The sequence below is a fragment of the Thiocystis violascens DSM 198 genome (assembly GCF_000227745.2).
Taxonomy (GTDB): domain Bacteria; phylum Pseudomonadota; class Gammaproteobacteria; order Chromatiales; family Chromatiaceae; genus Chromatium; species Chromatium violascens.
In genome coordinates this window covers 975,875-1,434,538 of record NC_018012.1, presented here as the reverse complement: position 1 = coordinate 1,434,538, position 458,664 = coordinate 975,875, and the positions used below count along the sequence as shown (strand labels likewise).

Genomic DNA, 458,664 nt, shown 5'->3' with positions numbered 1-458,664 from the left:
CACAACGACTACACCGGACTCGAAATCCAGCCCAACCTTCGCCTGCTGTGGAAACCGTCCGAGCAAACCAGTCTCTGGGGCGCGATTTCGCACGCGGTGCGCACCCCGGCACGGGTGGAGCGTAGCGCCAACATCTGGCTGATCAACGTGCAGTCGCTCCCAACGCCGCTCGCGACCCTCCCGGTCGTGCCTCAGGTCAGCGGGACCAGCGAGTTCGATTCCGAACTGCTGACGGCCTATGAACTGGGCTTCCGCGCCACCCCCACGCGGCGCCTGAGCCTGGATCTGGCACTGTTCTACAACGACTATGACCGGCTGCGCACGATCAGCCAGGATGGCGCGCAATTGCGTTGGGAGACGCTTGCCAATGGCTATCTGATCGCGGAACTGCCCGGCGCCAACCAGGCACGCGGCCATGGCTATGGCGCGGAATTGGCGGTGGAGGCCCAAGTTCGCGACGACTGGCGGTTGATGCTGGCCTACAGCGCGCTGGAACTGGATATCCAGTCGCCCGCGGGCCAGGAGCAGGAAAATGACCTGCTCGCGCGGGTCGATCCACGCCAGCAGGTCTCGCTGCGCTCGCAGTTCAACCCGCGTCCGGACATCGACCTCGATGTCTGGGTGCGCTATGTGGATCAGAGCGATTCCTCGTTCATCTTCGGCAATCCCGGCGATTCGCTTGTTCCGTCCTATTGGGAACTCGATCTGCGTCTGGCCTGGCGACCGCGGCCCAAGGTCGAACTGTCCATCGTGGGTCAGAATCTGTTGCACGCCTCCCATCGGGAAGGCTATCAGGATGTCTATGGATTCCAGCGCCTGGAAGTCGAACGCGGTGTTTATGGCTTGCTGCGACTGAGTTTTTGATCGCGGCAGTCAGATGCGGGATCGCTCCTACCCTTGTCGGCGCCGGACCCGCCGCCTCATCGTCGCGCTGCTGGCGTGCGCCGCGCTCGGCGCGCGCGCCGAGGTACGGGAAACGGAACTGGCGGCGGCCTATCTCTACAATTTCAGCAAATTCGTCACCTGGCCCAGCGATAGCTTCGCGGGTGCCAACGCGCCGCTGCTGCTCTGTGTCTATGGCCGTCCCGCTTCCGGGGATGCGCTGGATACGCTCGACGGCAAATCCGCGCAGGGTCATACCGTGCGGGTCGAGCGCCGCGCGCGTGGTGCGCCGCTGCGTGACTGCCATGTCGTCTATGTCAGTCTGTCCGAGCAACCTTACTTGAACCCGCTGCTCAGTACCCTGGCCGGACGGCCGACACTGACGGTCAGCGAAGCCCCTGGATTCGCCGCCGCCGGTGGCATGATCGGTTTTGTCCAGTTGGATAACCGGCTGCGCTTCGAGATCAATCTGGCCAGCACCGAAGGGGCTGGCCTCACCATCAGCTCCCAACTTCTGAAGCTGGCCACCCGCGTCATCCGAGATTGATATGAACTGGCTCAAACACCTTTCCATCCGCTACAAACTGATGCTGCTGATGCTGGCGGTGGCGACCCTGGTGTTGGTGCTGTCGAGCCTGATCCATGCGTTCAACGAACGCCAGGGCTTGCAGCGCACGGCGCTCGGCGAACTACATGCACTCGCCGAGATGCTGGCCTATAACGTCGCGTCGGCGGTGACCTTCAATGACGCCGAGGCGGCGCGCCAGACACTGGCTGCCCTGAAAGGACGGCCGCAGCTCATCGGCGCCTATGTCGTGAACCGGGATGGCGTCCTCTTTGCCTCCTATCCCGAAGACGCCAGCCCCCTGGAAGACGCGACGACACTGGCGCCCGCTGGCGTCATCGACACCCTCGATCACGACCAGATGCACGTCATCCGATCCATCGAGGTCGATGGCGATGTCATCGGCCAGGTCCATCTCGTCGACGGTCTCGACCGCGTGCGGGCCGCCATCAGCCGTTCCTGGTGGAGCAGCGCGGTCATCTTCGCGGTCGCGGTGCTGGCGGCCATGCTGCTGGCCAACGGGCTGCATCAGCCGATCTCCCGGCCCTTGCTGTCGCTCGCCCAGGTCATGGAGACCGTCTCCCGCGAGCGGGATTACCGGGTGCGAATCCATGACGAACGGGGCGACGAGATTGGACTGCTGATGCGCGGTTTCAACGCGATGCTGGAGCAGATCCAGCAACGCGACCTCGCCCCGGCGAGCTATAACGAGACGCTCGAACGGCAGGTTGCCGCCCGCACCCGCGAGCTGGAACAAACCATCGCCGCGCTCGCCGAGGCGCGCGATCGCGCCGAAGCGGCGAGCCGCGCCAAGAGCGAGTTCCTCGCCACCATGAGCCACGAGATCCGCACCCCGATGAACGCGGTGTTGGGCATGGCCGAATTGCTCTTGAAAACCGACCTCGATCCCCAGCAGCGGCGCTTCGCGTATACCATTCATCGCTCGGGGCAGGCGTTGCTGGACATCATCAACGACATTCTCGATTTCTCCAAAATCGAGGCCGGCAAGCTGATCCTGGATCCGCATGACTTCAACCCCTGCGAACTGATCGAGGAGACGGTGCAACTCTTCACCGAGATGGCCAGTGCCAGGGGGCTGCTCCTCTCGGCGCGTCTGCCCCGCGAATTGACCGCCCGCGCGCATGGCGACGCCGCCCGTCTGCGTCAGATTCTCATCAATCTGCTGGGCAATGCCTTGAAGTTCACCGAGCGGGGCGAGATCGTCGTCCGCGCCAGCGTCACCTTTCGCGCCGATGACCGTTTGCTCCTGGCCATCGAGGTCGAGGATACCGGACCCGGCATCGCCCCCGCGATTCAGGCGACGATCTTCGACGCCTTCTCGCAGGGCGATGGCTCGACCACGCGCCATCACGGCGGCACTGGACTTGGGCTCGCCATCTCCCAGCAACTGGCCCGCTTGATGGAGGGCGACATCCAGATCGAGAGCGCGCCGGGGCAGGGCGCGCGCTTTACCCTGAGGGTCCGGCTCGATCCCGCGCGCGGGTTGGCGGAACCTACCCGCATTTCGCCGGAGCACGGCCGCGCCACGCAGCTGACCGCGAATGCGCGGGCGCCGCTGACTGGGTCCGTGCTCCTGGTGGAGGACAACCCCGTCAACCGGGAAATGGCGACCCTGATGCTCGAAGACCTAGGACTGACCGTGACCCCGACCGTCAACGGCGAGGAGGCGGTACGCGCGGCGCGCGGCGGCGACTTCGCGCTGGCGCTGATGGACTGCCACATGCCGGTGATGGACGGGTTCGACGCCACGCGGGCGATTCGCGCGCGGGAACGGACGACGGGCGGCGCGGCGCGGTTGCCGATCCTGGCCTTGACGGCCAACGTCGAGAAAGGCGTGCGGGAGAGCTGTGCCGCGTGCGGGATGGATGGTTATCTGAGCAAGCCATTCAGTCAGGCGCAATTACAGGCGGCGATCACGCCCTGGCTGGTCGCCGCGCCCCCTCCCGGACCGGCCTTCCCGTCAGAAGAACGCGCGCCGCCCGATGTCGCGGAGACAATGCCGGAGACCCTCGACCGCGCCGCGCTTGACGCTATCCGGCGTCTGCAACAGCCCGGACAACCCGATCCGTTGCGCATCGTCTTCGATCTTTACCGCGACAGCGCGACCAGCCTGATGGAGCGGATCCGGCTGGCGTTGGACGCGGGCGACGCCGAGGAACTGCGCCGGGCCGCCCATTCCCTGAAATCCAGCAGCGCCAATCTGGGCGGACAGCGTTTCGGCACGCTCTGCCATGAACTCGAAGCATTGGGACGGGATGGCCGGATGACGGTGGCCGCGGACCGGTTCGCGATCGCCGAAGGCGAGTTTGGCCAGTTGGTTGAGGCGATCGAGACCTTCATGCAGCCACTCCGAGGAGAGGAGGAGCGCGATGCGCGTGTTGATCGTCGAGGATGAGCCGTCGATGGGCGCCTTGCTGGCGCAGATGGTCAAACACGCGGTCGAACGTTATCGATCCAGTGGCTTCAGTTCCGGGGGGCCGGCGTCATGAGCGTACCGGAGCAGCTACGTACCCTGACGGATCGGCTGACACGCAACGGCTGGGAACGCGACACCGGGGCGCGCTTGGCTGAGATCGCCCAGGGGATCGAGGACGACGCGAGCGCGTCCGGCTGGGTCGCGGCGCTCGGGCGCGCCCGGGAACTGGTCGGAATCCTGGACGAATTCAGACGCGAGGCGCCATCGGCGCAACGGCTGGCGCCGGTCGTCCAGGCCACCGTCGGTCTGGCCGAGCTGCTGGAGCGGGGGCCGCTGGCCGAGCGGCTGGATCCCATGCTGCTCCCCGCGAACCCTGGAGACTGGACCTTCGTGGTCGCCGGTACCGTCGGCGAGACTGACGGGGATCTGTTGACGCTCCTGCGCTCGCTCGGCTTCGCGGTCGAGCGGGCGGACGGGATCGCGGCGGTCGAGCAACGGCTGCGACAGGGTCAGACGATCCTGCTCGCCGGAACCGATTGGCTGACGGCGCACGCGCCACGCCTGCGGCCGCTGTTGCCGGACATCAGTGACCCGCTTCCGAGCACGCCGCTGGTGGTGGCGGTGCTCGACAGGCTCGCGGCCAGTCAGCCCCTTGGGGTCAATGAGGACAAGGGCCTGTCGAACGCGCCGGATTGCCCCGAAAACGCGGCGGCGCGATGCGAGAGTGAGTCGGGCGGCCAAAACTTTTCCGCGCAGATCCAGGCCCGGCGCGCGGGCGCGCGTCTCGTGCTCGACGCCCCTCTGGAGATCGACCGGCTGCTGGGCGAACTGGCGGGACTGGCCTGGATACCGCGCACGCCCTACCGGGTTTTGCTCGTCGACGACGACCGCGCGCGCCTGGCGGATTGCACGGCGGTTCTGAGCGCGGTCGGCTGCGAGGTGCTGGCCAGCGCCGATCCGCTGGCGATCTGGCCGCGAGTCGCGAACTTTGTGCCCGAGACCTGCGTGGTGGGCGTCGGCATGGCGGACTGTTGCGGGATCGATTTCGTCGCCCTGCTGCGCCGCGACAAACGCTTTACCCGCCTGCCCGCCATCTATCTTGCCGCCACCGATGCGCCCGCGCCGCGAATCGCGGCCTGCCAGGCGGGCGGCGAGGAGTATTTCGTCGCGCCGCTCGACCACCGTTTGCTGACCGTGGCCGTGCTGGCGCGGGCGCGCCAGTTCCGGCTCTTCGAGGTCGTGTATTTCCAACGGCGGCGTGCCTGGCGCGAATTGGCGGATCTGAAAAATGCCCTGGACCGGCATGCCATCGTGTCCGTGGCCAGCCCCGATGGCGCCATTCTCGACATCAACCGAAAATTCTGCGAGAGCAGCGGCTACCGCCGCGAGGAACTGATCGGGCGCAATCATCGCATCGTCAAATCCGCTCACCAGGCACCAGCCGTTTTCGAGGGGCTGTGGCGTACCATTTCAGCCGGGCGCATCTGGCAGGGCGAGTTGCAAAACCGGCGCAAGGATGGCAGCCATTATTGGGTGCAGTGCACCATCGCCCCGATTCTGGACGAACGGAAGCGGCTCGAACGCTATCTCTCGATCCGCACCGAGATCTCGGAACAAAAAAGCCTGCTGGCGCAGCGCAAACGCCACGAGCGTCTGCTCGATCTGCAACGTCGCGCGTTACAGCGGTTCATTGCCACTCAGGATCTCGCCGCCACCGCGACGCTGCTGCTCGATGGCCTGCTGATCCTGACCGACAGCGCCCATGGCTTCCTCTTGGATGCGCGCGAGGATGCCGATGGAACGCGGTTTCTCGCGCCCCAGGCCATCAGCGGCATTGCCTGGAACGCGCAGACCCACCGCCTGCTGAAGACGGCTCGTGCGCAGGGGATGGAATTTCGCAATCTCCAGAATCTGTTAGGCGACATTCTGCATACCGGCGAGGCGGTGATCGTCAATGATCTGGATGGCGCGCGGATCCAGGGACACCTGCCCGACGGACATCCGCGGCTGCACTCCTTCCTGGGCCTGCCGATTCGCGAGGGAGACGTTTTGCTGGGGGTTCTCGGTCTGGCCAATCGTCCCGGCGGTTACGATCGGAGCGAGGTCGAGTTTCTCCAGACCCTGACCGCCACTTACGCCGGCATCCTCGACGCGGCGCGTCTGCGGGCGGTCCAACAGCGCGTCATCGACGAACTGCAACAGACACCATCCGCGCTGGAACAGACCAGCCAGCCGCCGGCACCGCGTGCTCCAACGGGCAGCGAGCCACCGGCCCGCCGTCGCATCCTGATCGCCGAGGACAATCCGGCCAATCTGGTTCTGCTGCGCATGCAGATCGAGGCACTGGGCCATGTCGCCGATCTCGCCGCCGATGGGCCGACGGCCCTGGCCAAGTGGCAGGCCGGCGGACATGATCTGCTGCTGACCGATCTCAACATGCCGGGCATGGACGGCCTGGACTTGACCCGTTCCATCCGCGCCGCCGAACAGGAACATGGCGGCCATCTGCCGATTATTGCGATCACCGCCGCGTCCGAGCCGGAGGTGTTGACCGCCTGCCGCGCCTCCGGCCTGGACGACATCCTGCCCAAGCCGATCGCACTGGACGACCTGCGCCGCCGACTCGACCGTTGGCTGTCGCGCGCGGCGCCCGATCCGCTGTCGGCCGTGCCGCCGGAGGATCCGAACGCAACCCTGGACACGGCCTCTATCGTCCGCGCCCTTGGCAACGTCAGCCAGCGACAGATGCGCGAGCTGATCGATCTCTTCGTCATGACCGCGCGCGCCGAACTGCCCGCCTGCCGCAACCTGCGCCGGGAAAGCGACGCCCGCGCCCTGATGCTGGCGATGCACAAGCTCAAATCCTCGGCACACATGGTGGGCGCGCTCCATTTCGCCGCCCTGGCCGAGCGACTGGAAGAGGCCGCCCGCCTGGGTCAAGTGGAGGTGGCGCCATCCCTGCTCGCCGAACTCGACGATGCTATCGGAGACCTAGAAGCCGCTGCCCAGCGACTGACTGTTGCACTGCCGCCTTCCCTGGCGGAGCGCGCGCCGCTGCCCCCCGAGATCCTGCCGCGTCGCGTGCTGGTGCTCGACGACGACGCCATCGCGCGTCGGCAAACCGGCATGCTGCTGGCGCTGCTGGGCGTCGGGGAGATTCTGACGGTCGACAGCGGCGAGGCGGCGCTGGCGGAGATCGAGCGCGTGGGTGGCGCCGGGATCGATCTGCTGATCACCGACCTCCGCATGCCGGGCATGGACGGCATCGAATTTCTGCGCCGCCTGGCCGCGAGCGGCTACCCCGGCGATCTGGTCATTTCCAGCGGCGTCGACGAACGTCTGCTGCACACCGCCGCCGATCTGATCCGGGCCAAGGGGCTGTATCTGCGCGGCGCAATCAGGAAGCCGATGACGCGCGCGGCGCTGACCGACCTGCTGACGAGCGCGCGCGAGCCGCTCGCGCGCTCCGTTCAGGCGGCGGTGGCGGACATTGCGCCGGGCGAGATTCTTGACGGTCTGCGCCGGGACGAATTCAGCATGCACTTCCAGCCCAAGGTCGATGCCAACACCTTGCGGGTGGTGGGCCTGGAGGCGCTGGCGCGCTGGCGGCGCGGCGGATGCCAGGTGCGGCCCGATCTCTTTATCGGCGCGGCGGAGCGTCATGGATCGATCATACCGTTGTCCCAGGCGCTACTCGCCAAGACCCTGAACGACGGCGTCAAGCTGACCGCGGCGGGTTTTCCCCTGACGATTGCCTTCAATCTCTCGGCCGACTGGCTGTCGGATATCCATCTGCCGGAATTCATCCTGGACAGCATCCAGACGAGCGGTTTCGCGGCGGAGAATCTGATCCTGGAAATCACCGAAACCACGCTCCTGTCCGACCCCGATATCGCCATGGATGTCCTGACCCGCCTGCGGCTCAAGGGCTTCAAGCTCTCCATCGACGATTTCGGCACTGGCTATTCGTCGATGGAGCAACTCCGGCGCATCCCCTTTGGCGAACTGAAGCTCGACCGCGGTTTCGTGCGGGGCGCCTCCGAACGCCCCGCCGTGCGCGCAATCCTGTCTGCCAGCGTCGAGATGGCGCGCAAGCTCGGGCTGACCACCGTGGCCGAGGGCGTCGAGACCCAGGCGGATCTGGATCTGGTGCGCGGATTGGGCTGCGATCTGGTCCAGGGCTGGCTGATCGCCAAGCCCATGCCGCTGGATGAACTGATCGCCTGGCTGCACGCCCGCGGGATGTTCGGTTCGTCATGAGCTATGTCAGCGGTGCTCGGGAGTACCTCGTCGAATGGAACAAACGGGAAATTCTTCGCGGAGGGGCTGATCGATCACTATAATGCCCGGTTTTATCCGCCGGAGCCGACCATGCTCGATCTCAACCCGATCACTTCTCAGATCAACGACCTGCGGGGGCGCGTCGAGTCCCTCAGGGGGTATCTTTGACTATGCGGATCGCCAGGAACGACTGACCGAGGTACTGCGGGAGCTTGAGGATCCGACCATCTGGAACGATCCGAGCCGCGCGCAGGCGCTGGGCCGCGAGCGTGCGCAGTTGGAAGCGATCGTGCTCACCATTGACGAGCTGACGACCGCGCTCACCGACACCGATGACATGCTCTCCATGGCCGTCGAGGAGGGCGATGAGGCGACCGTCGAGTCGCTGGTCGCCGATCTTCAGACCCATGAAGCGCGCGTGGCTGAATTGGAATTCCGGCGCATGTTCGCCGGCGAAATGGACGCCAATAACGCCTTCGTCGATATCCAGTCCGGCTCGGGCGGCACCGAGGCGCAGGATTGGGCCGAGATGCTGTTGCGCATGTATCTGCGCTGGGGCGAGCGGCGCGGTTTCAAAACCGAGCTGATGGAGGTTTCGCCCGGCGAGGTCGCGGGGATCAAGTCGGCCACCATCAAGTTCGAGGGCGATTACGCCTTCGGCTGGCTGCGCACCGAGATCGGGGTGCACCGGCTGGTGCGCAAATCGCCATTCGACTCGGGCAATCGGCGTCATACGTCTTTCGCTTCCGTGTTCGTCTCGCCCGAGGTCGACGACAGCATCGAGATCGAGATCAATCCGGCGGATCTGCGCATCGACGTTTACCGCGCGAGCGGCGCCGGCGGTCAGCACGTCAATCGGACCGAGTCGGCGGTACGCATCACCCATCTGCCGACCAACACCGTGACCCAGTGTCAGAATGATCGGTCTCAGCACAAGAATAAGGATCAGGCCATGAAACAGCTCAAGGCCAAACTCTATGAACTGGAGATGCAGAAGCGTCGCGCCACGCAGGACGCGCTCGAAGACACCAAATCCGATATCGGCTGGGGTAGTCAGATCCGCTCCTATGTGCTGGATCAGTCGCGGATCAAGGATCTGCGCACCGGCGTGGAAATCGCCAATACGCAATCGGTGCTGGACGGGAATCTCGATCCCTTTATCGAGGCCAGCCTCAAGAGCGGGCTTTAAGCGCCTTCCGGGGAATCGCCCTGCTGGGAGCGCCGACTGCAAGTCGGCGCTCCCAGGGCGGTGCTCACTGCCATTAAGTTAAGCCGTTCATGGTTCGAGGGCCTCACCACGAACGGCTTAACTTAATGGCAGTGAGGGTAGCGCTCCCAGGGGGGCTCCGACGGTGCTCGGAACGACGGCCAAGACGAAGAATCCTGTCAATCTTGCCAACTCCCGTGAATCCTGTCCCTTGCGCGCCTGGGTGCGCCGAGATGCGGTTTTCCGGAAATCAACCTATTGCCCTGGAGATCCTAAACGGATGAACGAAGCCTCGACCGAGACCAATCCCAATCCGGCGCCGCATGATACGCAGGACGAAAACAAGCTGATCGCCCAACGGCGCGAGAAGCTGACGCAACTGCGCGAGCGGGGCATCGCCTTCCCGAACGACTTCCGGCGCGATGCGGTGGCCGGCGAACTCCTGGCCGAGTACGGCGAGCAGGACGCCGAATCGCTAGCATCGCAAGAGCTGCGAGTGAAAGTGGCCGGGCGTCTGATGACGCGCCGCGTCATGGGCAAGGCGAGTTTCGCACACCTTCAGGATCTGTCGGGGCGCATTCAGATCTTCGTCCAGCGGGATCTGATCGGCGAGGATGCCTATGCCAGCTTCAAACGCGATCTGGATCTGGGCGATATCCTGGGCGCCGAGGGCGTGCTCTTCAAGACCAAGACCGGGGAGTTGTCGATCCGCTGCGACAGTCTCCGTCTGCTGACCAAGGCGCTGCGTCCGCTACCCGAAAAGTTCCACGGTCTGACCGACATGGAGAGCCGCTACCGTCAGCGCTATCTGGATTTGATCATGAACAGCGGGACGCGCGAGACCTTCCGCATCCGCACCGCCATCGTTCAGTTCATCCGCGAGTATCTCAACCGCCGGGGCTATCTGGAAGTCGAGACCCCGATGATGCAGGTGATCCCCGGCGGGGCGGTCGCGCGTCCCTTCGTGACCCACCATAACGCGCTGGACATGCAGTTGTTCCTGCGCATCGCCCCCGAGCTGTTTCTCAAGCGCCTCGTCGTCGGCGGTCTGGAAAAGGTCTACGAGATCAACCGCAATTTCAGAAACGAAGGCTTGTCGACCCGGCACAATCCCGAGTTCACCATGCTGGAGTTCTACGAAGCCTACGCGGACTATCGGGATCTGATGGACCTGACCGAGGACATGCTGCGCCAGATGGCGCTCCAAGTGCTCGGGCGCACCCGGATCGAGTATCAGGGCGAGAGCTACGAGTTCGGTCAACCCTTCGCGCGGATGAGCGTGCGCGAGGCGATCCTGCGGTTTAATCCCGAACTGGAGCCCGCCGATGTCGACGTTCTGGAAAACGCCCGCGCGGTGGCCGCTCGCTTGAAGATCGCCCTCAAACCGACCTGGGGTCTGGGCAAGATTCAGATCGAGCTGTTCGAGCGGACGGTGGAAAGCCGGCTGCTGGATCCGACCTTCATCACCCAATATCCGACCGAGGTGTCGCCCCTGGCGCGGCGCAACGACGACAATCCCTTCGTCACCGACCGTTTCGAGTTCTTTGTCGGCGGTCGCGAGATCGCCAACGGCTTCTCCGAGCTGAACGACGCCGAGGATCAGGCCGAGCGTTTCCGGGCGCAGGTCGCCGAAAAAGATGCTGGCGATCTGGAGGCCATGTTCTTCGACGCCGACTATATCCGTGCCCTAGAGCATGGCATGCCGCCGACGGCGGGGGAGGGGATCGGCATCGACCGGCTGGTGATGCTCTTCACCGACTCACCCTCGATCCGCGACGTGCTGCTGTTTCCGCACATGCGCCCGGAGGCGGCGACCTGACGGCCGGTTCGCAAAACCCGAGTCGTGCGGATCCGTCCGCTTGGGATTGCCTATTCATGACCGGCTTCGCGCGCCGATGACTCGAATTTCCCGTTCGTCCCCCATTCGACCGAGCCTGCCCTTGCTTCGGTTTCGCTCAGCACGAGGAGCGAAGCCGAAGGGCGCATGAAAGGCTTCGACTGGGCTCGGGACGAACGGGAAATCCTTAATACGAAATCCGCATGGCCAACTGAAAAAGATGGTCTGAAAGCAGTTTGATAATAGAATAAAAAGCTGACGATTATCGCAGCGATAAAGTTATTGATCGGTAATTCTACTTTGTTACTTTAATTCAAACGCATTGACTATCCCGTCGCGGTCAGCTTGTAATAACGCTCGATATCCTTGCGCCTTTGCTCATGCCTGACCCGCATTTGCTGGATTCTTTTTTCGACCGCATCCGGATCGTTGAGTAGTAAAGCGATGATGAGAAGCCGAAGATCACGGCAACTCACCAATGGATAATCGGTTTTGTGCAAAAGACGCTCTTTAACAATAAAGGACAGCGACAACATCACCAGCGCCATATGGTGGTGCCAGGCATTCCATTTTCTGACTTGATAATCTGACATTCCTAATTCGCTTTTGGCTTCTTGAAATGCCCGTTCAACCCAATAGCGCTGTGCTTGCATGTAAGCCAGCCTTTCGATCGGGGTGCTCCGATAATCGACATTACTGAGTGAGTATTTGATCTTGTTGTCCGCGTGATTTCGGCTGATGACCAATACCCGCTCGGTCACGCGCTCCGACTTGCCATCCCAAACCCACACGGGAGCGGTATGAACGGACAGCGTGATCGGCCCTTTGGCCCCATTGCGAACGGCCATCGTGCGCCATTGGAAAGGATAAAGATGGTCGGCATACCATCTCACTTGCGTGGGGTCGCGATCAGCTTGAAGTTTGGTTGGCTTTCGTCCTCGCCCAGCGGATTCCGGAACCGATAGAATGGGTTTGAGGGGATAGATCATCTGGGTAGTGCCCCAATCTATAGGATCTAAAATCTGACTGGATTTATTCAAACATGAATCACTGCCCAACTTGCAACACCACCAAGATCGTGAAGAATGGATTTAATGCAACCGGAAAGCAAAACCATCTTTGTCGGGAATGTGGCCGTCAATTCGTGATTGACCCCTTAGTTTCAGCGATTTCTGAAGAGACCAAATCGCTGATCGATCGACTGCTTCTTGAACGGATTGCGCTTGCTGGTATCGCGCGTGTTGCAAATGTCTCTGAATCCTGGTTGCAAATCTATGTCAATCAAAAATACGAGGGCGTTCCGCGCCAATTAAACGTGCCAAAGTTGTCTGATTTTCGACTGGTTGTCGAGTGCGACGAACTGTGGTCATTTGTTTTGAAAAAAGATGAAAAACAATGGGTTTGGATCGCGAAAGATCGTGACTCTGGATATGTTGTCGGACTTTATATCGGATCTCGTGGCATTAAGGGTGCGCAAGGATTATGGAATTCATTGCCACGCGATTATCAAGAATTGGCCGATTTCTACACCGATTTTTGGGAAGCTTATCAATCCGTTTTTCCAGAATTCCGTCATTACGCTGTCGGTAAGGAATCGGGAAAGACAAATCATATCGAACGATACAACTGCACACTCAGGCAACGTATTTCCAGGCTCGTACGAAAAGCACTTTCTTTCTCAAAAAAGCTTGAGAACCATATTGGAGCTATTTGGCATTTTGTCCATCATTATAATAGCACTCTCTCAGTTAAAGCTCATTCGTGAAATCATATAGAGAAGGGCACTACCGATCATCTGATCGCAATGAACATCAAGCAGAAAATTTAACCCTATGTTATCTAAAGAAACACCAAGCTCTAACCCGTGTCCGTACAGGCCATCACCGCCCACCCAACCAATGTCTACGCCCGCCGCCAGATCGGATTGAATCATCTCCAGTGCGAGTTCGATCTTCGTTTTAAACTGACGTGCCTCTTCAGGAATACCCGCTTGGTCACATCGCTTTAAATCAGCGGTCCAGGACGTTGGAAGGAACAACCGCTCATTAATTAACGTGCTCTGTGATTCCCAAACTAAGCTGGCATAAACGCCCACCTGGCAATTCTCAACCTTACCAATGACACCGGCATATTGCCGCGCGACGCCAACGGAATACTTGCCTTTCTTGAGATGCGCTGACTCATCAATGATGTAGCCGACATCCCGACCGCGATAATTCGGCTGATTCGCATACAGACTTGAGGTGTCTTGGGCGATCGCACCGATGAGGTTTCCCGCCGACCACGGTGAATCTGTGATGAACTGTTGGATCCGTTGATAACCATCACCACCGCAGGGCAATCGCATCAACGCATTAGCGCATACTGTTAGACAATCCGTACTGCGGCCCCAATGATTTGAGTCTTTAGAATCTTGGGGAGATCTCGCCGATGTGCGACTTGAGTGTGGAGCGATCGATTGCGCACCATTTTGCCCCGCTGGACGAGCCGCGCAGCGCGATCCAACGACGGCACCTCTTAAGTGAGATGATCGTGATCACCATCGCGGCGTCCTTCAGTGGCGCCGACGGTTGGGTGGGTGTCGAGACGTTCGGACAGGCCAAGGAGGCGTGGCTGCGCACGTTTCTGAAACTGCCCGCGGGCATTCCGTCGCACGACACCTTCGGGCGGGTGTTTGCGCTCATCGATCCCGCACAGTTTGCCGCCTGCTTTCGCCAATGGAGCGCGTCGGTGGCCGAACTGATCCCCGAAGAGATCATTGCCGTCGATGGCAAGACCCTGCGCCGCTCCCACAGCCGCGGCAAGGGCTTGGCGGCGTTGCACCTGGTCAGTGCCTGGGCGACGGCCAATCGGGTGGTGCTCGGACAGGTCGCCACCGACGCCAAATCCAATGAGATCACGGCCATTCCACGTCTGCTGGAGTGGCTGAAGCTGGAGGGCTGCATCGTCACCATCGACGCCATGGGCTGCCAGACCAAGATTGCCGCGCAGATCATCCACCAGGGAGGGGACTATGTGCTCGCGCTCAAAGGCAACCAGGAAACGCTGGCCGCCGAGGTCGAGGAGGCGTTCATCGACGCCGACGCCAGAGGCTACGCCGGTGTCGATTCGGCATTCCTCGAAACCGTCGAGCGAGGGCATGGTCGTCTCGAAACCCGTCGCTACCAAACCTTGGGCGATCTTTCCGGCGTGCCGCACAGCGCCTCGTGGGAGGCAATGAACATGATCGGCATGGTTGAATCGCGCCGTGAGGTCGCCGGCAAGGTCTCGGTCGAGACCCGCTATTTCATTGGCAGCATCGGCACCAGCGCCGCGCGCTTTGCCCACGCAGTACGCGGTCACTGGGGCATCGAAAACGGGTTGCATTGGAATCTCGATATCGCCTTTCGTGAGGATGAGTGCCGTGTCCGCGATCCGGTGGCGCGCGAGAATCTTGCCGTCCTGCGTCACCTCGCCCTCTCGCGCCTCAAGAATGACGGCACCAAGCTCGGCATCCAGAACAAACGCTTGAAAGCCGGTTGGGACGAGTCCTACCTGTCGAAATTGCTCTTCGAGTCGCCTCAGAGGAAGGGCGACGCTGATACATCGGTACCCGCTAATGTTAGCAGCGCTTGATGCGATTGCCCTGATCACCACCGGACACATCAATTTCTTCGTTGATGCGTTCGAGATTCCGTTTTCCGGCTTCAGTTTTGAGAAGACCCATGATGTAAGCTCGACTCAGTTCATGACCATCAGCTGTTTCGTTTTGAAAAAATTCGTGATAATCCTCCAGATGAGCGGAGAGGTTACCAACCATGTTTTTTAACATCGCATCGGTTTCGCTACCAATCGCGTTAGCCATGATCTGCCATTTCCAAATAAAATTTTCCCTGAAAATAATATTTGAAAATCATAAGCTTATGTCAAGCTAACAAAGTAGAAGTAATTAATAATCTGCTTATAACGCGATTTAACGAATTGGTTTTATATTAATTTTAAATAGCTTAATCTTCTTTTAAAGGCCGTTTCCAATAGTTTTTTACCGCCTGGCCGATCGATTAAAGCGTGTTTCGATCAAGATCCGTCGATCACTAGGGTTTTTGATTTGAGTCAAATGACTTTTCGTCATTGACGTGCCTATACTCCCTGCACCTAAGAATAAGCATGATCAAATCTTGTATAGGTTTCTCTTATACGGATTGATTCATCCAAAAACGATGGGGGAGTGAATGGCCAAAGAAACGACCTTAGGCGATCTATTGCGCAGTCAGGGCGTCAGCCGGCGCGCCTTTCTCCAGTTCTGCACGACGACGGCAACCATGATGGCCCTGCCGGCGGCGGTCATCCCGAGCATGGCGCGCGCGCTGGAACAGGCGCGCCGGCCCTCCGTGATCTGGTTGTCCTTCCAGGAATGCACCGGCTGCACCGAGGCGCTGCTGCGCTCGCATGCGCCAAGCATCGAAAGCCTGATCTTCGATTTCATCTCGCTTGATTATCACCACACGCTCCAGGCCGCGTCCGGCGACGCCGCCGAGAAGGCGCGCGAGCAGGCGATGCACGAGCACGCCGGCGAGTATCTGCTGCTGGTCGATGGCTCGATTCCCACGCTCAAGGGCACCTCGACCATCGCCGGCATCAACAATCTCGACATGCTGATGGAAGGCGCGGCAGGCGCGGCGGCCATCCTTGCCGTCGGTACCTGCGCGGCCTATGGCGGTCTGCCCAAGGCGGCGCCCAATCCCACCGGGGCGCGCTCGGTCGAGGAGCTGATTACCGACAAGCCGATCGTCAATCTCTCCGGCTGTCCGCCGATTCCGCTGGCGATTACCGGCGTGATCGCGCATTACCTGACCATGGGCGCGCTGCCGGAGGTCGATCATCTGAAACGTCCGCTCGCCTTCTACGGCGAGAACGTCCACGACCGCTGCTATCGCCGTCCCTTCTATGATCGCGGCCTCTTCGCCGAAACCTTCGATGACGAGGGCGCGCGCAAGGGCTGGTGTCTCTACAAACTCGGTTGCAAGGCGCCGGAAACCTACAACGCCTGCGCCACGATCAAATGGAATCAGGGCGTGAGCTTCCCGATCCAGTCGGGTCACGGCTGCATCGGCTGCTCCGAGCCGAATTTCTGGGACAAGGGCGGTATCTACGAGTCGGTTCCGATGGCGCAGTTCGGCTCTGGCCCCAAGATCGCCGTGGCTGGCGCGGTCGGCGTTGTCGCGGGTGCGGGTGCCGCGTTGCTGGCACGCACCAAGAAACACAAAAAAGAGGCGGAGCTTCACGCGGACGAGTGATTCGCTCGGCTTGCGGTATCCGTCCAATCCAAAGGATCCAATGGAGGAAACGACACCATGTCACTATTAGAGTTCGCGCGTGGTCCGGCGATTCACTGGTCGCTGATCATCCTGGTCGCCGGAACCATCTGGCGTCTGCTGGGCGTGCTGGTCCTGACCCGGGGGGCCGATCTGTCGCGCCCTCGGGACGCTTTCGGTAACTTCAAAGGCTATCGAACCGTCTTCAGCCGCTCTTGGCCGAGCGGCGAGTTCACGACCGCCACCCGCTATCAGACGGGGATGGCCTATCTGTTTCACCTCGCCACTCTGATCGTCGTGGTCGGGATCGTCCCGCACATCGAGTTCATCACCGGGCTGACCGGCGCCTCCTGGCCGGGTCTGCCCAATGCCGCTGGCGTGGCCTTCGGCATCGTCGCGCTCGCATCTCTGTTGGCCCTGATCCTGCGGCGGATCGCCAAGCCGGCGGTGTATTGCTCGAACTGGGGCGATTATTTCGCCTGGTTCGTCATGGCCACGCCATTGGTCACCGGGCTGATGGCCTTCGCGCACATCGGTCCCCGCTACGAGACCATGCTGGCCATTCATATCCTGAGCGTCGCCCTGCTGTTCGCCTGGTTCCCGTTCGGCAAGCTGATGCATTCCTTCTGGTTCATCTTCTCGCGCGCCCAAAGCGGTGTCGCGTATGCGCACAAGGGAGTTCGGATATGAACACGACCGCCCAGGTTTTCCCGACGTTCGAGCAGGTCGTTCAGGGCCTGGCTGGCCAGATCGGTCAACTGCGCGCGATGGCGCCGCAGCCGACACTGTCCGAGACGGTGCGCGTGCGCCGGGCCATCGATACCCTGATCGCCGAGACCAATGCCGACGAGGCGGTCTGGCTGGAGAGCTGCATCCGTTGCGGTCAGTGCACCACCGCCTGCCATTATTTTCAGGCGACCGGCGAGACCAAGTACGCGCCGATGCGCAAGATGAATCTCTATCGCAAGGTCTATCAGCGCGAGATCGGCCCCTTCCGCTGGTGGTATCAACTGGTCACCCGCGAGGTCAAGCTCAAGGATCTGGAGGAGTTACAGGAACTGGTCTACGACTCCTGCTCCGAATGCGGCCGCTGCACCATGGTCTGCCCGATGGGGATCGACACCGCCTCGCTGGTCCATCATCAGCGCAGCGCGCTGGTGGCCGCTGAGCTGGTGCCGCCGGAACTGGCGGCCCTGCGCATGGAACAGAAGCACGCCGGGACGGTGTTCGGCGCCTCCTCCGACTCGCTACGGAAGATGGTCGACACCATCCGCGAGAAGGCCGGCGTGATCATCCCGCTCGACAAGGAACGCGCCGAGATCATGGTCCTGAGTTCCGCCGTCGATCTGGTCGGCAACGGTAACGGCCTGCTCGCGACCGCCAAGGTGATGAATCATCTAGGCGTGGACTGGACCATCTGTAGCGATGGCTTCGAGAGCGCGAACTTCGGCCTTCTGTCCGGCGATATGTCATTGTGGAAGAAGCAGGTCAATCCCATCGTCGCCGCCGCGCAACGCATCGGTGCCAAGCTGCTGGTCATCGCCGAGTGCGGACACGCCTATCCGGCGCTGCGCTGGAATCCGATGCTCAAAAGCGGCGATCTGCCCTTCGAGATGATGTACATGTCCGAGTATCTCGGGCGTCAGGCCAAGGCCGGCCGACTGAAGCTCAGTCCGCTCGCGGGCAAGATCACCTATCACGATCCCTGCAAGACCGGGCGTCGCGGCGGTGCCTTCGATGAGCCGCGCGCGGTGCTGAAAGCGATGGACGCGGATTTCGTCGAGATGCCGGCGAACAAGGAATACAACTGGTGCTGCGGCGGCGGCGCGGGGATCTTTCTACTGGAGCGCGCGACCCGACTGCGCGAGGAGTCCTTCAAGATCAAGATGGAGCAGGTCAACATCACGGGCGCCGAAACCGTCGTCGTCAGCTGCGCGAGTTGCCGACTGAATTTCGAGGCCGGTCGCGTCAAGAACCATTGGGATAAAAAGGTTGAAAGCCTCGTTGAGCTGGTTGCCGAGCACCTGATCGACGAAGCGCCCGCGATTCCGCTCAAGCCGTTGCACGCCATCCCAATCAATGAAGACCAAGGAGCGATCGCATGAGTACGCGAATTGTCGTCGACCCCATCACCCGAATCGAGGGTCATCTGCGCATCGAGGCGCAGATGGATGGGGGTGTGATTCAAAACGCCTATTCCTCGGGAACCATGGTGCGCGGGATCGAGACCATCGTGCAGGGTCGCGATCCGCGCGATGCCTGGGCCTTCGTGCAGCGCATCTGCGGCGTCTGCACCCTGGTGCATGGTCTGGCCGGCGTGCGCGCCGTGGAGGATGCGCTCAAATATCCGATCCCGCCCAACGCGGAGCTGATCCGTAATCTGATGGTGGCGGCTCAGTACGTGCACGATCATGTAATGCATTTTTATCACCTGCACGCGCTGGACTGGGTGGATCTGGTGTCCGCCCTGAGCGCGGACCCCCAGGCGACCTCAACGCTGGCGCAGTCCATCAGCCGCTATCCGCGTTCCTCGCCGGGCTACTTCTCGGATGTGCAGAAGAAGCTGAAGGGGTTCGTCGAGAGCGGACAGTTGGGGATCTTCGCCAACGGCTACTGGGGGCATCCGGCCTACAAGCTGCCGCCCGAGGCCAACCTCATGGCCGTCGCGCACTATCTGGACGCCTTGGCCTGGCAGCGCGATGTCGCCCAACTCCACGCCATCTTCGGCGGCAAGAATCCGCATCCGAACCTGGTCGTCGGCGGCATGCCCTGTGCCATCAGCATCGATTCGGGCAATCAGGCTGGAACGGCGGTGGACGTGGTCGGTCTGGAGCTGGTGCGCAGCCTGATCGTCAAGATGCATGAGTTCGTCGAACAGGTCTATGTACCCGACACCGTGGCCATCGCCGGGTTCTACAAGGACTGGTTCACCCAGGGGGAAGGGGTTGGCAACTTCATGTGCTACGGCGACTTCCCGGCCAAGGGTTTCGGCGACCGGAGTTCCTATCGGGTGCCGGGCGGCGTCATCCTGAAGCGGGATCTCTCCAAGATCCACGAGGTCGATCTGCACGCCGAGGACGAGATCCAGGAATTCGTCACACGCGCCTGGTACGACTACAAGGATGGCAAGAACCAAGGGCTGCATCCCTATCAGGGCGAGACCGAGTTCGCCTATACCGGCCCCGAGTCGCCCTACAAACACTTGGACGTGGAGAATCAATACTCCTGGCTCAAATCGCCGCGCTGGCGCGGTCAGCCGGTGGAGGTCGGGCCGCTGGCGCGCATCCTCATGCTCTATGCCACCGAGGATGCACAGACCAAGGAACTGGTCGATGGGACGCTCAAGACGCTCGATCTGCCCTTCGAGGCGCTCTACTCGACCATGGGTCGCACCGCCGCCCGCACCCTGGAAACCCAGATCATGGTCGACGCCATGGACGGCTGGTACGACCAACTCCTGGCCAACATCCGCGCGGGGGATGTCAGAACCTTCAACGAGGAACTCTGGGATCCCACGACCTGGCCCAGCAAGGCTCAGGGCGTCGGCCACATGGAAGCGCCGCGCGGCGCGCTCGGTCACTGGATCGTCATCGAAAATGGCAAGACCGCCAACTATCAAGCCGTGGTCCCGAGCACCTGGAACGCCGGGCCGCGCGACGCACAGGGTCAGACCGGACCCTATGAAGCCGCGCTGCAGGGGCACACGCTCCTCGATCCCGAGCAACCCATCGAGATCCTACGCACGGTCCACAGCTTCGATCCCTGCATCGCCTGCGCGGTGCATCTGACGGACCCCAATGGGGAGGAGGTGCTGAAAATCCATGTGCGCTGAACCGAGCCGATGGCGGACGGCCGGCCAGTCGCGCACGGCGTGGCGAGTCGGTCATCCGGACCATCGAGGAATGCTGAGAACCGCATAAAAAACAAGAGGATGATGGAGATGAAAGGTTTAGACAGACTCGCTGAACAGCATATCCGTGAGCATCAGGTCAGACAGCTCAAGATTGATGAGGTCGAAGCACGGGAACACGCGGAAAGACTGCGGAGCCTGGCGGCGCAGGCCGAAATTTTGGCCGATTGGCGCCAGAAGAGCATCAATCAGGCGGGTCCGATGGGCGTTCTGGACATCGTCGCGCAGGATCTGGAGAGCTTTGTCGAGTTATTCGAACATGCTCCGCGTTGCGAGCTACCGGAGCCGCTCGAACTTCGCCGTCCCGTGCAAGTGTCCTGAACCCGCCGAGATCCGCTTGGACCGCCCCGCCCGCAGGGGGGGCGGGCCGAACCATTGGCCTTGCCCGAACCGCCCCCGCGTGCTTTGAAATTCCGCCTTGCATGAGGCTGATCGCTTTCGTCCGTCGCGCCAGCTCTGCTCGGCAGTCACGTCGAACACGTATTTCGCACCCCACCCGTTTGAGGACTGAGGTTCCCTCGGTTTTTCGTCTTCCAAGAGAGTGTGTTCATGCGACCTGTTTTTCTCTCTGCTGAGTGCTGATCCAGTCTTTCAGAAACTGAACCGGTGAGGTGTACCCGAGGGTGGAATGCAGACGCTTGCGGTTGTAGAACACCTCGATGTACTCAAAGGCTGTGGCCTTCATGGCGTCCCGGGTGGCGAAGCGCTCCCCGAAAGACGCGCGCGTGCTTGAAGCTGTTGAACCAGCTCTCGGTCGGGGCGTTGTCCCAGCAGTTCCCCTTGCGGCTCATCGAGCAGACCATGCCGTCCTGCGCCAGCTTGGCCTGGAAGGCATGACTGGCGTACTGGCTCCCCCGATCGGAATGGTGGATCAGCCCGGGGGCCGTCTGGCGTCGAAACCCACCCATGGTCAGCGCGTCGGTCACGCGGTCGGCCGTCATGCGCGGCTTCAGCGACCCGCCCACGACCTCGCGGTTGAACAGGTCCAGCACGATGGCCAAGTACAGCCAGCCTTCATCCGTCCACAGGTCGGTGATGTCGGCGCTCCAGACCTGATTCGGGCCGCTCGGGGTGAAGTCGCGCGCGAGCCGGTTGTCGGCCACCGGCAGGCTGTGTTTGGAGTCGGTCGTGGCCTTATCGCGGCGCTTGTGGCGCCCCCGGATGCCGTGCTCGCGCATCAGCCGTTCCCCCCGCGCCTTGCTCGCCGAGAAGCCCCGGGCGCGCCGTTCATGCACCATCCGCGGGCTGCCGTAGACTCCCTTGAGTTCAGCATGGATGGACTGAATCAAGGCCAGCCGTTGGGCATTCGTCAGGCCCTAACGATCTGCGGTGCCGCCACGCTTCCAGGCGCGGTAGCCGCTGACGCTGACCGCCAGCACCTCGCAGAGCTCGCTCAAGGCGAATGCCTGGCGGTGCGCATCAATCCAGGCGTACTTCACAACGCCTCTCGCGCGAAGCCTGTCCTGAGCGAAGCCGAAGGGTACGCCGTCGCTTTCCTAAGAAACACCTTGCGGGGCGGCCCTCCTGCAGGGTGAAACCGAATGCGGCGGCGCGTCGGTGTCATTGCTTGATGACGCGGTCACGGTCTTGGCGTTCGTACTGGTCCGCCCCAGGATCGCGGTCATCCATGCCGAAGCGCATGGCGTTGTAGAACAGCACCGCGATCTTGCGGGCCGTCGCAGTCACCGCCTTGGACTGACCAACCCGCGCCGACAGCCTTCGGTCAAAGGCGCCCAACGCGGTGTCCGTCCGCCCAAGCGTGACGGCGGCCAGCCGCCGGTGTGCGGCAACGCGGTTGGTCGTTTGACGCGTGTGGGCCGACAGGACCTTGCCCCCGCTGCTTTTGCTCCCCGGCGCCAGCGTCAGCCACGCAGTGAAATGCTTGGCGCTGGGCCAGCGACTCAGGTCGGTACCGCATTCGGTCATCAGGCGGAGAGCCAGAGAGGAGCCGACGCCATGGATCTGCGTCAAATCGACGCCGACCAATTGGTCCAAAGCCTCCCGAACATTAAAGTTGACCGCATTAGGTTGAGTGGTGCGATGGCGGGGCTTGGGCAACGGCTCGTCGGGCATGTCCTTCCCGGCGTTGAGCCCTGCCAAGACCTGCTGGATCCGGGCGTCACATGTTTCAACGCGCGTCTGGTCAACATCATACAAGGCCAAGGCTTGGGTCAGCGCGAAGACAGGCTCGGGCTGGTCGTTGCCCACCAAGGCGGCGCAGACGGTCTGCGTGTCCGCTTTGCAACGAACGTCGCGTCGGGTCGCCAGTCCTTGCGGGTCACGCTCGCCGCCGACCATGGCGCGGATGCTCTTCATGCCGGTCGTGCCGGTCACGTCAGTGACGACAGGCTGCAACTGCAGGTTCATCAAGGTGAGTGCCTTCTGCAGGTGCTGGATGTGCGCCGCCGCATCATCGATAGGCCGCTCCCGTCGCCGCACATCGGCGCGCAACGCGGCAATGTCTGATCCGGGGCGAAAGCGGGCCCGCAGCAGCCCGCAGGCATGAAGGCGTTGCCGCCACTGGGCATCGTTGACATCACTCTTGCGTCCCGGCACCGCGCGCGCCTCGCGCGCATTGGCCACGATGACCTCCAGGCCACGATCCTCGAAGATTTCGTCCGCCGCCACCCAAGAAACGCCCGTCGATTCCATCGCGACCGTCTCGATTCCCAGCGACTGGAGCCAGTCCGCTAGCCGGACGCGGTCGCCCGTGAACGCTTGAAAGGTTTTGACGGGTTCGTCGCAACGGTCAGCCCCCACCGCGACAACATGGAACCGCGAACCCATGTCGATGCCGGCGGCGCGTTCATGGATGACGGGAAGTCTTGCGGGCTTCGTGGTGCGGCGTTGGTCAGACAGGGTCGCCTCCATCGGCATGACGATGGACTGTCCATGCAACGGACGGGGACTCGGATCAGATCACTTTCCTAAACGGGGTCACGCAATGTGCCACCACAATTGGGTCCGCAGCTTCCCCTGGGCCAGGTTTTTTGACGGGGTCAATGCCTCCAAAAAGCAGGCGGCCAATGTCCGTGCCGACCATGAGTGTAGGCGACTGCCTGTTTCTATCCATCGGGCGCAGGAAAACCCGCGAGGGCGGTTTTGTAAGATCTCGACCTCGCGTTTGAGCCGCGCGTTCTCCGCGCGCAGACGCGACAGATCCATCGCCTCCGGCGTGACCTTCCTGATGCCCGCGCCGTTGAGCGTGCCGGCATCGAACGCCTTCACCCAGTGGCGCAGGGTCTGCTCGACCAGACCCATCTCCTTGGCCACCGCGCTCACGCGTTTGCCGTCCTTGACCCGCTTCACCGCCTGTTCCTTGAACGCGGCGGTGAACTCTTGCTTCGGAATCTTCTGCATCAGCGTCTCCAGTGTGACAGACAGTCTACGTCACCCTTGGAAGACGAAATTTCGGGGGAACCTCACAGACGCCAGCCCAGGCGGCAAGCTTCTCGGGCGAGCCGAACGCCGCCATGTCGGTGCCGATTTCCACCAGCAGCATGGCCGCGCCAATGGCATCGAGCCCCGGAATGGTCTGCAACGCTTGCAACAGGGGCTGGTGCGGTTGAAGCGCCTGGAGCAAATGCTGTTGAAAACCACGAATGCGGGCTTCGAGTTCCTCGATGTGCGCCAGGATCTCACGCAGCACGAAGCGATGCGTGTCACTGAGGTCGCCATCCAGAGCGTCGAGCAGTTCCTCTTCAGTCGCCTTTAACCGTTTACTGGCATAGGTCAAGACTTGTTCCGGCGTCTCACCGTCCAGCAGGCCCTTGATCATGGCCCGTGTCGAAGCTCCGTGGATGTCGCTGACGACGGCCGAGAGGCGAATGCCTCCGTCGGTCAGCACCTTGTGCAAACGGTTCTTCTCCCCCGCCAGAATGCCCGTGAATTTCTGCATCTGACGCGAGACCAGACGCAGCTCACGCAGGTTCGCCGGTGGGACGAAGCTCCCCGTCAAGAGAGCGCTGCGGGCCAGGATCGCCAACCACTGCGCATCGGCGATATCGGTCTTGCGACCCGGCACCTGCTTGACATGATGCGCGTTGACCACCAGCGCCGCGATGCCGGCTTTCTCCAGGGCCGCATAGGGACTCTTCCAATAAATCCCCGTGCTTTCCATCACCACCACCTCGGGCTCAAAGGACGCCACCCATTCCGCCATGGCCCGACGATCCCGTTTAAAACCACCGAACTCCCTCAATTCCACCTGCGCTTGCCCGTCAGCATTCTCGAACAGGGCGCAAATGGTCAGCTTGGCCTGATGGACATCCAGCGCCACCACGCGACGATCGATCGGTGTCAGTTCCATGCCATTTCTCCAAGCGCTACACTGGCGACAGGGAGACCGCGCAGGCCACCACCGACTTCCCTCTCAAGCGCGGTGCGCTTGGACCTCTTTACCGTGCGCTCTGTGGCGATGCATTCCGGGGTTCGGAGCAGGGGCGGCGGGTCACGTTAGCCATCAGGATCGAGTCGCCAAACACTTGACCGACCTCGCTGCGCGGTCTCCCGCATAGCATCTTTCATTTTCCGGGGTGCAGCCACGCCTGCATGCTCGTTAGCCAGATCAGCCGCAATTGGGCCGGACATCCGCTACGCAGCCTGCCGATCATGCTGGGGTTGATTCGTGGCACGACCACGACCAACGGGCTGACCGTGGAGCCCGTGCTCGACCCAACGGCCTACGTCAAAGGGTTCGCCGGCGCTTGGAAGCGCAGCGGTGATTAGCGCCGCAGCAGGGGCAGACAGCAGCGCTCGCGTCGGCCGCGGATTTCAACTCGCGCAACCGAGCCTGCGCCCGGCGTGTCGCCAAGGTTGCCGGGAGGCGGCCCGATCAAGTCTTTGCGCCATCTCCATAACCTCGTGTTCGCTGAAGATCAGAGTCTCGAAGGACCGAATATAGTCCACGAAGCTCAGGCCCCGATTGAAGGCCGTATCGCCCACGAAGGTCACGACCGGATGGAAGTGTTCCGCCGGGATTCCCGGCGCGCTCGCCAGGGTGCCACTGTGTCGCTCCAGTTGACGTAGCGGGTTCTCGAGCCGCGTGGACCTCCGGTAGATCTGGCGTGTCCACAGCGCATCCCCCGGTTCGCCCTGGATCCAGTCCGCTGTCGTCTGCGTTTGCACCGCGAAGACGCCGCAGGGCGTCGATACGCAGGTCCGCGAATTCGCGCTTGAGCCTGTTCAGCTCATCGAGTTCCGCCTTGAGCGCCTGGCTGTCCTTGCCCTGCTTGAGCAGGCCCCGGCGGATGTGGCTCTGCAACTCCCATGCGTGCTGCATGCCATGATCGGTGATCGAACGGGCGCCTGGCGGGACGTGGCCGCGATTATACGTATTTGCGACGCATTCTTAATATTTTGGGGCGCGGATCGAGTGCGTTCGATGGGGCAGGCGTGATCGGTACAGGCAGGTGCGATGGGGCTTTTAACTTTTGATGGAAGAAACTTCCTTCTATCTTTAATAAAATGAGAAATCCCCCGGCTTTGCCGGGGTGACAGTAGCAGTTTGACATTTCCGGGAGTCCATCGGGGACACTCCGCAGCGTGAGCCGCCAAGCACACGACTGAGGAGAGTCCGATGGACGCATTTGAAAGCCTAAGCCACTCCAAGTGGGAGTGTAAATATCCTGTTGTCTTCATTCCGAAGTGCCGTCGCCGCGTGTTGTATGGGCAGTTGCGCACGCATCTTGGGGAGGTCTTCCACAAGCTGGCGAGGCAGCGCGAAAGCGTGATCGAGGAAGGGCATTTGATGGCGGATCATGTGCATATGCTGATTGCGATTCCGCCCAAGTACGCCGTGTCCCAGGTGGTGGGCTACATCAAGGGTAAGAGTGCCATCCACCTGGCGCGGGTCTACGGAGAGCGTCAGCGCAACTTTCGGGGACAGCATTTCTGGGCACGCGGGTATTTTGTGTCGACGGTCGGTCGGGATGAAGCAACGATCCGTGCGTACATTCAGCACCAAGAGCGCGAGGACAAGCGACTCGACCAGCTCAATCTGTGGGACTGATTTGCCGCCTTTAGGCGGCCCAAGAACCGTGGGGCCGCGTTAGCGACCCCTTGCCGCTTTGAGCGGCTCACGAATTCAAAGCCCCCGGCTCTGCCGGGGGATGGTTACTAATTTCCAACTATGGAAAAGAGATTAGTCAAGATAGGCGAGGCAGCGGCGCTCTTAGGGGTGTCCGTCGTTACCTTGCGCAAGTGGGGGGCAGCCGACGGGAGGCAACCGGCTTTCGCAGGGCAAGCTCTATTCGCCTAAGCTACGCCATCCCGCGCGGCCTGTGTCGGGTCGAGCCACAGGAGGTGGTTGTCCAGACGCCGATGTCGCCTGTGATGACGTAGGCGCCGTCGCGGGCGAGGGCGGCGCCATAGGGCTGGCGGATGTCGTGGCTGGCGATGAGGCGTGCCTCGGTCAGGTTCCAGAGGGTGTCGTCGGCGGCGCTCGGCAGTCGGGGCGTTTCGCCGAGGCGGTGGATCTTGTGGCTTGCCTGCGATGCGCGGACTCTGCCCGGACTCAGGCTTGCACCGCTGGGGCGCTGGCAGCGGCGAGTCTACATTCTGGCCGAGCACCTGCGCGCCCACTTGCCGAGGCGATGCGTACGCGCGTCCGCGGAACCTTCCTTCCGCCGAGGGAAGAGGGATGAATATGCAAATCTCTCTCAGTTGCCTGAACGGCCGTTGCTTGCTATCGTCGCGACAGTTCGCAGACCGATTAATTTACTGTTTTTATAGGTTTGATTCCATGCAAGAGATAGATTGGGACGTCTTCCAACTCGATGACCTGCTCGCCAAGGTCGAGCGCAACGGCGTCACCTTTAAGGAGTTCCTGCGCACGCCGTCGCTCTCCTGCTCCATCTACCATCTCCCGGTGGGTTCCCGGGACATGGCCAGCGCCCATGAAGAGGATGAACTCTATCTGGTTCTTGAAGGCAGGGGGCAATTGAGGGTTGGCGAAACCGTGCATCGGGTTCAGCAGGGCACGCTCATGTATGTGCATGCGGCCTGCGATCATGCGTTTTTCGATATTCAGGAAGACCTGACGGTGCTGGCCTTTTTCGGTTCGCCCGTGCTGGAACTGGGGCGAGGGCGTCGTTTTCGCCACGGGCGCCAGCAGGTGTCGGGCGCCGAGGCGGATGATTGAGACTATGAGACCGTCGGCGCGCCAGCGCCGCGGCATCGAGTCGCTTGACTGACCGGATCGCGGATCCGCGCTCGGCGCGGCCGCCGCACGCCTCTAGCCGGCCACCTGTTCGAGCGCGCGCGCAAAGGCAGACACGCCCGAGCTGCCGAGGAGGACGTGCGGCTTTTCCAGGCGTTTGCAGAAGCGCTTGGTCCGATAATAAGCGTCATGGCTGACGTAATCGGCCGCGCAGACCACGGCATCGGCGGACGCCAGCATGGCCTCGAGGCGGCGCTGATTGTCCTCGAGCCCACCGTCGTGATGGTCGAAGCGGCCATTGCAGCCGGTCACCAGGCGCCGATACTGCTCGACCAGGGGCTTGCGTCCGCCGACGCAGAGCACGAGCCGGCCACCGAGGTCGGCGCGTTGCGCGCAGTCCTCGTTGGGACAGTCGCCGCAAGACGCGGTGCTGGACTGGAAGAACAGGCGATCCAGGGCTTCGCAGTCGGCCGTGCGCTCCCGCGCCAGCCGTGCGAGCCGCTCGCACTCGGCCTGTGCCAGGCCGTGCTTTTCGCGCCAGGCAGCGGTGCGCGATTCGCTGTCAGCCAGCGTCTCCTCGAGCCACGCGACACGCGCATCGCGGTCACCGATGGCCTCCCAATGCGCCTCCGCGCCGTTGGCCTTGAGACGCTCGCTGAGTTTCTGCTCGCGTTCGCGCATGCGGTCGCGCTCCTCCTCGCTCCGTTCAAGGCGTGCGGTCAAGCTGGCGAACTCGCGCTCGCGGGTGTCCGTCTGCTCCCGCGTGCGTCGCTGTAATGCGTCGAACTCGCGCTTCAGGCGCGCGAGTTCCTGGCCCGTCTCGGCGAGTGCCTTCAGGTCCGCCCGCTGCCCGGCCCCAATCTGGTGGGAGAGCATGTGGACATCCTCGTAGGCCAGGGCCATGACGGCGGCATCCGCCTTAGGGTGCGTCATGATGGCCCAGAGTGCAGCCGGAACCTGGCCGGATCCCAGCGCCTCCGCCCAGAGCGCCAGCAACTCCTCCGGCGAGCGCGCCTTGGCGAAGCGTCTCACCACCCCGGCATACCGCTTCTCCAGCAGCTTATGGGTTGCCTGCGAGAGTGCGTTGCGGTCATCGGCCGCGCCGACGAAGCTCACATGGATCTCGTACTCGCTCGGCCGCTCCTTGTTGCGCCAGGCGAAACGGGCGCCGATGCGCCGCAGGTCGGCGACCTCCAGACAGGTTCCGATGATGGGGCAGTGATACTTATGCGGAACCTCCCAAAGCTTGCGGCGACTGCGCTTCTGACCGGGAGAGGCCGTCTCGGTCGGCGTTGCGGGCGTCAGTCCGCGACCGGCCGCAAGCAGTGTCGTCAGGGCGACGGCGGGGTCTTCGACGGTGGCGCCGATACTGAGCCGAGAGTCGCCCCCTGGCGCGTCGAACCGCGCCACCTGCTCCGAACCATCCGTCTCGGCGTCGGCGAAGTCGGTGAGCCGCTGCAACATGGTTCCCCAGTCACGGCCCGAGATCTCGTTCAAGAGCGCGCGGCTCTCGTAATCGTAAAGGCTCATCCGTCCCGGTGGATCGGCGACTTCCAGGATGAAGCGTTCCAGCATGATCGGATGCTCCGAAGATAGGCGAGTGGTGGCGATTTCCCAACAGTGGCGCGCCGCCTATTTGGTCAGAATCAGCTTGTTGTTGCGCGTCATGCGCAGAATGTAGCGGCTATCGCCGTGTTTGATCGTCAGAAGCTGCGCATCGCCGAGCAGCATCCGTACGTCGACACTGCGTGGGATGGGAATGGGCGTGTTTTTGTGCATGGGCTCGGGGCGATGGCTGACGGTGGATGCGGTCGTTGGCATGGCTCGGTTCTCAGCGCTTGACGCAATGATTGAATCCTGAACGGCTCTTTTGGCAAATGAAAATTATTCTTGTTAAATGCTAGTTCTTCGAATTCGGCTTGTCAATTAAACCGCGCCCAGCGCGGCATGCGCTATTTTTGGATGTGATCGACCTTGGCCGCATCGACGATGGTCGGAACTGGCGCGGTTTAGGTATCGTTTAAACTAGGGGTACTAAGAGGGTGTAGACAAAATCAAACCGTTGTGGTCAACCGCCGCAGCAGGATGCGCGCCTCCGCCAGCCAAACCCAGGTTTCGGAGACCGCTGGCAGACGGTCATGATGCATGATCAATCGACGGGCACGCTCATTCCACGCATGGGTGCGCTCGACAACCCAGCGCTTCGGCAGCGGAACGAAGCCGTCGGCGTTGGCGATCACCACTCGGTCAGGCGCCCCGTCCACGTGCCAGGAGCCAACGCTTTTGTTGGCTGGATGGCGCACGACTTCCACGCGGATCGCGTGGGTCTGCTCGGTGGTTTGGGCAAATTGACCGGCGTAGGCGCTATCGACAAACAGCGTGTTGATCTGGGGGTACTTGGCGGCCGCGTCAGCGACGGCGCCCGAGGCGGCATCGCGGTCCTGAAGATTGGCCGCGACCACGCTCACCGCCAACACGAACCCCAAGGTATCGACCACCAGGCTGCGCTTGCGCCCCTTGACCTGCTTGCCCGCATCAAAGCCGCTCGGTCCACCCTGCGGCGAGCCGCGGGTCGATTGCGCATCCAGCACCGCCGCCGTCGGCGCGATCTCACGCCCCTCGCGTTCGCGCCATTGCCCCCGCAGTCGATCATGCATCTGCTCAAACTTCCCAGCCGCACTCCAACGGCGAAACGTCTTGTAGACATTCTGCCAAGGCGCGAAATCGTGCGGCAGCATCCGCCACGCGCACCCCGTGCGCACCACGTAGCAACACGCCTCCAGGATGCTCCGGCGCGACACGCGGGGCGGTTGACCCCGCCCGCCCGGCATCTCAAAGAGAGCGGCGACCAAGTCCCACTCCGCATCGGTCAGACAACTTGGGTAGCTTTGGTCGGGGTCGTGGCGACGATGCGCATCCGTATACCCATACCGACGCGGCGTTGCGCGCGCTTGCGCCTCGAGACCACTCTCGCCCCGGAGGCGCGTGACGCCCGCCTCCCGCAAGGACTTGCGAATCGTGGCTTCATGAGCCTCGATTCCCGTCCGTGCCGCGAGTTCCCGGGCAATCTCTGACAGCGTGGAGGTCGGGCGATCCGTGACAATTTGACGCAATACCGCTTGCTCCGCCTCGTGAATCTTGGGGGGACGACCAGCTTTCGACATCAGCGCACACCAGCTCAGTTGTAGACTGGTATACAAATAGCAGCTCAATTATTTTTGTCTACACCCTCTAACGTACCGGGAATGACTGGACCAATGCGGTTGCCCGCCCGCATCGCTGCCCAAGGGGCGGGCGGCGGGATACCAGCGGTTTGGATTGGAACGCGACGGCGATCTGAGCTGTGATCGTATCGGCGGACTCGCCGGTGCAGCCATCGGATTGCTGTAGTCGATGTCGCGCGCCCACTCGAGCGAGAGTGAAGTACGGTCGAAGATCTCCGATCGACCAGTCGAGCAGCCAGCGCTCTTCAGGAAGTCCAGCGCCAGGGTCTCGCGCGTGCCCTGGTAGGCGACCGCGGCCACCGACTCGCACCTCATGACCGGGAAAGTGAAGCCGGCCTCGATGTTCCAGGCCGAGAGCCTGGCTCCTTCGTCCTCGAAGCCGAGGCTGTCGAGGTCGAAGTCATCGGTCGTGGAGACGTACTCGCCGATAATCTCGAAGGCGCCGAAGGGCACATGGAGCTGACCGGCGGAGAGGAATAATGGGCTTTTTTGGCAAAAAACGCACCTTATCCCGCGAATTTCCCTGGCCTCACAACAAGACGCTGACGAGCTTCAAAGCCGAGCGTTCCATTGCTTTGTTGATGACTGCGCCGATCAGCGCCTTGCCAAACATCGCCCCCGCTTTGCTCGCGACTGCCGGATTCGTCCTCGGCATGGCCTGTGTGCAGCCAAGAGTCTTCATGACATCCAGCAGGGTCTGCTTCGTCAGCCGTTCCGAGTCATAGTGAACGGTGATGCTCCCGGCATGGGCATTGAGCCGAACCTGGGTGACACCGTCCATCGAGATCAAGCGTCTCTGTACCGATTGCGCCTCGCTGGAACTGCAGCGAAAGGCGTTCGAGCGGACGCGGAGTCTTCCTGGCACGGAATGGATCGAGTGGCTCATACGTAAATACCTCGGTATTACGATATCTCATGGAAACACGACTGGTTCGTATTCTACGCATGTCCGGAATATTGATGCAAGTAGTTCTTATTTTTTTAGATAGGGAAGGGGTAATCTTGCTTTTCATTGCCAAGCGATAAAAACTTGAGGATCGAGTCAAATGTCGTTGGCCAGGGGCAGTGCATGGAATTTGCGTTCCAGAGCTTGGAGCCGTTCGCGCTCGCCGGCTCCTCGCCCTGACCGTCGTCTCGTTCGGATTGATGCCGCCCGCGGCGCAACGTTTCGGCGCAGACAATCTTGGCGGCGATGGACACCATCGCCGCTCACAGCGACTTATATCCGCTGGAAAACCTTCCGCTACTCTCCGGAAATCTCTTTTTCGGCCACGGCGATTAAAACCGGCTCCGTGACATCCTTCGGTAACTCCGTAAACTTCTCGACCAGTGACGGCCAGAGCAGGTTGTAGTAAAGCTCGCCGCGCACCAGCACGACGCCCTCGGCGGGGATCTGGTAAACCAACTCACGGGTCTCGTGGGCTTTCAGTCGGCTGTCCTTGCCCGCCTGAGTCGCCGTCGGGGGCGGTGCCGGGTTGCCTTTATCGTCCGCCAGGCCATAGACGAAATACGCCTGCGGATCCTCCTTGGCCGGATGGCCCTTGGCGTTCTCCCACACCACCTCGCCGCTGGCGTTATAGGCGGTCAATTTCAGATTGAGGTTACGGAAGGGCGCGCCGGTTGGCATCGCATGGGGTTGCAGATTGCGGATCCAAACGGTCGTCTCGATGCTGTCGCCGACGGGCTTGCTCTTGATGTCGAAGACGATCGAGCGTTTGAGCATACCCTCATGATGGCCGCCTCCCATGGTGTGATCGGCGAAGCCGCCGGCGACCGGCATGTGGCAGGTCTGGCAGGCGACCTGACTGCCACCCGCGACGAATTCGTTGCCGGTCTGGCAGAGCGGGACGCCTTGGGGGTTATCGCGCTGATCGTGGCAGCCCATGCAGGCGTCGGAGGTGCGGAGTTGTATCGGATTCGCTTCCATGGTCAAGGCCGGGATTTGCTTGCCGTCCAGTTCCACCGCCTCGCCAAGATGCGGGTTCGGCTTCTGACCGTCCGACGATGCGTCGACGGCGCCGCCGAACAGGTCATCCGCGGCGGTCAGTTTCTGAAGTCCGCGCGGGAACCCAGCGGGGGCCTGGAGCGTATCGGCGACGTCATACGCCTTGAGTCCATAGCGGATCTTTCCCTTCTCGTCCTTGATGCCCTTGTAGCTTTTCAGCGTGTGGCAGGCCACGCAGTTGACGCCTTCGCTGTAGGCGGGGAGCGCGTCGAGCTTGGTGGTTTGGTCGCGCGCGGCGTTCGGGGCGTGGCACTGGAGACAGAGCGGGAATTTCCCCGATTTCTTGTGAATCATCCCTTCGGCGGTCGGATCGCCCACTTCCATCTTATAAAAGGTGCCATGAATCGGGTCGGAAAGCGCGGTGCTCTGGGCGTGCATCGAGCCTTTCCATTGTTGGAAAATGTCTTTATGGCAGGTTTCGCAGACCTCGGACGAGACGTGGTGGATCGGCTCGGCCTCCTCGGCAAGCGCGAGCGGAACCAGCGGGCCAGCGCCGATTCCGAGCGCAAGACCCAGGGGCATGAATGACAATGCGAGTCGGATACGCATGCTGTGTCGCTCCTCTTCTGTTGGTGGTTATCGTTGTCAACCGCGTCACTGGACAGTGGCTTAGGCTCAGGCGAGTCCGCGTCCGCTGAATAAAGACGCGAATAACTCTCCACGCGGCTGAGTGCATTGTTTGTCAGCCCTATTGGAAACGATAGTGCGTAAGGTCAATAAAAGACGATCACCAGTATCGTTGAATATGGTTATTTAATAGATCACTAATTGATTTGAAATAAGATCGCTCGCGAATCGGATTGTCCGAATCGTTTTGATTCCTATAATCCGCGTTCAATTGCATCAAGACCGGATGACGAGGTCGTTATGTCGAAGCCCGTGTTGTCGAAGCCCTTGCTTTGGGCCTTGATTCTTCTGTTTTCCTGTTTGGTTGGCGGCGGTCATGCGCTCGCGGACAAGGTCAAACTGGATCCGGGCAACTGGGGGCACGCGGCGGGAAAAGATTGCGTGAGCTGTCACTCCAAGGCATCGGCGGGACTGGCCAGCGAGTGGCGTGAGAGCGCGCATCAGGCGGCGGGTGTCAACTGCATGGATTGTCATCAGGCCGATCGTGCGGACGTAGACGCGATCGAACACGAGGGACAGATCATCGCGACCATCGTGTCCCCGAAGGATTGCGCGCGCTGTCATGAGAAGGAGTACGCCGAGCAGCAGGGATCGGTCCACGCGGAGGCCTTCGCGATGATCGAGGAACGGCTCCCGGCGCTGGCGGACAACGTCGGCGGTCCGGGCATGCGGGTGGCCTCCTGCGATCAGTGTCATGGCTCGCGGGTGAAGGTGAAGGGCGACGGGACGCTCGATGCGGCGACCTGGCCCAATTCCGGCATCGGCCGCATCAATCCGGACGGGTCGAAAGGCTCCTGTTCCTCCTGTCACGGCCGTCATCGCTTTTCCAAGGCCCAGGCCCGCGAGCCGGAGGCCTGCGTGCGTTGTCATTCCGGCCCCGATTCGCCGGACAAGGAGATCTTCGAGGCATCCAAGCACGGTATGCTCTATGTCGCCCAGCGCGACCAGATGAATCTACAGGCGCCGGAATGGGTGGCGGGGCGCGACTACACCGCCGCGCCGACCTGCGTGACCTGTCACATGGGCGCGGCCGGCAAGCTCCCGTCCAGCCATGATGTCGGGATGCGCAATGCCTGGAGCCTGAATTCGCCGGTCTCCCAGCGTCAGTTTCTGGTGGTGTTCGAGGACGGCGGCAAGCTGGAATTGCCCGCGAGCGAGCCGGTGCCCAAACGCGGCAGCGAGCTGACGCGCCCGGACGGCACGCTCGGCAAGGTGAAGTCGGTCGCGACCCCGGAGCGCCGTCGTCAGGCGATGAGCATGGTCTGCCTGGAGTGTCACGGCAAGACCTTCACCCAGGGCTTCATGGAACAGTTCGATGGGGTGGTGGAACTGTTCGACGGCAAGTTCGGCGAGCCGGCGCGGGCGATCATGGCGGGACTCTACGAACAGAACCTGCTGACGCCGACGCCCTTCGACGACCCCATCGAATTCACCTATTGGGAACTTTGGCATGACGAAGGCGCCCGCGCCCGTCATGGCGCGTCCATGATGAGTCCGAATCACGCCTGGTGGGAGGGGATGTATCTGGTCGGGCGCAACTTCTACGCGCGCTTTCTACCGGAGGCACGAGCAGTGGCCGGGGCGCGGGCCGCTGAGCTGGTCGAGGCGCATCTGACGGACCACGAACAGCATCAATGGCTGAACCGTCCCGATCAGTCCAGCACGATTCTTGGATTTGGAGCGGGGGAGGATCGCTGATGTCCAGCTTTGGCGCGCCACTGTTCATCACCCGGCACGTGCTGATCGCGCTGGTGGTCGGCGGACTCGGCGGGGTGCTCCTGATGGCCTTTCTGATCGAGTTCGACCATTTCACGAGCAGCAGCGAATTCTGCACCAGTTGTCACTCCATGACCTATGCCGAGGACAGTTATCGGCAAACCGCGCATTACGACTCGGCCTCCGGGGTGCGGGCCACCTGCGGGGATTGTCATGTCTCGGAAGGGTTGCTTGCGGCGACCTGGGACCATGCGATCGGCATCAAGGATCTGATCAAGCAGTTTCTGGGGCCTGACTATGACGATCCGGTCATCAACACTTTGCATCTGCCCGAGGCGGCCTTCGCGGCGCGCGCCTGGTTTCGCAAACGCGATTCGGCCACCTGTTCAAGGTGCCACACTCAGGAGGCGATTTTGGGTAAGCGCGCCGACACGGCGGCGATTCATCGCGAGGAAACCGAGGGCAAGAGCTGCATCGATTGTCACTACAACCTGGTCCATCGCAAGGTACCGGATGAACGGACCTTCAAGCGCGAAGCCTGGAACCGGATGGTCGAGGATGAGTTTGGACTGGAGCCGGGAATGGCGGCCAAGCTGATGATGGGGTCAAAAGAGGCGATCGGCTCGCTACCTGCGCTGTCGGAGCGATCGCCTTGAATCGCATCAGCACCGAGTAAACCGCGTCTCCACCGATGCCGCAGAAATCCTCAAAGTGAATCACGAAATGGAAATAACGCAGATCACTCTGGACGCGGTTTAGTGCAGACAGTTACCGAGTCGCTGGGCGTTGCCGGGAAGCACCGCGATGGCGAACGCGACGGCCAGGGTCAGGACGCCGGTGAAGACCAGCAGCAGTGCCGTATGGGCGGTCGGAACCATCAGCCCCGTGGTTTCGGCGAGCAGGAGCAAAAGCGTCCCGGAAACAAACAGCGTTGCGGACAGGATGACGGCCGCGCGCATGGTGTGACAGGTGATCATGGTCGTTCTCGATGAGTCGAAACATAATCATATTCTAATATAATTTTTCACTAATTCAATGGCTGAAGCGCTGCTCGACCGAAGTCGTCGATCAGAATTGCACGTGCCGTCGCAGTTTGCGTTTGGCGTCACGGGAGAGTTGCGGAATCGCGCATCGAATGACTCGATCCGGTTCCGAACCGAATGAAGGCCCTCTCCCCCGTTCGGGGAGAGGGCGCTGAACGCGGGCGCCCAGGGAGCTATTTTTTCTCGGGCGTGGCCTCAGGTGCATCCTGATTGGGCGTGACTTTCACAATTTCCTCGTTGAGTTCGACCATGGCGCTGTTGCGCATCTCGGCGATCTTCTCGCCGATCTTCTGGCGCTGTACCAAGGCAGTCAACTGAGGTCTCGCGTTCTCGAAGGAGGGCGGTTCGGCCTTGCGGGTTTCCTGCAGATTGATGACGTGCCAGCCGAATTGGGTTTGCACCGGGGTCTTGGAATAATCCCCAGGCTTCATGGCGGCAATCGCCTCGGCGAAGGGCGGAACCATCTGTTTCGGGTCGAACCAGCCAAGGTCTCCGCCATCCTTGCCGGTCGGACCGGTGGAGTGTTTCTTGGCCAATTCCGTGAAATCGGCCTTTTTATCTAGTTGCTTGATGATCTTCTTGGCCTCTTCCTCGTCCTTGACCAGGATATGGCGGGCTTTGTATTCCGTCCGCACGGCCTGTTCCTTGACCTTCTCGTAAGCCGCCTTGAGTTCGTCCTCGGTGGGTTTCAGTTCCTCGGCCATCGCGGACAGCGCAGCGTTGGACATCACTTTCATGCGCTCCAACTGCAAGGCCGCGACGACATTGCGCTCGCCTTCGAGCTTGCGGCGCTCGCCTTCCTGCGAGGCGACGACCAGACCCATGAATTCGTCGAATGCCTGCTGCTGGAAGGCCGGACTGTTCTCACCCTGATTCTGCTGCATCCGTTCCAGATAAAACATCCGGAAGACATCCAGCGGGTAGGGGGTGCCGTTGACAGTGGCAATCAGCGTGTCGGGCGAATCGGTGTCCTTGGCGTCTTCCGCGAAACTGCTTCCCGCGGCAAACAAGACACAGAGCAAAAGAGGCAGACGAGCTGTCTTCATAACGAAGGCTTCCATTGAAATGAAAAGATTGGGTTTTAACGGAACGTTAAAACATTAAGGAAAGACTTGCTTGAACGGTTTGATCAGGACTTCTCGATAGACACCCGCTTCGCGGTAAGGATCCGCGGCGGCCCAGGTTTCCGCCGCGCTCAGATCCGCAAACTCCGCCACGATGAGCGACCCCGAAAAACCGGCCTCGCCGGGTTCAGGGCTGTCGATGGCGGGATGGGGGCCAGCCAGAACCAGCCGCCCTTCGTCCAGCAGTGCCCGCAAGCGCGCGAGATGGGCGGGCCGGACGCGCTGGCGGTCCGGCAGACTGTTGGGGCGATCGACAGCGATGATGGCGTAGAGCACGTCAATCGGTCTCCAGTGTCTGGGATTCTTCCTTCACATGACGGGCCAGGTACAAGCCTTGTGCGATCACGAATGCGATCGTCATGCCCATCATACCGAAGAGTTTGAAGTTCACCCAGACCTCCTCGCCATCCTTGGCGATCCGACACAGCGCCAGCAACTCGCCGGCATAGGCCGAGGCGCAGTCGGAGAGATCGATCGCGGTTTGACCGCTGGCACCGATCAAGGCCTGTTGAGCGTCGAAAAATCCGCTTGCGATATAGACCACGAAAAGATTGGTCAGCCCCAGGAAGAGAAAAAAACCGGCCCAGAGCAGGTTCAGGCGTGCCCAGATGTCTGACGGAATCTCGATGGCATGACCCATCATGCGCTCGATCAGGGTGCGCTTTCCGATCATTTGACTGCCGAGAAAGGCTGCCGCGAACAGCCAATTGACCAGGGTTGGTTTCCACATCACGAAAATCGGGTCATGGAGCGCGAGGGTGAGTCCGCCGAAAACCGCCAGCAACGCCAGCGTCACCAGGTGCATCGTTTCGACGCGCCGGTGACGCAGCCAGAACCAGCCGACCTGGAGCGCTGCGGCGGCGATTGCCACGCCGGTGGCGACGTAGATGTCGGTCAGTTTATAGACGATAAAAAACAACAGGATGGGGAGAAAATCGAGCAATAGTTTCATCGGTGATTCCTTGTAAGGATCCGCGCGCGGGCAGGGTCTCTTAAACCTTGCGAGCATAAGACCCGATGGCGGTCGCGGTAAAGTGGGTCTTTCATTTTGCAGCAATTCTCAAGTATTGCTTGATGGAAGTGAGAAACCCTGAAAATTCATGCGAATGGCGAAAGATTTCCGGTTCGTCCCGAGTTCTGAGTCCTGAACGGCTGCCGGGACACCACTGCTCATCCAGTGACGTTTAAACTGAGAATTGCTTCCGGATATGTCGCCGACAAGATCCATGCTGAAGCCGACTTCTCGACCAGTCTCGCAGACCATTGCCGAACCGCACAGAATTTGGAGGCATCATCGTGTATCCCAGGATTTTGACGACACTGACAGGCATCGCGCTCCTCGTTCTGGCCATTCCCGGCTGCCTGGTCACCGTGAGTCCCCCGGCGATTGGCATCGCTGTTGGGCCGGCGCTCGAATATGGCTACCGGCCAGTGTTTTACGACGGCTACGTGGTGTATTTTTCCGACCATGGCCGCCCTTATTATTGGCGTAGCGGTGTCCGTCGCTGGATTCCCGACCATGCGCGCGCACGCTACAGCTCGCACTGGCGCCGCGATCAGCCGGCCTATCGGAACTGGTACTACCGTCACCGTGGCAGCGACGATCGAGCACATCGTGTCAAGGAACGCGACGGACGGCGGCCGCGACCGGCCGGCGGACCGGGCATCAAGCGGGAAAACCGTCCGAGTCCGGCCCGCGATCCGGGGATTTCGCCAGACCGGCGACGCGCTCTACCACGCGACGGATCCCGCGACGGCCGCGATCCATTAAGATCGTCGATCCGTCAAGGCGACAGAGGGGGTGGCCGCGCGGGTATTCAAGCGCCAACCCGGCGGTCAGGGGGCGATCCTCAAGATCGAGGCTGGTCAAGGAGACAAGGGCCATCGCCACGCGCCGTGAGCGAACGACAGGGGGGCAGGGGACTCGCGGCCCCGGTTCACCATCGTTTGAGCGTCGTTCACGTTGATTCCGTTAGAAATTTCCCCGAAAATCGCCTAAGGGGATTTCGCAGCGTGAAGCCGTTCGTGGTTCGAGTGCCTCACCACGAACGGCTTGATAGCCATGAACGGCTTGATGGCCACGAACGGCTTGATAGCCACGAACGGCTTGATGGCCACGAACGGCTTGATAGCCACGAACGGCTTGATAGCCACGAGCGGCCTTATAGCCATCGCATGTGATTTTCCAACAATCGCCTAAACCCCCGGAAATCTGGGCGAGGTCGGGGGTGGTTCCAACTCGGCCCACAAGAGGGTATGCAACCCGTATAGCCCATCCCGATGGGAGATCAGCGTGCGTTTCTCCAGGGTGGTCAAGCTGTCCGATCCCTCGTCCTGGAGTTTGAAGAGCAGGCCCTCCAGCGCGTGATGACGGCGGCGGCTTGGCGTTTCGTCCGGTAGCAGGGAGGCGTGCAGGGCGTAGGTCGCGGGGGTCATGACGGCCCGGGACCAGAGGTCGCGGGCATTGGGCGTGGCGCCCAAGGGCGTTGCGGTCGCCGCGCCCTTGGAGCCGGGCGGAGGCACCAGGTTTTCCTCCAGCAACTGGAGAACCCGGGGTTCCTCGGTTTCCTCGGGCGTCATGAACAGACCGGCGCGCCGCGCCAGACGGCCGATCGAGGTCCGACTGGTGATCATGGAGACCGGAATCGAGAGCGCGAGTCCCGCTAGCACCGGGGTAAACCACCAGAAAAAGGCGGGGACATAAGTATAGGTCGCAACCCCGGCAGCGACCGCGATTAGGGTGTGAACGCCATGCGCGCCCACCGCCTCGGCCAACCCGGTCTGATGATCGCCGCGCTCCTGGGCAGGCCAGCCCACGGAGGTTCTTAGCAGGATCGCCGCCACGAACTTGCTCTGAAACAACATCAGCACGGGGGCGAGCAGGACGGAAAAAAAGCTCTCGATCAGCACGCTCAGCGCCGCTCTTGGCAGGCCGCCGAAGCGCCGTGCCTGAATCGGGTCGAAGGCCAGCAGAACCAGGGAAAGCAGCTTCGGCAGAAACAGCAGGGCCAGGGTCACCCACAACACGGTGGCCATTTCGACCGCATAGGACTCGGGCCAGACCGGAAGCACATTGTCCCCGAAGAAATAGACCGGTACCTTCAGGCTCCTGAAATAGGCCTCGATTCCGGTCGCGATCAGGAACAGCAGCCACAGGGGCGACGCCAGATAGGACATCACGCCCATCGCGAAATGGATGCGGCTCAAGGATTTGAAGCCGCGCGCCAGGATGAGACGGGAATGCTGGAGGTTGCCCTGACACCAGCGCCGATCCCGCTTGGCGTAGTCGATCAGGGTCGGCGGGATCTCTTCGTAGCTGCCGCCCAGATCGTCCGCGAGCCGAACCTTCCAGCCCGCGCGCGCCAGCAGGGCGGCCTCGACAAAATCGTGACTGAGGATCTCCCCGCCGAAGGGCTCGTGTCCCGGCAATTGGGGCAGACCGCAATGCTCGGCAAAGGGCCGGACCCGAATGATGGCGTTGTGACCCCAGAAATTCGCCGTGTCCTGCTGCCAATAGGCCAGTCCCGCCACGAACATATTGCCGTACAGGCTACCGGCGAATTGCAGCATGCGCGCGAACAGCGAGGAGCGATTGACCGGCACCGGCGGCACCTGAATCAGGGCAACGCGCCGGTCGGACTCCATGCGCCGAACCATCTCCAGCAGGGTTTCGCCGGTCATGATGCTGTCGGCGTCGAGGACGATCATGTAGCGATAGCGGCCGCCCCACTGCCGGCAGAAGTCGGCCAGATTACCGCTCTTGCGGGCGGTGTTTTCCACCCGGTTGCGATAAAAGAGTCGCGCCGGCTGGCCCAGTTCCAGCGCCCATTGGCGCCACTGGAGCTCCTCCTGGATCCAGGTCTCGGGATCGCGGGTATCGCTCAGCACGAAGATCTCGAATCCCTCGGGATGCCCCGTCTCCGCCAGGGATTGAACGATGGCCCTCAAACCCGCGAAGACCCGTTGCGGATCCTCGTTGTACACCGGCATCACCAGGGCGGTTTTAAATGGCTCGTTCGCTTCTTCCGGGTGGTCTTGAACGACGTCTCCAGCCGGAGCGCGACGGCCCATGCGCCGCAGGATCCGCGCAAACCCAAGGGCGGCGGTCCAGAAGGAGGCCGTGATCCAGAGCATCAGGATCGCATAGAGGATCAGGAGCGCCAGTTCCAGGGGGGTGATGCCCTCATCCTGGATCGCCGCCGACAGCAGGGACATGGCGCCCAGCGTGGTGAGGATCACCAGGGAGAAAAAGATCGGTCGGTGAAAGTGGCGTCCCCAGCCGGAAAATCGCCCAGTGTTGGTCGTCATGACCGGTCTCCGCGAGGGTTCGTTGGCAGGTCCGGCTGACAGAAGAGCCGGCAGATGGCGTCGGCAATCCGCCGGCGCAGACGGTGACAGCAAAGCTCGATCGTGCTTGCCTGCATCGTCAGGGGCGCGAATTCCGGCACGGTGTCACGCTGGAGCGCACGGATCGCCGGGGCCAGCGAATCGCCCGCGAGACCGGCCCAGCGCGCGCTCCAGCCGGGGATGGTGCCGCCGAGTGCCGCCGCGCGCGCCGTGGCGAGCGCATTCGCGTCGCCGTCGATGCCCAATTCCACGGCCAGCCATTGGTCGATCAATGCGAGGGTCTCCTCGATCGCGGCCTCCACGGCATCCTCTAGCGCGGCATGGGTTGCGCGAACCTCCAAGCGCAGACGCACCTGTTCGCTGAGCCGGTCGATCTCCAGGCGATCCCTGACGCCCAAGGCCGTCAGATACTCGAGCACGCGCGGCGCCGCGCGTGTCCAGTCGGTGGCTTCCGTCGGGATGGTCGCGCCGCCCAGGAGGGCGGGCGCCGAGTCTATTCGCGCACCCATCGGAAGCTCCAGGTCTCGCTGAGAACGTCATCGCCATGACGCAGGAAGGCGCGCAGATCGGCGGGCGTATTGCCATCCGGGGTCAACTCGAAGAACAGCCGTTGGCCATGCGTTTCCGGGTTGGCCTGGACCACCGGCTTGGACACATGGCCGGAGGTGGTCAGAACCACGGCCTCGACCGGGGTTTCCGGATCCAGCCCCGCCAATGTCTCGCCCGCGAAATCGACCACGAATTTACGTACGCCGGAATCCAGGATATCGGTTCCCCCGGCCCCCACGCGAGTCGAGCTGACGCGCCCGCCGAGCATGCCGGCCTCGGGATCTCGGGTAAACCGTATACGGTATTCAAATTCGAACTCCTGGCCGGATTCGGTTCGCCGCTCCGGGATCCAGTAGGCGCCAATGTTGTCGTAACGCTCGGCGTTACTTGGAATCTCGACCAACTCCACGACGCCCTTGCCCCAGTCGCCGATCGGCTCGACCACCGCGCTCGGACGGTTCTGATAGTGGGCCTCCAGATCCTCATAACTGCGGAAATCCCGGTCGCGCTGCAGGAGTGCGAAGGAGCGCGGGTTTTCGACCTGGAAATTGCTCACTCGAAGGCCAACGGGATTGACGAGCGGGCGCCAGATCCGCTCGCCGTAGCCGGTCTCGATCAGCAGGCCGTCCGAGTCATGGACCTCCGGACGGAAATCGTCGATGAAGCGATCCGTATTCTCGCCATGGAAGAACATGCTGGTCAGGGGCGCCACACCGAGTTTCTGCACCGACTTGCGGAAGAAGAGCCGCGCCTTGACATCGATCACGGTCTCGATACCGGGGCGGATCACGAAGCGATAGGCTCCCGCCACGCTTTCGCTATCCAAGAGAGCATAAAGCGTGATCTCGGTGGCGTCCGCGTCGGGCTTGCGGATCCAGAACTCGCGAAACACTGGGAACTCTTCCTGGCTCGGCAATCCGGTATCGATGGCTAGCCCGCGCGCGGAGAGCCCGTAGTTGAGATCCTTGCCCAGCGCGCGGAAATAGCTGGCCCCCTGGAACACCGTGAGATCGTCGAAGATCTGATCCCGATTGAGCGGATACATCAGGCGCAGACCGGCGTACCCAAGATCGCCGGGCATGTCGTCGGGCACCCGATTTTTGCCGTAATTGAACAGATCGTGACGAAACACGACCGGTGTCGACTGCCCCTCTTCGATCAAATTGATCGTTACCCGATCCTTGGAGAGAAATCCCCGATGAAAGAAATTCATCTGAAACGGCAAACTTTCGTTGCGCCACAGATTTTGCGTGGGATCAAAGCGGATATCGCGGTAGCGATCGTAATCCAGGTCGGAGAGATAGTCGGGCAGTTCCGGGCGGTCAGGCGAGTAGGGACCGGTTGCCAGTTCGGCCGCGCGCCGGACGACCGCCGCGAAGGTGAATTCGCCGGGAACGCCTTCGGTCAGCGCGGGTTCCGCGACACCGATCTCTTCCGCCGCGCAGACGCCACCGGCAATCGCGAGCGCCAGACCAAGGGGTATGAGTCCAATTCGACGAGGTGTCATTGTTGTTGAATCTCGATTGATGACTAAATCTTAAGGTGATTTCCGGGAACCCTCAGAACAAACTCAATCCGCTCGCGGCGAGTCCCGATCTCTTCGGCTCCCTTCGGCTTCGCTCAGGACGAGTCGCTCAGGGCGGCCGCCCGGGGCGAGTGGGAAATCGGTCGATCATTTCCCGGCAATCGCCTAAACCGCGTGCGGCATGGCATGCGTCGTTGATGGATCCGAATCGATCCGCAAGCCCTACCGTCTGGCATGGGTTGATGAGCGTCTTGACCAAACACAGCCTGCTCGTTTAGCCGCGCTATTGTAGCTTGAAACCTTGCTCCGCACCTTCCGATGCGCGCGCCCCGAAGGTTTGCGCAACAGTTCGTTATTTCCTTGTTTTTCTAATGCTTAATCACATTGATCGGTCACTCGGAGACGAGACGTCGATTTTGGTTCGAGGTTGCGTCTCTGGCGAACGGATCGAATTCTCCTGATTCCGTTTTTCCGTATCGATGTCGGGGCTCGCGTGCGGATCCTTGGTGTGGGCGGTCGCCGCGCGATTTCGACGCGACTGCCTAGGATCGACCCGGTAATCGAAGCGATAGAGCAGAGTCAGCGAGATCAGCGTCCCGCCCAGGAACCAGTCCGGTCCGATCAGCCAGAACAGAACAGGGGTCGCCAGGAGAAAGCCCCGGGTTCCACGGTTGTAATGTCCGCTGGCGCGGTTAAGGGTGTCGGCGGTCGATGCCAGGCCAGACTCGTTGAAATACGTGGACGGCAGGTTGATCAGGAAACCGGTGTGATTGTAATAGCGCAAGGAGAGGGCGAAGTGCAGAAAGCAGCCGAAAAAGATGGCGGCGATCAGCAACAGCTTGAGCCGGACCAGATTCGCGCTGGTCGGCGCGAGACTGAGCGCATGGGACAGATCGTTCAGGTCGACACCATTGAAGGCGACGCCCATCACCCCAAGCCCGATGAGCATCGACGTGGAGGCGAACAGGGTCGCGGACATCACCCAGTTGCGCAGCGTCTGGATCGCCAGGATGCCATTGGCGCTGTCGCGCATGGTTTCGACCCAGGCACGGCGCAGACGATCGGAACGGCCACGATGGGTGCGCTCGGGATCCACGCGAAAGACGCGCCAGAGAGACAGGTGGTAGCCAATCAGGAGCAGGAGTCCGCAGGCGTCCGCGATCCAGGCCAGGAGCGGACGGTCGAGCAGGGTTAGCATGGCGTCAATCTGCATGGATCGATTCTCGCAATCGTGGGGGATTTTCGTTCCTTCAACTGTTCGCAAGCCGACCGAGAGCGGTCGAACCAACTCTCTCCCGGCGCTACACTTCATGTCTTGCGAAACCAATCGAATTCAAAATGATGTCGACGCCTGCTCCGAACCAATGGAAAGAAAAATATCTCTCCACTCTCGATGAAATCGAGACAAAGGAAAAAGCCTGGGAACAGATCGAAACTATCCTTCGTCAGGCAGTCTCGCGACTCGCGCTGGCCGCCGAGACATCCGATACGCAGATGAAAGGACAACTGGAGACTCTGCGAAGCGCGATCCGCAAGAACGCGACAGCCAGTCAGATCGGCAAGCTGATGGAGGATATCTCCAGTTCCATGGTGCGTCTCGACCAGGAACGAGGAGATGGCAGCGATAGTATCAAGAGTCAATTGTCCCGACTGGAAGGCAACCTGGACAAACTCCGGGTGCCGGATGGACTGAAGCAAGACACCAAAGAACTCCGAACGCAATTGCGAGACGCCCTGCGGAGCAACGACCTCAAACCCGCGCTGGATGCCTACTCGGGTTACGTGGATAAACTCGTTGCATGTCTGGCCGCGCCCCAGCAGGATGGTCGGGACGGTCTGTTCGGCCGGTTCTTCGGGCGCAAACCGGCCGAGGGCATCCAGGAAAATCCGGGCGAGCCTGGTCTGGCGCCCGCCCTGGCTTTGGATACGCGCGAGCTGAACGTCCAGGATGCCAGCACCGATGCGCCGCCGGCCTTCAACCAGGTTTTGTTCGATCTGCTCCATCGTCTGGATCTGCCCGCGGCAGTGTCCGCCCAGTTTCAGTCGATCGCCACGCTGCTGCATGAGCCGCCATCGTCCGATTTGGCCCGCCGGGTGGTGGCGGACATCGCCGAACTGATGGCCAAGGCGCGTCAGCATGTGGAACAGGAAAAAAAGGAGATCGAGACCTTTCTGTCCCAGCTCACCGGACGCCTTCAAGATCTGGATCGCTACCTTGAGGACGCGGTCGGATACCGCGGACAATCGGCCCAACAGGGCGATGCCATCGATAAGAGCATGTCCGCCGAGGTCGACGGGATCCGCAAATCGGTGGACGAGGCCGAGAACATCGATCAGCTCAAGGCGTCAATTCAGGCGCGCCTGAGCAGCATCCAACTCCACATGGACGCCCGCAAGCGTCTGGAGCAGGATCGGTTGAAACAGGCGGACAGCGAGATCGATCACCTGAAGCAGGCGCTGGCCAAGGTGCATCAGGAAAGCGGCGAACTACGGGTACGCCTGAGTCAGGAACGTGACCGCGCCCTGCGCGACGCCTTGACCGGGCTCAATAACCGTCTCGCCTATGACGAGCGGATCACGCAGGAATGCGAACGCTGGGAGCGGTATGGCAGACCCACGGTGCTGAGTATCTGGGATGTCGATCACTTCAAGCGAGTCAATGACCAGTTCGGTCATAGCGCCGGGGACAATGTGCTGAAGATCCTTGGCAATCTGCTGAACAAACATACGCGTAAAAGCGATTTTATTGCCCGTTTCGGCGGCGAGGAGTTTATGTTGCTGCTCCCCGAAACCGATATCCAGACCGCGTTCGAGGTGGCCGACAAGCTTCGTGAATTTATCGCCGCGGCGAAGTTTCTGTACCGCGGTCAACCGGTCCCGGTCACCATGTCGTGCGGTCTGGCCGAATGTGTCGTCGGCGATACCCCGGAGAGCCTCTACCGCCGGGCGGATACGGCGCTCTACGAGGCGAAACAGGGGGGACGCAATTGCTGCAGGATTGGCGACTAGTACAACTGCGCCGAAGTTCCAAATTCCAGCCACCGTTCACTCGTGACACTGCGGAGCGGTGTCACGAGATCCATACGGACATTGTCTTGTCTCGCGGTCCGCTCAGAGGGTGTAGACAAAAATAATTGAGCTGCTATTTGTATACCAGTCTACAACTGAGCTGGTGTGCGCTGATGTCGAAAGCTGGTCGTCCCCCCAAGATTCACGAGGCGGAGCAAGCGGTATTGCGTCAAATTGTCACGGATCGCCCGACCTCCACGCTGTCAGAGATTGCCCGGGAACTCGCGGCACGGACGGGAATCGAGGCTCATGAAGCCACGATTCGCAAGTCCTTGCGGGAGGCGGGCGTCACGCGCCTCCGGGGCGAGAGTGGTCTCGAGGCGCAAGCGCGCGCAACGCCGCGTCGGTATGGGTATACGGATGCGCATCGTCGCCACGACCCCGACCAAAGCTACCCAAGTTGTCTGACCGATGCGGAGTGGGACTTGGTCGCCGCTCTCTTTGAGATGCCGGGCGGGCGGGGTCAACCGCCCCGCGTGTCGCGCCGGAGCATCCTGGAGGCGTGTTGCTACGTGGTGCGCACGGGGTGCGCGTGGCGGATGCTGCCGCACGATTTCGCGCCTTGGCAGAATGTCTACAAGACGTTTCGCCGTTGGAGTGCGGCTGGGAAGTTTGAGCAGATGCATGATCGACTGCGGGGGCAATGGCGCGAACGCGAGGGGCGTGAGATCGCGCCGACGGCGGCGGTGCTGGATGCGCAATCGACCCGCGGCTCGCCGCAGGGTGGACCGAGCGGCTTTGATGCGGGCAAGCAGGTCAAGGGGCGCAAGCGCAGCCTGGTGGTCGATACCTTGGGGTTCGTGTTGGCGGTGAGCGTGGTCGCGGCCAATCTTCAGGACCGCGATGCCGCCTCGGGGCGCCGTCGCTGACGCGGCCGCCAAGTACCCCCAGATCAACACGCTGTTTGTCGATAGCGCCTACGCCGGTCAATTTGCCCAAACCACCGAGCAGACCCACGCGATCCGCGTGGAAGTCGTGCGCCATCCAGCCAACAAAAGCGTTGGCTCCTGGCACGTGGACGGGGCGCCTGACCGAGTGGTGATCGCCAACGCCGACGGCTTCGTTCCGCTGCCGAAGCGCTGGGTTGTCGAGCGCACCCATGCGTGGAATGAGCGTGCCCGTCGATTGATCATGCATCATGACCGTCTGCCAGCGGTCTCCGAAACCTGGGTTTGGCTGGCGGAGGCGCGCATCCTGCTGCGGCGGTTGACCACAACGGTTTGATTTTGTCTACACCCTCTCAGAGGCTGTGAAAAAACCTCGCGGCCTGGCCGCTGCTCCTGGGGGGCGGTAAAATAGCCCCATCGAAGCAATGGCCCCCGGCGAGCAAACGATGGCGGATGATCTCCAACCTGGCCTGTTCGACGGCGTCCCGGACCTGCTGGCCCAGGCCGAGCAGCGTCAGGCGCCGCCCCCCGGGGTGGCGCGGGTGCGCTGGCCCAACCGGACGCAACGGGAACTGCGCCCGAGCGACCTGGACTCGCTGCTGCCCGAAGAGCACCGGGCGCGGGTTGTCTGGGCCTGGGTGGAACAGGCCGACTTGAGCCGGATGTACGCCGACATCCGCGCGGTGGAAGGCGGCAGTGGGCGCACCGCGATCGCCCCGGAGATCCTGTTCGCCCTGTGGCTCTATGCCACGCTCGATGGGGTGGGCACGGCGCGAAGCGTGGCGCGCCTGACCCAAGCGCATGATGCCTATCGCTGGATCTGCGGCGGCGTGCAGGTCAACCATCACACTCTGTCGGATTTCCGCAGCGCCCATGGCGAGACGTTCGAGGCGGTGCTGACCGACAGTGTCGCGGCCCTGATGGCGGTGGGGGCCGTGACCCTCAAGCGGGTCGCACAGGACGGCGTGCGCATCCGCGCCAGTGCCGGCGCGGCCTCGTTTCGGCGCGGTGAGACGCTGGAGCGGTGCCTGGAAGAGGCGCGGGCGCAGGTTGCCGCCCTCAAGCAGCAGGCCGAAGAGAACTCCGGGGCGCGGACCCGGCGCCAACAGGCGGCGCGCGAGCGGGCCGCGCGGGAGCGCCGGGAGCGCATCGAGCAGGCGCTGGAGCGGTTGCCCGAACTGGCCGAGATCAAGGCCAAGCAAGGCAAGCCGCGCGAGCAGGCGCGGGCCTCCACCACCGATGCCGAAGCCACGGTCATGAAGATGGGCGACGGGGGCTTCCGTCCCGCCTACAACGGTCAATACGCCACCGACACCGCCAGCCAAGTCGTCGTCGGTGTCGCGGCGGTTACCGTCGGCACCGACATGGCGCAACTCCTACCCATGATCGAGCAGGTCGAGGAGCGTTGCGGACAGAGCCCCGATGAGTGGCTGGTCGACGGTGGCTATCCGGCCCATGACCAATTGGATCGCGCCGGCGCGCACACCTTAGTCTACGCTCCGGTGCCCAAACCGAAAGATGCCGCCACCGACCCGCATGTCGCCAAGGACGGCGACAGCGCCGCCGTCGGCGCCTGGCGTGAACGCATGGGAACGGACGCGGCCAAGGCGATCTACAAAAAGCGGGCAGCCACCGCCGAATGCGTCAACGCCCAGGCGCGCGAACGCGGCCTGACCCGACTGCGGGTGCGTGGTGCCGCCAAAGTCCGCTGTGTGCTCCTGCTGCATGCCCTCGCCCACAATCTCATGCGTACACTCGCCTTGGCGCCGAGTCTGCTGGGCGACGGGAAAGGCGCGTCTAGCGGAACCACAGTAACCGCATAAGGCACTGATTATAAATAATGTCGTCGGTTTCGGCGCGAATTCTGCCGATCTCTGCCGATCTCTGCCGATTGATCGCCCCATTTCCCGATGATGGCTTCCTCTCCGCCTCGCGGCTCTGCGCGCAGCACAAAGGGCAGCGCTGTCGCCATCACTGGGCGAAAATCGATTTCTTCACAACCTCTCAGAGGGTGTAGACAAAATCAAACCGTTGTGGTCAACCGCCGCAGCAGGATGCGCGCCTCCGCCAGCCAAACCCAGGTTTCGGAGACCGCTGGCAGACGGTCATGATGCATGATCAATCGACGGGCACGCTCATTCCACGCATGGGTGCGCTCGACAACCCAGCGCTTCGGCAGCGGAACGAAGCCGTCGGCGTTGGCGATCACCACTCGGTCAGGCGCCCCGTCCACGTGCCAGGGGCCAACGCTTTTGTTGGCTGGATGGCGCACGACTTCCACGCGGATCGCGTGGGTCTGCTCGGTGGTTTGGGCAAATTGACCGGCGTAGGCGCTATCGACAAACAGCGTGTTGATCTGGGGGTACTTGGCGGCCGCGTCAGCGACGGCGCCCGAGGCGGCATCGCGGTCCTGAAGATTGGCCGCGACCACGCTCACCGCCAACACGAACCCCAAGGTATCGACCACCAGGCTGCGCTTGCGCCCCCTTGACCTGCTTGCCCGCATCAAAGCCGCTCGGTCCACCCTGCGGCGAGCCGCGGGTCGATTGCGCATCCAGCACCGCCGCCGTCGGCGCGATCTCACGCCCCTCGCGTTCGCGCCATTGCCCCCGCAGTCGATCATGCATCTGCTCAAACTTCCCAGCCGCACTCCAACGGCGAAACGTCTTGTAGACATTCTGCCAAGGCGCGAAATCGTGCGGCAGCATCCGCCACGCGCACCCCGTGCGCACCACGTAGCAACACGCCTCCAGGATGCTCCGGCGCGACACGCGGGGCGGTTGACCCCGCCCGCCCGGCATCTCAAAGAGAGCGGCGACCAAGTCCCACTCCGCATCGGTCAGACAACTTGGGTAGCTTTGGTCGGGGTCGTGGCGACGATGCGCATCCGTATACCCATACCGACGCGGCGTTGCGCGCGCTTGCGCCTCGAGACCACTCTCGCCCCGGAGGCGCGTGACGCCCGCCTCCCGCAAGGACTTGCGAATCGTTGCTTCATGAGCCTCGATTCCCGTCCGTGCCGCGAGTTCCCGGGCAATCTCTGACAGCGTGGAGGTCGGGCGATCCGTGACAATTTGACGCAATACCGCTTGCTCCGCCTCGTGAATCTTGGGGGGACGACCAGCTTTCGACATCAGCGCACACCAGCTCAGTTGTAGACTGGTATACAAATAGCAGCTCAATTATTTTTGTCTACACCCTCTCAGACCATCTTTCTGATCTCGTATTCCAGAATACCCTCGGCCCCGGCGGCGCACAGGCGCGGGATGAGATCGCGCACCTGATCGGCGTTGACGACCGTCTCCAACGCGAGCCATTGGCGGTCGTAGAGATGGCTGACAGTGGGCGCGTGCAGGCTCGGCAGCAGCGCGACGACGGCGTCGAGACGCTCCGCCGGCACATTGCATTTGAGCGCGACCTTGTGCCGAGCCGTCAACGCCGCCTGTAGCATCAGCGCGATCTGTTCGATGCGCGCGCGTCGCGCCGGATCTCGCATCGCCGCCCGATTGGCGATCAGCCGGGTGTCGGTGACCAGCAGATCCTCGACGATCCGCAGTCCGTGAGCGCGGATGGTGCTGCCGGTCTCGGTGATCTCGACCACGGCGTCGACCAGACCCTCGACCGCCTTGGCCTCGGTGGCGCCCCAGGAGAATTCCACCTCGGCCTCGATGCCGCGTTCGGCCAGATAGCGGCGGGTGAAGCCGACCAGCTCGGTGGCGATCTTGCAGCCCTGCAAATCCGCGACCGAGCGGATCTTGGAGTGTTCGGGAACGACCAGCACCCAGCGGCTGGGGCGGTTCGACGCCTTGGAATAGGTCAGGGTGCAGATCTGTTCGACGTCCGCCTCGGCCTCCAGGATCCAGTCCAGGCCGGTCAGTCCCAGATCCAGGGTGCCGCGCTCGACATAGCGCGCCATCTCCTGGGCGCGCAGCAAGGAACAGCGGATGTCGGGATCGTCGATGGCGGGGAAATAGTTGCGCGAATGCGCGGTAATGCGCCAGCCGGCCTGGGCGAAGAGGTCGATGGTCGCCTCTTCCAGGCTGCCCTTGGGGATCCCGAGTTTCAGTAGAGACATGATGATTGCGGAGCGGAGTGAAATTGGTGGATACGGCATTATCCCGCATTCGTGCCCCGATCACGAACCGGGATGGACTTCACGGCCTCGCGTCCAGCATACTCGAACCCCGACGGTCCCTGTGACGGAGGCGTCTTCCGGCGCCTGCCATCGTTCGCATCCGGTTCATTGAGAGAGCCCCCATGAGCATCGATTGGAACGCCTATCCCTGCGAGGATTTTTACGACGAACTGCTGGCCGCGCCGGGTCAGGGGCGCCCCGCGCTCGCCGGCCTGCTCAAGGATCTTGAATCGCTGGGGTCGGATGAGCTGGTGGCGCGTCAGGAAGCCGCGAATGTCTCCATCAAGGAAATGGGCATCACCTTTACCGTCTATTCGGAGGAGGGCGGGGCGATCGATCGGACCTGGCCCTTCGATATCATCCCGCGCATCATCCCCCAGTCCGAATGGGATCGGGTCGACGCGGGTCTGCGCCAGCGGGTCCGGGCGCTCAATCTCTTCATCGACGATCTCTATCACGATCAGAAGATCATCAAGGACGGTGTCTTCCCCGCCGAGGTGCTGGCCAAGTCGGTGAATTTCCGACCGCAGTGCGTCGGCGTCGACCCGCCGCTGGGCATCTGGGCGCATATCTGCGGCTCGGATCTGGTGCGCGATGGGGACGGCACCCTCTACGTGCTGGAGGACAATCTGCGCGTCCCCTCCGGCGTCTCCTACATGCTGGAAAACCGCCTGGTCACCAAGCGGGTGTTTCCGGAGCTATTCGAGCACTACGCGCCGCTGCCGGTCGACGATTATCCGTCCCAGTTGTTCGATACCCTGGCCGCGCTCTCGCCGCGTCCGGCGGACTATCCGGCGGTGGTCGTGCTGACGCCGGGGATCTACAACTCGGCCTATTTCGAGCATGCCTATCTGGCCCAGCAGATGGGTTGCGAACTGGTCGAGGGCCGCGATCTTTTCGTCGACGATGACGACTGCGTCTACATGCGCACCGTCGATGGCGCGGCGCGGGTGGATGTGGTCTATCGGCGGGTCGACGACCTGTTTCTGGATCCGGAAGCGTTTCTCCCCGAATCGACCCTTGGCGTACCGGGTCTGTTGCGCGCCTGGAAGGCCGGGAATGTGGCGCTGGCCAACGCGCCGGGGGCGGGGGTCGCGGACGACAAGGTGGTCTATGCCTTCGTGCCCGAGATCATCCGCTATTACCTGGACGAGGATGCCATCATCCCGAACGTCCCGACCTACCGCTGCATGGAGCCGGAGGCGCTCGCCTACACCCTGGAGAACATGGAGACGCTAGTGGTGAAGCCGGCCAACGAATCCGGCGGGTATGGGATGCTGGTGGGGCCGGCCTCCACCAAGGCCGAGCGCGAGATCTTCGCCGAACTGATCAAAAAAGATCCGCGCAACTATATCTCGCAACCGGCGCTCAAGCTTTCCACCGTGCCGACCGTGATCGGCCGCAAACTGGAACCGCGCCACGTCGATCTGCGGCCCTTTATCCTGTCCGCCGACCGCCAGCAGGTCACCATGGGCGGCCTGACCCGAGTCGCCATGCGCAAGGGCTCGCTGGTGGTCAACTCCTCGCAGGGCGGCGGCAGCAAGGACACCTGGATTCTGCCCGAGCAGCCGGAGGCCAATTAAACCGCGTCCGGTCGGCTATGCCTTGTCGGTGCATTGGTTTGGCCTCGTCAGCATCCAGGAACGTCGGAGCTGACGCGGTTTAAACATTTTATTATTCAATTATTTAAACCGCGTCCACTCTAACAGCCATGGGCTCGTGCGAACCTGGCCGATCACGCGAACCGACGCAAATCATGATGGACGCGGTTTAAATTAGGGGGCGGATTGCATGTTGTCGCGTGTCGCTGAACATATTTACTGGCTGGCCCGCTATGTGGAGCGGGCCGAGAATACGGCGCGTATCGTTACGGTCAATGCCAACCTGTTGCTGGATCTGCCCAAGGGTATCGCTCCCGGCTGGCGTCCGCTGGTCGACATTACGGGTTCCAACGCGCTGTTCGAGGAGCATTACAAGGATTACGGCGAGCGTCAGGTAGCGCGTTTCCTGATCGGCGACGAGCGCAATACCGGCTCGATCCTCTCGGCGCTGGTGGCGGCGCGGGAAAACTGTCGCACCATCCGCGATTTCGTGCCTCGCGAAGCCTGGGAGATGCTCAACGAACTCTATCTCTTTGCCCGCGAGGAGTTAGAAAAAGGCATGACCAAGGGTGGGCGACACGCCTATCTCAAGCGGGTCATCCAGGGCACCCAGACCATCAATGGCATGCTCTCGGGAACCATGTTGCACGACCAGGGCTATGACTTTCTGCACCTGGGCCGGTTTCTGGAGCGCGCCGACATGACCACCCGCATCATCGACGTGCGCTCGGCCAATCTGCTCCCCGAGGAGACCACCGAACTGCGTCCCTTCGAGACCATCCAGTGGGTCAGCGTGCTCAAATCGCTGACCGGCTATCAAGCCTATCGGCGCAGCGAGCAGGTGCGCGTCCTGCGCGGCCCGGTCCTGCGGTTTCTGTTTCAGCATGCCGATTTTCCCCGCTCGGTCAACCACAGCGCAGAATCGCTGCGGGACAGTCTCGCCAAACTGCCGCGCAACGAGGGCGCGCTACGGGTCGCCGGCCGGCTCAAGCGCACGCTGGAAGGGGTAGAGCCGCGCCGGTTGAATCAACAGCAACTCCATGCCTTCGTCGACGATCTCCAGGTCGGCATCGGCGAACTGCACGACGAGATCGCCCGCACCTGGTTTCCGCCGCCGCTGGTGCCGGAGACGCAATCACAGTCGCAAGGTTGAAGCGCGGTGCCCGTTAATGCGGATTCCAGCGCGATGGATTCCAAAGTGTAGGATGGTTTTTAAAAGGAATTTTAGCGTTTGTTGATAATCTATTAGAGTAGAGGTTTAAGACAATGAAAGTCAGCAGTATTTCGTCCGTCTTGTGCGTCGGGGGTTTGACGGCCTTCATTGCGGCACCCGCTCATGCGACGAATGGCATGGCACTCTCCGGCTATGGCGCAATCGCCGACGGATTAGGTGGAGCTGCCCAGGCTTATGACAGCGGTAACTCTAGCGCCATTAATAACGTTGCCGCGCTCGCTTTAATGCAAGAAGGTAGCCGCGTCGAAATCGGCGCTAACTTTATGTACATCAGCGCGGAGACATGGGCCGATGGCGTTTCCTCTGTCGAATCCGATGCGACTTTGTTTGTGATGCCGAACCTCAGTTATATCGTCAAGCGTGACAAACTTTCATTCGGCATTGGTGCATTCAGCCAGGGTGGAATGGGCGCTGATTATGGCAAGAAGAGTTTTTTATCGGTAGACCCTAACTCCGGAATACCGACTGGTTTGCGTGATGAAAGCAACGTCATGATTGGCAGATTGATTTTTCCAGTTGCCTTTCAAGCGACGGACAGATTGAGCATCGGTGCCAGCGTCGATGTGCTCTATGCGCTCATGACCATGAAGCAGGCCATGCCACAGCAGGCATTGATGGATATGATGACACCCGGCCAGCAAACCTTGGGTGTCGCGGCGGCAGATCCGAACACAGCCGCTGGACTTGGTGCCGCGAATTTTGCGCACTTCGATTTTAGCGAGATGGATAACTGGGGTTTTGGCGGACAACTCGGCTTGACCTTCAAGGCAACCGATACACTTACCTTCGGTGCAAGTTATCAGTTTGAAACCCGGATGGGCGATCTGGAAGCCGACGGCAGTATCCAGGCTGGTGTCGGCAATCAATACCAAAGTATTCCTGGAACGGTCAAAATCAAGGACTTTCAATGGCCTGCGACCAGTAAAATCGGACTGGCATTCCAGGCAACCGACGCCTTGCTCCTTGTCGCGGATATCAAATATTACGATTGGTCCGGCGTGATGGAGTCGCTCAAGATCCGCTTCAAGCCCGATATGGGCGGCTATGTGAATGTCGATATGTACCAGAAGTGGGACGATCAGACGGTATTCTCCATTGGTGCCGAATATAAGGTCAACCCCGCCTTGAGAGTACGCGCCGGCTTCAACTATGCCGCCAACCCTGTGCCCCAGGATTATTTGCAGCATTTGGGCGAAGCCATTACCGAGAGTCACCTGACACTCGGATTGGGCTACGACATTGACGATCACAGTCAGATCAACGCCGCTTATGTCCACACCTTTGAAAACTCGGAAACCAACGACAATCCGCTGGTCGGGGTGAGTAGTTCGCTTGCCCAGAACGCGATCAATCTTAGCTATAGCTATCGGTTTTAATTCACCGCGCGGCTTACCTGTCTCGCGCTCAAAACACTTACGCAATCAATCACGGCGTTTGATCTTCATCAAACGCCGTGATGCGGAGTGATCCGCGACAGAAATCTTAGCGCACCATATTGAACATGTACTCGGCGGGGTTCGTGAATGAGTTGACGCCGCGGCTCATATCGCCTCCCATCCTTGACATGATCGGCCCCATCGTCGCCACGGATGGCGCCATCCAAGAGACAGATTTGGCGAGCGTATCCAGATCTTCCGCCATCAGGCCATACATCTCTGAGATGCTCCCGTCCATGTGACGGATATCCTGGCGCATGCCCGACATATCGCCCGACATGGCGGTCATGTCCCCACGCATCGTGAGAATGGATTGATTCATCTCCAGCATCGCACCGCGCATGGCACGCATGGAGAGCATCATGTCGTACATGATTCCCATCATCATGGCGCCACCGAGAACACCAGCTAGAATCACTAACGGTTTTGCAAGCTTGCCCATTTGGTTGGCCTTGTTCGAGGATGAAGACGCGACGTGCTGGAAAAATGCTGTTTGATGGCGCGCAGCAGGTTCTTAGACCACAGTCCCCGAAGCAATCCCCGCCTTGCCGCTCCAATAGCCATCGCTCAGTCCACTGGGGCACCATTCGCGTAGTCTGGCCATGCCCTGGTCGAGATCCAGATCGCCTGTCAGCGCGTCGGCGAAGACCTTGACGATGTCCGCCGTGCGACTGGATTGCGGACTGATACGCAGCAGCTCGACGCCGAGTCGGGTGACTTCAGCGAGCGCAGGCAGCAGGTTGTGAGTGGTCGCGGATTGGGTCTGGATGCCGTTCAGGGAGAGGAAGGGAACGCCTTCCTGGGTGGAGACCAACAGGCCATCCGGGTAATCGCCGCAACAGAACTGGCAGTCGTCCTTGCCCAGATTGCGGTTGTAGGCGGTGAAGCAGCGGGCGGAATAGGCCAGCGGAAGCCGACCGTAGGCGAACAACTCGCACTCCACGCCGCTCGGACGCGAGCCGATCAGCGCGGCGGTCGTCTCGCGCCCGAGTTCGACCGGCAGCACCCAGCGTTTCAGCCCTCGTTGGGCGAGAAAGGCGAGCGTGCGCTGGTTGTAGAGGTTGATGGAGTGACCGGTGACGAAGGGGCGACCTTCCAGATAATCCAGGCCCGCGAGGTCGTTGGCCTCGATCAGAAAGCGCTCATCGGCGCAGAGACGTTGCAGGGTCTTGAGTTCGCCGTCGGATTCGATCAGGGCCAGGGTGGAGATCACCGGCTCTTTGCCGGCGGCGGCGACACGTTCGGCCAGTTCCCAATAGTCTTCGGGGCGCAGCAGTCGACGCTTGGAGCAAATGGTCTCGCCCAGATAGATGACATCCACCGGCGTTTCGAGCATTTCGGCGTAAAAATCCAGCACCTGTTCGCGCGGCCAGTGATAGAGAATCGGGCCGAGTGTGAGACGCGGGGTGTTCTGTGAATTCGTTGGCATGGGTCGGTTATCAGTTGTTAGTGCCAGGGCCGATGATAGGGCCCGATCGTGGTTTGCGCGCCCTCGGACACCTGGGCCAGGATCTGATGCCAGCTTTCCCTGGGGCGGAACGCCTCAGGATTGCGCTGGCAGGCGTCGATCGCCTCGCGCCAGACCTGGGTGACCTGGGAGACATAGCGGGTGCTGCGCTGACGGCCCTCGATCTTGATGGCGCTGACCCCGGCGGCCAGGATGCCGGGCAGGATGTCGAGCGTGTTCAGACTGGTCGGCTCCTCGATGGCGTGACGCAACTCGCCGGCGACATCATAACGTCCCTTGCACAGCGTCGGATAACCGGCAGGCTCGTCGCGCGAGCGGCGCTCGATCAGGACGCCACCGAGCCGGGTTTCCTGACCCTGGGCGGTATCGCGCCACTCGACATGCGCGGCCGGCGAGCAGGCGCCATAGGTATTGGGCGATTGACCGCAGGCATAGGATGACAGCAGACAGCGACCCTCGACCATCACGCACAGGCTGCCGAAGCCGAAGATCTCGACCGGCACCGGCGCCTCCTGAATCAGATGCGCGACCTGGGCCAGCGATAGCACGCGCGGCACCACGACCCGCTTGATGCCGAAATGACGGTGCATGAAGCGGATCGCCGCCGGGTTGGTGGCCGAGCCCTGGACCGACAGATGCAGATTGACGTTGGGATAGCGTTCAGCGGCATAGTCGAGCACGCCCATGTCGGCGAGGATGATGGCATCCACGCCCAGATCCGCCGCGCGGTCGACGGCGGCGGTCCAGCGTTCCCAGCCGTTGGGCTGCGCATAGGTGTTGATGGCGACGAAGACCTTGACCTTGCGATCATGGGCGTAGTTCAGACCCTCGCGGATCTGCTTGTCGTTGAAATTCAGACCGGCGAAATGACGGGCGTTGGTGTCGTCGCGAAAGCCGATATAAACGGCATTGGCGCCTTGATCGACGGCCGCCTTGAGCATCGGCAGATTGCCGGCGGGACAGACGAGTTCCATGGTGAAGGCTCTCTTACGGGTCAGCCAAGGCTGACAAGTTTCGGAAGGGATGGTGCCGCGACCCGGTCGCCCTGGTGGGCCTCGCGGCGGAACAACTCGGCCTCGATCGCGTTCAGGACCGCCCATTTCTGGCTGCACCAGTCGGGCGCCAGCAGAATATCGCGGGGCGCGGTCCCGGTCAGGCGATGATAAATCACCGCCGGGGGCGTGCGCTCGACCAGATCGGCGCAGATCGTCACATAGTCGTCCAGCGTCAGCGGCTGATACTCGCCGCGTTTCCAGTCGATGGCCAGACGGGTGTGACGCACGACATGCAGCGGATGCAGTTTCAGCCCTTCCACGCCGAGTTCAAGCACGCGGTCGAGACTGGAGATCGCCGCCTCTCGTCCCTCGCCGGGCAAGCCGACGATCAAATGGGTGCAGACCGGGATCCCGCGCCGGTGGGCGGCGATGACGGCGGTGCGATAATCGGCGAAGTCATGACCGCGGTTGACGCGCGCCAGGGTGCGGTCGTCAGCGGATTGCAATCCGAGTTCCAGCCAGATTTCCTTGCCCTTCGCCCGGTAGCTGGCCAGCAGATCCAGCACGGCGTCCGGCACGCAGTCCGGGCGGGTGCCGATCGAGAGCCCGATCACGTCCGGATGGGTCAGCGCGCTGTCGTAGCGCTCGCGTAGCGCGTCCACCGGATCGTAGGTGTTGGTATACGCCTGAAAATAGGCCATGAAGCGCCGCGCCCCGGTGCGCTTGGCGAGAACGGCGCGCCCGGCATCGAGTTGGGGCGCGATCGGTGCCTGACTTTCGGCGTTCGGACTGAAGGAGACATTGTTACAGAAGGTGCAACCGCCGTGTCCCTTGGCGCCATCGCGGTTCGGGCAGGTGAAACCGGCGTGAAGCGCGAGCTTGTGCACCCGCTGACCGTAACGCTTCAGCAGGTACTGACCAAAGGTGTTGACGCGATCACTGAGGATGCGATGTGGAGCAGGGGGGGAGGGCATTGTTATAAACCTAACCGGGGTTGGTGATGCAACGTTTGATCCAGATCAAGCCAATGTCAATTCAGACAATGTCAATCCCGGTTTCAGAGATGCAATCCCTGGCGCTCCTCTGCAAATATGGCCAAGGCATTCCGGACATTCGCCGCGCCCAGAGACGGCGTCGTCTGGAGATCGGCCGTAACCTCCTCTGGCTCGACGACAGAGGGAACCTTAGCATCTCCCGGCGGGATGAGCGAACAGAGAGCCTTTGTCATACCATTGCAATGTTTAGTCGCTATTTTGGCACGTATGAGGCGATTCCCCGTGTCGTCCCATGATGCGCTTCTCCAGACCGGCCGCGGCTAAAGTCTGTGTGGGGGTTAGGTTGCCTCGATAGAGGCGGGGCGATGCGCGGACTAGAGGATGCTCAACATGACGCGATGTTCGAGATCGCTTCCATTCGGGGTCAAGCTGTGATCAAGAACAGGCTGCTGGCAACCCATTCAATCGACACATCGTCCATCCCTTTGATCGCCCTTCTGTTCTGCTGCATGTTTTCGCCCTTCGCGGTGCGGGCGGAAGCGCTTTTTCGTTTGGGCGTCATCAATGAGCGGCCCGAGCGACCGAGCGAGGCCATCGCGCAATATGGACCACTGAACGAGTATCTGAGGCAGAAACTGAATGCGCGTGGGATTCGCGTGGGCGATCTCGTCATCGCGCGCGACATCGACGAGATCGTCCAACGCATCGACGCCGGCGATGTCGATGCGTTCATCGAGGGAGTCATGCCGACCCTGACCGTTCAGAAACGGACCGATAAAATTTCGCCGCGTTTGCTGATCTGGCGTAAGGGGCAACGGCAGTACCACACGGTCTTTTTCGTGCGCCGCGACAGTCCGATCGACAGTCTCCAAGCCCTTCGTGGAAAGACGATCGTCTTCGAATCGGAACGTTCCACCTCGGCCTATTTCGTGCCGCGGGCCGTCCTGCGCGCCGAGGGTCTGCACGTCGCGCCCGCCGAACGTCTCGGGTCGACGCCCGCTGCCGTCGGCTATCGGTTCGCCGGATCCGAGCTCAATCAAGCCTACTGGGTGCGGGCTGGGCGCGTGGAGGCTGGGGCCTTCAACGACGGTGACTGGGAGCGGGTTCCCGCGAGCATTCGGGACGACTTGCGCATCATCGACAGAACCCGCCCAATCCTGCGCTGGCTGTTCTCGGTGGTCACATCGCTTGAACCCTGGGTCCAGACCGCGGTGCTTGAGGTTCTCACGGACATGCATCGCGATCCACTGGGACAGGCCGCGCTGGATGCCGCCGAGCGGATCGCCAAACTCGAAGACCTGACCGATGAGGATCGCGCGAATCTTGCCTATTGGTCGAACGCGCTCTTCGCGCCCGACTGACCGATCGGTTTCACTAGATGTTTCCATTGCGTGGACTCGGCGCCCGGTACGCCCTGCTCATTGCCTCAATTCTGCTTGGGGCCATGGGATTCGTGCTGGCGCTCGCCGGCTATTTCGTCTTCGAGGGAACCAATGACCTGCGCACGGAACTGACGGAATCGTTTTCATCGATCCAGACGGCTCATGATCGTCAAGCGTTGCAGGACAGCGGCAGCTACCTCGGCAACCGTCTGTTCGATCCGCTCTACACGCTCGATATCACCGCGTTGAACGAGGAGATCGAGCGGATCAAGGCATGGCTGGCACCGGAAGCCGTCCTTATCCTCGACGCGGAGGGGCGCGTCGTCACGGATGGAACCATCGAGAATCGGGACTACGCACGTCTTTATCCGCTCCCCGATGACTTGATGCCCGGCGAGGTGCGCATCGAAACGACGGACGCGGGTCGCTTGGCGCACTTCAGTATTGGCTATGGTCGGGAGATTGCCGGCTATGCGCGGCTCCTGATCTCCGATGCGCACGGCCGGGCCCTGCTCGACAACCTGCGCGACAGGGTCGAGGATGCCTGGCATCGCTTCGCGAACCGCTTCTTCGCGATTGCCCTGATCAGTATCCTGGTCGCGATTGTCCTGAGCCTCCTGCTGGGCATCAAGCTATCCGTCTCCCTATCACGCCCCCTGCGCGAGATGAGCCGGGCGGTCGAGCAATATGCCGCGGGCAATCTGGAGCACAAACTTCCGGAATGGCCTCAGGACGAACTCGGCGCTCTGGCGCGCTCCCTGAACCAAATGGCGAACGCGCAGGAGCGCGCGCGCGAGCAACTCATGCTGCTCGCCAACTACGACAATCTCACGCGCCTGCCGAACCGGCACCTGTTCTACGATCGGTTACGGCAGGCGATCAGCAAGGCCAGGCGAGGGCAGCACCAGATCGCGCTCTTCTTTCTCGACCTCGATCGTTTCAAGGAGATCAATGACGCCCTGGGTCATGACTTCGGCGACGAGTTGCTGCGCCAGGTCGCCGATCGATTGAGTCGGGTCGTGCGTGACTCGGACACGCTGGCGCGCATGGGCGGCGACGAGTTCACGCTGATCGTCGAGGATGTCATGAACGATTATCCGCTCCAGGCGATTGCCGAGAAAATGATCAATGCCCTGGCCGATCCCTTCATGATCGAGGAGCGCCTGCTCGATGTCTCGGTCAGCATCGGCATTGCCATCTATCCCCACGACGCCGACGGCATCGATACCCTGATCAAGCACGCGGATACCGCGATGTACGCGGCCAAGGGTCAGGGGTCGGGAACCTTTCGCTTCTTCACTCAGGAGATGCAGGAGGCGGCACGCGAACGGCTATCGCTGGAACATGGTCTGCGCCGGGCGATCATGCGGGAGGAGTTCAATCTGCACTTTCAGCCCCTCGTCCGGGCCGACGATGGCAGACTCATCGCGATCGAGGCGCTGCTGCGTTGGTCGGATGGCGACACCCCGAAACCGACCGAGCGCTTGATTGCCGTGCTTGAGGAAACCGGTCTCATCGCGCAATTGACGCATTGGGTGCTTCGGGAGGCTACCCGCTCGCTCAAAGCCTTGCAGGAGGAAGGATTCGGCGAGCTGCGTGTCTGTGTCAATCTGTCCGCCCGGCAGTTCCAGCAAGCGGATCTTTTGGATCTCATCGACAGGGTTCTGCTGGAATTCGCACTGCCGCCTGGTCAACTGGAGCTGGAAATCACGGAAAGCACCCTGCTCGACGATCAAGTTTGTCAATCCAATGCGACCCAGTTGGCATCCCGCGGGATTCGACTCGCCATCGACGATTTTGGCACCGGCTATTCCTCGCTCACCTATCTCAAACGCTTCGATGTGGATGTCCTGAAGATCGACCGCTCGTTCGTGCGGGACATGCTGGAGGATCCGGGGGACGCCCAGATCGTTGCGGCAGTCCTGGCGCTGGCCGCTGGTTTGGGGCTCGAGAGCGTCGCCGAGGGCGTCGAGCGATCGGGGCAGAAGGAGCGGCTCAGCGCGCTGGGCTGCAATCTGATTCAGGGGTATCTCATCTGCCGACCGCTCCCGCTCCCGGAACTGATCGACTGGATGCGAGCGCAAGCCCAACATGGAGTACCATTTGTGCAGCGCAATAAAATCTGAACCGGCCCGACTTTCATGATGACCGATCACCAGCCCCGCATCCGCGAAATTCCCTACAACTACACCTCTTTTTCCGATCGCGAGATCGTCATCCGCTTTCTTGGCGAGCCAATGTGGCGTCTGATCGAGGAACTGCGCGGCAGTCGCCGCACCGGTCGCTCGGCGCGGATGCTGTTCGAGGTGCTGGGCGATCTGTGGGTGGTGACCCGCAATCCCTATCTTCAGGATGACCTGCTGGACAATCCGCAGCGTCGGCGTTTGCTGTTGCAGGCGCTCGCGCATCGGCTCGACCAGTTCGAGGCGCGGCTGAACGCGAATCAGGGCGCGGCCGCGCTGCTGGCCGCGGCCAGGGCCGCCGTGAATCGCTTCGGCGACTGGTTGGCGTCGGAGCAGCGCCAGCGGACCCGACTGCGCAAGGCGCTCGCCGGCGTCACCCGGCGCGACAATCTGGATTTCGGCGGACTGGCGCGCGTCTCGCATGCCACCGACGCGACCGACTGGCGCGTCGAACTGCCCTTCGTGGTCATCTCGCCAGACACCGAGACCGAGATCGCGGCCATCGTGCGCGCCTGCATCGACTGCGGTCTGACCCTGATCCCGCGCGGCGGCGGCACCGGCTACACCGGCTCGGCGGTGCCCTTGCATCCGCTGACCGCCGTCATCAATACCGAAAAGCTCGAAGACCTCTCGGGCGTCGAGCGCATTGCGCTGCCCGGCGTGGCTGAACCGGTGCCCACGGTGCGCTGCGGGGCGGGCGTGGTGACCCGGCGCGTCTCGGATCTGGCCGACCGTCACGGCCTGGCCTTCGCGGTCGATCCCACCTCGCAGGATGCTTCCTGTATCGGCGGCAATATCGCCATGAACGCGGGCGGCAAGAAGGCGGTGCTCTGGGGCACGGCGCTGGACAATCTGGCCTCCTGGCGCATGGTCACGCCGGACGCGGACTGGCTGGAGGTCGAACGGCTGGATCACAATCTAGGCAAGATCCACGATCAACCGCTGGCGCGTTTTCGCGTCAGTCGCTTCCTGCCGGACGGGATCACGCCCAAAGGCGAGCCCGAGATGCTGGAGATTCCGGGGGCGTCCTTCCGCAAGGTCGGTCTGGGCAAGGACGTGACCGACAAATTTCTCTCCGGTCTGCCGGGCGTGCAAAAGGAAGGCTGCGACGGTCTCATCACCTCGGCGCGCTTTGTCCTGCATCGCATGCCGGAGCATGTGCGCACCGTCTGTATGGAATTCTTCGGCACCGATCTGGAGCTGGCCGTGCCGGCGATCGTCGAGATCAAGGATGACATCGCCTCACGAACGGGCGTCCAGATCGCCGGTCTTGAGCATCTGGACGAGCGTTACGTGCGCGCGGTGGATTACGCCACCAAGTCGGCGCGGCGGGAACTGCCCAAGATGGTGCTGATCGCCGATCTGGTCAGCGATGACGAAGCGGCGGTGAGCGCTGCCGCCGCTCGCGTGGTGGAACTGACCCAGGTGCGCGATGGCGAGGGTTTTATCGCCGTCAGTCCGGAGGCGCGCAAGCGCTTCTGGCTGGACCGCGCCCGCACCGCCGCCATCTCGCGGCATACCAACGCCTTCAAGGTCAACGAGGACGTGGTCATCCCGCTGGACCGGCTGGCCGAATACAGCCGGGGAATCGAGCGGATCAATATCGAGCAGTCGATCCGCAACAAGGACGCCATCCTGGCGGCCGTGCTGGACTATCTGGAGAGCCTGGACGGCGGCGACGAGGATTCGGACGAAGAGACCGCGATCATCAACTCCAAGAGCGCGGTCGCCCGCGAGGCGGTCGGTACGGCGCGTACCCGCTGGCGGACCATTCTGGATCATCTGGACCAGCCCGCCGCCGAAAACCTGGATCTGCTGACCGCGAACGAACAGGGCCGGATGCGCGATCGGGACACCCTGCTGTCGATGCTGCTGCGCCGCGATCTGCGCCAGTCCTACCGGCGCGAGGTCGCGGAACGCTTGAACGAGATCTTCGCCGGTCAGGACCTGGCCCGCGTGCGCGAGCATCTGGCCGAGATCCATCGCCGGATGCGCGACTCGCGACTCTTCGTTGCCCTGCACATGCACGCTGGCGACGGCAACGTGCATACCAATATCCCGGTCCATTCCTCGGACTACGCCATGCTGCACGAGGCTGATCGGATCGTCGTTCGCATCATGGCGCTGGCGACCGACCTGGGCGGCGTCATCTCCGGCGAGCACGGCATCGGGATCACCAAACTGCAATTCCTGGAGCGCGAGAAGCTGGATGCCTTCGTCGCCTACAAACAGCGGGTCGATCCCGAGGCCCGCTTCAATCGCGGCAAACTGATGCCAGGTTCCGGGCTTCAGGACGCCTACACCCCCTCGCTGCGACTGGTCGAGCAAGAGGCCATCATCCTGGAAGAAACCGAACTCGGGGCGCTGAACGACGATGTGAAGCACTGTCTGCGCTGCGGCAAGTGCAAGCCGAAGTGCATGACCCATGTCCCGCGCGCCAATCTGAGCTATTCGCCACGCAACAAGATCCTGGGGACGGGACTCATCGTCGAGGCGTTTCTCTACGAGGAACAGACCCGGCGCGGTCTGTCGCTGCGTCATTTCACCGAGATGAACGACGTGGCGGATCATTGCACCGTCTGTCACAAGTGTCTGACACCCTGTCCGGTCGATATCGATTTCGGCAATGTCACCATGCGGATGCGCCGCATCCTGGTCGAGCGGGGTCGCAAGCGGTTTAACCCCGGTGCCTGGGCGGCCATGAAATTCCTGAACGTCACCGATCCGCGGGCGGTCCGATTCCTGCGCACGGGGCTTGCCGAATGGGGCTTCGCGGCCATGAACAGGGCGCATGGAGTGGCGAAATGGCTGCGTCTGACCGCCCGGCGCACCGCGCATCCCGGCGCGACAACCGGCCGGCCGACCCTGCCGGGTCAGGTGCTGGATCTGGTGAGCCGGCCGATTCGGGTCGATCTGCCCAAGCGCACCTTCCGTCATCGGCTCGGATTGGAAGACCGCACTCAGGTACCCGTTCTGCGCAATCCCAGGCTTGTGGCGGAGGATGAAGCGGAACTTGACGCCGTGTTTTATTTTCCGGGTTGCGGCTCGGAGCGCCTGTTCTCGGATGTCGGTCTGGCGACGCTGGCGCTGCTCTGGGAGCAGGGCGCGCAGACCGTGCTGCCGCCAGGGTATCTCTGCTGCGGCTATCCGCAGCGCGCCTCGGGTTTGGAGGACAAAGGGCGCCGGATCACGATGGAAAACCGCGTGCTCTTCCACCGGGTCGCCAATACCCTGAATTATCTCGACATCAAAACGGTCCTGGTGTCCTGCGGAACCTGCATGGATCAACTGCTCCAATACGAGTTCGAGCGTATCTTCCCAGGCTGCCGACTGCTGGATATCCATGAATGGCTGATGGAAAAGGGCGTCAGTCTGCACGGCGTCGAGGGTGTCCAGTATCTTTACCATGACCCCTGCCACACGCCCATGAAGACCCACGCGCCCATCAAGGTCGCGACCCGTCTGATCGGCCAGCCGGTCAAGCTGTCCGATCGCTGTTGCGGCGAGGCCGGCACCCTGGGCACGGCACGCCCGGATATCGCCAATCAGGTGCGTTTTCGCAAGCAGGAAGAACTGACGGCGGGCATCCGCGACCTGACCGGCCGGGAGCGGGTCGCGAACGGCGAAATCAAACTGTTGACATCATGCCCCGCCTGTCAGCAGGGCATGGCCAAGTATCAGGACGACACCGGGCTCAAAACCGATTATATCGTCGTCGAACTGGCCGAACGGATGCTCGGCGCGGGCTGGCGGGAGCGGTTTCTGGAGCAGGCGAGCGCGGGAGGGATCGAGCGGGTGCTGCTTTGATGGCGTCGCTGTGTCTGACAACGGCTGACAGCGCCGCCATCTTCTCGGCGTCCTGCTGGCGCGCGGCGTCCTCGGTCGAGTGCGATGATAATGGGACCATGGTCGATGCTCGGAAAGGCGTCCGTTACGCCGGGTTCGAGTCCAGGCCGCCGGCGAGGGCGAGCGGATGCCGCTGGGCGCGACTCTCGATGATCCGGAAGGCTTCCCGGACCGCCTCGCGCAGCTCGGCGGTTTTCCACGGCTTGGTCAGGAATTTGAAAATCTCGCCTTGATTGACGGATTTGGCGATGAGCTTCGGATCGATGGTGCCGGAGAGCAGGATCCGCATGGTCCCTGGGTACATCGCGCTGACCCGGACGAGAAACTCGGCGCCGTCCATCAGCGGCATATCGCCGTCTGAGACCACCACGTCCACGGCGTTTAGGGCAAGCAGTTCCAGTGCGGACAGCCCGTCACCTGCGCTCAGAACCCGATAGCCCTCGTGCGCAAATAGACGTTCGAGCATGAAACGAACTTGCGGGTCGTCGTCAACCAGCAACAGGGTGCGGCTGGCGGCGACGGTCTCGGCCGGAAACGCCAGCAGGCGCTCCGAGCGCAGCAGGGCCTCGAACTCGGACGCGGGGAGCGGTCGGCTGAAATAATAGCCCTGCATTTCGTCGCAATCGTGCGCGCGCAGAAACTGGAGTTGCGCCTCGGTTTCCACCCCCTCGGCGATGGCGGCCAGATTGAGGCTGTGCGCCAGGTTGATGATCGCCGTGACGATCGCCGCGCTGCCGGGATCCTGCACGATGTCATTGACGAAAGTTTGGTCGATCTTCAGCCGGTCGATGCGGAACTGGCGCAGATAGCCGAGCGAGGAAAAACCGGTGCCGAAATCGTCGAGCGAGAGCGAGATCGAGAGTTCCTTCAGGCGCTGCGTGGCCTCGATGAAGGCCAGCGTATCGGCCATCGCGGCGCTTTCGGTCAGTTCGAGTTCCAGATATTCGGGGGCGAGTCCGGTCTCGCGCAGGATGGCGGAGGTCAAGTCCACGACATCGTAGGCGGCGAACTGGAGCGCCGACAGATTGACCGCGACCGTCACCGGCGGTAGTCCGGCCGTCTGCCAGGCCTGGTTCTGGCGGCAGGCTTCGTGGAGAACCCACTTGCCCAACGGACCGATCAGGCCGGATTCCTCCGCTACCGGGATGAAGTCGCCCGGCGAAACCCAGCCGCGTCGAGGGTGCTGCCAGCGTGCCAGCGCCTCGGCGCCGATGATCTGACCGTTGCGCAGGTCGATCTGCGGCTGATAATGGAGCGACAGCCCACCCTGCCGGATAGCCTCGCGCAGATCGCGCTCCAGATCGAGACGTTCCAGGGCGCGCGCGTTCATGGCGGGGGCGTAAAAGCGGAACCCCTGTCCTCCCGCGACCTTGATCTTGGACAGGGCGACCGTGGCATGGCGCAACAGCCGGTCGGCCGTGTCGCCATCCTTGGGAAACGTGGCCATGCCGATGCTGGCGGAGAGCACGATTTCATGGTCGTCGATCCGTAGCGGCGCCATCACGGCATCGAGCATCGGCTGGGCGTAACGGATGACCGCCTCGCGTTCGTCGGCCTCCATCACCAGGATGAATTCGTCGCCTTCGACGCGCGCCAGGGTGTCGGTCGTCGCTGTCAGACGTGCCAGACGCTCCGAAACCAACCGTAGCGCGCGGTCGCCGGCACCGCGTCCGAGATGCGCATTGACGCTCTTGAAACGGTCAAGGCTCAACATCAGGACGATCAGCGGGCTGGCGTCGGCACGACTGCGCTCGATGGCTTGCGCCAGACGGTCGTCGAGCAGATTGCGGTTGGGCAGACCGGTCAGGTCGTCGAAATTCGCTTTGCGTTCGCTCTCGTCCTGGATGGCCCGGACTTCGGCGATGCGGCGCGCGACTTCGGTTTCCAGAAAGGCATTCTGATCGAGCAGCCAGGCGCGTGCCCGCCGCAGTTCCAGTTGGTTGCGCACCCGCGCCAGCACGACCGATGCGACGATGGGCTTGGTGACGAAATCCGCGGCGCCCTGCTCCAGACACAGCGTCTCGGTCTCGGCGCTGTCCATGGCGGTGACGAAGATGACCGGAATCTCGCGGGTTTGCGGGTCGGCGCGCAGATGGTCCAGCACCTCGTGCCCGTCCATTTCGGGCATCATCAGGTCGAGCAGGATCAGGTCAGGCGGCGGTTCCAACCTGGCATATTTCAGCGCGACGGCTCCGCGGTTGGCCGCCCTGACGCGGTAACCGGCCGCGCGCAGCAACTGGCCGAGAATGACCAGGTTTTCCGGTACGTCGTCGACGATGAGAAGTGTGGCTGACATCTTGGCCTTCCTGACGAGAGGGTTGGCAAGCGGCTGAATCCATGGAGAACAGCTTTCCGAGGCGGCACACTGAACCGGCATACCGCAGGTGTTCCGGCAATGGATGGAGATTGTGGTGGTTGGGGAGGAAAGCGGGAATTCGACCCTCGCCCCGTTTTTCGGAACGCGGGATGCGGTCCGTCGAGCATGGGGCAAAACGTCGTCTATAACAAAGTGGACTCGAGCGGCGTGGCGACACGCCGTTCGTTATCGTTCGACGGATGCGATTGACCGCCGATCGGAATTCAAGCGGTTTCGGTTTTTTTCTCGATTTCCCAATTACACTGATCGATCAGATCCTCTAATGATCGACCGAGTTCGACGGTGAATTTTTCACGTAAATCGAAACGCTGCCCATTTTTCCAGCACTTGGCCGCGTCGTCCGCGGAGAGCGGAAAGCCTTGTCGGCAGAGTTCCCAGATGGCGAGTGATTGTTTTGTGCTCATGATGCGTATCCCCTGACGTACGATGCAAAAGTTGGGACAACGATTGCTGATTTAGCTTTTGGCTAATTAAATATAAGCAAGTGCCGCGCCATAACGCCGTCCATGGGCCCACGAAGTCAGTTGCGAGCGAGCAACACGGCGGCTCGCAATCCATCGTTTAGTAGGGGTAATGGTAGCGCGAATCGGGCATTTCAGCGAGGTTCGCGATCCGCTTTATCTCCTTTCCGCAACGTGTGGCTAACTCAACAACTAGCATATAATGCCGGCCTTAGTCAAGGATGGCGGGAGGTGGGTTTTGTCGAAATTCCGACAAATTTGCGCTTTCTCAATGAATGACCTTTGATTCGTTGACGCTCGTCAATTGATGCGTCTGACCGTGTTTGGCAGGTGTTCGCGCACGATCCCGGCGAATGCCTCCAGCGCGAGTCGGCGCGGGAAACTGCGGCGGTAGACCAGCGAGATGCGTCGATAGGCATCTGGCAGATCAAGGGGGCGGGCAATGATGCCGCTGTCGGTCATCCAGCCGCCGCGGATCGCGAGCGCCGGAACCAGGGTGCAGCCAAAGCCGGCGCCGACCAGTTGCAACAGGGTCTCCAGGCTTGCAGCCCGCAGATCCGCCATCTCGCCATGCGTCGGGCGTTCGGCGAGTCGGCAGACATCCATCACCTGATGGGTGAGACAGTGGCCATCGGCCAACAGCAGCAGATCGATGTCCTCCAGATCCGCCGCGCTGATCTCGTCGCGTTGGTTGAGCGGATGGTGCATCGGGTGTGCGAGCCAGAAGGGCTCGTCGAACAGGGGCATGGCATCGAAGTCGGTCGTGTCCACCGGCGTGGCGAGCAGGGCGGCATCGATTTCGTGACGCGCGAGCCGCATCAGCAGCGAGTCGGTGATCTCCTCGGACAGCACCATCCGGAGTTTCGGATAGGTGCGTTTCAGGGGTACCAGAACCAGCGGCATCAGATAGGGTGCAAGGGTCGGAATAGCGCCGATCCGTAGCGGGCCGGCCAGTGGATCCTGATGGGCGCGCGCCACCTGTTCGATCGCTTCCGCCTGTTCCAGGGCCAGCCGGGCGTGGGTCAGGATGGCCTCGCCGACCGGCGTCACCTCGACCGAGCGGTTGGTGCGCTCGAAGATGACCACGTCGAGTTCGTCTTCCAGTTTTTTGATCTGACCGCTGAGCGTCGGCTGACTGACGAAACAATGCTCCGCGGCGCGCCCGAAATGGCGAGTTTCGGCGACGGCGAGGATATATTTGAGATCGCGAAGGTTCATCCGCGCATCATAGCGGAAATCGGCCCTGGCGCGCTGACCGGCGTGCACTGGCATCGTCTATGATCGTGTCGAAGCGAGCCTGCGTGGATCGGCGCATCAACCAACCGGAGACCCGAACCATGGCCCTGGCGCAACGCGACACCGACTCTCACACCTACGCCGATTATCTGACCTGGCCCGACGAGGTTCGTTACGAACTCATCGACGGCGTGGCCTGGGCGATGGCCCCGGCGCCGACCCTGGCGCATCAGGACGTGGCGGGCGAGATCTATCGTCAGCTCGCCAATGCCTTGCGTCACCAGCCCTGCCGCCCCTTCATCGCCCCGGTCGATGTGCGTCTGCCCAAGGCCAGCGAGGCGGACGAACGTATCGACACCGTGGTGCAGCCCGACGTACTGGTGGTCTGCGACCCCGCCAAACTCGACCGGCGCGGGGTGCGCGGCGCGCCGGATCTGGTGGTCGAAGTACTCTCGCCGGGGACCGCCAGCCATGATCACTGGCGCAAGCGTCAAGTCTACGAACGCGCGGGGGTGCGCGAATACTGGCTGGTGCATCCCAGCGATCGCATGCTGACGATCTATCGTCTCGCGGACGGTCAGTTCGGCAAGCCCGATGTCGGCGAACTGGTCGGCGAGACTCCGGTCGGCATCCTACCCGGCGTGGTCATCCTCTGGGACGAACTGAGCGCGCGTCTGCCTCCAGCCGATCCTTGATTCGGGCGGCGGCAGCTTGATTCGGTCGGCATCACGCCCCAATTTCCACAGCGAATCAACCGGAAATTTAGACAGGGTTGCACCCATGAGACAGGACAAACTGACCGCGAAATTTCAGATGGCCCTGGCCGACGCTCAGAGTCTGGCCTTGGGTCGCGATCATCAATTTATCGAACCCATCCATCTGATGGTAGCCCTGTTGGATCAGGAAGGCGGCACCGTGCGCCATCTGCTGACCCGCGCCGATGTCAACGCCAACCGTCTACGCTCGACGCTGGGCGAGGCGCTCGACCGCCTGGCGACGGTGCAGGGCGCGGGCGGCGACGTGCATCTCGGCAACGATCTGAACCGCCTGCTCAATCTGACCGACAAGCTGGCGCAACAGCGCAACGATCAGTACATCTCCTCCGAGCTGTTCGTGCTCGCGGCGCTGGACGACAAGGGCGTCCTGGGCAATGCGCTGCGCGAGGCGGGCGCCAGCAAGGCGGCCATCGAGAAGGCCATTCAGGAGGTGCGCGGCGGCCAACAGGCGGTCAATGACCCCAATGCCGAGGAACAGCGTCAGGCGCTCCAGAAGTACACCATCGATCTGACCGAGCGCGCCGAGCAGGGCAAGCTGGACCCGGTGATCGGGCGCGACGACGAGATTCGCCGCACCATCCAGGTGTTGCAGCGGCGCACCAAGAACAATCCGGTGCTGATCGGCGAGCCCGGCGTCGGCAAGACCGCCATCGTCGAGGGGCTGGCCCAGCGCATCGTCAATGGCGAGGTGCCGGAGGGACTTAAGACCAAGCGCCTGCTGTCGCTTGACATGGCCGCGCTGATCGCCGGGGCTAAGTTTCGCGGCGAGTTCGAGGAGCGTCTCAAGGCGGTGCTCAACGATATTGGACGGCAGGAAGGGCAGGTCATTCTCTTCATCGACGAACTCCATACCATGGTCGGCGCCGGCAAGGCCGAGGGTTCGATGGACGCGGGCAACATGCTCAAGCCCGCGCTGGCGCGGGGCGAGCTGCACTGTGTCGGTGCCACCACACTGGATGAATATCGCAAATATGTCGAAAAAGACGCGGCCCTGGAGCGCCGTTTCCAGAAAGTGTTGGTGGATGAACCCAATGTGGAAGATACCATCGCCATCCTGCGCGGGCTCAAGGAGCGTTACGAGGTCCATCACGCGGTCGAGATCACCGATCCGGCCATCGTCGCGGCGGCGGTGTTGTCGCATCGCTACATCGCGGATCGGCAACTCCCGGACAAGGCCATCGACCTGATCGACGAGGCCGCCTCGCAGATCCGCATGGAAATCGATTCCATGCCCGAAGAGATGGACAAGCTCAGCCGCCGTCTGATCCAGCTCAAGATCGAACGCATGGCCCTGAAAAAGGAATCCGACGAGGCGTCGCGCAAGCGTCTCTCCGACCTTGAGGGCCAGATTGAACGGTTGGAACGCGAGTTCGCCGACCTCGACGAGATCTGGAAATCCGAAAAGGCCGCCGTCCAGGGCACCGCGCACATCAAGGAGGCGCTGGACCGTGCGCGGATGGAGATGGAAACCGCACGCCGCGCCAGCGATCTGGCCCGCATGTCCGAGCTTCAGTACGGGCGCATCCCGGAATTGGAAAAGCAGCTCGCGCGGGCGGGCGAGGGCGGTCAGGGCGAGAATCGTCTGTTGCGCACCAAGGTCACCGAGGAGGAAATCGCCGAGATCGTCTCGAAATGGACCGGCATCCCGGTCTCGCGAATGCTGGAGGGCGAGCGCGACAAGCTGTTGCGCATGGAGTCCGAGATCGAGCGCCGCGTGGTCGGTCAGAACGAGGCGGTGCGTTCGGTCAGCGATGCGGTGCGCCGCTCGCGCGCCGGGCTGTCCGATCCTGGACGGCCGATCGGCTCCTTCCTCTTCCTGGGACCAACCGGCGTCGGCAAGACCGAGCTGTGCAAGGCGCTCGCCGCCTTCCTGTTCGACACCGAAGAGGCGATGGTCCGCATCGATATGTCGGAATTCATGGAGCGCCATTCGGTCGCGCGCCTGATCGGCGCGCCGCCCGGCTATGTCGGCTACGAGGAAGGCGGCTATCTGACCGAGGCGATCCGTCGTCGTCCCTACAGCCTGATCCTGCTTGACGAGGTGGAAAAGGCCCATCCGGATGTCTTCAACGTGCTGCTTCAGGTGCTCGACGACGGGCGACTGACCGACGGTCAGGGGCGCACCGTGGATTTCCGCAACACGGTCATCGTCATGACCTCCAATCTTGGCTCCAGCATCATCCAGCAGCGCGCGGGCGAGGCGAATTACGCGGCCATGAAAGAAGCCGTCATGGAGGAGGTGCGCCATGCCTTCCGGCCCGAGTTCATCAACCGGCTCGATGAAATCGTCGTCTTCCATCCGCTGCAACCGTCGCAAATCCGCGCCATCGCCCGGATTCAGCTCGATTTTCTGCAACAGCGTCTGGCCGATCGGGATATGCGTCTCACGGTCGACGACAGTGCGCTCGATCATCTCGGCGCAGCCGGTTTCGATCCGGTCTATGGCGCGCGTCCGCTCAAGCGCGCCATCCGCGCCCAACTCGAAAACCCGCTGGCGCAGGAGATTCTGTCCGGCAAATTCGGCCCGGGCGATCTGATCGAGGTCACGCTCGGGGATGGGCAACTCGCCTTCGAGCGGGTGTTGCAGGGCGAGTTGGTGGAGTGACGCCGATGGGCTGGCGGGAGGTCTGCGAGCATCCGGCAATGAAGTATCTGCGCTTCAAGCTCGAAACCGACCGCTAGCCAGATTACTTCGCTGAAGCCACAGCCATAGGCTTCTTGCGTCGGTTTAGCCCGACTAGGCCAAGCAGAGCGGAGCCAAAGAGCCAGGCGGTGGCAGGGATCGGTACCTGGTTGAGGCCGATATCACCGTCATGCACGGCCCAGGCGAGGGCCGTATTATTCCAATGTGTTATTCCATATGTATTCTTGTCTACGGTATAGAAGGCCCACGCATACATCGGGTAATCCTGGTTTTTTAAGCCATACCAATAAGTTGCGGACGTCGGCAGGTTTAGAAACAGGCTTAGGTCTGGGTTCGAAAACAAGTGTCCTAATTCGCCTCTTTTGTCACCGTATCCCCCAAAGTCAATGGATCCCACGAAGGTCAAGGTTGTCACGGTTGTTTTATCGACTGCTGAAGGCAGGCGCCAGTCGGTAAAACCGCCATACTCGAGGTTCGAGGCCCAGGTCATGGCGGCGCCCCAGCCCATGCTGCCGTTAGTATAGATGTTGTCGTTGGCGTCACTAGAAATCGTGTCCACTGCTGTAGCGGCATAGCCTGAGGTCACGGCAAAGTTGGCGTCCTTTAGCCAGGTGATGTTCAGCACGTCGTCGTAGATCAAACCGCTGCCACGGTCGATCAGGGCGGCCTGGGCGGAATTGACACCCAGGGTGAGCAGTGCCATGGTGGCGTAGAAGCTGATCTTAAGCATGGTAGACTCCTTGCCATTTTCGAAGATGATCGGATCAGAGAAGAATGGCCGATGGTTAGTTTGGATTTTCCATGTCGGTCACAGCCTAAACGCCTCTAAATCAAACCACCATCCCACGAAAGTAGGGCAGGCGATGCCTTTAAGGACCGCGATCCAATGCCGTTAAGTTAAGGCATGGCCTTTCGACATTAGCCATTATCCCTCTTTTTCCTAGGGTTTTCTGGGCAAGGCTGGTGGAATCGCATTCGAGCGACGCATGCCGATCATTTCAACAGAGACAAAAAGAAATAGCCGGTTATCTCAGGGATTGGCCACAGAGAAAATCTGGCGCCTTTCCCACGAGTTGTTCCGCGCCGACAGCCTGGCTGCCCTGGTGGAGATACTCTTCGATCATGGCGAAACACTGTTTCCATTCGATTCAGCAGTCTTCTTTCCTCTGAACAAGGCACCATTAGCGCCGCTGAATCGTGGTCACCTAGGAAGAAACATCGACGCGGAAAAGCTCACCGCTGATTATGCGCAGCGCTATTATCAGGTCGACCCTCTCAGGATCCTGGAGAAACCAAGTCATCACAATCGGGCACTGCGAATCCATGACGTTATTGACAATCAACAATATCGCAATAGTGAAATCTGGCATGACTTCTTCCGTCCGCTCGGGATAGACAAGATCATGGGATTGTGCATTGTCAACGATGGCAACCCAATTTGCGGCATCGGACTACATCGGGAGAGGACAGCCAAGCCCTTCTCCTGTCTACACAAAGACCGTCTGACCCTGCTCGCGCCTGCAATCGCCCTCGGCATCAGGCAACTTGGCATACGGAATGCCGCTGACATTTTATTATTGAATGAAGATGGCGACGATGGCGCCGAAGTCGCAGCCTGGGTGTTGGAGTCCCCCAATAAGATTCTCCGCAGCAATCTTTATGCGGAAAAGATTCTGTCGCTTTGGCGGAAAACTCATCAGGGATACGGAAAATCCTTATTCCCCCGGCCTGTCCAACTCCTGATTGAAACCTTGACCCAGAGACAACTCACCCTCGACGACTTTCAGTCAACGCTACCAGAGGCCGTTTCCGTGTCTCACCCCGTCAACAGGGAATACTATAAATTCACTGTCACGCGTATCGTCACCGGAGCCTGTCCTCATGGTAGTGAAGCCATTGTCGTCACCGCTGTTCGGCAATCCAAGGGAATAGATTTTGTCGATGCCATCCAAGGTTTTGGACTATCCGCTCGCGAGAAAGAAATCACCCACATGGTGATGCGGGGACAGACCAACAAGGAAATCGCCAACACGCTGAAGATCATGGAGCAAACCGTCAAAGATCATCTTCGCTCTATCTTCGCCAAGGCCGGAGTCAATCGTCGAACCCGCCTTGTTGCAAAGTTAATAAACGGTTTTACATCATAAGCGGTACCGATGTCGTTTCGCATTCCCTGGAACTCGCTCAAGACCCGTCTGACCTTGCTGACGCTGACCATCTTTCTGATCAGCCTCTGGTCGATGCTGTGGTATGCCGGTCAGATGCTGCGTCAAGACCTGATTGCGCTCCTGTCCGCGCAGCAGCTCACCACGGTTTCCCTGGTCGCGTCGGAGATCGACAACGCGCTGGCCCTGCGGCTCAAGGCGCTGGAAGGGCTGGCGGGGTTGGTGACCCCGGACATCCTCGGCAACCGCAATGCCACTCAGACGCTGCTGGCACGGCACCCGATGCTTGAAGGTCTTTTCAATGGGGGCATCGTCGCGCTCGACGCACGGGGAACCGCGATTGCCGAAGTCCCGCTGTCGGCGCAACGTGTCGGTATCGATTACGCCGACCGGGAGTATTTCAAGACGGTGATGGCGCGGAGCGAGGCAACCATCGGTGCGCCGCTCATTGGCAACAAGTCACACCCGATCATGGCGATTGCCGTACCCATTCGCGGCGAGGAAGGTCTGGCGATCGGGGCGTTGGTGGGGGTGATCGATCTGATTCAGCCGAATTTTCTGGATCGGATCACGGAAAACCGCTACGGCAGGACTGGCGAGACCTTTCTGGTGGTTCCGTCAACCCGGACGATCGTGTCCACCTCCGATCGCACACGCATCATGGAAGTGCTGCCCGCCCCCGGCATCAGCCCCTGGATCGATCGGTTCATGCAGGGCTACGAGGGCTCCGCGGTCGTCGTCAATCCGCATGGCATGGAGGTGCTGGTGTCCGTCAGGCAGGTGCCGGTCGCGGGCTGGTACACCTCCGTGATCCTGTCAACGAACGAAGCCTTCGCCCCGATTGTCAGCCAGCGTCGTCGGATGCTGATCGCCACGCTCCTGATCACCCTATTCAGCGCCGGGCTGATCGGGTGGATGCTGCGCCGTCAGCTCGCGCCCCTGATGGCGGCCACGCGAACCCTGGCGACCCTCGCCGCGTCAGCGCGGCCGCTGGAGCCCTTGCCAATGACGCGGGATGACGAGGTCGGCGCCCTGATTGCTGGCTTCAATCGCCTGCTGTCCACCCTGGCGCAGCGCCAACACGCCCTTGAGGAGAGCGAGGCGCGTTTTCGCGCCCTGGCCGACAACGCGTCCGCCTTGGTCTGGATGGCGGGCGCGGACGCGCGGTATGAGTATTTCAACGACCTCTGGCTCGATTTTACCGGGCGCGACCTGGCGCGGGAAATTGGCGACGGCTGGCTGGACGGCGTCCACCCGGATGATCTGCCGCGCCTCCGTAGCGCCTATGCAAATGCCTTCGCCGCGCGGCAATCCTTTAGCCTGGACTACCGGTTGCGCCGCCACGATGGCGAATACCGCTGGCTCACCGGCCACGGCGTGCCGCGCCATGACGAGCAGGGCGGCTTCCTGGGCTATATCGGCACCTGCATCGACATCACCGAGCGCAAGGCATCCGAAGCCCGGCTGCAACTCCTGGCCAGCGTCTTCAGTCATGCCCGCGAGGGCATCCTGATCAGCGCCGCCAACGGTACCATCCTGGATATCAACGACGGCTTCACCCTCATCACCGGCTACTCGCTCGCCGACGTTCGTGGCCGGAACCCGCGGATTCTCAAATCCGGGCGCCATGACGACGCCTTCTATGCCGCCATGTGGCGCGACCTGCTGACGTGCGGCCAATGGTCTGGGGAAATCTGGAACCGGCGCAAGAATGGCGAACTCTATGCCGCGCTGCTCACCATCAGCGCCGTGCGCGACGAACAGGGCGAGGTCGGGCATTACGTGGCGCTGTCTTCGGACATCACCGCGCTGAAGGAGCATGAGAGTCAACTCGAACGTATCGCGCATTTCGACGTGCTGACCAAACTGCCCAATCGCGTCCTGTTGACTGACCGTCTGCATCAGGCCCTGGTGCAGACGTTGCGGCGCGGCCAGCGCCTGGCCGTCGTCTTCCTGGATCTGGATGGATTCAAGGCCGTCAACGACCGGTACGGCCACGAGGCCGGCGACCAGGTACTGATCGCAGTCGCCAGCAGGATGAAGCAGGCCCTGCGCGAGGGCGACACCCTGGCCCGGCTCGGTGGCGATGAGTTCGTGGCCGTCTTGTTGGATCTCGCGGACATGCGCGTCAGCGCGCCACTGTTCGATCGCCTGCTCGCCGCCGCGGCCCAACCGGTGCCATTTGGCGCCGCGATGCTCCAGGTCTCGGCCAGCCTGGGGGCGACCTTCTACCCGCAAATCGAGGACATGGACGCCGATCAACTGTTGCGCCAGGCCGATCACGCCATGTATCAGGCCAAGCTGGCCGGCAAGAATCGCTATCAGGTGTTTGACCCGGAGCGGCCTTGAGCAGCGGGTGCTCTGTTGCGACGCATCGTCTCCCTCTGAAATCGTGCCACGCACGGTTTCAACCATTTCGGGCGTCAGCGTCATGGCGACATTTTCTCGTTTCCGATCGCCCGATTGATACCTCATCGAAACTGGAAGGACTGCGTACCATGAGTCAGGCACTTCAAACCGCTGTCGCGCGTCAGCGCCTGTTATTGCAGGGCCGGCTCGCCGGTCTGCTCGAACGCCTCGTCGGCGACTGCCGCGCGGTCTGGCCCGAGCGCGCGGGTCTGGAGCGGATTCTGGCGGACGCCCTGCCGAACCTGCCCTCCTGCAAATATCTCTACGTGCTCGACGGCGAGGCCAATCAGTTGACCGCCAATCTTTCGCCCCAGGGCTGGCTGCCCGAGCATCTGGGGCGCAACCGTCGCGAGCGGCCCTATCTGGCGGAGGCGCTCGCCGGGGCGCGGTTTTCGCTGTCGCCGGTCTATCTCAGCCGCAACGCGCGGCGGCCCTCGCTGACCGCGATTCAGCGCATCGACGACGGCGAGGGCGGTCTGCTCGGGTTTCTCGGCGCCGATTTCGATCTGCGCGAACTGCCACTGACCCGCGAAATCTACCAGCAGCCGGACCGCTGGCTCCAGCTCAAGGGCGATCCGGCGATCCGCGGCGGGCTGTTTCAGCAGGAGCGGGTGGAGAGTCTGATGGATCGCCGGATCGACGAGATTCTGGATCTGCTGGTCGAACTGGTCGCCGCCCATGGCGTCTTTCACGGCAAACTGCATTTTTCCAGTTCGCGTGCCACGCTGTGGCTGATCGAGGATCCCTTTCGGTTCCGTCTTCTGGATTACGAGGATCTGGCCAATCCCGGGATCTGTCTGGCCTACCCCCAGCGAGACTATCCGGCGGATGCCGCGATTCCGCTGGAGCGTGTCGGCGAGGTCTTCCGCACCTTTCGCGCGTTGCGTTTCATGGACGAAACCATCTATCTGCGTTCCGGCTCGCTCAACATCTTCAACGGCATCGTCGGATTGAATTTTTCCTGCGACGGCTCGCACTACATGCGCTGGGAGGAATTTCTGAGCAAGAGTCTGGGGTTCTGGATCGGGAGCGGCGATGCCTGCGCTTTGGAGCCGAAAGCCGGATAAACAACGGCTGTTCAGAAGGATCGATAGACGAATTTTGCGTCCAAAAAGGGGACAGATTTAATTAGGCTCGTCATCGAAACTCACTCTACGAGGCCGACCGCGCTGAGGCTTCTCGATTCGGCGATTGATCATGACCTCGACTTGATCGGTGAAGCGCTCGCTGCCGGTCAACTGGCCACGCTGCAACGCGTCTCTGATCAGCCTCCACTCCGCTTCTGGAATCGCGCCGCGTACAAACTCACGGTACCGAAGGGCGCGCTCTTCGGCGGTCGAGCCCAAAGCCACGTAACAAGGATCAACATCGAGCCAGCCGTCGTCCGCGCTCTCCCGAGTGTGCCAGCGATAGCTCGACCAAGGATAGGAGGCCGGTGAATCCGTCATCCCCGCACGCACGGGATTCAGCTCGACATAGCGGCAACAGGCGAGCAAATAGGCATCCGTATCAATCGGGCTCGACTTATATCGCCCCTCCCAGAGCGTTCCGCTTCGGGATTCCTGCCGGTTGACGAAGCGCGTCTGCCGCCCTGCTAGGCGCTTCATGAGCTGTCCGAGATCAGCGACCGCCTCGCCAGGCTGTAGGATCAAATGGACATGGTTCGTCATCAGACAGAAGCCGAAGACCTTGACGTCATAGACTTGCTTGAAGGCTTCCAGCGTATCAAGGTAGTAGCGGTAATCGGACTCTTCCACGAACACCACTTGCCGATTGTGCCCGCGCTGCACGACATGATGGGGATAGTTTGGGAGAATGACGCGCCCAATTCTCGGCATGCTGCGACCCAGCCCTGATCCAAGTGTCTATGCATCGTGTCAGTATAGCACTTAAATAAATCTGTCCCCTTTTCCCTTACTCATTATCATCTCAATTTTCTCGTCCTCGCCGACATCTCTAAAAACATAGCCGATGGAGCGGAAATGTTGGTTTTTTGAAGCTAGGTCATACTTATTAACATCCAGATCGGTGATCTGCTCTCCTTTCCCTTGTGACGGGTTGATGGTTAGATCACCGAAGGCTGTCGGGTAATTCAATACCAAGAACGCCTCTTTGATGCCTCCCGCAGCTCTGGGATTGGAATAACTGATATTGTCCATTCCTTTTAATCTTAGTTTGCTGACCAATCCGACCACCTGCTCAGTGACGCTGATCCTAATTAATCCGTCGTCTTGGGTCACCGGTTGCTCAAAGAAAATCAAAATCTCTTTGAGGGCCGAGTCGTTATTGCGAGTCGGTACTTGAAAAGTATTAATTGTCGTGTGGTTTTTGTGGGCTCTAATATGCAACGTGTCACTTGTAAGTAGGGAGCCTTCAGGCTCGTTCAGCAATGCATAGTAAATGCAGTAAATCGGCGAATTGGGCAGTGCGGATATTTCTAACTCATACATTAAGCGAGCAGGGCTGCCGAAAAACGGCATTCCTTCATCGATCAAGCAGTTTGCCTCTACGACACACTTCATCTGATAAAGAATGTATTTTGACTTTAAATGATGGCTCTGGTAGATTTTGGACAAAGAATTCATAAGAAACCTAGCTGTATCATTCGTCTCAAGCCATGGGTTTCGCATAACAGGAAGGCTTCGGGATTTCGAAGAGGCAAGCGCGTTGAACCAATCTAATGCTTCCTTTTTCTTGAGTAAATAATGGTCGCCCAGTCCGGTCTTTAATGCATCCTCAAAGCCAAACGTTGTTAAATGCGTATCTATTTCATACAAGTGCCCACTCAAACCTTTTCTTGCTTTTTCCATAGATGACTCTATTGCAACATCCAAAAGCGCTGCAGAAAATGAAAATAGCGACGTTGGATTGTCGGTTGGGCGCTTCTTGAATGAGATCGCGACGGTGCTGCAATTCTCGTCTTCATCAAGCAATGGAGCAGGAAGGTTTTCACATAAGCCACCGTCTACAATGATGGCATTAGAATTATTGTGCCCCCAAACACGAAATAAGTACGGTAAGCCGCTAGAGTCGAGCAGCGCGGAAACTAGGTTCTTATTATCATCATATAGGAAATGGGGCGTTCTATTGCTCAAGTCAGTGGATACCGGCGTAAAATTAATGTTTTTCGCTTTTTTAAGGTCGCCTATTGTTGTTATTTTCTTGGAGTCAAAGATATCAGAAAGCCACTGCCGAAGTTTTTTGTCATTCCAGGCAGGCTTCCCGAAAAATAATCTGTATAGCAACGCGGGCGCACTCACTTTATAATGCGCAACTAGCTGCTTTCCGTTTGTGTGCGCCAAGCTGTCCTTTATTTTAGCAATGTCTATATCAGCCGCTAGAAATGCGCCGACTATTGCTCCTGCGGAAGTTCCTATTACTTCAATTACTTGAATGATATTTTGTCGCTGCAAATCTTGTATGGCTTCCATGGTCGCAAGCAAAGCAGCAATTTTTGCGCCACCACCTTGAATTGCCAATCTTATTTTTAGTGGAGAGGGCTTATTTGTCATTCGCAGATACTCGCTGCATAGGAAACAAAGAGACGGATAAATGGTAAAAGGGGACATGGTAAAAGGGGACAGATTTATTTTTGCTCGTTATCGAAACTCATTCTGCGGCACTTAATAAATCTGTCCCCTTTTCTCTTACATGCGCTCCTTCCACCCATCGCTGATTGAGCGTTGTCAAAGGAACGGTTGTATTGGGCCTTAGGTTATTTACTGGACTTTCGGGCAAGAAATCAGGCTGATGAGAAGCATCTCGGTATATTAGATACAGCCCTCGCTGTTCGGGTATTTTAGAAAGATTACCTACGGCGAGTTCGGCTAACGGGCAGAATCCCCGAAAGCCGCTTTGCTTCAGCTCATTCCTAGTGAATTCCACATTCATATATAGCGCTAACGTCAACCACAGCCCGCGCCAAATTGCGGCCTGAGCAAGAGCGAAGGCCGCAGTTTGGCGTCGGAGCTGGTGGGTTTGTTAGGTGAATGAGGCATTGCAGGTGCCATTCATTAATCTGGTGGCCATTTCTTGCCCGTAGCCTGCTGTATGATCTGGGCCGCGCCCCGCATGAGCCCGGATATCTGTTCGTCCGTTAGCACATACTGAGGATCGTACTGTAGACCGTACTTGCTAGCATCGGGCTCAGGCATGGCGAAAAGTCCGCGACCTTCACCAAAAGTGTTCACTATCTTTGCTCTCAACCTTTTCGGAGCTTTGTCCGCATAAGCGGTTCGGAATACCGAAACGTCTCCGATGTACTCGCCGAACTGAATCCATACGTGCCCGTCCCAGTCAAGGTGCCCACCGGAAAACTCGTTGGAAAAATCTCTCCCAAGCGTGTCTTGACCGAAGATTGGCATTCCATCAATCGAGAGAATGCCCGCGACCGCATGTACCGGGTATTTTTTGGTATCTCGAAGGGCGGCGGTCCACATTGCGCTCATAATGGCGCACGAGCCGGGTTGAGGCGGGAATGTTTGCAGAACGTATCTTCCGGAAGAGGCTAGGTCGTTTATCTCTAACTCGCCTGGCCGGAACTCTGCTGCTGCCCTTGCAGCTTTGGCACCGTAAGAGGCTGTGATCAACTCAAGAAGCTTGTCATCCATCTGATCGTCACGTATGTGTTTCACCTAACGCCAACCAAGCTCACCCGAAAAAAACCGCGTAGCGGTTTTTGGTCGGGTGAAGCGCCGTGTTAGCTAGATTTTCCAGACCCTCCGCAGCAACCACATGGAGAGCCAGAAGGAAGAGCAGAGATCGTATTTGCGCGAGCTTCCATTGATACACTCTCAGTAACTATAGCTCTTCTTTTTCGAGTAATAGTCACAGTAAATATCTCATCGGACTGTCCTGACACTGAAAACGATTTCTCGTATTTTTGCTCACCACTTTTAGCCAATTCTATTACCGCTTGCTTTACCGCCTTCTCATTCATATTTTTCCCCTGTTAATTAAGATTTTTAACTCTATCTTGGTCGAGCCGCTCTTGATCAAGCGATATGTAAAACTGAGTTGCAGCTCTATTTTGTTTTAGAAGCTCTTCTCCATCATAGGGCAAGCCGGGGATGTTGCGACATTTTCTCACATCCTCATAGTGCATCATGAACGGCTCTCTAAATGTCCGTCGGATTACATTTTCGTCGATCATTCCTCCTTCGCAGCAGAGGGCGATAAGCTCAAGAGTATTTACAACCTTTATTATGTCAGGAGTAATTGGCTTGTTAACGTCAATCTTGCTGAGGGTCGCCATGTGATCCCACAACGGTAGCAATAACTGCCGTTGTGCAAGTAGTTTCTGATTTTTATGAACCTTATAAGCAACGACAACGGCAATTGTAGTAGCCAAGCCAGACAGCATTGCTCCCATTGAGGTTGCTATTGATGTTATTAAATTGGTATCCATGAATATCGTTGTGGTAGCTAACGCCAAGCTCAGCCGACCGGCGCACGGCACTGAACAGAAATTGAACTAAGCGCCGACCGCGCCGGGTCGGCTGGAGTGACTCGTTAGGTGATTTTTTCACACAATGATTCCCATCCATTGGCCCGATGTATCAAATTTCAATAACACATCATCTTTGGCTGGAATAACAAACCCTATCCATTTACCAGATACATCAAATATATTCTTACCCTCTTTTCCATTCGATACTAAATAACTTGTAAATCTTGCTGAGCTATCAAAAATCAACGAAATTTCTTCATTAGCACGAACCACAAATCCTTCTTGATTTAAATTTACATCATATAGATAAGGCCCTCCGTAGTATCTGTTTCGGCGAGGGTCGATTGTCATATTTCGATTGGGATCAATCGTCATATTTCGGCGAGGGTCGATTGTCATATTTCGATTAGGATCAATCGTCATATTTCGGCGAGGATCAATCGTCATATTTCGGCGAGGGTCGATTGTCATATTTCGATTAGGATCAATCGTCATATTTCGGCGAGGGTCAATCGTCATATTTCGCCGTGGATCAATCGTCATATTCCGATTGGGGTCTAAAGTCGGATTCTTCCTTGGGTCTTTCGTTGCAATAAATCCTGATCTACTAGAAACAGATTGAGCCTCCTCAACTATATCCAGCAAAATCAAATACTCTTCATCACTGCCACCATCAAAACTTGCAAAAACACTGTAGTTTCCGTTCTTAAGTACTAAGATTTCGCTGCTAAGAGTTCTGACTTCAATTTCGGACCTATCCCTGATTAGGTTTTCTCTTGAAGTATTTTTTATGTAGGAAGCAATGCCTGCAATAGCGACAAGCCCCTCAGTTGCTAGTGAAGCAAGTTTTTCGTTAAAATCTGGAGTTACAAGAAATTTCATTTCAGTATTTTCTCAAATTCTTCCATGGCACTCACAAGTTCTCCTTTATCTCCTGTGCGAATCATTTCTTTGTATCTATTTGCTGCTTCAGGAAGACACTTGCTTCTCATGTAGGCACGACAATAGTCATCGTCGATAAAACGTTCAATTTCGCGCTGGTAAAGATATGCGGCTCGGTTGTAGATAAAAGTTAATACAACAATTCCCAATAACCCATAGAAGCTTTTAGTTAAATAGAACGCAGACCAATTTAGGCCATCATCAGTCGAGATTTCGGTCACGAAGAATCCTGATAGAATCCCAACAACTAAAGGAATTATTACGGCGAAAAAGGTTTTCCAACCGGGCGATTCTAGTAAGCTATCTGGAATCAAGAGATTCACTTCTGTATCAAGTACTCCATGCTTGGATAGTATCACCTAACGTCAAGGTTAAGCGGCCCCGCTGGCACGCCGTGGCAGAAGGGGCACCGCTCCGTCTGCGGGGTCCGCGCTTGAACCGCTGGTTAGGCGATTGCTGTTTATAAAGTTGGGGTTCACTCCCGTTCACCCCAACCGCGCTGAACTGGCAACTGGCGTCCCCGGAACTGGCCGGAACTGGCCTCTTGTTAATTGGGGTCCGACGTCTTGTTCCGGCGAATTGCTTCTTCCATTGCAGTGATCGCTCCATGATCATGCGCTCTTACGATTAAAGCGAGAGCCCATACTTCGCAATATTGAATCGCCGTCGAGAGTTCCGTGGTATCCAGCCTGCCCGAAATATTCTGCTTACACGCACGCGTTGATAGGTCTATGTCATGCCCGCCGACTCTGACAGATTCAGCTCCCGCCGCTATAATGTAGTCGACCATAGCCCTCCTTTGCTGTGGGGTGCCCCCAAGCCGCGCATCCTCGCTCATCGCTTGTCGTATCTGTTTTTCTTTCTCATCATTTCTTCCTTTGTCCTCAAGCATGATCGCGAGCGCTGTTTCTTCCATCTTCAATCTTGTCTGTTTATCCATCGCGTCGAATTCTGTTAAACCCGGACTTGCGATCCGTTTCATATATTCCATGTGTGCACGCTTGTCTTCCTCCGTCATTTGAGAAAATGGCTTGATTCTATTCTGAGTTCGCTGTGGTGCCACGGAGCGACGCGTTGCGTTGGTTGAACTTCCCTCGTCGATGACTCGCCGAACAACTTCCTCATTTTCTTGGCATGCGATCTCATAGAAAGCATCAGCGGTCGTTCCAGGCTTAATAGGAATCCATTTTAGCTCGGATGCGTCGTTTGCTTTTTGAATTGCAACGCGTTGGCCGTCGAGTTCCTTACCCGCGTAGACGGCTAGCGAGCCACTGGCCCACTTGCGCTCGCGGCATATGAATATATAAAACGATGTGCTCGAACGGTAAGTGCCACCGGAGAACGCTCGCTGGGGTTTGTCATACACTGTTTTTCCCCAAACCATAGAGTATTGTCCGTCGTGGATGATCGTGCTGGGGTCGACGTAGTTCTTAGATTGCCCATTTGATGCTAGATAGGTCCACTTTGATGGGTACTTAACCTTCGGTGCCGTTGATGATTGGGGGGTATCATATGAGTTTCCAGGGGGGGTGTACACGCATCCGCCGAGAGCGAAGGTTGAAACCGCAACGAAAGCTATGACGTCGTTTCTTTTCATGTCAGGTTTTTAGAATGTTTGTACAGAGTTGCCTAACGACAAGGGTAAAGCGACCCAAACCGCGCGTTGGCACGACGTTGCGGATTGCCGCGGAGCGGAACGCGCGGTTTGGGGTCGCTTTTTACCCGCTGGTTAGGCATTTGGTTCTTTCGGCGATCCGAGAAATGGCGTGTAAGGGATACGACCCCTTATTCTCGGGCCCCTTTTCACCGTTAATTCACTTTAGAGGCGCTCGAGCAGTCGCTGTAATCGTTGTACGCTCTGTCCGGATAAGAAGAATCGGGGTAGTCATTATAAGGGCCATCAGAATAATCAGAATTATTCATGTAAGCAAATGGAAGGATGTTTCTGGCAATTGCATTATCTAGCGCAAGTCTAAGGCGACCCTCATTCTGTCGGTAATATGCAAGCCGTAAAATAGTTGGACCACATTCAATGTTCCTTTTTGACGAAGATCTTGCTATAAAAGCCTGGCAGCCGTAAGAACATATTTTTCTTGCATCGCAAATCTCGCATTTGGCAAAATTATCTTGGTGATCATTGTGGAACAAGTTTAGTTTGGCGATGTACCAGTCATCATTGAGTGCGCCAAGACTGCCCAATCTATTTTCTTTATCATTCCAATCAAACCTCCCACAGGGAAGGATGTCGCCGTTAGGGGTAACGCCAATAACATATTTCCCAGCCCCGCATCTCTTTTCACCACAGAGAGTCGTTTTCCCTCTTCCTGAGAAATAGCGATAAACCTCCGATAGCAGATTAATCTCTAAAAGACCCCTTCCCTCTGTTTCACAGAAATAATCCAAAATGGCTTTCTGCGCAAAATATACTTGTTCTGTAGAAATTTCTGGAAGCAACAAACCGTTTCCAACGGAATGCGAAATGTTTGCCTTAAACACCTTTATTGCTAGTTCGCTATCAAGCCAAGCAAGGGTATAAGCCATGTCAGCATAATTAGAGCGATTGATAGTAAGTAGGGCAGATATATGCAACCCTAACTGGCTCGCTCTTTTGATGTTCTTAATTGTCGAATCTTGCGATCCCCTTAAGCTGTTGGCTAGTCCAGGCCCATCAACGCTTACGCCACAGTTTAATTCCAATTGCTTGATTTTTTTTAATTTTGGTGTGGATATAGACTTAAAGTTACTTTGCAAATTAAAGATAAAAGTTTTCCCAGTTTCTTTTGCGCGCAAATGCGCATATCCAACAGCGGAATCAAGCCACTCTTCCGACATCAATGTAGGTTCTCCGCCATGCAAAATAAAAACTATACGATTCATCTTTGAGTTGGCGTTGACTTCATCAATCATTTGATAAAAAACAGATAAAGGCATATCGCCATTTTCTGAGGCAGCAGAAATATTCTCATAACAATAATCGCATTTCATGTTACAGCGGCTTGTTGTCTTGACAATTACTGCCCCAACCGAACTCATGATGTGGTCATTGCTCATCGATCTGCCTCTATTGTGAAAACGGTTGTTGGCTCTGTTATCTCAAGACAAAGGTTTTGTCAAAGGCGCCGCAGGAAAAGCGTCGCCATCGGCCTCGGTACTGCGCTCGCCGCCCTAACGAATAGGTTAAGCGGCCCCGCTGGCACGGAATTGTAGAATAAGCTCCGCCGCGTCTGCGGGGTCCGCGCTTTAACCGCTTGTTAGTTCTACTTTGTTAGCTTGACATAAGCTTATGATTTTCAAATATTATTTTCAGGGAAAATTTTATTTGGAAATGGCAGATCATGGCTAACGCGATTGGTAGCGAAACCGATGCGATGTTAAAAAACATGGTTGGTAACCTCTCCGCTCATCTGGAGGATTATCACGAATTTTTTCAAAACGAAACAGCTGATGGTCATGAACTGAGTCGAGCTTACATCATGGGTCTTCTCAAAACTGAAGCCGGAAAACGGAATCTCGAACGCATCAACGAAGAAATTGATGTGTCCGGTGGTGATGGTTATCAACGGATCCAACAGTTCATCACAGATTCACCGTGGTCGGCGGGAAACCTCATCGGTGCGATCGCCCAAGACACCTCAAGTCTGTATGCGAATCAGCCGAATTATCGCGGTCGGGATGTCGGCTACATCATTGATGAGTCAGCGCATCTCAAGAAAGGCAAGTATTCCGTTGGCGTCGCGCGGCAATATGCCGGTGTCATTGGTAAGGTTGAGAATTGCCAGGTGGGCGTTTATGCCAGCTTAGTTTGGGAATCACAGAGCACGTTAATTAATGAGCGGTTGTTCCTTCCAACGTCCTGGACCGCTGATTTAAAGCGATGTGACCAAGCGGGTATTCCTGAAGAGGCACGTCAGTTTAAAACGAAGATCGAACTCGCACTGGAGATGATTCAATCCGATCTGGCGGCGGGCGTAGACATTGGTTGGGTGGGCGGTGATGGCCTGTACGGACACGGGTTAGAGCTTGGTGTTTCTTTAGATAACATAGGGTTAAATTTTCTGCTTGATGTTCATTGCGATCAGATGATCTATCCCCTCAAACCCATTCTATCGGTTCCGGAATCCGCTGGGCGAGGACGAAAGCCAACCAAACTTCAAGCTGATCGCGACCCCACGCAAGTGAGATGGTATGCCGACCATCTTTATCCTTTCCAATGGCGCACGATGGCCGTTCGCAATGGGGCCAAAGGGCCGATCACGCTGTCCGTTCATACCGCTCCCGTGTGGGTTTGGGATGGCAAGTCGGAGCGCGTGACCGAGCGGGTATTGGTCATCAGCCGAAATCACGCGGACAACAAGATCAAATACTCACTCAGTAATGTCGATTATCGGAGCACCCCGATCGAAAGGCTGGCTTACATGCAAGCACAGCGCTATTGGGTTGAACGGGCATTTCAAGAAGCCAAAAGCGAATTAGGAATGTCAGATTATCAAGTCAGAAAATGGAATGCCTGGCACCACCATATGGCGCTGGTGATGTTGTCGCTGTCCTTTATTGTTAAAGAGCGTCTTTTGCACAAAACCGATTATCCATTGGTGAGTTGCCGTGATCTTCGGCTTCTCATCATCGCTTTACTACTCAACGATCCGGATGCGGTCGAAAAAAGAATCCAGCAAATGCGGGTCAGGCATGAGCAAAGGCGCAAGGATATCGAGCGTTATTACAAGCTGACCGCGACGGGATAGTCAATGCGTTTGAATTAAAGTAACAAAGTAGAATTAGGCGATTCTTGATTGTAAGACTTGACCCCGATTTTCTGCTCTTTCGATATTAGTAGAAGGCAAAATATAGGGGATAAGAATCACAAAACCAATAACGAGCAAAGCTAAAGTGGCTGGCAAAGGGACGCCAACTGGATTAACCGAAAAAATATTAGACAACTCTAGCGATAACTGATAGACCTCTCGTAAGTTATCGGAAAGATATGCAATATTTTGCCCGCTTAGCACTTTACCTAAAGTCCAATCCTGAACATGTTGATTTCCTGCAATTTCAATCCGATTTGATTCTAGTCCCCCTAGTAACCTGCCAACACCGTTTGTTTGAGTTACGCCATATCTATTTTCCATCCCAAGGTAATTGTCTTCAATCCCGTATGTGGAAATCTCAGGGACAGATCCCTCAAGATACTTTGCATAGAAGTATGTCCGTGTGGAACTATAATAAGGAAATGCTGTACTTATGCTGCCATCAGGTAATATGGCTATACCTTTATAGTCAAAATCCACTTCAAAAACATAGAAAACAGACTGGCCTACTGCAAGCCCGGTAGTTACACTTGAACTAGGAAAAGCAAAGCTTGTTGGACCATTATTAAACCCATTATTGTCAAAGTGCTGTTCTTGAATTTGAGTGAGTGACCCCTCAAACGTATAAAAGACAGGAGAAGCTTTTATTAGTCCTGGAAGAAAAAATATTAATATTAATAATAATTTATTCATTTTTTAACCTTGTCAAACGGAATTCTTAGAAGATACAGTTAACGGCCACTACATCAGGGAAATTAGTTGCAGCGAAATTTTGTCCGATTTTGTGATTAGTAGCGCTAGTCATTTTGGTTAATCACCGTACCAAAAGCAGCGCCAACCATTGGCGGTAATGTTGCACTAACACAACCGTAAATTAGCCGATGAAACTCACCAGATGCCTCGGCATTCGCGATAACTGCCTTAATTAGTTTCCCTTTTGAAGCATCGTATTCATAGTGCTTTAGATTTTCTTTCGCAGTGGTAGCTGATATAGAGAGCTTGTATTCTTTTTGTTTCGAGTTAGTACTCCACTGCTGGATGTCTGATTCAAAAAACACATATAGCCTCTGGTCTGATTCACAAAAAACCAGATACAAAAAAACAATAAAGCCACTGCTGACATGGTTCTTTGCAATTGTGACATTACTAGAGGCAGAAGAAAGCAGGGAACGCCCCTTACTTTGAATACGGCAAAATTTAATGCCATCCTTCATATCAGTAAACGCAAGCAAATCCGTGCCAAGTATGTCGAACTTTGGTTTAGCCACAAGAATTCCATGCTGCTGAAGCCTTGAACAAATATGATCTTCAGCTATGTGCTCTAGTTGAGATGTATCCATGATTTACGGTATGCCTAACGAATCGGTTAAGCGGCCCCGCTGGCACGCCGTGGCAGAATGAGCACCGGGCCGTCTGCGGGGTCCGCTCTTGAACCGCTTGTTAGGTTATATTCCGTATTTTCGTCATTGCACTATTCCAAGTTACAAGCTGGTTATTGCAAATCCAGCGCTCCACTGCACTGACAAGCCCTTCATGATCATTGTCTAACACTAATAAACCAGACAACGGCGGACCCAATTGCTTTAGAACTGAAGCGAGTTTTGCTCCTGCCATAGTCCGAACCTCAAAAACACATCCGGGTTTATTTTGGTACTCTCTTTCTATGTGTGGCCAGCATTGGCTATGGTGCAATTCATTTTTTGGGAGTTTTTTACCTGTCTCGGGATCAACGGCGGGTGCCTCTCTCCAACGATCCTTTATGCCGTTGCGTGAAATTCCTGTATATCTCATTAGCCCATCATCGCCGCCGACAAAGTAGATGCATGCATGTTTTCTCAGCCACGCATCTCGATCTAGGACGTCATAATTAGCTGCGTGCCATGGACCTGTGCGGGGGTATTGTTTTTGATCGTTTCTCCGCCACTTCCGACTGGTAAGGGAATTAATTCTAATTATTGGGGTAGCGGCATCATAAAGTTGGTTGGCTATTTCATGCGGTTTCATCATTTCTTCTGTCAATGCCTTTTTTACCTAACACCCTGGTCAGCCGCCCGCGCCGGTATGACATCACAGATAAAACGCCGACACTGGAGCGCGGGTCGGCTGGAGCAGCGTGTTATGAGTATGGTAACGGACTTTCGAGTCCTCATGAAGCTTGCGAAAGAATTGGGAGCCGCCGAAAAAAGCGGCGACAAAGAGCGCATTGATGTCGCTCAAAAAGCGCATGACGAGTATCGCGATCTTTGCTTGCAGTCTGACGAGATGAAAACGGGTCGCACGCATGGGGTTCTGTACTCCTCATAACGCAAAGGTTAAGCGGCCCCGCTGGCACGGCCTAGCAGAATAAGCTCCGTCGCCTCTGCGGGGTCCGCGCTTTAACCGCTTGTTAGGCGATTATTGCTAATTGTTGGGTTGCCAAAAGCGGCAACCCAACCTACGCCGCAAACCCATCTTTTGAGGCGAAGGTTCGGCTGATCTTCATTGCAGCATAAATGAACTGAACTATCCCCGCAATTTGCGCCCCCCAAGCGACTTCGTTTAACAACCACTCGGGAACAGCCGCGCCAAATGCGTGGATGCGTGATAGCCTATGCTTTCAGCTAGGTCACCAACGGAATATTCATAATCGGTTTCGGACAACACGATTGCGAGCTTTGACTTCAAGAACTCCGGCAATTTCTTCGGGCTCGTCCCGTCAATTATCGCAACGATTACCCGTATTTCACCATTACTGATCTCCTCAAGATGCTTTGTTCTCCACTCTTTCTCCACCCAGCCGGATGCTAGGCTATTAGCTGAAGCAAAAAGAATGACAATATCCGATCCGGCGACGCCAAGTTCTACTTTTTGATGAATATCATCACCAGGTCGGATCTTCCACTTGTCAAGCCAAAAATCCGAAGGAAATTTAAGATTGAGCCTATGTTCTAATAATGGAAGAATCTTCTCAAGAAATAATTTATCAATTGACGAATGAGAAAGGAAAATTTTCGGAACACCATTGTGCTCGCCCTTAGACAGCCATTTGCGATCTATGCCAATAATGTTTACGCGGTTAAGGTTCATTCCGCGTTCTCTACAGATTGAACTCGTTAGGCCTGGATGAAGCAAATAGATCGCCTTCTCGACAAGTATCTCCTTCTGATTCCAGTCAAATTCAAAAGGCTTTCTGAAGTACTGAAACTCTCCGCCGGATGCTGCGTTTTGTTGGACTCTGCCAAGCAGTCCGATGTTGAAGAGTTCGCAAAATGGATGCGAGAGATCAGGTGCCAGGCCAATCCGCTTCGCAAACTCGTCGTTGATACTCTTTAAAGAGCTTGCAGTGAGCACGTTAGATGGAATCAAGCGCAGCAAAATGCGCAGCCTCCCTAAGTCAGTTAGGGTTTTCAGAAATGGTGTTTTTTGGCTTGTCAGGTAATCGTCAAATATGCTTTTGGCCGCGATAGTATCAACCTGATCTCGGATTTCCTCCGCCCGCTCGTCAGATTCAAGTTTAAATAATTGAGTATCGTCTAGCGCTTTACCGAAATGCATCAAGGCGCGAGGGGAGCCTGTCGAGTGACGGTAAATATAGGCAAATGGGTCTTCCTGTTCATTGCAGTAGGTATTTTGTATTTTTTCAACGCCCAAAAACTCCTGAACCGAAGATTTTCCTGCGTACCGCTGCACGGCTGCAGTGAAAAGGGTTTTTAGCTCTCTAGCTGAATAATCGAGGATAATCGCTTTTCCTTCTATGACTTCCTTGTCGTCATCGACAAGAGCTGCCCAAGCTTCTTGCCGAATAGTCGCGATAACCTTAATATGGTGGTTTGTAGTGAACAGGGAGTGGGCAGCTTTTGCCAATCCTAGTTGACCAAATTGCCATGCCTCAACATTTTCGGGAAATGCTTCCCGAAGCGCTTGGTCAAACGCATCAATTAATATAATGACTTGACTTGTAACATAATGCACTGATAGATCATCGAATGCGTTGCTGGTGCGCAGAAATTTTTGTAACTCTTTTTCGGTGTAGCGATGCAAAAATATTCCAAGATAGTGAGAGGGTAGATAGAATTCGCCTTTGCGGACAGATCGAAGATATTCGTTCTTAAAATCATCATCAATATCAAGTGACTCTATTCTATCGATCAGCAGATTGAGTCGGCTCTCTGGCTCATCGCTTCTTGCGCAAATGTGAGCAAGTACCGACAGCAGTATTGATGCTGACCAGATGCCTTTCCAGAGAAGCAAGCTGCCGAAGCCGATTTGCGCGAGAGTTGATTTTATTTTCGGCTCGTCAAATTGCAGCTTTTCAGTAGACGTGCCAGACGGGATTAAAAGTGATCCGTCACTCTCAGAAGTAAGAACTGTGTGCTTAACGCGTATCAGGAGGGTCTTTCCCATGCCCTTACTAGCAATGATTAGAGATATCCTGTCGCTGTCGAGGAAACGTTCGATCTTAGCGTTTAAATAGATACTCTCTCGAGTTAAATCCCGATGATCATGCCCGTCTGATGGCCAAGAGTCACCTTTCTTATTTCCAGATCGCATAGTGGAAAATCCGTAATCTTAAGTTGCACAGGAAACGGCGCAGTTTGCTGCCTAACGCCTTGTTCAGCGGCACCGAATGCGCAGCGGCTTGCTGCGAAATAATGCCGAAGGCATTCGCAGCAAGCCGCGGAGTGTTCGGGGTCCGCTGGAACTACTTGTTAGAGCTTTCACTGTTCTTTTTGAAGATTGCTACAGCCAAACGCTTAATCGGCACAAACGAAGACGAGTACAACGCAATGACGCTGGAGACGTATAACGGTACAAACAAAGCGAGTGAGAAAAAGTATGCAAATAAATACCTAGGAGCTTCCTCTTGATTCCAATAGAACTTGGCCATATGAAGGGCACTGCCCCAGAAATCGACAAGCAACCATAAATAGAACCATGACCAGAGCCAATAAGCGTAGTACGTAAGCACGCATGCCAACGATGTTTTTATTGAATACGCGAAAATGGTAAGCACACGCTCAGACAAAGGCGATTCATTTTTGTGAAAATAGCTCCATGACAGCAATCCACTCAAGCCGAGTATTGTCATGGCACCCGCGATCAGCGTGACGATATCTGCAAGGTAGCTCAAAGTCATGATTTCTTGTGGCTCTAACGTCAAACCTAAGCCGACCCATACTGCGCTGCTGTGATGCCGAATGAAAGCACTGAGCCACGCGCGCAGTATGGGGTCGGCTTTAGGTACTTGTTAGGCCATTTATAAAAACCACCGCTATAGATTGTGGTTATTTAGCTATACAATGGAGTAGTAGCATTTTTTTTGATATTTCTTATCGCCTTTAACTGAAAAGTATCTTGTGACAAATCGTCGAAACTCAAAAATTTCAATTAAAGAATCTAAAGTATCTTCAAGCTCAGGATCGCTAGTCTTCTTAGAATCATGGGCTTCGATTGATTCGCGCAGTCTTTCTTTGCAAATTTTTTCTAAGAAATTTACAAATGGCTCATATTGATCGCTCGATATGAAAATGCAAATTGCTTGCTCAGCTCTAGGCATTTCTCCTTGAGCGATATTTACATCTCCTTTTTCTAAAAAAAGTTTCTTTTTCGTAAAATAGATAGATGCACGATCCAGGTCTTCCGCATTTTTTTTGCTTCTGATCGAATACCTATCACACTTTTCGTTGTATCGAATCGAGATTGCATCAATGCTTGCCTCGTCAAGATAAAAGTCTAATATTGATCCCATTTTAGTTACCTACCAAATTGCTCGTCATATACTGACAAACATTCATCAATGTGCACCTCAATTCCATTCCTGGTCCATTCTTCTGCCGCAGCAAACGCTGTGCTAGCTGCTGTATGACACTTTATTATCACGCAACCGGAATTTGGGTCTGACGCGCTTACGATATTGTTTCTGATGGCGTTTCCTACAATAGTGTCTACCTGAGGGCGTGACAATCGTGTTTGCCTGTATTTAAACTCTAACGCGATTCTCTTCATGGCATTTCACTAGTAGTCATTATTTAGCAAAATATTACGCACACGACCGTAAACGATCGAAGCGCCATGTTCAGTAGGCGCTGAAATTGTAAAAATAACATCAATGCCACCATCAGCCCCCCGCCGCAATGGCAGTGTTATTGGTCTTCCATAGACATCGGTTATCTCGACTGTGGAAAACCCTGCGAATCGGTTAAGCAATCTTTTAACTTGATCCTCTTGTACTCTATATCCCATTTCTGAGCGAGACATCTCGATCTCTTCTCGAAAAAATCCTTGCAGAGACTTAATCACTATCTTTGCTAGTTTCAGCATTTCGAATTACCTTTATTGGTTCTAATTTGACAAAATAGGCTTAATCTGTGTTGGCCGTCCTACCGCGATGGCATCATTTTGGTGGGCCGCATCGTACTTCTTCAAATCTTACTTCCAATTTGGAGAAAAAGGCGCCTTTTTCTTTTATGTTATTTTTAATTTCATTTGAGAACTCATCACTCTTCTGTGACAAATCTTCTTCACGGATCAATGTGAGATCGCCAACAGCCTTAATTGCCCCCTTTGCGTCATCAGGCAATTCTGATATGTCAGCATCAGCAGCAAGATATAGCAGGTATTTTGGCTGTGATGCTCCTCTGTATAACTTTACTTTCATTGTTTTTCCTTGTTTGTGCCTAACGACAAGCTAAGGAGCGCAGTACCGCGCCTTGCGAAAAGCTCTAATACGGCTCATAGCTCGATGCGCGGTACTGCGTCGCCTTGAGCTTTTTGTTATGTCAATATTGCTCCGCGATCACATCCCTGTATACCGAGCGCCAATTTCCCTTGACTCCAATAGATTGCATCCCGAAACCATTCGTTTGCCAGTCATTCAATGGCCAAGGATATCTCGATCGATAGAATTCCAAATAAGCTTGGTACTTTTGCCTCACGTTTGGAAGCGCGTGTTCCCTAGCGTTTTTCGTCAAAATCTTAAAAAGATACATCTCTTGCGCTATCAGATGCGTGGATAGCTCCTGATCTAGAACGGACAACGACAAATTGGGCCAACCTTTGTAGTTTTCAGAAAAGCGGTAGTAATTTTGCTGGAAATATACAAACCAAAGAGCTTCAGTATAGCGCGACATCGGGAATATATTTTGATGCTGGGACGCTGCTTCCGTAATAAATGTTCCTATACATGGAACCTCCTTTTCTAGCTGATAACACCTAATCAGGGATGTTCCATAAAACTTTTCGCAATTTCTCAGCCGTGAATGCTCGAAATCGCCATAGTCAATCACAGCCCGAAAGAAAAGACCACGCCTCGAAATTCGGTAGAACAGGTCTTGCGAGAACTCAATAGCATACATGGACATATATTCATGACAGCTTTCATCAGAACAACACAAATCAGAATAGATTAGCACTGTATCCGAAAACACAATTGTCTTAAATGCATGATGTCGATGAGCATTTAGGTCGTCTATGACGCTATAGAGCCATTCCACTGTGGAGGCATCGCGTTGTACAAGTTCAGAAAACCCTAGAATGTCGATATAAACCAAATAGCGCATTGCTCTTACCGCTGGTCGTAATTCAAAGTGCGCGTTTAAGACATAACGTCAAGCGTAAGCCGACCCATACTGCGCCGCGATGGGGTCGAATGAAAGCGCAAAGCTGCGGGCGCAGTATGGGGTCGGCTTGAGGCGCGTGTTAGGCATCGTGCTAATTGATGTAAATTTTCTTAATCTCATAAATAAATTCTGGCTTGTTGGCGTATCTCAGAGCTTGGTCCCATAGTGGGTTTGTGCGGTCGTTAAGATTATTCGCAAGCACCTTTATTTCCGGTGGCGCGTCCTTCCGGAAAAAGTCTTTGTTGCCTCTATTCTTATCGTAACTTGTACCTGTTATCTTGAATTTCCGCGACGCCTCGTTCTTTGATTTTTGCTGTTCAATGTCCTTGTGCGCGGTTTCCCATGTTAAGGCTCGCACCATTAAGTAATACCCGTGCTCGTCAAATTTTCCATCAATGGTGTATGCGGATTTTGAAGGATAACGTGGTTGAATTTTTCGTTTATATAGGCCGCCAATCACGAATCGGAAATGTAAATTATCCGACGACATCTCATATCGTCGACAGTCGACAATATCCACCCAATGCCCTTTTGCTTGAGCGAGATGCTTTTTCACAAAGAGAACTGCAAATGCCTCTTCGGTACTGGCGTATTGGAGATATTTTTTAAGTAGCTGGTCGTCCATAAATCAAGCTTTTCCGGGACTCCGTACATGGTGCCTAACGTCTTGGCTAGCCAGCCCAAAACCGCGCCGAAACGCCGCTGCGCGATTACTCAGAGCTTGGCGCGCGGTTTTGGGTCGGCGCTGAGCCATTTGTTAGGCCAGTTGATGCCCTCGCTATCCTGATGAGAGATAGCAGAGCGTCATTGACGGCCTCCTCAGAAGGAAATGCCTCCGCGACTTCTGGTCTTAACAAGACAAGATTGTGAGACTCGATGTAGGACCGATAATATTTGCCCCGCACACCGACTCCCAAATCCTCTCGCTTGTACTCCGCGCGCATCTCATCGTCTTTGGGTTTAGCCTTCTTCATAGATTCTTCTCTCACGCTTGTTCATCTCGCGAGCGCTGATGATTCTGGTGATGCCCGCCTCTTCCGTGTGGCATACGATCAAGAATTTGGAGGTTCTGGTGACGCCAAAGGTAAGGAGGCGTCTCTCACCTACCGAGTGGTCTGGATCATCAAATGTGAGCGCCATGGGATCGCCGAACACCGTTCCCGCTTCCTGAAAAGAGACGCCGTGCTTGCGCAAATTGGCTGCGGCTTTCTTTATGTCCCAATCAAGTTTCACTTCGACGGATTCCGAGCAACCTCTTCTCGCCTAACGTCCAAGCTCAGCCGCCACGGTGAAGCGCAGCAGAGCGGAGCGTAACTGGGGTCGGCTGAAGCGCCGAGTTAGCCTGCGCGTGTGGGCGTCGACGGTATTTCACTTTCAACGGCCTGCGCAACAGGTGGTTCAGGAATGGACTGCGCAGAACGCGCTTCATCAAGAGATGCGAAATTTGTCGCTTGCTGATGCAGGTAGGACACATCTCTAGCGATAGCAAGCCCAGGAAGAACCTCGCCGGTGGCACGGTTGGGAACATATGCAGAGACCACACCGACGACCCTTGGTTTATCGATATCGAGCGCGAAAACCACACCTCCACTGACTCCGTTAATAGCTACGCCGTCAATGAGATATGCCTTTTCATCTTGTCGCCATGCACTGATACGTCCGCTGAAAAAGCATAGTGATGGCGTTATTGCCGGAAACCCAAGCCACCCCACCTCGTTACCAACACGAAGGTACTTTTCTTCCGGGACAAACTCGAGATTCCCATCCGGTTGGCTGATAGCGCCGCGCTCAAAGACAATGACTGCCGTATCCAGCAATGCGTTCGAAAAAATGGCTCGTTGCTCTTGACGAATCAGCACAGAGTTCCCTGTTTCTACTTGATCAAGGCGAATTGGTTGTTCCCAGTAGAAGGCATGATCAACAACGTGTGCTGCCGTAGCAACCGCGCAAAGACCAGACTTGCTTTGCCAAGGAAGAAGGAAGCCGGAACCAGTTCCAACCGGAGTAGCAATTCGGACCATTCGTGGTTTTAGCGCATCAACTGCTTCGTACCACTCGAGCATATTGGACTCCTGTGCGGGCTAACCATTGATTGTGCCGTTTGCGAGGACGTCAGGCGTCTGATGTCGTCGCGTCGGCGGTCGATCCGTCGAAGTCACCCCATGTCAAGGTGCGGATACGGTCTCTCCCCGCGGCGGCCAGGCGCGTAACGCACCAATCCGGCTTTCCAGTCGAGCCAACTCGCTGCTGACCACATCCTGTCCGCGCAGAGCGGCTTTCAGCCTTTTCTGTTGTTCGGCATCACCTTCCACCAGGTCGATGATCATGCAGGCGTCTAAATACAGGCGGGCCATCAATGCTCGTCCCAGCCGGCGCGCTCTTCATCGATTCCGCGCATGATCTCGTCGCGACCGATACCGCCGCTCCGGTTGAGCGGAAGGCTGTCAAGAAAATCGTCAAGATTGCCCCGATGACTCGACGATACGTCGGTCTCGAATAACACGATAACCCTCGCCGACCCGGTTGCGGTGTGTTCCGGAAGCCTTAGATGAAGCTCGTGCTCGGCGGAAATCTGGGTAACAAGTTCGATGGCTTGCATCGGAATTCCTCATGATATGAATGCGTATCGTGGATTGGGCTGATGACTGCGATTCATGCGGCTGGAGATTGCCTATTCGGTCAACTTCTCCACAACCTGCCGCACCTCAAGGATGCGCCGCGCTGCGTCCAGCATTTCCCGAAAGAACTTAAGTTTATCCACGCCGTCGAGCTTGATCTGGTGGGCAATCCGACGTCCGCGCGGTTCGTCGATCAATCATCCCAGGAAAACTCAGACGCCATCTCGTCGGTTGAGAGTGTGACGACTGGCGTTCCCGCGCGACTGGCGGCCAACAGGAATTCGACTCGCCCCATGCCACAGAGGCGTCCGGCCTTGCCGGAGGACACCCGCCCCAACTCGAACAGCTTCAAGGCCAGCAGAAAACGGGCCTCGGCGGCAAATCGTTCGGGGGGATCGGTGGGCATCGGCCAGGTATCGGTTGGAATTTCAAGTTAAGAGTGTCGGCATGAGATGGCCTTGGGCGAGCGTGGCGATGGGTCGATTGTAGTCTGGGCCAGCGCCACGCTCCCAGGTTTACCCCCACGGCCATTCAGTTAAGCCGTTCATGGTTCGAGGGCCTCACCACGAACGGCTTAACTGAATGGCCGTGATGGCTACCCAGAAGCGGTCCATGTAGGCCAGATTTTGCCTCACCACGAACGGCTTAACTGAATGGCCGTGATGGCTACCCAGAAGCGGTCCATGTAGGCCAGATTCTGCCTCACCACGAACGGCTTAACTGAATGGCAGTGATGGCTACCCCGCCAACTGCTCCACCACAGCGCCGACCGCCCGCAACCGCTGTCGCGGTTCGGCCATCTCCCGAAAGAATTTGAGCTTGTCCCCGCCGTCGAGCTTGAATTCCTTCGGCTTGGTCTGAATCAGCCGGATCAGGTTGGCGGGGTCGATGTTGGGCGCCTCATTGAAGAGGATGCGTCCGCTCGCCGGTCCGGCCTCGATCTTGCGGATCCCGAGCGGCTGGATCCTGAGCTTGAGTTCGGTGATTTCCAGCAGATTCTTGGCCGGTTCGGGCAGCAGGCCGAAGCGGTCGATCATCTCGACCTGAAGTTCGCGCAGTTCGTCACTGTTGCGAGCGCTCGCGATGCGTTTGTAGAGCACCAGGCGCGTCTGGACATCGGGCAGATAGTCGCTCGGCAGTAGGGCGGGGAGCCCGAGGTCGATCTCGGCGCCGTGATCGAGCGGACGGTCGAGTTCGGGCGTGCGTCCGGCCTTGAGCGCCGCGACGGCGCGTTCCAGCAGGTCCATGTAGAGCGTGAAACCGATCTCGGTAATCTGTCCCGATTGTTCGTCGCCCAGCAGTTCGCCCGCGCCGCGAATCTCCAGATCATGGGTCGCGAGCGTGAAGCCGGCGCCCAGGTCTTCCATCGATTCGATCGCCTCCAGGCGCTTCTTGGCGTCCGCCGTCATGGCCTTGGCGGGCGGGGTGATGAGATAGGCATAGGCGCGGTGATGCGAGCGCCCGACCCGTCCGCGCAACTGGTGCAGTTGGGCCAGCCCCAGCTTGTCGGCGCGGTTGATGACGATGGTGTTGGCGCTCGGCACGTCGATGCCGCTTTCGATGATGGTGGTGCAGACCAGCAGGTTGAAGCGCTGATGGTAGAAGTCGCGCATGACCCGCTCCAGATCGCGTTCGCGCAACTGGCCGTGGGCGACCTGGATGCGCGCCTCCGGGATCAGCGCCTCCAGCTTCTGGGCCTGATTCTCGATGGTCTCGACCTCGTTATGGAGGAAATAGACCTGCCCGCCGCGTTTCAGCTCGCGCAGCACCGCCTCCTGAATCAGCCCGTCGTTCCAGGGGCTGACGAAGGTCTTGATCGGGTGGCGCTCGACCGGCGGGGTGGCGATGATCGAGAGATCGCGCATCCCGGACATGGCCATGTTCAGCGTGCGCGGGATCGGGGTGGCGGTGAGCGTGAGGATGTCCACCTCGCTGCGCAGATTTTTCAACTGCTCCTTGTGCCGCACCCCGAAACGGTGTTCCTCGTCGATGATGGCGAGCCCCAGATTCTTGAACTTGATGCTCGGCTGCAACAGCTTGTGGGTGCCGACCACGATGTCGAGCGTGCCGTCCTCCAATCCTTCCAGGATCTTTTTCTGTTCCTTGGCGGTACGAAAGCGCGAGAGACTCTCGACCTTGACCGGCCAGTCGGCGAAGCGGTCGGAAAAGTTCTCGAAATGCTGTTGGGCGAGCAGGGTGGTGGGCACCAGCACCACCACCTGACGCCCGCCATTGACCGCCATGAAGGCGGCGCGCATGGCAACCTCGGTCTTGCCGAAACCGACATCGCCGCAGACCACCCGGTCCATCGGTTTGGGATCGGCCATGTCGGCGATGACCGCCTCGATGGCGCGCATCTGGTCCGGCGTCTCCTCGAAGGCGAAGGCGGCGGCGAAGGCCGCGTACTCGTCGCCGCCATCCGGGAAGGCGACGCCCTGGCGCGCGGCGCGGCGGGCATAGATGTCGAGCAATTCGGCGGCCACGTCGTGCGCCTTTTGCGCCGCCTTGCGCTTGATCCGATCCCATTGATCGCCGCCGAGGCGATGCAGCGGGGCGTGCTCGGGCGAGGCGCCGGTATAGCGCGAGATCAGGTGCAGCGAGCTGACCGGGACATAGAGCTTGTCGCCGTTGGCGTATTCCAGCGCCAGGAACTCGGTGGTCAGGCCGCCGACCTCCAGCGTTTGCAGGCCCAGATAGCGCCCGACGCCATGCTGCTCGTGGACCACCGGCGCACCCTCGGTCAGCTCGGTGAGGTTGCGCACGATGGCGTCGCTGTCGCGCTCTCGCTCGCGGCGGCGTCGCTCCTGGCGCACCCGTTCGCCATAGAGCTGGGTTTCGGTGATCAGGGCAAACCCTGGTGCGCCGTCGTTCGATTCCAGCCGCAGCCCCTGTTCCAGCGGCGCGACTGTCAATCCAATTCCTGGCTCGCCCGCGATGAATGCCTGCCATCCAGCAACCGGTTTGGCGCGGATGTCGAAACCGTGCAGGTGCTCGGCCAGCAGCTCGCGTCGCCCGGCGCTTTCGGCGACGAACAGCACGCGCTGATCGGGCGTGGCGAGAAAGTCCCTGAGCGCCTGCGCCGGCTGGGTCGCGCGGGCCTGGATGGCGAGCGGGGGCAGGGTGGCGGTGGCGAAGTTGCAGGCGGCGGCGTATCCCTTGCGCCGGTCGGGGAGTTCCGGCGACTGATAAAGCACGCCGGACAATCGGTTGAGCGCGCCCGCGAGTTCGTCGGGCATCAGATAGAGCCGGTTGGGCGGCAGCAGGGGACGTTCGCGGTCGTGGCGGCGCTGCTCGTAGCGCTGACCGACCGCCGCGAAGAAACTCGCCGCCGTCTCGCGGCAGCTCTCCGGTTCCAGGGCCAGCACCCGTTCGGGCAGATAGTCGAACAGGGTCGCGGTCCGCTCGAAAAAGAGCGGCAGATAGGATTCCAGCCCGCCGGGGGTGCGCCCCTCCGAGACCTCGCGATAGATCAGGCTGTTCTGCGGATCGCCCTCGATGCTGGCGCGATAGCGTTGACGGAAACCGGCGATGGCCTCTTCCGTGAACGGAAACTCACGGGCTGGCAGGAGTCGGATGCGCTCCAGTTTCTCCTTCGAGCGCTGGCTCTCCGGGTCGAAGGTGCGGATGCTCTCCACCTCCGCGTCGAAGAGGTCGATACGCAGCGGCACCTCGCTGCCCATGGGGAAGACATCCAACAGCGCGCCGCGTACCGCGTATTCGCCGTGTCCGATGACCTGGGAGACGCAGGAATAACCGGCCCGTTCCAGGCGTCGGCGCGTGGTGTCCAGATCCAGCCGGTCGCCGACCGCCAGCACCAGCGACTGCCCGTCCACATAGTCGCGCGGCGGCAGACGCTGCATCAGGGTACCCACCGGCACCACCAGCACCCCCGCGCGCAGATCGGGCAGGCGATGCAGGGTCAGCAGGCGCTCGGAGACCAACTCGGGCAGGGGCGAGAAGACATCGTAGGGCAGGGTCTCCCAATCCGGAAAACCGAGCACCGGGCGGTCGCTTCCGGCGAGGAAGAAGCCGAGTTCCGCGCGCAGGCGGGCGGCGGCCTGGACATCCTCGGTTAGCGCCAGGATCAACCCGGCGAACTGGCGCGCGGCATTGGCGATCGCCAGTGCCGCGCCGGCGCCATAAAGCCGACCCCAGAGCAGACGCTCGCCGGGACGTCCCGGCAGCGGCGGGGCGAGCGGGGAAAAGCGGGGGGACGGAGCCTCCTGGGACATGAACGGCTAACCTCGGAATCGACGGCTGGGTGGCGATTTTCGCATAGATGGGGGGTGATCGCCGCCTTGGGGTTTGGGGGGCCAGCAATATTCAGTTTGACCTGACGAAGCGAAAAACTCAGACGAATCAGGCGAACAGTGAAGGGTTTCCCGTTCGTCCTGAGTCCTGAGTCCTGAGTCCTGAGCTTGTCGAAGGGTCGCAGGGTCGCAGGGTCGAAGGGTCGAATGATGAACGGGAAACACGAAGCCTCTGAGCGTGAAGCCGTTCATGGTTCGAGAACCTCACCACGAACGGCTTCAGGCTAAGTTTTTCCCGAAAATTGCCTTCGCCAGATCACTGCGCGGTGAGAAACCCATCATAAAAATCTGCGCCACGGTCCCGAGGCATTGCGCCCGTTTTGGATTGGTTCTATAACGCCGCAGTGTCGGCCCTGCCGAATCCCAGGCGTCGGTTGGCCGTTGCGCGGCCGATGAGCACGACGAGGATCCGTCGCCGATCACTGGCCGTTCGACACGAAAGCAGGTTAGAGTGTGCGTCGGCCCGCCTCCGTGGCAGGGATCAGGCGCGAGGTACGTCGCAGGGCGGCGGAACCTCTGGATCAGAACCAAAGCGATTCCCAGAGTGCATGCAATGGCGAAGACAATCCTCACGGTGGATGACTCCGCGTCCATCCGTCAAATGGTGTCCTATACGTTGAAAGACGCCGGTTACACGGTGACCGAGGCGGTCGACGGACAGGATGGCCTCGATAAGGCCCGTGCCGGGCGTTTCGATCTCGTGTTCACCGACCAGAACATGCCCCGCATGGACGGTCTGTCCCTGATCAAACAACTCCGCGGGCTTCCTCAATATCAGTCAGTGCCGATCCTGATGCTGACCACCGAATCGAGCGACGCGATGAAGAGCCAGGGGCGCGCCGCGGGCGCGACAGGCTGGCTGGTCAAACCCTTCGATCCTCAAAAATTGCTGGACGTTGTCCGTAAAGTGATCGGTTGAGCACGCGGTTCGGACGCCAGCGAGGGGAACGGGCATGACCATCGATATGAGTCGCTTCTATCAGGTGTTCTTCGACGAGGCCGGGGAACATCTGGCCGCGATGGAGTCCCTGCTGCTGGAGTTGGATGTGGACGCGCCCGATCTGGAGACGCTCAATGCCATCTTCAGGGCCGCGCATTCCATCAAGGGTGGCGCCGGTACTTTCGGCTTTCTGGATATGGCCCAGTTGACGCATGTCCTGGAGACGCTGCTGGACCGTCTGCGCAAACAGGAAACGCGCCCCACCGTCGAGATGATCGATGCCTTCCTCGGCGCTGGCGATGTGCTGAAGGCGCAATTGGCCGCGCATCAGGAGGGCGCGGAATACGAGGATCCGCGCATCGCCGAGGTGTCCGACCGTCTGGAACGCTTATCCGAGATTGCCGCGCCCCCCCCCGCCTGCCCCGCGATGCGACCGCCCTCGCCATCCCTGCCGGGGGCCGACGCGTCGGCGTCGAGTTGGCTGATCGAATTTCGGTCGGACGCCATCGACTTCCAGTCCGGCGCCAACCTGCGTGCGCTGAGGGATGTCCTGGCTGAAATGGGCACGCTCGAATGGCTGACCGGGGAAGACGCCGAGGTGTGCGTCTGGCGCCTGAGGACAGCATTTGGCCGGGAGTCCATCGTCGAAACCTTTGCCTTCGTGTGCGATCCGGAGTGCATTTCCATCCAGGCGGACGCGGCGGGTTCGCCGCCGTCGCTCGTCGACACCGACGCCGACGACGATGCGGGGTTCGGATTCTTCGCTGGCGCGCCAGGGAGCGAGCGGTTCGACGAGCGCGTGCTGGATCAGATGGACGCCGCCGATTCGCATGATCCTGGATTTGGTTTTTTCCCCGGGGCGCCGGGGAGCGAACGGACGCTGGATCAGGAACTCGACGGCTTCGGACTGTTCGGCGGGAGTCCTGGCATGGAACAGGTGGCGGCGGTCGCGCATCAGGCGCGTGACGAGCGGGAACAGGGCTACGGGTTTTTCGATCTGGCGCCCGGCGCGCCCGAGGCTGAAGCCGGGGACGCCGTGCTTTCCGGCCGGACGGCCGGCGGGCGAGCCGCGCCGGTCGCCGGGACGCCAACCGCGGTCGCGCCGACCCGCCGGCCGGCGGCGGCCGATACCTCGATCCGGGTCGGCGTGGAGAAGGTGGACCAGTTGATCAATCTGGTCGGCGAACTGGTGATTACCCATGCCATGCTCGCGGAGTCGGCCTCCGATCTGGATCCGGTCATCCATGAGCGAATTTTTGGCGGTCTGTCGAATCTGGAGCGTAATTCGCGCGATTTGCAGCAGGCGGTGATGTCGATCCGCATGCTGCCGATCAGCTTCGTCTTCAACCGTTTTCCTCGACTGGTGCGCGATACCGCCGCCAGCCTGGGCAAGAAGGTGACGTTGACGCTGATCGGCGAGGAGACCGAACTCGATAAAGGACTCATCGAGCGTCTGGCCGATCCGCTCAATCATCTGGTGCGCAACAGTATCGACCACGGCATCGAGCAGCCCGAGCGCCGCCGCGAGGCGGGCAAGTCGGAGACCGGCGAGATCACCCTGCGCGCCAGTCATCGGGGCGGGAGTATCCTGGTCGAGGTGCGTGACGATGGCGCCGGCCTCGATCGCGACAGGCTGCTGGCCAAGGCCGTTCAGCAGGGGATCCCGATGCCCGAGAACCCATCGGACAAGGAAGTCTGGCAGTTGATCTTCCACGCCGGTTTCTCGACCGCCGAACGGGTGACCGATATCTCGGGGCGCGGTGTTGGGATGGATGTGGTGCGGCGCAATATCGAGGCGATGAACGGCCGCGTCGAGATCGACTCGCTGCCGGGCCGCGGCACGCATATCACCATCCGGCTGCCGCTGACGCTCGCGATCCTCGACGGACTCTCGGTGCGGATGGGGAGCGAACTCTTCATCTTGCCGCTGACCGCCATCCAGGAGTCGCTCCAGCCCACCCGGGATCAGTTCAAGACGGTGGCGGGCAAGGGGCGGGTGGCGCACGTCAATGGCGATTATCTGCCGCTGGTGGTGTTGCGCGAGGTGTTTCGTCTCGACGGGCAACCGCTGCGCCACGAGGATGGCATCCTGGTCATCGTCGATACCAGCGAAGGACGCGCCGCGCTGCTGGTGGACGAACTGGTGGCCCAGCATCAGGTCGTCATCAAGAGTCTGGAAACCAATTACCGCAAGGTCGACGGCGTGTCCGGCGCCACCATCATGGGCGACGGACGGGTCGCCCTGATTCTCGACGTGGACGCGCTGGTGCGTCTGAACCGCAAGAATGCCTGAATCCGTGCGAGCGAAGGGGTGTGCCAACATGAACGACGAACGCAAGGACGGAGCCATGATCAACCCGGAAGGTGCGAGGGAGTATCTGACGTTCACCCTCGGGGACGAGGAATATGGGATCGATATTCTCAAGGTGCAGGAGATCCGGGGGTTTGACGCCGTGACCCGGATCGCCAACGCGCCCGCCTTCATCAAGGGCGTGATCAACATGCGCGGCGTGATCGTGCCGATTCTCGACATGCGGCTCAAGTTCAATCTGGGGCAGGTCGACTACAACGAGTTCACCGTCGTGATCATCCTCAATGTGGCTGGGCGCGTGGTGGGGATCGTGGTGGATGGAGTCTCCGATGTCATCGCGCTCAAGCGCGAGCAGATCCGTCCGGCCCCGGAATTCGGCGCGCTGATGGATACCGCCTATATCGACGGCCTGACCACCCTGGACGATCGCATGGTCATCATGGTGGACATCGAAAAGCTCATCAACAGTGGCGAGATGGGGTTGGTCGATCAGGTCGGAAGCGACATGGCGTAACGTGATCCGGATGTTTCATCTGGCGCATGGGCGTCGACCGATCCACCGATGTCGGTGACGATGCCGGGGTTGAATTCATGAGAGCGGAAACATGGCCAAGATGACCGTCGCGGCACGATTAGGAATGGGGTTTGGCGCCGTGCTGGCGCTGTTGGGCGTGGTGGCCTTGATCGGATTGTTCAGCATTCACACGCTGAATAAGGATGTGGGCCGGCTTCACACGGATCTGTTTCCAAAAACGATCTGGGCCAACAACATCGTCGACACTGTCAACGAGGGTGCGCAGGCGTTGCGCAATGCATTGATCCTCAAGGATCCGCGCGCCATCGCTCGCGAACTTGAACGGATCGGTGAAATGCGCAAGTTCATTGACGAAAACGCGGAGGCACTCAAGCGGACCATTGTCTCCCCCGAGGGAATCAAACAACTAGCGGCGTTGACGGATGCCCGCAGCTCATTCATTGGTTCTCAGGATCGACTCATCGCGCTGCTTCGCGCGGGCAGTAGGGATGAGGCTGGCGACCTGCTCTTCGGTGAATTCCGCGCCTTGCAGCAGACCTATTTCAACGCCGTGACAAGTCTCATCAAGTACCAAACCGACCTCATGGACAAGACCGGCGATGAGGCCGAGTTGAATGCCGACTTCGCCACCCTAGTCATGCTGATTTTGTCCGCGCTGGCGCTCCTGCTCGGCATCGGCACCGGTATCTGGATCACCCGCGCGCTGACCAAACAACTCGGGGGAGAACCCGACTATGCCGCCGCCATGGTCCAGGCGGTGTCCGCCGGCGATCTGTCGCACACCATTGCCATCCAGCCCGGCGACACTGCCAGTCTGCTGGCCTCGCTCAAGCAGATGCAGGAAGGACTCAGGCGGCTGGTCGGGGAGATTGCGGCGATCGTCCAGGCCGCCACGCGGGGCGATTTCAGCCAGCGCCTGGAACTCGGCGATAAACAGGGATTCGGCAGGGAGATCGGCGAAGGGCTCAACCAACTGGCCGCAACGACCGAAATCGGTCTCAAGGATGTCACGCGGGTCGCCAATGCACTGGCCATCGGCGATTTGTCGCAGACCATCGACCGCGATTATCCAGGGCTCTTCGGCGAAACGAAAAACGGCGTCAATGGTACCGTGACCGCCTTGGCCGACGTGGTGAACGAGATCCGTCGGATCGTCGATGCCGCGGTTCAGGGCGATTTCAGCGCCAGGCTGGATCTGACGGGCAAACAGGGCTTTGCCAGCGAGATTGCCCAGTTGCTCAATCAGTTGTCCGACACCACTGAAGTGGGCTTAAAGGATGTGATGCGCGTGGCCAGTGCACTGTCCGAGGGCGATCTGACCCAGACGATCACCCAGGATTATCCGGGGCTCTTCGGCGAGACGACGACGGGCGTCAATACCACGGTCGCCAACCTCAAGGAACTGGTGTTGCGCATCAGGGAAGCGGTCGAGACCATCGGGACCGCGGCCAACGAGATTGCGACCGGCAATCAGGATCTCAGTCAGCGCACCGAGGAGCAGGCCAGTTCGCTCGAAGAAACCGCCAGTTCCATGGAAGAACTGACGAGTACCGTCAAGCAGAACGCGGACAATGCGCGTCAGGCCAATCAGCTTGCCGTTGCCGCCTCCGACGTGGCGGTCAAGGGCGACGACATGGTCGGCGCCTCCGTGGAGACCATGACCGGGATTGCCGAATCCAGCAAGAAGATCGCCGATATCATCAGCGTGATCGATGGGATCGCCTTCCAGACCAATATCCTGGCGCTCAATGCGGCGGTCGAGGCGGCGCGGGCCGGGGAGCAGGGACGGGGGTTTGCCGTGGTGGCCGCGGAGGTGCGCAATCTGGCCCAGCGCTCGGCCAATGCCGCCAAGGAAATCAAGACCATGATTGGCGACAGCGTGTCCAGGGTCGACGCCGGCACGCTTCAGGTCAATGAAACCGGTCAGCGCATGCGGGACATCGTGCAATCCATCAAGCGCGTGACCGATCTCGTCGCCGATATTTCAGCGGCATCGGTGGAACAATCCACGGGCATCGAACAGATCAACCAGGCCATCGTCCAGATGGATGACGTGACCCAGCAGAATGCCGCCTTGGTGGAGCAGGCCGCCGCCGCCGCCGAGGCGATGGCGGATCAGGCCAGTCGGCTTGGCGAGGTCGTCGCTGTCTTCAAGGTCGATCCGGTCGACCGCCGTGCGATGGTCGCGCGTTCGGCGCCAACGGCAACCGCGCGCCGGATGTCCGCCGCGCCTGCTCGCAAGTCAACGCTCGCCTCTTTGCTACCGATCAAGACGACCGACGATGATGAATGGTCAGAATTTTGATCGCGAATTCCAATTCACCGCGCACGACTTCGAGCGGATTCGGAGCCTGATCTACGAACACGCCGGGATTTCGCTCAGTGCCGGCAAGACCGATATGGTGTATAGCCGAATCGCCCGGCGTCTGCGGGCGACGGGTCTGACCTCGTTCGAGGACTATCTCGCGTATCTGAATCGCGAGCCCGATGAGTGGCAGCACTTCACCAATTCATTGACGACGAATCTGACCTCTTTTTTTCGGGAGCCGCATCATTTTCCAGTCCTTGCGGAACAGGTCATCGACGCCAAACGCAAGGGGCGAAGCCCGATTCTGCTCTGGTCCTCGGCCTGCTCGACCGGCGAGGAGCCCTACTCGATGGCCATGACGGTCATCGATGCGTTGGGCACCTGGACGCCGTCGGTCAAAATCCTGGCGACCGATCTGGATACCAATGTCGTGCGGCAGGCCGCCGAGGGCATCTATCCGATGGAGCGGCTGGAAAAGCTGCCCGAACGGGATCTGAAACGTTTTTTTCTGCGCGGCAAGGGCTCTCAGGAGGGGATGGCGCGGATTCGTCCGGAGGTGCGCGCGCTGGTCCGTTTCCATCCGCTCAATCTGTTGAGCGACCAGTGGCCTATCAAGGGGCCATTCGATGCCATCTTTTGCCGCAATGTCTTGATCTATTTCGATAAATCGACGCAACATAACCTTCTTGCGCGATTCCATCCCTTGCTGCTTCAGGATGGTCGGCTGTTTGTGGGTCATTCAGAGAGCCTGACCCAGGTTGCAGACCTCTTCAAATTGCAAGGCAAGACCGTTTACGTGCCCCATGGCCAGCCAATGAGGCATGCCTGAGATGTCGCATCGATGCGAGGAAATGCTGGCCCCCAATCTGTATTTCGATCGCCATTTCGACATGGACGCGGTCAAAATCCTGCCTGGCGAATACTATGTCTCCGTGCGCGAACTGCTGATGGTGACCGTGCTGGGTTCCTGCGTCGCCGCCTGCGTGCGCGATTCGGTCAGCGGGATCGGCGGGATCAACCATTTCATGCTGCCGGACGACCGGCGCGACGATGACAGTCGCTTCGGTCGTTCCATGCGCTATGGCGATTATGCGATGGAGATCCTGGTCAATCAGCTGCTCAAATTGGGTGCCCGGCGCTCCAATCTCGAGGCGAAGGTCTTTGGCGGTGGCAATGTGTTGCCGGGTTTCAAGAATCATGTGGTTGGAGAGCGTAATTCGCGTTTCGTCATCGACTATCTGGCGGTCGAGGGAATTCCTGTCGTGGCCAGGGATCTTCTGGGTAATTATCCGCGAAAAGTGTATTTTTTCCCTAACAGCGGACGGGTGCTGGTGAAAAAGCTGCGCAGCATGCACAACGACACCATCATCGAGCGCGAACTCAGCTATAGCGAAACCCTGCGTCAGTCCAAGGTCGAGGGCGACATTGAGTTATTTTCCTGAGACGGGCGCGCGCAACGCCCGTGCTGACGATGAATCGACTGGTTCGAGAGGAGATGGAATGTTCGACACATTGAGACCGCACTGGCCGCCACTCTTGATGAGCGTTGCGGCGCTGATGCAAATGCTGCTGATGCCGGACAGTTTGCCGAGCTGGGGCGGACTCCTCGCGATTGCACTGGCATGGCCCTTGTCACTGATGCTGGGATCCGCGTCGGCGCGTCCTCGCGGCGTCATGGTCGCGCCAGACGTCTCCCAACCGGCCGAGCGGGAGTTGTGGGATCTGGTGGTGGAAACCGATCAGCTGATCGGTCCGCAGATGCTTGAGTTGCGGGCGCTGATCCGACAGGCGACCGACCTGATCGGCCATGCGGCGATCGATTTGCAGAGCAGTTTCGCGGGGCTGTCGACTGAATCCAGGTCGCAGCACCAGCTCGTGATGCGATTGGTGACGCGAGACCAGCATTCGGACGCGCAGGACGCGGATTTTATCGATCTGAATGCCTTTCTCGAGTCCAACAGCCAATTGCACATGGAAAATGTGAATCGTCTGATCGATATGGGCAAACACAGCGTCAAGGTGGCCCATCAAATCGACGATCTGTCGTCGCAGATGAACGAGATTTTCAGCCGGCTGGAAAGTGCTAAGCGGATCGCCCGCCAGACCAATTTGCTGGCGCTCAACGCCGCGATCGAGGCGGCGCGGGCGGGCGAGGCCGGGCGCGGTTTCGCCGTGGTCGCCCAGGAAGTGCGTAAACTGTCGCAGGATGCGGCCGAGTTCAACGATCAGATCCGCCATCAGGTCGAGCAGGCGCAGCTAATTTTTGTCGAGACGCGCGACATCGTCGGCAGGATGGCCTCTCAGGACATGAATGCCTCGATTACGGCCAAGGGCTCGATGGATGACATGGTTCATCGGGTGCAGTCCGTGAATCGCATGATGGCTGCGGGACTCGAAGAGCTGGCCGTCGTGGTCGAGCGCGTTCAGGATAACGTGGGTGCGGCCGTACGCCTGCTCCAGTTCGAGGATATCGCCCGTCAGGTCTTGGGTCAGGCCGAGATGCGTATCGACTTCATGGATCGCTTCGTGGCGGAACTGCGTCAGATCCCTTTGGGCCGGATTCGCTCGTCCGAGGATGTGACACAGTCCAAGACGCGACTGGAGCATCTCCGCGATCAACTGATCGCGGCGAGCCATCGTCCGGTGGACCAAAAATCCATGCACGAAGGCGACATCGAACTCTTTTAGGTGCGCGGCGGTGATCGGCGAAAGGCGATTTAAGCGATGATGATTCAAACCAGGCGCGGCGAGGAACAGATGTGGCTGAACCAATTCGTGTCTTGATCGTGGACGATTCGGCCCTGGTGCGACAGATTCTGTCCGAAATCCTGGAGACGGCCGCGGGGATCGAGGTGGTGGGGACCGCGGAGGATCCTTACGTGGCCCGCGAGAAGATCAAGGCCCTGGCTCCGGACGTGCTGACCCTGGATGTGGAGATGCCGCGCATGGATGGCCTGACCTTTCTGCGCAATCTGATGCGGCTGCGGCCCATGCCGGTGGTGATGGTCTCCTCGCTCACCGCGCGTGGCGCCGAGGTGACGCTTCAGGCGCTGGAACTGGGCGCGGTGGACTTTGTCCGCAAACCCGATCAGGGTTTGGCGCAGGGTTTGCCAGAGTATGCGAGCGAGCTGATCGACAAGATCCGGATGGCCGCCAGGGTCGGGGTTCGTCCGCTGACATTCCGGGACGCGGCGATCCGCCCGCGCGCGATCCAGTCATGCCGCGCCTCGGATCGCGTGCTGGTCATCGGCGCCTCCACTGGCGGTACCGAGGCCATTCGGGAAGTGCTGCTGCGCTTGCCGCCGGATACGCCAGGGGTCGTCATCGCCCAGCATATTCCGGCGGGATTCAGCGCCGCGTTCGCCGAGCGTATGAATCGCCAGACGGGCCTGGTCGTCAAGGAGGCGGAGGATGGCGATCGCGTGATGGTGGGGCATGCCTATATCGCTCCCGGCAACCGTCATCTGCGGCTGGTCCGCGAGGGTATGCACTATGTCTGCCGACTCGACGACGGCGAACTGGTCAATCGTCACCGACCGAGCGTGGACGTCCTCTTCCGTTCCGTCGCCCAGGCGGCGGGCACCAAGGCTTGCGCGGCACTCCTCACCGGCATGGGCGCGGATGGCGCGCAGGGTCTGAAGGAATTGCATGATCTGGGGGTGCATACCATCGCCCAGAACGAGGCCACCAGCGTGGTGTGGGGCATGCCCGGCGAGGCGGTGAAACGCGGCGCGGCATCGGAAATCCTGCCGCTGGCGGAGATCGCGGCCGCCTTATCCGCGGCGGCGACCTTCCCGCGGCGATGAGCGATCCGCATCGGCACGTTCGGTCGGTTATGCGTCGGTTTCATGGCGTGCGCGCCGAGGCAAATTCATCATGGTAAATCGCAAGGAAAAGGCGGACGACAGCGAGCTTCTACGCTGGAAGATGCGCGTCATGGAGGCCATTAACAGCGGCGTCAGTGTCGCCGACGCGCGTGAGCCGGACTTGCCGCTGGTGTATGCGAATCCAGCCTTTCTTGCCATGACCGGTTACACGGCCGCCGAGATACTGGGGCGCAATTGCCGCTTTCTCCAGGCCCATGACACCCGCCAGCCCGAGATCGAGACGATTCGAGCGGCGCTGCGCGAGGGGCGCGAAACCTCTGTTCTGCTGCGTAACTATCGTAAGGACGGCAGCCTGTTCTGGAATCAGTTGACGCTTGCGCCAGTCCGCGATCAGTGCGGACAGATCACCCATTATGTCGGCATCCAGCAGGATATGACCGCGCTGAAAGAGGCGCAGATGCTCGCGGAGCGTGCCCAGCGGTATGCGCAGTCGATCATCGATTCGCTGCAGGCGTTGATTTGCGTGGTGGATGTGACCGGCGCCGTCCAGTCGGTCAATCGCTCCTGGCGGCAGTGTCTGGCCAGTTCGGGTGTCGATCTCACGCGGCTGTCCGAGGGCGGGAACTATCTCGCCTTCTGTGACCAGTGCCAGTGCGCGGGCCAGGAAGAAGCGGGTCTGCTGGCGCAGGGTATTCGCGATGTCCTGGCGGGAACGTGCGACAGTTTCGAGATCAGGATGCCCTTGTGCGTGACCTCGCGGCACGAAACCTACCTAATTCGCGTCAAGCCATTACTGGAGACCATCGATGGTCGGCCAGCCGTCGTGATCAGCCATCAGGATGTGACCGCGGAACTCCAGTTCCAGGTGGACCTGCGCAAGGCCAAGGAAGAGGCGGAGCAGGCCAATCAGGCGAAGTCGGATTTTCTGTCGCAGATGAGCCACGAGTTACGCACGCCCATGAATGCGGTCCTCGGCTTTGCCCAACTGCTGGAATGCGACGACAGGCTCGACGAGATCCAGCTCGAGAGCGTGCAGGAGATCCTGCACGGCGGCAGGCAGTTGTTGCGACTCCTCAATGAACTCCTGGATCTGTCCAATCTGGAATCGGGCCAGATCGACGTCGTCCTTGAATCCGTGGTCCTGGAATCGCTGGTGTCGGACTGTTTCGCGCTGGTCGAACCGCTGGCGCGCGTCCGGGGGGTCGTGCTGCGCGCTGGCGCCATGCGGGGGCTGGCGATGCTGGCCGATCGGAGACGTTTGAAACAGTTGCTCGTCAATCTGCTCTCCAACGCGATTCTTTACAATTCCCCCGAGGGATGCGTCAGTCTCGACGTGCTGCCGGTTCAGGATAGCCCGCGCGCGCTCCGGTTGTGGGTGTCGGACACGGGGCCAGGGATCCCGCCGTCACGGATGACCGAGCTTTTTCAACCCTTCCAGCGACTCAACGCCGACGATCCGCAGGTCGAAGGGAACGGGATCGGTCTGGCGGCCTGCGGACGCATTGCCGAGGCCATGGGCGGTCGGGTCGGGGTGGAGAGCGTGCTGGGCGAAGGGAGCCGGTTCTGGATCGAATTGCCGCTTGCCGAATCCACGTAGCCGGGTCAAGATGCGTGAAGTTGGAATTTCTTATTAAGAAACAAAATGGTGGAAGCGTGTCCACGAGCGAAGTCGAAAGGAGCTATCTGGTCAGAGGGGCAGCACGGATTCTGGTGGTCGACGACGAACGCGCCAATCTCGTTCTGATGGATCGCCTGCTGCGTGCCGAAGGCTATGCGAATCTCGTCCTGATTCAGGATCCGCGCGACGTCATGTCCGCCTACCGGGAGGCGCCAACGGACCTGATCCTGTTGGACATCCGCATGCCCCATCTGACGGGCTTCGACATCATCAAGCAAATCGTCGATCTCGAGGATCCGCTGGCGCCGCCGATCCTCGTGTTGACGGCGCAACACAGTCGCGATTACATGCTGCGCGCACTGCAGGCGGGCGCCCGCGATTTCATCGGTAAACCGTTCGACCGGGCGGAAGTGGTGGCGCGAGTCCGCAATATGCTGGATGTACAACTGGCGCTGCGGATGATCCACGCGCAAAGGGATGTGCTCAAAGCCATCGTCCACGAACGCACACGCGAGATTTGCGCCACCCGCTTGCAGGTGGTGCAGCGTCTCGGGCGGGCGGCCGAGTATCGCGATAATGAAACCGGTCGTCATATCCTGCGTATGAGTCATATCTCGACCCTCATCGCCCAGCGTCTGGGTTGGGACGAGGAACACTGCGAGATCATGCTGCACGCCAGTCCCATGCACGACATCGGCAAGATCGGCATTCCGGATCGGATCCTGCTCAAGCCCGGCAAGCTGGATCCCGAGGAATGGGAGATCATGCAGACCCACGCCACCATTGGCGGCGATCTTCTGAGCGGCGACGATTCCGATCTGCTGCGGATGGCGCGCGAGATTGCCCTGAGTCACCATGAGAAATGGGACGGCAGCGGCTATCCGCTGGGCCTGGCCGGCGAGTCGATTCCGCTCACCGGGCGCATCGTCGCCCTGGCCGATGTCTTCGATGCCCTGACCTCGGAACGTCCCTACAAAAAGGCGTGGGGGATCGACGAGTCGCTGGCCTTGATCCGCAGCGAAGCCGGCCGTCATTTCGAACCGCGGTTGACGGCGCTGTTCCTGCAGCTGATTCCGGAGATCCTGGCCATCCGGGATCGCTACGCCGACGTTTGATTCAGCCACTCTCCGAGCACCGTCCGCAGCTGACTGAATTCATCCTCCACCCGCTGCGCCAATTGCAATGCTTGCGCAAGCGCACCCGCGTTGTCCGCGGTCATTTCCAACATTTCCAGGCTTGACGCCACCTCCCGGAGCCTTGGGGCGGAAATGTTGGCGGCCAGCCCGCCCAGACTATGCGCCTTGAAATGCGCCTCGGCCAGATCGCCCGCGCCGAGACATGCCTTGAGCTCGAGGACGCGGGTCGGCGCATCGCTCAGGAACTGCTCGATCACGACCGCTGCAATCTGACGATCGCCCATCACGCGGTAGAGCATGTCCGCTTCGTCGAATACCGCTTGCGACGGCGGCGGGCGCTGGTCGGACGTGGGCGCCGCTGTCGTTCGATCGATTCGAGGCGTTGCCGGCTCCCGACTCGCCGCCCGGAGCGCGCTCGGCGGCGCGGATGCCGGGGCGAGTTGTGCCGCAATTGCCGCGGCCAATTCCAGGGGTTGCACCGGTTTGGACAGATAGTCATCCATCCCGGCTTCCAGGCAGCGTTCACGGTCGCCCTGCATGACCAGCGCGGTCATGGCGACGATGGGAACGTCGCGATTGGCGGTGCCGGCCTCGCCCAGGCGGATGCGGCGCGCGGTCTCGAAGCCGTCCATGTCGGGCATCTGGCCGTCCATGAGCACCAACTCGTAAGGATCGCGCGCAAGCGCCTCCAGTGCTTCCAGACCGTTGCTGGCGGTCGCCGTGCGAGAATAACCGAGTTGTTTCAGAATGCCGGTCGCCACGATCTGATTGGTGAGGTTGTCGTCCACGATCAAGATCCGCGCCTGGCTGGAGGCTGAGGCGCCAAGCGCCTGCCGGTTGATGTCGGCCAGGGTGTGGCGGGTGACGATGGCCGGCGGGGCAGCGCGTAGCGTCGCGACCTCCCGTCCCATGACCAGGGCGAGACAGTCATGCAACAGCTGCTGGCGCAGGGGCTTGGTCAAATAGCCGTCAAAACCGGCCTGTTGCATGCGCGCGGCGTCGCCGCGGGCGACCAGCGAGGTCAGGAGCACCAAGCGGGTGTCCCGAATCTCGGGATCCTGCTTGATCAGGTTGCCCAGTTCCAGGCCGTCCATGGCCGGCATCTTCAGATCCAGCAGGGCGGCCTGAAAGGGGTCGGCGGCCCGGGCGGCCTGATGCAGCCACTCCAGTGCCTCGGCGCCATTATTCGCCTCCTCGATGCGACATCCCCAGGAGCGCAGCAGGGTGCCGGCCAGCAGACGATTGGTCGCATGATCGTCCACCACCAGCACCTTGCCTCCCTTCAGGTCCGCGTAGGTTGGAAGGGGGGCGACAGGTTGGACGGCGGGCAGCTCGAATTCGGCGGTGAACCAGAAGATGGAACCCCGTTCGGCACGGCTCTCCACGCCGATGGCGCCATTCATCAACTCGACCAGCTGCTTGGAGATGACCAATCCCAGACCGGTGCCGCCGAAGCGCCGGGTGGATGAATTGTCCAACTGGGAAAAGGCCGTGAAGAGATGGCCTCGCAGGTCTTCCGGAATACCGATGCCGCTGTCATGGATCTCGAATCGGATCAGCACCTTGTCCGCGGTTTTGGTTGCCGCTTTCACATGGATGGCGACCTCGCCATGGTCGGTGAACTTGATGGCGTTGCCCGCCAGGTTCACGAGGATCTGGCGCAGGTAGCGCGGGTCGCCGCGCACCGAGACGGGGACGTCCGGATCGATCTGGTACGTCAGTTCCAGCTCCTTCGACTGGGCGTTGAAGGCGAGCAGCTCGACGACATCCTCCAGCGTGCCACGCGGATCGAATGACAGCAGATCCAGTTCCAGCTTGCCGGCCTCGATCTTCGAGAAATCCAGGATGTCGTTGATTAGTGCCAGCAGACTCTCGCCGCTGGTGCGTGCAATTTCGGCGAAGCGATGCTGTTCCTCGTTCAGTCCGGTTTCCAGTAACAGTCGGGTCATGCCGATGACGCCGTTCATGGGGGTGCGGATTTCATGGCTCATGTTGGCCAGGAAGCGGCTCTTGTCCTGGGTCGATGCCTCGGCTTCGGCCAGTGCCCGATCCAGTTCGCGATTCTGGCGTTCCATCTGCTGCGCGGACTGCTCAAGCTGTTGTTCCGCTTGCTTGCGTTCGCTGATGTCCTTGACGCCGCCATAGACTCTGCGGCAGCCATCCGGATCCAGGACGCATTGATTGGTGATTTCCACCCAGGTCAGACCGCCGTGTCGGCGGCGCAACCGCAACTGACAGGTCGTGGCCTCGCCGGTCACCATCCCGCTGACATGCCGATCGAAGAGCGGGCGGTCCTCCAGGATTACCAGGCGCCGCCAGGTGCCCATCGCGATGATCGCCTCGGCGGTGTGGCCGGTGATGCTGGCGACAGCGCCATGCACCCAGTCCAGGGTAAAGCGGTTCGGGCTGACCTCGACACAGGAATAGGCGATGTCCGACATCAGGCTGGAGAGGTTGCGAAAACGCCCCTCGCTCTTGATGAGCGCCTGCTCCGCGCGGCGCTGGTGCACGATACGCCAGGTCGCGTTAGCGATGAGCTGGACGCTTTCCACGTCCAGCGCGGTATAGTTCGTCGGCTTGTTTCCGACCCCGGCGATCATGCGCGTCAACCCGGCATCCATGACGGGAATGCTGATGAACCGCTGCAAGTTCAGATGACCGTCCGGCAGCGTCTTTTTGTCGGTTGCCGCCGCATAGTCGTTACAGACGACCGGCTGACCCTGACGCACGGCATTGGCCCAAAGACCGGCCTCGCCGATGGGTGCATGGAGGTTGCCGGTCGCGATCGGGCAGCCCGCCTCAAGGGTGGCCCGCGACCAGGCGACGAACTCGATCGTCTCCTGATCGTCGAGGATGAAATGCATGAACCCCATCGCACTGCCCGTGAGCGATTCGGCCAGTCCCAGGCTGTGTTGCATGAACGCGGCATCGCCCCGTCCCTCGGCGGCGTGCGGCAATTCCAGCAGGGCGTCGGCGCGTCGCTTCTGGAGATCCAGGATGATCTCGGCCTGCTTGCGCTGGGTGATGTCGCGGTTGACGCCGCGCCAACCCAGGCGAGTGCCTTCGCCATCGTAGACCGGGCGGCATTGGTGCTCGATCCAGCGCATTTCGCCATCGGGTCGGCACAGACGCAGTTCCAGCTTGACCAGTGGCGTGGCGCAGCATGCCGGGGTGGCCTCGGAGGCGTGCGCCATCCAGAGCGGATGATCGTCGGGATGCACCAGGCGCCGCATGACATCGGGATCGGCCAGAAAGATGTCCGGCGCATGACCGCAGATGGATTCGCAGGCGGGCGAGACATACCGATAGCGCCCATCCGGACCTAACCAATAGTCCCAATCCGCCGAATAATCGGCCAGAATGCGATAGCGGGCCTCGCTCTCGCGCGAGCGCGCGTAAGCGGCGCTAATGATCGCCTTCTGGCGCAAGCGCTCGCTCAGATCCACCACCGAGCAGATGAACTGGCATTCGCCATCCTCGTCCAGGGGCAGACGGGCGACCTGGAGTTCGCCCTCGAAGCTGCCGCCATTGGTGGTGAGAAACCGCATGTCGCTCGACCGGCTGGCGCTGGACTCGTGGGCCAGTTTCAAGGCGTCATCGAGTTGAGTCTCCGACTCCCGCGCCACCAGGCGGGGCAGATAATGGTTGCGCCGATGCCCTTGCCGCAGGTCGAATAAACGACAGGCGGCATGATTGGCCTCCAGGATCATGCCGTGGCGATCGACGACCAGCACCGCCTGGGGAATACTGGAAAAAAGCGTGTTATAGCGGGCCGCCATGCGCTCGGCGGCAGTTTGAGTCACGCGTAGTTCGGCGTTCTGCAGTTCCAGTTCCACCTGATAAATACGCAGGTTCTGGACCAGTTCGGCCAGGTCGATCTCGGTCTCCGACAGGTACTTGTCCACACACTCGAAATCCCCGCTATCGAGGGCTTGTTTCGCGCGCGCGCGGATCTGATCATGATCGCTGCTGGCGTCGGTCAACAATTTTTTCGGCGAGGAAATCATCGCGACGTCCTGAATCCAAATTTAAAGATAGTCAATTTGGGGTTTGACCGCATGGCGTCAAGCTTCACTGTTTTACGGTCAGCAATTTTCAGCATATGGTCCGATTTCGATTCAGGGGCACCGAAAGAGCATGTACGGATATTTCGTTGCGTGACCATAAACCAATTAAAACGATAAACAATCGATTTTAGTCTACCGAGATCAGAAATTGCCAGAGGAATGGAGAGGGCGATGGAACGAGCGCCGATTCCCGCAAACCACTCGAACAGGCTTTTCCATGCTTCTTTTGCCGCGTCGACGATGCGTCATGGGCGCTCCATCCCCGTCTTCGGGATTGCGTCCGGCAGCCAGGAAAAATGCGTGTGTGTTGCAATCGAATCGGGTTAGGGTAAGCTCGATTCGCAACGATTGCGGGATCCAGGACCATGATGATACATCGGGTAGGGCGGCATGCAAGCGGCACCGCGTGGCCGGGACGCCAGAACAATTTCCAAGACACAGACCATGGCAAAGACAATCCCCGCCGCGGACAGTCCCGCATCCATCCGCAAACGGCCGTATCGTCAGCCGCGCGGCGCGCGACGCCGAATCCAACAACACGGAGCCAATCCAACCATGAGCGTCATTCGTCGTATCGATGAACAGAAATCCCAGGTCACCATTGCCATCGATGGACGTTTCGATTTTGCGCAACACAAGGCGTTTCGGGATGCGTACAAGGATGTCGATTCCAAGTCCATGAAATTCGTCGTCGATTTGTCCGAAGCCTCCTATCTGGACAGCTCGGCCCTGGGCATGCTGTTGTTGCTGCGCGATTTCGCGGGAGGGGATGCGGCCCGGGTCTCCATTAGCGGCTGCGGCGAGGATGTGCGCCGGGTGCTCAAGATCGCCAATTTCGAAACGCTGTTCAATCTGGATTGAAGGTCCGTTCATGACGCTTTCGGAGCTTGCCGCCGCGCCCGGCATGACGCTCAATGCGGTCGCCAAGTTAGCGCCAGGCGCTCGGGGCTGCGCGCTGATCGTGGATGACGAGCCAAGCAACCGCCGTCTCTTGAGCCTGATGCTGGCCCAGGAAGGTTTTCGCACGGTCGAGGCCAGCGACGGCGCGGATGCGCTGCGGTGCTTTGCCGACGAACGGCCGGATATCGTGTTTATGGATATCATGATGCCGGAGATGGACGGTTTCGAGGCCACACGCGCCATCAAGGCGATGTCCGAGATGGATTTTGTTCCGGTCATCTTTCTGACCGCCCTGACCGAGGAACACTCCCTGATGCGCTGCATCCAGGCGGGCGGGGACGATTTTCTCTCCAAACCCTTCAGCTTCATCGTTCTCAAGGCCCGCATCCTTGCCATGGAACGGGTGCGTGACCTGCAACGCACGCTCGCGGCCAAGCAGCGGGCGTTGTCCGCGTTACTCGAACAGGAGCTTGAAGAGCAGGCGCTGGCGGAGCGGGTGTTGAGCCGCGCGGTCATGAATCGCAATGTCGCCATGGACCGGCTGGGTCTGGTCCAGCGTCCGGCGTCCATCTTCAATGGCGATCTGGTGCTCACCCAGCATCTTCCGGATGGCGGGCTGCGACTGCTGGTGGGCGATTTCACCGGGCATGGACTGGCCGCGGCCATCGGCGCGCTGCCCGTGGCCGATGCCTTTCACGCCACCGCCCGCAAGGGTGTCGACGATGCACACGTGCTCGCCGAGATCAACCATAAGCTCTATCGAATTCTTCCCGCCGATCGTTTTCTGGCCGCCTGCCTGATTTCGATCAGCGGCAATGGCGATGAACTGCGCTGGTGGAATGGCGGCATGCCCAGCGCCTGGCTGCGCACCGCCGACGGTTTGCATGAACTGTCCTCGCACGCGCTGCCGCTGGGTATCCTGCCGGAACTCCCCGCGCGGGGATCGCCGCGGCGGATCCCTCTGAGCCGGGGCGATCGCCTGCTGCTGATGAGCGACGGGCTTCTGGAGGCGAGCGACGATCAAGGGCAAATGTTCGTCAATGCCGGTTTCGATGAGGTGTTGAGCAACTGGGCGTTCGACCAGCCGCTGCTGCCGGCGCTGCTCGCCGCGCTCGATGCGCATAGCCTCGCGACCGAGCAGTCCGACGATATCGCGGTGGTTGAAATTCCCCTGGATTCCGATCTGTTGGCGACACCGAACCTTGATCGGGATGCGGCGCCGGGGAGCGGCTGGCGTTGGTCGATGGAGTTGAGCGACGAACGCCTGGGTAGCCAACCGGCCATCGTGGCGGCGCTCAGGTCGCTCGGTTTGCTTGATCGCCTTGAAGCGCATGCTGGCGCGCTTGAGACCATCTTGACTGAACTCTATTCCAATGCGCTCGAACATGGCGTGCTGCAACTGGATTCGTCGATGAAGGCAACCCCGGACGGTTTCGATGCCTATTATCGCGAGCGCGAGCAACGTCTGGCCGCCGGTTGTGTCGGGCGCGTCACCCTGAGCCTGAGTTACGAACCCCACGCAGAGGCCGACTGCGTGCGGATTCAGGTCACGGATACGGGCGACGGGTTCAGCGAAAAAGCGGTTTCCGAGCTGGCGCCGGATTCCATGCGCCCTTGGGGGCGCGGGATCGCGATGGTCAGGAATTTATGCGAATCGGTGGTCTTTCGGGAGAATGGCTCGCAGGTCGAGGCCGTCTATCGCTGGTCGTCGGAACCGCCGCTGTCCGCCATCCCTATTGAATGATGAATCCGGTGAAATAGAGTTCCCTTATCGTGGGCGCGCCCGCCACCTCGGTCAGAGTCTCGCGCAGTTTTTCCAGCAATTCGGCGCGCAATCGATCGCGGGCTTCCGTGGACATGATCTGATCGGCGTCGCGTCCGCCCAGCAGGGTGATCAGACGGTCGCGGATCAGTGGCATATGCAGGGTCACCCGTTCGGCATCCTGGGCGGTGTCAAGGTAGCATTGGATCTCAACCCGCAGATACCTGGTCTTGCGCTCGCCGGCCAGATTGACCACGAGCGAGGGCTCGATCGCCAGATAACCCGGATAGGCGCCAGCCTTCTCCTCGCTCGCCTGTCCGAGCGTGGGCGGCAGACACAGTATCAGGGTCAGAAAAAAAGCGGTCTTGAAGTCGATGCGTTTCATGCGTTTCTGTCCTTCTGGTTGAACGCGTGGCGGCGATGTCGCACCGCCCCGCTCATGGGCGTGATCAAAACTCTTCCCAGTCGTCTTGCTCGGATCCAGGCGTCCTGCGCTCGGGCGCCGGCCCGCTGACGGGCGGCGGGTTGGGCGTTGCCGCCGTTTTGACGGTGCTGGCCGGCAGGCGCGAGACATTGGCCGGGCGATGCGGTCCGCGCCGTTCCGCGATCTCCCGCTTGACGTTGTCGGGTGCGCCTTCGGCAAGTCGGAAGATGGACACGGCCCGCGCAAGCTCCCGCGCCTGATCTTCCAGACTTTCGGTCGCGGCGGCGGCCTCTTCCACCAGCGCGGCATTCTGCTGCGTCATCTCGTCGATCTGGGTCACCGCCTGGGTCACCTGCTCGATGCCCGCGGACTGTTCGCGGCTGGCGCCGGCGATCTCGGTGACCAGGGTGGCGACCTGCTGGAAGCTGTCGACGACGTCATCCATCGCGGTCCCGGCCTGCTGGGCCAGTTTGACCCCACCGTCCACGGTGTTCATGGAGTCGGCGATCAATCCCTTGATCTCCCGGGCGGCCTGGGCGCTGCGTTGAGCCAGCGTCCGCACCTCGGCGGCGACGACGGCGAAACCGCGGCCCTGCTCGCCCGCCCGCGCCGCTTCCACGGCGGCGTTCAGCGCTAAAATATTGGTCTGGAAGGCGATCGAGTCGATCACGCCGATGATGTCAGCGATCTTGCCGCTGGATTCCTGAATCGCCCCCATGGTGCTCACCACCGCCTTGACCGTCTCGCCGCCATGCTGGATGGTCGCGTGGGCGCCACTCGCCAGTTGGTTGGCCTGATGGGCGTTCTGGGCGTTTTGCCGCACCGTGGCGGTGAGCTCCTCCATGGAACTGGCGGTTTCCTCCAGTGAGCTGGCTTGCGATTCGGTCCGGGCCGACAGATCCGAGTTGCCCGCGGAGATTTCCTGGGCGGCGCTGTTGATCGACGCGGCTGCCTCCTGGATGCGACCGACCACCTCTCGCAATTGCGCGACCGTGGCATTGGTGTCGTCCTTGAGTTGACCGAAGGTGCCGGCATAGTCCGCCGTGATCTGTTGCGTCAGATCGCCGTGCGCGATGCTGTTGAGGACACGCGCGATGTCGGACAACCCGGCGGAGACGATTTCCACCAAGCGGTTCATGCCCTCGCCCATCTGTTGGAAAAAGCCCTCCTTATCCGCGGTGTTCAGCCGATGCTCGAAGTCGCCACGCACCGCGGCCTCCAGTAATGCGGAGAGTTCCTGCTGGACCTTGGCCTCATTGGTGCGATCGGTCCATTCCACCACCGAGCCAAGGCGCTCGCCTTGAGCATCGATCACCGGATTGGAAACCAGACGGAAAAGACGTCCGCCGATTTTGATTTCAGAGACCTTTTCCTCGGTCAGCCGGCCGAGCATGTTTTTCTGGTGAGCCGGGTTGCGATGGAATTCATCGAAGTTGCTCCCCAGCAGACGCTCGGCGCGGAAGTTGGGCAGATCCTGGCGCATATCGTCCTCGGTGGCGCGCATCATCCGCTGGACGGCCGCGTTCATATAGATGATCCGGCCCGCGTTGTCGGCCACCATCATGTTGGTCGAAGCCTTGTCCAGGGCGTTTTGGATACGTAGACTCGCGGCCGCGATTTGTCGCTCGGACTCGATGCGATCATGCAGCTGGGATTGCATGTTCTTCATCGAGGCGAGCAGGCTGTCCGTGTCGCCCCGCCTCAATGGAATCTCGTTGTCCAGCTTGCCTTCGGCGATATTGCGGGCGACCCGAGCGGCAACGTCCGGCTCGCCGCCCATCTGGCGCAGGATTCCCCGGACGATCCCGACACCCAGCCAGAGGGTGAGCAGAAGCGTGAGGCCGATCGCCGTCAGATAGACGGTTATGGCGGTGCGGGCGGCGCTGGCGCTGGCGGCGTTGGTATTGGTGATGTCGGCCGAAAAACGCTCCTCCACGATCCGCAGCAGATCGATCTTGGCGGTGATCTGATCGAACCAGGTTACCGGCGGATAGTTCAATTCCGCCTCGGCACCGGTTTCCCTGACCATCCGCTCGATGCCCTCGACGACCTTGACGATCGGATCGTTCAAGGTGGCGTCGACAAAGGCCATCTGTTCGGGAGTGGCGAATGAATTGAGGATTCGCCGATAGTTGGACTGATCGATGAGTAGGGTCATCAGCAGGTCGTAGTCGGCGCGCGTGATGCGCCCGGCGCTGAAGGCGCCGGACAGGAGCGCGCGCTCCTGCCCGTTGCGTTCCTTGAGGAACAGCAGCGCGCTTTTGGCATGCGTGAGACGCGCAATGCCGGCATCGTGCAAGGCATTGCCGGTGCGCGCGGCGATCTCCAGCAGTTGCGCGATCAGTTCGCTATAGAGTCGAAAAGAGGCCGGCGGTTCGACCTTCAGTGCGCTGATGGATTTACGCCACTCCTGGAGGGTGAGGAGGGAGGCAGGCAATTGGTCAAGCCGCGTGCGGTAGTCCGCTTCCAGCCCGTCGCGATCCACCTGTGCGAGCGTCTGCTGCAAATGCGCGATCGCGGCATCGGACGCCTGGCGCTGGGTGGGCAATCGGTCGGCAAACTTGGTACCCTGGCTGGACAGAAATCCGGCGGTCATCCCGCGTTCCTTCTGCAATTCGTGGGCGACTTCTCCCAGCCCGACGACTAGTTCGCCGAGCGATTGGCCATGCCCGATCTCGCCCAGATCCTCGACCATCCGCGTCGTCAGAAAAAGCGCGATGGACAGCAGCGCGAGCGCCGGGACGCCCGCCAGCAGCAGCAATTTGGTTTTGATCTTGAGTCGATTCAACATGGGCAACCATCCCCTTGGAAAAGGATATGCGAATGACTTGAGCAGTATTCGGAAATCATTCAGACATCCGGCGATTCGTCGAGGCCACATTGCAGAGGCCGAGCGGAGAGTGTCGGAAGGATGCAATTGTCATCGCAACGGCCGCAATCATGCCACAGGCTGAGACTCATGAACGGCAAACTCGCGTGCGCAAGCCGGATACTGTGACGGCAATGCGCGATCTGATCGGGCAAATCCGCGAGGCCATCCCTTTCGACGCCCCCGACGCGCGGATCTGTTCGGGTTCCTGCCAGGGATGTTCCATGAAGCTGCTCGATTTTCTGGCCTCCGAACTGGAGGATTGCGAGCGCGGATTGGACGCGGGCGTCAAGCCGACCCTGAAGGATCTGTCCCGCTTGATCAGGATGGCGCGCAAGGTACATGACGTGTTGCGGAAGAATGGACTGGTCGATGCCGTGGATCCGACATCGCCGACAGCGGTGGCTGTGCCGAAAACCCGGTTTCGCGGCATCCGATGAGGGGAAGGCATGGACGTTTCAGCCGGTCTGCGCGCGCAACCGTTGGATCTGCGTTTCCACGTCGCGAAAGCTCTCCGCGCTCCGCGCCGGATCGCCGATGCGGGCGGCCCGCTCCAGCGCCTCGATGGCCGCATCCAGGGCGGGGACACCGCAATACCGCGTGGCGCCGCGAATTTGATGGGCGTATTCGGCCAGCCCCGGCCAATCGGATTCGGTGAGGCACGCGCGCAGATCCTCAAGCTCGGCGGGGAGCCCCGCCAGCAGCGTCTCCAGCAATTCATCGGCGAGCGCGGCATCCCCACCCGCGCTGACGAGCGCGGCGTCGGCGTCCCGCGTTGGCAGGGCGGCGTTTCCAGTTGCGTCAGTCATCTTCATCTCGGTGTCTCATTCCGGTCGGCTGAGTGCAGTGCCTCAACCTGTGCCACACGCAGTCCCGTGACCTGAGCGATTTGCCCATCGCTGAGCACGCCCAGCGCGATGAGGTTGCGGGCGGTGTCCAGGGCGGCTTCCAGGCGGCCTTCCTGACGGCCTTCCTGACGGCCTTTCCGCATCCCGATCTGCTCACCCTCTTCTCGCGCCTCCTTGAGCAAGGACACCTCATCGTGCAGCGCCCGCTCGCGCACGAACGCCAGGCGCCGCGCTTCCTCGTCGGCGCTCAACTGACGCACCCGGTTCAGCGCCTCCTGGATCGGGGCGTGTTCGATCGTGGCCATGGTTTGCTCCTCTCGCCAATGCTCGAAAAAGGTGATCCACGCGGACAGCGGATCGGAACCGAGTCCGAGCCGATCCGCTTTCTTCAATTCTATCAGCGTCAATTGTAGCCGGTTCCCCAGCGTGACCTCGGGCTGACGCGCGTCGCGCATCTCGAAGCGCCACAGCGCCTGCGCGCGCTGCTCAGGGGTATCGGTAAACAGATCGAAGTCCAGGAGATGGATGCCGACCGCCGCGCGCAGCGTGGCGTAGTCTTCGCCCTGCTCCAATCGATGCGCCAGCATCCGCGCCAGATAGTAGAGCGCCCGCTGGTGCCAGGCGCCATAGCGGCGCACCTGAATCTCGACATTGTAGGCGTGTCCCTCGCCATCGCGCGCCAAGACGTCGAGGATGATGTACTTGCCGCGTAACTCCTCGGCGTTGATGCCGGGATTGAGAATCTCCACCGAGCGAATCTCGGGCAGGTCCGGGCGCAGGTCGTTGATCAGCGAGACTAGCAGCTCGGGGGCTTCGCCAAAGAGACGCTTGAAGACGTAGTCGTTCTTGGGGTCGAGCAGCGGTCCAGTCGCAATGGATGGCATGGCGGAAGGGCGGGAGGTGGTCAGGGTGCGTGAAGTCGCCAAAGTATAACCGTCTCACCCACTCGATCACCGATGAGCTGAGCACCTTGTCCGGCACCGCGCGCGGCATCGGCTTGGTTGAGCACGAATGCCGCACGTCACGGGCGCGCAACATGCTCTAATATCGCCCTCTAAACCGCGTCTCGCGGAGCGCTTTGGGTGGCAGCGACGTTGAGCAAGGCGGCATTATGACGCTTGCACGCTGGACGCGGTTTTCTCTTGGTCGTCCGCGCGGCGTGAGGCGGATTTCTTGGGTCAGAGGCAATGTTAAAGCCGACTGTTTTGATCGTCGACGACGAGCCGGCCAATCTGTCGGTGTTGACGAAAATTTTGAACCCGGACTATCAGGTCCGCGCCTGCAAGACCGGCGAGCAGGCACTGGCGGCGGTCCTCGTCGCGCCATATCCGGATTTGATCCTGCTGGATGTCATGATGCCGGGCATGGATGGCTATGCCACGCTGGCCCGGTTAAACGCGGATGCGCGAACCCGGCGAATCCCGGTGATGTTCGTCACGGCCTTGAGCGATGACATCGATGAGGAAAAGGGACTTCGGCTCGGCGCGGTGGACTATCTCGTCAAGCCGGTGAAGCCCGCGATCATGCTCGCGCGCGTGCGCACGCATCTGGAGATCAAACAATCCCGCGATCGGTTGTCGGTGCAGAATGCGTGGCTGGAAACCGAGGTCGACCGGCGCACCCGCGAAAATCTGCTGATTCAGAACGTCAGTCTGGCCGTCATCCTGGAACTGGCCGAGACGCGCGACACCGAGACCGGTAATCATATTCTGCGCACGCAGACCTATGTCGATCTCCTGGGCCGCCAGCTTCAGTGCCATCCCGATTTCGCGGCCGACCTCGACGCGTCGCGCCTTAGCGTCATCGTCAAGGCCGCGCCGCTGCACGACATCGGCAAGATCGGCATTGCGGATCGGATTTTGCTCAAACCCGGCAAGCTGGATCCCGAGGAGTGGGAGATCATGAAGACGCATGCCCGCGTTGGCGCCGAGGCGATTCGGCGCGCCATCGACAAGTCGCTGCTCCTGAGCGCGGGCGGGACGGACGACGCCAAGCCGCGACCGCTGGCCATGCTGGAGGTGGCCGAGGTTATTGCCATGAGCCATCACGAGAAATGGGATGGAAGCGGTTATCCGCAGGGGCTGGCGGGAGAGGCGATCCCGCTGCCGGCCCGTCTGATGGCGCTCGCCGATGTCTATGACGCACTGACCATGCGCCGTGTCTACAAGGCTCCCTGGGAACCGGAGGCGGCGGCCAACTTTATTCTCGAACAGCGGGGACGGCACTTCGATCCGACCGTCGTCGACGCCTTCTTCGCGGTCCGCGAAGCCTTTGCCGAGGTCCGGGAGCGGTTCGCCGATCCCCTGCCACCAGAGCCTGCATGAGCACGACCGACCTCCACCCCGACCTCGGCGCGCGCGTGGCCGAGCGCCGTGCGCAATTGCAGGAATTTATCCTGGAATCCTGCCTGACGATCCCGGATCTGTATTTTCTGACCGATGCCGATGGCACCCTGCTGGACTACCGGACGCGCCGGGACGCGTCGCTCTATGTTCCGCCCGAGGTGTTTCTCGGCAAGCGGGTCGATGAGGTGCTGCCGCCCGAGGTCGCCGCGCGCTTCAACGAGAAGCTTGCCGCCGCGCTACGCACCGGCGAGTTGGTGGTGTTCGACTACGCCCTGCCGATGTCGGATGGTCTGCGTTATTACGATGCCCGGGTGAGCCGCGTGGCCGACGGTCAGGGCTGCGTCACCATCATCCGCGACATCACCGACGGCAAGCGGGCCGAGGCGCAACTCCAACGGGAGCGTTTTCTGCTGGGCGAGCGCGTGAAGGAGCAACGCTGTCTCTACGAGGTCTTTCGCGTCTCCGAGGAGTCCGCGACCCCGATTGAGACGATCCTGCGTCGCGTGGTTGAACTGATGGGGCCTGGCCTGCAATTTCCCGAGCTGGCGACCGCCCGGATCCAATGGAGCGAGCGTGAATACGTCACGCCGGGGTTTGCCGTTACGGACTGGATGCTGACGGCGGAGGACCGAACCGGGCAGGGCGAACCCATGTGTCTGACACTCGCCTACGACCGCGCGCCGCCGCCGGGCTTGGATGACGCTCCCTTTCTGCCGGAAGAAGTGCAGTTGGCGCAAACCATCGTGCGTCGTCTGGTCGACATCGTCGATCGCCGACAAGCGGAGCGCGTGCTCCGGGAGCAGGAGACGCTGGTCGAAACGATGTTTGGCCAGACCACGGACGCCATTCTTCTGGTGGATCCGCTGACCAACTGCTTCATGCAGTTCAACGCCGCCGCCCATCAGGGACTCGGCTACACACGCCAGGAGTTTTCGCAACTCTCGGTATCCGACATTCAGACCGACCACTCGCAGGAACGGATCGCTGCGAATGTCGCCGCCATGTTCGACGGCAGTGTCGCCGGATTCGAGACCCGCCACCGCTGCAAGGATGGCGGACTCCGGGATGTCGCCATCACGTTCAGGATGGTGAATCATGGCGGACGTCCGCTGATTTCGGCGGTCTGGCGCGACATCACCGAGCAGAAGGCCCGCGAGCGCGAGCAATCGGAGCGCACCGAGCGGCTTCAGTTGCATACCCGCTTGATCCGCGAACTCAGCGTCTCGGAAGCGGGCATCAATGGCGAGTTGGAGCGGTTTGCGGGGGAATTGACGGAACGGCTCGGTCTGGCGCTCGGGATCGCGCGGGTCTCCGTCTGGTGCTTCGACGCGGATGCGAGCCTGCTCGAATGCGTGGATGCGTTCGACGCAACCGCTGGCCGTCATACCCGTGGCGAGATTCTGGAGGAGCAGGCCTGTCGCGCGGAGTTTCAGGCGCTGAAAACCGCTCGCTATCTGGACGCCAGCGATGCCTTGACGGATCCGCGCACCGCCGGGTATGTCGAGCAGTATCTCCGACCGCTGGGAATTACGTCCCTGCTGGATTGCAGTATCGTGTCGGGCGGGCGCCAGCGGGGCGTGATCTGTTTCGAGCAGGTCGGCCGTTCCTACGCCTGGAGCGCGGATGAGGTGGTGTTCGGCTGCCAGGTCGCCGATCAGCTCGGCATGGCGCTGCTCCATCGGGATCGTCTGGAGGTCGTGCGCGCGTTGCGCCAGAGCGAGTCTTTTCTGAATCGCGCCCAGGCGGTTTCCCAGACGGGTCACTGGCGTCTGGAGATCGCGCATAACCAGTTGGTCTGGTCGGATGAAACCTATCGCATCTTCGGTCTGCCCATTGGCGCTCCCCTGACCCTGGAGCGGTTTCTCGCGTGCATCCATCCGGACGACCGGGCGCTGGTGCTCGATGCCTGGAATCGCACGCTGGCCGGCGAGCCCTACCGGATCGTCCACCGCATTTCGGTCGGTGACGAGACGCGCTGGGTCGAGGAACGGGCGGAACTCGAATTCGCGCCCGATGGCCTGCCTACCGCCGGGTTGGGGATCGTGCAGGACATCACCGAACGGGTCCGCACGACCCGCGAACTGGAAGACTATCGTCTGCATCTGGAGGATCTGGTCGCCTCCCGCACCGCCGAACTGGAGACGGCGAAGCTTGCCGCGGAGGCCGCCAACCTGGCTAAAAGCGCCTTCCTGTCCAACATGAGCCATGAAATCCGCACCCCCATGAACGCGGTTATCGGCTATGCCCATCTGATCCGGCGCGATCCGCTGACCTCCCGCCAGCTCGACCAGCTTGAAAAACTCTCCGACTCCGCCCGGCATCTGCTGCAGATCATCAACGACATCCTGGATCTCTCCAAGATCGAGGCGAACAAGATGACGCTGGAGGTACAGGATTTCGAGCCGGCGCGGGTCATCGATCATGTCTGCGACCTCCTCGCCGACAGTATCGCGGCCAAGGGGCTGGACGTACTGGTGGATCTGGATCATGTGCCGCCCGCGCTGCGCGGCGATGGGGTGCGCTTGAGCCAGATTCTGCTCAATCTAGTCGGCAATGCCGTGAAATTCACGGAGCAGGGCGGTCTCTCCATCCGGGGTCAGGTGCTAGAGCAAACGCCCGAGCGCCTGCTCCTGCGGGTCGAGGTGTCGGATACCGGTATCGGTATGACGTCCGCCCAGGTCGGGCGTCTGTTCCGTGCCTTCGAGCAGGCCGACGAGTCGACGACGCGCCGTTTTGGCGGCACCGGACTGGGTCTGACGATCAGCAAACGCCTGACCGAACTCATGGGCGGGCGCATCGGCGCGACCAGCGCGCCCGGCCGGGGCAGTCTGTTCTGGCTAGAGATCCCCTTCGGGATGGCCAGCGATTGCCCGCTGCCGTCGCGGACGCTGGAACCCTTCCGGGACATGCGAGTGCTGGTCATCGACGATCATGCCGATGCCCGCGACATCCTGGCCAGTCTGCTCGTCGAGCTTGGCATGCGCGCCGACACGGCGGCGAACGGCGAGGCCGGACTGGCCGCCGCCGTCGAGGCCGACCGCATCGGCGATCCCTATCGACTGCTGATGATCGACTGGAGAATGCCGGGTCTGGATGGCATCGATACGGCCTTGAAACTGCAATCGCTCGCGCTGGCGCGCCACCCCGATTTTCTGATGGTGACCGCCTATGGTGACAGTCTTCCGCGCGACGAGGCGGCGCGCGCCGGTATCACCGAGATTCTCGCCAAGCCCGTGACGCCTTCGGTGCTCCACGACGCCCTGGCCGCCGCGCTGCTGGGACACGCCGAAGGCCGTGGCCAGATGCTGCCGGAAATGCTGGCGCATGAACTGGAACGGCGACAGGGCGCGCGCATCATGCTGGTGGAGGACAACCTCGTCAACCAGGAAGTGACCTGCCAGTTACTGGACTCGGTGGGCATGCGCGCAAGCGTTGCCGAGAACGGCCGGGTCGCGCTGGACATGGCCCAGTTGACGGACTACGACCTGATCCTCATGGATATCCAGATGCCGGTCATGGATGGCTTGCAGGCAACCCGCGCGATCCGCCAGCTTCCAGGGCGCCGGTCCGTCCCGATCCTGGCCATGACGGCCAACGCCTTCGACGAAGACCGCCGCCGCTGTCTGGAGGCAGGGATGAACGATCATCTGGCCAAGCCCATCGAACCAAACAAACTCTACAAAAGCCTCCTGAAATGGCTCCCGCCGCCACCTCAGGCGGAGTGGGGTACCGGTGATGCCCCGATTGACGCGGGCGCGTTGCGCACGCCGGTCGATCCGCCAGACGGTTTGAATGTGCTCGCATCCATCCCTGGTCTGAAGTTCGCGGTGGGGTTGCGTTTCCTGGGCGGGGACGCGGCCCACTATGTGCGTTTGCTGGGCACCTTTCTCGACAGCCACGGTGAGGATGCGGCACGCATCGCCGACTCGATGGTAACGGACGATCTCGCGGCGGTGCGGCAAATGGCCCACTCGCTGAAGGGCGTGAGCGCCATGCTGGGGGCCGAGGGAGTGCGCGAGCAGGCCGCCGAACTGGAACGCCTCGTCCGGCAGGGCGCGCCAGCCGAGCAACGCGACCGGGCACTGGCGGCGCTGACGAGGGCGCTCGGCGAATTGACCGAAGGGCTGCGGAGCCGTTTGCCCGCAATCACGCCGGAATCGCTTCAACGCACCGCGAAGGATGGCGCCGAGGCGGTGGATTGGCCGCGCGTCAACGCGGTACTGACGAGACTGGACGCGCTGCTTGTCAGTAGCGATACCGATGCGAACGAACTGTTCGAAGCCTCCCGTGGGCTTCTGTTCTCCGCCCTGGGCGCCGCGGCCCGCACCCTGGACTGGCAGATTCGGAATTTCGATTACGCACAGGCGCTGGAAACGCTGCGCGCGGCCCGCGGGTCGGAGGTGTCTTAAACCGCATCTGGATGAGGCGGGATTGTCGCTCCGACTGATCATGGATGAAGTGCTCGCGAAGGTCATCACGCTCTTCGAGTAATCCGGAACCCCTTTTGTTTTTCTTCGCGTCCTTTGCGCCTTTGCGGTTCAATTTGCCGAATGAAGGCTTCAGGATCCGTCGGGCGTGTGCTGGAGTGCGCGTTCCATGGTGTCCAGTTCCGTCAGCGCCGCCTCGAAATCGTATTCCTCGATGGCCTGGGTCATCCGGATCAGCGAAGGCGTCAGGGGCGTACCGGACAAGAGCGGCTCCAGCGTCTCGATCAGGTCGGCGGCGTCCGTGTCGTCGTCCTGGAGCAAGGCGCGCAGTCGGTGCAGCATCGGCTCCAACTCGCCCTGATCGACCGCGCCCGTTCCCGATTGGATCGCCTGGGGTTTCTCCAGCGCGGCGAGCCCCCGGAGCACCGGCTCCAGCGCCGCGACCGTGTCGGCTAGCCGGGCGTCGATCATGTCCCGATTCTGGCGCGCGTTGCAGGCCAGTTCCAGCCGCCGCGCGGCCTCTTCGATCCCTGTGGCGCCGATATTCCCGGCCACGCCTTTCAGCGAGTGCGCGCAACGGGTCGCGCCCTCGGGATCGTCATCCATGCGCGCCGCCGCGAATTGCGCCGCGAAATCGCGCTGACTCTCGCGGAACTTGAGCAGCAGCCGGCGATAGAGCGTCGGATTGTGCTGGGTGATCGCCAAGCCAGCGGCGGTGTCGATGCCTGGCAGATCGGGGATCTCCAGGCTGGCATCCGCAAGGCTGGCCGGTATTGTCTCCGCCGCTGGCTGCGCGGGGACGATCCATTTCGCCATCGTCGCGAACATCTCGCGCACGTTGATGGGCTTGCCGATGTGGTCGTTCATGCCCGACTCCAGCGCCTTCTCGCGATCGCCGGTCATCACATTGGCGGTCATGGCGATCACCGGCAGCGACTGGTAGCGCGCCTGTCGGCGGATCTCTCGCGTTGCTTCGTAGCCGTCCATCACCGGCATCTGACAGTCCATCAGCACGCCGTCGTAGCTGGCGGCGGCGAGCATCTCCAGCGCCTCCTGACCATGGTTCGCGACCTCGACGCTCAGTCCGTTCATCGTCAAGAGTTCCAGCGCCAGTTCCTGATTGATTTCGTTGTCTTCCACCAGCAGCACATGCGCGCCGCGCAGCCGGGCGATCGCCTCCGAGGCCTCTTCCTGACGCCCGGTGGCGCGCGCCCTGGACGCGACCTCCCGCCCGATCGCCACCATGATGGTATCGAGCAGGGTGGATGGCGTCACCGGCTTGGTCAGGAAGCCGGCCAGATCCAGCCCAGCCGCTGCCTGCCGCGCCTCTTCACGGCCATAGGCGGTGACCATGATCATGGTCGGCACATGGGTAATCCGGGCATTGCCCTGAATGGCGCGAATGGTCTCGACACCGTCCATCCCAGGCATCTTCCAATCCATCAGCACCAGATCGTAAGGTGCCTGTGCGTCGGACTGCTCCAGCAGTGCGATCGCCGTGGGTCCGGTCCCGGCCTGATCGACCCGGAAGCCGAAGGCCGCCAGGATTTCGGACAGGATTTCCCGCGAGGTGGCATTGTCGTCCACGATCAGAACATGCAACGGATGCAACGCGTCGGTCTTGGCGCGGGGTTGCGAGACCTCGCCCCGCTGCGGCGCGAACCGGGCGGTAAAGACGAAGGTGCTGCCCTTGCCAAGCGCGCTCTCGACCCGGATTTCACCGCCCATCATCTCGGTGAGCTTTTTGGAGATAGCGAGTCCCAGCCCAGTGCCGCCGTATTTGCGGGTGGTGGACATATCGGCCTGACTGAAGGACTGGAAGAGTCGCTCCAGGTGTTCCGGCGACATCCCGATGCCGGTATCGCGCACCGTGAAGTGCAGCAGAACACTGTCCTCTGAGGTTTCAAGCGCCGCGACCGAGACGACGATTTCGCCGCCCGGCTCGGTGAATTTCACCGCGTTGTTGCCGAGATTGATCAGGATCTGACCCAGTCGCAGCGGGTCGCCGATGAGCGCCGTCGGCACCTCCGGGCGCAGATCGAACATGAGCTCGACGCCCCGTTCCTCCGCCTTAAGACCCAGCAGACTGGCGAGGTTGTCCATGACATCCTCCAGCCGGAAGTCGATCGACTCCATGTCCAGCATGCCCGCCTCGATCTTGGAGAAGTCGAGGATGTCGTTGATGATCCCGAGCAGCGCCCCGGCCGAGCGGTGGACCTTTTCGATGTAATTGCGCTGTTTGTGGTCGAGTTCGGTCTGTAACGCCAGATGGGACATGCCGATGATGGCGTTCATCGGGGTGCGGATCTCGTGCGACATGTTGGCGAGAAACTCCGATTTTGCCCGCGTCGCCTTCTCGGCCACGTCCCGCGCCAGTTCCAATGCCTCATGGAGTTGCTTCAGATTGTCGATGTCGGCGCGAATGCCCGCCACCCGCGCGGGTTGGCCATCGGCATCGCGCTCGATCACCTGCCCGGCGTCAAGCAGCCATTTCCAGCCTCCCTCGGCACAGCGCACGCGATATTCGGCGCGATAGGCGGCGGTCTCGCCGTCCAGATGTTGACGGAACCGCTCGGCGGCCTGCGCCACGTCATCCGGGTGGATCTGCTGGCGCAGAAACCCCTGACCGCCGATCACGCGCGACCATTTGTCGTCCGTCTCGCGAATGTCGCCGGGGTCATAGCCGAGCATGGCGGCGAAATTCGCATTGGCGAACTCCTCGTCCCGCAGCGGGAAATACTCCCACAGACCCAGATTCGCGGCGCTGGCGGCGGCTTCCAGACGCGCCTCGCTCTCGCGGATGCGCGCCTCCGCTTGCTTGCGGTCGGTGATATCGAGCAGCCAGCCGAGCACCCCTGGCTCGCCCTGATAGTTGAACGCGATGAAGTTGGCGAGCATGTCCCGGACCTGATGACCGTGCCCATACATCTGCAATTCATGATTCTCGACCCGGCCCTGCAGCGACAGGTGCTCGATGATCGCCGCGCGTTCTTCCGGGTGGACATAGTGCATGCTCACCGGATCGCCGATCTTGACGTCGAGCATGTCGAGAAACCGGGGGTTCGCAAAACGGATGATGCCCTGGATGGAGATCGCCACCCCGAGCGGGGTGGTGTCGAGCAGCGATTTGAGTTGCGCGCGCTCATCGGCGAGGGCCGCCTCCGCCTGCTTGCGATCGGTGAGATCCCTGGTCATGGCGATAAAGTGCGTCACCTTGCCCGCATCGTCGGTGACCGGGGCAATGGAGATGGAGCCCCAGTAGAGTTCGCCGTTTTTCTTGCGGTTGCGGATCTCGCTGTGCCAGATCCGACCGGCCTGGATGCTCTCCCACAGATCGGCATAGCGCTCGGGCGGCGTCAGGCCGCTTTTCAGGAGGCGCGGGTTCTGCCCGATCGCCTCATCGGCGGTATAGCCGGTGAGCGTGGTGAACATGGGGTTGACGTGTTCGATGCGCCCCTCGACATCGGTGATCACGATGCACAGCGGGTTCTGTTCGACCGCCTGAGCCAGTTTGCGCAACTCGTTGGTGCGCGCCTCGACCAGCACTTCCAGGCGGGCGCGGGTGCGCTCGCCCAGCCAGATGAGGAGCGCTGTGAGACCCAGCGCGAGGAGCGCGATCCCGAACAGCGAGCCCAGCACCAGCAGGCGCATGGTGCGATAGTGCGCGAGCGCTTCGGTCAGGTCGATTTCGGTGGCCAGGCCGATGCCGAGCGGCGCCGACCAGGTCCATGCACCGATGACCTCGACGCCGCGATAATCGCGATACCCGTCCGTATCCACGCCATCCCGTCCGCTCAGGGCCACGTGTGCCATCCGGGTCAGTGGCCATTGCGCGCGCAGGGCCGGGGGGCGATATCCCTGCAACAAGTCGCCGCCGGGATCGCGCGCGCGCAGACCCAGTAGGCTGGTTTCGTCCCGGTAGTAGGCGGCAACAGGCGCCAGCGCATCGGCGAAACGCGAGGGCGTCAGTAGCCTGGCGTCGCGATCGAAGGCATAGGTCTCGCCGGTCTCGCTCACCCGGGCGACCTGGGTAATGGGGCTGAATTCCAGGCGTGGATCGAAACGGAGCGCGAGCACGGCAATGATTCGGCCCGTGGTGTCCGTCACTGGGGTGACGAGGAACATGGCGGCGGAGTGCGTCACCGGGTTGTCCGCGGTCTCCGGAGGCGGCGTCTCTTCATAGACCGGCGGAATGAACAGGGTCTCTCCGGCCAGCGCCCGGTCCAGTAAGTCGGGTTGCCACACGGCAATGCGCGTGCGCTCGCCAAGCTCGCGCTCCTGCGTGGCGGCGAGGATGCGGCGATCCGGTGCAATGAGGCTGAAGCCCGTCGCATTCATGGTCTCCAGCGGCTGGCGGTACAGCTCGCGGAGCGCTTGTTGCGCCGGGTGGTCGCGGAGGGTCGCGGCGGTGCGCGGCGGTTCGCAGAGCTGCTGGATCCAGAGCGGAAGCGCGGGTACCTGTGCCATAACGCGAATCTCGCGCGCATGGCTCTCTAGCCAGATCCGCATCGATTGCGCCGCCGACTGGTTGACGGTAACCAGTGTTTCGCCCAGTTCCGTGCGCAATTGACGTTCCATGTCGTGCAGGCCATGGAGCGCGACCATGAAGACCACCGCCAGGAAGATCGCGACGACGGCCAAGCCGACCTGACGCAGACTGCGCTGATCGATCAGTCGGTCCTCGACGCCATGACCCATCCGGCGCAGGACGATCAGGGTCAGCGTCAGCACCGCGAGCATGGCGACAATCCAGGGCGCGGCGGACCAGAGCGAAAACCGCGTGGCCCGCTGGCCCGCCGGCTCGCCGCCCGCGACCGCCGAGGTCTGCTGCAACCACCGCTGCCGCAGTGCGTCGATCTCCTCTGGCGCGACCGCGGCCATCGCCTTGTCGAGCGCCGAGCGCAGCAGCGGCCAGTCGTTGCGCACCCCGATGCGCATGTGCGCGATGTCCGGGTCGCTGATCGTCAACTCGCCCGTGATTTTCAAGTTCGTCAGCAGATTTTTCTTGATCTGATAGCGCAGCACCGCATCCCGGCCCAGTGCCGCGTCGGCCTGACCGAGGGCGACCGCCTTCAGCGATGCCAGGGCATCGGCGACCGGCAGCCGTCGAATCGTTGGATACTCCCTGGTCAGCACATCCTCGTAAAAGAACCCCTTCGGCAAGGCGACTGTGCGCCCTGCCAGTTCCGCGATGCTTTGGATGGGGTCGTCCAAGCGGCTGACGATGACGTTGGGGGTCGTCGCATAGGGCTCGGTGAAGAGCAGGTATTGCCGACGTTCCTCGGTTTGCACGATGTTGAGCATCAGATCGAGTTCCTTGTCGCGGATTCGCTCCAGGAACTGGTTCCAACTCGGGCCGCTTTGATAGTCGACCTGGAGGCCCAGCTTGCCGGCCAGCAGGTTCATGTAATCGATGGAAAAACCGCGCGGCTCGCCACTGGCGTGAAAATTAAAGGGCGGCCAGTCCTGTTCGTTGTGCACGCGAATTCGGGGGTGTTGTCGCAGCCATTCACGCTCCGGCTCGGACAGCGGGATCTCGGCGGCGGGCAGCGGGGTCGCTCCATCCCGGGCGGCGACGGACACGCCGCCTGACAATCCCAGCAAGACCGCGAGGATCAAGAGGGATGGAAAAGACCCAGTGAATCGGCTGCGCATGATCGATCACGTCCTTAATCGGCGGTTTCCGGGTTGGAAATCGCCTTATGCTTTCAACACGCTGGCCACGCGCTCCAATAACCGCTCCGGATCGATCGGTTTGACGAGCGTGTCCAGCGCGCCCAGCGTCAGCCCTTTTGCGTGCTCCGCCGCGTTCGCGTGCCCAGTGACGAACAGGATCGGGATCGCCGCCGTGGCGGGATCGGCCTTCAGTTGACGGCACGTCTCGTGTCCGCCCATGCCGGGCATCATCACGTCGAGCAGGATCAAATCCGGCGCTGGCGTTTTGGCCGCGATGTGCAACGCCTTCTCGCCGCTGGTGGCCGCCTTGATCTTGTAGGTCTCGCGCAGAATTCCCTTGAGCAGGTCGATATTGGCGGGAGCATCGTCCACGATCAGAATCGTTGGTCGTTCGGTCATCTCATTCATCCTAAAATGACGGAATGAAGTTGCCGCGCCTCAGGCGGCGGGCAGGGTTACCGACACCGTGGTTCCCGTGTCGTCGGCGGTCTCCATGTCGATCCTCCCGCCCTGGGTCTCGGCCATGAGTTTCGCCGAATAGGTGCCGATGCCGGTCCCCTGTTTCTTGCCCGAGGTGGCGTATTTCTCGAAAAAGGTGTCGCGGACCGGCGCGGGAACGGCCCCCTGGTTATGGATGGCGATTCTGACCTGCAGAAAGTCCGGCTCGATCTCGATCCGGATCGGGCTGTCGCGCGGCGCCGCTTCGGCCGCGTTGCGAATGAGGTTGGAGAACAGCGCGTGGCACAGCAGTGTTTCGCCGCGCACCATGAGGGGGGCGGATGACGGTTGCCGGATGTCCACTTGCAGTGCGCCAAAGGCGGCGCGCGTTTCGGCGATGACCTTTGCGAGCAGGTCCGAAATGCTGAATTCCACCGGCGCGAGTTGGTAGACGCCCATCTCCATGCGCTGGAGCGCCAGCGAATGATTCACCATGTCGAGGACGTATTGCGCCGATTCTTCCATGGCGGACACGGATTCCCGTTGATCGGGGAGCAGATTGTCGCTCCCGGCCAGCGCGTGCGTGAGCGCCAGCAGCGCATTCAATGGATTCTTGATGTCATGCCGCGCCATCCGCTCGATTTCCTCGCGCAGACGGGCATGCTCCAGCGCCAGCGCGCTCTGCTCGCGCAGCTCGTTCTGCTGACGACTCAGCCGCAGATGGGTGCGGATGCGCGCCTTGAGCACCGGCGGGTTGGCCGGTTTGGTGACATAGTCGACCGCCCCGAGTTCGAGTCCGGCAATCACGTCCTCGGTCTGGGCCTTGACGGTCAGAAAGATGATCGGAATGTCGCGGGTGCGCGGGTCGCTCTTGAGTTGACGGCACACCTCCAGTCCATCCATCTCGGGCATCATGATGTCGAGCAGGATGAGGTGCGGCGGTTCGTCGGAGCGCGCGATCTGCAAGGCCTTGGCGCCGCTCTTGGCCCCTTTGACGCGATAGTCGTCCTTGAGAATGCTGGTGATCAGGCGAATGTTGTCGGCGATGTCGTCGACCGCGAGGATGGTCGCGGCGGCGTCGAACACGCCAGGATGTGGATGCGCGCTGGGTGGCGACGACCGCGGCACGGCGGTTTCGGGCAGATCCAGAATCTCGTCTGGCGTGAGTGGGGGCGGCTCGGTGCCATCGATCGCGCGCTGCACCTTGCGTTCAAAGGTGCCAAGGGTAAACGGCTTGATCAGAAATTCGGACACGCCCGCGTCGATCGCGTGGCGCACTTGGTCGCGGTCACCCTCGGCGGTGATCAGGATGACGGGGACATCTCGATGCCGTTCGGATTGGCGGATGTACGTCAACAGCTCCAGGCCATCCATCAGCGGCATGTTCCAGTCGGTGAGCACCAGATCGAAGCGCCATTGTTTCAGCAGTTCGACCGCTTCCCGGCCATTCGCCGCCAGCATGCTGTTCTCGATCCCCATGGCGCGGAGATTGTTTCGCACCAATAGGCGCATCACGCCAATATCGTCGACCACCAGCGTCCGCAGGCTCCCGTTCATCGCGTTGATACTCACTGGTTACTGACCCTGAACTTCGGCATGGCGCGCCTTGATGTCGAGGATGTCGGGCAGCGCCTCAATGAACAGCGGGACAAGCTGGGGGTCGAAATGGGTGCCCGCCTCCTGCCGCAATAGCGCGACGGCCTGTTCCACCGGCCACGCCGCTTTGTAGGGACGCACGGACGTCAGGGCATCGAAGACATCCGCGACGGCGACGATACGACCCACGCGCGGGATCGCCTCGGCGGCGAGACCCCGTGGATAACCCGTGCCGTCCCATTTCTCGTGATGCGTCAAGGCGACGATGCGCGCCATGTCGAGCAGCTCCGAATCGCCCGCGTCGCCGAGGATATCGGCGCCGATCTGGCAGTGCGTTTGCATCACGACCCATTCGTCCGGATTCAGTTTGCCGGGTTTCTGAAGCACTCGGTCGGGGATGCCGATTTTGCCGATGTCGTGCATGGGCGAGGCGTTCAAGAGTAACTCGGCCTCCTGTTCGTTCATCCCGACCGCACGCCCGAGGACGTGCGAATAGTGACTCATTCGAATGACATGCAACCCCGTTTCGTTGTCCTTGTATTCCGCCGCGCGCCCGAGTCGCTGAATGATCCGCAGGCGGGTGGCATGGAGTTGCGCCGTCTGTTCCTTGACCTTGCGGTCGAGAACCTGATTCTGGTCGTAAAGCGCGAGTTGCGCGCGCACCCGCGCCTGCACGACGGGCGGGCTGATCGGCTTGGTGACGTAGTCCACGGCGCCCAGCGCGAATCCCCGGATCTCGTCCTCGATCCCGATCTTGGCGGTGATGAAGATGATGGGGATATGGCGGGTGGTGAAATCCTCCTTGAGCTGCCGGCAGACCTCGTAACCGTCCATGCCCGGCATCATGATATCGAGCAGAATCATATCTGGCGGATGGTCGGAGCGGACGATCTGAAGCGCCTTTTCGCCGCGCGTCGCCGCTTTCACGTTGTATTCCTCCTTGAGGCTGCCGACCAGCAGGTCGATGTTCGCGGGCGCGTCGTCGACCACCAGGACGGTTTGTCTCCGTGTGGATTTCAGATCCTTCTCCGCGTTCGACGGATTCGAGACTGGATATTCTGACATCTCAACTCATCCGAATGAAGAGGCCGTGACTGCCTGAGGACAAGAGTACAGGTGATTGGCGCTAAAATCCGTGAACATAGGGGCAGGAGCTGAGGCTTAGCGCTGCGCGCGGGTCTTGGAAACGCCGCGCATGGGCCGAAAATCGGCTTTACACTATCGGACCATCGTTATCCTGCGATCAAGTCAATCTCATGCCCTATCCAACCATTGAAGAATTCGTCGGCAAGACGCCACTGGTCCGTTTGCAGCGTCTGCCTGGTGCAACCGACAACCTCATCCTCGCCAAGCTCGAAGGCAATAATCCTGCCGGATCGGTGAAGGATCGCCCGGCGTTGAACATGATCCGGCGCGCCGAGGAGCGTGGTACCATCAAACCCGGCGATACCCTGATCGAAGCGACCAGCGGCAACACCGGCATCGCGCTGGCGATGGCCGCGGCCATCCGGGGTTATCGGATGCGGCTCATCATGCCCGAGCACATGAGCGCGGAGCGGCGAGGGGCGATGAAGAGCTTCGGCGCCGAGATCGTGCTGACGCCCAAGGAGGGCAGCATGGAGGCGGCCATCGATCTGGCCAACGCCATGGAGGCGCGCGGGGAGGGTATCCGGCTCGATCAGTTTTCCAACCCGGACAATCCAGCCTCCCATTACGAGACCACCGGTCCCGAGATCTGGCGCGACACGGACGGGCGCGTGACGCACTTCGTGAGTTCCATGGGCACCACGGGGACCATCATGGGTACCGGGCGTTATCTCAAGGAGCGGAATTTGGCGATCCAGATCGTCGGCGTGCAGCCGGAGGAGGGGGCCAGCATCCCTGGTATCCGGCGTTGGCCGGAGGCGTATCTGCCACGCATCTATGATCCCGCCGGGGTCGACCGCATCATCGATGTCTCCCAGACGCTGGCCGAGCAGACCACTCGCGATCTGGCGGCGAAAGAGGGGATCTTTGCCGGCATCTCCTCGGGCGGCGCGATTGCCGCGGCGCTGCGTCTCTCGGCCGAGGTCAGCGGCGCGACGATCGTCGTCATTGTCTGCGACCGGGGGGATCGCTACTTATCGACCGGCGTTTTTTAAAAACAATCATCAAGACTTAAACCGCGTCGGCTCCAACGCTTGTGGGTTCAGGCAAGGCTGAGGCGATGCACGGCAATGCATGATACCGGACGCGGTTTAAAGCTCCTGCGAGGCGAAATCGGCGAGCCGCGAACGCTCTCCGCGCATGAGCGTGATGTGCCCGCTGTGCGGCCAATGCTTGAAGCGATCGACCACGTAGGTCAGGCCGGAGGTGGTTTCGGTCAGATAGGGCGTGTCGATCTGGCTGATGTTGCCCAGACAGACGAATTTCGTCCCTGGACCGGAGCGGGTGATGAGCGTCTTCATCTGCTTGGCTGTGAGGTTCTGCGCCTCGTCCAGGATGATGTATTTGTTGAGAAACGTCCGCCCGCGCATGAAGTTGAGCGAGGAAATGCGGATGCGGTTGCGGATCAGGTCGTTGGTGGCCGCGCGCCCCCATTCGCCGCCATCGGGGCGGTTCAGAACCTCCAGATTGTCCATCAGCGCGCCCATCCAGGGCGTCATCTTTTCTTCCTCGGTGCCGGGCAGAAAACCGATGTCCTCGCCGACCGGGACCGTGACCCGGGTCATGATGATCTCGCGATAGAGACTGCGGTCGAGCACCTGCGCCAGTCCGGCGGCCAGCGCGAGCAGGGTCTTGCCGGTGCCGGCGGCGCCGATCAGGGTGACGAAGTCCAACTCGGGATTCATCAGCATATTGAGCGCGAAATTCTGCTCGCGATTGCGCGCGTTGATGCCCCAGACCGCGTGGCGGGGCAGGCGGTAGTCATCGATCAGTTCGATGACCGCTTCGGTGTCGGTACGCTTCTCGCGCACCATGGCCTCGAAGGCGCCGTCCTCGCCCAGACTGACGCATTGGGCGGGATACCAGTCGGCGATGTCCGGACCCTGGATCCGATAAAAGGTCCGACCCGCTTCCTTCCAGGCGTCGAGCGTCTTCTCATGGTGCTCCCAGAAGTCCGCCGGCAGGACTTCCAGGCCGGTATAGAGCAGGCTGGCGTCGTCAAGCACCTGATCGTTGGAATAGTCCTCGGCGGGGATGCCGAGCACGGCGGCCTTGATGCGCAGGTTGATGTCCTTGGAGACAATGATCACCTGGCGGTCGGCGCGCAGTTCGCGCAGTGCCTGGGCGGTGCCGAGGATGTTGTTGTCCGGCACCGTGCCGGGCAGCGAGGTCGGCAGTTTGAGATCGAGCGGCTCGGTCTGGAAAAAGAGACGGCCGGTCGCCGGCTGGACGATGCCGCCGCCGTTGACCGCGGCGGGACTGACGGGCAGGCCCGCGTCGATCTCCTGCTTGTCCGCGTTGCACATGAGCTGGTCGAGGAAACGACTGACCTGACGCACGTTACGGGCGACCTCGGACATACCTTTTTTGCCCCGGTCCAGTTCCTCCAGGACGATCATCGGCAGAAAGATGTCGTGTTCCTGGAAGCGGAAGAGGGCGGTCGGATCGTGCATCAGCACGTTGGTGTCGAGGACGAACAGGCAGGGCTTGTCGTTTTCGCGTTTGATCATTTAAACCGCGCCCAGAGTGACATGGATTGTTTTGGATGACCCAGGCATCACAGCAACCGACAGCGGCTGGCGAGACGCGCTTTAAATCATAAAAATCAAATTTTCAAATGGCATCAACGGTAACGCTCGCGGGTTCGGACGAGACCGGGCCGATGCACGGACTGCACACGCTATGCCTGATACGGTTTGATGTCATGCGGGAGGCGATGTCGCGAGTGACCGGGCGGCGGCCAGAACCTCCTCGACATGGCCCTTGACCTTGACCCCGCGCCACTCTTGGCGCAGAACGCCAGCCGCGTCGATCAGAAAGGTGCTGCGTTCGACGCCGACCGTATCCTTACCGAACATCTTCTTGGGCTTGATGACATCGAAGGCCCGGCACAGGGCTTCGTCCTGATCCGACAGCAGATCGAAGTTGAAGCCCTGTTTGGCCTTGAACGTTTCCTGGGCCTTGAGGCTGTCGCGCGAGGCGCCGAGAATGACCGTGTTGGCGGCGGCAAACGCCTCGGCCGCGTCGCGGAAGTTCTGGCCCTCCTGGGTGCAGCCTGGCGTGCTGGCCTTGGGGTAAAAATAGAGGACAAGGTGTTTGCCTTGGTACTCGGAGAGCTTGACGCTTCGACCGCCGGTGGCGGTGAGATCAAGATTCGGGATGGTGTCGCCGATCGATACAGTCATGTCTTGGTGCTCCGGTCTTCAAGGTGAATGATGGATCGCGGCCCGTGGCCGCGTTGAATGGCTCAGGGGACTCCGGACGTCGAGCAAGCTCGCCCCGACGCTCGACCGCCATCAGCCTTTCAGTGGTTCCAGAACCGCGTCCAGGTTGAGTCCGTCGCAGTAATCCATGAATTCCTCGCGCAGACCGGCGATATGAATGTCCGCCGGAATGCCCACCGTCATGTGCACCGAGAACATCGGGGTTCCGGTATGTGCCGCGGCGTAGGTGCTGGTGGCCATGTCCTCGATATTGATCTTGCGGTCCGCGAAGAAACCCGCCAGATTGTTGATGATGCCGGGATGATCCATGGAGACCACGTCGACCGCGTAGGGGAGCAGACTGCGATTGGTGGCGCGTTCGCCGGTTCGTTTTGAAATGATGGTCATGCCGAGCTGGCGTTCCAACTCGGGGAGCGTGTTCTCGATCTTGGCCAGTGTGTTCCACTTGCCTTCCACCAGCAGGATCGCCGCGAACTCTCCGCCGAGGACCGTCATGCGGCTGTCCTCGATGTTGCAGCCATGCTCAAGCACGGCCCTTGAGAGTTGATTGACGATACCGGGGTGGTCTTCGCCGAGTGCCGAGATCACAAGGTAGGTCTTCTGCCTGGTCATGTCCTTGCCGAGGGTTGTGGGTGAGAGGGGAACGAATTGGGGCTGAGTGTAGCATGGAGCAACTGGTAGCAATATCGATGGGGCGGTCGGACCCAGGGCGAGTGCGTTTAAATCCTCATCCGAACACGACCTTGGCGCGGTAGTCGTCGTTCCACGCAGCCTTGAGGCGCTTCTTGGCCAAGCCGATCGCCGACCCCTCCTGATCGAACAGGTTCATGCTCAGGTGGCGCACCGAGGTCATGATGGCGGGGGCCTGGCCCTTGCGGATACGGCTGGCATTGTCACCGAAGATCACGTCCAGGCGCCAGTGCAGGCGGTTTTCCACGCTCCAGTGTTCGCGCACGGCGTGGGCGAAACGGGCGGCCTCGGGCGCCATGGAGTTGATGAAGTACCGGCGCTCAAGGCTTTCCTGGCCGTTGCTGACACCGGTGCGCTCGACCATCCCGATGCTGCGCAAGCCGGCCCACCGGGCCACGTTGGGCAGGGCCCGCAGATCGTCAGCAATCCAGTCGCGGCGCACTTCCATCCGACCATGATCTTTGTCCAGTTCTTCGGTGAAGTCAGCCTGGACGTGGGCAAAATCAGCCTGCTGCGCCACGGTCCAATCATCCTCGACCGCGTCCTGCGGGGCGCTCTGGTTGCCCTTCAGTCCCAGCACATAATCAGCGCCTTGCGCGACGATCTGGGCGGCGATCGCGGTTTGGCAGCCCATGGCATCTATGGTCACCAAACACCCCTTCAGCTCCAGCAGCTCCAACAACTTGGGGATGGCCGTGATCTCATTCGACGTCTCGCGCGTCGCCTCCTGCCCCAACGCCAGGCGGTTGGCGCAGGCCCAGGCGCTCACCCTGTACAAGGGCTGATGCCCCCGCCGACGGTCGCGCGAGCCGCGACCCGTCTTCCCATCGACGGCGATGACGTCCCCGTCGGTGATCTCGGCCACCGACTGCGTCCAACTCAATAAACACGCCTGAAATCCCTTCGGGGAAAGACGCGCGATCACGTTCGCCATGCAGTCATGGGAAGGCACGCCATTCTCGAAGGGGGCAAACTGACGCAGCCAATCCAGCTTTTCGTGCCCGAAATCCTCAATGGCCTCCCAACCGTTCGTCCCGCTGACGACGGCGCAGATGGTCAACAGTACAAGATCGGCCAGGGCATGCCGCTTTCGACGCTCGATCCGATGGTCTTCCAAGGACGTGAAATGCTCAAGAAGGCTGGCTGACATGAGAAACTCCAACAGTCGTTTCTCGTCAGCATCCGTCAACGACCCGAAAAACAGAATGTTTAAACGCGCTCGCCCTGGCTCCTCGATCACATTCACCTCGCGGTCCGTGGAATCCAGGATCAGATCGACCTTGGGATGCCGGGCCAGGAAGCCTGGCAGGATCGGCGCCAGATAGCTTTGAGTCATCAACGGGCACAGCTCATCCGCACCGTCCCGGCCGGCTCCCGACGCAGCTCGGCGATGCTCTCGTAGGCGACACGGGCACCCTCAACCGCCGCCAGGCAATGGTCATAGAACCGCTGGCCGGCCTCGGTCAGCGCCAGACTGCGCGTCGAGCGTTGCAGCAGTCTCACACCCAGACGCCCTTCCAGTGCCGCGACCCGATGCTCTGACGCAACGGTTTTTGGCGATTTGGCCATCTTATCGCCGGATTGCTGCGCCAGCACACTGATCGAGGAAGCGGTTCGCGAGCCGCTCGCCGGCCTCGGCAAGCCGGAGCCGCCGCTCGGTAACCCCTCCGGCTACGGGTCGAGACGCATCGACGACACCCATCGGCGGGTCTATCGCGCGACCGAGGCAGAGCTTGTCGTCATTGCCTGCCGCTTTACATTACGACTTAATAGAGTGGCAAGCCCGGCGCGTCGATGAGGCGCTACGGCCGGGCCGGTGCATGTCGTGAGGATCTGAAGGCGGCTGCGTGACAGGTTACGACGATGTCGATGTGATGATGGCGCGGTTCGGGGGCGACGTGAAATGATGTTTGATCTGGTCATGACCCGACATTTCGAGCGACAGGCAACGACGTGATTGTGCAAACATCCGGACCTTGAAACCACCGTCCTGCAGAAAAGGCTCAGGCAATCGTGGTACGACCCCGAGGCATCACCACGAAATATCAAGCGTTATCAGTTATTTGGCGCGACACTGCTGGTCAGGTTAACACCCTGGCACCATACTTCTTGCGATCAGGTTGATTCCAAGAGAAAAGTTGTGTGGATACATCAGGGTACGACCCCGATTTTCCCTCATCTGTTCGCTGTAGGCGATTTTTTGTTGACAAATAGCGAACAGATAGATATCTTCGGTGCAGGTTTCATTCGTGAAGAGGATTTCGGGTTACTATTTGGGCTTGTTGCCCGTGGAGGCTATGCCTCTCCCCCGTCGTGACAAACCGGTCGCTAACTGCGCGCACGAAGTCATGGCTATGGCCGCCCTCCGAGAGGGGCGGGTTTGTTACTAGAGGGACAAACGTTTGGTTTTACCTCTGTTGTCATAGCTGTCAGCGTTACATCCGAGAAGGTCAGCATCCTGCTGACCTGTAACCCTGAGGAATAATCGCTATGACAAGCGCGTCAAATGAAACTAACCAAACGTCGCCAGCTTATCCAGAACGGAAATGGTCCCGTAAGGTGCTGATTTCTGTTTTATGGACGATCAACCTCATCATCAGCCTCGTTCGGTGGTGGGATAGAGCAGTAAGGCTTTGGGAAATCCTAAAGTCTTGGCTGGCTAACCTCTAGCAAACAATTACTTAAGAATTATTTGGTTGCATATTTCATGAAGGCGAAATTGGGTGAAGCGCTAAGGCTAGTAAGATCATTTCATGATATAAGCCAAATCGAGTTGGCTTATCGGTTAGGAATTTCCCGCTCCTATTTATCCGAGTTAGAATCGGGAAAAAAAACCCCAAGCATTGATCTGCTTGCTAGCTATGCAAAAGTGTTCGAAATCCCGATTTCGTATCTCTTGCTTTTTTACGAAACACTTGAAGAAAACGATACCTCTTCGAAAGTTAGATCAGTCGCCACGCAAAAGGCGCTTAGGCTCCTTAACTGGATTGAGTCAATCCGAAAATCAAATCAATCAGATGCAGCGTAATCCTGCATGCCAAACGGATACAGCATCAATCAATCCCGATTATTTAAACTAGCTAACAAGCGAAAATTGGCTGGCATCCTTGGAATAACCATAAAAGAGTTGTCGCTTTGCGCCAACACCGCTAACAATTATCGGCTATGGAGCACTAAGTCAAAATACCCGTCCAAACTACAGATACTCAGCCACAAACCACGCGATATTCAAGAACCAATTGGCTTGCTCAGGAGAATTCAGGACAGACTCAGCGATCTTCTGGTCAGGATAGAGACCCCGGAATATTTGCTGTCAGCAAAAAAAGGCGGCTCATACGTAAAGAACGCAAGCTTACACATGGGGTTTGGGCAAGTCATTCGTATTGATATTAAAGGTTTTTACAAGAACGCGAGTGAGGTTTTTGTTTTCCGTTTCTTCTGGCATGACCTGCAGTGCAGCCAAGATATCGCTCGAATTTTGACAGATCTTATTTGCTGGAACGGCTGTCTTCCTACCGGAAGCCCCGTTAGTCCAATAATATCTTTTTTTGCTTATCGCCCGATGTTCGACGAGCTTCACGCTCTTGCATTAGCGATTAATGCCGTGATGACCGTCTGGATCGATGATATTGTTTTTTCTGGCGATAACGTAAACGGAACCCTTATCCCAAAAGCAAAAATCGTAATCAAAAAATCAGGTTTGCAAGGACACAAAATATCAGTTTTCAATAGAGGGCAGGCTAGCGTTGTAACGGGTGTCGCAATAACAGCAGACGGGCAACTACATATCCCAAACAAACGTTACAGAAAAATTCGAGCATTGGAAAATGAATATTGCGCCGCAAGCAATCAAGCCGACAGAGCCATATATGGTAAGGCGCTGATTGGCCAATACTTCGAGGGAAGCCAGCTTGACCCAGGTCTTGCAAAAAAAGCAAAAGTACTGCAAGCCGACATGAAATGTAAAAACAGTAATCATCCCCGGTAGAGCCGGGGGCTTTGAATTCGTGAGCCGATCTAAAGCGGCAAGGGGTCGGTAACGCGGCCACACGGTTCACGGGCTGCCTAAAGGCAGGGCAATCGAATCCGCACGGGTTTCCCTACAGCCATCCTGAACTGCGGGCATCACGATCGCTTCAGCAAAGAGACGCATCCCATCTGCTCGAAATGCGCATCGAAGCCGGCGAAGCACCCGATACCGGCATCGCGCATGACGACGAAGCTGCAACAGTCGGTGACGCTGAAATCTTTGTCGGCATATTGCCGAAACAAAGCGAGCGCCTGCGCCTTCACCGGCTGGCCCACTTCTACTATGTCAAACCTGCCCGCCGCCACCTTGTCGAGGAAGCGTACCGCGAGATCATGGCGACCCACGGAGCAGTTGAGATAGGTCAGCGTCTCGAACAGCACGAATTCGGACAGCACGACTCGGTACGAGCCCAATAACCTGGGCAGCAGCTCTTTCGCAACCCTATGATATTGATCGCGGCCGTCCAACAGCGCGATCCAGTAACCGGTATCGACGAACGCTGACGGCTTCACTTTCCCTTCCCGACGAGATAACGGTCGTGCCCCTCTGCGCCGTCCTCGCGAACGTCGATGACGCCGATCAGATCGTCGAATAGATCAGCCGGGGTGGATGCGGCTGCGTCGGCTGCCCCTTCGGGTATCGGGTCGACGACTGTGACGATCAGCCGCGCCCGGCGAACCGCCGGCAGATCTTCCAGCAGCGTGACCTTACCGTCTTCGTATACCGCATGGACAGATAGCATGTCTCTCTCCGGATGGAAAAAGGGAAGAAGGGATCGGCTCATTTTCACTGTTCTCTGCACGGCGCTTCAGGTGCGAACAGGCACCTGAACTCCGGGGAAGCCTCCCCGACAGTATATCTGGCACCCGGTCAGCCGCCTGAAACCTGAACCTCCCCCCATCGCCGACTCCGCGTCGATCACCTCACACAACTCCGAGAGGGATCATCAACCTTGATTGGCGCTCCGATGATGCAATTGAACCGCCCCGGGTTTCGCAGAGGCTGGTTGGTTTAAGTTGAGACCACAGTCTCGGGCTTTTCGGCGAGTTGCCGATAGTCGTTTGCTTCAGCTTCGGCAGATGGCATGTCGCCGATGGACTCTAGCAAACGTTGGTGGTTGAACCGAGACACCCATTCGAGGGTGAGGTTCCCTCGGTTTTTCGTCTTCCAAGAGAGTGTGTTCATGCGACCTGTTTTTCTCTCCGCTGAGTGCTGATCCAGTCTTTCAGGAACTGAACCGGTGAGGTGTCCCCGAGGGTCGAGTGCAGACGCTTGCGGTTGTAGAACACCTCGATGTACGCGAAGGCGGTGGCCGTCATCGCCTCTCTGGAGGCGAAGCGTTCGTCAAAAACCCGCGCGTGCTTGAAGCGGCTGAACCAGCTCTCGGTGGGGGCATTGTCCCAGCCGTTTCCCTTGCAGCTCATGGAGCATGATCATCCCGTATTGGGTCAGCGTGTCTTGGAACAGATGGCTGACGTACTGGCTACCCCGGTCGGAGTGGCGAATCAGACCCGGCGCCGGCTGGCGCCGGAACCAGGACATGGTCAGCGCATCGGTGACAAGGTCCGCCGTCATGGCGGCTTCAACGACCAGCCGACCACCTCGCGATTGAACAGATCCAGCACGATGGCCAGATAGAGCCAGCCTTCGTCGGTCCAGAGATCGATGATGTCGGCGCTCCAGACCTGATTCGGCGCGCTGGGGTTGAACGCACGATTCAACACATTCGCTGCCACCGGCAGGGCGTGCTTGTAATCGGTCGTGACTTTGTCACGGCGTTGGTGGCGCCCCTGGATGCCATGCTCGCGCATCAGGCGTTCCACCCGTGTCTTGTCGCCGGGAAGCCCCGGGCGCGCCGTTCCCGCACCATCCGGGGGCTGCCGTAGACTCCCTTGAGTTCAGCATGGATGGACTGAATCAAGGCCAGCCGTTGGGCATTCGTCAGGCCCTAACGATCCGCGGTGCCGCCACGCTTCCAGGCACGGTAGCCGCTGAGACTGACCTCCAGCACCGCACACAGGGTCGCCAGATCGAACGTCGAACGTTGCGCGTCAATCCAGGCGTACTTCACAGCGCATCCCTCGCGAAGCCTGTCCTGAGCGAAGCCGAAGGGTACGCCGTCGCTTTTTGTTAAGATGTCGACCTCGCGCTTGAGACGAACATTCTCTACACGCAAACGCGACAGTTCCATCTCCTCCGGGGTCACCTTCCGCGCGCCAAGGCCATCGACTTTGCTGGCAGCGGAGACCTTGACCCAGTTGCGCAACGTTTGCTCGACCAGACCCATTTCCTTGGCCACGGCGCCCACGGTTTTGCCATCCTTGACGCGCTTGACCGCCTGTTCCTTGAACGCGGCGGTGTATTCCTGCTTCGGGATCTTCTGCATCATCGTCTCCAGTGTGAACGTTAGTTTACGTCACCCTTGGAAGACGAAGTTTCGGGGGAACCTCAAGATCCTGTTCCCTTCATGAGGGTATAGAATAACGACAACCGATACACCACGGTTGCATATCATGACGAGGCACCGAATGATCCTGAAGGCCATCATCGATGATCGATCCTATGACATTGGAGTACCGGATTCGCTCTTGAGCCGGGCGGGAGAGTTTTACGACAAACTGGATCAGGATATGGATGGCGGTTGGCAGATGAGCCGCGAGTGGGTTGAAAAACCGGACCGGCTCCAACGCTGTCAGATCGTCGCCGACAAACTCCTGACGGCCCTGGAATCCGAGAACAGGAAGCTGACGATGATGATGGCGGGCTATCTCCTGACACGTCTGCCGGGGGTGGAGTCCGTCGAACTTGATATTCAGGGGGAGATCCAGAACAACCGTTTCAATCTCGCGGAACGCGTGGCCGAGCGGCCGCCCATACCAGAAGCGATGGCAGGCGCGGGTCTGAGCAAACTTGAAGCGATGGAGCAGGCCGGAAACGACGTGACGAAGGTCTTCAAGGTCGGTCGCGGCTACCGCTATTCAACCTTTGACCATGCCGCGAATCTTTGGCGGGACTCGCCGCTATCCGCGACGGAACAGGAGGCGTCGCGGCTGCGCCAGGAGGCATTCAAGACGCGTTATGAGGAACTTCTGCGGGGTTCGAGTCATTAGCGCGAAGGCAAGGCGATGAACGGAAGGCCGGCATGGCGCGTTCAAGTTATCCGCAGCCATCCCGACGGGATGGCCGCGCGTCGTCATTCCCGGTTTCTCATGCGCCCTGACGATGTCCGGCGAGCGGCATCGCGCGAATGCATGCGTTCCGGGAGGCGATTTAGCTTTCGCTGTTCTTGATGGTGTTGATCTTGAACGGCAGGTAGGCCGGGCAGAAGCCAAGCCACCCGGTGGCAAGGACGATCAGGCCCAGGATGTCCAGGATGATCTTTCCGGTCATCAGGCCGGCCAGGATGAGTATGCCGGCGGCGACGAGGCGAATATTGCGGTCCATGGCGCCGACGTTTTTGGGTAGTGTCATCACTTTAACTCCTTAAATTGATCCAATGGGATGCGGATGAGGAAAACGCGCGCGGGTCAGATGGCCGACTGCCCCGGATGCTCCGAGCTAACCACATGAGCGGACGATGGTGCTGGGTGGCCCCCAGTCCATTGCGGTCGTCTCGCGGGTATTATACGCATGGCCAGCCGACGTCGTGGCGGCGATTCGTCGAATTGAACGGTCGTGCGTGTCCGCGCGTCGCCGATTGAGTTCGGTCGCGCTCAATACAGCGCGTGAGAGCGGCTGACGTATTTGGTCAATTCCACATGCTGTGCGTTCATGCGCCGGAGGATGTCCTGGCTGACCTGAACGATCGTTTGCATGACGCGATACACCAGCCAGGGATGGTCCGTAAGCAGTGACTCGAACGCCTCCCGCTCGAAGCTACAGACCTGAGTCCGGCCAAGCGAGCGCAGGGTTGCTGTGTGCGGCCGGCCGCTGATAAATCCCATCTCGCCGGCCAGGTCGCCCGTGTGTAAAACGTGTATGGTTGTGTAGTCGCCCTTGCCCATGTTGCGTGTGACGGCAAGCGCGCCATCGGTGATGATGTGCAGGCTGTTGTCGACGTTACCTTCTTCGATGAGGATCTCCTGGTCCGAGAGGCGGCGACAACAGGCGATGCTGGCCAATGCCTCGACCTGTTCGTCGCTCAGGCCGGCGCTCAGACTGGAACTGCGAAGCGAAACGAAATCGTGTTCAATGCTCATGGCTGTCCCCCAATATTCTAATTTACTGTCGCGGCGACAGTGTGATCCAGGCTGATAGTTTGATCAAGCAGGGCTGGGCGAGAGAATTGCGCATCATGGGGGGTTCAAAAAGCTATATTTTCAAGTATGATGGCGGATTACCCGCTGTAGCGGGAAACTCCTTGCCTTACCGTTATTGACGGGAGGCTGCCAAATCCGAAGGGAGCAGCAATGCGACATTACGAAGTGGTTTTTCTGGTTCATCCGAGCCAGAGCGAGCAAGTGCCAGCGATGGTCGAACGCTACCAGGGCAATCTGGAAAAGCGCGGCGGCATCGTGCATCGCATGGAAGACTGGGGGCGGCGTCCGCTGGCCTACCCGATCAACAAGGTGCACAAGGCGCATTACGTGCTGATGAATGTCGAGTGCGACCAGGAGGCCATCGACGAACTTGAAAGCGCGTTCCGCTTCAACGATGCCGTTCTGCGCAACATGATCATCCTGCGCAATGCCGCCGTGACGGAGCCTTCCCCGCTGACCAAGGCCGGAGAGGAGCGTGAGCGCGCCGATGTCTCGGGCGACGATGTCCGCCATGACGATTCCGGTCGTGACGACTAATCCCCTGTCGATCGGAATCCACGCTTAAGCTTCCCGCAACGGAGAATCACCATGTCCCGCTTTTTTCGCCGTAAACGCTACTGCCGCTTCACCGCCGAGGGCATTACCGAGATCGATTACAAGGATCTCAACCTGCTCAAGGCCTATGTCAGCGAATCGGGCAAGATCGTGCCGAGCCGCATCACCGGCACCTCGGCCAAGTCCCAGCGTCAGCTCGCGCAGGCCGTCAAGCGCGCTCGCTTTCTGGCCCTGCTGCCCTACACCGACGGCCACTGAGCCGGGACGATGTCCTGGCCGTCGGCCGGTTGGAACTGGCAAAGTTTAGGCCGCTGCGTTTCGCTCCCGCCGAGACCATCCGGTGCTGGGCCTCGCCGATGAAGCTGTTGGCGACTTTCATCATGCGGGGTTACTCGCAGGCCGCGCTCGCGGCCGCCGTGGCCGCGCTCCTGTCGTTGCTCATGCCGCTGCTGGGGCCTATCAGCGCCGCGGCGGTGGGGTTGGTGACGCTGCGCAATGGGATACGTCAGGGACTGCTGGTCAGCGCGCTGGCCACCCTGGGCGCCAGCGTTCTGGCCGCTCTGGCGCTCGGCTCGCCATGGCCCGCGCTGGGGATTCTGGCGGTCTTCTGGTTGCCGGTCTGGATCCTGGCCGCCGTGCTGAGAGCTTCGCGATCGTTGGCCATGACGGTCCAGTTTGCCGCGATGCTTGGTCTGGCGCTCGTGTTGGTCTTTCATGCGCTCGTCGGCGATCCGGCGGCCTATTGGCTGCAACTGCTGGAGCCGCTACGCCAGACCCTGGTCGCCGACGGGCTCGTCGAAGCCGACGCCAGCCAGGCGTTATTCGGCGAATTGGCCAACTGGATGACCGGAAGCTTTGCCGCTGCGCTCGTCTTTCAGCTTCTGGCAGGTTTGTTGATCGCTCGCTGGTGGCAGGCAACCTTGTACAATCCAGGCGGATTCGGGGAGGAATTCAGAGACCTTAGGCTGCACCGCGCGGTCGGGATTGCAATTCTGGTTCTGATGGCTCTGCTGGGTGTCGTCCAAGGGGCTGGCCTGATCGCCGATGTCCTCCTGGTACTCGGGATCCCACTGGTTCTGCAGGGGCTTGCCGTCGCGCACGGAGTGCGTCGGATCACGGGCGCTGGCGTGGGCTGGATGGTGGGGTTGTACCTGCTGTTAGTGTTATTCATGGCGCAGGCTTTATTTCTGATGGCCTGCGTTGGATTGGTCGACCTCTGGGCGGACATCCGCGCGCGCGCCGCGCGGCACGCCAAGAAACTTGGCTGAGACCGCCAAGCCGCGACTTGCAGACGAATTTTGAGAGGAATCTATACGTGGAAGTCATCCTGCTGAAAAATGTTGCCAACCTGGGTGTACTCGGGGACAAGGTGAAGGTGCGTTCGGGCTATGGCCGGAACTATCTGGTTCCCTCTGGCTTCGCCGTGTCGGCGACCGCCGAGAATCTGGAGGCATTCGAGGCGCGCCGCGCCGAACTGGAGCGGGCCGCCGCCGAGGTCCAGGCGGCCGCCGAGGCCCGCAAGTCATTGCTCGACGGTATCCGCTTGACCATCGCGCGCAAAGCTGGCGATGAGGGCCGTCTGTTCGGCTCGGTCGGAGCCAGCGATGTTGCCGCGGCAGCGGTCGAGGCGGGTTACGAGGTGGACAAGACCGAAGTGCGTCTGTCCAGCGGACCCTTCCGCACCACTGGCGAGTACGAGATCGCGCTGCACCTCTATACGGATGTGGACGCGGTCATCAAGCTCGATATCATTCCCGAAGCCTGACACTCTCCGCCGCTGCGCTCCGGTTCCGCCGGGGCGCCGATCCCGCCTGGCGCCGGCGACTCGTGTTGTGGGCGCGGCGAACCAGGCGTTCGCGCCCGCATCCTTTCCGCTCAATCCATGGCCAATGGGCCTCTTCGCCCGTGCGGGGAACGATGTTCGAATCAGATGATGTCATGGCGACGCCCCCGGCCGATGCCGAGTTCGACGCCTTGCGTGTCCCGCCTCACAATATCCACGCGGAGCAATCCCTGCTCGGCGCGCTGATGCTCGATAACAGCGCCTGGGACCGCGTCGCCGACATGGTGACCGAAGGCGATCTCTACCGGCGCGAGCATCGCTTGATCTTCGGCGCCATCGCCAAGCTCGCGGCGGGCGATCAGCCCTTCGATGTCGTCACCCTGGCCGAAACCCTGGAGCGCACCGAGCGGCTGGCGGATGCCGGCGGCCTGCCGTATCTCGGTACACTGGCCAACGAGACCCCGAGCGCCGCCAATATCAAGGCGTATGCCAAAATCGTGCGGCAGACCTCGGTGCTGCGGCAGATGATTACGGCGGGCGTCGAGATCGCCGACAGCGGCTACAACCCCCAGGGGCGCGACGCCGCCGAATTGCTCGACGACGCGGAGCGACGGGTCTTCGCGATCGCCGAGCAGGAGGCGCGCGGCGGTGGCGGTTTCCAGCCCATCAAAACCCTGCTGAGCCGGGCGGTCGAGCGGATCGACTTGCTCTATCAACGTGACGAGGCGATCACCGGTCTTGCCACGGGTTTCTCGGACTTCGACGAGATGACCTCGGGACTGCAACCGGCGGATCTCATTATCGTGGCCGGCCGTCCCTCGATGGGCAAAACCAGTCTCGCGATGAACATGGCCGAGCATGTCGCGATTCAGTCCAAGCGTCCGGTCGCCATCTTCAGCATGGAGATGCCGGGCGATTCGCTCGCCATGCGCATGATGTCCTCGCTGGGGCGGATCGATCAGCATCGGGTGCGGACCGGGAAGCTGGAGGACGACGAATGGCCGCGCTTGACCTCGGCGGTGAACATCCTCTCCGCCGCGCCCATGTTCATCGACGACACGCCGGCGCTGTCGCCCACCGAGGTGCGCGCGCGGGCACGGCGTCTCAAGCGTGACCAGAACGATCTGGGGCTGATCGTGCTGGACTATCTGCAATTGATGCAGGCGCCGGGCTCCACCGAAAACCGCGCGACCGAGATCTCGGCTATTTCGCGTTCGCTGAAGGCGCTGGCCAAGGAGCTGAACGTGCCCGTGATCGCGCTCTCGCAGCTCAATCGCAGTCTCGAACAGCGTCCGAATAAACGCCCGGTGATGTCGGATCTGCGCGAATCGGGCGCCATCGAACAGGATGCAGATTTGATCGTCTTCATCTATCGCGACGAGGTCTACAACGAGGACAGCAACGACAAGGGGATCGCCGAGATCATCATCGCGAAACAGCGCAACGGACCGATCGGCACCACGCGCCTGACCTTTCTCGGCAAATACACCAAGTTCGAGAATTATATCGGCAACTATTACGGTGAAGGCGGCTCCTGAGCCTCGACTCGCCGATCATGACGGGTGGCGTAAAGACCGCTCGCAACCACGCATGCGAAACCGGATGCAGTTGAAGGCGCCTCGCGGACGATGATCGACCAATTCGAGAAATTCGCGCATCTGCACTGGCAGATCCTTCTGGGGATGTCGCTGCTGTTGATGGCCTGGCGTTTGGGAAATGTGTTCTTGTTTGGCCGATGGCTTGCCAGACGCTTTCCGATCATGCTCGCTCTGGCCGATCTGGTCTTGATTCCCGCACTGCTCTTTCTGGGCTGGAATTTGCTTAATTTGGTTGTTCGGGAACTCGGGCTCACGGAACTGGATGACGCGATCCAGACGGGCGCCTTGGTCGTCGGCTACCTGGTCGGCGCCTGGCTGCTGGCGCATCTGATCGAAGTGCTCTTGCGGAAGCGGGCTGGCGGGATGCTGCCCGATCAGCTGCCAAAGCTGGTCGTCGGTTTGATTTACGTCGTCCTCATGCTCTTTGGACTCGGGTTGTTCATGTGGCAGCAGGGCTATTCCTTTGCGGGGATCTGGGTCTCCACCGGGGTCGCCGCCGGCGTCCTGGGCCTGGCGCTGCAACGAACCCTCGGCGATCTCTTCTCCGGCATCGCCCTCGGCATCGAACGCCCCTTTAAACTGGGCGACTGGGTTGAGTTGCGCGACGGTACCGTCGGTCAGGTGATCGATCTCAATTGGCGCGCGACCTGGCTTCGCGGCTGGGACAACGCCACGCACGTCATTCCGAATGCACGGATGGCCGGCGAGCCGCTGAAGAATCTCCACGATGATCAGCATCTGTTCGCGCCCTGGTACTTCGTCCAGATTCCGGCCGAGATCGATCCGCGCTTTGCCACGGCGCTTATCCTCGACGCGGCCTTGCGGTGCGAAAGCGTCCTCAAGTTTCCCTACCCGATCGTCCGGCTCGCGGACGCCAGCACTGTTCCCTACAAATACATGGTCTGGGTCCATCTCAAAAATTACCCGGCGGTGTTTCGAGGCCGCGAGGAACTCTTTCGCGAGATTCACTGGGCGCTGCAACGCGCGGGATCAGTCTGGCACCCGAGGTTCACGAAATTCACACGCGCCGCGCGTCCATTGCGCAGGCCGAGCCGCCCACCATCCTGCTCGCGCTCAAGGGGTTGGATGTCGCGGGTCAATTGACGCAGGTGGAATTGGAGCAGATCGCGGCGCGTAGCGTCTATTGTCATTTCGACAGCGGCCACGTCATCCTGGCGGAAGGCGCCGCGAGCGATGCCTTCTATGTGGTGGTCGGCGGTCTGGTGGAAGCCGCCATTACGCTGCCGGACCGTACCCGCAAAGTGACCGAAAACCTGGCGCCCGGCCACCACTTTGGCATCGAATCCATGCTGACGAATGAGCCGTCATTCCTGGAATTGCGCGCCAAAAGCGATGTCACCCTGATCCGCATCGATCTGGAGTGCGTGCAAAGCCTGCTGTCGGCGCGCCCGGAACTGGCCGAGCGCTTCGCCCGCATCGTCAAGGAGCGCGTCGACGCCGCGGATGCCGCGCGCGCCGCCAGCCGTCAACCGGTCGGCCGCTTGAGCTTGCGCGACATCCGCCAGCGGATCGAGGGGTTGATGACGCGTCAGTCACGCGGCAATCGCAGTCGTTAGGGCGTGCTTTTTGAAATGCAGGATGCCCCACCGGAGATAGCCGGCGGTTCCGGCATCGACCCAATGTCCCAGACCATCGAGCATGCGGTCGAGATAGACGTCCGAGACCTTTCCGGCGAGTGCCTCGCGGGCCTGGGCGAGTTTCTCGCACACCCTTCCGTAGTGGGTCACCAGGTTTTCCGTCGTCTCGATCGCCGCCGACGCCGCGAGGCCATGGCGGGCGGCCGTCTCATTGTAGAAGCCGATGGATCCCAGGCTCTCCAGATGGATGCGTTCGAGGACCGGGCGCAGCACGCCCTCCGGACAGTCGTCCGCCTGCATGGGGTCCGTGAAGACGAAGTCGCCGCCGTGTCGCAGCACCCTGGCGGCCTCGGCGACGACCCGCGCGCGCAGTCCACTGTGCAGGATGGCGTCCTGCGACCAGACTAGGTCGAAAACGCCGTCGGGATAGGGGACGGCCTCGAAGCTTCCGTCCACCACCTCGATCAGGTGGTCGAGACCCTGTTCGCGATTCATCTCCCGGTGGCGCGCGTTTTCCTTTTCGCTCAGGTTGAGCGCTGTCACCTGGCAGCCAGCGGGCCGCGCCGCCATAGCCCGCGACCATGTCGAGCACCTGGTGTCGGATCCCAGCCCCGGTACTTGCGCGGCCATGCGTGCGCCGGCTGGCATCGGCGATCGCCTCGTGCGGTTGCTGGCAGAGACCGATGTGGATGTCCTCGCCGCCCCAGACATGGAAGTAGAAGTTGTCGGCGTCGTCGCTGTTGTGGTAGTGGCGGGCGGTCTCGACGACCGTTGAGTGCGGCTCGCTCATTCTTCCTCGCCCCCTTCCACATAAAGTTTTTCGGCGACATGAATGAAGAAATCGGGCTCGTCGTCGCGGTAGGTCTCCTTGAAATCGCCGTAGGTCGTCACGTGTTGGAAACCGACTTCGTATAGCAGACGACGGGTGTAATTCTTGCGCAAGGGAAACATGTTATAAGGTAGGAGACGTGCTCGCCGGGGAACTCGTAGAGGAACCGGGCCAGGGACTCGTCGACATGCTCGGGTTGGGCGCGTGCATTCTCGCCGCAGTAGTAATAGTTGTGGGTGGGTGCGATCTGATGATCGAGAATGGCGTCATAGTTGCGCTGATCGAGGATCAGGATGCCATCGTGACGCAGCGTGGCATAGAACTCCGCTAGCGCCTTACGGCGATCGTTTTCGTCGTGCAGATGGGTGAACGAGTTGCCCAGACAGATGACGGCATCATAATAGTCGTGTACGTCGCGGTTGAGCCAGCGCCATTTTGATTCAGCACCAATTCGGTCGTCATGCTGTCGTCATAAAGATCGGCGACGATGCGGCATGCCGGTCACACGTTCTGATCGCATGCGGATGCCTCGCGGGGTATCCGCGTTCGACGGCGCGTTGGCACGGTACCACGAGGCGCGCTTGCGGGCCGATCGCCGGTCACGGAGCTGCGCTCTGACAGACCTTTCCGACCGCTTCGGGGACAGACCATGGCTGATCGAATTTACAATGTTCTTTTTCTTTGCACCGGCAACTCGGCACGCAGCATCATTGCCGAGAGCCTGATGAATCGCTACGGTCGCGGCCATTTTCGCGGCTACAGCGCCGGCAGTCACCCCAAGGGCGAGGTTCACCCCCTGGCGGTGGAGGTGCTCAGGCGCAACAATTATCTGACCGACGCACTGCGCAGCAAGGATTGGTCCGAGTTTGCCGAACCGGATGCGCCCAGGATGGACTTTGTCTTCACCGTCTGCGACCGTGCCGTCGCGGAAATCTGTCCGGTCTGGCCGGGGCAGCCGATGACCGCTCATTGGGGGCTTCCCGATCCCGCTGCAGTCGAGGGCGATGAAGTGACGCGCATTATGGCCTTCCGTCAGACTTTTCGGGAATTGGAAAACCGGATCAAGATTTTCGTCAGCCTACCATTGAATTCGCTGGACCGGCTCAAGCTGCAGAAGAGCCTGGATGACATTGGCCAGGTGCGTCTGGACGACACGGAGCGCGCGGACGACTGAGCGCCTTTGTCCATTCGCGAATCGAGTCCATAATCGCACCTTCATGGTGCGGTTTTTGCCTCGGTTCGGCCTTTTGCCTCAATTCAGGCAGACGAACAGCGGTGTTGTCACGCGCCTCGGGAGGTCTGGGGGGCGATGACGATTGAATTTCCAGTAAAACACGGCATCAGGCAGGGTATGGCATGTTTCTTGATATAATTTAACGATAGAAACAGGCCAGGTCGAGGGGGCTTTCTCGCCATGCTGAAACAGTTCCAATCCGGTGGCACCGGGCAATTGCAGGACCGCGACGAGGGTCCGGTCATGGCCTTTCACGAGTTCTATCAGGACGATTTCCGTCCCCGCGAGCACTATCTCCCGATGTGGGAGCATATCCAGATCGCCGGGCAGCAGATGCTCGGGACCAAGGCGCGGGACGCGCACCTCGCCCTGCATAACGAAGGGGTGACCTTCACCGTCTATTCCGACGCGGACGAGGGCATCGAGCGGGTCTGGCCATTTGATATCCTGCCGCGGATCATCCCCGCCGCCGAATGGAATCAGATCGAGGCGGGTATCAAGCAGCGCATTCGGGCGCTGAATCTGTTCCTGAAGGATCTCTACCACGGTCAGCGCATCCTCAAGGATGGCGTGGTGCCGCCAGAGCTGATCTATCGGGGCAAGGATTTCCGCCGCGAGATCATGGATATCATCCCGCCGCACGACATCTACACCCACATCAGCGGTGTCGATCTGATCCGCGACGAAGACGGCCGCTATCTGGTGCTGGAGGACAATCTGCGCACCCCCTCCGGCGTCTCCTACATGATCGAAAACCGCATCATCGAGCGTCGCATCCTGCCCGAATTCTTTGCGCGTTATCGGGTGCGTCGGGTCGAGCACTATCCGGACTTGCTGTTACAGGCGCTGCGTCACCTGTCGCCGCGCGGGGCCGAGTCGGCGGTGATCGTGGTGCTGACGCCCGGGATCTTCAACTCGGCCTATTTCGAGCATACCTTCCTGGCCAAGGAGATGGGCGTCGAACTCGCCGAGGGGCGAGATCTGGTGTGCAAGAACGACAAAGTCTATCTCAAGACCACGCTCGGTCTGCGACAAGTCGATGTCATCTATCGGCGGGTCGACGACGATTTCCTAGATCCGCTGGTGTTTCGCGCGGACTCGACCTTGGGTGTGGCGGGCGTCATCAATGCCTGGCGCGCGGGCAATGTCGCGCTGGCCAACGCGCCGGGCGCCGGGATCGCCGACGACAAGGCGGTTTATGCCTATGTCCCCGACATCATCCGCTATTACCTGGGCGAGGCGCCGATTCTGGCTAGCGTGCCCACCTATCAAATGACCGATCCGCAGGATCGCACCTATGTGCTCGATAACATGCAGAAAATGGTCATCAAGGCGGTGGCCGAGTCGGGCGGTTACGGCATGTTGATGGGACCATCCTCCAGCGCGACCCAGCGCGCCGAGTTCGCCCGCAAGATTGAGGAAAATCCGCGCAACTACATCGCCCAGCCGGTCGTCCAGATCTCGCGTCATCTCTGCTATCTGGACGGCGAACTGGAGTCGCGCCATCTGGATCTGCGCCCCTTCGCCATTTTCGGCAGCGAGATCGAGGTGGTTCCTGGCGGTTTGACCCGCGTGGCCATGACCAAGGGCTCGCTGGTGGTGAATTCCTCGCAGGGCGGGGGTAGCAAGGATACCTGGGTGCTGGCGGACTGACGATGCTGAGCCGAATTGCCGAATCGCTGTATTGGATGTCGCGTCATCTGGAGCGGGCCGATAACACCGCGCGCGTTCTGGATATCAATGTCGTCCACATGCTGGAGTCCGACGAGGGCGTCACCGAGGAGATGCAGTGGAAGCCGCTGTTGGCGATTGTCGGCGCGGATGAATTCTATGAGGAATTCCACCCGGACGGTCGGATCACGGTGCAACGGGTGATCCATCTCCTGACCCAGGATCGCAAAAACCCTGGATGCATTCATAACAGCCTGAAACTCGCCCGCGAGAACGCGCGCGTGGTGCGCGACCGGATCTCCAACGCCATGTGGGAGACCCTGAACCAGTTCTGGCTGACGACGGACAAACATCTGGCGGCGACGTTACAGCCCTGGCGGGCGGCGGAGTTCTACGCCTTCGTGCATCGTGAGGTCGCGACCTTTTTCGGGTTGAGCCAGAGCACCATGATGCGCGGTCAGGCCTACGGATTCACCGCCCTCGGCAGCCTTCAGGAACGCGCCGACATGACCGCGCGCATTCTCGACGTGCGTTATCACCTGCTGCTGCCCGACCTGAGTCTGGTGGGATCTCCCCTGGACTACTACCAATGGGGCGCGCTGCTCAAATCGCTCTCGGGCTTCGAGCCCTATCGCCGTCAATACCAGGGCGGTATCCGGCCGATCGAGGTGGTTGAATTCGTGGTGCTCGATCCAGATTATCCCCGTTCGCTCGCCTACTGCGTGGAAGGAATCGAGCGGGCGCTCGGGCGCATCGGTCATGTGCCCGATGGCGCGGTCGCGGATCGGCTGCATGCCTTGCGCGGACATCTTTCGGGTGTGACCGCCAACGACATCATCGATCAGGGACTGCATGAATATCTGGACGATTTCCTCGCGCGGCTGGCGGAATTCAGCGATGCGTTGCAGGCCGACTATTTTGACGCTCACCTTGGGGACGCCCAGTGAAATATCACATTGAGCAAGCCTGTCGCATTCGCTTCGCCTCCGCCGCGCGCGAGCATCATGTCCAGATCCGTCTGGCGCCTTGGGATGACGAGAGTCAGTCGCTGATCCGGATCATGCTCGCGGTCGAGCCCGAGGTGCTGGCGGTCGCAGGGTATGACGGCTTCGGCAATCTCGCGCACCATTTTGCGGTGCTGGGCGCCCATCGGGAGTTGAGCTTTGCCATGGTCGCCGAGGTCGAGACGAAACGGGAGAACCCCTTCGATTTCCCCCTGATTCCGCCCGCGCGCGAGTTGGCCTGGATCGCTGACAGTCTGCGTCAGGCCCCGCGGCTGTGGGATTTCGTGCTGCACCAGGGCGTCCTGACGCCGGCGCTCCCGGAGCGGATCGCGGGCCTTGCGGTGCCGGGACTGCGCGACGGCGTACCCTTGTTTCAGCAGGTGAGGGATGCCTTCGACTGGATCGGCAAGATCGCCGAATTCGATCCCGCCGAGGAGACCTCGGTGACCGCGCTGCCGGCACTCTTCGAGGCCGGGCGCGGCACTGCGGCGGACCTGGCACATCTGCTGATTGCCCTGATGCGTCAGTGGCGGATTCCTGCCCGTTTTGTCTCCGGGTATCTCGATGCGTCCTACTTCGACCCCGACGACGCGGATCCGCCCGGCACCGAGCCGCGTCCGCAAACGCTGCATCAATGGGTCGAGGTGTTGATTCCGGGAGGCGGGTGGCGGGGTTTCGATCCTTCCCTGCGATTGCTCGCCGACGCCACCTATCTGCGGGTGGCGATCGGTCGGGATGCGCGGGATATTCAAGCCTTGCGTCAGACCTGCCGGGGCGATGGCGAACAGCCGGAGCTGGAACAGACCCTCAGAGTCTCGCGCATCAATTAATTCTGGATCCTGGACGCCCGCGTCAATTCGGCGAAGCGCACCCCGCGCAATCCGCCGATCTCGTGACTGAGCAATTCGATCTCCGCCGGCATCCCGCGAATGATAATGGTCTCCAGGCAATTATGATGGTCCATGTGCACATGCGTGGTGGCCACGACATGGACATACTGACGATGCTGGATATCCAGGATATGCTGCGTTAATTCCCGCTGATGGTGGTCGTAGACGATGGTCAGCACGCCCGCCACTTCTTCGTCGCCACGCTCCCAGGTGTCTTCTACGATCCGCTCGCGGATCAAGTCGCGGACCAGTTCCGAGCGCGAGGCATAGCCCTTGCCGACCACTCGTCGATCCAATTCGTCGAGGAGCGGCTTGGGCAGCGATACGCTGAAACGGATGGTTTCGTCAGGATTCGACATCATCTTCTCAGTCACTCGGTCAAACGAAAAACCCCGACGCGCGCGGTGCGTCGGGGTTGATGACCTGCGAGGGTCACCCGATTTAGCGTTCGGTCAAGTCGAACGATCGGGTCGCATCGGTTTTCACGGCCTGAACCTCGACGACGGGCTCTTTCGTTGCCTCGGCCGCCAGGCGGTCGTCTTCCGACATCACCATCGTGGTCTGAACACCGCCAATCAGGACGGCGACGGCGGCAAGAATTCCAAGTGCACCCATGATACATCTCCGTTAAGGTTGATTGGTATGATAGTTAATCATTATATAATCATTTTCTAATTTATCAAGCGTCGATCTTGTTTTTTGGCGCGTCCGACCTAGCGTGTAACACGACGTCGCGGATTGCTTGATCGGGACTGCGTCGATGGCGATCTTCGGCGACAATTACGCCCGAATCGTCCGTTCAACCCCGTGGAGTCTTACCCGTTATGGCTATGCCGGAATCCAGTCTGATCGGCCGCATCACCGATATCCAGGGGGGTTGCCTGGTGGTCACCCTGTTTCCGGCGGAAGAAGGTTTTCCATCCTTCGTCACCCTAGGTCAGGAAACCCTGCCCATCGGCCAGTTGGGCAGCCTGGTCGAGGTGCGGGATCGGGCCGGCCACCTGCTCGCCGAGGTTTCGCGTAGCCTGGAAGAGACGATCGAGCGACGCCCGGTTCAGGATCAGGCGGCACCCGAGAAGCGGCGAGGTACAGTCCGCGAACGACGTCTGGAGTTGATCGCGCTCGGTGAGATCGGGAAGGATGGGCGTCTCGAACCGGGCGTCAGTCGTTTCCCGCTGATCGGCGCGGCCGTGCATCTGATCGCCAGCAGTCGTCTCGCCGCCCTATTGGTGCGCGAACGGGAGGGCGCGCTGGAACTGGGCCGACTGTCCACCCGACCGACGCTCAAGGCGTGCCTGGATCCCTCGGCGCTCTTCGGCCGGCATCTCGCCATCCTGGGTCAGACCGGCGCGGGCAAGTCCTGGACCCTGACCAGCCTGCTGCAACGGGTGGTCACGTCCATGCCCCGCTCGCACATTGTCCTGCTCGATCTGCATGGCGAGTACGGTTGGCGCGCCTCTCCTAGTGCGCCCTACGAGGGCGTGTTTCCAGACCGGACCGCGCGGCATATCGATGCCCGAGAGCTGGAGATTCCCTACTGGCTGCTCACCTATGCCGAGTTGGTCGATCTCTTCATCGATCGCAGCGACGCCAACGCCACGGTCCAGATCGCCTTTCTGCGCGAGGCGCTCTACAGCCTGCGCCGACAGTCGAATCAGCACATGGGTCTGGAACGTCTCTCGGTGGATTCGCCGGTCTATTTTTCCATCGAAGAGCTGTACCAAAAGTTCAAAAAGGCCAATGAGGAAAAGCTGGAATTCGGCAAGGTCAAGGGACCGCTGTACGGCGCCTTCGACGATTTCCTGGTCCGTTTCCAGTCAATGTACAACGATGCCCGCTACGATTTTTTCCTGCATCCGCGCAAACACAGCAGCTCCGCCAGTCTCGAAGGTCTACTGCGCGACTTCGTTGGGCTGGGCGAACCCAAGCGTCAGGTCACGGTGATCGATCTCAGCCCCATCCCGGTCGATCTGCGTCCCGTCGTGTCGGCCCAGATCGGACGTCTCGCCTTCGAGTTCAACTACTGGAATCCGCGCCGCCACGAATTCCCGCTGCTGCTGGTGTGCGAGGAGGCCCATCAGTACATCCCGCGCGATGCCGAGACCCAGTATGTCGGCACGCGCCGCGCGATGGAGCGAATCGCCAAGGAGGGGCGCAAATACGGCGTGACGCTCTGTGTTGTCAGCCAGCGGCCGACCGAATTGTCCGAGACGGTGCTCTCGCAATGCGGGAATTATCTGTGTCTGCGTATCTCCAACGCGGACGATCAGGAGTATGTCCGCCGTCTGCTGCCCGAGGGCGCGAAGAATCTGGCCGACATGCTGGCCTCGCTACGGCGAGGCGAGGTGCTGGCTGTGGGCGACGCGGCGCTGCTGCCCTCGCGGATCCTGGTCCATCCGCCAAATCCGGCGCCGGCCAGCCATGATGCGCCCCTGTCGCGGAGCTGGCGTGAAGGTCCGGAAGACCTGGATGTGGCGGAGATCGTCAACCGCTGGTGGCGGCAGATGCGTTGAGCTAGATGCGTACAGTCACTGCCTCTCCGACGCGCACGACCATCCTGCTGTGGGGTGTCTTGGGTCTGCTGCTGGCGGGAGTGGTTGCGGTTGCGGTCCAGAAAGTCTGGCCGATCCTGTATCCACCGCTGCTTCAGGTCACGGAACCCGACCCCGACTGCGATCTGCGCGCCGGTCCCTGCACGGCGCGTTTCCCGGATGGCCGCGCGGTCAGCTTTGCGATCACCCCCCCTGCCATCCCCATCGCGACGCCACTGCGACTGGTTGTCGAGGCCAGCGGTTTCGCGACGACCGCCGTCGAGGTGGATTTTGTCGGCGTCGACATGAACATGGGCTTCAATCGCGTGACGCTTCGGGAGGTGCGGTCGGGACGTTACGAAGGGCAGGGCATGCTGCCGGTGTGCGCGCGCGCGCGCATGATCTGGGAGGCCAGGGTGCTACTCCATACCCCGGAAGGCATTCTGGCCGCGCCCTTTCGCTTCGCGACCGAGAGACACTGACACCTTGAAATCGACCGGCATTCGAGCGCTGATCACGTTGGCGTGCCTGGCGCTGTCCGCCATCCCGCTGCCGGCCACGGCCCTGCTGGGTGGAGAGGTCGACGCGCGGGAAGATTTCAGCGCCGTGGTCGCCTTGACCCTGGGTGAAACCCCGCATTGTTCGGCGACCAAGATCGCTCCGGATGCCTTCCTGACCGCCGCGCACTGTGTCGCGGACATGCGCGCAGGAACCTTGGACGCCGCGTTTCAGCCGGGGCGACGGATCTTCGTCAGCAACCGGACGGAGCCAATGACACGCGAGGATTTCATCGGTTTGACGCTCCGGAAAACGCAGATACATCCCCGTTACCGGGAGGCGTTGCAACGCTTTTTCGCCTACCGGGAAGAGAAAGTTCGTGACTATCGCGCGCGCTACACGGGCGAGGAACTGGCGCGCCGCATCCGCCTCATCGAGGCCAGTCACCATTTCACGTCCCGTTTTCCGGATGTCGCCATCCTGTTCGTGCGCGAACCCACGGCGTCGATTCCGCTCGCCAGGGTCGATTGCGCGCCGCTGCTTCCGGGCGACGCGGTGCAACTCGTCGGCTATGGGTACGAGAGCCTGAAAAACATCGCGCTGGCCCGCCAGAAGCACCCCTTCGGTCGGCGCCACTGGGGCACCACCGAGGTCATCCGTGTCGATCCGGTCAACTTCTACACCTATGGCGGTCTGATGCGCGCGGGCGAGCCGTCCTTGAGTCCAGGCGATTCCGGGGGGCCGGTGTTGCGCTCGGGTCGGGTCGTCGGCGTGAACGGCACCGTCTACGGCTTGAGCCGTCTCGATGCCGCGCGCTCCAACATGTCCGTCAACCTGAACGGATTGGGCGCGGCGGACGATGGCGATCGGCAGGAGGGGTGTCGTGCCTTTTTCAAGATGGCGCAACCGCGTTCGGATTGATCATGGCCCATCCGGGACATGATGGTCCGCGTGGGCTGGCACGGACGAATCATGTTCGTGCTCGGCGCTGACGCCGGGCGCGTGCAGATGGAGATGGGCGTGTCGATGGCTGTGTCCGTGGCTGTGTAGGATGGCGTCCGTCAGGCGTCCATCGGCCAGTCGGACGGCGCGGGTCGCCAGCCGTTCCAGGAAACGCCGGTCGTGAGAGACGATGATCATGGCCTGATCCAATCCGGACAGATGTTCGACGAGACGCTGTTCGGTGGCCTCGTCGAGACCGTTGGTCGGCTCGTCGAGCAGCAGCGCCTCGGGGTTCATTGCAAGCACGGTGGCCAGCGCCACCAGTCGTTTTTCGCCGGCGGACAGACGATGGGTGACGCGCTCGGCAAATCCGGCCAGCCCGAGCGCCTCCAGCGTTCGCAGGGCATCGTCACGCGCGACCGAGTGCGGGCGGCCCAGATTCAGCGGTCCGAAGGCGACATCCTCAAGCACGGTCGGGCAGAACAACTGATCGTCCGAATCCTGGAACAGCAATCCGACCCGCGCCCGCACCGGGCGGAAATCGGCCTCGCTCCGGCGTGCCTCGCCAAACGCCAGCACCTGCCCGGCGCTCGGGCGCCGTAGACCGACCAGCAGATGCAGCAAGGTCGTCTTGCCGGCGCCATTCGGCCCGACCAGCGCGACCCGATCGCCCGCGTTCAGCGTGAAATCCACGCCGCTCAGTACGGCGCGCTCGGGATACTCAAAGGTGGCCTGGCGCAGTTCGAGCAGTGGCGCCGTCATGCCAGCCAGTCCAGGGTCGTCAGGCCGCCGAGCAGCAGCGCGAGTCCAAGCGCCAGCGCGGTATCGGCAGGCTCCCAATGGGTCGAATCCAGCAGATAGAGTCGGCCCTGAAATCCGCGGCAGCGCATCGCCGCCAGCAGGCGTTGCGAGCGCGCCAGACTGCGCACCAACAGCATGCCCATCAACCAGCCATAGCTGTTCCAGGTGTGCCGATCGCTGCGCGGAACGAAGGCGCGCGCCCGCATGGCCTGGCGCAGACGGATGAATTCCTGATGCAGCAGATGGATCTGGCGGATCGTCATCAAGAGAAGATGGACCAGCTTTTCGGGCACGCCCAGCCGCGCCAGCGCATGACCGAAGACGACCGGTTCCAGGCTGCCGACCAGGGCGAGCAGCACCAGCACCACGGCGTTGGCCCGCAGCAGGATCGTGACGGCGAGCGCCAGGCCCTCCTGACTGGCGGCGAGAGGGCCGAACGCGATCCATGGACTGCCGGGCACCGTGAAGGGCAGGGTGATCAGCAGGACGAGCATGAATCCTTCCAGTGCCAGCAGTCGCCACAAGAGATCGGGTGCGCGCATCCCGGTGCTGGCCGCCAGCGCGGCAGCGAACAGAAAGGCGGCCAGAAGCGCGGGCGGATGCTGAAGACTGATGGCGACCAGCGCGAACGACAGGGCGGCGACGATGCGCAGACGGGGATCGCGGACGGCGATCCAGCCTGACCCGCGAGGGATGAGCAAGGCCGTCTGGCTCATGATTGGGTGTCGGGCCGACGGCTGCGCCACCAGAGCGCAAGCCCGGTCAGGCCGAGGATGTAGCCGATCCCGCCCAGGATGTCGCGCAACCGAACCTCATCCCGCGCGGCGATGAGTTGTTCGCGCAGCGGACGCATCTGACGGGCGACGGCCTGGTCGATGGCGGCGATGAGCGCCGGGTCGATGTCGTGTGTCTCGCCGGAAACCGGCGCGGCGACGGGATTGGGGAGACGGGCGCGCTCGGTTTCCGCGGGCTCGGAGGTCGAGGTCTCGTGGGTCTGGAGTTGGGGTGATTCGGCGCCCGCCAGCGGAAACCCGCCCGCCAGTTCGTCCGCCCGTATCCGCCATTGCGCGCGATGACCGTCGCCGCTCTCGGCGACGATGAGATAGTCGGTCAGCGTCCGCGCCCGATAGCGGAACTGGCCGTCCTCCGTCGGCGTCAGTTGGGCGAGCACCTGTCCAGCGGTATCCTGGATCTGGATGCGCGCCCCCGCCGCCTTCGCGCCGCCGGCGAAATAGGTCGTGCCCTCGATGCGGTCGCCCTCGGCGAAGGCAAACACCTGGAGTTTGTGGGCAGCGACCGGCAGGCTGGTCAACGCGAGCATGAGCGGCAGAATCAGGCGGCGGGGGAATGGGTGCCTGGCGCGCGAACCGGGATCAGGCATGGGAGACCTCGGAAGACCGCAGCAGTTCCGGGGCAACCCGCGCGAGAAAGGCCACGACCGTTCCCGTGATGACCGCCTCGACCAGCGCCAGCGGCAGGTAGGTCACCACCAGTACACCCGCCGCAGGCAGAAACGCCTTGCCGCTCAGTCCCAGGCTCAGCGCGACCAGTACGCCGGTCATCAGTACTCCGAGTCCGCCGGCCGCCGCGCCGATCCAGAACAGACGATCCGGCGCGACCCGCCGCATCCAGGGGGCCAGCAAAAGCGCGCAGAACAGCGCGGGCAGGGCCATGTTCATGGTATTGACGCCAAGCACCAGAATACCGCCATAGCCGAAAAAAGCGGCCTGGAGCACTAGGGCCACGAACAGCGCCGGCAGCGCGGTCCAGCCGAGCAGCAGACCCATCAGCCCATTGAGCAGCAGATGCACGCTACTGGGGCCAATCGGGACGCTGATGAGCGAGGAGACGAAAAAGGCCGCCGACAGCACGGCCGTCTGAGGCAGGCGATCATAATCGAGTCGGCGCAACGCGACCGCCAGCAGGCCCACGGACACCAGTCCGCCGACGATCAGCACCGGCGCCGAGAGCACGCCATCGGGAATGTGAGCCATCAGCCGGCTGCCCTAGTTCATATCCCGCGCGCGCACCCAGATCAAGGCGCCGGCCTCGACCGGAACCTCCTTGCCCTCCGGGTTCTTCATCGGTGTTTCGCCTTCCAGCAAGGCCGCGAAGCCCCACCAGCCGGCGCGCGGCATGGCGTAGTGAAAGACCCCATTGCTGTCCGCTTTCACGACCTGAGTGATGAAAGCGTCCGCAGGCGGCGTGACCGAGCCGTCGTTGCGCCATTCCACCTCGATCTCGGCGAACGGGACTGGCTGGCCAGACTGCTTGACGATGCCGCTGAACAGGTTGCCGGTCCAAAGCCCATAGGGGCGCGTGAGCGGCACGATCTCGACCGGCAGTCCGACCTCGGCATCCCAGCCTTCCCCGGCCCCGAAGGCGTCGACGACGACTTTGGTGTAGTGGACGATCATGACCCCTTCGGCCGGCTCCCAATAGGGCGCGGGTTCGACGAAGAAGACATGGTCGCCGGGTTGTTTGACGCGATACTCGGCTGCGTAAGCCTGTTTGCCCTCGACCTCGCGGGCGGTCAGGCTTGCCAGCAAATCCTCCTGTCCGGCGGGACCGAGGACGCCGAACCGCGCCGGCTTGCCCATGTCCATCGCCGGGCCGCGTTCCATCGGATGGGTGAACTGGAGTTGGAGCACAACCGGATTGCCGCTCTTGATCGTGACGATCTCGACGGCGGGGATGAGTTCCTGGAAATGGGCTGGCGCGCTCGCGGAGATGGCGAGGGCAGTCGCCCCGGTCAGGGTGACGAGCAGGCGTGTCAAGATCGGTCGAGTCATGGCGGATCGTCGATCACCGGCAGGAAGTGTGATCGAATTTTCATTTGTAACACCATCGATGTCAACTCGTCCCGAAAGGCGTGCATGCGAAGTCATCCAATGCAATCTGGCGCTTTTGAGGTGCGTTTTTTCCGGTTCCGCACTGAATTCGATCATCCGGATTTCTGTGTTGCCCATATTTCTCGCGGGGATCGACTGTCTTGCTGTTGGCCTGATCCATGCTTAAAGCCTCGTTCAAAATCCTAAAAACGAGATGACAGATGGAATCATTGCAGGCAGGTACCGACGTTCTCTTTATCCTGATCGGCGCCGTGATGGTGTTGGCCATGCACGCGGGGTTTGCGTTCCTGGAGCTTGGCACGGTCCGGGCCAAGAATCAGGTGAACGCCCTGTCGAAAATCATGAGCGACTTCGCGATCTCCACCATCGCCTATTTCTTCATCGGCTACAGTTTGGCCTATGGGGTCGACTTCTTTACTGGCGCCGAGGCGCTTCAGGAAAAAAACGGCTACGCACTGGTCAAGTTCTTCTTTCTGCTCACGTTCGCTGCGGCGATCCCGGCCATCGTCTCGGGCGGCATCGCCGAGCGCGCGCGTTTTTATCCGCAGTTATTCGCCTCCTTCCTAATCGTCGGTCTGCTCTATCCCTTTTTCGAGGGCATGGTCTGGAACGGCAACCTGGGGATGCAGACCTTCATCGAGGCCACCTTCGGCGCGCCCTTTCATGACTTCGCCGGCTCCGTGGTGGTGCATGCGGTCGGCGGCTGGATCGCGCTCGCGGCCGTGTTGCTGCTCGGTTCGCGTACTGGGCGTTATCGTCACGATGGCGGCATGACCGCCCATCCGCCATCCTCGATTCCCTTCCTGTCGCTGGGCGCCTGGACCCTGACGGTCGGCTGGTTCGGGTTCAATGTCATGTCGGCGCAGACGGTGGAGGCGGTGAGCGGTCTGGTCGCGGTCAACTCATTGATGGCGATGGTCGGCGGCATCCTGGCGGCCTTGGTCGTGGGCAGGAACGACCCTGGATTTCTGCATAACGGACCGCTGGCCGGTCTGGTCGCGGTGTGCGCCGGCTCCGATCTCATGCACCCATTGGGTGCGTTGGTGACGGGTGGGGTCGCTGGCGCGCTCTTTGTTTATGCCTTCACCCTGACCCAGAACAAATGGAAGATCGACGACGTGCTCGGAGTCTGGCCGCTGCACGGACTCTGCGGGCTTTGGGGTGGGATCGCCGCCGGGATCTTCGGGCTTCAGGCGCTGGGCGGGGTAGGGGGCGTGACTCTGACCGCGCAGTTGGCGGGAACCCTGATCGGCGTGCTGGTGGCCTTTGCCGGAGGTTTCGCGATCTATGGTCTGATCAAGCTGGCGGTCGGGGTACGTTTGACCGAGGAGCAGGAATATCTCGGCGCGGATCTCAGCATCCACAAAATCACGGCGCAGCCCGACTACAATCGCGGCGAGGTGTGACAGCAGGCGGAGACTCGCACCATACCCGGCACGAGGGCGGGAGACGCCCTCGCTATCCAATCTGAGTGTCGTCTGTCAGACGCAACCAGTCGGTTTCGGCAGACCGCCCCATTTGCAGATGAGCTTCATCGGCCCCTTCTTGAAGATGTCGTAGAGATCCTTGGTCGAGACCTTCTGTTTTTTCGCGAAGATTCGGATGGGCGGCACCACGCCATCCTCCTCGAACATGGCGCGGGCCTCGCGGATGAAGGACATGACCTGTTCGGTCATCTCGAAATCGTCGGTCCGGGCCAGTTCGACGGCGATCTCCTCGCTCCAGTCGTCGCGGTTGAGCAGAAATCCTTCGTTGTCGAGCGGAACGCTGACGGTGGCGGTCATGATGGAGTCCTCGTTGTCTGGATAATTGATAATTTTGGTTGGTTTATGCAACGTGGAGACGAGGAATCGCGAATCAACCCGCGCCGGGCGCGATTCAACCCGCCCGAATCGCCTCCAACACGCCGTCCCAGAAGCGGATCCGCGCGCAGAGCGCCTCCTGCGCGGCCGTTTCGGCCTCCGCGATGCGCTCGGGATCGTCGCCGCAGAGGGTTTCGAGCAGCTTGAACGACAGCGGGCCGTGAAAATCCTCGTCCAGATGGATGTGCCGGTTCAGGTAATAGTGGAAGGCGGGCGCCTGAGTCTCGCTGATTTGCATGTGTTGGAGGAATTTGCGGAACATCGCCGGAATCAGATTTTCGCGGCCGAGCGCCAGGGCGGCAGCGACCTCATGCGGCTTATCCTCGCGGATGAAGCAGAAGGTCGTCTCTGAGAAATAGCGCGCGGGGAGGGGCACGGTCGGCGAGTAGAGCGCCTGGTCGACGCCCTGTTCCTCGACCAGCTTGAGGAAACGCCAGGGCATCTCGCCGTCGGCGCCGATCTCGGTCATGGCCTGACAGTAGGACTCGAAATGGCTGGCATAGCCGACTTGACCGCCGTCGAGCGGAAGAGTGTCGGATTCCTCCTCCAGCACCAGTTGGTTGATGAAGTAGCGCAGGCTGGGGTCGCCTTGCGGGATCCAGGGCACCTGGACCGGGGCGATGGACCGTTGCAGATACTTGATCAGCGACATGAAGTCCCAGACCGAAAAGACATGGTGGTGCATGAAGATTTGCAGATCCTCGACGCGCTGGATGGCGCCGTAGATCGCATGTCCGTCGAGTTGCTCGCGCAGGGGTTGCAGATGGTCCAGGTTCAGTGATGCCATGGTTCTCGTCCTCGTGATTCAGTCTTTCAGCGAATGCTGAACCAATGATATACCCAACGATGGTTCAAGGGATTGCGGGTTATTTCAGGTCGAAACGGATCGGTACCCGCAGCGGCCAGGATGAACGGCCAAGCGAGGTTGGGATCGGCTTGAAACGCCCGAGTCGGCGCAGTGCGTCCAGTGCGGCACGGTCGAGTGCCGACTGTCCGGAGCCTTTGGCAAGACGGATCTGGTCGATGCGGCCATCCGGCCGGATCACGAAGGCGACCGTCGCGATACCGGTCTGCTGACGGCGCCGGGCCTCCATCGGATAGTTCTGATGGCGCTTGATGGCCTGTTGCAGGGCGCTCAGATACTCCTGTTCCGACCGATCCCTGACCGCCGAGGCGCTTTCACCCCCCGATCCGGACGGCTGTGTCGCCTTTCTCGTGCCGGATGCCGCTCCGGCGTCGGGGCGCGGGTTGCGCGATGTGCCTGATGGCGCGGCGGCGGTCGTCGGTGCCGTTTTTTGGGCCGTTGCCGAGGGTTTCACGGTCGGTTTAGACTTGGTCTTAGGCTTCGATTTGGCGACTGACGCGGGCTTTGGCTTGGGTTTGACCGATGTCTGGGGGGGTGACGGAGCCTTCGTCTTCGGTTCGAGTCTGGCGGTTTTCGCGGCTATCCGCCCGTCTGGCGCGGGCGGTTGGACGGGGAGCGGAGGGATTGCAGGCTCGGGCGCGCTCCTGACCTCCGGTCCCACAACCGATAGCGGGCGGTCATCCTGGTTGATTGCCGGCTCCGGCTCCGGCTCCGGCTCGCGGGGCTGTTCCTGAAGGGGGGCCGGAGTGGGCGCCGCAAGCGCCGTTTCCGGCACGGGCATCGCCATCGGGCCAGTCGACTCGCTCGCTTCGCCAGCGCCAAACAGCGCGAGATCGAGACTCACGACACGCTCCGCCGACGCGGTCGACGCCGGCGCATCGACCCGCAGCAGGGCGGCGGCGATGGCCGCATGCATGAAAGCCGAGAACAGCAGCCCGAGCCAGACGCAGCGCAGACAGCCCCTAACATCCTTCATGATTTGCGTGTGAGGATGGTCAGTCGATCGAGTTGGCGGGCCTTGAGCTGATCGACCACGGCAACGAAGCGGTCGAAACGGGTTGCGGCGTCGACCCGTAGCACGATCGGGGTGGCGCGGTCCAGGGCCGCGAGTCGGGCGCCCAACGCCTCGATCGGGAGTGGTTCGGTATCGAGAAAGAGTTCGCCCTCCGCATCGATGGCGATCTCGACGGCGGCGGGGATGTCCGACCCGGTCTGGCTCGCCGACTCCGGCAGGCGGATCTCCAGTCGCCCCTCGCCGATGAAGGTCGCCGTGGTCAGGACGATCGCGAGCAGCACCAGCATGATGTCGATGAAAGGGATCACATTGATCTGATCCATGCGCTTCATCCGCGCCGTTCCTTGCGCCAGCGGGCCTTGAGCACGTCCGTGCGCCGCAACAGCGCGTTATAGAAGACCAGCGAGGGGATGGCCACCACCAGACCGAGCGCGGTGGCCTTGAGCGCCAGGGCCAGTCCCAGCATCATGGTGCCAGTCTCGATGGCGCCCGCCTGCCCGATGTCATGGAAGGCGAGCAGGATTCCGAGGACCGTTCCGAGCAGGCCCACATAGGGTGCATTGGCGCCGATGGTGGCGATCGCGGTCAGATGGCGGGTCAGCACCAGGTCGAGATCTTCGGCATCCTCGAAGGCGCTCAGATCCACCCGCGCGAAGTAGAGATAGCGTTCGATCACAAACGCCACCATCATGAAGCTCATGAATCCCAGCAGACCCATGACGCCCAGATCCAGATTGGCCTTCAAAAACTCCACGCTCGGAACTCCTCGTCTGACCTCGGTGCCTAGCATTGTATCGGGATGCGTGGGCATTGTCGGGGGCTTTGGGTTGCTGACTCCACGCGAGGACGCACAACCGACTCGCCCACCTGCGAAACACCAGAGGTCGATTCCATGTACATCCTTCTGCTCAGTCTTCACGGCCTGATTCGTGGCCATGATTTAGAACTCGGACGCGACGCGGACACCGGCGGACAGACCAAATATGTCGTCGATCTCGCCCGTGCGCTCGGCGAACGCGCCGATGTGACGCAGGTCGATCTGGTCACCCGTCGCGTCGTCGACGCGGCCGTCAGCGCGGATTATGGCGTGCCGCTCGAACCCCTGAGCGAAAAATCCCGCATCGTCCGCATCGAGGCCGGCCCCGAGGGCTATATCGTCAAGGAGCAGCTTTGGGACCATCTCGACGGCTTGATGGATAATCTGGCCGCCTGGCTTCAGGAACAGGGACACTGGCCGGATGTCATTCACAGTCATTACGCCGATGCCGGATACGTGGGCGCGAAACTGGCCAGTCTCATCGGCGTGCCGCTGGTGCATACCGGCCATTCGCTGGGGCGCGACAAACGCCAGCGTTTGCTGGCGGCCGGACTCGATGGCGAACAGATCGACGCGCGTTACCACATGCTGCGCCGCATCGACGCCGAGGAAACCGTGCTGGCCAGCGCGGACCTGGTGATCACCAGCACCCATAACGAGATCGAGGGGCAATACGCGCTCTATGACTATTATCAGCCCGAGCGGATGGTCGTCATCCCGCCCGGCACCGATCTGAAGCAGTTTCATCCGCCCGCGCCCAAGGATCCGCCGATCGCCTTTGGCGCGCGGGTCAAGCGCTTTCTCGACGCCCCCGACAAACCCTTGATCCTGGCGCTGTCGCGCGCCGATCATCGGAAAAACATCGTGACGCTGATCGAGGCGTATGGCGAATCGCCCGAACTCCAGGCGCTGGCGAACCTCTTGATCGTCGCCGGCAACCGCGACGATATTCGCGAGTTGGACGAAGGTGCCCGCGAGGTGCTGACCGAGATTCTGCTCACGGTCGATGCTTATGACCTCTATGGCAAGGTCGCCGCGCCGAAACATCACAGTGCCGACGAGGTGCCCGAGATCTATCGTTTGGTGGCCCGTTCCAAGGGCGTCTTCATCAACCCCGCGCTGACCGAACCCTTCGGTCTGACGCTGCTGGAGGCCGCCGCCACCGGTCTGCCGCTGGTCGCCACTGAAAACGGCGGGCCGGTGGACATCGTCGGCAACTGCAAGAATGGTTTGCTAGTCGATCCGCTGGACCGCGCGGCCATCGCCGCCGCTCTGCTCGACATCCTGAGCGATCCCGAACGTTGGCAAACCTTCTCGCGCAATGGCCTGGCGGGGGTACGCGAACGTTACTCCTGGCAGGCCCATGCGGAGCTTTACCGCCAGCGCATCGCCCCGCTCGCCAAGCGTGCCGTGCCCATTCCCGATACGCCGCCGGCGCGCCGGCGTCTCATTTATCGCGATCGCGCGCTCTTCACCGATCTGGATCAGAGTCTGCTGGGCAATGCCGAGGGCGTCGAGCGCTTCGTCACCATGATGCGCGACAATAAGCGTTGCGCGAATTTCGGCATCGTGACCGGGCGGCGTCTCGATTCGCTGTTGACCGAACTCAAGAAACATCGTATCCCGGTGCCGGATATCCTCATCACAAGTCTCGGCACCGACATTCATTACACCGGGCATCTGATCCCGGACGACTACTGGAAGGATCATGTCGACCATCTCTGGAAGCCCCAGGCGGTGCGCCGCGCCCTTGAGCGGATCTCGGGGCTGACGCCGCAGCGCAAGGTCGAGCAGAGCCGTTTCAAGATTTCCTATCACTATGATCCCACGGTCGCGCCCACGGTGGAGGAACTGGCGACTCTGTTGCGCACCCAGGAGCAAAGCGTCAATGTCGTGCATTCCTTCGGGCAATTCCTCGACATCGTCCCGATCCGCGCCAGCAAGGGTCAGGCACTGCGCTATGTCGCGCATCGGCTGGGAATTCCGCTCGAACACATCCTGGTCGCGGGCGGATCCGGGGCGGATGAGGATATGATGCGCGGCAACACCCTGGCGGTGGTCGTGGCGAACCGTCATTGCGAGGAACTGTCCCAACTGGGCGAGCACGAGAACATTTACTTTGCCCAACAGGCGCATGCGCTGGGGATTCTGGAAGCCGTCGAACATTACGACTTCTTCGGTTCCTGCCGCGTTCCGCAGGTGTCGGGATGAACGACGCGATGCCCATCAGGCTGCTGCTCTGCACCGATCTTGACCGCACCCTGATTCCGAACGGGCGCGAGCCCGAGTCGCCCGAGGCGCGTCCCCGTTTCCGCCGTCTGGTCGCTCGGGACGGGGTGACCCTGGCCTATGTCACGGGGCGACATCGGGCGTTGGTCGAACAAGCGATCGCCGACTACGCGCTGCCCTGGCCCGCGTATGTGATCGGTGATGTGGGTTCAAGTATTCAGGCCGTGACGGTCGACGCGGAGGGCACGGCAGTCTGGAGCCCGCTGCCGGGCTGGAGCGACGAACTGGCGCAAACCTGGCCGGGCGCGGCGGCACTGCAAGCCTTGTTCGCCGATCTGACGGAACTGCGATTACAGGAAGCCGAAAAACAGGCTCCTTTCAAGCTCAGCTACGATGTCCCACTCGATCTGAACGTCGACGATCTGCTCGCGCGGCTGCGGAAACGTCTTGAAGCGGCCGGAATGCGCGCCAACCTGATCTGGAGCATCGACGAAACCGCCGCCGTCGGACTGCTCGACCTGCTGCCCGAACAGGCCAACAAATATCATGCCGTGACCTTCCTGATGTGCGCGCTCGGCTGCGACGAAAACGCGACGCTCTTCGCTGGCGACAGCGGTAACGACCTGGAGGTGCTGACGAGTCCGATTCCCTCGGTCCTGGTCGCCAACGCCCATGCCGATGTCCGCGATCGGGCACGCCGCGGCGCTGCCGAACGTGGTCTGAGCGAGCGTCTGTATTGCGCCAAAGGCGACTGGTCGGGGATGAATGGCCACTACAGCGCCGGCATTCTGGAGGGCGTGGCCCATTTTCGACCGGATCTGCTGACGTTCGTCGAGCCTGAGTCCGGGCGTTGAATCAATTCGACGTTCGCCCGCAGGAACGCGCCAGCGAGAGCGGAAAAGGAACGCTTGCCGGGTCTGCTCAAGCAGGCGGGTATCGATCCCGAGGGCCGTTCTTGAGCGCGTATTAGCGAAGCGCTCAAGCCTTCGTTGCCGGATTTCATGTGGAGAAACGCAAACCATGCATCTTTCCCCGATCTGTATCTTCGGAGAAGTCCTCTTCGATCGGTTTCCCGATGGTCATCGGGTTCTGGGCGGGGCGCCCTTCAATGTCGCCTGGCATCTGCATGCCTTCGGCGCATCCGTGCGTCTGATCAGCGCGGTGGGCGACGACCCGGATGGCGCGGCGGTGCGCGCCGCCATGCGCGACTGGGGGATGAATGTCGCCGATCTGCAGACCGACCCCGACCACGCCACCGGCGAGGTCACGGTGTCTCTGACCGACGGCGAGCCCGCCTATGACATCGTCCCCGACCGTGCCTATGACTCGATTCGGTCTCTCGCCGCGGGCGCGGGCTGCGGTCTGCTCTATCACGGCACCCTGGCCTTGCGTCAGCCGGTCTCGGCGGCGACCCTGCAAGCGCTCAAGGCGGAGGGGCCGGACCGCGTGTTTCTGGATGTCAATCTGCGCGCGCCCTGGTGGTCGCGCGACGCGACCCTGGGTCTGGTCACCGACGCGGACTGGGTGAAACTCAATCGCGACGAACTGGCCTGGCTGGAAGACTCAGGTCCAACATCGCCGGATCTGGCGACGCGCGCCCGTGCCTTTCTCGAACGCCACGACCTCGCCGGTCTGATCGTGACCCTGGGCGGCGATGGCGCGCTCGGCCTGACCGCCGATGGCACGACGGCTCAGGTCGCTCCCGCGCCCGCGACCGAGGTGGTGGACACGGTCGGCGCGGGCGATGCCTTCGCCGCAGTGCTGATCCTGGGTATCCTCGACGGCTGGCCGCTGGCAACCACCCTGGAGCGCGCCCAGTCGTTCGCCTCGCGGATCGTCGGCCAGCGCGGCGCGACCCGTGCCGATGCCGGGCTCTATGTGCCTTTCATCGGGCAGTGGGGGTTGTAAGCCAATGGGGCTTTGCCAACGTTTCAGGTAAGACCGCAATCCTGTCAATCCCGTCTATTTTTCAACCGGAATCAGCATGTACGAACAGGTCTCTCACGCCCTGCTGAACGATATCCTCGACGAATTCGCCTATGACCTTTCGTGCCAGGATCTGCGTCATTTTTATACCCGGCTGGGCGCCAACTTTTACGCCATTCATTCGCTGTTTCATCATCTTTACGGTCATCGCGAGGACTTCAAGCAACAGGCGACCCATCTCACCGAGCGTCTCGCCCGCGCCTATCTCGATCGCCCGGCGGCGCTCCAACAGCTCGATATGGCGCGCGAGGAGGATTACAACTGGTTTCTGAGTCAGGAATGGGTTGGCATGGCGCTCTACTCGGACGGCTTCGCCGGCAATCTCCAGGGACTGACGCAGCGGCTGCCCTATCTGCAGGATCTCGGCGTGAACCTGGTCCATGTCATGCCCATCCTCAAATGCCCGCTGGGCGCGAGCGATGGCGGCTATGCGGTGAGCGATTTTCGCGATATCGACCCACGCGCCGGGCGTGTCGAGGACGTGGTCGCGCTGGCCGAATCGATGCGCAAGCGCGGCATGCTGCTGACCCTGGATGTCGTGGTCAACCACACCTCGAACGAACACGAATGGGCACAGCGGGCGCGCGCCGGCGATGCCGAGTATCAGAAGTTCTATTACATCTTCCCGAACCGCGACGTGCCCGACATGTTCGAGGAGACCCTGCCCGAAATCTTTCCCGAGACCTCGCCCGGCAATTTCACCTGGGATCCGGTCATGGGCAAATGGGTCATGACGGTCTTCAACGACTATCAATGGGATCTCAATTATTCCAATCCGGCGGTCTTCATCGAGATGCTCGATATCGTCCTGTTCTGGGCCAATCAAGGCGCCGATATCGTGCGCCTGGACGCCGTGGCCTTTCTCTGGAAAAAGATCGGCACGACCAGCCAGAACGAGCGCGAGGCCCATCTCATCCTGCAACTCATGAAGGACTGCTGTCAGGTGGTCGCGCCCGGCGTGCTCTTCATCGCCGAGGCCATCGTCGCGCCCTCCGAGATCATCAAATATTTCGGCGAGGACGCCATCATCGCCAAGGAATGCGAGATCGCCTATAACGCCACCTTCATGGCGCTGCTGTGGGACGCGGTGGCGACCAAGAATGCCAAACTGCTCAATCAGGGCGTCAAAAACCTGCCCAACAAGCTCGACCGCGCCACCTGGCTCAATTACATCCGCTGCCATGACGACATCGGTCTCGGCTTCGACGATGCCGACATTCGCGCCTGCGACTATGACCCCTATGCGCACCGCCGCTTTCTGGTGGACTGGTTCACCGGCGCGTTCGAGGGCTCGCCCAGTCGCGGACGTCCGTTCGGCGTCAATCCCAAGACCGGCGACGCCCGCATTTCCGGGGCGCTTGCCTCGTTGGCCGGACTCGAAACCGCCCTGGAGTCGGGCGATCCCGAGGCCATCGACCACGCCGTCAATCTGATCCTAACCCTGCACGGGATGATCATGTCCTTCGGCGGCATCCCCTTGATCTGGTATGGCGACGAAATCGGAACCCTCAACGACAACTCCTTTCTGGAGGATGTCAACAAGGCCAGCGACAGTCGTTGGGTCCATCGTCCGCGCATCGATTGGAACCGCGCCGAACGCCGCAACGAGCATGGGACGGTCGAGCAACGCCTGTTCGACGGTCTCAAGCGCATGATCGCGGTGCGTAAGACCACACCTGCCTTCGCCGATTTCAACAACCGCGAACTGCTCGACGTGGCCAATCCGCATCTGTTCGTCCTGTTGCGCACCCATCCGACCATGCCGACCGACAGCGTGCTGGTGGTCGCCAACGTCGATGTTCAGTCCCAGTATCTGGATCTGAAGGATCTCGGTAACCGCGGACTCTTTCGCTTCGGGCAGGTCAAGGATCTGCTGACCGGCGAGTCGCCGGCACTGTTCAATACGCGCGTGGTGATTCCGCCGCTGCGTTTTTACTGGTTGACCGATCAGCGTCCGGGCGCTTTGCTCTAACGAAAATATGTAGAGATATTTGGCGCCGCGGAAAACGCGCTCGGTCACGGTGGCGCGGCGCGGACGGGATTCGTCGTACACCGAATCAGCAGATCGTCCGGGCGGATCAGCACCTCTGAGTCCAAGACCATGATCATGCTCCCCGGCTCCCCGTCCCAGTTGACATACGCGCCGCGTCCGTTCTTATTCAGCCAGAAGATTGAGTGTGATCCGCGCGATGGGGATGGTTTACGATGTCGCGCCACCTCGTCACAGGAGAACGGCCCAGCCGCTTTCATCCTGATGGCACAATGCAGGCCGTCGTCACGAGCGGTTTCGGCCGTTGTTGAGTTTTTGGTGAAATACCCATGAAGTTGATCGATCACGCAAAAATTAGAACGAAACTCGCGATGCTGGCACTGGTTCCAAGTGTCGTCATGCTCCTGATCGGGTTACTGGCCGCGGATCTTTTACGACAGATCAATGAGGGGGTCGACCGCATCTATCTGGATCGAGTGGTGCCGTTGCAGGATCTGAAGACCATCGCCGACGATTATGCGGTCTTCGTCATCGATGCGGTCAACAAGGCCAACGCCGGCCGCTTTACCGCCGAACAGGCGTTGCAAGGCGTCGACCAGGCGCAAGGGCGGATTCGCGAGCGGTGGAATCGCTATCTCCAGACGCAACTCACGGCGGAAGAGCAGCGTCTGGTCGACGAAGCGCGGCAGCGTTTTGTCCAGGCCGATGCCGTGATCGACAGGTTGGTGGAGCGTCTGCAAGGGATGCGGGGCGAGGTCGCCAATCGCTTGGCGGATTTCGACGGTCCTTTATACGATCAAATCGACCCCATCAGTCAAACGATCGCCGCGCTGGTGGACTTGCAGTTGGAGGTCGCCGGCCAGGAGCGGGAGAACGCCCATGGCCTCTATACAGCCTCCCGGCGGGCTTTTGCCGGTCTGTCCGTCACCGCCGTGCTGTTCGTGGGCATCCTGGGATGGCTTTATTACCGCTCGATCACCCGGCAACTCGGCAGTCTCCGACGTGCCATGACGCATATTCTCGAACAATCGGATCTCGCCACCGGCGCGACTCTGGATACGCCCAATGAGATCGGTGACATCGCGCGCGAGTTCGACAAAATGGTTGACCGACTGCGGGAACTGGTCGAACGCATCGGCGGGTCCGCCATCACGCTGTCCGTGGCGACCGGGCAGATGTCGGAGAATCTGATGGCGGCCCGTGGCGTGGCTCAACGGCAATCCATGGAAACCGAGCAGGTCGCCACGGCCATGCAGGAAATGACCGCGTCGGCCGAGGAGTTGGCCCGCAACACCGCGTCCGCGGCCGACTCCGCGCGGCAGGCCAAGACACTGGCCGATCAAGGTCGGGGAGCGGTCGTCGAGACGATCGGCGCCATGTCCGCCTTGGCCGGGGAAATCGCCGCCATCGCGGAAACGATCCACGCGCTGGAACAGGACACGCTCGGCATCGGTCAGGTTCTGGAGGCGATTCAGGGCGTGGCCCGGCAGACCAACCTGTTGGCGCTCAATGCCGCCATCGAGGCCGCGCGGGCGGGCGAACAGGGGCGCGGCTTCGCGGTCGTCGCCGATGAAGTGCGCACGCTGGCGCGGCGCACCCAGGATTTAGCCCGCGAGATCGAGACGATGGTGGCGCGTTTGCAGCAGCGTTCGCGCCAGGCGGGCGGGGAGATGGGCAACAGTCGCCAGAGTGCCCAAACTTCCATGGAAACGGCCGGCCAGGCTGGCCAGGCGCTGGAGGCGATCACGACGGCCGTTGACGGGATCTCCGCGACCATGGCCCAACTCGCCAGCGCCGCCGAGGAACAGACCGCGGTGGCCAATGAAATCAACCAGGGGATCGTGGCGATCAGCGATGCCACCCATCAAGGAAGCGCGGGGATGACCCAATTGGAGGCGGCCGGTCGGCAACTGATGCGACTTGCCAGCGAGTTGAAGGATCAGGCCGGGAGATTCCAGACCTAGCTTGAAGCCAAACGCTGGCAGGGCCGGGTTTGGATCAATGCAACCGCTGCCCCGTGCACCAGCGATCGAAATAACGCTGCATGACCTCGCGCACCTGAGCCGGGTAATTCCGCGCTTCCATCTGACCGATACCCTCCCGGAAAAAATCCGGCGCGTCTTCTGGCAGATGCTCAACGACGTCGGCAAAGGCCTCTTCCATCAGCGCGGGCTGGTGGCTGCGGGTGGCGACAATGGCGCGGTTGAGCAGCAGGACGCGCCAGGGTCGCGCGGGGTTTGTCGTTTCCGATTCCAGCGCGCGTTCGAGGCCGATGCCGTCGATGATTTCCCGCATGAGCCCGAAAAGCTCCACGAGTTGATCGGGTTCGCGAAGGCTGTTGGCCAGTTCGGCGGTAGCATTGATAACGGGTTCCGGATGCGACAGCTCGCCGCCGCGGCGAAGCAGCCAGCAGCAGAACGGGAGCGTGAGTCGCTCAAGGGCGCGCGCCTGCGGCGGCAGGTTCAGACGTCTGGCCAACTCGGCGAGTTGGATGAGCAGAGCGATCCCATGATCGAGGAGAACCGCGGGCTCCGAGCCGGTGGCGTCGCGGAGTGCGCGGGCGGATTCCTCCAGCGTATCCTGTTCGGCGGCGCGGATGAGGTCGAACAGGCGTTCGAGCCCGATCAGGATCACTCGTGGATTCGGCTCGATGGGCGTTTCCGATTCATCGAAGGCGCGCAGAATCTCGTCGCCAGATTCGACGAGCTGGTCCGCGATGTAGGACATATCGATGGGTGGCAGCATGGCGAGCAAGCATCTCTTGATACAAAACAACGGCGTGATCGCGAACGAGCTTAAACCGCGTCCAGCGTGCAATGCATCCTTGTAAGCGGCCTTCGCCTTGCGCTGACTCTCGACGATCGGCGGGACGCGAACTGAAAGCATAGCAACTCGATGGATCTCCGTCTTGCCGATGCGCTCACGCGGTCTCGCGCCTTCGGTTAAACTAGCGCGATGAACTCCAAGCATGATTTGCACACTCACTCGACCGCGTCCGACGGCACCCTGACGCCTGACGCGCTGGTGCGCCGCGCCGCGGCCGCTGGCGTGACCGTGATGGCGCTCACCGATCACGATACGACCGAGGGCGTGGCGGAGGCCGATGCGGCCGCCCGTGACCTGGGGATCGCCTTGATTCCAGGGGCCGAGATTTCGGTGACCTGGGGTGCGCGCACCGTGCATGTCGTGGGTTTGAATCTCGACATCGAGAACCCGTTGCTTCAGGCCGGGCTCGCTGGTTTGATGGAGTTTCGCGCCTGGCGGGCCGAGGAAATCGGGCGCCGGCTGGCGAAGCATGGCATCGATCAGGCGTATGAGGGAGCGCGTGCGCTTTCCAACGGAATCCTGATCGGCCGCACGCATTTCGCCCGTTTTCTGGTGGGTCAGCGGTTGGCCGCCGACAACGCCGAGGTCTTCAAGCGTTTTCTCGTCAGCGGCAAACCGGGCCATGTCGCCGGACAATGGGCGACCCTGGAGGCAGCGGTCGGCTGGATTCGCGCGGCCGGCGGTCAGGCGGTGATCGCCCATCCGGCCCGCTACGGACTGACGCGCACCCGGATACAGCGTCTGCTCGGCGAATTTCGCGAACTCGGCGGCGCGGCGGTCGAGGTGGTGACCGGCAGTCACAGCCGGGATGACGCCTTTACCTTCGCGCGCCATGCGCGCGAACAACGTCTGCTCGCATCCAAGGGGTCGGATTTTCATGGGCCGGAAAATCCCTGGCTCGAACTCGGTCGTCTGCCGCCGCTGCCGGAGGGTTGCATCCCGATCTGGCACGATTGGCCCGACCTGGAGAGCCACTGTGCACCGCCCCTGGCCGCGCTTGGCGTCGCCTGATTGGAGTCGAGAGGATAAGGAATCGACATGGCGCAATTCTTTCAAATTCATCCGGAAAACCCACAGGCGCGGCTGGTGCGCCGGGCGGTCGAGATTCTGCTGGAAGGCGGCGTGGTGGTCTATCCGACCGATTCGTCCTATGCCTTGGGCTGTCAGATCGGCGAGAAATCGGCCATGGAGCGTATCCGCCGCCTCCGTCGGCTGGATGACAAGCACAATTTCACCCTGGTCTGCCGCGATCTTTCCGAGATCACCACCTATGCCCGCATCGACAATCAGGCGTTCCGGTTGCTGAAAACCTTGACGCCCGGCCCTTACACCTTCATTCACGAGGCCACCAAGCAAGTGCCGCGACGCCTGCTGCACCCCAAGCGCAAGGCGATCGGCATCCGGGTGCCCGATCATGAAATCTGTCGCGCGCTGCTGACCGAACTCAATCAACCCATCCTGAGCACCACGCTGATTCTGCCGGATGACGATCAACCGCTGACGGATCCCTATGAAATGCGCGAACTGCTCGACAAGCATGTCGACCTGGTGATCGACGGCGGTTTCTGCGGCCTGGAGCCGACCACCGTGGTGGACATGACCGCCGACCCCCCGGCGCTGGTCCGACTTGGCAAGGGCGACGCGACCCTCTTCGAGGAATAATGGAAACGCTTAATCAGATGCAACTTCTGGCCGTGTTGGCCATCCCGGTCATTTTCGCGATCACCGTGCACGAGGCCGCCCACGGCTGGGTCGCGAATCGGCTCGGCGACAAGACCGCCTCCATGCTCGGGCGCGTGACCTTCAATCCCATCCGGCATATCGATCCGGTCGGGACTATCCTGGTGCCCTCGCTGACCTTTCTGTTCACCGGAATGCTGTTCGGCTGGGCCAAGCCGGTGCCGGTCAACTGGCGCAATCTGCGTCATCCCCGGCGCGACATGGCGCTGGTGGCAGTGGCCGGGCCGGGCGCCAACCTCTTCATGGCGCTGCTCTGGGGTTTGATGATTCAACTGGGCCTGCTGCTCATGCCGACCAGTCAATGGGTTGCGCTGCCGCTGATTTACATGGGCGCCGCGGGCATTCTGATCAACGTCTTTCTCATGGTCCTGAATCTGGTGCCACTGTTGCCCCTGGATGGCGGACGGGTGTTGAATTCGCTCCTGCCGCCACGCCTTGCCGTCTATTTTTCCCGGCTGGAGCCCTTTGGGCTTGTCATCCTGCTGGCGCTGCTGGCCACTGGATTGCTCGGTTCCATTCTGTTTCCGCTCGTGATCGGCGTCGTCGATCTCCTGCCTGGCGCCGGCGCCGTGAAAACACTCTTCCATTTCTGACGCGAGGTTCCCCCTTGGCTTCTGCCTCCGCACAACACGCGCGCGTGCTTTCGGGCATGCGTCCCACGGGCCGGCTGCATCTCGGCCACTATCATGGTGTCCTGAAAAACTGGCTGGAGTTGCAGCACGAGTACGAGTGCTTCTTCTTCGTCGCCGACTGGCACGCGCTCACCACCCATTACGAGGATCCCTCGATCATCCCGGAGAGCACCCGTGAGTTGGTGATCGACTGGCTGGCCGCTGGGATCAATCCGGGCTCGGCGACCATCTTCGTCCAGTCGCGGGTACCCGAGCATGCCGAACTGCATCTGCTGCTCTCCATGATTACCCCGCTGGGCTGGCTGGAACGGGTGCCGACCTACAAGGATCAGCAGGAACGGCTCAAGGAACGCGATCTGGCGACCTACGGGTTTCTGGGCTATCCGCTGCTCCAGAGCGCCGACATCCTCGTCTACAAGGCCGGACAGGTGCCGGTGGGCGAGGATCAGGTCGCCCATGTCGAATTGACCCGCGAGGTCGCGCGTCGCTTCAATCATCTCTACGGACGCGAGCCGGGCTTCGAGGACAAGGCCGAGGAGGCCAAGCGCAAGATGGGCAAGAAGAACGCCAAGCTCTTCGACAGTCTCAAGCGCCGCTATCAGGAACAGGGCGATCAGGAGGCGTTGGAGGTCGCCCGCGCGCTGGTCGAGGGGCAGGGCAATATCACGCTCTCCGACCGCGAGCGTCTGCTCGGCTATCTGGAGGGCGGCGGTCGCGTCATCCTGCCCGAGCCGCAGCCGCTGCTCACCAAGGCGTCCAAAATGCCGGGGCTGGACGGGCAGAAGATGTCCAAGTCCTACCGCAACACCATCTCGTTGCGGGACACGCCCGCCGAGGTGGAAAAAGCGCTGCGGACCATGCCGACCGATCCCGCCCGCGTGCGCCGCACCGATCCCGGCGAGCCGGAAAAGTGTCCGGTGTGGCAGTTCCACCAGGTCTACTCCAACGAGCAGGTGCGCGATTGGGTCCAGCAGGGTTGCCGTTCGGCGGGGATCGGCTGTCTCGAATGCAAGCAGCCCATCGTCGACGGCGTGCTCGCCGAGTTGATGCCGATTCAGGCGCGCGCGCTGGAATACGAGGCTCAGCCCGAACTGGTGCGAAGCGTCCTCAACGAAGGCTGCGAGAAGGCGCGCGACGTCGCGCGCGAGACGCTCGAAGAGGTACGGCACGCCATGTCGCTGGTCATGGCCTGATCCTGCGATCGCCAACCATGGGAACGCCGACATGTTGTCGGCTATTCATGCGGAATGCCGACGGATGCCCCACACTCATTCAGAGAACGCCGAATCAGAAAACGCTGACAGAATGTCAGCCTCGCTACTCGCCGACACATTGTCGGCACTTCCAACAAAGGTCGAGTTACCGCCAAGATCCCGACTGCGAGACAACCGTTCCGGGTTGGGGGCGCCGCCACCGGACAACGGAGACAGTCCGCCCGCTACCGCGCCCATCGGTGTTCACCAGGAACTCCCCTTCGCCATGGTGCAGGGCGCGCCGCTCCTGAAGCTCCCGCTGGATCTCTACATCCCGCCGGACGCGCTGGAGGTCTTTCTCGATGCCTTCGAGGGACCGCTCGACCTGTTGCTCTATCTGATCAAGCGCCAGAATCTCGATATCCTGGACATCTCGATCGCCGACATCACCGCGCAATACATGGAATACGTGGATCTGATGACCGAACTGCGGCTGGAACTGGCGGCCGAGTATCTGGTCATGGCCGCGATGCTGGCCGAGATCAAATCGCGGATGCTGCTGCCGCGCTCCAGTGAGGCGGGAGAAGACGAGGAGGGCGACCCGCGCGCCGAGCTGATCCGCCGCCTTCAGGAATACGAACGCTTCAAGCAGGCCGCGCAGGATCTCGACACACTGCCGCGACTGGAACGGGATGTCTTCGCCGTCCATGCCGAGATCCCGCCGGGCCATTCGCAACGGGTGCCGCCCGAGGTCGATCTGCGAGAATTGTTGCTGGCGCTGCGTGGCGTGCTCTCGCGCGCCGATCTCTTCACCAGCCACCGGGTCGAAAAGGAATCGCTCTCGCTGCGCGAGCGCATGTCCCGGGTGATGGAGCGGCTGCATGGCGGCGGCTTTCTCTGTTTCACCGAACTTTTCGAGCTGGACGAAGGTCGTCCGGGCGCGGTCGTCACCTTTCTGGCCCTGCTGGAACTGATCAAATCCAGCATCCTGGAACTGGTTCAGACCGCGCCCTACGCGCCCATCCATGTCCGGCTACGCGAGTCGACACACCTGGAGCCCGATGACCTCGCCCTCGCTTAAACAGATCGCTGAGGCGGCGCTGATTGCCTTTGGCGGCCCACTGACCCTGGATCGCATTCTGGAACTTTTCCCCGAGGAGGAGCGCCCGGAGCGACCCCTGCTTCTGGACGCGATTCGGGAGCTGGAGACCGACTATCGGACGCGCGGGATCGAACTCGTGGAGATCGCCAGCGGTTATCGCATCCAGGTGCGCGCGAGCGTCGCGCCCTGGGTCGCGCGTCTGTGGGACGAAAAGGCGCCCCGGTATTCGCGCGCGCTGCTGGAGACGCTGTCCCTGATCGCCTACCGTCAACCCATCACCCGCGGCGAGATCGAGGACATCCGCGGGGTCGCCGTCAGCACCAACATCATCAAGACGCTCACCGAACGCGAGTGGGTGAGGGTGGTCGGACATCGCGACGTGCCCGGACGGCCCGCGCTCTATGCCACCACCCGCAAGTTCCTGGACTATTTCGGCCTGCGTTCGCTCAACGACCTGCCGCCGCTGGCCGCGATCCGCGATCCCGATTCCTTTTTGGGCGAGGAACTGAAGTCCAGCGATCCCAATCGCCCTCAGTGCTGCGACGCTGGCGGCGCATGATGGGTGTGTTCGGCGAAGAGTTGGCGGGCATCCACCCTGTCCAGGCGATATTCGCGATTGCAGAATTCGCAGTTGACCAGGACCGTGCCCTGTTCGTCGAGGATCTCGTTCACTTCAACCTCGCCCAGTAATCGGATCATCTCCTCGATGCGCGCTCGCGAACAGCCGCAACGGAAGGCGAGGGGATCCGGCTCGAACAAGCGCACCGGCTCTTCATGAAAGAGCCGGTAGAGCAGCCGGCCGCCAGGGAGGTCGATCAGTTCCGCCGGCGTCAAGGTGTCCGCGAGCAGGCAGATCCGTTCCCAGTCCTCGTTGCCCAGGCTGTCGCTCGGGAGCCGCTGAAGCAGTAGACCGGCGGCGCGCTGGCCGGTCGCCGCGAGCCACAAGCGGGTCGGCAGTTGTTCGGAATCGCTGAAATAGCGTTCGATGGCCGCCGACAGAGTGCATCCTTCGAGGGGGACGATGCCCTGATAAGGCTCGCCCTGATGGCGCTTGATGGTCAGCACCAGGCGCCCAGGGCCGAACAGATCGGCCAGTTCGCCCGTCGCGGGCACGTCGCCGTTCCAGGTGGCGAGTCCGCGTACCGTGCGCTCATGGGTCGCCTGGGCGACGAGGGTACGCATGGGTCCGGTGCCCTGGGCCTGCAGGATGAGCGAGCCGTCGAACTTGATGGTGGCGGCGAGCAGCGCGACCGCGGCCAGCGCCTCGCCGAGCGGACCGCGCACGCTGTCCGGATAGGCGTGGGTCGCCAGCACCGCGCGCCAACTGGCGTCCAGGTGCACCAGGTTGCCGCGAATGCCGGTGTGCTCGAACAGGAAACGCGAGAGTGTGTCGGAGTCGGTCATTCTGGTGGTCAGTGGTCAGTGGTCGGTGGCTAATGGTTAATGGCTAGGCGATTTCCGTGAAAGAGCCCACCCGTAGGAGCCCGCTTGCGGGCGACGCGATTCGCCAAGACGCCTTCCATGCGCGCCTCCGTCGCCCGCAAGCGGGCTCCTACGAGGTTTGACGCTTGGTCAAGTCATTTCCAGAAATCAACCTTGGTGTTCGGTGGCCGGTCGGTCCAGTGCCGCGAGGAATGCCGCGACGGCGGGTTCCAGCGGGCGTTCGCCGGCGAGCACTGCCGGTTCGTACTCGCGGCGCCAGCGCGGCATCAGGAGGCAGGCCCGGCGCCATTCCTCGAACAGAATGCGGGCCAGCGGTCCGCCTTCGTCGATGAATCCGGATTCGCGAAAATCCCGTTCGGCCCGCGCGCGATCATATTCGAAGCGGACGATCTTCCAGCGCCAGCGGCCGGCGCGCAGTTCCAGCAGGGCATAGCTGCCGCGCGGGTCGCCATCGAAGGGCGAGCCGACCGAGCCGACGTTGAGGATCGGCGTGCCGTCGAGCACGCGCTCCAGCGGGCGGTGCGTGTGGGCGGTGACGAAGAGCGCGATGTCCGGGGGCAGAGCATCCCGCAGATCCTCGTCCGGGACGTTGGCCGAGATGCCTTGACGATTGCTGGTCATGGTGCCATGGGTCACATGGACCCAGGTGTCCTCGCGGCCGCCATGAAAACACAGATGATCCGGCCAGTGCTCCATCGCCGCGATCCTCGGCCGAAGCTGACGATAGGTCCAGTCGGCGAAGCGCCGCATCTGTTCCTCCAACTCGGTCTTGGGCGCCTCGCGGGCGCAACGCTGGATCCAGGTCTCGTGATTGCCCTGGACCGGGAGCCAGCCGTGTTCCCGGCGCAGTTGGTCGAACAACTCCAGACAACCCAGACTGCTGGGGCCGCGGTTGACCAGATCGCCGGCCATGACCACCAGATCCGGATGCCAGGCGAGGATGTGCTCCACCGCCGTCTCCATGGCGGGAAGATTGGCCTGCACATCCGAAAAGATTGCGACCTTCATGGTGATGTTCCCCGTGCGTTGCAATGTCGACACCATACCGGGATCGGGCTAGGAGGAACACTCGACAGGACCATTGAGTTCGCCGATCCGCTCCCGAATCGAGTCGACCTTGCCCGCCAGACGCCCCAATGGTCCCTGACGGATGTCGAACTTGGCGATCGCGTAGACGCGCGCGCAGCCGCGTTCGTCGAGCAGCGACTGCGCGCGGGCGATCAGTTCGAGCGCCTCGGGCAGGGTCGCGGTCTCGACCGCCGTGCCCATGGGCGAGAGTCGATAGGCGTGGCCGCTGTCGCGGATCATGGCGATCACGGGAGCGACGAAAGCGCTGACGCTGATTCCCTGATCGGTGGGGAAGATGGCGAGATCGAGGATAACCGACATGCTGCTGGACCTGTTATGTTGAGGATGGCATGGTAACGTGTCAGCCATGGGATTGCCGCGCTCGGGTTGCCGGTCGTAGACTGGAGACACTTCGAGAATGCCTGACAAGACGCCGCAACGAGCCGGATTTGAGATCGACCATGACACTAGAAACCGACGCCGCCGAACCCGACTGGGACACCCCCCTGTCGCTGACCATCACCCCGGCATTGCTCATCCATGCATTAATGGGGACGGCGAGCGCGGTCCACACGGGTTGGAGCAGTTGCGTCGACGAGACCCTGCTGTTATCCAATCTGGTGGCCATGGACGATACCGCCGGAAACTATATTCGTCTGGCCGAGCAGGAATTCGTCGATGACGAACAACCCGATATCCTCTGGCACGACTGGACCCTGGAGTTGCGGATCGGTTCGCTGCTGACCACGGGCCATTGGCAGTGCCCGTCCACGGCCCATCCATCCGAATGGGACTGGAACGCGCGCGAGGCGTCCGGTGCCTTTGAGCGTGCCTGTACCCTGATCGGACGACGAGTGCGGCGAGCGATGACGGTCGAGGAGCCGACGTCCGCCGATCCGGTGCCGCGCACCAGCCGTCATTGACGTTCGCGTCCACGTACCACGACAGTTGAACCGAAAATCAGCCGCGGCCTGTTGCCGTGTCCCTCGGAGAGCATCATGAAGGTTACCGTCGATTTTGACATCACCCCGGACGAGGTTCGCAAATTGTTTGGCCTGCCGGATGTGGAGGCATTTCAGCGCCAGATGATGGATGACATTCGCGAGCGCATGATGGCCGGGGTCGAGGGCTATGACCCCATCAAATTGTTCCAGCCCTATCTGGCGGGAACCATGGCCTCCTGGGACATGTTCCAGAAAATGTTGACCAACGTCCCTGGCATGTCCGGCGCGGGAGCCGCCGCGTCGGACGCGACAACCGGGAAGAAGTAGCCATTCAACCGCGTCCGCCATGGCCAGCATGGTTTGTGCCTAGGCGCTGGCCTTGCATCGATCAACGCATGTCGCCGTTGACGCGGTTGAACAAGATTCGCTGGCCTCTGGCGTTGTCGCTGTGCCTGTTCGCGTCGACGTTCGCTCGCACCGCGCTTGCCGAGACCTGTGTCGACGAGATTCCTCCCGCCCAGCGACCGGACAGCCGTTTTGTCGCCAATCGGGACGGGACGGTGAATGATCGCGTCACGGGCCTGATGTGGAAGCAGTGCGCCGAGGGGTTGAGCGGAGTCGGTTGCGCTGTTGGCGATGCGCTGTTGTTCAAATGGAAATGGGCGATTCGGCAAGGCCGCGGCGTGGTCTTCGCGGGGTACTCCGACTGGCGCCTGCCGGACCGAACCGAGTTGTCCTCGTTGCTCCAGCGTCGCTGTTATGGCCTTGACATCGACGCGATCCATTTTCCAAACACCCCCCCGGACCGCTTCTGGTCCGCGACCCAGTCTCCCTATTATCCAGGCAGCGCCTGGACCCTGCACTTCGGCAATGGCACTGTCGGCTATGGAACACGGCAGGATTCGGCCTATGTGCGCCTGGTCCGCGATCGCGTGTCCTGTTCTCCGGTCAGCCCCGAATCCTGCGTTACCCGTTGAACCGAGCCGTCGACTGAAGAACGCCAGAACGGCAACGGGCGCGAAAGCTTTCACATCGAGTTGTTGGTGCCGTTGCGGTTCACATTGCCGGGTTCGGAAGGCGAGTCCGGCATCCATGGATGCGTCATGGCTCCGGCATTGGCTCCCCATCCAGCCAGGGTCGCCCATCCTCGCCGAGCTTGAGCCGTCCCTCCGCGAACCAGCCCACGGCGGCGGGATAGATCCGATGTTCCTGTTCCAGCACACGGGCGGCGAGTGTCGCGGCATCGTCCTCGGGCAACACCGGTACCCGCGCCTGAAGGATGATCGGGCCGCCGTCGAGTTCGGCGGTGACGAAATGCACGCTCGCCCCGTGCTCCGTCTCGTCGGCATCCAGCGCCCGCTGATGGGTGTGCAGGCCGCGAAATTTGGGCAAGAGGGAGGGGTGGATGTTGAACATTCGTCCCCGATAGTGGTTGACGAACTCGGGGGTTAGAATCCGCATGAAGCCCGCCAGGACGACGAGCCCTGGATCATGACGATCGATCAGTCGTTGCAGATCCGCGTCATACGTCTCGCGATCGGGATAGTCCCGGTGGCTCAGAATCTCCGCTGGGATGCCGTGGTGGCGGGCGCGATCAAGTCCCGGCGCATCCGCCCGATTGCTGATGACGGCCACGATGCGGATCGGCAGCCCAGCGGCCTGGGCGTCGATCAGGGCTTGCAGATTGCTACCGCCGCCGGAGATCAGCGCGACGACGCTCAGTCGGTTGTCTTCAGACATGCGCGGTCCCGCGATCGTAGATGACGGCAGGTTCCTCCTCGCTGGTCTCGATTTGCCCCATGACCCAGACCTCCTCGCCCGCGGCCCTGAGCTGTTCTAGCGCGGGCTCGACGTCCTCGGGCGCGAGGCAGACGACCATGCCGACCCCGCAATTGAAGGTGCGCAGCATTTCCGCATCGGAGATACCGCCCTGCGTCTGGATCCAATCGAAGACGGGTGGCCGACGCCAGGCGTCCAGATCCACGCGCGCGAGGGTACCCGGCGGCAAGACCCGCGGCAGATTTTCAGTCAGACCGCCGCCGGTGATGTGGGCGAGGGCATGGACGCGCAGCGCGCGCGTCAGCGGAAGCACCGAACGCACATAGATGCGCGTGGGCGCCAGCAGTCGCTCGCCCAGCGATGCCCCGTCCAGATCCTGGGCAAGCGTGCCAGCCGCATCCGCGCCACTCACCGCGAGCACCTTGCGGATCAGCGAATAGCCGTTGGAATGCGGACCGGACGCCTTGAGCCCGAGCAGGACATCGCCGACGGCGACGCGCTCGGGCAGAATCAGGTTCGCCTTTTCGGCGATGCCGACGCAGAACCCCGCCAGGTCGTAATCGCCGTCCTGGTACAGACCGGGCATCTCGGCGGTTTCGCCTCCGGTCAGGGCACAGCCGGCCAGTTCGCAGCCACGGGCGATGCCGGCGATGACCGTGGCGGCGACCTCCACGTCCAGCCGGCCAGTGGCATAATAGTCGAGAAAAAAGAGCGGTTCGGCGCCGCTGACCAGGATGTCGTTGGCGCACATGGCGACCAGATCGATACCGATGCTGTCGTGCCGACCGAGATCGATCGCCAGCTTGAGCTTGGTGCCGACACCATCGGTGCCGGAGACCAGCACCGGTTGGCGATAGTCCGCCAGGGGTAACTCGAAGAGCGCGCCAAACCCGCCGAGTCCGGCGAGGATACCCGGCCGGGCGGTGGCGGCGGCGAGCGGTTTGATGCGTTCCACCAGACGGGCTCCGGCGTCGATATCGACGCCGGCGTCACGGTAGCTCAGGGACGTGTTGTGGGAATCCTGCGACATGATGGCTCCAGTGATGTCGGAATCGGCCAATTGTATACCGAGAGTCTTGGACAGTTGGCGGATGCCGGGCTAGCATCTTAGCGATCAATTACCGCGCAGCATCAAGGTTGTCTTCGTGAAGCTCAAGGATCTCCCCAATCTCATCAGCGCGATGCGGCTGATCGCCGTGATTCCCGTGGTTTATCTGCTGCTCGTGCATGAATTCGGCTGGGCACTGGCGTTGTTCGCCGCCGCCGGCGCCTCGGATGGACTCGATGGTTTTCTGGCCAAGCACTACGGCTGGCAGAGCCGGCTTGGCGGCATCCTCGATCCGCTGGCGGACAAGACTCTGCTCATCTGCTGCTTTTTGGTTCTGGGTTCGCTTGGTTTGATTCCCATCTGGCTGGTGCTGGCGGTGGTGTTCCGGGATCTGGTGATCGTCGGGGGCGCGGTGCTCTACAACTATCGGGTCGAGGAAGTGGAAGCCGCGCCGATTCCCGTCAGCAAGCTCAACACCTTGTTGCAGATTCTGCTGGTGGTGGCAGTGATCACGGATGCCGGTCCCTATCCCTTGCCGGCGGAATGGTTGCCGCCACTGATCTGGGCCTGTTTTACGACCGTGGTGGTGAGCGGTTTGCAATACGTCTGGATCTGGGGCCGTAAGGCGATCCGTCGCGGTTTGAAGGATGAGTAAGAAGGTGGTTTCCGGAAAACGTCTTTTCCCGAAAACCGCCTAAAGATCGCCCTGCATCGCGCGCCGGATGAGCGGGATCGTCGGCTGGCGTTGCTCGCGCAGGCTCAGGCTGTCGAGGCGCGCGACCAGGGCCAGCAGGGACGTCGGGTCGCGGGCATGGTAATTCATGATGTAACGCGCCTGGTCGTCGTTCAATGTCATTCCGCGACGACGAGCCGATTCGATCAGCAATTGTTCGCAGTCCGCATCGGATAAGGGCAACAGGCAATAACGCGGACCCCATTGCAGACGTGAACGCAGGTCCGGCAGTCCCAGCGGGAGCGCGTCCGGAGTCGTTTTCGCCGCGGTGAGGAGGTGGCGGCCCTGTTCGCGCATCCGGTTGAAGAGATCGAATAGGGCGCGCTCCCAGATGGCATCGCCAGCGATGGCCTGCACGTCGTCGATCGCCACCAGATCCAGTCGCTCCAGGTCGTCGAAGAGGCTCGGCTCCAGACCCGTGGTGCCCAGCGGAACAAAATGCGTCTGCAGGCCCTGCCGGGTGGCGGCAAGACAGGCCGCTTGCAACAGGTGGGTCTTGCCCGTGCCTGCGTTCCCGAACAGAAACAGGAAAGGCTCGCCATCGCCAGCCGCCATGGTCGACACGAGCGCCAGCGCTTCCGCATTCGGTCCCGGTCGATATTCGGCCAGGGTCGGTTCCCTGATCCACTCGATCGGCAGATGAAGCTGCTGCTGGAATGCGCTCACTGACAGACGATCCACCTGGTGGCGCTCGGATGGTTCAGGATCCTGGACTCATGGGTCGCGCGGGGCTAACCGGGCCGCGGTTTCGGCGAGGCGTTTACCCAGCGCCTGACAGAGTCGCCGCTCCTCGTCCGTGACGGGTAGCTGGCTGTCGGGGCCAGCAAGGTGCGACGGGCCATAGGGCGTACCGCCGCCGCGGGTATGCAACAGGTCCGTTTCGCTGTAGGGCAATCCCATCAGCAACATGCCGTGATGCAGAAGAGGCAGCATCATGCTGAGTAGTGTCGCCTCCTGTCCCCCGTGAGGACTGGAGGTGGAGGTGAAAACGCCGGCTGGCTTGCCGGTGAGTGCGCCAGCAAGCCAGAGACTGCTGGTTCCGTCCAGAAAATATTTGAGGGGTGCCGCCATGTTGCCGAAGCGGGTGGGACTGCCAAGCGCGAGTCCGGCGCAATGACGCACATCGTCAAGGTTCGCGTAGGGCGCCCCGCTGGCTGGAATGTTGTCTTCCGTGGCCTCGCACACCGTGGAAACCGCGGGGACCGTGCGCAGGCGCGACTCCAGGCCGCCGGCCTCGACGCCGCGGGCGATCTGCCTGGCCATCTCCGCTGTGGCGCCATGTCGGCTGTAATATAAAACCAGAATGTAATTCATAAGAACGCACCCGGACGAAGAGAAGGTACTCGTTGAACTGCCCCGCCGAACTGAGGACAATCGGCGGCATCGCGGCAGGGGTCATTTTCCGACTGATCGCGTCTTGAGTCCATTGGAGCTGAAACCATGAACATCTCATTCCCTGATGCCGTCCATCCAGCATGGATACCTTCCTTCTTCCGGCGGACGCTCTGCGCGCTCCTGCTCTCGGCCGGTGGCTGGTCGGTGGCGATCGGCGATCCTGCCGAGCCTTTTTTCGATACGACCTTCGGCGATTTTTCCGAGGAACTCGAAACGGTCAAGGCCGAGGGTAAACAGGGTATTCTGCTCATGTTCGAAATGGACGAATGCCCCTTTTGCCAGCGGATGAAAACCACGGTCCTCAATCGGCCCGAGGTGCATGAATACTTCAAAAAACACTTTAAAATCTTCCCGATCGATATCGAAGGGGAGGTGGAGATGACCGATTTCTCCGGCACTTCGATGACCCAAAAGGACTTCGCCCTCAAATCCTATCGGGTGCGGGCGACGCCTGTGTTCGCCTTTTTCGATGCCGAGGGGAATCTGATGACCAAGTTTATCGGTGCGACCGGGGATTCCAGCGAATTTATGTGGCTTGGAAATTATGTCGTCGAGGGTCGCTACAAGGACACCACCTTTCAGCAATACAAGCGCGAACGTCAAGCGGCTCTCGCGCCTTGAAACGTTGAACGATCAAGTGCGCGCTCCATATTGATCGCAAGCGGGCGGTCGTCAACCGAGTTCACAGGAGCCGAGTATGGATGAGTTGCAGTCAGAACAAAGAGTTTGCTACCGCTGCCTCATTGGCGGCCGCGTACAGGGAGTGTTCTTCCGGGCTGCCGCACGTGAGCAGGCCATGCGGCTCGGAGTGACTGGATCTGCCCGCAATCTCGCGGATGGGCGAGTGGAAGTGCTCGTTTGCGGCGAGGCGGCGGCCGTTGCGCAGTTCCGCGACTGGCTGCGCACCGGACCGGCAACGGCCGAGGTGACCGGCGTGGCCTGCGAACCGCTGGATTACCATCCGCAGGCAGGCTTTCTCATCGATTAACTGACTTTGTCAAGAGAACCAATCATCCGATGGACCAAATACACGCCGACATGAAGCGGCTGCAAGCGCGCGTCATCCTGGTCACCGGCGCTCTCGAGGGCATCGGCCGCGCCGTGGCGCTCGCGTGCGCGGCCCAGGGTGCGACCGTCGTTCTTTCGTCCTTCAAGGAAGCCGATCTGGAGCCGGTGTACGACGCCATCCTCGCCCAGGGCGATCCCGAACCCGCGATCCTGCCGCTCGATCTGGAGCAGGCGACCGAGGCGGATTTCATCGCCGCGGCGAACCTCGTGGGCGAGACCTTCGGCCGTCTTGACGGACTGGCCCACTGCGCCGCTTTCGCGCCCTATCTTAGCCGTATCGACGACTATGACGCCAGCGAGTGGGAGCGGGTGATCCGGATCAACCTGACCGCGCCCTTTCTGCTGACGCAAGCCTGTCTGCCGCTGTTGCGTGCCTCGAAGGATGCCGCCATCGTCTTCACCTCGGATCGCGTCGGACGCGCCGGCAAAGCCTACTGGGGCGCCTATGCCGCCGCCAAGTTCGGGATCGAGGGACTGATGCAAGTGCTGGCGGAAGAAACCCGCGACAGCAGCCAGCTTCGGGTCAACAGTCTCGACCCCGGTCTCGTTCGCACCGCCCTGCGGGCCACCCTCTATCCGGGCGAGGATCCCGGCATCCATCCCGCGCCCGAGACCGTCGCGGATACTTATCTTCGACTGCTGGGGCCGGAGAGTCTGGGTATTACCGGTCAGGCGTATCACGCCCAGGACGCCATCCTGCCGCGCGCGCTAGAACAGTGAAACCCGTCACTTAGCCCATCAGGAAGCGAAGCCGCAAGATCACGACAGCGCTCCCGACTTTTATGACCCGCGTGGGTGTCGGTTCATCCGTCTGCTCTTGACGTCTCGCCGTGCATCAGCCGGTCGACCCAATCGAGCATTTTTCCCATCGCCATCTCGCCGATGGGAGTCAGGCAATAATTGGAGTAGTCGAAAGAGTCGCCGCCGGCTGAGACCAGAAAACTCTCGGGTACGCGCCCGTAGAGGGTCTCGCACCAGGCCAGGAGTTCCCGTGGGTCGAGAAAATGGGCCATGGTCGAGAGTGCGTGGGCGTCGGGCGCGAGTTGCTGGCAGCGGACCTCGCCTGGTTCGGCATCCACGGCGGCATCCAGAAAGATCACCCGATCCTGCTCCGCGATGTCGGCGACCAGCTCGGCGGTGAGGATGTGACGTGACATCACCTCCACGCCCGCCGGAACCCCCGTGTTTTCCAGTCGGTCCGCGACCAACGGGCCAAGTGCGTCGTCGCCCCGGATGGGGCTGCCGTAGCCGATGATCAGAATCTTCACGGGCGGCGCTCAGGACCGGCTCAGGGTGTCGATGACCCGTCCGGCGGCGTCCTTGAGTTCGATCCGCAGCGGCATCTGACCGAAGGCGTGCGAGGCGCAGGACAGGCAGGGATCGAAGCAACGAATGACCGCCTCGACCCGGTTGAGCATGCCTTCCTGCAGGTTGTTGCCGTCGACATAGGCGTCCGCGACCTGCCGGATCGACTGGTTCATGGCGAGATTGTTGTGACCGGTGGCGATGATCAGGTTGACCCAGGTGATGAGTCCATCCTCGTCGATCCGATAATGATGGATCAGCGTGCCGCGCGGCGCTTCTGAGACGCCGATGCCCTCGTCGCGATTGCTGCGCGCCCGTGCCCGCACCCGATGATCGAGGATTGTCGGATCCTTGAGCAGGCGTTCCATCATTTCCAACGCGTGGATGATCTCGACCAGCCGGGCATAGTGATAGTGGAAGCTGCTGGCAATGGGGCCGGATTCCTCCTGGAGCATGTGGAACTCGGCGAGCGCCACATCCGCATAGGGCGTGCCGCAGGCTTGGGCGTTATTGAGCCGGGCCAGGGGACCGACCCGATAGATGCCCTTGGGATAGCCCTGGGGCTTGTAGTAGGGGAACTTCATGTAGCTGAAGTCTTCGACCGCCTCGCCGATCACCCGCTCATAGTCCTCGGGTGGCACCATGTCCTCAATAATGCGGCCCTGGGCGTCCTTGATGCGTAGCAGACCGTCATAGTGCTCGAAGTTGCCCTGGGGCGTGACCAGGCTCAGGAACATCGTTGGCAGACTGCCGAAGTGCGTCGCCTCGTCCTTGAACTTGGGCACCAGCGTCTTGAAGAAGTCATAGGTGCGCCGGGCGATCGCCAGCCCCTCCGGGAGCAGCTTGAGCATGGCGTCGCGCTTTTCGAGCGTCAGGGGTTCGTTGACGCCGCCGGGCACGACCCAGGTGGGATGAATCTTCTTGCCGCCAAGCGTTTCGATGATGCTCTGACCGATCTGGCGTAGCCGTATGCCATCCCGGGCGAGCGCGGGATCCTGGCGCATCACGCCGAAGATGTTGCGCGTGGCCGGATCCGAGTCCCAGCCGAGCAGGAGATCGGGCGAGGACAGGTGGAAGAAGGACAGGGCATGCGATTGGGTGATCTGCGCGAGATTCATGATCCGGCGCAGATGTTCGCCAGTCGGCGGGATGCGGACCGAGAGCAGATGGTCGCACGCCTTGTTGGAGGCCAGCAGATGGCTGACCGGGCAGATGCCGCAGGTGCGCGCGGTGAGCGCGGGCATCTCGCGGTAGGGGCGGCCCTCGCAGAACTTCTCGAAGCCGCGGAATTGAGTGAGATGGAAGCGCGCGTCCTCGACCGCGCCATCATCGCCGAGTTGCAGGGTGATGCGGGCGTGGCCTTCGATACGGGTGACGGGTTCGATGGCGATGGTGCGGCTCATGGATCAAAGTCCCCTGTGGGTTGCGGTGGGCCGGAGTTTCCCGGTCGACCGTCGGTTACGTACGCAATGCCGTCACGAAATCTTTGACCGATACGGTCGCCGCGGAATTCACGCAGGATCGGCCCGCTCCTCGTTCTCCAACGCCTTGGAGGTGATCTCGTGATAGAGATGAACGATGGTGCCGATGATCGCATTCATCTCGGGGTGTTGCTCCCATCTGGGCTGTAGGGCTTTTGAATCCTCGAAGACTTCCTGGAGAAACTGGATGTCGAAGCTGTCGAGCCGCTCGCCGCGGTCGACTTTTGACTTGATGTCCAGGGCGCGCGGCAGGCGCTGAGTGCGCATCCGGTCCAGCAGGGCCACGATGATGCCAGCGTCGTTGTTTGCGTCGTTCATGCGATCAGCCTTTGCATCTTGATGTGTAAGTTGCCGTTCAGGCTCCGAAGCGCGTCACCGAACTCGGGTCCGGCGTGCGTCCCTCGATCAGTTCGTTCAGGACATACCAGATGGCGTCCGCGCTCGGCGGACAGCCCGGCACGAAGACATCGACCTTGACCTCGCCATGGACCGGCTTGACCGGCGTGAGCAGGGCCGGAACGCCACGCGTCGGGATCTGGAGTTGCAGGGTGACGTTTTCGCGATAGGCGCGATCCATCACGTCGGCGAGTTTGAAATGATTACGCATGGCCGGGACGTTGCCGGTGACCGCGCAGTCGCCGAGACTGATCAGCAGATGGCAATGCGCGCGGAACAGCCTCGCTTTTTCCAGATCGTCCTCGGAGCTGATGGAGCCTTCCAGAATGCCGACATCGACGCGATCCGGCAGTTCCTTGGTGTCGACCAGCGGGCTGTAGACGATGTCGACCTTCTGGGCGAGTTCGATCAGCCGCTCGTCCAGATCCAGAAAGGACATGTGGCAGCCCGAGCAGCCGTCCAGCCAGGCGGTGGCGACCGTGATCTTGGTGGGTGTGCTCATGGGAGGTGTCTCCGGCGCGCGAGAATCGGTAGAAAATGCTGATCCTTGACCATTTCGCCCACCGAGGTGCCTTGTTTGACCAGGGCGCCGGTCGGACAGACCTGCACGCATTTACCGCAGCTCGTGCAGGTGTCGCTGTCGCCCCAGGGTCGCGCCAGGTCGCTGATGATCCGGCAGTCGCTGCCGCGGCTCATGACATCCCAGGTGTGGGCGCCCTCGATCTCGTCGCAGACCCGCACGCAGCGGGTACAGAGGATGCAGCGGTTATGATCGAGCCGGAACATTTCGTGCGAGCTGTCGACCGGATAGGTGGCCTGCCGGTAGGGGATGCGCACATGGTCGACGCCGCATTTCTGGGCGAGCCATTGCAGTTCGCAGTGACCGTTGGACACGCACACTGAGCAGACATGATTGCGTTCGGCAAACAGCAGTTCGATGATGGTGCGCCGATAGCGTTGGAGCCGTTCGGTGTTGGTTTGGATCCGCATGCCCTCGGCGACGCGGGTCGAGCAGGCCGCGTAGAGTCGGCTCTGTCCCTCCAGCTCGACCATGCAGAGACGGCAGCCGCCCCACACCGAGAGCCCGTCGAGGTGACAGAGACTGGGGATCGGGATGCGGTTTTCGCGACAGACCTCGATGATGGTCTCGTCCTCGCGGGCGGACAGATCCCGGTCGTCGATCCGGAGCGTGACGACACGGACGTTGGGTATGGTGGCGGGTTGAGCCATTGTGCCTCCAGGGTGGTCGTCGGGATACCGTTAGACGGCCTCTGTCGTCAGGTCCAGTATTCAGGATCGAGCAGTTGCTCGACGGTCAACGGGCATCCGGTTGGGAAGGTCGCCGCGGGCAATCCGGTTTCGAGGATGGCGCCTTGTCGCGCGGCCGGATAGCGTCGCGCCAGAATCTCGGGCAGTTTCCCTGTCAAGCTAGGACTGTCCTCCAGCAATTCCGCGATCTCGTCGCGGGCGTTAGCGATCGAAAGTTGCCAACTCAGGCTTCGCAAGGTCGGTTGATAGCGCCATTTCAGCAAGTGCAGGATCAGGATCTTGAGATGGCTGGCAAGCGCATGTTTTTCGGCGCGACCCATGCCTTCGATTTCCTCGGCAATGCGTTGCAGATCCAGGCCCGCCAGATTTCCCGCGCGCAATCGGTTGGCGCTCTCCAGCGCCCAAGCGTAGAAGTCCCGGTCGTGGCTCGCTGGAATGCTGGTTTGAGTCGCCATCGTCGGTTTCTCTGGGGCGCGCTCAACCGCCCGCCAGTTTCTCCTCATACTCATCGCGAAAATACCGCAACGTACTCAGCACCGGATTGGGCGCAGTCTGCCCCAGCCCGCAGAGACTGGTCGCCTGGACCACCTCGCAGAGTTCTTCCAACAGGGCGAGATCCGCGTGGGCGCCCTGTCCCTTGGCGATCTTGTCCAGCAGACCATGCATCTGCTGCGTTCCGGCGCGGCAGGGAATGCACTTGCCGCACGACTCGGTCATGCAGAATTCCATGAAATAGCGCGCGACATCGACCATGCAGGAGGTTTCGTCCATGACGATCATGCCGCCTGAGCCCATCATGGTGCCCAACGTTTTGAGACTGTCGTAATCGACTGCAATATCCAGATGTTGTTCCGGGATGCAGCCGCCGGACGGGCCGCCGGTCTGGACCGCCTTGAACGCCTTGCCATCGGGAATGCCGCCGCCGATGACCTCGATGATGTCGCGCAGGCTGGTGCCCATGGGGACTTCGATCAAACCGGTGTTCTGGATCTTGCCCGCCAGCGCGAACACCTTGGTTCCCTTGGACTTCTCGGTGCCGATGCCAGCGAACCAGTCGCCCCCGTTGCGGATGATGGGGGCGATATTGGCGAAGCTCTCGACATTGTTGATCAGGGTCGGACAGCCCCAGAGACCGGATTCGGCGGGGTAGGGCGGACGCGGACGCGGCTGGCCGCGCAGACCCTCGATGGAGGCCATGAGCGCGGTTTCCTCACCGCAGACGAAGGCACCGGCGCCCAGGCGAATCTCGACCTCGAAGCTGAATTGCGTATCCGCGACCTTGCTGCCCAGGAAACCCGCGCGTTTGGCCTTGCGGATGGCGGTCTGCAACCGTTCGACGGCCAGCGGATATTCGGCGCGGACATAGACATACGCCTTGTTGGCGCCGATGGCATAGGCGGCGATCGCCATGCCTTCGAGCACCCGATGCGGGTCGGACTCCAGCACCGCGCGATCCATGAAGGCGCCCGGATCGCCCTCGTCGGCGTTGCAGATGACATATTTCTGACCGGCCGGCATCTTGGCCACGGTCGACCATTTGAGTCCGGTCGGATAACCGCCGCCGCCGCGTCCGCGCAGACCGCTGGCGGTCACCTCGCGCAGCACGTCGGCGGGCGTCATCTCGCTCAGCGCCTGGACTAGGGCCGCGTAGCCGCCCACGGCGACATAGCCCTTGAAGCTGTCCGGGTCGATGACCCCGGAGTTTTCCAGCACGACCTTCTGCTGACGGGCGAAAAAGGGCTGGTCGGTCGGGCAGCGCAGACGTTCCACAGGTGCGCCGCACAGGCTCCCCATGATGTCGGAGGCGTCGTCGGGAGTCACGTCGCGATAGAGGACGGAATCGGCCAGACCGCAGTCCTTGTCCGCCACCGCGACTAGTGGACCGGCGGAGCAGAGCCCCATGCAGCCGACCCCCTTGACCCGACAGGCACCGCCGCCGTCCCCGCACGCCTGGGTGAGCGCCTCCAGAACGGGCAGGGAGCCGGAGGACTGGCAACTGGCCGCTACGCAGACGCGAACCTCACGCTTGACGGCGGCCTCTTCGGCGCGGTATTCCGCAGCCTTCTCGGCAAGATCTTCCAGGTGCATGTCAGTCCAGCGCCTCCAATTTGGCGATCAGGGTATCGGGGGCCAGTTTGCCCAATACATTGCCATCCAGGACCACCGCCGGCGCAAGACCGCAGGCGCCGACACAGCGCGCGGTGAGCACGGACAAACGATCGTCCTCGGTGGTGTCGCCGGGATTGATCCCATGGCGTTCCTGGATACCTTCCAGAAGTGCTCCAGCCCCCTTGATGTAGCAGGCGGTGCCGGTGCAGACCACGCAGGCATGCCGGCCCTTCGGCTTGAGCATGAAGATATGGTAGAAGGTCGCGACGCCAAAGACCTTACTCAAGGGCAGATCGAGCGAGGCGGCGACGAAGCGCAACGAGGTTTCGTCAAGAAACCCGAAGGCGTCCTGCACGCTGTGCAGGGTCTCGATGAGTGCGTGGTCCGCGTACCCGTTGCGGCGCATGGTGGCGTTGACGAGCTTCCAGCGTTTGTCATCGCTCGGCAACGGCGGCTTGGCTTGCTGCTGGGTCATGTCACCTCCTTTGGCGGACGGTCTTTAGGCACGAAACATCCGCGAGCAACCAGGCTGATGGCTGGTCGCTGGCGGCTGGCAGCTTGTTTGGCGAATGGGTCAATTCGGACAGCGGATACTTTGACCCGAGTGTATAACAGATTCATGGCGGCGGGATGTCCGCTTGAGGCCTTTCTGAAATTGCTGGCCCCCAGCGTTCTTTCGCCGCTGGTAGCGTCCCGGCGATATACTCATGACTGCCGCCGGCCACCATCATTGTTTGGAAAGACTATGGACGAAACACAACCCCCCCGTAAACGCCCGCGCGGCATTTATCTGCTGCCAAATCTTTTCACGACCGCGGCACTGTTCGCAGGTTTTTATGCCGTGCTTGCAGCCACCCAGGATCGTTTCGAGGCCGCTTCCCTGGCGATCTTCGCGGCCATGGTCCTGGACGGTTTCGACGGGCGGATTGCCCGCATGACGCACACCCAGAGCGATTTCGGTGCCGAGTACGACAGTCTCTCCGACATGGTCGCCTTCGGCGTGGCACCGGCGCTGGTGGCCTACCATTGGACGTTGGGCGAACTCGGCAAGGTTGGCTGGCTCGCGGCCTTTGTTTTCACTGCCGCCGCCGCGCTGCGGCTGGCCCGCTTCAATACGCAGATCGGGATTGCCGACAAACGCTATTTCCAGGGTCTCGCCAGCCCCTCTGCGGCGGCGGTCATCGCCAGCGGCATCTGGACCGCCAGCGATCTGGGTATCGATGGGTCCGATGTCTCCTGGCTTGCGGCCTTTCTGACCGCTGGCGCGGGTCTGCTAATGGTGAGCAATTTCCGGTATCTGAGTTTCAAGCAGATGAATCCGCAGGGGCGGGTGCCCTTTCTGCTGGCGGTCGGCGTCATGCTGGGATTCGCCGTGGTCTTTATTTATCCGCCGCTGGTGCTGTTTTTTCTTGCGCTGACCTATGCCGCTTCCGGGCCGGTCTGGACTCTGCTGCGGCTCCGGCAGAGCCGGGCCAGACGGCGGCGCGAAGCGCCTTAGGAACGGTTTGGCGACAACTGAAACACTGGGGGCGGGCCTCTGCCCGATTGGCGGGCGGGATGCCGGTCCCCCATGGCAAGGCGTTTCAATGGGATGATGGCGAACGTGCCTTCCGTGCGTTTCGGATCATCGCGATGGCCATGTCGACCGCCGCAAGCAGGCTTCCGGGATCGGCCCGATCAGTTCCCGCCAGATCCAGTGCCGTGCCATGGTCGACCGACGTGCGAATGATCGGCAGGCCGAGCGTGACGTTGACGGCGCGTCCAAACCCCAGGTGCTTGAGGACCGGCAGCCCCTGATCGTGATACATGGCGAGCACGGCATCAGCGTCTGCGAGGCGGTCCGGAACGAAGGCGGTGTCGGCTGGCAGGGGGCCGGTCAGCCGCATTCCCTGCCTTCTCATTTCGTCCAGAACCGGGGAGATGACCTCGATTTCCTCGCGCCCCAGATGTCCGCCCTCGCCGGCATGCGGGTTGAGGCCGCAGACCAGGATGTGTGGCTGGTCGATGCCAAAACGTCGCGACAGATCCCGATGCAGGATGCCGATGACCTCCGTCAGACGTTCGCGCGTGATGGCGCCGCTGACCCGCGACAGCGGCAGGTGGGTGGTGACCAGCGCGACGCGCAGGCCGGGTGTGGCAAGCAGCATCACCGGAACCGCGCAGCAGCGCTCGGCCAGAAACTCGGTGTGTCCGGTGAAGGGCAGCCCCGCGTCGTTGATCGCGCCCTTGTGGACCGGCCCCGTGACCAGTCCGTCGAAGGTGCCTTCAAGACAGCCATCGCAGGCGTTCGCCAGCGTCTCCAGCACATAGGCCGCGTTGGCGGTGTCGAGCTTGCCAGCGACGGCCGGCTGGCGCAGCGTCACCGGCAGAACGGTCAAATGACCGGGCGGCGAGGCGACGGGCGTGGTGTGCGGATCGAAGGTCTGGAGCCGGAGGGCGATGCCAAGGTTGCGGGCACGCGCCGCCAGCAGATCCGGGTCCGCCACGGCAACGAGTTGGGCCGCTTGCGAGCGTTGCGCGAGTCGCGCGACCAGATCGGGACCGATTCCCGCCGGCTCGCCCGGCGTGATGGCAAGACGCCGGATCATGACGCCTGATCGAGCCGGATCTCGACATAGGCCTCGTCGCGCAGTCGGCGCAGCCATTCTTCCGTGGCCTCTTCCGCCTTGCGCCGCTGCAGAGCCTCGCGCGCCTTGACCCGCAGGATGTCGCCGCTGGCATCCTGGCTGCGTCGTTCCTGAACCTGCACGATATGCCAGCCGAACGAGCTCTTGAAGGGCTCGCTCGTGGTGCCGATCGCGAGCGCCGTCATCGTCTCCTCGAATTCGGGGACCGTGTCTCCGGGGTTGACCCAGCCAAGATCGCCGCCCTTGAGCGCCGATCCGGTATCGTCGGAATGCGCGCGCGCCAGGGTGGCGAAATCCTCGCCGCCCAGAATGCGCTCGCGCAATTGCGCGAGACGCCGTTTGGCATCGTCGTCGGAGACAATTTCATTGGTGCGGATCAGGATGTGACGCGCCTTGGTCTGGGTGACGTTTTGCGCGGCGGCACCCTTGATTTCACGCATTTTGATGATGTGGAAACCGCTGGAGTTACTGAGCGGGTTGCTGATTTCGCCCTCGGCCATGGAGAAGGCCAGATCGGCGACCAGGACCGGCACCGCGCCCATCTCGAACCAGCCGAGATCGCCGCCTTCGAGCGCGTTGCGGCCATCCGATTCGCGCACCGCCATCTCGCCGAAGTCGGCGCCCTGGCGCAACTGGGCGACCAGCCGGTTGGCCTTGGCTTCGGCGGACTTGACCTGTTCGGGCGTGGGATCGTCCGGCAGCGCGATCAGGATGTGCTGCAAGCGGACCTGTTCGCGCTCGATCAGCCGGCTGGATTCCTTCGCCAGAAAGCGGTCGATCTCCTGATCGGTGATGCTGATCTTGTTGACGACCTCCTGACTCTGCAGGCGGCTGGTGAGGATCTGGGTACGGGTATCCTCGCGGAAATCCGCGAAGCGGATACCGCCAGCCTCCAGGGTGGTCTGCAATTCCTCCAGCGACAAATTGTTGCGGCCGGCAATATTGGTCAGCGCCTCGTTGAGGGTGGCTTCATCCACTTCGATTCCGAGATCCTTGGCCCGTTGCCGCTGCAGGCGCTTCAGGATCAGCCGGTCGAGCACCTGTTTTTCCAACTGATCGCGCGGGGGCTCGGCGGTGCCCTGTTGCCGCAACTGCGGGAGAACCAGACTGACCTCCCGGCTGAGTTCGCTGCGCACGACCACATCGTCGTTGACGACCGCGACAATGGCGTCCAACTCCTCGGTGCCCGGCTGGGCGAGGGCGGCGCTCATCGACAGGATCAGGATGGCCCCCAGGCGGCCAGGAGTTGCAGGCCGCGGCGCTCGGCGGCTAGTCCGTTTGATAACCATAGATTCCTCGTTCCAGGAGTTTGTCGATCCGGTTGCCGAATGAACCGAGACCGGCCAACTCAAGTTGTAGCATGACGCTGGTACTGCCCGTATTGTCGGAACTCCGTTTCAAGTGCTGTCCCAGCACGCGCAGACGCCAGCAGCAGCGGCCAAATTCGAGGCCGGCGAAGGCCTCGACGGTTTCGTGGTTGAGTATCGAATACAGCCAGCGTCCGACGAGTTTAACCCGCGAACCGATCGGCACCTGAAAAGAGAGGTCGGTGTCTTCGTATTGTTCGGCGGCCTGCGTGCCAAGATTGTACCGATAGGCCAGATTGAGCAGGCGATTTTCATCGGGGACATAGCGAAGCTGCAGAATTTGTTTCTCCCAGGCTTGTTCGGTTCGATTCGGATTCCATTGGACGCTGGCGAGGGCGGACCAGTCCGGATGCAGGCGCGCCGCGAGTTCGCCGGCGACCGAGGAACTGAGGTCGGTTTCGACGCTGTCTCCGGTCAGTTGCACCCGACGGTTGTCGAAGTAATACACCTGACCGACGCTCGCGCGAAATAATTCGTCGCCGGTGCGGTTGGCGATGGTACGCGAGGTCAGACCAAGGGTAAGGCGGTTTTCGTCTCCAATGCGGTCATAGCCGGTGAAGCGGTTCGGTCGGAAGAGACTCGCGAAGCTGAAATTGAGCGCGGTGGTGTCGAAGCGAGGCGTGTCCGACTGGTCCTCGAAAGGCGTCATGACATAATAAAGACGCGGCTCCAGGGTCTGTAGCGCCTGGGTACCGAGCCAGTTTGTCTCGCGCTCGAAAATGAGCTTGCCGTCGAGGTCGAGACTCGGGATCAGATGCGACGGTCGGTCCGCGAATCCCTCGTCCTGGCCGATGAGGTCATAGTCGGTATAGAACAGACGCGCGCGCGGGATGACATGCCCGAAGCTGCGTCGCAACGGAATGCGCACGGAGGGGATGGCCACCAGCCGGCTGCCATGCACCGCCGAGCGATGATCGAAGTAGTCGTATTGACCCTCGAAGCTGTATTCGATGAGCCGTTTCCAGTGTTTCGGGTCCAGGTTCAGCTCGATGTGCGGTAACTGGCCGTAAGGTCGGTCCGCGGGCGCGACACTGGTATCGACGGTCTGAAATTCCTGGATGCGTCCGAGCAGGCGCCAGCCGTCTCCGGCGTAGGCGAGGTCGCCGCGACGGCTCAGATTGCGGAGGCTGGTGACATCCAGCCGATTGCCGAAATCCTGGAGATACTGGTCGTCGGAGACGGAAGCGTAGTCCACGGCGGAGAACCAGCGCGTGCCGAAATAACCCTGCTGCTCGACTCGCAGCGCACCCCTCGCGCCCTGATCGGGCGCCTTGCGGTCGCTTGGCAGAACCTCGGCGTTGACTTCCAGTTCCTGAAAACTGGCGAGATGGCGCAACTGGGCGCCGAGCATCAGTCCCCGCGTGCTCATGTACCGGGGGATGATGGTCGCGTCCAGATTGGGGGCGATGTTCCAGTAATAGGGCAGGGTGATGTCCGTGCCGGTCTCGTCCGACGATCCGAAGGTCGGGATCAGCAGGCCGCTGCGGCGCCGGCCATCGATGGGGAAATGCAGATAGGGGCTGTAGAGCACCGGGATGTCCGCGATGCGGATGCGCGCATGACGGGCGGTGCCCATGCCGCTCGCCTGGTCGAGTTCGAGTTCGCTGGCCTTGATGGACCAGTCCGAATGGCCGGGCGGGCAGGTTGTGTAGATGATGTCCTGGTAGCGGCTCAGTTGTTCCGAGAGCATCCAGGCGCGGTCTGCCTCGCCGCGCAGATTGGCGTTTCCGGTCACACGATAGCGGACCTGTTCGATGGTTCCCCGCTTGGTCTCAAGGTTATATTCGGCCCTGTCGCCGGTCAGACGGAGCCCTGGAAAGTCCAGATAAAGGTCGCCGAACGCCTTGATCTCGCCGCTGCCATGATGATAGGTGGAGCGATCCGCCTCCAGACGTCGATCGTTCTGGAGAATTTCGACATTCCCCTGTAGTTCGATGATCGTGGTGTGCTGGTCGCCGTCGACGCGATCCGCCGTCATATCGATCGGCATGGCGTTGGCGCTGTCCAATGGGGTTGTGCTGTCGATTCCGCTTGAGCCGGGCCGAGGTCCGCAATAGTCCCAGGTCAAATTGGCATGCAGGCGTCGTTCCTGGCGTGCACGATCCGTCGCGTCGCCGGGTGGATTTTGCGCGCGATCGCGCGCCAATGTGGCCTCGGGCGCTTCAGGATCGCGTGGCGGCAGTTGCCGGGAGACATCGCCCAGCGGGCCGTGGCGGCGCAAGTCGGGGGCTGGCGTCGGGGGACTTGGCGGACTGGGCGTGAGTTCGGGCAATGAAGGTCGATCCGTCGCGACCGGCGAGGGTACGAATGGTTCGACGCGCGTCGAGGACGCTGCCGGCGGTTGCGCGCTGGGTAGCGGGCCGTCGGATCGGGCGGGAGCCGAGAGGACGATCAGCGAAAGCAGTGCCGCCGCACGGGCACCCGGTTTGAAATCGGCCATGGTCGGCAACGCGCTCGGGGCTGAAGAGAGTGGACGAGTTGGTTTTAAACTGCAACCATGTCATATCCAGGCCCTGCCAGCAATCGCGACATGCCCTGTTGCACCGCGTCCGGCATGCGTTTGCGCGTGCGTCTCGTCGCTCGCAGCGAGCGATGCGGGAGCGGATTCGTCGGTATGGCGCCAGTAATCCAGACGCGGTTTGAGGTGACGATGGACAGGTCGGAGCGCAATGTATCCTTGAAAAACTGGCTGGCGACGCAAATCGGCGGCGACACCTTCGAACTCGCGCCGGCCTCTTCGGATGCCAGCTTCCGTCGCTATTGGCGGGTCCGCCATGCCGGCGGAACCCTGATCGCCATGGATGCGCCGCCGGCGTTCGAGGATTGCGGTCGTTTTGCCGATCTTTCCCGGCGCTTCCGCGCCATCGGGGTCAACACGCCCAGGATTCACGCGGAGGATCGCGCCCAGGGTTTTCTGCTGATCGACGATTTCGGGGAGCGCGTCTATCTGAACCACCTGGACGCCGACACCGCCGACCGTCTCTATGGCGACGCGCTGGGCGCGCTGGCCATCGTCCAGGCCTGCGGTCCGCTGGAGGGCCTACCGCACTACGACGCTGCGTTTCTGCAGCGCGAACTCGATCTGTTCGCCGACTGGTTTCTGGGCGCGCATCTTGGGTTGACCCTCGACGCCGAGGAGCGTGCGCTATTGGACCAGGCGAACGCCATCCTGGTGGCGAGCGCGCTGGAACAGCCGCGGGTCTGCGTGCATCGCGATTTCCACTCCCGCAATCTGATGCTGATCGACAGCGGCAATCCGGGGGTGCTGGATTTTCAGGACGCGGTGATCGGTCCCGTCGCCTACGATCCGGTGTCGCTGCTGCGCGATTGTTACATCGCCTGGCCAGCGGAACGGGTTGACGACTGGGCGCTGGGCTATTGTCGGCTTGCGATTCAATCCGGAATCCTGCGCGAGGACGACGGCGACCGCTTCCCGCGCTGGTTCGACCTCATGGGAATTCAGCGGCATCTCAAGGCCTGCGGAATTTTTGCCCGGCTGAAACTGCGCGACGGCAAGCCGCACTATCTGGGCGATATTCCCCGCACGCTTGGCTATGTGGTTGAGGTCGCGGGACGCTATCGCGAACTGGACGGACTGAGCCAATTTCTCTCGGATCGGGTCTTGCCGGCATCTTCGCGGCTGGGATCCTGAATTACTCTCGACGGGGTTTCGAGGGCGGGGTCTCGAAGAGATCGGCGAGTCCTTCCAACTCTTCGCGCGCGCGCGCTTCCTCGTCGTCGCTCTCGCTCGGGCTTTGATCGGAGAAAAGCCCGGCGAGTCCATCGAGTTCCTGGCGGGCAAGTTCCTCTTCGCTGTCGTCATCGGGGGTATCGTCGCCGAAGAGTTGGGACGATTTCAGCCTGGCCGCTTCTTGTTCCATTGGGTCGAGCGGATTCACCGCGATTTCGAACTCGCTCGGGTCATCGGGCTCTTCCGGCGGGATGTCCGGCTCGCTCCGTTCAGTCATTGATGGAGTTTCCGCGAACAGGGTATCTTCATCAGCGGAATCGGCCCAAGCATCGTCCGAGAATTCGGTTGGCGGAGGCGCCTGAGGCGGTGGCGAGGGTTCCGCTAGCTTGGACGCTCGTGGAGTTCGGCTGAAGGCCGCCGCGTATTCGTTCATCAACTCATCGAGCGTGTGCTTGGTCGTGTCCAGTTCGGCGGAAAGTTGGGCCTTTTCGCTTTCAAGCTGATCGAGGTCGTCGGCAGGCACCATGCCGTGTGGCTTCAGGTTGGCCCAAGGGGTCAGAACCTTGGTCAACTCCTCGGGGATGTCCTTCAGCCGCGCGCCATCGCGTTCGAGATACAGACTCAGCATGACCTTGTAGAAGGCTTGCTCGCGGGCGACATATTCATCGACCTTCGCCGCCAATTCATCGCTCGGCATCCGATAAGACGATTCGAACAGGCTCGTCAAGGCGGCGCGTCGCGACACGTCGGTGGTTTCGATTTGCGCGACAGCCGTATTGGCATGCGCATGATCGGATTCCAGCCGCTGGCGTTGCCGACGCAACAGGAGGAAGAGAATCGCCCATGCGACTAGGGCGAATTCCACGGCCAGGATGAGACTGCCGAGTTCGAGTGCACTCATGCCGTTTTCCCTGCCGCGAGCTTGGTTTGCGCCACGGCGAGTTTTTTCCGTTGCCGGTTCAGTAACCACCAGGTGAGTCCGAGCATCAGGCCGAGCAGGGCATTGCCGACGAGCAGATACACGGAAAGTTCGAGCCATGATAGCGTCGGCGCGTTTGAATCGCGTTCGCTGTCGGCGTTCCCGTCCGGCGCGACGAACTCGAACGCCAATCGCTGGGTTTCCGGCTCGATATCGATGTTTTCGCCGGTCAGGGCGCGCGCCATCAGGCGTCCCTGGATCTGGTATTCACCTGGCCGCTCGATCGGGATCGTCAAAACCTGGGGCAGGGCCGTCGGCTTGGCGATTTCGATCACCGATTCGCGCCCCTCGGGGCCGCGCATGAGCAGGTAGCCGGACAGGCTGCCCGGGTCGATCAGGTCGGGCTCGGCGTTCAGGGTTGCGACAAGTGCCGCGGATGGCGTCTCCTCCGACGGATTCCGCTGGGCATAACTGATGCTCAGCGGTACGCCGGCGATCTTGAGTCGTTTGGTCGCCTGACGTTTGAAGGTGCCGCCATCGAGCGTGACTTGCAGTCGATGGATACCTGGGGCGAGCGTTTTGGTGTCCAGAACGGTCTGAAAGCGACCGCTTTCGGCGTCCAGCTCAAGGGCTAGTTCGGTGGGCTGCGCGGCGCTCTCTCCCTGTTCCGGCGCCTCGCCTTCTTCCCGCGGCCGCGGGGCATTCGCGGCGGGTGTCAGGGTGGCGGTGGCGATGACCAACCCCAGCAGATCCTTCCGCGTGACCGGTTTGCCGTGATCGGTCAGCCAGGTCTCGATGCGCGGACTCTCGCCGTAACGCGGCGCGCTCGGCAGGGGGCTCAGTTCAATTCCAAGATCGGTCGCCACCACGACCCGGTTATCCGGATCCGGCACGCCCTGAAGCTCCCATTGGCCGGGGGTGGGATTGGACAGGGTGACCAGGTCGTAACCGGCCTCGGTGCGCCAGACGACCCCCTCGGGCCGCTGGCTGGCGGAGATGGTCGTGCCATCGGGAGCGATCAGGATCGTCGCGCCACCCTCGCCCGTGAAAGCCAGCAGGGTGAATTCGGAGACCCGCTCATCGATGTCGAAACGATTCCCTTCCAGTGGAACCGTCGTCGGCGCGGCGGCCTGTTCCATCATGTGCAGAAAGATCCGTTGCAGCGCGTCGGCATCGCTGGCGGATTCCAACCAACCGTCTGTCTGGGTGGCCAGGGCGCGCATGAGTTCGGCGTCGACCTCGTCCGACAGGGCGATGCCATGTACCTTGACCTGCAATGCCCGCAGACGTTCGATCTGGGTCGAGAGGATCCGCTCGCGCGACGCCGCGCTCTGGTCGGCCTCCTTGGAGACATCGACCAGGCCATCGGTCAGGAGCACGAGATGTCGCTCCCCGGCCTCGTCCGGTGCGTCCCAGCCGTCGATGGCCGTCGCGATGGCCTGCTCGATATTGGTGAACAGGCCGCGCGAATGGATGCGTTCGAGCCGCGCGCGCGTCTGGGCCTTCCATTTGGCATCGACTTTGCAGGGCGGGGCCAAGATTTCTGTCTTCTCGGCAAAGAGCCAGACACCCGCCTCGACGCCCTCCGGCAACAATTCGGTCACCAGCCGTAGCGCCGGCACGCGCAGGTTCCGCGGGTCGTTCTGCTTCATACTGCCGGAGACATCGATGAGGATGCGCACGTCCGGCGTCCCGGCGAACGCTGTCCCGCACGCAGCCAGCAGGACCAGACAGAGAAAAAGCCGGATGGCTTGGCGTAGCGGGGGAGGGCGAACGGAACGAGACGGCGAACCCGGTGCCCTGTCGCGGCGCGTCAGGCGGTCAGCGCGCGTCGTGGTCGCTCTCGTCGGAGACGGATTCAAGGCAGCCACATCTCGAAGCAGCTACCCTTCAGGGTGTGTCCGTTTTGAAGGCAGATCCTGCCGGTGCGTTCGGCGTTTCGGTGTAATTGAGCGACGCGGGCGGCAAAATACAGGCCCAGACGGGTGCGCGAACGGTCGGTCGCGGGGGCTTCTTCATTGTTGCGCGCCGACTCGTCCTCGTCGGGCAGCCACTGAGGCAACTTGCCTGGAAAACCCGGGCCGTCGTCTTCCACGCGAATCACCAGATAGCCGTCTTGTTCGACCGCGCTGAGCAAAATCTTCCGATGGGTGTAGCGGCGGGCATTGCCGATGGTGCTATCGAGCACGCCGTGAATCAGTTCCGCGTCGAAATAGCCGGTCAGATCGGGATCGCAATCGTAACTCAGGTCGATCCCCAACGCCTGGCAGATGGCCTGACTCTCGGCGATCGTCTCCTGCAGGAAATCATCGAGGTGATATTCGGCGATGCGCGCCACGAGCTGCCGGTTCCCCAGTCGGTAGAGGTTAAGCAGTTGAATCAGATTGCAGTTGGCCCGCTGCGCTTCATGCTGCAACAGGATGGCCTGTCGTGGGTTGGCGAGGCGATTGTCGGGGTTGGTTATTAAATCGTCGAGATCGTTCAGGATCAGACCGAGCGAGTTTTTGATGTCGTGGATGGAGGAAGCAAGGATGTCGGAAAAATCCATGAGATTCGCCAGCGTTAGACCTTAGGGGCGAGCTTGCGCAGACGGGCGATGACGTCGCCGAGTCGCCAGTCGTGAGGATCGAGGACATGCACTCTCCCAATATATTGGCGGACGCATTGGATGTCCTCGCCGGTGGTGCCCATCTTTTCCATCTTGACGATGCTGGCCATGGCCGCATTCAGATTGATGGTTTTATTGGCGGGCATTTCCTCGGCGGCTTCGTGTAAAAGTTCGATAGCGGCATCGAATTCGCCTTGTTTGATCAGCCGCACGCCAGCGTTGTTGGTCTTGACGATCTCTTGCTGAATCTCGCGAATGGCCTGTTCGGCATCGTAATCCTGGCCGGCCTCGCGGCACAGCTGAACGATTTCGGTCAGGAATTCCTCGTCGTCATGATTGTTGGCGATGGACGCTTTCAGGAGCGACGCCAATTTGCCTTGCTCCCCCAATTGCACGTAGGTCTTCGCCATCTCAAGGCCAAGTTTGGAGTGCGGCGAATTGCCGCGTTCGGCCATGATCTGTTCGGCGATTTGCAAGGCCTCCAGGGCGCCTTCCGGATCGCCTTGATGCTGTTTCACGACCGCCGTCGCGGTCGCCTTGTAAAAGGCCGCCTCGGGATGGTCCGGGAAGACCTTGCCGATCTCGCCGATCATCTTCAAGGCCTCGACCGGTTTGTGGTTGGATGCCTTGGCTCTGGCCATGCCGGCAAAGAGGGAGGGATGGTTTAAAACCGAATGTCTGGCCAGGGAGACGGCATGGCCGAAGGCCGCTTCGGCCGCGGCCGGGTGCCCATTGTTCAGCGCCAGGTTACCCAGCAGTTGATAGCGTTTGAGTCCGCGTGGCGAGAGCCTGGTGGCCGCTTGCAGGGTGTTTTCGGCCTCTTCGAACTGTTGCTGGGCGGTCTGGGTCTTGGCCAGCCAGTCATGGGCGTCGATCAGGTCGGGTTCGCTTGCGATCAACTGTGTAAAAATGTCCTGGGCCTGGGCATAACGTTTCTTGCCGTAGAGGGCTTTTCCCAGTCCGAGGCGGGCCCAGGCGATCTCGCGCGTACCCAGGATCTGCTCACAGATCGCCAGAGCCTCGTCGTACCGGCATGCCATGAGGCAGATGTCCGTTTTCAGCTTCAGCAAATCGGCGAGGTTTCTGGGCGAATCCGCGATCAACTCGGACAAACGCGCGATCGCACCGGCATAGTCCTTCGCGATCAGCGCCTTATTCACGCCGGCCAGATAGGCCTTGCGTTCGAAAACTTTGTCGAGACGCTGCTTCAGCAGTTCCTTGGTAAAAGGTTTCGCCAGATAACTGTCGGGCGCGTATTCCGCGGCACCCATGACCATCTCCCGCGTATTCTCTGCCGTAATCATGATGAAGATGCCATCCAACTGGATCAGCTGACGGAGCCGCGCCTCCTCCAGCACCTGTTGGCCGTCCTTTCCGGCCCCCAGGTTGTAGTCGCACATCACCACGTCATAACGGGTCTGATCCATGCGCGCAATGGCATCCTTGCCGTCTCTGGCCTGATCGACATGAGAAATTCCGAGCGAGCGCAGGATACTTCTGATCGCCGCGCGCATATCGGCAAAATCGTCGACGACGAGATACTGCTTATTGAAATAGCCTTCCGCCATCTTAACTGCGTTCCACGCACTCCGTGATCCACCGGACCCGATCCTAACCCTAGCTGTCGTTAACCATCAAGAAACTTTATTTCTAGCGCAATGGCGATGGCGCCGCCAATCGCGCAATGGCGCGGTGTCCGATGTCGCGCCGGCAATAGCAGTCATCCCAATGAATGTGCTCGATCCACCGATAAGCCATGTGTTGCGCCGCCGCGACCGAGGCCCCCAGGGCCGTCACGCAGAGCACGCGCCCGCCGCTCGTGAGAACCCGGTCGCCCTCCAGTCGCGTGCCGGCGTGAAAGACCTTGATCGTGTCGGGCGGCGGCTCGTCCAGGCCGGCGATGGGGTGCCCTGTCGCGTATTGCTCGGGGTAACCGCCCGCCGCCAGCACCACGCCCAGCGCTGGCCGCAGATCCCATATCGCCGTCATCCGCCCGAGTTGGCCCGCAAGCGCGGCAAGACAGAGTTCGACCGGATCTGATCGCAGACGCATCAGCAGCGGCTGGGTCTCGGGATCGCCCAGCCGGCAGTTGAACTCCAGTACCTTCGGGGTTCCGTCCGGTCCGATCATGAGACCGGCATAGAGGAAGCCGCGATAGCGGATTCCCTCGGCGGCCAGTCCGTCGGCGGTCGGTTGCATGACCTCGCGCAGGATACGCGCATGGATCTCGGGGGTGACGATCGGCGCCGGCGAATAGGCGCCCATGCCGCCGGTATTGGGACCGCGGTCCCCGTCGTCGCGCGCCTTGTGGTCCTGGGAGGTCGCCAGCGGCAGGATATCCCGGCCATCGACCATGGCGATGAAACTGGCCTCCTCGCCGGTCAGGAATTCCTCGATCACCACCCGCGCGCCGGCCTCGCCGAAACGGCCGGCATCGAGCATGTCGCGCACCGCGGTTTCGGCGGTGGCCAGATCCTCGGCGAGGATGACGCCCTTGCCCGCCGCCAGTCCGTCGGCCTTGACCACGATCGGCGCGCCGACCTGGCGCAGATAGGCCAGCGCGGGTTCCAGTTCGGTAAAGGCGCCATAGGCCGCCGTGGGGATGGCGTGACGGGCGAGAAAATCCTTGGCGAAGGTCTTCGAGCCTTCGAGTTGAGCTGCCTCCCGGCGCGGACCGAAGCAGGGCAGTCCGGCGGCCTCGAAGGCGTCGACAAGGCCCGCGACCAGCGGCGCCTCGGGGCCGACGATGGTTAGTCCGATCGCTTGCCCGGTGGCGAAATGCAGCAGGGCGGGGATGTCATCGGCGGCGATCGGCACGTTCTCCACGCCGGGTTCGCGGGCGGTTCCGCCGTTGCCGGGGGCGACGAAGACCCGGTCCGTCAGGGGTGACTGCGCGACCTTCCAGGCCAGCGCGTGTTCGCGTCCGCCGTTGCCGACGATCAGAATGTTCATGGGGACAGTGCCGCTCAAGTTGGGAAACCGTTGATGGATACTTTTTAATGTTTCACGCGGAGGCGCGGAGTGCGCGGAGAGTCGGAAGCGGTCTCACGGCTCATGCCGAGCGATTGCCATCGGGAAGCCCCTTGGAGGCCGTCCCCATCATTCATCCTGTCTTTCTCCGCGCACTCCGCGCCTCCGCGTGAGATCGTCATTTAGCAACTGTCCATTTTCGACGTCCCGATGGCGGCCGGACAGTGCCGCTCAAGTCGGGAAACAGTTAGTAGACACTTTCTAAGAGGGTGTAGACAAAATCAAACCGTTGTGGTCAACCGCCGCAGCAGGATGCGCGCCTCCGCCAGCCAAACCCAGGTTTCGGAGACCGCTGGCAGACGGTCATGATGCATGATCAATCGACGGGCACGCTCATTCCACGCATGGGTGCGCTCGACAACCCAGCGCTTCGGCAGCGGAACGAAGCCGTCGGCGTTGGCGATCACCACTCGGTCAGGCGCCCCGTCACGTGCCAGGAGCCAACGCTTTTGTTGGCTGGATGGCGCACGACTTCCACGCGGATCGCGTGGGTCTGCTCGGTGGTTTGGGCAAATTGACCGGGCGTAGGCGCTATCGACAAACAGCGTGTTGATCTGGGGGTACTTGGCGGCCGCGTCAGCGAACGGCGCCCGAGGCGGGCATCGCGGTCCTGAAGATAGCCCGCGACCACGGCTCAACCGCAAACACGACCCCCAAGGTATCGACCACCAGGCTGCGCTTGCGCCCCTTGACCTGCTTGCCCGCATCAAAGCCGCTCGGTCCACCCTGCGGCGAGCCGCGGGTCGATTGCGCATCCAGCACCGCCGCCGTCGGCGCGATCTCACGCCCCTCGCGTTCGCGCCATTGCCCCCGCAGTCGATCATGCATCTGCTCAAACTTCCCAGCCGCACTCCAACGGCGAAACGTCTTGTAGACATTCTGCCAAGGCGCGAAATCGTGCGGCAGCATCCGCCACGCGCACCCCGTGCGCACCACGTAGCAACACGCCTCCAGGATGCTCCGGCGCGACACGCGGGGCGGTTGACCCCGCCCGCCCGGCATCTCAAAGAGAGCGGCGACCAAGTCCCACTCCGCATCGGTCAGACAACTTGGGTAGCTTTGGTCGGGGTCGTGGCGACGATGCGCATCCGTATACCCATACCGACGCGGCGTTGCGCGCGCTTGCGCCTCGAGACCACTCTCGCCCCGGAGGCGCGTGACGCCCGCCTCCCGCAAGGACTTGCGAATCGTTGCTTCATGAGCCTCGATTCCCGTCCGTGCCGCGAGTTCCCGGGCAATCTCTGACAGCGTGGAGGTCGGGCGATCCGTGACAATTTGACGCAATACCGCTTGCTCCGCCTCGTGAATCTTGGGGGGACGACCAGCTTTCGACATCAGCGCACACCAGCTCAGTTGTAGACTGGTATACAAATAGCAGCTCAATTATTTTTGTCTACACCCTCTAAGCGAACGAAATCAGACCGCGCCGGCTGGACTGGATGAATTGCACGATCTGTTCGGTTTCCGGTCCGGGATATTCGTGTTCGGCGCGGACCAGCGCCTCGGCCAGCCGCAGACCGGAGCGAAAGACCAGACGATAGACCTCCTTGATCCGTTTGCGCTGCTCCTGGCTGAAACCGTTGCGTCTGAGCCCAACGACATTGAGTCCAAGCATTCTGGCGCGATGACCGTCGGCCAGGGCGAAAGGCGGAACGTCCTGAGCCACCCCGGTGACGCCGGCGACCATGGCATAGGAGCCGATGCGGCAGAATTGATGCACGGCGACCTGACCGGACAGAAAGACGCGATCGCCGACCTCGACGTGTCCGGCCAGCGTGGCCGTATTGGCGAAGATGTTGCGATCTCCGACGATGCAGTCATGACCCGCGTGCGAAAAGGCCATCCAGTAATTGTCGTCGCCGATGCGCGTCCCGTCCTCGGACTTGATGCCGCAACTGATGTTGACCCCTTCTTTGAAGTGATTGCGGTCGCCGATGACGAGCGGGCGGGCCTTGTCGGGCGTGAAACTGAGATCCTGCGGTTCGGATCCGAGTGTCGTGCCATGACAGACGCGGTTCTCCGCGCCCAGGCGGGTGTTGGCATAGATGCGCACGCAGCTGTCGAGACGGCAACCCTCGCCGATCACAGCCCCGGACTCGACGATCGAATAGGGGCCGACCGTCACGGATTCATGCAGGCGGGCGCCATCCTCGATGATGGCCGTCGGATGGATCCTCATCGAACCGCGCCCTCCGTGACCCGCTGGCCCCGCGCACTGGCGCGGTCTTGCGCCCGCCAATGAAGGTCCGCGCTGGCGCGGTTCAAAAAATGAATTTGATCAATCATTCAAAGCGCGTCAGTGACGACCTGTATTGGTGTGGATGAAGCTGGAATGCATGCGCAAAGCCGCGCATGCCAGACCGGACGCGGTTTCAATGACGGAAATGGCGCATCCCGGTGAAGACCATGGCCATGCCGTGCTCGTTGGCGGCGGCGATGACCTCCTCGTCGCGCATCGATCCGCCAGGCTGGATGACGGCGGTAATGCCCGCCTCGGCGGCCTGGTCGATGCCATCGCGGAAGGGGAAGAAGGCGTCGGAGGCCATCACCGCGCCGGCCACGGCAAGCCCGGCCTGTTCGGCCTTGATGCGGGCGATACGCGCCGAATTGACCCGGCTCATCTGCCCGGCGCCCACGCCGACGGTCATGCGATCGCGTCCATAGACGATGGCGTTGGACTTGACGAACTTGGCCACGCGCCAGGTGAAGAGCAGATCGTCCAGTTCCTGGTCCGTGGGCGCGCGGCTAGAGACGGTCCGCACCGCGTCGGTCAGGCGCAGATCCGCGTCCTGCACCAGCAGTCCGCCATTGACGCGCTTGAAATCCAGTCGATGGAGCGATTCGCTCGACCAGTCGCCGCATTCGAGCAGCCGCACATTTTGTTTGGCCGCGACCGCCGTGCGAGCGTCCTCCGAGATGCGCGGGGCGATGATGACCTCGACGAACTGACGTTCGACGATGGCGCGCGCGGTCGCGCCATCGAGTTCGCCATTGAAGGCGATGATGCCGCCGAACGCGGATTCGGGGTCGGTCTGATAGGCGCGGTTGTACGCCTCCAGCAGGTTCGCCCCGAAGGCCACGCCGCAGGGATTGGCATGCTTGACGATCACGCAGGCGGGCGCCTCGTCGAACTGCTTGACGCACTCCAGCGCGGCATCCGTATCGCCGATGTTGTTGTAGGAGAGTTCCTTGCCCTGGATCTGCCGGGCGGTGGCGATCCCCGCTTCGATCACCTCGTGCTCGACATAGAAGGCCGCCTGCTGATGCGGATTCTCGCCATAGCGCATCGACTGCTGGCGCTTGAATTGCAGGCTCAGGGTGCGCGGGAAAGTGGCGTCCGCGTCGGTCGCGGTCCGCTTGCCAAGATAGTTGGCGATGGCGCCATCGTAGCGGGCGGTGTGCTCGAAGACCTTGACCGCCAGATCGAAGCGGGTCGCGTCGCTCACCCCGCCGGTCTCCGCGATCTCGGCTAGCACCCGCGCATAATCGGCGGCGTCCACCACCACGGTCACGCCGGCATGATTCTTCGCGGCGGCGCGCAACAGGGTCGGACCGCCGATGTCGATGTTCTCGATGGCGGTCGCCAGATCGCAGTCCGGATTCGCGACCGTCCGCTCGAAGGGATAGAGGTTGACCACGACCAGATCGATCGGCTTGATCTCGTTCTCGCGCATCACCTGCTCGTCGATACCGCGCCGCCCCAGAATCCCGCCATGGATGCGCGGATGCAGCGTCTTCACGCGCCCGTCCATCATCTCCGGAAAACCCGTGTAGTCCGAGACCTCGGTGACGGAGATCGCCTGCTCGGTCAGCAGTCGCGAGGTTCCTCCGGTGGAGAGGATTTCAACGCCGCGAGCGGCCAGCGCCCGGGCAAAGTCGACCAGGCCGGTCTTGTCGGAAACGCTGATCAGGGCGCGATGAATGGGTTGCATGTGGGAGGTCCGGGTTTGGGGGTTGCTTTTAAGGTGATTTACGGGAAAGACTTTACCGATTTTCCGTTCGTCCTGAGTCCTGAGCGGAGCCGAAGGGTCGAAGATGACCGGAAAATCGCGCTCCGAGGCCGACATTGCATCCGTTCATGGTTCGACCAGCTCACCACGAACGGATGCAATGTCACCACGAAAGTGGGTATGAACTTTTCCGGAAATCGCCTAAGTGGTCGGTTGTCAGGTGCCATTCAGCGTTCGATGCCGTAATCGCTGAGTCGCTTGCGCAGGGTACTGCGCGTCATGCCGAGCATTCTGGAGGCGTGGCTGAGGTTGCCGTCGGCGTGGTTCAGGACGGTCTCGAAGAGCGGCCGTTCGACCTCTTCCATGACCAGACCATAAAGTCCGGTGATCTCGTGATCCGCCATGTTGTCGAGGTAAAACCGCAGGGCGCTCCGAACGCACAGGCTCAGGGGATCCGTGCGATCCGTCTCCACCACGCGCAGCCCCGCCGACTGCGGTGGTTCCGATGCGTGTTGCGCAGCCGCTGTCTTCATGCTGCTTGGTTCTCCGTGTCGGGGCATTGGTCGAAAAACGCGAGCACCCTGGACAACTGGTCCGTCGGCGTCTCCGTTCGATTGATGTCTTCTCTAAAGCTCGCCGCGCCGGGCAGGTGCCGGCAATACCAGGCGATATGCTTGCGCGCGATGCGGACCCCGTGGGGGCCATAAAACAGGTACAGCTCTTCGAGGTGCGCGCTCAGGATATCCTTGATCCAATCGTTTGGAGGGATCCCGGATGGCGCATGGATCCCGTCACTTGCGGGCTCGTCGGGCGCGAGGCCCGCGGCCAGGCCGGCGGCGATGTCGCGGAAAATCCAGGGGCGTCCCTGGGCCGCGCGTCCAATCATAATAGCATCGGCACCCGTGGAGTCCAGAATTCGTCTTGCCTGTGCGGCGGTGGCGATGTCGCCATTGGCGATCAGCGGCATCGCGACCGACTCCCGAATCGCGCGCAGCGTGTCGTATTCGGCGGGGACGCCATAGTGACAGGCGCGGGTGCGGCCATGCACCGTGAGGGCGGCGATCCCGGCCTCCTGGGCGATGCGGGCGATCTGGAGCGCGTTGCGGTGCTCGGGCGACCAGCCGGTGCGGATCTTGAGCGTCACCGGCGCGTCGACGGCGGCGACCACGGCATCCAGAATCCGTCCCACCAGGAGTTCATCGCGCAGCAGGGCGGAGCCGGCGGCGACCTTGCAGACCTTTTTCGCCGGACAGCCCATGTTGATATCGATGATGTGCGCGCCCAGTCCCACGTTGACCTTCGCGGCCTCGGCCATCTCGGCGGGGTTGGAACCGACGATCTGCGCCGCGATCGGCCCTTGTTCGCCGCGATAATCGAGTCGACGGAGCGATTTGCGGCTACCCCAGAGCGCGGTGTTGGCGGCGACCATCTCGGCGACCGCCAGCCCCGCGCCAAGTCGCCGGCAGAGGGTGCGAAAGGGGCGGTCGGTGATCCCTGCCATGGGCGCCAGAATCAGATTGTTGGCGAACTGGTAGGGGCCGATGGCGAAAGGGCGTCGCGGGGGGCGAGGATTTTGCGACAAGGATGATCGATCGTTCATACTCTTCAAGAATAGACCGCGTCAGCGAAGGCGGTCGGCAAGGCTACCAGGTCAGCCGATCCCGCGACAACGGCGTATCCCTGAACGTGGCTGTCATCCGAAACCATGGAGTCGTCAAGATGTCTCAAACCGCTTCTCAATCCGCAATCATGGCGAGTCATTTCACCTATGGCGATTACTGCCAATGGCCCGACGATCAGCGCTGGGAACTCATCGACGGCGTTGCCTTCGCCATGGCGCCCGCGCCCACGCGACTGCATCAGGATTTCGTGGTCGAATTCGCCGCGCAGATCCATCCGCAACTGGCCAGTTCGGATTGCCGCGTCTATGTCGCCCCCTTCGACGTGCGCCTGCCCAAGGGCGAGGAGGCCGACGCGCGCGTCGACACCGTCGTGCAACCCGATGTCGCCGTCATCTGCGACCCGTCCAAGCTCGACGACAAAGGCTGTCGCGGCGCGCCGGACTGGGTCGTCGAAATCCTCTCGCCCTCCAGCGCTGTCCACGATCAGATCCGCAAGCGTGCCCTCTACGAACATCATGGCGTGCGCGAATACTGGCTGCTGCATCCGATCGACCGCGTGTTGACCATCTACCGGCTCGGCGAGCAGGGCGCCTTCGGCAAGCCGGACGTGGTGGAACTGGAAGGCACGACCGCCGTGTCCGCCATCGCCGGGCTGGAAATCCAATGGCCCGAGATCCCGTCGTCTGAAAGTGCAATTTGAACCGCTGTCTGGCGGACTCGGACCTGCGACACCACTGCCATTCAGTTAAGCCGTTCATGGTTCGACCCTTCGACGGGCTCAGGACTCACCACGAACGGCTTAACTGAATGGCAGTGACCTGCGACACTTCATCGCCTTCAAATCAGACTCGGCACAGCAGAATCGACATAGGATTCAACGATGGACACGACCGCAATCAAAAACGGCTTCGATCGCTCGGCCAACACCTACGATCAGGCCCGGCGACAACTGGTCCCCGGCTTCGATGACTTTTATGGGGCGGCCGTCGCCTGTCTTCGCTTCCAGCCTCGGGATGCGTTTCGCGTGCTGGATCTGGGGGCGGGCACTGGGCTGCTGTCCTGGCTCATTTCGGAGCGCTTCACGCAGGCACGGTTCACGCTTCTGGATCTCTCCGAGGCGATGCTCGCCCAGGCTCAGGCGCGGTTTGCGTCGGCGCCCGAACGGTTTACGTTCGTGGCGGCGGATTATTCCGAGTCGCTCGCCGGACAGTATGACGTGGTGGTGTCCGCGCTCTCCATTCACCATCTGACCGATGCCTGCAAACAAACCTTATTTCAGCGCGTTTATACCCTGCTCCCCACTGGCGGCATGTTCATGAACGCGGATCAAATACTTGGCGCCACGCCCGACATCGAGAAAAGTTATCGCGACACCTGGATGGAACAGGTCCGTCGGGCGGGCATTTCCGAGGTCGATTTAACGGCGGCCCTGGAACGGATGCGGGAAGACCAGTCGGCGACGCTCGACGCTCAATTGGCGTGGCTGCGGGAGGCGGGTTTCGGCGAGGTCAAGTGTTGGTACCAAGAGGGCCGTTTCGCCGTCTTCTCGGGGCTGAAACGCTGATTCGCTCGGCCTCGCTTTTCTCCTGATAGAACGCGCTCTGGAGGTGGCGAGAATTTCAGGCGATTTCCGGAAATGAGTCTCCCAACTCAGAATGGTTGCAAGTTTTGTAGGGGCGAATTCATTCGCCCAGACATCCGCGACATCCCCTCTATCTGCGCACCCAACGTGGCGAATGAATTCGCCCCTACTACCTCTTTCCGCTTAATCTTGCGCAGATATGATCGTAGGAGTATTTCTTAAGGCTGGTTATCAAGAGAGACTCCCTATGGTCAAGTATGTTGTGCGGCTCACCGAGGAGGAGCGAACGGCACTGACGGAGGTGATCGGCAAAGGCAAGGCAGCGGCCCGAAAGATCAAACATGCGAACGTCCTGCTCAAGCTCGATGCCGGTGGGCCCGGTTGGAGCGATGCGCAAGCCGCAGACGCCTTCGACTGCAGCGCGCGCACGGTCTTCAGCATCCGACAACGCTTTGTCGAGGCCGGCTTGGAGGCGGCGCTGGAGCGCAAGAAGCGCGAGCACCCGCCGCGTGAACGACTTCTGGACGGGGACGGCGAGGCACAACTGGTGCGCCTCGCCTGCTCCGCACCGCCTGAAGGACAGGCACGCTGGACCCTCACGCTCTTGGCCGAAAGCCTCGTCGAGTTGCAGGTCGTGGAGACGATCTCGCCGCAAACCGTCATGCGTACGCTCAAAAAAACGTTCTGAAACCGCACCTGCGCACGTGCTGGGTGATTCCGCCCGAGCACAATGCCGAGTTCGTGGCCTGCATGGAAGACGTTCTGGAGGTCTATCGCCGTCCCGATGATCCGCAGCGCCCGGTGATCTGCCTCGACGAGCAGCCGACACAGCTGATCGGCGAAACCCGCACGCCGATTCCGCTGCAACCCGGCCAAGCACAACGCTACGACTACGAATACGAACGCATCGGCACCGCCAACAACTTCATGATCGTCGAGCCACTGGCTGGCTGGCGCAAGGTCAGCGTCCGCGCCACCAAGACCGCGCTTGATCTCGCCAATGAGCTCAAGGAGCTGCTGGACGTCGATTACCCTAAGGCTGAAAAGGTCGTTCTGGTTTGGGACAATCTCAACACCCATGCGCCGGCGTCGCTGTACAAAGCCTTTCCGCCGCAGGAGGCGCGTCGACTCTTGGACCGCCTGGAGATCCACTACACCCCCAAACACGGCAGCTGGCTCGACATCGCCGAGATCGAGCTCAGCGTCTTCACCAAGCAGTGTCTCGATCGGCGCATCGACAACATCGACACCCTGCGCAGCGAGGCCAAGGCTTGGGAGGATCGCCGCAATGCTTCCGGGGCTGTTGTCGACTGGCAGTTCACGACCGACAATGCACGCATCAAGCTCAAACGCCTATATCCGCAACTTAAGGAGGAATGAGGTACTACAGTGGTACGTCCTTTTCCGGAAATCACCTTAGTCTCGGCGTTCTCCCGTCCTTCAAGGCGAGTTCTCTCAGGATTCCCCCGCATGTCTTGCCAAGATGTCATGCACCGCTGCCGCCTCGAACGCCACATCCCAACACCAGTTCCCAAAACCGCCCTTGGCATTGACCGTGCGCACCCAGGCATCCAGCGCCGCCCGCTTCGCCTTGTTCTGTTCGCTGTCCTGACCCTTGATCTCCAGGATCAGCATCAGGCCATTGCGCAGGCGGATCAGATAATCGGGCACGAAGCGGCGGCGGCTGCCGTTCCAGAGATAGAACACCTGGAACCCGAGATGATCGTTCTTGGCGTAGGCGCTGACCACGTCGCTCGTTTCCAGGACATTGGCCGTGTAATGCTCCCAGGTGCTATCGGAAATGGCGTGACTGATCTGCGATTTAGTGGTCGGCGTCACGGGCTTGGTGGTGTACCAGGTCCGCATCTCGCGGGTCGAGCCGATTGGGGCCTCCTCGTCGAAGACCGGCTCCAGCCGTTCGGCGTTCTGCTCGCGCACATGCCGCAGCAGATGCTGGACGATGACATCGATGTTCAGCGCGAACAGGATGCGCTTGCGCAGCGGCTCCCGATGAAACAGCGAAGGAATCTCCAAGCGGTCGGAGTCGAAAAACTGCTCGACCAGTCGAATCAACTGCAAGGTCAGATAATCGCTGGTCCCGTGGAACGATCCCGCCATCTCGGCGAACGCCTTGCGCGCCGCCAGGAAGGTCAGTCGCTGTAACCGGAATCCCTCGGGCAGTTGTTCCAGATCGATGACATGGACCTTGCTCAGGTCGGTCGCCCCGCCCAGCGCGGGCGCGATGTCGGCGCTGATGATGGTCTCGGCGGGATTCAGCGTCAGCGGCTCGACCGCCGTCCAGTCGATCGCCAACTCCGGCCGGACCACCGTTTCCACCCGCAGCAGATTCGGCCAGCGGATCTCCAGGTCATTGCGTTCGGGTAGCGATTCGACCTGAACGCTGCTCTTCGGGGGCGGCGGCGGTTCTCCGCCGTCCCCGACATCCTGGAAAATCGAGAGCGGCACGCCGAAGACGTTCACGTACTCGGGCATGAACAGCCGCCGGGTCACGCCATCCTCGCCCGTGACATCCTCCATGTCATGGGCCACGCGCCGCAGTCCGCGCCCGATGACCTGCTCGCAGAGCAATTGGCTGGTGAAGGCGCGCAATCCCATGATGTGGGTGACATTCCTGGCGTCCCATCCTTCCGACAGCATGGCCACCGAAATGACGTTCTGGAGATCCTGGCCGGCGCGTCCGCGCTTGCCGACGCTATCGACGAGCTCGCGCAACAGGTCTTCCTTTTTCAGTGTCCGCAGTTGCTCCTGGCGCGTCTCGGGGATCGCCGCCGCCATGACGATGCCGGTCAGGGTTTCCTCGTAATCCTTGTCCGCCACCGCGTTCTCGCCGATCTCGGCCTTCTCCAGCACCCTGGAATCCACCCGCAGCAGGCGCTTGGGATCGTGCAGCTCCGGCCAATGGGCATCGCCCTGGCGGAAATAACGCTCGATCCGCGCGGCGGTCTCGGTGCGATTGCAGACGGTCAGCATCACCGGCGGCGAGACATGCCCCGCGTCGCGCCAGTTCTGGCGCGCCGCCCGCCAGTCGGCCCCCAGCAGGGTATAGGCATCCTGCACCAGCTTGGGCAACGGCTGGTGCGGCTCAGCCTTGGGATTGAAATCCTCCGAGACCGACGGATCGCGGTAAATGTGATAGAGCTTGGAGCGATAGGTCTTGGCGTCGGGCAGTGCATCGTCGCGGATCACCACGCGCGGCGTCTTCACCAACCCCGCCTCGATGGCGTCATTGAGCCCGAAATCGGAGACGATCCAGCCGAACAGTCCGGCCTCGGTGCTCGCCTTGCCGGTCGGCGCGAACGGGGTCGCCGAGAGATCGAAACAGCGCAGGATACGGCGGGTCTTGTGGAGGCGGTCCAGGCCCTCGATCCAGCGGGTCGCCTCGTCCAGATCGATCCCCTGCTCGGCCGCCTGCTTCTTGCTGATCTTGGCCTCGGCGGGCACCCGATAGGCGTGGTGCGCCTCGTCGTTGATGATCAGAATATCCTTATAGTTCGACAGCTTGCCCAGCACCCGCCGCGTGAATGCCTCGTCGCTCTCCAGCCCCTTTCGCACCACCGAGCGTTGCGCACCCTTGAGCGGCATCAGGCTATGCCAGTTCTCGACCAGGATCTCCGCCTGGTTGAGTCGCTGGCGCAGCGCCTCCGAAGGGCAGATTTGAAAGGCGTCGTAATCGTTGTCCGGCTCGCTGGGATACAGCACCCGCAGCCGGTTCTTGACCGTCAGACCCGGCGCGACCAGAAAGATCGCCCGCGCGAAATCCTGGTTGCGTTTGGGATAGGTCAGCGCATTGAGCACTTGCCAGGCGATGATCATGGCCATGACCGTGGTCTTGCCCGAGCCGGTCGCCATCTTGCAGCACAGCCGCTGCCAGGGTCCGCCATCGCCGGGGATGTGGATGCCTTGGCGATAGGACGGCGCGGCTTCGATCAGCCAGATCAGGGTCTCGATCGCCTCCAACTGGCAGTAATAGAAAGGGTGCTGGCGGGCCGAATGGTCGTGCCAATGTTCCAGCAGGCGACGGGTGACGCTGGTCACCCCCGGATAGCCTTCGGCGCGCCAGTCATCCACCCGCCCGCGAATCGCGTTGACCAGATCCAGTCGCTCGACGCGACGGGTGTTGTTGCGCACGTCATAGAGTTCGTAGCCCGCCGAACGGCGCGCCGGGACGAGCTTCAACGTCCGGTCGGCGGACTGCTCCCAATGCCGGGTCGGCGGATCGAAGGGGGAATTGAGGATGAGCGATTTGGGGCTGATCATTTGAATGGATGATGGGTATCGACGAACTCAACGATCATTCGTTTCATCCCGGTTGAACTGAAAGTTCTTCGGGATCCGCTGATAGTGCGAAAAGAAGTCTTCCAGTCAGATACGCCGTGTTCATGATCCGTTCCTCATCCTGATTGGATGTGAAGTTTCGTCGTTTCGGATAAGGTGTTTTCTAAAAAAACTCATACCCAGTGCATCTGTCGTGGCGACACATTGAATCCGTTCGTGGTGAGTCCTGAGCCCGTCGAAGGGTCGAACCATGAACGGCTTCAATGTCAGCCTCGGAGCGCGATTTTCCGTTCATCCTTCGACAAGCTCAGGACGAACGGAAAATCGGGAAATCGTCTGTGGACAGTTTCTAAGGCCAACATGGGTCAATCCAACGGCACAACCTTCAACGACTCGATCCCGCGATCATCCACGATCTTAACCGCGATCTTGCGGTTCTCGCCCGCCGCGAACGGCAGCGAGACGGTGCCGTGATACTGCTCCAGCAGGGCGTCGTTCAGCTCCGCGCGGATGTTCTTCTTGAGTTTGTACCAGCCATCTTTGGCCCCGGCCATCGGAAAGAAGACCTGACGCGGATAGAGCGAGCGCTCGTCATAGTCGGTATCCAGCAGCCAGAGGGCGATCCGAGACGTGCCGCCCGACACCAGTTCGCCCTTTTTGGTATCGAAATAGTCGAAGCCGTGAATCTCGACCTCGAAGCGGCCATCCGGGCGCTGGCGAACCTCCACATCGGGCTGGCCCATGAGCCAGAAACTCTGATTGCTGGCGCGGCCTTTTTTCAGATCCTCGGTCAGCAGATCGGCGTTCATCTTCGCCTTGAGCGCCGTGATGCCCTGGATGGCGTCGATGTCCTTGGCCGCTTCCGGGTCGAACTCGAAGGCGCAGAAGACGATCATGGTCGGCAGCGGGAACAGCGAGCCGGCCTCGCGCAGGGCCAACTCCACCTGACGCTGTTCCAGCGCGGCATGCGCGGGTCCGAAGCTCACGACGGCGCGTTCGCCGGTCTCGGCCAGGGTGCCGCTGACGTGCAGATGCCGGGTCCCCGGCAGGGTCTCCAACTCGGCGAAAGCCAGCACCTGACCGCCCTTGCCACGCACCCCGGTCTTGAGCAATTCGTCGCGCCATTCATGCTGACGGGCGGACTCGCCGGAGCGGGCCACGGCGGCGTCCGCCACCTCGGGCGGGCGCGCCTCGTCCAGCGAAAGCACGGTGGGAAAAGGCACCGCCTCCACCGAGAAGGGGCCGGTGATCCGCAGCTTGCGCTTGTCCGGCGCGGGCTGATCGTAGAGCGTTTCCTGATCGGCATGGGCGGCGATGGACGCATCCATTCGACGCTGCATGGCCTGACGCACGGCATGGAAGGCGTCGAAAGGGGCGCGGGCCGACTCGGGCCAATCCGTGGGGAAGTCGAAGGGAACCTCCCATGCCTTCAACTCATCGCGGACAAGATCCAGGGTCCGCCGCGATTCGTTCAGCGCCGCCAGCGCCGCGTCGATGGCCGGGTGCATGGCCTCGAAAATGTCGTCGATCTCGGGATTGTTCGCGATCGACTTGAGGGTGACATGCGGGACGGTCTTGTAGATGAAGCCAGCCTTCAACCCCTCGTGGGCATAGCGCAGGCTGTAATAGTCGAAGCTCGCGGTCAGCAGGCGTTGCTTGGCCAGGGTCAGCGCCACGCGGGAGGTATCGCAGGTGATCCAGCGCCGGCCCCATTTCTCGGCGACGAAGGCCGAGGTGCCGGAGCCGCAGGTGGGATCCAGGATCAGGTCGCCGGGGTCGGTGGTCATCAGGAGGCAGCGTTCGAGTATTCTCAACCCAGTCTGGACCACGAAGACTTTGGAATCGAAAAATCCACGGGCTGCGGTATCTACCCAGGAATTGTCGAACTCCTTGTACGGATAGTCTTTTAGGAGCCGTTTAAAGCGAAGCGTTGAACCCTGCACTAGCAGCCTGTTCGTCCGCGCTAGTCGAGTCAATCCGGTAATGGATGTGGACCAAAATCTCTTGCCTGAACCGAACGATTCTCCATGGAAGGAAAAGGCTGGCGAAGCGTACTCGTGCGAAGAAGTCAGATCGCTCGGGATAAACAACTCGATGTCGTCGGGCAGCAGTGAAAGGTCGGCGCTTTCGGCACTGGTCAAACGTCTCTTGGATCCACTTGAAGATTCGACCCAAGAGAACTCTCCAGATCCCGTTCCCCCTCTCTCCTTAACCGAAAATAATCGCCTGTATTTTGCTTTGCTTTGGTCCTTTGCATACCAGATCAGGTAGTTGGACGTTACCGGTAAAAATGCGGCTGTACGGCCGCCGCTAGTCGCAAAGGAGATAATTGAAATGAAGTTCTTCGCTCCAAAAACCTCATCCATGATCTCCCGTATATGATGCAGATTCTCATCCGAAATCTGCACGAAGACGCTCCCCGACTCCGCCAGCAGTTCCCGCGCCAGCAGCAGCCGATCCCGCAGATAGGTCAGGTAGGAATGGATGCCCAACTCCCAGGTATCCCGGAACGCCTTGATCATCTCGGGTTCCTGGGTCAGATCCTGATCCTGACGGTCTTTCACGTCGCGCCGGTTGGTGAATGGCTGGAAGTTGGAGCCGTATTTGATGCCATAGGGCGGGTCGATGTAGATCATCTGCACCTGCCCGGCCATGCCCTCCTTCTGGAGCAGCGAGTTCATGACCAGCAGCGAATCGCCGGCGATGAGCCGGTTCGACCAGCCCTTGTCGTGGCGGTAGAAATCGATGGCGTCGCGTAGCGGCAGGTTCTCGAAAGGGGCGGCGAACAGGTCCGGCTGGCGCCAGGCATCCATCCGCTTCCGTTGTCCGCTCCCGGACGACTTGCCCAATGCGTCATCCCGACATTCGGTCAATTCTTTCCGCAGCGCGGAAAGAATGCTCATGGGATCGATGCGCTCATGGACATGCAGCGAAACGGTCTCGACCGCGAAACTGGTCCGCTCGGCCTTGCCGGTCCAGTGGAGATAGGGGGCGGACGCGCGCCGCAATTCCTCCAGCGCCGCGCGCATGGCGTCCTGATCGTCGCTCGCCAGGGCCTCGTCGATCAGCGCCTCGACCTTCGCGCGCCCAAGATCGAACTGCAACACCGGATCGAGGTGAGGGTCATAGGCCCAGCGCGTCGGCCCCGCCGCCGGGTCGTTGGCCGAACTGACCACCCCGACCTCGGGATTGTTCTTGCGGGTATCCGTATGGCGATAGCTGATGACCTCGGGGGCATCGGTGCCGGTCGACGGCGGGCGCGGCGATGCCTTCCGGGCGGTTTTCGGCGGTTGGGCCGGAGTCGGCGGTGCCGTTGGACTGAGATCGAAACCCTGGTCCTGGGGCGGCGCTCGCCGCACCGTGCCGCCACGCCCGCGCCCTTTGAGCAACAGACCCTGGTCGAGCAACGCCTGCTTTGCCTGCTCGAAGGCCGCTTCGTCAAACGCGCTGTTCAGTTCGGCGGCCGCTTGCTCGAAGGCTTGCCTGAGCGCCGGATTGCCGATGGCCGTGCCGTCTTCCGGGACCAGTTCCAAGAGTCGTTCGACGATCCCGACCTCGGCGTTTGCGTGTTCTTGCGCCATCGCTCGCTCCTTCTCCCTTACAGCCAATTCCCGATTTCCCCAGCAATTCTCAGTTTGAGCCTGACCGTTTCGCCTTCTCTGCCCGGAAAGCAGGGCCAAGGCCGCCTGAAGCCGTTCGTGGTGAGCTTGTCGAACCATGAACGGCTTCACGCTCAGAGGCTTAGGGTTTCCCGTTCATCCTTCGACAAGCTCAGGACGAACGGGAAACCCTTCACTGCTCGCCTGATTCGTCTGGGTTTTTCGCTTCATCAGGTCATACTGAGAATGGCTGCGATTTTCCCCGATAGGGTGACTTTCGTAAAGAATTTTGCCGATTTTCCGTTCGTCCCGCCCCCTTCAACTTGCGGTTGCGCGACATCGCCGTAGGGGCGAATTCATTCGCCCCTGAATCCCTGAATCCTTGAATCCCTGCATCCGCGCAACCCACGCGGCGAATGAATTCGCCCCTACAGACGTTGAGGTTTCCGAGTCCCGCCGATCAGTGCCCAATCCTCGCGGAGGCGGGTTGGAGAAAGTTCGATGGAATCCGCATAGGCGGCGCGGACGCTGTCCACCTGCTCGGCGAGGACGCCCGAGAGCACCAGATCGCCCTGGGGCCGCAGCAGCTCGATCAGGCGCGGGGCCAGCGCGATCAGGGGGGCGGCGAGGATATTGGCCAGCACGCAATCGACGTTGAGATCGGGGAGATCCTCCGGTGGATGAATGTCGAGCCGGTCGGCGACGCCGTTGGCGAGCGCGTTGGCGCGGGTGGCCTCCAGTGCCTGCGGATCGTGGTCCACGGCAATAGCGCGCGCGGCGCCGAGCTTCAGCGCGGCGATGGCGAGGATGCCTGAGCCGCAGCCAAAATCGAGGACGGTCTTGCCGGCGAGCGACGCGCCGTCGAGCCACTCCAGACAGAGTGCCGTGGTTGCGTGATGTCCGGTGCCGAAGGCCAGTCCCGGATCGAGCGACACGACGACGGCGTTCGGATCGTCCGGCAGTTGGCCGTGCGGACAGATCCAGAGCCGGCGACCGAAACGGGTTGGTTTGAAGGTGTCCATCCAGACCCGTTCCCAGACCCGGTCCTCGATGCGCTCGATGCGGGGGACGTTGCCTAACTGGACGGTCAGGTTGCGGGCGAGCCGTTCGACCAGGGATTGCGTCTCCGGGTCGCTCTCGAACAGTGCGGTGAGCGTGATCTCGGACCACAGCGGGGTTTCGCCTGGGCCGGGTTCGAGTTGGGGCTCGTCGCCGGCGTCGCCGAGGGTGATGGAGAGCGCGCCGGCCATTTCCAGGTTGAGCGAAAAGGTCTCCGACTGTTCGCGCGGGAGGTTGAAGGAGAGTTGCAGCCAGGGCATGGGGGTGGCATCGAATCCTTAAAGCTGATGATCGTAGAAGCTCATACCCACTTTCGTGGTGATATTGCATCCGTTCGTGGTGAGCTTGTCGAACCATGAACGGATGCAATGTCGGCCTCGGAGCGCGATTTTCCGGTCATCCTTCGACAAGCTCAGGACGAACGGAAAATCGGTAAAGTCTTTCCCTTAAATCACCTTAGAGGGTGTAGACAAAAATAATTGAGCTGCTATTTGTATACCAGTCTACAACTGAGCTGGTGTGCGCTGATGTCGAAAGCTGGTCGTCCCCCCAAGATTCACGAGGCGGAGCAAGCGGTATTGCGTCAAATTGTCACGGATCGCCCGACCTCCACGCTGTCAGAGATTGCCCGGGAACTCGCGGCACGGACGGGAATCGAGGCTCATGAAGCAACGATTCGCAAGTCCTTGCGGGAGGCGGGCGTCACGCGCCTCCGGGGCGAGAGTGGTCTCGAGGCGCAAGCGCGCGCAACGCCGCGTCGGTATGGGTATACGGATGCGCATCGTCGCCACGACCCCGACCAAAGCTACCCAAGTTGTCTGACCGATGCGGAGTGGGACTTGGTCGCCGCTCTCTTTGAGATGCCGGGCGGGCGGGGTCAACCGCCCCGCGTGTCGCGCCGGAGCATCCTGGAGGCGTGTTGCTACGTGGTGCGCACGGGGTGCGCGTGGCGGATGCTGCCGCACGATTTCGCGCCTTGGCAGAATGTCTACAAGACGTTTCGCCGTTGGAGTGCGGCTGGGAAGTTTGAGCAGATGCATGATCGACTGCGGGGGCAATGGCGCGAACGCGAGGGGCGTGAGATCGCGCCGACGGCGGCGGTGCTGGATGCGCAATCGACCCGCGGCTCGCCGCAGGGTGGACCGAGCGGCTTTGATGCGGGCAAGCAGGTCAAGGGGCGCAAGCGCAGCCTGGTGGTCGATACCTTGGGGTTCGTGTTGGCGGTGAGCGTGGTCGCGGCCAATCTTCAGGACCGCGATGCCGCCTCGGGCGCCGTCGCTGACGCGGCCGCCAAGTACCCCCAGATCAACACGCTGTTTGTCGATAGCGCCTACGCCGGTCAATTTGCCCAAACCACCGAGCAGACCCACGCGATCCGCGTGGAAGTCGTGCGCCATCCAGCCAACAAAAGCGTTGGCTCCTGGCACGTGGACGGGGCGCCTGACCGAGTGGTGATCGCCAACGCCGACGGCTTCGTTCCGCTGCCGAAGCGCTGGGTTGTCGAGCGCACCCATGCGTGGAATGAGCGTGCCCGTCGATTGATCATGCATCATGACCGTCTGCCAGCGGTCTCCGAAACCTGGGTTTGGCTGGCGGAGGCGCGCATCCTGCTGCGGCGGTTGACCACAACGGTTTGATTTTGTCTACACCCTCTTACATCCCGAGCTTTTTCTCAAGGTAGTGGATGTTGGCGCCGCCGGCGAGGAAGGCGCCGTCGCGCAGGATGGCGCGCTGGAGCTTGATGTTGGTGTTGATGCCGTCGATGACGGTCTCGCGCAGGGCGTTGCACATGCGCGCGATGGCCGATTCGCGATCCTCGCCATGAGTGATCAGTTTGCCGATCATGGAGTCGTAATACCGCGGGACCGTGTAGCCGGTGTAGAGATGGGTCTCCAGCCGCACGCCAGGACCGCCAGGCGCGTGGAATTCGGTAATCTTGCCGGGGCTCGGCATGAAGGTCTCCGAGTCCTCGGCGTTGATCCGGCACTCGATGGCGTGTCCGCGCATGACGATGTCCTTCTGGGCATAACGCAGCGGCTCGCCGGCGGCGATCAGGATCTGTTCCTTGACGATATCCACGCCGGTGACCATCTCGGTGACGGGGTGCTCGACCTGGACCCGGGTGTTCATCTCGATGAAATAAAACTGGCCGTTCTCGTAGAGGAACTCGAAGGTGCCGGCGCCGCGATAGCCGATGGTGCGGCAGGCGGCGGCGCAACGTTCGCCGATCTCGCGCCGCTGCGCCTCGGTGATGCCAGGCGCGGGGGCTTCCTCGACGACTTTTTGATGACGACGCTGCATGGAACAGTCGCGCTCGCCCAGATGGATGGCGTTACCCATCTGGTCGGCGAGGATCTGGAACTCGACATGACGCGGGTTCTCCAGATATTTTTCGATGTAGACCATGTCGTTGTTGAAGGTCGCGGCGGCCTCCGCCTTGGTCAGCGAAATGGCGTTCAGCAGGGTGGCCTCGGAGTGCACCACCCGCATGCCGCGCCCGCCGCCGCCGCCGGACGCCTTGATGATGATCGGATAGCCGATCTCGCGGGCGATCTCCAGGGTGCGCTTTTTGTTGTTGTCGTCGATCGGTCCGTCGGAACCCGGCACGCAGGGCACGCCGGCGGTCTTCATGGCCGCGATGGCCGAGACCTTATCGCCCATCAGACGGATGGTTTCGGGGCGCGGGCCGATGAAGATGAAACCCGAACGCTCGACCCGCTCGGCGAAATCGGCGTTCTCGGACAGGAAGCCATAGCCGGGATGAATGGCGACGGTATCCGTGACCTCGGCCGCGCTGATGATCGCCGGCACGTTGAGATAACTCTGGAGCGAGGCGGCCGGGCCGATGCAGACGGACTCGTCGGCCAGCAGAACGTGTTTCAGATCGCGGTCGGCCTCGGAGTGGACAGCAACCGTCTTGATGCCGAGTTCGCGGCAGGCGCGCAGGATGCGGAGCGCGATCTCGCCGCGATTCGCGATCAGTACCTTTTCGATCATTGCCATGATGGGGATGTCTTCAGTAGGGGGCGGCAGGTTGGGCCACGGAAGCGCCGGACCGGCCGCGCGCTGACGGGTGATTCAAACCCTGTCCAGACCATTGGCGACGCCTGCCGGTTCAGTCGCGGCCGAGCCGTTCGGAACAGGAGGCGCGCCATGCTGGACAGGGTTTCATCGTCATTCGATCACGAATAGCGGTTGGTTGTATTCGACCGGCTGACCGTTGTCGACCAGGATGCGCCGCACCGTTCCGGCCTGCTCGCATTCGATCTGGTTGAGGATTTTCATCGCCTCGATGATGCACAGCGTCTCGCCGGCCTGGACCGTCTGGCCCTCCTCCACAAAGGACTTGGCGCCGGGCGAGGGCGCCCGATAGAAGGTGCCGACCATGGGCGAGCGGACGATCTCGCCATCGAGTCCGGCCAAGGGGTCGTCGTCGGTCGCGACGGTCAGCGCCACGGGCGCCACCGGGGCGCTGAACTGCCCTGGCATCGGTTGGGGCATGTAATAGGGCATCGGTGCCGTGCCATGACGGCTGATGCGCACCGATTCCTCGCCCTCGTGGATCTCGATTTCGGCCACGTCGGATTGCTCCAGCAGCTCGATCAATTTCTTTACCTTGCGGATATCCATGGTCATGGTTTCTCGTTCGTGGGTTGCTGCGCCAGGCGCGTGAGCGCGGCGCGTAACGCCAGTGCGTATCCCTCGGCCCCGAGTCCGCTGATCACGCCCACCGCGATGTCCGAGAAATAGGAGTGGGCGCGGAATGGCTCGCGGGCGTGCACGTTCGACAGGTGCACCTCGATAAAAGGGATCGCGACGGCAAGCAGGGCATCGCGAAGCGCGACGCTGGTATGGGTGAAGGCGGCCGGATTGAAGAGGATGAATCGCACGTCGTCTTGCGGTGCGCGATGAATGGCCTCGATCAGGATGTGTTCCGCGTTGCTCTGAATGAAGTCGAGGCGATAGCCCTCGGCCTGGGCCGCGGTTTCCAGCGCGCGCTGGATATCGACCAGGGTCGTCCGGCCATAGTGTCCGGGCTCGCGGGTGCCGAGCAGATTGAGGTTCGGTCCATTCAGGACCAGAATCGCGGCCATCGCGCGTGCTGCCTTTCAGAGGGTTTCGGTTTAGGGGGTAGCGGCCAGTTCGATGCGAACGGCGACAAATCGCCGCGAATTGTGCGGATTTTACGGAATTTTGTCCAGTCGGTTCGTCGTCCCTCAGTCGTTCTCATTTTGGCGCCATCCGCCATCGTAGGAGCCCGCTTGCGGGCGACATGACCTGCCAATAGCCTTTGAGTCTGCCACCCGGCAAACCCGCAGGCCCGCAAGTCGCCCGCAAGCGGGCTCCTACGTGAAGATGGAATGGCTGGTCGCGACGTTGCGCGCCACCTTCAGGCGTTTGAGCCATCCAGCGCGCTGGCGTCCAGGAAGGGCAGGCGCTCCCGCATCGCGCGCGCCTTGCCGTGGGCGCCCCACTGCGTATAGAGCGCGTGCGCCTGCGTCAGATGGAGGCGGCCAGTGTCTTCCATTCCGCGTCGCCGAAAGCAGTCTCCGGCCCGTTCGACGATCAGCGCCCGGTGCCAGGGGCGCCGAACTTCGGATACCTTGCGCATGGCCTGCTCGAATGCCTGGAGCGCCGCCTGGGGTTGGTCGAGCGCATCCAGCCGTTCCGCGTCCACCAGGGCGTGGAGATGGTCGAAGTTCATGGGCGCGTCCGCGGCGCGTGCCTTGAGCCAGCGCTGATTGAGGTCGATGCGTTCCAGCAGGGCGGGATGTTCGGTTTCGGCAGTGCTTCGGACCTGTTGGATGAGCGCCAGCGAGTGCAGCAGGTTGACGAGGGCTGTCGCGTAATGACAGTGGATCGGCATGCACAGTCCAACGACCGACTCGGCATGATGGACAAGCGCCTGTTCATCGCGAAAGAGGCAGGCCGCCAGCGCGCGGTAGAGGTGGAAGTAACTCAGGGCCATTGGATTGCTCCGTGCCGCCACCTGATGCGCCTGCTCGTCGAAATCCGCATCCTCGAAGCGACCGTGCCCCGCAGTCTTGCCCTCCAGTGCGCGGATCAGTTGTCGATAAGGTAGGTAGGACTGTTCTGTATGCAAGTGTCCGAGCTTGGAAGCAAACATCAACGCCGCCGCGTTCTCCGCCTGGATCTCTGCGAGATGAGCGCCAGTGTCCAGCAGGGCCGCCTGCGAAGCGTAGAAGGTGTAAGAGGCGACTCCTAGGTCGCCCGCGCGCAAGAGTTCTCCAAAAGCACGCCGTGCATGAGCGACATCCTCTTCAATGGGATGCAGCCAATGGCCAATATAATTGGCGTAGATGAAACAGGCGCGGGCGGTTTCGCGGCTGTTTTCCAGTGTCGTCCCCACCGCCAGCGCGACCTGTACGAGACGTTGAGCGGTCGCGAAGTCGCTGCGTAGCCCAATGACCGTGACGCCAATGCAGGCCAGCGGAAAGAGGGTGGCGGCGCAATAGCCGTTTTCGATCCACAGCCGCCCCGCCCTCAGAACCAGCCAGGGTGCGAGCATCGGATGAGCGGAGTTGGCCGCCGGTATCATGGCGTTAATGACTTTGGCGCTGCCCGCCAGGCGTTCGTCGATTTGATCGTGACGCTTTGGCAGTTGTTCAAGCGCGCCCGCCGTGACATGACGATAAAAAGCCTCTAGTTGACGTTCGATGGCGCTGTCGGTTCGGAGAGACGCAATCATTCCTTTGTGCGCGAGGAAGATATCTGGAAATGAACTGCGTAGTTCCTGAAGGCTCTGATCGAGATCGGCCAGCGGAACCGCGATGCCAAGCCGAGCCAAAAGCGCTAGCCCCAACTCGATGGCTTCCCAGTAGAGGACGCGGTTGGACAGATGCGTCATCTGCACGCAGGCCGGATCCACCAGTTGCAGGGGCGAAGACGCATGATCCGCAAGAATCCGATAGGTCTCGTCAGCCTCGGCGTGGCGGGCCAGGCTGTACAGCACCAGATGCAGTTCGGCATGCAGGGCAAAGGTCGCGTCGGGATCGCTTTGCCAGGCATCCGGGGACAACAGGTCGATCCCCAGGCGCAGAAAGCGTTCGGCGGCGGCAAAGGAACCGGATTGACGGACCTGCTGGGCCGCGCTCAGAAACAACGCGCGGACGCGGCTTCGCTCGGCGGTCTCGACGATCAGATCCGCCGCGACCGCGTAGTGTTCGGCGGCGCTGAAGCGATGCGCCGGAGCGTCCCCGGCCTGGGCGAAACGTCGGGCCATGGCCAGATGGAGTCGATCACGCCAGGCGTCGTCGCGGAGTTGGTGGACCGCCTGCTGCATCCGGTCGTGGCAGAAGCGCAGCGAAACGTTCGCGTCGGGCGCGATGAGAATGCCGCGTTCGAGCGCGGGTCGGAGTTGCCCGGCGAGCGCGTCGGGCGCGGTGCCAGTGGCCAGCGCCAGCCGGTCCAGGGTGCAGGCATTGCCCAGGCAGGCGACGGCGACGAGCGTCTCGGCGGTTGCGTCCTCTAATTCAGTCAGTCCCGCGGCGAGGAAGTCCGCCACGTTGGCGCTGGCCGGACGGCTGGCGATGGACGCCGTATCCCAGTGCCAGGCGCCCGGCTCCGGGGCGGGGCGCAGCGCCCCATCCCGAGAGAGCGCCTGGATGAATTCGAGCGTGAAAAATGGGTTGCCGCCGGTCTTGGCATGAAGCGCGGCCGCCAGTGGGCGCACGGCGTCCGGTTGCATGTCCAAGAGATCGGCGAGCAGGAGTGCCAGATCGTCCGGCGTCAGGTCGGTCAGGGTCAGCACCGGCGGCGGTTCGCCAGCGGCAGTCGGCTGGCGGAGCAGACGGGACAGCGGATGGTCGGTATCCACCGCGTTGTCGCGATAGGCGCCGAGCAGCAGAAAGCCGTTGATGGCGCTGTCCTGCAGCAAGGCACCGATGAGATCCAGCGAGGGCTGATCGGCCCATTGCAGGTCGTCGAGAAACAGCACCAGTGGATGGGTCGGCGTGGCAATCTGGCGGACCAGGGTGACCAGCAGTGCGCGCAGACGGATCTGCGTCTCCAGCGAGCCAAGTTTCGGCGCGGGGGGTTGAGGGCCAATCAGCGCGGCCAGTTCTGGCAGTATCTCGAAAAGCGCGCCAGCATCCGGGCCGAGCCCCTCCAGGAGGCGATCACGCCACCGGGCGCGTTCCGCCTCGGGTTCCGCCAGCAGCCATTGACACAACTGACGCAGCGCCTGGGCCGGGGCCAGAAACGGCCAATAGCGCTGGAACTGCTCGAACTTGCCGCGGATGAACAGGCTCTGCCTTCGGGACAGATGGCGCTGGAGATCGTTGACCAGCGCGGTCTTGCCTACGCCCGAGTAGCCGGCCACGAAGAGCGCCCGCAGACCCTCATCCGTGAGCCGTTCAAGCGCCCTCGACAGACTGGCTAATTCCCGATCGCGCCCGTACAGATGAGGCAGCGCTTGCAATCGCTCCAGGATTCTTGGCTCGTGGTGCATGGGGAGAATCTCCGTTGCGATGAATGGCGCCCAGGACAGGGCGCTTGAGGCGAGCGGATCAAAGGTTTGCATCCGCGATTTCCGTGGATCGCTCAGTCCACGCGCGTTGATTGACGCCCGCCATGTTCGACCAATGCGGCAAGCCGTGCCTCCAGTTCGTTCGCTGTTACCTCTCCGATCCGACTGAATACTCTTCGCCCACGCCGGTCGAAGATGACGGTAAAGGGTAGTCCCTCGACTCGGTTCCCGAGTCGTTTCGCAAGGGCAACGGCATCGGCGTCGGCGATCAATAGCGGATAGTTGATCGGATCGTCCGCGACGAAGCGCTTGACATCCTCGACACGGTCCACGGCGATCCCGACGAACTGCACGCCCGATTCATGGAGATCGTTTTGCAGGCGGATAAACAGCGGCAGTTCGCGCACGCAGGGCGGACACCAACTGGCCCAGTAGTTGAGCACAAGAACCTTGCCGGCCCAGGCGTTACTGGCGACCAAATGGCCGTTGAGGTCGGGCAGGCGGAAGTCCGGCAGGGTCTGGATGTCCGTTTCAGGCCGCTTGCCAAGCCCCTCGATCAGCGGACTTTCGAGCACCCAGCGCTGCCCGAAGATGGCCGCCCCGATGCTGATCCCGCCGGCGAGGAAGGTCACCATGATCACCTTGATTGGCTTCATGGCACGGCCCGGCGCAGGTGCGCCGCGAAGGCGTCGGCGGGCGTGAAGCCAACCAGCCGGTAGCCCTTGCGTTCCTCGCCCGCCGGATCGAAGAACAGCATGGCCGGCGGTCCGGGGATGCCGAAGCGGCCCTGCATCAATGCTTGATCTTCCGTGTCATTCGCGGTGACGTCGGACTGGAGCAGCACGAAGCGGCCCAGCTCCGCGATCACCGCCGGATCGCTGAAGGTGTAGCGTTCCATTTCCTTGCAGGAGACGCACCAGTCGGCATAGAAATCGAGCATGACGGGTTTGCCGGCGGCCCTGGCCGCCGTCAGCGCCCGGTCGAGATCCGCGCTGGTCTTGACGCGCTGGAAGGTCGCATGGGCGACCCCGCCGCCGGGCGGAGTCAGGCCCCGCAGCGGCTGGAGCGTGTCCTTGCCCCCGGCAGCGGCGCCCAGCAGCATCAGTGCGCCGTAGACGAGCAGAAAGACGCCGAACCCTTTCCAGAGCTTGCTCCAGCCGCTGCCGCCGGGCGGCAGATGGGTCAGCGCGCCCAGGTAGACCGCCGAGCAGATCAGGAGCAGGCCCCAGAGCAGCATGGACACCGCTGGCGGCAGGATGCGTTCGAGCAGCAGGATCGCGACCCCGAGCAGGGCGACGCCGAACACGGCCTTGACGGCCTCCATCCAGGCCCCGGCGCGGGGCAGCAGCTTGCCCGCCGAGGCGCCGATGGCGATGAGCGGCGCGCCCATGCCCAGACTGAGCGCGAAGAGGGCGATCCCGCCGAGGACGGCGTCGCCGGTCTGGCTGATATAGATGAGCGCGCCGAACAGCGGAGGCGCGACGCAGGGTCCGACGATCAGGGCCGACAGCAGACCCATGATGGCGACGCCGAGCAGGGTGCCGCCCTGTTGACGGTTGCTGATGGTGGCGAGCCGGGATTGCAGGCTCGACGGCAGTTGCAGGTCATAAAAACCGAACATGGAGAGCGCCAGGAGCACGAAGATCAGCGCGAAGGCGATCAGAATCCAGGGATTCTGAAAAACCGCCTGGAGGTTGGCGCCGAACAGCCCGGCCAGCACGCCGACGACGGTATAGGTGAGCGCCATCGCCAGGACATAGACCAGCGAGAGCGTGAACGCCTTGCGGGTGGTCATGGGCGTGCCGGGCGAGGTCGCGGCGTGGCCGGCGATGATGCCGGACAGGATCGGGATCATCGGGAAAACGCAGGGCGTGAAGGCCAGCAACAGACCGAACCCGAAGAAGACCGCGACGATGGCCCAGAGACTGCCGCCCGCGAGGACCGAGGCGATCCGATCCTGTTCGGACACCGGCTCGGCGGCCGGGTCGGAAATTGGCTCGGAGATCGGCTGAATGGAGCGGGCGACGTTCGCCTGGAGTTCGGTCGGGCGCGCGACGGTCGCCGAGGCTTCCGGCAGGTTGAGCGTGATCCGCTGGGTTTGCGGCGGGTAGCAGATGCCGATGTCGGCGCAGCCCTGGTATTTGGCGACCAGCGTGACCGCGGTCGGGGCGGCGGAGCCGCGTAGCAGTGGGATGGCGAGATCGATCCGGTCGTGATAGACCTCGATATCGCCGAGACTGCCATCCGGCAGGATCGAGTCCTTTTTGATGTCGCCCGCCGGTCGCTCGAAGTCGCCGATGGCGGTTTCGCCACCGTCTTCCAGCGTGACCTCGACCAGATGCCGATAGAGATAGGTGCCGGGCGCGATGTTCCAGGTCAACTGGATCTGATCGGGCGCAGTCACCTCGGCGAGGAAGCGAAAGGCGTCCTCGGCGGCGAGGATCTCGTCATCCGCGCCGACGCTCAGCGATGGCCCAAGGTCGGCCGGAAGCGGTGACGCCCTGGCGGAGAGGCTCGATGACGCGGCGGCTGGCGCGGCAGTGCGCTCGGGCAGATCCAGCAGCAGCGTCTGACGGTGCGGCGGATAACAGAGTCCCGCGTCCGCGCAGCCCTGGGAGGCGACTTCCAGGGTTAGGATGTCTTCCGAGCCAGGATCGCGGACGATCGGCAGACGGATCTCGGCCCGGTCGCGGTAGATGGACACCTCGCCGAAGAACGCGTCCTGCTTGAGTTCCGGGTCGGGCAGTGCCGGGTTGCCGACGGCGATGCCGAGCGTCTTGGACTGGAAACGGAACTTGTTGGCATAAAGATAGTAGCCGTCGGCGATCTCCCAGCGCACATGCACCGCCTCCGGGCCATCCGCCTGACCGGAGACGCGGAAGGCCTGGTCAGGCAGCAAAAAGTCGTCCTGCGCCAGTGTGGGGAATCCGGTGCCGGTCGCCAGCAGGACGAAGAGGACGTACAGACGCCGAACGAGCGGGATGAGGCGCCGCGTCGTGACGCCGCGCGGGGACGCCGGGTGTTCGGTCTCGGGGGTCAGTCTGGCTCGTTGGCGCATGTGGTTACCCAGCTCAAGTAGTCGTCTAATCCTTCGGTGATCGGAACGGCGATCATCTCCGGTACCTCATAGGGATGCAACTGACGCAGCCGCGCGATGACGGGATCGACGCGCTCCCGGACGGTTTTGATCAGCAGCAGAACCTCCGATTCGCGTTGCAGTTCGCCCTCCCAGCGGTAGACGGACGTGACGCCGGGGAGCAGGTTGACGCAGGCGGCGAGCCGCTCTTCGACCAGTCGCTCGGCGAGCGCGAGCGCCGTCTCCCGATCGGGACAGGCGCAGAATAACAGGCGGTGACGCGCATTCATCGGTCGGTTTTCTCCCTGCATGGTTCCGGTTTGGCATAGTCTGTATTCTTGCGTCCATCGGCGCCAATTCGCGCGCCGCGACGCCGGTTGCGGTTTATCTTTCTGGAGAACGTCATGGTGCTCTTTTTTCTCGTCATTCTGATCGGCCTGCCGCTGATCGAGATCTATTTTCTGATCCAGGTCGGCTCCGAAATTGGCGCGCTGCCCACCATCGGGCTCTCGATTCTAACCGCGGTCATCGGCACCCTGCTGGTGCGTCATCAGGGTTTCAGCGTGCTTCTGCGCGTGCGCGAGATGCTGGACCGGGGCGAGGCGCCCGCGCTCGCGATGCTGGACGGGGCGCTCTTGCTGATGGCCGGTTTCTTCCTGCTGCTGCCGGGGTTTCTCACCGACAGTATCGGGTTTTTGCTCTTGATCCCGCCGCTGCGGGGCTGGGTCATCGGCCGTTCGATCGATTTGGTTCCGGTGTCCCGCCAGCCGCCTGGCGGCCGGGGCGAGCATCCGCGCATCATCGAGGGGGATTATCGACGCGATGATTAGCGCCGCGCGATCCGCTATCATGCCTGTCACCTGAGACTGCCGTTTGAGACCCTCGAACCGTGAAGCGCTCGCATCGACCATCCGTGTCCTGTTTCGTCGCAAGGCCATGGCGTGCGCGGCCGTTTGCGCTCGCGGTTTCGCGCTGGCTGTTGCCGGGCCTGCTCCTGCTCCTGCTGCTGGCTGGCTGTGGCACCTTGCAACCGTCCGCTACGGAGAACGCCGTGGCGGGCGACGTTCGCGACGGCGCGACGAGGCGATTCCCCATGCCTCTGCCGGAGGCGCCCAGGGTCTTGTCCGGCGGTGATCGGTCCGCTTCAGGAGCCGATGTGTCGGGCGAGGCCGGCGTGGTCTCCAACCTCTATAGTCCGGATCCGCTACGGCTGCGTAAACAAGTGGCCGACGCCTGCGGCGACCCGCGCGCGGTCGGCGACCGGCATTTTTTGCGATCCCTGGTCGCTGACCTGTATTTCTCGGGGGTCGATCCGGCCACCGGAACCGAGGCGTTGCTGCTCGGCAATTGCGGGACGCTCACCGACATCCTGACCGAAATGGTGACGCGGGGAGGGCCGGACAGCCTCGATCCGATCGTCGCGCGCGCCCGTTCCATTCATGGCTCCGGCGCCGCGCGCAAAATCCAATCCGCGGCAAAGGCGGGGCTTGCCCGTCATGCCAGCATGACGGAGTCCGACCCACGGCCCGAGGAGATCCTGGCCTACGGCATGCTCTATTTTCCGTCCACCGGCGACTTCTCACGACTCGATAGCGCGATGGCGCTGAATCGGCTCTACGAGGACGCCATCCCCGGTTATGGGATCTATACCTTCGTCCTCCTCGGACGCGGGTTCGCCAACGCCTCCGAGAGCGATGCCGCGCGGTATCGGGAACTCTTTCGGGTGATCGAGACCTATGTCACCACCTCGGATGAAAACAATTCTGGTCCAACCCCCGAAACGCCCGCCTTTCTGGTGCCGATCAGCGCCGAGAATTTAGGACGTCCCCTGATCGAGCAGGTCGCCGTCGATCTGTCGAATCATATGCGCCGCCATCTTGGGCAATCCCTGCGCCAGGAAGGGCATGCGCCGTTGGCGGCAACGCTGGACACGGGTGCCGGACCCTTTCTGATTTCGACCCTGGAGCCGCGCTTTACGCCAACCGGCCAGGACGCGCCCAGGCTGGTGGCGGACCTGTCCATGATCGGGGCCGAATACATCTATGGCATCGTCGATGCCTATGATCGTCCCATTCCGCCCGAAGCGAGCGGGCGGGTCGAGAGTCTGCTCCTGATCCGCGACCGCTTGCTCGGACTTCCGATGAAGCCGGCCGTTATGTCGGAGTTCAAGACGAAAATCCAAAACGCCTGGGTCTTCATGATCGGACGTTTCGCCGAAGCGCACACGGGAGATCTCCGTGCGCCATCCCTGACTTAAGCATCCTGGCCAGTCCGGCCCGGCAATCGAGCGCCAGAAGGAGGCGATCCGAGTCATCCATGAACATCATCCCCGACAGTCTCGGCAGTTTCATCCGGTTTCTGATCGGCATCCTGCTCCTGCAGGGTGTCACCCTGCTCCTGGTCTATACCGCGCTCAAGACCGATTGGTCGGTGACCTGGCCGCTGTTTGCCCTGCTCGGCGGGGCGATCGGGGTGCTGGTGGCATTCTGGTTCAACACCATCGTCTACGCGGACCGGCATCGCGCGGTCTCGCGTCTCAGCGAGCGTTTTTCCAAGGAGCGCGAAAAGATCCGCGTCAAGGCCGAGCAGCAGCGGGCCAAGGACGGGCGTTCCAATGAGCGCCTCGCGGCCAAGGCGCGCAACCGCGCCTCGGCGGGCATGAGTCTGAAGACCGGGGTGGTGGTCGGGGGGACGGTCGGTCTGGGCGTGGCCATGATGGTCGCTCAATTCATGACCCTGGGCCTGATCACGCTCACCGCCGCCGGCGGGGCCGCGCTGGGCTACACGGTGCGGGTGCGTCAGGAGAAGATGATCAATGCCAAGCGGCTGGCCGCCGAGGAGCGTGCCTACAGTGCGATCGAGGTCGAACCGGCAACGCGCATTCTGCCGCGTCGCCGACCGAAGAATCACGACGATCTCCAGGACCAATGAGGACGATACCATGGGCGAGATGACGAGCTACCCACCCGGAGCCTTCTGCTGGGTCGACCTGGCGACCAACGCGCCGGAGTCGGCCAAGGCGTTTTACGGCGCCATTTTTGGCTGGACCGCGCGGGATGTCCCGACCGACTATGAGATTCCGTATACGCATCTGTTCAGCGGCGGCAAGCTCGCCTGCGCGCTCTACGAAATGGCGCCGGAGCAGGGCGCCTTTCCCTATTGGGCCGTCTATGTGGCCGTGACCGACGCGCAGGCCAGCGCCGAGCGGGCGGAACAGCTTGGCGGCCGGGTGGTCATGCCGGTCGTGGACGTGATGGAGACGGGTCGTCTGTGCTTCGTCCAGGATCCGACCAAGGCCGTGATCGGCCTGTGGGAGCCGCGCAAGCACCTCGGCGCCGAGATCGATAACACCGTGGGCGCGCGCAGTTGGTGCGAACTCCAGACCCGCGACACCGCGGCGGCCGCGGCCTTTTACCAGGGGCTCTTTGGCTGGACCGCCCGGCCTAGCGGCCAGTTGGCCGACGTCAACTATTTCATTTTCGAACTCGCCGGCCAGGAGGTTGGCGGGATGCTGGAACTGGACAAACGCTGGGGGCCGATGCCGCCGAACTGGTCAACCTATTTCGGGGTTGCCGATTGCGACTGGGTTGTCGCCGAGACGAAAAAGCTTGGCGGCAGTCTCGTCATGGAGCCGATGGAGGTCGAGGGCGTGGGGCGGTTTGCCTTTCTGGGCGATCCGCAGGGCGCGATTTTTGCGGTGATTCAGTTTGCTGGTGCAACGTAATCAATCTCGCATTCGAGGGATACCGATGATGAAAACCTGGTTTCTGAAAGGCGCCCCGGTCGATGGCAATACCCTGCTCGTCCCCATGCGCACCTTCCCGGTGACCGTCGGACGCAGTACCCAATGCACCCTGAGCATCGATTCCACCGGAGTCTCGCGCGTTCATGCCAGCCTGGATCTGAATGAAAAGGGCGAATTATTCGTCACCGATCTTGGCAGTACCAACGGCACTTATCTCAATCGCCAGCGCATTATGGCCCCCACGCCTGCCGCGGAAGGCGATATCCTCCATTTTGGGACGGCCGAGTTTCGCGTCGATCGTCAGGTCGACAGCGCGCTTCTTTCCAAAGGGACCGTGACCGACCAAACCTGTCTGTTCGCGGTCGACAGCAGCCTGCCCGAGAATTTCCTGCTGTTGGAGCCGCAATTCATGGAGATGCTGTTAAGCGGCCAGTTGCGGGTCGCCTGGCAGCCGATCGTCGATTTTCAGACGCTCGATGTTCTCGCCTATGAAGTGTTGGGACGCGGCGCGCATTTGGCCTTGCCGCAGTCTCCCTATCACCTCTTCCTGCTTGCCGAAAAATTGCGCAAGGAGGTCGAGCTTTCCCATGCCTTTCGGGTTCGCGGCGCTCAAGCCGCCTCGCAACGGGGCGGGACCGTGCGGCTGTTCATGAACAGCCATCCGCGCGAGATGTTCATGGACTCGTTTTTGCCCTCCATCGACCGGATTCGCGCGATTGCGCCACGGATGGAGCTGGTGATGGAAATCCATGAAACCGCCGTGAATGAAGGCAATGCCATGAAGACGGTGGCGGATCATCTGCGCGCGCGCGGGGTGCTGATGGCCTACGACGATTTTGGCGCCGGACAGGCCCGGCTGCGCGAGATGGCGGAGATTCCCGCCGATATCGTGAAATTCGACATGGGGCTGATTCGCGACATTCATCTTGCCCCGCCCAAGAAACAGCAGATGCTGGCGCAATTGGTCAAGATCGTTTCCGACCTGGGATCGCAGACTCTGGCTGAAGGTGTCGAGACCCAGGAAGAGGCCGAGGTCTGCCGTCAGATGGGTTTCCAGCTTTGTCAGGGGTATCTGACGGGACGCCCCGAAATCGTTCTATAGAGTCTGACACGCCGTCTATGGCGGTCCGGATTTTTCTCGTCCTCGACCAGCGCCTTTTCCTCCAGCTCGGCGAGCGCCTGGCCGCGCAATACAGTCCAGGTCACCGATTTTTCATGCCGATACGACGCTGCGGTTACACGCGATCAGGGTTGGCGGACACTGCGGCCTGGGCCGGTTCGGAGGCCGGGTCGGGAACCGGCCTGGGCAGCGGTCCGTCGGTCCGCGGCGCGGGCTCGGCCGGCGATTGGACACGAACCCCGCAGGCCAGGACGCATTCCTCGTGCTGGGTCTTGCAAATGCGCAGATCCGCGCCCAGACAGGTGACGGGTTGCTGGCAGGGGCGGCCTCTGGTGGCGACACAGGCGAGATGATCGGCGCTGATTTGCTGAAAGTCCTGCTGGCATTGCGTTTCGCGCAAGCGTTGACGCTGTTCGCACTGATTTTTCGCGAGGTTGCAGCGGTCGACGCAGGCTGGATCCCGATTTTCCGTGGGCTGGCTCGCCTCTTGTTTGACAAAAGGCGTCTGACAACCGGATAAGGCGATGAATAAGACCGTCGCGAGCAAAAGCGCGAAGGGCCGTGCGGTAGCGGTGAGCGAGAGTGACATCGTTGTTTTCTCCATCGGGAATTGCGCGGGAACTCTATCACAGGTTCCTGCTTCGCTCGCGGTTTGGATGCCGCCAGACAGTCTGTCTAAACGCGAGGATCGACACTATAGTATGTTCTGGCGGGCGCCCCGCCCCGCCGCGCCGGGTTGCGGGCGGCCAGCCTCGCGATTCCGGGGGCAATCCCGCGCGAGCGCGCGCATTCGCTCGGAGCGTCCGCTCATGTTTCAAGCAGCACCCGGCTTCGCCGGGCGATACTGCACGGAAGAGGTTATCGCGTCTTCCGTGCGCATTATCCCCCCGAGAGGGAGGTTTCAAACCGGAGGATTGCGATGAGTAAAGGCGAAGATAAAAAGAAGGAAGTGAAGAAACAACCGACGAAAACCATGAAGGAGAAGAAGGCCGAGAAAAAGGCCAAGAAGGAAAGTCAGAAGTAGTTCCGAACGCGGACGCAGCCATCGCCACTCCCGCTACCGGAGGCGTCAATGCCTCCGGTAGCGTCGTTTTCGCCGGATCGCCGACGCGACCCCCGCCAAAGTTTTGAGAAGCAAGCCTTGGAAAGAATATAATCCAACGCCGATCTTGCGGCCTGACGCGGCATCGTCGGCATTTTTGCGGGCGCGGCATCCGTTTTTAACGATCGCCAACGGCGATCCGTGGACTGCGGTTCAGGGGCTTTACTGACGGGGAAGTGTTCCGAGAACCCTGGGCTCGGCCACCAGCCAGGGCGTCCATCAAGCCGGTAGGGGGATTGATTCATGCAGGCATGGGCGTATATTAAAAACCAAGTAATAAGCTCAAGAAAATGGAGCCAGTAGCGATGACCTCAGCCCCAGCCGTCGACGACATCGTCGGGTCCGAATACGAACACGGATTCACGACCGAGATTGCGTCCGAGACGTTCCCGCCCGGCCTCGACGAGGGCGTCGTGCGGGCCATCTCGGCGCGCAAGGGCGAACCGGAATTCATGACCGAGTGGCGCCTGAAGGCGTATCGGCACTGGCTGACCATGCCGGAACCCGCCTGGGCCGCCGTCCATTACCCGAAGATCGATTTTCAGTCGATTTCCTATTTTTCGGCGCCCAAACGGCCCGAGGATATGCCCAAGAGCCTGGACGAGATCGACCCGGTCCTGCTCGACACCTACAACAAACTCGGCATTCCCCTGGAGGAACAAAAGGCGCTGGCGGGGATCGCGGTCGACGCGGTGTTCGACAGCGTCTCGGTCGCGACCACCTTCCGCAAATCGCTGGCCGAGGCCGGCGTGATCTTCTGCTCGATCTCGGAAGCGGTGCACGACTATCCCGAGCTGATCCAGCAGCATCTGGGGTCGGTCGTGCCTCATACCGATAATTACTATGCGGCGCTGAATGCGGCTGTGTACAGCGACGGCACCTTTGTCTATGTCCCGAAGGGCGTGCGCTGCCCGATGGAACTCAGCACCTATTTCCGCATCAATGCCCGCAATACCGGCCAGTTCGAACGTACCCTGATCGTCGCCGAGGCGGGTAGTTACGTGAGTTATCTGGAAGGCTGCACCGCGCCCCAGCGCGACGAGAATCAGCTTCATGCCGCTGTCGTCGAACTGATCGCGATGGAAGACGCCGAGATCAAATACTCGACGGTCCAGAACTGGTATCCGGGCGATGCGCAGGGCAAGGGCGGAATCTATAACTTCGTCACCAAGCGCGGCGACTGCCGGGGCGCGCGCTCGAAGATCTCCTGGACCCAGGTCGAGACCGGTTCGGCGATCACCTGGAAATATCCCAGTTGCCTGCTACGCGGCGACGATTCGATCGGCGAGTTCTATTCGGTGGCCGTGACCAAGGGGCGCCAGCAGGCCGACACCGGCACCAAGATGATCCATATCGGAAAGAACACCAGCTCCACCATCGTTTCCAAGGGCATCTCGGCCGGGGAGGGCATGCAGACCTATCGCGGTCTGGTGCGCATCGGTCCGCGCGCGGAAGGAGCGCGCAACCACACCCAGTGCGATTCGCTGCTGATCGGCGACCGTTGCAGCGCCAATACCTTTCCCTACATCGAAGTCAAGCACCCCTCGGCGAACATGGAGCACGAGGCAACCACCTCGAAGATCGGCGACGACCAGCTTTTTTACTGCCGCTCGCGCGGTCTGACCGAGGAAGACGCCGTCTCGATGATCGTCAACGGCTTCTGCAAGGAGGTCTTCAACGAGTTGCCGATGGAATTTGCCGTGGAGGCGCAGAAGCTTCTGAGCATCAGTCTGGAAGGGGCGGTCGGTTGAAGTTCAAGCATTCCAACACTGCCAACCCGGATTTAATTTGGAGCGCGTCATGTTAGCTGTCAAGGGCCTGAAGGCCAATGTGGGTGGAAAAGAGATCCTGAGAGGCTTGGATTTCTCGGTCGGACCCGGTGAAGTGCACGCCATCATGGGCCCCAACGGCTCGGGCAAGAGCACCTTCGCCCATGTTTTGTCGGGGCGCGAGGGCTATGAAGTCACCGCCGGCTCCGCGACCTTCGAGGGCCAGGATCTGCTCGCGCTGGAGCCGGAAGAACGCGCTCGATTGGGGCTGTTTCTCGCCTTCCAGTATCCGGTCGAGCTCCCCGGCGTCAACAACACCTATTTCCTCAAGGCCGCGCTCAACAGCATCCTGAAGGCGCGCGGCCAACCCGAACTGGACGCGGTCTCCTTTCTGCGCCTGATCAAGGAGAAGCTGAAGATCCTGCATCTCGACGATTCGCTGCTGAAACGCGCCGTCAATGCCGGTTTCTCGGGCGGTGAGAAAAAGCGTAACGAGATCTTCCAGATGGCCCTACTGGAACCCAAGCTCGCCATTCTTGATGAGACCGATTCGGGTCTGGATATCGACGCGCTGCGGGTGGTTGCCGATGGCGTCAACGCACTGCGCAGCCCGGAACGCTCAATGATCGTCGTCACCCACTATCAGCGTCTGCTCGACTATATCCAGCCGGATTACGTCCATGTCTTGGCGAAAGGGCGGATCATCCGCTCTGGCGGCAAGGAACTGGCGCTCGAACTCGAAGAAAAAGGCTACGGCTGGATCGACGCGGAGGGACAGGCTGCATGAATGACGTCATCTCCAACGGCTTCGAGCGCTGGCTGGCCGCGCCACCGGGGCGTCTCGCCGGCGCCGGACTTGACTGGCTGGACGACCAGCGCCGGGTTGCCCGGGAGCGGGTCCGCGAGCAGGGCGTGCCCACGTCCAAGACGGAGGACTGGCGCTACACCAGCCTGAAAGGGCTGCTGGAACAGGGTTTCGCGCAGGTCGACGAGGCGATCACCGCGCTGCAGCCGGACGATCTGGAAGAGATCCTGATTCCGGGTCTCGACAGCCATCGCGTCGTTCTGGTCAACGGTCGTTATGCCCCCGAACTCTCCGTACTCGGCGATCTCCCCAAAGGGGTTCGACTCGGCGGTCTGCGCGCCCTGCTCGACGCGGACCCCGATGCTTTGCGCGATCATCTCAATCGGATCGCGGACGCGCGGCAGCCGCTATTCCTGGCGCTCAACACGGCGGGACTCGACGACGGTTTCGTCGCCCTGTTCGACCGCGCGGTCATGCTGGAACGGCCCATCGAGCTGATTCATCTGTCGGTCGGGCTGGACGAGCCGCGGGTCGCCCAGCCGCGTCATCTGATCGTGCTCGGCGACGGCGCTCAGGCGACCCTGATCGAACGCTACGTGAGCCTCGGCGAGTCGCTTTATTGCACCAATTCCGTGCTGGAAATCTCGCTCGGCCGCGATGCCGTGCTCCAGCATGACCGGATCCAGATGGAGAGCGCCAATGCCTTCCATCTCACCGGGCTCTATCTCGGTCAGGATGCCAACAGTCGCTATCGGGGCGTGAACATCGGTCTGGGTGCGCGTTGGGCGCGGACCGAACTGGTCACGCGCTTTTGCGGCGAGCAGGCCGAATGCGATCTCCAGGGTCTCTATCTGGCTGGCGACCGGCAGCTCATGGATTATCATCTCGACGTCGCCCACTCGGTCCCCCGCTGCACCAGCCGGGAGAACTTCAAGGGCATCCTCTATGGCAAGGGGCGCGCGGTGTTCGACGGGCTCGTCTCGGTCGCCAGGGACGCCCAGAAGTCGGACGCGGCCATGTCCAACCGCAACCTGATGCTCTCCGAGAGCGCCGAGGTCGATACCAAGCCGCGGCTGGAGATCAACGCCGACGATGTCAAATGCAGCCACGGCACCACGGTCGGGCGGATCGAACCGGAGATGCTGTTTTATCTGCGCTCGCGTGGGATTTCGGCGCCCCTGGCCCGGCGCATGCTCTGTCTGGGATTTGCCGGCGAGATCATCCAGACCCTGAGCGCGGAGGCGCTGCGCGAGCATGTCTCGGAGCGGGTCGGTCAGCGATTGGAATCCGCTCCCTTGAATTGATCTCGGGTCGACGGTGAACTTGGATCGAATATGAACTTGGATTAACGGTCGGCCATGAAGGTTGTCGAGAGGTCGCTATGAACAGACTGGCCCGCTTCGCTGGTTTCGGCAAGCATGACGAGGAACAGGGAGACACGGCGGTACTGGATCGCGATGTCGCCGTCGAACGCATGGAGGCGGAAGAACTGCGCGAGCCCATTATCGCCGCGCTGCGCGGTGTCCATGACCCGGAGATTCCGGTCAACATCTATGACCTGGGCCTGATCTACAGTGTCGACATCGCTCCCAACGGCGACGTAGCCATCGACATGACATTGACCGCCCCGGCCTGTCCGGTCGCCGGCATGATGCCGATCATGGTCAAGGACGCGGTCTCCAGAGTCGATGGGGTCGGAGAAGTCCGGGTCGAACTGGTCTGGGATCCGCCCTGGGGCCAGGAAAACATGAGCGACGAGGCGAGGTTGCAGCTTGGGTTGATGTGAGCCGCTTCGCGCATACGCATCCCGACCATCCGCGCGATCCGATCGCCAGCAATTCCAAATTTGGCCGGTTGCGACCGGCAATCTCCTGAAGCGGTCCTGGGAGCGCCGGCTTGTAGCCGGCTGTGGAGAAGCCAACCCCGGAATCAGATCGTCGATTTTCCCATCCTTGATCATGACCGCTGGAGCACCGTCATCCGGCGCAGTCGTCCCAGGGGATCAAGGGAAGGATGATCTTGTCGCGGCGGTCTTTGTCGCGGCCTTTCGGTTCGTCGTTCGACGAACGCGCATCCACCTGCATCGAAGCATCCACCTGCATCGAAATCAGCGATGCGAACGTCAGCAGCATCAAGCGTGTCATCGCGCGTCCCCGCCGGTCTGAGCCGCCCCTTCAAGCCGTCGTGCGGTTGGCCCTACCGAAGCGATTGTTGCGAAGGAACACGCCCAGCGCCACCAGCAGCGTGCCGATGGAGCGCAGGCTTCGATGAATCGACCAAGTCGGCCAGGAGAGCCGCCTGATCAGGATGCCCGAGTCATTTCCACGGCCACCCCCGTCGATCTCACCATGCTCGAAGAACGTCCGGCAGTGCGGGCAGAGAGAGCACCGGCGCGTCGCGATGTGGGGTCTTGAGCGCCCGCGACGCCCCGCCGCCGCCGGGCGAAGCTGGCGAGAAGTGGGTCCAGCAGGCGCGGCGCATCCTCGACAGAAAGTTCACGGCACGTCGTCAGCCGGGCTTGATGTCCAGCACCGGCGTTCCGGCAAAGGCATCGATCCCGTCGATCTCGATCACCGTCCCGTGCACCGCCAATACCCGACAGCGACTGAGCGCGATCAGGTTGGGTCGCACCGGGGCACGGGTCGCGAAGACCCCACGTAGCGGATTCGTCGGATCCCCGTGCGGATGGACTTGGAGGATGGCGCGTTGCTCAGGGGTGTCGTGGTGATCGAACCAGTAGAGCACCCAGATCCGCGCCCCCGCTTCGAGTCCCAGCATGGCTGGTTGGTAGCGCGGTTCGATCTCGATGCGAGTCCGCTTTCCGTCCTGGCGCACCCAGCCGATGGGCCAGACCCGATAAGGCGGTGCGGAGACCGCGCCCGGCGCATCGGCCATGCCGATCTCCCAACTAAACAGGAATATGACGAGCAGCGTCAGGCGCATGTGAGTTACCCCCAATTTCTGTGGTCATTCCTGTGGATAAGCCGTGATCTACGCCCGGCACGCCCCGCCGCCACTCGCCGCGGGGCGAAATCGAGCAAGGTTTGACCAGGGCCGGCAATCTGACGCGCCGCCGTTGTCTAGGTCGGTTTCGAGATCATCAGCCAGAGCGCGCCCAGCAGCGGCACGATGGCTAGAATTCCCCACCAAGTCCAGCGCCGCGCGTCGCGCCAGTAGCCCGTCGGGATCGCGCCGGTCGTCGCGAAGGCCCGCGCCTGGCGCGCCTGACGGATCTGCGCCGGGATCAGGATCCCGACCCAGAGCAGGCCCGAGAGCCCAAAGAGCACCTGCCCCCAGAACAGCCAGCGCACCGCCAAGAGGTCGAGCCCCGCGACCAGGGCCGCCCCATAGCCGCCGAGGATGATCAGCACGACCCCGCCGGCCGTGAACCACCAGTCCGTCAGCGTCACCAGCCGCTGGCCGAAGGCGACCACGCGCGGGTCGCCGTTGCGGTCGGCGGCCAGCTTCCAGACCAGAGTCACGATGACGTTGCCGACCAGCAGCACGACACCGAGGAGGTGGAGCGTCTTCAGCAGCGCGTAGCACATGCGGTCTCACCCATGGGGTCTGTTTCCCTGGAGCTGATCCACGTGATGATGAGGGAAAACAACGCCATGCTCAATGCCGTCGCTGTGGAGCGCCTCTGGTTCCAGGCTCATATTGGGAAAGTGCTTGGGGTCAAGTTTACGGTCTAGGTGTAGCAACATAACGTGCGGGAATATTCTCAAGAGTGATATTCTCTAAATTGCTGGCAACATAGTTACACGGATCAACTGGCGGTGATCTATCCGTCGCTGTTTGGATGATCGTCGAGGGACTGAATGAAGGCGTTCAACCAATGCGATGCGTTCGGGAAACTTGAGCGAGATCAAAGCGAAACCGTCATAGCGTGGCATTCGCTCATCGACCATCTCATCGATGTCGCCGCCTGTTTTGTACGTTTGTGCCGTTGTCGCTCCATACGTCGAGCCATGGAACAGAGTGCCGGCCGGGCGCTCACGGCGAACGACATCGCACGCCTTGCAGTACTCGTCTTTTTACACGATCTCGGCAAGGCGAACAGCGGATTCCAGGCGAAGCGTTGGCCTGGGGGACAAGCACCAACAGGCTGGCCGGACTGCGCCGGGCATCGGCATGGACATAGCGTCGAGGCGCTGGACCTTTTACGGGACGAGGCATTTCTCGAACCACTGATCGATTGCTTACCCGTTGCGGAAATCGATACCTGGGGCGAGGCGGTTTTTCCGCTGTTTCGAGCCAGCATCAGCCATCATGGGCGCCCAGTGTCTGAGCGTCCTCCCGGCGATTGGCCGCGTTCGATTTGGAAGCCCGTCATCGACGCGCATGGCAACGTTGTCTACGATCCCGCTTCCGTGCTCGTCGAGATTGGGCGACAGGCCCGCGCACTGTACCCAGAGGCTTTCACGCCCGGCGGCATATCGCTTCCGGAAGCGTCAGCGCTCGATCATCTCTTTGCCGGCTTGGTGCAACTGGCTGACTGGCTCGGCTCGGATACGGAGTTCTTCCCGTTTTCGGCTGTCGGCGAAGATCGCGCATGGACCTCTGTCGATTATGCGGATCGCGCGGTCATGTCTCTGGGCCTGGATGCCGCCGACTCGCGCAGGGTACTGGAGGCGCTTTCACCGAGCTTCGCTCAGGTCTTCGACGACAATTCGCCCTATCCTATCCAGACGGCGATGGATGCCGTGGACCTTGGTCCACTGATGGTCCTGGAGTCGGAGACGGGCAGCGGTAAGACCGAAGCTGCGCTTTGGCGTTTCGTGCATCTCTTCGAGCGCGGCGAGGTCGATAGTCTCTATTTCGCGCTTCCGACTCGTGTTTCCGCCAGTCAGGTTTATGAGCGGATCTGCAAGGCAGTTAACAACCTCTGGTCGACCAATCGACCGATCGTGGTGCGTGCGCTACCAGGATATGCCGCCGCCGATGGGCATGAACCCAAAGCACTCCCGGACTTCAAGGTGCAGTGGCCGGATGATCCAGCGGACGAGGAAGCCCACCGCCGTTGGGCGGCCGAATCGCCCAAGCGATTTCTCGCCGCTCCGATCGCCGTTGGCACCATCGATCAGGCACTGTTAGGCGCCCTGCGGGTGCGTCATGCTCACCTGCGCCACGCTCTTCTGGCGCGAAGCCTGCTGGTCGTAGACGAAGTCCACGCCTCCGACCCCTACATGACGGTCCTCCTGGAGCGACTGCTTCAGGCGCACCTGGGGTGCGGTGGCCATGCACTGCTGCTGTCCGCCACCCTCGGTTCCAGCGCGAGAGCGCGCTACCTCGCTGTGGGCCAAGGTTCCAGGTCGGCGCCTCCGGCCTTTCAAGCAGCCTGCGACGCCCCTTATCCCGCGCTATCCGACCGGCTCGCCATGCGCGCCATCGCCTCGACCATTCGCCCCAAATCGGTAACCTGGTCCCTGCGCGACCTCATCGACGATCCCGGGGCCATCGCCGGGCTGGCGATCGATGCCGCTTCGGCCGGCGCCAAGGTGCTCATCGTGCGTAACACCGTCCCCGCAGCGATTGCTGTCTTCCAGGCAATCGAAAAACTCGCTCCCGACCTGCTGTTCGAAGTGAATGGGGCCAGAACGCTGCACCACAGCCGTTTCAGCCGCGAAGATCGCCCTTTGCTGGACGCAGCGATCCAGGCGCAACTCGGCAAGAAGAATCGCCCGTCAGGCCCGCGGATCGTGATCGGCACCCAGACGCTGGAACAGAGCCTGGACCTGGATGCGGATCTGCTCATCACCGATCTCTGCCCGATGGACGTGCTGTTGCAGCGGATCGGGCGTCTGCATCGCCATCCGCCAGCGCAACGCCCCCTGGCGTATCGCTCGCCCCAAGCCTGGATTCTGACGCCTACGAATCACGACCTTTCGCCGCTGCTGAAAAACTCGCGCCATGGCTTGGGACCATTTCGCGATGGCGATGGCATCTACCCGGACTTGCGCAACGTCGAGGCCACGCGCCGCCTGATCCTTGAGCGGCCAAGCATCACGATCCCCGCCGACAATCGCATCTTGGTCGAGTCCGCGACTCATACCGATCATTTAGCGGCAATGGAGAGGCTCGGCGAAGATTGGGCACGTCTTGGTGAGCGTTTTGATGGGCGCGCCAGCGCCAAGCGCACCATCGGCTATCAAAGCGGTTTGGAAATCGATAAGGCGTTTGATAAACAGCAGCCGTTTCCGAACGAAAAAGAGTTCGACATCGCCACCCGCCTTGGTGCCCGCGATCGTCTCCTAATCTTCGATTCCGCGCCGATCGGTCCTTTTGGTTCGTCGTTCACGCATCTGCCAATCCGCCATTTTCTGATTTCCGACGAGGTCGCTGGGGATACCCAACCAATCATCCTTACCAACGACAACGGGGAATTACTGTTTTCACTTGGCCCCGCGCATTTTCGTTACAGTCGTCTTGGATTGGAAAAAATCGAGCCATAACTGCGAGGCATCGCCATGACGTTACGTTACTCCTTGCTGGATGAATCGCTGATCGGCGCCCGGTGCTTTTCTGATCGACAGCGGGTCGGTTATAGCCTGCCTGCCTTGTTCGTTGCCTTGGCCGAGGATCGTATCCGCGACTTCCCCGCGCTACGTCCACATCAACGCCATCCTTGGCATGCCTTTCTGGTGCAACTGGCCGCAATGGCGATACATCAAGCGGGGCGCACCGATCCATTCTCGGACGAGTCCGCGTGGAAAGCGGGGCTGCTGGCCCTAACGCCAGACCATCCCGACGGAGCTGCGTGGTGTCTGATTGCAATGCCTGATCGGCCGGCATTTTTGCAAGCGCCCGTACCCGAAGGAACCATCGATGATTGGGAAGACGACAAACCGACTCCCGATAGCCTGGATATTTTGGTCACGGCAAGGAATCACGATCTCAAGCGACAGCGCATAACACGGGCCGCTGCGGATGATTGGATTTTTGCACTGATTAATTTACAGACGGCCTCTCCCCAAAATGGCCAAAAAAATTATGGGGTTTGTCGTATGAATGGCGGTTTTTCGAGTCGTCCAGGAATTGGCATCGAACCCCCGGGTGGTCCAGGTCGGCGCTGGCTACGCGATCTACACATTGCTTTAGCCGAACGGGCGCGACTCGTGGACCAGACCCAGTTCCCATACGCTGAAACTGGTGGCATCTGTCTCCTTTGGTTAGATCCTTGGGACGGCAACAGCGGAAAATCATTTGCTGCCCTCGATCCTTTTTTTATTGAAATTAGTCGCCGCATTCGCCTGATAGAAACAAATAACCACATTCGTGCAAGGCGAATAGGAAGCGCAACGAAAAGGATTGCGAAACAAGAAACTGACGACCGTAAAGGGAACACGGGTGACCTTTGGACGCCAATCAAGGAAAGCGCGAAAAGAGAATCGCTAGGAATCTCAATAAACGGATTTAGCTATGAGCGGATGGTTGAGTTGCTGAACGGGAAAAAGTACCAAAAACCGCCCGCACAGTCTTTTATCTCTGAGGATCCGAAGGTTGGTTTGACAATCATCGCCAGGGCGATTGCGGGAAGCAATAGCAGCACGGACGGATATCATGAGAGGCGCATTCTCGTTTCTCCAGGAATGCGCAGATTGATGACGCGCAAAACCGACGAGTTTGCGGCAATTGCTGAAGGGCGTGTTTCTGACATCGGAAAAGTTTATGATCTGCTTGTTTTTTCTCTGAAGGTGCTTTTTGATAATGGCAAAAGCAGAAAGAAATCGGGTGATTTTTCAAAGACTATCAGTCAAAAAGCAAGAGCATTTTCCAAACCGTTCGAGCAATACGAAGACGAGCGTTTCTTCGATGGTCCGCTCGGATTGAATGAGCAAATCGACGCTGCTGATCCCGATGCGGTGCGTTTATCTTGGTATCGGGACATGGCTAAGCGCGCTGAAGACATTCTACGTAGCGCCTTCAAGGCCGGGCCGCGCTGCGGCGAGCAGCGTTATCGTGCGCGTGCTGCGGCTATGAATTACTTGTGGAGTAAGAAAACTGGATTACGCAGTCATCATGTCTTGCCGACACTGGCGCAATATTACGAAGACCAGGGAAAAGACCAGCGACATGCAAGCCCATCGCCAACAGACCAAATATCGCACAACCCCATCCCGGCCCAACTCGAACTCACTCTTCAATGATCATGTGACTCTCAGGATCTCGACCATGCTCTCACTCAATCCGACTCTCGAACATCAGTTGAGCGCCACCGCGCAGGCGCTGGGACGCCCGGGCGCAAGATCTGTTGGACGCCGCTGTTTCTGCCTATCTGGACGATTTGCATGATACGCAAATTGCCGAGGAGGTCTGCCGTTTGCTCGATGCCGGCGACGAAACGACAACGCCCTGGGCCGAGGTGGAGCAGCGTCTTGGTCTGGCCATTTACTTTCCCCTGCCCCAGCTGGGATAGACCTGACTACTTCACCGTGGTCGATGATCTGCTCCAGTTTCCCCCGCGCTCGCGGGGATATAATTAATTAATTTAATAGCTTAAAGCTAAATCACCATGACATTCATCGCATCTCCCCACCCTGAGCAAGAACGGCCCGACACACAAAAAGCTCCGCCCATCGCCAAGCTGGCCCAACTCATCGGACAGGCCGCCCGTTTCAACGGCGACCTCCACGGCTTGGGTAAGGGCGAGAAAGCGGCGTTGGCTCGTCTGGATCCGGACGGCGAACTGCGCCCGCATCAAGTCGCGGCCCTGGCACGGGCGCTCATTTATGCCGGTCTTGAACCCGAACGCTGGTCCCCTGAAACCGCGACAGAAAACTGGCGGCGCTGGGCCTTAATCGCTCATGGCATGGCGCTGGCCGGACACGCCAGCGGCTCGCTCGGGAAGCAGCTCTGCGCCGCCGGTGTGTCGGAATCACGGGTGACCAAGCTCCTCACGTCCCGAGGCGATGCCTTGCGCCAACTCCTGCCGCGTCTCCTGCGCCTGCTCGCGTCGAAGGAAGTCGCTCCAAATTGGCACGAGTTGGACAATCTCCTTCGCCATGAAGGCCAGAATGAGGAAACGGCGGAAGCCATCCGCACGCAAATCGCCGGCCGCTATTTCTCCGCGCTCGCCAAATCCAACTAACAAGTCGCCTGAATGACCGATAAGGAACCGTAATCCCATGACGACTCAACCCCGCTTCATCCAGATCCACACCCTGCACACCTATCCCGCCGCGTTGATCAATCGTGACGATGCCGGACTCGCCAAGCGACTCCCATTTGGAAACGCAGTGCGCACACGTATTTCATCGCAGTGCCTCAAGCGTCATTGGAGAAAAACTGACGATCCTTTTTCATTATCGATGCTTCATGTGCCCATGGCCGTGCGGTCGCGCCTCTTTTTTGAGAAGATCGCTGAAATTCTTGTTTCTGCATCGGTCTCCGATCAAATTGCTAATGCCATAGCTTTCGGATTGCGTGAGGCGATGACAAAAAAAGACTTGGGGAAACTGATAAAAGAGGCTAAGAAACCACCAAAGAAGAATAAAAAAGCGCAGATCAACGAAGAAGATTTTGAGGAACCAACAGAAGAAACTTCAACCGAAAGAAAGCAGGCTTTTTTGCTGGGCTATCCAGAGTATGAGTATCTAAAAAAAGTATGCCTTGAAGTTTCACAATTACCAGATATTTGCGAAAAAAATGCAAGACTATATTTATTTGAAAAGATCAAGGCGGAGCAAGAGAATTTAAAACAGATAGCGCTCGGTTGCGGTCTTGAATCGGCTCTTTTTGGTCGAATGGTGACTTCTGATGTACTGGCCGGCCGAGAGGCGGCCATTTATGTTGGTCATGCCTTTACTGTCCATGCTGCTCAAGTCGAAAGCGACTATTTTACGGTCGTTGACGATTTGACCGGCGATAGTGGCGAACTCGGTTCTGCCGGCATCTTCGATACCGAATTAACCTCGGGTCTCTACTATGGCTATGTGGTGGTCGATGTGCGCCAACTGGTCGAGAACTTGGAAGGGATCGAGGCCAAGGACTGCTTCGCTGACACGACGCCAGCGGAGAAACGCAAATTGGCTGGAACGGTCGTCGAGCATCTGTTGCATCTGATCGCCACCGTCAGCCCGGGCGCCAAACGTGGCTCCACCGCGCCCTTCGACTGGGCCAAGTTCATGCTGGTGGAAGCGGGTGATTGGCAGCCGCGCAGTCTGGCAGGCGCCTTCCATAATGCCCTACCGCTGTCCCTACCGCTGTCGGCCAGGGACGGGAGGTCGATTCGCGAACGCGCCGTGGCCTGCCTGAGCGACGAAATCGCCAAGATGGACGAGGCTTACGGCGCGACCTTGACCCGCCGCGTGATGGCGCTCGATCCGGTCGAAATTCCACAGGGCCAGCGCCTCAACCTGAACGCGCTCGCCACTTGGGCCGCTGAGGCGATCACGAAAGGAGTGTGCTGACATGTCCCGCCATCTCCTCCTGCGGCTGGAGGCGCCGCTGATGGCGTTCGGTGGGGAAACCATCGACAACCTCGGCATCATCCGCGACTTCCCGGCGTTGTCGATGGTCACTGGCCTGCTGGCCAACGCCCTGGGCTGGCGGCGCGAGGACACCGCGCAACATGATCGCTTGCAGGAACGGCTCGTCATGGGTGCGCGCCTGGAGCGACCAGGCGTCCGTCTGCAAGATAACCAAAATGCCCGGCTGTCGAAAGACGACAAGGGCTGGACCACTTGGGGCAAACCGGAAGAACGGGCCGGCGGAGCCGGTACTTATGAGAGTCCTCATCGTCGCTTTCGCGACTACCACGCCGACCTGACGATGCTCGTAGCCCTGAGACTCGAACCGGCCGAGGAGCCGCCGACGCTGGATGATCTGGCAACAGCCCTTGATCATCCCGCCCGCCCGCTCTTCATCGGTCGCAAGCCTTGCCTCCCGAGCCATCGGCTGTTCGCTGGTTGGCACGACGGCGAGAGCGTCTTGCAGGCCCTGCGCATGGCGCCTTGGTCGCACTCTTCGCCAGACGGCGCGCGGCTGCAATGGCCGGAGGGTGAGGGAACATTACCGGGTGACCGAGTGCTTGACCTCTGCGATGAGCGCAACTGGACCAGCGGCGTGCATGGCGGTTGGCGGCCGATTCGGGAAGGGCGGATTCGGATCGAAGGGACACCGGCATGAGCCTTTACCTGCTGCATTGTTCGCCCGATCCCGAAGCCTTGGCTATCTGGGCAACCCGCCATCGTCTGCTGTCGCCCGATGGTGATGATGGCTATGCCTTGCATGCCCTGCTGACGGCGGCCTTTGGCGAGCAATCCCCCAAGCCATTTCGTTACCTTGGCGCACGACAGGGGCTCTTGGCCTACTCCGATCAACCCCCGGCGCTGCTGCATGACAACGCGGCCCTGGCGACCCCTGATGTGGCGCGAGCGCTTGGGTTGAATAGTCTGGCCGTTCGGGCGTTTCCGACCACTTGGGCCAATGGTCAAATGCTGAGCTTCGAGGTCCGGGTTCGGCCCATTGTTCGTCCTCCTAGGGGGCCAGAGAGAGACCTTTTTCAGTACACCGCTGAGCAATCCGAATCGCCCGAGAAGCTCAAACGTGAGGTTGTTTACGTGGACTGGCTACGTCAGAAATTTGCCGAGCAAGACGCCGCAGAGCTAAGCCAGGTCAGCATGGACGCTTTTCGTCTCAGTCGCGTGATTCGACGCACCGGAACTAACGATCAAGGGCAACGCCAGGCGCTCGCCCCATCCGGTCCCGATGCGGTTTTCAAGGGTCAGTTGCGCGTTGGCGAGAGCGATGCCTTTGCCCGTTTGCTGAAGCGCGGAATCGGCCGACACCGTGCGTTCGGGTTCGGGATGCTGTTGCTGAAACCGGCGCACTCATGCTGAAGGGGCGGCTCGGTCTCGAAACCTCGCGGATGCCCCATGCCGATCGTCATGGGCTGATCTGGTTCGAACGCGGCGAACTCTGCGTGATCGATGGGTGTCTGCATTTCTTCCAGGGCAAGGACTCGCTGACGCCTTACTCGGTGCAGATTCCGCATCAAACCGTTTCGATGATCCTGCTCGGCCCTGGTAGCACCGTCACGCATGACGCCCTGCGACTCCTGGCTCGACACGGCACCCTGATGGCCGCCGTCGGCGAGGATGGCGTGCGCTGCTATACCGCACCGCCTTTGATGCCGGATCGCTCCGATATTGCCCGTCGTCAGGCCGAGCTTTGGGGGAGTCCGCGTCGCCGCATCAGCGTCGCCCGCCAGATGTACGCCTTGCGTCTGGGTGAAGTCCTGCCGCATCGGGATCTCGACACGCTGCGTGGCATCGAGGGATCTCGTGTCAAAGCGACCTATCAACTGATGGCGCAACGCTATGGGATCGAATGGAAGGGACGACACTACGATCGGGCCAATCCGAACGCGACGGACATCCCAAATCAAGCGATCAACCATGCCGCAACCGCCGTACAGGCCGCCGCCGCGATCGCGGTTCAAGCCGTCGCGGCAATCCCGCAGCTCGGGTTCATCCATGAAGACTCGGGGCAGTCATTCATCCTCGACATCGCGGATCTGTTTCGCGAAGCCATCACCCTCAAAATTGCGTTCACCGTCGCGAAGAAGGCCGAAACCGATACGCAGACGATTGATCGTCTTGTCAGACGCGAAGCCGCCACCGTGTTCCGCAAGCAGGATGTGATCCCGGCGATGATCGATCGTATTAAGAAAGTCATCCGCATGGAGGAGACCGATGCCTCTGGTCATGATCGTGACCCGTGACGTTGCAGACCGCTACCGGGGTTACCTTGGGTCGCTCATGCTGGAGGTGTCGCCAGCGGTCTATATTTCACCGCGCATGAATCCAGGGGTGCGCTCGCGGACTTGGACTGTTCTGACGGGCTGGCATACAACCGAGCCACAGGGAAGCATCGTCATGGTTTGGCGCGATGTGAATGCTACTGGCGGAGTCGGTATCGCCACACTGGGCACGCCCCCAAGAGAACTGGTGGACGTCGACGGCTTGTGGTTGGTGCGAAAACCGTTGTAAACATGCTCTTTAGAAACTAATCTGTTTACCGAATTTCTCTTTCAGTGCATGGCCTTAACTGCAAGAGGTTCCCCCGCGCTCGCGGGGATAGGCCTTAAAAAAACCGTCCCGGAGCGACCGGGACGGCGGTTCCCCCGCGCTCGCGGGGATAGGCCCGAAATCGCGCAATTGCCGCGCGCGAAACCGAAGGTTCCCCCGCGCTCGCGGGGATAGGCCCATTGTCCCTGCGTGCTTGACGTGCAATTTATCGGTTCCCCCGCGCTCGCGGGGATAGGCCCATAAGTCGGTGTTTACGTGGCATCGGATTTCTGGTTCCCCCGCGCTCGCGGGGATAGGCCCCGATGATGGTCAAGAAGGAATTCGCCGCCCTGGGTTCCCCCGCGCTCGCGGGGATAGGCCCGCGAGACCGGCAAGGGCTCAGAAATCCGTGTGGGTTCCCCCGCGCTCGCGGGGATAGGCCCCACACCCGCATCAGCCTGTTCCGCGCCTGTCGGGTTCCCCCGCGCTCGCGGGGATAGGCCCGTACGAGGACGGCACGCTAAAAGGTGTATTGAGGTTCCCCCGCGCTCGCGGGGATAGGCCCATTGTCCCTGCGTGCTTGACGTGCAATTTATCGGTTCCCCCGCGCTCGCGGGGATAGGCCCGCTCGTAAATTTCTCGTGCTGTCATCACCGCGGGTTCCCCCGCGCTCGCGGGGATAGGCCCGCCACCTTGACCGGCTCGGGAGCGGCCGTATAGGTTCCCCCGCGCTCGCGGGGATAGGCCCCGAAGCGGAGAAAGATCAATTCTTTGAACTCGGGTTCCCCCGCGCTCGCGGGGATAGGCCCCGTCTTAAAAACGTAGACAACGCAGACAAAACGGTTCCCCCGCGCTCGCGGGGATAGGCCCCAAGTCTGTCGCTGCCAGCACGCCCTTGATGTGGTTCCCCCGCGCTCGCGGGGATAGGCCCTCGGTCTGATACAGAGCGTCGATCATCGCCCCGGTTCCCCCGCGCTCGCGGGGATAGGCCCCGACTTCCAGGTCATTGGCGAGAATCTCGGCTGGTTCCCCCGCGCTCGCGGGGATAGGCCCTCGGCACCGTCACGATGAGTGCCGACCTGGACGGTTCCCCCGCGCTCGCGGGCATAGGCCCAATTGGTTCAAAAAGGACGCGCGAATCGGCGGGTTCCCCCGCGCTCGCGGGGATGAATCGCGTGCCACTGGGTATCTAATACCGTTGGTGTGGTGTTCCCCGCGCTCGCGGGGATGAGCCGACCGGTAGTTCTGACGAGAAGGTTTTCAAGGCCAGCGGTAATTGCTGCTGCCGGGCGTGACCTTTCCGGACTGGCTCGGGGACGGCCTGCTTGCGAATTGGGTCGAGCTTTGCGCCGAACGCGCGGAGTATGAGCGGAGGGTCTGGCTCGGGAGAACGCATCCGCGCCGAGCCGACTTCTTGAGAGCGGCTTATTGCCCCTGTTAAGGTGCGGTCAGCCAGTAAGGCTCTGCGCCAAACGGCTGTCGCACGGGCGTCGCTATACGTGATCGGCGGCGTCGAGACGACAGCGGCTTTCGTGATCCATGGCTTCGGGTGGCCGTTCTTACGCAGGATGCCGAGGTTTGTCATCGCCCCTTGACGTCGCGCTGAAAGCGATAGCTGACGGCTTGCAGAACTGACTGGACCGCGCGCGTTGCCAGTCAGCACGCCAATCCTCGAGGGATTCGTAGCCGTTCGCCTCCAAGTCGAACTGGGCGCGGAAACGCTTGCGACCGCCGAAGCACAGCCCACAGCCGCGCCAAGCGTTCCCTCGGGATCGACGATCCAGGTCTGGTAGGTGCGCTGACGGAGTGCTCCATTCGGCGCTGTCCTGATCGCTTGCCTGATCCTGGCTCTGGCACTGTTCCACCAGGCGCTTCGCTCGATTGGCGGCCGAGCGCCGGCCATCAAGCCGGGCGCGAAACGCGGTCAGCACCGCGATCATGTCCGCGACCAGATCGTCGGTCAGTTCCCCGTCATCGACCACCAGCCGCCGCGCCCCACGTGCGTGTAGCGCCGCTTCGACATACTTCGCTCCAAATCGCATCGGCCGGTCGCGGTGTTCCACCACGATGACATCGACGTTGGGGTCGGCCAGTCACTCAGGCAACCTGCTTCTGTTCGCCTTCCAGCTTGCGAATCAGCGGATAGAGGTATTCGGTCTCGCGCTGGATTCGATCCATCACCAGGGCAAACATCTGCTCGGTATCCTGAACGAATGACGAATGGTCGCTGATCGTCAGCGAATGGCGCTTTTGCGAGCACCATTGTTTGACATAGGAGCTGAAAATCCGCTTGATCTCGCTCGAACCGGACAGAAAACGGTTGGCGGTGTTCTTCACCGATTGATCCTGATGCGAGATCAGTCTGCCGCAAAGTTCCCGATCAACCAGTTCCATGTGTTCCTTGATGCGATTGGTGAGGTCGAAAAAGACATCGCAGGCGACATCGGTGTCGCACATGGAACGCTCGCGAACCAGATACAGAAAGACGTTCGACAGTTCGGTGATTTTGTGATTTTGGGCATGCAGTTGCGCAAAGGCGACCATGGTCGATATTCCTCCAGAGAATAGGCAGCAAGTCAATTGATGGCACTTCGGTTCCGCCGGGAAACGGCAAACCTTCAGGGGTGGCCAATGGCACAGGCCGCGTTTTACAGTCGCGACTCCAGTGAACCATAGCGGTTGGCACAGTTTACGCGAAACCACGCAATGATTATAGATTGTGCGTGGTCAATGATTCATATCAACCACCTACGACCGGGAAGGTCACGGCCGTGGCGCACGCAAAGGCGATCCCATTGCCGATGGCCGCCACCAGCGGATGCTGGACGCGCCGGTAGACCCAGCCGCTCATGACGCCATAGACCAGGAAAAAGACCAGGATCGCGGGCACGATGATGATCAGGAAAAACAGCTCGTCGAGGTTAAGCGCAACCGCGCCCAACAGCGAAAACAGAAAGAGCGCCTTGGTCAGGGCATAGCCGCCGCGCGCCGCGCCCGCGCCACGGGTCAGCCATTCGTCGGCAACAAAATACCCGAGCGTCCCGACCATCATGGCAAGCACGAGCGGGAGCCGCTCCGGCCCCGGCAGCAGGGTCGTCACGAAGCGATCCGTGGTCAGCGAGAACGCCAGGGTAATATAGACAAGATAGCCGATGGTCGCGATCGCAAATCCCCTCCAGAGGAACCGTCCATGTCCGGAAACCGCCTGGTCCGATCTGTCGTGCGTCAGCCAGACTCCCAGCGCAGTGATCAGACCGTAGACGGCAAAATGCAGCGCCAGGTAGTCGCCGAGCAGGATCGGCAGAAAATCGGTCGGGAGCTTCCAGAGGATCAGCGGCGTCAGCAGCGCGGGCGCCAGCGCCACCGGCAGCAAGCGGCGCCAGCCAAGACCTGCGCCCATGGGTTGCGTGGCGGCGCGGGGCAGCCAGCGCGAGAGCGGCCAGGCCAGCGTCAGCAGTCCCAGATAGAGCAGGCCGAGCCAGGGTCCGCGGGCATCCAGAAAGCCCGTCCCGGTGCGCTCGAAGGTCTGGTTCAACCAGTCGAGCGCGGCTGCGAGACCGTCGCGGCCATAGAGCACGCCGATATGCTCCACACCCTCCGCCAGCATCAGACGGCGGGCGTTGCCATCGGCCGGATCGCCATAGAGCGTCCCCGACTCCACGCCGCCCTCGACTGTCTTGGCCAGCGTCTTGAAACCCTGCTGGTGCAGCATGTCGGGCTCCAGTTCGCCATAGACCAGCAGGAGATTGCGCAGTTGCGCGGTCGGCGCGTCCTCGGACAGATAGGGCGAGAGGAGCACCGTGGCCTCGACCAGATCCGGATGCATCTGACTGTAGCGCGCCAGGACGTCGCCGGCCATCGAGTGTCCCAGCAAGGCCAGGCGACCGTCCGCGCCCGGTTGTTGCAGCGCGAAATTGACCGCCGGCTCCAGCGCATCGAGCAACACCCGCAGGCGCGCTTCCTGATCCATCAGACTGGCGACGAAGGGCGCGGGATTACGGCCGTGACCGGGAAAATCGAAGGTCACCGCGAGATAGCCATTGCGCGCCAGGGTGATGGCATAGGGTTGCATCAGCTGCCGCGAACCGGCGAAGCCATGCGCGATGACGACGCTTGGCGCGGGCGCGTCGCCGGCGGGACGGTAGAGCGTGATCGGCACGCCCCCGACCTGGGTCTCGGTAATCCGCAGCCCGGCGCTCGCGGCGGTGAGTTGCCAGAGCGCGACGGCGATCGCCAGCATGGCGGCCAGTGCCAGGAGCAGGGCGCCAAGGCAGTGGCCACGGCAATTCGAGATCGTTTTGAGGACATCGAGCTTCATTGCGCGCGTGGATCCTGAATGTGAGAGTCGGTGATGAACGACACGAAAGCGCCGTTGGTATCGGGAGTGGTTCGCGGGGCCTTGCCACGTCCGCGAGGCCGAGCGATGTACTCGCCACCGACCCGGTCGGACGAGTAAACTTCAGGCTGTTGCGGAGTCCACCCGGTCAGAGGCAATGGTCGGAGCGACGAACCCAGAGCGACAATTCTGTTGAACCCGGTCCATTTCAACCTCTGCCCCGAGACAGGCGCACTTTTGCCCGGTTCTCGGACATCGATGCCGATTCCGCGCATGTGATCTCAACCACCCTTTAGCAACGGAGCAACCAACCCATGCTGGATAAAAAACTGCTCGACATCCTGGTCTGCCCTGTGACCAAAGGTCCGCTCATCCTCGACAGGGATCGCGGCGAACTCATCTCGCTCTCCGCGCAACTCGCCTATCCGATCCGCGACGACATCCCGGTGATGCTCGAAGAGGAGGCGCGGCAGCTTTTACTGGAGGAAATGGACGGCTATCGTCAGGGGCATTAAACCGCGTTCGGCATGGCGCGCGTGCTCCGTGTCTTGGCGCAACCTCGCCCTGACCAACTTGCATCGGACTCCATGATCTTTCGCTCCCTGTCGCTGATGCTTGTGCTGATCGGGCTCGTCGGCTGTGTCGGCGCGGTTCCCCAGGCCATCCGCGAGGCATCGACCGCGAGTCCAACCCTGACCGATGCGCGGGAATCGCCCGCGCGCCATCTCGGTCGGCGGGTGCGTTGGGGCGGCAGCATCCTGAGGGTGCGCAATCTTGCCCGCGTCACCGAGATCGAAGTGTTGGCGCGGCCATTGAACCGTTTCGGCGAACCGGATGCCGATGCCCAGAGTCTGGGCCGCTTCATTGCCGAGTTTCCCGGTTTCAGGGATCCGACCGACTATCCCAGCGAGCGTCTCCTGACCATCGTGGGAATCCTCGTCACGGTCGAGACTCGTCCGGTTGGCGAGTTTCCCTACCGCTATCCGGTGGTCGCCATCGAAACCTTGCACCTATGGCCTAAACCAATCCCTCGGTACCCCTATCCAGCGCCTTACCCTTGGTATGGTCCCTGGCCTGGAATTTATCGTACCCCTTGGTATCTTCCCTGGGATTAAACCGTTTTCGGAGCCATCACTGCCGTTCGGTGAAGCCGTTCGTGGTTCGAGGGCCTCACCACGAACGGCTTCACCACGAACGGCCTCACCACGAACGGCTTCACCGAATGGCAGTGCTCCAGAGACATCTGATCGGTTGCGAGCCGAATGCGCCTTAGAACCCGAGGTCCAGCGATGCATCTGTCGTCCAAAGCCTATTTTCTCGCGGCGCTGATGAGCGGTTCCGTTGCCTACGGTTGCGCCACCAGGGAGGTCTGCGTCAAACCGGTCGGCGATCGCGATTTGACCCCCGCCGAGGTTGCCGCCAGCGCGCGCGGCACCGACGCCGTGGTGAGTTGGGGCGGGCGGGTGATCGAGACCCGTCACCTGACGACAGGCACGGAGCTTGAAATCATCGGCTATCCGCTGGATACCTGCGGACGCCCCCTGACGCACGCTCGGTCTCTGGGACGCTTCCTGGTCCGTCATCAAGGGTATCTGGAACCGCTGGACTACCGGATGGGCCGCGAGGTCACGGCCACTGGCAGAATAGGCGAGATCGCCGAAGGACAGATCGGCGATGCCGACAGGCGCTTTCCGGTGCTGGACGAGACCGTCATCCGCCTCTGGCCGGAACGCCAGCCGCCCGGCGACATCGCGACGCGCCCGGCGCGTCCCTGGATCGGCATCGGAATCGGCGGCGGGAGCGGTCATGTCGGCGGCGGAATTGGAATCAGCTTTTAGCGTGCGCCGTGTCGGGGCGTGGGGTCGCGACCGTCCGCCGCTGGAGCGCGGCGAAATCCTTGAGCGTCATGTCCTTCAATGCGCCGGTCATGGCGGCCGCGATGTCCTGCTCGACCTGCCGGACGCCCGCGTCCAGCACCGTGCCCGGGCAACCGCTATCGCGTTCCTCGAAGCGCCGGGTCGCGTCGAGCAGATCGGCGATCCTGATCGACTCGGGCGCGCGCGCCGGGACATAGCCGGGATCCTCGTCGGCGGTTCTGAGCAGAAAACCCGATCGTTCCAGCATGCGCAGGGTGCTTTGCGTATTGATCGTGGGCACGGCCAGTGCCCTGGACAGGTCGTGACACGTCCAGGGCGGTCCCCCGGTCGCATGGCGGTGGGCGATCTGGCCCGCGACCATCAATGCCAGTCGCTCGCGCAGTCGATTGCTCAGTCGCAGATCGTGGGCGCGCGTGGTCAGGTATTCCGGGTGCTGATGATAGAAGGCGATGCTGGCGCCGATCAGCAGGATCGACCAGCCGATATGGATCCAGATCATCAGCAGCATCAGGATCGCCAGGCTGGAATAGATCGCCATGAAGCGGGTCGATCCGGCCATGAAGGCGGAGAACAGGTCGCCGACGAGCTCCCACAACAGCCCGGCCACCAAGGCGCCGATCAGGGCCGAGAGCGGCTTGACCCGGGTACTGGGGATGACCATGTAAAAAAAGGCGAAGGTCAGGGAGATCATCAGATAAGGCCCCAACTGGCCGAAGGTCTCGGTCAGCGCGGCGAAGGCGGGTGTGGCGATCAAGGGCTGTCCGGCGAGCTGGTGGCTCAAGGAGGCGGAGAGTCCGACCGCCGAGAAGAACAGCACTGGACCGACCAGCAGCACGCTCAGATAGAGGCCGAAGCGTTGCGCGAAACGGCGCTGTTCGGTGACGCGCCAGGTACTGTTGAAGACCTGCTCGATCTTCTGAATCAGCGAGATGACGGTGAAAATCAGGGTCGCGAGACCCACCGAGCCCAGCACGCCCACCTGCATGTTATCGACGAAACCGATGATTCGCCCGACGATCTCCACCCCTGACTCGCCGAGCGGTTCCAGGGCGCTCAACAGGAAGGGTTCCAACTGATTGTGCACCCCGAAACCCTTGAGTACCGAGAAACTGACCGCCAGCAGGGGCACCAGCGAGAGGAGTGTGGTATAGACCAGACCCATTGACTGAAGCGACAGGTTCCCCTGAGTCAGATCGCGCAGCAGGGCGTAGAGGAGGCGTGCCAGCCAGAGCAGACTCGCCTGCCAGCGCGGCTGCGGATCGGTTTGGCGGCCCCACAGCAGCGAGTCGATCCGCTCGGCGATGGACTGGAGCCGGTTCATCCGAGGTGCTCGGCGGGAGGGGGGCGACGGAATTGCGGTGTCATTTTCGTTCTTGAGTTGGTCCATGATCACCTTATATGTCGTCAAGCGTCTGTAGGACACCGCCGCGTCGATCATTCGAGCATGATCGCGCGGCGGTGTTTTTTGTTCTCCACCACGAGAGTGATTCGCCGCATGAAACCCTTGCTCCGATGTCTGTTCGTTTTGCTTCCCTGTTGGTTTGGCACGGTCGTTTACGCTGTCGAGGAACTGCCGTTGACACCGGTGGAGGATCAGGCCGCAGCACCGGATTTTAACCTGCCAGGTCCGGACGGGCGGACCTATCGGCTCGCGGACTATCGCGGTAAGCCCATCATTCTGAATTTCTGGGCCACCTGGTGTCCGCCCTGCCGCGCCGAGATGCCGTCCATGCAGCGCGCCCATGAAATCCTCGCCAGTGAGGGCATCGCGGTGATCGCCATCAATGTGGGCGACGATGTCGAGGCCGTGCGGCAATTCCTCGCCGACACCCCGGTCAGCTTTCCGCTCCCCATGGACGCCGACAGCACCATCGCCCAACGCTATCCGGTCATCGGTCTGCCGACGACCTTTGTAATCGACGCCGAAGGCCGGCTGGCGTTCAGCGCGACCGGCGAACGGGAATGGGACGCTCCCGCACTGTTGGATCAGGTGCGCGCGCTCAAGCGTCCACGCTAGGGTGCTATGGATTTTTCGACTCTGCGAGCGGCCTCCGGATGGGGGTAGACTAGCCTCCCCCGAGCCCCGCTCGCCACCGCCCGATCAGGATACAGCGCCTTCGTGGATCCCCGTTTCGTCCATTTGCATCTTCACTCCGAATACTCGCTGGTCGACGGACTGGTGCGGATCAAACCGCTGGTCAAGGCCGTGGCGGCGGCCGGGATGCCGGCGGTGGCCGTCACCGATCAGGTCAATCTCTTCTCGCTGGTGCGGTTTTACAAGGCCGCGGTCGGGGCCGGTCTCAAGCCGATCGCCGGGGCCGATCTCTGGGTGCGCAATCCGGAGGACGCGAACAAGCCCCATCGGCTGGTGCTGCTGGTTCAGGATGATCGGGGCTATGGCAATCTGACCCGACTGATCTCGCGCGGCTATGTGGAGGGTCAGCATCTGGGGCTGCCCCAGGTTGAGCCCGACTGGATCGAATCCGCCGCCGATGGCCTGATCGCGCTTTCGGGCGGTCCCCAGGGCGATGTCGCCCGAGCCCTGCTCAACGGACGGCCCGAGGTGGCCGAACGTCAGCTCGACCGTTGGCTGACCGCGTTCGGCGACCGCTATTATCTGGAGCTGGTCCGCACCGGCCGCGAGTCGGAGGCCGAACTGATCGAGTTGAGCGTCGATCTGGCGCTCCGCCGCGGCGTGCCCGTGGTCGCGACCAACGATGTGCGTTTTCTGGCGGCGAGCGATTTCGAGGCCCACGAGGCGCGGGTCTGCATCCACGAGGGGCGCACCCTGGACGATCCGCGCCGTCCTCGCCTCTACAGCGACGAGCAGTATCTGCGCACCCCGGGCGAGATGGCCGAACTCTTCGCCGATCTCCCGGAGGCGCTGGAAAACTCGGTCGAGATCGCCAAACGCTGCAATCTGGAACTGACGCTGGGCAAGAATTATCTGCCCGCCTTTCCGGTGCCGGCCGGGATGACGATCGATGCCTTTTTTGCCGAACAATCCCGCCAGGGGCTCGACTGGCGTCTGGAACGTATCCTCGACCGGGCCGCTCCCGATTTCGCCGAGCAGCGCCGCGCCTATGACGAACGTCTCGCGCTGGAACTCGACGTCATCGTCCAGATGGGTTTTCCCGGCTATTTCCTGATCGTCGCCGACTTTATCCAGTGGGCTAAGGACAACGGTATCCCGGTCGGGCCGGGGCGCGGTTCGGGCGCGGGGTCGCTGGTTGCCTACGCGCTCAAGATCACCGATCTGGATCCGATCGAGCATGATCTGCTGTTCGAGCGCTTCCTGAACCCCGAGCGGGTGTCCATGCCCGACTTCGACGTGGACTTCTGCATGGAAGGCCGCGACCGGGTCATCGACTATGTGGCCGACAAATACGGTCGCGAGGCGGTGTCGCAGATCATCACCTTCGGCACCATGGCGGCCAAGGCGGTGGTGCGCGATGTCGGGCGGGTGATGGGGCATCCCTACGGCTTCGTCGATCGGGTCGCCAAGATGGTGCCCTTCGAGCTGGGCATGACCCTCGGGAAGGCGCTGGCCGAGAGCGACGACCTCAAGCTCGCCTATCAGGACGACGAGGAAGTGCGCGCGCTCATCGACATGGCCCGCAAACTGGAGGGGTTGGCCCGCAACGCCGGCAAGCATGCCGGCGGGGTGGTGATCGCGCCCACCAAGCTGACCGACTTCGCGCCGCTCTACTGCGAGCCGGGCGGAGTGAATCTCGTCACCCAGTTCGACAAGGACGACGTCGAGCAGGTCGGTCTGGTCAAGTTCGACTTTCTGGGACTGCGCACGCTCACCATCATCGACTGGGCGCTCAAGACCATCAACCCTATCCGCCTGAGTCAGGGCGAGCCGCCGGTCGAGATCGACCGCATCGATGCGCACGACGAACGCGCCTTCAATCTGCTCAAGCAGTGTCAGACCACCGCCGTGTTTCAGCTCGAATCGCGCGGCATGAAAGAGCTGATCAAGAAGCTCCAGCCCGACAGCTTCGGCGACATCACCGCGCTGGTCGCGCTGTTCCGACCCGGCCCGTTGCAATCGGGCATGGTCGACGATTTCATCAACCGCAAGCATGGGCGCGCCGATGTCGCCTATCCGCATCCGGACCTGGAGCCCGTCCTCAAACCCACCTACGGCATCATCCTCTATCAGGAGCAGGTGATGCAGATCGCGCAGGTGCTGGCGGGGTATTCGCTGGGCGGGGCGGATTTACTTAGGCGCGCCATGGGAAAAAAGAAGGCGTCCGAGATGGACAAGCAGCGGGCGATCTTCGAGCAAGGCTCGGTCGCACGCGGGATCGATGCGTCGGTTGCGACTTATATTTTTGATTTAATGGATAAATTTGCGGGTTATGGATTTAACAAGACAGTACATCGCCTCACAAAAATCCGGACGCTAACCGGCGATCAACACATCGAGGATTGCCGCGCTGGCGACGTTGTTTTTAGCATGAATCCCGATGGCAGTCTTGTGCAATCCACGGTGGTTGTCCTGCACGATCATGGGCAAGTGCCTTTATGGTTAGTGGAATTTGACGATGGTACAAGCGAGCAATGCACCCTCGATCACAAATGGCTGACCGATGACGGGCAAGTTCCGCTCTGGAAAATCCTGCAAACGAATGAGCGAGTGTGGGGTACGGATCCCGCTGTTCGAGAACAGGGACAAGGCGAGTTGGCAGGGCATTTGGTGTTTCGGCAGCCTGTACGAGCCACTTTCGTGGGATGGCATCAAGGTTACGATCTCGAAGTAGACCATCCCGAACACAATTTTCTGCTTGCGTCGGGTCTGTGTTGCTCTAACTCCCACTCCGCCGCCTACGCCCTCGTCAGCTACCAAACCCTCTGGCTCAAGGCCCACTATCCGGCGGCCTTCATGGCGGCCGTGCTCTCCGCAGACATGGACAACACCGACAAGGTGGTGACCCTGATCGACGAGTGCCGGGCGATGAAGCTCCGAGTCGAGCCGCCGACCATCAATCGTTCCGCGTACCGCTTCACCATCGGCGACGCGGGCACCGTCATTTACGGCATGGGCGCGATCAAAGGGGTGGGCGAGGCGGCGATCGAATCCATCCTGGAGGTGCGCGCGGCGGGCGGGGATTTCCGCGACCTGTGGGATTTTTGTCGTCGGATCGACCTGCACAAGGTCAACCGGCGCGTGCTGGAGGCGCTGATCCGCGCCGGCGCGCTCGACGGACTCGGTCCCAATCGCGCGACCCTGATGGCGCAACTGCCCCTGGCGCTCAAGACCGCCGAGCAGCACAACGCCACCCAGGCCGCGGGGCAGACGGATCTGTTCGGCGCGCTGGAGCCGACCGCCGCGCCCCCGCTAGATCCGCAGTTGGCGAGCGAGATCCACGCCGATTGGGAGGACGAACAACGACTCCAGGGCGAGAAAGAGACGCTCGGGCTCTATCTGACCGGTCACCCCATCGACCGTTACGAGGCCGAGCTTAAGGCGATGGGCGGCGCCCGCATCGCCCGGCTGCTGGAGACCGACCGGGAGTTGGGGCGGCGGGATCGGCGCGATCGCGAGAAGCGTACCGTGGTGGGTCTGGTGGTCAGCGTACGTCATGGCAAGACCCAACGCGGGCGCATGGGCTCGGTGCTGCTCGATGACCGGACTGGGCGCATCGAGGCGACGGTCTTCTCCGAGCTTTACGATCAGTTCCGCAATCTGCTGGTTCCGGATCAACTTCTGAGCATCGCCGGGAGCTTGAATTTCGACGAGTTCCGCGATGCCTGGACCCTGCGCGCCGACGCTGTGCGAACCTTCGAGCAGGCGCGGGAGTCGGCGGCGGATCATCTGGCCCTGATTCTGGATCTCTCGGACCCGGCGGATTACGCCCAGGGCGCCGCGCGGATCGAGTCGCTGCGGGAGGCGCTCGCCGCCTTCCGCGATGGCGATCTGCCGGTGCGTCTGCGGTATCGCCGGCCCGGCGCGGTCGGCGATCTGATGCTGGGCAATGCCTGGCGCGTGCAGCCGACGGATGCCTTGCTGAAGCGGCTGCGGCAACTTTTGGGGTCGGATGCGGTGAAGGTTTCCTATGAACGGGTTCTGCTTTCCGCTCCGATGCCGGAGACGCAGACACGTCGTCTCGCGTCCGTTTAAGGTCACGAAGGATGTCTACATGTCGGGATTTTTCATCGTCAAGCGCGTGTTCGCCACTCTTCTCTTCAGTGCGGCGGTCGCCCTGCTGGTGCATCTGATCGGCGATCTGAATCGGGTCAAGACCCTCAAGACCGATCTTGCCGAGATCGAAAGTGTCCGATATGGCCTGCTGGATGCCGATCAATGGGTGTCGAAAATCTCGGCCATCGTCGAGCGACAGGTCAGCGAATTCGAGCTGACGGCGGAGAATCGGCCGCGCATCAAGAAGGTCGTGGAGCAGGTGCTCGAAACCATGCTGGTCGAGATCGAGCGCTATTTGCGTCAGCGGAACCTGAGCGGCGGCGGTACCTGGATGGATCAGCTTCAGGGTGTGCTGCAGCAGGGCGTCCAGGATCTGCTGATCGATTTCAGAAAGTTGCGCAAGAAGATCCCGCAATACGCGGATGCGGTGGTCGAGCAACTCGGTAAGCCCGAGGCGAAAGAGGAGATCAAGACGCAGGTGCTCGGTCTGCTGCGGCAATCGGCGGATTCGACCTTTGCCAGAACTGATCGCGCGCATCTGGAGGCGGTGTTCGTGCGTCAGGGTTGCATCGAGTCAGCGGCTTGTTCAGCGAAATTGGAGACCCTGATCCAGGCGGCGCGGTTGCCGGTGTTTCAGCAACTCGCGGGGTTGGCGGGGCTGGTGGCGGGGTTGTTCTTGATCTGTCTGAGCGGATCGGCGCGGATGGCCAAGAACATCGACCTGACGGTCGAATCGCGGCGGGGCAGGGGGGGATTCGATTCCTTCAAGCTCCTGCTGCTGACCGGGGCGATTCTGATCCTGCTCGTGGGCGGTCTGCTCACGCCGATGATCGAGATCGATGCCCGCATCGGCGAACTGCGTCTGGAATTTCTGGGCGAGCCTCTCGTCTTTACGAATCAGGTATTGTATTTCCAGAGCAAGAGCATCTTCGAGGTGGTGCGGATCCTGGCGGAGACCGGCGCCGCCGATATGCTGCTGGTGGCGGTGCTGATTACCCTGTTCAGCGTTATTTTTCCCGCACTCAAATTGATCGCGACCTATGTCTATTACTACGATTTCAGGCAGGCGCGCGGATCGGGCTGGGTTGGGTTTTTCGCGCTGCGCTCCGGTAAATGGTCGATGGCGGATGTGCTGGTGATCGCCATCTTCATGGCGTACATCGGGTTCGATGGGTTGGTGGCGAGTCAGCTCGGCAGTCTGGGGCGGGTTGGCGAGGGGGTGGAGCTGTTGACGACTAACGGGACGTCGCTGGAGCCGGGGTTTTATCTGTTTCTGTCCTTTGTGATGGCGAGTCTGCTGTTGTCGGCGGTGCTTGAGCGGGAGTTTGAGTAAAACCGCCTGGGAGCGCCGGCTTGTAGCCAGCGTTTCTTTTTGAGTGTTCGATCTTGTGTCGGAGATTGGGGGAGTCGGCTACAAGCCGGCTGCCCCAGGGCCGGCTGCAAGCCGGCGCTCCCAGGGGGCGGCTGCTTCAGATTCGGGAGATGGCGGCTTCCATCTCGTCCTTGATCGACTGTCCGGCAAGTTCGGGTTGGCTGCTCCGGACATCGATCCAGTGGATATACATGTCCTCGCCGTCCATTTCCAGGGTGATGGTGCCGGGGGTCAGGGTGATGCTGTTGGCGAGCATAAGGCGTTGATAAGGTCGGGTGAGGTTGGTTCGGACCTTCACGATGCCGGGGTTGATCGGTAGCCTGGGGTTCAATACTCGGCCGGCGACGTCGATGTTCGAGAGCACTAGGTTTTTCAGAAACACTGGGAGATAGGCCAAGAGTCCGAAGAGGCTCCAGGGTCTCTTTTCCTCGCTCGCCGGAATCGCTATCCAGACGATGGCCGCCGAGAGCGCGAGGCCGGCCAGCAGTTCCTGGATCTGAACGGAGTTGGTCAGGCCCAGCCAGACGATGAAGAGTACGGCACCCCATTGAAGTCGTTGCATGTTTAACGATCCTTTGGCATGTACAGAAAACTCCCAGCATCCTCGCTGGCATAGATGCAGTCGCTTTCGAGACGCAGCGAATCCGGGCCGCAGACATCGGTGCAGAGACCGCACCAGCAGCAGCGGCCGTAGTCGATCCGGGGCACCAGTCCGCTGGCGTTCTTGGGGTTGATTTCACCCACCGGCTCGACCATGTCGATGGCCTCGTTCATGCAGATATCCTGACAGTTCCCGCAACCCACGCAGAGACTGAGCGTGTTGAGGTGAAAGCCACGATAGCCCTCGACATCCTGACGTTTTTCGACGGGATAATTTAAGGTGTAGGGCTGCTTGATGCTGAACTTGAGCGCGCTGAAGGGGTGAATCAGCCCCTTTAGATCGAGATTCCAGGCCATGATGATGTTACCTTAGGTGCTTACAGTCGCAATTGTTTCCGAATCAACGCGCAGAGGCTGTCTTTGATCTCCGGGTGTCTGGGGACCGGTGCCTGCATGCCATTGGCCGGATTGACATAGATGTCGTGCCGACTGCCATGACGCTTGAGAGAGCAGCCAGCGGCGATCAGTTCACGCACGAAATCTCCACGCTTCACGCCACGTCCAGCAAGATTTGCTTGGTCAGCGCGGACGGACGGTGATCCTCGTCGCTTTCAAGCAGCATGCGATAGACGTCTTCGATGTTGGTTTCCAGTTCCTCCAAGTTTTCGCCTTGGCTGAAAACACCCGGAATTTCCTTTAATCGGCCAACATACCACCCGTCATCCTGCCAATATTCAAGTGTGAAAGGATGCTGCATCGGTACCTCGTCACGTTTAACGTTCAATTTCCGGCGGACAGATCCCCAGCGAGTTCATGATCAACGCGACATCCGACAACTGCGCGCCGACCAGCAGCGGCTCCAGCAGGGTGTAGGCATGGACGATGGACGGGCCGCGGACTTGCAGCCGGCGCAGATATTCGCTGTCGTCGCCAGCCATGTAAAAGCCGTAGGCGCCGCGCGCGGATTCGGTCTGCACAAAGGTTTCGCCCTTGGGAAGCTTGAACTTGCGGTGCTTGGGCAGTTTGCATTGAATCTCGCCCGCCGGCATCCGGTCGATGATCTGTCTCAGGATACGAATGCTCTGATCCATCTCGGCGCGGCGCACCAGCGCGCGGGCATAGGCGTCGCAGCCGGTCTGGGTCGGCACGTCGAACTCAAGCTGATCGTAGACCAGATAGGGCGAATCCCGGCGCACGTCGCGCTGGATGCCGCAGGCTCGAATGACCGGGCCGGTATAGCCGTTGGCGATGGCTTCGTCGCGTTTGACCACGCCGACGTTTTGCAGCCGTTTCTTCACCCCGGCGTTGTCGAAAAAGATGCGGTCGTATTCGGGCAGGCGACGTTCCAGCGTGTCGAGCAGATCGCGCAGACGGTCGAGAAAGCCATCGGGCAGGTCGCGCTTGACGCCGCCCGGATAGATGTACATGTGATACACTCGCCCGCCCGTCAGTTGCTCGAACAGATCCAGAATGAAATCGCGCTCGCCTACCGCCCATTGCGGGACGACTTCATGCCCGATCGAGCCGCCCTGGCCGGCCATCCAGAGATAATGGGCCTGGAGCCGCGCCATCTCCAGGACCATGACACGGATGTACTTGGCCCGCTCGCTGATCGTCAGCCCGGCCAGTTCCTCGACCCCGCGCGCGAAATTCTCTTCGTTGGGGTCTGGCTCTGGAACGCAGATCCGGCAGACGATGGTGAACGCCTGAATCGCCGTGCGTCGCTCGATCAGTTTTTCGAAGCCGCGATGCAGATAGCCGACATGGGTCGTGGCCTTGACGATGGTTTCGCCGTCAAGGTCCAGCTCCATGCTCATGTTGCCGGTGACGCCGGGGTGCTGCGGGCCGTGGAAGATTTTGATGGTCTCGTTCATGACGCGTCCCCGTTGTCCGGCTGTGCCGCGCTTTCCTGCTGGGCCTTGGCCGCCTTCTTGGCGTCCTTGAGCTGGCGAATCGCGTCGCGGACATCGCGATTGTCCTCGCGGCCCTCGCGCATCTCGTAGTTTTCCTGCACGAATTTCAGGGTGTCGAATTCGCGCCGCATGGGCGGGGTGTGGGGCCAGCCCTCCAGCATGAAGTCGCCAAGGCTCGGGTGTCCGACGACGGGAATGCCGAACATCTCATGCAGTTCGCGCTCGAAAATCTCGGCCTGCGGCCAGAGCGGGATGCAGGTCTCCAGTTCATCGCCCTCGCGGCCGATGTGCGTTTGCACCCCGAGGACGCGGTCGCGCCCGGCAGTTTCGAGCAGATAGGTCAAACCAAAAACCTCGTCCTCGATCCAGTCGGCGCAGGCGATGGTCGTCAGGGTCACGAAACCGTGTCCCTGTTTGAGCAGGACGAGCAGCGAAAAGAGCTGGGCCTTGGGGACGCGCAGGAAAGCCTGTCGCTCGCCGCGCTGAGTCTGTGCGAGGATCTCGAAGCCGTGAAGCTGTGGCAGGAGTGCGTCCAGCATCAGGCGAGGTCTCCGGTGTGATACCAATCGTAGGTGTAGTCGGGCGGCATGTTGTCGCCGAGCACCTTGCGCTGATTGGCCTTGTACCAGTCGATGTTTTCGCGATAGTGCGCGTAACCGCCTTTGTCGCCGCGCTTGATCCGCTTTTGCAGGGCCACGAAGCCCTCGATCAGCGCCTCGGGGCGCGGCATGCAGCCATTGATGTACATATCGACCGGAAGATAGTGATCCAACTGCTTGATGGTGTTGTAGGAGTCCCAGTACATCCCGCCGTTGATGGCGCAACTGCCGAGCGCGATGACGTATTTGGGTTCCTGCATCTGTTCGTAGCTGCGAATGACCCGCTTGAGTGTCTTGATCGCGAGATAGCCGCTGACCACCAGCACGTCGGCCTGGCGCGGGGTGGGCGCGCCGACGATGCCGAAGCGTTCGGCGTCGAAGCGGCTGGTCATCAATGGGCGCATCTCGATCGCCCCACAGCCGGTGCCGTAGGCGAGCACGAAGAGGCTGCGCTGACGAAACCAGGCGACCAGGCGGTCAAGGATGCCGAATTCGCTGTTCGGCTGACCAAGCGAATCCTCCAGCATCCGCTGCTCGCACTGAAATCCTTCGCATTCGTTCTTGTGATACATTTTTTAAACCGCGTCCAGAGTGAATTGCGAAATTCTCATATTGTGTCCAGCTTTGGGGGTTTTTCCGGCTTCGGTTGAGACAGGGTTTAAAACTTTATATTTTTTAAAATTTTAAACCGCGTCAGCTCCGACATTTATCAATGCTGCCGAGGCCAAACCAATCCCAAAAAACCGCATATACCGCGCTAGGCGCGGTTTAACTCCAGGGCAACCAGACGGTTGCGATGACCCCAAGGACACCCAGCGCGAGGGGGATTTTCCAGAAAAAATCCACTGTCTGCTCGGTCTTGAGGCGCGGAAAGGCCAGACTGATCATGGCGGTCAACAGAAAGAGCGCGAACGCCTTGGCAATCAACACCGGCACCGTGGTGGCGCCGCCCAGAAAGAGATCGACGATCAGCACCAGCTTGGCGACGGTCATCATCATGTTCTGGGTCATGAGGATGCCCAGCAGTCGCCCGCCGAACTCGACCCGGGGTCCGGCATAAACCTCGACCGGTGCGCCGACCACATCGAAGGGCGAGGCGTTCTGGCTGGCGATGAAGGGCAACAGCATAACGAAGAAGGCAATCGGATTGGTGAAAAGGTTCCAATTGGCGATGCCGTCCTGCGCGGCCATGATGACGTGCACCGAGGCGCTCTCGTGTTGCAGCATCACCAGTGCCAGACCAAGAAAGAACGGCACTTCCAGCCCCATCAGACGGGTGAGCCCGCGGGTCACGCCCATCACGCCATAGGGGTTGCCGCTGGAGCCGACGGCGAGCGCGTTACCGAGCGGGCCGACGACTAGCAGATAAATGATCAGGATCAGGTTGCCGGACTGCGAAAAGCCCTGGAGCCAGATGGAGTCCTTGAGGAAGGGAACGAAGAGCACCGTGGTGATCGCGCCCGCCATAATGATCATGGGGCCAAAGAAAAACATGGCGCCATGACTGAGGGTCTCCGACTTGAACAGAAACTTCATGTTATCGAAGAAGTTCTGCCAGATGCTCGGTCCCCAGCGGCGTTGCACGCGGGCGTTGAACTGGCGGTAGAAGCCATAGAAGAGGAAGCCCATGACATAGCTCATGCCGAGCATGGCCAGAGCGTCGAGGAGGTGATGGATCATGTCAGGCTCCGGTCAGGGTCTGGACGGTCAGGGTGGCGGCCAGGATCAGGACGGCGAGCAGGATCCAGGTCTGCGGATTGCCCGAATAGAGCCCGCTCAGAAGTCCGGCCGCGGCCTGGGTCTGGCGGACCAGACCGGCATAGAAACCCTGTGTGCTGTGACTCAGAATCCAGCCCACCAGCGGGATACGGCGCAGTTCGCGACCCATGCCGGCACCATAATGCAAAGGTGTGTCGGCGGTTGGAACCTCGCCCGCATAACTGAGATCGTAGGGACTGCCCGCCTGACGCATCCGCCCGCGCAGCAGGAAAAAGATCGCCGTCACCAGCACGAAGACCGTCGCGAACACCGACATCAGCACCACGCCGTCATAGCCGCCATAGGCGGTGGCGAGTTGTCCCCAGGCCGGCGCGCCGATGGGCGCCATCCCCAAGGCGGTCAGGACGGGATCGATGAGGATCTCGATGGCCCAGCCCGGAAAGATCCCGAGCCCGACCAGCAAGCCCATCAGGACGATCTGCGGGACGAGATACTGCCAGGGCGCCTCGGTGGCCACCTTCGCCTCGGGCGAATTCGCATGACCCAGGAAGGGACCGTAGATCAGCTTGTAGCAATAGACGAAGGCCGCCGTGCTGGAGAGGATCATGGCGGCGAGCAGCAGCAGCCACTGGGCGTCCAGCAGCGAAACGTAGATCAGGTATTTCGACGCGAACCCCGGCAGCGGCGGCATGCCGGCCAGACCGATGATGCCGATCAGGACGCCGAAAAAGGAGATCGGCATCCGCCCGATGAGTTGGCCGAGGTCGATGAAACGGCGGTGTCCGGTTTGCAGGACGATCCCGGCAATCGCGATGAACAGCAGCAGCTTGACCAGGGTATGCACCAGCGAGTGAAACAACGCGCCGCCGATGGCCAGCGAACTGCCGACCCCGATCGCGGTCACGATATAGCCGACCTGCGCGATGGAGGAATAGGCCAGCAGGCGCTTCATGTCCTCCTGCGAGATCGCCTTGAAGGTGGCGACGATGGAGGTGATGACCCCGATCCAGGCCAGCGCGTAACCCGCCGCCGGACCCTTGAGAAACTGGCCGAAGAGTCCCGCGAGTCCCTCCGGGAAGAGCGTCAGCAGGAGGATCAGCGCATAGATCCCCATCTTCGACATCAGCGCCGAGAGGAAGGCGCTGAACACATCGGGCGCCTGATCGTAGCTGCGCGGCACCCAGAGATGCAGCGGCAGGGCGCCGACCTTGATCAGGAAGGCGAGACCGAAAAGCGTGACCAGCGACAGCGTTTGCAGGGTATCCAATCCGGTGACGGCGTGAATCCTGAACTCGCCGGTGAGGCTGTAGAAGACCAGAATCCCCGCCAGCAGCAGGAAGGCGGAGGCGAGATTGAACAGGATATAGGACTGCGCGCCTTCCAGATTGGTGCGCGGAGAGCGCAGCAGAAGCAGATAGCTGCTCCAGGTCATGATCTCCCAGCCGACGAAGAAGCCGATGAAATCGCCCGCGAGCAGCAGGAGCTGCATGCCCAGCAACAACAGCGCGTAGAGCGCATAGGCTGGTTCGTCGCGCGGCCCGCGCAACATTGGCAGGGCCACGAGAGGCGCCCCAAGCGCCAGCAACAGCAGGAAAAAACCCGACACCGGATTGAGGTCGAACAGCAGCGTGATCTCGCCAAACAGCGGCCACGCAACGCCGCTGTCCCAGGTCAGCAGGGTCATGGCGGGCGTCAGCGAGAGGGCGAGAAAGAGCAATTTGACGATCAGGTTCATGGCTGAACTCCCAGCACGCTTTCCAAAATGGCCCCGCGTCCCAGCAGTGCCCTAGCGGCCTGCACGAACCAGTCTTCCAGCAGGAAGGGCGCCACGCCCAGTAACAGCAGCAGACCCGCGATCAGCAGCAGCGGTGCATAGGCCCAGTCACCCTCGGGCTGTCCCGCTGTCACGGGCGATTCGGGCGCGTAAAAGACCTTGATCCAGCGGAAGTAATACCCGGCTTCCAGCAGCGCGGCCAGCAGGATCAGCGCGATGGGCCAGAAGACCTGCGCCTCGGCGAAGCCCTTGAGGATCCAGAGCTTGCTCGCGAAGCCGCTCAGCGGCGGCAGGCCCAGCACGGCCAGCGCGCCGAGCACGAACAGCCCGGCCGCCAACGGCATGGCGCGCCCGAGACCTTGAAGAGCCGCCAGACGAACCGACAGAAAACGTCGAAGCATCAACGCGGTCAGCAGGAACAGCAGCAGCTTGATCAGGGTGTGATTGACCATGTGAAAGAGCGCGCCGGCGGTCGTCGCCTCGGACGCGAAACCGAGCGCCAGTGTGATCAGACCCACCTGACCGAGCGAGGAATAGGCAAGCATGCGGCGCAGATCCTGTTGGCGCAGCGCCACGGCCTCCGCGACGATCATGGTGAGCGCGCCCAGCGCCATCAGCCAGGTTCGCGCCACGGTGGGATCGGCCAGCAGCAGGAACACCAGATGGAAAAGGACGAACAGGAATGCCTTGACCAGCACGCCCGAAAACAGCGCGGTGATTTCTGGATCGGCGCCCCGGTAGATATCCGGCACCCAGAAGTTGAAGGGGAACAGTTCCGCCTTGATGCCCAGGCCGATCAACATCAGCAGACCGATGAGGATCTGCATCGAGGCCGGGATGCCAGCGAAATCGCGGGCGAGTGCGGCCATGTTCAATTGGCCGGTTTGTAGATACAAAAGAACGATGGCGAACAGGAAAAAGATCGCGGCGACCGAACCGATGATCAGATATTTAAGTCCCGCCTCAAGGGCCGACTTGTCGCGCCGTAGCGCGGTCAGCGCATAGGCACTGACGCCAGAAATTTCCAGAAAGACATAGAGATTGAAGAGGTCGCCGGTCAGCACCATGCCGTTGCTGCCCGCGATCAGGAGCAGGATGAGGATAAAAGCCGGACGCTCGCGCAAATGGGGTTCGCTGTTGCCCAGCCAGACAAAGGCCGCGACCAGCGCGCCGGCCAGGTTGAACAGCGCGATCAGCAACAGCGAGACGGCATCCAGATGCAGATGAATCCCCAACGGCGGGGCAATGACGATGGTTTCCAGGAAGGGCGCGGTGCGCACGGCCGGAAACCACGACAAAGCCAGGGCGAACAGTGCGACATGGGCACCCAGCAAGATTGGCATAAGCAGACGCAGCCGTACCCACAGCGGCGACAGAAAGGCCAGCAGCAGGGGGAGGGCGATGAACCAGAGGGGCGTGAAATGCAGTGTCATCGTCAATCCTTCAATTCAGTCATCGCATCGACGCCAACATGGCCGGTCAGCCGGTGATATTGAATCGCCATTGAGGTGCCTAGCGCCGTCACCGCGACGCCGATCACGATGGCGGTCAGGGTCAGCGCCTGCGGGATCGGGTCGGCCATGCCGGTAAACGTCAACAGGCCATCCGAGAGAATTGGCGCGGTTTCGCCGGGTGAGGTGGCGAGCGCGATCAGGATCAGATAGACCGCGAGTTCCATGATCTCGATGCTGACAAAGATCTTCAGTAGATGCCGCTTGGCCAGCAGGCCATAGAGACCGATAAAAAACAGGGCGAGACTCCCCAGTAGGTAGATGCTATGCAGCACCCTGGGGCTATCGAGAAATTCCAGCATGGTTACAGTTCCTTGGCGGCGAATGCGTGATCTGGCGCGTGATCCGGTTCGAGCATGTCCTGGAAGATCGCGCCAACCTCCGCGCCGACCTTGATGCCGACCAGCAGATAGACCAGCGGAATGACACCGGCGCTGACGAGTTGGCCCATGGCCTCGACTGGATGGGGCAGGAAGTTCCCGAGAAAGGTCGCCGTGCTCAGGATGACCAGACCCAGCATTCCGAACAGCACGAACCCACCGCCGGCGAAGGACTCGAACCAGCCGAGCCGCGCATGATCGAGGGTGAATTCGGGGTCGGCGATCATTCGCAGGAAAAAGGCAGTGGCGACGATCACCCCGCCCTGAAATCCGCCGCCGGGCGAGAGATGGCCATGCAGGACGACATAGACGCCCAGCATCAGCAGGGGCGGGAAGATCAGGCGCGTTCCTGTCACCATTACCTCGTTGGGGTGACTGTTGCGGTCGCGGGGAACGGGGGATGACGTCAGCCCGCCCGTGAACAGCAGCCCCACGCCGGTCGCGGCCAGAAACAGCACCGTCACCTCGCCGAGGGTATCGAAACCGCGATAGCTCACCACCACCGAGGTCACGGCATTGGCGGAAGCGGTTTCGCTGTTGCGCGCCAGCAGGGTGTCGCCGACGCCAGTCGTCAGTCCGTCAAGACCATGATTGAGCAGAATCGTCAGGTGCAGCATCAGCAGCCAGCCGCAGAGCAGGATCAGCAGCAGGGTCTGGACGCGGAAGCGTTTACGTAGCGGGACGTGGCTCATTGCAGATCCTTCTTCTCGGCGCGGCCAAGCTGGCGCACGCCCATCAACATCACAAAGCTGCTCGCCGCCACCCCGATGGCCGCCTCGGTCAGCGCGACATCGGGCGCCTGGAGCAGAAAGAACTGACCGACCGCGCCCAGGCTCAGGAGCGACAGGCCAAGGGCGGATTGCAGGAGGTCCGTCTGAAGGATGGCCATGATGGCCGCGCCGATCATCCAGGCAAAGAACACAATGGCGAGTAATCCGGTCATGCCGTGACCTCCTCGATGGGTGTTTCCTGTGTCCGCGCGGCTTTTCGTTCGGCGCACGCATCACAGGCGAGCGGCACCATCTGAGCGCCGCTGCGGTAAGCCGCCCGCGCCAGCACCGAGGAACTCAGCGGATTGGTCAGCAGGATAAAGACCGCGATGATCAGGAGCTTCGGTGCCCAGGCGGGCATCAGACAGGCCGCGCCGAGCAGCATCAGCAGCGAACCCAGCGTCGACGCCTTCGCGCCAGCGTGCATGCGGGTCAAGACATCGGGCATGCGAATCAGCCCCAGGCCGCTGACCCAAAAGAAAAACAGGCCTCCAGACATCAAGAGATAGCCCAGATACTCCACTTAAACCCCCTTTTCCAGAAAACGACTGAACAGGATGACGCCCGCGAATCCGATCACCGCGAAGATCAAGGCCACGTCGAGATAAATGCTGCGCTGATAAAACAGCGACAGCAGCGTCAGCAGCGCAATGACCAGAATGCTGAGCGTATCCAGCGCGAGGATGCGGTTCGCGGCATCGGGGCCTTTGAAAAAACGCCAGAGAATCATCAGGATCGGTGGCAGAAGCAGGAAAATCATGACGACGAGCATGAGCGGTACCTTGTGCGGTTGCGGCGATCGGGTATCCCGGCGACAGTCCCTAGGGAGCAACGACGCCCGCCAGCAGCCAACCTCGCGGCTCACGCAACGCCGCGAAATTAAACGGCGTTGACTCCGATGCTGGCAGGTTGGTGCCAAACAGGCTGATCGCTCGAAACGACGCATCCCGTCATGGACGCCGTTGAGTAGGGTGGCAATCGAGGCTTGGGAATCGCGCGACTGGGTTGCGAGTGTGGTGCACTCTGGCTGCGGTCGTTAGTGACGTGCTAACGCTCCGCAGCCAGAGCCGATGATCGGAGCATTTTATAGCGGACACCGAAACCAATACAGCGTTTTCTAATTCTACAATGTACTTGTGGAGCGAAAACCCGCGCGAAATGTGCCGCCGATCGCATCAAACATCTTCAAGTTCATTTACTTGGCACTCGTACAGACGAGTGCTGCGCGCATGGGTGGTGGGCAATCGATCACGGTGAGACGCGTCCCTCTGACGGGCGAGACGCCCCATGGTCTGTTTTATAGGGGTATATGCCGCGCGGCGAGTTGACTTTACAGACTTGATCCAGTCTCATGGATCGTCGCGAGGCACCAGGGAGCGAGGCAGTGAATCCAACGGTCGGAATGCCTTATAACCTTAAATGACATACTGTTTTCCCTGATGTTCCCTGGGAGGGTCTATGCAAGCCAGTCTGGAGCAGAAGTACAATTTCGATGTTGTACGCTGGTTCACGATCATGGCCGTCGTCTACCTGGTGGTGGGGGCGTCCGTCGGGGTCTATATCGCGTCGGAACTGGCCTGGCCGTTCCTGAACTTCGATAGTCCCTATATCTCGTTCGGGCGCCTGCGTCCGGTGCATACCAACGCCGTCATCTTCGCCTTCGGCGGCTGTACCCTCATGGCCACCGCTTTCTACAGCGTCCAGCGCACCTGCGGCGTGCGGCTGTGGAGCGACAAGATGGCCCGCTTCACTTTTTGGGGCTGGAATGCGGTCATCGTGCTGGCGGTGCTGACGCTTCCCTTCGGCTTTACCCAGTCCAAGGAATACGCCGAGTTGGAATGGCCGATCGATATCCTGATCGCGGTCGTCTGGCTGTCCTTCACGATCAACTTCATCATGACCATCGCGACGCGCAAGTCGTCGCACATCTATGTGTCGAACTGGTTCTTCCTCGGCATGATGATCATGATCGTGTATCTGCATGTGGTGAACAGCCTCGCCATCCCGGTCGGATTGTTTAAGTCCTACTCCATCTTTTCCGGGGTGCAGGACGCCATGATCCAGTGGTGGTGGGGGCATAACGCGGTCGGTTTCTATCTGACCGCCGGTTTCCTCGGCATCATGTATTACTTCGTACCCAAGCAGGCCGGGCGCCCCATCTATTCCTACCGGCTTTCGGTCATCCATTTCTGGGCGCTGATGTTCGGCTATGTCTGGCTGGGCGCGCACCATCTGCAATACACGGCGCTGCCGGACTGGACCGGCTCGCTCGGCGCCGCCGTGTCGATCGCCATGATCATTCCCTCTTGGGGCGGGGCGGTGAACGGCATGATGACGCTTTCGGGCGCCTGGGACCGGCTGCGAACCGACTATGTGCTGCGCTTCCTGATCATCGCGCTGGCCTTCTACGCCATGTCCACCTTCGAGGGACCGGTGATGGCGCTCAAGACCGTCAATGCGCTCTCGCATTACACCGACTGGACCATCGGCCATGTCCACTCCGGCGCGCTGGGCTGGGTCGCGGGCGTTTCCATCGGGGCGATCTACCATCTGATGACGCGCCTCTATCACACCGAGATGTTCTCGGAGCGGCTGATCAACTTCCACTTCTGGACCGCGACCATCGGCACCGTTATCTACATCGTCGCCATGTGGGTTTCGGGGATCATGCAGGGTCTGATGTGGCGCGCCTACGACGAGTACGGCACTTTGGCCTATACCTTTGTCGAATCGGTCGACGCCATGCATCCCTATTACGCCATGCGCGCGATCGGCGGAGGCATCTTCCTGCTCGGCGCCGTGGTCATGCTCTTCAACGTGCTCATGACCGTTCGTAAATCCGCCGTCGAGGGCAGCCTGACCAAGGCGCGCGCACTCGCGGTCGCGGTCTGATTCCGGGGAGTAACGAGATGGCGAATTATCCGAAGACGAAGGTCAAGAGCTTTCAGGAATGGTTGGAAGTCAACATCTGGGGGCTGGTCATCGTCACTGGACTGGTCCTTTCGGTAGGCGGAATCGTGGAGATCGTCCCGCTTTTTTATATGAAGGATACCCACGAGCATGTGAAGTTCCCCGAGATCGTCTGGGATGGCGCCGGCAAGGAGGCGATCGCCGCGGTCGACGACGCCGGCAAGACGCAGTGGAACTGGAAGGCGGGCGACGGTGTGCGGCCCTACACCGCCGTCGAGCTGGCCGGGCGGGACATCTATCAGCGCGAGGGCTGCTATCTCTGTCATTCGCAGATGATCCGACCCTTCCGCGACGAAAAGGAACGCTACGGACATTACTCGCTGGCCTCGGAGTCCATGTTCGATCACCCCTTCCAATGGGGATCGAAGCGGACCGGTCCGGATCTGGCGCGGGTCGGCGGCAAGTACTCGGACGAATGGCAGCGCCAGCACCTGCGCGCCCCGCGCTCGCTGGTCCCGGAATCCGTCATGCCGGGCTACCCCTGGCTCGACGAAACCTATCTGAAAGGGAAGAAGATGCAGCGCCACATGCGCGGTCTGCGGACGGTCGGCGTCCCTTACTCGGATGCCGACATCGCCGCCGCGCCCGCGCTGGTCGAGGGCAAAACCGAGATGGACGCGCTGGTGAGCTATCTGCAGTCGCTTGGCACCATGGTCGCGCTCGATGATTCCAAGGTCTACCGTGAATAGCCTCCTTGAGTATTTCGACACCGACTGGCAGGCGATGACGCTCAACGACTGGATCGGCACGATCCTCACCGTCGTCATCTTCCTGCTGATGATCGTGGCCTATTTCCAAGTCTTTCGTCCCAAGAACCGGGAGCGTCTCGAAGCGCGCAAGCACATCCCGTTCGACGAGGACGACGACAACAGCGGAGACAGCGATGGCGGAAAATAACCCCTTTCCCGGCGAAAACAACACGGGACACATCTGGGACGACAATCTGCGCGAGTTGGAGAATCCGCCGCCGCACTGGTGGATGATGGGATTCTGGGCCTCGATCCTCTTCGTGGTCGGTTATACGATCCTTTATCCAAGCTGGCCAGTCGGCCAGGAACCGACGCCCGGCATCATGGGCTGGAGCCAGATCAAGGAGTACGAAAAAGGTCTGGAGCAGGTGGTGGCCATGCGCGCCCAGTTCGAGGATCGAATCGGCGGCATGACCGCTGACCAGATCATCGCCGATCCGGGCCTGAAGCAATATGCCGTGGCCTCCGCGAAGGTGCTCTTCGGCGACAACTGTTCCGCCTGTCATGGCAGCGGCGGCCAGGGGAATCCCGGCTATCCGGTGCTGGCCGACGACGATTGGCTCTATGGCGGCAAGACCGCCAAGATTGCCGAGACCATTAAGGGTGGGCGCCAGGGCGTGATGACGGCCCATCGCACCATTCTCACCGAGGCCGAGGTGGACACGCTGGCCAATTGGGTGGTGCAAATGAGCGAGACCGCCGGGAAAGGCGGCAGCGAGGAGGGTTGGAACCTGTTCAAGACGAAAGGCTGCACTGCCTGTCATGGCCAACAGGCCAACGGTGTGCTGGCCGAGCTTCCCAACGGCGATATCGTGACCATCGGCGCCGCGAATCTGACCGACGGTATCTGGCGTTTCGAGCCGGGCGGTTACGACAGCGCCAAGCATACGATTCTCAACGGCGTCAATCAGACCGGACTTGCGGAAACGCGCGACGCGGTGATGCCGGCCTTTGGAGGGCAGGGCAAGTTAAGCGAGCAGGACATCAAAAAGCTAGTGGTGTATGTCCATGAGTTGGGCGGCGGGAAATAGTCGACGCGCCTGTCTCTGCACAGGGCGGACGCGATGCGATTGAAGTGCCGCGATGCGGAGGCGAATAACCATAAATCCTGAGATCGGCCTCTGATTAACGTGGCGTTCAAGCCTGATGGGGGATCCTGCGATCCCCCTTTTTTTATGCTTTAAATCGACTGTAAATCAGATGTTTATATTGTTAAAAGACATAGTCAAAGCGCCTTTGTCAAGGTAATCTAATGATCGCCTGTCGCGTTGAACAGGGTTCAGTCTTAAAGATGGTGAAGTCGATGAGTTCTCCCGATGTACCGCCCACCGCCGTCGACGCACTCTATGAAGAAGCCGATCGCTGGCAGATCAACACCGGTGGTCAGACCATTCATGCCAAGCGGATCCCGGGGCGCTGGCGCACCATCAAATGGCTGACGGCCTCGGTCTGGCTGATCTACCTGCTGGGGCCTTATCTGCGATGGGAAGGCCGTCAGGCGGTGCTGTTCGATATCCCGAACCGCCAGTACCACCTCTTCTCCGCGACCGTCCTTCCGCAAGATTTTTGGATGCTCTCGCTCCTGCTGCTGTTCTTCGCGATCCTGCTGGCCGTCATGACCGCGCTGGTGGGGCGTGTCTGGTGCGGGTTTTTCTGTTTTCAGACGGTCTGGACGGACATCTTTACCTGGATCGAGGAGAAGCTGGAAGGACCGCCCCCGGCGCGCCGTAAGCTCGATCAGGCACCCATGAGTCTGGATAAGCTGCGCATCAAGTCCATCAAACACGCGCTCTGGATCCTGATCGGCTTCCTGACCGGTTTCAGCTTCGTCGCCTGGTTCACCGATGCGCCGACGCTCTGGCAGACCTTTTTCGTCGGTGAGGCGAACGGGACGGCCTATGTGACGGTCGCCCTATTCGCGGCAGGCACCTATGTCCTGGCGGGCTTTTTGCGCGAACAGACCTGCTTCTGGCTCTGTCCCTATGCACGCATTCAGGGGGTGATGCTGGACCGGACCACCATCGTCCCGACCTACGACGAGCAACGCGGCGAGCCGCGCGGTCGCGTCAAGCGCGGCGAGACCGAGGACCATCGCACCACCGGCGACTGTGTCGATTGCAATCAGTGCGTCGCGGTCTGCCCGACCGGGATCGATATCCGTGAGGGGCAGCAGGAGGGCTGCATCACCTGCGCGCTCTGTCTCGATGCCTGCGATCAGGTGATGGACAAGGTCGGGCGACCGCATGGCCTGATCCGCTACGCCTCGCTCGACGAACTCGAAGGGCGTCCGACCAAGGCATTGTTGATGCGGCCCCGTGTCTGGGTCTATGGCGCCATCCTGTTCGTGGCGATGGCGGGCATCGTATACGGATTTACGGCGCTGGCGCCCATCGAACTCAAGGCGCTGCATGAACGCGCCCCGCTCTTCGTCCTCTTGAGCGATGGCTCGATCCAGAACAAATACACGCTGAAGATCCTGAACAAGGTGCCCGAGACCCTGTCGGTGACGATCAGCGTCTCGGGGCGCGATGACATGACGCTGGTCGGTGCCGAGAAGCCCGTCATCGCCGAGCCGGGCGGGGTGACGCCAACGGTGGTCTTCGTCAGAATTCCCCGGCGCTCGCTCGTAGCGGAGCAACAGCCGGTTATTTTTCATGCCGAGGCGATACGTTCCTCCGGTGCTCGGATCGAGACCGAGCGCGAGAGCGTCTTCGTTGGTCCACGGCAATAAAGGTACAGATAAACATGACCACGCAAGCCAAATTGACGAACACCCCGGCCCTGCGCAATCCCTGGATCATCGGCTGGCTCGGGCTGGTGGCCACAGTGCTGATCGTGAATCTCATCATGGTCTATTTCGCGGTCTCCACCAATCCGGGGCTGGTGAACGCCGACTATTATGATCGCGGTCAGGATTACGAACAGACTCTGGTTTCGCGCCAGGCGCGCGATCCCAACTGGACCATGCGGGCCGATATCCCGAAGCCACTGCGGGTTGGCGAGCCTGATATGGTGCGGGTCGTTCTGGTCGACAAGGCGGGTCAGCCGGTCGATGCAGACGCGGTCACTTTTCATGCCTATCGCCCCTCGGACGCCGCGCGCGATTTCTCGCTGCCGATGACGCGCGAGGATCGCGGGCGCTATGCCGTCAAGGCCGCCTTCCCGCTGATCGGCGCCTGGGACACGCTGATCGCGGTGCAATCCGGCGCGGATGAGTACAGCATCGGCGAGCGGGTGACGGTGGACGGTCATTGACCGATCCGAGTGGCCATGACTGATCTGACACAGCTCTACCGGCAGGATTATTCCGAATGGGCGCGCCGGAACCGCGAACTGCTCCGCGCCGGGCGCTTCGCGGAACTGGACATCGAGCATTTACTGGAAGAACTCAGTGACATGGGGAAAAGCGAGCGCGACGAACTGGAAAGCCGCTTGCTGATTCTGCTCGCGCATCTGCTGAAATGGCAATATCAATACCGCTCGCTCGCTGACCGCTGGCGCGAATTCGATGGTCGAAGCTGGCGTGTGACCATCGTCGAACAACGGAAACGACTTGCCGTGCGTCTGCGCAAATCGCCCGGATTGAAGTCCGTGCTTGATGACGCCATTGCGACGGCCTATCCCGACGCATGCGATCTGGCGAGCAAGGAAACGGGTCTGCCAATGGACACCTTTCCACCGGCATGCCCGTATCGCAAAGAGCAAATTATGGACGACGATTATTACCCAGACTGACGTCAGCGACCGCTGTTTCCACTGCGGCCTACCGGTCACGCCATCCGCGCGCGTGATGGCGCCCATCGCCGGACAGGCGCGCGCCTTCTGCTGCACGGGCTGCCGGGCGGTGTGCGAGGCGATCCATGCCGCCGGTCTTGAGGGGTTTTACCGGCGCACCCCGGCGGGAGACGTGTTCGGCCCGCCGCCGGAGCCGCCGAAGAATCTCGCACTCTATGACCTGGACGCCATCCAGGAAGAGTTCACCGATGTCGCCTCGGAGGCCCGCGAGATCAATCTACTGGTCGAGGGTATCCACTGCGCGGCCTGTGTCTGGCTGATCGAGAAGGGGCTTGAAACCCTGCCCGGCGTGGAGGATGCGCGGGTCAATCTCACCGGGCGGCGGCTGCGCGTGCGCTGGGACAACGGGCGTCTGCAACTCTCGCGCATCCTCCAGCGGCTGGCCGACATCGGTTACGCCGCCGCCCCTTTCGATCCCGACTCCGCCGATGGCGCGTTAAGCCGCGAAAACAGGGGCCTGCTGTTTCGCATGGCCTGGGCCGGATTCGCGATGATGAATCTGCTGTGGATTTCCATCGCGCTCTACAGTGGCGCCGACCGGGGCGAGTTCCGCGAACTTTTCCACTGGATCGGCTTTCTGCTCGCCACGCCGACCATCCTCTACTCCGGCGCGCCGTTTTACCGTGGCGCCTGGTCGGGTCTGCGCGGCGGTCATTTGAGCATGGATCTGCCGATCGCCATCGGCGTGACCGTCACCTATCTGTATTCGCTCGCCGTCACCCTGGGAGAAACCTTCGGCGGCTCCCTCGGGGGACCAGGGATTGGCGCGGTCTACTGGGACACGGTCGTCAATTTTCTCTTCGTCATCCTGGTCGGACGCTATCTGGAGGCGATCTCGCGGCGGCGCGCGGTCGCCGCGACCCAGCGTCTGCTCGATCTCCAACCCAAGGTCGCGACCCGTCTCCGGGAGGGCGACGAGGCCGTGGTTCCGGTGCGTTCGCTCCAGATCGGCGAAACGGTGCTGGTGCGTCCCGGCGAACGTATCCCGGTCGATGGCGAGGTACTCAGCGGCCAGGCCAGCGTGGACGAGTCGATGCTGACCGGCGAGTCGCGCCCGACCTCCAAAACGCCGGGCGAACGGGTGTCGGCGGGGACGATTAACGGGGTTGGCGTCCTGACGGTGCGTATCACCGGTTTGCTGCGCGAGACCGCGCTCGGGCGGATCATCCGGCTGGTCGAAGATGCCCAGGCCAGCCGCGCGCCCATCCAGCGTCTGGCCGATCGCATCGTGCCATGGTTCGTGGCGGCGACGCTCGGGCTCGCGGGCCTGACCTTCATTTTCTGGATGCGCACGGATCTCGAATTCGCACTCATGGCCGCGACCGCGGTGCTCATCATCACCTGTCCCTGCGCCTTCGGCATGGCGACCCCGATGGCGATTGCCGTGGCCTCCGGGCGCGGCGCCGAACGCGGCATCCTCGTCAAGAATGGCGCGGTGCTCGAACGGCTATCCTCGATCCGGCATTTCGTGTTCGACAAGACCGGCACCCTGACCGAAGGCCGGCCGGTAGTGGTGGGCGCCTCGCTTCGCGTTCCGGGAGGGCGGACGTCCCGCCCGCTAGCGGGCGGGACGTCCGCCCTCCCAGCGACTCAGCCCGCCATCGCCTGGCGTGAGCTGGATTGGGGCGAGGAAATCGCTCCGACCCTCACCGAACGCGAGCATCGGTTGCTGCGCCAGCTCGGCGCGCTAGAGCGACTGTCCGAGCATCCGGCGGCGCTCGCCATCCTGGAACTCTGCGTGCGCGCCGGCATCGGTCTTTCCGGCGTGCCAGTCGATGAGGTGGAGGTCGCGCCTGGACTTGGGATCGGCGGGCGTGTCGAGGGGGCGCGGGTGATGATCGGTAGCCGGAATTGGCTGATGCGCAACGGCGTCGAACTGGCGCCAACGATGGACGATGAAGCGGGCCAGATCCATTGCGCCGTGGACGGCTGCGAGGTGCTCCGGTTGCACATTCAGGATCGGCTCCGACCGGGGGCTGTGTCCATCGTCGGACGCTTGCGCGCGCAGGGCATCCGCGTGACTCTGCTGACCGGCGATCGCCGCGCGGTCGCCGAGCGCATCGCCGCCCAGCTTGGCGATATCGACCTGATCGCCGAGGTTCTGCCCGAGGACAAGGACCGCGTGATCGCCGATCTCCAACGCCAGGGTCAGCGAGTCGCGATGGTCGGCGATGGCGTCAACGACGCCCCGGCCCTGGTGCGCGCCGATGTCGGTATCGCCATGGGCAGCGGCACCGATGTTTCCATCGCGAGCGCCGACATCGTGCTCATGTCCAGCGAACTGGAGCGGGTCGCCGAGGCGGCGGAACTCTCCCGGCGCACACTCCAGGCCATCCGCCAGAACATCGGCATCTCTATCCTCTACAATCTCGTCATGGTGCCGCTCGCCATGGCTGGGGTCATCACGCCGCTCATCGCGGCCGTCTCGATGCCGGTCAGCTCGCTGGCGGTGATCGGGAATTCGGCGCGGATACGTATTTTCCGCACAGACTCCTGAATCGATCAGTGCGCTTTGCTGACATAGAGGACCGATAATGGATGTGATCTACGGGCTGATTCCAGGCATGTTGATCCTTGGCATCGTGGCGGTTGCCGTCCTCTTCTGGGCCGCGCGCAGCGGTCAGTTCGACGACCTTGACGGCGACGGGCAGCGCATCCTGATGGACGAGGACGATCAGCGCCCATCGCAGGAGGCCGATCAGGAACAGGAACAGGAACAGGAAAAGTGACTCGATTGCCGTCTTGAAGGCGTCCTATCGTTGCTCCTGAAAGTCGTCAAGGGATCGTTTCCGCCGCCTTCTCTCCCCGGTCGCCGACTCGGGTGGCTGGCCGCGAACCAAGCGCGTCGGATGGCTATACTCCGCACGCTCAGCACCGATTGGAATATGCAGGAATATCGCACATGATCGAGATCGAATACATCGTGAAAGACAGCAACGGAATCGAACGCTTGCGCACCGCCGACAAGAAAGCCGCCGATGCCTATGATCGGATACTGGAGAATGCGGAACGTCTGGCGCGCATGCTGCGCGAGGATCAGGTTCTACCTCATCTACCCGACGCGGATTTGGAGGAGTTGACCATCTATCTGGCCCGCAATGCGCAGAACGTGGAGCGGGTATTGAAGGGCAGGGCGCCAGAACGCGACGCGGTCGCGGAGCCGCGATCCGTCGTTCGGGCGGATAATATCGCGCCGATCAAGGGGACTGGTTGAGTCCAGCCAATACGACTTGGGGCTGGCATTCCTGAAAGAGACGGTCGCCTCGCGCGTCGCTGGGGGGTACGGGGTGTCCCGGCCACCTTGGTGGTCGACGCCGCCGGTAATGTTGGAATCGATCTTCATCGAGCGGATGGCTGTGAATGAAGCGATTGGGTTGCGGCGGATATCCTGGACTTGTCTCGGAGGGCGATCAGTCGCGCGGCATCGCCTCCAGCGGCGAAGTGATCGTAACCGCTCCCATCGGTTGCGTATAACCCGCCATCCGGCAATCGACACGCCAGACCCGCTTTCGCCCGTATCCGTCCCACCGTCCGGATCGGACAATCCAGCCCGGCGCCCAACTCCCGAACCTCCCGAGCACGTTCGGCAGGAAGACAGAAGCAGAGTTCGTAATCGTCCCCGGAGGACAGCGGCAGCGACCAGTCGCCGGTTCGTGCCACGACATCGGCCACCGGCGGCGAGAGCGGCAAATGCACCAGATCCAGTTCCGCCCCCACCCCGGAGGCGGCCAGAATGTGACCCAGATCCCCAGCCAGCCCGTCCGAGAGATCGATCATGGCCGTCGCCAACCCGCGCAGCCGCAACCCCAGTTCGACCCTTGGAGTCGGATACTCCAGGCGGCGGCGCAGCGCGGGATCGACCGCCTCGCCCGCGAGCAAACCGCGCAGCGCCAGACCCGCGTCGCCCAGGGTGCCGCTTACGCAGACAAGATCGCCCGGACGGGCGCCATCGCGCCGTACCGCCGCGCCGACCGGCACATAGCCATGCACCTGCACCGTCACGCTCAATGGGCCGCGCGTGGTGTCGCCGCCGACCAGTCGGATTCCGTGCGTCTTCGAGAGTGCGGCGAAGCCGGCGCTAAAGGCACGGACCCAGGCTTGATCCGCTGACGGCAGCGTCAGGGCGAGCGTCGACCAGGCCGGCGCGGCGCCCATGGCGGCCAGGTCGCTGAGTCCCACGGCCAGCGATTTATGGCCGATGGCTTCTGGAGCGCAGTCGGGGAAAAAATGAATTCCGGCGGACAGCGTGTCGATACTGACGGCCAGGCACTGCCCCTCGGGCAGCGCGAGCAGTGCGCAATCGTCGCCGACACCCAAGGCCACATCCGCCCGCTTTGGGCCGATGTCGGTAAAAAAGGCGCGGATCAGATCGAATTCAGACACGAGGCAAGGCTGGCGGATGCGCGGCGACCCCAGAGTGGACTCTACGCATCGGAGGTCGGTTCCTCGCTGGCGGATGGCGTGGTTTGTAGCGGTTCCGACTTCATCGCCACGGCATGGTGGCGGGCGATTTTATCCAGCACGCCGTTGACATACCTGTGCCCCTCATGGGCACCAAGCAGTTTGGTCAACTCGATCGCCTCGTTGATGGCAACACGATTCGGAATACTGTCCGAGAACAGAATCTCGAAGGCGCCAAGACGCAGAATCGCGAGTTCGACCGGATCCACCTGGGTGATCGGACGATCCAGAAAGCGATCCAGTTGGGCGTCGATCTCCTTGATCCGCGCCGGTACGCCGGTCAGCAGTTGCTCCAGGAGTTCCAGATTGAACTTGAAACGCTGCTTGGGATCCGGCGTGGCATCGTCGTCGGCGCCGCTCAACGACATCGCGACGGCATCGAGCCATTCGGGATCGTCGAGCAGGTGGCGCTTGATCGACATCGGATCCTCGCCGGTCAGACGCCATTGATAGAGCGCGAGCGCGGCATAGCGGCGTGCCTGGCTGCGGGGGCTTACCTTGTCGGTGTTCGTCATTCGGTTAATCGAACTGTCTCAGTAGATCGGCCATTTCCAGGGCGGACATCGCCGCCTCGGCGCCCTTATTGCCGGCCTTGGTGCCGGAACGCTCGATCGCCTGTTCGATGCTGTCGACGGTCAGCACGCCGAAGGCGACCGGCAGACCGTATTTCAGACTGACCTGGGCCATGCCCTTGACGCATTCGCCGGCGACATACTCGAAATGCGGCGTGCCGCCACGGATCACCGCGCCTAGGGCCACGATCGCGTCATAGCCGCCCTTGGCGGCGATCCGCTCGATGGCGACCGGCATCTCGAAGGCGCCGGGGACGCGCACGACGGTTAGATTCTCATCGGCGACGCCATGACGCCGGAGCGTATCGATGGCGCCTTTCTCCAGGCTCTCCACCACGAAGCTGTTCCAGCGCGAGACCACCAGACAGAAGCGGGCGTTCTCGTCGGCGCGCAGCGCGCCTTCCACCACCTTGATACTCATAAATTGATTCCCTAAACGAATATTCTAGTCAAGCTGCCTGATTTTTGAGCAACGTATCTGGATCGAAATCGCTGAGTCCGAATTCCGCTTTTGTCGGTTCGTTCATTGATCACGCCCTCCAGTCAGAGGCTATCTGTGCGGCTGCTCCCTACAACGCAGAGACGAATCCCGTGCCAGACACGGTCAAACCGCATCTAAGCAGCCCTGCCACCCGTGTACTCGACCACTTCCAGATCGAACCCGGAAATGGCGTGCATCGACTTCGGCGCGCTCATCACCCGCATCTTGCGCACCCCGAGATCCGACAGAATCTGCGCGCCGATCCCATAGGTGCGCAGCTCGCGGCGATCCTGTTGACGGACGGGTACCAGATCGTCGCGGTCGTGCAATGTGAAATCCTTGAGACGCGCCAGCAGGTCGGCGGAACTGTCGCGATTGCGCAGCACCACGATCACGCCTTCGCCCGCCGCCGCCACCTGACGCATCACATCCCGCAGCGGCCAGCCGCAGGCGTTGTGCGAGGTCTCGAACAGATCGCAGAGCGTATTCTGAAGATGCACCCGGACCAGCGTCGGGCGCTCTGGGCTGATGTCGCCCAGGGTCAGGGCCAGATGAATCTCGTTGTCGATACTGTCACGGTAGGCGACCAGACGAAAGGTCGCCTCGGCAGTCGGCAGTTCGCACTCGCATTCGCGCAGCACGGCCTTCTCGTGGCGAACGCGGTATTGAATCAGGTCGGCGATGGTTCCGATCTTAATGCCGTGGGTGCGGGCGAAGATCTCCAAGTCCGGGCGACGGGCCATGGTACCGTCTTCGTTCAGGATCTCGACGATCGCCGCCGCCGGGCTGAACCCGGCCAGTCGCGCCAGATCGCAGCCGGCCTCGGTGTGTCCGGCGCGCACCAGCACCCCGCCCGGCTGGGCCATGAGCGGAAAGATATGGCCGGGCTGGACCAGATCCCGGGAGCTCGCGTCGGGCGCCACCGCGGCACGGATGGTGACCGCACGGTCGGCGGCTGAAATCCCGGTGGTGACGCCGCGCGCGGCCTCGATGGACACCGTGAAGGCGGTTGAATGCGTCGCCTGATTGTCGCTGACCATCAGCGGCAGACGCAGTTGCTCGCAGCGTTCCTTGGTCAGGGTCAGACAGATCAGACCGCGTCCATACTTGGCCATGAAGTTGACCGCCTCGGCGGTGACGCAATCGGCCGCGAGCAGCAGATCGCCCTCGTTTTCGCGATCCTCGTCGTCCATGATCACGACCATGCGACCCTGGCGCAAATCCTCGATGATTTCCTCGGTGCTGTTGATGCGGCTACTGCTCATGGCCTGGATGTCTTCGTATGGGAAAAGCCCGTTAGACTAACAAAAAAGGCTGAGTTCATCCGTTGACAAAACCGTGCTCCGCGAGAAACTCAAGCGTCACTCCGGATGAGGTTGGCGTGGCGGCGCGCTCGCCCAACAGGAGTCGCTCCAGATAGCGGGCGATCAGATCGACCTCCAGGTTGACGCGGGTGCCCGTCCGATAACCGCCGATAATGGTCTCCCGGATGGTGTGCGGAACGATGTTCAACTCGAAGACCGCGCCATCGACCCGATTGACGGTCAAGCTGACGCCATCGACGCAGATGGAGCCCTTCTGGGCGATATAGCGAGCCAGTTCGTCGGGGGCCTGGATGCGCAGGCGCCAGGAGCGGGCGTCCTCGTGACGTTCCAGCAGAACCCCGACCCCATCGACATGACCGCTGACCAGATGTCCGCCGAGCGGCGTCGAGAGCGTCAGCGCCTTTTCCAGATTGACCCGGCCGCCGGGGCCAAGCGCGCCCAGGGTGGTCAAGGAGAGCGATTCGCGCGAGACATCGGCGGAGAAGCCCCGGCCGGTCAGCTCCACGGCGGTCAGACAGACCCCGTTGACGGCGATACTGTCGCCGATCGCCACCTCGGCGAGCGGCAGCTTGCCGGTGTCGATCGTCAGCCGGACATCGCCGCCGCGTGGCTCAAGGCGCTGGATCTGGCCGATGGATTGAATGATTCCGGTAAACATGATGTTTCAACCCTCGTGTGTCATGACCGGCCGCGCCCGAACCCGCAGATCGACCCCAACCCGCCGCACATCGACGATCTCCAGCGTCATCCGCTCGGCCATCGTCGTGACCCCCGGCAGATGAAATAACCCCATCCCGGCGTCGCCCATCAAATGCGGCGCCTGATAGAGCACGATCTCGTCGATCAGCCCGGCGGCCAGCATGGATCCGGCCAGGGTTGCGCCGGTTTCCAGCAGCAATTCGTTGACTTCCCGGCGCGCCAGCTCGCCCATCAGCGCCTCCAGATCCACTCGCCCCGCGCGTTGCGGACAGCGATACACCAAGGCGCCGGCGGCCACGAGCGCGTCCATCCGCGCGGGCGCGTCGTCCACGCCCACCACCAGCGTCTCGCCGGGCAGCGTCAGCATCCGCGCCTGCAACGGCATGCGCCAATGACTGTCGACCACGATCCGCAGCGGTTGACGGGGCGGGACGCCCGGCTCCGGTTTCAGTTCCAGATTCAACTCCAGTTCCATCTCCATCCGATCCAGCGGATCCAGTTCTGGCACCTCGTCCGCCGACAGACGCACGTTCAGGCTCGGATCGTCCGCGAGCACCGTGCCGATCCCGGTCAGAATGGCCGAACTCGCGGCGCGCCAGAGCTGCACTTCGCGTCGCGATGCCGTCGAGCTGATCCATTGGCTCTCGCCGCTGGCCATGGCCGTGCGACCGTCCAAGCTCGCCGCCAGTTTGCAGCGGACGAAGGGCCGACCCTGCTCCATGCGTTTGATGAAACCAGGATTCAACGCCCGTGCCTGTTCCTCCAGCACGCCGGTTTTCACCTCGATGCCCGCCTCGCGCAGCATGGCGATCCCCTTGCCGGCGACCAGCGGATTCGGGTCCGCCATGGCGCAGACCACCCGCGTTACGCCCGCCGCGATGAGCGCGTCCGTGCAGGGCGGCGTGCGGCCATGATGACAGCAGGGCTCCAGGGTCACATAGGCCGTTGCCCCGCGCGCGGACTCGCCCGCCTGGGCCAGCGCGTTGCGCTCGGCGTGCGGCTCGCCGGCGCGGCGATGCCAGCCCTGGCCGACCGGCAGACCGTCGCGCACCAGCACGCAGCCCACGCACGGATTGGGGTCGGCGCTATAACGCCCCCGTTTGGCCAGATGGATCGCCTCCGCCATGGCGAATTCATCGGAGACCCGCCGCGCGCCTGAGTCCGCCGTGTCGTTCATTCGGCGTTGGACTCCAGTTCCTTGAGCAGATCCATCTGATGACGATTGGCCTCGGGCGAGGGTTGACGTTCGAGCCGTTCGATCTCCTCGCGGAAGGCGGCCACGTCCTCGAATTTCCGATAGACCGAGGCGAAGCGCACATAGGCGACCTGATCGAGCTGGCGCAATTCGTCCATGACCAGCTCGCCGATCCGCAACGAGGGCACCTCGCTCTCGCCGCTCGACATCAAGCGCCGTTGGATATGCGACATGGCAGTGTCGATCTGCTCGGTGCTGACGGGGCGTTTCTCCAGCGCCCGCATGATCCCGGAGCGCAGCTTGCGGCCGTCGAAGGGGACGCGACTGCCATCGCGTTTGACGATGCGCGGCAGATTGAGTTCGGCGGATTCGTAGGTCGTGAACCGTTCCTTGCACACCACGCATTTGCGCCGCCGACGCACCTGATCGCCCTCGCCCGACAGGCGCGAGTCGACGACCTTGGTATCCTGGGCACCGCAGAAGGGACAGCGCATGAGTGATTGGTCAGTGGTTAGCCGTCAGCGCTCGTAGACCGGAAAACGCTTGCAGAGATCCAGCACCTTGTCCTTGACGGCCGCGATGGCGCCTGGCTCGCCCCGTGCATCGATCAGATCGCACATCCAGCCGGCCAGCGCGCGTGCCTCGTCGGCGCCGAAACCGCGCGTGGTGATGGCCGGCGTCCCGACGCGAATCCCGCTGGTCACGAAGGGCGATTGCGGATCGTTGGGGACGGCATTCTTGTTGACCGTGATATTGGCCGCGCCCAGCCAGGCGTCCACGTCCTTGCCGGTCAAACCCTGATGGATGAAGCTCACCAGGAACAGATGATCGTCGGTGCCACCCGAGACGACATCATAGCCACGGGCGAGGAAGACCTCGGCCATGATCCGCGCGTTGCGCACCACCTGTTCCTGATAGATCTTGAATCCAGGCTCCAGCGCCTCCTTGAAGGCCACCGCCTTGGCGGCGATCACATGCATCAGCGGACCGCCCTGGATGCCGGGAAAGACCACTGAGTTGAGTTTTTTCTCGATCTCGGGGTTGGCCTTCGCCAGGATCAAACCGCCACGCGGACCGCGCAGGGTCTTGTGGGTGGTGGTGGTGGTCACATCGGCGATCTGGACCGGGCTCGGGTAGACTCCGGCGGCCACGAGTCCGGCGACATGCGCCATGTCGACCAGCAGAAACGCGCCCACGCTGTCGGCGATATCGCGGAAACGCTGCCAGTCGACGATGCGCGAATAGGCGGAAAAGCCGGCGATGACCATGCGCGGCTTGTGCTCATGGGCCAGACGCTCGACCTCGTCGTAGTCGATCTCGCCGGTTTCCGGATTCAGGCCGTACTGAACGGCGTGATAGAGCTTGCCGGAGAAATTCGGCTTGGCCCCGTGGGTCAGATGCCCGCCGTGCGCCAGACTCATGCCAAGCACGGTGTCGCCCGCGTTGCAGAGCGCGAGGAAGACGGCGGCATTGGCCTGCGAGCCGGAATGCGGCTGAACATTGGCGTAAGCGGCGCCGAACAGTTGCTTGGCGCGGTCGATGGCGAGCTGTTCGGCCACGTCGACATGCTCGCAGCCGCCGTAATAACGCTTGCCTGGATAGCCTTCGGCGTATTTGTTGGTCAGCACGCCGCCCTGCGCCTGCATCACGCGCGGGCTGGCGTAATTCTCGGAGGCGATGAGTTCGACATGCTCTTCCTGCCGACGCTCCTCGTCCTGGATGGCGGCCCAGAGTTCCGGATCGTAATCGCTGATCTGTAGGGTTTTCTCGAACATTTTCACGGTCCCGGTCATGCAAAGCGAAGTATTTTAGCGATTTCGCGCGCCCGCGTCGCCGATTAAACCGCGTCCGGCAGGGATCGCGAGGTTTGCGCACCTGTGGCGATTTCTGGATGAAGGAACGCCGTTCGCTTTACAATAGTGGCCTGCATTGTAATTTCGCGGTATACGCACCTCGCGCGCGCCCATCCGCCCTCACTCCCCGGACCCGCCGCCATGACCGAGACCATCCACAACGTCGATCACGCCGAGATCAGCAAGTTCGAGGAACTCGCCTCGCGCTGGTGGGATCCGCACAGCGAATTCAAAACGCTGCACGACATCAATCCGCTGCGCCTGGACTATATCGAGCGGGGCGCGGGCGGGCTGGCCGATAAGCGCGTCCTGGATGTCGGCTGCGGCGGCGGCATCCTATCCGAGAGCATGGCGTTGCGCGGCGCGCAAGTCACCGGCATCGACATGGGCGCCATGCCGCTGCGGGTGGCCGAGCTGCATACCCTGGAGAGCGGCGTCGAGGTCGACTACCGGCGCGTCACGGTCGAGGCCCTGGCCGAGGAGCAGCCGGAGAGTTTCGAGGTCGTGACCTGCATGGAGATGCTGGAGCATGTGCCGCATCCGGCCTCGGTGGTGGATGCCTGCGCCCGACTGGTGCGACCGGGCGGCAAGGTGTTTTTCTCCACCCTCAACCGCAACCCGAAAGCCTTCCTGATGGCGGTCATCGGCGCGGAATATGTCATGGGCATGCTGCCGCGCGGCACCCATGACTATGCGCGCTTCATCCGTCCCTCGGAGCTGGACGCCTGGGTCCGTCCCACCGAGCTGCGCACCGTCGATCTGATGGGCATGACCTATCAACCCTTGACGCGCACCTACCGCCTCGACCCGCGCAATCTGGACGTGAATTATCTCGTGACCTGCGTGCGCGAACCGCATGCCTGACCTGCCTGTGCCGCGAGACGGCGCCGTGCTGTTCGATCTGGACGGCACCTTCGCCGACACCGCGCCCGACATGGCCGCCGCGCTGAACCGACTGCTCGCCCGCCATGGCCGAGCGCCGCTGCCGTTCGCGCGGGTGCGGCCCTACGTCTCCCACGGCGGACGGGGCATGCTGCGGATCGGTTTCGGTCTGGGGCCGGAGGATCCGGACTACGAGCCGCTGCGCCTGGAATTCATGGAGATTTACGCGGCGGCGCTGGTCCAGGATACGGTGCCTTTCCCCGGCATCGTCGAACTGATCGACACCCTGGAGCGGCGTGGCATCTCTTGGGGCATTGTCACCAACAAACCCGCCTGGCTGACCGATCCGCTCATGGGACTGCTCGGTCTGCGCGAGCGCGCCGGCTGCGTGGTCAGCGGCGACACCGCCGCGCGTCCCAAGCCGTCACCTGACCCCCTGTTTCATGCCTGCGATCTGCTGCGGGTCGATCCGCGGCGCTGTTGGTATGTGGGCGACGCCGAGCGCGACATTCAGGCGGGTCTGGCCGCCGGCATGGGCACGCTGGTCGCGCTGTTCGGGTATCTTGGCGCCGACGACGCGCCTGATCGTTGGGGCGCGCATGGGCTGATCGAGCATCCGCTCGATGTGCTCGACTGGCTGCCGGGGAAATGACGTTTTCCAAGGGAAAACAGTCAAAACGAATTTCGTCTACTGTGAATTGAGAGGGCAAGAGTCACGATGCGCACGCATTACTGTGGAGAGTTGAACGGCAGTCACGATGGTCAGGAGGTCGTGCTGTGCGGCTGGGTCCAGCGGCGGCGTGACCACGGCGGCGTGATCTTCATCGATCTGCGCGATCGCGAGGGTTTGGTGCAGGTGGTGTTCGACCCGGACCGCGCCGAGGTGTTCGCCCGCGCCGAGCAGGTGCGCAGCGAATACGTGCTCAAGATTACGGGCCGGGTGCGTCCGCGTCCGGCGGGCACCGTCAACGCGGACCTGCCGACCGGCGCCATCGAGATCCTGGGGCTGGATCTGGAGGTGCTGAACGCCTCCGAGACCCCGCCGATCCAGCTCGACACCCATGCCGCCGACGCCTCCGAGGAACTGCGTCTGCGTTACCGTTATCTGGATCTGCGCCGCCCGGAGATGCAGTCGCGTCTGCGCACGCGCGCCCAGGTGACCCGGATGCTGCGCGGTTTCCTGGACAGTCACGGCTTCCTGGACATCGAGACGCCTATCCTCACCAAGTCCACGCCCGAGGGCGCGCGCGATTATCTGGTCCCCAGCCGCACCCATCCGGGCGAGTTCTTCGCGCTGCCCCAATCGCCGCAGTTGTTCAAGCAACTGCTGATGATGTCGGGTCTGGACCGCTATTATCAGGTCGCCCGCTGCTTCCGCGACGAGGATTTGCGCGCCGACCGTCAGCCCGAATTCACCCAGCTCGATATCGAAGTCTCCTTCATGACCGAGGATGAGCTGATGGTCCTGATGGAGTCCATGATCCGCGATCTCTTTCGCGCGGTCAGCGGGGTCGATCTCCCCGATCCCTTCCCGCGTCTGACCTACCATGAGGCCATGCGCCGCTTTGGCTCGGATCGTCCGGACCTGCGCGTGCCGCTGGAACTGATCGATGTCGCCGACCTGATGGCCGAGGTCGATTTCAAGGTCTTCGCCGGTCCCGCGCAGGATCCGGACGGGCGCGTCGTGGCGCTGCGTCTGCCCAAGGGCGGCGAGCTGTCGCGCAAGGAGATCGATGCCTACACTCAGTTCGTCGGCATCTATGGGGCCAAGGGGCTGGCCTATATCAAGGTCAACGAGTGGGCCGCGAAGGGCCGCGAGGGCTTGCAGTCGCCGATCGTCAAGAACCTGCCCGACGCCGCGCTGAACGGTATCATGGCGCGCACCGGCGCCGAGGATGGCGATCTCATCTTCTTCGGCGCCGACAAGGCGACCGTGGTCAACGAATCCATCGGCGCGCTGCGCGTGAAACTGGGGCAGGAGCGCGGGCTGATGGCCGAGGGCTGGCGCCCGGTCTGGGTCGTCGACTTTCCGATGTTCGAGCACGATCCCGCCAACCAGCGCTGGGTCGCGCTGCATCACCCCTTTACCGCGCCCAAAGAGGATCAGCTCGACCGGCTGGAAACGGACCCCGGCGCCTGTCTGTCGCGCGCCTATGACATGGTACTGAACGGCACCGAGATCGGTGGCGGCTCCATCCGTATTCATCGCGACGCCGTCCAGCGCAGCGTCTTCAAGCTGCTGGCGATCGGCGACGAGCAGGCCGAGGACCGTTTCGGCTTCCTGCTGCGGGCGCTCAAGTTCGGCTGTCCGCCGCATGGCGGCATCGCCTTCGGACTGGATCGACTGGTGATGCTGATGACCGGTGCGACCTCGATCCGCGATGTCATGGCCTTCCCCAAGACCCAGAGCGCCGCCTGTCCGCTGACCGACGCCCCGTCGGCGGTCGACGAGGCGCAACTCAAGGAATTGGCGTTGCGCATCCGGCTGCGTCCCTGAGCCTGTTTCCCGGCATGATTCCAGAGGACGAGACAGCGCGTGCCATGCCCCCTGAAGCCTTGAAGCGTCCGCAGTCCGTGCTGGTCGTCATCTGTACCCGTGGCGGCGAGTTCCTGTTACTGCGGCGCGTCCGCCCGGCGGCCTTTTGGCAGTCGGTGACGGGGAGTCTGGAGCCTGGCGAGTCGCCCCGGCTCGCCGCCGCGCGCGAGGTGCGCGAGGAGACCGGGCTGCGGGTGGGCGGGGCGCTGATCGATCTGCGTCATTCGGCGCTGTTCCCGATCATCGCGGCCTGGCGTAGGCGGTACGCGCCCAATGTCTGTTTCAATCGCGAATACTGGTTCGCCCTGGTGCTGGAAACCCGGCGTCTCATCGAGCTGAACCCGCGCGAGCATCTGGAATACCGCTGGCTTTCGGCCGAGGCCGCGGCCCGGCTCACCGGATCCTGGACCAATCGCGACGCCATCCGGGCGCTGGCCTGCTCGCTCGGATAAGTCAGATCAGGTCGGGAGTCGCCGGCGGAGTGGGGGAGGTCGGTACGATCCCGACCTCGTCGCCGTCATGCAGTTTGGTGAAGGGTTCGCTGAACTGCTTGTTGATCGTTACCCGAACTCGCCCAGCCTCGAACAGCACCGCCGCGCCGCGTTTGCGCGACCCGAGCCAGCGTATCAGCGACGCGATATCCCCGACCTCCGCCGGAACCGTCAACTCCTCGGATTCCTTGCGCAGCTTGTGGGCCAGCCAGGCGAAATAGAGCAGCCGGATGCGTTTCTCGCCCTGTTCCGGCTCGGCCCGTCGGTAGCCGATCTGTTCCAGTTTCGCGAGATAATCCGACCAGTTGCGCGCTTTCTCCTGCCCAAGCCGGTAGAGCGTGTCCCACGAATAGATGCCGGTGTCGTGTCCGTCATCGAAGAGGATGCGCACGGCGTACTGACCCTGAGGCTCGATCGCGAGGATGTTGACGGTTTCCTTGCCCGTGACCGGCCGGTTCAGGGTGCGCACCTCGGCGGCCCGCGAAAAGACCCGAAGATATTCGCAGGGCAAATCGAACGAGGCGCCGTCATCGAAGACGATGGTGAGCAGACGCGACTTGGCGTGGAGGTTGATCTCGGTGGGATGGCGCTGGCTGGGTTGTTCGGTCATGAGCGGATGTCGCTAGCGTTCCAGGAATTTGGCGTTCCCGGACATTATGACCTGGATGCGCCGGTCGTGACATCCGGATTTCGGTCACAGTTTCAGTCCAAGAATCAGGTCCATCACATTGGTGCCGGTCGGTCCGGTGTCGATCAAATCGCCGCTCGACTCCAGCAGACGCCCCGCATCGGCGCGCTCCAGACAGTCCAGCGCGTCGAGGCCCGCCAGTTGCGCGCGCCCGAGGGTTCCGCCGTCGACCAGGGCGCCGGCATCGTCCGTGGGCCCGTCGGTCCCATCGGTGCCCGCGCTCAGCAGCAGACAGTCGGCCCGGCCCGCGAGTTCGACCGCCGCCGCCAGGGCCAGGTGCTGGTTGCGCCCGCCACGTCCAGGCGATTCCGGCAAACGCACGGTCGTCTCTCCGCCCCAGATATGCAGACCGGACGGACCTTTCATCAGGGTGTGGGCCAGCGCGCGACCGCGCTCGGCGGCATCGCCCTGAACGAGTGACTCGTGTCGATACGCCGTTACGCCTTCCCGCCGGGCGGCCTCCAGCGCCGCGCTCATGGCGGTTGCCAGGGTGGCGACCAATTCCATGGTGGGTGGGCGGTCGGGCGAAGTCGCCGGAGTCAGGCGGTCGGAGCTGGCGCGCTCGGTCAATCCATGCCGGACCCAGTCCGCCAGCCAGTCGGGGAGATCCAGATGACGCGCCCGCCGCGCCAGATCCGGCTCGGGCGTCAACAGACCCGAGCCGATGACGCCAGGACGGTCGCCGGGCACATCGGAGATCGCCAGTTGCCGAAGCGGTCGGTCGGCGACGAGTCCCAGCAACCCGCCAGCCTTGATCCGCGAGACCGATTTACGGACCAGATTCATCTCATCAATGGGCAGTCCGCTGCCGAGCAGCCAGCGATTCAGGCGTTGTAGATCCGCAAGATCGAACCCCGCAACCGGCACCTCGACCAGACTCGACGCACCGCCCGAGAGCAGAAAGAGCAGGGTGGCGTCGGGCGGCGCCTCCCGGAGCGCGGCGAGCAGGCGCGCGCCCGCGTCCAGACTGGCGGCGGTGGGGATCGGATGGCCGCCGACCAGGGACTCGATTCCAAGACAGCCGAGCCGGGACTGGCTCAGATGCCCGGATTTGGTGATCAGCAATCCGCCAGAACCGGTCGCGCCCAGGCTGTCGCACGCGCCCAGCGCCATCGACTCTGCCGCCTTGCCGATGGCGCAGAGCCAGACCGGTCCGGCGATCGGTCGGGCGGCCAGCGCGCGACGCACCGCCGCGCGGCCCTCGACCGACTGGAGCGCTACGGCCAGGATCCGCGCGAGCCGTTGGCGTGACTCGATTCGGTCAGTCATGCGACATTGCCTGTCTCTCGCCGGGCTTCTTAATTTTTTGGGGATTGATCCATTTCAATGCGTTTTCTGTCGGGAAGAGTTCTAAGCTAAAGGTGCGTCCAGTGTGCTTTGCGTTTTTTTTGAGCGATCGGCCAGGTCGGCACGAACGCCTGGTGATCGGAGCAAATGCGGTTATGGGTGTCATCGGGCAGGCGGAGCCCGACTATCCTTTCCGCGCATCACATCCATGTCAGTCTAGGGACAGCGTCAACGGGTTCCATCCGAGAACCTAATAACGAGTGATCCAGCATGAACCTCTGCCCCAAATGCAACCCCCCGGCCTGGACCTTTGCCGTCATATTCATCCTGACCAGCGTCATCGCCTTCGTCACCTGGTTGATGCTCGGTCTGTCCATGACCTCGCTCCTGCCGCGCGCCGGCATCACGAGCGTCGTCTTCCTCGCCGTTGGCGCCACGTTCGTTCACTATGTCATGAGTTGCATCAAACGGCACTGTCGGCATGACGAGCAGTCGGCGCGGGCGTAACTGCCCGGACACGCCCGCGCGCGGCAGGGGCCATCGGAGAATCTCAGGCGGACCAGAGCGGCCCTTCTTCCATGGCCGCGATCTGTTCGCGCAGTTGCAGGATATGGTTCTGCCAATAATGCTGGTTGCCGAACCAGGTGAAGGCCGCCGGAAAGGCCGGATCCTCCCAGCGGCGGGCGAGCCAGGCGGCATGGTGAATGATGCGTAGGGTGCGTAGCGCCTCGATCAGATGCAGCTCGCGCGGGTCGAATTCCTGAAAATCCTCGTAACCGGCCAGCACGTCGGCAAGCTGACGGCTCATCTCGCCGCGCTCGCCCGAGAGCAGCATCCACAGATCCTGCACCGCCGGCCCCATGCGGGCGTCGTCGAAGTCGACGAAGTGCGGTCCGGCGTCGGTCCAGAGCAGATTGCCGAGATGACAGTCGCCGTGCAGCCGGATGGATTGGACCGAACCGGCGCGCGCATAGCAGGCCCGCACGCCCTGAAGCGCCTGATCGACCACGCTGGCATAGGCGGGCAGCAGGTCGCTCGGAATCCAGTCGTTGGCCAGCAGAAAATCGCGCGGTTCGGTGCCGAAACTGTCGATGTCGAGGGTCGGACGATGCGCGAAGGGCGCGATGGCCCCGACGGCATGGATGCGTCCGATGAAGCGTCCGATCCATTCCAGCACCGTCGCGTCTTCCAACTCCGGCGTGCGTCCGCCCCGGCGCGGGGTCAGCGAGAAGCGGTGGCCGCCGAATGCATGCAGGGTGCGACCCGCGATGATCGACGGCGGGACGGCCGGAATTTCGTGTTCGGCCAGGGTCAGGGTGAAGGCATGCTCCTCCAGGATGGCCTCGTCGCTCCAGCGTTCCGGTCGGTAGAACTTGGCGATGACCGGCGTGGATTCATCGAGACCGACCTGATAGACCCGGTTTTCATAGCTGTTCAGCGCCAGCAGACGCCCATCGGTCAGGAGTCCGAGACTCTCCACCGCATCGAGCACGAGATCCGGGGTGAGATTGGCATAGGGGGTTGGATTGGATGTGGTCATGACTGGATTCTATACCTCGCCCCCGTGGTTTGTCCGACCCGCGCGGATCCGTTAAGAATTGCGCCGCGACCGGCGGGCGGGCATGATGCATCGGGTTTCCCGGCGGCCGCATTCGCGAGGCAACGACGCTTATGCATGGATTTTCGCGCCTACACCACATCCTGTTCCTCGTGCTGCTGGGATGCGCCGCAACGCCCGCGTCCGCCGCGCCCCTGCGCTTCTTCGCCACTGGCGACGCGCCCTATGCGCCAGCCGAAATGCCGCAGTTACAACGGCTGTTCGTGGCCGCGATCGTCCAGTGGACGCCGTTTCTGGTCCATCTTGGCGACATCAAAAGTGGCAGCACGCCCTGCGCCGACAATGGATATCGCGAGGACGACCCGGCCGCGATGGACGAGTTCAAACGACGCGATAAGGTCAACCGCGCCGCCTTGCGTCGCGCGGCTCGTTTGGCCAACGAGCGAGGCGCGCGGGCAATGGTGCTGCTGTTCCACGCCGATCCGTTCTTTCACATGAACCGTTCACCGCGCGGCTTTGCCGCGACAAGACGCGCGCTGGTACGGCTGATGGCGGAGTATGCGGGGCCGGTCCTGCTGATTCATGGCGACACGCATGGTTTCAAGCATGACCGACCCCTGATCGATCCCGGCACCGGATTGCCCTTCCCGCGTTTCGTCAGGGCCGAGGTGCCGGGCTCGCCCGTCGTCGGCGGCATCTGGGTCAGCGTCGACCCGGACGCGGACGAGCCCTTCGCGGTCGAGGAGGTGTATCCACTGTCCCTGGATGTTCTGGAGAAGTGAAACGCCAGCCGTCGATTTCGGGGGCGAGACAGGCGTATTTTTATATAATGATCCGAGTTGCCGCCCTGGCGGAACCGGTTGCCGCCGAGCGGCGGATTCTTCGTCCATCCGTTGTGCGGCAGCAGAGACTCGCAACCTTTGTAAACTCCGACGGTTCACGACATGGATTCATGCTGGCGCGCTTCCTTCGATATCTGTTTCGCGAAAAATCCGGCTGCCGTTCGGGTCGTGCGCGCATTGCGATGAACATTCCAGCCGTCATCCTGAACGTTCTGGCGGGAGCCGCGCTCATGGCCCTGTTACTGCTAAGATGGCGCCAGTGGCGCGCGCGGCGCGTCTCCGCGCGGGCATCGCCGCGGTCCCCACCGGCCAATCCGCGACAGGTCTCCATGCGTCCGCCAACGTCCAATCAAGATCCTCACGACCCGCTCACGCTGGAACTGGGCGTCTGGCGGCCGCCCCCGCGTCAGCAGCTCATGCGACGCCAGGCCGCCTTGTATGACGAACTGGCCGGGCAGCCGAACGAACGCTTCACGGTTGCGAGCGCACGGCGGGATCCACCACCGCGCATCCACACCGGTTTCGCGCCCTGGATCGTCGAGGACAGCCATCCGGCACCGACCGAACCGCCAGTCTTCGATCAGCCTCCCCCGCAGCCCATCGAAGGGACGCGCATCTCGCGTCTCGGACGCAAGCGCCAGGGTCTGGAAAGTCTCATTACCGACACTCCCTCCGTCAGCGAGGGACACCGCCATGAATCGAACGCTCGCTGATCCGCGTCTCGCCTCGCCGGAAGTCATCGCCATCGCCAGTCAGAAAGGCGGCGTCGGCAAGAGCACCACGGCGCTCAATCTCTCCATCGCGCTGGTGGCCGCGGGCCGCACCGTCCTGCTGATGGATCTGGATCCGCAGGGACAGGCCGGTTTGACCCTGATGTCCGGTGTCCTGGCGGGCGGCACGGAACGCATGCTGCGCGAAGCGAACCTGACCCGCGAGATGATGACCGCGACCGAGATCCCGGATCTCTTTCTGGTACCCGCCGGTCCCGGTCTGAGCGGCATCGAAAGCGAGCTGGCGCTACTGGGCGACAGTCGAACCCGGCTGCATCAGGCGCTGGCGACGCTGCCCTCGCTCCCCTTCCGTTTCGATGACATCGTGATCGATTGTCCGCCCTCCGTGGGGCTGCTCACCCTCAATGCACTGGCCGCCGCGCACAAGATTCTGTTGCCCGTTCCCTGTGAATCCTTCGTCCTCGAAAGTCTGCCCACCCTGCTCAAGACCATCGGCCGCCTGCGCGCCGGTCTCCAGCAACCGTTGCTCGGCGTGCATCTGCTGCTCGTCCGGCGCACCCCGAGCACATCCGATCAGGCGCTGGTCAACACCCTGCGGCAGGATTATGGACACATCATGTTGCTGACCGAGATTCCGTTCGACGATGCGGTCCGGGATGCAGCCGAGCGCGGCCAGCCGTTATTGACGCACTGCCTGCAGTGCGATGTCAGCCAGGCCTATCTGGATCTGGCCGCGGAATGGCTGTTGGGGCACGAAGAACATCAACAACCGGACAATGGCTGGTCTTTCCGGACCCGCCAGGAGCGTATGACAAGCGAGCGCGACCGGATGTGCACACGCATCCAGGCTTGGCTCATGGATCCTTCGTCGCTGCTCTATGACGAAACCTGGGAGGCCGGGCGCCAGCAGGATACGCAGGTGTTCGATGAACTCTTTCGCCCCCGCGTGCCGAAGCGACGGACACGCTTGCTCGCGCCGCTTCTGCTGCTTCTGGCTCTGTCGATCGCACTCCTGTTGTCTCTCCGGCTGCCAGACGCGCCCTGGCGGAACGGACTCGCCGAACTCCTGCCCGGTACCGGGCAGGGGGTGCCGAATCCTGAGCCGTTCAGCGCCGACATCAGCGTGCCGGCCAAGCCGGAGCCGGTAGACGAGCTGGATTCACTGGAGCCGTTGGCGACAGCGGGAACGACGGATGCGGCGGACAGCCTGAAGCCGAGCGAGACAGCGGGCATACTGGAGACAACAGAGGTAGCGGACACCCTGGCGCTGGTGGACGAGCCGGACCCACTGGAAACGGTGGAGGCAGCGGGAATGCCGGAGACGGCGGACAATCTGGAGGCAGGCGAGACAGCGGGCACAATGGACACAATGGAGCCGGCGGACGAGCCGGGACCACCGGAGTCGTCGGAGGTAGCGGGAGCGCCGGAGACGGCGGATAACCTGGAGCCGATGGCCGCAGCGGGCACAGCGGAGGCAGCGGAGGCGGCGGAGAATCTGAAGCCGAGCGAGGCAGCGGGAACGCCTGAGACGGCGGTTAACCTGGAGCCGATGGCGGCAGCGGAAACAACGGACGCAGCGGACACCCTGGAGTCGCTGGACACGCCAGACGATCGGGACGCGCCGTTCATGGGAGACGAGACCGAAGACGCGGCGATGACCGACATCGTGGATACCCTGCTACCCGCGACGCCCGAACCGGACACGGAACTCTTGGAAATTCGGCTTCCGCCACTCCCCGATTACCGCTGGGATGTGCAGGTGCTGGCCGGACGTTCGCTGGATCGCGTGCGGGAAGACAGCGAGGTCTTCATGCGCAAGTATGCAGCCATGCTCAAAAATCTGAGGCTCGCGATCAGCCGTGCGCGTTTTGGCGACACGCGCGACGACTTCTACCGGCTGCGCGTCATGGGATGGGACAGCCAGCGCGCGGCCGCGGACTGGTGCGGGAACCTGCGGAGCCGAGGCCAGAAATGTCTGGTGGTCCGCGTGGTCCAGGGCGACGGCTGAAGCGGATGCACAGCCTCTGCATCACCTCCGGGAAAGGCGGGGTTGGCAAAACCACCCTCGCCGTCAATCTGGGCATCGCCATGGCTCGCGGGGGGAAGCGCGTTCTGCTGCTCGATGGCGACATGGGGATGGCAAATCTCAATGTACAGATGAGGATCAATCCCGAATTCACGATTCACGATGTGGTGCGCGGACGCAAAAACCTGTCTCAGATCGTCATCCCGACGGAGTATGGCCTGGACCTGATCGCTGGCGGCAGCGGAATCGCCGAACTCTCCGAGCTGGGCGAGCACGAACGACAGAATGTCCTGCACGGACTGGAGGAGATCCATGGCTACGACATACTGATCATCGACACCGGGGCCGGCATCGGCGATAACGTCATCCGTTTTATCCTGGCGGCGGAACGTACCGTCATCGTCACGACTCCGGAGCCAACCTCCCTGACCGATGCCTACGGCATCGTCAAAACCGTCCTGGCACGCCGCGAAACACGCGGGAAGGCGCTCAAACTCCTGGTCAATTGCGTTGTCTCCGGCGCTCAAGCGCGGGACGTCGCCGCCCGTCTTAACAGCGTCACCAGCCGCTTCCTGCACGAGGGACTCGACTGTATCGGTTCGATCCCGTTCGATCCCCTGATCCAAAAAAGCATCATGGCGCAGAAGCCGCATCTGATTCTCAACCCCAGGGCCGCGAGTGCGCGGCACATCCGAGAGGTGGCGACCCGTCTCGCCGACGACAGGGGAATCGGCATCAAAAACAGTTTGGGAGGTTTTCTGCGGGCACTGTTCGGCTCTGGATAAAAGATCGATCCGAACCTTGGAGCAGTGGCGGGGCGGCGATCATCCCATACGAATACAATGGATGACGCGCCCGGATCATGACGGTGGCGCCTTTGGCGTGCCTGCCTGGAGCGTGTCTGGCTGGGGAGAATTTGGCGGGGGCGCGTTTGGCAGGCCGGATGTCCATTGCGACCAGGCCTGGCGCGCGAGTTCAGAGACGGCGTCCTGGGTTTCCAGCCAGCGTTGAACACGCTCGCGCCAGTTGCGATACGCGGGATCCTCAACCTCCGGCAGGGCCTCCAGCGCCGCCCGCCAGGCCCCTTGGCCGGCCTGTGTCAGGGCCGCCTCCGCCTGATCGCGCAAGGTCTCCAGGGGCTGCACGCGCGCGGCATAGTCCGCGGGACTCAACCGTCCATATTGCGCCAACTGCGTCCATTCGCCGCGCTGCCTGGTCAAATCCGCGTTCAGGCGCGCCAGCTCCGCGCGCAGGGCGACCGGCTCCGCGGGATCCTGAGCGGCGAGCGCATCCAGAAAGGCCAATTGCGCCGGCTCCGGCCAGAGTCGGTTGAGCGCGGCCAGTTCGGTTGCGAAGGGCTGACCGTCGGCGAGTTTTCGCGACAGGGTCTCAAGCACCACGAAGGCCACCATGGCGCGGCGCTGATGTTCGCTGTCCAGAATCTGCCAGGCCAGCGCACCCTCGCGGTCGGCTCCCGTGACGTTCCGCGTTCGCCACCAGGTCTGGGCCGTCTGGCCCAGATGCGACAGGTGCTGCCGTCCATCCTGGCTCGATAGCCACATGCCGCCTGCCGCGCCCGTCAACGCCAATAAGGATAAACCGAGAGGCCAGAGGATGCGTCGCGCACCCTTCGGCGAAGTCGGTTCGAGATAGGGCAGGGCCAGGGGCGCCGACGCGTGATCAATGCAGGGTTGCGGCGGAATCGGGGCGGCCGCGATCGCGCCGGACTCCAATTCGACCATGAGGGTCAGGAGGCGTCGGTAATCCACGGCAACCAGCCGCGCGAGACGCGGGTCGCGTCGCAAGAGCAGGCACCAGCGCTGCTCCGGTTCGAGTTTCAGCAACTCGCCCAGAAGCTCCGCGCTTTCGGCTTCCACGGCGACCTGGCCGGTGGCGATATGGGCGTCGAGGTGGGCAAACCAGCGTGCAGTCATCAACCAACCCACGGGAAAATGCGCGACCGCGGTCGCGGGATGGGAGCCTCAATCCAGGCCGCGCCGGCAATCCGCGTTCATTGCGGGGGAAGCGGCACCAGCGATGCGAAGCTCTGCTGCAACTGCTTGAGCCAGGAGGCGTAATCCCCGACCGCGCGCTTGGCGGCCAGGATGCCCAGTCCGGTCTGCTGCGCCACCGTGGCGGCATTCATCTGCAGGATGCGCCAAGGCGGCAGTTTCAGACGCTCGAAGTCGGTCCAGGCCTCGCTCAGGCAGGGCTCCATGCCGACGACGATCAACCCCTCGGCCCGCATCGCCGCGATGCGATGAAATTCCGGGGTCGCCTCATAGGCATTGAAATGACCGGCGATCCGGTTGAGCACCAGAATCCGCCGACTGTCGGGAAACGCCTTGGCGGCGGACTCCAACACCTCGATGCCCGCGCTGACCGCCAGCGGGTCGGCGGTGATGGGGACATAGATATCCATGCTGACGCCGCTTTCGCTCAAGAGCTCGCCCAGTTCGGATTTGACTGACCACTCGAGGATATGGCGATCCATGTTGGCCCCGAGATCGACGCCCGTATCCCGCTCCAGAATCTCGGCCGCCAGTTGATCCCAGTAGCTGTAGGCGAGCGAGGGATCGGCGCGCAGCGCCTTGATATCCGCGCCGATGCGTAGCGAAAGAACGTTGTCGTGGCCCACGAACTCGGCCAGCTTGGCCTTGTCGTCGATATCGATGAGACGCAGCGGGCGGCCCATGGCGTCGTAGAGGCAGGACAAGACCATCATGAGCACCGATTTGCCGACGCCCCCCTTGCCATTCATGATCCAAACTGTATGTCGCGACATAATCGGCGGGTCACTCAATATTAACGATTAGGAATATGACGTCGCGGTCTGCCATGCGCCTAGGCGCCATCGCTTGCCGCAACGGGAGGCGCCAGCGAGAAGCGGCTCGAACCGCGATCCAGCGATGCTTGCCCGATTCTCCATGAGAGAGACATCTCCGGTCAACATCCCCACGCCAGCGCGCTCAGGCTTGCGCCGACCGCAACCGCCAACAGACAGCAGACCAGAATCAGGCGCAGTGCCTGGCGCAAATGTACGCCATCGAGAGTCGCCGGCCAGTCGGGATCGCCCATGTATTGCTCGGTGACCAACTGCCCGCCATCGCGGATGGGACCGATCAGACGCACTCGCAGCGCGCCGGCGCAGGCGGCCTCGCTCCAGCCTGAATTGGGGCTCGGAAGCATGTCATGGTAAGTCCGGGCGGCCCGGAACGCTAGCCGGGGATGCAGATCGAGGATGGTCGCCGCCAGGGCGATCAGGGGAACCGAAAGTCGCGCCGGCAGCCAATGGATCAGATCGTCGGAACGCGCTCCGGCCCAGCCGAAACGTCCGTAGCGTTCGTTTTGGTAACCGACCAGTGAATCCAAACTCGACACCGTCTTGACCAGAATCAGCCCCGGCAGACCGAACAGACACAAGGCCCAGAGCGGCGTCAGCACCCCATCGGTCAGATTCTCCGACAGGCTCTCGATCGTGGCGCGCACGATCCCGTCGCGTTGCAGATGCGTGGTATCGCGTCCGACCAGCATGCTCAGACGCTGGCGCGCGGTCGGCAGGTCATCGAGCGCGTCGAGCACCCGCTGGCCGTGCCGCAGCAGATCGCGCATGCACAGCAGGCTGTAGGCGACGAAGAGATCCCAGGCCGGCGCCAGCCAGGGATGCAGCAGCCCGAGTCCCAACCGTGCCCCCCACCAGGCCGCAAGCGCGCCGCCGACCACCAGCAGCCAGTGCAGTATCCCGCCGCCGTGCCCGTTCAACCCGACGGCGAACAGCGCGCGCTCCCAGAGCAGGCTCCAGGCGCCGATGACTCGGATTGGATGCAGTCGATACACCGGGTCGCCAAAGATCGCGTCGAGCAGACAGGCGGCCAGAATCAGCGCAAGGTGTCCGGTCAGACCCATTTGCGTTCAAGGAACAGAGAGCGTCCCCGTCGGTGCGGGCGATACAGGTCGGACTCTTCGAGCAGCATGCGGGGCCTCGATCGGAAAAGCGGATTACGATGCCAATGCCGGGTTTCAGGGAGCGGCCGGTTGCCATCGGAATCGGCGAGTCACTTGGCGATTGCCAGGGTTGAACTAGTATTGAGTGTGAAGCAGCAGATGGACCGATGCCGATGAAAACTCGCAAATGGCTGTTTTTCCCATTGACCTCACTCGTCATTCTACCGGGATTGATGGCAGGCTCCTGGATTCTCGCCGAATCCGCCATCGAGGCCACTTCCGGCCAGGAATTCTGTTCGGCCTGCCACACCATGCGGCCGTTCGCCGAGACCTATGCGCTGGACGTTCATGGCGGTAGCAATCCACGGGGGCTCACGACCGCCTGCAGCGCTTGTCACTTACCCCACGACAGTCCAGCCAGCTACCTGATGGCCAAGGTGAACACTGGCATTCATGACGGCTTGGCGCAAATGATCGCGATCTTCAAGGCGCCAGACTGGATCGCGAATCTGGAACGCCGCAGCGACTATGTCCACGACTCGGGCTGTCTCGTCTGCCACTCCAGACTCGACCAGGCCAAGAATCAAAAACCGACCGCGGCCTTTGCCCATCAGACCTACTTCAGCGGTCAAGACGCCATGCGGTGCGTGACCTGCCATGCGCATGTCGGCCATCGCGACCTTCTCCAACATCTGTCCGCGCGCCGGGGAGAAATCGAGAGCGCCAAGCCGCAAGCGGAAGCCATCGATGAGCCCGCGCAATGAAGCCGCGTCTGCTTGCCGCCTTCTTTATCGGCTCGGCACTTTTGGTGATCGCCATCCGTGCCCAGGAAGGCGATCTCATCAACGGCCAACGGATTTATGCCGCTAAAATGTGCAATCTCTGTCATACCCTGGCCGGCGAATCGGGTCCGATGGCGGAACTTGGCGGTCCACTCGATGGCATCGGGACAAAGCGCGACGCTGCCTGGATCCGCCTCTATCTAAAGGATCCCATGGCGGCCCTACCCGAGGCAAAGATGCCCAGGATCGACCTGACCGACCAGGAAATCGCCGATTTGACCGCGTTCCTTAGAGGGTGTAGACAAAAATAATTGAGCTGCTATTTGTATACCAGTCTACAACTGAGCTGGTGTGCGCTGATGTCGAAAGCTGGTCGTCCCCCCAAGATTCACGAGGCGGAGCAAGCGGTATTGCGTCAAATTGTCACGGATCGCCCGACCTCCACGCTGTCAGAGATTGCCCGGGAACTCGCGGCACGGACGGGAATCGAGGCTCATGAAGCAACGATTCGCAAGTCCTTGCGGGAGGCGGGCGTCACGCGCCTCCGGGGCGAGAGTGGTCTCGAGGCGCAAGCGCGCGCAACGCCGCGTCGGTATGGGTATACGGATGCGCATCGTCGCCACGACCCCGACCAAAGCTACCCAAGTTGTCTGACCGATGCGGAGTGGGACTTGGTCGCCGCTCTCTTTGAGATGCCGGGCGGGCGGGGTCAACCGCCCCGCGTGTCGCGCCGGAGCATCCTGGAGGCGTGTTGCTACGTGGTGCGCACGGGGTGCGCGTGGCGGATGCTGCCGCACGATTTCGCGCCTTGGCAGAATGTCTACAAGACGTTTCGCCGTTGGAGTGCGGCTGGGAAGTTTGAGCAGATGCATGATCGACTGCGGGGGCAATGGCGCGAACGCGAGGGGCGTGAGATCGCGCCGACGGCGGCGGTGCTGGATGCGCAATCGACCCGCGGCTCGCCGCAGGGTGGACCGAGCGGCTTTGATGCGGGCAAGCAGGTCAAGGGGCGCAAGCGCAGCCTGGTGGTCGATACCTTGGGGTTCGTGTTGGCGGTGAGCGTGGTCGCGGCCAATCTTCAGGACCGCGATGCCGCCTCGGGCGCCGTCGCTGACGCGGCCGCCAAGTACCCCCAGATCAACACGCTGTTTGTCGATAGCGCCTACGCCGGTCAATTTGCCCAAACCACCGAGCAGACCCACGCGATCCGCGTGGAAGTCGTGCGCCATCCAGCCAACAAAAGCGTTGGCTCCTGGCACGTGGACGGGGCGCCTGACCGAGTGGTGATCGCCAACGCCGACGGCTTCGTTCCGCTGCCGAAGCGCTGGGTTGTCGAGCGCACCCATGCGTGGAATGAGCGTGCCCGTCGATTGATCATGCATCATGACCGTCTGCCAGCGGTCTCCGAAACCTGGGTTTGGCTGGCGGAGGCGCGCATCCTGCTGCGGCGGTTGACCACAACGGTTTGATTTTGTCTACACCCTCTGAGACTGCGTTAAATAAAATGGGTAAGCGCTCCGTTGCTTCGGTGCAATCCGCGCCAGCAGTTTTCATTTTGGCGTCATTCGCCATCTTTAGTACCCCGCTTGCGGGCGACATGACCTGCCAGTAGCCTTGTGGGTCTGTCAAACCCCGTCGCCCGGAAGCAAACCTGGCGCGCAAGACGCTGGACGAGGCCGACGCCTGGGGTCATGCGCGCGAGTAACTCGATCTGACCTCGGGGCTCATCGCCGTCATCGAGAACGCCGATGCCACGACCCTACGCGAGACCGTCTGGCGGTCAACCGCCCACGAGGCCGCTCGGTCGGCAGTTCCGACGGCACGCCGCCGCCGGGCGTCAAGCCGTTAGGCTGAACCGCGACGAACAACTTAATGGACACGGAAACACGCCAGGCGTTCGCGCCAATCAGCGCCGCGCCAGCAGGATCAGATCGTCGCCGCGCTGGATCCGCAGACTGTAGAGTCCGCCGGCCTTGCGCACGAGGGCGGCAAGATCACGCGGTCCGCCGATGCCTTGACCATTGACCTGCAGGATGCGGTCGCCCTCGCGCAGACCCGCGTTCCAGGCGGGGCTGTCGGCCTCCACCGTCCCCACCGGCACGGCAGGGATGCCGCCCCGGCGGTCCAGATCGCCGAACAGCGCGCCGGCGAGAAGTGGCGAGAGACGCTCGCCGGGAACGAAATCGCGGTAGGGGTCGGCGATGGTTCCGCTCAGGCGACGCTCTTTACCGCCGCGCACGATCGTCAGATCCACCTTCTCGCCTACCCGCAGCAGTCCGAAGCGATTGCGTAGATCCGCCGATCCTTTGACGGGTTTGTCGTTGACCATGAGGATAATGTCGCCTTCGCGCAGTCCCGCGTCGGCGGCCGCCGAGCCCTTTTCCACGCTTGTGACGAGCGCGCCCGCGCGGTCCTCAAGGTCAAAGGCCGCGATCAGTTCGCCGGTCAGATCCTGCACCCCGACCCCGAACAGCCCACGCCGCACCGCGCCATGTTCCACGATCTGTTCCATGATGGAACGGATCATGTTGACGGGGATCGCGAAGCCGATGCCGATATTGCCACCGCCGGGGGCGAGGATCGCGGTGTTCATGCCGACCAGTTCGCCGCGCAGATTGACCAGCGGACCGCCCGAGTTGCCCGGATTGATCGAGGCATCGGTCTGAATGAAGCTCTCGTAACCCTCGATGCCGAGCCCGGTACGCCCCAGTCCGCTCACGATCCCGGAGGTAACGGTCTGGCTGAGACCGAAGGGATTGCCGATCGCCACAACGAAATCGCCGACCTTGAGCGCGTCCGAATCCGCGAACGGCAGCGCCGTCAGATCCGCGGCGGGGATGCGCAGAACGGCGACGTCGGTATCCGGGTCGGCGCCGATCAGTTCGGCGTCCAGGGTGCGCCCGTCGTGCATGCCGACCCCGATCCCGGACGCCTTGGCGATGACATGATGATTGGTCAGAACCAGCCCGCGTTTGGCGTCCACGACGATCCCGGAGCCCAGGCTGTTGCTTTTGCGCTGCTGGCGTTCCTGAGGGAGATCGAAGAAGTGGCGGAAAAAGGGATCGCGCAGCAGCGGATGGTCCGCCGTCTCGATCCGGCTCACCGTGGAGATATTGACCACCGCCGGAACCGCGCGCTCCAGCATCGGCGCCAGACTCGGAAGCGGCTGACCATCGACCGCCGTGGGCAGACCCGCGTGCGAGGGCATCGCCGACAGCAGAAGGGAAATGAGAACGAAAGCGTGGATAAGGTTTCGGATACAGGTCATGGCCGGCAGACTGGTTGACATTGCATGGAACCTGAAAATAAGGGAGAGATCGGGATTGCGCAATGGCGTGTCCCAACGACGACGGTCTGCTCGCCAATTGAGATTCAATTCGCAATCAATGTATAAAGCCGCATCACCCCGGTTCGGATGAGAAAATCCCTGACAAATTTCAGGATTGGCCTCGCCGCGATAACCACTGGCACCGATTATTCATCTATCATAGTCGGCCACAGCAGGGAGAGCCCCATCATTCTCATCTTTATTAGGAGGTTAAATGCTGGACGGAGCCCTGCCGACGATCCTGATCGTCGATGACTCGCCCGAAAACCTCACGGTCTTGAGCGAACTTTTGCAACTCGACTATCGGGTACGCGCGGCCACGTCCGGCGAGAAGGCGTTGCGGATCGCCGCCACCGCGCCCTGGCCGGATCTCGTCCTGCTGGACGTGATGATGCCGGGCATGGATGGCTACGAGGTCTTCACCCGCTTGCGCGCCGATCCGCAGACCCGAGAGATTCCGGTGATCTTCGTCACCGCGATGGACAGCGCCGAGGCCGAACTGCGCGGTCTCGATGTCGGCGCGGTGGACTATATCGCCAAGCCGATCGTGCCGTCGATTTTACTGGCGCGGGTCCGCACGCAGTTGGAACTCAAGCAGGCGCGCGATTGGCTGAAGGACCAGAACGCCTATCTGGAGGCCGAACTCGCGCGGCGCATGAGCGAGAATCTGGTGGTGCAGGAGGTCAGCATCCATGCGCTGGCGCACCTGGCCGAGATCCGCGATCCGGAGACCGGCAACCATCTGCGGCGCACCCAGGGCTATGTCAGCACGCTGGCCCATCAATTGCGCGATCATCCCCGCTTCTCCGAGTTCCTGACCGACCGCGTGATCGACCAGTTGGCGAAATCGGCTCCGCTGCACGACATCGGCAAGGTCGGCATTCCCGACTCGATCCTGCTCAAGCCGGGCAAGCTCACGCCGGACGAGTGGGAGATCATGAAGACCCATGCCAAACTGGGCAGCGACGCCATCGAGCAGGCCGAGCGCGATGCCGATCGGCTGGTCGAATTTCTTGTCCTGGCCAAGGATATCGCCCACTATCATCACGAGAAATGGGACGGCAGCGGCTATCCCGAGGGCCTTGCCGGCGACGCCATTCCGATCGCCGCGCGCCTGATGGCGCTCGCCGACGTCTTCGACGCGCTCATCTCGCCCCGCGTCTACAAGCCGCCCATGACCTTCGAGGATGCCTTCAACATCATCGTCGCCGGTCGCGGCAGTCATTTCGATCCGGACGTGACCGATGCCTTTCTCGCCACCTTCGAGGAATTTCGCGGGATTGCCGTTCGCTACCTTGAAAACGAGCCAGACTTGCCAACAGGTAACCGCCCCGGCCGAGCATGAGCGAGCCGGAATCGGTCCGAGCGACGGAGAATCCCGCTCGCGTCCATGCTGGCGGCAAGGAGATTTCAGTGACTGACGACCCTGATCGTCGCGCCGGACAGGGCGCTTTGTCGGCTGTTCTGGCCGTGGTGCTGGCGTATGCCGCGTTTGCCGGGATGTGGATCCTGCTGTCCGACCGAGCGGTGTCCTGGCTGGTCAGCGTTCCGGCCCAGGTGACCTTGATCAGTACGCTGAAGGGTTGGCTGTTCGTCGCCGTCACCTCCCTGCTGCTTTATGTCCTGCTGCGACGTTTCCCGCCCCCCCGCGAGGCTGCCGGGGACATCCCGCTTCCCAAGCCGCCGCCCCGCGCCCTGCTGCTGCCGTTCATCCTGCTAGCGGCGGCCATTGTCATCCTGACGCTCGGCGGTATCGCGATCGATTTCAGCCGCCAGAAGGAGAGCGAGGCCGCCCGCCTCAAGACCATCGCCGAACTCAAGACCCGGCAGATCGCCGATTGGCTGCAGGAGCGTCGGGGCGACGCACTCTTCTTGCAACACAGCCGCTTGTCCGCGGAACTGGATGCAAGCCTCTTCGCGGCGAACGGACCGAAGGCGAACGGCGAACTGCTGGAACATCTCAAGACGTTCGCGCGCTACAACGCTTTTCATGGCGTCATGCTGCTGAACGCGCTGGGCGAATCACTCTGGGATCTAAATGGCGGGACAACGGCCCTTGATCCCCGCCTGGTCGCGGCGGTTAGAGCGTCCGCCGCCGACCGGAAGGTCAGTCAATTCGGTCCCTATCGCGATGGACGAGGCGTGATCCATCTGGATTTTCTGGTGCCGTTGCCGGCGCGAGACGGCCAGTTCGGACCGGTCGTCGTCCTGCACACGGACCCGACGGCGCGTCTCTATCCCGCGCTTCAGAGTTGGCCGATACCCACCGAGACGGGCGAGACCCTGCTGGTCCGGCGCGATGGCGACGATGTGGTCTCCCTGAACGCATTGCGTCATCGGACAGGGACGGAATTGACGTTTCGCCTACCGCTGACGACCCCGCGCCTGCTGGCCGCGCGGTATCTGCTTGACCCGGCCAATTTCGGCACCCTTCAGGAAGGCGAGGATTATCGCGGCAAGCCGGTCCTGGGCGTGGCCATGACCGTGCCAGAAACCGACTGGCTCCTGGTGGTCAAGCTCGATCGCGCCGAGCTGTACGCCAGGGTGGCGAACAATGCCGTTTGGATCGGTCTTGCCGGTTTACTGGCGCTCTTCATGACCGGAACCGGAGCCTTTCTGCTGCGTCAGCGTCAGCAACTGGCGCTTGCCGCGTCCTTGCATCGCTCCCAGAAGGAACGGTTGGACGCGCTGAATCTGCTGGCCGCCATCGCCGAGGGTTCCACGGACGCCATCTTCGCCAAAGATCGCGAGGGTCGCTATCTGCTCTTCAACCGAGCCGCCGCTCGGTTCAGCGGGAAATCCGCCGAGTCGGTGCTGGGCAACACCGACGACGAACTCTTCCCCCCTGACCAGGCGGAACTGGTCCGGTCCAATGACCGGCGGGTGATGGACGACGATCGCAGCCTGACCTTTCAGGAATTCCTGACGACCACCGAGGGGATGCGGCGCTTTCTCGCGATCAAGGGCCCCCTGCGCGACGCGCATGGCCAGATCACCGGCGTGTTCGGGATCTCCCGCGACATCACCGAGATCGATCAGGTGTCGCGCGCGCTCGCCGACGAAACGGCCCGGCGTCTGGCGCTGATCGAGAGTTCGCGCGATGGCATCCTGGTCTTCGACGAGCAGCATCGCATCGCCGAGGCCAACCAACGTTTTGCCGAGATGCTCGGTTATACGCCAGAGGAACTTATTGGCCTGCACAGTTGGGACATCGACGCGGTGATGACCGAGTCTCAGGTGCGCGAAGGCTTCGCCGAGTTTCCGGCTTCGGGCAGAATATTCGAGACCCTTCACCGACGCCGGGACGGTTCTGTCTACGCCGTCGAGGTCAGCGCCAGCAGCGCCAGTTGGGGCGGACGCAAGCTGGTGCTGTGCATCTGTCGGGACATCAGTGAACGCAAGCAAGCCGAGGCGGAACTGGACCGGTACCGTCATCGTCTGGAGGAACTGGTCGAGGAGCGCACCGCCGAGCTACGACGTCAGAGTCAGGCGCTACGCGCGATCATCGACAATATCCCGCACATGATCTGGCTGAAGAACCGCGAAGGGCGCTTTTTGGCGGTCAATCGGGCGTTCGCCGAGGCGACTCGGCACTCGGCCGAGGAACTGCTGGGCAAGACCGACCTCGACATCTGGCCCCGGGAGATGGCCGAACGCTACCGTGCCGACGACGCCGACGTCATGGTCACGCGCCGGCAGAAAACGGTCGAGGAAGGCATTCCCAATCGACCCGAGGCATTCGAGACCTTTAAGGCGCCCGTCCTCGACGCGGATGGGAGCGTCCTGGGCACGGTGGGATTCTCGCGCGATATCAGCGTCCCAAAAGAGCTCGAACGGATTCAGGAGATGGCGCGGGAGTGGGCCGAGTCCGCCAATCGGGCCAAGAGCGCCTTTTTGGCCAACATGAGCCACGAGATCCGTACCCCCATGAACGCCATCGTCGGTCTGACCTATCTGCTGCAACGCAGCGGAGTGACGCCCGAGCAGGCCATGCGTCTGGACAAGATCGAATCGGCGGCCCAACATCTTCTCTCCATCGTCAACGACATTCTCGATCTGTCCAAGATCGAGGCGGGTCGGCTGGAACTGGAGCAGACCGATTTTCACCTGATGGGCGTCCTCGACCATGTGCGTTCGCTGATCGCCGATCAGGCGCAGTCCAAGGGGCTGACGATCGACGTGGATACGGACGACATGCCTCCCTGGCTACACGGCGATCCTACCCGCCTGCGTCAGGCGCTGCTCAATTTTGCCGGCAACGCGGTCAAGTTCACCGAACGCGGAACGATCGTCCTGCGCGCTCGTCTGCTGGAAGAATACGAGCATCGACTGCTGGTGCGCTTCGAGGTGGTCGACACCGGCATCGGCATCGCGCCGGAGGAACTGACACGTCTGTTCACGCCCTTCGGACAGGCCGACGTCTCGACCACGCGCAAGCATGGCGGTACGGGTCTGGGGCTCGCGATCACCCGCCGGCTGGCGCAGCTCATGGGCGGCGACGCCGGCGTCGAAAGCGAGCCGGATCGGGGCAGTACCTTCTGGTTCACCGCCCGGCTCAGCCGTGGTCGCGGCATCGCGCCGACGCCATCCGCCATGCCGTCGACGAATAACGAGTCCGCGTTACGCCGCCGCGCGGCGGGCACGCGCATCCTGCTGGTGGAAGACAATGTCATCAATCGCGAGGTGGCGATGGAACTGCTGCACGCGGTGACCCTGGCGGTGGATGCGGCCGAAAACGGTCGGGAGGCGGTCGCCATGGTCGCCGCGAACGCCTATGACCTGGTGCTGATGGACGTTCAGATGCCTGAAATGGATGGTCTTGAGGCGACGCGCACGATCCGCGCACAGGCCGGACATGAAGCCGTCCCGATTCTGGCCATGACCGCCAACGCCTTCGAAGAGGATCGTCAGGCGTGTCTGGACGCCGGTATGAACGACTTCGTGCCCAAGCCCGTGGAGCCAGACGTGCTCTACCGCGCCTTGCTGAAATGGCTGCCGGGGAGTGACGAGCGCGGCGGCGACGGCCAGCTGTCCGTGTCGCGCGCGGGCGCCGAAGGCGCTGCCTGGATGCCCTGGCTCGCCGGGGTTCCCGGACTCGACAGTCTGCGCGGACTCGCGGCGGTGCGTGGACAGCGCACGATCTATCTGCGTCTGCTGCGGTTGTTCGCACAGTCGCATGGCGAGGATCCGGCGGCGCTGCGCGCCTGTCTGAAGGCGGGGGACGAACTGGGGGCGGTACGGGTCGCCCACGGTCTGAAAGGTGCCGCCGCGACCCTGGGCGCTGATCGTCTGGCGAGCTGCGCGGGGCGCCTGGAAATTTCGCTCGGGCGGCGCTCCGAGACGGAGGTCATCGCATCCGCGACCGATGAACTCCAGCGCGAACTTGATCGCCTGGTCGCCGCCATCCTGGCGCTGCCGGAGGAGGGCGAATGGAGCAATCCCGAAGCCACTGTTCAGAGTACCGTTCTGCGTCGGGTCATGAGCGAGCTGGATACCTTGCTGGCGGAAGACAATGTGCGGTCCGTCCAGTTCGCGCGCGATTCGGCCGCCCTGCTGCGCGTGGCCTTGGGCGAGACGTTCGGCGATCTTGAGCGTGAGATTCAGCGCTTCAACTTCGACGCGGCGCTGGAGATTTTGAGAGCCGCGCGCACGCTGTAGGGGCGAATTCATTCGCCCCGACATCCCGGTATCCGCGCACTCGACGCGGCGAATGAATTCGCCCCTTACAGGACTGCATCCTGATCAAGGGATTGGATATGCCCTTTAAGGCGATTTCCGGAGACGAACGGAAAATCGGTAAAGTCTTTCCCGAAAATCACCTAAATCACCTAAATCACCTAAAGCCGTAGCCGATGATGCTCCAGCGGATAGCCACGCTCGCGATACGCGCGGAAACGCTCGCGCCCGGTGGCGCGGGCGTTGGGGTCATGGTCGATCAGCTCGCACACGCGCTCGAAACGGTCCAGGAAGTCAGGAATCTCGAAGGAGAGATTGAGCAGAACCTGATGCTCGGTTTCCGGCCTTCCGTCATCGCTAATGAGGACGGGCGTTAGCTCGGGATCGGTCTGGCCTACCAGCCCGTGTGGCAGGAAGCTGTCCTGGCGAAAGGTCCAAAGCAGGCGGTCCAGATGGCGCGCCTGCTCCGAATCCGGACAGTGGATGAGGACGCGCAGTTCCTTGGCGCGAATCCGTTCCACGAGCCGGCAGGTCAAGAGAAAGCGGTCGCCGCGACTCTCCGGTTCCAGGCTGTAGAAATCGATTCGGGTCATCGCATCGCAGATCCCGTCGGTCAGAATCCTTCCGTCGACGTGAACAGACCCACCCGCAGATCCTTGGCGGTATAGATGGTCCGCCCGTCGACCTGCACCACCCCGTCGCCGATGCCGAGCACCAGTTTGCGGGTGATGACCCGTTTCATGTCGATGTGGTAGGTGACCTTGTTTGCGGTCGGCAGAACCTGGCCGGTGAATTTGACCTCGCCCACACCGAGCGCCCGGCCATGGCCGGGATTGCCGATCCAGCCAAGATAGAAGCCGACGAGTTGCCACAGGGCGTCGAGTCCGAGACAGCCTGGCATCACGGGGTCGCCTGGAAAGTGGCACTGGAAAAACCAGAGTTCCGGCGTGATGTCCAACTCGGCGAGGATCTCGCCCTTGCTGTTGGCTCCGCCGAAATTCGCGATGCGGACGATCCGGTCCATCATCAGCATGTTCGGAACCGGCAATTGGGCATTGCCTGGCCCGAACATCTCGCCCCGGCCGCAGGCAAGAAGTTCATCGCGATTGAAAGTGGCTTCTTTGGTCATGTGATTCCTTGATTTGATGTGAATGTTTAAACCGCGTCCAGCCGTTCCCTGCGGGTAGGCGCAAGGCTGGAACGGCCTGAGACTGCGCAGATGACGCTAGACGCGGTTTAAGCGGTCGCGGACGAATGCGACGATCTCCGCGAGCGGAACCAATTGCATCTCCTCATCGGTACGCCCCTTGTACTCGACCTGGCCGTCGTCGAGCCCCTTGTCGCCGACGACGATACGGTGAGGGATGCCGATCAGTTCCATGTCCGCGAACATGAAGCCGGGGCGGGCGTCGCGGTCGTCGAGCAGAACCTCGATCCCGGCGGCCTGGAGGTCGGCGTAGAGTTGTTCGGTCGCCTCGCGGACACGGTAGGATTTGCCGAGCTTCATCGGCAGGAGCGCGACCTCGAAGGGGGCGATCGGCGCGGGCCAGCAGATGCCGCGCTCGTCGTGATGCTGTTCGATGGCGGCGGCCACGACCCGCGAGACGCCGATGCCGTAGCAGCCCATGGTCAGGGTGGTGGCGCGCCCGTCCTCGCCGAGCACCGTCGCCTTCATCGCCTCGCTGTATTTGCGCCCAAGCTGAAAGATATGCCCCACCTCGATGCCGCGCGCGATGGTGAGCGTCCCCTGTCCGTCCGGGCTGGGATCGCCTTCGATGACGTTGCGCAGGTCGGCGATCTCGGGCAGCGGCAGATCGCGGCCCCAGTTCAGGCCGAACCAGTGTTTGCCATCCTGGTTGGCGCCGGCGCTGAAATCGGCGGTGACCGCGACGGTGCGGTCGACGAGGCAGGGGATGGGCAGGTCTTTTGGACCGAGCGAGCCGGGACCGGCACCGATGGCCGCGCGGATCTCGGCCTCGGTGGCCATGCGCAGCGGCGCGGCGACCTGGGGCAGCTTTTCCGCCTTGATGGCGTTGAGTTCATGGTCGCCACGCACTAGCAGGGCGATCAGATCGGCCTCGATGGCGTCCGAGGCGGCGACCACCAGCGTCTTGACCGTGCGCGCGATCGGCTGACCGAACTCTTCGACCAGATCGGCGATGGTGCGCGCGTTGGGCGTGTCGACCAGACGCGCGTCCTCGCCGGGCGGCGGGAGCGCGGCAGCCAGCGCCACGGCCTCGGCCATCTCGACGTTGGCGGCATAGTCGCTGCCGGTGGAGAAGGCGATGGCGTCCTCGCCGGAGGCCGCGAGCACATGGAACTCATGCGAGGCGTTGCCGCCGATGCTGCCGGTATCCGCCTGCACGGGTCGGAAGTCGAGCCCGCAGCGGGTGAAGATGCGGCAATAGGTCGCGTGCATCTGACGATAGGTCTCGGCCAGCGAGGCTTCGTCGAGATGGAAAGAATAGGCGTCCTTCATGAGGAATTCGCGCGCGCGCATCACGCCGAAGCGCGGGCGTATCTCGTCGCGGAACTTGGTCTGGATCTGATAGAAATTGATCGGGAGCTGTTTGTAGCTCTTGAGTTCGTTGCGGGCCAGATCGGTGATGATCTCCTCGTGGGTGGGGCCGAAACAAAATTCGCGCCGGTGACGATCATGGAAACGCAACAGTTCGGGGCCATATTTTTCCCAGCGGCCGGATTCTTGCCAGAGTTCGGCGGGCTGCACCGCCGGCATGGAAACTTCGAGCGCCCCCGCGCGGTCCATTTCTTCACGGACGATCCGCTCGACCTTGCGTAGCACGCGCAGACCCAGGGGCAGCCAGGTATAGAGTCCGGCGGCGAGTTTGCGGATCAGCCCCGCGCGCAGCATCAGCCGATGACTGGCAATCTCGGCGTCGGCGGGGATTTCCTTGATGGTCTGCAGGGGGAACTGTGAGGTGCGCATGGGGGTAACGATGGCAAGGGAAAGCAGGCGAGTTTAGGGTTCAACGAGGCTGGAAACAACTCTTCCGATGCCTGTTCCATTCCCGCCAAGCTCTGGAGCGCCATTCGGGATGGATGCATTTTTCGGCGAATGTTGTTGTAATGGTCCTGCTTTTTCCAACCGCAGGAATCCACGATGCTGCTTGAATGTGCCTGGATTTATCTGGACGCAACCCGACAACCGCGAAAGAAATCATTGCCGACTGGTCATCGAGTCATCGCACCATGAATCCTAAGAACGAGCCGCTCGTGCGTGATCGTCGCACCCAAACGCGGATTCATGTCAATATTCCGATCCAGGTAACCTTTCCGGGCATGACCGCGCCGGTCACCGCGATCAACCTGGATATTTCCTGGGGCGGGGTGCTCTTCTCCATGACCGAACCGCCTCCCGAGCAGGCGAGTTCGCTGCGCGTCGTTCTGCCCTGGAAGCAAGGCGAACGGATTACGGCCGATGCACACCTGATCCGCGCGAAAGCGCTGCAAGACGGAACCCATCTGATTGCCGCGCGGTTTTTCAGTTTGACTCCGCGCAGTCATTCGCGGCTCGAACACTTGTTGAAAATGCTGCAAGGCGGACGTGCGGCGGGCCAGAACGATCATTCCAGCGGCTTGGTTCGGGAACTGGAGGTGACCGCCAATGACGTCGACGACCTGCGTCACATGCTGGCGCAGATCGCGAGCGGGCGTCTCTCGGTCACCGTCTTCGATGCCTATGACATCGACCAAAGCATCAAACTGTCGATCGCGGGGACGACTGGAGCGCCGGGGATTCGGTTGAGAGCCCGTGTGGTCGACCTCAATAAAACCCAGCCGACGGGTTTTTATTGGACCGAGTTATACACCCTGACGCTGGAGTTCGAGCACCCCAGGAAATCGATCAAGGCATTCGTCGATCTCTTTCTCAGTCATGTGCCGGAAGGGCAAGACGCATCGAAATCGCGCCATCTCTCCGAGGCGCCCGACTGGATACGCGCCACCCCGCTCGCCAGGGTTACCAGTGCCGAGAAGGCGCGGCGGTCGGGTAAAAGCGGTCAGCCCTGCGTTTTGGAAGCGGATTTTCCGGAGGCGCTGAATCGGCTGACGGTCGGTTGGGGAGATGTCGAAGCCTTCGAGGCGCTCTTTCGCGACCTCGTTCTGGGGGATCAGGGGCAACCCGATGGCTGGCCGGCGGATGCCTGGGAAGAACTGGAACTCTTGCAGAACGTGCATGATCTCTCTTACGGCATTTCCGCCGCCAGAAAAAGCACGCTCAAGGTTGGCCGGAGGGTTTAGGGGATCCGCGATGGCGCTCCGGCTTGCCGCGCGTCATCCGAACGAACGATGGCTTGACCGCCAGTAACGGTCGCTGTAACTTCGACCCTTTTTCACGTTTTCATTATTCCTCGTTCAACCGGGGAACCATGGCTGGTTGACGTCTTCCGACGATCGCGGATTCGCCGCGCTCGCGGTGGCGTGACGCGGGCGCCGCTTTACTTCGCGGGCATCCGCCGACGGGCCATGCGTCCCCCCGGTTGCGCGGGCTGATCGGAGGTCGCTGAAGGTGGCACTGACTGGAGCGGAACCGAGTGGGGCGGGCGCGGCTGTGGCCGATGCCGGAGTTGGCAGGGAACTGAGCGGGGCCGAAATCGTCGTTCAGGCGCTACTGGACGAGGGCGTCGAACTGGTCTTCGGGTATCCCGGCGGCTCGGTTCTCCATATCTACGACGCCCTGTTCAAACAGGACACGGTCAGGCACATCCTGGTCCGTCACGAGCAGGGCGCCTCTCACGCGGCGGACGGCTACGCGCGCGCGACCGGCAAGTGCGGCGTTTGTCTCGTCACCTCGGGTCCGGGTGCGACCAATGCCGTCACCGGTATCGCCACCGCCTACATGGACTCCATCCCCATGGTGGTGCTGACCGGGCAGGTGCCGACGCCGGTCATCGGCAGCGACGCCTTTCAGGAGGTCGACACCGTCGGCATCACCCGGCCCTGCGTGAAACACAACTTCCTGGTCAAGGACGTGCGCGATCTGGCCCTGACCATTCGCAAGGCGTTCCATATCGCGACCACGGGCCGACCCGGTCCGGTGGTGGTGGACATCCCCAAGGACGTGACCGACCCGAACATCAAGATCCCCTATCATTACCCGCGCGAAATCCGGATGCGTTCCTACAATCCGGTCGAGAAGGGGCATCCGGGGCAGATCAAAAAGGCCGTGGATCTCCTGCTCCAGGCGACGCGCCCCGTGTTCTATACCGGCGGCGGCGTGGTGCTCGGCGAAGGCTCGGCTCAGCTCACCGAACTGGTGCGCGCCACCGGCTTTCCGGTGACCAGCACCCTCATGGGCCTCGGCGCCTATCCCACGACCGACCCTCAGTTCATCGGCATGCTCGGGATGCACGGCACCTACGAGGCCAACATGGCGATGCACGAGACCGACGTGCTGATCGCCATCGGCGCCCGCTTCGACGATCGGGTGACCGGCAAGATCGAGCATTTCTGCCCGCATGCCAAAATCATCCATGTCGATGTCGATCCGTCGTCGATCTCGAAAAACGTGCGGGTCGACGTGCCGATCGTGGGGCAAGTGGCGGGCGTGCTGACCGAGATGCTGCGGCTCTACCAAGCGCAAAAACCTCAGCCCGACCCGGCGCCGATCGCCGACTGGTGGGCCAAGATCGCCGACTGGCGCCGTCTGGACTGTCTCCAGTACGACCGGACTAGCGCCGCCATCAAGCCGCAGTTCGCCATCGAGACGCTTTATAAGGTCACCAATGGGGATCTGTATCTGACCTCCGACGTCGGCCAGCATCAGATGTTCGCGGCCCAGTTCTATCCCTTCGACAAGCCGCGGCGCTGGATCAACTCCGGCGGTCTCGGCACCATGGGCTTCGGACTGCCGGCGGCGATGGGCGTGCAACTGGCGTTTCCCGAGGCCCAGGTCGCCTGCGTCTCCGGCGAGGCCAGCATCCTCATGTGCATCCAGGAGATGGCCACCTGCAAGCAGTATTCGCTGCCGATCAAGGTGATTCTGCTCAACAACGGCTACATGGGCATGGTGCGCCAGTGGCAGGAACTCTTCTACGAAAGCCGCTACTCGCATTCCTATGTGGACGCGCTGCCGGACTTCGTGAAGCTTGCCGAGAGTTTCGGCCATGTCGGGATGCGCGTCGAGCGACCCGCCGATCTGGAAGACGCCATGCGCGAAGCCTTCGCGATGGAGGATCGCTTCGTGTTTCTGGATGTCGTGGTCGATCCGACCGAGAACGTCTATCCCATGATCGCGGCGGGGAAGGGGCATCACGAGATGCACCTGTCGCCCAGCCTGACCGACCGCGAACTGGCATAAACCGCGCCCAACAGGATTTTGCGTGGCTGGTGTTTTGGTTTGGCCACGCATGAATCCAACGAGCGTCATCGCTGACGCGGTTTAAAGATTGAATTTTAAATAATTTAAACCGCGTCGACTCAGACGGCCACCGGTTCATGCAAACCTGGCCGACCGCTCAAAACGACGCATACCCTGATGGACGCGGTTTAATACGACACGAGATTTTCACCATGAGACATATCATCGCCGTGTTGCTGGAGAACGAGGCCGGAGCGCTGTCGCGCGTCGCGGGTCTGTTTTCGGCCCGTGGCTATAACATCGAATCCCTGACCGTTGCCCCCACCGACGACCCGACCCTCTCGCGCATGACGCTGGTCACCACCGGCAGCGAGGAGATCGTCGAGCAGATCAAGAAGCAGTTGAATAAGCTGATCGACACCGTGAAGCTGCTGGACCTCTCCGACGGACCGCACATCGAGCGCGAGATGATGATGGTCAAGGTCCGCGCCGAGCGCCCGGATCGCGAGGAACTCAAACGCCTGACCGAGATCTTCCGCGCCAAGATCATCGACGTGACCGAGACCAGCTATGTCGTTGAACTGACTGGCGCATCCAAAAAGCTGGACGCCTTCATCGACGCCATCCCCGAGGGTCTGCTGATCGAAGTCGTCCGCTCCGGCCCCACCGGCATCACGCGCGGCGAAAAGGGGCTGACGCTGTCGTAATGGGTCGCGCGCGACACCCCACTGCCATTAAGTTAAGCCGTTCGTGGTGATCCTGAGCCCGCCGAAGGATCGAACCATGAACGGCTTAACGCTCAGAGGCTTAGGATTTGCCGTCAGCCCCAATCACGGAGACACTGCAACGATGACCGCCACCGCTTACGACGACGACATCATTGCCTGGGCCGACGAGCAAGCGCGACTCCTGCGCGCTGGACGGTTCGCGCAACTGGACATCGCGCACATTGCCGAGGAAATCGAGGACGTGGGGAAAAGCGAACGCCGCGAACTTGCCAGCCGCATGGCGCTCTTGCTGGCCCACTTGTTGAAATGGCGGCATCAGCCAGCGCGCCAGGGCAACAGTTGGCGCCGCACGATCAAGGAACAGCGCAACGCCCTCGCGCTGTGCATCAAGAACACCCCCAGCCTGAAGGTCAGTCTCGACGATGCCGACTGGTGGGCGGGCGTCTGGTCGGATGCCGTCGCCAAGGCATCCGAAGAGACGGGTTTGGACGATTTCCCGGAATCCTGTCCGTGGCGCGTCGACGCGATTCTCGATACAGACTGGTTTCTTCCCGCGCTTGCTGGATCCGAACGCGCGTCCGTGGGCGGATGACCATCTGTTTTTTACGAGTCGGGTAGGCGGGGGTGAACGAGTAGTGAACCTTAGCAATGGCGGCGGCATCTGCTGGGGTTTGTTCCTCACCCCGGCCTACCGGGCTTGATTGCAGAACTTGCCCCTAATGTTCCTCTGTTTTAATAATTAGGCATCATTCATCAGCAGGAAGTACACAAGTGACTAATCCATACGAAACGTCCTATGGATACGAGAAAGACCGGTTTGAACAAACGTGCACAAAATGCGGGGCCATATTCGAAGTTATCGTCCCGGGACAAAAGTGCCACGAAGAGCCGGAAGAGTATTTTTGTCCCGAGTGTCTGTGTATGTACAAGACGCGCGCATCAAATACACCTAGCGTGGTGCTTGTCTCGCCCAGGACTGATGGAAAAACTGACAAGTGCCAGAGTCCATACGATTGACAGGTCTCATTTGGTACCAGAACCCCAAAATCTAGTTGCGTAATCCCCTGTCACGCATAGTTCCATATTAGGTATAAAAAGCCCTCTAAAATTTCAGAAAGCTTTTGTGAAAATATAGTTACGAACAGTCTTTGTCGATGTGCGAAAGCACTCTAACGCAAGCCTGAATCGATGGAGCATTATTTCTACTTCGATACGCAGCTTAAAATAAATCTGTCCCCTTTGACTTTAACTGTCGACAAGGCAGGCACTCATGCAATTGAACATAGTAGGAGTAGGCAGTCATGAAAGTTGAAACCGTAAATCAGTTGGCTCAGGTTCTGGGAGACTGCGAGCCACATGGCCCTGATACTGAGTTCAAGACAGTTAGAGATGTAGTCGCAGCCTTGGTTGATCTTGGAAACACGGACAAAGTGATTGCCAGGCATGACGACCACTTGGGGCTGATGATCGATCTTTCAGATAAGTTTCTTGACTCGTCGTTGAATGATGTGGCCAATCCGGAATTTGAAACAGAAAGTGAGGCGGTATTAGAGCAGGCAAACATCATCCTCCCGCTCGCAGATAGAGAACTCACGGAAGAAGACCTTGATGAAATTGAGGAAGACAGAATCTCAAGGAGAGAAAATGATCGCGACGACTAGCCAGCGTAGGATGGGTAGAGTGACTGCGGCACGACGTTGATGATTGGGTACGGAAGCCTGTCGGTCACGAAACCCATCGAACCACTCAACTGGAAGGCAGGCTTGAACGCTCCCGGTATCCCTGGAGCGTTTTATGTGGTGCAAACACGATGCTTCGGCGCGTGTGACTACGCTGGCTTAAGCACAAAATCGGTGACTTCCATGGCAGCTAAATACGAGATCATCATTTACTGGAGCAAGGAGGATAACGCTTACCTCGCAGAAGTACCAGAACTGCCTGGTTGTATGGCTGACGGGGAAAGCTACCAAACAGCCCTTCAAAACGCGGAGATCATAATTCGGTAGTGCCCTTCTCTATATGATTTCACGAATGAGCTTTAACTGAGAGAGTGCTATTATAATGATGGACAAAATGCCAAATAGCTCCAATATGGTTCTCAAGCTTTTTTGAGAAAGAAAGTGCTTTTCGTACGAGCCTGGAAATACGTTGCCTGAGTGTGCAGTTGTATCGTTCGATATGATTTGTCTTTCCCGATTCCTTACCGACAGCGTAATGACGGAATTCTGGAAAAACGGATTGATAAGCTTCCCAAAAATCGGTGTAGAAATCGGCCAATTCTTGATAATCGCGTGGCAATGAATTCCATAATCCTTGCGCACCCTTAATGCCACGAGATCCGATATAAAGTCCGACAACATATCCAGAGTCACGATCTTTCGCGATCCAAACCCATTGTTTTTCATCTTTTTTCAAAACAAATGACCACAGTTCGTCGCACTCGACAACCAGTCGAAAATCAGACAACTTTGGCACGTTTAATTGGCGCGGAACGCCCTCGTATTTTTGATTGACATAGATTTGCAACCAGGATTCAGAGACATTTGCAACACGCGCGATACCAGCAAGCGCAATCCGTTCAAGAAGCAGTCGATCGATCAGCGATTTGGTCTCTTCAGAAATCGCTGAAACTAAGGGGTCAATCACGAATTGACGGCCACATTCCCGACAAAGATGGTTTTGCTTTCCGGTTGCATTAAATCCATTCTTCACGATCTTGGTGGTGTTGCAAGTTGGGCAGTGATTCATGTTTGAATAAATCCAGTCAGATTTTAGATCCTATAGATTGGGGCACTACCCATAATTCAGGAATGGATTGAAACCGCGCACGAGTTGGATCGTCGCATTCCAGAACCACGCGGAAAACTAATGTACGCCTAACAAGCGGTTAAGAGCGGACCCCGGAGACGGCACGGCGCTCATTCTTCAACACCGTGCCAGCGGGGCCGCTTTTAGCATCGAAACGCTCGACATGATAGAGGGCGATTTGCCCGCAAGAGCAAGAAAGCTCGTCGTAGAGTGGGCAACCTTCTACCAATCCGATCTCGACCAAATGTGGAAGATGCAAGAATTTAAGAAACTGCCGCCACTTCAGTAGCCATGATGATTCCAAGAATCCAAAGCGCCATACCGGAAGAAGATCATTTCCTCGTTGTTCTGTTCTCCAATGGAGAAAGAAAGAGATACGACATCAATCGCCTCACAAAGAGCGAGATGTTTTTTCCTTTAAAAAATCCAGCATTCTTCAAGAACGTGTCCGTTGAGTCAGGCGGCTATGCTGTTTCTTGGAACTCGGAAATCGATATTAGCGAATATGAGCTTTGGGAGCACGGAGAAAAAATGCCTTAACAAGCAAAACCATCGTGGTCAAGTCTTGTCATTAAGCATTGGCCGAACAAGCGATTTAAGAAAGGACCGATTCCATGAGCATGAACCTGTTTTTCCGAGCGTTCTCCACTGAAGACTTGGCCGCCATGAAGCAAGACCATGCGCTTGTCGATGACTGGATCTCGGACGAACACAGATGCATCGTTGCCACGGATATAGGAACTGCTTGGGATGTCTTGAACAAGCTACTCTCTGGCGCTGGATTTGGAAGCGATGAGTTCTTGGACGACGTCTTATTCAATGGGTGCGAACTGATTGATGCAGAAACGGCGAAACGGCACTCCGCGGCGCTTTCGGGGTGGAGCCAAGAGCGCTTGCTTCGAGGGCTTCGGGACTTTGATACCGCGGACGAGGCATACCACCTCGACTACTTCCGCGATGAAGAACAAGACCTTGTCGTTGAGTTTGACAAGCTTGTCGCTTTCTACCGGGAAGCGGCCTCGAAGAACTTGGCAGTGCTTCACTATGCTGCGTAGCATGGCAGAAGGCTGGGGTGAACGTAGAGGCAATGCCTTGCCTCTACCCCAGCATCAACGTTGGCGTCTGCCGGGATTCGTTCCTCACCCAGCCCTAGTCTCATGTTCGGAGGCTGCCACGGCGACGACGAGAAGGCCGTCTTTGAGGAGCTTTGCCAAATCGTGGAAGAAATGATTGAACTCTATCGTCTCGACGACAAACCCCTTCCTCGGGCGACCTCTGGAAGAGATTTCGCGAATCTGCTGCAATAACGTCGCCTAGCAAGCCGGCGTAAACTGTCACGAAAGTTAAAATGCTTTGTTGCCTGCTTGCCCACGCTGCCTGAACCGTCGCATGCCATTCGATGAGGGCGTTTATCGCGACCGGATCAGGTAGTATTTATCTGACCACTACCCATTTTTAGACCATTAGGATCGCTCGCATGACCATTAACGTGTATTACGACAAAGACGCCGACCTCTCGCTGATCAAGAGCAAGCAGGTTGCCATCATCGGTTATGGCTCGCAGGGCCATGCCCACGCCAACAACCTCAAGGACTCGGGCGTTTCGGTCACGGTCGGTCTGCGTCCGGGCTCCGCCTCGGCGGCCAAGGCATCCAATGCCGGGCTGACCGTCAAGTCGATCGAGGACGCGGTCGCCGGCGCCGATGTCGTGATGATCCTGGCGCCCGACGAACATCAGGGCTCGCTCTATCGCGAGCAGGTCGCCCCGCACATCAAGCAAGGCGCCGCGCTCGCCTTCGCCCACGGCTTCAACGTCCATTTCGGACAGATTGCCGCGCGCGAGGATCTGGATGTCATCATGATCGCGCCCAAGGGGCCGGGTCATCTGGTGCGTTCCACCTATGCGCAGGGCGGGGGCGTGCCGAGCCTGATCGCCGTCCATCAGGACGCCACCGGGCAGGCCCGCGACATCGCGTTGGCCTATGCCTCCGCCAATGGCGGCGGACGCGCCGGCATCATCGAAACCAGCTTCCGCGAGGAATGCGAAACCGATTTGTTCGGCGAGCAGGTGGTTTTGTGCGGCGGTCTGACTTCGCTGATCCAGGCCGGTTTCGAGACCCTGGTCGAGGCCGGTTATGCGCCCGAGATGGCCTATTTCGAGTGTCTGCACGAGGTCAAGCTGATCGTCGACCTCATCTACGAGGGCGGTATCGCCAACATGCGCTACTCGATCTCGAACACCGCCGAATATGGCGACCTGACCCGCGGACCGCGCATCGTCAATGCCGAGACCAAGGCCGAGATGAAGCGCATCCTGACCGAGATCCAGACCGGTCAGTTCGCCAAGGAATTCATCCTGGAGAATCAGGCTGGCGCGGCTTCGATGAAGGCCATGCGTCGCTTGGGTGCGGAGCATCAGATCGAAGTGGTTGGCGAGCGGTTGCGCGAGATGATGCCCTGGATCCGCGAGAAGAAGCTGGTCGATAAGAGCCGGAACTGAGGAACCAGCGACCAGCGACCAGCTTCGATCTGGGTTGCGAAATCGTTCCGAGGCGACTCCAATTTCGGCGGCTGGCGGCTTTAGCCTCGAATAAAGGACATGAATTCGGCGCGGGTGCGCGGATCTTCCTCGAAGGTGCCGCGCATCGCGCTGGTGACTGTGCTACTGCGCTGCTTCTGCACGCCGCGCATCATCATGCAGGTGTGACTGGCTTCCATCACCACCGCCACGCCGTGGGCGCCGAGATGTTCCATCAAGGCGTCCGCGACCTGGTTGGCGAGTCGTTCCTGCACCTGAAGCCGGCGGGCAAAGACATCGACCACGCGCGCAATCTTGCTCAGACCGACGACCTTCCCGTTGGGTAGGTAGCCGACATGGGCATGTCCGAAAAAGGGCAGCAGGTGATGTTCGCACAGGGAGTAAAACTCGATGTCGCGAACCACGACCATCTCCTTGACGTTCTCCTCGAACACGGCACCCTTGATGATCTCTTCCGCGGAGAGGCCATAGCCGCTGGTCAGGAAATCCATGGCCTTGGCGACTCGCAACGGGGTGCGGCGCAACCCCTCGCGTTCGGGATCCTCGCCGATTTCGGTCAGCATGCTCCTGACCAATGCCTCCTTGGGGGCGTCGTAGATTTCTTCCTCGGATTCGGCCTCGAAACTTGCGGCATAGTGGCTGTGCGCCAGAACCCGCGACAGTTTTGGTTTTTCCATGATCGTTTTTCCTCGTTAAACCGCGTCCAGATGATATATGCGTTGTTTTCAGATTGACTCAACCTTGCCTGAATCAATCAGCATCTGCGTGGACGCGGTTTAAGGGTTTACTTAAATTCATTGGCCGGAAGGCCGATCAACGTTGGGCGGAGATGCCGCAATGAAAGACGCCGTCAGGATCGCTATGATCGAGGCAACCCGACTGACTCAGGCGGGTCGGCTTGCCGATGCGACCGACCTCATCAAGAGTGCCCTCGCGGGTGTGCCAAAACCCGCCGATGGGTTCCGACTTGAGGCCAACGCCGGCGCTGACCTGGCGGTCATCGAAGGTGACTTCGAGGTTGTGGATGACGGGAACCGTGTTCGGGATGCCCGCTTCATTCACGGTTCCTTCGCCAATCAGGCCGGCACGCGCGACTATAAACTCTATATTCCCGGCGATGCGGTCACCGGCGACAGGAATCAACGCAGATTCCTGGTCGTGATGCTGCATGGTTGCGGGCAGGATCCGGACGATTTCGCCACCGGAACCCGTATGAACCAGCTCGCTGAAGAGCAGGGCGGTCTGGTGCTCTATCCGGCTCAGTCGGCCTCGGCCAACGGGTCGGGCTGTTGGAACTGGTTCAACGAAGCGGATCAGCAACGGGGGCAGGGCGAACCGTCGATCATCGCCGATCTGACGCGGCAGGTCATGGCTTCCCATGGGATCGATCCGGGTCGCGTCTATGTCGCCGGTTTATCCGCGGGCGGCGCGATGGCGATCACGCTGGCGGTCACCTATCCCGATCTGTACGCGGCGGTCGGTGTCCATTCCGGTCTCCCTCATGCGGCGGCGCGCGACATGCTCTCGGCGGTCGGTGCGATGCGGCAGGGCGCGATTCGGAGTGGCTGGCTGTTGCCGTCACACGATGGGGCCGCGTTTCCAGTCATCGTCTTCCATGGAGACTGCGATACCACCGTGAATCCAGCCAATGCGGCTCATGTGATCGCGCAGGCCCGCTCACATCCGTCCGGCATCGGTCACCTGTCATTCCCGGATGGCGAGGTGTTGCTTGAACAAGGGCGTATTCCCGGTGGCTATGCCTTTACCCGTACGCTCTATCAGGACGCGGAAGGTCGTTCAACGGCCATACTCTGGATGGTCCATGGGGCCGGCCATGGTTGGTTCGGTGGGAGCGGTGCCGGTTCTTACACCGAACCGCGTGGACCCGACGCATCCCGCGAGATGCTTCGGTTCTTCGCCGGACAGCGTCTGCGGGAGCGTTAAGGCGATTTCCGGAAAAGACTTTACCGATTTTCCGTTCGTCCTGAGCCATGAGCGGATCCAATGCGCCACGAACAGAGGCTATCTCGGTACGAGCTTTTTCAAAAACCGCCTAAGAAGGCATCCGTTCCAGCGCGGCGATGCGTTTTTCCAGTGGCGGATGGCTGCGGAAGAGCGCCGAGAAACCCTCGCCGATCCGGCCCGAGATGCCGAAGGCGGCAAACTCGCCGGCCGGCAGATCCTGGGGCTCATGGACACGTTGCAGCGCCCGCAGCGCATTCGCCATCTGGATCCGGCTGGTCAGGCGCGCGCCGCCCGCGTCGGCATGGAACTCGCGGTAACGCGAGAACCACATCACGATCATGGTGGCCAGGACCGACAGCAGCACCTGCGCGACCATCGAGGCTACGAAATAACCAACCCCTGGGCCTCGTTCGTTTTTAAAGACCACCCGATCCACGAGGCTGCCGATGATGCGCGCTAGGAAGACCACGAAGGTATTGACCACGCCCTGAATCAGGGACAGCGTCACCATATCGCCATTGGCGACATGGCTGATTTCATGCCCGACGACGGCCTCTACCTCCTCGCGCGACATGTGCCGGAGCAGACCGGTGCTCACCGCCACCAGCGCCGCGTTCCGGTTCCAGCCGGTGGCGAAGGCGTTGGGGTCCGGCGAATCGAAGATGCCCACTTCCGGCATCCGGATGCCCGCCCGCTCGGATTGGCGCGCGACGGTCTCTAGCATCCATTGCTCCAGTGTCGTCGAGGGATGTTCGATGATTTGCACGCCCATGCCATGCTTCGCCATCGTCTTCGAGAGAAATAGCGAGATCAGCGAACCGCTGAAACCGATGATGGCCGCCATCACCAGCAGGGAGGTCATGTCGATCCCACCGCTCGCCATCAGCGCGCTGTCCAGACCCAGGAGTCGGAAGACCACGCTGATGACGACCAGGATCGCGACATTGGTCGCGAGAAACAAAAAGAGACGCAGCATATCGTTGAAACCCCGGAATGTGAGTGAAAGACGCCACGGCATTGCCGCGGGCCAGGAAACTTCGGCTCGCGGCAAGGGTGGGGACGAATCGATCATGCGCGGGCATTTTCCCCGGACCAGAACTTTAAATCTATAGTAGACAAACGTGAAAACAGCCAGTAATATTCTCGGACTCAGGGCGAATTGCCCTGGAATGCGGGGCCATAGCTCAGCTGGGAGAGCGCAACACTGGCAGTGTTGAGGTCGGCGGTTCGATCCCGCCTGGCTCCACCAAAAATTGTAAAAATCCGTACTCGGTTTCCTAGCGCTAGAGTATCGATAAAAGTTTAGTCCCCATCGTCTAGTGGCCTAGGACATCGCCCTTTCACGGCGGTAACCGGGGTTCGAACCCCCGTGGGGACGCCAATCGGAACAAGGGCTTACGCGAAAGCGTAGGCCCTTTTTCTTTGTCCTTCCGAACGATGTATCTCTGCCAAGGCGGTTTCGCCCGAGCTGACGCGCGAATCGTCCGAGGCGGTTTAATCGTGGTCGAGATACAGCATCCGGATCGCCTCGGCAAAGCGCCGCTCCACTTCCTCCCGCTTGACCTTCAGCGTGGGCGTCAGCAAGCCATTGTCGAGGGTCCAGGCGGTCAGCAGCAGATGCACACCGCGTACCTGCTCATGCGCCGGAAACTCGCTCAACAGCCCGCCAATGCGTTCGATGACCGCCGCTCTGGCGCGCTTGTCCCCTAACGATCCTTCATCGTCCGCATCCAGCGACAAGCTTGCCGCCAGCGCGCTCCAGGCCTGGCGCTCCAAAACCAGCAGTGCGGCGACAAAGGGTCTGCCTTCGCCCAACACCAGCGCCTGCTCGAACCAGGGATCCTCCAGGATGGTTCGCTCCAGATCGCCCGCCGGTACCTTCTCTCCGGTGGACATCACCAGGATGTCCTTGAGACGCCCACGAATAAACAGATGTCCGTCGCGCATTTCGGCGAGGTCGCCGGTATGCAGCCAGCCGTCCGGCTCGATCATCGTCCGGGTTTCTTCCGGGCGCTTCCAGTAGCCCAGCATTACGCTCGGGCCGCGCGCCAGGAGTTCTCCGTTGTCGGCGATCCGGATCTCCATCCCAGGGATCGGCACGCCGGCCGAGCCGGGCACGTTATCCTCGGCCGGGTTGCCGGCGATCGTGGGCGCGGATTCGGTCAATCCGTAGCCTTCGAGCAGATTGAGTCCCAGCCCGATGAAGCAGCGCGCCACCTCCGCCCGCAGGGGCGCCGCGCCGCTGATGGCGATGCGCAAACGCCCGCCCAGCCGCGCCAGCACCTTGTCCGCCACCAATGGCCGCAACAACCGCCAGAGCAGCCGGTCGAGACGTCCGGGCGGATCGCCGCGTCCCTGCCCGGCGAGGAAACGCGCCCAACCGAGTTCCACCGCCTGGCTGAACAGCCATTGCGCGAGTCGGCCATCCTCGGCCAGTTTTTCCTGGATGCGGGCATAGGCCCGCTCGTAGATGCGCGGAACCGAGATCAGCACCGTCGGGCGGATGGTCAGCAGATCTTCGCGGAGATCCTGCAGCGAGCGGGCGTAGGCGACGCAACTGCCGGCCATCATCGGAAAATAGTAGCCAACGGTGCGCTCGAAGGTATGCGACAGGGGCAGGAAGGACAGAAAAATGTCGTCGTGATCAGTGAGCACCATCTTGAGCTGGGCCTCGGCATTCCACAGGATACTGAAGTGCGACAGCATCACGCCCTTCGGCCTGCCGGTGGTGCCGGAGGTGTAGACGATGGTGGCCAGATCCCCGGGGGCGGCGCGGTGTTCGGGCGGTTCTCCGGTCTCGTGGCGCAGAAAGTCCGCCACGCTGCTGAACGTGAGATCGTCGGCCGGCGGTGCGCCGGAAGGTTCCAGGCACAGCACCTGTGTCAGCGCGGGAAACCGCTCGCGCAGCGGCGCCAGTGCCCGCCACTGCGCCAGGGTTTCCACCAGCAGCACCCGGCTGTCCGAATCCTGAAGAATGTAGGACAGGTTCCCCGGATTGTCGTCCGGGTACAGTGGCACTACAACCAGACCCAGGGCGAGCGCGGCCTGCTCGTAACCGACCCAGTCCAATCCATTGCGAAGCTGGACCGCCACCCGCTCCCCCGGCGCCAACCCCAGGGTGGCGAGCGACCGCCGCCACTGTCCGACCCGCTCGGACATCGCTTGCCAGGTGACATCGATCCATTGCGCTTGGGCGATATCGAACTGCCGATAGGCGACGAGATCCGGGGTCCGCCGCACGCGAATACGGAAGAGTTCCGGCAGGGTTCCTGCCGCGTCAGCGGGGATGACATCCGAACGAAAATCAGTGCGTGTTTTCATGCGGTGACTCTCCACCGGCTGCGGCAGGATCGACCCGCAGCGCGATCCCCTGATCATCGAGCCCAACCTGGACCCGGCTCCCATCCGGACACTGGCCGGTGACGATCAGCATGGCCAGCGGGTTTTCCAGTTGGCGCTCGACTTCGCGGCGCAGTGGGCGCGCGCCATAGATCGGATCGAAACCGTCCCGAGCGAGTTTGTCGATCACCGCCGGCTCGACGACGACCTCGATCCGGCGCACCGCCAGACGTTGGATCAGCGCATCGACGAAAATTCCGGCGATGCGATGCACTTCCTCGGGCTCCAGGTAATGAAAGACAATGACATCGTCGAGACGATTCAGCAGCTCCGGCTTGAAGAAGCGCTTGACCTCGTGCATGACCAGCGAGCGGGCCTCGGCATCGTCGGGCGTGGCGGAATGGATGAAGCCGATCGGGCGCTTGTCCGGCGACAGCGACTCGGTGCCCAGATTGGAGGTGCCGATCAGGATGGTGTTGCGGAAGGACACGGTCCGGCCCTCGGCGTCGGTCAGTCGGCCATCCTCCAGGATCTGCAGCAGCATGTTGAAGACATCCGGATGCGCCTTTTCCATCTCGTCGAGCAGCACGACGGTATAGGGATTACGCCGGACCCGTTCGGTAAGCTGTCCGCCCTGGCCGTAGCCGATGTAGCCCGGCGGCGCGCCGATCATCTTGGAGACCTCGTGGCGCTCCATGTACTCGGACATGTCGAGCCGCACCACGCGGCTCTCGTCGTCGAGCAGGAAGGCGGCCAGCGCCTTGGCCAATTCGGTCTTGCCGACGCCGGTCGGTCCGAGAAAGAGGAAGGAACCGATCGGCCGACGCGCCGCCGCGATCCCGGCACGGTTGCGGCGGATGGCGTTGGCGACCGCGCGCACGGCGTCGTCTTGACCGACGATCCGCCGGTGCAGCTCGGTTTCCATGCGCGACAGTTTGTCCGACTCGGATTCCACCATCCGCGCCACCGGGATTCCGGTCCAGCGCGAGACGACCCGCGCGATGTCCTCGCCGCGCACGTCCGTTTCCTCCTGTTCGCGCTGCGCTTCCCAGGTGGCGCGCGCGGCCGACAGACGTTCCTCCAGCGCCAGGATCTCCATCTGTAGACGCGCCGCCTGCTCGAAATGCTGCTGGTTGAAGGCGTCGGTCTTCTCGCGCAGCAGGTTGCGATGCGCGCGCTCCAGGTCGCGGATATCGGCCGGGATCGAGATGCGATGCAGATGCTTGTGGGCGCCGGCCTCGTCGAGCAGATCGATGGCCTTGTCCGGCAACTGGCGCTCGGTCAGATAGCGATCGGCAAGCTGGGCCGCCGCCTCCAGCGCCTCGGGCAGATAGTGGATTTGATGATGGGATTCATAGCGGGGCGCGATCCCCTGGAGGATGCGGATGGTGTCCGGGATCGATGGCGCGCGCACCAGAATCGGATGAAAGCGTCGCTCCAGCGCCTTGTCGCTCTCGATAAAACGGCGATATTCCTCCGTGGTATCGGCGCCGATGACTTGCAGCGACCCCTGCGCTAGCGCCGTCTTCAGCATGCTCGGCGCATCCAGGGTGCCGGAACCCGCGCCCCCGCCCATGCCCATCACGGTATGCAACTCGTCGATAAAGAGGATCACTCGACCTTTGGCCTCGATCACCGCGTCGCGCACCGACTTCAGCCGCTCTTCGAGTTCGCCGCGCATCTTGGCGCCGGCGATGATGTCGCCCATGTCCAGCGCCAGTAGACGCTTGTTCAGCAGGGTATCGGGCACCTCGGCATCGGCGATGCGCTGCGCCAGACCCTCGACGATCACGGTCTTGCCCACCCCGGCCTCGCCGATCAGGGCCGGGTTGTTCTTCTTGCGCCGTGACAGCGTCTGGATCACCTGGGCGATCTCGTCCTCGCGCCCGATCACCGGATCCAGCTCGTGCCGGCGCGCCAGTTCGGTGAGGTCGCGGGTGTAGCGCGCCAGCACGTCCGGCTCGCTCTCGGCCTCGGCGGCGGTGACGGTGCGCCCACCGCGCAGCGTCTCCAGCGCCTTGCGCGCCTCGTCGAGTCCGATCCCGGCCTCGCTCAAGAGCGTCGCGGTCGGTCCGCAGTGCGCATCGAAGAGCGCCAGGAACAGGGTGCCGGTCGTGATGAGACTGTCGCCGAGCCGTTTCGCCTCCGCGCGGGCGATCCGCACCGCCTGCTCGATCTCCTGACTGATGAGGATCTGATTCCCGGCGGTGGGAACGGCCGCGCGATAATGTTCCCGCACCCGGTCGCGGATTCGCGCCACCGCCTGCGCCGGATTCGACAACAGTTGTTCCAGGATGCGCAGGGGCTCCGCATCCTCCTGCGAGATCAGCGCCATCAGCAGGACATCCGTGGTCAGCAGATTCTGGCGCAGCGCGACCAGCTCGTTCACCGCCGTTTCGAACGTCTGCATCACGCGCAGGGTACTGAGTTGGTTGATGTTCTGGATCATGGTCGATGGTCGTCAGAGCGTTTGAGTCCGGTGATTGCGCGGCGCGCGTCCGAGTACCCTGTCTGCTATGACTATAGCCTTTCGTCACGCGATTGGCGGCGGGATGGTCTTTGGGGCAGCTATTCTTGGCCTGGGCCGATGAAGCGAAAAATCCGGACGCATTCTGCGAAATATCGGACTTGGAGCGTGAAGCCATTCGTGGTTCGAGTGCCTCACCACGAACGGCTTCAGGACGGCTTTGGGGGCGACACGCACGGTTTCAGGATGGCTTCGGGGTTCGCCATGCACGGCTTCAGGACGGCTTCGGGGTTGCCATGCACGGCTTCAGGGTCGCCACGCAAGGCTTCGGAAGACGGCGAACGTCACGCCGAGTGCGACTCGGCAATCCCAGGGGTATTCAGTCGCCCTGCGGGATTTTGCGCGCTGGACTCAACCCTTGCTGTCCGTTTCCTCGTTGCGCCGCCGGAAACTGGTTCCGCCGCATTCGGCGCAGATCGGGATCCGTCCGGCCTTGACGAAATGGGTCTCGGCGCCGCAGCGGTCGCAGATGAGCGTCCCCGGTCCCGTGACCTCGCCGGCCTGATACAGGCTCATCCGGCGCGCGTTCTCGGCCCATTGGGCGAGTTGCAGACTGGTCTGGTCGGCGACCTGGGTGAACATGTCCATCATTCGCCGTTCGATCAGTTCCAGGTCGAAACGCCACCAGTCGCGCATCTCCTGGCCGGTCTCGGCGATGTAATTGGCGGCGTCCTCGATATCGCGCTTGATGTAGTCGGAGACCTTTTCCGCCTCCTCGCGCGTCAGCTCGCCGAGTTCGACCATGTTATCGCGCGCCTTGTCGAGTATCTCGCGGAATTTGGGCACGGATTCCTGCTGCGCCTTTTCGATCGTCTCGTGCGTTTGTTTGAGCATCTGCTCGTAGGCATGCACCAGTTTGTCGGTGGTGTCGTGTTTGTGTTCTTCGGTCATGGACGAAATTCCCGCGTGAGTGGACGTTCACCTTTCAGGGATTAGGATAGCAAAAGCCTCTGCGGTATCCTTGCGAAAGATCGAATTCCCTTCCAACCGCCGATAGCAAGACACCATTCCATGCAGACCGACTACGATCCACGCGCCGTCGAGACGGCAGCCCAGCAGTATTGGGAAGGGCACCAGTCCTTCAAGGCCGTCGAGGATCCGTCCCGCGAGAAGTTCTATTGCCTGTCCATGTTCCCCTACCCATCCGGGCGGCTGCACATGGGGCATGTGCGCAACTACACCATCGGCGACGTGATCGCCCGCTATCAGCGGATGCAGGGTAAAAACGTCCTTCAGCCGATGGGGTGGGACGCCTTCGGCCTGCCGGCCGAGAACGCGGCCATCCAGCACGGCATTCCGCCGTCGCAATGGACCCGCTCGAACATCGCCTACATGAAGGACCAGCTCAAATCCCTGGGCTTCGGCTACGACTGGGCGCGCGAACTGGCGACCTGCGATCCGGACTATTATCGCTGGGAGCAGTGGCTCTTCACCCGACTGATGGAAAAAGGGCTGGCCTATCGCGCCAAGACCACGGTCAACTGGGATCCCATCGATCAGACCGTGCTGGCCAACGAGCAGGTGATCGACGGGCGGGGCTGGCGCTCGGGCGCGCCGGTCGAGAAGCGCGAAATCGAACAGTGGCTGGTGCGCATCACCGATTACGCGCAGGAGCTGCTGGATGCGCTCGACGGACTGGATGGCTGGCCCGAGCGCGTGCGGATCATGCAGCGCAACTGGATCGGGCGCTCCGAGGGCGTTCACATGGATTTCGGGATCGCGGGCAGCGACGAGACGCTCGGGATCTACACCACCCGTCCCGATACGGTCATGGGCGTCACCTATGTCGCCGTCGCCGCCGAACACCCGCTGGCGCATCGCGCCGCTTTGGATAATCCCGAGATCGCCGCCTTCATCGAGGACTGCCGTCAGGGCGGTACCTCGGAGGCCGAGATCGAGACCATGGAGAAGAAGGGCCAGCGGCTTGGCATCGACGCCATCCACCCGATCACCGGCGAGCCGGTGCCGATCTTCGCCGCCAATTTCGTGTTGATGGGCTATGGCACCGGCGCGGTGATGGCGGTGCCGGCGCACGATCAGCGCGATTGGGAGTTCGCCGAACGCTATGGCATTCCCAAAAAGCCCGTCATCCGTTCCGCCGACGACAGCCCGTGCGGCATCGAGCAGGCCGCCTATACCGACAAGGGCGTGCTCTTCAATTCCGGCCCTTTCGACGGTTTGACCTCGGCTCAGGCGTTCGAGGCCATCGCCGACTGGCTGTCGGAGCGGGGCAGGGGACAGAAAACGGTCAACTTCCGGCTGCGCGACTGGGGCGTCTCGCGTCAGCGGTACTGGGGCTGCCCGATTCCGGTGGTGCGGACCGCCGATGGCGGAACCCGTCCCGAAACCGACCTTCCGGTCCGTCTGCCCGAGGACGTGATTGTCGACGGCTCCGGCTCGCCCCTGAAAAAGATGCCGTCATTCTCCGAACTCCCGAACGGGGAGGTCAGGGAAACCGACACCTTCGATACCTTCTTCGAGTCGAGCTGGTACTACGCCCGCTACTGTTCGGCGGGTTGCGACACCGCCATGCTCGACGCGCGCGCCAACTACTGGCTGCCGGTCGATCAGTATGTCGGCGGGATCGAGCATGCCGTGCTGCATCTGCTCTATGCCCGCTTTTTCCACAAGCTGATGCGCGACGAGGGGCTGGTCGACTGCGACGAGCCGTTCAAGAATCTGCTGACCCAGGGCATGGTGGTCGCCGAGACCTGGTTTCGGGAGGATGGCGAAGGGCGCAAGCAGTGGTTCAATCCGAGCGACATCGAGAGCGAGCGTGACGAGAAAGGCAAACTGGTCGGCGCGGTCCTCAAGTCCGACGGCCAGCCGGTGACCTTCGGCGGCATCGAGAAGATGTCCAAGTCCAAGAACAATGGCGTCGATCCGCAATCGCTGACCGAGCGGTATGGCGCCGACACGGTGCGGCTCTACACCATGTTCACCTCGCCGCCGGATCAATCGCTGGAATGGAACGACGAGGGGGTCGAGGGTGCGTTCCGCTTCATCAAGCGGCTGTGGGCGCTGGCCGTGGGCGAGTCGGAGTCGATCCAGTCCGATGCCACGCTCGCGGGCGAGCTGGATGACGCCAACCGCGACGCGCGTCGCGAGCTTCACGCGACCCTGAACAAGGCGCTGTTCGACTATGAGCGACAGCAGTTCAACACCGTGGTCTCGGCCTGCATGACCATGGTCAATACGCTCTATCGACTGGAGCCGTCCGCCGCGCGCGCGGCCATCGTGCGCGAAGGGGTGGGCATCGTGCTGCGTCTGCTGGCGCCGATCTCGCCTCATGTCACGCACCATCTGTGGCGCGAACTCGGCTTCGGCGAGGATATCCTCTCCGCTCCCTGGCCGACGGTGGATGACGACGCGCTCCGGCAGGACAGCATCGAGTACGTGGTGCAGGTCAACGGCAAGGTGCGCGCCAGCGTCAAGGTGCCCGCCGACGCGGACCGGGAGACGATCCAGGCGGCGGCCCTGGCCAACGGGCAGGTGCTTAAATTCATTGGCGACAAGGCCGTGCGCAAGGTGATTCTGGTGCCGAACAAGCTCGTCAACATCGTGGCCTAATGTTTTTGTTTCACAAAAACATGATGATTTTGGATAGGCAGGGTGGAGATGCTTGAGCGTTTCGTGGGTGACTTTTGCGTTTTGACGGGATCGCGGAACCTTCGGCTGCTGATTCTGCTGATTGTCTTTCCGATCTTGGCCGGCTGCGGTTTTCATCTGCGCGGCAGTATCGAGATTCCGCCGACGCTGAATCCGCTCTATCTCCAGTCCGCGCCCGGTTCGCCGGTGCGACGCGCGATCGAGGATCTGTTGTCGGGCAGCGACGTGCGCCTGACCGCGAACCCCGCCGAGGCCAGGCTGATTCTGCGCATCCTGTCCGAGAATCGTTCCTCGCGGGTCGCGGCGGTGGACGCGAACGGCAAGACGCTCGCCTTCGAGCTACATTATCTGGTGCGCTTCGATGCGGTCGCGCCGGATGGCGCGCAACAAGTTCCGCCGCAGACCCTGGATCTGGTCCGAAACTTCGATAATCCGGATGTCGAGGTGTTGGGCAAACAACTCGAAGAAGAACTCATCTATCAGGATTTCGCCACCGATGCCGCGGATCGTATTCTGATGCGTCTGCGGGCGGTTCTGATTTAACCGCGTCCAGAGCGAAATGCGTAATTATCATTTTGTGTCTGGTTTCGAGGGTTTGTTCGGCCTCAGTGGAGACGCGGTTTAGACCTTATCCTCGACCACACCCTGGTTGCATCGGATGCCGAGGCTGCCCGCTGACGATACAGCGCCGGATCGACCATATCGGCCATGGCTGATTGCTGTTTGCTCGCTCCGGCGCTGGCATCCCGATCTAAGCTCCGGTAGATTCTCGCGTTTGGCCGCTTTGGTGACGATCTTTCAGGCAACTCTCGATCGCGATGCAACTGCGCTTCAATCAGATCCCAAACCACCTCGATCGCGCGCTTGCGCCCGTTTATCTGCTCTGCGGCGACGAGCCCTATCAGCTCGGCGAGGCCGCGCGTCTGATTCGCGAGCAGGCGCGGCGCAAGGGGTTCGACGAGCGCGAAATTCTGGACGCGGACGCCAACTTCGACTGGAATCTCCTGGCGGCATCGGCCGATGCCATGTCGTTGTTCTCGGCCCGCAAGCTGATCGAACTGCGCGTCGGCAGCGGCAAGCTGGGTAAGGACGGCGGCGCGGCGGTCCGCGCCTATTGCGCGCGTCCCTGTCCCGATAACCTGTTACTGATCCTCGCGCCCGGTCTGGAGCGCAAGGATCTTCAGACCCAGTGGGCCAAAACGGTCGAGTCCATTGGCGTTCTGGTGCAGGTCTGGCCGATGAAGGAAAAGGAACTGGAGCCCTGGCTCGGGCAGCGCCTTCAGGCCGCGGGATTCCAGGCCGGACCGGGCGTCGCCGCGCTGCTGACCGAACGGGCCGAGGGCAATCTGCTGGCGGCGGTGCAGGAGATCGAAAAGCTGCGTCTGCTGCACGAACCCGGCCCACTCACCCTGGACGATCTGCTTGGCAATCTGGCCGACAGTGCCCGTTTCGACCTCTTCGCTCTAACCGACGCGGCGCTGGCCGGCGACCGGGCGCGGGTGCAGCGCGTTCTGTCGGTGCTGCGCGGCGAAGGGACCGCCGACGCGCTGGTGCTCTGGGTGCTCGCCCGCGAACTGCGGATGCTGACGGAAGTCGCCGGAGCGATTGCGCGGCGCATCTCGCCAGAGCCTGCGTTCGCCGCGCATCGCGTACCCCGTCCGCGTCAGGAGACCATCGCGCGCACGCTGCGGCGGCTTTCGCCCGTGCTGTTGCAACGGTTGTTACAGCAATGTCTTCTGACCGATCTCTCGATCAAGGGTCTGGCGTCGGACGATTCATGGCAGCGCCTGGCGATGATCGCGGATGCCTTGAGCGCGGGAGGCTTCCGGGTGCCAGTCAACAGCGGATCGTGAAGAATCTTACGAAATCCTGTCCATGAATAGGAATAGCCTCTCTGTGCGTCGATAGTTTTCAGGCAATCACCTTAACCACCGATCGAACCAAGGTTTTTGAAATGACCGACACACCCATCACCGACATCGCCGCCTACATGACGGATCTTGGTCAACGCGCCCGAGCCGCCTCGCGTGCCCTGGCGCGCGCCAGCACAGGCCAGAAGAACGCCGCGCTCCTCGCCATCGCCGAGCGGCTGAATCAGGAGCGCGCCGCGCTCGCGGTCGCGAATCGGAGCGATCTGGAGTCCGGCGCGGCCAAGGGTCTGGACGCCGCGCTGCTGGATCGGCTCGAACTCACGCCGGGGCGCATCGACGCCATGATCGAAGGGGTGCGGCAGGTTGCCGCGTTGCCCGATCCCATCGGCGCCATCACCGATCTCAACTATCGACCCTCGGGAATTCAGGTCGGGCGGATGCGGGTGCCGCTGGGCGTGGTGGGCATCATCTACGAGTCAAGGCCCAATGTGACGGCCGATGCCGCCGCGCTCTGTCTGAAGTCGGGCAATGCCACGCTGCTGCGCGGCGGTTCGGAGGCGTTCGCCTCCAATCAGGCGATTGCGCTGTGTATCCAGCAGGGTCTGGCGCAGGCCGGGCTGCCGGTGGATGGCGTACTGGTGGTGGCGACGACCGATCGCGCCGCCGTGGGCGCCATGATCGCCATGCCCGAATCGATCGATGTCATCATTCCGCGCGGCGGCAAGGGGCTCATCGAGCGCATCAGCCGTGAGGCGCGGGTGCCGGTCATCAAGCATCTGGACGGGATCTGTCATGTCTATATCGACGAACACGCCGATCCGGACAAGGCTTTCAAGGTCGCGATGAACGCCAAAACCCAGCGGTACGGTACCTGTAACACCATGGAAACCCTGCTGGTGGACGCGCCCGCAGCAACGAAAATCCTGCCCGGTCTGGCGGCCGCCTATCGCGAGAAGGGGGTCGAACTGCGCGGCTGTCCGCGCACCCGCGAGATCCTGCCCGATGCGGTATCGGCCACCGAGACCGACTGGGACACCGAGTATCTGGCGCCCATCCTCGCGATTCGGATCGTGGATGGACTCGATGCGGCCATGGATCACATCGCCCGTCACGGGTCGGCGCACACGGATGCCATCGTCACCGAGGACTACAGTCGCGCCCGCCGGTTTTTGCGCGAGGTCGATTCCAGTTCGGTCATGGTCAATGCCTCGACCCGGTTTGCCGACGGTTTCGAGTATGGACTGGGCGCCGAGATCGGCATCAGTACCGACAAGTTCCATGCCCGCGGCCCGGTGGGGCTGGAGGGTCTGACTTCGGTGAAGTTCGTCGTGCTCGGCGATGGCGAGGTGCGAGGTTAAGCGAGCCACGGCTTATCCTGAATCGAAACCGCGAAACTGTTGTCGTTACAGAGGATTCCTAATCATGCCCGCAACCGTCACCAATCTGCCGATTTCGGTCGAAGAATATCTGGACGGCGAACAGCGGAGCGATATCCGTCATGAATACATCGCCGGTCAGGTATTCGCGATGGCCGGCGCGAGCGAGGCGCATAACCGCATCGCCGGCAATCTGTTTTTCCATCTGCGTGCTGCGACGCGAGGGACGCCCTGCGGCGTCTTCATCAGCGATATGAAGGCGCGGGTTGCCGCTCACGAGTCGTTTTATTATCCCGACGTGCTGCTCTCCTGCGCTCCCGACGATGCCGATCCGTTCTACAAGCAGGCACCCTGCCTGATCGCCGAGGTGTTATCGCCGTCGACCGAGCTGACCGACAGGCGCGAGAAACTCATCGCCTATCGCGCGCTGCCGTCGCTGCGTCATTATCTGCTGGTCGCTCAGGATCGACGCAGTGTCGAGCATTACGCGCGGGATGCGGATGGCGGCTGGCGATATCGTGCCTATGACGTGGAGGGAATGATCGATCTCGACTGTCCCCCCCTGCGCCCGACGCTGACGCTCGCCGATCTCTATGAGGATGTTGTCTTTGATTAGCGGAAAACATGCGCGCCGAACCAGCCGCATCCGTCGTCATCGTCCTGTAACGCAAGTCGGAGACTTCGCTTTATTGCCGTGACGCTTCGATTCGCCATCGCTTGCAATGCAAGCGATTCACTCTCGTTGTTGTCGGCGACCAGGATCAGGGGTGGCGAGGAAGCGCTTGAGGTTATACCCAACGCCGGTCGAGTAGGATCGCTCGACTGCGATTCGGGGATTGACGAACGACAAGGATCTGGCAGCGTCTCGGTTTCGTCTTATCCAGGGTTTAGAATCCCGCTCAACGTCCGCGCGGGGAGCCATGGCACATGACCGAGTCACTGATCTGGAGCGCCTTCTGGATGGGCATCCTGAGCGCCGTTTCACTTCCGTTGGGGGCCTTGACGGCGCGTTTCTGGACTCCGGGAGACCGTGCCACGGCCGTGCTCATGGCCTTCGGCGGCGGGGCGCTGCTCGCGGCGCTCACGATCGATCTGGTCGGCGCGGCGCTTGAGCGCGGGCACTTCAATACCCTCGCTATCGGGGCCGTGTGCGGCGGGTTGCTCTTCGTTGCCCTGAATTTGCTGGTGAACGACTTCGGCGGTTTCGTGCGCAAGACCTCCACCACCTTCTATCACCTGCGCCGTCAGGAGCACCGCCAGCTCAAGCGCGTCATGGGCCAGGTCACGCGGACCGAGCTTTTCCAGGCGCTCGAAGACGCCGATTGCAAGGTTCTGGCCGCCTCCGCTCGGTCCCAGGATTACCCGCGCGGCAGCGTCATCTTCGAGGCCGCTGATCCGGCGGACGCGGCCTACATCCTGGTGTCCGGGACGGTCGAGATCTACGACGCCGCCGATCGCTCGCGCCTGCTCGCCCGGCTGGGGCCGAACGAAATCTTCGGCTGGTACTCGACCCTCACCGGCGCTCCCACCAGCGACACCGCCGTCGCCACCAGCGACGCCAGTGTCTGGGTGATCCCAAGGGAGAGTCTGGATGGTCTGCAACGCGCGTCCAACGCCTATGTGCAGGCCGTGCACCGGCGGCTGCGCGAGCCCGCGACCCTGGACTATCTGGTTCAGCGCCAGGGCATGACGCGCGCGGCGGCCGAGTCCTGGTTGGATCAGGCCGCCCAGTCGCTGCTGCGCAATGGGAGCATCCCCAAGCCAGGCCCCGCCAGCCATCGGGTCGCGACGGTGCGCTCGGAATTGCGGGATCTGCGCCGCTTTCCCCTGTTCCAGCGTCTCCCGGACGCGGAGCTGGACCTGATCGCCGATCACCTGCTTCGCAAAGTACACGCCAAGGGCGAGCATCTCTTCGCGCAGGGTCAGCCCGCGTCCCGGTTCTTCATCATTGAGCAGGGGCAGGTGAGCCTGGTCGACCCCGCGCACGCCCATCTCGGCTCGGAGCCACTGGGACCGGGCGACGCCCTGGGCGGGTTCTCCTTCCTCACCGGCGCGTCGCACACCAAGACCGCGGTCACCACCGAGGAGACGATCGTCTGGGAACTGCGCCGTCGCGACCTGGACGAGATCCTGCGCCGCCTGCCAGGTCTGATCGAGGCGATCCGCGCCTTCCTTGCCGAGGGCGAGGCCGAGCGGTATTTAACCGAGCGGGTGCGACTCTCCGCCGAGCGCGCGACACGCTGGCGACAAGCCGCTCGCCACGCCCTGGAACTGCGTCAGCCGATGCCCGCGGTTGCCTCGCTGAGCCTGAGTCACGCCCAGCACGGCGGCGCCCCCCTGGCTATTTTTCTCGGTATCACCCTGGACGGCATCCCGGAATCGCTAGTCATCGGCTCCAGTATGTTGCACGCCGCGATCAGCGTCTCGCTGATCGTCGGTCTCTTTCTCTCCAACTACCCTGAAGCGCTCTCCAGCTCCGTCGGGATGCGACAGCAGGGGATGGATTTCGGTCGCATTCTCGGTATGTGGAGTGGGCTGATGCTCATCACCGGTATCGGCGCCGCCGCCGGCAGCGTCTTCTTCGCCGGGGCCGATCCCCATCTCTTCGCCTTCGTGGAGGGGCTCGCCGCTGGCGCCATGCTGACCATGATCGCCGAGACCATGCTTCCCGAGGCTTACCTCAAGGGCGGCAACGTCATTGGTCTATCGACCCTCGCGGGGTTCCTCATCGCCATCTTCTCCAAGACCCTGGAACCGGCGGACGCGGCGCAGCATGGCCGAATCGCGCCACCGCAGGAGCAGGAAGTCCCCGCTCTGCGCCTCCAGGAGCGGCGCGTCGAGCCGGCGCGCAGCGGCAGTTCGACGAGAAAGGTCCGGCCATCGATGTCGTGAGGCCGTGACCAACTCGGTACACCCTCGTGAATCCGTCTCCGGTGGCGAAATCGCGGCGCGTCAGGACGCCCGCCTCGCCTGGAGGATGGAACAGATCGACTGAATCAGGCGCTCATGACCGGACGGATTTTGCGTCATCGTCCCTCGTGGTCGGTCCGGCCAGAAAGTCGCCGACGCGCCGATAGAGTTCGGCGCAGGTGTCCGGAACCAGGTCTTCCAGGTTGAGGAAGGCGTGCACCAGCCCAGGGTAGTGGATGTGCTCGACCTTAATCCGGTACTCCCGCAGACGTTCGACGTAGGCGATCCCCTCGTCCCTTAGCGGACAGAATTCCGCCGTCGCAACCAGGGTTGGCGGGTAATCGGGCGTGAGGGGCATGAAGAGCGGCGAGACCTCGCGGCGGTTCTCCGCCCGCTGGAAGTAGCTGTCGAAGTACCAGAGGATGCGCTGGCGCTCCAACAGCAGACCCTCGCCGTTCTCGGTGACCGAGGGCTTGGAGAGCGTGTAGTCCAGGCTCGGATAGATGAGCGCCTGGCGCTCGATGGCAACGCCGGGCTCGAACTGGGTCAGGTGCGCCGCGCTGGCGCAGAGTGCGCCGCCGCCGCTGTCGCCGACCAGGGCCAGGCGGGGCGTGAACGACAGGCGGTCTCGCAGCGAGTCCAGCAGGGGGAAGACGCCTTTCACGCAGGCGATCAGATCCTTGAGTGCGTTCGGATAAGGGCACTCGGGGGCCAGCCGGTAGTCGATCGAAACGATCAGTCGACGGCTGGCTGCGGCCAGCTTGCGGGCAATAGGGTCATAAAGGCTGACGCTTCCGGAGACGTGTCCGCCGCCGTGAACGAACAGGGCGACCGGCAGGGGCTCGTCCGGCGCTGGATGGTAGAGCCGCACCGGCACGTCGTAATCCGCACCGGGGATGATCTCGTCGCGGATCAGGGCGATGGGTGGGATCTGGATCAGGTGACGCCGCGTCATGAATTCCAATGCCTCGCGGGCATTGGTCGGGGTGTGGCGATAGCCGGCCGCGACCCGCAGCCGCTTGATCTCACGCACCTCGGTCAGGAAGGCGCTCAGGGGGGCGGGGAGATTGGGCGGGAGGGGGTGCATTCTGGGGAAGTGGACAGTTTTCAGTTGGCAGTCTAATGATATTGCGCGGGCCGGGTAGGTCATCCGGCCCGCGTGGCTCTTCCCCTTTTGCTCAAGCGACCTTAAGGACGCTGTCGGTCTCGCTCAGGTCCGAGCTTGGTTTTTCGCTCAGTACCTGCGTCAGACGCGCCATCATGGCGTGGGTCTCGGCGCTCATCTCCTCGCGCGGGCCGGCGATCCCCAGACAGAGATCGAGCGCCCGGAGTCGCTCGCCCGGGTCTTGCAGCAAGCGCGGCAGCGCGGCGATGGCGGCCTCCGGCTCGAAGCCCACGATCAGTGACTCGCGGTGGATCAGCCGTGTCCGGTGCTTGGGATTCATGCTGGCGAAGGGCTCGGTGGACATGAGCATCCGGTTGGACCGTTCCAGACGCGACCGGCGGACCTCCTTGCGGGAGTGGGCCAGCAGAATCAGCATGCGCACGACACCCTCGGCGAAGCCACCCTGGTCGATGCGATCCAGGGCATCCTGGACCTGGACCAGCGAGCGCAGATCCTCCTGCGGGGCGTCGCTGATGCGTCGCGACATCCGCTCGCCCAGCGCCTCGACCGGCGGCGCGGCCCAGAGCAGATGGAAGCTGGTCTCGATCATGGCGTTCTGCAGATCGCGCACGCCGTCCCACCACTGCGTGACCAGATTCGCCCCGAACTGCTCCAACTGACGGAAGGGGTTGTCCGCATCGGCCGGCTGGCGGTTCTGCCGCACCTGTTCGGCCATCGTCTCCAGCGGCAGCATCATGGGATTGCGGTCGCTCTGCAGGGCGCGCTGAAGGCGCATGGAGTTGGTGGCCGCTAGCAGCTCCGCCGTCGTCTGGTTGCTCATCGCCCGCACCCAGGGACCCAAGGTCAGGTCGTAGATCTCGGTGGATAGTTCGGAGAAGCGCGCCACGGCGGCGAAGGGTCTATCCGAGTCATCGCCGCCGCAAGCTTCCGTCACCTCGGGAATGGTGCGTTCCTTGAAGGCGACGTGGAAACGCTTATCGACGCCCTCGCCGGTCGCGCCCGTGATGACCATTTCATAAAGTCCGGGAGACAGCGCCTCGATGGCCTTGAGGGTGGAGACGATCTCCTGATGCTCCTTCTTGGCGATCGAGGATGAGACGAAGATCCCCAGATGTCCGACCTTGTCATGCAGGGTGTAGAGGATGCGCTGACCGCGCGCCTTGATCTCCTCGACATCCTTGTAATGATCGGCGATCCAGCCCAATGCCTGCTGCGGCGGGGTAATGTTGTCCCCGTGGGAGGCGAAGATGATGATCGGCGAGTTGATATTGCGCAGGTCGACGTGGGTGCGTTCGTCCAGGTTGGCCTGACCGCGCGCCAGCCGGTTGCCGACGAAGAGATTCTCGACGATCCAGCGGATCTCCTGCTCGGTCATGTAGTAGAAGCTGCTCCACCAGCGCTCGAAACCGACGAAGCGCGGAACCTCGGTATCGATCTCGCGCCAGAGGTCGTAGTACTTGCTCCACCAGGTGTTGCTCGGGCTCAGACGCTCGAAGTTTGAGACCAGATTGGAACCGTCGAACTGTCCGTTGCCCAGGTCGCTCAGGAGCTTGACGCTCATCGCCCCGCCGACCAGGCCACCCATATACCGCATGGGGTTGTTACCCTTCTGCCCTGCCCAGTAGGAGAGCGGCGCGCCGTTGGCGACGATGGGGCCGGTGATATCCGGGTTGGTGGCGGCCAGCAGCATGGCGGCCCAGCCGCCCTGGCAGTTGCCGATGATGATGGGCTTGGGCGAATTCGGATGACGGCGACGTACCTCGCGCACAAAATCGGCCTCGGTGGCGGTCACATCGGCCAGGGTCTGGTCCGGCTGGGGCAACCGGGTGAAGGTCACGAAATAGACCGGGTGGCCCTGATGAATCGCCGCGCCGACCTCGCTCTCGTGCTTGAAGCCGCCGATCCCAGAGCCGTGACCGGCGCGCGGGTCGATGATGATGTAGGGACGACCGTCCTCGCGGACCGTGACGCCCTCCGGCGGGACGATCCGCACCAGCGAGTAATTGACTGGGCGGGCCAGTTTGGTGCCATCGACAACGGTCTCGTGATCCCAGCTCAGGACCGTTTTGTTCGAGCCTTCCTCATGCTCGATGAAGTAATTTCCGCGCTGGCGCATGGCATCGGCGTAGAGCACGGAGCGCTGGGATGCATCGGTCAGATACTCGACCCACTGCTGTGGCAGCGTCGGGGACGCCAGGGCCGAGGCGACCTTTTGCCAGGCTTCCTGGTTGTGCTTCAGGTTGGCCTGAGCGGTGCTGTTCGCCCGTTCGCCATGGGCCTTGGCGATGGTGCCCAAATCCTTGGCGTAGTTCGAATAGGCATCGCCGGTTTGACTCATGGATCGGCTGAAATCGCCGAAGGTCTCCGCGAAATCGGGGCGCTGCGAAACATCGGGAAAGCTGAACATGGGCGTCATCCAGTCGGTGAATGTTGAAATTCGAACGCAAAGTTACGGCGTGACCGATCCTCAGCCCGTGATGTGGAAACCGCCGTCCACGTAGATGGTCTGGCCGGTCAGCATGGCCCCGGTGCGGGTCGCGAGCATGGCCGCGACCGCGCCCACGTCGTCGATCTCGGCCAACCGGCCCAGCGGCGAGCGCTCGCGGGCCATGTCGACCAGGACATCGAAGTCCTTCAGCCCGGAGGCGGCGCGGGTGTGCAGCGGGCCTGGCGAGATGGCGAAGGCGCGGATGTTCTTGGAACCTAGCTCGGCGGCGGTGTAGCGCACGGCGGATTCGAGCGCGGCCTTGACCGGCCCCATGAGGTTGTAGGTCGGCAGCACCTTTTCCGATCCATGGAAGGTCATGGCGAAGAGCGAGCCGCCCTCCGTCATCAGGGGTTCGGCGAGCCGCGCCATGCGCAGGAAGGAATGCGCCGATACGTTCACCGCCAGGCCGAAGCCATCGGCCGAGGAGTCAACCAGTCGCCCCTGCAGATCCTCGCGCGGGGCGAAGGCGATGGAGTGGACGACGAAGTCGAGCCGACCCCATTGCTCGCGCACCGCCTCGAAGACGGCTTCCAATTCGCCCGGCGCCATGACATCGCAGGGCAGGAAGAGCTTGGCGTCGACCGCTTGTGCGGCCGGCTCCACGAAGGCGCGCGCCTTCTCGTTCAGGTAGGTGATCGCCAGCTCCGCCCCCAGGGTGCGGAACGCCCTGGCACAGCCATAGGCGATCGACTGCTCGTTGGCGATCCCGATCACCAGTCCCTTCTTGCCTTCGAGGCTGAAATAGCTCGCATCAAGCATGGCGCGTGTCTCGTTGTCTGTGTTGGGGTCAGCGGCCACGAACGATCCGCAGCGTATGTCTGGCGATCATCGCCTCCTCGTCGGTCGGGATGACCCAGACCGATGGGGATTGATGCTCAGGGCTGATGCGCGGCTGGCGCGCGAGGTTCGCGGCCTCGTCGATCTCGATACCGAGCCAGGCGGCGTCACGGCAGATCCGAGCACGGATCTCGGTGTCGTTCTCTCCGACCCCAGCGGTGAAGACCAATGCGTCGATTCCGCCGAGCGAGGCGCAGAGCGCGCCGAGCATCTGGCCGACACGATAGACGAAGAAGTCGATCGCCTCGACCGCTGCGTGATCGTCGCTCGCATGCAAAGCGCGCAGGTCATTACTGACGCCCGAGAGGCCAAGCAGCCCGGAGCGCTTGTAGAGCAAATCCTCCAGGTCCGCGACCGTCATCCGGTCCTCGCGCAGCAGATAGAGCAGCACGCCCGCGTCCAGCGCGCCGGGCCGTGTCCCCATCGGAACCCCGTCGAGCGCGGAGAAACCCATGCTGGTATCGACCGAGTGTCCGTCACGCAGCGCGGTCATACTGCAACCGCTGCCGAGATGGGCGACCACCACCCGCCCGGCAGCGATCTCGGGGGCGATCTCCCGGAGCCGTTGCGCGATGAATTCGTAGGAGAGCCCGTGGAAGCCGTAACGCTTGACGCCCCGGTCCAGCAGCGTGCGCGGCAGGGCCAGTTGCTCGGTGACCCTGGCGCGCCCGCGATGAAAGCTGGTATCGAAGCAGGCGACCTGGGGCAGCGCGGGATGATCCGCCGCGATGGCGCGGATCGAGGCCAGATTGCTTGGCTGATGCAGCGGCACCAGCGGGATGAGACGGGTCAGTTCGGTAATGACGGTCGCGTCGATCAGTGCTGGATGCGCGTAGGTTTCCCCGCCATGGGCGACGCGATGACCGATCGCCATGAGGCTCCCGCCCGCGGCGATGGCGTCCAGCCAGCTCCAGATCTGTTTGAAGGCGCGGGCGTGGCCCTGCCCGATGGACGCCGGCTCCCAGTAGCTCTCGGCCAGGAGCTGCCCGCCGACCGAGCGGGCGATGAAGTGCGGCGCGCTGCCGATGCCCTCGACCTGACCCTTGTGGGTCTGGACCAGCGACTCGCCGTCCACATTATAGACCGCGAACTTGATGCTGGAGGAGCCGGCGTTGAGGGTGAGGATCAGCTCGCTCATGACGGTCTCCTAAAGGCTCTTCTTGTGCAGCCCCTGGCGCACCGCGTGGGCGTGGAGAACCGCCGTCGCGGCCGAGGCATGGCGCGTGCGCACGCTGTCGGCGCGCGAGGTGAGGATGATGGGCACCCGCGCCCCGAGCACGATCCCGGCGGCCTCGGCGTTGGCGAGATAGATGAGCTGTTTGGAGAGGATGTTGCCGGCTTCGAGATCCGGCGCGATCAGCACATCGGCGACGCCCGCGACCTCGGAGGCGATCTTCTTGATCCGCGCCGCCTCCAGGTTGATGGCGTTGTCCATGGCCAGCGGACCATCAAGAATGCCGCCAGTGATCTGGCCGCGATCGGCCATCTTGCAGAGCGCGGCGGCGTCCAGGGTCGACTGGATCTTGGGACGCACGGTCTCGACCGCCGAGAGGATGGCGACCTTGGGGCAGTCCACGCCGACGGTGCGGGCCAGGTCGATGGCGTTCTGACAGATGTCGACCTTGGCTTCCAGATCCGGCGCGATGTTGACCGCCGCGTCCGAGATCAGCAGCAGCTTGGGATAGGTCGGCACGTCCATCACGAAGATATGGCTGATGCGTCGCGCGGTGCGGATGCCGTTGACCTTGTCGAGCACGGCGCTCAGCACCTCGTCGGTATGCAGGCTGCCCTTCATGAGGATCTCGGCGGCGCCCTCGCGGATCAGCGCGACCGACCGCGCGGCGGCGGCATGGCTGTGCTCCACGTCGAGGATCTCGACGCCGCCGAGATCAATGGCGAATTCCTCCGCGACCGTCCGGATGCGCGCCTCCGGTCCCACCAGAATCGGCCGTATGAAGCCGCTCTGCGCCGCCTCGATGGCCCCCTCCAACGAGACCCGGTCGACCGGATGCACCACTGCCGTCGGCACCGGCTCCAGGCGTGACGCCTGCTCCAGCAGCACACTAAAACTGTCGTGCCGGCGTACCGTGACGTCGCCCACGTCGACCGCCTCGATGCGCAGCCGCTCAGTCGGCGCGACCACCAGCGCCTGGCCGGTCATCACCTCCTGGTCGTGCTGATTGAGCACCAGACAGGCGAAGAGAACCTGCTGTTCCGGGCGTTTCTCCAGCACGGTGATCCGCGCCTTGAGGGTGTCGCCCAGCGCGACCTGACGATGGAAGGTCGCCTCCTGGCTGCGATAGACCGTCCCCGGTCCCGGCAGCACATTGGCAAGCAGACTGGAGACGAGACTGGTCGCCCAGAGGCTGTGCCCGACGACGCCCTTCGCCCCTTGCGAGCGAGCGTACTCTTCATCGATGTGGATGGGATTCAAATCGCCCGATACCTTGCTGAACAGGGCCACGTCGTCGCGCGTCAGCGTGCGCTGCAACCCCGCCATCTGACCGATCTGGATCTCATCGTAGATGCGGTTTTCGAGGAACTCGGCCATGGAACGCCCCTTGTGAAGGATGACGAAAACGCGCGGCCAGTCGGACCTGGAGCGCGCATTGCTGCATTGCACAAGAGGATAAGATGCAACTGTGACGCGGAAATGAAGGAACCAAGGTGGTTTGGTGAATCCGCTCAACCGCGTTGCAACCGCGTCCATGACGGTCTGCGTGACGGCGATGTCACGGAACGGCCATCCAATCGACACAACCGCCCCCTAGACTGGCATCCGTGCCCGAGCGCGCGCTGTCGTGATCTCCGCGATGGCGTCGTCCCTGACGGGCTATTCATCGACCCCATAGAGACTGGAACGACGCGATGAGCATCGACGACACGCAATTCGACGGCATGGACTGGATCAGGGCCGAGCTTGAGGATTCGCTCGACGAGGATTTCGAGCTGGAACTCTCCGAGCCAGCGCTGTCCATGGAACTGCGCAAGATCTATAAGCGCAAGCATCCCGAGACGCTCGACCGCGTCACCTATTTCAAGTCCTTGCTGACTTTGCAGGCAGAGCTGATCAAGTTACAGGACTGGGTCGAACACTCCGGCGAGAAGGTGGCCGTGATCTTCGAGGGCCGTGACGCGGCCGGCAAGGGCGGCGTGATCAAACGCATCACGCAACGGCTCAACCCGCGTGTGTGCCGCGTGGTCGCGCTGACCAAGCCGAGTGACCGCGAGCGCACGCAGTGGTACTTCCAGCGCTACGTTCCGCATCTGCCTTCCGGCGGCGAGATCGTGCTCTTCGATCGTTCCTGGTACAACCGCTCGGGTGTCGAACGGGTGATGGGCTTCGCCTCGCCGGACCAGGTCGAGCAGTTCTTCCAGGACGTGCCCGAGTTCGAGCGGATGCTGGTGCGCTCCGGCATCCGGTTGATCAAATACTGGTTCTCCATCACCGACGAGGAGCAGCAACTGCGCTTCCTCATCCGCATCCACGACCCGCTCAAGCAATGGAAGCTGAGTCCCATGGACCTCCAGTCCCGCGTGCGCTGGGAAGACTATACCAAGGCGAAGGAGGAGACCTTCGCCCGCACCAACATCTCCGAGGCGCCCTGGTTCGTGGTCGAGGCCAACGACAAGAAGCGCGCGCGTCTGAACTGCATCCATCACCTACTGGAGCAACTCCCCTACGAAGAGGTGCCGCACGAGCCGGTCAGCCTGCCCGACCGCATCTTTAACCCGGACTACGAGCGCTCTGTCCTCCCCGACGAGGTCATGGTGCCGAAGTGCTATTGATCCGACGTACTCGAATGTCACCGAAATCCTTTCGATTGGGGAGTCGCCATGAACACCGTCGTCCAATCCGATCTGTTGAGCGGGCATGAACACACCCGTACCGGACTGTCGCAAGCGGCGCTGAAGCAGGCCTTCATCGACAATCTGTTTTATCTTCAGGGACGCTTTCCAGAAGTCGCGACGCCCCACGATTTCTACATGGCCGCCGCCTATACCCTGCGCGACCGGCTGCTTGATCGCTGGGTGAAGACGGCACGCAGCTATAAGCACAGCCAGGCCCGTACCGTCTGCTATCTGTCGGCCGAGTTCCTGCTCGGCCCGCATCTGGTCAATAACCTCATCAACCTCGGGATCATGGACACTGCCCGCGCGGCGGGCGAAGAGTTGGGGCTCGACCTCGATGCCATCGTGCAGGAAGAAGAAGAGCCAGGGCTCGGCAACGGCGGTTTGGGACGGCTTGCCGCCTGCTATCTGGACTCGCTCGCGACGCTTGAGATCCCCGCGATCGGTTACGGTATCCGTTACGAGTTCGGCATCTTCGACCAGACCATTGAGAACGGCTGGCAGGTCGAGCACACCGACGCCTGGCTGCGCAACGGCAATCCCTGGGAGATCTATCGCCCCAAGCTGCGCTTCCCGGTCAAATTTGGCGGCCACACTCAGCAATACGATGACGATGGCCATCTGCGCATCCGCTGGATTCCCGATCTGGTGATCGAGGGCCGCGCCTATGACACCCCGATCCTTGGCTACGGCGTGAACAACGCGAACCTGTTGCGGCTGTGGTCGGCCCACGCCACGCAATCCTTTAACTTTCAGTCTTTCAATACCGGCGACTATTACGGCGCGGTGCGGGCCAAGGTCGAGGCGGAGACGATCTCCAAGATCCTCTACCCCAACGACGAGCCCGAGGCCGGCAAGGAACTCCGACTCAAGCAGCAGTATTTCTTCGTCTCCTGCTCGCTCCAGGACATGCTTCGCCTGCAGTTCAACACGACTGGCTCAGTCGAAAAATTCCACGAGAAATACAGCGTTCAGCTCAACGACACCCACCCGGCGGTGGCCGTCGCGGAGCTGATGCGGCTCCTGATCGACGACTACAAGATGACCTGGGATCCGGCCTGGGAGATCACCCGTCACACCTTCGGTTACACCAATCACACCCTGCTCCCGGAGGCGCTGGAAACCTGGTCGGTCGAACTCTTCGGGCGCATCCTGCCGCGCCCGCTGGAGATCGTCTATGAGATCAATCGCTGCTTTCTCGACGAGGTCCGGATGCGTTTCCTGGGCGACGAGTCACGGGTGGCGCGCATGTCCATCATCGACGAGACGCAGGGGCGGCGGGTGCGCATGGCCCATCTGGCCACCGTTGGCAGCTTCGCGGTCAATGGCGTGGCCGCGATGCACTCGGAACTGGTCAAATCCACCATCCTCAAGGATTTCCATGACCTGTGGCCGGAAAAATTCCACAATGTCACCAATGGCGTCACGCCGCGCCGGTTCATCGTGGCGGCCAATCCACGCCTGGCGACGCTCCTGACCGAGCGCCTGGGGAGCGACGCCTGGGTGCGCGATCTGTCCCTGCTCAGATCGCTCGAAGCGCATGCCGATGACACCGGTCTGCACGCCGACTGGCAAGCGGTCAAGACCGCCGCCAAGGAGGATCTGTCGAACTGGCTCGGCAAGCACGCCGGCGTGACGCCGGACCCCGCCTCGCTGTTTGACGTCCAGGCCAAGCGCATCCACGAGTACAAGCGCCAGCACCTCAATGTGCTGCACATCGTCACCCTCTATCAGCGCCTGAAGGCGAACCCGCACCTGGATCTTCCGCCGCGCACCTTCATCTTCGGCGGCAAGGCGGCGCCCGGCTATTTCATGGCGAAGCTCATCATCAAGCTCATCAACTCGGTCGCCGAGGTGATCAACCGCGATCCGCAGATCAACGGCACCCTGCGCGTCGCCTTCATGCCCGACTTCAGCGTCAAGAACGGCCAGCGACTCTATCCGGCGGCGGATCTCTCGGAGCAGATCTCGCTGGCGGGCAAGGAGGCATCAGGCACCGGCAACATGAAGTTCTCCATGAACGGCGCTCTGACCATCGGCACGCTCGATGGGGCCAATGTCGAGATTCGCGAGGAGGTTGGCGACGAGAACTTCTTCCTCTTCGGACTCACCGCCGAGCAGGCGCAGCGGCATCAGGCGCAGGGTTATCGCCCCTGGGAGTTCCGTCACGAGAGCGAGGAACTCAGGTCCGCTCTCGATCTCATCGACTCCGGGCTCTTTTCGCACGGCGACAAGGAACTCTTCCGTCCGCTCACCAACAGCCTGATCCAATACGACCCCTTCATGGTTCTGGCCGACTACGAACACTATGTGAGTCGACAGAGTGAAGTGGGACACGCCTGGCGCGATCGGGAGCACTGGAATCGCATGTCCATCCTCAACGTCGCGCGGATGGGCAAGTTTTCCTCGGATCGCTCGATTCGGGATTATTGCGAGCAGATCTGGAAGGTTCAACCGGCACCGGCCGACGTCTAAGCCCAGGCGTCGGGACGCGCGCGGGCCGTTGCGCGCGTCACGCCTCCGATCCGACATCACCACAAGAGAAACTCAGCACATGAAGCTCCCACCTCGATTCCGTTTGTTCTCCCTCGCCTTGGCGACCCTGTTCATGACCGCGCTCCCGCAAGCCTCGTTCGCGTCGGAGATGATCAAGATCGTGGGTGCCGGGGCCAGCTTTCCAGCCCCGATCTATCTGCGCTGGTTCCGCGATTACTACCTCGCCCATCCCGAGGTGCAGATCGACTATCAGGCCATCGGCAGCGGTGGCGGCGTATCCAATCTCATCAACGGCACGCTTGACTTCGCCGGATCCGACCTTCCGGTGACAGCCGAGGACGCCGCGAAGGTTCCAGGAGGCATCGTGCAACTCCCCATGACCGCCGGGGCCGTCGTGATCGCCTATAACCTGCCGGGGGTCGACGCCCTCAAGCTCTCGCGCGAGGCCATCGCGGGGATCTTCCTGGGTCGGATCGCGCGCTGGAACGACCCGGTCATCGCGGCGGCCAACCCGGGCGTGACCCTGCCGGACCTGCCGATCTTCGTGGTCGCGCGGGGCGATTCGAGCGGGACGACCTTCGTGACGGCGCGCCACCTGAACGCCATCAGCCCGGACTTCGCGCAGAGCGTCGGCGTCGACATGAATCCCGAGTGGCCCCAGGCACTCAAGGAGCGCGGCGGTCTCGTGCGCGGGCTCGGCAATGGCGGCGTGGCGGCCTTCATCCAGGCGATTCCGGGTTCGATCGGCTATCTCCAGTATTCCTATGCCTACCTGACCAACATGACGATGGCCCTCCTGCAAAACCGCGCCGGCGAGTACGTGGCCCCGGATGGCGACTCCTTCCGCGCCGCCATCGAGTCCTTCCGCGCCGACATGGATCTGTCCGAGATCGCCGACCCCACGGGGGATGGCTCCTATCCGATTCTGTCGCTCTCCTGGCTGGTTCTGCGCAAGGACTACCCGGACGAACGCGCGAGCGTCATCAGGGACGTGATCGGCTACGCGCTGACCGATGGCCAGAAGGTCGCCGATCTGCTCGGCTACATTCCGCTCAGGGATGACGCGGTCAAGTTGATTCTGGAAAAGGTCGAGACGATCCAGTAGTGGATTGACGCGGGAGATCCCCGGATGACACCGCTCGAAAAAACCGAAGCGCTGTATCAGGAACTGGTTGCCTGGTACGGCGAGGGTGGCGATCGCGAGATACGCGCGGCGAGCAAGCTGCTCATGGTCGCCCTGATCAAGCTCAAGGAGCACGGCGGGCCGGGTTGGCACGGGCTGATCGAGGAGTATCTGATCATGCTCAAGGACGATCCCGCGCGCTTTCAGCGGATGCTCGAAGCCAATCGCGGGAAGGATAAACGCCCGGGCACCGGTCCCGATCGATCGGATCGCCTCATCGCCTGAATTTAAACCGCGCCCAGCGCGGTAGGCGTTGTTTTTGATTTGGAGCGACCTCGGCCGTATCGACGACTGTCGGAGCTGGCGCGGTTTAAGAGATGATTCGATGACAGGGAGTGTCATCAAACCATCATCTTTCCTTCATACATTTGGCTGTAGTGACCAGCGACACTATCCCTGTTTTAACGATGGCGGGCTCCGAATGGAGGGCATCGCCTGGCTTCATCACTTAAGGGGTATCGTTATGCGGAAGGCAACCTTCATCCAATCGGCGCTTGCCGCCGGTTTCGTTTCCATCCTGGCTTTTTCGGGCACCGTCAGCGCTGACGTCAAGCTCAACGGCTCGGGCGCCAGTTTTCCTTTTCCCATCTATTCCAAGTGGTTCAAGGATTTCAGCAAGGCTGAAAAAGGCATCCGGGTGGACTATCAGTCCAAGGGTTCGGGTGCCGGTATCCAGGATCTGATCAACGGGACCGTGGATTTCGCCGCCTCCGACGCGGCCATGGAAGACGATGAGATCGCCAAGGTGAAGCAGGGCGTGGTGCTGCTGCCCATGACCGCCGGCGAGATCGTGCTGATCTATAACCTGAAGGGCGTGGACGAACTCAAGCTGTCCCGCGCGGCTTACGCCGGCATCTTCAGCGGCACTATCACCCAGTGGAACGATCCGGCCATCGCCGCCACCAATCCTGGTGTCGCGCTGCCCGATAAGGCCATCACGGTCGTCACCCGCTCCGACTCCTCGGGCACCTCCTATGTCTTCTCCGGCCACCTGGCCGCCATCAGCCCCGAGTTCGAGAAGGCGGTTGGCAAGAGCAAGCAGCCGAACTGGCCGTCCTCCGGCAAGTTCGTCGCCGCGCCCAAGAACGATGGCGTCACCGCCCAGGTCCAGCAGAACGAAGGCTCGATCGGCTACGTCGAATATGGCTTTGCCAAGCTCACGGGCTGGAAACAGGTCGCCCAGATCGAGAACAAGTCGGGCAATTTCGTCTCCGCCGGCCCTGAAACAGGCGCTGCCGCGCTGGCCAGCTCCGAGTTCCCCGAGGGCACGCTCCCGAACAGCGACGCGCCCAATCTGATCGCCTGGAACTGGGATCCGGCTGGCGCTGACGCCTATCCCATCGTGTCCTTCACCTGGATGCTGTTCTACAAGGATCAGGACGACGCCAAGGCCGAGGCACTGCGCAAGCTGGTGAAGTACGGCATCGAGGAGGGGCAGAAAATCGCCGATTCCATGGGCTATATCCCCTTGCCCGAAAATGTTCAACAGAAAGTCATGGGCGCTGCCGAGTTCATTCAGTAAGCGGATGAAGACCGGGCCTCCGTGCCCGGTCCCGTTGCTCAAGTCCCGCCAACCTGCGACTGACGACAACGTTTGTTGGTTTCTTTTCCGTCAACCAAAGTGACGATCATGGCCAAACTCTTTGCAGCAGCGGATTCCGCGACCAGTGTCTCGGGACCGCCCTCCGCAGGCGATTATGCGACCGACAGTCTCTTTCGGGGGATTGCCTGGTTCAGCGCCTTTCTCATCATCGTCCTGACCGGTTATATCCTCTGGGAGATCCTCCGCGAGGCTTTTCCGGCCATCCAAACTTACGGACTCGGCTTCATCACCGGCACCACCTGGAACGTCAACAAGGCCGAGTTCGGCGTACTGCCCGAGATCTGGGGCACCCTCTACAGCTCGCTGCTCGCGCTCTTCCTCGGCGGGATCTTCGGGATCGCCATCGCCATCTTCCTAACCCAGGATTTCATCGATCATCGCCTGGCCACGGTCTTCCGCACCGTCATCGAGATGCTCGCGGCGATCCCCTCGGTCGTGTTCGGACTCTGGGGCATCTTCGTGCTGATCCCGCTGCTCAAACCCGGCGCCGAGTGGCTGCACAGTCAATTCGGCTGGTTCCCGCTCTTTAGCACCGACCTGGCCGGTCCGGGCATGGCCCCCGCCGCGCTGGTGCTGGCGATCATGATCCTGCCGACGGTGGCGGCGATCTCGGTCGACGCCTTCCGCCGGATTCCCTACAAGGTCAAGGAGGCCGCCTATGGCATGGGCACGACCCGCTGGGAGGCGATCCTCAAGGTGATGCTGCCAACCGCCTCGTCCGGCATCCTCGCCGCGCTGGTGCTGGGTTTCGGGCGCGCGCTGGGCGAGACCATGGCGCTCGCCATGCTCATCGGCAACGCCAACCAGATCAGCCTGTCGCTCTTCTCCCCGGCCAATACACTCGCCTCCCTGCTGGCGTCGACCTTTCCGGAGGCGGGTCAGATCGAGGTGCAGGCCCTGATGTACGCCGCCCTGGTCCTGCTCGTCATCACCTTCATCGTCAATGTGGCGGGGCTGGCCGTTCAGCAATACACCATCCGCAAGTTCGAGGGTAAGAAATGAGCGACTTCGACCTCACCATGCCGCCCGAGGCGGCCCGCCCCACGCCGCGACTCACCCGCCAGGGACTTGAGGTACGGGCGCTACAAAGCGGCGTCCTCACCGGTTTGACCTGGCTCGCCGCGGTGCTGGCGTCGGTGCCGCTGTTCTCCGTGATCTATCTGCTCCTGGTGCAGGGCGGGAGCCGTCTGTTCGGGAGCGACTTCGTCGAGGTCATCACCGGTCTGCCCCCCGCCGGTTTCGAGCTGGGCGGCGGCATCGGACCGGCCATCGTCGGAACCCTGGCGATGGTCGGCATCGCCTCCGTCATCAGTATTCCCATCGGCATCCTGGCGGCCATCTATCTCGGCGTGCTCGACCCGCATAGCAAGATGGCCAACACCTCCCGGTTCCTCGCCAAGGTGCTGACCGGCTTTCCCTCGATCATGGCGGGCGTCTTCGTCTACGCGGTGCTGGTCATCCACTGGGGTTATTCGGCCTGGGCGGGCGGTATCGCGCTGGCGGTGCTGATGCTGCGCACCGTGGTCCTGGCCGCCGAGGAGGCGATCTCCCAGGTGCCTCAGCGTATGAAGGACGCCGCCTATGGCATGGGCTGCACCCGCACCCAGGTGATCTGGAAGGTGGTGCTGCCCACCGGCTTGCCGGGCATCCTGACCGGTGTCTTGCTGGCGGTGGCCGGCGCGGCGGGCGAATCGGCGCCGCTGCTCTTTACCGCGCTCTTCAGTAATTACTTTATCTCCGAGCTGTCGGAGCCGACCGCGTCGCTCTCGATCCTGATCTACAACTTCTCCGGCATGCCCTTCCCCAACCAGATCGAACTGGCCTGGACCGCGTCGCTGGTGCTGGTGTTGCTCGTGCTGGTGTTCAACATCCTCGCGCGCCTGATCGGCCAGCCCAAGGTTTGACTTCATTCTCCCAAGGTACTCAAGCATGAACGCAGTAGCAGAGTCGGTCTTCGTCGCGCAGCCGTACCAGGCCGCGGGCGACATCATCATCGATTGCAAGGTGGACAAGATCTTCTATGGGGACTTCCTCGCCGTGCGCGATAGCACGGTGCCGATCGAGAAGAAGAAGATCACCGGCTTCATCGGCCCCTCCGGCTGCGGCAAGTCCACGGTGCTGCGCAGCCTCAACCGCATGAACGACCTGATCCAGGTCTTTCGCTTCCTGGGCAGCGTGTTGTACCACGGACAGGATGTTTATGCGGCCAAGGTCGACCCGGTGCTGGTGCGCCGTTACATCGGCATGGTCTTCCAGCAGCCCAACCCCTTCTCCATGAGCATCTATGACAACGTCGCCTTCGGGCTGCGGCTCAACCGCTTCAAGGGCGACATGGACGAGCGGGTGCAGAAGGCCCTGGAGCGCGCGGCGCTGTGGAAAGAGGTCAAGGACAAGCTCAAGAACAGCGGGCTGTCGCTCTCCGGCGGTCAGCAGCAGCGTCTGTGCATCGCGCGCGCCATTGCAACGGAGCCGGACGTGCTGCTGATGGACGAGCCCTGCTCGGCGCTCGACCCCATCGCCACCCGTCAGGTCGAGGAACTGATGCTGGAGCTGAAGGAGAACTACACGCTGGCGCTGGTGACCCACAACATGCAGCAGGCGACCCGCGTGGCGGACACCACCGCCTTCTTCTCGGTCGATATCTCCCACGGCGGGCGCACCGGCTATCTGGTGGAAATGGGGCCCACCAGGCAAATCTTCGAGGATCCCAGGGAACGGCTCACCAAGGACTACATCTCCGGCCAGTTCAGTTGAGACGCTCCCAGGAGACATCATGATGGGCAAGAACGCATTGGCGGGCGTGCTACTGGCGCTGCTCGCCGCCGGACTCCCGGGCCTCGGCGTCTCCGACGAGACGGCCGACACACTGACGATCGTGGGCGCGGGCGCCACCTTCCCCGCGCCGCTCTATCAGCGCTGGATCATCGACTATCGCCAGGTTCGCCCGGATCGGATCTTCACCTATGACGCGGTGGGCAGCGGCGAGGGCGTCAGCCGCTTTCTCGCTGGCACGGTGGACTTCGGGGCCAGCGACGCGGCCCTGTCCGACAAGGATCTGGCGCGGGTCGACCCGGAACGCGGCGCGATCATGATCCCCATGACCGCGGGCATGGTGGTACTCGCCTATAACATTCCTGGCGTGCTTGAGGGGTTGTCCCTGAAGCGGGATGTCTATCTCGACATCTTCGCGGGCCGCATCCGTACCTGGGACGATCCGCGCATCCGCGCCTCGAATCCAGGTATCGCCCTGCCGAACAAGGCCATCGTGCCGGTGGTCCGGCGCGATTCGAGCGGCACCACCTTCGCCTTCACCAATCATCTGGGGGCCATCGACCCCTGGTGGAGCGCCGAGGGGCCGGGGATCGGCAAGCTGATCGACTGGCCGGGCAAGGCCATGACCGCGCGCGGCAACGAAGGCGTCGCCCAGCGCGTCAAGATCACGGATGGCGCCATCGGTTACATGGAATACGAGTTCGCCGAACGTCTAGGAATGCCAGTCGCCATCCTGGAGAACCGCTCCGGCCTTCCGGTGATGCCAAGCCCTGGCGCGGGCCAGGCGGCCCTGGCCTCGGCAAGCGAGATCCCCGAGGATCTGCGCCTCTTCGTTCCGGATCCGGAGGGCGCCGAGGCGTATCCGATCGTCAGCTATACCTGGATCCTGCTGAACGAGCACTATGCCGATCCGGCCAAGGGTACCGCGCTCAAGGACGCTCTGACCTGGGGGCTCGACCAGGGCCAGGTGGTGGCGCGTGATCTGGGCTATGTTCCGCTGCCGGAACCCATGATCGCGAAGGCCAGGGAGGCGCTCGCGCGCGTTCGATAGGGTTGGATTTCAGCCGTGTTGGGGGATAGGGGCGCCAGGGACGGCGCCCCTTTCGTCTTGCCGGGTCCGAGTCGCGCAAGGCCGCGTGATCGCCCCGTCCATTGATCGGTTGGCGCCCGCGCCCCAGGAGCCAGGAGTGTCGAAATCCCGCCTCGACCTGTCCGCCATCGAAGCCTCACTGCGCGCGGTCCAACGCGATTTCGCGCGGATCAACGAGAGCCTGGAGACCCCGCGCGACCCGCTGCGGGACGAGGTGGTGGACAACCTGCTTGCCGGCTACGACTATGTCGGTGAGCTGCTCGCCGCTGACATCGACCCGCTCGCGCGCGGTAACTCCAGACATCTGTTGCAGCTCAATCTGCTGGTGCTCTGCGGGGCCAGCGATCTGGCCTTCGAGGATTGCGCGCCCCACGCCCAGGAGACCGAGCGACGCTTCTACAACGACTCCAATCCCGGCGGTGTGCGGTCATTGATGAACTATCTGGCCGATCACAAGGAGGACCGGGTCTGTCGACGTGCCGCCGGGGTCTTCATCCAGATGCTCTCCGCGCCCCAGTTGTTCATCGAGGGCAACCACCGCACCGGCGCCCTGGTGATGAGTTACCTGCTCTGCCGCGAGGGCCGTCCGCCCTTCGTCCTGTCGGTCGGCAACGCTAAGGCCTTTTTCGACCCCGCCTCCCTGGTCAAGGGTTGCCGCAAGCGCAGCCTCGCCGCGCTCCTGGAGATACCCAAGTTGCGCAAGCGCTTTGCGGCTTTCATCGAGAAAGAGACGGATCGGAGATCGACGGAGCGGCGCGGCAGCGACCGCCGCGTTTCCGATCGGCGAGCAACCGAGCGGAAACCGAAGACCGGTTAGGGGGTATCTGGCGCATGATTCGTCCGGATTTTTCGCTCCATTAGACCATACTGAGAACTGCTGATCGCGCGGGTATTTGGCGTACTAAATCAGTATATAAGCGTTTTTTTCTTTTGCTCGACAAGGATCATTCATGTCGATAAGAATAGGATGAGATGGGAATTGATCGACGCCGTTTGAAGCGACGAACTTTAAGCGACGATGGCTGAATCGAACCTGGAGTCTGCATATGGCACGTATCGTTATCCTTGGGGCGGGTATTTCCGGCCACACCACTGCCCGATACCTGGGCAAATGGGTTGGGAAAAAGCATCAGATTATCGTGGTCTCGCCGAATTCCAAGTGGAATTGGATTCCGTCGAATATCTGGGTGGGTGTGGGCGAAATGACGGAGCGTCAGGTGACCTTCGAACTTGCCCCGATCTACAAAAAAATCAACGTGGATTTTCGTCAGGCCAAGGCTCTGTCGATCAACCCAGAAGGCGATGCCGAGCATGCCAGTCCCTTTGTGACGGTCGAATACACGGAGATGTCGCGGGCCGGGCAGACCGAGGCCATCGAGTACGACTATCTGGTCAACGCCACCGGTCCCAAGCTGAATTTCGGCGCCACGCCCGGCTTGGGGCCCGAAGGCGGTCATACCGTGTCGGTCTGCACGCCCGGCCACGCGCTGGAGGCGAACTCGCAACTGCAAAAGAACATCGAGGCGATGAAGGCTGGCGAGGAGCGCACCTTTGTCATCGGCACTGGGCACGGCATGTGCACATGCCAGGGCGCGGCCTTCGAGTATATCTACAATGTCGACCATGCCTTGCGCGAGGCGGGCGTGCGCGAACGCGCGCGGCTGGTCTGGATCAGCAACGAATACGAACTGGGCGATTTCGGCATGGGCGGCGTGCATATCACCCGTGGCGGCTATGTGACCAACGGCAAGGTGTTCGCCGAGTCGCTGATGGTCGAGCGCGGCATGGAATGGATCACCCGCGCGCACATCACCAAGATCGAGCCGGGCAAGATTCACTACGAACTGCTCGACGGCACCTATCATGAACTGGACTTCGATTTCTCCATGCTGATTCCGCCCTTCTCGGGGGTCGGTCTGAAGGCGTTCGACAAGTCTGGCGCCGACATCACCGATCAGATCTTCGCGCCCAACGGTTTCATGAAGGTCGATGCCGATTACGCTCCCAAGCCGTTCGAGGAGTGGAGCAAGGCCGATTGGCCCAGAACCTATCAGACGCCGAAATACAAGAACATGTTCGCGATCGGCATCGCCTTCGCGCCGCCGCATCCCATCAGCAAGGTCATGAAGAGCCCCAACGGCACCCAGATCAGCCCCACTCCGCCGCGGACCGGCATGCCCTCGGCGTCCATCGGCAAGGCCGTGGCGGAGAGTCTCCGCGACATGCTCAAGGGCGCGCCGGAGCCGACGCATTCCGCCTCCATGGGCGAGATGGGCGCCGCTTGCCTGGCCTCGACCGGCTCGGATATCTTCAACGGCACCGCCGCGACCATGACGGTGTTCCCCGTCGTTCCGGATTACGAGACCTATCCCGAATATGGACGGGATATGAACCTCACCTTCGGCGAGATCGGGCTAGCGGGGCATTGGATGAAATACATTCTTCACCATGTGTTCATCTACCAGGCCAAACTCCGTCCGGGTTGGTCCATTCTTCCGGATTGAGGCGTTTTCCGTTCATCTTTAAAGTGAGGCAGAGACTTATGGCCGCCAAGAACAAAGAGCCCTATCAGCAGGCGTACTATCCGCCGGTGCCCACGAAATGGGTTCGTTACATGCGAACCTCCTTCATCTGGCAGTTTTACCGTTTTTGGGTGATCAATCTGAAAATCCTCAAGCTGTTGATCAAGTCGCATAATTGATCGCGGTTTGTTCATGCATGATCGGCATTCTCGGCGGAACCTTCGATCCCATCCATTTCGGGCATCTGCGTCCGGCATTGGACTGTCTGCAGGGACTGGGTCTCGCCGAGGTGCGCTTTATCCCCTTGAATGTCGCCGTGCATCGTCCGCAGCCTCAGGCGGCGGGTGCGTTGCGTTTGCGGATGCTGGAGGCGGCGATCGCGGGGCAGCCCGGCTTCGTGGCGGACGCACGCGAGTTGGAGCGCTCGGGCGGTTCCTTTTCCTATGACACCTTGGTCTCGCTGCGCGCCGAATTGGGTCCGCGGGTGCCGTTGTGTCTCTTGGTGGGGGCCGATGCCTTCGCGGGCTTCCAGTCGTGGTATCGGCCGCTCGGGATTCTTGAGTTGGCGCATCTGGTTGTCATGCGCCGGCCAGGTCATGGCTCGGTCGCGGACCCGTTTCTCAGAAACCTGTATCTGGAGCATGGCGGCGATGATCCGGCGTCCCTGGCGGCGGAGCCGGGCGGTCGCATTCTGTATCAGGATGTCACGCAGGTTGCGATTTCATCGACGCGTATTCGGCAATTGGTCGCGCGAGGTCTGAGTTCGCGCTATCTTCTGCCCGATGGGGTGCTCGCGCTGATCGAGCGTGAGGGGCTCTATCGATCGGTCGGTTAAATGGATGGGTTCGCATCCATACTTGTTTTTCTTTTTTGAGCAGCGGAGACCGCATGCAACTTGAGCAACTTCGGCAATTAGTCGAGGAAACGCTGGCCGATATGAAGGCTCGCGATGTGAATGTCATGGACGTTCGCGGCAAGACGGCCATTACCGATTATATGGTGGTCGCGTCCGGTACCTCGGACCGGCACGTCAAGGCCATCGCTGAAACCGTCGCCTTTCGGTCGAAGGAAGCGGGCGAAACGCCCCTGGGAACCGAGGGCGTTGCCGAGGGCGAATGGGCGCTGGTGGATCTGAACGGTGTCGTCGTTCATGTGATGCTGCCGAAGGTGCGCGATTTCTATAACCTGGAGCGTCTCTGGTCCACGCCCGCCGCGGAGCCGATGATGGCGGCGAGTTCGGTCTGAGTTGGAACGCATGGCGGGAGTGGATGCGGTGGATTCTATCGGCGCTCGGGAGACCGCTGTGCCGATCCTCGCGCTGGTTGCCGCGGTTGCAGAGAATGGCGTCATTGGTCGCGACAATGCCCTGCCTTGGCGTTTACCGGCCGATTTGGCGCACTTCAAGCGCTTGACTCTGGATAAACCCATCGTCATGGGGCGGCGTACCTGGGAGTCGCTGCCGGGTCTGCTGCCGCGACGACGGCATATCGTTCTGTCTCGCAACCCGGATTTTCGGGCGGACGGTTGCACGGTCGTTGCCTCGCTCGATGCGGCCGTAGCAGTCGCGGGCGGCGTTCCCGAGTTGATGATTGTGGGCGGTGCCGCGCTGTATACCGAAGCACTGCCGCGCGCCAGCCGTCTCTATCTGACGCTAGTCCATGTCCGGGTCGACGGCGATGCCCTGTTTCCGCACTGGGATCCGACGCAGTGGCACGAGGTGACTCGAATCGAGCACGCCGCCGATGCGCGTAATGCCTTTGCCATGACCTTTTTGGAACTCCGGCGCAGGCTGTGAGTGCGCTACGTATAACAACCGACTCGCCATCCTGCTGCTCGGGCTCGGAGCGTGAAGCCATTCGTGGTTCGAGTGCCTCACCACGAACGGCTTCAGGCGGGGCAAGTGCCTCACCATGAACGGCTTCAGGCGGGGCGAGTGCCTCACCACGAACGGCTTCAGGCGGGGCGAGCGCCTCACCATGAACGGCTTCATGGCGGGGGCGAGTGCCTCAGTCCCCGATGTCGATCTCGTGCATGTCCAGCAGGGTCTGACTGGCGCCGGCGCGTCCGCCGAAGACCCGGATATCTTCTTGGACGAGTCGCCAGCAGGTGTCGTCGAGGTTGGCGCGGGGACCGTCGATCACGACCTTCAGGTAAAGGTCGGGTTCCAGCAGGCAGAAGCAGAGACGCAGTTCGATCGGGTCGGGGGTTTCCGGGGACTGGCTATACAACTCCAGGGTGAGCTCGAACGAGGCGGTGGCCAGACGCGGACGCCGGGTCTCGATCCGTGTCAGCGCGCAATGCGGATGCTTGCAGCGTCGCCGGAGCGCGTAGCCCAGCTCGCGGTCGCAGAACACGCAGATGGCCCGTTCGATCTCGGCCAGATGGCGCTGTGCCTCACGCAGGCGTTGCGGGGTTTCACTGCCGTCGCGCAGTTGCTGGCGCAGCACGCGCCGGAGCCGGTCGAAGGCTTTCGGCAGCGTGCCGCTGTGAAAGCCGCGGCGCAGGAGTCCGCGCATGGTCTCGCCATGTCCGCCGATGATGGCGGGTTCGATGGGGGCGTCCGGGAGGTCGGCGCGGCGCATTGCTTGCAGACCGGGGCGGGCACCGGCGGCCGGTCCCAGGGCGGGATGATTGGCGGCGTAGAGCTTCCAGTTTTCCTTGAGTTCCCAGACCAGGAATCCGGCCAGGCCGGGCAGGAGGAGGACGGTGAGCGTGACGAAGGGATAGGCGATCCATTTGGGCAGCAGGGTTTCGGTCACGGTAAACAGAAAGCTGGTGATAACCGGAAAGAAGGGGAGCATCACCTTGTGACCGATGGTGACCAGCGGAAAGTGCTTAATGGGGTTGACCTGGGGTTCGACCAGGACCGTGACGTAGAATTGAATCAAGGCTTCCAGAAAGCGCCAGACGGGTATCAGTACGGCCTTGATGGCGAGTTTCAGCCGCGATTCGCCCAGCCGATGGCTCAGTAATTCCTCGATCCAGTGCAGGCCCTGCTGGAAACGCCGGGTGATGTCCTTGAAGAACTGCATGAGTTCGCGTACCAGTCCCAGAATCAGGGTCTGGTTCGCTAGTCGAAGGAAGCGGCCGACGGTGCTGATGGCGTCGTCCAGCAGGTGACGCCCGGCGGGGGTGTTGCGCACTAGGGTGCCCAAGGCCAGGGCGAGCGCGAACAGCGAGATGCCAGGCTCCACCGGCGAGCCTTCGAGCAGGCTGGCGATGCCGAGAAATGGCAACACCAGCAGTGCTCCGATCACAAAGGGCCGCAGCAGGTTGCGGTCCAGTCCCCGGACCAGACTGGTTTCGAGAAGCGCGATGATCGGCTGCCAGCGCATGAAACGTCGCAGACCGTCATAGAACAGCAGTCGCAGCCCCCACCAGAGTCCGCGCAACAGGGCCAGAGCGCCCTGTCGTAGCGAATGCGTGTAAGCGATGGCGTTGATGAGCAGGCCGACGCCGCCGATGAGCCAGGGCGTCGTCAAGTCGAGGTCGGATGGATGGTGGGTGATCAGACCAATCAACACGTCCAGGGTTTTAAGTCCCAGAAAGGCGAGGCCAAAGGGCAGGATCAGATGACGCAGGAGCAGCCGGCCCAGCGGGGTGCCGAACAGCGGTGCGCCCAGTTGCTGCAAGCCCTTGAGATAAAACTCGCCCGGTTGATAGACGCCGGGCAGCGCGTGCGCGGCCAGACGATCAAAGCGCGCGAGCCGGTCGCCGCGCAGCAGTTCCGCAATGGTGAAATCCGGGAGCCGCAGGACGTTGCGGGCGAGAATGTCTCGAACGTCGGTGAATTTCAGATGCCGTCGGTGTTCGATGACATCCAGGAGTTCGCGCAGCAGCTTGTGCGCGGCGACCTCCTCGCGGTGATTGCCGGGGTTGAATCCGGCGTCCTGGAGCGCGCGCTTCAACAGAGGTTTGAGCGGCTTCTCCAGGTGGACGGTGAGCCGCCTGGAGATCGCGTGCAGCGGCTGGCTGAAGCGTTCGGCGTCCGCCGTGGGCCAGCCGAGTTGTTCCAGCCGGTTGAGTCCAGTGTCGAGCGCGCGCAGCGCCTTGAGATTCGCCTGGAATGGCAGGATCTGGCGGAATCGGAGCCTCCCGGCGCTCAACAGCCAGTGGAAGGGCCGAAATCGGTAATAGGTCGTGCGGCTTTCCAGCAGCACCCGCTCCAGCGTCAGCAGCAGGCTGTGCGCGGGCCAGGCGCGTGGTGAATCGAGCAGGTCGGCGCCCAGCCGTCGCGCGAGCACCCGCAACTCATGCGCGCTGTCCGGCGCGAGCTTCCATTTGGCCGCCAACTGATTGGAGAGCGCCTCTTCGGCGCCGAGTCGACGTTGGGTCAAGGTCCGCCTGACCTGCTCGGCTTCTGGGGCGCAGGGCTCGCCCATGGCTTGAAAACGTAACTGCGCCGCGGCCAGTTGGTCGATGGCTGCGCCATAGCGGTCGCTGAGTTCGGCGCGCTGGGCGGTGCGCACGGCATGGCGGAACAGGATCAGGTACAGCTCCAGCCGGATACCGCTGGCGATCAGAGTGGGCGAGCCGCGTCGTCGGAACAGGGTCGGAAAGGCCAGTAACAGATCCAGCAGGGGGGCGAGGAAACCCAGAAGCGCGTCGCGCAGATGAATCCGCCAGTCATGTCGCGGCAATTGCAGACCCTGGCGGAGCGCGGCCAGACAGCGCGCTTCAAGCGGCGGCGGCACGCCCGGAGGCCGTTTGGGCAAGTCCGGATCGGGCGGATTCAGGCCAATCTCCCGTAGGTCTTCGATATCCTCCGCGACGCGTGCCGCGTGCCGCCCTTCGATGGCGAGTCGATGGGGCACGAAATCAGGATCCGAGCGGGCATAGGACAGATCGCTTGGCAGAAGCGGCACCTGGGAGGGATGGCCGCAGCGCGGCTCGGGACAGGTTCGTTCCAGCAGCGGGGGGAGCGGGTGACCGGGCCGCGCCGCCGGCAGGTCGAGCCCGCTCGCCGCCATCCAACGATCCAACTCCGCCCAATCGTGGACAGCCGGAAAAAAGAAACCGCGCGCACCGGGGCAAAAATAGCGCAGGCGGGTGACGAAGGCGACGAAGCCCCGGCAGACGAGCGCATCCTCAAGTCCGGCCGGGATGACCCCATCGCGGGTCAGGAGATCGCGGACCTCGGCGCAGGCGGGCGCGCCGATCAGATCCCGTAGCGCCTCCGGGCCAAAGGCGTCGCGATCCTGTCGCGTGTCGCGGGCCGACTGCCAGGCGCGCGCGATCTCGCCCTCGAAGCGTCGCGCCCAGTAATCGCGCAGCAGACGGGTAAAGCCGGCGGCGTCGCGGCGTTGTTCCACGGGCATCGGCAGCAGGATGACATGATCGGGCAGTGTCAGCCCCTCGATGACGGCCAGCGCCTCCGGGTTTTCCGATTCCAGACCGGTCAGGAAGGCGGGAGAGGGCATCAGGTAATAGCCGAGATCCGGGATCGGCCCCTCGTGATCCCGCGATTCCAGGTGTTCCGCGATCAGTCGTTCCATGGCGCGGGGATGGAAGAGAAACACCCCCTCCGCCGGCTTGAAGACGAGCGAGCGAAAAAGCCTGGCGGTGGATTCGGCTTCAGTGGGCGGCGACTGGACTGACACGGGTCGGTGGGCTCGATTCGAGTGATCTGGAGAAAAACCCTTGATCCAGGCCGTGGGATGCGCCGAATGCGACGATGATCGGGCACGGGATCAGGGGTATATTGGGAGCAATTCGCCAACACATGGCGAACAGGATCATAGCACGCGGTCGCTTTGCGCCATTCCGACGACCGATGACTTTATCATGAGGCAAATTCGCCTCTTCGAGATGACAGGGAGCGATGACTGTCGATCATGCACTATCGAGTCTTTTATCTGTTTGACCGGTCCGGAGAGTCCGTCTCGTCGGCCAGCGCCGTGGAGATGAGTGTCCGTTCGATCTGCGAGCAACTGCTGCCCCGTCTGCAATGCGAGGACGATTATCTCGGAATCATCGACGCCGAGGAAAACATCATGCAGATCCTGTGCGAATTCGAGGCCAATCGCTATTGGGTCGAGTTGCCGCTCGACGCGGCCAAGGCGTCCTATGGGCGATACATGGATCTCGATCACTTGCGGGAGTTGCTGTTGGGGTTGCCGGCGGTCTTCGACCGTCAGGACATTCCCGGGCTGGAATACCGCCCTTGGTAAGTCAGGGCGCGGCCGGCGGCGTTTCCTTCATGGTGCCGCGCACCAGCCGGATCCGACCGCTTTGGATCTTGCCGGGGCGGTAGGGACTGCCGGTAAAGAAGCTAACGCTCCAGGCGCGGTTCAATCCACCCGTGTCGGAAGAGGATGACCAGAAAAGAGATGCCGGAGTATTGGGAAAAACCTGCGGATTGATCGCGGGCGAGACATGGCATTTTTCGACGATGCTGAGCAGTTCCTCGCCTGTTGGCAGCCGCCAGCCGCCCTCCAGGGCCGTCGCCATTCGAGTCGCCTTTTCCCAGGTATAGGCTGTGGGTTTGCCATCGCAGAGGTTGGTCGTGCCATTCCAGGTCTGACCCCGCCCGCAGCGTTGCCATTCGAGTGTGGTGCGTTCATGGCGAATCACGCTGCCATCCTCAATGGCGACGAACTCCGTGGACGGGGCGGTTTCGGGTTGGCCGCCGACGCAGGCATCGGTCGCGCTCGGGATGTCCGCCGCCAGGGTTGCGTGGAGTGGCGTCAGCAGTAGCAGGATCGTCAGGCCGCCGCGCCGGGATTGGTTGCGTGAGTACATGCTTCAGTTTTACCTCGTCGGTCGTCCGGTTCGACCGGGCGCATTCTGCCTTGAGCTTATCCCCGGATGGAGGTCGGCGCCATGTCTCGTCGGTTCGTTACGCTGGTTTCGTGGGGCTTGTTCTGGATGGCGCTGCCGTTGGCCTGGGCCGGGGCGGTTCCCGATCTTACGGTCGCCGCGCCTGTCGAGGCGGCGGCTGACCGGGCGCCAAGCGTCCCCGATCCGCTGCGATCCTGGGTACCCTGGGTTCTGGAGTCTGGCCCGGACGGCGTGGATCGGCGCGCTTGTCCCCTCGATCCGGGCGACGGCGGATCTCGCTGCGCCTGGCCCGGTCGTCTGGAACTGGATCTGACCGCCGGAGGCGGGCGATTCGCGCAAACCTGGCGGGTGTTCGCCGAAGACTGGGTGCTGCTGCCGGGCGACGCCGATGTCTGGCCTCAGGATGTTCGGGATGGCGGAAACGCGCTGCCGGTCGTGCTGCGCGACGGGCGGCCGGCGGTGAAGCTGGGGGCGGGCGAGCATGCGCTGACCGGGCGTTTCCAGTGGCGGCAACGCCCGGATGCGCTGGCGGTTCCGCCGCTCACCGGATGGCTCGCGCTCACCCTCGATGGCGTCTCGCGTCCGCTGCCGCGACTGGAGCCGGGCGGGCGGCTCTGGCTGCGCGATCCGGGCGCGTCCCAGACGGACGGGGAGGGCGACCGGCTGCGTCTGGAGGTCGCGCGCCGGATCGAGGACGATCTGCCGCTACGGATTCTGACCCGGCTGGAACTGGAGGTCTCGGGCCGCGCCCGCGAGGCGCGACTGGGGCCGGTGCACCTGCCGGGCGGGGTGCCGTTCGCGATCCAGAGTCCGCTGCCGGCGCGTTTGGAATCGGACGGCATGCTGCGGATCCAGGTCCGGCCCGGGCGCTGGGTGCTGGAGGTGGCGACCTATCACAGCGGCGCGGTGACGTCGCTGTCGCGCGGAAGCCTGCCGCCGCCCTGGCCGGAGCAGGAAGTCTGGGCCTTCGCCGCACGTCCCGATCTGCGTCAGGTCGAGTTGACCGGGCTGCCGCTCGTCGATCCGCGTCAGACCCGCATCCCAGAGGAGTGGTCGCGCCTGCCGGTCTATCGAATCGCGTCGGGCGAGACCCTGACGCTGGTCGAACAGCGGCGCGGCGACCCGGACCCGGCGCCGGATCGGCTGACCCTGGAACGGAACCTCTGGCTGGATTTCGACGGTGCCGGTTACAGCGTCCAGGATCGGATCAGTGGCGAGCTGACCCGCACCTGGCGTTTGGAAGCTGGCGCGGGACTGGATCTTGGACAGGTCCAGGTCGCGGGGACACCGGTGCCGATCAATCGTCTCGACGACACCGGCGCGCTCGGGGTGGAGGTGCGGCGCGGCCAACTGAATCTGGTGGCGGACGGACGCCTGGAGGCCGCGCCCAACCGGGTTCCGGTTTCGGGCTGGGCGCTGGCGTTCGATGCCGCGCAGGCCCATCTGCATCTGCCGCCGGGCTGGGATCTGCTGGCGGTCTCGGGTGTCGATAACCTTCCAGATAGCTGGTTCGCGCGCTGGACGCTGCTCGATCTGTTCCTGGTACTGATCCTGACGATCGGGATCGGTCGACTCTGGGGTTGGGGCTGGGGCGCGCTGGCGCTGGCGGCGCTGGCGCTGACCTGGCAGTCGCCGGGTGCGCCGCGTCTGGTCTGGCTGCATCTGCTCGCCGCCGTCGCCTTGCTGCGACTGCTACCCGCCGCGCCGACTCCGGCGGGAGCGGCTCCGGCTGGCGTCCAGCGGCTGCGCGGACTGGTCCAGTGGTATTTCCGTCTGAGCCTGTTGGCGCTGTTGGTGGTGGGCCTGCCGTTTCTGGTCTCGGAGGTCCGCAACGGACTCTATCCTCAGCTCGAACGCGCCCCCTGGGCGAGCCTGGGCGGGATGACGGGTGGCCTGACGACGGCGTCTCCAGACACCTTCATGGATCCCAATCAGCCGGCACCCATGCTTCAGGGGATGGCGGACGAGGCGGAGGTTGTCATGGAACCGGCGCGGGAGGGACGGCGGAAAATGCAAAATTATCTTTCCTCCAGCGCCTCGCCCGCTTCTAGTCCGCTGGACATCATCGATCCCAATGCGCGGGTGCAGACCGGTCCCGGTATCCCGGACTGGCGCTGGCACCGCTTCGACCTGGCCTGGACCGGCCCGGTGGAGCAGAACGGGCAGGCCCGTTTGTGGCTGCTGACGCCGGGCTGGAACCTGGCGATCTCGCTGCTGGGAAGCCTGCTGCTGGTGCTACTTGGGTTGCGCCTGGGCGGTCTCGTCCCGAAACGCGGGCGGTTGGGCGTCGGCGTGGTGCTCTTGCTGGCGCTCGGTCTCGGGGCGGGGGTCAACTCCGGGCAGACGCTGGCCAGCGATTTGCCGTCTCCCGAGCTGTTGCAGGAACTGCGCGAACGACTGCTCGCGCCGCCCGACTGTCTGCCGCACTGTCTGGAACTGCCATGGTTGGCCGTGCACGCCGAACCCGCGCGTCTGACGCTGGAACTGACCCTAGATGCCGCGGCGGCGGTCGCCGCGCCCGTGCCGGGCGGCGCGGGCGGCTGGTCGCCGACCGACATTCAGCTCGATGGCGTCCCACTGGATCCGGTGAGTCGCGACGCCGACGGTCGACTGCTGGTTCCGCTCGCGGCGGGGCGTCACCGACTGCGGCTGACCGGCCCGCTGCCGGCGCGCGATCAGGTGGATCTGCCGCTGCCGCTGACGCCACGACAGGTCGAGGTACAGGCCGACGGCTGGCGGGTCGAGGGACTGGACGCGGCGGGGCGGCCCGGTTCGCAGCTCCAACTGATCCGGCTCTCGGAGTCGGGCGTGCGGGACGATCGTCCCTTGAGTCAGGACGCCCTGCCGCCGCTGCTGCTGGTCGAGCGCCGGTTGCGGATCGGGCTCGACTGGCGGGTCGAGACCCGTGTGCAGCGTCTGTCCGCGCCCGAATTCCCGATCCTGATCCCGGTGCCGCTGCTGCCCGGCGAATCGGTCCAGACGACCGGCGTGCAGGTCGAGGGCGGGCGGGTGCTCGCGGGTCTGGCGCCCGGCGCGACCGAGCTGAGCTGGACCTCCAGTCTGGATCCCGTCGCCGAACTGACCTTGAGCGCCAGCGCGGATCCCCGCCTCGCCGAGGCCTGGCATCTGGATCTCGGCCCGATGTGGCATCTGGAGCATCGCGGCATTCCGCCGGTTCACCGGCGTGGACCGTCCGAGCGCTGGCTGCCGGGTTGGCGTCCGCTGCCCGGCGAGACGCTGACGCTGAACTTGACCCGACCGCTCGGCGTCCCCGGACCCACCCTGACATTCGACCGCGTGGACTACCAGGTTGCGCCGGGGCGGCGGGGGAGCGACGCGGAATTGACGTTGAGGGTGCGCAGCAGTCAGGGCGGAACGCATGCCATCCGTCTGCCCGAGGGTGCCGAACCCATCCGCTTCAGCGCCGACGGGCGCAATCTGCCACTGCCGGCCGCGGGTGGCGATCTCGAACTTCCGTTGGTTCCAGGGACGCAGCGGATGCAGGTCTCTTGGCGCGAATCGCGCGTGCTGGAAGTCGGTTTTACCCCATCGGTTCCCGATCTGAGGAACCCGGCGGTCAACCTGAATCTCGCGTTACGTCTGCCCGACGATCATTGGGTGCTGTTCGCCACCGGTCCCGGCATCGGCCCGGCGGTGCTGTTCTGGAGCCTCCTGCTAGTCCTGGCGGGTCTGGCGGCGGCGCTCGGTCGCAGTCGTCTGACCCCCTTGCGGATACCCGACTGGTTCCTGCTCGGCGTCGGGCTCAGTCTGGCGCAGGTCTGGGTGGTGCTGCTGGTGGCCGGCTGGCTGTTCGCGCTCGGACTGCGCCAGCGGCTCGATCAGGGGAAGAAGGCATGGCGCTTCAATCTGATCCAGCTCGGTCTGGTCCTGCTTACCCTGGCCGCGCTGGCGGGGCTGCTCGGCGCCGTTCAGCAGGGTCTGCTGGGGCGTCCGGAGATGCAGATCATGGGCAACGGCTCGACCGGAACCCTGCTGAACTGGTATCAGGATCGAGGCGGCCCGACGCTGCCCGAGGTCTGGGTGTTCTCGGTGCCGATGTGGATCTACCGTGCCCTGATGCTGGCCTGGGCGCTCTGGCTGGCCTTCCGTCTGCTCGACTGGCTGCGCTGGGGCTGGGCGGGGTTTTCCAGCCCGCAACTCTGGCGCGAAGGTCAGCGGGCGAAGGACGCGCGCGGCGCTGCTCGAAAAGAGCCCTTGACCCTGGACGTGGAGTAAGGTGATTTACTGAAAACAATCTGCCCACGGAGAGGCTGTGAATGGACAGGATGAACAGGATTTCGCAGGATTGACAGGATTTCGTAATAGCTTGTTTTTTAATCCTATTAATCTTGAAAAATCCTGTTCATCCTGTCTGTTTGAAACCTTGGGTTTGGTATGAATTTTCCTGGAACTTGCCTAACTCGTGTTCCCCCGCGCAATGTCCCCGGGCCAGCCGCCCTGGGATCGCCGACTTGTAGTCGGCGGTCACGGAATACTGACGTGCTTCCATCAAACCGCCTCCCCTAACGACCACACGCGCGTCCTGACCTAGATCAAGGAGCTGTCCACCACCAAACCACAAAATCACGCCATCTCAACCCCTTCAAGCAGGCCCCGCATGATCGCCGCCATCACCGATTCCTTCACCCAGGACCACCACCGCTGCGACCATCTCCTGGCCGCGACCGAGGCCAGCATCGGCTCCGGAGACTGGTCCGCCATCGAGATGGCGGCGACGGCGCTCGTCGACGCGATGAACCGCCATTTCGCGGTGGAGGAAGACGTCGTCTTTCCCGCCTTGGCCCGCGTCTTTCTGGTCGCGGAAAATCCCATCGAAATCATGTGTAGCGAACACGCGCAGATGCGCCAACTCTTCGAGGAACTCGGCGATGCCGTCGCCGCGCGTGACAAGACCGCCGTTCTCGGCCTCCTGGAAACGCTGCATTTCCTCGTGCAGCAGCACAATTACAAAGAGGAGGGCGTGCTCTATCCCATGGCCGACGGCGCGCTTCGCGAGCAGGCGGCGGAGATGGCCACCCTACTGACCCATGTCTGACCCGACGATGACAAGCGCCCCCATCCTGGATGTCCGTCGACTGGCGCCGCCCGAGCCGATGGAGCGGATTCTCGACGCCCTGGCGGATCTGCCGACGGGCGGGCGCGTTCGGGTGCTGCACCGGCGCGAGCCCTTTCCGCTCTACGATTTGCTCCGGCGCATGGGCTACGGATGGCGGACCCAAGGCGCGGAAGACCGTTTCGAGATTCTGATCTGGGCGCTCGATGCGCCGCCCTCCCAGGCGGAACTGGACGAGCGGATCCCATGTTGAACACCGCCGGACTGAGCCTGGATCAGGCCCCGCCGATCGGGGTTCCCTTCGCCTTTTTCCTGACCGCTCCGCTGTTTGCCGTGGCCGCTGGCGGCCTGCTGCTCTGGCAGGGCGAGCTTGTTCTGATCTCGCGCTGGACTCCGCCCGCGCTGGCCGTGACGCACCTGATCGCGCTGGGCTTTCTCACCCAGATCATGTGCGGCGCACTCTTGCAGATGCTGCCGGTGCTGGCCGGGTCGCCGGTGCCTCGGGTCGTCCTGGTCGGTCGCGCGACGCAAGTCCTGCTGATCCTGGGCACCCTCTCGCTCAGCGCGGACCTGTTGTGGGGTGGCGCTGCCTGGTTGACGCTGGGCGGCGGGTCGCTCATGGCGGGTCTGACGATCTTCGCCACGGCGGCGGGGAGCGCGCTGGCACGCGCGCGGGGCGTCAGGCGCACGGTCGTGGCCATGCGTCTGGCGCTCGTCGCGCTGCTCGTCACGCTGCTGCTCGGCGTCCTGCTGGTGGTGGCCCTGCTGGGCGGGTGGCGGGTGGCGGGATTCGTGGATTGGGTGAATCTGCATCTGGCGTGGGGTCTGTTGGGCTGGGCCGGCCTGCTCATCATGGGCGTGGGTTATCAGGTCGTCCCCATGTTTCATGTCACGCCCGCCTATCCGGATTGGCTGATGCGCTGGGCGGCACCCCTGGTCGCGGTCGTGCTGACCGTGGCGAGCGCCCTCACGGCGAATGGGCAGGGCGCCGCGGCAACCGGGTGGATGGGGCTGAGCACACTCTGCTTCGTCGTCTTCGCGGGCGTCTCGCTAGACCGCCAGCGCCGCCGCGAGCGGCCGCGCCTCGATGCCACGTTGCTCTACTGGCGGTCGGCCATGATCTCGGCGCTGCTCGCGGCGGCGCTCTGGCTCGCGGGCGGACGGGCCGAACTGGTGGGCGTGCTGGTGCTGATCGGCGTCGGCGTCGGGCTGCCGAGCGGCATGCTGTTCAAGATCGTGCCCTTTCTGAGCTGGTTCCATCTCCAGCATCGTCAGGTGGCGACGCGCCGCTTCGATGTCCGCGTGCCGCACATGCATACCTTTATCCCCGAGGCGCCAGCGCGGATTCAATTCGGGCTCTATCTGGTGGCGCTGCTGGCGTTGGTCGCCGCCGCAGCCCTGCCGGCGTTCGATGTGGCGCCCGGTGTCGGAAAAAGTCTGGCGCGCCTCGGCGGTCTCGCGCTCGTGCTGTCGTCGGGCTTTCTGTGGTTCCTGCTGGCGCGGAGTTTCTGGCGGTTCCGAGGCTTTGGACTTTAAGGGAAACGCTTTAACTCTTTAATTTATTAATCATTTAAACTGCGTCCGCTCTGACGGTTATCGATGTATGCCAACCTGTCCGAACACTCGCAAAGCGGCCTATCACGATGTGACGCAGTTTAAGCGGGACAGAAGAATCTCGATCAATCCCGGATGACTGCCGACCAGCGGCGAGGGATGGACCCTGAAGCCAGCATGCTCGGACTCGACGCGGCCAATGATTTCGGCGATATCGCCCCCTGGACCGGCGTGGCGTCCGGCGGACAGAAAGAGCATGGCGAGGATGACGGGGGTGGAACGATCCATGTTGGCCAGCGCGCGCAGCAGATCCTCCAGCAGCGGTCCGTTGAAATCGTAATCCGCTCCCGCGCGTCGCTCCATCACCGCTTCCTCGACCTTGACCCTTAGCCCCAGCCGCCGCGCCAGACGCTCGCTCAGCCAGCGGCGCACGGCGGTGACCTCCGGGATGGGCGACCCGTGATCGACCAACACGACCCGCGTGGCCGGGCGCCCCGCGACGAGTGCGGTCTGTTCGACATGCTCGGCCAGGATCTCGGTCAGACGCGGTTCGCCGTCGGGCAGCGGACAGAGTTCGGGGGCGATCCGCAGCCGAAAGGGGCCGAAGGCGTCGGTCAGGGCGGCGGCGGTGTCCGGCACGAATTGGGTCAGGGCGCGACTCGGACCGAAAAACAGTGGCACCAGGACGAAGTCGCGCGCACCCTGGGCGAGCAGGCGATGCAACGCGGGCGCGAAGGTATCCGCCGGGCGATCGTCCAGCCGGTCGGCGGGAATCTGGTCGGAGTGCAGCAGCGACACCGGAAGGACCGGCTCGCCGGCACGCTCGGCCAGCCGCGCGGCGAGTCGACGCAGGTTCAGCGTGGACTCCGCGCGTCGGGAACCGTTATCGATCAGCAGAATGGTACGCATGCGCTAGCCTGGCGGATTGGCGGGTGGCTTCGTGGCCGTTTGGACTGGCGTCCAGCGTCCCAGGTCAAGCGTGACCGCCACCTGCGCCGGGGGCTTGCGCTTGCTGTCCGGGCGGGTGGCGATCCAGAGCGCGACCGCGCCGAGAATGGCCGCGACCGCGACGCCCGCCACCCAGCCGGGTCGAACTAGCGCGAACCAGATCAGATAACTGCCCGCCATGCCGCCGACGGCGGCGGTCTTGCCGGTCCGGCAGATCTCGCCGTGTTCGAGAAAACCGCGAATGGAAGCGCCAAAATGCGGATGATCGACCAGAAAGCGTACCCGTTGCGGGTGGCTGCGCAGCCACAGCCAGGCGGCGCAGATCCAGAAGACCGTGGTCGGCATGAGCGGGACGACCATGCCGACGAAACCGAGGCCGAAACACAGCCAGGCCAGGAGATTGTAGATCAGGCGCCGGCGTGGGCCGATAGGGGCGTTCGCGTGAGGTTTGGCTGGCGCTGTGCCGTGCATTCGGGTGGCTCTCCGGGGGCGAGTGTCTGCTCTCTGATCCCAAGAAACCCGCCGGCGCGGCACCCCGCAGAAGAACGGGGAGCGTCGCCAAACCGTGGCTTGCGACCGAAGGGCCTGGGATCGCGTGGAAATCGCGAGGATTTCGAGACGGCCACTATAGCGAGTTTAAACCGCGTCCGGTATGGCAGGTGTCTTTTCGCAATGCGCGGTCGGATATTGGGGTGGTATGCAGGTCGGCAATACGGGGGCAAGCGCGCGGTAGGAGCCCGCTTGCGGGCGACAACACCAGGAACGCGGCGACGATCGCCGCTTGCAAGTCGCCCGCGGTCTACGAATCGCCAGCAAGCAGACTCCTACTGACTGTTGGAGCGATGAACCCCGTGATCGGCCAGCCATTGCGTATCGAGTTCCCAGTCCACGCTGGTCACGCCCGGCTGCCCCAGCATCAGTCCCATCGCAAGCTTCTGATGGTCGATGAGATCCTGCTGGGCGGCGATCATGGCAGGGTCGTCCTGGCTTTTGCCGGCAACTTTTGGGTTGATAATCTCCAGGAAGCGGATCGCCGGGACATCGAACGAGCGTGGCGTGGAAATGACGGCAATGCCGTCCTTGAAGGCGCGTACTCTGAATTGATACGGATAGGTCGAGAGGCTCGGATGGGAGGTCAGGATCTCGTCAAGTTCCCAGACCTTCGGCTGCCAGACGGATTTGACCCAGAATCCCAAGGCCAAGAGGATGACGAGGCCAAGTACGATACTATAATTTCGTGTAAAACGGTCCATGCGCGATGTCTCGGTTGCGATGTTGAGGATGCCACGCTCGCGTGGAATGCATGTCTTGCGCCTAGCATTGCCCGAGCGATGGGTTAAAACCCATGAAGATTGTCAATTTATCGGCCGATGGAGTCAATTTGGAGCCATGCAGCACAAAGATAGACAGTTGCTCTTTTCCAGCATGGTCGGGCTGATCGAGGATGTCTACGGCTCGGCCGCCCGCTGTCAGCTCGATGCCGCGCTACGCGAGCGTTTGACGACCCAACTCGACGATTTTCTGCTGGAATCGCAACCGGTGCTTCGGACCGAGGTGACGATTCTGATCGCTGACCTGCGCGGTTTCACGGCCCTGATGGAGTCGTTTCCAACGCACATCATGGTCGAGGTGCTGAATCGCTTCTACGGATTGATGGCCCAGGTGATCGAGCGGCACGGCGGGGTCATCGACAAGTTCATGGGGGACTCGGTCATGGCGCTGTTTGGCGCCCCGGTGCGCCGCGCCGACGATTTGCTGCGCGCGCTTGCCTGCGCCGTGGAGATGCAGATGGGCATGGCCGAGATGAATCGGCGCAGCGAGGGGCGCGGCGAACCGAGTCTTTACGCGGGGATCGGAGTTAGCACCGGAGACGTGATGGCCGGCAGTTTCGGATCCCGGGTCTACAGCGAATACACGGTGATTGGCGATCCCGTCAATCTCGCCGCGCGCATCGAAGGGTACAGCCTCCGCGGCCAGGTTCTGATCAGCGAGACCAGTTATCGGGGCGCGCGGGGCCATATCGACGTGGGCGCCGTCAACGAGGTGATGGTGAAGGGGAAGTCGAACCCGGTCACGCTCTATGAGCTAAAGGGCGTGACCTATCCGATCCCGCTTGCCGTTCCGGAAATCGAAATCCGCAAGTCGCCGCGGATCATGGTCGATTTTCCAGTGGTGTTTCGCAAAGTGGAAGCGAAACGCATCCTCGCCGAGCGCTTTGTCGGCAAGGTCAACGATCTTGGCTATTACGGCCTGAGTGCCGATCTTCCGCTGATTCTGCCACCCTATTCGGAGGTTCTCATGTCCTTGACACCCGAACTTGGCGCGGAAAATACGGTGGAAGTCTACGCCAGGGTACTGCGCTCGAGCGGGAACCCAGGTTCCTATCGCACCAATCTGCAATTCACGGCGATCGACACGCCCGGACATCGTAAGGTCAAACAATATGTTGACCAGATGCTGTGGGGACCATGAATATCCCAGTGAGCCAATCTGGATCCTTGGGACATGGGCGCGCAGCGAAGCGAGGCGGATGTCCACCGATGAAATCGGTGGTCAGCGGGCGCGATAGACGATGCGTCCCTTGGTCAGGTCGTAGGGCGTGAGTTCAACGGTGACCTTGTCGCCGGTGAGGATGCGGATGTAGTGCTTGCGCATCTTGCCGGAGATATGGGCGGTCACGGTATGGCCGTTTTCCAGCTCAACCCTGAATACGGTATTGGGCAGGGTCTCGGTGACCGTGCCTTCCATCTGAATAACGTCGTCTTTTGACATGGGTGTGTGTTTTTCCAGGCGAGCAACTTGGTTCTTAAAGCTTCGGAATAATAGCACATCCACAAGATTGGAACGGTGGCTGGGTGATCGGCAATTCTCATTTTGCCGTAGGAGCCCGCTTGCGGGCGACTTCTGGGCCTGGATCTGCGGGCTTGGTTCCGGGCGACGGGGTTTGGCGGACCCAAAAGTCGATTGACAAACCATGTCGCCCGCAAGCGGACTCCTGCGATGGCGGATGACGCCTAAATGAGAACCGCTGAGCGGTGATTTTCGATCAAGAATCCATCGCTTGTCCGTGCGCCCAAAATTCCTGAACCTGCCGCTGAATTTACCCTGGATCCAGTGCGGCCGATCGCTCGAAACGCATCCAGCGACGTCCGTTCCATGTCTCGATCGGGCGAAAACGCTCCTTATAGGCCATTTTCTGGCTTTTTTCGATCCAATAGCCGAGATAGAGAGACTGCAGGCCAAGCCGCCGCGCTGTCTCGATCTGACACAGCACGGCGAAGGTGCCCGGCGCGCGCCTGGCGTGGTCTGGGTCGAACAGCGTGTAAACGGCGGAGAGTCCGCTGTCGAGCCAATCCGTGACAGCGACGCCCACCAGTTGTCCGTCAAGCCGCAATTCGATGAACCGCGTAGCGCCACCCCAAGGCTCGACCAGAAAACGCCGATAACTCTCCTCGCTGGCATCGTCCGCCATGCTGCCGTCGGGATGACGCCGTTCCAGATAGCGTCGGTAAAGGTTGAAATGTTCGGGGTTGAAGGTTGCGGGGGTATCGACGAGCACGAAATCCAGGGCGTTGCGTTTCCAGTTGCGCCGCTGGGAGCGGTCTGGTCGAAATGCCTCCACGGGAATGCGAACAGGAACGCAGGCCGAGCAGCCCCGGCAAGCGGGACGGTAGATGTGAGAGCCACTGCGCCGAAATCCCTGGTCGATCAATACTTGATAGGTGGCATTGTCGATGCGGGCGCTCGGATCGACGAAGAGAGTGCGGGCTTGCCGACCCTCCAGATAGGAACAGGGGTGCTCGGCGGTCATATAAAGGGCGAGATAGCGGCCTCGGTTTGGATTGGTTTCCTGACTCATGGCGCCTCGGCACGCGCTGGCGTGGGATTGGGCAATGCTGGGCGATCAGGAACCTGAACGACGCCATCGTCCCAATTGAAGTCGCGTCCGGGAAGCGGGCAGAACCGATCCAGCAGGCCAATGAAATCGGCGCGCGGCATTTCGACGGCGCCCATGCGCATCAGGTGGTCGGTTCGCATCTGGCAGTCGACGAGGCCGAAGTTCCAGCTTTCAAGCTGTTGGCAGAGATGCACCAGCGCGACCTTGGATGCATCCGTGACGCGGCTGAACATGGATTCGCCGAAGAAGGCGCGCCCGATGGCGACGCCGTAAAGCCCGCCGACCAAGTCCTGGCCCTGCCAGACTTCCACCGAATGCGCTAGCCCTCGCGCATGCAACGCCTCATAGGCGGCGATCATCTCGGGGATCAGCCAGGTGCCGCCGTGGGGCTCGCGGGGCGCCGCGCAGCCACGAATCACACAAGGAAAGGCGCGGTCGAGCGTGACGACGAAGGGTTGTCGACGCAGCCGTTTCGCCAGGCTGCGCGAGATCCGCAACTGTTTTGGAAACAAGATCGTACGCGGATCGGGGGACCACCAGAGAATGGGGTCGCCAGGGTTGAACCAGGGGAAGATCCCGCGCCGGTAGGCATTCTGGAGTCGCGCCGGGGTCAGATCGCCGCCGACCGCCAGCAGACCATTGGGTTCGCGGAGGGCTTGAGCGATATCGGGAAACGCGTTCCGATCCTGGGGGTCGAGTAAGGCGATCATCGGTTGCGATAGGGGCTGTGGGTGTGCATGTCCGCCAGATAATCGTCCATTTCGCGGGTCTCCTGGTCGAGAAAATGGGAGATGGCGGCGCGGAATCCGGGATCGGCGATCCAATGGGCGGACCAGGTCGGCGTGGGCAAAAAGCCTCGGCTGATTTTATGTTCGCCTTGGGCGCCCGGTTCGAAGCGCGCCAGTCCGCAGTCGATGCAGTATTCCAGTCCCTGATAGTAACACGCCTCGAAATGCAGGCTATGGAAGTCCTGAAAGCAGCCCCAGTGGCGGCCATAGAGCGAACGACTGCCGATCAGATTGAACGCGGCGGCGACGATATTCCCGCCATGCTCGGCCAGAACGAGCAGCAGATTTTGACCCATGGTCTCGCCGATGTCCTGAAAGAACGGGAGCGTCAGGGTCGGGATGCCGCCGCGTTTGTCGAAGGTGTCGCGGTAAAGCTGGTGGAAGATCGCCCATTCGGCCTCGGTGACCGCGTCCCCGGTCACTCGACGGAGTCGCACGCCGCTGTCCGCCACGCGGCGACGCTCGCGGTGGATCTTTTTCCGCTTCTCCGCCGTGAAGGCGCCGAGCAACGACTCGAAAGAATCGTATCCGCGATTGTGCCAATGGAATTGGCAGCCAACCCGCCGCATCAACCCCTGATCTTCCAGCCAGTCGGTCTCGTCGGCGGCGGTAAAGAGCCAGTGCAGCGAGGACACGTCCAGCTGCTCGGCCACCCGCACCGCGCCCTGAATGAGCGCCTGGGCATACGCGCGACGCTCGGGCGCGGCACCGGTCAACAGCCGCGAACCGGTCGCGGGGGTGTACGGCGAGGCCACGACAAGTTTTGGGTAATAGTACCGTCCATGACGCTGGTAGGCATCGGCCCAAGCCCAGTCGAAGACGAATTCGCCATAGGAATTGAACTTCAGATAACAGGGCGTGACCGCCAGCAGCCGGCCGTCCTGATCGCGCAGGGCCAGGTGATGGGGCAGCCAGCCGAACTTCTCGCCGACGCCGTCGTGACGCTCCAGTGCGGCGAGAAACTCATGCCGCAGAAAAGGGGTGTCGGGATCGACGAGACGATTCCATTGCTCGGCGGAAATCTCCACGATGGCGGAATGGGTTGTGACCTTGTACATCGCGGCGGTGTCAGTTGACTGAAGGGCAGGGGCAAGGTTGTCAGTCGGTACATTGCGACGCGATCGAGTGACTCAAGGGGCAAGGGGCAAGGGGCAAGGTTGTGTTTGTTTGCGTGGCGGCCGTACCAATTTAATTTTTGACGATTTACGGAAAAAGATTTTCCGATCCGGGCCTCGGCGCGTGAAGCCGTTCATGGTTCGAGGGCCTCACCACGAACGGCTTCAGGGATACCAAAGATCCCATAGTTAATGCCCTTGCCCCTTAAACCCCGCCAACCGCCATGGCATCCAGAAATTTCTCGGCGTCCAGGGCCGCCATGCAGCCGGTGCCGGCGGACGTAATGGCCTGACGGTAAATGGGGTCCATCACATCGCCAGCGGCGAAAACGCCGGGCACCGAGGTTGCGGTCGCGTTGCCCCGGGTGCCGCTCTGGACCTTGATATATCCGCCCGCCATGTCGACCTGGCCCTCGAAGATCTGGGTGTTCGGTTTGTGGCCGATGGCGATGAAGACGCCCTGCAGGTCGATATCCCGGGTCGTCCCGTCCAGCGTGCTTTTGATGCGGATCCCGGTCACGCCGGTCGCGTCGCCCAAGATTTCGTCGAGCGTCTGGTTCCAGGCGAGCTTGATGTTGCCCTTGTCGGCTTTTTCGAGGAGTTGCCGCTGGAGAATCTTCTCGGCTCGCAGCGCGTCGCGGCGGTGCACCAGGGTGACCTCGGAGGCGATATTCGAGAGGTATAGCGCCTCTTCGACTGCGGTGTTTCCGCCGCCGATGACGGCGACTTTCTGGTTGCGGTAGAAAAAGCCGTCGCAGGTGGCACAGGCGGAGACGCCGCGTCCGCGGAATGTCTCCTCGGAGGGAAGGCCGAGATACATGGCACTGGCGCCGGTCGCGACGATCAGTGCGTCGCAGGTATAGACCGCCGCATCGCCGGTGAGACGGAAGGGCCGCTCGGCGAGATCGACCGCGTTGATGTGATCGAACAGGATCTCGGTCCCGAACCGCTCGGCATGCCGGCGCATCCGCTCCATGAGTTCAGGCCCCTGCACGCCATCCGGATCGCCGGCCCAGTTGTCGACCTCGGTGGTGGTCATCAACTGGCCGCCCTGCTCCAGGCCGGTGACCAGGACCGGGTTGAGATTGGCGCGGGCCGCGTAGACCGCGGCGGTATAGCCGGCGGGGCCCGATCCCAGGATCAGTAGCCGGCAGTGTTTGGTTTCGCTCATGCAATGGACTCCGAATATCGCGTGGCGGGCGGTGGCCTGTTGTCGCGGACACCCGGCGTCAAAAGCGATCGTCGCGGTGCCGCGCGCCTGCCTGATTTGAAGGCAGCCACTGTACTGGCTGGCGGAAATGACGTAAAGCAGCGCGCTGCCCGGCGCTTCGGAAAGGATTTGACTGGAGGCATTGACAGATACCGTCATCGCGGACTAAAACTACAAATACAAAAGATTGCGACATGAATCGAGTGTGATTTATGAAGATGTGTCTTGCGCGAAGCACGAGATTGTGGATCGGGATTCTGGTTCTGGCGAGCCTATCGGGCTGTGCATCGAGGGGGGGCGACAGGGATTTGAGCGGGCGTCGTGGCGAGGTGGTGCTGGCCGGATTGTCGCAGATCGGCACCCCCTACGTTTACGGGGGATCCTCGCCCGCCTCGGGCTTCGATTGTAGCGGCCTGACCCAATACGCACATCACGTCGCCGGCGTTGCGATCCCGCGCGTCGCCGTGGAACAGCATCGGGCGTCGAAGCCAGTCAGGCTGGGGCGTCCCGGTCCGGGCGATATGGTCTTTTTCAGGACGGGACCGGGCGTCTACCATGTCGGGTTGATGGTGGACAGTGATCGCTTCGTGCATGCCTCGACTTCTCGCCATCGGGTGCAACTGGCCCGCTTGGATACGCCTTACTGGACCGCGCGCTACCTTGGCGCGGGCACCTATCTCAACTGAGGTCGACGCCGAATCTTCGGGCTTGCGGCTCGCCTTTTTCGGTTTCCTGTAGCACAATGCCGGTCGGCTTCCGGCGACGATGCCGGGAGTGACGAGATCACTACAACCGTACCTAACTGAGTAGGAGTGACATCAATGTCCGATAAGCCAATCAGCAAGAGCCGTCGCGACGCCGTCAAAGTGATGCTGGGTACCGCCGCGGCCATCCCCATGATCAACCTGGTCGGTTTCGGCACCGCGCGCGCTTCCGCGCCCGCGAACGCGGTCGCCGCCGATGACCCGACCGCGGTTGCCCTGAAGTACAATCAGGACGCCACCAAGTCCGAGCGTGTCGCCGCCGCCCGTCCTGGCGCCCCGGCCGAAGAGCAGCACTGCGCGACCTGCCAGTTCATGCTGGCCGACCAGGGCGAAGGCGACTGGAAAGGCTGTTCGCTCTTCCCCGGCAAGCTGATCAACGTTAATGGCTGGTGTTCTTCCTGGACCCTGAAGGCCGGTTGATCCTGAGCGACTCGCTCCTCCAGGCGAGATCGAAGACGGGGCCGAGTGCCCCGTTTTTCATTGGTTCATTCTGGTTTTGCAGGTAGGGTTCGACCGGTTTATCTGGCCGGAAACCGGTTTTTGCGTGATACGTTTTTCAAACTCAAGTCTATGGCTATTTCTTACGAACCCCCGAATCCTGGCAGTCCGGCCGCTTCAGTGAGCCTGGACCTCCCCCGCCCGAGCGCGGCTTCCCGGTTGCGGCTTGCCTTTATCCGCGGAATCATCTGGAGCCTGCATGGGATGATCTATGCGCCTCTTTTCACGGGGCTCTCGGAATTATTGAAAGGTTTGGGTTTTGGCGGATTCACCTATGTGATCGCCGCCGCAGTGACGGGCGCGGTCACCGCAGTCCTCTACGGTGCGCGCGAGATCTCACTCATCAGTTCCGCGATCGGTGCTGGCGTCGGGGTCATTCTGTTGATTGTGTTGACCGGACCGTCAGCCTTCGTATACACGGCGCTGGGCGCCGCCGTCATCGCGGCGGCTGTCGGTCTGCTCGTGCGCTTTCCCACGCGCTGCTCCATGAACGTCGCCTCCAAGGCATTGGCTGGGTTGGCCGCCGGGGCGATCGGGGGAACGGTGCTCGCGATTGCGGAGCCCTTCCATGCGGCGCCTTTCTCGCTTTTTGTCGTTCTGGCCTTTCTGGTGAGTATCAATGGCGTGCTGTACGTTGCGAGCGTCAGGCGGTGGGTGGCATTGACACATCGGTTTTGTCAGGCATCCTTTCCCTGCAATCTGGCCGAGGCCGCGATCATGGCGGTTCTCGCCAGCGTTGCCGCGGGCAGCGTCTGGATGGTGAGCGGTCCGCTGACGAATATCGATCCTGGGCTGTGGTGGCAGACCGCCAGTCTTGGCATGCATCAGCAGATTCCGCAAGCGGTTCTGGGGGGGCTGTTTGGCGGCGGCATCGCTGGAATTTTGCTCCAGCTCTTTCAGTTTTCCTGGGTTGACGACCTCTGATTCAAGCCGCGTCCAGCACCAAAGACGACGTTTCAAACACTTCCTAACCTTGCGGTCACCCGCGACGATTGGCGGGACGCGGTTTCATGAACAAAAAAAGCAAATCCAGTCGACGCTGGCTCGACCGTCATCACAGCGATCCCTATGTCAAGCGTTCTCAGCGCGAGGGCTATCGTTCCCGTGCCGCCTATAAGCTGCTGGAGATTCAGGAGAAGGATCGGATCCTGACGCCGGGAACGCGGGTGCTCGACCTGGGGGCCGCGCCGGGCAGTTGGTCGCAGATCGCAAGCCGTCTGGTCGGTCCGAAAGGGCAGGTGATCGCGCTCGATCTGCTGCCGATGGAGGCGCTTGATGGCGTGGTGTTTTTGCAGGGCGATTTCCGCGAGGATTCGGTCCTGTCGCAACTGCGCGAGGCGATCGGCGCGGAACCGCTCGACCTGGTGCTTTCGGATATGGCCCCCAATATCACGGGAACCGTCGTCACCGATCAATCGCGTGTCGTCTATCTGCTGGAACTGGCATTGGATCTGGCGCGAGAGTGCCTGAAACCGGGCGGCTCACTGGTGGTCAAAGCCTTCCAAGGCGAAGGCTTCGATGCCTATCTGCTCGAACTGCGTCGGAGTTTCCACCGGGTTGCAAGTCGCAAGCCGCAATCGTCCAGAGCGCAGAGTCGCGAAATCTATCTGGTCGCGAAAGGTTTTATGGCGAAAAACTTTCATCCGTGAGCCGTCGGTGCTAGTTTCCACCGTATGAATTCGGCACGCTTGCACCGATACACAACCATCAGGGGTCAGATGCCGTGAGTGACATGGCGAAAAATTTACTGCTTTGGGTGGTCATCGCCATCGTGCTGATGTCCGTGTTCAATAATTTCACCACCACGCAATCGGTCCCCCGCAATCTGAATTATTCGGATTTCATCGAGCATGTGAAGGCCTGCTCGGTCAAGGAAGTCACCATTCAAGGTCGGCGTATCGAAGGCGTCAATGCCTCCGGTCAGCGCTTCACGACCTATAGCCCTGGCGACGACGGGCTGGTCGGCGATCTGCTGAACAACAATGTCGTCATCAAGGCCGCGCCGCCCGAGAAGCAGTCGGTGCTGATGCAGCTTCTGATCAACTGGTTCCCGTTGCTCATCCTGATCGGCATCTGGATTATTTTCATGCGCCAGATGCAGGGCGGGGCGGGCGGGCGAGGCGCCATGTCCTTCGGCAAAAGCCGGGCGCGACTGCTCTCCGAGGATCAGGTGAAGGTCACCTTTCAGGATGTGGCCGGCGCCGAGGAGGCCAAGGAGGAGGTCGTCGAGATGGTCGACTTCCTGCGCGATCCGACCAAGTTCCAGAAGCTCGGCGGCAAGATCCCCAAGGGCGTGCTGATGGTCGGCCCGCCGGGAACCGGCAAAACCCTGCTGGCGCGCGCCATCGCCGGCGAGGCGAAGGTACCCTTTTTCAACATTTCAGGCTCCGACTTTGTGGAGATGTTCGTCGGCGTGGGCGCCTCGCGCGTTCGCGACATGTTCGAGCAGGCCAAGAAGCACGCGCCCTGCATCATCTTCATCGACGAGATCGACGCGGTCGGGCGTCACCGTGGCGCCGGTCTGGGCGGCGGACACGACGAGCGCGAGCAGACGCTGAACCAGTTGCTGGTGGAGATGGACGGCTTCGAGGGCAACGAGGGCGTGATCGTGATCGCGGCGACCAACCGCCCCGACGTGCTCGATCCGGCCCTGCTGCGTCCCGGTCGTTTCGACCGTCAGGTGGTGGTGCCCTTGCCCGATGTGCGCGGTCGCGAGCAGATTCTGAAGGTCCACATGCGCAAGATTCCGGCCGCCGAGGATGTCAAGGCGTCGATCCTGGCACGCGGCACGCCGGGATTTTCCGGCGCGGATCTCGCGAACCTCATCAACGAGGCGGCGCTCTTCGCGGCACGTTCCAACAAGAAGCTGGTCGAGATGGACGACCTTGAGAAGGCCAAGGACAAGATCATGATGGGCGCGGAACGCCGCTCCATGGTCATGACCGAGGACGAAAAACGGCTCACCGCCGTTCACGAGTCCGGCCATGCCATCGTCGGTCGTCTGGTGCCGGATCACGATCCGGTGCACAAGGTCAGCATCATCCCGCGCGGCCGCGCCTTGGGCGTGACGCTCTTCCTGCCCGAGGAGGATCGTTTCAGCTACAGCAAGCAGCGTCTGGAGAGCAATATTTCCAGCCTCTTCGGCGGGCGTCTGGCGGAAGAACTGGTCTACGGCGTCGAGAGCGTCACCACGGGCGCGCAGAACGACATCCATCGCGCCACCGAAATCGCGCGCAACATGGTGACCAAGTGGGGCTTGTCGGACAAACTGGGTCCGCTCACCTACAGCGACGAGCAACAGGAAGTCTTTCTTGGGCATTCGGTCACGCAGCACAAGAGCGTTTCGGACGAGACCACGCATCTGATCGACGAGGAAATCCGTCATCTGGTCGAGCGCAACTACGAGCGCGCGAGGACGATCCTCATCGAGAACATGGACAAACTCCACGCCATGGTGGGCGCGCTCATGAAGTACGAGACCATCGACGCGGCGCAGATCGACGACATCATGGAAGGCCGCACGCCGCGTCCGCCCAAGGATTGGGAGGATGACGAACCGGCGCGTCCGGCCGAGCGTCATGGCGGAGCCTCGGGGGTCGCCAGCGCGATGGCGGAAGGACCGGTTGGTCGGCCGGCGGAGGAACATTGAGCCCATGCGTCACTATTTCGGCACCGATGGCATTCGCGGGCGAGTCGGCGAGGGCTATATCACCCCGGATTTCGTTTTAAAGCTGGGCTGGGCCGCCGGGCGCGTGCTCGGGAACGGACGCGGCAAGATCCTGATCGGCAAGGACACCCGGATCTCCGGCTACATGTTCGAGTCGGCCCTGGAGGCAGGGCTTGTGGCCGCGGGCGTGAGCATCCGGCTGCTCGGACCCATGACGACCCCCGGCGTGGCCTATCTGACCCGGACCTTTCGGGCTTCCGCCGGCATCGTGATCACCGCCTCGCACAATCCCTATCAGGATAACGGAATCAAATTCTTCTCGGCCGACGGCGATAAGTTGCCCGACGAGGTCGAACTGGCCATCGAGGCCGAGCTCGACAAACCGCTGCGCACCGTCGCTTCGAGCGAACTGGGCAAAGTCCAGCGGGTGGAGGACGCGAACGGACGCTATATCGAGTTCTGCAAGGGCACGATTCCAGCGTCAATGAACTTCCGCGATTATAAAATTGTCGTCGATTGCGCCAACGGAGCGACCTATAACACCGCCCCGCACGTCTTCGAGGAGCTTGGCGCCCAAGTCGTGCGTCTCGGCACCGAACCCGATGGATTCAACATCAACCGCGAGGTGGGTTCCACCAAACCCGAGGCACTGTGCAGGGCCGTGGTCGAGCAAGGGGCCACTTTGGGGATCGCCTTCGATGGGGACGGCGATCGCGTTCTGATGTGCGATTCCAGGGGTCATCTGCTCGATGGCGACCAGCTCATCTATATCATCGCCAAGTCCCGGAAGATGGCGGGGACCATGCGCGGCGAGGTCGTGGGAACCCTGATGAGCAATCTCGGGTTCGAGCATGCCCTGACGCGCCTGGACATCGGTTTCGCGCGGACCAGGGTCGGCGACCGTTACATCATGGAACAGCTTAAACTCACGGATGGCATCCTCGGCGGCGAACCTTCCGGGCACATCATCTGCCGCGACCGCACCAGTACCGGGGATGGCATCGTGGCGGCGCTCCAGGTGCTCGCCGCGCTCCAGCGACTCGACGCCGGCATTGACGAACTGTGCGCCGAGGTCGAACTCTATCCGCAAGTCCTGCTCAACGTTCGGCTCGACGAGCGCCGCGACATCGTTGGACTGCCCGCGATTCAGGATGCTCTCGCCACCGCCGAACGCGAACTCGCCGGACGCGGCCGGGTACTGCTGCGCCCTTCCGGCACCGAACCGCTGGTGCGGGTCATGGTCGAGGGCGTGGACGACGAGCAGGTGAGCCGCCTTGCCGAGTGGTTGGCCAATGCCGTGCGCGAACAGATCGCTCTCTAGCGGGAGATTCAGGTGACAGCGACGACCTCCATCCATGGCATGTGGTCGACCCGGATGGCGTTCATTCTGGCCGCCACCGGTTCCGCGGTCGGACTGGGCAATATCTGGCGATTTCCCTACACCGCCGGCGAGTATGGCGGGGGTGCCTTTGTCCTGGTTTATCTGATCTGCGTGGCCGCGATCGGTATCCCGATCATGATGGCCGAGATCATGCTGGGCCGGCGCGGGCGTCAGAGCCCGATCAACACCATGCGCCTGCTGGCCACCCAAGAGGGCCGTAGCCCCGCCTGGCAACTGTTGGGCTGGATGGGCATCGTCGCCGGATTTCTCATCCTCTCGTTCTACAGCGTGGTTGCCGGCTGGACCATGGCCTATGTCTTTCGCGCGGCTGGCGGCGCCTTCGCGGGCGTGGATGCCGAGACGGTCAGCCTGATGTTCGGTCAATTCATTGCCGATCCCGAGGCGCTACTCGCCTGGCACAGCATCTTCATGGTGATGTCGGTTGCGGTCGTGGCGCGCGGCGTGGCGAACGGACTGGAGAGTTCGGTGCGTTTCATGATGCCGGCGCTGTTCCTGCTGCTGGTCGCGATGGTTGGCTATGCGATGACCTCCGGGCATTTCGTGGAGGGCGCCACGTATCTCTTCCGGCCGGACTTCAGCAAGTTGGGGACCGAAGGCATCCTGAGCGCCATGGGCCAGGCGTTTTTCAGCCTGAGCCTCGGCATGGGCGCCATCATGGTCTACGGCTCCTATCTGAACAGCCGTTCCTCGATCGCCACCAGCGTCGTGATCATCGCCGGAACCGATACCCTGGTCGCCATCCTTGCCGGACTGGCGATCTTTCCGCTCGTCTTCGCCAATGACCTAGCGCCTCAATTGGGTTCCGGCATGGTCTTCAAGGTGTTGCCGATCGCCTTCGGTCAGATGCCGGGCGGGCAATTCTTCGGCACCCTGTTCTTCCTGCTACTGGTGTTTGCCGCCTGGACCTCGGCGATCTCTCTGCTGGAGCCAATGGTTGCCTGGCTGGTCGAAAACCGTGGTTTCAGTCGGGTGCGCGCCGCGATGCTGGCAGGCGTAGCGGTCTGGTTGCTCGGCATCGCCTCGCTGCTCTCCCTGAACCTCTGGTCGGACCTGACGCTGTTCGGCTTGGGCTTCATGGATCTGTGCGAATTCGTCGCGGCCAATGTGATGCTGCCGCTCGGAGGCGTGCTGATCGCCATCTTTGCCGGCTGGATGCTGGCAAGGTCTTCCTCCATCGACGAGCTTCGCTTGGGCGACGGGGTCGGCTATCGCCTGTGGTGGTTGCTGATCCGCTATGTCGCCCCGATTGCCGTGGCCATCGTTTTATTGAATGCCGTCGGTCTTTTGAAGCTGATTGGTTTGGGGTAGTCGTGGCTATCGTTAGAAAAAGTGCCTTGGTGCCGCACTCGGCATCGCAGATGTTCGATCTCGTGTATGACGTGGGATCCTATCCGAAGTTTTTGCCCTGGTGTCAGAGCACCCAGGTGATTTCCGAAACCGAGGACAGGATCTGCGGGCGGATCGAGGTGGCTCGGATGGGGATTCATCAGACCTTCAGCACCTGCAATCGGTTCGAGCGGGATCGACGCATGGATATCGATCTGCTCGATGGCCCCTTCCGCAAACTGGTGGGCGGTTGGAATTTCATTCCGCTACGCGAGGATGCCTCGAAGGTGGAACTGGAACTGGACTTCGAGTTTTCGGGACGCCTGATCGACAAGGCGTTCGGGGCCGTTTTCAGCCAGATCGCCAACTCGCTGGTGGATGCCTTCTGCAAACGCGCCGACGAGGTCTATGGGGACTGATTACCTCCATGTTTCCGTGGCCTATGTCGGGGAAGACGATCAGATTCTGCGTCATCTCGACGTTCGGGTCGGTGTGCGGGTGCGGGAGGCGATCGAGCAATCCGGAGTGCTGGCGCGGTTTCCCGACATCGATCTGGACAGCAACAAGGTCGGGATCTTCGGCAGGCAGGTCAAACTCGACCGACTCCTGGAAGATGGCGATCGGGTCGAAATCTACCGTCCCTTGATCGCCGATCCGAAGGAAGCGCGCAGGCGACGCGCCCAGGAAGATCGACTGACTCATCCATGACGCGGAGCGGTTCGGGCGATGCCTGACCAATCCGGCAACGTCGCATGTCCATGCGGACGGGGATTACTCCTTGGGTTCGAGTCCAATGGTTTGCAAACTCCTTGTCAATAGACCTTTCCGCTCCTGGTGATCTGGAACCGACACCACGATTTCCCGTGGTTCGCGCGACTCGCCTCGCTTGGCATTAGGCCGGATGTCTCCCTCGATACGCGTGAGCGCATCGTCCTGGAAATGCAGCGTGAGAAAACGCTTTTCCATGGGCTGATGGCCGCGTTTGATGGTGTAGGCATAATCCCAGCGATCGCCGTGGAAAAAGTCCGCCAGCAGCGGGGTGCCGAGCAGAAAACTCACCTGACGCCGGGTCATGCCAAGCTCCAGGCTGTCGACCATCTCCTCGGTGAGGATATTGCCCTGCTGGACCGTCATCTTATAGACGAATGGCAGGTCTTCCAGGAGTGACGCACGGTACTCGTCTGGTTTCCGTTCACTCGCGCAACCGGAGGCGGCGAGCAGAACCAGACAGCCGATCATGGGTAAACTGAAAATCTTTCGCATCTTGCTCTAAGGATGAGTTTGCGCTAAACCGCTTCATCATACAGCAGCGTCGACTCCCGATCACGGGGCGCGTATGTCAATCAAGGTTCGATTCGACCGATCCTGGTCGTTCTAGCGCATGACGGGGAATAGAATTGGAAAATCAGCAGATCAAACAGGCCGGCCTCAAGGTCACGGCGCCACGGGTCAAGATTCTGGGAATTCTCGAACGCAGCGGAAAGCGGCATCTAAGAGCCGAGGATGTCTACAAGGAACTCCTGAGCCAGAACGAGGAGATCGGATTGGCGACCGTTTATCGCGTCCTGACTCAGTTCGAAGGCGCGGGGCTGGTGGTCCGCCGCCATTTCGAAGGCGGACAATCGGTCTTCGAGCTCAACAGCGGCAGTCATCACGATCATCTTGTTTGCATCAAATGCGGCAAGATCGTGGAATTCGTCGATCCTCTGATCGAGGCTCGGCAGATCGCGATTGCGGCCGAGCATGGTTTTCGGATCGAGGATCACACGCTGGTCGTCTATGGTCTCTGCACCGGGTGCCAGAATGCGCGCTGAGCCAGGTTGAAGCAGGGTCGCGGAACGCGTATGACCATCCCCCTGAAGCCTCTGCCGATCTTGGGACTTGCCAGCGCGGCGGTGGCGGCCTGGTGGTACAGCGCGCAACCGCAGCCGATCGCGGTGCGGTTGCAATCGGTTGCGATCGAAGCCGTGGAAGAGATTGTGGCCAACACCCGGGCAGGCACCGTCAGTGCCTGTCGTCGGGCCCGGCTCGCGCCTGGCGCGGGCGGCCAGATCGCCCGCCTGAAGGTCAAGGAAGGGGACCGGGTCCATGGCGGTCAGCTTCTGCTGGAACTCTGGAACCAGGATCTTCGGGCGCGGGCGACGCTCGCGGAGCGCGAGTCGGAGGCGGATACCGCGCGCGCCCGCGCGATCTGCTTGAACGCCGACAACGCCCAACGGGAGGCGGACCGTCAGCGCCAGCTTCAGGAGCGACGCATGGCCTCCGAGGAAGAAGTGGACCGGGCCGTCACCGCCGCCGCGGCCGGCAAGGCTAACTGCGAGGCGGCCCGTGCCACCGCGCGGGTCGGCGATGCCCGGCTCGGCGTGGCCCGGGCGGAACTGGAGCGTACCCGGCTCCTGGCCCCCTTCGATGGGATTGTCGCCGAGGTTTCCGGGGAACTGAACGAATACGTCACGCCCTCTCCGCCCGGCATCCCCACCCCTCCGGCCGTCGACCTGATCGACGATGCCTGTTACTACATCTCGGCCCCTATCGACGAGGTCGACGCCTCCAGTGTACGTGTCGGTCAAGGCGTTCGAGTGACCCTGGATGCCTTTGGCGAGCGTGTCTTTCCAGGTCGGGTGCGGCGGATCGCACCCTATGTTCTGGACCAGGAGAAGCAGTCTCGCACCGTCGAGGTGGAGGTGGAACTCGACGAACCGCCCGTCGACAGCCCGCTGCTGGCTGGCTACAGCGCGGATGTCGAGATCGTGCTGGAGCGGCGCGAGTCGGTCCTGGCAATCCCGACTGCCGCCATCCGGGCGGGTCAGCCGCCGAGCGTTCTGGTGCTGACGGCCAGCGGCCGGATCGAGGCACGCGAGCTCGGGATTGGGCTGAGCAACTGGGAGCGGACGCAGGTGATCGCCGGGCTGGAGGAGGGCGAGCGGATCGTCCTGTCCCTGGATCGGGAAGGCGTCGAACCGGGCGCGTTGGCGGTGGACGAGTCATCGCCCCCAGCCGCCGGCTCCGGGGCGTCCGGGCCATGATCGCGCTCGCCGGTTTGCAGCGGATCTTTCAGGTCGGCGACCAGCGAGTACACGCCCTGCGCGGTCTGACCCTGGATCTGGAGCCCGGCGATTATGTGGCGATCATGGGGCCATCGGGCTCCGGCAAGACCACGCTGCTTAATCTCCTGGGGCTGCTGGACCATCCGGACGCTGGCAGCTATCGGTTCGACGGCGTTGAGACCACGACGCTGAACGAAGAGGCGCGCGCGCGGCTGCGCCGGGAAAAGATCGGATTCGTCTTTCAATCCTTCCACCTGATCCCCCGACTGACGGCCTTCGCCAATGTCGAACTGCCACTCGTGCTCGCCGGTCTCGCGCCGCGCGAACGCCGTCCGCGGGTGGAAAAGATCCTCGACGCACTGGGACTCGCGCCGCGCGCCGGCCATCGTCCCGATCAGCTCTCCGGCGGTCAGCGTCAGCGGGTCGCCATCGCGCGCGCCACGGTCATGGAGCCCAGCCTGATCCTGGCCGACGAGCCGACCGGCAATCTCGACCGCGCCTCGGGCGAGGAGGTGATCCAGATCCTGGAGGCACTGAACGACAAGGGTCTGATTCTGGTGCTGGTCACCCATGATCCGGCCCTCGGTGCCCGCGCCCGCCGGCGTATCCAGATGGTCGATGGCGCGGTGGTGGCGGATGAAACGGCCGCCGGGTCATGCGCCTGAGCGACACCCTGGACAGCGCCCGCCGCGCGCTGTTCGCCGCTCCCAGCCGCGCTGGGCTGACCCTGCTCGCGATGGCGCTGGGAACCTCGGCGGTGCTGATCCTGTCGTCGGTGGGCGAGGGCGCGCGGCGCTATGTGCTGGATCAGTTCACCGGGCTTGGTACGCATCTCCTGATCGTCATTCCGGGGCGTAGCGAGACCACCGGCGGGCCGCCGCCCCTGATGGGCGAGACGCCGCGCGATCTGACCTTGGAGGATGCCGTGGCCTTGCTGCGCTCGCGTTCCATCGCGCGGATTGCGCCGGTGACGATCGGCATGGCGCCAGTGTCGGTGGGGAGCCTGGAGCGGGAGGTCACCATCCTTGGCTCCACCAGCGATTTTCTCGCGGTGCGCAACCTGGAGATGGCGGTGGGGCGTTTCCTGCCCGAGGGCGATGCGGCGCGGGCGCGACCGGTCGCGGTGCTGGGCGAGACCCTTGCCCACGAACTCTTTGGTAAGGTCAATCCGGTGGGGCGCACAGTTCGGATCGGCGATCGGCGCTTCCGGGTCATCGGTCTGCTGGCCGGGGGCGGCGTCTCGCTGGGCGACGATCTGGGCGATCTGGCGGTGATTCCGGTCGCCTCCGCCCAGGCGCTGTTCGACAATCCGGCCCTCTTCCGCATCCTGGTCCAGGCCAGCGGGCGTCATGCCCTGGACGCCGCCGCCACGGACATCCGCGACATCGTCCGCGCGCGTCACGAGGGCGAGGACGATGTCACCGTGATCACTCAGGATGCGTTGCTCGGCACCTTCGATCGCATCCTTGGCGCGCTCACCCTGGCGGTGACGGGAATCGCCGCCATCAGCCTGACGGTGGCCGGGGTGCTGATCATGAACGTGATGCTGGTTGCGGTCTCGCAGCGCACCGAGGAGATCGGTCTGCTCAAGGCATTGGGCGCTGGCGAGCGTCAGGTGATGGGACTCTTTCTCACCGAGGCGCTGCTCCTGGCTGGCGCCGGAACCCTCCTGGGGCTAATGCTGGCCCAAGGCGGCATCTGGCTCTTCAACGACCGTTTCGAGGCGTTTCAACTCGTGGTTCCTCCCTGGGCCACGCCGGCGACAACGGGCGTTGCGTTGACGGCCGGGCTGATCTTCGGCTGGCTGCCGGCTCGGCGGGCGGCGCGACTGGATCCCATCGTGGCACTGTCGGGACGTTGAAACGAGCCATGCGTGTCCCCGATCTGACCGCCTACACAGTCGCCGCCGTCCGTGCTCGGCGCGGGCGTAGTCTCTTGACGGTGATCGGGATCGCCATCGGCGTGGCGGCGGTGGTGCTGCTGACCGCCATCGGCGAGGGCATCCACCGTTTCGTGCTGGCCGAATTCACCCAGTTCGGCACCAATCTGATCGCCGTCACCCCCGGCAAGACCAGTACCTTCGGGCTCTCGGGCGCCATGATCTCAAGCGTGCGTCCATTGAGCCGAGAGGATGCCCGTGCGCTGGAGCAGGTGCCGGACGTGGAGGCCGTGGTGCCGGTCGTGCAGGGCAACGCGGCGGTGGAGTTTGGCGGGACGAGTCGTCGCGCTCTGGTGTTCGGCGCCGGACATCGGGTACCGGAGATTTGGTCCATGGCCCCGGCGCTCGGGCGTTTTTTACCGGATGATTCCGATCGCTCACGCGCCTTCGCGGTGCTCGGCTCGACGCTCAACCGGGAACTCTTTGGCGGCGCTTCGCCGCTTGGTGCGCGGATCCGCGTCGGCGGCGAGCCCTTCCGGGTCATCGGCGTCATGGCCTCCAAGGGCCAGATGCTCGGGTTCGACCTCGATGACACGGTGTTCATTCCGGTGGAGCGGGCGCTTGCGCTCTTCAACCGCGAGAGCCTGATGGAGATCGACCTGCTCTACAACCGCCAGGCCGAGAGCGCCGCGGTCGCCGAGCGGGTGCGCAGCCTGATGGCGCGTCGCCACAGCCGCGAGGACTTCACCGTGACCACTCAGGATCAGATGCTCGATGTCCTGGGCTCGGTGCTGGACGTGCTCACCCTGGTGGTCGGGGCCTTCGGGGCCATCTCGCTGGTCGTCGGTGGGGTCGGGATTCTGACCGTCATGACTATCGCGGTCCAGGAGCGCCGCCGCGAGATCGGGCTGCTGCGCGCGCTGGGGGCCTCCCGCGATCAGATCCTCGCCCTCTTTCTGCTCGAAGCGGTGCTGCTCGCCCTGCTGGGCGGTGCCATCGGTTTTCTGGCGGGGGCTGGCGGGGCCTGGCTGATCGGCGTTCTGGTGCCGGCTCTCCCGACCCACACCGCCTGGGATTTCGTGATCCTCGCCGAGGTCACCGCCGGACTGATCGGACTGGCCGCCGGCGTGGTTCCGGCGCTGCGCGCCGCCGCGCTGGATCCGGTCGCCGCCTTGCGGGACGAGTAGGAGGTCGCGAGCGATGGATTCTTGGTGCGTGGGAGGGGGACGAAGGCGGGCTGACAGTGAAGGCGATTTTCGGGAAATCCTCAGACTCGGAGCGTGAAGCCGTTCGTGGTTCGACCCTTCGACGGGCTCAGGACTCACCACGAACGGCTTCAGGCAGGGGCGAGTGCTTTCGCCACGAACGGCTTGGATCAGGGCAGACTGATCCGGGTCATGATTCCATCCTTCAGGCGCCAATGCTTGAGTCCGGCGGCAGTGTGCACCAGCACCAATCCGAGCACGACCAATCCGCCGATGCCGTGATAGAAAAACAGGGTTGCGCCCAACTCCTTATTTTCGCCAATGATTCCCGGCAGGGTCAGGTCGAAGAACTGGATGGGATAACCCGAGGCCGCGGTCGCGAGCCAGCCGCCGATCGGCAATCCAATCAACAACGCATAGAGCAGCAGGTGGATGCCGCCGCCAACCATACGCTCGACGCCACTGAGCGGCGGGTCATGGGGCGGCGCCGGCGAGACGCGCCGCAGCGCGATGCGCGCAATCATCAGCAGGAGCAGCAGGATGCCGAAGGTCTTGTGGATTTTGTACAGCATGTTGGTCAGTTCCTCGCCGAACAGACCCACGGTGCCTTCATAGCCCAGGCTCCAGAAGGTGAATCCGGCGGCAAGCAGGCCAAAGACCATCAGGGCAATCAGCCAGTGAAGCAGCCGTTGCAGTAAGGTATAGCGTTGAATCGTCAAGGTTGTCTCCTCGTGAAATAATGAACAGGGTCACGTGATGGCAGAGATCGGCTCGTCAGCGAACCGGCGCAACATGATAAACGGAACGTCGAGGATCATCCTCCTCCTGAATCTTAAAACAATCTCCCGAGGGCTTGCGTCGGTTTTCGACGTTGGGCCTGATGGTTCTCGAAGGGAAGGCGTAAGTTGGCCAGGGATGAGTGATAAACTTACCTGCGATCATGGATTTTATTTGTTGGGTATGAAACCGCGTCCAGGGTGGCGAGCGTCGCCTTCTCCTAGTCCCGGCCGCAAGTCGACCAATGACGATCGGCGAAACGCGGAGCGGTTTCCCCTGGAACTGTCGAGAATCACCAAGATGCCAAGAGTCGATCATGACGCTTTCTATCGCAGCGCGCTGGCGGTGCATGGCGAGACCGCCAAGGGTGTGCACTGGAATTCCACCGAGACCCAGGAGGTCCGGTTCAGAGTTCTGCGTGACCTGCTGCCGGATGATCTCTCCGGCCTGACGCTGGTGGACGCCGGTTGCGGATTCGGCGATTTCTATTGCTACCTGGAACGTCGCGGCGAGAGGCCGGGACGTTATCTCGGTCTGGATGCGATGGAACCCATGGTGGAAATCGCGCGCAGGCGCACCGGTTGCGAGATTCGGATTCTCGATGTCCTGAACGATTCGCTGCCGATAGCCGATTATTATCTCTGTAGCGGCGCCATGAACAACCTGACTCGCGAAGAGAGCGACCGGTTCATTCGCCATTGCTATGCCGCCAGCAAGACTGGATTCGTTTTCAATCTGCTGAAAGGCTGGAACACCTCGCCCATTTACAATTTCTACCTGCCACGCGAGATCAAGCGTCTTGGCCAGGAGCTCGAAGCCGATTGTCGGATCGAGGAAGGCTATCTGGCGGGCGATTTCACGACGGCTTTCATCAAGAAGCAGGCACGAGAATGCTAGATCCACGTTTATTGCGGACCGATCTCGACCGCGTCGCCGAGCAGTTGGCCCGGCGCGGCCTGATCCTGGACAAATCGCGTTTCGAGGCGTTGGAAGCGGAACGCAAGAGCTTGCAGATCGCGGTTCAGGAATTGCAAAACCAGCGCAACACCCGCTCCAAGACGATCGGTCAGGCCAAGGCGTCCGGGCAGGATATTCAACCCCTGTTGGCCGAGGTGTCCGACCTTGGCGAACGACTCAAGGCCGCCGATGCGCGTCTGAGCGAGATTCAGCAGGAGGTCGGCGCCATCAGCCTGGCTCTGCCCAATCTGCCCGACGCGAGCGTCCCCGACGGTCGGAACGAAGCGGACAACCGCGAGGAACGGCGTTGGGGCGAACCGCCGGTCTTCGACTTTGCTCCCAAGGATCATGTCGACCTGGGCGCGGTCAACGGCTGGATGGATTTCGATCTGGCGGCCAAGGTCACCGGCTCGCGTTTCGTGGTGCTCTCCGGCCCGCTGGCCCGGCTGCATCGGGCGCTGATCCAGTTCATGCTCGACACTCACACCGGCGAACACGGCTACACCGAGACCTACGTCCCCTATCTGGTCAATGCCGAGAGTCTCCAGGGCACGGGGCAGTTGCCCAAATTCGAGGCGGATCTGTTCAAGGTGCCGGGCGAGAAGACGCTCTATCTCATCCCCACCGCCGAGGTGCCGGTCACCAACCTGGCGCGCGACGTGATTTTCGAGGCCGCCGATCTGCCGCGCAAATGGGTCGCGCATACGCCCTGTTTTCGCAGCGAGGCGGGTTCCTACGGCAAGGACACGCGCGGCATGATCCGCCAGCATCAGTTCGAGAAGGTGGAACTGGTCCAGGTCACGCGCCCCGAGGAGTCGCTCCAGGCGCTCGAAGCGCTCACCGGCCATGCCGAAACCATCCTGCAACGGCTGGGACTGGCCTATCGGGTGGTGACGCTCTGCACCGGCGATCTGGGCTTCTCCGCGCGCAAGACCTACGACCTGGAAGTCTGGCTCCCCGGTCAGCAGACCTATCGCGAAATCTCCTCGTGCAGCAATTTCGGCGACTTCCAGGCACGCAGACTCCAGGCGCGCTGGCGCAATCCCGAAACCGGCAAGCCCGAGCTGGTCCACACCATCAATGGTTCTGGGCTGGCGGTCGGGCGTACCCTGGTCGCCGTGCTGGAGAACTATCAGCAGGCAGACGGCGGCATCGGCATTCCGGAAGCGCTGCGGCCCTACATGGGCGGTCTGGAGCGGCTCGGCGTCTAAGCCACGTCCATCCGGGATCGCCGAGTTGTACTCGACCTCTGACTCCGGCCCGTCGGGCGGGGAGCCGAGTGCAATTCGGCGATCCCAGGGTCATTCGGTGGGCAGTCCGGATTTGAGTTTGCCCCGCTCCCCGACTATCCTAGTCGATTCCATTTTTTGCATTGAGGTTGGGCCATGGGCGCCAAGACTCTCTACGACAAACTCTGGGACGAGCATGTCGTCCGCGTCGACGACAATGGCACGGCCCTGCTCTATATCGATCGTCAACTGGTCCACGAAGTCACCTCGCCCCAGGCGTTCGAGGGTTTGCGGCTGGCCGGCCGTCAACCCTGGCGCGTGTCGGCCAACCTGGCCGTGCCGGACCATAATGTTCCAACGACCGACCGCGAGCGCTCCGCCGGGATCGCCGATCCGGTGGCGCGTATTCAGGTCGCGGCGCTCGGCACCAATTGCGCGACCTTCGGAATCACCGAATTCGGCATGGGCGATCATCGTCAGGGCATCGTGCATGTGATCGGACCCGAACAGGGTTTCACGCTGCCGGGCAGTACCGTGGTCTGCGGCGATTCGCACACCTCCACGCACGGCGCCTTCGGCGCGCTGGCCTTCGGCATCGGCACCTCCGAGGTCGAGCATGTGCTGGCGACCCAATGTCTGATCCAGCGTCCGTCCCGGACCATGCTGATCCGCGTGAACGGTGCGCTCGGTCCGGGCGTGACCGCCAAGGACATCGTGCTGGCCATCATCGGCGAGATCGGCACTGCGGGCGGCACCGGCTACGTGATCGAGTTCGGCGGCGACGCCATTCGCGCGCTCTCGATGGAAGGGCGCATGACGGTCTGCAACATGACCATCGAGGCGGGTGCTCGCGCAGGACTGATCGCGGTCGACGAGAAGACCATCGAGTACATGCGCGGACGCCCTTACGCGCCGACCGGCGAGCTGTTCGAGCGCGCCGCCGCGCACTGGCGCTCCCTGGTCAGCGATGAGGGCGCCGCGTTCGACCGGGTGGTGGACCTGGACGCGGCCAGTATCCAGCCGCAGGTGACCTGGGGAACCTCGCCGGAAATGGTGCTGCCGATCGACGGTCGGGTGCCCGATCCGGACGCCGAGTCCGATCCGGTCAAGGCCGGCGGCATCCGTCGCGCGCTCGACTACATGGGCCTGACCGCCGGGATGCCGATCACCGACATCCGTCCCGACAAGGTCTTTATCGGCTCCTGCACCAATTCGCGGATCGAGGATCTGCGCGCCGCCGCCGAGGTCGCCCGAGGCCGCAAGGTCAGCGACCGCATCAAGCTGGCGCTGGTGGTGCCGGGCTCCGGTCTGGTGAAGGAACAGGCCGAGGCCGAGGGGCTCGACAAGATTTTCACCGCGGCCGGTTTCGAGTGGCGCGAGCCGGGTTGTTCCATGTGCCTGGCGATGAACGCCGACCGGCTTGAACCGGGCGAGCGCTGCGCTTCCACTTCCAACCGCAATTTCGAGGGGCGGCAAGGGCAGGGCGGACGGACCCATCTGGTGAGTCCGATCATGGCCGTGGCCGCCGCGGTGGCCGGTCATTTCGTCGATGTGAGGGCGCTGTAAATGGAACCGTTCAAGAATTTCACGGGCGTCGTCGCGCCGCTGGACCGGGCCAATGTGGACACCGACGCCATCATCCCGAAGCAGTTTCTGAAAAGCATCAAGCGGACCGGCTTCGGTCCCTATCTGTTCGACGAACTGCGCTATCTGGACCATGGCGAGCCGGAGATGGATTGCACCGATCGGCCCTTGAATCCGACGTTCGTGCTCAACGATCCACGTTACGGCCAGGCCGAGATCCTGCTGGCGCGCGAGAATTTCGGCTGCGGTTCCTCGCGCGAGCATGCGCCCTGGGCGCTGGCCGACTTCGGTTTCCGGGTCATTCTGGCGCCGAGCTTCGCCGACATCTTTTTCAATAACTGTTTCAAAAACGGCATTCTGCCCATTGTGCTGGACAGTAAGGTGGTGGACGGGCTGTTCGAGCAGGCAACGGGCGAGAGCCCGCTGCGGATCGCGGTCGATCTGCCCGCGCAGACCCTGACGCTGGACGACGCAACCTGCATTCCGTTCACGGTCGAGGCGGGCAGCAAACATTGCCTGATCGAGGGGCTCGACGATATCGGTCTGACCCTGAAGCAGGTCGATGCGATCCGCGCCTACGAGGAACGCCGTCGGAGCGAGGCGCCCTGGGTATTCATTGGCGCTTAAACCGCGTCCGGCATGGCATGCGATGTTTGTGTATTGGCGCAATGTTGCGTTCATCCACAAACGTTGTCGCTGACGCGGTTTAAATATTTTATTTTTATCATGTAAACCGCGTCTCACCGATTGTCTCTGATTGCCGTAAGGCCGGAATCACCTGCAACAACGCCTATCGCGCGGGACGCGGTTTACTTTGGAGAACCACTGTTGAGCAAGAACATTCTGGTCGTCGCGGGCGACGGCATCGGCCCGGAGATCGTCGCCGAGGCGATCAAGGTTTTGAACGTGCTGCAAGCCGAGGGCGCGATCGACGTGACCCTCCAGCATGCCCTGGTCGGCGGCGCGGCCTATGACGCGGTCGGCGATCCGCTGCCCGAGGAGACACTGAGTGCGGCCAAGGCATCCGATGCCGTGCTGCTCGGCGCCGTTGGCGGACCCAAGTGGGAGCCGCTGCATATCTCGAAGCGCCCGGAAAAAGGGTTGCTGGGTCTGCGCGCCGGACTCGGTCTGTTCGCCAATCTGCGTCCGGCCATCCTCTATCCGCAATTGGCGGATGCCTCGACCCTCAAGCCCGAGGTGGTCGCGGGGCTGGACATCATGATCGTGCGCGAACTGACCGGCGATATCTACTTCGGCCAGCCGCGCGGGGTCGAGACTTTGCCCTCCGGCGAGCGTCGCGGCATCAACACCATGGTTTACACCGAGTCCGAGGTCGAACGCATCTGCCGCGTCGCCTTCGACATCGCCATGAAGCGCGACAAGCGGGTCTGTTCGGTCGACAAGGCGAACGTGCTCGAATGCACCGAGATGTGGCGCGAGGTCGCGATCAAAACGGCGGCGGACTATCCCGAGATCGCCCTGACTCACATGTATGTCGACAACGCCGCCATGCAACTGGTGCGTGCGCCCAAGCAGTTCGACGTCATGGTGACCGGAAACATCTTCGGCGACATCCTGTCGGATTGCGCCTCGATGCTGACCGGCTCCATCGGCATGCTCCCATCGGCGTCGCTGAACGCGGCGGGACAGGGCATGTACGAGCCGATTCACGGCTCGGCGCCCGACATCGCCGGCCGGGGCGTGGCCAATCCGCTGGCGACCATCCTCTCGGTCGCCATGATGCTGCGCTATTCGCTCGGCGCGCCCGCGTCGGCGGAGCGGATCGAGTCCGCCGTGTCGCGGGTGCTCGACCAGGGATTGCGGACCCCCGATATCCTGTCGGCCGGGATGCGCCGGGTCGGCACGGTCGAGATGGGCGATGCGGTCGTCGCGGCGCTCTCCACGCCGGATTGATCGCCGCCTCCGGTGTCGCGATTCAAGCGGTTTTTCAGATTCTTGTTGACGGAGTGGACGGTTGATGAAGCGGGTCGGTTTTGTCGGTTGGCGTGGCATGGTGGGTTCGGTTCTGATGGACCGGATGCGCGAGGAAAATGACTTTGCGCGGATCGCGGAGCCGGTCTTTTTCACCACCTCCCAGGTTGGCCAGCCTGGTCCGGATGTCGGACGGGGCGCCGAGCCGCTGCTGGATGCGCAATCGCTGGACGCTCTGCGCGCCATGGACGCGATCGTCACCTGTCAGGGCGGCGACTACACCAAATCGATCCATCCCCAATTGCGCGCGAGCGGCTGGGGCGGTTACTGGGTGGATGCAGCCTCGACGCTGCGCATGGCGCCGGACGCCACCATCGTTCTGGATCCGGTCAACCGGCATGTCATCGACGCGGCGCTGGATGCCGAAAAACGCGACTTCATCGGCGGCAATTGCACCGTGAGCCTGATGCTGATGGCCCTCGGCGGGCTGTTCCGGGCGGGGCTGGTGGACTGGGTCAGCGCCATGACCTATCAGGCCGCCTCGGGCGCCGGAGCCAAGAACATGCGCGAACTGCTGGAACAGATGGGCGCGCTCAACGATGCCGTCAAGCCGCTGCTTCTGGATCCGGCCTCCGCGATCCTGGACATCGACCGGGGTGTGACCGAGACAATGCGGGGCGCGGGTTTCCCCACCGCCAATTTCGGCGCCCCGCTTGCGGGGAGCCTGATCCCCTGGATCGACACCCAACTGGACAATGGTCAGAGTCGCGAAGAGTGGAAAGGTCAGGCCGAGACGAACAAAATCCTGGGTCTGGAGTCGCAACCGCTCGCCATCGACGGCTTGTGCGTGCGCGTAGGCGCCATGCGCTGTCACAGTCAGGGGCTGACGATCAAGCTGACGCGCGATGTCCCGATGGCCGAGATCGAGCAATCGATCACGGACGCCAACGACTGGGTACGGCTGATCCCGAACGACCGCGAGCGCACCGTGCGGGAGTTGTCTCCGGCCGCCGTGACCGGCACCCTGACGATCCCGATCGGTCGTTTGCGTAAAATGAATCTGGGTAAAGACTACCTTTCGGCCTTCACGGTTGGCGACCAGTTGCTCTGGGGCGCTGCGGAGCCCTTGCGGCGGATGCTCGCCATCCTGCTCGATCGCTGAACCTTGCGCGACGAGGTTTGATGGTTCAGGCATGATGGGCGCGTTCGACCGCGTTGATGAGGAGCATGGGTTGGCAGTGAACCCTGTCTCATGGCACTAACGGCAGTCTGTGAAACGCGGTTTAAATCATTTATAACATTCGTATGGTAAAACAAAGGCGATCTCGCAAGCGGGCGCACAGGGCCAGGCTCTGACGTCCCGTTCGTTGCTCATGTCGTTGCGCGGTGCGCGAGGGTGAAGAATGTCTCGAAAGCTCATTCTAGCGTCGACCATGACCATGACCATGACCATGGTCTTGGCCGGCACCGACGCCTTCGCCCTTGGCTTGGGTGGTATCCAGACGCGATCGGTTCTGAATCAGCCCTTTTCCGGCGAAATCCAACTGAACGATGTCAAGCCTGATGAACTGGATGCCGTTAAAGTCTCGCTCGCTTCTCAGGAAGCCTTTTCCAAGGCCGGCATCGAGCGTTTCCACTATTTAACCAAACTTACCTTCCATCCCGAGGTGTCGTCTCAGGGGAAGTCCGTGATTCGCGTTGCAAGCCGGGAGCCGATCCGCGAGCCCTATCTGGATTTTCTGGTCGAGGTCTACTGGCCCACCGGTCAGTTGATCAAGGAATATACGGTGTTGCTGGATCCGCCTGTCCTGGCCAAGCGCCAGGCACCGCGCGTCGATAGTCCTGCGGCTAGTGGCGCCAAACCCGGTGCCGCGCGATCCGCCTCGGATGCGCAGCGTGTTGCTGCCTCGCCCTCGAACCATATTCCCGCCCCAGGCGACGGGTTTCCGGTCTATGTCGGACCCATCGAATCAGGCGCCGGTCTCTGGAGGCTCTCACTCAATCACGCCCCGGCTGGCGCCACCACGGCCCAGACGGCCCTGGCACTGCACCGGAATAATCAGGGCGCATTCATTCGGGGTAACATCAATCGCCTGATTGCCGGCAAGACGCTGATCATCCCTACCCGCGCGGAATTGTTCGCGCTCGATGCCGCTACCGCGGAACGCGAGTTTGCCGAGGCGTTGCGCGGGGGTGCGGTCCGTACCGCTCCGATCACCGAGATTCCCCCGGACGCGCTCTCTTCGCGCTTGAGAATCGCCGGGGCGACGTCTGGGGCGGTCGCGACTTCACCAGGCGCCGCGCGGATGCCGCCCGAGGGAGCGACCGCGACGTCTCCGGCTGCCGCGGGAAGCCCGCGGATGGAGCAGGATCTTTTACTGGCCTTGGAGAGCAGTGAAAGTACCCGTCAGGAAGCGCTGGAGTTAAGGAATCGAATTCAGGAACTGGAGACGCAACTCGCGAATATCCAGAATCTGCTGCAGCAGCGTAACGCCGAGTTCGAACGGATCAAAGGCGCGGGTGCCGCTCCCGGCGTCCTGAGCGGGGACAGGCTTCGGGATGTTCCGGCGACCTCGCCCGAGGATGTCGACGCCTTGGCGGACGCGGTGTCCGGCGAGTTGGCCGCGGATGCCGCCATGGCACCGCGAGAGGGCGATTCGGCTCTGATCGAACCGCCGTTGCCCGACGCCTCGCTCGCCGCCGCCGACAACGAAAACCCTGACGTTTCAGGCGCAAGCGATGCGGCAAACGATTCTTCCGCCACACCCGCGTTGATACCGATACCGACCCCTGCTCCGGTTGCGAGGGAGTCCGACCCGGCGATCGGTCAGGCGTCGCCAGTGCAAGCCGGATCGCCCGCGACGCCCATCGCGCCAGCCGGCAAGAACCAGGGGAGCGGGCCGAGTTCAGTTGATTCGTCCTCAAGCTGGCAGTCGCTATTGCTTCCCCTGGCCGGGTTTGGCGGTCTGGCTGCCCTTGGCATCCTGGCCTTTTCATGGGTGACGGCCAGACGGCGCCGTGAGGAAGGCGTTGAGCAGGAGTTGTATCTGGACACGCTCGATTTCTCGGATACCGAGGGGACGACAGGGTTCCCCGCAACGCGAGTATCCGCCGAGAAAGCCGCGTCCAATGCGTCCTCAAGGCAGGGGGTTGATCGGACCGCGCTCTCGGAGACGCCTCTGATTCCAGCCGATGAAGACATGGAAGAACCGGAAAGCCCCTTGGCGTTGATGTCATCCTTGAGCGATTTCGATGCCGAAACCGACGAGGCGGATGTGCTCTCGGAGGCGGATATCTACATCGCCTATGGGAGGCACAGCGAGGCGAAAGAGCTTCTTTTCAAGGAGTTGAAGCTTTCTCCAGATCGTCTGGACATCAAATTCAAGCTTGCCGAGGCCTATGCGGGCGCGCAGGATGCCCAGGGGCTGAAAGAGATCATGCAGTCGATCGAATCGGCCGGTGGCGCGCAAGCTCAGCCGGAACAGTGGAAACGGTTGCAGGAGTTTTCCGCTCAGGTTCAGTCCGGCGGGAACGATGGCTCGGGACTCGCCGCTCCCCCGGTCGAATTGGCCGCGCAGCCGCGGGGCGCCGATCGGGAATCCGTTCAAAAACCTGGCGATTCGGTGGCGGGTTCCCTGAACCTGAAGAAAGCGGAGTCACAGGACGATTCGCCGCTGAAATTCAGCGACGACACCTTGGCCGACATTCTGTCGGAGCCGGTCAGTCTTGGCGATTTGGTCTTTGAAGAGGATTCGCTGGATCTGGAGCTTCCGCCGCACGCCGGCGACCGCAAGGATGACCTGCATCAGGATCCGTTCGCGGATATCGCGCACGAGCCGATCGGCATCGACTCCGAATTGATGCTGACGCTGGATGAAACGCGTCTTGACTTGGCGGAAGAACTGGACTCCATGTTCGATTCCACACTGCTCGATGAGCCTGCGTTGGCACGCAACGAGCGTCTCGGGACGGGGCCATCCGCCGAGGATCTGTCTCATCTCCCGCCCTCGGACAGCCAGGATCGGTTCGATTCGGGTTTGACGTCGGAGCGGGAAAGCGTTCCCACCGAAGACCTTTCCTCGCAGTGGCAGATGGACTCGGGAATCTGGGACGAGACCGCTACCAAACTCGATCTGGCGCGCGCCTATGTCGAAATGGACGACGCCGAGGCGGCGCGCGAGATTCTTCAAGAGGTCATCGCCGAGGGGCGCGACGAACAGAAGACCGAGGCGCGTGCGCTGCTGGAGAAACTGGCTTGAGCCTTGACGGTATGACCCCTTGATCTCCGGTCGGATCGCACTGGGCGTCGAGTATGACGGCTCGGACTTTCGCGGCTGGCAGACCCAGCAGCCCGGAGTCCGTACTGTCCAGACCTGTCTGGAAGCCGCGCTCTCGCGGGTCGCCGATCATCCGGTGAGCGTCATCTGCGCTGGACGCACCGACGCTGGGGTGCATGCGCTCGAACAGGTGGTACATTTCGAGACCTGGGCACAGCGGCGCGAGCGCTCCTGGGTGCTGGGGGCCAATGTGAATCTGCCGCCCGATGTCGCCGTGCGCTGGGCGCATCCGGTCGAAGCGGATTTCCATGCGCGTTTCAGCGCCATGGCCCGGCATTACCGTTACCGCATCATGGTCCAGCGCGCCCGCTCGCCTCTGCGACGCGACCGCGCGGTCTGGGTACATGAACCGTTGGATCGTGCGCGGATGCAACTGGCCGCGGCGGCGCTGGTCGGCGAACATGATTTTTCGAGTTTCCGCGCCGTGGCCTGTCAGGCGAAGAGCCCGGTGCGTCGGATTCATTATCTGGAACTCTCCGAGCAGGACGACCTGCTGACGATCCGGGTCGGCGCCAATGGCTTTTTGCATCACATGGTGCGCAATATCGCTGGCGTGTTGATCGCCATCGGCCGGGGCGATGCACCGGTCGACTGGACGCGGGAATTGCTGGAGGTACGCGACCGCACCCTGGCCGGGGTGACGGCGCCGCCGCAGGGGCTCTATTTCGTGCGTGCCGATTATCCGTCCCGCTTTGATCTGCCTCAACTTGAAACCGCTTCACCACTGCCGGAATCGACCGCCGACTGATGCCGACCGACCCCATCGACTCCCAGCCCACCGATCCGGCTCCGGACCGCTCCTCGCGCATGGCCCGAACCCGGGTTAAGATCTGCGGCCTGACGCGCGAGAGCGATGTCGACGCGGCCGTGGCCGCGGGCGCCGATGCCGTTGGTTTCGTCTTTCATCCGCCGAGTCCGCGCGCCGTGACGCCCGAGCAGGCACGCCGTCTCTGCGAGCGCCTGCCGCCCTTCGTGAGCGCGGTCGGGCTCTTCGTCGATGCCGCGCCCGCGACGATTCGCGCGACCCTGGACCAGGTGCCGCTCGATCTGTTGCAGTTTCACGGCGACGAAGCGCCCGCGCACTGCGCGAGCTTTGGCCGTCGCTGGATCAAGGCGATCCGCATGCGTCCGGGGATCGACCCGATGGCCGAGCGGGCGCGGTTCGCGGGGGCTGCCGGACTCCTGCTCGATACCTTCGAGCCCGGACGGGCCGGGGGTACGGGACAGCGCTTCGACTGGGAACGCATCCCGCCCGAACTGGCCGCGTCCATCGTGCTGGCGGGCGGGCTGGATCCGTCGAATGTTGCCGAGGCCATCGAACGCGTGCGGCCCTATGGGGTCGATGTCAGCGGCGGTGTCGAATCCGCCCGGGGCATCAAGGATCACGCAAGGATTTTCGCATTTATGCAAGGGGTAAACGATGGCGACAAACGCCGATAATATCCGTGCATCGCGCACGGAGCCGGGTCGCGGGCCGGCCTACGATCTGCCGAACAGCCATGGTCATTTCGGACCCTATGGCGGGATGTTCGTCCCCGAGACGCTGATGCATCCGCTGGAGGAACTGCGCGCGGCCTATGCGGCCTGTCTCGCCGATCCGAATTTTCAGATCGAGATGGACGCTGACCTGCGCGACTATGTAGGTCGTCCGTCGCCGCTCTATCATGCCGAGCGCTGGAGCCGCGAGCTGGGCGGCGCCCAGATTTATCTGAAGCGCGAGGATCTCAATCACACCGGCGCGCACAAGGTTAACAACACCATCGGTCAGGCGTTGCTCGCGCGGCGCATGGGCAAGACCCGCATCATCGCCGAGACCGGCGCCGGTCAGCATGGCGTCGCGTCCGCGACCGTCGCCGCCCGTCTCGGGCTCGAATGCGTGGTCTATATGGGCGAGGTCGACATCGCGCGCCAGGAGGCCAACGTCTACCGGATGCGTCTGCTCGGCGCTCGCGTCGTGCCCGTCACCTCCGGCTCGCGGACCCTCAAGGACGCGCTCAACGAGGCGATGCGCGACTGGGTGACCAACGTCGACAACACCTTCTACATCATCGGCACCGTTGCCGGACCGCATCCCTATCCGATGATGGTCCGCGATTTCCAGGCGGTGATCGGCCGCGAGGCACGCGCCCAGATCCTGGAGCGCGCCGGGCGTCTGCCGGATGCGCTGGTCGCCTGCGTGGGCGGCGGATCCAACGCCATCGGGCTGTTTTATCCCTTCATCGAGGATCGCGAGGTCGCGATTTACGGCATCGAGGCGGCGGGCGAGGGGATCGCGACCGGTCATCATGCCGCGCCGCTGAACGCCGGTCGGCCCGGCGTGCTGCACGGCAACCGCACCTATCTGATGGAAGACGCGAACGGCCAGATCATCGAGACCCACTCCATCTCGGCCGGGCTCGATTATCCGGGCGTCGGTCCCGAACACGCCTGGCTGAAAGACAGCGGACGCGCCCAGTACGATGCGGTCACCGATGACGAGGCGCTGGCCGCCTTCCACCATCTGACCCGCACCGAGGGCATCATCCCCGCGCTGGAGTCCAGTCACGCGCTGGCCTACGCGCACAAACTCGCGCCGACCCTGCGCCAGGATCAGATCATCCTGGTCAATCTGTCCGGCCGCGGAGACAAGGACATGCACACGGTCGCACTGCACGACGGGTTGGTTCTATGAGTCGGATTGCGCAACGTTTCGAGCAACTGCGCGGGCGGGGACGCACCGCGCTCATCCCCTTCGTCACCGCCGGCGATCCCGCGCCCGAGGTCACCGTCCCACTGATGCACGCGATGGTCGCGGCGGGCGCGGATCTCGTCGAACTGGGCGTGCCGTTTTCCGACCCCATGGCCGATGGTCCGGTGATCCAGCGGGCGACCGAGCGGGCGCTTGCGAAGGGCGTCTCGCTGACGCATGTGCTCGGGATGGTCCGGGAATTCCGTGAGCGGGATACCGAAACTCCAGTCGTCCTCATGGGCTATCTGAACCCCATCGAGGTCATGGGCTACGACGCCTTCTCGCGCCAGGCCCAAGCGGCGGGCGTGGATGGCGCGCTGATTGTCGACCTGCCGCCGGAGGAGGGGCACGATCTGATCGAGACCATGAAATCGCATGGCCTGGATCTGGTCTATCTGCTCGCCCCGACCTCCACCGAATCGCGCATCGCGCGGATCGGCGGCGTCGCCTCCGGCTTCGTCTACTATGTCTCGGTCAAAGGCGTGACCGGTGCCGGTCATCTGGATACCGAGGCTGTCGCCGGACAGGTGCGTCTGATCAAATCCCTGATCCCGCTGCCCGTGGGGGTCGGATTCGGGATCAAGGATCCGGAGACCGCCGCCAGCGTGGCGCGGGGCGCGGATGCGGTGATCGTCGGCAGCGCCATCGTCAGCCGCATCGAGACGCTGGCCGAGACCCCGGAGCGCATTCCCGAGACCATCGCCGACTTTCTGGCCGGACTGCGCAACGCGATCGACGCCGTTGACGCCTCGCCCGAACCACGGACCGCGGAGTAAACCACATGACCGAACCGGAAGCCGGCGCCGCCCTGAAACAGGCGATGGACAAGAGCAAGAGTTGGTTCGAGAAACTGATCCCGAGCCGCATCCGCATCGAGGCCAGCACCAAGCGGGCGGTGCCGGAAGGCGTTTGGGCCAAGTGTCCAGGATGTCACGCGATCCTTTATCGCGCCGAATTGGAACGCAATCTGGAAGTCTGCCCCAAGTGCAACCACCACAACCGGATCGGCGCGCGCCGGCGTCTGGATGCCTTTCTCGATCCCGAGGGGCGCGAGGAAATCGGCGGCGATCTGGAATCGCTGGATCCGCTCAAGTTCAAGGATCTGAAGAAATACAAGGATCGTCTTGTCCAAGCGCAGAAGCAGTCTTCCGAAAAGGATGCAATGGTGGTCATGCGCGGCCGGCTCAAGGACACGCCCATCGTCGCGTCCGCCTTCGAGTTCAGTTTCATGGGCGGTTCCATGGGCTCGGTGGTGGGTGAGCGTTTCGTGCGTGGGGTCGATGCGGCGCTGGAGATGAACGCGCCCTATGTCTGTTTCTCCGCCAGCGGCGGCGCGCGGATGCAGGAGAGCCTTTTCTCGTTGATGCAGATGGCCAAGACCAGCGCGGCGCTCGGGCGGATGCGCGAGCACGCGCTGCCCTTCGTCTCGGTGATGACCGATCCCACCATGGGCGGCGTCTCCGCCAGTCTGGCGATGCTCGGCGATCTGAATCTCGCCGAGCCGGGCGCGCTGATCGGCTTCGCCGGCCCGCGCGTCATCGAACAGACCGTGCATGAAAAGCTGCCGGAGGGTTTTCAGCGCAGCGAGTTTCTGATGGAAAAGGGCGCCCTGGACATGATTCTGGACCGTCGCGACCTGCGCGAACGGATCGCCGATCTGCTGGCGATTCTGGCCCATCGTCCCCGCTATTGCCGCACGGTGGTTCCGGTCTGACATGACCCGCCGGTTCGAGACCCTTGACGACTGGCTTGACTGGCAGGCGAGTCTGCATCCAAAGACCATCGAACTGGGTCTGGCGCGAGTCGCGGCGGTTTGGAAGCGACTCGGTCCCACACCGCCGCCCTTTCCGGTCATCACGGTAGGGGGAACCAACGGCAAGGGTTCCTGCGTGGCGATGATCGAATCCATGGCCGAGGCGGCGGGTTATCGATGCGCCTGCTATACCTCGCCGCATTTGCTGCGCTATAACGAGCGTGTGCGAATCGCCGGCGAACCCGTTTCCGATGAGTCGCTGTGCGATGCCTTCGCGCGTGTTGACCGGGCGCGCGGCGACACGACGCTGACGTACTTCGAGTTCGGCACCCTGGCGGCGCTCGATCTCTTCGTGCGTTATGGTCCGGATCTGGCCGTGCTGGAAGTCGGGCTTGGCGGGCGTCTCGACGCGGTCAATCTGCTTGATGCCGATGTCTCGGTAGTCACCTCGATCGGGCGCGACCATACCGCCTGGCTGGGCGAGACGCTGGACGCGATCGCCGTCGAAAAGGCCGGGATCTTTCGCGCCGGTCGCCCGGCCGTCATGGGTCAGCGGGACGCCCCCGTGCGTCTGCGCGAGGAAGCGGTTCGACTGGCTGCCGCGCCCTTGCAACTCGGGCGCGAAATCGATCATGAAACCGCGGATAACGGATGGATCTGGAAGGGCGCTGGAGGCGAACGGCTGGCCTTGCCGTTACCGACCCTGCGCGGCGCCTTTCAACTGAATAATGCCGCGGCGGCCATCGCCGCGCTCGCCTGTCTGCGCGAACGTCTGCCGGTGCCCGTCAACGCGCTACGCGCCGGGTTGCAGCGTGCCCGGCTTGCCGGACGGTTTCAGGTGATTCCGGGGGCGCCGACCTGGATTCTCGACGTGGCCCACAATGGCGCGGCGGCGCAGGCCCTGGCCACGAACCTGCGGGCCTTCGCGTGTCCCGGCCAGTTGCGCGCCGTGCTGGCGGTTCTGTCCGACAAGGAACCGGAAGCCATCGCGAAACCCTTGCTGCCCTTTGTCGCGCAGTGGTTCCTGACGCAAAGCGACGATCCGCGCGCGATGCCCGCCGACCGTCTTGCGGCGAGACTCGATACGGTACTGGGCGCGTCGTCGGGGGGATGCTTCGCGGAGACGGAACACGCGCTGGATGCGGCCCTGTCTGCTTCCGATCCTGGCGATTGCCTGCTGGTGGTCGGTTCTTTTACGACGGTCAGTCAGGCGCTCAGGCGATTTCGAGGCGGGAATAGAGACGAGAGGTAGTCACCATCCCCCGGCGGAGCCGGGGGATTACCTTTGGGGGTTAAGGTGATGTCCGTGAAAGATCTTGCCCGTGGGAGCCCGCTTGCGAGCGACGTAACCCGCAAAGACACCTACCGTGCGCGCATCTGTCGCCCGCAAGCGGGCTCCTACGGGTTTGACGCTTGGTAAGGACATTGCTGGCATTCGCCTAAGGCGATACGACCGATGGCAATCAATTCACGAAGGACTTCGCATGACGACGCTCATTGAAAAAGGGCTCGAAAAAGGTCTGATCGCCTTTGACACAGAACAAAAGAACATCACCTATATCATTCAGAACAAGCGGTTTCGTTTCACTGACTCGGAAGAGAAGGTTCGAGCGCATGCCTATCTCTCGCTCGTCTTTGACTACGGCTATACCCCCGAGCAGATCGATATCGAGGTCGCGGTCGAGCACCGCGTACCCAACATCTTTTCGGACATCGTGGTCTATGCCGATCGGTCGCTGAAGAAACCGCTGATCGTCGTCGAATGCAAGCGGGAGGAAGCCAGTCAGGGCGAACTGGATCAAGGTATTGAGCAGGGTTTCGGGTACGCCAATTCGATGGATGCGGATTTCGTCTGGATGACCTCCGGCATTCGCAACGACTATTTCCGTCGCGACCGCGTCGCGCCCAGGGAACGCATCGCCAACCGTCTGGCCGATCTGCCCAAGGCCGGACAACGCGAAGTCTCCCGCGCCAAGTTCACCAAGGGCGGCGTCAATGGCTTCGAGCTGCGCACCGTCGAAGAGAACGAACTCACCCGCATCTTCAAACAGGCCCACGATGCCCTCTGGGCAGGCGGCAAACGCAACCCGGCGGAAGCCTTCGACGAACTCGACAAGCTGATCTTTTGTAAGATTTGGGACGAGCGCATGCCGCGCAAGAAAGGTGAGCCCTACGACTTCCAGGTCTTCAGCGACGACAAGGGGGATGCCCTCAAGCGGCGCACCCAGGGCCTGTACCAGAATGGCCGCGCCAAAGATCCGGAAGTCTTCCGGGAGGACATCCGCCTGTCCAACGCCGAGTTGCAAACCGTGGTCGGCTATCTTGCCGGAATCAATCTGCAAGCCACCGACCTCGACAGCAAGGGACGCGCCTTCGAGACCTTCATGACCGGTTTTTTCCGGGGTGAGTTCGGCCAGTATTTCAGCCCGCGCAAAATCGTTCAGTTCATCGTCGATGCCCTGCCCATCACCAATGAAAGCGTGGTGCTGGATACCTCATGCGGCAGCGGGGGGTTTCTCCTGCATGCCCTGGATAAGGTGCGCAAGCAGGCGGACGACTATCACGATCCAGACACGCGAGAACACTGGCAATACTGGCACGACTTCGCCGAGTGCAACCTGTTCGGGATCGAAATTTCCGAAGGCATCGCCCGCACCGCCAAGATGAACATGATCATCCACGACGACGGACACACCAATGTCATCGCCTTCGATGGCCTGGAGTCCATCGAGAAGATGCCGGCCAAGACCAACAAGCGGCGCGGATTCCAGCGCGACGGCTTCGATTTCATCATCACCAATCCCCCCTTCGGCTCCAAGATCAAATTCGCCGAAAAGCGCTACCTGGAGAACTACCGGCTCGGCAAGAAGGGCGTGGACTGGATCGATGCCAAGATCAACAACGTCAACCTGCTACGCGAAATCACCCGCGACCAGCAGACCACCGAGGTGCTGTTCATCGAGCAATGCCACCGCTTTCTTAAGCCCGGCGGCTATCTGGCCATGGTCATCCCCGACAGCATCCTTACCAACAGCAGCATGCAATACGTGCGCGACTGGATCGAGGAACATTGGCGCATCGTCGCCGTGGTCTCGCTGCCTCAATTCGCCTTTGCCGCCAATGGGGCGGGGGTGAAAAGCTCGGTGCTCTTCCTGAAGAAATACGCTGCCGCCACCACGGCGGCCATCCAGTCCATCAAGACCAAGGCCCAGGACGATCTCTTCGCCCAGGATGCCTTGGGCGTCGCGCTGGAGGCGCTGATCGAGGAAAAGAAGAGCACCATCAAGCGCGGCGAAGCGATCATCCAGACCATCGAAAACGAGCTGGTTGCCAGGCTCGATGCACTGACGGCACAAGGAACTCTAACGGCGGCGATCAAGCGCGAACTCAAGGCCGAGGCCAAGGCCGCCAGCGTCGCCCATAAGGAAACCGACGCCTACAAGGACTGGCTGCAAGCCACCAGCGACGATTTCAACGAGCGCATTGAGAACCTGCGCGAGACCCTGGAGGATGATTTTCTCGCCAAGGTCAAGTCCCAGCTCGACGACTACCCGATCTTCATGGCGATTGCCGAGGATATCGGCTATGACGCGACCGGGCGCCCGACCGCTACCAACGAACTGGAAACTGTCGCCAGAGAACTGGCGCGGTTTGTGGAACACATCGAAAAAGGGGATACGCGCCCTTTTGTCTGACCCCCGGTCTCGACGAAGAAAAGTATTTCGTCGTGCACTGGGGGTTAACAAAAGGAAAATATGCTCCGCGCCTTTATTCACCGAGCGTCCTCACTTTTACTGAGAAACTTTGGCGGATGGATGGGGCAACAAAAATGCGCGAAGTCATACTGGAAGGCGCCTACGGAGTTTTACCGCCAGGCGATAGTTACGACGATTCATTACCAATTACCTTTCTTCGCGCAACCGAGATGATGCCCAACCTGAGAGTTGATCTTTCATCGTGCCATCGTGTCGCTCGGGAATATTTTAATCCTAAAGCCAGAATCAATATCGGGAATGTTTTACTTGCCGTAAAAGGTGCGACGATCGCATCGAATAAATGTGTAGCCGTTATTGAAGATGAGCCGGGCGAAGCGGTAATCAATGGCTCAATCTTCAGAATAAAATTTAAAAGTGCAGTGAATCCAAAATTTGCCGCAGTTGCACTAGATACTCCTTTGATGAAAAGGCAAATGCGGCTGGGTTTGGTTGCCAACAATGGTGTGGACTACCTCGACAAGACACTGATACATAGTCTTGTGTTTCCGGCGTCACCCCCCGAGGTGCAGCAACAGATCGTTTTAATTTACGAGGATGCGACCGCTGCATATAGAGCAGCACATGCCGATGCAGAGCAGATGTTCGAGGGCATTGATGACTACCTCCTCGCCGAACTCGGCATTACCCTGCCGCCAGAACCGGAAAACACCATCGCCAACCGCATCTTTACCGCCCAGCGGCGAGAGTTGGCAGGGTGGCGGTTTGATCCGCTCTTTCACTCTTTCAAACTTTGGCACGCAATCGAGAATGCCAACACCCCTCACAAGAAACTCGGCCATTGCTGCCACTACGTGAGAACCGGATTTGCCGCCGGTGGTGAAATGCAGCTTTTCGACGATGATGGTGTGATTCAACTTCGGCCAACCAATATCGACGCGGACCGAGAACTGATCTTTGACAGGAATATTTATCTCGACAGAGCATTACTGACCGAGAGAATTGCGGATGTCGTTCAAACTGGTGAAGTTCTATTCAACAACACTAACAGCCAGGAACTCGTTGGAAAAACGGTCTACCTGGATATCGACGGGCAACCGTTTTTCTGCTCGAATCACATCACAAGGATCGGCGTCATTGAGCGCGAGTTGAATGCGGAATATCTGACTGCCGTGCTCAATGCATATCAACGGCTTAAGGTGTTTTTTAGTCTATGCACCAACTGGAACAATCAGTCTGGCGTGAATGTCGACCTGCTCCGTCAACTCCCGATCCCTATTCCTGATTTGGTTAAACAGACGGCGATTGCTGGCCATATCAGAGAAATCCGTAACGAGGCAAAACGGTTACGCCAGCAAGCCGAAACCGAACTTGAGATCGCCAAGCGCCGGATCGAGGCCATGTTATTGAGAGAAACGGCGTGAGCACGACCTTTCGCGGTGTCCTTGCTGAATCCCTGGGCGGTTTTCTGGTGGTGCGGGGCTTTGCCCGGCTCAGCGAGTTGTCCAGACATTCCTTCGCCGACGACTACCAACGCGACATCAAGCCGGATCATCGGGCCGCGATCCAACGCTTCTACGAGCGCGGCGAATACCTCTTCTTTCCCGAGGTGGTGCTGTCGCTGGAACTTTTGGCCGATTACGAGCGGTCCGGAGCACCGATCGATGATCCTGTGAAGCTGCTTTTGCAAGGCTTGGGTTTCAAGTCCAACGTCAATGGCGTCGGCCTCAAGCCTACCCGCACAAGGACCGCGACCGACCTGACGCGGGTCAACCTCACGATTCCCGACGAGGTCGGTATGGTGCTCAAGCGCATCGACGGCAACCACCGCATCAGCGCCTTTGAGTCGATGGGCGACAAGGAACCTCTGGACCGCAACCCAGTTTCGTTCTGTATCGTCCTGCTGCCCCAAGGTCAGGCCCGGCAAAGCGAGAAGGCGCTGTTCTACAACATCAACAGCAAGGCACTGCCCTTGACATCGGAAGAGGTTTACAAAGGCATCATCGAGGACGAGGCGGGCTTTCCGGACGATGTGCTGGACAAGGATTTCGGTCCTGAGTTTGTGCTGTGCCGAGAGATCCGCAAGACCCTCAACTTCGACTATCTGCCCCATCTGCGTGGTGTGTTTGGTCAGCACGCGGGACAGGACGACGCCCGATGCTCGGTGCTGGTGAAGTCATTGCGCGACTTGCAGCGCGAGCGGGAACGGTTGCAGGATGCCACCCCGCCCCCCGATCGCGTCCAGTTGCTGCAAGCGATTCAGACGGTTCACGCCAGCTATGCGGACGAGCGCCTGGCGCGTAGCACATCCAGGGGGCTGTTCTCGGCGTTCCTGTTCTTTGCCCTCCAAGGTGGTCCACGCTACCGGCTGTTGGAAAACTGGGTGCTCAAGAACCACCAATACGAACTGCAAACCATCAACGCCTCGGACCTGATCCGCATCTTCGAGAAGGTCGCCGAATCGCGCCGGCGGCAAATCTTCGTGTCCATGCAGTTCAAGATTCCGGGCCAGAATGGCCAACTGCTCGATAACCCTAACTGGAAGGCAATCGAGTCCGCTATCGCGGAATTGAATCAGGAACACCAGTGCGATTTGAAACTCAAGCCTATCCGCGTCGATGAATTTGACAAGGGTTTTTCCTATCCGATCAGCGGTGAGATTTTTCAGTTGATCGAGGAATCGGGCTATCTGATCGCCGACCTGACGGCTGGAAACAAGAATGTTTATCACGAAATCGGGCTTTTGATGGGCTTGAATCAAGCGCGCCTCAAAACGCACGACAACTTTCTGCTCCTGCACAATGACAGTATCGGGGATGTCAGCAAGGATTTCGGTTTCAATCTCGCCGACTTCAAACAGCTTCGCCTGACCGACACCCACAGCATTTGCAGCGAGGTTAAGCGACAGGTGTCCATCTATTATGGATTCATCGCGGGCTGATCGCAGGTGACGCGACCCATCCAATCAGAGGGCAGTGCGCCGGAGTTCGGTCGCTTCACCATCTACGTTGACGAAAGCGGCGATCACGGCCTGGAGCGCATCAATCCCGAGTATCCGCTGTTCGTGCTGGCCTTTTGCCTGACGGCCAAGGAGGACTATCGGACGGCCATCGTCCCCGAGATCGCGGCTTCAAGCCAGGTAGCCAGGGTACGCATCGCGTACCTTTTCCCTACTGGGCCTGAACCCACTCAAACAGCGCCGCCGAGGGATAGAATTGGTCAGCTGACAGCAGCACGCGCCCCCCGGCCGGGAGCCAAACCAGAAGCGGCTCCAACACGGCCCGCTGGCCCGCAAACACAATATTGGCGGTCCCTTTCCATCCCGGACCACGTCCGCGAAGAGGTTGGCCGCCAGCACCAGGGTGAACATGAACGCAAAAGCGGCGGTCAGCGACCACCAGACCACCGGGTCGCGCGCCAGTTCGAGGCGGGCGCTGTTGATCAAGTTGCCCCAGGAAAAGCCGGGGTCAGGTTACCCATTGCACATCCGCGCTGCAGCGTCGGTTGGGTTGCCGCTGTTAGCCACCCGACAGGCGCGCTCGCTCTACCCGACAGGGCTACAATGGCGACATCCCGCCCCCAGATCGCCCACCCGCCATGCCCTCCGTCACGCCTGACGCCCTGCTCGACCCCAAGAACGATTACGTCTTCAAGCGCCTCTTTGGCGAGGCCCCCGAGCTGCTGGTGTCGTTGATCAACGACCTGCGCCCGGACCTGCCCGAGATCCGTTCGGTGGAGATTCTCAATCCGGGTATCAATGCCGAGGAATTGCGCGGCAAGTACATCATCCTCGACGTGCTGGCGCGCGATGGCGAGGGACACGCCCACAATGTCGAGATTCAGGTGCGCCGCTATGGCGCCTGGCACCAGCGGGCGCTCTACTATTTGGCGCGGATGCTGGCGCAGCAACTGGAACAGGGCGAGGACTACGCCACGCTGCGCGCGGCGGTCGGCATCCACCTCCTGGACTTCGATCTGTTCACCGACACCCCTGAGCAGCGCGCGCAGGCGCGCTGGCGCTTCGAGATGCGCGACGCGCGTCAGCCCGAGGTCACGCTGGGGAACCGGCTACAATTGACGCTGATCGAATTGAAGAAAGCGGACCGCCTCGGGCTCGGCGCCGATCCGCTGTCCGCGTGGATCACCTTTTTCGAGCATTGGCGCGAGGAGCAAACCATGGCCGCGATCAAACATACCCCGATTCAAGAGGCGCTGAACCGCGTGCGTCAGTTGAGCGCCGACGAGGAAGCGCGGCGCCTGGCGTTCGTGCGCGAGCGGGCGTTGCACGACGAGGTATCCTTGCTCAAGGAGGCGCGCGAGGAGGGCGAGCGGCTCGGGATGCAGAAAGGCCGCCTGGAAACCGCCCGCAACCTCCTCGCGCTCGGCGTGCTCAGCGATGGGCAAATCGCCCAGGCCACGGGACTGCGCGTGGCCCAGGTCGAGGCACTGCGCGCCGCCGCTCCGTCCTGAGTTCCGTCGGCTGTCGGTCCCCACTCGCGTCAACCCGCCTCCCGCAAGCGCGGATCGAAGCCAGGTAGCCAGGTACGCATCGCGTACCTTTTCCCTGACAGCAGCACGCGCGCCCCGGCCGGGAGCCAAACCAGAAGCGACTCCAACACGGCCCGCTAGCCCGCAAACCCAATATTGGCGGTCCCTTCCTCGGCTCGCCACGCTAGCGGTAACGCCCGATCGCCTACCCCCACCGCCACCATCAGCAGTGCCATCCGATCGCCTAAATCAGTCTGGTCCAGACTCAATAACACAGTTTGGACATGGCTGGCCGCCTCAGCCATTGCTCGCGCCTGTCTTGCCGCTCGGTGTCTAAGATCAGCCAATCGTTTGACGCTTCCCATGACCTCAATTACCTCAACATTGCCCGAGCGTCACAGTTTGCCAGAATGTGATAGGCGATGAACCGTACAGACAAACGGCTCCGTGAAAGCTATGCTGACAGCCAGGCATTAAGAGTTGGATGCCGGGTCGGTAGTGTACGGACAGACGGATCTCTGTGGGTGATGCTGGCAGTCAAGCATCGACATCGCCGCCGTATGTTCAGTCACTTGAATTTCTAAAAATTCTAATAAATCAGGTAACGACAAATGAACAACACTTCTATAAGTGCTCTTCTTCTGATCACCATGACGTTGGGCCTGCTGCTCACGGCTTGCAGCACCGCATCGAAGCATGAGCCGGCGCCAGCCGCCGCCGCTCCGGCCCCGATGTATGAGCCAAAACCAGATCGCAATTGATAACTTCCCGGTTTCGATGGTCTACGCCGTCAACTTTGAAATTGAAAAACTCAAAGTTGACGGCGAAGGTCGAGGGGTAGCAGTGCCATAACATTAAAGCCTTTCAGCTTCGTCTTGGCACAAGCCTTTGACATTATTATCTTTATTTTTATGCTGTTACGGCCCGCTGCGGTCGGTTTCCTCGCCATACTCGTCAGCCATGCCGGTTTGGCTGGTTCCGCCTCCTCACCACCGCCGGTTTTTGATGACGCTCAGGGATCGGTTTCGCGTCCACTTCCACCAGAGTACGCGATCGACCCGAAGGGGGCCGTCACGCTGCGAATTTGCTTTAACTGGTCGTGTGCGAGCAGACAGACCGTGACCTTTACTCCCAAGGATATGGCCCTCCTGAAAAGGCATCTGGCGCAGTGTCCGGGCACAAGTGTTTACGATCGATTGCAGCATGTGCGGATCGGCATCTGGCAAATGGAATTGCTGGCACAAAAACATCAACCGTTGTTGGCCAACGACCTAGCCATTAACGATTCCGAGGCGGAAGTCGAGGGGCGGATGGATTGCGTCGATAACGCCAGCAACACCATGACGTATCTGCATATTCTCCGGGATATCGGGGAACTGGCCGGTTGGACGGTCTCATCGCCCAAGGTACGCGGTTTTTTCGATATCACTGCGGTTCACTGGACGGCCGTCATCATCGATACGGATAGCGGGTCTCCCTGGAGCGTTGACTCCTGGTATCGGCCGAACGGCCATTTGCCAATGGTCATGCCCTTGTCGAGTTGGAGCGACAAGAAGAAGGGATGGGAACCGCCTTTCGAACGTCTTAATGCCACCCCGCACTCAATCGACGAGTTGTGCGACACGCCGCCACTGGACCGCTTGGGGCCAGCGGCGTTTTCCTTACGATGATGCTCCAACCCGCCTGGTTTCCGGCATGACATAAACGACACCGGCCGTCCCGGAAAAAAAGCGATGTATCACGTCCGTGAAGAATTCCGGTGGAACATTGATGCAGCCATAGGAAATCCGGTTATCGAGCGGCGTTGGACTGGCCAGGCGTTGCGGTCGGCGCTGTTTGGGTATGCTCGTCACGACCGGATGCATGGAGATAGAGTTTTTGTAGTCCACCCAGAGGATTTCCTTGCCATGGGAATTGCGGCCCATGGCCGTCACGAAACGACCCGCGGGCGTTGTACGATCCGAGGGGGGGATACGTGACATCCGCATGTCACTGATGCCGGGGGCGACGCCATCACCTTTCCCCATCCCCAGCAGCACGGGGGCCGCGCCCTTGAGCTGTCCGTCCACGCTAAAGACATAGACCTTCGCGTTGACCTTATCGACAATCGCGAACGGCAGGTTGAGATTGTCTCTTGAAGCGACAACCCAATCCGCCGTCTCCCGTGTCCTGCGCGATGCGGTCTCCGCCCCAAAGTTAGCCCGCTTGGAACTCAATGGCCTGACCGTTTTTGGTTCCATCACGAACGGAACCTCGGCCTCTTCCGCATAGCTTGCATTGAGCATCGGGTTGGGCATTTGAGCGGCATCGTCCGCCTTCGTGGCCAGGCGCGGGCCACACCCGGCAATCAATAGAACAGAACACAGGATGATTGCCGTGCCGATCATAGGCCGATCAAGACCCCTGTTACGAACGCGCGCCTGACGCTGGCCGCCGGTTGCCGGTCGCTCTATGTCACCCATTTCCAATCTCTCACCTCCGGTAGATCCTCGCCATGCTCGGCGATGTATTGCTTGTCCTCGATGAGCTTGTCACGAATCGCCTGCTTGGCGTAGGCGGCCCTTGGGCCAAGTCGCGGACGCGATCGATGACGTCGGCGACCAGGTCGAAGCGATCCAGATCGTTCTCGACCACCGTATCGAAGGGCGTCGAGGTGGTGCACTCTTCCTTATCGCCGCGCACATGCAGATTGTGGTGGTTGGCGCGACGATCGGTGAGCCGGTGGATCAGCCAGGCAATAGCCATGATAGGCGAAGAGGATGGGCTTGTCTGTGGTGAAGCTCATCCCGGACCACGTCCGCGAAGAGGTTGGCGCGCCAGGGTGAACATGAACGCAAAGACGGCGGTCAGCGACCACCAGACCACCGGGTCGCGCGCCAGTTCGAGGCGGGCGCTGTTGATCCTGTTGCCCCAGGAAAAGCCGGGGTCAGGTTACCCATTGCACATCCGCACCGCAGCGTCGGTTGGGTTGCCGTTGTTAGCCACCCGACAGGCGCGCTCGCTCCACCCGACTCAGCGATGGGCAAATCGCCCAGGCCACGGGACTGCGCGTGGCCCAGGTCGAGGCACTGCGCGCCGCCGCTCCGTCCTGAGTTCCGTCGGCTGTCGGTCCCCACTCGCGTCAACCCGCCTCCCGCAAGCGCGGATCGAAGGCATCACGAACCACGTCGGCGAAGAGATTCGCCGCCAGCACCAGAGTAAACATGAATACGAAGGCGGCGGTCAGCGACCACCAGACCACCGGATCGCGCGCCAATTCGAGCCGGGCGCTGTTGATCATGTTGCCCCAGGAATTCATGGTTGGGTCCACGCCGATGTTGACATAGGACAGCACCGCCTCGGCCAGCACCAGTCCGCTGAAGTCCAGCACCACCGTGATCAGCACGATATGCATGACGTTCGGCAGAAGGTGGCGGCCGATGATGTTGAAATGCCCGACCCCCAGGGCGGAGGCGGCCTGGACATAATCGACCTCGCGCAGTTTCAGTGCCTCACCGCGCAGCAGCCGGCACAGTCCGGTCCAACTGGTGACGCCCAGGATCAGACAGAGGAAGAGCAGGCGCAGATCGGCGCGCTCGACCGGACTCGCGAAGTCGTCCGCGTGGTTGCTCATGTAGACCTGAAGCATGAGGATGGCGGCGGCGATCAGCAGCACGCCGGGGATCGAATTCAGGGTGGTGTAGAGATATTGGATGATGTCGTCCACCCAACCCCGGAAATAGCCGGCGGCGATGCCGAGCAGGAGAGCGGCGGGGAGCATCACGAGAGTGGTGAGGGTGCCGATCAGCAGACCGGTGCGGATGCTTTTCAGCGTCTGAAAAAAGACATCCTCGCCCACTTTGTCGGTGCCCAGGATGTGATAGTTCGCCGCCAGTTCGGCGGCGACGAAGCCGCAGACCAGCAGCAGACCGAGCATCGCCAGCGCGGTGCGCCAGGGGATCGCGGTGCGTCCAGCCAGGATGTCGGCCCGGATCGCCGCCATGGGCTCGCCGCGCCGACGCGCGAGCCGCCAGAGGATTCCGGCGCCGATCAGACCCCAGGCGAGCAGCCCCTTGAACATCCCGAGCAGCGCGCGGAAGACGATGTCCGGGCCGCGCTGGGTCGCGGGATCGGCGAGATGGCTGCCGCCGTGTTCGAGTCGCGGATAGTCGCGAATCAGGGTGCCGTCGGGCAGTTGAATGGCCTCTTTGACGAACAGATGGGTCGCGAAGGGCGCCGAATAGGTCTTTTCCTGACGCGCGCGCAATCCGCTCAACGCCACGTCGAGCAGGCTCAGAACCTCGGGCGCGTACTGCGCGTGTTGAGGCTCCGCGCTGGTCGACGGCTGATCCGGCTTGAGTCGAAAATGCACCGTATCGAGCAGTCCGACCAGGCCATAAGCACTCAGCACGACCAGGGTCGCGACCCCGACCCGCGAGCGCACGACACGCCGCCAGGGCGCGCGCAGATGTTCGTGACGCGCGGCATGGAGACCGAAGATCAGACCCAGCGCGATCAGCAGAAAGACCAGCGCATCGGTCCAGAGGACAACCGGCATCAAGGGCATGGCAAGCGCGACCTCATTGCAGTCTGACCCTTGGGTCGACCAGGGTATAGGAGAGGTCGGTCAGGATCAGCCCCAGGATGTAGAGCACGGCGCCCAGAAATACCATGGACCGAACGATCGCGAAATCCTGATTGCCGATGGCGTCGATGGTGTAGCTGCCGAGCCCCGGAATGCCGAAAAAGGATTCGGTGATGAGACTGCCCATGAACAGCAGCGGCACCACCACCACCACGCCGGTCAGGATGGGGATGAGCGCATTGCCCAGCACATGCCGAAAGAGCACGCGGCCTTCGCTTAAGCCCTTGGCGCGCGCGGTGCGGACATAATCCTTGGCGATCTCTTCCAGAAAAAGCGTGCGATACCAGCGGGTGCCGGCGCCAATGCCGCCGATGACCCCGACGATCACCGGCAGGATCAGGAATTTCCAGGCGTGTAGTCCGGTGTCGTAGCCGGAGATCGGGGCGAGATGGAACAGCTTGCCGAGGATGAACTGACCGCCAATGATGTAGAAGAGGCTGGAAATGGACAACATGGCGACCAGCAGCACGACGCTTCCGATATCCACATAGGTCGCCCGGAACAGGACGATGAAGAGCGCATAACTGATATTGAAGGCCAGCCCGACCAGCAGCACGGGAATCGCGATGGCGAGACTGGGCCACATCCGCTGCGAGATGTCGTGGCCGATGTCGCGCCCATCGTCGGAAGAACCGAACTGAAAGGCGAACAGCCGGATCGATTTCTCGAAAAAGATGGTGTCGGTCAGACGCGCGATTCCGGTCGCCTCGGAGTTGAAGATCAGCGGTTTGTCGTAGCCATGCGACTGCTTCCAGGTCTGGACGGCCTCCTCGGTCACCCGTTTTTCGCCCAGATGCATGCGGGCCATGTCGTCGGGCGAATTGACGACGAAAAAAAGCACGAAGGTGAGCAGATTCACGCCGATCAGGATCGGCACGGCATAGAGCAGTCGACGCAGGAGATAGGCGGTCACAGTGCGGTCCTCCGTTCGCGCCGGCGCACCAGCCACCAGGCCGGCAGCACCAGCGCCACCAGCAGACCGGCACCGACCCAGAGCGGCCAGAGTACCGGCTGGTTCCAGTCCTGGCGCTTCTGCTTCCGCAGTTCAGGGTCGATCCGACGATATTTCAGGGTGTTGTTGGCCATCTGATTGGGAGAGGCGTTCGCCATCCACTGATGATGCAGGCTGAATGCCTTGGGATGGAAGCCCCAGATCCAGGGCGCGTCGGTGCGCGCGATTTCGACCAGCCGATCGAGGATGGCCTGACGCTCGGGACCGTCGTCCATGAACTTCATCTCGTCGAACAGTCGGTCGAACTCGGGGTTGGCATAATTGGTGGCGTTTTCGCCCTGATGCTCGACCTTGCCATTGGGTCCATAGAGCAGAAAGAGAAAATTCTCGGGGTCCGGATAGTCCGCGTTCCAACCGAACATGAAGACCTGTCCGGTGCCGTTGCGCAGCTTGTCCTGAAAGCGATTGTAGTCGGTCGAGCGGATGACGAGATCGATTCCGAGCTTGGCGAACTGCTTGCGGATCCAGTTCAGACGGGCGCGATCGTCCGGCCCGGTCGCGACCGCCTCGTAGTTGATGGTCAGCGTGCGGCCGGTCTCGCGCTCGATGCCGTTCGGGTAGCCGGCCTGCTCCATCAGCACCTTGGCCTCGTCGAGACTCCGGCGTACCGGCCGACCGTCGCGCCATTCGTAAACGAAGGGGTTGATCCCCGCCTCGCCCTCGCGATGGCCGAAGATGCCCGGCGGAATCGGCCCCTGCGCCACCACGCCGCGTCCATTGGTAAAGATCGAGATGAATTCCTCGTAATCCAGTGCGATGGAGATGGCGCGACGCAACAGACGGGCACGCGGCGAATCGCCGCCGATGACCGGATCGAGCATGTTGAAGCCCAGATAAAAGCTGGAAGGCTCCACCGAGGTCAGCAGCGAGATGCCTTGTTCGCGCATCGCGTCGGTCAGGATCGGCTCGCCCTCAACATCGATCTGGACCGCCTGATCGAAGGCGTCCGAGGCGATACCGGAGCTGTCGTAATAGCCCTGAAGGAATTTGTTCCAGCGCGGGATACTCTCCTTTTCCAGACTGTAGACGGCGCGGTCGATAAAGGGGAGCGGTTTGCCCGCGTCGGTGAGGATTCCGGATTCGGCATCGCCCGGCATCCCTTCAGTCGGAAAGGACTCGCCATGAAAATTCGGGTTGCGCTCCAGCACCATGCGCAGATTCGGATTATTTTCGCTCAGGAAAAAAGGACCGCTGCCGACCGGATACCAGTCGAGCGTGATGTTGCGCTCGGCCAGCCCCGGCTGTGCATAAAAGACCTCGGCCTCCCAAGGCATCGGGGCGAAAAAGGGCATCGCCAGCCAATAGGCGAATTGCGGATATTTCCCCTTGAGGCTGATCCGAAAGTGGTCGCGGTCCACCGCCTCGACCCCCGCCAGACTGGACTGGCGCAAAGTTTCGGCCTGTTCCAGCGGTCCCTGTCCCGCCGCCGACTCAAGCTGCCCGGCAAGCTCCTGAAAACCGACAATATGCTGTCCCATCACGCCCGCGATCGGCGAGTGTAGCCAGGGCGCGGCGAGTCGTTTGATCTGATGGACGAAATCCTCGGCGGTCAACTCGCGGGTGCCGACCTCAGGAAAGTCGGCCAGACGATTGATGCCATCCAGATCCGCCGCCGTCAGTGCGTGATACCGAAAGCGCCCTTCGGCATCCCGGGCGAACGCCGGATGCGGCTGAAAACGCATCCCCGGCTGGATGCGAATCAGATAGTCGCTGCGGGCGATGTCCGCCGCAGGCGCATCCTCCGGCAAGGGATTGCCCGCCGCGTCGAAATAACGCGCGACCGGAACCTCGGCGGCCGACAGCGGAACCAGACGATAGGGGCGCAGCAGGAAATGATACTGAAGCGGCGGCTCGTAGATCTGCGCCAGAAAGGCGTACTCGTTGGCGCTGTAGGAGCGCGCCGGATCCAGATGCTTGGGCCGTTCGTCGAACGAGCTGTACACCGTGTTGCTGTCGGCGTCCGCCGCCGGATAGGGATCGTTCCAGGGCGAGTCCCCGCAACCGGCGATCAGAAAGATCGGCAGCAGGATCGTCAAAATCCGGATCTTGTTGCTCAAACCAAGCGCTCCCGGTGTATCGCGTTAAACCGCGTCCAGTGCGGTATGCGATGTTTTTTGATTGGATTAACCTTGGCCGCATCGACGATAGTCGGAGCGGACGCGGTTTAGCAACCAATAAGGTTTGCAGTATGGTCGAATTCTGTCCTGGGCGCCTGCCGATCGCCAGCAATTCTCAGTTTGAGCCTGACCGTTTCGCCTTCTCTGCCCGGAAAGCAGGGCTAAGGCAGCCTGAAGCCGTTCGTGGTGAGTCCTGAGCGAAGCCGAAGGATCGAACCATGAACGGCTTCACGCTCAGAGGCTTAGGGTTTCCCGTTCATCCTTCGACAAGCTCAGGACGAACGGGAAACCCTTAACTGCCCACCTGATTCGTCTGGGTTTTTTGCTTCATCAGGTCATACTTGAGAATTGCGGGCCGATCACACCCATCGAGCGCGCTGTGGCCGAACCATTCTTGAACATGGCGGCTTCGATCATCGATCCGGCCAGTGTTCCTGGGGCGGGTATCCCGCCCCCCCATGTCGCAGATTGCTTGATGGCGCCAAATGCTTGCAGATGCGTTGTCGATGATGCGATTACGACAACGACAACGACAACGAGCGATGGCCGAAACGATGATCGACGCCAACATGGCTACAGCAGTCCAGGTTTGCCTTGTCGATAGCGATCAAGCTCTGTTGTGAGTACCGCGACGTGCTCCCGCTCCTCGGCCGCCAGTTCACGGTAAAGCGCCGCCTCGGGCGAGTCCTCAGCTTCCTGTTCGCTACGTTCCGTAAAAAACTCGACGGCCCGTTCCTCGCAGGCGATCGCGATCCGGAACAGGTTGATCGGATCGTCGGGATGGCTCGCGATGCCCGCGTAGAGGGCGGCTCGCTCCACCTGGAAGGTGTCGGACAGCGATGGAATGTCCACATGATAGCGGCGGGCAAGCGTCGCCATGTGCTCCTCTTCCATGCTGGCGAAGCGTTGAAACAGATCCTTGAGCACGGGCTCCGGCGTCTCGATGGCGGCGCGTTGGTAGAAGGCCATGCCGCCCAGCTCGATTTCGAAGGCGGCGCGAATCGCCGCGAGAGCGGCGGTCCCCTCGATCCGGCGCGAGTCGAGGGCCGTCAAGACCCCGCCGCAAGCAGGACACACGCCGTAGGGGAAGGCAAAGCCCTCGCTGACCTTGCCGCACGATTCGCAACGCCACTCCAGCCGCGCGTCGGCGCAGCAGACGTAACTGTCGCCACCGTCATCCAGTGGAGAACGGCATTTCGGACACAGCAGACGGTCTGCTTGATCCGGCTCGGTCGCCGCAGGTCCGATGCCGACAGGTTCCTGCCCGACGGTGGAGGGTGCCAGGTCCGCGACATCGGTCGCGGTGATGGGCCATTTCTTGCCAAGCCGTAGATAGGTCTCGATCGATCTGGCCGCGCGCCGTCCGGCGCCCATCGCGAGGATCACGGTGGCGCCGCCATTCACGATATCGCCGCCCGCGAACACGCCGGGCAGATTGGTGGCCTGCGTCGATGCGAGTTTGCCGTCGTCGGCCGCGATGTAACCGCGGGTGTCGAGCGCGAGATCCGGGGTGGATTCGGTGACGAGCGTATTGGCCCGGGTGCCGAGCGCGGAGATGACGGTATCGCAGACGATGTCGAAACGTTCGCCGGTCGGCAGGGGCCGGCGGCGTCCCCGCGCGTCGGGTTCGCCCAGCGCCATCTTTTCGACCTTCATGCCCGTCACATTGCCCTCGGTATCGGTGAGAACCTCGACCGGGCCATGGAGAAAGAAGAACTCGACGCCCTCTTCCCGGGCGTGGCGAAGCTCTTCGACGCGGGCCGGTGCCTCGGCCTCGGAGCGTCGATAAACGCAGGTCACCCTTTGCGCGCCGAGCCGCTTCGCGACGCGCAGACAGTCCATGGCGGTATTACCGGCACCGACCACCACCACGCTCTGACCGACGCGGATCGGGGTATCGACATAGGGAAACCGGTCGCCTCCCATCAAATTAACACGGGTGAGAAATTCGTTGGCGCTGTAGACCGTGGCGGCGTGCTCGCCTGGAATGCCGAGAAAAGTCGGTGCGCCGGCGCCGATGCCGAGAAAGACGGCGTCGTAGCCCATCTCCTGGAGCAGTTGAGGAACCGTGAAGGTACGACCGATGACCTTATTGGCCGCGATCTCGACCCCCTGGTCGCGCAGTTGTTGGACCTCGCGAGCGATGATTTCGCGGGGGAGGCGGAAGGCGGGGATGCCGAACTGGAGGACGCCGCCAACCACATGGAGCGCCTCGTAGATCGTCACGTCGCAGCCCGTTTTCACCAGATCGGCCGCGGCGGCTAGACCGGCGGGTCCCGATCCGCAGATGGCGACCTTGCCGAGCGGTTTCTCGACCGGGAGCGGCGCGATTCTAGCCGGGTTGGCATGATCGCCGACGAAGCGTTCCAGGCGTCCGATGGCGACCGGCTCCACCTTGGAGCCAATGATGCATTGCGCTTCACACTGCGTCTCCTGGGGACAGACGCGACCGCAAATGGAGGGAAAGGCGTTGGACTCGCGGATGACGGCCGCCGCGCCATCGATGTCGCGCACCAGAAGGTGGCGGATGAAACGCGGAATATCGATCTGCACGGGACAGCCGGCAATGCATTTGGGGTTGCCGCACTGGAGACACCGCTCGGCTTCCTGTAGGGCCAGGTCAAGCGTGTAGCCGAGATTCACTTCTTTGAAATTCCTCGCACGTTCTTGCGGATCGCGCTCCGGCATTCGCGTTTGTTTCGGTTCGATCTGTTTGATTTTTTTGTAATTTCGCTTATCTTCCTCGAACAGTTTCCGTTCGAGTTCGCAGACATGCGCGTAGCCCTCGCTGGCTGTCGCCTCCTGCGACTTGAAGCGTTTTTGCCGCGCCATCAGCTCCTGGAAATCGACCTGATGGCCATCGAAATCGGGTCCGTCGACACAAGCGAACCGGACCTGTCCGTTGACGCTCACGCGACAGGAGCCGCACATCCCGGTCCCGTCGACCATGATGCTGTTGAGGCTCACCAGGGTCTTGACGCCGAAGGGGCGTGTCGTTTCGACGCAGGCCTGCATCATCGGCGGCGGGCCGATGGCCACCACCAAATCGGGCGGGTCGCGCTCCAGCAGCTCCCGCAGCGCCTCCGTGACGAACCCCGGCCTGCCATGGCTGCCGTCATCGGTGCAGACCATGAGTTCGTCGCAATAGTCGCGGAACCGGTCTTCCCAGAAGACCAGCGGCTTGGCGCGGAACCCGACGATGCCGGTGGTGCGGTTTCCCGCCTCCTTGAAGGCGCGCAGTTGCGGATAGATCGGAGCGATGCCGAGACCGCCGCCGACGAGCGCCACATGCCCGACCTTCTCGATACGCTGGGGCCGGCCGAGCGGACCGACGAAATCGGCGAACCGGTCGCCCTCCCGGTAGTGGTGCGCCATCTCGCGCGTGGTCTTCCCGAACGCCTGGATGACCAGGGTGACGGTCCCCGCGCGGCGGTCGAAATCGGCGACGGTCAGCGGGATCCGTTCCCCGCCCTCGTGCAGTCGGAGCATCACGAATTGACCGGGCTGCGCGGCTTGGGCTACGTCGGGTGCCAGAACTTCCCACAGGAATGTGATTTCGGAAAAAGCCTGGCGACGCACGATGGTGTACATGACTCAGCAGCCTTGGCAGGGGATCCGGGGACGTCGACCAGCGTTCATCTCGCAACGCTAAAACGGACCGTCGCCCACATCGCGGATATTGAAAAGACCAATGCTATCAATTGCGGCGATTCTGTGCGAGATCCGGACCATGAAACCGCATCCATGACGGTCTACGCCGTTTTGAGTCGTCAGCCGTGTTTACACTCACCTGTAAAACCCGAGTCGACGCGGTTTAAGTCATTCATTTTAGATATTTAAACCGCGTCCCGCCGACCGTCTATGGTGACGCAAGGCGAGTTGAAGAGCCACGAAACCAATTTTGATAGAGCGTGGCGAGGTCGGTCATTCTTTCGCTCCTCCCGTTTATCGTTAACCGCGAAATTCAGGCAGGGCTTGCGTGACCGCCGCGCCTGATCGCCCTTTCACGAGTTGTCGAGTTTCTGTAGTCTTGCGAGTCAACCTGGGACGCTATGATCGCACTGCGCCCATGCCACCGAAATCAGCAAATCCCGGCGCCGCCCGCGCCGCCCGACGAACCGGAGAATTGGCACCCATGGGGTTTCTTCAAGACAAGCGTATCCTGATCACCGGCGTGGCGAGCAACCGCTCAATTGCCTGGGGTTGCGCCGAGGCCATGCGCCGCGAGGGCGCTCAGATCGCCCTGACCTACCAAAACGAGAAGCTTAAGTCTCGCGTCACGGACTTTGCCGCTCAATTGGGGTCGGACATCGTCCTGCCGCTTGACGTGAGCACCGACCGGCAGATCGCTCACTTTTTCGCGGAGTTGGAAGAACGCTGGGACGGCCTGGACGCCATCGTCCATTCCATTGCCTTTGCCCCCAAGCATGAATTGGAAGGCGATTACGTGGACGCGCTGACCCGGGACGGCTTCACCACCGCACACGAGATCTCTTCCTACAGCTTCGCCGCCCTCGCTAAGGCCAGTCGGCCCTTGATGGAAGGACGCAACGGCGCGCTGCTCACCATGACCTTTCTTGGATCCGTGCGGGCCGTGCCCTACTACAACGTGATGGGGCTCGCCAAGGCCAGTTTGGAGGCCAACGTCCGCTATCTGGCCGCCTCGCTCGGTCCCAAGGGAACCCGTGTCAACGCCATTTCGGCGGGACCGGTCTATACCCTAGCCGCAGCTGGGATCTCGCATT

401 protein-coding genes, 2 tRNA genes, 18 pseudogenes and 1 CRISPR repeat array (2 of these 422 only partly in view) are annotated in these 458,664 nt (G+C 61.8%); of the genes and pseudogenes, 216 read left to right on the top strand and 205 right to left on the bottom strand.

Translation table 11 applies throughout. The annotated features are described in order from the left end of the window. The 6 genes from THIVI_RS26025 to lysS all read left to right on the top strand — a co-directional run. Positions 1-864: the final stretch of a TOL_0244 family TonB-dependent receptor gene (locus THIVI_RS26025; protein WP_157174379.1), read on the top strand. 1,194 nt of this gene lie to the left of the window's left edge; only the last 864 of its 2,058 coding nucleotides appear in the window; the start codon falls outside the window, past its left edge; it ends in the stop codon at positions 862-864. Between the two features lie 13 nt (positions 865-877). After that, the gene (locus THIVI_RS06375) at positions 878-1,429 is read left to right on the top strand and encodes a TOL_0243 family YfiR-like periplasmic protein (protein ID WP_014777809.1); all 552 of its coding nucleotides are present in this window, start codon (positions 878-880) and stop codon (positions 1,427-1,429) included. A 1-nt stretch (position 1,430) separates the two neighbouring features. Continuing rightward, complete coding sequence (locus THIVI_RS06370) at positions 1,431-3,863, top strand: ATP-binding protein (RefSeq protein ID WP_014777808.1); 2,433 nt, start codon at positions 1,431-1,433, stop codon at positions 3,861-3,863. Positions 3,864-3,953: 90 nt separating this feature from the next. Beyond that, positions 3,954-8,144, top strand: coding sequence for an EAL domain-containing protein (locus tag THIVI_RS22575; protein ID WP_014777806.1), 4,191 nt, complete (start codon positions 3,954-3,956; stop codon positions 8,142-8,144). Positions 8,145-8,255: 111 nt separating this feature from the next. After that, a protein-coding gene (gene prfB / locus THIVI_RS06360) for a peptide chain release factor 2 (protein WP_157174378.1) occupies positions 8,256-9,354 on the top strand; the annotation gives its coding sequence in 2 pieces (ribosomal slippage) (positions 8,256-8,330 and positions 8,332-9,354; 1,098 coding nt in all). A 298-nt stretch (positions 9,355-9,652) separates the two neighbouring features. Then, a complete protein-coding gene (gene lysS, locus THIVI_RS06355; RefSeq protein ID WP_014777805.1) occupies positions 9,653-11,191 on the top strand; it encodes a lysine--tRNA ligase in 1,539 nt (512 codons plus the stop codon). Between the two features lie 344 nt (positions 11,192-11,535). On the opposite strand, the gene THIVI_RS06350 is transcribed toward lysS, so the two are convergent. Further along, a complete protein-coding gene (locus tag THIVI_RS06350; protein ID WP_245537388.1) occupies positions 11,536-12,267 on the bottom strand; it encodes a hypothetical protein in 732 nt (243 codons plus the stop codon). On the opposite strand from THIVI_RS06350, the gene THIVI_RS23440 reads away from it, so the two are divergent. Continuing rightward, on the top strand, positions 12,252-12,974 hold the full coding sequence (locus THIVI_RS23440) for an IS1 family transposase (RefSeq protein WP_014776653.1): 723 nt from the start codon (positions 12,252-12,254) through the stop codon (positions 12,972-12,974). The two genes, THIVI_RS06350 and THIVI_RS23440, sit on opposite strands and share 16 nt — an antisense overlap. Here THIVI_RS23440 and THIVI_RS22570 read toward each other — a convergent pair. Beyond that, on the bottom strand, positions 12,954-13,556 hold the full coding sequence (locus THIVI_RS22570; protein WP_052314970.1) for an IS701 family transposase: 603 nt from the start codon (positions 13,554-13,556) through the stop codon (positions 12,954-12,956). The genes THIVI_RS23440 and THIVI_RS22570 overlap by 21 nt on opposite strands. Positions 13,557-13,639: 83 nt before the next feature. On the opposite strand from THIVI_RS22570, the gene THIVI_RS06340 reads away from it, so the two are divergent. Next, positions 13,640-14,824: an ISAs1 family transposase gene (locus THIVI_RS06340; RefSeq protein ID WP_014776993.1), complete on the top strand. Its 1,185-nt coding sequence runs from the start codon at positions 13,640-13,642 to the stop codon at positions 14,822-14,824. On the opposite strand, the gene THIVI_RS06335 is transcribed toward THIVI_RS06340, so the two are convergent. Next, complete coding sequence (locus tag THIVI_RS06335) at positions 14,811-15,053, bottom strand: hypothetical protein (protein WP_014777804.1); 243 nt, start codon at positions 15,051-15,053, stop codon at positions 14,811-14,813. The two genes, THIVI_RS06340 and THIVI_RS06335, sit on opposite strands and share 14 nt — an antisense overlap. Positions 15,054-15,420: 367 nt before the next feature. On the opposite strand from THIVI_RS06335, the gene THIVI_RS06330 reads away from it, so the two are divergent. The 5 genes from THIVI_RS06330 (at position 15,421) to THIVI_RS06310 (ending at position 20,734) form a co-directional block, all read left to right on the top strand. Further along, positions 15,421-16,485 (top strand): hydrogenase small subunit, encoded by a 1,065-nt coding sequence (locus THIVI_RS06330; protein WP_014777803.1) that lies wholly within the window; start codon positions 15,421-15,423, stop codon positions 16,483-16,485. Positions 16,486-16,542: 57 nt separating this feature from the next. After that, positions 16,543-17,193 (top strand): respiratory nitrate reductase subunit gamma, encoded by a 651-nt coding sequence (locus THIVI_RS06325; RefSeq protein ID WP_014777802.1) that lies wholly within the window; start codon positions 16,543-16,545, stop codon positions 17,191-17,193. Further along, positions 17,190-18,608: a (Fe-S)-binding protein gene (locus THIVI_RS06320; RefSeq protein WP_014777801.1), complete on the top strand. Its 1,419-nt coding sequence runs from the start codon at positions 17,190-17,192 to the stop codon at positions 18,606-18,608. Before THIVI_RS06325 ends, THIVI_RS06320 begins: the two co-directional genes overlap by 4 nt. After that, positions 18,605-20,335: a nickel-dependent hydrogenase large subunit gene (locus THIVI_RS06315; protein ID WP_014777800.1), complete on the top strand. Its 1,731-nt coding sequence runs from the start codon at positions 18,605-18,607 to the stop codon at positions 20,333-20,335. Before THIVI_RS06320 ends, THIVI_RS06315 begins: the two co-directional genes overlap by 4 nt. Before the next feature lie 99 nt (positions 20,336-20,434). Next, entirely contained in the window at positions 20,435-20,734 is a 300-nt protein-coding gene (locus tag THIVI_RS06310) for a hypothetical protein (RefSeq protein ID WP_157174377.1), read from the top strand. A 226-nt stretch (positions 20,735-20,960) separates the two neighbouring features. On the opposite strand, the pseudogene THIVI_RS06305 reads toward THIVI_RS06310, so the two are convergent. The 4 genes and pseudogenes from THIVI_RS06305 to THIVI_RS06290 all read right to left on the bottom strand — a co-directional run. Beyond that, positions 20,961-21,870: pseudogene (locus THIVI_RS06305) on the bottom strand (IS3 family transposase); the annotation flags it as partial. Positions 21,871-21,973: 103 nt separating this feature from the next. Beyond that, on the bottom strand, positions 21,974-23,290 hold the full coding sequence (locus THIVI_RS06300; protein ID WP_014777798.1) for an IS110 family RNA-guided transposase: 1,317 nt from the start codon (positions 23,288-23,290) through the stop codon (positions 21,974-21,976). Between the two features lie 231 nt (positions 23,291-23,521). Further along, positions 23,522-23,773 (bottom strand): annotated as a pseudogene (locus tag THIVI_RS25590) (transposase); the annotation flags it as partial. A gap of 64 nt (positions 23,774-23,837) precedes the next feature. Next, positions 23,838-24,722 (bottom strand): annotated as a pseudogene (locus THIVI_RS06290) (IS110 family RNA-guided transposase); the annotation flags it as partial. 242 nt (positions 24,723-24,964) lie between these two features. Between THIVI_RS06290 and THIVI_RS24495 the strand changes: the two are divergent. Continuing rightward, a complete protein-coding gene (locus THIVI_RS24495) occupies positions 24,965-25,141 on the top strand; it encodes an ISAzo13-like element transposase-related protein (protein WP_157174375.1) in 177 nt (58 codons plus the stop codon). Between the two features lie 45 nt (positions 25,142-25,186). Here the strand turns inward: THIVI_RS24495 and THIVI_RS06285 are convergent, their stop codons facing one another. After that, positions 25,187-25,540 (bottom strand): nuclease-related domain-containing protein, encoded by a 354-nt coding sequence (locus THIVI_RS06285; RefSeq protein ID WP_052314968.1) that lies wholly within the window; start codon positions 25,538-25,540, stop codon positions 25,187-25,189. Between the two features lie 451 nt (positions 25,541-25,991). Between THIVI_RS06285 and tnpA the strand changes: the two genes are divergently transcribed. The 3 genes and pseudogenes from tnpA to THIVI_RS06275 all read left to right on the top strand — a co-directional run bounded on the left by tnpA (position 25,992) and on the right by THIVI_RS06275 (position 27,554). Next, positions 25,992-26,423 (top strand): IS200/IS605 family transposase, encoded by a 432-nt coding sequence (tnpA, locus tag THIVI_RS06280; RefSeq protein ID WP_014777362.1) that lies wholly within the window; start codon positions 25,992-25,994, stop codon positions 26,421-26,423. Between the two features lie 120 nt (positions 26,424-26,543). Continuing rightward, positions 26,544-26,645 (top strand): annotated as a pseudogene (locus THIVI_RS26280) (IS607 family transposase); the annotation flags it as partial. Between the two features lie 510 nt (positions 26,646-27,155). Continuing rightward, positions 27,156-27,554 (top strand): cupin domain-containing protein, encoded by a 399-nt coding sequence (locus THIVI_RS06275; RefSeq protein ID WP_014777795.1) that lies wholly within the window; start codon positions 27,156-27,158, stop codon positions 27,552-27,554. Positions 27,555-27,647: 93 nt separating this feature from the next. On the opposite strand, the gene THIVI_RS06270 is transcribed toward THIVI_RS06275, so the two are convergent. The 7 genes from THIVI_RS06270 to THIVI_RS06240 form a co-directional block, all read right to left on the bottom strand. Then, complete coding sequence (locus tag THIVI_RS06270; RefSeq protein WP_014777794.1) at positions 27,648-29,147, bottom strand: DUF2325 domain-containing protein; 1,500 nt, start codon at positions 29,145-29,147, stop codon at positions 27,648-27,650. Positions 29,148-29,204: 57 nt separating this feature from the next. Further along, positions 29,205-29,393, bottom strand: a complete 189-nt coding sequence (gene hemP, locus THIVI_RS06265; protein ID WP_014777793.1) for a hemin uptake protein HemP — start codon at positions 29,391-29,393, stop codon at positions 29,205-29,207. 233 nt (positions 29,394-29,626) lie between these two features. Continuing rightward, positions 29,627-30,736 carry an IS5 family transposase gene (locus THIVI_RS06260; RefSeq protein WP_041447215.1) on the bottom strand — a complete coding sequence of 370 codons (1,110 nt, stop codon included), beginning with the start codon at positions 30,734-30,736 and terminating at the stop codon, positions 29,627-29,629. 48 nt (positions 30,737-30,784) lie between these two features. Beyond that, entirely contained in the window at positions 30,785-31,249 is a 465-nt protein-coding gene (locus THIVI_RS06255) for a hypothetical protein (RefSeq protein ID WP_041446854.1), read from the bottom strand. 76 nt (positions 31,250-31,325) lie between these two features. After that, the gene (locus THIVI_RS06250; protein WP_014777792.1) at positions 31,326-31,682 is read right to left on the bottom strand and encodes an HMA2 domain-containing protein; all 357 of its coding nucleotides are present in this window, start codon (positions 31,680-31,682) and stop codon (positions 31,326-31,328) included. A gap of 95 nt (positions 31,683-31,777) precedes the next feature. Next, complete coding sequence (locus tag THIVI_RS06245) at positions 31,778-31,999, bottom strand: hypothetical protein (RefSeq protein ID WP_014777791.1); 222 nt, start codon at positions 31,997-31,999, stop codon at positions 31,778-31,780. A 40-nt stretch (positions 32,000-32,039) separates the two neighbouring features. Further along, positions 32,040-33,350, bottom strand: coding sequence for a cytochrome c family protein (locus THIVI_RS06240; RefSeq protein ID WP_014777790.1), 1,311 nt, complete (start codon positions 33,348-33,350; stop codon positions 32,040-32,042). Positions 33,351-33,668: 318 nt separating this feature from the next. On the opposite strand from THIVI_RS06240, the gene THIVI_RS06235 reads away from it, so the two are divergent. Both THIVI_RS06235 and THIVI_RS06230 read left to right on the top strand, forming a co-directional pair. Continuing rightward, positions 33,669-35,126, top strand: coding sequence for a multiheme c-type cytochrome (locus tag THIVI_RS06235; protein WP_014777789.1), 1,458 nt, complete (start codon positions 33,669-33,671; stop codon positions 35,124-35,126). After that, positions 35,126-35,800, top strand: coding sequence for a cytochrome c3 family protein (locus THIVI_RS06230; RefSeq protein WP_014777788.1), 675 nt, complete (start codon positions 35,126-35,128; stop codon positions 35,798-35,800). Before THIVI_RS06235 ends, THIVI_RS06230 begins: the two co-directional genes overlap by 1 nt. Positions 35,801-35,899: 99 nt before the next feature. On the opposite strand, the gene THIVI_RS06225 is transcribed toward THIVI_RS06230, so the two are convergent. The 9 genes from THIVI_RS06225 to THIVI_RS06185 form a co-directional block, all read right to left on the bottom strand. Then, positions 35,900-36,121 carry a hypothetical protein gene (locus tag THIVI_RS06225; RefSeq protein WP_014777787.1) on the bottom strand — a complete coding sequence of 74 codons (222 nt, stop codon included), beginning with the start codon at positions 36,119-36,121 and terminating at the stop codon, positions 35,900-35,902. 239 nt (positions 36,122-36,360) lie between these two features. Further along, complete coding sequence (locus THIVI_RS06220; RefSeq protein ID WP_014777786.1) at positions 36,361-37,233, bottom strand: peptidylprolyl isomerase; 873 nt, start codon at positions 37,231-37,233, stop codon at positions 36,361-36,363. Between the two features lie 54 nt (positions 37,234-37,287). Continuing rightward, entirely contained in the window at positions 37,288-37,587 is a 300-nt protein-coding gene (locus tag THIVI_RS06215) for a YciI family protein (protein ID WP_014777785.1), read from the bottom strand. A gap of 1 nt (position 37,588) precedes the next feature. Further along, positions 37,589-38,263, bottom strand: coding sequence for a septation protein A (locus tag THIVI_RS06210; RefSeq protein WP_014777784.1), 675 nt, complete (start codon positions 38,261-38,263; stop codon positions 37,589-37,591). Positions 38,264-39,306: 1,043 nt separating this feature from the next. Beyond that, entirely contained in the window at positions 39,307-39,465 is a 159-nt protein-coding gene (locus tag THIVI_RS24490; protein ID WP_157174373.1) for a hypothetical protein, read from the bottom strand. A gap of 42 nt (positions 39,466-39,507) precedes the next feature. Next, positions 39,508-41,619 (bottom strand): glucans biosynthesis glucosyltransferase MdoH, encoded by a 2,112-nt coding sequence (mdoH, locus tag THIVI_RS06200; RefSeq protein ID WP_014777782.1) that lies wholly within the window; start codon positions 41,617-41,619, stop codon positions 39,508-39,510. Beyond that, positions 41,616-42,167 carry a hypothetical protein gene (locus THIVI_RS06195; RefSeq protein ID WP_014777781.1) on the bottom strand — a complete coding sequence of 184 codons (552 nt, stop codon included), beginning with the start codon at positions 42,165-42,167 and terminating at the stop codon, positions 41,616-41,618. The genes mdoH and THIVI_RS06195 overlap by 4 nt, the downstream gene beginning before the upstream one ends. After that, the gene (locus tag THIVI_RS06190) at positions 42,152-43,714 is read right to left on the bottom strand and encodes an OpgD/OpgG family glucan biosynthesis protein (RefSeq protein ID WP_014777780.1); all 1,563 of its coding nucleotides are present in this window, start codon (positions 43,712-43,714) and stop codon (positions 42,152-42,154) included. Before THIVI_RS06190 ends, THIVI_RS06195 begins: the two co-directional genes overlap by 16 nt. Before the next feature lie 397 nt (positions 43,715-44,111). Further along, positions 44,112-44,945 (bottom strand): DUF599 domain-containing protein, encoded by an 834-nt coding sequence (locus THIVI_RS06185; RefSeq protein WP_014777779.1) that lies wholly within the window; start codon positions 44,943-44,945, stop codon positions 44,112-44,114. 128 nt (positions 44,946-45,073) lie between these two features. On the opposite strand from THIVI_RS06185, the gene THIVI_RS06180 reads away from it, so the two are divergent. The 3 genes and pseudogenes from THIVI_RS06180 (at position 45,074) to THIVI_RS06170 (ending at position 49,511) form a co-directional block, all read left to right on the top strand. Continuing rightward, a complete protein-coding gene (locus THIVI_RS06180; RefSeq protein WP_014777778.1) occupies positions 45,074-46,741 on the top strand; it encodes a sensor domain-containing diguanylate cyclase in 1,668 nt (555 codons plus the stop codon). Between the two features lie 173 nt (positions 46,742-46,914). Continuing rightward, positions 46,915-48,025 (top strand): annotated as a pseudogene (locus THIVI_RS06175) (IS5 family transposase). A 109-nt stretch (positions 48,026-48,134) separates the two neighbouring features. Then, complete coding sequence (locus tag THIVI_RS06170; protein WP_014777777.1) at positions 48,135-49,511, top strand: IS1182-like element ISTvi2 family transposase; 1,377 nt, start codon at positions 48,135-48,137, stop codon at positions 49,509-49,511. A 200-nt stretch (positions 49,512-49,711) separates the two neighbouring features. Here the strand turns inward: THIVI_RS06170 and THIVI_RS06165 are convergent. Next, positions 49,712-50,822 (bottom strand): annotated as a pseudogene (locus THIVI_RS06165) (IS5 family transposase). A 68-nt stretch (positions 50,823-50,890) separates the two neighbouring features. Beyond that, positions 50,891-51,763: an ATP phosphoribosyltransferase gene (hisG, locus tag THIVI_RS06160; protein ID WP_014777774.1), complete on the bottom strand. Its 873-nt coding sequence runs from the start codon at positions 51,761-51,763 to the stop codon at positions 50,891-50,893. Between the two features lie 182 nt (positions 51,764-51,945). Here hisG and THIVI_RS06155 point away from each other — a divergent pair, with 182 nt between their 5' ends. The 3 genes from THIVI_RS06155 (at position 51,946) to THIVI_RS06145 (ending at position 56,034) form a co-directional block, all read left to right on the top strand. Then, positions 51,946-53,406 (top strand): circularly permuted type 2 ATP-grasp protein, encoded by a 1,461-nt coding sequence (locus THIVI_RS06155; protein ID WP_014777773.1) that lies wholly within the window; start codon positions 51,946-51,948, stop codon positions 53,404-53,406. 208 nt (positions 53,407-53,614) lie between these two features. After that, a complete protein-coding gene (locus THIVI_RS06150; protein WP_014777772.1) occupies positions 53,615-54,577 on the top strand; it encodes an alpha-E domain-containing protein in 963 nt (320 codons plus the stop codon). Positions 54,578-54,690: 113 nt separating this feature from the next. Further along, on the top strand, positions 54,691-56,034 hold the full coding sequence (locus THIVI_RS06145; RefSeq protein ID WP_014777771.1) for an OmpP1/FadL family transporter: 1,344 nt from the start codon (positions 54,691-54,693) through the stop codon (positions 56,032-56,034). Positions 56,035-56,140: 106 nt separating this feature from the next. Here THIVI_RS06145 and THIVI_RS06140 read toward each other — a convergent pair whose 3' ends face one another. The 4 genes from THIVI_RS06140 to mnmL all read right to left on the bottom strand — a co-directional run bounded on the left by THIVI_RS06140 (position 56,141) and on the right by mnmL (position 59,531). Next, positions 56,141-56,536: a hypothetical protein gene (locus THIVI_RS06140; protein ID WP_014777770.1), complete on the bottom strand. Its 396-nt coding sequence runs from the start codon at positions 56,534-56,536 to the stop codon at positions 56,141-56,143. Between the two features lie 72 nt (positions 56,537-56,608). Continuing rightward, on the bottom strand, positions 56,609-57,523 hold the full coding sequence (gene ubiV, locus THIVI_RS06135; protein WP_014777769.1) for a ubiquinone anaerobic biosynthesis protein UbiV: 915 nt from the start codon (positions 57,521-57,523) through the stop codon (positions 56,609-56,611). Between the two features lie 17 nt (positions 57,524-57,540). Then, positions 57,541-58,536, bottom strand: a complete 996-nt coding sequence (ubiU, locus tag THIVI_RS06130; RefSeq protein WP_014777768.1) for a ubiquinone anaerobic biosynthesis protein UbiU — start codon at positions 58,534-58,536, stop codon at positions 57,541-57,543. A 20-nt stretch (positions 58,537-58,556) separates the two neighbouring features. Continuing rightward, entirely contained in the window at positions 58,557-59,531 is a 975-nt protein-coding gene (mnmL, locus tag THIVI_RS06125) for a tRNA modification radical SAM protein MnmL/YtqA (protein WP_014777767.1), read from the bottom strand. Between the two features lie 530 nt (positions 59,532-60,061). Here mnmL and THIVI_RS06115 point away from each other — a divergent pair. From THIVI_RS06115 to THIVI_RS06105, 3 genes are read left to right on the top strand one after another with little or no spacing between them, the layout of a single operon-like run. Beyond that, positions 60,062-60,913 (top strand): phosphate/phosphite/phosphonate ABC transporter substrate-binding protein, encoded by an 852-nt coding sequence (locus THIVI_RS06115; RefSeq protein WP_157174372.1) that lies wholly within the window; start codon positions 60,062-60,064, stop codon positions 60,911-60,913. A gap of 17 nt (positions 60,914-60,930) precedes the next feature. Next, positions 60,931-63,060, top strand: coding sequence for a putative bifunctional diguanylate cyclase/phosphodiesterase (locus tag THIVI_RS22565; protein WP_014777764.1), 2,130 nt, complete (start codon positions 60,931-60,933; stop codon positions 63,058-63,060). 15 nt (positions 63,061-63,075) lie between these two features. Continuing rightward, positions 63,076-66,924, top strand: a complete 3,849-nt coding sequence (locus THIVI_RS06105; RefSeq protein WP_014777763.1) for a DUF3683 domain-containing protein — start codon at positions 63,076-63,078, stop codon at positions 66,922-66,924. Positions 66,925-67,048: 124 nt separating this feature from the next. Here THIVI_RS06105 and THIVI_RS06100 read toward each other — a convergent pair whose 3' ends face one another. The 3 genes from THIVI_RS06100 to THIVI_RS06090 all read right to left on the bottom strand — a co-directional run bounded on the left by THIVI_RS06100 (position 67,049) and on the right by THIVI_RS06090 (position 71,019). Beyond that, positions 67,049-69,259 carry an EAL domain-containing protein gene (locus tag THIVI_RS06100; protein ID WP_014777762.1) on the bottom strand — a complete coding sequence of 737 codons (2,211 nt, stop codon included), beginning with the start codon at positions 69,257-69,259 and terminating at the stop codon, positions 67,049-67,051. 284 nt (positions 69,260-69,543) lie between these two features. Next, a complete protein-coding gene (locus tag THIVI_RS06095) occupies positions 69,544-69,744 on the bottom strand; it encodes a hypothetical protein (RefSeq protein ID WP_014777761.1) in 201 nt (66 codons plus the stop codon). A gap of 357 nt (positions 69,745-70,101) precedes the next feature. After that, entirely contained in the window at positions 70,102-71,019 is a 918-nt protein-coding gene (locus tag THIVI_RS06090; protein ID WP_041447350.1) for a LysR substrate-binding domain-containing protein, read from the bottom strand. 119 nt (positions 71,020-71,138) lie between these two features. Between THIVI_RS06090 and THIVI_RS06085 the strand changes: the two genes are divergently transcribed. Both THIVI_RS06085 and clpB read left to right on the top strand, forming a co-directional pair. Next, entirely contained in the window at positions 71,139-71,732 is a 594-nt protein-coding gene (locus THIVI_RS06085) for a Uma2 family endonuclease (protein ID WP_014777759.1), read from the top strand. An 85-nt stretch (positions 71,733-71,817) separates the two neighbouring features. Further along, on the top strand, positions 71,818-74,418 hold the full coding sequence (clpB, locus tag THIVI_RS06080; protein WP_014777758.1) for an ATP-dependent chaperone ClpB: 2,601 nt from the start codon (positions 71,818-71,820) through the stop codon (positions 74,416-74,418). A gap of 82 nt (positions 74,419-74,500) precedes the next feature. Here clpB and THIVI_RS06075 read toward each other — a convergent pair whose 3' ends face one another. Further along, positions 74,501-75,187 carry a DUF1566 domain-containing protein gene (locus tag THIVI_RS06075; RefSeq protein WP_014777757.1) on the bottom strand — a complete coding sequence of 229 codons (687 nt, stop codon included), beginning with the start codon at positions 75,185-75,187 and terminating at the stop codon, positions 74,501-74,503. Between the two features lie 256 nt (positions 75,188-75,443). Between THIVI_RS06075 and THIVI_RS06070 the strand changes: the two genes are divergently transcribed. From THIVI_RS06070 to THIVI_RS06060, 4 genes and pseudogenes are all read left to right on the top strand, one after another. Further along, positions 75,444-76,604, top strand: coding sequence for a response regulator transcription factor (locus tag THIVI_RS06070; RefSeq protein ID WP_014777756.1), 1,161 nt, complete (start codon positions 75,444-75,446; stop codon positions 76,602-76,604). Between the two features lie 9 nt (positions 76,605-76,613). Next, positions 76,614-77,414 (top strand): annotated as a pseudogene (locus THIVI_RS26275) (cache domain-containing protein); the annotation flags it as partial. Between the two features lie 69 nt (positions 77,415-77,483). After that, a pseudogene (locus THIVI_RS26270) lies at positions 77,484-78,965 on the top strand (diguanylate cyclase domain-containing protein); the annotation flags it as partial. 155 nt (positions 78,966-79,120) lie between these two features. Next, a complete protein-coding gene (locus THIVI_RS06060) occupies positions 79,121-80,098 on the top strand; it encodes a PDC sensor domain-containing protein (RefSeq protein WP_014777754.1) in 978 nt (325 codons plus the stop codon). A 57-nt stretch (positions 80,099-80,155) separates the two neighbouring features. On the opposite strand, the gene THIVI_RS06055 is transcribed toward THIVI_RS06060, so the two are convergent. The 8 genes from THIVI_RS06055 to THIVI_RS23420 all read right to left on the bottom strand — a co-directional run bounded on the left by THIVI_RS06055 (position 80,156) and on the right by THIVI_RS23420 (position 88,473). Further along, positions 80,156-80,869, bottom strand: a complete 714-nt coding sequence (locus THIVI_RS06055; protein ID WP_014777753.1) for a transposase — start codon at positions 80,867-80,869, stop codon at positions 80,156-80,158. A gap of 51 nt (positions 80,870-80,920) precedes the next feature. Next, a complete protein-coding gene (locus THIVI_RS23430; RefSeq protein ID WP_014777752.1) occupies positions 80,921-82,543 on the bottom strand; it encodes a patatin-like phospholipase family protein in 1,623 nt (540 codons plus the stop codon). A gap of 501 nt (positions 82,544-83,044) precedes the next feature. After that, entirely contained in the window at positions 83,045-83,641 is a 597-nt protein-coding gene (locus tag THIVI_RS06045; protein WP_014777751.1) for a hypothetical protein, read from the bottom strand. Between the two features lie 341 nt (positions 83,642-83,982). Then, the gene (locus THIVI_RS06040) at positions 83,983-84,438 is read right to left on the bottom strand and encodes a DUF4760 domain-containing protein (protein WP_041447347.1); all 456 of its coding nucleotides are present in this window, start codon (positions 84,436-84,438) and stop codon (positions 83,983-83,985) included. 117 nt (positions 84,439-84,555) lie between these two features. Continuing rightward, on the bottom strand, positions 84,556-85,362 hold the full coding sequence (locus THIVI_RS24485) for a hypothetical protein (RefSeq protein ID WP_014777750.1): 807 nt from the start codon (positions 85,360-85,362) through the stop codon (positions 84,556-84,558). Then, the gene (locus THIVI_RS23425; RefSeq protein WP_217160943.1) at positions 85,359-85,745 is read right to left on the bottom strand and encodes a hypothetical protein; all 387 of its coding nucleotides are present in this window, start codon (positions 85,743-85,745) and stop codon (positions 85,359-85,361) included. The genes THIVI_RS24485 and THIVI_RS23425 overlap by 4 nt, the downstream gene beginning before the upstream one ends. Positions 85,746-85,969: 224 nt before the next feature. Continuing rightward, complete coding sequence (locus tag THIVI_RS24480) at positions 85,970-87,019, bottom strand: surface-adhesin E family protein (protein ID WP_014777749.1); 1,050 nt, start codon at positions 87,017-87,019, stop codon at positions 85,970-85,972. 212 nt (positions 87,020-87,231) lie between these two features. Then, on the bottom strand, positions 87,232-88,473 hold the full coding sequence (locus tag THIVI_RS23420) for a radical SAM protein (protein ID WP_014777748.1): 1,242 nt from the start codon (positions 88,471-88,473) through the stop codon (positions 87,232-87,234). Positions 88,474-88,757: 284 nt separating this feature from the next. On the opposite strand from THIVI_RS23420, the gene THIVI_RS22560 reads away from it, so the two are divergent. Continuing rightward, a complete protein-coding gene (locus THIVI_RS22560) occupies positions 88,758-90,164 on the top strand; it encodes an IS701 family transposase (protein WP_014776674.1) in 1,407 nt (468 codons plus the stop codon). 33 nt (positions 90,165-90,197) lie between these two features. Here THIVI_RS22560 and THIVI_RS24475 read toward each other — a convergent pair whose 3' ends face one another. The 18 genes from THIVI_RS24475 to mfd form a co-directional block, all read right to left on the bottom strand. After that, positions 90,198-90,920: a hypothetical protein gene (locus THIVI_RS24475; protein ID WP_014777747.1), complete on the bottom strand. Its 723-nt coding sequence runs from the start codon at positions 90,918-90,920 to the stop codon at positions 90,198-90,200. A gap of 104 nt (positions 90,921-91,024) precedes the next feature. Further along, positions 91,025-91,567 carry a hypothetical protein gene (locus tag THIVI_RS23415; protein WP_014777746.1) on the bottom strand — a complete coding sequence of 181 codons (543 nt, stop codon included), beginning with the start codon at positions 91,565-91,567 and terminating at the stop codon, positions 91,025-91,027. A gap of 100 nt (positions 91,568-91,667) precedes the next feature. Then, positions 91,668-92,246: a hypothetical protein gene (locus THIVI_RS23410; RefSeq protein ID WP_217160942.1), complete on the bottom strand. Its 579-nt coding sequence runs from the start codon at positions 92,244-92,246 to the stop codon at positions 91,668-91,670. 48 nt (positions 92,247-92,294) lie between these two features. Then, complete coding sequence (locus tag THIVI_RS06025; RefSeq protein WP_014777744.1) at positions 92,295-92,510, bottom strand: hypothetical protein; 216 nt, start codon at positions 92,508-92,510, stop codon at positions 92,295-92,297. Between the two features lie 255 nt (positions 92,511-92,765). Beyond that, a complete protein-coding gene (locus THIVI_RS06020; RefSeq protein ID WP_014777743.1) occupies positions 92,766-94,757 on the bottom strand; it encodes a toll/interleukin-1 receptor domain-containing protein in 1,992 nt (663 codons plus the stop codon). Between the two features lie 151 nt (positions 94,758-94,908). Continuing rightward, a complete protein-coding gene (locus THIVI_RS06015; protein ID WP_014777742.1) occupies positions 94,909-95,343 on the bottom strand; it encodes a hypothetical protein in 435 nt (144 codons plus the stop codon). A 156-nt stretch (positions 95,344-95,499) separates the two neighbouring features. Next, positions 95,500-95,955, bottom strand: coding sequence for a hypothetical protein (locus THIVI_RS24470; protein WP_157174371.1), 456 nt, complete (start codon positions 95,953-95,955; stop codon positions 95,500-95,502). Between the two features lie 266 nt (positions 95,956-96,221). Continuing rightward, on the bottom strand, positions 96,222-96,527 hold the full coding sequence (locus THIVI_RS24465; RefSeq protein ID WP_157174370.1) for a hypothetical protein: 306 nt from the start codon (positions 96,525-96,527) through the stop codon (positions 96,222-96,224). A 73-nt stretch (positions 96,528-96,600) separates the two neighbouring features. Beyond that, entirely contained in the window at positions 96,601-96,864 is a 264-nt protein-coding gene (locus THIVI_RS24460) for a hypothetical protein (protein WP_157174369.1), read from the bottom strand. Positions 96,865-96,985: 121 nt separating this feature from the next. Then, the gene (locus THIVI_RS22555; RefSeq protein ID WP_014777741.1) at positions 96,986-97,765 is read right to left on the bottom strand and encodes a hypothetical protein; all 780 of its coding nucleotides are present in this window, start codon (positions 97,763-97,765) and stop codon (positions 96,986-96,988) included. A gap of 151 nt (positions 97,766-97,916) precedes the next feature. Then, a complete protein-coding gene (locus tag THIVI_RS06005; RefSeq protein ID WP_014777740.1) occupies positions 97,917-98,450 on the bottom strand; it encodes a hypothetical protein in 534 nt (177 codons plus the stop codon). 335 nt (positions 98,451-98,785) lie between these two features. After that, a complete protein-coding gene (locus THIVI_RS06000) occupies positions 98,786-99,058 on the bottom strand; it encodes a BrnT family toxin (RefSeq protein WP_014777739.1) in 273 nt (90 codons plus the stop codon). Positions 99,059-99,162: 104 nt separating this feature from the next. Continuing rightward, positions 99,163-99,888: a trypsin-like peptidase domain-containing protein gene (locus THIVI_RS23400; RefSeq protein WP_014777738.1), complete on the bottom strand. Its 726-nt coding sequence runs from the start codon at positions 99,886-99,888 to the stop codon at positions 99,163-99,165. Positions 99,889-99,990: 102 nt separating this feature from the next. Continuing rightward, a complete protein-coding gene (locus THIVI_RS05995; RefSeq protein ID WP_014777737.1) occupies positions 99,991-100,179 on the bottom strand; it encodes a hypothetical protein in 189 nt (62 codons plus the stop codon). After that, positions 100,179-100,424 (bottom strand): hypothetical protein, encoded by a 246-nt coding sequence (locus tag THIVI_RS05990; RefSeq protein ID WP_014777736.1) that lies wholly within the window; start codon positions 100,422-100,424, stop codon positions 100,179-100,181. Before THIVI_RS05990 ends, THIVI_RS05995 begins: the two co-directional genes overlap by 1 nt. Before the next feature lie 72 nt (positions 100,425-100,496). Next, positions 100,497-100,640, bottom strand: coding sequence for a hypothetical protein (locus tag THIVI_RS24455; RefSeq protein WP_014777735.1), 144 nt, complete (start codon positions 100,638-100,640; stop codon positions 100,497-100,499). Continuing rightward, positions 100,637-100,849: a UPF0175 family protein gene (locus THIVI_RS05985; protein ID WP_014777734.1), complete on the bottom strand. Its 213-nt coding sequence runs from the start codon at positions 100,847-100,849 to the stop codon at positions 100,637-100,639. The genes THIVI_RS24455 and THIVI_RS05985 overlap by 4 nt, the downstream gene beginning before the upstream one ends. A gap of 331 nt (positions 100,850-101,180) precedes the next feature. Continuing rightward, positions 101,181-104,675 carry a transcription-repair coupling factor gene (mfd, locus tag THIVI_RS05980; RefSeq protein WP_014777733.1) on the bottom strand — a complete coding sequence of 1,165 codons (3,495 nt, stop codon included), beginning with the start codon at positions 104,673-104,675 and terminating at the stop codon, positions 101,181-101,183. Positions 104,676-105,306: 631 nt separating this feature from the next. Between mfd and THIVI_RS05975 the strand changes: the two genes are divergently transcribed. The 10 genes from THIVI_RS05975 (at position 105,307) to THIVI_RS05930 (ending at position 117,407) form a co-directional block, all read left to right on the top strand. Further along, a complete protein-coding gene (locus tag THIVI_RS05975) occupies positions 105,307-105,672 on the top strand; it encodes a response regulator (RefSeq protein WP_014777732.1) in 366 nt (121 codons plus the stop codon). A gap of 34 nt (positions 105,673-105,706) precedes the next feature. Beyond that, positions 105,707-107,986, top strand: a complete 2,280-nt coding sequence (locus THIVI_RS05970; protein WP_014777731.1) for a chemotaxis protein CheW — start codon at positions 105,707-105,709, stop codon at positions 107,984-107,986. 28 nt (positions 107,987-108,014) lie between these two features. Beyond that, positions 108,015-108,518, top strand: a complete 504-nt coding sequence (locus tag THIVI_RS05965) for a chemotaxis protein CheW (protein ID WP_014777730.1) — start codon at positions 108,015-108,017, stop codon at positions 108,516-108,518. 91 nt (positions 108,519-108,609) lie between these two features. After that, positions 108,610-110,844, top strand: a complete 2,235-nt coding sequence (locus tag THIVI_RS26020) for a methyl-accepting chemotaxis protein (protein WP_014777729.1) — start codon at positions 108,610-108,612, stop codon at positions 110,842-110,844. Next, positions 110,822-111,676, top strand: coding sequence for a CheR family methyltransferase (locus THIVI_RS05955; protein ID WP_014777728.1), 855 nt, complete (start codon positions 110,822-110,824; stop codon positions 111,674-111,676). The genes THIVI_RS26020 and THIVI_RS05955 overlap by 23 nt, the downstream gene beginning before the upstream one ends. Position 111,677: 1 nt before the next feature. Further along, complete coding sequence (cheD, locus tag THIVI_RS05950; RefSeq protein WP_014777727.1) at positions 111,678-112,289, top strand: chemoreceptor glutamine deamidase CheD; 612 nt, start codon at positions 111,678-111,680, stop codon at positions 112,287-112,289. Between the two features lie 58 nt (positions 112,290-112,347). Then, positions 112,348-113,535, top strand: coding sequence for a methyl-accepting chemotaxis protein (locus tag THIVI_RS26015; protein ID WP_014777726.1), 1,188 nt, complete (start codon positions 112,348-112,350; stop codon positions 113,533-113,535). A gap of 71 nt (positions 113,536-113,606) precedes the next feature. Beyond that, positions 113,607-114,653, top strand: coding sequence for a protein-glutamate methylesterase/protein-glutamine glutaminase (locus tag THIVI_RS05940; protein WP_014777725.1), 1,047 nt, complete (start codon positions 113,607-113,609; stop codon positions 114,651-114,653). A 70-nt stretch (positions 114,654-114,723) separates the two neighbouring features. Further along, the gene (locus THIVI_RS05935) at positions 114,724-116,271 is read left to right on the top strand and encodes a sensor histidine kinase (protein ID WP_014777724.1); all 1,548 of its coding nucleotides are present in this window, start codon (positions 114,724-114,726) and stop codon (positions 116,269-116,271) included. Positions 116,272-116,327: 56 nt separating this feature from the next. Further along, positions 116,328-117,407, top strand: a complete 1,080-nt coding sequence (locus THIVI_RS05930; protein WP_052315112.1) for an HD domain-containing phosphohydrolase — start codon at positions 116,328-116,330, stop codon at positions 117,405-117,407. Here THIVI_RS05930 and THIVI_RS05925 read toward each other — a convergent pair. Continuing rightward, positions 117,392-121,411, bottom strand: coding sequence for a response regulator (locus tag THIVI_RS05925; RefSeq protein ID WP_245537387.1), 4,020 nt, complete (start codon positions 121,409-121,411; stop codon positions 117,392-117,394). The genes THIVI_RS05930 and THIVI_RS05925 overlap by 16 nt on opposite strands. A gap of 639 nt (positions 121,412-122,050) precedes the next feature. Between THIVI_RS05925 and THIVI_RS05920 the strand changes: the two genes are divergently transcribed. Further along, complete coding sequence (locus tag THIVI_RS05920; protein WP_014777721.1) at positions 122,051-122,356, top strand: STAS domain-containing protein; 306 nt, start codon at positions 122,051-122,053, stop codon at positions 122,354-122,356. 10 nt (positions 122,357-122,366) lie between these two features. Then, the gene (locus THIVI_RS05915) at positions 122,367-124,139 is read left to right on the top strand and encodes a fused response regulator/phosphatase (RefSeq protein WP_014777720.1); all 1,773 of its coding nucleotides are present in this window, start codon (positions 122,367-122,369) and stop codon (positions 124,137-124,139) included. Here THIVI_RS05915 and THIVI_RS05910 read toward each other — a convergent pair. Together THIVI_RS05910 and THIVI_RS26010 are read right to left on the bottom strand one after the other, a co-directional pair. Then, on the bottom strand, positions 124,129-124,542 hold the full coding sequence (locus THIVI_RS05910) for a flagellar basal body-associated FliL family protein (RefSeq protein ID WP_014777719.1): 414 nt from the start codon (positions 124,540-124,542) through the stop codon (positions 124,129-124,131). The two genes, THIVI_RS05915 and THIVI_RS05910, sit on opposite strands and share 11 nt — an antisense overlap. Before the next feature lie 64 nt (positions 124,543-124,606). Further along, positions 124,607-127,372, bottom strand: a complete 2,766-nt coding sequence (locus tag THIVI_RS26010) for a nitrate- and nitrite sensing domain-containing protein (protein WP_014777718.1) — start codon at positions 127,370-127,372, stop codon at positions 124,607-124,609. A 212-nt stretch (positions 127,373-127,584) separates the two neighbouring features. Between THIVI_RS26010 and THIVI_RS05900 the strand changes: the two genes are divergently transcribed. Next, on the top strand, positions 127,585-127,890 hold the full coding sequence (locus tag THIVI_RS05900) for a hypothetical protein (protein ID WP_174284504.1): 306 nt from the start codon (positions 127,585-127,587) through the stop codon (positions 127,888-127,890). Positions 127,891-127,908: 18 nt separating this feature from the next. Here THIVI_RS05900 and THIVI_RS05895 read toward each other — a convergent pair whose 3' ends face one another. Both THIVI_RS05895 and THIVI_RS05890 read right to left on the bottom strand, forming a co-directional pair. After that, positions 127,909-128,259 carry an Hpt domain-containing protein gene (locus THIVI_RS05895; RefSeq protein WP_083845816.1) on the bottom strand — a complete coding sequence of 117 codons (351 nt, stop codon included), beginning with the start codon at positions 128,257-128,259 and terminating at the stop codon, positions 127,909-127,911. Positions 128,260-128,261: 2 nt separating this feature from the next. Further along, a complete protein-coding gene (locus THIVI_RS05890) occupies positions 128,262-129,182 on the bottom strand; it encodes an Rpn family recombination-promoting nuclease/putative transposase (RefSeq protein ID WP_014777716.1) in 921 nt (306 codons plus the stop codon). Between the two features lie 29 nt (positions 129,183-129,211). Here THIVI_RS05890 and THIVI_RS26005 point away from each other — a divergent pair, with 29 nt between their 5' ends. The 3 genes from THIVI_RS26005 to THIVI_RS22550 all read left to right on the top strand — a co-directional run bounded on the left by THIVI_RS26005 (position 129,212) and on the right by THIVI_RS22550 (position 135,052). Next, the gene (locus THIVI_RS26005; RefSeq protein WP_281054910.1) at positions 129,212-129,343 is read left to right on the top strand and encodes a hypothetical protein; all 132 of its coding nucleotides are present in this window, start codon (positions 129,212-129,214) and stop codon (positions 129,341-129,343) included. A gap of 142 nt (positions 129,344-129,485) precedes the next feature. Next, positions 129,486-130,622 (top strand): response regulator, encoded by a 1,137-nt coding sequence (locus THIVI_RS05885; protein WP_014777715.1) that lies wholly within the window; start codon positions 129,486-129,488, stop codon positions 130,620-130,622. Further along, on the top strand, positions 130,619-135,052 hold the full coding sequence (locus THIVI_RS22550; protein WP_014777714.1) for a response regulator: 4,434 nt from the start codon (positions 130,619-130,621) through the stop codon (positions 135,050-135,052). Before THIVI_RS05885 ends, THIVI_RS22550 begins: the two co-directional genes overlap by 4 nt. A 150-nt stretch (positions 135,053-135,202) precedes the next feature. Here THIVI_RS22550 and THIVI_RS22545 read toward each other — a convergent pair whose 3' ends face one another. The 4 genes from THIVI_RS22545 to THIVI_RS05860 form a co-directional block, all read right to left on the bottom strand. Then, positions 135,203-140,653 (bottom strand): response regulator, encoded by a 5,451-nt coding sequence (locus tag THIVI_RS22545; RefSeq protein WP_169315564.1) that lies wholly within the window; start codon positions 140,651-140,653, stop codon positions 135,203-135,205. A gap of 117 nt (positions 140,654-140,770) precedes the next feature. After that, the gene (locus THIVI_RS05870) at positions 140,771-141,145 is read right to left on the bottom strand and encodes a response regulator (RefSeq protein WP_014777712.1); all 375 of its coding nucleotides are present in this window, start codon (positions 141,143-141,145) and stop codon (positions 140,771-140,773) included. Between the two features lie 39 nt (positions 141,146-141,184). Further along, positions 141,185-142,741: a response regulator gene (locus tag THIVI_RS05865; RefSeq protein ID WP_014777711.1), complete on the bottom strand. Its 1,557-nt coding sequence runs from the start codon at positions 142,739-142,741 to the stop codon at positions 141,185-141,187. Positions 142,742-142,759: 18 nt separating this feature from the next. After that, the gene (locus tag THIVI_RS05860; RefSeq protein ID WP_014777710.1) at positions 142,760-143,845 is read right to left on the bottom strand and encodes a response regulator; all 1,086 of its coding nucleotides are present in this window, start codon (positions 143,843-143,845) and stop codon (positions 142,760-142,762) included. A gap of 191 nt (positions 143,846-144,036) precedes the next feature. Between THIVI_RS05860 and cysM the strand changes: the two genes are divergently transcribed. Then, positions 144,037-144,921 carry a cysteine synthase CysM gene (gene cysM, locus THIVI_RS05855; RefSeq protein WP_014777709.1) on the top strand — a complete coding sequence of 295 codons (885 nt, stop codon included), beginning with the start codon at positions 144,037-144,039 and terminating at the stop codon, positions 144,919-144,921. A gap of 96 nt (positions 144,922-145,017) precedes the next feature. Here cysM and THIVI_RS05850 read toward each other — a convergent pair whose 3' ends face one another. The 5 genes from THIVI_RS05850 to THIVI_RS23395 all read right to left on the bottom strand — a co-directional run bounded on the left by THIVI_RS05850 (position 145,018) and on the right by THIVI_RS23395 (position 149,409). Beyond that, positions 145,018-146,436 (bottom strand): PhoH family protein, encoded by a 1,419-nt coding sequence (locus tag THIVI_RS05850; RefSeq protein ID WP_014777708.1) that lies wholly within the window; start codon positions 146,434-146,436, stop codon positions 145,018-145,020. A gap of 192 nt (positions 146,437-146,628) precedes the next feature. After that, entirely contained in the window at positions 146,629-147,111 is a 483-nt protein-coding gene (locus tag THIVI_RS05845) for a peroxiredoxin (protein ID WP_014777707.1), read from the bottom strand. 111 nt (positions 147,112-147,222) lie between these two features. Then, on the bottom strand, positions 147,223-147,762 hold the full coding sequence (locus THIVI_RS05840) for a glycine cleavage system transcriptional repressor (RefSeq protein ID WP_014777706.1): 540 nt from the start codon (positions 147,760-147,762) through the stop codon (positions 147,223-147,225). A gap of 115 nt (positions 147,763-147,877) precedes the next feature. Beyond that, positions 147,878-149,002, bottom strand: a complete 1,125-nt coding sequence (locus THIVI_RS05835; protein WP_014777705.1) for an ISAs1 family transposase — start codon at positions 149,000-149,002, stop codon at positions 147,878-147,880. A 173-nt stretch (positions 149,003-149,175) separates the two neighbouring features. Continuing rightward, complete coding sequence (locus tag THIVI_RS23395) at positions 149,176-149,409, bottom strand: LysR family transcriptional regulator (RefSeq protein WP_245537386.1); 234 nt, start codon at positions 149,407-149,409, stop codon at positions 149,176-149,178. Here THIVI_RS23395 and THIVI_RS23390 point away from each other — a divergent pair. The 3 genes from THIVI_RS23390 (at position 149,402) to THIVI_RS24445 (ending at position 151,828) form a co-directional block, all read left to right on the top strand. After that, the gene (locus THIVI_RS23390) at positions 149,402-149,638 is read left to right on the top strand and encodes a type II toxin-antitoxin system YoeB family toxin (RefSeq protein ID WP_083845815.1); all 237 of its coding nucleotides are present in this window, start codon (positions 149,402-149,404) and stop codon (positions 149,636-149,638) included. The genes THIVI_RS23395 and THIVI_RS23390 overlap by 8 nt on opposite strands. Before the next feature lie 909 nt (positions 149,639-150,547). Next, positions 150,548-150,868 carry a helix-turn-helix transcriptional regulator gene (locus THIVI_RS23385; protein WP_014777704.1) on the top strand — a complete coding sequence of 107 codons (321 nt, stop codon included), beginning with the start codon at positions 150,548-150,550 and terminating at the stop codon, positions 150,866-150,868. 6 nt (positions 150,869-150,874) lie between these two features. Continuing rightward, positions 150,875-151,828: a reverse transcriptase family protein gene (locus THIVI_RS24445; RefSeq protein WP_014777703.1), complete on the top strand. Its 954-nt coding sequence runs from the start codon at positions 150,875-150,877 to the stop codon at positions 151,826-151,828. A gap of 137 nt (positions 151,829-151,965) precedes the next feature. On the opposite strand, the gene THIVI_RS05815 is transcribed toward THIVI_RS24445, so the two are convergent. The 4 genes and pseudogenes from THIVI_RS05815 to THIVI_RS05805 all read right to left on the bottom strand — a co-directional run bounded on the left by THIVI_RS05815 (position 151,966) and on the right by THIVI_RS05805 (position 154,256). Further along, the gene (locus THIVI_RS05815; RefSeq protein WP_014777702.1) at positions 151,966-152,382 is read right to left on the bottom strand and encodes a type II toxin-antitoxin system VapC family toxin; all 417 of its coding nucleotides are present in this window, start codon (positions 152,380-152,382) and stop codon (positions 151,966-151,968) included. Next, positions 152,379-152,654 (bottom strand): hypothetical protein, encoded by a 276-nt coding sequence (locus tag THIVI_RS05810; protein ID WP_169315563.1) that lies wholly within the window; start codon positions 152,652-152,654, stop codon positions 152,379-152,381. The genes THIVI_RS05815 and THIVI_RS05810 overlap by 4 nt, the downstream gene beginning before the upstream one ends. Positions 152,655-152,881: 227 nt before the next feature. Continuing rightward, positions 152,882-153,040: pseudogene (locus THIVI_RS24440) on the bottom strand (IS3 family transposase); the annotation flags it as partial. Between the two features lie 11 nt (positions 153,041-153,051). Further along, a pseudogene (locus tag THIVI_RS05805) lies at positions 153,052-154,256 on the bottom strand (IS3 family transposase). A 142-nt stretch (positions 154,257-154,398) separates the two neighbouring features. On the opposite strand from THIVI_RS05805, the gene THIVI_RS05795 reads away from it, so the two are divergent. Then, positions 154,399-154,980 carry a hypothetical protein gene (locus THIVI_RS05795; protein WP_014777700.1) on the top strand — a complete coding sequence of 194 codons (582 nt, stop codon included), beginning with the start codon at positions 154,399-154,401 and terminating at the stop codon, positions 154,978-154,980. Positions 154,981-155,140: 160 nt separating this feature from the next. On the opposite strand, the gene THIVI_RS05790 is transcribed toward THIVI_RS05795, so the two are convergent. Both THIVI_RS05790 and THIVI_RS05785 read right to left on the bottom strand, forming a co-directional pair. Further along, the gene (locus THIVI_RS05790; protein WP_014777699.1) at positions 155,141-155,341 is read right to left on the bottom strand and encodes a YgaP family membrane protein; all 201 of its coding nucleotides are present in this window, start codon (positions 155,339-155,341) and stop codon (positions 155,141-155,143) included. A 242-nt stretch (positions 155,342-155,583) separates the two neighbouring features. Then, on the bottom strand, positions 155,584-156,069 hold the full coding sequence (locus THIVI_RS05785; protein ID WP_014777698.1) for a cyclic nucleotide-binding domain-containing protein: 486 nt from the start codon (positions 156,067-156,069) through the stop codon (positions 155,584-155,586). Between the two features lie 210 nt (positions 156,070-156,279). Here THIVI_RS05785 and rpsF point away from each other — a divergent pair, with 210 nt between their 5' ends. From rpsF to THIVI_RS25555, 7 genes are all read left to right on the top strand, one after another. Continuing rightward, positions 156,280-156,666, top strand: coding sequence for a 30S ribosomal protein S6 (gene rpsF / locus THIVI_RS05780; RefSeq protein WP_014777697.1), 387 nt, complete (start codon positions 156,280-156,282; stop codon positions 156,664-156,666). 51 nt (positions 156,667-156,717) lie between these two features. Next, entirely contained in the window at positions 156,718-156,942 is a 225-nt protein-coding gene (rpsR, locus tag THIVI_RS05775) for a 30S ribosomal protein S18 (protein WP_014777696.1), read from the top strand. A 98-nt stretch (positions 156,943-157,040) separates the two neighbouring features. Next, entirely contained in the window at positions 157,041-157,952 is a 912-nt protein-coding gene (locus THIVI_RS05770; RefSeq protein WP_014777695.1) for a hypothetical protein, read from the top strand. Positions 157,953-157,999: 47 nt separating this feature from the next. Beyond that, positions 158,000-158,449 carry a 50S ribosomal protein L9 gene (gene rplI, locus THIVI_RS05765; protein ID WP_014777694.1) on the top strand — a complete coding sequence of 150 codons (450 nt, stop codon included), beginning with the start codon at positions 158,000-158,002 and terminating at the stop codon, positions 158,447-158,449. 173 nt (positions 158,450-158,622) lie between these two features. Beyond that, a complete protein-coding gene (gene dnaB, locus THIVI_RS05760) occupies positions 158,623-160,005 on the top strand; it encodes a replicative DNA helicase (RefSeq protein WP_041447336.1) in 1,383 nt (460 codons plus the stop codon). Between the two features lie 90 nt (positions 160,006-160,095). After that, the gene (locus tag THIVI_RS05755; protein WP_245537385.1) at positions 160,096-161,169 is read left to right on the top strand and encodes a mechanosensitive ion channel family protein; all 1,074 of its coding nucleotides are present in this window, start codon (positions 160,096-160,098) and stop codon (positions 161,167-161,169) included. Positions 161,170-161,174: 5 nt separating this feature from the next. Continuing rightward, entirely contained in the window at positions 161,175-161,642 is a 468-nt protein-coding gene (locus tag THIVI_RS25555; RefSeq protein ID WP_245537439.1) for a cyclic nucleotide-binding domain-containing protein, read from the top strand. Here the strand turns inward: THIVI_RS25555 and THIVI_RS05750 are convergent. Together THIVI_RS05750 and THIVI_RS05745 are read right to left on the bottom strand one after the other, a co-directional pair. After that, a pseudogene (locus THIVI_RS05750) lies at positions 161,619-162,453 on the bottom strand (class I SAM-dependent methyltransferase). The gene THIVI_RS25555 and the pseudogene THIVI_RS05750 sit on opposite strands and share 24 nt — an antisense overlap. Beyond that, positions 162,450-162,934, bottom strand: a pseudogene (locus tag THIVI_RS05745) (class I SAM-dependent methyltransferase); the annotation flags it as partial. The pseudogenes THIVI_RS05750 and THIVI_RS05745, both read right to left, overlap by 4 nt. A 207-nt stretch (positions 162,935-163,141) precedes the next feature. Here THIVI_RS05745 and THIVI_RS05740 point away from each other — a divergent pair. The 4 genes from THIVI_RS05740 (at position 163,142) to THIVI_RS05725 (ending at position 167,231) form a co-directional block, all read left to right on the top strand. Further along, positions 163,142-163,666 (top strand): arsenate reductase ArsC, encoded by a 525-nt coding sequence (locus THIVI_RS05740; protein WP_014777692.1) that lies wholly within the window; start codon positions 163,142-163,144, stop codon positions 163,664-163,666. Between the two features lie 240 nt (positions 163,667-163,906). Beyond that, complete coding sequence (locus THIVI_RS05735) at positions 163,907-165,379, top strand: circularly permuted type 2 ATP-grasp protein (protein ID WP_014777691.1); 1,473 nt, start codon at positions 163,907-163,909, stop codon at positions 165,377-165,379. Positions 165,380-165,381: 2 nt separating this feature from the next. Then, complete coding sequence (locus tag THIVI_RS05730) at positions 165,382-166,344, top strand: alpha-E domain-containing protein (RefSeq protein ID WP_014777690.1); 963 nt, start codon at positions 165,382-165,384, stop codon at positions 166,342-166,344. After that, positions 166,341-167,231: a transglutaminase family protein gene (locus THIVI_RS05725; protein ID WP_014777689.1), complete on the top strand. Its 891-nt coding sequence runs from the start codon at positions 166,341-166,343 to the stop codon at positions 167,229-167,231. The genes THIVI_RS05730 and THIVI_RS05725 overlap by 4 nt, the downstream gene beginning before the upstream one ends. On the opposite strand, the gene nikR is transcribed toward THIVI_RS05725, so the two are convergent. Both nikR and THIVI_RS25055 read right to left on the bottom strand, forming a co-directional pair. After that, complete coding sequence (gene nikR / locus THIVI_RS05720; RefSeq protein WP_014777688.1) at positions 167,228-167,650, bottom strand: nickel-responsive transcriptional regulator NikR; 423 nt, start codon at positions 167,648-167,650, stop codon at positions 167,228-167,230. The genes THIVI_RS05725 and nikR overlap by 4 nt on opposite strands. Positions 167,651-167,732: 82 nt before the next feature. After that, the gene (locus THIVI_RS25055) at positions 167,733-167,906 is read right to left on the bottom strand and encodes a hypothetical protein (protein ID WP_014777687.1); all 174 of its coding nucleotides are present in this window, start codon (positions 167,904-167,906) and stop codon (positions 167,733-167,735) included. Between the two features lie 209 nt (positions 167,907-168,115). On the opposite strand from THIVI_RS25055, the gene THIVI_RS05715 reads away from it, so the two are divergent. From THIVI_RS05715 to THIVI_RS05705, 3 genes are read left to right on the top strand one after another with little or no spacing between them, the layout of a single operon-like run. Continuing rightward, the gene (locus tag THIVI_RS05715) at positions 168,116-169,804 is read left to right on the top strand and encodes an ATP-binding protein (RefSeq protein ID WP_014777686.1); all 1,689 of its coding nucleotides are present in this window, start codon (positions 168,116-168,118) and stop codon (positions 169,802-169,804) included. Between the two features lie 5 nt (positions 169,805-169,809). Continuing rightward, positions 169,810-170,304: a hypothetical protein gene (locus THIVI_RS05710; RefSeq protein WP_014777685.1), complete on the top strand. Its 495-nt coding sequence runs from the start codon at positions 169,810-169,812 to the stop codon at positions 170,302-170,304. 4 nt (positions 170,305-170,308) lie between these two features. Beyond that, positions 170,309-171,241 (top strand): trypsin-like peptidase domain-containing protein, encoded by a 933-nt coding sequence (locus THIVI_RS05705; protein WP_014777684.1) that lies wholly within the window; start codon positions 170,309-170,311, stop codon positions 171,239-171,241. On the opposite strand, the gene THIVI_RS05700 is transcribed toward THIVI_RS05705, so the two are convergent. The 5 genes from THIVI_RS05700 to THIVI_RS05680 are packed head-to-tail and all read right to left on the bottom strand — an operon-like array spanning position 171,242 to position 174,855. Then, on the bottom strand, positions 171,242-172,024 hold the full coding sequence (locus THIVI_RS05700; RefSeq protein WP_014777683.1) for an energy-coupling factor ABC transporter ATP-binding protein: 783 nt from the start codon (positions 172,022-172,024) through the stop codon (positions 171,242-171,244). Then, positions 172,021-172,779 carry a cobalt ECF transporter T component CbiQ gene (gene cbiQ / locus THIVI_RS05695; RefSeq protein WP_014777682.1) on the bottom strand — a complete coding sequence of 253 codons (759 nt, stop codon included), beginning with the start codon at positions 172,777-172,779 and terminating at the stop codon, positions 172,021-172,023. Before cbiQ ends, THIVI_RS05700 begins: the two co-directional genes overlap by 4 nt. Continuing rightward, positions 172,776-173,444: a hypothetical protein gene (locus tag THIVI_RS05690; RefSeq protein ID WP_014777681.1), complete on the bottom strand. Its 669-nt coding sequence runs from the start codon at positions 173,442-173,444 to the stop codon at positions 172,776-172,778. Before THIVI_RS05690 ends, cbiQ begins: the two co-directional genes overlap by 4 nt. After that, positions 173,437-174,057: a cobalt transporter CbiM gene (cbiM, locus tag THIVI_RS05685; RefSeq protein WP_014777680.1), complete on the bottom strand. Its 621-nt coding sequence runs from the start codon at positions 174,055-174,057 to the stop codon at positions 173,437-173,439. Before cbiM ends, THIVI_RS05690 begins: the two co-directional genes overlap by 8 nt. A gap of 12 nt (positions 174,058-174,069) precedes the next feature. Beyond that, positions 174,070-174,855 (bottom strand): DUF4198 domain-containing protein, encoded by a 786-nt coding sequence (locus tag THIVI_RS05680; RefSeq protein ID WP_014777679.1) that lies wholly within the window; start codon positions 174,853-174,855, stop codon positions 174,070-174,072. Positions 174,856-175,115: 260 nt separating this feature from the next. Here THIVI_RS05680 and THIVI_RS05675 point away from each other — a divergent pair, with 260 nt between their 5' ends. Continuing rightward, positions 175,116-176,321 (top strand): ammonium transporter, encoded by a 1,206-nt coding sequence (locus tag THIVI_RS05675; RefSeq protein ID WP_014777678.1) that lies wholly within the window; start codon positions 175,116-175,118, stop codon positions 176,319-176,321. 75 nt (positions 176,322-176,396) lie between these two features. On the opposite strand, the gene THIVI_RS05670 is transcribed toward THIVI_RS05675, so the two are convergent. The 5 genes from THIVI_RS05670 to exbB all read right to left on the bottom strand — a co-directional run bounded on the left by THIVI_RS05670 (position 176,397) and on the right by exbB (position 179,411). After that, positions 176,397-176,699, bottom strand: a complete 303-nt coding sequence (locus THIVI_RS05670; protein ID WP_014777677.1) for a TusE/DsrC/DsvC family sulfur relay protein — start codon at positions 176,697-176,699, stop codon at positions 176,397-176,399. A gap of 94 nt (positions 176,700-176,793) precedes the next feature. Further along, positions 176,794-177,564 carry a DUF3050 domain-containing protein gene (locus tag THIVI_RS05665; RefSeq protein WP_014777676.1) on the bottom strand — a complete coding sequence of 257 codons (771 nt, stop codon included), beginning with the start codon at positions 177,562-177,564 and terminating at the stop codon, positions 176,794-176,796. 79 nt (positions 177,565-177,643) lie between these two features. Next, complete coding sequence (locus THIVI_RS05660; RefSeq protein WP_014777675.1) at positions 177,644-178,618, bottom strand: energy transducer TonB; 975 nt, start codon at positions 178,616-178,618, stop codon at positions 177,644-177,646. Beyond that, complete coding sequence (locus THIVI_RS05655; protein WP_245537383.1) at positions 178,615-178,980, bottom strand: biopolymer transporter ExbD; 366 nt, start codon at positions 178,978-178,980, stop codon at positions 178,615-178,617. Before THIVI_RS05655 ends, THIVI_RS05660 begins: the two co-directional genes overlap by 4 nt. Positions 178,981-178,985: 5 nt before the next feature. Continuing rightward, positions 178,986-179,411, bottom strand: coding sequence for a TonB-system energizer ExbB (exbB, locus tag THIVI_RS05650; RefSeq protein ID WP_014777673.1), 426 nt, complete (start codon positions 179,409-179,411; stop codon positions 178,986-178,988). Positions 179,412-179,549: 138 nt separating this feature from the next. Between exbB and THIVI_RS05645 the strand changes: the two genes are divergently transcribed. The 5 genes from THIVI_RS05645 to THIVI_RS05625 all read left to right on the top strand — a co-directional run bounded on the left by THIVI_RS05645 (position 179,550) and on the right by THIVI_RS05625 (position 187,643). Then, positions 179,550-181,685 (top strand): HAD-IIB family hydrolase, encoded by a 2,136-nt coding sequence (locus THIVI_RS05645; protein ID WP_014777672.1) that lies wholly within the window; start codon positions 179,550-179,552, stop codon positions 181,683-181,685. Continuing rightward, positions 181,682-182,557, top strand: a complete 876-nt coding sequence (locus tag THIVI_RS05640) for an HAD-IIB family hydrolase (RefSeq protein WP_014777671.1) — start codon at positions 181,682-181,684, stop codon at positions 182,555-182,557. The genes THIVI_RS05645 and THIVI_RS05640 overlap by 4 nt, the downstream gene beginning before the upstream one ends. Before the next feature lie 166 nt (positions 182,558-182,723). After that, a complete protein-coding gene (locus tag THIVI_RS05635) occupies positions 182,724-183,611 on the top strand; it encodes a PfkB family carbohydrate kinase (RefSeq protein WP_014777670.1) in 888 nt (295 codons plus the stop codon). 76 nt (positions 183,612-183,687) lie between these two features. Further along, positions 183,688-185,661, top strand: coding sequence for an amylosucrase (locus tag THIVI_RS05630; RefSeq protein ID WP_014777669.1), 1,974 nt, complete (start codon positions 183,688-183,690; stop codon positions 185,659-185,661). Between the two features lie 347 nt (positions 185,662-186,008). Then, complete coding sequence (locus THIVI_RS05625; RefSeq protein ID WP_014777668.1) at positions 186,009-187,643, top strand: methyl-accepting chemotaxis protein; 1,635 nt, start codon at positions 186,009-186,011, stop codon at positions 187,641-187,643. Between the two features lie 34 nt (positions 187,644-187,677). Here the strand turns inward: THIVI_RS05625 and THIVI_RS05620 are convergent, their stop codons facing one another. Beyond that, positions 187,678-188,424 (bottom strand): hypothetical protein, encoded by a 747-nt coding sequence (locus tag THIVI_RS05620; RefSeq protein WP_041447331.1) that lies wholly within the window; start codon positions 188,422-188,424, stop codon positions 187,678-187,680. A gap of 210 nt (positions 188,425-188,634) precedes the next feature. On the opposite strand from THIVI_RS05620, the gene THIVI_RS05615 reads away from it, so the two are divergent. From THIVI_RS05615 to scpB, 6 genes are all read left to right on the top strand, one after another. Next, on the top strand, positions 188,635-189,516 hold the full coding sequence (locus tag THIVI_RS05615) for a PHP domain-containing protein (protein WP_014777666.1): 882 nt from the start codon (positions 188,635-188,637) through the stop codon (positions 189,514-189,516). Positions 189,517-189,543: 27 nt separating this feature from the next. Continuing rightward, positions 189,544-190,167: an L-threonylcarbamoyladenylate synthase gene (locus THIVI_RS05610; RefSeq protein WP_014777665.1), complete on the top strand. Its 624-nt coding sequence runs from the start codon at positions 189,544-189,546 to the stop codon at positions 190,165-190,167. Further along, a complete protein-coding gene (locus THIVI_RS05605) occupies positions 190,167-190,838 on the top strand; it encodes a site-2 protease family protein (RefSeq protein ID WP_014777664.1) in 672 nt (223 codons plus the stop codon). Before THIVI_RS05610 ends, THIVI_RS05605 begins: the two co-directional genes overlap by 1 nt. A gap of 14 nt (positions 190,839-190,852) precedes the next feature. Beyond that, the gene (locus THIVI_RS05600) at positions 190,853-192,070 is read left to right on the top strand and encodes a tryptophan--tRNA ligase (protein WP_014777663.1); all 1,218 of its coding nucleotides are present in this window, start codon (positions 190,853-190,855) and stop codon (positions 192,068-192,070) included. A 286-nt stretch (positions 192,071-192,356) separates the two neighbouring features. After that, positions 192,357-193,151, top strand: a complete 795-nt coding sequence (locus tag THIVI_RS05595; protein ID WP_157174580.1) for a segregation and condensation protein A — start codon at positions 192,357-192,359, stop codon at positions 193,149-193,151. Beyond that, positions 193,132-193,731: an SMC-Scp complex subunit ScpB gene (gene scpB, locus THIVI_RS05590; protein ID WP_014777661.1), complete on the top strand. Its 600-nt coding sequence runs from the start codon at positions 193,132-193,134 to the stop codon at positions 193,729-193,731. The genes THIVI_RS05595 and scpB overlap by 20 nt, the downstream gene beginning before the upstream one ends. Here scpB and hslO read toward each other — a convergent pair. The 3 genes from hslO to THIVI_RS05575 form a co-directional block, all read right to left on the bottom strand. Further along, positions 193,704-194,576 (bottom strand): Hsp33 family molecular chaperone HslO, encoded by an 873-nt coding sequence (gene hslO / locus THIVI_RS05585; RefSeq protein WP_014777660.1) that lies wholly within the window; start codon positions 194,574-194,576, stop codon positions 193,704-193,706. The two genes, scpB and hslO, sit on opposite strands and share 28 nt — an antisense overlap. A gap of 186 nt (positions 194,577-194,762) precedes the next feature. Then, the gene (locus THIVI_RS05580) at positions 194,763-195,623 is read right to left on the bottom strand and encodes a metallophosphoesterase family protein (RefSeq protein ID WP_014777659.1); all 861 of its coding nucleotides are present in this window, start codon (positions 195,621-195,623) and stop codon (positions 194,763-194,765) included. 48 nt (positions 195,624-195,671) lie between these two features. Then, entirely contained in the window at positions 195,672-196,004 is a 333-nt protein-coding gene (locus tag THIVI_RS05575; RefSeq protein WP_014777658.1) for an MTH1187 family thiamine-binding protein, read from the bottom strand. Between the two features lie 140 nt (positions 196,005-196,144). Here THIVI_RS05575 and THIVI_RS05570 point away from each other — a divergent pair, with 140 nt between their 5' ends. The 3 genes from THIVI_RS05570 (at position 196,145) to THIVI_RS05560 (ending at position 197,604) form a co-directional block, all read left to right on the top strand. Beyond that, entirely contained in the window at positions 196,145-196,606 is a 462-nt protein-coding gene (locus tag THIVI_RS05570) for a hypothetical protein (protein WP_014777657.1), read from the top strand. Between the two features lie 75 nt (positions 196,607-196,681). Next, entirely contained in the window at positions 196,682-196,954 is a 273-nt protein-coding gene (locus tag THIVI_RS05565; RefSeq protein WP_014777656.1) for a DUF6489 family protein, read from the top strand. Between the two features lie 68 nt (positions 196,955-197,022). Then, the gene (locus tag THIVI_RS05560) at positions 197,023-197,604 is read left to right on the top strand and encodes an Lcl C-terminal domain-containing protein (protein ID WP_014777655.1); all 582 of its coding nucleotides are present in this window, start codon (positions 197,023-197,025) and stop codon (positions 197,602-197,604) included. Between the two features lie 124 nt (positions 197,605-197,728). On the opposite strand, the gene purN is transcribed toward THIVI_RS05560, so the two are convergent. Beyond that, positions 197,729-198,367 carry a phosphoribosylglycinamide formyltransferase gene (gene purN, locus THIVI_RS05555; protein WP_014777654.1) on the bottom strand — a complete coding sequence of 213 codons (639 nt, stop codon included), beginning with the start codon at positions 198,365-198,367 and terminating at the stop codon, positions 197,729-197,731. Continuing rightward, a complete protein-coding gene (purM, locus tag THIVI_RS05550) occupies positions 198,360-199,436 on the bottom strand; it encodes a phosphoribosylformylglycinamidine cyclo-ligase (protein WP_014777653.1) in 1,077 nt (358 codons plus the stop codon). Before purM ends, purN begins: the two co-directional genes overlap by 8 nt. A 115-nt stretch (positions 199,437-199,551) precedes the next feature. Here purM and THIVI_RS05545 point away from each other — a divergent pair, with 115 nt between their 5' ends. Then, positions 199,552-200,109 (top strand): CDP-alcohol phosphatidyltransferase family protein, encoded by a 558-nt coding sequence (locus tag THIVI_RS05545; protein ID WP_014777652.1) that lies wholly within the window; start codon positions 199,552-199,554, stop codon positions 200,107-200,109. 39 nt (positions 200,110-200,148) lie between these two features. On the opposite strand, the gene hda is transcribed toward THIVI_RS05545, so the two are convergent. Both hda and wrbA read right to left on the bottom strand, forming a co-directional pair. After that, positions 200,149-200,853: a DnaA regulatory inactivator Hda gene (hda, locus tag THIVI_RS05540; protein WP_245537380.1), complete on the bottom strand. Its 705-nt coding sequence runs from the start codon at positions 200,851-200,853 to the stop codon at positions 200,149-200,151. Between the two features lie 48 nt (positions 200,854-200,901). Then, a complete protein-coding gene (wrbA, locus tag THIVI_RS05535; RefSeq protein WP_014777650.1) occupies positions 200,902-201,501 on the bottom strand; it encodes an NAD(P)H:quinone oxidoreductase in 600 nt (199 codons plus the stop codon). A 126-nt stretch (positions 201,502-201,627) separates the two neighbouring features. Between wrbA and THIVI_RS05530 the strand changes: the two genes are divergently transcribed. The 3 genes from THIVI_RS05530 to THIVI_RS05520 all read left to right on the top strand — a co-directional run bounded on the left by THIVI_RS05530 (position 201,628) and on the right by THIVI_RS05520 (position 203,370). Beyond that, on the top strand, positions 201,628-202,203 hold the full coding sequence (locus tag THIVI_RS05530; RefSeq protein ID WP_014777649.1) for a thioredoxin family protein: 576 nt from the start codon (positions 201,628-201,630) through the stop codon (positions 202,201-202,203). 76 nt (positions 202,204-202,279) lie between these two features. Then, a complete protein-coding gene (locus THIVI_RS05525) occupies positions 202,280-202,570 on the top strand; it encodes an acylphosphatase (RefSeq protein WP_014777648.1) in 291 nt (96 codons plus the stop codon). Positions 202,571-202,599: 29 nt separating this feature from the next. Then, on the top strand, positions 202,600-203,370 hold the full coding sequence (locus tag THIVI_RS05520) for an SDR family NAD(P)-dependent oxidoreductase (protein WP_014777647.1): 771 nt from the start codon (positions 202,600-202,602) through the stop codon (positions 203,368-203,370). A gap of 83 nt (positions 203,371-203,453) precedes the next feature. Here the strand turns inward: THIVI_RS05520 and THIVI_RS05515 are convergent, their stop codons facing one another. The 8 genes from THIVI_RS05515 to hoxE form a co-directional block, all read right to left on the bottom strand. Next, positions 203,454-203,918 (bottom strand): hydrogenase maturation protease, encoded by a 465-nt coding sequence (locus THIVI_RS05515; RefSeq protein WP_014777646.1) that lies wholly within the window; start codon positions 203,916-203,918, stop codon positions 203,454-203,456. A 9-nt stretch (positions 203,919-203,927) separates the two neighbouring features. Then, complete coding sequence (locus THIVI_RS05510; RefSeq protein WP_014777645.1) at positions 203,928-205,358, bottom strand: Ni/Fe hydrogenase subunit alpha; 1,431 nt, start codon at positions 205,356-205,358, stop codon at positions 203,928-203,930. A 108-nt stretch (positions 205,359-205,466) separates the two neighbouring features. Beyond that, positions 205,467-205,754 carry a hypothetical protein gene (locus THIVI_RS05505; RefSeq protein WP_014777644.1) on the bottom strand — a complete coding sequence of 96 codons (288 nt, stop codon included), beginning with the start codon at positions 205,752-205,754 and terminating at the stop codon, positions 205,467-205,469. Positions 205,755-205,791: 37 nt separating this feature from the next. Beyond that, positions 205,792-206,334, bottom strand: a complete 543-nt coding sequence (locus tag THIVI_RS05500; RefSeq protein WP_014777643.1) for an NADH-quinone oxidoreductase subunit B family protein — start codon at positions 206,332-206,334, stop codon at positions 205,792-205,794. Continuing rightward, positions 206,331-207,062 carry a bidirectional hydrogenase complex protein HoxU gene (hoxU, locus tag THIVI_RS05495; RefSeq protein WP_014777642.1) on the bottom strand — a complete coding sequence of 244 codons (732 nt, stop codon included), beginning with the start codon at positions 207,060-207,062 and terminating at the stop codon, positions 206,331-206,333. Before hoxU ends, THIVI_RS05500 begins: the two co-directional genes overlap by 4 nt. A 47-nt stretch (positions 207,063-207,109) precedes the next feature. Next, positions 207,110-207,556 (bottom strand): DUF29 domain-containing protein, encoded by a 447-nt coding sequence (locus tag THIVI_RS05490; protein WP_014777641.1) that lies wholly within the window; start codon positions 207,554-207,556, stop codon positions 207,110-207,112. A 22-nt stretch (positions 207,557-207,578) separates the two neighbouring features. Further along, on the bottom strand, positions 207,579-209,189 hold the full coding sequence (gene nuoF / locus THIVI_RS05485; protein WP_014777640.1) for an NADH-quinone oxidoreductase subunit NuoF: 1,611 nt from the start codon (positions 209,187-209,189) through the stop codon (positions 207,579-207,581). 1 nt (position 209,190) lies between these two features. After that, positions 209,191-209,685, bottom strand: a complete 495-nt coding sequence (gene hoxE, locus THIVI_RS05480; protein WP_014777639.1) for a bidirectional hydrogenase complex protein HoxE — start codon at positions 209,683-209,685, stop codon at positions 209,191-209,193. Between the two features lie 270 nt (positions 209,686-209,955). Between hoxE and pssA the strand changes: the two genes are divergently transcribed. Next, positions 209,956-210,708 (top strand): CDP-diacylglycerol--serine O-phosphatidyltransferase, encoded by a 753-nt coding sequence (gene pssA / locus THIVI_RS05475; protein WP_014777638.1) that lies wholly within the window; start codon positions 209,956-209,958, stop codon positions 210,706-210,708. Between the two features lie 85 nt (positions 210,709-210,793). Here pssA and pdxA read toward each other — a convergent pair whose 3' ends face one another. From pdxA to THIVI_RS05460, 3 genes are read right to left on the bottom strand one after another with little or no spacing between them, the layout of a single operon-like run. Next, positions 210,794-211,798, bottom strand: coding sequence for a 4-hydroxythreonine-4-phosphate dehydrogenase PdxA (gene pdxA / locus THIVI_RS05470; RefSeq protein WP_014777637.1), 1,005 nt, complete (start codon positions 211,796-211,798; stop codon positions 210,794-210,796). Further along, on the bottom strand, positions 211,795-213,126 hold the full coding sequence (locus THIVI_RS05465) for a peptidylprolyl isomerase (protein WP_014777636.1): 1,332 nt from the start codon (positions 213,124-213,126) through the stop codon (positions 211,795-211,797). The genes pdxA and THIVI_RS05465 overlap by 4 nt, the downstream gene beginning before the upstream one ends. Then, positions 213,107-215,644 carry an LPS-assembly protein LptD gene (locus tag THIVI_RS05460; protein ID WP_083845705.1) on the bottom strand — a complete coding sequence of 846 codons (2,538 nt, stop codon included), beginning with the start codon at positions 215,642-215,644 and terminating at the stop codon, positions 213,107-213,109. The genes THIVI_RS05465 and THIVI_RS05460 overlap by 20 nt, the downstream gene beginning before the upstream one ends. Positions 215,645-215,854: 210 nt before the next feature. Between THIVI_RS05460 and THIVI_RS05455 the strand changes: the two genes are divergently transcribed. Continuing rightward, the gene (locus THIVI_RS05455; RefSeq protein WP_014777634.1) at positions 215,855-216,856 is read left to right on the top strand and encodes an aminoglycoside phosphotransferase family protein; all 1,002 of its coding nucleotides are present in this window, start codon (positions 215,855-215,857) and stop codon (positions 216,854-216,856) included. 1 nt (position 216,857) lies between these two features. Here THIVI_RS05455 and THIVI_RS05450 read toward each other — a convergent pair whose 3' ends face one another. The 10 genes and pseudogenes from THIVI_RS05450 to dusB all read right to left on the bottom strand — a co-directional run bounded on the left by THIVI_RS05450 (position 216,858) and on the right by dusB (position 229,002). Further along, positions 216,858-217,796 carry a hypothetical protein gene (locus THIVI_RS05450; protein ID WP_014777633.1) on the bottom strand — a complete coding sequence of 313 codons (939 nt, stop codon included), beginning with the start codon at positions 217,794-217,796 and terminating at the stop codon, positions 216,858-216,860. Next, positions 217,793-219,496, bottom strand: a complete 1,704-nt coding sequence (locus tag THIVI_RS05445; RefSeq protein WP_014777632.1) for a VWA domain-containing protein — start codon at positions 219,494-219,496, stop codon at positions 217,793-217,795. The genes THIVI_RS05450 and THIVI_RS05445 overlap by 4 nt, the downstream gene beginning before the upstream one ends. Positions 219,497-219,672: 176 nt before the next feature. Then, a complete protein-coding gene (locus tag THIVI_RS05440; RefSeq protein ID WP_014777631.1) occupies positions 219,673-220,362 on the bottom strand; it encodes a sensor histidine kinase in 690 nt (229 codons plus the stop codon). 14 nt (positions 220,363-220,376) lie between these two features. Then, complete coding sequence (locus tag THIVI_RS05435; RefSeq protein WP_014777630.1) at positions 220,377-221,990, bottom strand: tetratricopeptide repeat-containing response regulator; 1,614 nt, start codon at positions 221,988-221,990, stop codon at positions 220,377-220,379. An 82-nt stretch (positions 221,991-222,072) separates the two neighbouring features. Continuing rightward, complete coding sequence (gene purD / locus THIVI_RS05430) at positions 222,073-223,374, bottom strand: phosphoribosylamine--glycine ligase (protein ID WP_014777629.1); 1,302 nt, start codon at positions 223,372-223,374, stop codon at positions 222,073-222,075. Between the two features lie 299 nt (positions 223,375-223,673). Further along, positions 223,674-224,787 (bottom strand): annotated as a pseudogene (locus tag THIVI_RS05425) (IS5 family transposase). Positions 224,788-224,854: 67 nt separating this feature from the next. Beyond that, positions 224,855-225,631, bottom strand: coding sequence for an acyl-ACP--UDP-N-acetylglucosamine O-acyltransferase (gene lpxA, locus THIVI_RS05420; protein ID WP_014777628.1), 777 nt, complete (start codon positions 225,629-225,631; stop codon positions 224,855-224,857). A gap of 193 nt (positions 225,632-225,824) precedes the next feature. Next, positions 225,825-227,384: a bifunctional phosphoribosylaminoimidazolecarboxamide formyltransferase/IMP cyclohydrolase gene (gene purH / locus THIVI_RS05415; protein ID WP_041447328.1), complete on the bottom strand. Its 1,560-nt coding sequence runs from the start codon at positions 227,382-227,384 to the stop codon at positions 225,825-225,827. Positions 227,385-227,629: 245 nt separating this feature from the next. Beyond that, positions 227,630-227,935 (bottom strand): helix-turn-helix domain-containing protein, encoded by a 306-nt coding sequence (locus tag THIVI_RS05410; protein ID WP_014777626.1) that lies wholly within the window; start codon positions 227,933-227,935, stop codon positions 227,630-227,632. Beyond that, positions 227,932-229,002 (bottom strand): tRNA dihydrouridine synthase DusB, encoded by a 1,071-nt coding sequence (gene dusB / locus THIVI_RS05405; protein WP_014777625.1) that lies wholly within the window; start codon positions 229,000-229,002, stop codon positions 227,932-227,934. Before dusB ends, THIVI_RS05410 begins: the two co-directional genes overlap by 4 nt. Before the next feature lie 119 nt (positions 229,003-229,121). On the opposite strand from dusB, the gene THIVI_RS05400 reads away from it, so the two are divergent. From THIVI_RS05400 to THIVI_RS23380, 3 genes are all read left to right on the top strand, one after another. Then, entirely contained in the window at positions 229,122-229,724 is a 603-nt protein-coding gene (locus tag THIVI_RS05400; protein ID WP_014777624.1) for a Uma2 family endonuclease, read from the top strand. Between the two features lie 180 nt (positions 229,725-229,904). Further along, positions 229,905-230,588, top strand: a complete 684-nt coding sequence (locus THIVI_RS05395) for a class I SAM-dependent methyltransferase (protein ID WP_014777623.1) — start codon at positions 229,905-229,907, stop codon at positions 230,586-230,588. Between the two features lie 265 nt (positions 230,589-230,853). Next, positions 230,854-231,986 (top strand): IS630 family transposase gene (locus THIVI_RS23380; protein ID WP_086013611.1). Its coding sequence is split into 2 segments (ribosomal slippage): positions 230,854-231,289 and positions 231,289-231,986, totalling 1,134 coding nucleotides; the frame shifts between segments, so codons are not numbered across the junction. A 75-nt stretch (positions 231,987-232,061) separates the two neighbouring features. On the opposite strand, the gene THIVI_RS05380 is transcribed toward THIVI_RS23380, so the two are convergent. The 3 genes from THIVI_RS05380 to prmA all read right to left on the bottom strand — a co-directional run bounded on the left by THIVI_RS05380 (position 232,062) and on the right by prmA (position 239,820). Continuing rightward, complete coding sequence (locus tag THIVI_RS05380) at positions 232,062-234,884, bottom strand: BPTD_3080 family restriction endonuclease (protein WP_014777620.1); 2,823 nt, start codon at positions 234,882-234,884, stop codon at positions 232,062-232,064. Between the two features lie 383 nt (positions 234,885-235,267). Then, positions 235,268-238,483, bottom strand: coding sequence for a site-specific DNA-methyltransferase (locus THIVI_RS05375; protein ID WP_014777619.1), 3,216 nt, complete (start codon positions 238,481-238,483; stop codon positions 235,268-235,270). Positions 238,484-238,929: 446 nt separating this feature from the next. Next, the gene (gene prmA / locus THIVI_RS05370) at positions 238,930-239,820 is read right to left on the bottom strand and encodes a 50S ribosomal protein L11 methyltransferase (protein WP_014777618.1); all 891 of its coding nucleotides are present in this window, start codon (positions 239,818-239,820) and stop codon (positions 238,930-238,932) included. 267 nt (positions 239,821-240,087) lie between these two features. Between prmA and THIVI_RS05365 the strand changes: the two genes are divergently transcribed. Further along, positions 240,088-241,197, top strand: a complete 1,110-nt coding sequence (locus THIVI_RS05365; protein WP_041447215.1) for an IS5 family transposase — start codon at positions 240,088-240,090, stop codon at positions 241,195-241,197. A gap of 16 nt (positions 241,198-241,213) precedes the next feature. Here THIVI_RS05365 and accC read toward each other — a convergent pair whose 3' ends face one another. The 7 genes from accC to cutA all read right to left on the bottom strand — a co-directional run bounded on the left by accC (position 241,214) and on the right by cutA (position 250,415). Further along, positions 241,214-242,557, bottom strand: coding sequence for an acetyl-CoA carboxylase biotin carboxylase subunit (accC, locus tag THIVI_RS05360; RefSeq protein WP_014777617.1), 1,344 nt, complete (start codon positions 242,555-242,557; stop codon positions 241,214-241,216). A 177-nt stretch (positions 242,558-242,734) separates the two neighbouring features. Continuing rightward, entirely contained in the window at positions 242,735-243,190 is a 456-nt protein-coding gene (accB, locus tag THIVI_RS05355; RefSeq protein ID WP_041447324.1) for an acetyl-CoA carboxylase biotin carboxyl carrier protein, read from the bottom strand. A gap of 2 nt (positions 243,191-243,192) precedes the next feature. Beyond that, the gene (gene aroQ / locus THIVI_RS05350) at positions 243,193-243,654 is read right to left on the bottom strand and encodes a type II 3-dehydroquinate dehydratase (protein WP_014777615.1); all 462 of its coding nucleotides are present in this window, start codon (positions 243,652-243,654) and stop codon (positions 243,193-243,195) included. Between the two features lie 296 nt (positions 243,655-243,950). Further along, a complete protein-coding gene (locus tag THIVI_RS05345; protein WP_014777614.1) occupies positions 243,951-247,103 on the bottom strand; it encodes an ATP-binding protein in 3,153 nt (1,050 codons plus the stop codon). Between the two features lie 20 nt (positions 247,104-247,123). Further along, positions 247,124-247,705 carry a TlpA family protein disulfide reductase gene (locus THIVI_RS05340; RefSeq protein WP_014777613.1) on the bottom strand — a complete coding sequence of 194 codons (582 nt, stop codon included), beginning with the start codon at positions 247,703-247,705 and terminating at the stop codon, positions 247,124-247,126. Next, positions 247,702-250,107: a protein-disulfide reductase DsbD gene (gene dsbD, locus THIVI_RS05335; protein WP_014777612.1), complete on the bottom strand. Its 2,406-nt coding sequence runs from the start codon at positions 250,105-250,107 to the stop codon at positions 247,702-247,704. The genes THIVI_RS05340 and dsbD overlap by 4 nt, the downstream gene beginning before the upstream one ends. After that, positions 250,086-250,415, bottom strand: a complete 330-nt coding sequence (gene cutA / locus THIVI_RS05330; protein WP_014777611.1) for a divalent-cation tolerance protein CutA — start codon at positions 250,413-250,415, stop codon at positions 250,086-250,088. The genes dsbD and cutA overlap by 22 nt, the downstream gene beginning before the upstream one ends. A gap of 114 nt (positions 250,416-250,529) precedes the next feature. Between cutA and THIVI_RS05325 the strand changes: the two genes are divergently transcribed. The 5 genes from THIVI_RS05325 to THIVI_RS05305 all read left to right on the top strand — a co-directional run bounded on the left by THIVI_RS05325 (position 250,530) and on the right by THIVI_RS05305 (position 254,972). Next, positions 250,530-250,955, top strand: coding sequence for an FxsA family protein (locus THIVI_RS05325; RefSeq protein ID WP_014777610.1), 426 nt, complete (start codon positions 250,530-250,532; stop codon positions 250,953-250,955). A gap of 263 nt (positions 250,956-251,218) precedes the next feature. Beyond that, a complete protein-coding gene (locus THIVI_RS05320; RefSeq protein ID WP_014777609.1) occupies positions 251,219-252,382 on the top strand; it encodes a hypothetical protein in 1,164 nt (387 codons plus the stop codon). Positions 252,383-252,441: 59 nt separating this feature from the next. Then, the gene (locus THIVI_RS05315; RefSeq protein ID WP_014777608.1) at positions 252,442-253,056 is read left to right on the top strand and encodes a hypothetical protein; all 615 of its coding nucleotides are present in this window, start codon (positions 252,442-252,444) and stop codon (positions 253,054-253,056) included. A gap of 10 nt (positions 253,057-253,066) precedes the next feature. Further along, positions 253,067-253,849, top strand: a complete 783-nt coding sequence (locus tag THIVI_RS05310; protein ID WP_014777607.1) for a VOC family protein — start codon at positions 253,067-253,069, stop codon at positions 253,847-253,849. 25 nt (positions 253,850-253,874) lie between these two features. Next, positions 253,875-254,972, top strand: coding sequence for an EAL domain-containing protein (locus THIVI_RS05305; RefSeq protein WP_014777606.1), 1,098 nt, complete (start codon positions 253,875-253,877; stop codon positions 254,970-254,972). Between the two features lie 133 nt (positions 254,973-255,105). Here THIVI_RS05305 and THIVI_RS05300 read toward each other — a convergent pair whose 3' ends face one another. Then, a complete protein-coding gene (locus tag THIVI_RS05300; protein WP_014777605.1) occupies positions 255,106-255,579 on the bottom strand; it encodes a hypothetical protein in 474 nt (157 codons plus the stop codon). Positions 255,580-256,397: 818 nt separating this feature from the next. On the opposite strand from THIVI_RS05300, the gene sufB reads away from it, so the two are divergent. The 4 genes from sufB (at position 256,398) to THIVI_RS05280 (ending at position 260,452) form a co-directional block, all read left to right on the top strand. Continuing rightward, positions 256,398-257,843: a Fe-S cluster assembly protein SufB gene (gene sufB / locus THIVI_RS05295; RefSeq protein ID WP_014777603.1), complete on the top strand. Its 1,446-nt coding sequence runs from the start codon at positions 256,398-256,400 to the stop codon at positions 257,841-257,843. Positions 257,844-257,892: 49 nt separating this feature from the next. Next, on the top strand, positions 257,893-258,648 hold the full coding sequence (gene sufC / locus THIVI_RS05290; protein WP_014777602.1) for a Fe-S cluster assembly ATPase SufC: 756 nt from the start codon (positions 257,893-257,895) through the stop codon (positions 258,646-258,648). Further along, the gene (gene sufD, locus THIVI_RS05285) at positions 258,645-259,970 is read left to right on the top strand and encodes a Fe-S cluster assembly protein SufD (RefSeq protein ID WP_014777601.1); all 1,326 of its coding nucleotides are present in this window, start codon (positions 258,645-258,647) and stop codon (positions 259,968-259,970) included. Before sufC ends, sufD begins: the two co-directional genes overlap by 4 nt. Before the next feature lie 77 nt (positions 259,971-260,047). Further along, positions 260,048-260,452 (top strand): SUF system Fe-S cluster assembly protein, encoded by a 405-nt coding sequence (locus THIVI_RS05280; RefSeq protein ID WP_014777600.1) that lies wholly within the window; start codon positions 260,048-260,050, stop codon positions 260,450-260,452. A gap of 190 nt (positions 260,453-260,642) precedes the next feature. Here THIVI_RS05280 and THIVI_RS24435 read toward each other — a convergent pair whose 3' ends face one another. From THIVI_RS24435 to THIVI_RS05270, 3 genes are all read right to left on the bottom strand, one after another. Continuing rightward, positions 260,643-260,810 carry a hypothetical protein gene (locus THIVI_RS24435; protein WP_014777599.1) on the bottom strand — a complete coding sequence of 56 codons (168 nt, stop codon included), beginning with the start codon at positions 260,808-260,810 and terminating at the stop codon, positions 260,643-260,645. Between the two features lie 364 nt (positions 260,811-261,174). Next, the gene (locus THIVI_RS05275; protein ID WP_014777598.1) at positions 261,175-261,609 is read right to left on the bottom strand and encodes an SAM-dependent methyltransferase; all 435 of its coding nucleotides are present in this window, start codon (positions 261,607-261,609) and stop codon (positions 261,175-261,177) included. Between the two features lie 137 nt (positions 261,610-261,746). Further along, on the bottom strand, positions 261,747-262,214 hold the full coding sequence (locus THIVI_RS05270) for a DUF2269 family protein (RefSeq protein WP_014777597.1): 468 nt from the start codon (positions 262,212-262,214) through the stop codon (positions 261,747-261,749). 273 nt (positions 262,215-262,487) lie between these two features. Here THIVI_RS05270 and THIVI_RS05265 point away from each other — a divergent pair, with 273 nt between their 5' ends. The 9 genes from THIVI_RS05265 to cas2e all read left to right on the top strand — a co-directional run bounded on the left by THIVI_RS05265 (position 262,488) and on the right by cas2e (position 271,661). After that, positions 262,488-265,121, top strand: coding sequence for a CRISPR-associated helicase/endonuclease Cas3 (locus THIVI_RS05265; protein WP_014777595.1), 2,634 nt, complete (start codon positions 262,488-262,490; stop codon positions 265,119-265,121). A gap of 15 nt (positions 265,122-265,136) precedes the next feature. Then, positions 265,137-266,816: a CRISPR-associated protein Cse1 gene (locus tag THIVI_RS05260; protein WP_014777594.1), complete on the top strand. Its 1,680-nt coding sequence runs from the start codon at positions 265,137-265,139 to the stop codon at positions 266,814-266,816. Between the two features lie 104 nt (positions 266,817-266,920). Next, positions 266,921-267,085 (top strand): hypothetical protein, encoded by a 165-nt coding sequence (locus THIVI_RS24430; RefSeq protein ID WP_157174367.1) that lies wholly within the window; start codon positions 266,921-266,923, stop codon positions 267,083-267,085. Between the two features lie 96 nt (positions 267,086-267,181). Next, positions 267,182-267,757 carry a type I-E CRISPR-associated protein Cse2/CasB gene (casB, locus tag THIVI_RS05255; protein WP_014777593.1) on the top strand — a complete coding sequence of 192 codons (576 nt, stop codon included), beginning with the start codon at positions 267,182-267,184 and terminating at the stop codon, positions 267,755-267,757. A gap of 37 nt (positions 267,758-267,794) precedes the next feature. Next, positions 267,795-269,078 (top strand): type I-E CRISPR-associated protein Cas7/Cse4/CasC, encoded by a 1,284-nt coding sequence (gene cas7e / locus THIVI_RS05250; RefSeq protein ID WP_014777592.1) that lies wholly within the window; start codon positions 267,795-267,797, stop codon positions 269,076-269,078. Position 269,079: 1 nt separating this feature from the next. Beyond that, positions 269,080-269,796: a type I-E CRISPR-associated protein Cas5/CasD gene (gene cas5e, locus THIVI_RS05245; protein ID WP_014777591.1), complete on the top strand. Its 717-nt coding sequence runs from the start codon at positions 269,080-269,082 to the stop codon at positions 269,794-269,796. After that, a complete protein-coding gene (gene cas6e / locus THIVI_RS05240; RefSeq protein ID WP_014777590.1) occupies positions 269,793-270,509 on the top strand; it encodes a type I-E CRISPR-associated protein Cas6/Cse3/CasE in 717 nt (238 codons plus the stop codon). Before cas5e ends, cas6e begins: the two co-directional genes overlap by 4 nt. Then, positions 270,503-271,393: a type I-E CRISPR-associated endonuclease Cas1e gene (gene cas1e / locus THIVI_RS05235; RefSeq protein ID WP_014777589.1), complete on the top strand. Its 891-nt coding sequence runs from the start codon at positions 270,503-270,505 to the stop codon at positions 271,391-271,393. Before cas6e ends, cas1e begins: the two co-directional genes overlap by 7 nt. Next, the gene (gene cas2e, locus THIVI_RS26265; RefSeq protein WP_014777588.1) at positions 271,365-271,661 is read left to right on the top strand and encodes a type I-E CRISPR-associated endoribonuclease Cas2e; all 297 of its coding nucleotides are present in this window, start codon (positions 271,365-271,367) and stop codon (positions 271,659-271,661) included. Before cas1e ends, cas2e begins: the two co-directional genes overlap by 29 nt. A 66-nt stretch (positions 271,662-271,727) precedes the next feature. Continuing rightward, positions 271,728-272,853: a CRISPR direct-repeat array (repeat unit 29 nt; unit sequence GGTTCCCCCGCGCTCGCGGGGATAGGCCC). Between the two features lie 700 nt (positions 272,854-273,553). Here cas2e and THIVI_RS25550 read toward each other — a convergent pair. The 3 genes and pseudogenes from THIVI_RS25550 to THIVI_RS05220 form a co-directional block, all read right to left on the bottom strand. Next, a pseudogene (locus THIVI_RS25550) lies at positions 273,554-273,772 on the bottom strand (IS607 family transposase); the annotation flags it as partial. A 4-nt stretch (positions 273,773-273,776) separates the two neighbouring features. After that, positions 273,777-274,223, bottom strand: a complete 447-nt coding sequence (locus THIVI_RS05225; RefSeq protein ID WP_014777587.1) for a hypothetical protein — start codon at positions 274,221-274,223, stop codon at positions 273,777-273,779. A 196-nt stretch (positions 274,224-274,419) separates the two neighbouring features. Beyond that, on the bottom strand, positions 274,420-275,997 hold the full coding sequence (locus tag THIVI_RS05220; protein ID WP_014777586.1) for an alpha/beta hydrolase: 1,578 nt from the start codon (positions 275,995-275,997) through the stop codon (positions 274,420-274,422). A gap of 335 nt (positions 275,998-276,332) precedes the next feature. On the opposite strand from THIVI_RS05220, the gene THIVI_RS05215 reads away from it, so the two are divergent. From THIVI_RS05215 to THIVI_RS05205, 3 genes are all read left to right on the top strand, one after another. Further along, positions 276,333-276,530 carry a Trm112 family protein gene (locus tag THIVI_RS05215; protein WP_041447319.1) on the top strand — a complete coding sequence of 66 codons (198 nt, stop codon included), beginning with the start codon at positions 276,333-276,335 and terminating at the stop codon, positions 276,528-276,530. Between the two features lie 72 nt (positions 276,531-276,602). Continuing rightward, the gene (locus tag THIVI_RS05210) at positions 276,603-277,130 is read left to right on the top strand and encodes a Slp family lipoprotein (protein ID WP_014777584.1); all 528 of its coding nucleotides are present in this window, start codon (positions 276,603-276,605) and stop codon (positions 277,128-277,130) included. A gap of 174 nt (positions 277,131-277,304) precedes the next feature. Beyond that, positions 277,305-277,853 (top strand): Slp family lipoprotein, encoded by a 549-nt coding sequence (locus THIVI_RS05205; RefSeq protein ID WP_014777583.1) that lies wholly within the window; start codon positions 277,305-277,307, stop codon positions 277,851-277,853. On the opposite strand, the gene THIVI_RS05200 is transcribed toward THIVI_RS05205, so the two are convergent. Then, positions 277,843-279,213 (bottom strand): YihY/virulence factor BrkB family protein, encoded by a 1,371-nt coding sequence (locus tag THIVI_RS05200; protein WP_014777582.1) that lies wholly within the window; start codon positions 279,211-279,213, stop codon positions 277,843-277,845. The two genes, THIVI_RS05205 and THIVI_RS05200, sit on opposite strands and share 11 nt — an antisense overlap. A gap of 174 nt (positions 279,214-279,387) precedes the next feature. On the opposite strand from THIVI_RS05200, the gene THIVI_RS05195 reads away from it, so the two are divergent. From THIVI_RS05195 to THIVI_RS05185, 3 genes are all read left to right on the top strand, one after another. Continuing rightward, positions 279,388-279,909, top strand: a complete 522-nt coding sequence (locus tag THIVI_RS05195; RefSeq protein ID WP_014777581.1) for a peroxiredoxin family protein — start codon at positions 279,388-279,390, stop codon at positions 279,907-279,909. A gap of 102 nt (positions 279,910-280,011) precedes the next feature. Continuing rightward, positions 280,012-284,022, top strand: a complete 4,011-nt coding sequence (gene dnaE / locus THIVI_RS05190; RefSeq protein WP_014777580.1) for a DNA polymerase III subunit alpha — start codon at positions 280,012-280,014, stop codon at positions 284,020-284,022. A gap of 19 nt (positions 284,023-284,041) precedes the next feature. Beyond that, positions 284,042-285,376 (top strand): paraquat-inducible protein A, encoded by a 1,335-nt coding sequence (locus tag THIVI_RS05185; protein WP_014777579.1) that lies wholly within the window; start codon positions 284,042-284,044, stop codon positions 285,374-285,376. Between the two features lie 136 nt (positions 285,377-285,512). On the opposite strand, the gene THIVI_RS05180 is transcribed toward THIVI_RS05185, so the two are convergent. The 15 genes from THIVI_RS05180 to THIVI_RS05115 all read right to left on the bottom strand — a co-directional run bounded on the left by THIVI_RS05180 (position 285,513) and on the right by THIVI_RS05115 (position 295,453). Then, positions 285,513-285,977, bottom strand: coding sequence for a Na+/H+ antiporter subunit E (locus THIVI_RS05180; protein ID WP_014777578.1), 465 nt, complete (start codon positions 285,975-285,977; stop codon positions 285,513-285,515). A gap of 2 nt (positions 285,978-285,979) precedes the next feature. Then, positions 285,980-286,372, bottom strand: coding sequence for a 4Fe-4S dicluster domain-containing protein (locus tag THIVI_RS05175; protein ID WP_014777577.1), 393 nt, complete (start codon positions 286,370-286,372; stop codon positions 285,980-285,982). Positions 286,373-286,392: 20 nt separating this feature from the next. After that, the gene (locus THIVI_RS23365; RefSeq protein ID WP_245537378.1) at positions 286,393-286,551 is read right to left on the bottom strand and encodes a type II toxin-antitoxin system HicA family toxin; all 159 of its coding nucleotides are present in this window, start codon (positions 286,549-286,551) and stop codon (positions 286,393-286,395) included. A 14-nt stretch (positions 286,552-286,565) separates the two neighbouring features. Continuing rightward, complete coding sequence (locus THIVI_RS05170) at positions 286,566-286,772, bottom strand: type II toxin-antitoxin system HicB family antitoxin (RefSeq protein ID WP_014777575.1); 207 nt, start codon at positions 286,770-286,772, stop codon at positions 286,566-286,568. Positions 286,773-286,788: 16 nt separating this feature from the next. Continuing rightward, positions 286,789-287,889, bottom strand: coding sequence for an NADH-quinone oxidoreductase subunit D (locus THIVI_RS05165; protein WP_014777574.1), 1,101 nt, complete (start codon positions 287,887-287,889; stop codon positions 286,789-286,791). Beyond that, the gene (locus tag THIVI_RS05160; RefSeq protein WP_014777573.1) at positions 287,886-288,467 is read right to left on the bottom strand and encodes an NADH-quinone oxidoreductase subunit C; all 582 of its coding nucleotides are present in this window, start codon (positions 288,465-288,467) and stop codon (positions 287,886-287,888) included. Before THIVI_RS05160 ends, THIVI_RS05165 begins: the two co-directional genes overlap by 4 nt. Continuing rightward, entirely contained in the window at positions 288,467-289,099 is a 633-nt protein-coding gene (locus THIVI_RS05155) for an NADH-quinone oxidoreductase subunit B (RefSeq protein ID WP_014777572.1), read from the bottom strand. Before THIVI_RS05155 ends, THIVI_RS05160 begins: the two co-directional genes overlap by 1 nt. A 196-nt stretch (positions 289,100-289,295) precedes the next feature. Then, complete coding sequence (locus THIVI_RS05150) at positions 289,296-290,207, bottom strand: respiratory chain complex I subunit 1 family protein (protein WP_014777571.1); 912 nt, start codon at positions 290,205-290,207, stop codon at positions 289,296-289,298. A 1-nt stretch (position 290,208) separates the two neighbouring features. Then, entirely contained in the window at positions 290,209-291,981 is a 1,773-nt protein-coding gene (locus THIVI_RS05145; protein ID WP_014777570.1) for a proton-conducting transporter transmembrane domain-containing protein, read from the bottom strand. Continuing rightward, complete coding sequence (locus THIVI_RS05140; RefSeq protein ID WP_014777569.1) at positions 291,978-293,453, bottom strand: complex I subunit 5 family protein; 1,476 nt, start codon at positions 293,451-293,453, stop codon at positions 291,978-291,980. Before THIVI_RS05140 ends, THIVI_RS05145 begins: the two co-directional genes overlap by 4 nt. Positions 293,454-293,455: 2 nt before the next feature. Then, positions 293,456-293,833 carry a sodium:proton antiporter gene (locus THIVI_RS05135; RefSeq protein ID WP_014777568.1) on the bottom strand — a complete coding sequence of 126 codons (378 nt, stop codon included), beginning with the start codon at positions 293,831-293,833 and terminating at the stop codon, positions 293,456-293,458. Positions 293,834-293,835: 2 nt separating this feature from the next. Continuing rightward, positions 293,836-294,603, bottom strand: coding sequence for a hydrogen gas-evolving membrane-bound hydrogenase subunit E (gene mbhE, locus THIVI_RS05130; RefSeq protein ID WP_014777567.1), 768 nt, complete (start codon positions 294,601-294,603; stop codon positions 293,836-293,838). Continuing rightward, complete coding sequence (locus THIVI_RS05125) at positions 294,600-294,854, bottom strand: Na(+)/H(+) antiporter subunit B (RefSeq protein WP_014777566.1); 255 nt, start codon at positions 294,852-294,854, stop codon at positions 294,600-294,602. The genes mbhE and THIVI_RS05125 overlap by 4 nt, the downstream gene beginning before the upstream one ends. Beyond that, the gene (gene mnhG, locus THIVI_RS05120; RefSeq protein ID WP_014777565.1) at positions 294,851-295,204 is read right to left on the bottom strand and encodes a monovalent cation/H(+) antiporter subunit G; all 354 of its coding nucleotides are present in this window, start codon (positions 295,202-295,204) and stop codon (positions 294,851-294,853) included. The genes THIVI_RS05125 and mnhG overlap by 4 nt, the downstream gene beginning before the upstream one ends. Then, complete coding sequence (locus THIVI_RS05115; protein ID WP_014777564.1) at positions 295,205-295,453, bottom strand: MrpF/PhaF family protein; 249 nt, start codon at positions 295,451-295,453, stop codon at positions 295,205-295,207. A 686-nt stretch (positions 295,454-296,139) separates the two neighbouring features. Here THIVI_RS05115 and ccoN point away from each other — a divergent pair. The 10 genes from ccoN (at position 296,140) to THIVI_RS05065 (ending at position 305,409) form a co-directional block, all read left to right on the top strand. Continuing rightward, complete coding sequence (gene ccoN / locus THIVI_RS05110; protein ID WP_014777563.1) at positions 296,140-297,573, top strand: cytochrome-c oxidase, cbb3-type subunit I; 1,434 nt, start codon at positions 296,140-296,142, stop codon at positions 297,571-297,573. A 17-nt stretch (positions 297,574-297,590) separates the two neighbouring features. After that, complete coding sequence (ccoO, locus tag THIVI_RS05105) at positions 297,591-298,340, top strand: cytochrome-c oxidase, cbb3-type subunit II (RefSeq protein WP_014777562.1); 750 nt, start codon at positions 297,591-297,593, stop codon at positions 298,338-298,340. Further along, on the top strand, positions 298,333-298,548 hold the full coding sequence (locus THIVI_RS05100) for a CcoQ/FixQ family Cbb3-type cytochrome c oxidase assembly chaperone (protein WP_014777561.1): 216 nt from the start codon (positions 298,333-298,335) through the stop codon (positions 298,546-298,548). Before ccoO ends, THIVI_RS05100 begins: the two co-directional genes overlap by 8 nt. Beyond that, positions 298,535-299,431 carry a cytochrome-c oxidase, cbb3-type subunit III gene (ccoP, locus tag THIVI_RS05095; RefSeq protein ID WP_014777560.1) on the top strand — a complete coding sequence of 299 codons (897 nt, stop codon included), beginning with the start codon at positions 298,535-298,537 and terminating at the stop codon, positions 299,429-299,431. The genes THIVI_RS05100 and ccoP overlap by 14 nt, the downstream gene beginning before the upstream one ends. A 272-nt stretch (positions 299,432-299,703) precedes the next feature. Then, complete coding sequence (gene ccoG, locus THIVI_RS05090; protein ID WP_041447314.1) at positions 299,704-301,131, top strand: cytochrome c oxidase accessory protein CcoG; 1,428 nt, start codon at positions 299,704-299,706, stop codon at positions 301,129-301,131. A gap of 14 nt (positions 301,132-301,145) precedes the next feature. Then, positions 301,146-301,655: a FixH family protein gene (locus THIVI_RS05085; protein WP_014777558.1), complete on the top strand. Its 510-nt coding sequence runs from the start codon at positions 301,146-301,148 to the stop codon at positions 301,653-301,655. A gap of 15 nt (positions 301,656-301,670) precedes the next feature. Then, positions 301,671-302,135 (top strand): DUF29 domain-containing protein, encoded by a 465-nt coding sequence (locus THIVI_RS05080; RefSeq protein ID WP_014777557.1) that lies wholly within the window; start codon positions 301,671-301,673, stop codon positions 302,133-302,135. Then, positions 302,119-304,692, top strand: coding sequence for a heavy metal translocating P-type ATPase (locus THIVI_RS05075; RefSeq protein ID WP_041447313.1), 2,574 nt, complete (start codon positions 302,119-302,121; stop codon positions 304,690-304,692). Before THIVI_RS05080 ends, THIVI_RS05075 begins: the two co-directional genes overlap by 17 nt. A gap of 37 nt (positions 304,693-304,729) precedes the next feature. Next, positions 304,730-304,924 carry a cbb3-type cytochrome oxidase assembly protein CcoS gene (gene ccoS / locus THIVI_RS05070; protein WP_014777555.1) on the top strand — a complete coding sequence of 65 codons (195 nt, stop codon included), beginning with the start codon at positions 304,730-304,732 and terminating at the stop codon, positions 304,922-304,924. Between the two features lie 173 nt (positions 304,925-305,097). After that, the gene (locus THIVI_RS05065) at positions 305,098-305,409 is read left to right on the top strand and encodes a YebG family protein (RefSeq protein ID WP_014777554.1); all 312 of its coding nucleotides are present in this window, start codon (positions 305,098-305,100) and stop codon (positions 305,407-305,409) included. A 125-nt stretch (positions 305,410-305,534) separates the two neighbouring features. On the opposite strand, the gene thiL is transcribed toward THIVI_RS05065, so the two are convergent. From thiL to glyA, 8 genes are all read right to left on the bottom strand, one after another. Next, positions 305,535-306,578, bottom strand: coding sequence for a thiamine-phosphate kinase (gene thiL / locus THIVI_RS05060; protein WP_014777553.1), 1,044 nt, complete (start codon positions 306,576-306,578; stop codon positions 305,535-305,537). A 41-nt stretch (positions 306,579-306,619) separates the two neighbouring features. Continuing rightward, on the bottom strand, positions 306,620-307,171 hold the full coding sequence (gene nusB / locus THIVI_RS05055; RefSeq protein WP_014777552.1) for a transcription antitermination factor NusB: 552 nt from the start codon (positions 307,169-307,171) through the stop codon (positions 306,620-306,622). 4 nt (positions 307,172-307,175) lie between these two features. Beyond that, positions 307,176-307,649, bottom strand: a complete 474-nt coding sequence (gene ribH / locus THIVI_RS05050) for a 6,7-dimethyl-8-ribityllumazine synthase (protein ID WP_014777551.1) — start codon at positions 307,647-307,649, stop codon at positions 307,176-307,178. A gap of 194 nt (positions 307,650-307,843) precedes the next feature. Further along, positions 307,844-308,974 carry a bifunctional 3,4-dihydroxy-2-butanone-4-phosphate synthase/GTP cyclohydrolase II gene (ribBA, locus tag THIVI_RS05045; protein ID WP_014777550.1) on the bottom strand — a complete coding sequence of 377 codons (1,131 nt, stop codon included), beginning with the start codon at positions 308,972-308,974 and terminating at the stop codon, positions 307,844-307,846. A gap of 55 nt (positions 308,975-309,029) precedes the next feature. Further along, on the bottom strand, positions 309,030-309,692 hold the full coding sequence (locus THIVI_RS05040) for a riboflavin synthase (RefSeq protein WP_014777549.1): 663 nt from the start codon (positions 309,690-309,692) through the stop codon (positions 309,030-309,032). 6 nt (positions 309,693-309,698) lie between these two features. Next, entirely contained in the window at positions 309,699-310,910 is a 1,212-nt protein-coding gene (ribD, locus tag THIVI_RS05035; RefSeq protein WP_014777548.1) for a bifunctional diaminohydroxyphosphoribosylaminopyrimidine deaminase/5-amino-6-(5-phosphoribosylamino)uracil reductase RibD, read from the bottom strand. Then, positions 310,907-311,422: a transcriptional regulator NrdR gene (gene nrdR, locus THIVI_RS05030; RefSeq protein WP_014777547.1), complete on the bottom strand. Its 516-nt coding sequence runs from the start codon at positions 311,420-311,422 to the stop codon at positions 310,907-310,909. Before nrdR ends, ribD begins: the two co-directional genes overlap by 4 nt. 24 nt (positions 311,423-311,446) lie before the next feature. Then, the gene (gene glyA, locus THIVI_RS05025; protein ID WP_014777546.1) at positions 311,447-312,703 is read right to left on the bottom strand and encodes a serine hydroxymethyltransferase; all 1,257 of its coding nucleotides are present in this window, start codon (positions 312,701-312,703) and stop codon (positions 311,447-311,449) included. Positions 312,704-312,922: 219 nt separating this feature from the next. On the opposite strand from glyA, the gene ubiG reads away from it, so the two are divergent. From ubiG to nudB, 4 genes are all read left to right on the top strand, one after another. Next, on the top strand, positions 312,923-313,645 hold the full coding sequence (ubiG, locus tag THIVI_RS05020) for a bifunctional 2-polyprenyl-6-hydroxyphenol methylase/3-demethylubiquinol 3-O-methyltransferase UbiG (RefSeq protein ID WP_014777545.1): 723 nt from the start codon (positions 312,923-312,925) through the stop codon (positions 313,643-313,645). After that, a complete protein-coding gene (locus THIVI_RS05015) occupies positions 313,638-314,315 on the top strand; it encodes an HAD family hydrolase (protein ID WP_041446835.1) in 678 nt (225 codons plus the stop codon). Before ubiG ends, THIVI_RS05015 begins: the two co-directional genes overlap by 8 nt. 66 nt (positions 314,316-314,381) lie before the next feature. Further along, positions 314,382-316,160, top strand: coding sequence for an aspartate--tRNA ligase (gene aspS / locus THIVI_RS05010; protein ID WP_014777543.1), 1,779 nt, complete (start codon positions 314,382-314,384; stop codon positions 316,158-316,160). 44 nt (positions 316,161-316,204) lie between these two features. Then, positions 316,205-316,651, top strand: a complete 447-nt coding sequence (nudB, locus tag THIVI_RS05005) for a dihydroneopterin triphosphate diphosphatase (protein WP_014777542.1) — start codon at positions 316,205-316,207, stop codon at positions 316,649-316,651. A gap of 1 nt (position 316,652) precedes the next feature. Here the strand turns inward: nudB and THIVI_RS05000 are convergent, their stop codons facing one another. Continuing rightward, positions 316,653-317,300 carry a gamma-butyrobetaine hydroxylase-like domain-containing protein gene (locus tag THIVI_RS05000; protein WP_014777541.1) on the bottom strand — a complete coding sequence of 216 codons (648 nt, stop codon included), beginning with the start codon at positions 317,298-317,300 and terminating at the stop codon, positions 316,653-316,655. A gap of 84 nt (positions 317,301-317,384) precedes the next feature. Beyond that, a complete protein-coding gene (locus THIVI_RS04995) occupies positions 317,385-318,647 on the bottom strand; it encodes a glycerate kinase type-2 family protein (RefSeq protein ID WP_014777540.1) in 1,263 nt (420 codons plus the stop codon). 288 nt (positions 318,648-318,935) lie between these two features. Between THIVI_RS04995 and THIVI_RS04990 the strand changes: the two genes are divergently transcribed. Further along, a complete protein-coding gene (locus tag THIVI_RS04990) occupies positions 318,936-319,172 on the top strand; it encodes a hypothetical protein (protein ID WP_014777539.1) in 237 nt (78 codons plus the stop codon). Positions 319,173-319,215: 43 nt separating this feature from the next. Here THIVI_RS04990 and THIVI_RS04985 read toward each other — a convergent pair whose 3' ends face one another. After that, entirely contained in the window at positions 319,216-320,205 is a 990-nt protein-coding gene (locus tag THIVI_RS04985) for a serine/threonine protein kinase (protein ID WP_014777538.1), read from the bottom strand. Positions 320,206-320,336: 131 nt separating this feature from the next. On the opposite strand from THIVI_RS04985, the gene THIVI_RS04980 reads away from it, so the two are divergent. The 4 genes from THIVI_RS04980 to THIVI_RS04965 all read left to right on the top strand — a co-directional run bounded on the left by THIVI_RS04980 (position 320,337) and on the right by THIVI_RS04965 (position 324,607). After that, positions 320,337-321,005 (top strand): hypothetical protein, encoded by a 669-nt coding sequence (locus THIVI_RS04980; protein ID WP_014777537.1) that lies wholly within the window; start codon positions 320,337-320,339, stop codon positions 321,003-321,005. Positions 321,006-321,247: 242 nt separating this feature from the next. Further along, the gene (locus tag THIVI_RS25050; protein ID WP_169315562.1) at positions 321,248-321,778 is read left to right on the top strand and encodes a hypothetical protein; all 531 of its coding nucleotides are present in this window, start codon (positions 321,248-321,250) and stop codon (positions 321,776-321,778) included. Further along, complete coding sequence (locus THIVI_RS22535) at positions 321,759-323,804, top strand: AAA family ATPase (RefSeq protein WP_014777535.1); 2,046 nt, start codon at positions 321,759-321,761, stop codon at positions 323,802-323,804. The genes THIVI_RS25050 and THIVI_RS22535 overlap by 20 nt, the downstream gene beginning before the upstream one ends. Before the next feature lie 5 nt (positions 323,805-323,809). Continuing rightward, entirely contained in the window at positions 323,810-324,607 is a 798-nt protein-coding gene (locus THIVI_RS04965; protein ID WP_041446834.1) for a MinD/ParA family protein, read from the top strand. A 75-nt stretch (positions 324,608-324,682) separates the two neighbouring features. Here THIVI_RS04965 and THIVI_RS04960 read toward each other — a convergent pair whose 3' ends face one another. From THIVI_RS04960 to cbiB, 3 genes are all read right to left on the bottom strand, one after another. Beyond that, positions 324,683-325,756: a hypothetical protein gene (locus THIVI_RS04960; protein WP_014777533.1), complete on the bottom strand. Its 1,074-nt coding sequence runs from the start codon at positions 325,754-325,756 to the stop codon at positions 324,683-324,685. A gap of 77 nt (positions 325,757-325,833) precedes the next feature. Then, positions 325,834-326,583, bottom strand: coding sequence for a P-loop NTPase family protein (locus tag THIVI_RS04955; RefSeq protein WP_014777532.1), 750 nt, complete (start codon positions 326,581-326,583; stop codon positions 325,834-325,836). A 185-nt stretch (positions 326,584-326,768) separates the two neighbouring features. Beyond that, positions 326,769-327,728: an adenosylcobinamide-phosphate synthase CbiB gene (gene cbiB / locus THIVI_RS04950; protein ID WP_014777531.1), complete on the bottom strand. Its 960-nt coding sequence runs from the start codon at positions 327,726-327,728 to the stop codon at positions 326,769-326,771. A gap of 212 nt (positions 327,729-327,940) precedes the next feature. Between cbiB and THIVI_RS04945 the strand changes: the two genes are divergently transcribed. From THIVI_RS04945 to THIVI_RS04935, 3 genes are read left to right on the top strand one after another with little or no spacing between them, the layout of a single operon-like run. Next, positions 327,941-328,531 carry a cytochrome c3 family protein gene (locus tag THIVI_RS04945; RefSeq protein ID WP_014777530.1) on the top strand — a complete coding sequence of 197 codons (591 nt, stop codon included), beginning with the start codon at positions 327,941-327,943 and terminating at the stop codon, positions 328,529-328,531. Continuing rightward, complete coding sequence (locus THIVI_RS04940; protein ID WP_014777529.1) at positions 328,528-328,860, top strand: c-type cytochrome; 333 nt, start codon at positions 328,528-328,530, stop codon at positions 328,858-328,860. Before THIVI_RS04945 ends, THIVI_RS04940 begins: the two co-directional genes overlap by 4 nt. A gap of 48 nt (positions 328,861-328,908) precedes the next feature. After that, positions 328,909-330,018, top strand: coding sequence for an IS5 family transposase (locus THIVI_RS04935; protein WP_041447215.1), 1,110 nt, complete (start codon positions 328,909-328,911; stop codon positions 330,016-330,018). Between the two features lie 437 nt (positions 330,019-330,455). Here THIVI_RS04935 and THIVI_RS04930 read toward each other — a convergent pair whose 3' ends face one another. After that, positions 330,456-331,838 carry a DegQ family serine endoprotease gene (locus tag THIVI_RS04930; protein ID WP_014777528.1) on the bottom strand — a complete coding sequence of 461 codons (1,383 nt, stop codon included), beginning with the start codon at positions 331,836-331,838 and terminating at the stop codon, positions 330,456-330,458. A gap of 253 nt (positions 331,839-332,091) precedes the next feature. On the opposite strand from THIVI_RS04930, the gene THIVI_RS04925 reads away from it, so the two are divergent. Further along, positions 332,092-333,222, top strand: coding sequence for a response regulator (locus THIVI_RS04925; RefSeq protein ID WP_014777527.1), 1,131 nt, complete (start codon positions 332,092-332,094; stop codon positions 333,220-333,222). Positions 333,223-333,290: 68 nt separating this feature from the next. Beyond that, the gene (locus THIVI_RS04920) at positions 333,291-337,535 is read left to right on the top strand and encodes a PAS domain-containing protein (RefSeq protein WP_169315561.1); all 4,245 of its coding nucleotides are present in this window, start codon (positions 333,291-333,293) and stop codon (positions 337,533-337,535) included. Positions 337,536-337,714: 179 nt separating this feature from the next. On the opposite strand, the gene THIVI_RS04915 is transcribed toward THIVI_RS04920, so the two are convergent. The 3 genes from THIVI_RS04915 to THIVI_RS04905 form a co-directional block, all read right to left on the bottom strand. Then, complete coding sequence (locus tag THIVI_RS04915) at positions 337,715-338,146, bottom strand: DNA polymerase III subunit chi (RefSeq protein ID WP_014777525.1); 432 nt, start codon at positions 338,144-338,146, stop codon at positions 337,715-337,717. 20 nt (positions 338,147-338,166) lie between these two features. Further along, positions 338,167-338,682: a 3-hydroxyacyl-[acyl-carrier-protein] dehydratase FabA gene (gene fabA, locus THIVI_RS04910; protein ID WP_014777524.1), complete on the bottom strand. Its 516-nt coding sequence runs from the start codon at positions 338,680-338,682 to the stop codon at positions 338,167-338,169. Between the two features lie 96 nt (positions 338,683-338,778). Next, positions 338,779-340,500, bottom strand: coding sequence for a proline--tRNA ligase (locus THIVI_RS04905; protein WP_014777523.1), 1,722 nt, complete (start codon positions 340,498-340,500; stop codon positions 338,779-338,781). Between the two features lie 263 nt (positions 340,501-340,763). Between THIVI_RS04905 and THIVI_RS04900 the strand changes: the two genes are divergently transcribed. The 5 genes from THIVI_RS04900 to THIVI_RS04880 all read left to right on the top strand — a co-directional run bounded on the left by THIVI_RS04900 (position 340,764) and on the right by THIVI_RS04880 (position 346,261). After that, complete coding sequence (locus tag THIVI_RS04900) at positions 340,764-341,813, top strand: PilZ domain-containing protein (protein WP_014777522.1); 1,050 nt, start codon at positions 340,764-340,766, stop codon at positions 341,811-341,813. Positions 341,814-342,123: 310 nt separating this feature from the next. Further along, complete coding sequence (locus THIVI_RS04895; protein WP_052314960.1) at positions 342,124-343,872, top strand: acetolactate synthase 3 large subunit; 1,749 nt, start codon at positions 342,124-342,126, stop codon at positions 343,870-343,872. A gap of 212 nt (positions 343,873-344,084) precedes the next feature. After that, the gene (gene ilvN, locus THIVI_RS04890; RefSeq protein ID WP_014777520.1) at positions 344,085-344,579 is read left to right on the top strand and encodes an acetolactate synthase small subunit; all 495 of its coding nucleotides are present in this window, start codon (positions 344,085-344,087) and stop codon (positions 344,577-344,579) included. Positions 344,580-344,721: 142 nt separating this feature from the next. Then, positions 344,722-345,192, top strand: coding sequence for a DUF29 domain-containing protein (locus THIVI_RS04885; protein WP_041446833.1), 471 nt, complete (start codon positions 344,722-344,724; stop codon positions 345,190-345,192). A 709-nt stretch (positions 345,193-345,901) separates the two neighbouring features. Next, entirely contained in the window at positions 345,902-346,261 is a 360-nt protein-coding gene (locus THIVI_RS04880; protein WP_014777518.1) for a hypothetical protein, read from the top strand. Between the two features lie 364 nt (positions 346,262-346,625). On the opposite strand, the gene THIVI_RS23360 is transcribed toward THIVI_RS04880, so the two are convergent. Beyond that, positions 346,626-347,348 (bottom strand): IS1 family transposase, encoded by a 723-nt coding sequence (locus tag THIVI_RS23360; protein WP_014776653.1) that lies wholly within the window; start codon positions 347,346-347,348, stop codon positions 346,626-346,628. Positions 347,349-347,520: 172 nt separating this feature from the next. On the opposite strand from THIVI_RS23360, the gene THIVI_RS26000 reads away from it, so the two are divergent. The 4 genes from THIVI_RS26000 (at position 347,521) to ilvC (ending at position 349,908) form a co-directional block, all read left to right on the top strand. Further along, positions 347,521-347,697, top strand: a complete 177-nt coding sequence (locus THIVI_RS26000) for a DUF4160 domain-containing protein (RefSeq protein ID WP_281054924.1) — start codon at positions 347,521-347,523, stop codon at positions 347,695-347,697. Between the two features lie 2 nt (positions 347,698-347,699). Next, positions 347,700-347,948, top strand: coding sequence for a DUF2442 domain-containing protein (locus tag THIVI_RS04865; RefSeq protein WP_014777517.1), 249 nt, complete (start codon positions 347,700-347,702; stop codon positions 347,946-347,948). 74 nt (positions 347,949-348,022) lie between these two features. Beyond that, positions 348,023-348,463, top strand: coding sequence for a DUF1877 family protein (locus tag THIVI_RS04860; RefSeq protein WP_014777516.1), 441 nt, complete (start codon positions 348,023-348,025; stop codon positions 348,461-348,463). A gap of 428 nt (positions 348,464-348,891) precedes the next feature. Then, positions 348,892-349,908, top strand: coding sequence for a ketol-acid reductoisomerase (gene ilvC, locus THIVI_RS04850; RefSeq protein ID WP_174284517.1), 1,017 nt, complete (start codon positions 348,892-348,894; stop codon positions 349,906-349,908). Positions 349,909-349,988: 80 nt separating this feature from the next. On the opposite strand, the gene folE is transcribed toward ilvC, so the two are convergent. Further along, positions 349,989-350,624, bottom strand: a complete 636-nt coding sequence (folE, locus tag THIVI_RS04845) for a GTP cyclohydrolase I FolE (protein WP_014777514.1) — start codon at positions 350,622-350,624, stop codon at positions 349,989-349,991. Between the two features lie 160 nt (positions 350,625-350,784). Between folE and THIVI_RS04840 the strand changes: the two genes are divergently transcribed. Then, on the top strand, positions 350,785-351,891 hold the full coding sequence (locus tag THIVI_RS04840) for an extracellular catalytic domain type 1 short-chain-length polyhydroxyalkanoate depolymerase (RefSeq protein ID WP_014777513.1): 1,107 nt from the start codon (positions 350,785-350,787) through the stop codon (positions 351,889-351,891). Positions 351,892-352,000: 109 nt separating this feature from the next. On the opposite strand, the gene htpX is transcribed toward THIVI_RS04840, so the two are convergent. Next, entirely contained in the window at positions 352,001-352,888 is an 888-nt protein-coding gene (gene htpX, locus THIVI_RS04835; protein ID WP_014777512.1) for a protease HtpX, read from the bottom strand. A gap of 197 nt (positions 352,889-353,085) precedes the next feature. Here htpX and THIVI_RS04830 point away from each other — a divergent pair. Then, positions 353,086-353,161, top strand: a tRNA-Ala gene (locus tag THIVI_RS04830). A gap of 56 nt (positions 353,162-353,217) precedes the next feature. Next, positions 353,218-353,293, top strand: a tRNA-Glu gene (locus tag THIVI_RS04825). Positions 353,294-353,406: 113 nt separating this feature from the next. Here THIVI_RS04825 and THIVI_RS04820 read toward each other — a convergent pair. From THIVI_RS04820 to THIVI_RS04810, 3 genes are all read right to left on the bottom strand, one after another. Further along, entirely contained in the window at positions 353,407-355,233 is a 1,827-nt protein-coding gene (locus THIVI_RS04820; RefSeq protein WP_014777511.1) for an AMP-dependent synthetase/ligase, read from the bottom strand. Beyond that, a complete protein-coding gene (locus THIVI_RS04815; protein ID WP_014777510.1) occupies positions 355,217-357,700 on the bottom strand; it encodes an ATP-dependent Clp protease ATP-binding subunit in 2,484 nt (827 codons plus the stop codon). Before THIVI_RS04815 ends, THIVI_RS04820 begins: the two co-directional genes overlap by 17 nt. Before the next feature lie 429 nt (positions 357,701-358,129). After that, on the bottom strand, positions 358,130-358,669 hold the full coding sequence (locus THIVI_RS04810) for a zinc ribbon-containing protein (protein ID WP_014777509.1): 540 nt from the start codon (positions 358,667-358,669) through the stop codon (positions 358,130-358,132). A gap of 120 nt (positions 358,670-358,789) precedes the next feature. Between THIVI_RS04810 and leuS the strand changes: the two genes are divergently transcribed. The 6 genes from leuS (at position 358,790) to THIVI_RS04780 (ending at position 367,526) form a co-directional block, all read left to right on the top strand. Then, complete coding sequence (gene leuS / locus THIVI_RS04805; RefSeq protein WP_014777508.1) at positions 358,790-361,348, top strand: leucine--tRNA ligase; 2,559 nt, start codon at positions 358,790-358,792, stop codon at positions 361,346-361,348. Positions 361,349-361,396: 48 nt separating this feature from the next. Then, positions 361,397-361,930, top strand: coding sequence for an LPS-assembly lipoprotein LptE (locus THIVI_RS04800; RefSeq protein ID WP_014777507.1), 534 nt, complete (start codon positions 361,397-361,399; stop codon positions 361,928-361,930). Positions 361,931-362,205: 275 nt separating this feature from the next. After that, a complete protein-coding gene (gene holA / locus THIVI_RS04795) occupies positions 362,206-363,240 on the top strand; it encodes a DNA polymerase III subunit delta (protein WP_014777506.1) in 1,035 nt (344 codons plus the stop codon). A 101-nt stretch (positions 363,241-363,341) separates the two neighbouring features. Further along, positions 363,342-364,616 carry a glutamate-5-semialdehyde dehydrogenase gene (locus THIVI_RS04790; protein WP_014777505.1) on the top strand — a complete coding sequence of 425 codons (1,275 nt, stop codon included), beginning with the start codon at positions 363,342-363,344 and terminating at the stop codon, positions 364,614-364,616. Positions 364,617-364,680: 64 nt separating this feature from the next. Next, positions 364,681-365,250, top strand: a complete 570-nt coding sequence (locus THIVI_RS04785) for a Uma2 family endonuclease (RefSeq protein ID WP_014777504.1) — start codon at positions 364,681-364,683, stop codon at positions 365,248-365,250. Between the two features lie 311 nt (positions 365,251-365,561). Next, on the top strand, positions 365,562-367,526 hold the full coding sequence (locus THIVI_RS04780) for a cyclic nucleotide-binding domain-containing protein (protein ID WP_014777503.1): 1,965 nt from the start codon (positions 365,562-365,564) through the stop codon (positions 367,524-367,526). Between the two features lie 112 nt (positions 367,527-367,638). Here THIVI_RS04780 and THIVI_RS04775 read toward each other — a convergent pair whose 3' ends face one another. The 5 genes from THIVI_RS04775 to THIVI_RS04755 all read right to left on the bottom strand — a co-directional run bounded on the left by THIVI_RS04775 (position 367,639) and on the right by THIVI_RS04755 (position 374,546). Continuing rightward, the gene (locus tag THIVI_RS04775; RefSeq protein ID WP_014777502.1) at positions 367,639-368,631 is read right to left on the bottom strand and encodes an alpha/beta hydrolase; all 993 of its coding nucleotides are present in this window, start codon (positions 368,629-368,631) and stop codon (positions 367,639-367,641) included. Positions 368,632-368,722: 91 nt separating this feature from the next. Further along, positions 368,723-371,077, bottom strand: coding sequence for an alpha/beta fold hydrolase (locus THIVI_RS04770; protein WP_014777501.1), 2,355 nt, complete (start codon positions 371,075-371,077; stop codon positions 368,723-368,725). 60 nt (positions 371,078-371,137) lie between these two features. Next, positions 371,138-371,917 carry an enoyl-ACP reductase FabI gene (gene fabI / locus THIVI_RS04765; protein ID WP_014777500.1) on the bottom strand — a complete coding sequence of 260 codons (780 nt, stop codon included), beginning with the start codon at positions 371,915-371,917 and terminating at the stop codon, positions 371,138-371,140. Positions 371,918-371,945: 28 nt separating this feature from the next. Then, a complete protein-coding gene (locus THIVI_RS04760; protein WP_014777499.1) occupies positions 371,946-373,133 on the bottom strand; it encodes an acetate/propionate family kinase in 1,188 nt (395 codons plus the stop codon). A 9-nt stretch (positions 373,134-373,142) separates the two neighbouring features. Continuing rightward, positions 373,143-374,546 (bottom strand): bifunctional enoyl-CoA hydratase/phosphate acetyltransferase, encoded by a 1,404-nt coding sequence (locus THIVI_RS04755; RefSeq protein ID WP_014777498.1) that lies wholly within the window; start codon positions 374,544-374,546, stop codon positions 373,143-373,145. Positions 374,547-374,863: 317 nt separating this feature from the next. On the opposite strand from THIVI_RS04755, the gene ppk2 reads away from it, so the two are divergent. The 15 genes from ppk2 (at position 374,864) to THIVI_RS04685 (ending at position 389,308) form a co-directional block, all read left to right on the top strand. After that, complete coding sequence (gene ppk2, locus THIVI_RS04750) at positions 374,864-375,784, top strand: polyphosphate kinase 2 (protein ID WP_014777497.1); 921 nt, start codon at positions 374,864-374,866, stop codon at positions 375,782-375,784. 48 nt (positions 375,785-375,832) lie between these two features. Further along, positions 375,833-378,322: a glycogen/starch/alpha-glucan phosphorylase gene (locus THIVI_RS04745; RefSeq protein ID WP_014777496.1), complete on the top strand. Its 2,490-nt coding sequence runs from the start codon at positions 375,833-375,835 to the stop codon at positions 378,320-378,322. 79 nt (positions 378,323-378,401) lie between these two features. Continuing rightward, positions 378,402-379,448: a phosphate ABC transporter substrate-binding protein PstS gene (gene pstS / locus THIVI_RS04740; RefSeq protein WP_014777495.1), complete on the top strand. Its 1,047-nt coding sequence runs from the start codon at positions 378,402-378,404 to the stop codon at positions 379,446-379,448. Positions 379,449-379,472: 24 nt separating this feature from the next. Continuing rightward, positions 379,473-379,751 (top strand): hypothetical protein, encoded by a 279-nt coding sequence (locus THIVI_RS04735; RefSeq protein ID WP_014777494.1) that lies wholly within the window; start codon positions 379,473-379,475, stop codon positions 379,749-379,751. A gap of 238 nt (positions 379,752-379,989) precedes the next feature. After that, on the top strand, positions 379,990-381,048 hold the full coding sequence (pstS, locus tag THIVI_RS04730; RefSeq protein ID WP_014777493.1) for a phosphate ABC transporter substrate-binding protein PstS: 1,059 nt from the start codon (positions 379,990-379,992) through the stop codon (positions 381,046-381,048). Between the two features lie 108 nt (positions 381,049-381,156). Next, positions 381,157-382,131 carry a phosphate ABC transporter permease subunit PstC gene (pstC, locus tag THIVI_RS04725; RefSeq protein ID WP_014777492.1) on the top strand — a complete coding sequence of 325 codons (975 nt, stop codon included), beginning with the start codon at positions 381,157-381,159 and terminating at the stop codon, positions 382,129-382,131. Continuing rightward, positions 382,128-383,033: a phosphate ABC transporter permease PstA gene (gene pstA / locus THIVI_RS04720; RefSeq protein ID WP_014777491.1), complete on the top strand. Its 906-nt coding sequence runs from the start codon at positions 382,128-382,130 to the stop codon at positions 383,031-383,033. Before pstC ends, pstA begins: the two co-directional genes overlap by 4 nt. A gap of 25 nt (positions 383,034-383,058) precedes the next feature. Beyond that, positions 383,059-383,883, top strand: coding sequence for a phosphate ABC transporter ATP-binding protein PstB (gene pstB, locus THIVI_RS04715; RefSeq protein WP_014777490.1), 825 nt, complete (start codon positions 383,059-383,061; stop codon positions 383,881-383,883). Between the two features lie 19 nt (positions 383,884-383,902). Next, positions 383,903-384,952 carry a phosphate ABC transporter substrate-binding protein PstS gene (gene pstS, locus THIVI_RS04710; protein WP_014777489.1) on the top strand — a complete coding sequence of 350 codons (1,050 nt, stop codon included), beginning with the start codon at positions 383,903-383,905 and terminating at the stop codon, positions 384,950-384,952. A gap of 136 nt (positions 384,953-385,088) precedes the next feature. Then, positions 385,089-385,808, top strand: a complete 720-nt coding sequence (locus tag THIVI_RS04705; protein WP_014777488.1) for a hypothetical protein — start codon at positions 385,089-385,091, stop codon at positions 385,806-385,808. A 229-nt stretch (positions 385,809-386,037) separates the two neighbouring features. Further along, positions 386,038-387,495, top strand: coding sequence for an NAD(P)/FAD-dependent oxidoreductase (locus THIVI_RS04700; protein ID WP_014777487.1), 1,458 nt, complete (start codon positions 386,038-386,040; stop codon positions 387,493-387,495). 38 nt (positions 387,496-387,533) lie between these two features. After that, positions 387,534-387,692 (top strand): hypothetical protein, encoded by a 159-nt coding sequence (locus THIVI_RS25045; protein ID WP_014777486.1) that lies wholly within the window; start codon positions 387,534-387,536, stop codon positions 387,690-387,692. A gap of 17 nt (positions 387,693-387,709) precedes the next feature. After that, positions 387,710-388,348, top strand: coding sequence for a nicotinate-nucleotide adenylyltransferase (gene nadD / locus THIVI_RS04695; protein ID WP_014777485.1), 639 nt, complete (start codon positions 387,710-387,712; stop codon positions 388,346-388,348). A 53-nt stretch (positions 388,349-388,401) separates the two neighbouring features. Then, positions 388,402-388,758 carry a ribosome silencing factor gene (rsfS, locus tag THIVI_RS04690; RefSeq protein ID WP_014777484.1) on the top strand — a complete coding sequence of 119 codons (357 nt, stop codon included), beginning with the start codon at positions 388,402-388,404 and terminating at the stop codon, positions 388,756-388,758. Positions 388,759-388,768: 10 nt separating this feature from the next. Continuing rightward, positions 388,769-389,308: a dihydrofolate reductase gene (locus THIVI_RS04685; protein ID WP_014777483.1), complete on the top strand. Its 540-nt coding sequence runs from the start codon at positions 388,769-388,771 to the stop codon at positions 389,306-389,308. A 211-nt stretch (positions 389,309-389,519) separates the two neighbouring features. Here THIVI_RS04685 and THIVI_RS04680 read toward each other — a convergent pair whose 3' ends face one another. Further along, positions 389,520-393,113 (bottom strand): sulfite exporter TauE/SafE family protein, encoded by a 3,594-nt coding sequence (locus THIVI_RS04680; RefSeq protein ID WP_014777481.1) that lies wholly within the window; start codon positions 393,111-393,113, stop codon positions 389,520-389,522. Positions 393,114-393,347: 234 nt separating this feature from the next. On the opposite strand from THIVI_RS04680, the gene THIVI_RS04675 reads away from it, so the two are divergent. Next, positions 393,348-393,683 carry a hypothetical protein gene (locus THIVI_RS04675; protein WP_014777480.1) on the top strand — a complete coding sequence of 112 codons (336 nt, stop codon included), beginning with the start codon at positions 393,348-393,350 and terminating at the stop codon, positions 393,681-393,683. Between the two features lies 1 nt (position 393,684). Here the strand turns inward: THIVI_RS04675 and THIVI_RS04670 are convergent, their stop codons facing one another. Then, positions 393,685-394,254: an Lcl C-terminal domain-containing protein gene (locus THIVI_RS04670; protein WP_014777479.1), complete on the bottom strand. Its 570-nt coding sequence runs from the start codon at positions 394,252-394,254 to the stop codon at positions 393,685-393,687. A gap of 81 nt (positions 394,255-394,335) precedes the next feature. Between THIVI_RS04670 and THIVI_RS04665 the strand changes: the two genes are divergently transcribed. The 4 genes from THIVI_RS04665 (at position 394,336) to THIVI_RS04650 (ending at position 400,903) form a co-directional block, all read left to right on the top strand. Continuing rightward, entirely contained in the window at positions 394,336-398,529 is a 4,194-nt protein-coding gene (locus THIVI_RS04665; RefSeq protein WP_014777478.1) for a hypothetical protein, read from the top strand. Positions 398,530-398,911: 382 nt separating this feature from the next. Further along, positions 398,912-399,349, top strand: a complete 438-nt coding sequence (locus THIVI_RS04660; RefSeq protein WP_014777476.1) for a hemerythrin domain-containing protein — start codon at positions 398,912-398,914, stop codon at positions 399,347-399,349. Positions 399,350-399,356: 7 nt separating this feature from the next. Further along, the gene (locus THIVI_RS04655; protein ID WP_014777475.1) at positions 399,357-399,620 is read left to right on the top strand and encodes a DUF2249 domain-containing protein; all 264 of its coding nucleotides are present in this window, start codon (positions 399,357-399,359) and stop codon (positions 399,618-399,620) included. Then, positions 399,614-400,903, top strand: coding sequence for a hypothetical protein (locus tag THIVI_RS04650; protein ID WP_014777474.1), 1,290 nt, complete (start codon positions 399,614-399,616; stop codon positions 400,901-400,903). The genes THIVI_RS04655 and THIVI_RS04650 overlap by 7 nt, the downstream gene beginning before the upstream one ends. Before the next feature lie 102 nt (positions 400,904-401,005). Here THIVI_RS04650 and THIVI_RS04645 read toward each other — a convergent pair whose 3' ends face one another. From THIVI_RS04645 to THIVI_RS04635, 3 genes are all read right to left on the bottom strand, one after another. Further along, positions 401,006-401,830: a sirohydrochlorin chelatase gene (locus tag THIVI_RS04645; protein ID WP_014777473.1), complete on the bottom strand. Its 825-nt coding sequence runs from the start codon at positions 401,828-401,830 to the stop codon at positions 401,006-401,008. A 3-nt stretch (positions 401,831-401,833) separates the two neighbouring features. Then, positions 401,834-402,340, bottom strand: coding sequence for a YbaN family protein (locus THIVI_RS04640; RefSeq protein WP_014777472.1), 507 nt, complete (start codon positions 402,338-402,340; stop codon positions 401,834-401,836). Between the two features lie 353 nt (positions 402,341-402,693). Continuing rightward, positions 402,694-403,122 carry a hypothetical protein gene (locus tag THIVI_RS04635; protein WP_014777471.1) on the bottom strand — a complete coding sequence of 143 codons (429 nt, stop codon included), beginning with the start codon at positions 403,120-403,122 and terminating at the stop codon, positions 402,694-402,696. 136 nt (positions 403,123-403,258) lie between these two features. Between THIVI_RS04635 and THIVI_RS04630 the strand changes: the two genes are divergently transcribed. Further along, positions 403,259-404,341: an adenylate/guanylate cyclase domain-containing protein gene (locus THIVI_RS04630; RefSeq protein WP_014777470.1), complete on the top strand. Its 1,083-nt coding sequence runs from the start codon at positions 403,259-403,261 to the stop codon at positions 404,339-404,341. A gap of 81 nt (positions 404,342-404,422) precedes the next feature. Here the strand turns inward: THIVI_RS04630 and infA are convergent, their stop codons facing one another. From infA to trxB, 5 genes are all read right to left on the bottom strand, one after another. Next, positions 404,423-404,641, bottom strand: coding sequence for a translation initiation factor IF-1 (infA, locus tag THIVI_RS04625; protein WP_007193303.1), 219 nt, complete (start codon positions 404,639-404,641; stop codon positions 404,423-404,425). A 328-nt stretch (positions 404,642-404,969) separates the two neighbouring features. Then, positions 404,970-405,728 carry an arginyltransferase gene (locus tag THIVI_RS04620; RefSeq protein WP_014777469.1) on the bottom strand — a complete coding sequence of 253 codons (759 nt, stop codon included), beginning with the start codon at positions 405,726-405,728 and terminating at the stop codon, positions 404,970-404,972. Continuing rightward, the gene (aat, locus tag THIVI_RS04615; RefSeq protein WP_014777468.1) at positions 405,725-406,477 is read right to left on the bottom strand and encodes a leucyl/phenylalanyl-tRNA--protein transferase; all 753 of its coding nucleotides are present in this window, start codon (positions 406,475-406,477) and stop codon (positions 405,725-405,727) included. Before aat ends, THIVI_RS04620 begins: the two co-directional genes overlap by 4 nt. Then, a complete protein-coding gene (locus THIVI_RS04610) occupies positions 406,474-407,613 on the bottom strand; it encodes a GNAT family N-acetyltransferase (RefSeq protein WP_014777467.1) in 1,140 nt (379 codons plus the stop codon). Before THIVI_RS04610 ends, aat begins: the two co-directional genes overlap by 4 nt. Before the next feature lie 262 nt (positions 407,614-407,875). Next, a complete protein-coding gene (gene trxB, locus THIVI_RS04605) occupies positions 407,876-408,841 on the bottom strand; it encodes a thioredoxin-disulfide reductase (protein ID WP_014777466.1) in 966 nt (321 codons plus the stop codon). Between the two features lie 347 nt (positions 408,842-409,188). Between trxB and THIVI_RS04600 the strand changes: the two genes are divergently transcribed. From THIVI_RS04600 to THIVI_RS04560, 9 genes are all read left to right on the top strand, one after another. Then, on the top strand, positions 409,189-409,566 hold the full coding sequence (locus THIVI_RS04600; protein ID WP_041446831.1) for a C40 family peptidase: 378 nt from the start codon (positions 409,189-409,191) through the stop codon (positions 409,564-409,566). Positions 409,567-409,701: 135 nt separating this feature from the next. Further along, positions 409,702-410,064, top strand: coding sequence for a high-potential iron-sulfur protein (locus THIVI_RS04595; protein ID WP_014777464.1), 363 nt, complete (start codon positions 409,702-409,704; stop codon positions 410,062-410,064). A gap of 45 nt (positions 410,065-410,109) precedes the next feature. Next, positions 410,110-411,066 carry a hypothetical protein gene (locus tag THIVI_RS04590; protein WP_245537376.1) on the top strand — a complete coding sequence of 319 codons (957 nt, stop codon included), beginning with the start codon at positions 410,110-410,112 and terminating at the stop codon, positions 411,064-411,066. Positions 411,067-411,152: 86 nt separating this feature from the next. After that, positions 411,153-411,791: a 23S rRNA (uridine(2552)-2'-O)-methyltransferase RlmE gene (rlmE, locus tag THIVI_RS04585; RefSeq protein ID WP_014777462.1), complete on the top strand. Its 639-nt coding sequence runs from the start codon at positions 411,153-411,155 to the stop codon at positions 411,789-411,791. Between the two features lie 83 nt (positions 411,792-411,874). Further along, positions 411,875-413,791, top strand: coding sequence for an ATP-dependent zinc metalloprotease FtsH (ftsH, locus tag THIVI_RS04580; protein ID WP_014777461.1), 1,917 nt, complete (start codon positions 411,875-411,877; stop codon positions 413,789-413,791). Between the two features lie 4 nt (positions 413,792-413,795). Next, positions 413,796-415,130 carry a phosphoglucosamine mutase gene (gene glmM / locus THIVI_RS24225; protein ID WP_014777460.1) on the top strand — a complete coding sequence of 445 codons (1,335 nt, stop codon included), beginning with the start codon at positions 413,796-413,798 and terminating at the stop codon, positions 415,128-415,130. Between the two features lie 12 nt (positions 415,131-415,142). Beyond that, positions 415,143-416,519: a sodium-dependent transporter gene (locus THIVI_RS24220; protein ID WP_014777459.1), complete on the top strand. Its 1,377-nt coding sequence runs from the start codon at positions 415,143-415,145 to the stop codon at positions 416,517-416,519. Between the two features lie 2 nt (positions 416,520-416,521). Beyond that, positions 416,522-416,956 (top strand): type II toxin-antitoxin system RatA family toxin, encoded by a 435-nt coding sequence (locus THIVI_RS04565; RefSeq protein WP_014777458.1) that lies wholly within the window; start codon positions 416,522-416,524, stop codon positions 416,954-416,956. Then, on the top strand, positions 416,946-417,245 hold the full coding sequence (locus THIVI_RS04560) for an RnfH family protein (protein WP_014777457.1): 300 nt from the start codon (positions 416,946-416,948) through the stop codon (positions 417,243-417,245). The genes THIVI_RS04565 and THIVI_RS04560 overlap by 11 nt, the downstream gene beginning before the upstream one ends. A 63-nt stretch (positions 417,246-417,308) precedes the next feature. Here the strand turns inward: THIVI_RS04560 and THIVI_RS04555 are convergent, their stop codons facing one another. Beyond that, a complete protein-coding gene (locus THIVI_RS04555; RefSeq protein ID WP_041446829.1) occupies positions 417,309-417,800 on the bottom strand; it encodes an outer membrane protein assembly factor BamE in 492 nt (163 codons plus the stop codon). 134 nt (positions 417,801-417,934) lie between these two features. On the opposite strand from THIVI_RS04555, the gene fur reads away from it, so the two are divergent. From fur to THIVI_RS04530, 5 genes are read left to right on the top strand one after another with little or no spacing between them, the layout of a single operon-like run. Continuing rightward, the gene (gene fur, locus THIVI_RS04550) at positions 417,935-418,351 is read left to right on the top strand and encodes a ferric iron uptake transcriptional regulator (protein WP_014777455.1); all 417 of its coding nucleotides are present in this window, start codon (positions 417,935-417,937) and stop codon (positions 418,349-418,351) included. Positions 418,352-418,381: 30 nt separating this feature from the next. Beyond that, complete coding sequence (locus tag THIVI_RS04545; RefSeq protein WP_014777454.1) at positions 418,382-419,563, top strand: efflux RND transporter periplasmic adaptor subunit; 1,182 nt, start codon at positions 418,382-418,384, stop codon at positions 419,561-419,563. Then, a complete protein-coding gene (locus THIVI_RS04540) occupies positions 419,560-420,249 on the top strand; it encodes an ABC transporter ATP-binding protein (RefSeq protein ID WP_014777453.1) in 690 nt (229 codons plus the stop codon). The genes THIVI_RS04545 and THIVI_RS04540 overlap by 4 nt, the downstream gene beginning before the upstream one ends. After that, on the top strand, positions 420,240-421,445 hold the full coding sequence (locus tag THIVI_RS04535) for an ABC transporter permease (protein WP_014777452.1): 1,206 nt from the start codon (positions 420,240-420,242) through the stop codon (positions 421,443-421,445). Before THIVI_RS04540 ends, THIVI_RS04535 begins: the two co-directional genes overlap by 10 nt. An 8-nt stretch (positions 421,446-421,453) precedes the next feature. Then, a complete protein-coding gene (locus THIVI_RS04530; protein WP_014777451.1) occupies positions 421,454-422,650 on the top strand; it encodes an ABC transporter permease in 1,197 nt (398 codons plus the stop codon). 188 nt (positions 422,651-422,838) lie between these two features. On the opposite strand, the gene THIVI_RS04525 is transcribed toward THIVI_RS04530, so the two are convergent. Then, entirely contained in the window at positions 422,839-423,387 is a 549-nt protein-coding gene (locus tag THIVI_RS04525; RefSeq protein ID WP_014777450.1) for a cytochrome b, read from the bottom strand. A gap of 358 nt (positions 423,388-423,745) precedes the next feature. Between THIVI_RS04525 and THIVI_RS04520 the strand changes: the two genes are divergently transcribed. The 17 genes and pseudogenes from THIVI_RS04520 to THIVI_RS26135 all read left to right on the top strand — a co-directional run. Then, a complete protein-coding gene (locus tag THIVI_RS04520) occupies positions 423,746-424,342 on the top strand; it encodes a class I SAM-dependent methyltransferase (protein ID WP_014777449.1) in 597 nt (198 codons plus the stop codon). Further along, positions 424,336-425,613 (top strand): serine--tRNA ligase, encoded by a 1,278-nt coding sequence (gene serS, locus THIVI_RS04515; protein WP_014777448.1) that lies wholly within the window; start codon positions 424,336-424,338, stop codon positions 425,611-425,613. Before THIVI_RS04520 ends, serS begins: the two co-directional genes overlap by 7 nt. Before the next feature lie 174 nt (positions 425,614-425,787). Then, positions 425,788-427,197, top strand: coding sequence for a 3-isopropylmalate dehydratase large subunit (leuC, locus tag THIVI_RS04510; RefSeq protein ID WP_014777447.1), 1,410 nt, complete (start codon positions 425,788-425,790; stop codon positions 427,195-427,197). After that, entirely contained in the window at positions 427,198-427,842 is a 645-nt protein-coding gene (gene leuD / locus THIVI_RS04505; RefSeq protein WP_014777446.1) for a 3-isopropylmalate dehydratase small subunit, read from the top strand. 201 nt (positions 427,843-428,043) lie between these two features. Further along, entirely contained in the window at positions 428,044-429,129 is a 1,086-nt protein-coding gene (leuB, locus tag THIVI_RS04500) for a 3-isopropylmalate dehydrogenase (RefSeq protein WP_014777445.1), read from the top strand. Between the two features lie 64 nt (positions 429,130-429,193). After that, a complete protein-coding gene (gene asd / locus THIVI_RS04495; RefSeq protein ID WP_014777444.1) occupies positions 429,194-430,309 on the top strand; it encodes an aspartate-semialdehyde dehydrogenase in 1,116 nt (371 codons plus the stop codon). A gap of 241 nt (positions 430,310-430,550) precedes the next feature. Continuing rightward, positions 430,551-433,406, top strand: coding sequence for a motility hub landmark protein FimV (locus THIVI_RS04490; protein WP_014777443.1), 2,856 nt, complete (start codon positions 430,551-430,553; stop codon positions 433,404-433,406). A gap of 19 nt (positions 433,407-433,425) precedes the next feature. Then, positions 433,426-434,232 (top strand): tRNA pseudouridine(38-40) synthase TruA, encoded by an 807-nt coding sequence (gene truA, locus THIVI_RS04485; protein ID WP_014777442.1) that lies wholly within the window; start codon positions 433,426-433,428, stop codon positions 434,230-434,232. A gap of 59 nt (positions 434,233-434,291) precedes the next feature. Continuing rightward, a complete protein-coding gene (locus THIVI_RS04480; protein ID WP_041447293.1) occupies positions 434,292-434,924 on the top strand; it encodes a phosphoribosylanthranilate isomerase in 633 nt (210 codons plus the stop codon). Next, positions 434,905-436,155, top strand: a complete 1,251-nt coding sequence (gene trpB / locus THIVI_RS04475; protein WP_014777440.1) for a tryptophan synthase subunit beta — start codon at positions 434,905-434,907, stop codon at positions 436,153-436,155. The genes THIVI_RS04480 and trpB overlap by 20 nt, the downstream gene beginning before the upstream one ends. After that, entirely contained in the window at positions 436,152-436,988 is an 837-nt protein-coding gene (gene trpA, locus THIVI_RS04470; protein ID WP_014777439.1) for a tryptophan synthase subunit alpha, read from the top strand. Before trpB ends, trpA begins: the two co-directional genes overlap by 4 nt. A gap of 5 nt (positions 436,989-436,993) precedes the next feature. Further along, positions 436,994-437,926, top strand: a complete 933-nt coding sequence (accD, locus tag THIVI_RS04465; RefSeq protein WP_014777438.1) for an acetyl-CoA carboxylase, carboxyltransferase subunit beta — start codon at positions 436,994-436,996, stop codon at positions 437,924-437,926. Position 437,927: 1 nt separating this feature from the next. After that, positions 437,928-439,217, top strand: a complete 1,290-nt coding sequence (gene folC / locus THIVI_RS04460; RefSeq protein WP_014777437.1) for a bifunctional tetrahydrofolate synthase/dihydrofolate synthase — start codon at positions 437,928-437,930, stop codon at positions 439,215-439,217. Positions 439,218-439,449: 232 nt separating this feature from the next. Next, positions 439,450-441,660 carry a type I restriction-modification system subunit M gene (locus THIVI_RS04455; RefSeq protein WP_014777436.1) on the top strand — a complete coding sequence of 737 codons (2,211 nt, stop codon included), beginning with the start codon at positions 439,450-439,452 and terminating at the stop codon, positions 441,658-441,660. A gap of 32 nt (positions 441,661-441,692) precedes the next feature. Further along, positions 441,693-443,102 (top strand): restriction endonuclease subunit S, encoded by a 1,410-nt coding sequence (locus tag THIVI_RS04450; RefSeq protein WP_157174363.1) that lies wholly within the window; start codon positions 441,693-441,695, stop codon positions 443,100-443,102. A gap of 188 nt (positions 443,103-443,290) precedes the next feature. Next, positions 443,291-444,619, top strand: a complete 1,329-nt coding sequence (locus THIVI_RS04445) for a ParB N-terminal domain-containing protein (protein WP_157174362.1) — start codon at positions 443,291-443,293, stop codon at positions 444,617-444,619. 6 nt (positions 444,620-444,625) lie between these two features. Then, positions 444,626-444,793, top strand: a pseudogene (locus tag THIVI_RS26135) (DUF3800 domain-containing protein); the annotation flags it as partial. Between the two features lie 192 nt (positions 444,794-444,985). On the opposite strand, the pseudogene THIVI_RS26260 reads toward THIVI_RS26135, so the two are convergent. Further along, positions 444,986-445,135 (bottom strand): annotated as a pseudogene (locus THIVI_RS26260) (ABC transporter permease); the annotation flags it as partial. A 140-nt stretch (positions 445,136-445,275) separates the two neighbouring features. On the opposite strand from THIVI_RS26260, the gene THIVI_RS04440 reads away from it, so the two are divergent. Further along, complete coding sequence (locus THIVI_RS04440) at positions 445,276-446,148, top strand: Rpn family recombination-promoting nuclease/putative transposase (protein ID WP_014777433.1); 873 nt, start codon at positions 445,276-445,278, stop codon at positions 446,146-446,148. An 893-nt stretch (positions 446,149-447,041) separates the two neighbouring features. Continuing rightward, positions 447,042-447,836 carry a hypothetical protein gene (locus THIVI_RS04435; RefSeq protein WP_245537375.1) on the top strand — a complete coding sequence of 265 codons (795 nt, stop codon included), beginning with the start codon at positions 447,042-447,044 and terminating at the stop codon, positions 447,834-447,836. Here the strand turns inward: THIVI_RS04435 and THIVI_RS04430 are convergent. The 7 genes and pseudogenes from THIVI_RS04430 to gltA all read right to left on the bottom strand — a co-directional run bounded on the left by THIVI_RS04430 (position 447,828) and on the right by gltA (position 457,510). Then, positions 447,828-448,553, bottom strand: a complete 726-nt coding sequence (locus THIVI_RS04430; protein WP_014777430.1) for a hypothetical protein — start codon at positions 448,551-448,553, stop codon at positions 447,828-447,830. The two genes, THIVI_RS04435 and THIVI_RS04430, sit on opposite strands and share 9 nt — an antisense overlap. Positions 448,554-448,615: 62 nt before the next feature. After that, positions 448,616-448,911, bottom strand: a pseudogene (locus THIVI_RS04425) (phosphoketolase family protein). Beyond that, a pseudogene (locus tag THIVI_RS26255) lies at positions 448,893-449,082 on the bottom strand (hypothetical protein); the annotation flags it as partial. The pseudogenes THIVI_RS26255 and THIVI_RS04425, both read right to left, overlap by 19 nt. Before the next feature lie 205 nt (positions 449,083-449,287). Further along, the gene (locus THIVI_RS04420) at positions 449,288-450,712 is read right to left on the bottom strand and encodes an ABC transporter permease (RefSeq protein WP_014777429.1); all 1,425 of its coding nucleotides are present in this window, start codon (positions 450,710-450,712) and stop codon (positions 449,288-449,290) included. 13 nt (positions 450,713-450,725) lie between these two features. Continuing rightward, complete coding sequence (locus THIVI_RS04415; RefSeq protein ID WP_014777428.1) at positions 450,726-451,703, bottom strand: ABC transporter permease; 978 nt, start codon at positions 451,701-451,703, stop codon at positions 450,726-450,728. After that, positions 451,700-453,859: an ABC transporter substrate-binding protein gene (locus THIVI_RS04410; RefSeq protein WP_014777427.1), complete on the bottom strand. Its 2,160-nt coding sequence runs from the start codon at positions 453,857-453,859 to the stop codon at positions 451,700-451,702. The genes THIVI_RS04415 and THIVI_RS04410 overlap by 4 nt, the downstream gene beginning before the upstream one ends. A gap of 633 nt (positions 453,860-454,492) precedes the next feature. Further along, a complete protein-coding gene (gltA, locus tag THIVI_RS04405) occupies positions 454,493-457,510 on the bottom strand; it encodes an NADPH-dependent glutamate synthase (RefSeq protein ID WP_014777426.1) in 3,018 nt (1,005 codons plus the stop codon). Between the two features lie 544 nt (positions 457,511-458,054). On the opposite strand from gltA, the gene THIVI_RS04400 reads away from it, so the two are divergent. After that, on the top strand, positions 458,055-458,664 hold the 5' portion of the coding sequence (locus THIVI_RS04400) for an enoyl-ACP reductase FabI (RefSeq protein ID WP_014777425.1). Its footprint extends 167 nt past the window's final position; 610 of the gene's 777 nt are visible here — the first part of the coding sequence; the start codon lies at positions 458,055-458,057; its stop codon lies beyond the right edge, outside the window.

Excerpts from the sequence above, each read along its gene's own strand:
- THIVI_RS06375 (WP_014777809.1), top strand. The coding sequence starts at position 878 with ATGCGGGATCGCTCCTACCCTTGTCGGCGCCGGACCCGCCGCCTCATC.
- THIVI_RS06370 (WP_014777808.1), top strand. The coding sequence starts at position 1,431 with ATGAACTGGCTCAAACACCTTTCCATCCGCTACAAACTGATGCTGCTG.
- THIVI_RS22575 (WP_014777806.1), top strand. The coding sequence starts at position 3,954 with ATGAGCGTACCGGAGCAGCTACGTACCCTGACGGATCGGCTGACACGC.
- lysS (WP_014777805.1), top strand. The coding sequence starts at position 9,653 with ATGAACGAAGCCTCGACCGAGACCAATCCCAATCCGGCGCCGCATGAT.
- THIVI_RS23440 (WP_014776653.1), top strand. The coding sequence starts at position 12,252 with ATGAATCACTGCCCAACTTGCAACACCACCAAGATCGTGAAGAATGGA.
- THIVI_RS22570 (WP_052314970.1), bottom strand. The coding sequence starts at position 13,556 with ATGCGATTGCCCTGCGGTGGTGATGGTTATCAACGGATCCAACAGTTC.
- THIVI_RS06340 (WP_014776993.1), top strand. The coding sequence starts at position 13,640 with ATGTGCGACTTGAGTGTGGAGCGATCGATTGCGCACCATTTTGCCCCG.
- THIVI_RS06335 (WP_014777804.1), bottom strand. The coding sequence starts at position 15,053 with ATGGCTAACGCGATTGGTAGCGAAACCGATGCGATGTTAAAAAACATG.
- THIVI_RS06330 (WP_014777803.1), top strand. The coding sequence starts at position 15,421 with ATGGCCAAAGAAACGACCTTAGGCGATCTATTGCGCAGTCAGGGCGTC.
- THIVI_RS06325 (WP_014777802.1), top strand. The coding sequence starts at position 16,543 with ATGTCACTATTAGAGTTCGCGCGTGGTCCGGCGATTCACTGGTCGCTG.
- THIVI_RS06320 (WP_014777801.1), top strand. The coding sequence starts at position 17,190 with ATGAACACGACCGCCCAGGTTTTCCCGACGTTCGAGCAGGTCGTTCAG.
- THIVI_RS06315 (WP_014777800.1), top strand. The coding sequence starts at position 18,605 with ATGAGTACGCGAATTGTCGTCGACCCCATCACCCGAATCGAGGGTCAT.
- THIVI_RS06310 (WP_157174377.1), top strand. The coding sequence starts at position 20,435 with ATGATGGAGATGAAAGGTTTAGACAGACTCGCTGAACAGCATATCCGT.
- THIVI_RS06300 (WP_014777798.1), bottom strand. The coding sequence starts at position 23,290 with ATGCCGATGGAGGCGACCCTGTCTGACCAACGCCGCACCACGAAGCCC.
- THIVI_RS24495 (WP_157174375.1), top strand. The coding sequence starts at position 24,965 with ATGCTCGTTAGCCAGATCAGCCGCAATTGGGCCGGACATCCGCTACGC.
- tnpA (WP_014777362.1), top strand. The coding sequence starts at position 25,992 with ATGGACGCATTTGAAAGCCTAAGCCACTCCAAGTGGGAGTGTAAATAT.
- THIVI_RS06275 (WP_014777795.1), top strand. The coding sequence starts at position 27,156 with ATGCAAGAGATAGATTGGGACGTCTTCCAACTCGATGACCTGCTCGCC.
- THIVI_RS06270 (WP_014777794.1), bottom strand. The coding sequence starts at position 29,147 with ATGCTGGAACGCTTCATCCTGGAAGTCGCCGATCCACCGGGACGGATG.
- hemP (WP_014777793.1), bottom strand. The coding sequence starts at position 29,393 with ATGCCAACGACCGCATCCACCGTCAGCCATCGCCCCGAGCCCATGCAC.
- THIVI_RS06260 (WP_041447215.1), bottom strand. The coding sequence starts at position 30,736 with ATGTCGAAAGCTGGTCGTCCCCCCAAGATTCACGAGGCGGAGCAAGCG.
- THIVI_RS06250 (WP_014777792.1), bottom strand. The coding sequence starts at position 31,682 with ATGAGCCACTCGATCCATTCCGTGCCAGGAAGACTCCGCGTCCGCTCG.
- THIVI_RS06245 (WP_014777791.1), bottom strand. The coding sequence starts at position 31,999 with ATGGTGTCCATCGCCGCCAAGATTGTCTGCGCCGAAACGTTGCGCCGC.
- THIVI_RS06240 (WP_014777790.1), bottom strand. The coding sequence starts at position 33,350 with ATGCGTATCCGACTCGCATTGTCATTCATGCCCCTGGGTCTTGCGCTC.
- THIVI_RS06235 (WP_014777789.1), top strand. The coding sequence starts at position 33,669 with ATGTCGAAGCCCGTGTTGTCGAAGCCCTTGCTTTGGGCCTTGATTCTT.
- THIVI_RS06230 (WP_014777788.1), top strand. The coding sequence starts at position 35,126 with ATGTCCAGCTTTGGCGCGCCACTGTTCATCACCCGGCACGTGCTGATC.
- THIVI_RS06225 (WP_014777787.1), bottom strand. The coding sequence starts at position 36,121 with ATGATCACCTGTCACACCATGCGCGCGGCCGTCATCCTGTCCGCAACG.
- THIVI_RS06220 (WP_014777786.1), bottom strand. The coding sequence starts at position 37,233 with ATGAAGACAGCTCGTCTGCCTCTTTTGCTCTGTGTCTTGTTTGCCGCG.
- THIVI_RS06210 (WP_014777784.1), bottom strand. The coding sequence starts at position 38,263 with ATGAAACTATTGCTCGATTTTCTCCCCATCCTGTTGTTTTTTATCGTC.
- mdoH (WP_014777782.1), bottom strand. The coding sequence starts at position 41,619 with ATGACGACCAACACTGGGCGATTTTCCGGCTGGGGACGCCACTTTCAC.
- THIVI_RS06195 (WP_014777781.1), bottom strand. The coding sequence starts at position 42,167 with ATGGGTGCGCGAATAGACTCGGCGCCCGCCCTCCTGGGCGGCGCGACC.
- THIVI_RS06190 (WP_014777780.1), bottom strand. The coding sequence starts at position 43,714 with ATGACACCTCGTCGAATTGGACTCATACCCCTTGGTCTGGCGCTCGCG.
- THIVI_RS06185 (WP_014777779.1), bottom strand. The coding sequence starts at position 44,945 with ATGCAGATTGACGCCATGCTAACCCTGCTCGACCGTCCGCTCCTGGCC.
- THIVI_RS06180 (WP_014777778.1), top strand. The coding sequence starts at position 45,074 with ATGTCGACGCCTGCTCCGAACCAATGGAAAGAAAAATATCTCTCCACT.
- THIVI_RS06170 (WP_014777777.1), top strand. The coding sequence starts at position 48,135 with ATGGCGGATGATCTCCAACCTGGCCTGTTCGACGGCGTCCCGGACCTG.
- hisG (WP_014777774.1), bottom strand. The coding sequence starts at position 51,763 with ATGTCTCTACTGAAACTCGGGATCCCCAAGGGCAGCCTGGAAGAGGCG.
- THIVI_RS06155 (WP_014777773.1), top strand. The coding sequence starts at position 51,946 with ATGAGCATCGATTGGAACGCCTATCCCTGCGAGGATTTTTACGACGAA.
- THIVI_RS06150 (WP_014777772.1), top strand. The coding sequence starts at position 53,615 with ATGTTGTCGCGTGTCGCTGAACATATTTACTGGCTGGCCCGCTATGTG.
- THIVI_RS06145 (WP_014777771.1), top strand. The coding sequence starts at position 54,691 with ATGAAAGTCAGCAGTATTTCGTCCGTCTTGTGCGTCGGGGGTTTGACG.
- THIVI_RS06140 (WP_014777770.1), bottom strand. The coding sequence starts at position 56,536 with ATGGGCAAGCTTGCAAAACCGTTAGTGATTCTAGCTGGTGTTCTCGGT.
- ubiV (WP_014777769.1), bottom strand. The coding sequence starts at position 57,523 with ATGCCAACGAATTCACAGAACACCCCGCGTCTCACACTCGGCCCGATT.
- ubiU (WP_014777768.1), bottom strand. The coding sequence starts at position 58,536 with ATGGAACTCGTCTGTCCCGCCGGCAATCTGCCGATGCTCAAGGCGGCC.
- mnmL (WP_014777767.1), bottom strand. The coding sequence starts at position 59,531 with ATGCCCTCCCCCCCTGCTCCACATCGCATCCTCAGTGATCGCGTCAAC.
- THIVI_RS06115 (WP_157174372.1), top strand. The coding sequence starts at position 60,062 with ATGTTTTCGCCCTTCGCGGTGCGGGCGGAAGCGCTTTTTCGTTTGGGC.
- THIVI_RS22565 (WP_014777764.1), top strand. The coding sequence starts at position 60,931 with ATGTTTCCATTGCGTGGACTCGGCGCCCGGTACGCCCTGCTCATTGCC.
- THIVI_RS06105 (WP_014777763.1), top strand. The coding sequence starts at position 63,076 with ATGATGACCGATCACCAGCCCCGCATCCGCGAAATTCCCTACAACTAC.
- THIVI_RS06100 (WP_014777762.1), bottom strand. The coding sequence starts at position 69,259 with ATGTCAGCCACACTTCTCATCGTCGACGACGTACCGGAAAACCTGGTC.
- THIVI_RS06095 (WP_014777761.1), bottom strand. The coding sequence starts at position 69,744 with ATGAGCACAAAACAATCACTCGCCATCTGGGAACTCTGCCGACAAGGC.
- THIVI_RS06090 (WP_041447350.1), bottom strand. The coding sequence starts at position 71,019 with ATGAACCTTCGCGATCTCAAATATATCCTCGCCGTCGCCGAAACTCGC.
- THIVI_RS06085 (WP_014777759.1), top strand. The coding sequence starts at position 71,139 with ATGGCCCTGGCGCAACGCGACACCGACTCTCACACCTACGCCGATTAT.
- clpB (WP_014777758.1), top strand. The coding sequence starts at position 71,818 with ATGAGACAGGACAAACTGACCGCGAAATTTCAGATGGCCCTGGCCGAC.
- THIVI_RS06075 (WP_014777757.1), bottom strand. The coding sequence starts at position 75,187 with ATGCTTAAGATCAGCTTCTACGCCACCATGGCACTGCTCACCCTGGGT.
- THIVI_RS06070 (WP_014777756.1), top strand. The coding sequence starts at position 75,444 with ATGCCGATCATTTCAACAGAGACAAAAAGAAATAGCCGGTTATCTCAG.
- THIVI_RS06060 (WP_014777754.1), top strand. The coding sequence starts at position 79,121 with ATGAGTCAGGCACTTCAAACCGCTGTCGCGCGTCAGCGCCTGTTATTG.
- THIVI_RS06055 (WP_014777753.1), bottom strand. The coding sequence starts at position 80,869 with ATGCCGAGAATTGGGCGCGTCATTCTCCCAAACTATCCCCATCATGTC.
- THIVI_RS23430 (WP_014777752.1), bottom strand. The coding sequence starts at position 82,543 with ATGACAAATAAGCCCTCTCCACTAAAAATAAGATTGGCAATTCAAGGT.
- THIVI_RS06045 (WP_014777751.1), bottom strand. The coding sequence starts at position 83,641 with ATGGATGACAAGCTTCTTGAGTTGATCACAGCCTCTTACGGTGCCAAA.
- THIVI_RS06040 (WP_041447347.1), bottom strand. The coding sequence starts at position 84,438 with ATGGATACCAATTTAATAACATCAATAGCAACCTCAATGGGAGCAATG.
- THIVI_RS24485 (WP_014777750.1), bottom strand. The coding sequence starts at position 85,362 with ATGAAATTTCTTGTAACTCCAGATTTTAACGAAAAACTTGCTTCACTA.
- THIVI_RS24480 (WP_014777749.1), bottom strand. The coding sequence starts at position 87,019 with ATGAAAAGAAACGACGTCATAGCTTTCGTTGCGGTTTCAACCTTCGCT.
- THIVI_RS23420 (WP_014777748.1), bottom strand. The coding sequence starts at position 88,473 with ATGAGCAATGACCACATCATGAGTTCGGTTGGGGCAGTAATTGTCAAG.
- THIVI_RS22560 (WP_014776674.1), top strand. The coding sequence starts at position 88,758 with ATGGCTAACGCGATTGGTAGCGAAACCGATGCGATGTTAAAAAACATG.
- THIVI_RS24475 (WP_014777747.1), bottom strand. The coding sequence starts at position 90,920 with ATGAATAAATTATTATTAATATTAATATTTTTTCTTCCAGGACTAATA.
- THIVI_RS23415 (WP_014777746.1), bottom strand. The coding sequence starts at position 91,567 with ATGGATACATCTCAACTAGAGCACATAGCTGAAGATCATATTTGTTCA.
- THIVI_RS06025 (WP_014777744.1), bottom strand. The coding sequence starts at position 92,510 with ATGCGTGCGACCCGTTTTCATCTCGTCAGACTGCAAGCAAAGATCGCG.
- THIVI_RS06020 (WP_014777743.1), bottom strand. The coding sequence starts at position 94,757 with ATGCGATCTGGAAATAAGAAAGGTGACTCTTGGCCATCAGACGGGCAT.
- THIVI_RS06015 (WP_014777742.1), bottom strand. The coding sequence starts at position 95,343 with ATGACTTTGAGCTACCTTGCAGATATCGTCACGCTGATCGCGGGTGCC.
- THIVI_RS24470 (WP_157174371.1), bottom strand. The coding sequence starts at position 95,955 with ATGGGATCAATATTAGACTTTTATCTTGACGAGGCAAGCATTGATGCA.
- THIVI_RS24465 (WP_157174370.1), bottom strand. The coding sequence starts at position 96,527 with ATGCTGAAACTAGCAAAGATAGTGATTAAGTCTCTGCAAGGATTTTTT.
- THIVI_RS24460 (WP_157174369.1), bottom strand. The coding sequence starts at position 96,864 with ATGAAAGTAAAGTTATACAGAGGAGCATCACAGCCAAAATACCTGCTA.
- THIVI_RS22555 (WP_014777741.1), bottom strand. The coding sequence starts at position 97,765 with ATGCGCTATTTGGTTTATATCGACATTCTAGGGTTTTCTGAACTTGTA.
- THIVI_RS06005 (WP_014777740.1), bottom strand. The coding sequence starts at position 98,450 with ATGGACGACCAGCTACTTAAAAAATATCTCCAATACGCCAGTACCGAA.
- THIVI_RS23400 (WP_014777738.1), bottom strand. The coding sequence starts at position 99,888 with ATGCTCGAGTGGTACGAAGCAGTTGATGCGCTAAAACCACGAATGGTC.
- THIVI_RS05995 (WP_014777737.1), bottom strand. The coding sequence starts at position 100,179 with ATGGCCCGCCTGTATTTAGACGCCTGCATGATCATCGACCTGGTGGAA.
- THIVI_RS05990 (WP_014777736.1), bottom strand. The coding sequence starts at position 100,424 with ATGCAAGCCATCGAACTTGTTACCCAGATTTCCGCCGAGCACGAGCTT.
- THIVI_RS05985 (WP_014777734.1), bottom strand. The coding sequence starts at position 100,849 with ATGCCCACCGATCCCCCCGAACGATTTGCCGCCGAGGCCCGTTTTCTG.
- mfd (WP_014777733.1), bottom strand. The coding sequence starts at position 104,675 with ATGTCCCAGGAGGCTCCGTCCCCCCGCTTTTCCCCGCTCGCCCCGCCG.
- THIVI_RS05975 (WP_014777732.1), top strand. The coding sequence starts at position 105,307 with ATGGCGAAGACAATCCTCACGGTGGATGACTCCGCGTCCATCCGTCAA.
- THIVI_RS05970 (WP_014777731.1), top strand. The coding sequence starts at position 105,707 with ATGACCATCGATATGAGTCGCTTCTATCAGGTGTTCTTCGACGAGGCC.
- THIVI_RS05965 (WP_014777730.1), top strand. The coding sequence starts at position 108,015 with ATGAACGACGAACGCAAGGACGGAGCCATGATCAACCCGGAAGGTGCG.
- THIVI_RS26020 (WP_014777729.1), top strand. The coding sequence starts at position 108,610 with ATGGCCAAGATGACCGTCGCGGCACGATTAGGAATGGGGTTTGGCGCC.
- THIVI_RS05955 (WP_014777728.1), top strand. The coding sequence starts at position 110,822 with ATGATGAATGGTCAGAATTTTGATCGCGAATTCCAATTCACCGCGCAC.
- cheD (WP_014777727.1), top strand. The coding sequence starts at position 111,678 with ATGTCGCATCGATGCGAGGAAATGCTGGCCCCCAATCTGTATTTCGAT.
- THIVI_RS26015 (WP_014777726.1), top strand. The coding sequence starts at position 112,348 with ATGTTCGACACATTGAGACCGCACTGGCCGCCACTCTTGATGAGCGTT.
- THIVI_RS05935 (WP_014777724.1), top strand. The coding sequence starts at position 114,724 with ATGGTAAATCGCAAGGAAAAGGCGGACGACAGCGAGCTTCTACGCTGG.
- THIVI_RS05920 (WP_014777721.1), top strand. The coding sequence starts at position 122,051 with ATGAGCGTCATTCGTCGTATCGATGAACAGAAATCCCAGGTCACCATT.
- THIVI_RS05915 (WP_014777720.1), top strand. The coding sequence starts at position 122,367 with ATGACGCTTTCGGAGCTTGCCGCCGCGCCCGGCATGACGCTCAATGCG.
- THIVI_RS05910 (WP_014777719.1), bottom strand. The coding sequence starts at position 124,542 with ATGAAACGCATCGACTTCAAGACCGCTTTTTTTCTGACCCTGATACTG.
- THIVI_RS26010 (WP_014777718.1), bottom strand. The coding sequence starts at position 127,372 with ATGTTGAATCGACTCAAGATCAAAACCAAATTGCTGCTGCTGGCGGGC.
- THIVI_RS05900 (WP_174284504.1), top strand. The coding sequence starts at position 127,585 with ATGCGCGATCTGATCGGGCAAATCCGCGAGGCCATCCCTTTCGACGCC.
- THIVI_RS05895 (WP_083845816.1), bottom strand. The coding sequence starts at position 128,259 with ATGACTGACGCAACTGGAAACGCCGCCCTGCCAACGCGGGACGCCGAC.
- THIVI_RS05890 (WP_014777716.1), bottom strand. The coding sequence starts at position 129,182 with ATGCCATCCATTGCGACTGGACCGCTGCTCGACCCCAAGAACGACTAC.
- THIVI_RS05885 (WP_014777715.1), top strand. The coding sequence starts at position 129,486 with ATGTTAAAGCCGACTGTTTTGATCGTCGACGACGAGCCGGCCAATCTG.
- THIVI_RS22550 (WP_014777714.1), top strand. The coding sequence starts at position 130,619 with ATGAGCACGACCGACCTCCACCCCGACCTCGGCGCGCGCGTGGCCGAG.
- THIVI_RS05870 (WP_014777712.1), bottom strand. The coding sequence starts at position 141,145 with ATGACCGAACGACCAACGATTCTGATCGTGGACGATGCTCCCGCCAAT.
- THIVI_RS05865 (WP_014777711.1), bottom strand. The coding sequence starts at position 142,741 with ATGAACGGGAGCCTGCGGACGCTGGTGGTCGACGATATTGGCGTGATG.
- THIVI_RS05860 (WP_014777710.1), bottom strand. The coding sequence starts at position 143,845 with ATGTCAGAATATCCAGTCTCGAATCCGTCGAACGCGGAGAAGGATCTG.
- cysM (WP_014777709.1), top strand. The coding sequence starts at position 144,037 with ATGCCCTATCCAACCATTGAAGAATTCGTCGGCAAGACGCCACTGGTC.
- THIVI_RS05850 (WP_014777708.1), bottom strand. The coding sequence starts at position 146,436 with ATGATCAAACGCGAAAACGACAAGCCCTGCCTGTTCGTCCTCGACACC.
- THIVI_RS05845 (WP_014777707.1), bottom strand. The coding sequence starts at position 147,111 with ATGACTGTATCGATCGGCGACACCATCCCGAATCTTGATCTCACCGCC.
- THIVI_RS05840 (WP_014777706.1), bottom strand. The coding sequence starts at position 147,762 with ATGACCAGGCAGAAGACCTACCTTGTGATCTCGGCACTCGGCGAAGAC.
- THIVI_RS23395 (WP_245537386.1), bottom strand. The coding sequence starts at position 149,409 with ATGGCCAAATCGCCAAAAACCGTTGCGTCAGAGCATCGGGTCGCGGCA.
- THIVI_RS23385 (WP_014777704.1), top strand. The coding sequence starts at position 150,548 with ATGAAGGCGAAATTGGGTGAAGCGCTAAGGCTAGTAAGATCATTTCAT.
- THIVI_RS24445 (WP_014777703.1), top strand. The coding sequence starts at position 150,875 with ATGCCAAACGGATACAGCATCAATCAATCCCGATTATTTAAACTAGCT.
- THIVI_RS05810 (WP_169315563.1), bottom strand. The coding sequence starts at position 152,654 with ATGAGCCGATCCCTTCTTCCCTTTTTCCATCCGGAGAGAGACATGCTA.
- THIVI_RS05795 (WP_014777700.1), top strand. The coding sequence starts at position 154,399 with ATGATCCTGAAGGCCATCATCGATGATCGATCCTATGACATTGGAGTA.
- THIVI_RS05790 (WP_014777699.1), bottom strand. The coding sequence starts at position 155,341 with ATGACACTACCCAAAAACGTCGGCGCCATGGACCGCAATATTCGCCTC.
- THIVI_RS05785 (WP_014777698.1), bottom strand. The coding sequence starts at position 156,069 with ATGAGCATTGAACACGATTTCGTTTCGCTTCGCAGTTCCAGTCTGAGC.
- rpsF (WP_014777697.1), top strand. The coding sequence starts at position 156,280 with ATGCGACATTACGAAGTGGTTTTTCTGGTTCATCCGAGCCAGAGCGAG.
- rpsR (WP_014777696.1), top strand. The coding sequence starts at position 156,718 with ATGTCCCGCTTTTTTCGCCGTAAACGCTACTGCCGCTTCACCGCCGAG.
- THIVI_RS05770 (WP_014777695.1), top strand. The coding sequence starts at position 157,041 with ATGAAGCTGTTGGCGACTTTCATCATGCGGGGTTACTCGCAGGCCGCG.
- dnaB (WP_041447336.1), top strand. The coding sequence starts at position 158,623 with ATGGCGACGCCCCCGGCCGATGCCGAGTTCGACGCCTTGCGTGTCCCG.
- THIVI_RS05755 (WP_245537385.1), top strand. The coding sequence starts at position 160,096 with ATGATCGACCAATTCGAGAAATTCGCGCATCTGCACTGGCAGATCCTT.
- THIVI_RS05740 (WP_014777692.1), top strand. The coding sequence starts at position 163,142 with ATGGCTGATCGAATTTACAATGTTCTTTTTCTTTGCACCGGCAACTCG.
- THIVI_RS05735 (WP_014777691.1), top strand. The coding sequence starts at position 163,907 with ATGCTGAAACAGTTCCAATCCGGTGGCACCGGGCAATTGCAGGACCGC.
- THIVI_RS05730 (WP_014777690.1), top strand. The coding sequence starts at position 165,382 with ATGCTGAGCCGAATTGCCGAATCGCTGTATTGGATGTCGCGTCATCTG.
- nikR (WP_014777688.1), bottom strand. The coding sequence starts at position 167,650 with ATGTCGAATCCTGACGAAACCATCCGTTTCAGCGTATCGCTGCCCAAG.
- THIVI_RS25055 (WP_014777687.1), bottom strand. The coding sequence starts at position 167,906 with ATGGGTGCACTTGGAATTCTTGCCGCCGTCGCCGTCCTGATTGGCGGT.
- THIVI_RS05715 (WP_014777686.1), top strand. The coding sequence starts at position 168,116 with ATGGCTATGCCGGAATCCAGTCTGATCGGCCGCATCACCGATATCCAG.
- THIVI_RS05710 (WP_014777685.1), top strand. The coding sequence starts at position 169,810 with ATGCGTACAGTCACTGCCTCTCCGACGCGCACGACCATCCTGCTGTGG.
- THIVI_RS05700 (WP_014777683.1), bottom strand. The coding sequence starts at position 172,024 with ATGACGGCGCCACTGCTCGAACTGCGCCAGGCCACCTTTGAGTATCCC.
- cbiQ (WP_014777682.1), bottom strand. The coding sequence starts at position 172,779 with ATGAGCCAGACGGCCTTGCTCATCCCTCGCGGGTCAGGCTGGATCGCC.
- THIVI_RS05690 (WP_014777681.1), bottom strand. The coding sequence starts at position 173,444 with ATGCCTGATCCCGGTTCGCGCGCCAGGCACCCATTCCCCCGCCGCCTG.
- cbiM (WP_014777680.1), bottom strand. The coding sequence starts at position 174,057 with ATGGCTCACATTCCCGATGGCGTGCTCTCGGCGCCGGTGCTGATCGTC.
- THIVI_RS05680 (WP_014777679.1), bottom strand. The coding sequence starts at position 174,855 with ATGACTCGACCGATCTTGACACGCCTGCTCGTCACCCTGACCGGGGCG.
- THIVI_RS05675 (WP_014777678.1), top strand. The coding sequence starts at position 175,116 with ATGGAATCATTGCAGGCAGGTACCGACGTTCTCTTTATCCTGATCGGC.
- THIVI_RS05670 (WP_014777677.1), bottom strand. The coding sequence starts at position 176,699 with ATGACCGCCACCGTCAGCGTTCCGCTCGACAACGAAGGATTTCTGCTC.
- THIVI_RS05665 (WP_014777676.1), bottom strand. The coding sequence starts at position 177,564 with ATGGCATCACTGAACCTGGACCATCTGCAACCCCTGCGCGAGCAACTC.
- THIVI_RS05660 (WP_014777675.1), bottom strand. The coding sequence starts at position 178,618 with ATGAAGGATGTTAGGGGCTGTCTGCGCTGCGTCTGGCTCGGGCTGCTG.
- THIVI_RS05655 (WP_245537383.1), bottom strand. The coding sequence starts at position 178,980 with ATGGATCAGATCAATGTGATCCCTTTCATCGACATCATGCTGGTGCTG.
- THIVI_RS05645 (WP_014777672.1), top strand. The coding sequence starts at position 179,550 with ATGTACATCCTTCTGCTCAGTCTTCACGGCCTGATTCGTGGCCATGAT.
- THIVI_RS05640 (WP_014777671.1), top strand. The coding sequence starts at position 181,682 with ATGAACGACGCGATGCCCATCAGGCTGCTGCTCTGCACCGATCTTGAC.
- THIVI_RS05635 (WP_014777670.1), top strand. The coding sequence starts at position 182,724 with ATGCATCTTTCCCCGATCTGTATCTTCGGAGAAGTCCTCTTCGATCGG.
- THIVI_RS05630 (WP_014777669.1), top strand. The coding sequence starts at position 183,688 with ATGTACGAACAGGTCTCTCACGCCCTGCTGAACGATATCCTCGACGAA.
- THIVI_RS05625 (WP_014777668.1), top strand. The coding sequence starts at position 186,009 with ATGAAGTTGATCGATCACGCAAAAATTAGAACGAAACTCGCGATGCTG.
- THIVI_RS05620 (WP_041447331.1), bottom strand. The coding sequence starts at position 188,424 with ATGCTGCCACCCATCGATATGTCCTACATCGCGGACCAGCTCGTCGAA.
- THIVI_RS05615 (WP_014777666.1), top strand. The coding sequence starts at position 188,635 with ATGAACTCCAAGCATGATTTGCACACTCACTCGACCGCGTCCGACGGC.
- THIVI_RS05610 (WP_014777665.1), top strand. The coding sequence starts at position 189,544 with ATGGCGCAATTCTTTCAAATTCATCCGGAAAACCCACAGGCGCGGCTG.
- THIVI_RS05605 (WP_014777664.1), top strand. The coding sequence starts at position 190,167 with ATGGAAACGCTTAATCAGATGCAACTTCTGGCCGTGTTGGCCATCCCG.
- THIVI_RS05595 (WP_157174580.1), top strand. The coding sequence starts at position 192,357 with ATGGTGCAGGGCGCGCCGCTCCTGAAGCTCCCGCTGGATCTCTACATC.
- scpB (WP_014777661.1), top strand. The coding sequence starts at position 193,132 with ATGACCTCGCCCTCGCTTAAACAGATCGCTGAGGCGGCGCTGATTGCC.
- hslO (WP_014777660.1), bottom strand. The coding sequence starts at position 194,576 with ATGACCGACTCCGACACACTCTCGCGTTTCCTGTTCGAGCACACCGGC.
- THIVI_RS05580 (WP_014777659.1), bottom strand. The coding sequence starts at position 195,623 with ATGAAGGTCGCAATCTTTTCGGATGTGCAGGCCAATCTTCCCGCCATG.
- THIVI_RS05575 (WP_014777658.1), bottom strand. The coding sequence starts at position 196,004 with ATGTCGGTTATCCTCGATCTCGCCATCTTCCCCACCGATCAGGGAATC.
- THIVI_RS05570 (WP_014777657.1), top strand. The coding sequence starts at position 196,145 with ATGACACTAGAAACCGACGCCGCCGAACCCGACTGGGACACCCCCCTG.
- THIVI_RS05565 (WP_014777656.1), top strand. The coding sequence starts at position 196,682 with ATGAAGGTTACCGTCGATTTTGACATCACCCCGGACGAGGTTCGCAAA.
- THIVI_RS05560 (WP_014777655.1), top strand. The coding sequence starts at position 197,023 with ATGTCGCCGTTGACGCGGTTGAACAAGATTCGCTGGCCTCTGGCGTTG.
- purN (WP_014777654.1), bottom strand. The coding sequence starts at position 198,367 with ATGTCTGAAGACAACCGACTGAGCGTCGTCGCGCTGATCTCCGGCGGC.
- purM (WP_014777653.1), bottom strand. The coding sequence starts at position 199,436 with ATGTCGCAGGATTCCCACAACACGTCCCTGAGCTACCGTGACGCCGGC.
- wrbA (WP_014777650.1), bottom strand. The coding sequence starts at position 201,501 with ATGAATTACATTCTGGTTTTATATTACAGCCGACATGGCGCCACAGCG.
- THIVI_RS05530 (WP_014777649.1), top strand. The coding sequence starts at position 201,628 with ATGAACATCTCATTCCCTGATGCCGTCCATCCAGCATGGATACCTTCC.
- THIVI_RS05525 (WP_014777648.1), top strand. The coding sequence starts at position 202,280 with ATGGATGAGTTGCAGTCAGAACAAAGAGTTTGCTACCGCTGCCTCATT.
- THIVI_RS05520 (WP_014777647.1), top strand. The coding sequence starts at position 202,600 with ATGGACCAAATACACGCCGACATGAAGCGGCTGCAAGCGCGCGTCATC.
- THIVI_RS05510 (WP_014777645.1), bottom strand. The coding sequence starts at position 205,358 with ATGAGCCGCACCATCGCCATCGAACCCGTCACCCGTATCGAAGGCCAC.
- THIVI_RS05505 (WP_014777644.1), bottom strand. The coding sequence starts at position 205,754 with ATGAACGACGCAAACAACGACGCTGGCATCATCGTGGCCCTGCTGGAC.
- THIVI_RS05500 (WP_014777643.1), bottom strand. The coding sequence starts at position 206,334 with ATGAGCACACCCACCAAGATCACGGTCGCCACCGCCTGGCTGGACGGC.
- hoxU (WP_014777642.1), bottom strand. The coding sequence starts at position 207,062 with ATGGCTCAACCCGCCACCATACCCAACGTCCGTGTCGTCACGCTCCGG.
- THIVI_RS05490 (WP_014777641.1), bottom strand. The coding sequence starts at position 207,556 with ATGGCGACTCAAACCAGCATTCCAGCGAGCCACGACCGGGACTTCTAC.
- nuoF (WP_014777640.1), bottom strand. The coding sequence starts at position 209,189 with ATGCACCTGGAAGATCTTGCCGAGAAGGCTGCGGAATACCGCGCCGAA.
- hoxE (WP_014777639.1), bottom strand. The coding sequence starts at position 209,685 with ATGACCCAGCAGCAAGCCAAGCCGCCGTTGCCGAGCGATGACAAACGC.
- pssA (WP_014777638.1), top strand. The coding sequence starts at position 209,956 with ATGGACGAAACACAACCCCCCCGTAAACGCCCGCGCGGCATTTATCTG.
- pdxA (WP_014777637.1), bottom strand. The coding sequence starts at position 211,798 with ATGATCCGGCGTCTTGCCATCACGCCGGGCGAGCCGGCGGGAATCGGT.
- THIVI_RS05465 (WP_014777636.1), bottom strand. The coding sequence starts at position 213,126 with ATGGTTATCAAACGGACTAGCCGCCGAGCGCCGCGGCCTGCAACTCCT.
- THIVI_RS05460 (WP_083845705.1), bottom strand. The coding sequence starts at position 215,644 with ATGGCCGATTTCAAACCGGGTGCCCGTGCGGCGGCACTGCTTTCGCTG.
- THIVI_RS05455 (WP_014777634.1), top strand. The coding sequence starts at position 215,855 with ATGGACAGGTCGGAGCGCAATGTATCCTTGAAAAACTGGCTGGCGACG.
- THIVI_RS05450 (WP_014777633.1), bottom strand. The coding sequence starts at position 217,796 with ATGAGTGCACTCGAACTCGGCAGTCTCATCCTGGCCGTGGAATTCGCC.
- THIVI_RS05440 (WP_014777631.1), bottom strand. The coding sequence starts at position 220,362 with ATGGATTTTTCCGACATCCTTGCTTCCTCCATCCACGACATCAAAAAC.
- THIVI_RS05435 (WP_014777630.1), bottom strand. The coding sequence starts at position 221,990 with ATGGCGGAAGGCTATTTCAATAAGCAGTATCTCGTCGTCGACGATTTT.
- purD (WP_014777629.1), bottom strand. The coding sequence starts at position 223,374 with ATGAACATTCTGATCGTCGGCAACGGCGGACGCGAACACGCGCTGGCC.
- lpxA (WP_014777628.1), bottom strand. The coding sequence starts at position 225,631 with ATGAGGATCCATCCGACGGCCATCATCGAGGATGGCGCCCGCCTGCAT.
- purH (WP_041447328.1), bottom strand. The coding sequence starts at position 227,384 with ATGCAACCCATTCATCGCGCCCTGATCAGCGTTTCCGACAAGACCGGC.
- THIVI_RS05410 (WP_014777626.1), bottom strand. The coding sequence starts at position 227,935 with ATGAAGACAGCGGCTGCGCAACACGCATCGGAACCACCGCAGTCGGCG.
- dusB (WP_014777625.1), bottom strand. The coding sequence starts at position 229,002 with ATGAACGATCGATCATCCTTGTCGCAAAATCCTCGCCCCCCGCGACGC.
- THIVI_RS05400 (WP_014777624.1), top strand. The coding sequence starts at position 229,122 with ATGTCTCAAACCGCTTCTCAATCCGCAATCATGGCGAGTCATTTCACC.
- THIVI_RS05395 (WP_014777623.1), top strand. The coding sequence starts at position 229,905 with ATGGACACGACCGCAATCAAAAACGGCTTCGATCGCTCGGCCAACACC.
- THIVI_RS05380 (WP_014777620.1), bottom strand. The coding sequence starts at position 234,884 with ATGATCAGCCCCAAATCGCTCATCCTCAATTCCCCCTTCGATCCGCCG.
- THIVI_RS05375 (WP_014777619.1), bottom strand. The coding sequence starts at position 238,483 with ATGGCGCAAGAACACGCAAACGCCGAGGTCGGGATCGTCGAACGACTC.
- prmA (WP_014777618.1), bottom strand. The coding sequence starts at position 239,820 with ATGCCCTGGCTGCAACTCTCCTTCAACCTCCCGCGCGAACAGTCGGAG.
- THIVI_RS05365 (WP_041447215.1), top strand. The coding sequence starts at position 240,088 with ATGTCGAAAGCTGGTCGTCCCCCCAAGATTCACGAGGCGGAGCAAGCG.
- accC (WP_014777617.1), bottom strand. The coding sequence starts at position 242,557 with ATGATCGAAAAGGTACTGATCGCGAATCGCGGCGAGATCGCGCTCCGC.
- accB (WP_041447324.1), bottom strand. The coding sequence starts at position 243,190 with ATGGATATCCGCAAGGTAAAGAAATTGATCGAGCTGCTGGAGCAATCC.
- aroQ (WP_014777615.1), bottom strand. The coding sequence starts at position 243,654 with ATGGCCGCGATTCTGGTCCTGAATGGACCGAACCTCAATCTGCTCGGC.
- THIVI_RS05345 (WP_014777614.1), bottom strand. The coding sequence starts at position 247,103 with ATGCAAACCTTTGATCCGCTCGCCTCAAGCGCCCTGTCCTGGGCGCCA.
- THIVI_RS05340 (WP_014777613.1), bottom strand. The coding sequence starts at position 247,705 with ATGAAGCCAATCAAGGTGATCATGGTGACCTTCCTCGCCGGCGGGATC.
- dsbD (WP_014777612.1), bottom strand. The coding sequence starts at position 250,107 with ATGCGCCAACGAGCCAGACTGACCCCCGAGACCGAACACCCGGCGTCC.
- cutA (WP_014777611.1), bottom strand. The coding sequence starts at position 250,415 with ATGAATGCGCGTCACCGCCTGTTATTCTGCGCCTGTCCCGATCGGGAG.
- THIVI_RS05325 (WP_014777610.1), top strand. The coding sequence starts at position 250,530 with ATGGTGCTCTTTTTTCTCGTCATTCTGATCGGCCTGCCGCTGATCGAG.
- THIVI_RS05320 (WP_014777609.1), top strand. The coding sequence starts at position 251,219 with ATGCCTCTGCCGGAGGCGCCCAGGGTCTTGTCCGGCGGTGATCGGTCC.
- THIVI_RS05315 (WP_014777608.1), top strand. The coding sequence starts at position 252,442 with ATGAACATCATCCCCGACAGTCTCGGCAGTTTCATCCGGTTTCTGATC.
- THIVI_RS05310 (WP_014777607.1), top strand. The coding sequence starts at position 253,067 with ATGGGCGAGATGACGAGCTACCCACCCGGAGCCTTCTGCTGGGTCGAC.
- THIVI_RS05305 (WP_014777606.1), top strand. The coding sequence starts at position 253,875 with ATGATGAAAACCTGGTTTCTGAAAGGCGCCCCGGTCGATGGCAATACC.
- THIVI_RS05300 (WP_014777605.1), bottom strand. The coding sequence starts at position 255,579 with ATGTCACTCTCGCTCACCGCTACCGCACGGCCCTTCGCGCTTTTGCTC.
- sufB (WP_014777603.1), top strand. The coding sequence starts at position 256,398 with ATGACCTCAGCCCCAGCCGTCGACGACATCGTCGGGTCCGAATACGAA.
- sufC (WP_014777602.1), top strand. The coding sequence starts at position 257,893 with ATGTTAGCTGTCAAGGGCCTGAAGGCCAATGTGGGTGGAAAAGAGATC.
- sufD (WP_014777601.1), top strand. The coding sequence starts at position 258,645 with ATGAATGACGTCATCTCCAACGGCTTCGAGCGCTGGCTGGCCGCGCCA.
- THIVI_RS05280 (WP_014777600.1), top strand. The coding sequence starts at position 260,048 with ATGAACAGACTGGCCCGCTTCGCTGGTTTCGGCAAGCATGACGAGGAA.
- THIVI_RS24435 (WP_014777599.1), bottom strand. The coding sequence starts at position 260,810 with ATGACACGCTTGATGCTGCTGACGTTCGCATCGCTGATTTCGATGCAG.
- THIVI_RS05275 (WP_014777598.1), bottom strand. The coding sequence starts at position 261,609 with ATGCGCCTGACGCTGCTCGTCATATTCCTGTTTAGTTGGGAGATCGGC.
- THIVI_RS05270 (WP_014777597.1), bottom strand. The coding sequence starts at position 262,214 with ATGTGCTACGCGCTGCTGAAGACGCTCCACCTCCTCGGTGTCGTGCTG.
- THIVI_RS05265 (WP_014777595.1), top strand. The coding sequence starts at position 262,488 with ATGAAGGCGTTCAACCAATGCGATGCGTTCGGGAAACTTGAGCGAGAT.
- THIVI_RS05260 (WP_014777594.1), top strand. The coding sequence starts at position 265,137 with ATGACGTTACGTTACTCCTTGCTGGATGAATCGCTGATCGGCGCCCGG.
- casB (WP_014777593.1), top strand. The coding sequence starts at position 267,182 with ATGACATTCATCGCATCTCCCCACCCTGAGCAAGAACGGCCCGACACA.
- cas7e (WP_014777592.1), top strand. The coding sequence starts at position 267,795 with ATGACGACTCAACCCCGCTTCATCCAGATCCACACCCTGCACACCTAT.
- cas5e (WP_014777591.1), top strand. The coding sequence starts at position 269,080 with ATGTCCCGCCATCTCCTCCTGCGGCTGGAGGCGCCGCTGATGGCGTTC.
- cas6e (WP_014777590.1), top strand. The coding sequence starts at position 269,793 with ATGAGCCTTTACCTGCTGCATTGTTCGCCCGATCCCGAAGCCTTGGCT.
- cas1e (WP_014777589.1), top strand. The coding sequence starts at position 270,503 with ATGCTGAAGGGGCGGCTCGGTCTCGAAACCTCGCGGATGCCCCATGCC.
- cas2e (WP_014777588.1), top strand. The coding sequence starts at position 271,365 with ATGCCTCTGGTCATGATCGTGACCCGTGACGTTGCAGACCGCTACCGG.
- THIVI_RS05225 (WP_014777587.1), bottom strand. The coding sequence starts at position 274,223 with ATGGTCGCCTTTGCGCAACTGCATGCCCAAAATCACAAAATCACCGAA.
- THIVI_RS05220 (WP_014777586.1), bottom strand. The coding sequence starts at position 275,997 with ATGAAGCTCGATGTCCTCAAAACGATCTCGAATTGCCGTGGCCACTGC.
- THIVI_RS05210 (WP_014777584.1), top strand. The coding sequence starts at position 276,603 with ATGATCTTTCGCTCCCTGTCGCTGATGCTTGTGCTGATCGGGCTCGTC.
- THIVI_RS05205 (WP_014777583.1), top strand. The coding sequence starts at position 277,305 with ATGCATCTGTCGTCCAAAGCCTATTTTCTCGCGGCGCTGATGAGCGGT.
- THIVI_RS05200 (WP_014777582.1), bottom strand. The coding sequence starts at position 279,213 with ATGAACCGGCTCCAGTCCATCGCCGAGCGGATCGACTCGCTGCTGTGG.
- THIVI_RS05195 (WP_014777581.1), top strand. The coding sequence starts at position 279,388 with ATGAAACCCTTGCTCCGATGTCTGTTCGTTTTGCTTCCCTGTTGGTTT.
- THIVI_RS05185 (WP_014777579.1), top strand. The coding sequence starts at position 284,042 with ATGTCGGGATTTTTCATCGTCAAGCGCGTGTTCGCCACTCTTCTCTTC.
- THIVI_RS05180 (WP_014777578.1), bottom strand. The coding sequence starts at position 285,977 with ATGCAACGACTTCAATGGGGTGCCGTACTCTTCATCGTCTGGCTGGGC.
- THIVI_RS05175 (WP_014777577.1), bottom strand. The coding sequence starts at position 286,372 with ATGGCCTGGAATCTCGATCTAAAGGGGCTGATTCACCCCTTCAGCGCG.
- THIVI_RS05170 (WP_014777575.1), bottom strand. The coding sequence starts at position 286,772 with ATGCAGCATCCTTTCACACTTGAATATTGGCAGGATGACGGGTGGTAT.
- THIVI_RS05165 (WP_014777574.1), bottom strand. The coding sequence starts at position 287,889 with ATGAACGAGACCATCAAAATCTTCCACGGCCCGCAGCACCCCGGCGTC.
- THIVI_RS05160 (WP_014777573.1), bottom strand. The coding sequence starts at position 288,467 with ATGCTGGACGCACTCCTGCCACAGCTTCACGGCTTCGAGATCCTCGCA.
- THIVI_RS05155 (WP_014777572.1), bottom strand. The coding sequence starts at position 289,099 with ATGTATCACAAGAACGAATGCGAAGGATTTCAGTGCGAGCAGCGGATG.
- THIVI_RS05150 (WP_014777571.1), bottom strand. The coding sequence starts at position 290,207 with ATGATCCATCACCTCCTCGACGCTCTGGCCATGCTCGGCATGAGCTAT.
- THIVI_RS05145 (WP_014777570.1), bottom strand. The coding sequence starts at position 291,981 with ATGAACCTGATCGTCAAATTGCTCTTTCTCGCCCTCTCGCTGACGCCC.
- THIVI_RS05140 (WP_014777569.1), bottom strand. The coding sequence starts at position 293,453 with ATGACACTGCATTTCACGCCCCTCTGGTTCATCGCCCTCCCCCTGCTG.
- THIVI_RS05135 (WP_014777568.1), bottom strand. The coding sequence starts at position 293,833 with ATGCTGGAATTTCTCGATAGCCCCAGGGTGCTGCATAGCATCTACCTA.
- mbhE (WP_014777567.1), bottom strand. The coding sequence starts at position 294,603 with ATGAGCCACGTCCCGCTACGTAAACGCTTCCGCGTCCAGACCCTGCTG.
- THIVI_RS05125 (WP_014777566.1), bottom strand. The coding sequence starts at position 294,854 with ATGACCGGATTACTCGCCATTGTGTTCTTTGCCTGGATGATCGGCGCG.
- THIVI_RS05115 (WP_014777564.1), bottom strand. The coding sequence starts at position 295,453 with ATGCTCGTCGTCATGATTTTCCTGCTTCTGCCACCGATCCTGATGATT.
- ccoN (WP_014777563.1), top strand. The coding sequence starts at position 296,140 with ATGCAAGCCAGTCTGGAGCAGAAGTACAATTTCGATGTTGTACGCTGG.
- ccoO (WP_014777562.1), top strand. The coding sequence starts at position 297,591 with ATGGCGAATTATCCGAAGACGAAGGTCAAGAGCTTTCAGGAATGGTTG.
- ccoP (WP_014777560.1), top strand. The coding sequence starts at position 298,535 with ATGGCGGAAAATAACCCCTTTCCCGGCGAAAACAACACGGGACACATC.
- ccoG (WP_041447314.1), top strand. The coding sequence starts at position 299,704 with ATGAGTTCTCCCGATGTACCGCCCACCGCCGTCGACGCACTCTATGAA.
- THIVI_RS05085 (WP_014777558.1), top strand. The coding sequence starts at position 301,146 with ATGACCACGCAAGCCAAATTGACGAACACCCCGGCCCTGCGCAATCCC.
- THIVI_RS05080 (WP_014777557.1), top strand. The coding sequence starts at position 301,671 with ATGACTGATCTGACACAGCTCTACCGGCAGGATTATTCCGAATGGGCG.
- ccoS (WP_014777555.1), top strand. The coding sequence starts at position 304,730 with ATGGATGTGATCTACGGGCTGATTCCAGGCATGTTGATCCTTGGCATC.
- THIVI_RS05065 (WP_014777554.1), top strand. The coding sequence starts at position 305,098 with ATGATCGAGATCGAATACATCGTGAAAGACAGCAACGGAATCGAACGC.
- nusB (WP_014777552.1), bottom strand. The coding sequence starts at position 307,171 with ATGACGAACACCGACAAGGTAAGCCCCCGCAGCCAGGCACGCCGCTAT.
- ribH (WP_014777551.1), bottom strand. The coding sequence starts at position 307,649 with ATGAGTATCAAGGTGGTGGAAGGCGCGCTGCGCGCCGACGAGAACGCC.
- ribBA (WP_014777550.1), bottom strand. The coding sequence starts at position 308,974 with ATGAGCAGTAGCCGCATCAACAGCACCGAGGAAATCATCGAGGATTTG.
- THIVI_RS05040 (WP_014777549.1), bottom strand. The coding sequence starts at position 309,692 with ATGTTTACCGGAATCATTCAATCCATCGGCCAGATCCAGCGCCTTGAG.
- ribD (WP_014777548.1), bottom strand. The coding sequence starts at position 310,910 with ATGAACGACACGGCGGACTCAGGCGCGCGGCGGGTCTCCGATGAATTC.
- nrdR (WP_014777547.1), bottom strand. The coding sequence starts at position 311,422 with ATGCGCTGTCCCTTCTGCGGTGCCCAGGATACCAAGGTCGTCGACTCG.
- glyA (WP_014777546.1), bottom strand. The coding sequence starts at position 312,703 with ATGTTCGAGAAAACCCTACAGATCAGCGATTACGATCCGGAACTCTGG.
- ubiG (WP_014777545.1), top strand. The coding sequence starts at position 312,923 with ATGACCGAGACCATCCACAACGTCGATCACGCCGAGATCAGCAAGTTC.
- THIVI_RS05015 (WP_041446835.1), top strand. The coding sequence starts at position 313,638 with ATGCCTGACCTGCCTGTGCCGCGAGACGGCGCCGTGCTGTTCGATCTG.
- aspS (WP_014777543.1), top strand. The coding sequence starts at position 314,382 with ATGCGCACGCATTACTGTGGAGAGTTGAACGGCAGTCACGATGGTCAG.
- nudB (WP_014777542.1), top strand. The coding sequence starts at position 316,205 with ATGCCCCCTGAAGCCTTGAAGCGTCCGCAGTCCGTGCTGGTCGTCATC.
- THIVI_RS05000 (WP_014777541.1), bottom strand. The coding sequence starts at position 317,300 with ATGACCGAACAACCCAGCCAGCGCCATCCCACCGAGATCAACCTCCAC.
- THIVI_RS04995 (WP_014777540.1), bottom strand. The coding sequence starts at position 318,647 with ATGACTGACCGAATCGAGTCACGCCAACGGCTCGCGCGGATCCTGGCC.
- THIVI_RS04990 (WP_014777539.1), top strand. The coding sequence starts at position 318,936 with ATGAACCTCTGCCCCAAATGCAACCCCCCGGCCTGGACCTTTGCCGTC.
- THIVI_RS04985 (WP_014777538.1), bottom strand. The coding sequence starts at position 320,205 with ATGACCACATCCAATCCAACCCCCTATGCCAATCTCACCCCGGATCTC.
- THIVI_RS04980 (WP_014777537.1), top strand. The coding sequence starts at position 320,337 with ATGCATGGATTTTCGCGCCTACACCACATCCTGTTCCTCGTGCTGCTG.
- THIVI_RS25050 (WP_169315562.1), top strand. The coding sequence starts at position 321,248 with ATGAACATTCCAGCCGTCATCCTGAACGTTCTGGCGGGAGCCGCGCTC.
- THIVI_RS22535 (WP_014777535.1), top strand. The coding sequence starts at position 321,759 with ATGAATCGAACGCTCGCTGATCCGCGTCTCGCCTCGCCGGAAGTCATC.
- THIVI_RS04965 (WP_041446834.1), top strand. The coding sequence starts at position 323,810 with ATGCACAGCCTCTGCATCACCTCCGGGAAAGGCGGGGTTGGCAAAACC.
- THIVI_RS04960 (WP_014777533.1), bottom strand. The coding sequence starts at position 325,756 with ATGACTGCACGCTGGTTTGCCCACCTCGACGCCCATATCGCCACCGGC.
- THIVI_RS04955 (WP_014777532.1), bottom strand. The coding sequence starts at position 326,583 with ATGAATGGCAAGGGGGGCGTCGGCAAATCGGTGCTCATGATGGTCTTG.
- cbiB (WP_014777531.1), bottom strand. The coding sequence starts at position 327,728 with ATGGGTCTGACCGGACACCTTGCGCTGATTCTGGCCGCCTGTCTGCTC.
- THIVI_RS04945 (WP_014777530.1), top strand. The coding sequence starts at position 327,941 with ATGAAAACTCGCAAATGGCTGTTTTTCCCATTGACCTCACTCGTCATT.
- THIVI_RS04940 (WP_014777529.1), top strand. The coding sequence starts at position 328,528 with ATGAAGCCGCGTCTGCTTGCCGCCTTCTTTATCGGCTCGGCACTTTTG.
- THIVI_RS04935 (WP_041447215.1), top strand. The coding sequence starts at position 328,909 with ATGTCGAAAGCTGGTCGTCCCCCCAAGATTCACGAGGCGGAGCAAGCG.
- THIVI_RS04930 (WP_014777528.1), bottom strand. The coding sequence starts at position 331,838 with ATGTCAACCAGTCTGCCGGCCATGACCTGTATCCGAAACCTTATCCAC.
- THIVI_RS04925 (WP_014777527.1), top strand. The coding sequence starts at position 332,092 with ATGCTGGACGGAGCCCTGCCGACGATCCTGATCGTCGATGACTCGCCC.
- THIVI_RS04915 (WP_014777525.1), bottom strand. The coding sequence starts at position 338,146 with ATGACCCGAATCGATTTCTACAGCCTGGAACCGGAGAGTCGCGGCGAC.
- fabA (WP_014777524.1), bottom strand. The coding sequence starts at position 338,682 with ATGACCAAAGAAGCCACTTTCAATCGCGATGAACTTCTTGCCTGCGGC.
- THIVI_RS04905 (WP_014777523.1), bottom strand. The coding sequence starts at position 340,500 with ATGCGCACCTCACAGTTCCCCCTGCAGACCATCAAGGAAATCCCCGCC.
- THIVI_RS04900 (WP_014777522.1), top strand. The coding sequence starts at position 340,764 with ATGAATCCTAAGAACGAGCCGCTCGTGCGTGATCGTCGCACCCAAACG.
- ilvN (WP_014777520.1), top strand. The coding sequence starts at position 344,085 with ATGAGACATATCATCGCCGTGTTGCTGGAGAACGAGGCCGGAGCGCTG.
- THIVI_RS04885 (WP_041446833.1), top strand. The coding sequence starts at position 344,722 with ATGACCGCCACCGCTTACGACGACGACATCATTGCCTGGGCCGACGAG.
- THIVI_RS04880 (WP_014777518.1), top strand. The coding sequence starts at position 345,902 with ATGAAAGTTGAAACCGTAAATCAGTTGGCTCAGGTTCTGGGAGACTGC.
- THIVI_RS23360 (WP_014776653.1), bottom strand. The coding sequence starts at position 347,348 with ATGAATCACTGCCCAACTTGCAACACCACCAAGATCGTGAAGAATGGA.
- THIVI_RS04865 (WP_014777517.1), top strand. The coding sequence starts at position 347,700 with ATGATGATTCCAAGAATCCAAAGCGCCATACCGGAAGAAGATCATTTC.
- THIVI_RS04860 (WP_014777516.1), top strand. The coding sequence starts at position 348,023 with ATGAGCATGAACCTGTTTTTCCGAGCGTTCTCCACTGAAGACTTGGCC.
- folE (WP_014777514.1), bottom strand. The coding sequence starts at position 350,624 with ATGGAAAAACCAAAACTGTCGCGGGTTCTGGCGCACAGCCACTATGCC.
- THIVI_RS04840 (WP_014777513.1), top strand. The coding sequence starts at position 350,785 with ATGAAAGACGCCGTCAGGATCGCTATGATCGAGGCAACCCGACTGACT.
- htpX (WP_014777512.1), bottom strand. The coding sequence starts at position 352,888 with ATGCTGCGTCTCTTTTTGTTTCTCGCGACCAATGTCGCGATCCTGGTC.
- THIVI_RS04820 (WP_014777511.1), bottom strand. The coding sequence starts at position 355,233 with ATGAAAACACGCACTGATTTTCGTTCGGATGTCATCCCCGCTGACGCG.
- THIVI_RS04815 (WP_014777510.1), bottom strand. The coding sequence starts at position 357,700 with ATGATCCAGAACATCAACCAACTCAGTACCCTGCGCGTGATGCAGACG.
- THIVI_RS04810 (WP_014777509.1), bottom strand. The coding sequence starts at position 358,669 with ATGACCGAAGAACACAAACACGACACCACCGACAAACTGGTGCATGCC.
- leuS (WP_014777508.1), top strand. The coding sequence starts at position 358,790 with ATGCAGACCGACTACGATCCACGCGCCGTCGAGACGGCAGCCCAGCAG.
- THIVI_RS04800 (WP_014777507.1), top strand. The coding sequence starts at position 361,397 with ATGCTTGAGCGTTTCGTGGGTGACTTTTGCGTTTTGACGGGATCGCGG.
- holA (WP_014777506.1), top strand. The coding sequence starts at position 362,206 with ATGCAACTGCGCTTCAATCAGATCCCAAACCACCTCGATCGCGCGCTT.
- THIVI_RS04790 (WP_014777505.1), top strand. The coding sequence starts at position 363,342 with ATGACCGACACACCCATCACCGACATCGCCGCCTACATGACGGATCTT.
- THIVI_RS04785 (WP_014777504.1), top strand. The coding sequence starts at position 364,681 with ATGCCCGCAACCGTCACCAATCTGCCGATTTCGGTCGAAGAATATCTG.
- THIVI_RS04780 (WP_014777503.1), top strand. The coding sequence starts at position 365,562 with ATGACCGAGTCACTGATCTGGAGCGCCTTCTGGATGGGCATCCTGAGC.
- THIVI_RS04775 (WP_014777502.1), bottom strand. The coding sequence starts at position 368,631 with ATGCACCCCCTCCCGCCCAATCTCCCCGCCCCCCTGAGCGCCTTCCTG.
- THIVI_RS04770 (WP_014777501.1), bottom strand. The coding sequence starts at position 371,077 with ATGTTCAGCTTTCCCGATGTTTCGCAGCGCCCCGATTTCGCGGAGACC.
- fabI (WP_014777500.1), bottom strand. The coding sequence starts at position 371,917 with ATGCTTGATGCGAGCTATTTCAGCCTCGAAGGCAAGAAGGGACTGGTG.
- THIVI_RS04760 (WP_014777499.1), bottom strand. The coding sequence starts at position 373,133 with ATGAGCGAGCTGATCCTCACCCTCAACGCCGGCTCCTCCAGCATCAAG.
- THIVI_RS04755 (WP_014777498.1), bottom strand. The coding sequence starts at position 374,546 with ATGGCCGAGTTCCTCGAAAACCGCATCTACGATGAGATCCAGATCGGT.
- ppk2 (WP_014777497.1), top strand. The coding sequence starts at position 374,864 with ATGAGCATCGACGACACGCAATTCGACGGCATGGACTGGATCAGGGCC.
- THIVI_RS04745 (WP_014777496.1), top strand. The coding sequence starts at position 375,833 with ATGAACACCGTCGTCCAATCCGATCTGTTGAGCGGGCATGAACACACC.
- pstS (WP_014777495.1), top strand. The coding sequence starts at position 378,402 with ATGAAGCTCCCACCTCGATTCCGTTTGTTCTCCCTCGCCTTGGCGACC.
- THIVI_RS04735 (WP_014777494.1), top strand. The coding sequence starts at position 379,473 with ATGACACCGCTCGAAAAAACCGAAGCGCTGTATCAGGAACTGGTTGCC.
- pstS (WP_014777493.1), top strand. The coding sequence starts at position 379,990 with ATGCGGAAGGCAACCTTCATCCAATCGGCGCTTGCCGCCGGTTTCGTT.
- pstC (WP_014777492.1), top strand. The coding sequence starts at position 381,157 with ATGGCCAAACTCTTTGCAGCAGCGGATTCCGCGACCAGTGTCTCGGGA.
- pstA (WP_014777491.1), top strand. The coding sequence starts at position 382,128 with ATGAGCGACTTCGACCTCACCATGCCGCCCGAGGCGGCCCGCCCCACG.
- pstB (WP_014777490.1), top strand. The coding sequence starts at position 383,059 with ATGAACGCAGTAGCAGAGTCGGTCTTCGTCGCGCAGCCGTACCAGGCC.
- pstS (WP_014777489.1), top strand. The coding sequence starts at position 383,903 with ATGATGGGCAAGAACGCATTGGCGGGCGTGCTACTGGCGCTGCTCGCC.
- THIVI_RS04700 (WP_014777487.1), top strand. The coding sequence starts at position 386,038 with ATGGCACGTATCGTTATCCTTGGGGCGGGTATTTCCGGCCACACCACT.
- THIVI_RS25045 (WP_014777486.1), top strand. The coding sequence starts at position 387,534 with ATGGCCGCCAAGAACAAAGAGCCCTATCAGCAGGCGTACTATCCGCCG.
- nadD (WP_014777485.1), top strand. The coding sequence starts at position 387,710 with ATGATCGGCATTCTCGGCGGAACCTTCGATCCCATCCATTTCGGGCAT.
- rsfS (WP_014777484.1), top strand. The coding sequence starts at position 388,402 with ATGCAACTTGAGCAACTTCGGCAATTAGTCGAGGAAACGCTGGCCGAT.
- THIVI_RS04685 (WP_014777483.1), top strand. The coding sequence starts at position 388,769 with ATGGCGGGAGTGGATGCGGTGGATTCTATCGGCGCTCGGGAGACCGCT.
- THIVI_RS04675 (WP_014777480.1), top strand. The coding sequence starts at position 393,348 with ATGCACTATCGAGTCTTTTATCTGTTTGACCGGTCCGGAGAGTCCGTC.
- THIVI_RS04670 (WP_014777479.1), bottom strand. The coding sequence starts at position 394,254 with ATGTACTCACGCAACCAATCCCGGCGCGGCGGCCTGACGATCCTGCTA.
- THIVI_RS04665 (WP_014777478.1), top strand. The coding sequence starts at position 394,336 with ATGTCTCGTCGGTTCGTTACGCTGGTTTCGTGGGGCTTGTTCTGGATG.
- THIVI_RS04660 (WP_014777476.1), top strand. The coding sequence starts at position 398,912 with ATGATCGCCGCCATCACCGATTCCTTCACCCAGGACCACCACCGCTGC.
- THIVI_RS04655 (WP_014777475.1), top strand. The coding sequence starts at position 399,357 with ATGACAAGCGCCCCCATCCTGGATGTCCGTCGACTGGCGCCGCCCGAG.
- THIVI_RS04650 (WP_014777474.1), top strand. The coding sequence starts at position 399,614 with ATGTTGAACACCGCCGGACTGAGCCTGGATCAGGCCCCGCCGATCGGG.
- THIVI_RS04645 (WP_014777473.1), bottom strand. The coding sequence starts at position 401,830 with ATGCGTACCATTCTGCTGATCGATAACGGTTCCCGACGCGCGGAGTCC.
- THIVI_RS04640 (WP_014777472.1), bottom strand. The coding sequence starts at position 402,340 with ATGCACGGCACAGCGCCAGCCAAACCTCACGCGAACGCCCCTATCGGC.
- THIVI_RS04635 (WP_014777471.1), bottom strand. The coding sequence starts at position 403,122 with ATGGACCGTTTTACACGAAATTATAGTATCGTACTTGGCCTCGTCATC.
- THIVI_RS04630 (WP_014777470.1), top strand. The coding sequence starts at position 403,259 with ATGCAGCACAAAGATAGACAGTTGCTCTTTTCCAGCATGGTCGGGCTG.
- infA (WP_007193303.1), bottom strand. The coding sequence starts at position 404,641 with ATGTCAAAAGACGACGTTATTCAGATGGAAGGCACGGTCACCGAGACC.
- THIVI_RS04620 (WP_014777469.1), bottom strand. The coding sequence starts at position 405,728 with ATGAGTCAGGAAACCAATCCAAACCGAGGCCGCTATCTCGCCCTTTAT.
- aat (WP_014777468.1), bottom strand. The coding sequence starts at position 406,477 with ATGATCGCCTTACTCGACCCCCAGGATCGGAACGCGTTTCCCGATATC.
- THIVI_RS04610 (WP_014777467.1), bottom strand. The coding sequence starts at position 407,613 with ATGTACAAGGTCACAACCCATTCCGCCATCGTGGAGATTTCCGCCGAG.
- trxB (WP_014777466.1), bottom strand. The coding sequence starts at position 408,841 with ATGAGCGAAACCAAACACTGCCGGCTACTGATCCTGGGATCGGGCCCC.
- THIVI_RS04595 (WP_014777464.1), top strand. The coding sequence starts at position 409,702 with ATGTCCGATAAGCCAATCAGCAAGAGCCGTCGCGACGCCGTCAAAGTG.
- rlmE (WP_014777462.1), top strand. The coding sequence starts at position 411,153 with ATGAACAAAAAAAGCAAATCCAGTCGACGCTGGCTCGACCGTCATCAC.
- ftsH (WP_014777461.1), top strand. The coding sequence starts at position 411,875 with ATGGCGAAAAATTTACTGCTTTGGGTGGTCATCGCCATCGTGCTGATG.
- glmM (WP_014777460.1), top strand. The coding sequence starts at position 413,796 with ATGCGTCACTATTTCGGCACCGATGGCATTCGCGGGCGAGTCGGCGAG.
- THIVI_RS04560 (WP_014777457.1), top strand. The coding sequence starts at position 416,946 with ATGGGGACTGATTACCTCCATGTTTCCGTGGCCTATGTCGGGGAAGAC.
- THIVI_RS04555 (WP_041446829.1), bottom strand. The coding sequence starts at position 417,800 with ATGCGAAAGATTTTCAGTTTACCCATGATCGGCTGTCTGGTTCTGCTC.
- THIVI_RS04545 (WP_014777454.1), top strand. The coding sequence starts at position 418,382 with ATGACCATCCCCCTGAAGCCTCTGCCGATCTTGGGACTTGCCAGCGCG.
- THIVI_RS04540 (WP_014777453.1), top strand. The coding sequence starts at position 419,560 with ATGATCGCGCTCGCCGGTTTGCAGCGGATCTTTCAGGTCGGCGACCAG.
- THIVI_RS04535 (WP_014777452.1), top strand. The coding sequence starts at position 420,240 with ATGCGCCTGAGCGACACCCTGGACAGCGCCCGCCGCGCGCTGTTCGCC.
- THIVI_RS04530 (WP_014777451.1), top strand. The coding sequence starts at position 421,454 with ATGCGTGTCCCCGATCTGACCGCCTACACAGTCGCCGCCGTCCGTGCT.
- THIVI_RS04520 (WP_014777449.1), top strand. The coding sequence starts at position 423,746 with ATGCCAAGAGTCGATCATGACGCTTTCTATCGCAGCGCGCTGGCGGTG.
- serS (WP_014777448.1), top strand. The coding sequence starts at position 424,336 with ATGCTAGATCCACGTTTATTGCGGACCGATCTCGACCGCGTCGCCGAG.
- leuC (WP_014777447.1), top strand. The coding sequence starts at position 425,788 with ATGGGCGCCAAGACTCTCTACGACAAACTCTGGGACGAGCATGTCGTC.
- leuD (WP_014777446.1), top strand. The coding sequence starts at position 427,198 with ATGGAACCGTTCAAGAATTTCACGGGCGTCGTCGCGCCGCTGGACCGG.
- asd (WP_014777444.1), top strand. The coding sequence starts at position 429,194 with ATGAAGCGGGTCGGTTTTGTCGGTTGGCGTGGCATGGTGGGTTCGGTT.
- THIVI_RS04490 (WP_014777443.1), top strand. The coding sequence starts at position 430,551 with ATGTCTCGAAAGCTCATTCTAGCGTCGACCATGACCATGACCATGACC.
- THIVI_RS04480 (WP_041447293.1), top strand. The coding sequence starts at position 434,292 with ATGGCCCGAACCCGGGTTAAGATCTGCGGCCTGACGCGCGAGAGCGAT.
- trpB (WP_014777440.1), top strand. The coding sequence starts at position 434,905 with ATGGCGACAAACGCCGATAATATCCGTGCATCGCGCACGGAGCCGGGT.
- trpA (WP_014777439.1), top strand. The coding sequence starts at position 436,152 with ATGAGTCGGATTGCGCAACGTTTCGAGCAACTGCGCGGGCGGGGACGC.
- accD (WP_014777438.1), top strand. The coding sequence starts at position 436,994 with ATGACCGAACCGGAAGCCGGCGCCGCCCTGAAACAGGCGATGGACAAG.
- folC (WP_014777437.1), top strand. The coding sequence starts at position 437,928 with ATGACCCGCCGGTTCGAGACCCTTGACGACTGGCTTGACTGGCAGGCG.
- THIVI_RS04455 (WP_014777436.1), top strand. The coding sequence starts at position 439,450 with ATGACGACGCTCATTGAAAAAGGGCTCGAAAAAGGTCTGATCGCCTTT.
- THIVI_RS04440 (WP_014777433.1), top strand. The coding sequence starts at position 445,276 with ATGCCCTCCGTCACGCCTGACGCCCTGCTCGACCCCAAGAACGATTAC.
- THIVI_RS04430 (WP_014777430.1), bottom strand. The coding sequence starts at position 448,553 with ATGATCGGCACGGCAATCATCCTGTGTTCTGTTCTATTGATTGCCGGG.
- THIVI_RS04420 (WP_014777429.1), bottom strand. The coding sequence starts at position 450,712 with ATGCCCTTGATGCCGGTTGTCCTCTGGACCGATGCGCTGGTCTTTCTG.
- gltA (WP_014777426.1), bottom strand. The coding sequence starts at position 457,510 with ATGTACACCATCGTGCGTCGCCAGGCTTTTTCCGAAATCACATTCCTG.